The organism is Verruconatronum alginivorum (assembly GCF_056590205.1).
Genome location: NZ_JBWPVQ010000001.1, coordinates 2,479,740 through 2,941,112 on the forward strand (window position 1 = coordinate 2,479,740; position 461,373 = coordinate 2,941,112).

Annotated in this window: 339 protein-coding genes, 7 tRNA genes, 2 other RNA genes and 4 pseudogenes (2 of these 352 running past the window's edge); 174 read left to right on the forward strand and 178 right to left on the reverse strand. The window is 59.6% G+C overall.

What is annotated here, in order from left to right; translation table 11 throughout:
- From ACWUI2_RS08760 to ACWUI2_RS08770, 3 genes and pseudogenes are all read right to left on the reverse strand, one after another.
- Positions 1–275: the start of an RNA-directed DNA polymerase gene (locus ACWUI2_RS08760; protein WP_486982477.1), read on the reverse strand. It extends 2,737 nt beyond the left edge of the window; only the first 275 of its 3,012 coding nucleotides appear in the window; its start codon is at positions 273–275; the stop codon falls past the left edge of the window.
- 57 nt (positions 276–332) lie between these two features.
- Positions 333–2,339 (reverse strand): hypothetical protein, encoded by a 2,007-nt coding sequence (locus ACWUI2_RS08765; protein ID WP_486982478.1) that lies wholly within the window; start codon positions 2,337–2,339, stop codon positions 333–335.
- Positions 2,340–2,343: 4 nt separating this feature from the next.
- Positions 2,344–3,426 (reverse strand): annotated as a pseudogene (locus ACWUI2_RS08770) (SAM-dependent DNA methyltransferase); the annotation flags it as partial.
- Positions 3,427–3,805: 379 nt separating this feature from the next.
- On the opposite strand from ACWUI2_RS08770, the gene ACWUI2_RS08775 reads away from it, so the two are divergent.
- Positions 3,806–4,935 (forward strand): IS630 family transposase gene (locus ACWUI2_RS08775; protein ID WP_486982479.1). Its coding sequence is split into 2 segments (ribosomal slippage): positions 3,806–4,232 and positions 4,232–4,935, totalling 1,131 coding nucleotides; the frame shifts between segments, so codons are not numbered across the junction.
- Positions 4,936–4,938: 3 nt separating this feature from the next.
- On the opposite strand, the gene ACWUI2_RS08780 is transcribed toward ACWUI2_RS08775, so the two are convergent.
- On the reverse strand, positions 4,939–7,353 hold the full coding sequence (locus ACWUI2_RS08780) for an Eco57I restriction-modification methylase domain-containing protein (protein ID WP_486982480.1): 2,415 nt from the start codon (positions 7,351–7,353) through the stop codon (positions 4,939–4,941).
- Here ACWUI2_RS08780 and ACWUI2_RS08785 point away from each other — a divergent pair.
- Positions 7,330–8,289 (forward strand): hypothetical protein, encoded by a 960-nt coding sequence (locus ACWUI2_RS08785; protein ID WP_486982481.1) that lies wholly within the window; start codon positions 7,330–7,332, stop codon positions 8,287–8,289. The two genes, ACWUI2_RS08780 and ACWUI2_RS08785, sit on opposite strands and share 24 nt — an antisense overlap.
- 15 nt (positions 8,290–8,304) lie before the next feature.
- Here the strand turns inward: ACWUI2_RS08785 and ACWUI2_RS08790 are convergent, their stop codons facing one another.
- The 9 genes and pseudogenes from ACWUI2_RS08790 to ACWUI2_RS08830 form a co-directional block, all read right to left on the reverse strand.
- Positions 8,305–8,757 carry a hypothetical protein gene (locus tag ACWUI2_RS08790; RefSeq protein ID WP_486982482.1) on the reverse strand — a complete coding sequence of 151 codons (453 nt, stop codon included), beginning with the start codon at positions 8,755–8,757 and terminating at the stop codon, positions 8,305–8,307.
- Complete coding sequence (locus tag ACWUI2_RS08795) at positions 8,732–9,319, reverse strand: nucleotidyltransferase domain-containing protein (protein ID WP_486982483.1); 588 nt, start codon at positions 9,317–9,319, stop codon at positions 8,732–8,734. Before ACWUI2_RS08795 ends, ACWUI2_RS08790 begins: the two co-directional genes overlap by 26 nt.
- Positions 9,320–9,362: 43 nt before the next feature.
- Entirely contained in the window at positions 9,363–12,164 is a 2,802-nt protein-coding gene (locus ACWUI2_RS08800; RefSeq protein WP_486982484.1) for a helicase-related protein, read from the reverse strand.
- Positions 12,161–17,450, reverse strand: a pseudogene (locus ACWUI2_RS08805) (DEAD/DEAH box helicase). The gene ACWUI2_RS08800 and the pseudogene ACWUI2_RS08805 overlap by 4 nt, the downstream one beginning before the upstream one ends.
- 420 nt (positions 17,451–17,870) lie before the next feature.
- The gene (locus ACWUI2_RS08810; protein WP_486982485.1) at positions 17,871–18,407 is read right to left on the reverse strand and encodes a type 1 glutamine amidotransferase domain-containing protein; all 537 of its coding nucleotides are present in this window, start codon (positions 18,405–18,407) and stop codon (positions 17,871–17,873) included.
- 129 nt (positions 18,408–18,536) lie between these two features.
- On the reverse strand, positions 18,537–19,286 hold the full coding sequence (locus ACWUI2_RS08815; RefSeq protein WP_486982486.1) for a nucleotide excision repair endonuclease: 750 nt from the start codon (positions 19,284–19,286) through the stop codon (positions 18,537–18,539).
- Between the two features lie 74 nt (positions 19,287–19,360).
- A complete protein-coding gene (locus tag ACWUI2_RS08820) occupies positions 19,361–20,110 on the reverse strand; it encodes a hypothetical protein (protein WP_486982487.1) in 750 nt (249 codons plus the stop codon).
- Positions 20,110–20,316 (reverse strand): hypothetical protein, encoded by a 207-nt coding sequence (locus tag ACWUI2_RS08825; RefSeq protein WP_486982488.1) that lies wholly within the window; start codon positions 20,314–20,316, stop codon positions 20,110–20,112. The genes ACWUI2_RS08820 and ACWUI2_RS08825 overlap by 1 nt, the downstream gene beginning before the upstream one ends.
- A 200-nt stretch (positions 20,317–20,516) precedes the next feature.
- Positions 20,517–21,335 carry a hypothetical protein gene (locus tag ACWUI2_RS08830; protein WP_486982489.1) on the reverse strand — a complete coding sequence of 273 codons (819 nt, stop codon included), beginning with the start codon at positions 21,333–21,335 and terminating at the stop codon, positions 20,517–20,519.
- Between the two features lie 297 nt (positions 21,336–21,632).
- Between ACWUI2_RS08830 and ACWUI2_RS08835 the strand changes: the two genes are divergently transcribed.
- Entirely contained in the window at positions 21,633–22,100 is a 468-nt protein-coding gene (locus ACWUI2_RS08835; protein WP_486982490.1) for a hypothetical protein, read from the forward strand.
- A gap of 1,529 nt (positions 22,101–23,629) precedes the next feature.
- Here ACWUI2_RS08835 and ACWUI2_RS08840 read toward each other — a convergent pair.
- Positions 23,630–23,704, reverse strand: a tRNA-Asn gene (locus ACWUI2_RS08840).
- Here ACWUI2_RS08840 and ACWUI2_RS08845 point away from each other — a divergent pair.
- The 4 genes from ACWUI2_RS08845 to ACWUI2_RS08860 all read left to right on the forward strand — a co-directional run bounded on the left by ACWUI2_RS08845 (position 23,705) and on the right by ACWUI2_RS08860 (position 27,804).
- Positions 23,705–23,875, forward strand: coding sequence for a hypothetical protein (locus ACWUI2_RS08845; RefSeq protein ID WP_486982491.1), 171 nt, complete (start codon positions 23,705–23,707; stop codon positions 23,873–23,875). It abuts the tRNA gene before it with no gap.
- A 1,024-nt stretch (positions 23,876–24,899) separates the two neighbouring features.
- Complete coding sequence (locus ACWUI2_RS08850; protein ID WP_486985056.1) at positions 24,900–25,247, forward strand: four-helix bundle copper-binding protein; 348 nt, start codon at positions 24,900–24,902, stop codon at positions 25,245–25,247.
- Between the two features lie 446 nt (positions 25,248–25,693).
- The gene (locus ACWUI2_RS08855) at positions 25,694–27,142 is read left to right on the forward strand and encodes a DUF3375 domain-containing protein (protein ID WP_486982492.1); all 1,449 of its coding nucleotides are present in this window, start codon (positions 25,694–25,696) and stop codon (positions 27,140–27,142) included.
- Positions 27,143–27,147: 5 nt separating this feature from the next.
- Positions 27,148–27,804, forward strand: a complete 657-nt coding sequence (locus ACWUI2_RS08860; protein WP_486982493.1) for a DUF4194 domain-containing protein — start codon at positions 27,148–27,150, stop codon at positions 27,802–27,804.
- A 7-nt stretch (positions 27,805–27,811) separates the two neighbouring features.
- Here ACWUI2_RS08860 and ACWUI2_RS08865 read toward each other — a convergent pair whose 3' ends face one another.
- Positions 27,812–28,135 carry a type II toxin-antitoxin system PemK/MazF family toxin gene (locus ACWUI2_RS08865; RefSeq protein ID WP_486982494.1) on the reverse strand — a complete coding sequence of 108 codons (324 nt, stop codon included), beginning with the start codon at positions 28,133–28,135 and terminating at the stop codon, positions 27,812–27,814.
- Complete coding sequence (locus ACWUI2_RS08870) at positions 28,125–28,373, reverse strand: AbrB/MazE/SpoVT family DNA-binding domain-containing protein (protein WP_486982495.1); 249 nt, start codon at positions 28,371–28,373, stop codon at positions 28,125–28,127. Before ACWUI2_RS08870 ends, ACWUI2_RS08865 begins: the two co-directional genes overlap by 11 nt.
- A 96-nt stretch (positions 28,374–28,469) precedes the next feature.
- On the opposite strand from ACWUI2_RS08870, the gene ACWUI2_RS08875 reads away from it, so the two are divergent.
- Positions 28,470–31,862, forward strand: coding sequence for an ATP-binding protein (locus ACWUI2_RS08875; RefSeq protein ID WP_486982496.1), 3,393 nt, complete (start codon positions 28,470–28,472; stop codon positions 31,860–31,862).
- A 154-nt stretch (positions 31,863–32,016) separates the two neighbouring features.
- On the forward strand, positions 32,017–33,216 hold the full coding sequence (locus ACWUI2_RS08880) for a DUF3322 domain-containing protein (RefSeq protein ID WP_486982497.1): 1,200 nt from the start codon (positions 32,017–32,019) through the stop codon (positions 33,214–33,216).
- 192 nt (positions 33,217–33,408) lie between these two features.
- Here ACWUI2_RS08880 and ACWUI2_RS08885 read toward each other — a convergent pair whose 3' ends face one another.
- Positions 33,409–34,137, reverse strand: coding sequence for a hypothetical protein (locus ACWUI2_RS08885; RefSeq protein ID WP_486982498.1), 729 nt, complete (start codon positions 34,135–34,137; stop codon positions 33,409–33,411).
- A 160-nt stretch (positions 34,138–34,297) separates the two neighbouring features.
- Here ACWUI2_RS08885 and ACWUI2_RS08890 point away from each other — a divergent pair, with 160 nt between their 5' ends.
- The 23 genes from ACWUI2_RS08890 (at position 34,298) to ACWUI2_RS09000 (ending at position 64,869) form a co-directional block, all read left to right on the forward strand.
- Complete coding sequence (locus tag ACWUI2_RS08890; RefSeq protein WP_486982499.1) at positions 34,298–34,507, forward strand: dodecin; 210 nt, start codon at positions 34,298–34,300, stop codon at positions 34,505–34,507.
- 493 nt (positions 34,508–35,000) lie between these two features.
- Positions 35,001–36,188 carry an ADP-forming succinate--CoA ligase subunit beta gene (gene sucC, locus ACWUI2_RS08895; RefSeq protein WP_486982500.1) on the forward strand — a complete coding sequence of 396 codons (1,188 nt, stop codon included), beginning with the start codon at positions 35,001–35,003 and terminating at the stop codon, positions 36,186–36,188.
- 55 nt (positions 36,189–36,243) lie between these two features.
- Positions 36,244–37,119, forward strand: a complete 876-nt coding sequence (gene sucD, locus ACWUI2_RS08900) for a succinate--CoA ligase subunit alpha (protein ID WP_486982501.1) — start codon at positions 36,244–36,246, stop codon at positions 37,117–37,119.
- Positions 37,120–37,774: 655 nt separating this feature from the next.
- Positions 37,775–38,221, forward strand: coding sequence for a Fe-S cluster assembly sulfur transfer protein SufU (sufU, locus tag ACWUI2_RS08905; RefSeq protein ID WP_486982502.1), 447 nt, complete (start codon positions 37,775–37,777; stop codon positions 38,219–38,221).
- Positions 38,218–39,456, forward strand: coding sequence for a cysteine desulfurase (locus ACWUI2_RS08910; RefSeq protein WP_486982503.1), 1,239 nt, complete (start codon positions 38,218–38,220; stop codon positions 39,454–39,456). The genes sufU and ACWUI2_RS08910 overlap by 4 nt, the downstream gene beginning before the upstream one ends.
- Positions 39,457–39,737: 281 nt before the next feature.
- Entirely contained in the window at positions 39,738–41,039 is a 1,302-nt protein-coding gene (locus ACWUI2_RS08915) for an amidohydrolase family protein (protein ID WP_486982504.1), read from the forward strand.
- A gap of 178 nt (positions 41,040–41,217) precedes the next feature.
- Positions 41,218–42,381, forward strand: coding sequence for a galactokinase (gene galK / locus ACWUI2_RS08920; protein WP_486982505.1), 1,164 nt, complete (start codon positions 41,218–41,220; stop codon positions 42,379–42,381).
- Positions 42,378–42,824 (forward strand): DoxX family protein, encoded by a 447-nt coding sequence (locus tag ACWUI2_RS08925; RefSeq protein WP_486982506.1) that lies wholly within the window; start codon positions 42,378–42,380, stop codon positions 42,822–42,824. The genes galK and ACWUI2_RS08925 overlap by 4 nt, the downstream gene beginning before the upstream one ends.
- A 421-nt stretch (positions 42,825–43,245) precedes the next feature.
- A complete protein-coding gene (locus tag ACWUI2_RS08930; RefSeq protein WP_486982507.1) occupies positions 43,246–44,349 on the forward strand; it encodes a M20/M25/M40 family metallo-hydrolase in 1,104 nt (367 codons plus the stop codon).
- Positions 44,350–44,366: 17 nt separating this feature from the next.
- Positions 44,367–45,677 (forward strand): CapA family protein, encoded by a 1,311-nt coding sequence (locus ACWUI2_RS08935; RefSeq protein WP_486982508.1) that lies wholly within the window; start codon positions 44,367–44,369, stop codon positions 45,675–45,677.
- Between the two features lie 206 nt (positions 45,678–45,883).
- Positions 45,884–46,651, forward strand: coding sequence for a GntR family transcriptional regulator (locus ACWUI2_RS08940; protein WP_486982509.1), 768 nt, complete (start codon positions 45,884–45,886; stop codon positions 46,649–46,651).
- A gap of 15 nt (positions 46,652–46,666) precedes the next feature.
- The gene (locus ACWUI2_RS08945) at positions 46,667–47,752 is read left to right on the forward strand and encodes a Gfo/Idh/MocA family protein (RefSeq protein WP_486982510.1); all 1,086 of its coding nucleotides are present in this window, start codon (positions 46,667–46,669) and stop codon (positions 47,750–47,752) included.
- A 164-nt stretch (positions 47,753–47,916) separates the two neighbouring features.
- A complete protein-coding gene (locus tag ACWUI2_RS08950; protein ID WP_486982511.1) occupies positions 47,917–48,861 on the forward strand; it encodes a Tat pathway signal protein in 945 nt (314 codons plus the stop codon).
- 149 nt (positions 48,862–49,010) lie between these two features.
- Positions 49,011–51,467, forward strand: a complete 2,457-nt coding sequence (locus ACWUI2_RS08955; protein WP_486982512.1) for a DEAD/DEAH box helicase — start codon at positions 49,011–49,013, stop codon at positions 51,465–51,467.
- 347 nt (positions 51,468–51,814) lie between these two features.
- Positions 51,815–53,317: a pyridoxal-phosphate dependent enzyme gene (locus tag ACWUI2_RS08960; RefSeq protein WP_486982513.1), complete on the forward strand. Its 1,503-nt coding sequence runs from the start codon at positions 51,815–51,817 to the stop codon at positions 53,315–53,317.
- Between the two features lie 581 nt (positions 53,318–53,898).
- Entirely contained in the window at positions 53,899–55,224 is a 1,326-nt protein-coding gene (gene ltrA, locus ACWUI2_RS08965; protein ID WP_486981817.1) for a group II intron reverse transcriptase/maturase, read from the forward strand.
- Between the two features lie 178 nt (positions 55,225–55,402).
- The gene (locus ACWUI2_RS08970; protein ID WP_486982514.1) at positions 55,403–55,954 is read left to right on the forward strand and encodes a PH domain-containing protein; all 552 of its coding nucleotides are present in this window, start codon (positions 55,403–55,405) and stop codon (positions 55,952–55,954) included.
- Complete coding sequence (locus tag ACWUI2_RS08975) at positions 55,938–57,533, forward strand: PH domain-containing protein (protein WP_486982515.1); 1,596 nt, start codon at positions 55,938–55,940, stop codon at positions 57,531–57,533. The genes ACWUI2_RS08970 and ACWUI2_RS08975 overlap by 17 nt, the downstream gene beginning before the upstream one ends.
- 124 nt (positions 57,534–57,657) lie before the next feature.
- Positions 57,658–60,234: a circularly permuted type 2 ATP-grasp protein gene (locus ACWUI2_RS08980; protein ID WP_486982516.1), complete on the forward strand. Its 2,577-nt coding sequence runs from the start codon at positions 57,658–57,660 to the stop codon at positions 60,232–60,234.
- A 26-nt stretch (positions 60,235–60,260) separates the two neighbouring features.
- Complete coding sequence (locus tag ACWUI2_RS08985) at positions 60,261–61,175, forward strand: transglutaminase family protein (protein ID WP_486982517.1); 915 nt, start codon at positions 60,261–60,263, stop codon at positions 61,173–61,175.
- Positions 61,172–62,056 (forward strand): transglutaminase family protein, encoded by an 885-nt coding sequence (locus ACWUI2_RS08990; RefSeq protein ID WP_486982518.1) that lies wholly within the window; start codon positions 61,172–61,174, stop codon positions 62,054–62,056. The genes ACWUI2_RS08985 and ACWUI2_RS08990 overlap by 4 nt, the downstream gene beginning before the upstream one ends.
- A gap of 268 nt (positions 62,057–62,324) precedes the next feature.
- The gene (locus ACWUI2_RS08995; RefSeq protein WP_486982519.1) at positions 62,325–63,821 is read left to right on the forward strand and encodes a circularly permuted type 2 ATP-grasp protein; all 1,497 of its coding nucleotides are present in this window, start codon (positions 62,325–62,327) and stop codon (positions 63,819–63,821) included.
- Positions 63,822–63,888: 67 nt separating this feature from the next.
- A complete protein-coding gene (locus tag ACWUI2_RS09000; RefSeq protein ID WP_486982520.1) occupies positions 63,889–64,869 on the forward strand; it encodes an alpha-E domain-containing protein in 981 nt (326 codons plus the stop codon).
- Between the two features lie 79 nt (positions 64,870–64,948).
- Here ACWUI2_RS09000 and ACWUI2_RS09005 read toward each other — a convergent pair whose 3' ends face one another.
- The 3 genes from ACWUI2_RS09005 to ACWUI2_RS09015 all read right to left on the reverse strand — a co-directional run bounded on the left by ACWUI2_RS09005 (position 64,949) and on the right by ACWUI2_RS09015 (position 66,273).
- A complete protein-coding gene (locus ACWUI2_RS09005) occupies positions 64,949–65,395 on the reverse strand; it encodes a tetratricopeptide repeat protein (RefSeq protein ID WP_486982521.1) in 447 nt (148 codons plus the stop codon).
- A 541-nt stretch (positions 65,396–65,936) separates the two neighbouring features.
- Complete coding sequence (locus ACWUI2_RS09010) at positions 65,937–66,092, reverse strand: hypothetical protein (protein WP_486982522.1); 156 nt, start codon at positions 66,090–66,092, stop codon at positions 65,937–65,939.
- A complete protein-coding gene (locus ACWUI2_RS09015) occupies positions 66,067–66,273 on the reverse strand; it encodes a hypothetical protein (RefSeq protein ID WP_486982523.1) in 207 nt (68 codons plus the stop codon). Before ACWUI2_RS09015 ends, ACWUI2_RS09010 begins: the two co-directional genes overlap by 26 nt.
- A gap of 75 nt (positions 66,274–66,348) precedes the next feature.
- On the opposite strand from ACWUI2_RS09015, the gene ACWUI2_RS09020 reads away from it, so the two are divergent.
- From ACWUI2_RS09020 to ACWUI2_RS09045, 6 genes are all read left to right on the forward strand, one after another.
- Positions 66,349–66,858: a hypothetical protein gene (locus tag ACWUI2_RS09020; protein ID WP_486982524.1), complete on the forward strand. Its 510-nt coding sequence runs from the start codon at positions 66,349–66,351 to the stop codon at positions 66,856–66,858.
- Positions 66,839–67,687 carry a type II TA system antitoxin MqsA family protein gene (locus ACWUI2_RS09025; RefSeq protein WP_486982525.1) on the forward strand — a complete coding sequence of 283 codons (849 nt, stop codon included), beginning with the start codon at positions 66,839–66,841 and terminating at the stop codon, positions 67,685–67,687. Before ACWUI2_RS09020 ends, ACWUI2_RS09025 begins: the two co-directional genes overlap by 20 nt.
- Complete coding sequence (locus tag ACWUI2_RS09030) at positions 67,665–68,078, forward strand: hypothetical protein (protein ID WP_486982526.1); 414 nt, start codon at positions 67,665–67,667, stop codon at positions 68,076–68,078. The genes ACWUI2_RS09025 and ACWUI2_RS09030 overlap by 23 nt, the downstream gene beginning before the upstream one ends.
- Before the next feature lie 576 nt (positions 68,079–68,654).
- Positions 68,655–69,770 carry a hypothetical protein gene (locus ACWUI2_RS09035; protein ID WP_486982527.1) on the forward strand — a complete coding sequence of 372 codons (1,116 nt, stop codon included), beginning with the start codon at positions 68,655–68,657 and terminating at the stop codon, positions 69,768–69,770.
- Complete coding sequence (locus ACWUI2_RS09040; RefSeq protein ID WP_486982528.1) at positions 69,754–70,269, forward strand: McrC family protein; 516 nt, start codon at positions 69,754–69,756, stop codon at positions 70,267–70,269. Before ACWUI2_RS09035 ends, ACWUI2_RS09040 begins: the two co-directional genes overlap by 17 nt.
- A complete protein-coding gene (locus ACWUI2_RS09045) occupies positions 70,256–70,846 on the forward strand; it encodes a hypothetical protein (RefSeq protein WP_486982529.1) in 591 nt (196 codons plus the stop codon). Before ACWUI2_RS09040 ends, ACWUI2_RS09045 begins: the two co-directional genes overlap by 14 nt.
- A gap of 643 nt (positions 70,847–71,489) precedes the next feature.
- Here ACWUI2_RS09045 and ACWUI2_RS09050 read toward each other — a convergent pair.
- Positions 71,490–72,707, reverse strand: coding sequence for a tetratricopeptide repeat protein (locus ACWUI2_RS09050; RefSeq protein WP_486982530.1), 1,218 nt, complete (start codon positions 72,705–72,707; stop codon positions 71,490–71,492).
- A gap of 266 nt (positions 72,708–72,973) precedes the next feature.
- Here ACWUI2_RS09050 and ACWUI2_RS09055 point away from each other — a divergent pair, with 266 nt between their 5' ends.
- Positions 72,974–73,165: an addiction module protein gene (locus ACWUI2_RS09055; RefSeq protein WP_486982531.1), complete on the forward strand. Its 192-nt coding sequence runs from the start codon at positions 72,974–72,976 to the stop codon at positions 73,163–73,165.
- Between the two features lie 208 nt (positions 73,166–73,373).
- On the forward strand, positions 73,374–73,550 hold the full coding sequence (locus ACWUI2_RS09060; RefSeq protein WP_486982532.1) for a hypothetical protein: 177 nt from the start codon (positions 73,374–73,376) through the stop codon (positions 73,548–73,550).
- 10 nt (positions 73,551–73,560) lie between these two features.
- Here the strand turns inward: ACWUI2_RS09060 and ACWUI2_RS09065 are convergent, their stop codons facing one another.
- The 6 genes from ACWUI2_RS09065 to rpoN form a co-directional block, all read right to left on the reverse strand.
- Positions 73,561–74,043, reverse strand: a complete 483-nt coding sequence (locus ACWUI2_RS09065) for a cupin domain-containing protein (RefSeq protein WP_486982533.1) — start codon at positions 74,041–74,043, stop codon at positions 73,561–73,563.
- Between the two features lie 76 nt (positions 74,044–74,119).
- Positions 74,120–75,901 carry an SBBP repeat-containing protein gene (locus ACWUI2_RS09070; protein WP_486982534.1) on the reverse strand — a complete coding sequence of 594 codons (1,782 nt, stop codon included), beginning with the start codon at positions 75,899–75,901 and terminating at the stop codon, positions 74,120–74,122.
- Positions 75,902–76,421: 520 nt separating this feature from the next.
- Positions 76,422–77,486, reverse strand: coding sequence for a 2-oxoacid:ferredoxin oxidoreductase subunit beta (locus ACWUI2_RS09075; RefSeq protein WP_486982535.1), 1,065 nt, complete (start codon positions 77,484–77,486; stop codon positions 76,422–76,424).
- A gap of 8 nt (positions 77,487–77,494) precedes the next feature.
- A complete protein-coding gene (locus ACWUI2_RS09080) occupies positions 77,495–79,372 on the reverse strand; it encodes a 2-oxoacid:acceptor oxidoreductase subunit alpha (protein ID WP_486982536.1) in 1,878 nt (625 codons plus the stop codon).
- Between the two features lie 943 nt (positions 79,373–80,315).
- The gene (locus tag ACWUI2_RS09085; RefSeq protein ID WP_486982537.1) at positions 80,316–80,990 is read right to left on the reverse strand and encodes a metalloprotease; all 675 of its coding nucleotides are present in this window, start codon (positions 80,988–80,990) and stop codon (positions 80,316–80,318) included.
- Positions 80,991–81,099: 109 nt separating this feature from the next.
- Positions 81,100–82,554: an RNA polymerase factor sigma-54 gene (gene rpoN, locus ACWUI2_RS09090; RefSeq protein WP_486982538.1), complete on the reverse strand. Its 1,455-nt coding sequence runs from the start codon at positions 82,552–82,554 to the stop codon at positions 81,100–81,102.
- A gap of 351 nt (positions 82,555–82,905) precedes the next feature.
- Between rpoN and ACWUI2_RS09095 the strand changes: the two genes are divergently transcribed.
- The gene (locus ACWUI2_RS09095) at positions 82,906–83,223 is read left to right on the forward strand and encodes a HesB/IscA family protein (RefSeq protein ID WP_486982539.1); all 318 of its coding nucleotides are present in this window, start codon (positions 82,906–82,908) and stop codon (positions 83,221–83,223) included.
- Between the two features lie 73 nt (positions 83,224–83,296).
- Here the strand turns inward: ACWUI2_RS09095 and ubiE are convergent, their stop codons facing one another.
- Entirely contained in the window at positions 83,297–84,019 is a 723-nt protein-coding gene (gene ubiE, locus ACWUI2_RS09100; protein WP_486982540.1) for a bifunctional demethylmenaquinone methyltransferase/2-methoxy-6-polyprenyl-1,4-benzoquinol methylase UbiE, read from the reverse strand.
- Positions 84,020–84,223: 204 nt separating this feature from the next.
- Positions 84,224–85,837, reverse strand: a complete 1,614-nt coding sequence (locus tag ACWUI2_RS09105) for an AAA family ATPase (RefSeq protein WP_486982541.1) — start codon at positions 85,835–85,837, stop codon at positions 84,224–84,226.
- A 109-nt stretch (positions 85,838–85,946) separates the two neighbouring features.
- Here ACWUI2_RS09105 and ACWUI2_RS09110 point away from each other — a divergent pair, with 109 nt between their 5' ends.
- The 12 genes from ACWUI2_RS09110 (at position 85,947) to ACWUI2_RS09165 (ending at position 103,915) form a co-directional block, all read left to right on the forward strand.
- On the forward strand, positions 85,947–86,258 hold the full coding sequence (locus ACWUI2_RS09110; protein WP_486982542.1) for an HU family DNA-binding protein: 312 nt from the start codon (positions 85,947–85,949) through the stop codon (positions 86,256–86,258).
- A 54-nt stretch (positions 86,259–86,312) separates the two neighbouring features.
- Positions 86,313–87,641, forward strand: a complete 1,329-nt coding sequence (hisS, locus tag ACWUI2_RS09115) for a histidine--tRNA ligase (RefSeq protein ID WP_486982543.1) — start codon at positions 86,313–86,315, stop codon at positions 87,639–87,641.
- Between the two features lie 190 nt (positions 87,642–87,831).
- On the forward strand, positions 87,832–89,421 hold the full coding sequence (gene serA, locus ACWUI2_RS09120; RefSeq protein WP_486982544.1) for a phosphoglycerate dehydrogenase: 1,590 nt from the start codon (positions 87,832–87,834) through the stop codon (positions 89,419–89,421).
- A 71-nt stretch (positions 89,422–89,492) separates the two neighbouring features.
- Positions 89,493–90,131 (forward strand): glycerol-3-phosphate 1-O-acyltransferase PlsY, encoded by a 639-nt coding sequence (gene plsY, locus ACWUI2_RS09125; protein ID WP_486982545.1) that lies wholly within the window; start codon positions 89,493–89,495, stop codon positions 90,129–90,131.
- 10 nt (positions 90,132–90,141) lie between these two features.
- Complete coding sequence (locus ACWUI2_RS09130; RefSeq protein WP_486982546.1) at positions 90,142–91,467, forward strand: homoserine dehydrogenase; 1,326 nt, start codon at positions 90,142–90,144, stop codon at positions 91,465–91,467.
- An 8-nt stretch (positions 91,468–91,475) separates the two neighbouring features.
- Positions 91,476–92,684: an aspartate kinase gene (locus tag ACWUI2_RS09135; protein ID WP_486982547.1), complete on the forward strand. Its 1,209-nt coding sequence runs from the start codon at positions 91,476–91,478 to the stop codon at positions 92,682–92,684.
- 10 nt (positions 92,685–92,694) lie between these two features.
- Positions 92,695–94,056 (forward strand): threonine synthase, encoded by a 1,362-nt coding sequence (gene thrC, locus ACWUI2_RS09140; protein ID WP_486982548.1) that lies wholly within the window; start codon positions 92,695–92,697, stop codon positions 94,054–94,056.
- 891 nt (positions 94,057–94,947) lie between these two features.
- Positions 94,948–96,021 carry an NAD-dependent epimerase/dehydratase family protein gene (locus ACWUI2_RS09145; protein ID WP_486982549.1) on the forward strand — a complete coding sequence of 358 codons (1,074 nt, stop codon included), beginning with the start codon at positions 94,948–94,950 and terminating at the stop codon, positions 96,019–96,021.
- Between the two features lie 33 nt (positions 96,022–96,054).
- Positions 96,055–97,389 carry a vitamin K epoxide reductase family protein gene (locus ACWUI2_RS09150; protein ID WP_486982550.1) on the forward strand — a complete coding sequence of 445 codons (1,335 nt, stop codon included), beginning with the start codon at positions 96,055–96,057 and terminating at the stop codon, positions 97,387–97,389.
- A 182-nt stretch (positions 97,390–97,571) separates the two neighbouring features.
- The gene (gene cimA, locus ACWUI2_RS09155) at positions 97,572–99,200 is read left to right on the forward strand and encodes a citramalate synthase (protein ID WP_486982551.1); all 1,629 of its coding nucleotides are present in this window, start codon (positions 97,572–97,574) and stop codon (positions 99,198–99,200) included.
- A gap of 30 nt (positions 99,201–99,230) precedes the next feature.
- Positions 99,231–102,047, forward strand: a complete 2,817-nt coding sequence (locus ACWUI2_RS09160; protein WP_486982552.1) for a DEAD/DEAH box helicase — start codon at positions 99,231–99,233, stop codon at positions 102,045–102,047.
- A gap of 32 nt (positions 102,048–102,079) precedes the next feature.
- Positions 102,080–103,915: a hypothetical protein gene (locus tag ACWUI2_RS09165; protein ID WP_486982553.1), complete on the forward strand. Its 1,836-nt coding sequence runs from the start codon at positions 102,080–102,082 to the stop codon at positions 103,913–103,915.
- A 444-nt stretch (positions 103,916–104,359) separates the two neighbouring features.
- On the opposite strand, the gene ACWUI2_RS09170 is transcribed toward ACWUI2_RS09165, so the two are convergent.
- A complete protein-coding gene (locus ACWUI2_RS09170) occupies positions 104,360–109,654 on the reverse strand; it encodes a S8 family serine peptidase (RefSeq protein WP_486982554.1) in 5,295 nt (1,764 codons plus the stop codon).
- 380 nt (positions 109,655–110,034) lie between these two features.
- Between ACWUI2_RS09170 and ACWUI2_RS09175 the strand changes: the two genes are divergently transcribed.
- Positions 110,035–111,438, forward strand: a complete 1,404-nt coding sequence (locus tag ACWUI2_RS09175) for an alkaline phosphatase (protein WP_486982555.1) — start codon at positions 110,035–110,037, stop codon at positions 111,436–111,438.
- Between the two features lie 155 nt (positions 111,439–111,593).
- Here the strand turns inward: ACWUI2_RS09175 and ACWUI2_RS09180 are convergent, their stop codons facing one another.
- The 4 genes from ACWUI2_RS09180 to hemN are packed head-to-tail and all read right to left on the reverse strand — an operon-like array spanning position 111,594 to position 115,459.
- Positions 111,594–112,049, reverse strand: a complete 456-nt coding sequence (locus tag ACWUI2_RS09180; protein WP_486982556.1) for a 6-pyruvoyl trahydropterin synthase family protein — start codon at positions 112,047–112,049, stop codon at positions 111,594–111,596.
- A gap of 24 nt (positions 112,050–112,073) precedes the next feature.
- Positions 112,074–112,661: a pyridoxamine 5'-phosphate oxidase gene (gene pdxH, locus ACWUI2_RS09185; protein WP_486982557.1), complete on the reverse strand. Its 588-nt coding sequence runs from the start codon at positions 112,659–112,661 to the stop codon at positions 112,074–112,076.
- Positions 112,662–112,681: 20 nt separating this feature from the next.
- Entirely contained in the window at positions 112,682–114,034 is a 1,353-nt protein-coding gene (hemG, locus tag ACWUI2_RS09190) for a protoporphyrinogen oxidase (RefSeq protein WP_486982558.1), read from the reverse strand.
- Positions 114,035–114,037: 3 nt separating this feature from the next.
- Positions 114,038–115,459, reverse strand: coding sequence for an oxygen-independent coproporphyrinogen III oxidase (gene hemN / locus ACWUI2_RS09195; RefSeq protein ID WP_486982559.1), 1,422 nt, complete (start codon positions 115,457–115,459; stop codon positions 114,038–114,040).
- A gap of 122 nt (positions 115,460–115,581) precedes the next feature.
- Here hemN and ACWUI2_RS09200 point away from each other — a divergent pair, with 122 nt between their 5' ends.
- The 6 genes from ACWUI2_RS09200 to ACWUI2_RS09225 all read left to right on the forward strand — a co-directional run bounded on the left by ACWUI2_RS09200 (position 115,582) and on the right by ACWUI2_RS09225 (position 123,220).
- Positions 115,582–115,713, forward strand: coding sequence for a hypothetical protein (locus tag ACWUI2_RS09200; protein ID WP_486982560.1), 132 nt, complete (start codon positions 115,582–115,584; stop codon positions 115,711–115,713).
- 100 nt (positions 115,714–115,813) lie between these two features.
- Complete coding sequence (locus ACWUI2_RS09205; RefSeq protein ID WP_486982561.1) at positions 115,814–118,309, forward strand: ATP cone domain-containing protein; 2,496 nt, start codon at positions 115,814–115,816, stop codon at positions 118,307–118,309.
- A gap of 406 nt (positions 118,310–118,715) precedes the next feature.
- Positions 118,716–119,321 (forward strand): DUF2249 domain-containing protein, encoded by a 606-nt coding sequence (locus tag ACWUI2_RS09210; RefSeq protein ID WP_486982562.1) that lies wholly within the window; start codon positions 118,716–118,718, stop codon positions 119,319–119,321.
- 25 nt (positions 119,322–119,346) lie between these two features.
- A complete protein-coding gene (locus ACWUI2_RS09215; RefSeq protein WP_486982563.1) occupies positions 119,347–120,687 on the forward strand; it encodes a hypothetical protein in 1,341 nt (446 codons plus the stop codon).
- Positions 120,688–120,814: 127 nt separating this feature from the next.
- A complete protein-coding gene (locus tag ACWUI2_RS09220; protein ID WP_486982564.1) occupies positions 120,815–121,525 on the forward strand; it encodes a Crp/Fnr family transcriptional regulator in 711 nt (236 codons plus the stop codon).
- Positions 121,526–121,783: 258 nt separating this feature from the next.
- The gene (locus ACWUI2_RS09225) at positions 121,784–123,220 is read left to right on the forward strand and encodes a trypsin-like peptidase domain-containing protein (protein ID WP_486982565.1); all 1,437 of its coding nucleotides are present in this window, start codon (positions 121,784–121,786) and stop codon (positions 123,218–123,220) included.
- Between the two features lie 18 nt (positions 123,221–123,238).
- Here the strand turns inward: ACWUI2_RS09225 and mtaB are convergent, their stop codons facing one another.
- From mtaB to ACWUI2_RS09245, 4 genes are all read right to left on the reverse strand, one after another.
- On the reverse strand, positions 123,239–124,621 hold the full coding sequence (gene mtaB / locus ACWUI2_RS09230) for a tRNA (N(6)-L-threonylcarbamoyladenosine(37)-C(2))-methylthiotransferase MtaB (protein ID WP_486982566.1): 1,383 nt from the start codon (positions 124,619–124,621) through the stop codon (positions 123,239–123,241).
- 246 nt (positions 124,622–124,867) lie between these two features.
- On the reverse strand, positions 124,868–125,716 hold the full coding sequence (locus ACWUI2_RS09235; protein ID WP_486982567.1) for a universal stress protein: 849 nt from the start codon (positions 125,714–125,716) through the stop codon (positions 124,868–124,870).
- Positions 125,717–125,726: 10 nt separating this feature from the next.
- Positions 125,727–127,010, reverse strand: a complete 1,284-nt coding sequence (locus ACWUI2_RS09240) for a glucose-1-phosphate adenylyltransferase (protein WP_486982568.1) — start codon at positions 127,008–127,010, stop codon at positions 125,727–125,729.
- Positions 127,011–127,180: 170 nt separating this feature from the next.
- The gene (locus tag ACWUI2_RS09245; protein ID WP_486982569.1) at positions 127,181–129,436 is read right to left on the reverse strand and encodes a ribonuclease R family protein; all 2,256 of its coding nucleotides are present in this window, start codon (positions 129,434–129,436) and stop codon (positions 127,181–127,183) included.
- A gap of 54 nt (positions 129,437–129,490) precedes the next feature.
- On the opposite strand from ACWUI2_RS09245, the gene glgA reads away from it, so the two are divergent.
- Complete coding sequence (gene glgA / locus ACWUI2_RS09250; protein WP_486982570.1) at positions 129,491–130,933, forward strand: glycogen synthase GlgA; 1,443 nt, start codon at positions 129,491–129,493, stop codon at positions 130,931–130,933.
- Between the two features lie 1,074 nt (positions 130,934–132,007).
- Here glgA and ACWUI2_RS09255 read toward each other — a convergent pair.
- The 7 genes from ACWUI2_RS09255 to ACWUI2_RS09285 all read right to left on the reverse strand — a co-directional run bounded on the left by ACWUI2_RS09255 (position 132,008) and on the right by ACWUI2_RS09285 (position 139,187).
- Entirely contained in the window at positions 132,008–133,456 is a 1,449-nt protein-coding gene (locus tag ACWUI2_RS09255; protein ID WP_486982571.1) for a sensor histidine kinase, read from the reverse strand.
- Positions 133,457–133,480: 24 nt separating this feature from the next.
- Positions 133,481–133,972, reverse strand: a complete 492-nt coding sequence (locus ACWUI2_RS09260; protein ID WP_486982572.1) for a response regulator — start codon at positions 133,970–133,972, stop codon at positions 133,481–133,483.
- Between the two features lie 30 nt (positions 133,973–134,002).
- Positions 134,003–135,610, reverse strand: a complete 1,608-nt coding sequence (locus ACWUI2_RS09265) for an SLC13 family permease (protein ID WP_486982573.1) — start codon at positions 135,608–135,610, stop codon at positions 134,003–134,005.
- Positions 135,607–135,783 (reverse strand): hypothetical protein, encoded by a 177-nt coding sequence (locus ACWUI2_RS09270; protein ID WP_486982574.1) that lies wholly within the window; start codon positions 135,781–135,783, stop codon positions 135,607–135,609. Before ACWUI2_RS09270 ends, ACWUI2_RS09265 begins: the two co-directional genes overlap by 4 nt.
- A gap of 77 nt (positions 135,784–135,860) precedes the next feature.
- The gene (locus ACWUI2_RS09275) at positions 135,861–136,868 is read right to left on the reverse strand and encodes a 2-hydroxyacid dehydrogenase (protein WP_486982575.1); all 1,008 of its coding nucleotides are present in this window, start codon (positions 136,866–136,868) and stop codon (positions 135,861–135,863) included.
- Positions 136,869–137,035: 167 nt separating this feature from the next.
- Positions 137,036–138,082: a glutamyl-tRNA reductase gene (gene hemA / locus ACWUI2_RS09280; protein WP_486982576.1), complete on the reverse strand. Its 1,047-nt coding sequence runs from the start codon at positions 138,080–138,082 to the stop codon at positions 137,036–137,038.
- A gap of 1 nt (position 138,083) precedes the next feature.
- Positions 138,084–139,187, reverse strand: a complete 1,104-nt coding sequence (locus ACWUI2_RS09285) for a cytochrome C assembly family protein (RefSeq protein ID WP_486982577.1) — start codon at positions 139,185–139,187, stop codon at positions 138,084–138,086.
- Between the two features lie 204 nt (positions 139,188–139,391).
- Here ACWUI2_RS09285 and ACWUI2_RS09290 point away from each other — a divergent pair, with 204 nt between their 5' ends.
- The 3 genes from ACWUI2_RS09290 (at position 139,392) to ACWUI2_RS09300 (ending at position 144,225) form a co-directional block, all read left to right on the forward strand.
- Positions 139,392–141,893, forward strand: a complete 2,502-nt coding sequence (locus ACWUI2_RS09290) for a DEAD/DEAH box helicase (RefSeq protein WP_486982578.1) — start codon at positions 139,392–139,394, stop codon at positions 141,891–141,893.
- Positions 141,894–141,917: 24 nt separating this feature from the next.
- Positions 141,918–142,124: a hypothetical protein gene (locus ACWUI2_RS09295; protein ID WP_486982579.1), complete on the forward strand. Its 207-nt coding sequence runs from the start codon at positions 141,918–141,920 to the stop codon at positions 142,122–142,124.
- Positions 142,125–142,533: 409 nt separating this feature from the next.
- A complete protein-coding gene (locus ACWUI2_RS09300) occupies positions 142,534–144,225 on the forward strand; it encodes a DEAD/DEAH box helicase (RefSeq protein WP_486982580.1) in 1,692 nt (563 codons plus the stop codon).
- A gap of 204 nt (positions 144,226–144,429) precedes the next feature.
- Here ACWUI2_RS09300 and ACWUI2_RS09305 read toward each other — a convergent pair whose 3' ends face one another.
- The gene (locus ACWUI2_RS09305) at positions 144,430–145,059 is read right to left on the reverse strand and encodes a response regulator (RefSeq protein ID WP_486982581.1); all 630 of its coding nucleotides are present in this window, start codon (positions 145,057–145,059) and stop codon (positions 144,430–144,432) included.
- The gene (locus tag ACWUI2_RS09310) at positions 145,056–147,179 is read right to left on the reverse strand and encodes a sensor histidine kinase (RefSeq protein WP_486982582.1); all 2,124 of its coding nucleotides are present in this window, start codon (positions 147,177–147,179) and stop codon (positions 145,056–145,058) included. Before ACWUI2_RS09310 ends, ACWUI2_RS09305 begins: the two co-directional genes overlap by 4 nt.
- A gap of 279 nt (positions 147,180–147,458) precedes the next feature.
- Between ACWUI2_RS09310 and ACWUI2_RS09315 the strand changes: the two genes are divergently transcribed.
- Together ACWUI2_RS09315 and ACWUI2_RS09320 are read left to right on the forward strand one after the other, a co-directional pair.
- The gene (locus ACWUI2_RS09315) at positions 147,459–153,686 is read left to right on the forward strand and encodes a hypothetical protein (protein WP_486982583.1); all 6,228 of its coding nucleotides are present in this window, start codon (positions 147,459–147,461) and stop codon (positions 153,684–153,686) included.
- Positions 153,687–153,953: 267 nt separating this feature from the next.
- Positions 153,954–156,935: a hypothetical protein gene (locus ACWUI2_RS09320; protein WP_486982584.1), complete on the forward strand. Its 2,982-nt coding sequence runs from the start codon at positions 153,954–153,956 to the stop codon at positions 156,933–156,935.
- 261 nt (positions 156,936–157,196) lie between these two features.
- Here ACWUI2_RS09320 and ACWUI2_RS09325 read toward each other — a convergent pair whose 3' ends face one another.
- From ACWUI2_RS09325 to ACWUI2_RS09335, 3 genes are all read right to left on the reverse strand, one after another.
- Entirely contained in the window at positions 157,197–157,583 is a 387-nt protein-coding gene (locus tag ACWUI2_RS09325; RefSeq protein WP_486982585.1) for a type II toxin-antitoxin system VapC family toxin, read from the reverse strand.
- The gene (locus ACWUI2_RS09330) at positions 157,571–157,792 is read right to left on the reverse strand and encodes a type II toxin-antitoxin system Phd/YefM family antitoxin (RefSeq protein ID WP_486982586.1); all 222 of its coding nucleotides are present in this window, start codon (positions 157,790–157,792) and stop codon (positions 157,571–157,573) included. Before ACWUI2_RS09330 ends, ACWUI2_RS09325 begins: the two co-directional genes overlap by 13 nt.
- 155 nt (positions 157,793–157,947) lie before the next feature.
- Complete coding sequence (locus tag ACWUI2_RS09335; RefSeq protein ID WP_486982587.1) at positions 157,948–158,697, reverse strand: hypothetical protein; 750 nt, start codon at positions 158,695–158,697, stop codon at positions 157,948–157,950.
- A gap of 135 nt (positions 158,698–158,832) precedes the next feature.
- Between ACWUI2_RS09335 and ACWUI2_RS09340 the strand changes: the two genes are divergently transcribed.
- Positions 158,833–159,324 carry a VanZ family protein gene (locus ACWUI2_RS09340; protein WP_486982588.1) on the forward strand — a complete coding sequence of 164 codons (492 nt, stop codon included), beginning with the start codon at positions 158,833–158,835 and terminating at the stop codon, positions 159,322–159,324.
- The gene (gene ligA, locus ACWUI2_RS09345; protein ID WP_486982589.1) at positions 159,260–161,281 is read left to right on the forward strand and encodes an NAD-dependent DNA ligase LigA; all 2,022 of its coding nucleotides are present in this window, start codon (positions 159,260–159,262) and stop codon (positions 161,279–161,281) included. Before ACWUI2_RS09340 ends, ligA begins: the two co-directional genes overlap by 65 nt.
- Before the next feature lie 227 nt (positions 161,282–161,508).
- Here ligA and rny read toward each other — a convergent pair whose 3' ends face one another.
- The 9 genes from rny to ACWUI2_RS09390 form a co-directional block, all read right to left on the reverse strand.
- Positions 161,509–163,071 (reverse strand): ribonuclease Y, encoded by a 1,563-nt coding sequence (gene rny / locus ACWUI2_RS09350; protein ID WP_486982590.1) that lies wholly within the window; start codon positions 163,069–163,071, stop codon positions 161,509–161,511.
- Between the two features lie 214 nt (positions 163,072–163,285).
- Positions 163,286–165,145 (reverse strand): hypothetical protein, encoded by a 1,860-nt coding sequence (locus ACWUI2_RS09355; RefSeq protein WP_486982591.1) that lies wholly within the window; start codon positions 165,143–165,145, stop codon positions 163,286–163,288.
- A 247-nt stretch (positions 165,146–165,392) separates the two neighbouring features.
- Positions 165,393–166,865, reverse strand: a complete 1,473-nt coding sequence (locus ACWUI2_RS09360) for a hypothetical protein (RefSeq protein ID WP_486982592.1) — start codon at positions 166,863–166,865, stop codon at positions 165,393–165,395.
- A gap of 146 nt (positions 166,866–167,011) precedes the next feature.
- Positions 167,012–168,706 carry a hypothetical protein gene (locus ACWUI2_RS09365; RefSeq protein WP_486982593.1) on the reverse strand — a complete coding sequence of 565 codons (1,695 nt, stop codon included), beginning with the start codon at positions 168,704–168,706 and terminating at the stop codon, positions 167,012–167,014.
- 221 nt (positions 168,707–168,927) lie between these two features.
- Positions 168,928–170,508, reverse strand: a complete 1,581-nt coding sequence (locus ACWUI2_RS09370) for a hypothetical protein (RefSeq protein WP_486982594.1) — start codon at positions 170,506–170,508, stop codon at positions 168,928–168,930.
- A gap of 116 nt (positions 170,509–170,624) precedes the next feature.
- Positions 170,625–171,320, reverse strand: coding sequence for a type II secretion system protein (locus ACWUI2_RS09375; RefSeq protein WP_486982595.1), 696 nt, complete (start codon positions 171,318–171,320; stop codon positions 170,625–170,627).
- Between the two features lie 43 nt (positions 171,321–171,363).
- The gene (locus tag ACWUI2_RS09380) at positions 171,364–172,053 is read right to left on the reverse strand and encodes a PEP-CTERM sorting domain-containing protein (RefSeq protein WP_486982596.1); all 690 of its coding nucleotides are present in this window, start codon (positions 172,051–172,053) and stop codon (positions 171,364–171,366) included.
- A 53-nt stretch (positions 172,054–172,106) separates the two neighbouring features.
- A complete protein-coding gene (locus ACWUI2_RS09385) occupies positions 172,107–172,871 on the reverse strand; it encodes a hypothetical protein (RefSeq protein ID WP_486982597.1) in 765 nt (254 codons plus the stop codon).
- Positions 172,872–172,920: 49 nt separating this feature from the next.
- Entirely contained in the window at positions 172,921–173,685 is a 765-nt protein-coding gene (locus ACWUI2_RS09390) for a hypothetical protein (protein WP_486982598.1), read from the reverse strand.
- A gap of 197 nt (positions 173,686–173,882) precedes the next feature.
- Between ACWUI2_RS09390 and ACWUI2_RS09395 the strand changes: the two genes are divergently transcribed.
- The 4 genes from ACWUI2_RS09395 (at position 173,883) to ACWUI2_RS09410 (ending at position 179,418) form a co-directional block, all read left to right on the forward strand.
- Complete coding sequence (locus tag ACWUI2_RS09395; protein ID WP_486982599.1) at positions 173,883–175,697, forward strand: DUF4838 domain-containing protein; 1,815 nt, start codon at positions 173,883–173,885, stop codon at positions 175,695–175,697.
- 336 nt (positions 175,698–176,033) lie between these two features.
- On the forward strand, positions 176,034–177,149 hold the full coding sequence (locus ACWUI2_RS09400; protein WP_486982600.1) for a LacI family DNA-binding transcriptional regulator: 1,116 nt from the start codon (positions 176,034–176,036) through the stop codon (positions 177,147–177,149).
- 312 nt (positions 177,150–177,461) lie between these two features.
- Positions 177,462–178,334, forward strand: coding sequence for a hypothetical protein (locus tag ACWUI2_RS09405; protein ID WP_486982601.1), 873 nt, complete (start codon positions 177,462–177,464; stop codon positions 178,332–178,334).
- A 106-nt stretch (positions 178,335–178,440) separates the two neighbouring features.
- A complete protein-coding gene (locus tag ACWUI2_RS09410) occupies positions 178,441–179,418 on the forward strand; it encodes a deoxyhypusine synthase family protein (protein WP_486982602.1) in 978 nt (325 codons plus the stop codon).
- On the opposite strand, the gene ACWUI2_RS09415 is transcribed toward ACWUI2_RS09410, so the two are convergent.
- Positions 179,357–179,857, reverse strand: a complete 501-nt coding sequence (locus ACWUI2_RS09415; protein ID WP_486982603.1) for a response regulator — start codon at positions 179,855–179,857, stop codon at positions 179,357–179,359. The genes ACWUI2_RS09410 and ACWUI2_RS09415 overlap by 62 nt on opposite strands.
- Before the next feature lie 160 nt (positions 179,858–180,017).
- Here ACWUI2_RS09415 and ACWUI2_RS09420 point away from each other — a divergent pair, with 160 nt between their 5' ends.
- Positions 180,018–180,392: an SPW repeat protein gene (locus tag ACWUI2_RS09420; RefSeq protein WP_486982604.1), complete on the forward strand. Its 375-nt coding sequence runs from the start codon at positions 180,018–180,020 to the stop codon at positions 180,390–180,392.
- Positions 180,393–180,459: 67 nt separating this feature from the next.
- Here ACWUI2_RS09420 and gyrA read toward each other — a convergent pair whose 3' ends face one another.
- From gyrA to gyrB, 3 genes are read right to left on the reverse strand one after another with little or no spacing between them, the layout of a single operon-like run.
- Positions 180,460–182,883 carry a DNA gyrase subunit A gene (gene gyrA / locus ACWUI2_RS09425; RefSeq protein WP_486982605.1) on the reverse strand — a complete coding sequence of 808 codons (2,424 nt, stop codon included), beginning with the start codon at positions 182,881–182,883 and terminating at the stop codon, positions 180,460–180,462.
- Positions 182,884–182,937: 54 nt separating this feature from the next.
- On the reverse strand, positions 182,938–183,414 hold the full coding sequence (locus tag ACWUI2_RS09430) for a four helix bundle protein (RefSeq protein WP_486982606.1): 477 nt from the start codon (positions 183,412–183,414) through the stop codon (positions 182,938–182,940).
- Positions 183,415–183,454: 40 nt separating this feature from the next.
- Positions 183,455–185,986: a DNA topoisomerase (ATP-hydrolyzing) subunit B gene (gene gyrB, locus ACWUI2_RS09435; RefSeq protein WP_486982607.1), complete on the reverse strand. Its 2,532-nt coding sequence runs from the start codon at positions 185,984–185,986 to the stop codon at positions 183,455–183,457.
- A gap of 96 nt (positions 185,987–186,082) precedes the next feature.
- Between gyrB and ACWUI2_RS09440 the strand changes: the two genes are divergently transcribed.
- The 12 genes from ACWUI2_RS09440 to ACWUI2_RS09495 all read left to right on the forward strand — a co-directional run bounded on the left by ACWUI2_RS09440 (position 186,083) and on the right by ACWUI2_RS09495 (position 195,528).
- Positions 186,083–186,529: an RrF2 family transcriptional regulator gene (locus tag ACWUI2_RS09440; protein ID WP_486982608.1), complete on the forward strand. Its 447-nt coding sequence runs from the start codon at positions 186,083–186,085 to the stop codon at positions 186,527–186,529.
- A 110-nt stretch (positions 186,530–186,639) separates the two neighbouring features.
- Entirely contained in the window at positions 186,640–186,870 is a 231-nt protein-coding gene (locus tag ACWUI2_RS09445; protein WP_486982609.1) for an antitoxin VapB family protein, read from the forward strand.
- Positions 186,861–187,265 carry a type II toxin-antitoxin system VapC family toxin gene (locus ACWUI2_RS09450; protein WP_486982610.1) on the forward strand — a complete coding sequence of 135 codons (405 nt, stop codon included), beginning with the start codon at positions 186,861–186,863 and terminating at the stop codon, positions 187,263–187,265. The genes ACWUI2_RS09445 and ACWUI2_RS09450 overlap by 10 nt, the downstream gene beginning before the upstream one ends.
- A 128-nt stretch (positions 187,266–187,393) precedes the next feature.
- Entirely contained in the window at positions 187,394–188,104 is a 711-nt protein-coding gene (locus ACWUI2_RS09455; RefSeq protein WP_486982611.1) for a zinc ribbon domain-containing protein, read from the forward strand.
- Positions 188,105–188,520, forward strand: an RNA gene (rnpB, locus tag ACWUI2_RS09460) — RNase P RNA component class A.
- Positions 188,521–188,585: 65 nt separating this feature from the next.
- Positions 188,586–188,840, forward strand: coding sequence for a 30S ribosomal protein S20 (gene rpsT, locus ACWUI2_RS09465; protein ID WP_486982612.1), 255 nt, complete (start codon positions 188,586–188,588; stop codon positions 188,838–188,840).
- Positions 188,841–188,939: 99 nt separating this feature from the next.
- Positions 188,940–189,719, forward strand: a complete 780-nt coding sequence (locus tag ACWUI2_RS09470) for a pseudouridine synthase (RefSeq protein WP_486982613.1) — start codon at positions 188,940–188,942, stop codon at positions 189,717–189,719.
- Positions 189,720–189,781: 62 nt separating this feature from the next.
- Complete coding sequence (locus ACWUI2_RS09475) at positions 189,782–190,306, forward strand: thioredoxin family protein (RefSeq protein ID WP_486982614.1); 525 nt, start codon at positions 189,782–189,784, stop codon at positions 190,304–190,306.
- 184 nt (positions 190,307–190,490) lie between these two features.
- Complete coding sequence (locus ACWUI2_RS09480; protein ID WP_486982615.1) at positions 190,491–192,302, forward strand: DUF2062 domain-containing protein; 1,812 nt, start codon at positions 190,491–190,493, stop codon at positions 192,300–192,302.
- A 52-nt stretch (positions 192,303–192,354) separates the two neighbouring features.
- Complete coding sequence (locus ACWUI2_RS09485; protein WP_486982616.1) at positions 192,355–192,651, forward strand: DUF6922 domain-containing protein; 297 nt, start codon at positions 192,355–192,357, stop codon at positions 192,649–192,651.
- Positions 192,652–192,653: 2 nt separating this feature from the next.
- A complete protein-coding gene (locus tag ACWUI2_RS09490) occupies positions 192,654–193,259 on the forward strand; it encodes a nucleotidyl transferase AbiEii/AbiGii toxin family protein (protein ID WP_486982617.1) in 606 nt (201 codons plus the stop codon).
- Positions 193,260–193,371: 112 nt separating this feature from the next.
- The gene (locus tag ACWUI2_RS09495) at positions 193,372–195,528 is read left to right on the forward strand and encodes a RecQ family ATP-dependent DNA helicase (RefSeq protein ID WP_486982618.1); all 2,157 of its coding nucleotides are present in this window, start codon (positions 193,372–193,374) and stop codon (positions 195,526–195,528) included.
- Positions 195,529–195,763: 235 nt separating this feature from the next.
- Here ACWUI2_RS09495 and ACWUI2_RS09500 read toward each other — a convergent pair whose 3' ends face one another.
- A complete protein-coding gene (locus tag ACWUI2_RS09500) occupies positions 195,764–197,581 on the reverse strand; it encodes an ATP-binding cassette domain-containing protein (RefSeq protein ID WP_486982619.1) in 1,818 nt (605 codons plus the stop codon).
- A 243-nt stretch (positions 197,582–197,824) separates the two neighbouring features.
- Here ACWUI2_RS09500 and dprA point away from each other — a divergent pair, with 243 nt between their 5' ends.
- Positions 197,825–198,949 carry a DNA-processing protein DprA gene (gene dprA / locus ACWUI2_RS09505; protein WP_486982620.1) on the forward strand — a complete coding sequence of 375 codons (1,125 nt, stop codon included), beginning with the start codon at positions 197,825–197,827 and terminating at the stop codon, positions 198,947–198,949.
- Positions 198,950–198,983: 34 nt separating this feature from the next.
- Here the strand turns inward: dprA and ACWUI2_RS09510 are convergent, their stop codons facing one another.
- From ACWUI2_RS09510 to ACWUI2_RS09535, 6 genes are all read right to left on the reverse strand, one after another.
- Positions 198,984–200,153, reverse strand: a complete 1,170-nt coding sequence (locus ACWUI2_RS09510; protein WP_486982621.1) for an ATP-binding protein — start codon at positions 200,151–200,153, stop codon at positions 198,984–198,986.
- Positions 200,107–200,451, reverse strand: a complete 345-nt coding sequence (locus ACWUI2_RS09515; RefSeq protein WP_486982622.1) for a histidine triad nucleotide-binding protein — start codon at positions 200,449–200,451, stop codon at positions 200,107–200,109. Before ACWUI2_RS09515 ends, ACWUI2_RS09510 begins: the two co-directional genes overlap by 47 nt.
- 386 nt (positions 200,452–200,837) lie before the next feature.
- Entirely contained in the window at positions 200,838–201,719 is an 882-nt protein-coding gene (locus tag ACWUI2_RS09520) for a hypothetical protein (protein WP_486982623.1), read from the reverse strand.
- 172 nt (positions 201,720–201,891) lie between these two features.
- On the reverse strand, positions 201,892–203,625 hold the full coding sequence (rpoD, locus tag ACWUI2_RS09525) for an RNA polymerase sigma factor RpoD (RefSeq protein ID WP_486982624.1): 1,734 nt from the start codon (positions 203,623–203,625) through the stop codon (positions 201,892–201,894).
- Between the two features lie 37 nt (positions 203,626–203,662).
- Positions 203,663–205,504: a DNA primase gene (gene dnaG / locus ACWUI2_RS09530; protein ID WP_486982625.1), complete on the reverse strand. Its 1,842-nt coding sequence runs from the start codon at positions 205,502–205,504 to the stop codon at positions 203,663–203,665.
- Between the two features lie 139 nt (positions 205,505–205,643).
- The gene (locus tag ACWUI2_RS09535; RefSeq protein ID WP_486982626.1) at positions 205,644–207,119 is read right to left on the reverse strand and encodes a tetratricopeptide repeat protein; all 1,476 of its coding nucleotides are present in this window, start codon (positions 207,117–207,119) and stop codon (positions 205,644–205,646) included.
- Between ACWUI2_RS09535 and ACWUI2_RS09540 the strand changes: the two genes are divergently transcribed.
- The 3 genes from ACWUI2_RS09540 to ACWUI2_RS09550 all read left to right on the forward strand — a co-directional run bounded on the left by ACWUI2_RS09540 (position 207,099) and on the right by ACWUI2_RS09550 (position 210,071).
- Positions 207,099–208,163, forward strand: a complete 1,065-nt coding sequence (locus ACWUI2_RS09540) for an HAD family hydrolase (RefSeq protein WP_486982627.1) — start codon at positions 207,099–207,101, stop codon at positions 208,161–208,163. The genes ACWUI2_RS09535 and ACWUI2_RS09540 overlap by 21 nt on opposite strands.
- A 104-nt stretch (positions 208,164–208,267) precedes the next feature.
- Positions 208,268–208,645 (forward strand): NADH-quinone oxidoreductase subunit A, encoded by a 378-nt coding sequence (locus ACWUI2_RS09545; RefSeq protein WP_486982628.1) that lies wholly within the window; start codon positions 208,268–208,270, stop codon positions 208,643–208,645.
- Positions 208,646–208,712: 67 nt separating this feature from the next.
- Positions 208,713–210,071: a diadenylate cyclase gene (locus tag ACWUI2_RS09550; RefSeq protein ID WP_486982629.1), complete on the forward strand. Its 1,359-nt coding sequence runs from the start codon at positions 208,713–208,715 to the stop codon at positions 210,069–210,071.
- A 42-nt stretch (positions 210,072–210,113) separates the two neighbouring features.
- Here the strand turns inward: ACWUI2_RS09550 and ACWUI2_RS09555 are convergent, their stop codons facing one another.
- From ACWUI2_RS09555 to ACWUI2_RS09615, 13 genes are all read right to left on the reverse strand, one after another.
- On the reverse strand, positions 210,114–210,455 hold the full coding sequence (locus tag ACWUI2_RS09555) for a YciI family protein (RefSeq protein ID WP_486982630.1): 342 nt from the start codon (positions 210,453–210,455) through the stop codon (positions 210,114–210,116).
- Between the two features lie 89 nt (positions 210,456–210,544).
- The gene (locus ACWUI2_RS09560; protein ID WP_486982631.1) at positions 210,545–211,009 is read right to left on the reverse strand and encodes a hypothetical protein; all 465 of its coding nucleotides are present in this window, start codon (positions 211,007–211,009) and stop codon (positions 210,545–210,547) included.
- A 256-nt stretch (positions 211,010–211,265) separates the two neighbouring features.
- A complete protein-coding gene (locus tag ACWUI2_RS09565; protein WP_486982632.1) occupies positions 211,266–211,562 on the reverse strand; it encodes a hypothetical protein in 297 nt (98 codons plus the stop codon).
- A 221-nt stretch (positions 211,563–211,783) separates the two neighbouring features.
- On the reverse strand, positions 211,784–212,104 hold the full coding sequence (locus ACWUI2_RS09570) for a hypothetical protein (protein ID WP_486982633.1): 321 nt from the start codon (positions 212,102–212,104) through the stop codon (positions 211,784–211,786).
- A 25-nt stretch (positions 212,105–212,129) separates the two neighbouring features.
- Positions 212,130–212,318, reverse strand: coding sequence for a hypothetical protein (locus ACWUI2_RS09575; RefSeq protein ID WP_486982634.1), 189 nt, complete (start codon positions 212,316–212,318; stop codon positions 212,130–212,132).
- A gap of 860 nt (positions 212,319–213,178) precedes the next feature.
- Positions 213,179–213,496: a type II toxin-antitoxin system RelE/ParE family toxin gene (locus tag ACWUI2_RS09580; protein ID WP_486982635.1), complete on the reverse strand. Its 318-nt coding sequence runs from the start codon at positions 213,494–213,496 to the stop codon at positions 213,179–213,181.
- Positions 213,493–213,708: an addiction module protein gene (locus ACWUI2_RS09585; protein ID WP_486982636.1), complete on the reverse strand. Its 216-nt coding sequence runs from the start codon at positions 213,706–213,708 to the stop codon at positions 213,493–213,495. The genes ACWUI2_RS09580 and ACWUI2_RS09585 overlap by 4 nt, the downstream gene beginning before the upstream one ends.
- 122 nt (positions 213,709–213,830) lie before the next feature.
- Positions 213,831–214,370 carry a hypothetical protein gene (locus ACWUI2_RS09590; RefSeq protein ID WP_486982637.1) on the reverse strand — a complete coding sequence of 180 codons (540 nt, stop codon included), beginning with the start codon at positions 214,368–214,370 and terminating at the stop codon, positions 213,831–213,833.
- 35 nt (positions 214,371–214,405) lie between these two features.
- Positions 214,406–214,804: a hypothetical protein gene (locus ACWUI2_RS09595; protein ID WP_486982638.1), complete on the reverse strand. Its 399-nt coding sequence runs from the start codon at positions 214,802–214,804 to the stop codon at positions 214,406–214,408.
- 71 nt (positions 214,805–214,875) lie between these two features.
- The gene (locus ACWUI2_RS09600; protein WP_486982639.1) at positions 214,876–215,142 is read right to left on the reverse strand and encodes a hypothetical protein; all 267 of its coding nucleotides are present in this window, start codon (positions 215,140–215,142) and stop codon (positions 214,876–214,878) included.
- Positions 215,143–216,305: 1,163 nt separating this feature from the next.
- Complete coding sequence (locus ACWUI2_RS09605) at positions 216,306–216,944, reverse strand: hypothetical protein (protein WP_486982640.1); 639 nt, start codon at positions 216,942–216,944, stop codon at positions 216,306–216,308.
- 196 nt (positions 216,945–217,140) lie between these two features.
- Positions 217,141–217,602, reverse strand: coding sequence for a hypothetical protein (locus ACWUI2_RS09610; RefSeq protein WP_486982641.1), 462 nt, complete (start codon positions 217,600–217,602; stop codon positions 217,141–217,143).
- 156 nt (positions 217,603–217,758) lie between these two features.
- Positions 217,759–218,274: a hypothetical protein gene (locus tag ACWUI2_RS09615; RefSeq protein ID WP_486982642.1), complete on the reverse strand. Its 516-nt coding sequence runs from the start codon at positions 218,272–218,274 to the stop codon at positions 217,759–217,761.
- 719 nt (positions 218,275–218,993) lie between these two features.
- Here ACWUI2_RS09615 and ltrA (ACWUI2_RS09620) point away from each other — a divergent pair.
- Positions 218,994–220,226 carry a group II intron reverse transcriptase/maturase gene (gene ltrA / locus ACWUI2_RS09620; RefSeq protein ID WP_486982643.1) on the forward strand — a complete coding sequence of 411 codons (1,233 nt, stop codon included), beginning with the start codon at positions 218,994–218,996 and terminating at the stop codon, positions 220,224–220,226.
- Positions 220,227–220,342: 116 nt separating this feature from the next.
- Here ltrA (ACWUI2_RS09620) and ACWUI2_RS09625 read toward each other — a convergent pair whose 3' ends face one another.
- The 4 genes from ACWUI2_RS09625 to ACWUI2_RS09640 all read right to left on the reverse strand — a co-directional run bounded on the left by ACWUI2_RS09625 (position 220,343) and on the right by ACWUI2_RS09640 (position 221,899).
- Complete coding sequence (locus ACWUI2_RS09625; RefSeq protein ID WP_486982644.1) at positions 220,343–220,594, reverse strand: hypothetical protein; 252 nt, start codon at positions 220,592–220,594, stop codon at positions 220,343–220,345.
- Positions 220,595–220,682: 88 nt separating this feature from the next.
- A complete protein-coding gene (locus ACWUI2_RS09630; protein WP_486982645.1) occupies positions 220,683–221,141 on the reverse strand; it encodes a hypothetical protein in 459 nt (152 codons plus the stop codon).
- Between the two features lie 41 nt (positions 221,142–221,182).
- A complete protein-coding gene (locus ACWUI2_RS09635; protein ID WP_486982646.1) occupies positions 221,183–221,539 on the reverse strand; it encodes a hypothetical protein in 357 nt (118 codons plus the stop codon).
- A 78-nt stretch (positions 221,540–221,617) separates the two neighbouring features.
- Entirely contained in the window at positions 221,618–221,899 is a 282-nt protein-coding gene (locus ACWUI2_RS09640) for a hypothetical protein (protein ID WP_486982647.1), read from the reverse strand.
- 898 nt (positions 221,900–222,797) lie between these two features.
- Here ACWUI2_RS09640 and ltrA (ACWUI2_RS09645) point away from each other — a divergent pair.
- Positions 222,798–224,114 (forward strand): group II intron reverse transcriptase/maturase, encoded by a 1,317-nt coding sequence (ltrA, locus tag ACWUI2_RS09645; protein WP_486982648.1) that lies wholly within the window; start codon positions 222,798–222,800, stop codon positions 224,112–224,114.
- 120 nt (positions 224,115–224,234) lie between these two features.
- Here the strand turns inward: ltrA (ACWUI2_RS09645) and ACWUI2_RS09650 are convergent, their stop codons facing one another.
- Positions 224,235–224,516 carry a hypothetical protein gene (locus ACWUI2_RS09650; RefSeq protein WP_486982649.1) on the reverse strand — a complete coding sequence of 94 codons (282 nt, stop codon included), beginning with the start codon at positions 224,514–224,516 and terminating at the stop codon, positions 224,235–224,237.
- Positions 224,517–224,617: 101 nt separating this feature from the next.
- A complete protein-coding gene (locus ACWUI2_RS09655; protein WP_486982650.1) occupies positions 224,618–224,995 on the reverse strand; it encodes an SEL1-like repeat protein in 378 nt (125 codons plus the stop codon).
- A 1,102-nt stretch (positions 224,996–226,097) separates the two neighbouring features.
- On the opposite strand from ACWUI2_RS09655, the gene rpmG reads away from it, so the two are divergent.
- Positions 226,098–226,265: a 50S ribosomal protein L33 gene (gene rpmG, locus ACWUI2_RS09660; RefSeq protein ID WP_486982651.1), complete on the forward strand. Its 168-nt coding sequence runs from the start codon at positions 226,098–226,100 to the stop codon at positions 226,263–226,265.
- Between the two features lie 90 nt (positions 226,266–226,355).
- Here the strand turns inward: rpmG and ACWUI2_RS09665 are convergent, their stop codons facing one another.
- Positions 226,356–226,604 carry a hypothetical protein gene (locus tag ACWUI2_RS09665; protein ID WP_486982652.1) on the reverse strand — a complete coding sequence of 83 codons (249 nt, stop codon included), beginning with the start codon at positions 226,602–226,604 and terminating at the stop codon, positions 226,356–226,358.
- A 190-nt stretch (positions 226,605–226,794) separates the two neighbouring features.
- Positions 226,795–227,859, reverse strand: coding sequence for an Mrp/NBP35 family ATP-binding protein (locus tag ACWUI2_RS09670; protein WP_486982653.1), 1,065 nt, complete (start codon positions 227,857–227,859; stop codon positions 226,795–226,797).
- Between the two features lie 189 nt (positions 227,860–228,048).
- On the opposite strand from ACWUI2_RS09670, the gene ACWUI2_RS09675 reads away from it, so the two are divergent.
- On the forward strand, positions 228,049–229,269 hold the full coding sequence (locus ACWUI2_RS09675; RefSeq protein WP_486982654.1) for a biopolymer transporter Tol: 1,221 nt from the start codon (positions 228,049–228,051) through the stop codon (positions 229,267–229,269).
- A 122-nt stretch (positions 229,270–229,391) separates the two neighbouring features.
- A non-coding RNA gene (gene ssrS / locus ACWUI2_RS09680) (6S RNA) lies at positions 229,392–229,571 on the forward strand.
- A gap of 440 nt (positions 229,572–230,011) precedes the next feature.
- Here ssrS and ACWUI2_RS09685 read toward each other — a convergent pair.
- Together ACWUI2_RS09685 and ACWUI2_RS09690 are read right to left on the reverse strand one after the other, a co-directional pair.
- Positions 230,012–230,887, reverse strand: coding sequence for an LpxI family protein (locus ACWUI2_RS09685; protein WP_486982655.1), 876 nt, complete (start codon positions 230,885–230,887; stop codon positions 230,012–230,014).
- Between the two features lie 174 nt (positions 230,888–231,061).
- Positions 231,062–232,351: an O-acetylhomoserine aminocarboxypropyltransferase/cysteine synthase family protein gene (locus ACWUI2_RS09690; protein WP_486982656.1), complete on the reverse strand. Its 1,290-nt coding sequence runs from the start codon at positions 232,349–232,351 to the stop codon at positions 231,062–231,064.
- Between the two features lie 244 nt (positions 232,352–232,595).
- Here ACWUI2_RS09690 and ACWUI2_RS09695 point away from each other — a divergent pair, with 244 nt between their 5' ends.
- Positions 232,596–234,074, forward strand: coding sequence for an excinuclease ABC subunit UvrC (locus ACWUI2_RS09695; RefSeq protein ID WP_486982657.1), 1,479 nt, complete (start codon positions 232,596–232,598; stop codon positions 234,072–234,074).
- Between the two features lie 98 nt (positions 234,075–234,172).
- On the opposite strand, the gene ACWUI2_RS09700 is transcribed toward ACWUI2_RS09695, so the two are convergent.
- The 3 genes from ACWUI2_RS09700 to ACWUI2_RS09710 form a co-directional block, all read right to left on the reverse strand.
- Positions 234,173–234,622 carry a GxxExxY protein gene (locus tag ACWUI2_RS09700; RefSeq protein ID WP_486982658.1) on the reverse strand — a complete coding sequence of 150 codons (450 nt, stop codon included), beginning with the start codon at positions 234,620–234,622 and terminating at the stop codon, positions 234,173–234,175.
- A complete protein-coding gene (locus tag ACWUI2_RS09705; protein ID WP_486982659.1) occupies positions 234,609–236,918 on the reverse strand; it encodes an efflux RND transporter permease subunit in 2,310 nt (769 codons plus the stop codon). The genes ACWUI2_RS09700 and ACWUI2_RS09705 overlap by 14 nt, the downstream gene beginning before the upstream one ends.
- Before the next feature lie 64 nt (positions 236,919–236,982).
- Entirely contained in the window at positions 236,983–237,192 is a 210-nt protein-coding gene (locus ACWUI2_RS09710) for a hypothetical protein (RefSeq protein WP_486982660.1), read from the reverse strand.
- Between the two features lie 400 nt (positions 237,193–237,592).
- Here ACWUI2_RS09710 and ACWUI2_RS09715 point away from each other — a divergent pair, with 400 nt between their 5' ends.
- From ACWUI2_RS09715 to ACWUI2_RS09730, 4 genes are all read left to right on the forward strand, one after another.
- Positions 237,593–238,111: a peroxiredoxin gene (locus tag ACWUI2_RS09715; protein ID WP_486982661.1), complete on the forward strand. Its 519-nt coding sequence runs from the start codon at positions 237,593–237,595 to the stop codon at positions 238,109–238,111.
- A 76-nt stretch (positions 238,112–238,187) separates the two neighbouring features.
- Positions 238,188–239,264, forward strand: coding sequence for an efflux RND transporter periplasmic adaptor subunit (locus ACWUI2_RS09720; RefSeq protein ID WP_486982662.1), 1,077 nt, complete (start codon positions 238,188–238,190; stop codon positions 239,262–239,264).
- A 34-nt stretch (positions 239,265–239,298) separates the two neighbouring features.
- Positions 239,299–242,520, forward strand: a complete 3,222-nt coding sequence (locus ACWUI2_RS09725; RefSeq protein ID WP_486982663.1) for an efflux RND transporter permease subunit — start codon at positions 239,299–239,301, stop codon at positions 242,518–242,520.
- Between the two features lie 188 nt (positions 242,521–242,708).
- Positions 242,709–242,785: transfer RNA gene (locus ACWUI2_RS09730), tRNA-Arg, on the forward strand.
- A gap of 29 nt (positions 242,786–242,814) precedes the next feature.
- Here the strand turns inward: ACWUI2_RS09730 and ACWUI2_RS09735 are convergent.
- Positions 242,815–244,170 (reverse strand): Fic family protein, encoded by a 1,356-nt coding sequence (locus ACWUI2_RS09735; RefSeq protein ID WP_486982664.1) that lies wholly within the window; start codon positions 244,168–244,170, stop codon positions 242,815–242,817.
- A 215-nt stretch (positions 244,171–244,385) separates the two neighbouring features.
- On the opposite strand from ACWUI2_RS09735, the gene ACWUI2_RS09740 reads away from it, so the two are divergent.
- From ACWUI2_RS09740 to ACWUI2_RS09750, 3 genes are read left to right on the forward strand one after another with little or no spacing between them, the layout of a single operon-like run.
- Positions 244,386–244,712: a nucleotidyltransferase domain-containing protein gene (locus ACWUI2_RS09740; protein ID WP_486982665.1), complete on the forward strand. Its 327-nt coding sequence runs from the start codon at positions 244,386–244,388 to the stop codon at positions 244,710–244,712.
- 37 nt (positions 244,713–244,749) lie between these two features.
- Entirely contained in the window at positions 244,750–244,920 is a 171-nt protein-coding gene (locus tag ACWUI2_RS09745; RefSeq protein ID WP_486985057.1) for a HEPN domain-containing protein, read from the forward strand.
- Positions 244,889–245,080 carry a HEPN domain-containing protein gene (locus ACWUI2_RS09750; protein WP_486982666.1) on the forward strand — a complete coding sequence of 64 codons (192 nt, stop codon included), beginning with the start codon at positions 244,889–244,891 and terminating at the stop codon, positions 245,078–245,080. Before ACWUI2_RS09745 ends, ACWUI2_RS09750 begins: the two co-directional genes overlap by 32 nt.
- Here ACWUI2_RS09750 and ACWUI2_RS09755 read toward each other — a convergent pair.
- Positions 245,041–245,409, reverse strand: coding sequence for a DUF3375 family protein (locus tag ACWUI2_RS09755; protein WP_486982667.1), 369 nt, complete (start codon positions 245,407–245,409; stop codon positions 245,041–245,043). The genes ACWUI2_RS09750 and ACWUI2_RS09755 overlap by 40 nt on opposite strands.
- A 105-nt stretch (positions 245,410–245,514) precedes the next feature.
- On the opposite strand from ACWUI2_RS09755, the gene ACWUI2_RS09760 reads away from it, so the two are divergent.
- A complete protein-coding gene (locus tag ACWUI2_RS09760) occupies positions 245,515–245,769 on the forward strand; it encodes a YkgJ family cysteine cluster protein (RefSeq protein ID WP_486982668.1) in 255 nt (84 codons plus the stop codon).
- A gap of 89 nt (positions 245,770–245,858) precedes the next feature.
- Here the strand turns inward: ACWUI2_RS09760 and ACWUI2_RS09765 are convergent, their stop codons facing one another.
- From ACWUI2_RS09765 to ACWUI2_RS09775, 3 genes are all read right to left on the reverse strand, one after another.
- Positions 245,859–246,980: a 3-deoxy-7-phosphoheptulonate synthase gene (locus tag ACWUI2_RS09765; RefSeq protein WP_486982669.1), complete on the reverse strand. Its 1,122-nt coding sequence runs from the start codon at positions 246,978–246,980 to the stop codon at positions 245,859–245,861.
- 91 nt (positions 246,981–247,071) lie between these two features.
- A complete protein-coding gene (locus ACWUI2_RS09770) occupies positions 247,072–247,515 on the reverse strand; it encodes a hypothetical protein (protein WP_486982670.1) in 444 nt (147 codons plus the stop codon).
- A 127-nt stretch (positions 247,516–247,642) separates the two neighbouring features.
- Positions 247,643–248,455 (reverse strand): helix-turn-helix transcriptional regulator, encoded by an 813-nt coding sequence (locus tag ACWUI2_RS09775; RefSeq protein WP_486982671.1) that lies wholly within the window; start codon positions 248,453–248,455, stop codon positions 247,643–247,645.
- A 65-nt stretch (positions 248,456–248,520) separates the two neighbouring features.
- On the opposite strand from ACWUI2_RS09775, the gene ACWUI2_RS09780 reads away from it, so the two are divergent.
- Positions 248,521–249,951, forward strand: a complete 1,431-nt coding sequence (locus tag ACWUI2_RS09780; RefSeq protein ID WP_486982672.1) for a family 4 glycosyl hydrolase — start codon at positions 248,521–248,523, stop codon at positions 249,949–249,951.
- A 181-nt stretch (positions 249,952–250,132) separates the two neighbouring features.
- Here ACWUI2_RS09780 and ACWUI2_RS09785 read toward each other — a convergent pair whose 3' ends face one another.
- The gene (locus ACWUI2_RS09785; RefSeq protein WP_486982673.1) at positions 250,133–251,464 is read right to left on the reverse strand and encodes an FAD-dependent oxidoreductase; all 1,332 of its coding nucleotides are present in this window, start codon (positions 251,462–251,464) and stop codon (positions 250,133–250,135) included.
- Between the two features lie 238 nt (positions 251,465–251,702).
- Between ACWUI2_RS09785 and ACWUI2_RS09790 the strand changes: the two genes are divergently transcribed.
- The 5 genes from ACWUI2_RS09790 to ACWUI2_RS09810 all read left to right on the forward strand — a co-directional run bounded on the left by ACWUI2_RS09790 (position 251,703) and on the right by ACWUI2_RS09810 (position 264,301).
- Complete coding sequence (locus tag ACWUI2_RS09790) at positions 251,703–255,869, forward strand: DUF4838 domain-containing protein (protein WP_486982674.1); 4,167 nt, start codon at positions 251,703–251,705, stop codon at positions 255,867–255,869.
- Between the two features lie 172 nt (positions 255,870–256,041).
- Positions 256,042–258,801, forward strand: a complete 2,760-nt coding sequence (locus ACWUI2_RS09795) for a hypothetical protein (RefSeq protein ID WP_486982675.1) — start codon at positions 256,042–256,044, stop codon at positions 258,799–258,801.
- 262 nt (positions 258,802–259,063) lie between these two features.
- Positions 259,064–259,789, forward strand: a complete 726-nt coding sequence (locus tag ACWUI2_RS09800) for a prepilin-type N-terminal cleavage/methylation domain-containing protein (RefSeq protein ID WP_486982676.1) — start codon at positions 259,064–259,066, stop codon at positions 259,787–259,789.
- Between the two features lie 457 nt (positions 259,790–260,246).
- The gene (locus ACWUI2_RS09805; protein WP_486982677.1) at positions 260,247–261,281 is read left to right on the forward strand and encodes a LacI family DNA-binding transcriptional regulator; all 1,035 of its coding nucleotides are present in this window, start codon (positions 260,247–260,249) and stop codon (positions 261,279–261,281) included.
- A gap of 425 nt (positions 261,282–261,706) precedes the next feature.
- Positions 261,707–264,301 (forward strand): DUF4838 domain-containing protein, encoded by a 2,595-nt coding sequence (locus ACWUI2_RS09810; RefSeq protein ID WP_486982678.1) that lies wholly within the window; start codon positions 261,707–261,709, stop codon positions 264,299–264,301.
- 555 nt (positions 264,302–264,856) lie between these two features.
- On the opposite strand, the gene ACWUI2_RS09815 is transcribed toward ACWUI2_RS09810, so the two are convergent.
- A complete protein-coding gene (locus ACWUI2_RS09815) occupies positions 264,857–265,993 on the reverse strand; it encodes an IS110 family RNA-guided transposase (RefSeq protein ID WP_486981276.1) in 1,137 nt (378 codons plus the stop codon).
- Between the two features lie 156 nt (positions 265,994–266,149).
- Here ACWUI2_RS09815 and ACWUI2_RS09820 point away from each other — a divergent pair, with 156 nt between their 5' ends.
- Positions 266,150–267,391 (forward strand): hypothetical protein, encoded by a 1,242-nt coding sequence (locus ACWUI2_RS09820; RefSeq protein WP_486982679.1) that lies wholly within the window; start codon positions 266,150–266,152, stop codon positions 267,389–267,391.
- A 7-nt stretch (positions 267,392–267,398) separates the two neighbouring features.
- Here the strand turns inward: ACWUI2_RS09820 and ACWUI2_RS09825 are convergent, their stop codons facing one another.
- The gene (locus ACWUI2_RS09825; protein ID WP_486982680.1) at positions 267,399–268,184 is read right to left on the reverse strand and encodes a helix-turn-helix domain-containing protein; all 786 of its coding nucleotides are present in this window, start codon (positions 268,182–268,184) and stop codon (positions 267,399–267,401) included.
- 61 nt (positions 268,185–268,245) lie between these two features.
- Here ACWUI2_RS09825 and ACWUI2_RS09830 point away from each other — a divergent pair, with 61 nt between their 5' ends.
- Positions 268,246–270,297 carry an alpha-amylase family protein gene (locus ACWUI2_RS09830; protein WP_486982681.1) on the forward strand — a complete coding sequence of 684 codons (2,052 nt, stop codon included), beginning with the start codon at positions 268,246–268,248 and terminating at the stop codon, positions 270,295–270,297.
- A gap of 34 nt (positions 270,298–270,331) precedes the next feature.
- On the opposite strand, the gene ACWUI2_RS09835 is transcribed toward ACWUI2_RS09830, so the two are convergent.
- The 5 genes from ACWUI2_RS09835 to ACWUI2_RS09855 form a co-directional block, all read right to left on the reverse strand.
- Complete coding sequence (locus tag ACWUI2_RS09835) at positions 270,332–271,609, reverse strand: PhoPQ-activated pathogenicity-related family protein (RefSeq protein WP_486982682.1); 1,278 nt, start codon at positions 271,607–271,609, stop codon at positions 270,332–270,334.
- Between the two features lie 97 nt (positions 271,610–271,706).
- Entirely contained in the window at positions 271,707–272,516 is an 810-nt protein-coding gene (locus tag ACWUI2_RS09840) for a GxxExxY protein (protein ID WP_486982683.1), read from the reverse strand.
- Positions 272,517–272,765: 249 nt separating this feature from the next.
- Positions 272,766–273,023 carry a hypothetical protein gene (locus tag ACWUI2_RS09845; protein WP_486982684.1) on the reverse strand — a complete coding sequence of 86 codons (258 nt, stop codon included), beginning with the start codon at positions 273,021–273,023 and terminating at the stop codon, positions 272,766–272,768.
- Positions 273,010–274,737 carry an alpha/beta hydrolase family protein gene (locus ACWUI2_RS09850; protein WP_486982685.1) on the reverse strand — a complete coding sequence of 576 codons (1,728 nt, stop codon included), beginning with the start codon at positions 274,735–274,737 and terminating at the stop codon, positions 273,010–273,012. Before ACWUI2_RS09850 ends, ACWUI2_RS09845 begins: the two co-directional genes overlap by 14 nt.
- A 2-nt stretch (positions 274,738–274,739) precedes the next feature.
- On the reverse strand, positions 274,740–276,581 hold the full coding sequence (locus ACWUI2_RS09855; protein WP_486982686.1) for a C45 family autoproteolytic acyltransferase/hydrolase: 1,842 nt from the start codon (positions 276,579–276,581) through the stop codon (positions 274,740–274,742).
- 270 nt (positions 276,582–276,851) lie between these two features.
- On the opposite strand from ACWUI2_RS09855, the gene ACWUI2_RS09860 reads away from it, so the two are divergent.
- Complete coding sequence (locus ACWUI2_RS09860; protein WP_486982687.1) at positions 276,852–279,158, forward strand: sodium:solute symporter family protein; 2,307 nt, start codon at positions 276,852–276,854, stop codon at positions 279,156–279,158.
- Positions 279,159–279,206: 48 nt separating this feature from the next.
- On the opposite strand, the gene ACWUI2_RS09865 is transcribed toward ACWUI2_RS09860, so the two are convergent.
- On the reverse strand, positions 279,207–287,810 hold the full coding sequence (locus ACWUI2_RS09865) for a choice-of-anchor D domain-containing protein (protein WP_486982688.1): 8,604 nt from the start codon (positions 287,808–287,810) through the stop codon (positions 279,207–279,209).
- A 109-nt stretch (positions 287,811–287,919) separates the two neighbouring features.
- On the opposite strand from ACWUI2_RS09865, the gene ACWUI2_RS09870 reads away from it, so the two are divergent.
- Complete coding sequence (locus ACWUI2_RS09870; RefSeq protein WP_486982689.1) at positions 287,920–288,258, forward strand: PEP-CTERM sorting domain-containing protein; 339 nt, start codon at positions 287,920–287,922, stop codon at positions 288,256–288,258.
- 114 nt (positions 288,259–288,372) lie between these two features.
- On the opposite strand, the gene arsJ is transcribed toward ACWUI2_RS09870, so the two are convergent.
- The 6 genes from arsJ to ACWUI2_RS09900 form a co-directional block, all read right to left on the reverse strand.
- Positions 288,373–289,629, reverse strand: coding sequence for an organoarsenical effux MFS transporter ArsJ (arsJ, locus tag ACWUI2_RS09875; protein ID WP_486982690.1), 1,257 nt, complete (start codon positions 289,627–289,629; stop codon positions 288,373–288,375).
- A 9-nt stretch (positions 289,630–289,638) separates the two neighbouring features.
- The gene (locus ACWUI2_RS09880) at positions 289,639–290,643 is read right to left on the reverse strand and encodes an ArsJ-associated glyceraldehyde-3-phosphate dehydrogenase (protein WP_486982691.1); all 1,005 of its coding nucleotides are present in this window, start codon (positions 290,641–290,643) and stop codon (positions 289,639–289,641) included.
- Between the two features lie 76 nt (positions 290,644–290,719).
- On the reverse strand, positions 290,720–291,100 hold the full coding sequence (locus ACWUI2_RS09885) for an ArsR/SmtB family transcription factor (protein ID WP_486982692.1): 381 nt from the start codon (positions 291,098–291,100) through the stop codon (positions 290,720–290,722).
- 290 nt (positions 291,101–291,390) lie between these two features.
- Positions 291,391–291,478, reverse strand: a tRNA-Ser gene (locus tag ACWUI2_RS09890).
- Between the two features lie 109 nt (positions 291,479–291,587).
- A complete protein-coding gene (locus tag ACWUI2_RS09895; RefSeq protein WP_486982693.1) occupies positions 291,588–292,151 on the reverse strand; it encodes a hypothetical protein in 564 nt (187 codons plus the stop codon).
- 40 nt (positions 292,152–292,191) lie between these two features.
- Positions 292,192–292,689, reverse strand: coding sequence for a hypothetical protein (locus ACWUI2_RS09900; RefSeq protein WP_486982694.1), 498 nt, complete (start codon positions 292,687–292,689; stop codon positions 292,192–292,194).
- Between the two features lie 306 nt (positions 292,690–292,995).
- Here ACWUI2_RS09900 and ACWUI2_RS09905 point away from each other — a divergent pair, with 306 nt between their 5' ends.
- Together ACWUI2_RS09905 and ACWUI2_RS09910 are read left to right on the forward strand one after the other, a co-directional pair.
- Complete coding sequence (locus ACWUI2_RS09905; RefSeq protein WP_486982695.1) at positions 292,996–295,287, forward strand: PAS domain-containing sensor histidine kinase; 2,292 nt, start codon at positions 292,996–292,998, stop codon at positions 295,285–295,287.
- Complete coding sequence (locus ACWUI2_RS09910; protein ID WP_486982696.1) at positions 295,284–295,784, forward strand: response regulator; 501 nt, start codon at positions 295,284–295,286, stop codon at positions 295,782–295,784. Before ACWUI2_RS09905 ends, ACWUI2_RS09910 begins: the two co-directional genes overlap by 4 nt.
- A gap of 67 nt (positions 295,785–295,851) precedes the next feature.
- On the opposite strand, the gene ACWUI2_RS09915 is transcribed toward ACWUI2_RS09910, so the two are convergent.
- Positions 295,852–297,771, reverse strand: coding sequence for a DUF4914 family protein (locus tag ACWUI2_RS09915; RefSeq protein WP_486982697.1), 1,920 nt, complete (start codon positions 297,769–297,771; stop codon positions 295,852–295,854).
- A 131-nt stretch (positions 297,772–297,902) separates the two neighbouring features.
- Between ACWUI2_RS09915 and ACWUI2_RS09920 the strand changes: the two genes are divergently transcribed.
- Positions 297,903–298,805, forward strand: a complete 903-nt coding sequence (locus ACWUI2_RS09920; protein ID WP_486982698.1) for a helix-turn-helix domain-containing protein — start codon at positions 297,903–297,905, stop codon at positions 298,803–298,805.
- Between the two features lie 61 nt (positions 298,806–298,866).
- Here the strand turns inward: ACWUI2_RS09920 and ACWUI2_RS09925 are convergent, their stop codons facing one another.
- From ACWUI2_RS09925 to ACWUI2_RS09960, 8 genes are all read right to left on the reverse strand, one after another.
- Positions 298,867–300,765: a HAMP domain-containing sensor histidine kinase gene (locus ACWUI2_RS09925; RefSeq protein ID WP_486982699.1), complete on the reverse strand. Its 1,899-nt coding sequence runs from the start codon at positions 300,763–300,765 to the stop codon at positions 298,867–298,869.
- A 25-nt stretch (positions 300,766–300,790) separates the two neighbouring features.
- Positions 300,791–302,131 carry a sigma-54-dependent transcriptional regulator gene (locus tag ACWUI2_RS09930; RefSeq protein WP_486982700.1) on the reverse strand — a complete coding sequence of 447 codons (1,341 nt, stop codon included), beginning with the start codon at positions 302,129–302,131 and terminating at the stop codon, positions 300,791–300,793.
- Between the two features lie 282 nt (positions 302,132–302,413).
- Positions 302,414–302,638, reverse strand: a complete 225-nt coding sequence (locus ACWUI2_RS09935; RefSeq protein ID WP_486982701.1) for a hypothetical protein — start codon at positions 302,636–302,638, stop codon at positions 302,414–302,416.
- A 44-nt stretch (positions 302,639–302,682) separates the two neighbouring features.
- Complete coding sequence (locus ACWUI2_RS09940) at positions 302,683–304,077, reverse strand: PRC-barrel domain-containing protein (RefSeq protein WP_486982702.1); 1,395 nt, start codon at positions 304,075–304,077, stop codon at positions 302,683–302,685.
- A gap of 223 nt (positions 304,078–304,300) precedes the next feature.
- Positions 304,301–304,954 (reverse strand): response regulator, encoded by a 654-nt coding sequence (locus ACWUI2_RS09945; RefSeq protein WP_486982703.1) that lies wholly within the window; start codon positions 304,952–304,954, stop codon positions 304,301–304,303.
- Positions 304,955–305,090: 136 nt separating this feature from the next.
- On the reverse strand, positions 305,091–305,477 hold the full coding sequence (locus ACWUI2_RS09950) for an ElaB/YgaM/YqjD family protein (RefSeq protein ID WP_486982704.1): 387 nt from the start codon (positions 305,475–305,477) through the stop codon (positions 305,091–305,093).
- Positions 305,478–305,578: 101 nt separating this feature from the next.
- Positions 305,579–305,746 carry a DUF1328 domain-containing protein gene (locus ACWUI2_RS09955; RefSeq protein WP_486982705.1) on the reverse strand — a complete coding sequence of 56 codons (168 nt, stop codon included), beginning with the start codon at positions 305,744–305,746 and terminating at the stop codon, positions 305,579–305,581.
- Positions 305,747–306,180: 434 nt separating this feature from the next.
- Positions 306,181–307,635, reverse strand: a complete 1,455-nt coding sequence (locus ACWUI2_RS09960) for a PRC-barrel domain-containing protein (protein WP_486982706.1) — start codon at positions 307,633–307,635, stop codon at positions 306,181–306,183.
- Between the two features lie 317 nt (positions 307,636–307,952).
- On the opposite strand from ACWUI2_RS09960, the gene ligD reads away from it, so the two are divergent.
- The 4 genes from ligD to ACWUI2_RS09980 all read left to right on the forward strand — a co-directional run bounded on the left by ligD (position 307,953) and on the right by ACWUI2_RS09980 (position 312,760).
- Positions 307,953–308,864: a non-homologous end-joining DNA ligase gene (ligD, locus tag ACWUI2_RS09965; RefSeq protein WP_486982707.1), complete on the forward strand. Its 912-nt coding sequence runs from the start codon at positions 307,953–307,955 to the stop codon at positions 308,862–308,864.
- Positions 308,865–308,912: 48 nt separating this feature from the next.
- Entirely contained in the window at positions 308,913–310,373 is a 1,461-nt protein-coding gene (locus tag ACWUI2_RS09970) for a sensor histidine kinase (protein WP_486982708.1), read from the forward strand.
- Entirely contained in the window at positions 310,370–311,749 is a 1,380-nt protein-coding gene (locus ACWUI2_RS09975) for a sigma-54-dependent transcriptional regulator (protein WP_486982709.1), read from the forward strand. The genes ACWUI2_RS09970 and ACWUI2_RS09975 overlap by 4 nt, the downstream gene beginning before the upstream one ends.
- Positions 311,750–312,031: 282 nt before the next feature.
- Positions 312,032–312,760 (forward strand): hypothetical protein, encoded by a 729-nt coding sequence (locus ACWUI2_RS09980; RefSeq protein WP_486982710.1) that lies wholly within the window; start codon positions 312,032–312,034, stop codon positions 312,758–312,760.
- A 125-nt stretch (positions 312,761–312,885) separates the two neighbouring features.
- Here the strand turns inward: ACWUI2_RS09980 and ACWUI2_RS09985 are convergent, their stop codons facing one another.
- The gene (locus tag ACWUI2_RS09985; RefSeq protein WP_486982711.1) at positions 312,886–314,085 is read right to left on the reverse strand and encodes a hypothetical protein; all 1,200 of its coding nucleotides are present in this window, start codon (positions 314,083–314,085) and stop codon (positions 312,886–312,888) included.
- Between the two features lie 180 nt (positions 314,086–314,265).
- Here ACWUI2_RS09985 and ACWUI2_RS09990 point away from each other — a divergent pair.
- The 7 genes from ACWUI2_RS09990 to ACWUI2_RS10020 all read left to right on the forward strand — a co-directional run bounded on the left by ACWUI2_RS09990 (position 314,266) and on the right by ACWUI2_RS10020 (position 324,399).
- Positions 314,266–314,339: transfer RNA gene (locus tag ACWUI2_RS09990), tRNA-Gln, on the forward strand.
- 919 nt (positions 314,340–315,258) lie between these two features.
- On the forward strand, positions 315,259–315,462 hold the full coding sequence (locus tag ACWUI2_RS09995) for a hypothetical protein (protein WP_486982712.1): 204 nt from the start codon (positions 315,259–315,261) through the stop codon (positions 315,460–315,462).
- A gap of 552 nt (positions 315,463–316,014) precedes the next feature.
- Complete coding sequence (locus tag ACWUI2_RS10000) at positions 316,015–319,872, forward strand: CotH kinase family protein (protein ID WP_486982713.1); 3,858 nt, start codon at positions 316,015–316,017, stop codon at positions 319,870–319,872.
- A gap of 734 nt (positions 319,873–320,606) precedes the next feature.
- Positions 320,607–322,349 carry an alpha/beta hydrolase-fold protein gene (locus ACWUI2_RS10005; RefSeq protein ID WP_486982714.1) on the forward strand — a complete coding sequence of 581 codons (1,743 nt, stop codon included), beginning with the start codon at positions 320,607–320,609 and terminating at the stop codon, positions 322,347–322,349.
- Between the two features lie 131 nt (positions 322,350–322,480).
- Positions 322,481–322,684, forward strand: coding sequence for a CsbD family protein (locus ACWUI2_RS10010; protein WP_486982715.1), 204 nt, complete (start codon positions 322,481–322,483; stop codon positions 322,682–322,684).
- A 595-nt stretch (positions 322,685–323,279) separates the two neighbouring features.
- Complete coding sequence (locus ACWUI2_RS10015) at positions 323,280–323,846, forward strand: hypothetical protein (protein ID WP_486982716.1); 567 nt, start codon at positions 323,280–323,282, stop codon at positions 323,844–323,846.
- Between the two features lie 190 nt (positions 323,847–324,036).
- Complete coding sequence (locus ACWUI2_RS10020) at positions 324,037–324,399, forward strand: helix-turn-helix domain-containing protein (RefSeq protein ID WP_486982717.1); 363 nt, start codon at positions 324,037–324,039, stop codon at positions 324,397–324,399.
- Positions 324,400–324,508: 109 nt separating this feature from the next.
- Here ACWUI2_RS10020 and ACWUI2_RS10025 read toward each other — a convergent pair whose 3' ends face one another.
- The 7 genes from ACWUI2_RS10025 to ACWUI2_RS10055 form a co-directional block, all read right to left on the reverse strand.
- Positions 324,509–326,266: a sulfite reductase subunit alpha gene (locus ACWUI2_RS10025; RefSeq protein ID WP_486982718.1), complete on the reverse strand. Its 1,758-nt coding sequence runs from the start codon at positions 326,264–326,266 to the stop codon at positions 324,509–324,511.
- A complete protein-coding gene (locus ACWUI2_RS10030; RefSeq protein ID WP_486982719.1) occupies positions 326,263–328,491 on the reverse strand; it encodes a molybdopterin oxidoreductase family protein in 2,229 nt (742 codons plus the stop codon). The genes ACWUI2_RS10025 and ACWUI2_RS10030 overlap by 4 nt, the downstream gene beginning before the upstream one ends.
- A 16-nt stretch (positions 328,492–328,507) precedes the next feature.
- A complete protein-coding gene (locus tag ACWUI2_RS10035) occupies positions 328,508–330,091 on the reverse strand; it encodes a DmsC/YnfH family molybdoenzyme membrane anchor subunit (RefSeq protein ID WP_486982720.1) in 1,584 nt (527 codons plus the stop codon).
- A 10-nt stretch (positions 330,092–330,101) separates the two neighbouring features.
- The gene (locus ACWUI2_RS10040; RefSeq protein WP_486982721.1) at positions 330,102–331,859 is read right to left on the reverse strand and encodes a NirA family protein; all 1,758 of its coding nucleotides are present in this window, start codon (positions 331,857–331,859) and stop codon (positions 330,102–330,104) included.
- A 647-nt stretch (positions 331,860–332,506) separates the two neighbouring features.
- On the reverse strand, positions 332,507–334,255 hold the full coding sequence (locus ACWUI2_RS10045) for a bifunctional protein-serine/threonine kinase/phosphatase (RefSeq protein ID WP_486982722.1): 1,749 nt from the start codon (positions 334,253–334,255) through the stop codon (positions 332,507–332,509).
- A gap of 8 nt (positions 334,256–334,263) precedes the next feature.
- Complete coding sequence (locus ACWUI2_RS10050) at positions 334,264–335,739, reverse strand: NarK family nitrate/nitrite MFS transporter (protein ID WP_486982723.1); 1,476 nt, start codon at positions 335,737–335,739, stop codon at positions 334,264–334,266.
- Between the two features lie 11 nt (positions 335,740–335,750).
- Positions 335,751–336,827: a CmpA/NrtA family ABC transporter substrate-binding protein gene (locus ACWUI2_RS10055; protein WP_486982724.1), complete on the reverse strand. Its 1,077-nt coding sequence runs from the start codon at positions 336,825–336,827 to the stop codon at positions 335,751–335,753.
- 81 nt (positions 336,828–336,908) lie between these two features.
- Here ACWUI2_RS10055 and ACWUI2_RS10060 point away from each other — a divergent pair, with 81 nt between their 5' ends.
- The gene (locus ACWUI2_RS10060) at positions 336,909–337,811 is read left to right on the forward strand and encodes a LysR family transcriptional regulator (RefSeq protein ID WP_486982725.1); all 903 of its coding nucleotides are present in this window, start codon (positions 336,909–336,911) and stop codon (positions 337,809–337,811) included.
- A gap of 4 nt (positions 337,812–337,815) precedes the next feature.
- Here the strand turns inward: ACWUI2_RS10060 and moaA are convergent, their stop codons facing one another.
- Positions 337,816–338,832 carry a GTP 3',8-cyclase MoaA gene (moaA, locus tag ACWUI2_RS10065; RefSeq protein ID WP_486982726.1) on the reverse strand — a complete coding sequence of 339 codons (1,017 nt, stop codon included), beginning with the start codon at positions 338,830–338,832 and terminating at the stop codon, positions 337,816–337,818.
- Positions 338,833–338,945: 113 nt separating this feature from the next.
- Between moaA and ACWUI2_RS10070 the strand changes: the two genes are divergently transcribed.
- The 6 genes from ACWUI2_RS10070 to ACWUI2_RS10095 are packed head-to-tail and all read left to right on the forward strand — an operon-like array spanning position 338,946 to position 342,478.
- Positions 338,946–340,148 carry a molybdopterin molybdotransferase MoeA gene (locus tag ACWUI2_RS10070; protein ID WP_486982727.1) on the forward strand — a complete coding sequence of 401 codons (1,203 nt, stop codon included), beginning with the start codon at positions 338,946–338,948 and terminating at the stop codon, positions 340,146–340,148.
- Positions 340,149–340,205: 57 nt separating this feature from the next.
- On the forward strand, positions 340,206–340,691 hold the full coding sequence (gene moaC / locus ACWUI2_RS10075; RefSeq protein WP_486982728.1) for a cyclic pyranopterin monophosphate synthase MoaC: 486 nt from the start codon (positions 340,206–340,208) through the stop codon (positions 340,689–340,691).
- Positions 340,688–341,275 (forward strand): NTP transferase domain-containing protein, encoded by a 588-nt coding sequence (locus ACWUI2_RS10080; protein ID WP_486982729.1) that lies wholly within the window; start codon positions 340,688–340,690, stop codon positions 341,273–341,275. The genes moaC and ACWUI2_RS10080 overlap by 4 nt, the downstream gene beginning before the upstream one ends.
- 15 nt (positions 341,276–341,290) lie before the next feature.
- Positions 341,291–341,536, forward strand: coding sequence for a MoaD/ThiS family protein (locus tag ACWUI2_RS10085; RefSeq protein ID WP_486982730.1), 246 nt, complete (start codon positions 341,291–341,293; stop codon positions 341,534–341,536).
- A 7-nt stretch (positions 341,537–341,543) separates the two neighbouring features.
- Positions 341,544–341,993 (forward strand): molybdenum cofactor biosynthesis protein MoaE, encoded by a 450-nt coding sequence (locus ACWUI2_RS10090; protein WP_486982731.1) that lies wholly within the window; start codon positions 341,544–341,546, stop codon positions 341,991–341,993.
- Positions 341,990–342,478 carry an MOSC domain-containing protein gene (locus ACWUI2_RS10095; RefSeq protein WP_486982732.1) on the forward strand — a complete coding sequence of 163 codons (489 nt, stop codon included), beginning with the start codon at positions 341,990–341,992 and terminating at the stop codon, positions 342,476–342,478. The genes ACWUI2_RS10090 and ACWUI2_RS10095 overlap by 4 nt, the downstream gene beginning before the upstream one ends.
- Here the strand turns inward: ACWUI2_RS10095 and ACWUI2_RS10100 are convergent.
- The gene (locus tag ACWUI2_RS10100) at positions 342,465–343,853 is read right to left on the reverse strand and encodes a lysophospholipid acyltransferase family protein (RefSeq protein ID WP_486982733.1); all 1,389 of its coding nucleotides are present in this window, start codon (positions 343,851–343,853) and stop codon (positions 342,465–342,467) included. The genes ACWUI2_RS10095 and ACWUI2_RS10100 overlap by 14 nt on opposite strands.
- Before the next feature lie 383 nt (positions 343,854–344,236).
- Between ACWUI2_RS10100 and ACWUI2_RS10105 the strand changes: the two genes are divergently transcribed.
- From ACWUI2_RS10105 to ACWUI2_RS10120, 4 genes are all read left to right on the forward strand, one after another.
- A complete protein-coding gene (locus tag ACWUI2_RS10105) occupies positions 344,237–344,929 on the forward strand; it encodes a PEP-CTERM sorting domain-containing protein (RefSeq protein ID WP_486982734.1) in 693 nt (230 codons plus the stop codon).
- A 633-nt stretch (positions 344,930–345,562) separates the two neighbouring features.
- Positions 345,563–346,432, forward strand: coding sequence for a methylated-DNA--[protein]-cysteine S-methyltransferase (locus tag ACWUI2_RS10110; RefSeq protein WP_486982735.1), 870 nt, complete (start codon positions 345,563–345,565; stop codon positions 346,430–346,432).
- A 617-nt stretch (positions 346,433–347,049) separates the two neighbouring features.
- A complete protein-coding gene (gene rnhC, locus ACWUI2_RS10115) occupies positions 347,050–348,051 on the forward strand; it encodes a ribonuclease HIII (RefSeq protein WP_486982736.1) in 1,002 nt (333 codons plus the stop codon).
- 11 nt (positions 348,052–348,062) lie between these two features.
- Entirely contained in the window at positions 348,063–348,848 is a 786-nt protein-coding gene (locus ACWUI2_RS10120) for a ribonuclease HII (RefSeq protein WP_486982737.1), read from the forward strand.
- Positions 348,849–348,894: 46 nt separating this feature from the next.
- Here ACWUI2_RS10120 and ACWUI2_RS10125 read toward each other — a convergent pair whose 3' ends face one another.
- From ACWUI2_RS10125 to ACWUI2_RS10140, 4 genes are read right to left on the reverse strand one after another with little or no spacing between them, the layout of a single operon-like run.
- Positions 348,895–349,353, reverse strand: coding sequence for a response regulator (locus ACWUI2_RS10125; RefSeq protein WP_486982738.1), 459 nt, complete (start codon positions 349,351–349,353; stop codon positions 348,895–348,897).
- 15 nt (positions 349,354–349,368) lie between these two features.
- Positions 349,369–351,189 (reverse strand): ATP-binding protein, encoded by a 1,821-nt coding sequence (locus ACWUI2_RS10130; protein WP_486982739.1) that lies wholly within the window; start codon positions 351,187–351,189, stop codon positions 349,369–349,371.
- Positions 351,186–351,785, reverse strand: a complete 600-nt coding sequence (locus tag ACWUI2_RS10135; protein ID WP_486982740.1) for a TOL_0243 family YfiR-like periplasmic protein — start codon at positions 351,783–351,785, stop codon at positions 351,186–351,188. Before ACWUI2_RS10135 ends, ACWUI2_RS10130 begins: the two co-directional genes overlap by 4 nt.
- A complete protein-coding gene (locus ACWUI2_RS10140; RefSeq protein WP_486982741.1) occupies positions 351,773–353,785 on the reverse strand; it encodes a TOL_0244 family TonB-dependent receptor in 2,013 nt (670 codons plus the stop codon). The genes ACWUI2_RS10135 and ACWUI2_RS10140 overlap by 13 nt, the downstream gene beginning before the upstream one ends.
- 442 nt (positions 353,786–354,227) lie before the next feature.
- Here ACWUI2_RS10140 and ACWUI2_RS10145 point away from each other — a divergent pair.
- The 11 genes from ACWUI2_RS10145 to rpoC all read left to right on the forward strand — a co-directional run bounded on the left by ACWUI2_RS10145 (position 354,228) and on the right by rpoC (position 367,144).
- Positions 354,228–354,303: transfer RNA gene (locus ACWUI2_RS10145), tRNA-Thr, on the forward strand.
- Between the two features lie 66 nt (positions 354,304–354,369).
- Positions 354,370–355,560 carry an elongation factor Tu gene (gene tuf, locus ACWUI2_RS10150; RefSeq protein WP_486982742.1) on the forward strand — a complete coding sequence of 397 codons (1,191 nt, stop codon included), beginning with the start codon at positions 354,370–354,372 and terminating at the stop codon, positions 355,558–355,560.
- 80 nt (positions 355,561–355,640) lie between these two features.
- Positions 355,641–355,716 (forward strand) — tRNA-Trp (locus ACWUI2_RS10155).
- Between the two features lie 7 nt (positions 355,717–355,723).
- On the forward strand, positions 355,724–355,936 hold the full coding sequence (gene secE / locus ACWUI2_RS10160) for a preprotein translocase subunit SecE (protein ID WP_486982743.1): 213 nt from the start codon (positions 355,724–355,726) through the stop codon (positions 355,934–355,936).
- Entirely contained in the window at positions 355,933–356,520 is a 588-nt protein-coding gene (nusG, locus tag ACWUI2_RS10165; protein ID WP_486982744.1) for a transcription termination/antitermination protein NusG, read from the forward strand. The genes secE and nusG overlap by 4 nt, the downstream gene beginning before the upstream one ends.
- Before the next feature lie 6 nt (positions 356,521–356,526).
- Positions 356,527–356,952 (forward strand): 50S ribosomal protein L11, encoded by a 426-nt coding sequence (gene rplK, locus ACWUI2_RS10170; protein ID WP_486982745.1) that lies wholly within the window; start codon positions 356,527–356,529, stop codon positions 356,950–356,952.
- A 91-nt stretch (positions 356,953–357,043) separates the two neighbouring features.
- Positions 357,044–357,736 (forward strand): 50S ribosomal protein L1, encoded by a 693-nt coding sequence (gene rplA / locus ACWUI2_RS10175; protein ID WP_486982746.1) that lies wholly within the window; start codon positions 357,044–357,046, stop codon positions 357,734–357,736.
- Positions 357,737–357,748: 12 nt separating this feature from the next.
- Positions 357,749–358,264: a 50S ribosomal protein L10 gene (gene rplJ, locus ACWUI2_RS10180; protein WP_486982747.1), complete on the forward strand. Its 516-nt coding sequence runs from the start codon at positions 357,749–357,751 to the stop codon at positions 358,262–358,264.
- Between the two features lie 130 nt (positions 358,265–358,394).
- Positions 358,395–358,781 carry a 50S ribosomal protein L7/L12 gene (gene rplL, locus ACWUI2_RS10185; protein WP_486982748.1) on the forward strand — a complete coding sequence of 129 codons (387 nt, stop codon included), beginning with the start codon at positions 358,395–358,397 and terminating at the stop codon, positions 358,779–358,781.
- A gap of 441 nt (positions 358,782–359,222) precedes the next feature.
- A complete protein-coding gene (gene rpoB / locus ACWUI2_RS10190; RefSeq protein ID WP_486982749.1) occupies positions 359,223–363,002 on the forward strand; it encodes a DNA-directed RNA polymerase subunit beta in 3,780 nt (1,259 codons plus the stop codon).
- Between the two features lie 20 nt (positions 363,003–363,022).
- Positions 363,023–367,144 carry a DNA-directed RNA polymerase subunit beta' gene (rpoC, locus tag ACWUI2_RS10195; RefSeq protein WP_486982750.1) on the forward strand — a complete coding sequence of 1,374 codons (4,122 nt, stop codon included), beginning with the start codon at positions 363,023–363,025 and terminating at the stop codon, positions 367,142–367,144.
- A 131-nt stretch (positions 367,145–367,275) separates the two neighbouring features.
- On the opposite strand, the gene ACWUI2_RS10200 is transcribed toward rpoC, so the two are convergent.
- On the reverse strand, positions 367,276–368,292 hold the full coding sequence (locus ACWUI2_RS10200; protein WP_486982751.1) for a sigma-70 family RNA polymerase sigma factor: 1,017 nt from the start codon (positions 368,290–368,292) through the stop codon (positions 367,276–367,278).
- Between the two features lie 301 nt (positions 368,293–368,593).
- Between ACWUI2_RS10200 and ACWUI2_RS10205 the strand changes: the two genes are divergently transcribed.
- Together ACWUI2_RS10205 and ACWUI2_RS10210 are read left to right on the forward strand one after the other, a co-directional pair.
- Positions 368,594–370,264: a Na/Pi cotransporter family protein gene (locus tag ACWUI2_RS10205; RefSeq protein WP_486982752.1), complete on the forward strand. Its 1,671-nt coding sequence runs from the start codon at positions 368,594–368,596 to the stop codon at positions 370,262–370,264.
- A gap of 16 nt (positions 370,265–370,280) precedes the next feature.
- Positions 370,281–371,846 (forward strand): glycerol-3-phosphate dehydrogenase/oxidase, encoded by a 1,566-nt coding sequence (locus ACWUI2_RS10210; RefSeq protein WP_486982753.1) that lies wholly within the window; start codon positions 370,281–370,283, stop codon positions 371,844–371,846.
- 15 nt (positions 371,847–371,861) lie between these two features.
- On the opposite strand, the gene ACWUI2_RS10215 is transcribed toward ACWUI2_RS10210, so the two are convergent.
- The gene (locus ACWUI2_RS10215) at positions 371,862–372,677 is read right to left on the reverse strand and encodes an HAD-IIA family hydrolase (RefSeq protein ID WP_486982754.1); all 816 of its coding nucleotides are present in this window, start codon (positions 372,675–372,677) and stop codon (positions 371,862–371,864) included.
- A gap of 79 nt (positions 372,678–372,756) precedes the next feature.
- Positions 372,757–373,194 carry a DNA-directed RNA polymerase subunit alpha C-terminal domain-containing protein gene (locus ACWUI2_RS10220; protein ID WP_486982755.1) on the reverse strand — a complete coding sequence of 146 codons (438 nt, stop codon included), beginning with the start codon at positions 373,192–373,194 and terminating at the stop codon, positions 372,757–372,759.
- A 332-nt stretch (positions 373,195–373,526) separates the two neighbouring features.
- On the opposite strand from ACWUI2_RS10220, the gene ACWUI2_RS10225 reads away from it, so the two are divergent.
- Positions 373,527–374,024 carry a ferritin-like domain-containing protein gene (locus ACWUI2_RS10225; protein WP_486982756.1) on the forward strand — a complete coding sequence of 166 codons (498 nt, stop codon included), beginning with the start codon at positions 373,527–373,529 and terminating at the stop codon, positions 374,022–374,024.
- 59 nt (positions 374,025–374,083) lie between these two features.
- Here the strand turns inward: ACWUI2_RS10225 and ACWUI2_RS10230 are convergent, their stop codons facing one another.
- Positions 374,084–375,142, reverse strand: coding sequence for an alpha/beta hydrolase (locus tag ACWUI2_RS10230; protein WP_486982757.1), 1,059 nt, complete (start codon positions 375,140–375,142; stop codon positions 374,084–374,086).
- A gap of 203 nt (positions 375,143–375,345) precedes the next feature.
- Positions 375,346–376,283 (reverse strand): annotated as a pseudogene (locus ACWUI2_RS10235) (ASKHA domain-containing protein).
- A gap of 39 nt (positions 376,284–376,322) precedes the next feature.
- On the opposite strand from ACWUI2_RS10235, the gene ACWUI2_RS10240 reads away from it, so the two are divergent.
- Positions 376,323–377,393, forward strand: coding sequence for an IS630 family transposase (locus ACWUI2_RS10240; protein WP_486981567.1), 1,071 nt, complete (start codon positions 376,323–376,325; stop codon positions 377,391–377,393).
- Here ACWUI2_RS10240 and ACWUI2_RS10245 read toward each other — a convergent pair.
- The 4 genes and pseudogenes from ACWUI2_RS10245 to ACWUI2_RS10260 all read right to left on the reverse strand — a co-directional run bounded on the left by ACWUI2_RS10245 (position 377,353) and on the right by ACWUI2_RS10260 (position 379,568).
- The gene (locus tag ACWUI2_RS10245; protein ID WP_486982758.1) at positions 377,353–377,502 is read right to left on the reverse strand and encodes a hypothetical protein; all 150 of its coding nucleotides are present in this window, start codon (positions 377,500–377,502) and stop codon (positions 377,353–377,355) included. The genes ACWUI2_RS10240 and ACWUI2_RS10245 overlap by 41 nt on opposite strands.
- A 91-nt stretch (positions 377,503–377,593) precedes the next feature.
- A pseudogene (locus ACWUI2_RS10250) lies at positions 377,594–378,019 on the reverse strand (methyltransferase MtaB domain-containing protein); the annotation flags it as partial.
- Complete coding sequence (locus ACWUI2_RS10255; protein ID WP_486982759.1) at positions 378,016–378,531, reverse strand: cobalamin B12-binding domain-containing protein; 516 nt, start codon at positions 378,529–378,531, stop codon at positions 378,016–378,018. The gene ACWUI2_RS10255 and the pseudogene ACWUI2_RS10250, both read right to left, overlap by 4 nt.
- A gap of 125 nt (positions 378,532–378,656) precedes the next feature.
- Entirely contained in the window at positions 378,657–379,568 is a 912-nt protein-coding gene (locus tag ACWUI2_RS10260; protein WP_486982760.1) for a PEP-CTERM sorting domain-containing protein, read from the reverse strand.
- A gap of 105 nt (positions 379,569–379,673) precedes the next feature.
- Between ACWUI2_RS10260 and ACWUI2_RS10265 the strand changes: the two genes are divergently transcribed.
- Both ACWUI2_RS10265 and ACWUI2_RS10270 read left to right on the forward strand, forming a co-directional pair.
- The gene (locus tag ACWUI2_RS10265) at positions 379,674–382,955 is read left to right on the forward strand and encodes a glycosyl hydrolase family 2 protein (protein WP_486982761.1); all 3,282 of its coding nucleotides are present in this window, start codon (positions 379,674–379,676) and stop codon (positions 382,953–382,955) included.
- A 13-nt stretch (positions 382,956–382,968) separates the two neighbouring features.
- Positions 382,969–384,393 (forward strand): MFS transporter, encoded by a 1,425-nt coding sequence (locus ACWUI2_RS10270; protein WP_486982762.1) that lies wholly within the window; start codon positions 382,969–382,971, stop codon positions 384,391–384,393.
- A 156-nt stretch (positions 384,394–384,549) separates the two neighbouring features.
- On the opposite strand, the gene ACWUI2_RS10275 is transcribed toward ACWUI2_RS10270, so the two are convergent.
- From ACWUI2_RS10275 to ACWUI2_RS10295, 5 genes are all read right to left on the reverse strand, one after another.
- A complete protein-coding gene (locus tag ACWUI2_RS10275; protein WP_486982763.1) occupies positions 384,550–385,092 on the reverse strand; it encodes a transposase in 543 nt (180 codons plus the stop codon).
- 687 nt (positions 385,093–385,779) lie between these two features.
- Positions 385,780–387,192 (reverse strand): DUF455 family protein, encoded by a 1,413-nt coding sequence (locus tag ACWUI2_RS10280; RefSeq protein WP_486982764.1) that lies wholly within the window; start codon positions 387,190–387,192, stop codon positions 385,780–385,782.
- A 21-nt stretch (positions 387,193–387,213) separates the two neighbouring features.
- Positions 387,214–388,122 (reverse strand): carbon-nitrogen hydrolase family protein, encoded by a 909-nt coding sequence (locus tag ACWUI2_RS10285; protein ID WP_486982765.1) that lies wholly within the window; start codon positions 388,120–388,122, stop codon positions 387,214–387,216.
- Between the two features lie 30 nt (positions 388,123–388,152).
- Positions 388,153–388,833 carry a type II secretion system protein gene (locus ACWUI2_RS10290; protein WP_486982766.1) on the reverse strand — a complete coding sequence of 227 codons (681 nt, stop codon included), beginning with the start codon at positions 388,831–388,833 and terminating at the stop codon, positions 388,153–388,155.
- 107 nt (positions 388,834–388,940) lie between these two features.
- Positions 388,941–389,990, reverse strand: a complete 1,050-nt coding sequence (locus ACWUI2_RS10295) for a LacI family DNA-binding transcriptional regulator (protein ID WP_486982767.1) — start codon at positions 389,988–389,990, stop codon at positions 388,941–388,943.
- Between the two features lie 220 nt (positions 389,991–390,210).
- On the opposite strand from ACWUI2_RS10295, the gene ACWUI2_RS10300 reads away from it, so the two are divergent.
- Positions 390,211–392,382, forward strand: a complete 2,172-nt coding sequence (locus ACWUI2_RS10300; protein ID WP_486982768.1) for a glycosyl hydrolase family 65 domain-containing protein — start codon at positions 390,211–390,213, stop codon at positions 392,380–392,382.
- Positions 392,383–392,478: 96 nt separating this feature from the next.
- Entirely contained in the window at positions 392,479–393,630 is a 1,152-nt protein-coding gene (locus ACWUI2_RS10305) for an ATP-binding protein (RefSeq protein WP_486982769.1), read from the forward strand.
- A gap of 72 nt (positions 393,631–393,702) precedes the next feature.
- On the opposite strand, the gene ACWUI2_RS10310 is transcribed toward ACWUI2_RS10305, so the two are convergent.
- From ACWUI2_RS10310 to ACWUI2_RS10360, 11 genes are all read right to left on the reverse strand, one after another.
- Positions 393,703–394,881, reverse strand: coding sequence for an enolase C-terminal domain-like protein (locus tag ACWUI2_RS10310; protein ID WP_486982770.1), 1,179 nt, complete (start codon positions 394,879–394,881; stop codon positions 393,703–393,705).
- Positions 394,882–394,908: 27 nt separating this feature from the next.
- Complete coding sequence (locus ACWUI2_RS10315; RefSeq protein WP_486982771.1) at positions 394,909–395,733, reverse strand: MBL fold metallo-hydrolase; 825 nt, start codon at positions 395,731–395,733, stop codon at positions 394,909–394,911.
- Between the two features lie 5 nt (positions 395,734–395,738).
- Complete coding sequence (locus ACWUI2_RS10320) at positions 395,739–396,515, reverse strand: SDR family NAD(P)-dependent oxidoreductase (RefSeq protein ID WP_486982772.1); 777 nt, start codon at positions 396,513–396,515, stop codon at positions 395,739–395,741.
- 12 nt (positions 396,516–396,527) lie between these two features.
- Entirely contained in the window at positions 396,528–397,484 is a 957-nt protein-coding gene (locus tag ACWUI2_RS10325; RefSeq protein WP_486982773.1) for a dihydrodipicolinate synthase family protein, read from the reverse strand.
- Entirely contained in the window at positions 397,481–398,242 is a 762-nt protein-coding gene (locus ACWUI2_RS10330) for a creatininase family protein (RefSeq protein WP_486982774.1), read from the reverse strand. The genes ACWUI2_RS10325 and ACWUI2_RS10330 overlap by 4 nt, the downstream gene beginning before the upstream one ends.
- A gap of 31 nt (positions 398,243–398,273) precedes the next feature.
- On the reverse strand, positions 398,274–399,539 hold the full coding sequence (locus ACWUI2_RS10335) for a hypothetical protein (protein WP_486982775.1): 1,266 nt from the start codon (positions 399,537–399,539) through the stop codon (positions 398,274–398,276).
- Between the two features lie 129 nt (positions 399,540–399,668).
- Complete coding sequence (locus ACWUI2_RS10340) at positions 399,669–403,730, reverse strand: glycosyl hydrolase family 65 domain-containing protein (RefSeq protein WP_486982776.1); 4,062 nt, start codon at positions 403,728–403,730, stop codon at positions 399,669–399,671.
- Between the two features lie 606 nt (positions 403,731–404,336).
- Entirely contained in the window at positions 404,337–406,766 is a 2,430-nt protein-coding gene (locus ACWUI2_RS10345) for a hypothetical protein (protein ID WP_486982777.1), read from the reverse strand.
- 717 nt (positions 406,767–407,483) lie between these two features.
- On the reverse strand, positions 407,484–408,215 hold the full coding sequence (locus tag ACWUI2_RS10350) for a YceI family protein (RefSeq protein ID WP_486982778.1): 732 nt from the start codon (positions 408,213–408,215) through the stop codon (positions 407,484–407,486).
- A 227-nt stretch (positions 408,216–408,442) separates the two neighbouring features.
- Positions 408,443–409,696 carry a hypothetical protein gene (locus ACWUI2_RS10355; protein ID WP_486982779.1) on the reverse strand — a complete coding sequence of 418 codons (1,254 nt, stop codon included), beginning with the start codon at positions 409,694–409,696 and terminating at the stop codon, positions 408,443–408,445.
- 562 nt (positions 409,697–410,258) lie between these two features.
- Positions 410,259–410,345 (reverse strand) — tRNA-Leu (locus tag ACWUI2_RS10360).
- Between the two features lie 184 nt (positions 410,346–410,529).
- On the opposite strand from ACWUI2_RS10360, the gene hisH reads away from it, so the two are divergent.
- From hisH to ACWUI2_RS10385, 5 genes are all read left to right on the forward strand, one after another.
- The gene (gene hisH / locus ACWUI2_RS10365; RefSeq protein ID WP_486982780.1) at positions 410,530–411,168 is read left to right on the forward strand and encodes an imidazole glycerol phosphate synthase subunit HisH; all 639 of its coding nucleotides are present in this window, start codon (positions 410,530–410,532) and stop codon (positions 411,166–411,168) included.
- 52 nt (positions 411,169–411,220) lie between these two features.
- Positions 411,221–412,516 (forward strand): citrate synthase, encoded by a 1,296-nt coding sequence (locus ACWUI2_RS10370; protein ID WP_486982781.1) that lies wholly within the window; start codon positions 411,221–411,223, stop codon positions 412,514–412,516.
- Positions 412,517–413,302: 786 nt separating this feature from the next.
- On the forward strand, positions 413,303–415,759 hold the full coding sequence (locus ACWUI2_RS10375) for a PKD domain-containing protein (RefSeq protein WP_486982782.1): 2,457 nt from the start codon (positions 413,303–413,305) through the stop codon (positions 415,757–415,759).
- A gap of 11 nt (positions 415,760–415,770) precedes the next feature.
- The gene (locus ACWUI2_RS10380; RefSeq protein WP_486982783.1) at positions 415,771–418,671 is read left to right on the forward strand and encodes a tubulin-like doman-containing protein; all 2,901 of its coding nucleotides are present in this window, start codon (positions 415,771–415,773) and stop codon (positions 418,669–418,671) included.
- 6 nt (positions 418,672–418,677) lie between these two features.
- Complete coding sequence (locus ACWUI2_RS10385) at positions 418,678–420,852, forward strand: hypothetical protein (RefSeq protein ID WP_486982784.1); 2,175 nt, start codon at positions 418,678–418,680, stop codon at positions 420,850–420,852.
- A 442-nt stretch (positions 420,853–421,294) separates the two neighbouring features.
- Here the strand turns inward: ACWUI2_RS10385 and ACWUI2_RS10390 are convergent, their stop codons facing one another.
- Positions 421,295–422,854 (reverse strand): adenylosuccinate synthetase, encoded by a 1,560-nt coding sequence (locus ACWUI2_RS10390; protein WP_486982785.1) that lies wholly within the window; start codon positions 422,852–422,854, stop codon positions 421,295–421,297.
- A gap of 187 nt (positions 422,855–423,041) precedes the next feature.
- Between ACWUI2_RS10390 and ACWUI2_RS10395 the strand changes: the two genes are divergently transcribed.
- Positions 423,042–423,569 carry a hypothetical protein gene (locus ACWUI2_RS10395; RefSeq protein ID WP_486982786.1) on the forward strand — a complete coding sequence of 176 codons (528 nt, stop codon included), beginning with the start codon at positions 423,042–423,044 and terminating at the stop codon, positions 423,567–423,569.
- 135 nt (positions 423,570–423,704) lie between these two features.
- On the opposite strand, the gene ACWUI2_RS10400 is transcribed toward ACWUI2_RS10395, so the two are convergent.
- On the reverse strand, positions 423,705–424,010 hold the full coding sequence (locus ACWUI2_RS10400) for a helix-turn-helix domain-containing protein (protein ID WP_486982787.1): 306 nt from the start codon (positions 424,008–424,010) through the stop codon (positions 423,705–423,707).
- A 149-nt stretch (positions 424,011–424,159) separates the two neighbouring features.
- On the opposite strand from ACWUI2_RS10400, the gene ACWUI2_RS10405 reads away from it, so the two are divergent.
- From ACWUI2_RS10405 to ACWUI2_RS10420, 4 genes are read left to right on the forward strand one after another with little or no spacing between them, the layout of a single operon-like run.
- Positions 424,160–424,414, forward strand: coding sequence for a hypothetical protein (locus ACWUI2_RS10405; protein WP_486982788.1), 255 nt, complete (start codon positions 424,160–424,162; stop codon positions 424,412–424,414).
- A 43-nt stretch (positions 424,415–424,457) separates the two neighbouring features.
- Positions 424,458–424,628 (forward strand): hypothetical protein, encoded by a 171-nt coding sequence (locus tag ACWUI2_RS10410; protein ID WP_486982789.1) that lies wholly within the window; start codon positions 424,458–424,460, stop codon positions 424,626–424,628.
- 45 nt (positions 424,629–424,673) lie between these two features.
- Positions 424,674–431,000, forward strand: coding sequence for an RHS repeat domain-containing protein (locus ACWUI2_RS10415; protein ID WP_486982790.1), 6,327 nt, complete (start codon positions 424,674–424,676; stop codon positions 430,998–431,000).
- Complete coding sequence (locus ACWUI2_RS10420; RefSeq protein ID WP_486982791.1) at positions 430,987–431,457, forward strand: hypothetical protein; 471 nt, start codon at positions 430,987–430,989, stop codon at positions 431,455–431,457. The genes ACWUI2_RS10415 and ACWUI2_RS10420 overlap by 14 nt, the downstream gene beginning before the upstream one ends.
- Positions 431,458–432,102: 645 nt before the next feature.
- On the opposite strand, the gene ACWUI2_RS10425 is transcribed toward ACWUI2_RS10420, so the two are convergent.
- From ACWUI2_RS10425 to ACWUI2_RS10450, 6 genes are all read right to left on the reverse strand, one after another.
- Positions 432,103–433,506 carry a hypothetical protein gene (locus tag ACWUI2_RS10425; RefSeq protein ID WP_486982792.1) on the reverse strand — a complete coding sequence of 468 codons (1,404 nt, stop codon included), beginning with the start codon at positions 433,504–433,506 and terminating at the stop codon, positions 432,103–432,105.
- On the reverse strand, positions 433,503–435,257 hold the full coding sequence (locus tag ACWUI2_RS10430; RefSeq protein WP_486982793.1) for a glycoside hydrolase family 3 protein: 1,755 nt from the start codon (positions 435,255–435,257) through the stop codon (positions 433,503–433,505). The genes ACWUI2_RS10425 and ACWUI2_RS10430 overlap by 4 nt, the downstream gene beginning before the upstream one ends.
- Positions 435,254–436,138: an HAD family hydrolase gene (locus ACWUI2_RS10435; protein ID WP_486982794.1), complete on the reverse strand. Its 885-nt coding sequence runs from the start codon at positions 436,136–436,138 to the stop codon at positions 435,254–435,256. Before ACWUI2_RS10435 ends, ACWUI2_RS10430 begins: the two co-directional genes overlap by 4 nt.
- A gap of 74 nt (positions 436,139–436,212) precedes the next feature.
- Complete coding sequence (locus ACWUI2_RS10440; RefSeq protein WP_486982795.1) at positions 436,213–437,247, reverse strand: LacI family DNA-binding transcriptional regulator; 1,035 nt, start codon at positions 437,245–437,247, stop codon at positions 436,213–436,215.
- Between the two features lie 8 nt (positions 437,248–437,255).
- On the reverse strand, positions 437,256–438,317 hold the full coding sequence (locus ACWUI2_RS10445; RefSeq protein ID WP_486982796.1) for a LacI family DNA-binding transcriptional regulator: 1,062 nt from the start codon (positions 438,315–438,317) through the stop codon (positions 437,256–437,258).
- A gap of 101 nt (positions 438,318–438,418) precedes the next feature.
- Positions 438,419–441,763, reverse strand: a complete 3,345-nt coding sequence (locus ACWUI2_RS10450) for a CBM96 family carbohydrate-binding protein (RefSeq protein WP_486982797.1) — start codon at positions 441,761–441,763, stop codon at positions 438,419–438,421.
- A gap of 246 nt (positions 441,764–442,009) precedes the next feature.
- Here ACWUI2_RS10450 and ACWUI2_RS10455 point away from each other — a divergent pair, with 246 nt between their 5' ends.
- Positions 442,010–442,792, forward strand: coding sequence for a prepilin-type N-terminal cleavage/methylation domain-containing protein (locus tag ACWUI2_RS10455; protein WP_486982798.1), 783 nt, complete (start codon positions 442,010–442,012; stop codon positions 442,790–442,792).
- 1,195 nt (positions 442,793–443,987) lie between these two features.
- Here ACWUI2_RS10455 and ACWUI2_RS10460 read toward each other — a convergent pair.
- Positions 443,988–449,834, reverse strand: a complete 5,847-nt coding sequence (locus tag ACWUI2_RS10460; RefSeq protein ID WP_486982799.1) for a hypothetical protein — start codon at positions 449,832–449,834, stop codon at positions 443,988–443,990.
- 456 nt (positions 449,835–450,290) lie between these two features.
- Here ACWUI2_RS10460 and ACWUI2_RS10465 point away from each other — a divergent pair, with 456 nt between their 5' ends.
- Positions 450,291–450,917 carry a PEP-CTERM sorting domain-containing protein gene (locus ACWUI2_RS10465; RefSeq protein ID WP_486982800.1) on the forward strand — a complete coding sequence of 209 codons (627 nt, stop codon included), beginning with the start codon at positions 450,291–450,293 and terminating at the stop codon, positions 450,915–450,917.
- A 12-nt stretch (positions 450,918–450,929) separates the two neighbouring features.
- Here the strand turns inward: ACWUI2_RS10465 and ACWUI2_RS10470 are convergent, their stop codons facing one another.
- The gene (locus ACWUI2_RS10470; RefSeq protein WP_486982801.1) at positions 450,930–451,913 is read right to left on the reverse strand and encodes a potassium channel beta subunit family protein; all 984 of its coding nucleotides are present in this window, start codon (positions 451,911–451,913) and stop codon (positions 450,930–450,932) included.
- A gap of 104 nt (positions 451,914–452,017) precedes the next feature.
- Here ACWUI2_RS10470 and ACWUI2_RS10475 point away from each other — a divergent pair, with 104 nt between their 5' ends.
- Together ACWUI2_RS10475 and ACWUI2_RS10480 are read left to right on the forward strand one after the other, a co-directional pair.
- Positions 452,018–452,359 carry an iron-sulfur cluster assembly protein gene (locus tag ACWUI2_RS10475; RefSeq protein WP_486982802.1) on the forward strand — a complete coding sequence of 114 codons (342 nt, stop codon included), beginning with the start codon at positions 452,018–452,020 and terminating at the stop codon, positions 452,357–452,359.
- A gap of 43 nt (positions 452,360–452,402) precedes the next feature.
- The gene (locus ACWUI2_RS10480) at positions 452,403–453,551 is read left to right on the forward strand and encodes a hypothetical protein (protein WP_486982803.1); all 1,149 of its coding nucleotides are present in this window, start codon (positions 452,403–452,405) and stop codon (positions 453,549–453,551) included.
- 50 nt (positions 453,552–453,601) lie between these two features.
- On the opposite strand, the gene gdhA is transcribed toward ACWUI2_RS10480, so the two are convergent.
- The 3 genes from gdhA to ACWUI2_RS10495 form a co-directional block, all read right to left on the reverse strand.
- A complete protein-coding gene (gdhA, locus tag ACWUI2_RS10485; protein ID WP_486982804.1) occupies positions 453,602–454,954 on the reverse strand; it encodes an NADP-specific glutamate dehydrogenase in 1,353 nt (450 codons plus the stop codon).
- A gap of 101 nt (positions 454,955–455,055) precedes the next feature.
- Positions 455,056–456,783, reverse strand: coding sequence for an NADPH-dependent assimilatory sulfite reductase hemoprotein subunit (locus ACWUI2_RS10490; protein ID WP_486982805.1), 1,728 nt, complete (start codon positions 456,781–456,783; stop codon positions 455,056–455,058).
- Between the two features lie 26 nt (positions 456,784–456,809).
- Positions 456,810–458,642 (reverse strand): assimilatory sulfite reductase (NADPH) flavoprotein subunit, encoded by a 1,833-nt coding sequence (locus ACWUI2_RS10495; RefSeq protein ID WP_486982806.1) that lies wholly within the window; start codon positions 458,640–458,642, stop codon positions 456,810–456,812.
- 332 nt (positions 458,643–458,974) lie between these two features.
- Here ACWUI2_RS10495 and ACWUI2_RS10500 point away from each other — a divergent pair, with 332 nt between their 5' ends.
- The 3 genes from ACWUI2_RS10500 (at position 458,975) to ACWUI2_RS10510 (ending at position 461,152) form a co-directional block, all read left to right on the forward strand.
- Entirely contained in the window at positions 458,975–459,385 is a 411-nt protein-coding gene (locus tag ACWUI2_RS10500) for a CrcB family protein (RefSeq protein ID WP_486982807.1), read from the forward strand.
- An 8-nt stretch (positions 459,386–459,393) separates the two neighbouring features.
- Positions 459,394–459,783, forward strand: coding sequence for a fluoride efflux transporter FluC (locus tag ACWUI2_RS10505; protein WP_486982808.1), 390 nt, complete (start codon positions 459,394–459,396; stop codon positions 459,781–459,783).
- 64 nt (positions 459,784–459,847) lie between these two features.
- Positions 459,848–461,152 carry a hypothetical protein gene (locus ACWUI2_RS10510; protein WP_486982809.1) on the forward strand — a complete coding sequence of 435 codons (1,305 nt, stop codon included), beginning with the start codon at positions 459,848–459,850 and terminating at the stop codon, positions 461,150–461,152.
- A gap of 57 nt (positions 461,153–461,209) precedes the next feature.
- Here the strand turns inward: ACWUI2_RS10510 and ACWUI2_RS10515 are convergent, their stop codons facing one another.
- Positions 461,210–461,373, reverse strand: the 3' portion of a protein-coding gene (locus ACWUI2_RS10515) for an HU family DNA-binding protein (RefSeq protein WP_486982810.1). The gene runs 112 nt beyond the window's last position; only the last 164 of its 276 coding nucleotides appear in the window; its start codon lies beyond the right edge, outside the window — the gene reads right to left on this strand; it ends in the stop codon at positions 461,210–461,212.

Genomic DNA, 461,373 nt, shown 5'->3' on the forward strand with positions numbered 1-461,373 from the left:
GGATCGATCGATTGACAATGGATGGTCGGCCCCTTGCCGGTTGGTTTTGGCATCGTCACCGATTTGGGAATACACGTGGCACTTCCCAGGAAATTGCTGTCGACCTGCCATTTGGGCTTCGTCTGATTGAGAATTCGGCGGAGTCGGGAGAGATTGGCCCCGAGCTTCTCCTCATATGCCGCAAACTTCAGCCCATGGGCGCAATTCGTGTCGCTGAATGCTTCCTTCTTGGCCTTTCGGTAGGCGGTATAGAGGTCGGCGAGCGAGATATCCATGAGAGGCGGTTATCGGGTGTGTTCGAAATCCATTTCCCCATCGACATTGAGGAGAAACTACAAATCCACCCCCAGAAACCGCTCCGAGGCTTCCGTCGTGCGGAGGACCGGGTGGAGCAGCCAAGGGGCTTTGCGGATGTTCTCCGGTGGCGGCTCGGTTGTGGTAATTATGTATTGGAAAGGTGGAGTTTTTCCGGCCTCGTGCTCCAACCTCGCCATGAGCCAGAATAGGCTGTGGTAGATGTCGACGGAGAGGTCCGCTTCGCGGGGGCTGTCGTGGAGGAGAAAACGAGGGAGGTAGGCCGCGTCTCGAATATAGGAGTCGATCAGTGCGGTGACGTCGAAGGCGAGAAGTCGGACCGTTTCCAGGGCGGCACTGTCCAATCTGCCATGATAGTTCACGTAAGGAGCGATCGATTTGCCTGACCAATCGACGCCCGCGTCGACTTCGTCGCCCAAGAGTTCCTTCACCACGAAACGATAAAGCTCCGAAAAATCGGCCATTCTTCCCCGATGTTGGACCTTTTCGGTTTCCAATTTCTTGTCGAGATCTTCTTTAAGGGAAGCTAGGCGAGAGATACGGTCTTCATTTTGTTCCCGGTTACCTTGTGCTTGGAGCAGGTTATCTTTCAGAACTTTCGCTCGCGTCCCCCGGTCATCGAGAGTTGAAGCACGCTGCAGATCCGGCAAGTATCGCTTCTCGGCGATCTCCATTTTAGCTCGCAGGGTGGCTTCCGCTGTTTGCCGTGCCTGCAACTCTTGAAAGAACCGCATCACATCACGGTCAAGAATAGCCTTCTGGTATTTTAACGGATTCGCTTCCGCCCGCACCTTCTCCAGTTCAGCGTCAAGAGCTTCATCAGAGCGGGTACGCGCGTACCGGCACTCTTGTCGAACCTCCTCGGTCAGGAATTGGGAGCAAAACCCCCGAAAGGGCTTCCAACCCCTCGCCTTGTGCGTTCGCTCCTCATCCTTGATCTGACCTTCCTTGAATCGAATCTCTTCTTCGATCGCGGCCGCGGATTCCTTTGCATCGGTCCAACGAACATTGGCCGTTTTCGTCGCCTCTTCCGCTTCGCGCAGTTGCCGGCGCAGCTTTTGCAGTTCCGCGTCATCCTCCGGCTTGCGTTTGAGAGTGGCCGATTCGTTTTCCAGATTTAAGAGACGCTGGGTCACCAGTTCCTCGGGCAGAGGCGATTCCAACGATATTTCAATCCCCAGAAGATCGGCCAACCGCTCGATGTCGGTACGGAGTTGGTAGTCGAGCGCCCCGCGCCGTCCTACCGCAGTTTTGTGGTCGCGGGAGGCATTGGCGAACTGACGCATCATCCTTTGCTCTTCCTCCGACGCGAGTCCCAGGGAGAACCTTACGACGTTTTCTTTCTCCGACTCCTGAAGCTCAACGCTCGTGGATTGGCTTGCCGGACTGCGCCAGGCAAGGAGCCCCGAGTATCGGCTTTCCTGGTCGCGGGTGAGCCACTGAAGCAGCATAGGCCACCCGATCTGCTCGCCTGATGATGGCAGTTCGCGACCCTTCATTCCCGCGAACACGATATGATCGATGGCTCCCAGGTAATCGTGCCAACCGCCCTGCGGTGCGGTTGGTTTGTCGCTCAATTGCGAGATGCTCCCGTCCGGAATGGCAAATGATTGTGGGCCGACGCCGAGCGGTCTCCCAACCAACCAGCGGGATTCTCCCGCCCACACCTCAGCCAAAGCCCACCCTTGGGTAAACTTGGTGCGGAAGGCGTTCCTGAAAGGGTCGTTCCCGAAATTCCCATCGCCGAGAACGTAGCGGAGAAGTCGCGAAAACGTCGTCTTGCCTGTGGCGTGACCGGAGACTTTGGAGCGAGGTTTTTCCTTTCCACGTTGGGCGCCCGGTTCCGCCCAAAGGATGTTGATACCCCGGCGCAAACGCATCGTGCGCAATTCGTTCGTTGGATTAGCTGGCAGTGCTTTGTAGATCGCCAGCGTCTCGACCCAGATGGCAGGGTCCGATCGAGAGGGGGTCGGGTTCAACGAAACGGGTGCCTGGACAAACGGGAACTCACTTTGAATATCCATAATCTCAAGCAAGTGCCTCCTCAAGCGCATCGAAGCTTTCACTTAGTTTATCGCTGTCGGGTTCGAAGGGCAGAATCACGGACGAAGTCCTGATAATGCGCATTACCATCTGAGCATCCTTCTCGACCGCTGGTTCCGATATAGGCGCGTTCGAATGTGCTAACTTGAGAAAACGTTGAGCTCCAGCTTGTTCAAGACGAAGGTTTTCTGCTCCGAGGACGCGGATAGTCGGCAGAACCGCCCCGACATTGAAGCCCGGTGGATTCGATTTCAGCCACTCGTCAGCCAGCGACAGATCATCCCCGTCACAATTTTGCCGGAGCTTCATTGGATCGGCGAGGAGACTCACGGCCTGAACGAACGTTTCCCATTCCAGTCGGTCGTCTTCTCCCTCCCGAAGTAGCGCCGGAATCAGCTCAATGAGATGATCCTGTTCTGACATCTCCGGGCGACGGGTTTGTGCGGGAACGGGAACGTCGACTATTGAAACCTCCTCAAGCGTATCCCAGGCCTCAAGGACGAGTCGTTGGGTGCGGTAGTGTCCGTAGTTTTTGATGTCGTTGTTTTTGAGGCCGCGGAAGGTTTCGGTGGGGTAATCGGCACCGTGAGTATCGGAGGGGTCAAGAATGTAGCGGAGTTCGTCGCGAGTGAGGCCGTAGAGGCGGGCGTAATAGGCATCCAGTTCGGCGCGGAGGATGGCGCGGCGGTCGGGGTCGAAGATAAAGGGATCTCCATGGTATCCGAGATCCTCCGCCCACTGAGCGAGGTCATGCGAGGTGTAGGTCAACTCCAGCACCCGGGGGACGATGTAGGCGAGATCGGCTTCGCTGTAGGCGGTAGGAGGGAGAATCGGAAATTGTTTAAAATAGTGATAGGTAAGGGACGTCCCGCCAATCTTCTGACGAGCGACAAAATCCAAACACAGTGCATCGAGATTTCCTAAAAATGTAGCAGCCAGTCGCCCAGATGTTTGGGATTCAAAGCGAATAAGGGGCATCTTGTGGTTAACGCCCACCCTCGGCAAGACGCTGGCGATAACCGTTCGTTCATTGGTTGCGTTGGTGATGTCGCGCCAGCCCATCAACCAGCGGGGACTGCGTTGGTCGAGAATGTTGCGGACAACGGTCTCCAGGACGTCATCAGAGTGAAGGTGTCTGAGATCGTCCTCGGTGAGGGCTGGCCAAGCCCTAGCCTCATTGACTGTTTTCTTGCTCCTCCAGTCGGTTTCCTTCGACGGGAGGGCTTCGAAACGCTGTCCTCCGGCGGCGATCACCCGTTGGCGGGCGCTTGTAAGGAAAAATCCGGCAAGATCATCTTCTTCGTGGGAAGCATCGAGCCAGATGGCGCATGCGGCGAGAAGGGCAGCTTCGTCTTTGGCCAACCAGGCTTTGATGATTGCCCTAGTATCTTGTAACACAAACAATTTCGCAAATTGACATTTCTCCTCGGTCATTGATCTTGGGTGAATGGCCAAAAGATACCGAGTGACTCTTACTGGCGAAGAACGCCAACACCTGGAGACTCTGACCAGAAAAGGCAAGGGAACGGCCCGCAAGTTCATTCATGCGCGTGCCCTGCTTCTGTGCGATTACGCATCGAAGGAAAAACCGTGGACGGTCGTGGAGGTTGCCAAGGCGCTGGGTGTGACTTCGCGCACCATCGAACATGTAAAACAGCGCTTTGTTGAGGAGGGCATCGAGGCCGCGCTTGAGCCGCGGCCGCGATGCACGCCACGAGAAGTCACTTTCGATGGCGCCTTTGAAGCACGCCTGACGGCGCTGGCCTGTTCGGCTGCGCCGGATGGTCGCAAGCGCTGGACAATGCGCCTGTTGGCCGAGAAGGTAGTCGAACTTGAGATCGCTCCAGAAGTTTCCGTGATGACAATTCAACGGACACTAAAAAAAACGAACTTAAGCCTCACCTGAGCAAATACTGGAAGATTCCGCCGGATCGAAATCCGGAATTTGTAGCTTGCATGGAGGATGTCCTCGATCTGTATCACCGGCCGTACGATCCGCTTTATCCTGTGGTCTGCATGGATGAATCCTCACAACAGTTGATCGGAGAAGTGGCCGCGCCCATTCCTATGGCGCCGGGACACCCACAATTGATCGACCATGAGTACGTGCGAAACGGTGTTGCCCAGATTTTCATAGCGGTGGAGCCGCTGCGGGGACGTCGCTACGTTACGATCACAGAACGCCGGACCGCTAAGGACTGGGCCGCCTTCATTGAATTCTTGCTGGTCGAAAAATATCCAAACGCCGAAAAGGTTCGCTTGGTAATGGACAACCTCAACACCCACACGCTTGCCTCCTTCTATGTCGCATTTGAACCCCAGAGGGCTCGGGCACTTGCTCGTCGTCTGGAACTCCATTTCACCCCAAAACATGGGAGTTGGCTGAACATCGCGGAGATCGAGTTTAGCGTTCTCAAGTCCCAGTGTCTAAATCGACGAATATCTGAAATCGATGAGATGAGAACCCAAGCAGCGGCTTGGGAACGCGAACGTAACAACCGCGACACCTTGGTCAATTGGCAATTTAGCACTGAGAAAGCCCGAACGAAACTCTGCCGACTATATCCGAAGTTTTAAATGTTACAGGATACTAGGAGCACGGGCGATACGCCCCAGAACATCGCGTTCACGCACCCAATAGCGGGGCCGAACGGCATAGTCAGGCTCGGCCTTTCGTTCCGCTGGGACATCAATATTGTCGATTTGTCCGCTCTCATCCGTCCAATAGGTCGCCCAGCGGTGATCAAATTGGTGCATCAGTTTCGCTTCGTAGAGCGGCAAAGCATCCGCTATTGGATCGTCGAGGAAGAGCTGACTGTCGTTCGACATGTGAAGCATTGACGAAAATGAGATGCCCCATGGATTGACTTCCGGTTCACCCTCACGGCTGTCCTCAATGAGAACAGGAACACGTCGGTAGATCTTCTTGGTCAGTTCGGCATCAGCCTGAGAGCGAAAGACCGGGCATGTACGCGTATTGGGATTGATGAGACGGAAATCGGCTGCGGTGAGGGTGAAGCGACGTTCCGGGTTTTCGAGCTGCTCGATATACCGGATAAAGAAGATGAACTCGGAGCTTTGCACAGCGCCAACTCCTCCAAACACCAGCAGGCAAAATTTAAATGCATGATGAACGGCGGGAAAGATGAAAGCCTCGTTTTCAAAGGATAGCAGACACACTAACCGGGCGCTTTCGGCCAGATAGGCGAAAAAGGCTTTAGTCGTGTCATCTGTAGCGATACCCGTGGGAACAATAAACCCAGCGCGGCCACTATCGCGGGTGAGTTGACTGATCGTTTCGGCGAAAAGTGCATAGGTATTAACGTCACCCACTCCTGTAAGTGGAAAGCGGCCGCCATCCTTTCCGGAAACATGCGCAAAGACGCTGGCGGCCTCGGTCAGGCGCCGGGCGGAGATGAAATTCTGGTGAAGGCGTCGTTCCGCTTCATTGCCCTTACGCAGGCCCGTGATGAGTCGGTCGCGGGCGGCCTTGTTTTGGGCGGTGGCGATTCCGGCATGACGAGAGGCGAAATATTCTTTTTCTTGGAGCTTGATCCTCTCCCACGGGGGGTTACCCAGCACACAGTCGAAACCTCCGCGTCCGAAGATATGGGCGAAGGCCAGTGGCCAATGCAACACACGTGCCTCGCGGCAGAGAGCCTGGGCATGGGCGAGTTTCGCAGCCGGGCGCGTTGTGTCATTTTCCGGAAAGAGGACTTCGAGAAGGGTTCGAGTAGTGGGGCAAGCAGCGCTGTTTTCAGTCGAGTCTTTCGGCGTGAGGTAGGCGGCGATCGCAAGATCTGCCGCATGTGCGAGGGGACTGTCGGCGGCCCGAGCGAGAAATGCGGTGTGGGCGGCTTCCTTGGCCGCGACTTCGCTCGTCGTCTCGTCGGGCATCTCCTCCAGTTTCTGGAGGGCGGCAAAGACATCTTCAAAATCCTTGTCGTTGAACAGCCGAACGTTTTTATCCTTGAGTCGTTTTTCGAGCTCCTTGAGAGCGAAGCGGTTTTCGGCGGCCAGATTTTTGCAAATCTTTTTATCGTCGCCGGAGAGTGCTTTGAAAGCTTCGCCTGAAATGCCCGCTTCGAGCTGTTTGAAGTCGGTAAAGCCGAGGAGTGCGTCTCCGCAGACGAGGTGGTGATCGAGAAAGGACAGCGGCTGTCCCGGCTCATACCCTTCCAGCCAAAGGGTGGTGCGGGCAAGTTCAAGGGCCATCGGGTTGCGGTCCACTCCGTAAATACAGTGGGCGATAACCTCGCGCAGGGCATGGCGGTAATCGGTCGGTTGGACGGCTCCTTCGATGGCTCGCAGTTCGGCCAATTTCTCCGCCAGGCGACGGGCCGCTCCGAGAAGGAAATGGCCGGATCCGCAAGCTGGATCGATGACAGCGATATCCAGCACGGCGCGAGTGGGATCGTCGGAGCGAGCCGCGATTCGTTCCGCGATGACCGGATCGAGGGCGCTGTCGAGAAGCTCTTCCACAAGGGAATCGGGGGTGTAGTAGCTGCCCGACATTTTGCGGGCGTTGCCGTCGCTGCTCCCTTCATCGGTCAGGCCGACAAAGCCGAAGCGCCGGGTAGGAATATCAACGGTGGGGACAAGTTCGAGGAGGCTTTCGTAAACGGAACCGAATTCCTCAGGCCCCCTGTTCCGGTAGTCGACCGCCGTTAGCATGCCGGTGCCGGACGACCAGCGGAGGTGGCGCATGACGGTGAGGAGTGCTCGGTTGTCCAGATTGGCCGCGTCGAGATCGGGGCATTGAGTGGGTGCGAAGAGGCCTCCGAGAGCCGGTAAGGCCAAGCGCGGTTCGCCGGTCGCGAGGCCACGAAAGGTGATGCGAACAGCTGCCCAACGGTCGGCGAAGCGGTCGAAGCCGGCGCGGCGAAGCGCCCGGTTGCGCAGGCGGCGCATGGCATAGCCTTGGGCGTAGAGATCGCGGGCCTGACGGGCCTCAGTTGAATCGTCGGGCGCGTGGAGCAGACCTCGTTCTTCCACGGTGAAGAGGAAGAGGAAGCGGTAAACGAGGCGAAGGAGTTGCTGGAAATAGCCATCCACGCTGAGCTCGCCCGATTCCAAGCGGCGGCGGAGGGCGTCGTTGTCCCGGTGTTGCAGGAACCCGTCTCCGAGCGCCAGCAGCGCGTGGGTAACGCCCACCCGAAGACCTGCCCGCACCCGTTCGCCCTGGGCCTCCCCTTCCTGTTTCCATCGTTCCCAGGCGCAGTCGCTGCCAGCCGTGGAGGGCTCACCGGCCCTGCTGGCGTGGAGCAGACGCCAGAAAGCGGCGAAATCGGCGTAGCGCCCGCCGTCGCGGAGAATGGTTTCAAGATCAAACTCCAGGTAGGCCGGTCGCGTCAGAGTGTCGGCATCGCGGAGGAGGCGCAGTTGGAGTCCGTTGGTGACGAGCGCCCAGGTGCAATCCGCGTTGGCGTTGAGAAACTGCTGGGCGAGCTGGTAGGCGGATTTGCGGCGACTGCCGGAGCCGATAACGGCGAACCTTTCGTCGGGCGTATCCAACTCGAGATCGTGGGGAGCGACCACCACCGGCACCCGCCCGCGAACCAGGGCGTGAATCGGATAAAGGCGACCGCTCAGATCGACGGGCTCGGCGACACCGGAAAAGTCTGCATAGCCGAGGGCGTCGCGCAGGAGTTCAGAGGCAAAGCCGAGCGTGGCGCGGTGAGTATCGACATCCGTTCGCTCGCGCACGGGTTGGAAGGCCTTCCAAAGGGCGCCGGCAATCCGGAAGGCGCGTCCCTGTTCGTCTGCAAGGCTGAGGCCTTTGGGAAGTCGGTAGTCGGCCGACTTTTGCTCGGTGTGTTCGCCCCGCGCCGCCTTTTCGAGCAAGGCGGGGACGAAAAGTCCGCCCTCCAGTCGGAGGGTGTCGAAGATGAGAGAATCTGTGGAACGGCGGGACACGGAAGAGAAGGATGAAGGATGAGGGATGAATTATGAGGAGGGCGGGAGCAGATGCGGGTGCTTTTGGCGGAGCCACTGGAGGACATCATCGCGGAGTTCCGCGGCAAATTCGATCAGTTCACGGGCTTCTTCGGCGCTGGTTTGGCCGACCATGTCATACTCGACAGTGTTTCGCTTGCTCCGGCAGGCGTCGAGATAGTCGGCGTCGTTGCGACGTTCGGGGCCAAGGATCAGGGGAAGGGCCTGCAAGGTCCGGTAATGAGCGAGGGCACGTTCCGGGCGGTAACCTTCCGCGTAGACGAGAATTGTGCAAAGCTTGAGCGCCGCGTTGTAGGCGATACCGAATTGCCAGTCGGTGCTGAGACGGGCCGTGCGGGCATCCTCCAGGTCGCGATCCGCGATCGCGAAGAGGTCCGTCACCTGGGAGCGGGTGGTCTTGTGCGGACGAAGCCAGCCGTTATTTTGCCAGTTCTTCAAGCTCATGTTCGTGCCCGATAATCCAGAGTTTCGGGGATTGGAGGACGTTCAGCGCGAACGCATCTTGGGCGCGAATCTTCTCCGCAAACGAGGCTTTTGCGATGACGTAGGGATTGATTTCCCGGCCGATCGCCTCGGTCACCGGACGGAGCCGAGGAGCAACTTTTCGCAGACCGACTGAACCGATAAGAAAAAGATCGATGTCGCTCTGGGCATCGGCCTCGCCTGAGGCGAAGGAACCGAAAACAAAGGCCAGTTCGATTCCCGGAAGGTCGGCCAGCGCCTCCGCCAGTTGCTCGCGCAGCCCGGTTGTCTTGATGGAGATTCCTCGAAGTTCCGGATAGAGCGGATGATCGCGGTTGGCCCGAAAGTAGAGCCGGTTCCCATCGCGGTGCTCGAGGAGTAACGCGGCGTCGCTCAATTTGCTCACTTCCCCCTGGAGACTGCCGATGGACAATCCGCTCAGGCGAGCCAACTCCCGCAGGTGCAGGGAGCGCTCCGGATCGGCAAAGAGAAGCCGAATCACTTCGGCTCGGGTCTTCGGAAACAAAACGTTCAGCGGGTTCATTGTATGGTTCTACCATGCAGTCGTATGTTTTTTCCATACAAATTTACAGCTGATCTGGAAGAAGCACGTAAACGCCGATGACATCCACAGGAAGGCATGGGCTGACTTCGTAGCTGCCGACATCGCGGGCGGCCTGACGGACGCGGCGATGATCCTGAAGGAGAGCTTCGGCCCGCTGGCGGGCGAGAGCTTCCAGACGCGGAGTGTTGTCCCGGAAAAAGGCGAGAGCCGTTTCGATTTCGCGAGTGGCGGCGGCATCGCTCAAATTGCCGCTCGGTTTGACCTCAAGAAGGCGAATGACGTCATCGTCCTCCAGCCAGCGCGGCTCCTGTCGCCCCTCCAGCGCGATCGCGACCGTTTCTTCCGCCATGAGGCTGCGGGAGTCGGACCGCTTCCTGTAGGTGAGTTGGTGGCGAAGTCGTAATAGAAAAAGAGTCGTGACCACCTGAACATCGCCGCAGACGGTGGCGGCGCAGCGGGCGGCGAGCGGCGAGGCGTCCTGAAGGGCGCCTTCCAGGAGGGTGTCGGCCAGGATCGAGACAAGCGGATGGGTACGATGGATGAATTGAGCCTGGGATTTGGGCGGATAACGGAAGTCAATGGCAAGCTCCCGATCCAGCTTTTCCTCGGCCAGACGTTCGCGCAAGGAGACGGGAAAGTGTCGGGGCAAAAAGCGCCATGCCTGACGGGCAGGCTCCAACGGGGCGCCAAGGCGGGCGCAGGCGTTGCTCACGAAGCGCTCGATCGAGGTTTCGTCGCCAATCAGCTGGAGTTGCTTCTGCCATTCCGGAAGCACCTCCTCGGGGCGAAGGCGGCGCTGGGCGAAAACGGTCCGGTTTGCCCGGGCTTTTTCAAGTGCATCCTCCCATGCGGTGACGAGCGGTTCGAGGTCGGCGGCGATACTTTCGTCGAGGGTAAACTCCAGTTGCTTGCGATCACGGGTACGGTTGCGCTTGAGCAAAGCGGCCTTGATCATCGCCTGGTTGATCCGCCGTTCATCCTGAGGCAGGGGCACGAGAACCCCGAGTTCGCGGCGGATGGACTCCGCCTTGCGCAGGATGACATTGAAGATGAAACCATCGACGGGGTTATCCTGGCCGTAGAGCATGGTGCATCGAACTTCTTTTGCTCGTTGGCCGAATCGGTCCACCCGGCCCTCGCGCTGTTCGTGCCGGGTGGGATTCCAAGCCAGGTCGTAATGAATGACGGCGGTGAAGCCGTGTTGGAGATTGATCCCTTCGGAAAGGCAGTCAGAGGCGACCAGGATCGGTTGGTCGGCCTCGGCGAGTTCCTGCACGCGAACCTCGCGTTCCTCCGGCGTGTATTCTCCGGTGACGGCATCGACTGAAGCTTTTTTGAAATGAGCCTTCAGTTCGGCGGCCACGTATTTGGCGGTTGCGATATAGCGGCAGAAGACGACGGGGCGAATGCCCTCCTTGAGAAGTTCCCGCAAATGGGCGACCAACGCCTTGAGTTTCGGGTCCCCCTTCTGGCCGCTGAGATTTTGGGCCTGGGCGATCAGGGAATGGAGGGAGTCGGTGTCGTCGAGCGCGCCGGCCGGTTCGAGATCGTTCGAGGTCAGGTCGGCGCCATCGCCATCATTAAGCCGCTCTTCATCGGCCAGGGCCTGCATCTCCTCCAAGGTGCCCGTGAGGCGGGTATTTAGAGCACGCTCGGCGGCGGCGGGTGAGGAGGCCACGCAACGCAGGAGGGCGAGGGTCGCGTACCAGATCATGTGACGGGCGGTGCCATCACTGGATTCGGCCCGCTCGGCAAGATGAACGCAATAGTCTTGCACGGCATCGAAGAAATCTCCCCATTCGCCGGTCAGGTTGTAAGTAACTTCGGTGGTCAGCCGTCGCGGAAAGACGCTGACATCCTGCCACTCTTCGATGTCTTTGCGGCGGCGTTGAACAAAGTGGCGGGCGAGATCTTCGCGCAGGCGACGACGGTTCGCCTCATTACCATCAGCCAGCCCGGCGAAATCTTTGCGAAGGAGAGAAAGCAGGTTGTGGAAAGCGCTATCGTCGCCTGAGTGCGGTGTGGCCGTGAGGAGGATGAGGTGGCGCTCCTCGTCCTCAGCCAGCTGTTGCAGCAATTCGTAACGGAGTTGCTTTCCCTTCCCTCCCGTTGAGCAGGTGTGCGCCTCGTCCACCACAATGCACTCCGGGGCGATGGACAGGAAGTGGGCGCGGTGACGGTCGCTCTTGATGTAGTCGAGACTGACGACGACAACCGGGTAGTGTTCGAAGAGGGAAACGCCGCGGGGGAGATTTTTTCTCAACCGAGTCACGTTGGCGGAGGTAAGTGCGGCCGCATGGAAGTGAAAGTGACGCTCCAGTTCGGACTGCCATTGCTCCACCAGGTGAGGCGGACATAGAACGGCAAAGCGGCTGATCTCGCCGCGGTCGTAGAGTTCCCGAACGATGAGTCCGGCTTCGATGGTTTTGCCGATGCCAACGTCATCGGCAACGAGGAGCCGCACCGTCGGTAGGCGCAAGGCCATCAGCAGAGGGACCAGCTGGTAGGCGCGGGGTTCGACGGCGATATTGCCAAAGGAGCGGAAAGGGCCGGCCCCGGTTCGAAGTTTGAGCTGGAGGGCGTCGCGCAGGAGCAGGGCGGCGGTGTGGTTGCCGCGCAGAGTCGGATCGGGTTCCGGAAAACTGGCCGTGGTCGGCGCTTCCCATTCCAGCTCAGGCAGGAGCGTGGTGATGTCCTCGTCGGAGCCACCGAGGGGGCGCAGGTGAAGGGCGGAGGCGGAAGAACCAGGTTGAACCACCCATTCGCGACCGCGGGCACGGATAAGAGAACCAGGCGTGAAGGCGGCTATTGAAGCGGAAGTCATGGAGCGTTGCCGTTGAGGGGACCAAAAACGGTTGGGTGGGCCGCGAACGTGGCGGGCCATTCCCCGTTATCAGCAGGAAAAACGATCGAGGTGAATCCGCGTTCGCCAGCGTAAGCCGACAATTCGGGATCCGGCGGAGATAGGAACACGAGAGCGCGGGCGGATTTATAAAGAGCGTCGGCCGTCCACCGGCCATCCCGAAGGGATACGCTGGTGTCGTCGGGCGTGCGTAAGTTGAGACTGTTGAGAGCCGCCAGCCACGGAGCAAGACCGTCGCCGTCGGAGCCGGACCGCGTCCCTGATCTGGCCCTGGAGACCGAGCCGTTGGCCAGCTGGGTGAGCAGAGCCTGGGCGCTCGAATCGCGGCGATTGATCAAGTCGTGGTCGGGCTGGTTGTAGTAAGACAACAGGCATTGATAACAGCCGGCCTCGCAGATGCGGTCACCCGCCGGGGTGTGTTGTTCGTGGGAGGTGAGGTTTTCTGCCGTGAAGGACGCATCGGGCAAATTGAAATGCATGATTTCCAGCGCGGCGCGGGCCACAATACTGAGTTGGGCGGAATCCTGGGCGATTCGGCTAAGGACCCCGGCGCCACCTTCGGCGGCCTCGTAGAAGAGAAGAGCCTTACGGTTGTTACGGTCAGGAAGAGCTTCGACGACAAGCTCGGATTCTTCGATCTGGAAGGTCTGGGTGATCCCGCGTTTCAGGGCCGATTGGAGGGTGGCCATGGCCTTCTCCGACAACGAGGTTCGCGGAGTTAGGATCAGTATGTTTCGATGATCCTCAACGAATGGGACGATGAGTTGAGTCGGTTCTTTCTGGTCTATTTTCTCTGGTGGATCCTGGGGGTCATGTGCATCGTCAGGGCTGTCTTTTTTGCTCCACTTGCCGGTGATCGGATTGATCACAAACCCGAGCTGTTTCTTATCTTTGCGGCGACGCCAGCCTTTGTTGATCCGCCAGATGCGTGCGGCCGGTGAATACGTCAACCTGGCGACAGGATTGGCGGCGTGGATGGCTTCGGAATGAAAGACCTCGGTCAAACCACCCGGACCGGGCATGAAGCGGTAAGTGGTCTGAAGTTCGAAGCCTTGGCGCTGGCGTTCCTCTTCATTAACGGAGATGCGTTCCTGCATTCGCGTCTCGACGGTTTCGATACGGTAAAGGCTGTTGATGCGGCCCTCGTCGCCGAGGAGTTGGTTGCAATGTTCGCAGACATCAGACAGTGGCTCGGGGTTGGCATCGTCCCCTAGGTGACCATATCCGCAATCGGCACACACACGGGCGCTGATGGTGGTTAAATTGGAATCGGAAGAAATGGAGTCGGAGCTGTGTATATTGAGTTTGGCCCGTTCGACCCGGAACATGCGGCCCTCGTGGTAAATGAGACTCAGCGGTCCGAATTCGGATAGCGCGAGGAAACGGGGCCGGCTGACCATACTACCCCGGTCGTCTTTGCCGTTGCGCTTGCGACCCTGAGAGGGAATCCATGCCATCAGGGGCAACCGGGGAAAATTGTAACCGGGAAGGAAGCCTTGGCTGGCAAGATAGCGGAAGGTGTAAAAGTCGTTGTTCTGGCTGCCCGATCGGAGCAGGAGTGAAAACTGGTTTTTGGCATCCTGATAGCGACGGTTGGCGTTCTCCCGATCTTTCTGACTGGTGGCGGGACTTTGGATGATTTTGGCGGCGGCCTTCATCTGGAATTGCACCCCATCGTAAAGGGCGCGCCAACGTTCGAAGGCGGCTTCGAAGGCTTCCGGACTTTTTCGGATCACCTGGTCCGCAAAATCGGGGCCGAACCAGGGAGCGTTCTCAGGGGTGAGTTCACCGGCGATCTGGCCGAGGACGCGCTGGACCTGTTCACGCGCCCGCTGCTGCACCATCGGATCCTGGAAGCGTTCCCGCAGGGCGGTGATGATCGGTTTTTTCGGATCTTCTAGATCCAGGAGAGGCGCGATGCTGGTATCCAGCTCGTATTCCACATTGGCCAGCCAAACAAACGGCGTGCAGATGACTTTCGACGAGGTCGCGGTTGGAGAGTTCCAGTGTCGGGGCTTTGACGATACCGTGGACCATGTCGCTGGCGTGATGAAAAAACCACTGGTCATGGGGACTCATTGCGGCGCAATATGTCACCACGAGTGCGGCTTGGCCGGAACGACCGGCGCGCCCGCTTCTTTGGGCATAGTTTGCCGGCGTGGGGGGCATGTTTCGCAGGTAAACGGTGTTGAGGGAGGAGATATCCACTCCTAACTCCATCGTCGGAGAACAGTAAAGGACGGGCAACGCCGGCAGCGGCCCCTTGTTCTCCGGTTCGTTGCCCCATTCCGCGATGTCCCGTTCGTTGCGTCGGAAACGCTGTTCGAGAACCTTACGTTTATCGGGTTCCACCTGCGCGGTATGCTCATGAGCCTCGAAATCGAAGAGCGGATGTGCCGGCGATGCGAGCACCTCGGAGATGGCAAGGTAGAGCTGGCGGAAAAATACGTTTCGGGTGATTTCTTCCCCGTCGGACTGGTCGAGCGTCAGCACCCATTGGAGTGCGGAGGATTTCAGGGTCCAACCGGTCAGCTTGTTGTTGTCGAGGCCCTGCCTCTGAACGTATCCATAGGCTTCGGCCGCCTTGAGGAACGAGCGGATTAGCGTGACCAACTCCGGGCGGGAAAGGTGATCGACCTCCTCGGCCAGTGCGGACTCTTTCCAGAAGCCGGCATATTTCAGCAGGCGAACCAGACGGGAACCGGGACCACCCCCGACCAGCTCATGACGTTGGCGCCCCTTGCTGTCTGGGCGCTTATCGAGAATCAGATACTTGGTGGTCGCCAGGACTTCGTCGTTCCCGAAAGACCAGCGTTCGGTCAGAAAATTGTAGATGGCGCTCCGAATGCGCTCGTGCTCCATCCCATCAAGGAAGCGGGACTCGACGCAAAGATTTCGGACCAGTTCATCGAACACGAGGCGAGCGAAGGCGGAACGTTCAGCGGGGGTGAGGCGGGCCAGGATTTTGTCGCCTTTGAACAAGTCCTCATGATTGGAAAACTCGTCCAGACTGTCGTAACTGATTTTAAGCAGCTTCAGTTGATCGAGATTGGGGTTGTTGTAGCGCCACCCCTTTCTCAGGTCACGGATGAGCCGGTAACCGATCACAAAACGAAGGGCCTGCTGGGCCTGCTTCAAACCGAGGCCGACCAAAGTTGGATCGCGAAGATATTCACTCAGCACGCCCGGATCGGCCTGACCGAATCCGAGGGCGTCGAACACGGCCTCGCTTAGCCTCTCCTCGGTCAGGACGCCTTGGTGCCGCTTCAGCCCGCCGATAAGGCCGGCCCGCAAGATCAGGAGGAAAATGAAGTCGTTGAAGTGACCCGCCTGGAGCGCGGCATCCTGTCGATTGTCCGTAAACCCCAACAACTTTCGCGAGTCGTCTGTCTCCGAAACACCGTCTTGCTCCGCGAAGAGCTGACGAAGGGTGGACAGTGTAAGAATTGTGGTGGCGGATGACCGACCTTCGCCGGACAGTCCCGAGAGACGATTGATGTCGCGTCCATAAGCCTCGTGGAGCTGACCGCAGTTTAGGCAAAAGCGGAATTTGCCTGGGATGAACCAGTATTGACGGCCGTCGCCTTTACTTCCCGTTGAATTCACTCGGACTCCAACCGGGCGGGCTGCGCGGTAGCTGGATTTGATTTTTGGCTCGTCCTTCGAGTTGTCTATCCACGTATCCGGATAGTCGGTGATCTTGCCCTGAAACTCCTGGCCGGTACGGATAGGAGCGAGAAATCCGGAACGCTCATCACGATCCTCGGTGCCGACATCGTCGATTTCGCGGGGAGTGAAGCTGGGCTGATTTTCCGAGTCTTCCCAAACCGGATGATACTCCTGACCACACTCACGACAAAAGTGTGTGCTGAAGAGGAAGATTTTCTCCTCCTGCTTGTTCGGCGCAAAGCGCTGGGTATCCAGCGTCACCAAACGCTGACCGTCGGGCTCCAGCGTGCAGTGAACCTTGCCTGGGCCGCTGATGAACTGATGGAGTTTAAACGCGAAAGGAGCCCGACCCTCGCCAGTTTGCAGTCCCTGGGCAGCGATAAGAAACTTCTGCAGAGCTTTCCTGGCATCGGCCACCTCAACGCCTGCATCCCTGGCGAGGCGAGCGGCGGCGTCGGTTACGGAGATTGGTTGGGCGCGCTGGGGTCCGGTATGGTCGGACAAGGAAAGGCCGAGATTGAGTTCGACCCAGATCGCAAGGGGGTCGTTGGAAAATGCATCGGCGCTGGTCCAGGAGAAGTCGGGTGAATTTAAACGGTCGTGCAACCGGGGTCGGATCGACTTCAGGCTCTCGTGCTTGTTAGTCGTCCGTTCAAGAGTTTCTCCGATGACATTGGAGGCGGGAATCTCCTGGCCGAACAGTTTCGAGGCCACGGTGGCGACCGTCTTCTTACGGTCCTCCTGGGAACCGGTGCTGGACATAGTCGCCGAGGTTCCGATGCAGATGAGGTTCGTGGCGTCGAAGCGCTCGCGCAGCCGACGAACCAACAAGGCGACATCGGCCCCTTGGCGGCCCCGGTAGGTATGCAATTCGTCTAGCACCAGGAACTCCAGCCCGCGACAATGCTCCACCACCTGCCGGTCGATAGGCTCATAGCGAGTGAGGATCAACTCCAGCATCATGAAGTTGGTCAGCAGGATGTCGGGAGGATTTTGTGCGATGCGATTCCGGATGCTCGCGTCCTCCTGACCGGTGTAACGTTCCACCGTCAGTGGCTGTTGGCCCTCCCCGAGGTTTGACAGGAACTTGTGCACTTCCTCCAGTTGGCTGTTGGCCAGTGCATTCATAGGATAGATGACGATCGCACGGGTCCGCTTCTCTGGATCGGACGACTTGTTTCTCAGAATGCGATCTATAATCGGAACAAAAAAAGCGAGCGATTTACCGGATCCTGTCCCGGTCGTAACCACATAGCTTTCGCCGTTCGCCGCCTTTGACAAGGCTTCCTGCTGGTGTTGGAAGAGGCGCAGGGGATGAGAGGCACCGTTGGCATTTTTCAGGCGAAAGAGATCCGCACAAGCCGGGTGAAGGCTACCATCGGCCACGAGCTCCTCGACATCCTGCGCCCGCAGATAGTTCGGATTAATCTGGATAAGCGGCTCGGGCCAATAGCGACCTTTGGCATATTCCGCTTCCACGTAATCCGCGATGTCAGTGGCAGCAATCTTCGTGAAGCTGCGCGAAAAGCTCGAATATTCTTCGATGAGCTTCTCTCTAAAATGGAATACGTCTTGCATCGGCCGGGTTCAGCGGACGGTTAAAGTGGAGTTAAGAGTTGAAGATCAGCAATATGAACGGCTTGAACCACCATCGTTGACACATCCGGGAAACTGACAGATAAACGCATTTAGGAGCAAGCAAAAGGGATTACCTTTTGACTGCCCGCCTCCATGAAGTCCATATTCTGCAGGAGCCGGTCATTCACCCGGATCCTCCCGCCAGGCGGACCAATCCGTAATTCTCAGCTTCTCGGCGAAGGCATCCACAATTTGCCACTCGTCCCCCTCCGACAGCTCTCGGTCCATCCTCTGCCAGAGAGATCGAAAAGTTGCTCGCACGTTGCCGGCAGTATGCAGGGTCTGAACCAGCTCCTCCGGCAGACGATCGGGGATTCTGCAAACAGGTTGGATGGCGGGATCATGCCCCCAAGGCTGCCCTCACGCCGAAACTTCCGCCAGACAGGCGACCAGTGCCTCTCCGAAGGCCGGAAGATCGGGCGGGCGCCGGGCCGATACGAGGTTTCCATCCCGCACCACCGGTTCATCGACCCACTTGGCTCCGGCATTGATGATGTCATCTTTGATCCCCGGCGTACTGGTGACGGTACGGCCCTTGAGGATTCCCGCCGAGATCGGAATCCAGCCGGCATGGCAGATCATTCCGATCAATTTGCCCGCCGCATCGAACTCGCGGGTGAGTTCAAGAACCTTGGGGTTGCGCCGAAGTTTGTCGGGCATGAAACCGCCAGGTATCAGCAGTGCGGTGAAATCCGCCTCCCGCATGTCATCGATCAGGACTTCGGCCCGGCAGGGATAACCGTTTTTGCCGGAAAAGGTGTCGAGGGACTCTCCGGCGATGACGGTCTTGGCTCCGGCCTCCTGGAAGCGGTAGAGCGGATACCACAGCTCAATGTCTTCGTACAGGTCTCCAACGAAAAACAGGACGCGGTGCGCGGAAAGTTTGGCTTCGGACATGGGAGCATGGTAACAACCAAAACCGAACGGGAGCAAGACGATCCACGCGGTGAATCTTCCACGGGAGCAAATTCGAATCCGGCCAATCTCGAATAAGTAATGGGACACCGCTTTCGGGCGCCGCCCTCCCTACGGGTCGCCTGCAAATCGACCGAGTCGCTTCAGATCCTCATCAACGAGTTCGACAACGAAACTCCGGCGCTCTCCTTCGATCATCGACCTCACCGCAATAGACAGGGCTTCAGTTGAACTATCGGCCAGCGCTTGAATGATGGCGAGGATTCGTTCCCGCTCGCCGCCCACATCCACTTGCGCGTTTTCACCAAGCCGCCCGTAAATCCAACCGAAGGGCATTTTCTCCACGGAATCGCCGGGATGCGCCAGAAACCAGATCAGCCGAACCGAGGCTGCCCGATACCTTCGGGCACCGCCACTCCCAAACGGGCCAGCGCCCATCCAGCCCTCTTCAAGCTGTTCGGTCACGATGAGTTCGACGGACGATTCGATCATCCGCCAACCGACGTAACGGGGAGAAACCGGCCACGTCCCCGCCCGGTTGAAGCGGGGTCGGTGCAACAAGATCAGTTCCGCCTCCCGAGCCAATGCCGCATCTTCGTCGTTGCACAACTCGACGTCTATGGCTACCGCCGCTCCCAGCAACCGGAGATGACGACGCTTCATTCGCCCCGGATTCGCCACCCGGTAGGCCCTGAGACGTTGGCGGAGGTTTTTTGCTTTGCCGATGTAAATGGGGGCCTCGTGTGCATCACGTATCACATAGACGCCCGGACTCGCTGGGAGCGACAGGAAGAAGTCACGACCGAGGCGATCGACCAACGGCCTTGGATCAGGAAACAGGAGCTGCTGGACCGCTGGCATTGTTCGACTTCACACCGAAATCGGTTCGCGGGCGAGGCAAGATTCGCTACCGAGCGGTTGGGGGCTCCGCCATGTCACTCGCGTGGTGCAACCCCGGGCATTCCATCAAGCCTACCTGTCGCGGTGGCTGGATCGCTGAAGATCTGGGCGCGGGCGTCGATGGTTTCCAGGATGTTGGTTGTGGAACTGCCAACGGGAGTTTTCAAGTTTCGGTCCGGGTGCCGCAGGTCTTCATAAAAGCCCATGTTTCCGCCCAGGAAGACGATGTGGCCGCCGTCCCCGCCGTAGACGCCGACGTGGCGGTCGCGGTCCCACCTTCCGTCGGGCCGGAGTCCCCGGGTGAAGACGATCGGGGTGGACGAATGCATGCCAATCTTGAGCCCGGCGACGAATTGGAAGCTCAGGGGGGATGCGGCGAATTCCGGCGACAGGATCCGGGGATCCTCGTGCGACAGCACGAAGTCGAGGTCGTCCCGCCTGATCTCCGGATGACGGTCGTAAGTGGAGATCCAGGCATGGGCGTCGTTCAGATATCCGTGACGGGCCAGCGCGGCGGCGATCGCATGAAGATTCGGCGTGGTGGACCCTTCGGCGATTTCGCCTACCTGGTTCAGACCCAGCCCCGGCAGCTTTCCGCCGTGGTCTTCCGCGTAGATCAGGGAGCTAATGGCAATGCTGCGGATGTTGGAGGCGTCGACCGACCGCATTCCCGGGCTCCTGACCCGTCCGTGATGGGTCGAGAAGATGGCGGCCGCGACGGCGAGGACGCCGAGGAGGACGAAGAGTTCGATCCACGAGAAACGTCGCTTGGCGCGGGGTTCCATCAGGTCGGAGATTGGATGATCGAAGAAGGAATGTCGAGGAAAGCCGCAATTGTGGGATAGGCGCTAAAACCCATGAAAGAAGAAAAACAAAAAACGAGGGCGAGATCGTCCGGCTTGTCGCCGGCGACCTGGTGGCTGATTCCCGGGATCTTGCCCGGGTGATGGAGGTCGAACATAAAAATGTATTGGCCTTGATTCGGCTCCATTCGGCTTCATTTCAGGAATTCGGAACGGTCGCGTTTGAAACGCTACCGTCGAAAGCAAAGGGTGGCGGGGGCGATAGGGGACTTTCCTGGAACGCCGTTTCCCCGGGGATCCCGATCTACTCCCGGCCTTTCAGCCGTCGCGGGCGGCGCTCGATTGCCTCCAGCCGCTCCGCATACCTGAGGTTCACCGCAGGCGAAGGTCACCGGCGATCCCGCTCGTAATCGTCCAAGATCCTTTCGATAAGGGACTCTTCCGACTCATCGGGAAACCTACTTCTGTAGAATCGCAGGTGGCGCTCCCTCACCCTTTGATCTGGGATTCGGTTCCGGAATTCGAGTTCGGCTAGATCCGGCGAAGACTTGAGGGGAAGTTTCAGGGAAAGGCCTGGAAGGGGATTGGTCGGGGCGTCGACTCCGCCGAGGTTGTTGTTCAGACGGGCCGAGAGAACCCAATCGTGGGCGAATTCCCGCTCGTCCGGGTCGAGGTATCCGACCCTCTCGGAAGAGAGCTGGGAGACCGCCCATCCATTCATGGCGATTTGGCCGAAGCCGCATACGAACATCGCCAGGTCGGTCATACGTTCGTTCAGGGCCGTGTTGTTTCGATCCGCCAGTCCGGCGTGCTCCAACAGGTGGTGACAGATCTCGTGGGCGAGCACCAGGTGCCGAAGCTTGGTTTCCCTCAGCAGATGGGGAGCGATCTTCACGGTGACGAAACCAGAGGAATCGACCTCGAACGCTCCCGCCGCCTGGACGTGATCCTCGACGACCACCCGGGGCCGGAGAAACGGCACGTCAAACCCCGGAGCCCAGGCGCGGGCGTGCGAGTAGAAGACTTCGGCTTCCCCTTCGAGATCGCTCCGCGCAAACAACGTCTGAGGCCCAAGGAGAAAGGAGGCGTCGTCCGGGAGACGGTGGGGTCGCCAGGCGTGGGTCGCGAGCCGGGCGAGGATTTGTTCGATTTCGGTGAAAGACGGGGCGGCGGGGCGGGAACGGAGTCGAAAGGTAAACCAAGACATGAGGAGGCGGCGGATGCGACCCCACGGCGGATCGATTGGCTTTCGGCATGTCGGACAGACCGGTCCGCGTCGAAACTGGTTGAGGCGGACCCGGACGCGTTGGCCGCACTGATGTCGGACAATCATATTTGCCGGTTATACCGGCCAACAAAAATGAACGAAACAAAAAAATGGATCGCTTTGAAGCACGCGTCCCGGAGGTTGGGCGAAGAGGTGAGGATTTAGCCGATACCTTTCTTACCTGCCTCCTATTCCGGCTCTTTGACTCGAAAACGCCTTCCTTCGTCCGCTTTCCTTATGGCCCCCTCTTTATTGCCCGGTGTCCTCGCCATCCACTTATCGCTTCCCGGGACCAAGGTGGGCGCCATGATCGAATCGGCCCGGCTCGCGGATCTTCCGGCTGCCCGGTCGCGACAGACGTGCGCCACGAGGGGTTGGTCGGGAGCCGAGGATGTGGTGATTCAGGTCGCCGAGCTGGAGGAGGAGATCTACCAGGCGAAGATCGAGGAGCTGAGGAGGCTCCCGGAGAAGTTCGGGTATTCCTCGATGGAGGACCTGATCGTGGATCTGCGGGCGGTCTCCGGGGCGAGGCGTTCCCGCACCGACGTGACCCCGGAGCTGGAGTCTCGGGTGGTGGCGGCGTTGCAGTCCGGTTCGACCGGGCCGGAGGTGGTCCGGGAGTTCGGAATCTCCACCACCACGGTGCAGAATATCCGGGAAAAGCACGGACTGATCGGCCGAAAAAAGAGGGCTGCCGGGGCGTGAACCTTGCGTGAACCTGATGTGAGGTTCACAAAAAAGGGCCCGAAAATGGGGTTTTTGGGGGATTCCCTTAACCCCCGAAATGCACGGACGCCGCGGAAATGTCACCCTGTTTTTCCGTTGGAACCCTGAAAACCCGGTTTTGGCGGCCCGCCAGCCCGCTAAAAGGACAAAAAGTAGGACATTTTTTCCGGTTTTTGAGGGTGTTTTCCGGGAGGGTTTTGCCCGGTCCGAGAATTGGGCTCGACTGGGAAGGATCGTGCGCAAATGGAGTCCACGGGCCAGCGGATTCACGGGATCGGTCACTCTCATCGGCGTAGTGATTCAGAGGGGGGCCTGAGACCGTCTCCAAAATCAGGGTAGAGAGGGAGAACGCGATGGTCTCAACGCAAAACTCGGGCAGGGTTGATTGGAGGGGAGCAGTTGGCGATGAGGGCGGCGATCCTCACTTCTCCGGCCCTGGCCCTCGAACTGCGCCTTTCGGCCCTGGCCCTGGCCCTCGAACTTGTGCTGTCCGGCCCCGGCCTCCACTCTCGTTCGCCCTCCGCCCCTATCCGGTTCTTCGTCCTATCCGATCCGCTCTCGTGTTTGATTCGCCCGTCACGCCGGAAACCTTTGCTATCGGACCATCCAATCGATCGCAAGACATGGCACATTCGAGGACAACGGCTCGTCCGAGCACACCGCCCCCTACCCCGGAGGGTAGGGGGTCGGTGATCGCGAGACATGGCTCAAACTGAGGAATCCGTGTCGCCCTTCGCTGTTCGTATCCGGTCGGCTTGTCGCCATCCCCGCGGTACAGCCCCACACTTGAGGGAATACCGGATACGCACCGGAGCCCACCTCCGTGGCAGGCACGGCATGGGCTCGCTATTTGCCCGCAGGCGCCGGAGTTGCACCGGCCGATCTGACGTCGCCTGCGGACCGCTCACCCTCCTTTGCCATCCCACTGTCCGGGTCCGCCCGTTTCATTCGACGGTGCGGCGGGGTCCGACCGGTAGTTATCAGCGGTTGCCGTTCCGCATGGGGTAAAAAAAAGCCCCCTCCCGGGACCATCGGGAGAGGGCGGACAACCATTCGGTCGCCGAAACTCTGATATCTCTGATGGTCCCAGGATTGACTGAACAATGGGCGATTCCCTCTAAAAGTAAATCGTAAAATATTGATTATTAATAATTAATGATGTCCCCTTGTCTTCCGAAATGGGACAATAAATCCCCTTAAGTTCCCGTAGGTCTGCCGGTGGAATGCCCAATCTCCAATCTACCATCTGGCAGCTGGGTCGGATGAAGGTGACTCAGGGTCTTTCCGCGACTTTTCGATGAAGGGGTTCCCATGGGGCGGGTCATCTCGCCGGTCGCGCCTCAATCGTCGATCAGATGTCCATCGTCGGCCCCACGCAATACATGGAGTGGTTGGGTAAGGCGCCGGACGCACGAGGAGGCGGCGACGACCGTCAGGACCGGACATTTCCCGGACACTCCAAAAAAAACGACCTACGGCCGAAAATCCGTAAGTCGTTTGATTGAAAATGGCTGCCCGGGTAGGATTCGAACCTACGACCAAGTGATTAACAGTCACCTGCTCTACCACTGAGCTACCGGGCAATGAAAGGGTTCAAAAGAGCGATTTTTGGAGCGGTTGTCAATGGCCTGATGGGATTTTTCTTAAAAAATCCGATTCGCACGGGACTCACCGCGAGCATCATTTGCCGGAAGGACAGCCGCGAACAACGTTTGGATTGTGAAATGAAGTTTTTTCCTGACCGCAGGATCTGACTATGGCTGAACCTCGATCAATCCGGGTAGTCGCTTTGAAAACGCTTTATTTACGGCAGGTGTGATTGCCCAAGGCCACAAAAAAGTTCCTGCGGCGGAAGCTGAAGCCGGGAAAAGACGTTCTTCTCACGATGCCGATTTCATTTCAAGGGACGCCTGGTTCAATACGCAGGTTTTCTCTACCGGGCTTTCCCCGGGAAAGACAACGTCCTGATTTATGACTATCTGGATGAACGGCTCCCTCTCATGGCCAGCATGTATCGCAACAGCTCCCCGCGTATCGAAGCATGGGTTACGTGATTGCAAAAGATGAAGCTGCGAGGCCGAATCTTTGAGGGGTGATCGAAGAGATCGAAATGGGGCAAGCGATTGGACGGGGCGTCATTTGGTCAGGGCGGAGTGAAGGACAGCTGACTCTAGCGGTCATCCGGCGAAAGCCGGGATGCTACGGGTAGCGTCGAGCTTTCGCTTGATGATTGGGCGTTGTTTGGTCAGGGCGGCGTGAAGGACGGCTGACTCCGGCGGTCATCCGGCGAAAGCCGGGATGCTACGGGTAGCGTCGAGCTTTCGCTCGATGATTGAGCGTCGTTTGGGCAGGGCGGCGTGAAGGACGGCTGACTCCGGCGGTCATCCGGCGAAAGCCGGGATGCTACGGGAGCGTCGAGCTTTCGCTCGATGATTGGGCGTCGTTTGGTCAGGGTGGCGTGAAGGACAGCTGACTCCGGCGGTCATCCGGCGAAAGCCGGGATGCTACGGGTAGCGTCGAGCTTTCGCTCGATGATTGGGCGTCGTTTGGTCAGGGCGGCGGGGTGAAGGACGGCTGACTCTGGCGGTCATCCGGCGAAAGCCGGGATGCTACGGGTAGCGTCGAGCTTTCGCTCGATATTGAGCGTCGTTTGGAGATCGTGGAATCCATGAGGGGGGAATGGGCGGTTGGTCCCATTGCGAACGGAGCGTCTTTGGGCGAGGCTGGGGTTTTCGAATCTCCAAAGAAAACAAACGGAAGGGGGGCCATATGCATCATTTGAAACATTTGAGCGAGGAACTGAAACATTGCGTCGAGGCATGCGGCAATTGCCGGGATGTCTGTCTGAGCATGGCTTCGACGCATTGTTTGGAGGAGGGAGGCGAGCATGTCGCGCCGGAGCATTTTCGGTTGATGCTCGATTGCGCGGAAATTTGCGCGACGTCGGCGAACTTCATGCTGCGGAACTCCCCCCGCCATGAATTGACGTGCGGAGTGTGCGCCGAAATCTGCGAGCGGTGCGCGGATGACTGCGAGCGGGTCGGCGACATGGACGAATGCGTCGAAGCCTGCCGCCGTTGCGCGGAGTCATGCCGACGGATGTCGGGGAAGAGAAAGGCAGCGTGACCGCGGCCTAACGGCGGTCTGGACGAAGACCGCGGGATCGAGGGTCTTTAAGGAAGTGGCGGGGCCGTCCCGGCTCCGTGCGGAGCACCAAGTTTCCCGGGGACCAGACGGAGCTGGTCTCTCCCTGTACCGGACGGAGACCGCATAAATGCGGGACTCCAACGCTGCTACAAATCGGGCGGGTGAAACAGCCCTTGGAGTGAGGGCGTGAATCGCATTTGAGCATTGAGTCCGGCTTTGGTTTCCCGTCGGATGTTCCTTCATATGGAACTTCATTGTTTATGGCGGTTGCATGGTGGCCAAGTCGGAGGGGTGGCTTCCGGCCGACCTTTTTCCGAGGTCGAGGCCGACAGCGGACGGCAGGATGCCATCCCTCCCAGGGATGCGGTAGTTTCATTTTACGTTGTTCCCGAGGCCCAGCCTGGATCTTGGCTGTTATGAGGGAAATGACTTTCGAGAGCCTCGACTTCCTCCGGCGGACTCATCCGGCGTGGCGGTTGTTGCGTTCGGATCATGCGCCGTTGATCATTTCCTTTTTCAACAAGGTGTTTGTCGCGCCCAATGTGCGGATCATCGCGGAGGCGGACTTGCGGGAGGTTTTGGAGGATGAGCTCTACGCATTGCGCGAACGGCTCGGGGAATCGGCGTTTCCCAAAGCGGCCCGGGAATACCTTAACGATTGGGCGGCTCCCGAAAAGGGATGGTTGCGGAAATATTACCGTCACGATTCGGACGAGCCGTTTTTCGATCTCGCCCCGGCCACCGAGCGGGCGATCGCCTGGCTGGCATCGTTGGAGGCGCGGTCGTTCGTCGGGACGGAATCGCGGCTCCTCACGTTGTTCGAATTGCTCCGCCAGATGGCCGAGGGAACCGAGACCGATCCGCAGGTTCGCGTCGCCGAATTGCAAAAGCGCCGCGACGCGATCGACGCCGAGATCGCCCAGGTGCTGGAAGGGGAGGCGCCGCTCCTCGACGACACCGCCTTGCGCGACCGGTTTCAGCAATTCACCCAGATGGCGCGCGAACTTCTGACCGATTTCCGCGAGGTGGAGCAAAACTTCCGCCAACTCGACCGGCGGGTTCGGGAGCGAATCGCCCTCTGGGAGGGGGGAAAGGCGGCGTTGCTCGAAGAGATCATGGGCGAACGGGACGCGATCGCCGATTCCGACCAGGGAAAGAGTTTTCACGCGTTCTGGGATTTCCTGATGTCGAGCCGGCGGCAGGAGGAATTGACCGGGCTCCTTGAAAGGATTTTGGAACATCCGGCGATCGGGGCGACGGAACCGGATCCGCGTTTGCGCCGGGTTCACTACGATTGGTTGGAGGCCGGCGAACACACCCAACGAACCGTGGCCGAGTTGTCGCGGCAACTCCGCCGTTTTCTCGACGACCAGGCCTGGCTCGAAAACCGCCGGATCATGGATCTGTTGCACGGCATCGAGGCGAAGTCGCTGGCGGTGCGCGAGAACGCTCCCGCCGGTACGTTTATGGAAATCGCCGAAACCGGCGCCTCGATCGAATTGCCCTTCGAGCGACCTCTTTATAAACCAGCCTTCAAGCCGGACCTGGCCGACACCGTTCTCGCCGCGACCGGGGAGGATGTCGACGCCGCCGCGCTCTTTTCCCAAGAGGTGGTCGACAAAGCCGCCTTGTCGCGCCACATCCGTCAACTTCTCCAGGAAAGCTCCCAGATCACCCTCGGCGAACTCGTGGAGAAACGTCCCCTGGAGCACGGATTGGCCGAGTTGGTCACCTATCTCGACCTCGGATCCGGCAGTTTTCGGGCAACCATCGATGAGTCCGCCGAAGAATGCCTCTCCTGGGAAACCACGGCCAACGACGGACGGACCGTCCGGAAGACCGCTCGACTTCCGCGGGTCATTTTTGTCCGATGAATCTCATGACGAATCCGTTCCAGTCTCCGGAAGACTCGGCCCAGACCGAAGCCGAATTGTCCGCCGTGGTGATTCCGCTCTTGAAGGGCGTGGTTTACCAGGAAAACGATCCGACCGTCTGGGGTCAGTTGCTTCAATTGCAGCCGCAGGTCCGCGACTACGTTCGGGTGCTCGATCTCGAGCTCATCTTGGACGAGGCCGAAGGTTACGCCTTCCTCCGCTCCCGCGAACCGGCCGACGAGGAAGAACCGGCCACCACGGCGAAGCGTCCCCGCCTGGTGGCCCGGCGGCAACTCACGTTTCCCGTCAGTCTGCTCCTCGCGCTGCTCCGGAAGAAGTTGGCGGAGTCCGACGCCGGCGGCGGCGAGACCCGCCTGGTTCTCACCCGCGAGGAGATCGCGGAAACCTTGCGTCTTTTTCTGCCGGAGAACAGCAACGAAGCCCGGCTCGTGGACCAGGTCGAAACCCATTTGAACAAGATCGTCGACCTCGGGTTTCTCCGGAAAATGAAGGTCACCCCCGGCTCCTCCCAACCGCCTTCCTACGAGGTCAGGCGAATCATCAAGGCCTTTGTCGACGCCCAGTGGCTTTCCGAACTCGACTCCCGGTTGGAGGAATACCGCCGGCAATGCGCGGATTCGTCGGAGAGCGCCGAATCATAGAGCTCGTTCAGCCATACATTTCGCGGATCTTCCCGCGCAATTCGTCGGCTTTCTCCGGGGAGAGTTGATCGATTCGGGACAAGATCCGGCGTTTGCTGAGGGGGCGGATTTGATCGACCGCGATCTCGGCGGGACGTCCGTCGCACTGGACTTGAATCCGGGTCCGCCACTGGGGATGGAGCCGGGAGGTGAGTGGACAACCGACGACCGTTTCCAGGTGCGTGTTCATGAGGTTGTCGCTCACGATCACGACCGGACGGGTCTTGTTGATTTCCGATTCGATCACCGGATCGAGGTTGACCCAGTGGATCGCAAACCGCTCAATCTTCATCCGCGACCCCTTCGTCGGCCAGGGCCTCCCAATCGCTCCAATCCTCCGCCTCTTTGGCCATGGATTTGTAGGTCTCCTCCCAAGTCGACTGTTTGCTTCGCGCCGGCTTGAGAACGATGGCGTCCTCCGTCTCCTCCAGGATCAAGCTTTCCTCGATGCCGTATCGCTGTAAAAGCCTCTTGCTCAGTCGGATTCCGCGGGAGTTTCCGATGCGCGTCACCTTGACCGTGGTTTTCATATGTAATTACGGTTATTACGTCGTGGCCGGACGTCAAGCGCCATCATTTGATGGTTGAAACCCGACCGCCTTTCGCGTGCGATTGTCCCCCGCAACATGGAACGTAGCCTCAACCAGATCGACGCCGACCCGCTTTCCCTGGATTTCGCCACGGACGACACCTTGACCGGGTTTCGCCTGAAGCGCCTCGAATTGTTCAACTGGGGGACCTTCGACGGCCGGGTTTGGAGTCTCACCCCGGAGGGCCGAAACGCGCTGGTCACCGGCGAGATCGGATCGGGCAAATCGACTTTGGTCGACGCCGTCACCACGTTGCTCGTTCCGGCGCACCGGGTCGCCTACAACAAGGCCGCTGGGGCCGATTTCAAGGAGCGCTCGCTCCGTTCGTATGTCCTCGGCTACTACCGTTCGGAACGAAATGAGACCACCGGAGTCGCCCGTCCAGTCGGTTTGCGGGACCATAACACCTACTCGGTGATCCTCGCGGTGTTCGAGAATCCTGGATACGCCCAGACGGTGACTCTCGCCTGCGTCTTTTGGCTCAAGGATCCGCAGGGGCAACCGGCGCGCTTTTACGTCACCGCCGAAAGTCAGTTGGGCATCGCCGCCGACTTCTCCAAATTCGGTTCCGACATCAACCAATTGCGTAAGAAACTTCGCTCGGGCGGGGCCGAGGTCTTCGACAGCTTTCCGCCCTACGGCGCGTGGTTCCGGCGGCGGTTTGGCATCGAAAACGAACAGGCGCTCGACCTCTTCCACCAAACGGTTTCAATGAAATCCGTCGGCAACCTGACCGATTTCGTCCGCGGCCACATGCTCGAACCGTTCGAGGTCGAACCCCGAATCGCCGCGCTCATCGGTCACTTTGACGATCTCGACCGGGCTCACGAAGCGGTGCTGAAGGCGAAGCGGCAAGTCGGTTTTCTCACGCCGTTGGTTGCCGATTGCGACCGTCACACCGAGTTGAGCGCCGAAGTGGTCGCGTTGCGCGAAGCCCGCGATTGGCTTCGCCCGTATTTCGCCACACTGAAGATCGACCTTTTGGCCAGGCGCATCGGCAATCTGGCCGAGGAGGAGGAAAAACAGGAGCGCCGGGTGGCGGCCATCGACGAGGAGATCTCGATCGGCCGCAACGCCGAGTCCGAACTGCGCCAACAGATTTCCGACAACGGCGGCGACCGCCTGGAGCGTCTCGCCATCGAGATCAAACAGCTCGAGCAGGAGCGGGACCGCCGCCGCGACAAAGCGAAACGTTACGCCGATCTCGTCCAGACGCTGGACGAACCGGAGGCGCGCGACGAGAACGCCTTCATTGCCCAACACCGCCGGATCGAATCGCACAAGCAGGAGGCATCCCACCGCGAAACCGATCTCCAAAATCGGATCACCGAGGACAGCGTCACCCTCAAGCAAGGCCGCGACGAGAACGGGAAACTTTCCTCCGAGATCGCCAGCTTGAAGGCCCGTCAAAGCAACATTCCGTCCGGGCAGATCCGGATCCGCGAAACCCTCTGCCAGGAACTCGGCCTGGCCCCCGGCGACATGCCGTTCGCGGGCGAACTTCTGCAAGTGCGCGACGACGAAAAGGACTGGGAAGGCGCGGCCGAACGGCTGTTGCACAACTTCGGCCTCTCGCTCCTCGTGCCGGAAAGGCACTACCCCCGGGTGGTCGAATGGGTCGATCGGACCCACCTGCGCGGACGTCTCGTCTATTTCCGGATTCGGGAACCGCGGCGCGGCGAAACCTACGAGCTGCACCCGGATTCCCTCGTCCGCAAGGTCGGAATCAAACCCGACTCTCCCTACTACGATTGGTTGGAGCGCGAGTTGTCCCAACGCTTCGACATCGCCTGTTGCGCCACCCAGGAACAATTTCGCCGCGAAACCCGGGCCATTACCCGTTCCGGCCAGGTGAAGATGCCGGGCGAACGCCACGAAAAGGACGACCGCCACCGTCTCGAGGACCGCAGCCGCTACGTGCTCGGCTGGAGCAACGCCGCCAAGATCGCCGCCCTCGAATCGCAACAGGAACGCCTCGAAGCGGAACTCGCCCAGGTCGCCGCGCGTATCGGGAAAACCCAGACGGAACAAAAACAACTCCAGCAACGGCTTCTCACCCTCACTCGTTTGGAAGAATACCGCGATTTCCGGGAAATCGATTGGGAAACCCCGGCAAAGGAAATCCAGGACCTGGCCGACGAGCGACGGCGGCTGGAAGGGGCTTCCGACATCCTGCGCGAACTCAACGTCCGATTAACGGAGATCCGCCGCGGGATCGCGGAATCCGAGAAGAAACTTTCGGAAACGCGTATCCAGCTCGGCGTGACACAGGAGAAGAAGCGAAGCGCCGAAGCTTTGCGGCAGGAAACATCGGGGCTCCTTCAACAGACCGATCCCGCCGAATTGACCGCCCGTTCCGACTCCCTCGCGAAGATGTGCGCCGAGGCGCTCGGCGAACATCTTCTCACCGTCGAATCGTGCGACAACCGCGAGCGCGACGTTCGTGAATGGCTGCAAGGCCGGATCGACGACAAAGACAAAGCGGTCGGCCGGGTCCGCGACAAGGTGCTGGTCGCGATGAAAGGTTACTGCGAGGCCTATCCGGTGGAAACCCAGGAGATCGATCCCGCGATGGAGTCGGCCGGGGAATTTCGCGAAATGCTGGACCGGCTCCAGGCCGACGATCTCCCCCGTTTCGAGGCCCGGTTCAAGGAGTTGCTCAACCAGAATACCATCCGGGAAATCGCCAACTTCCACGCCCATCTGAGCCGGGTCCGCGAATCGATCAAGGAACGGGTCGGCCGGATCAACCAATCCCTCGCCGAGATCGATTACAGTCCGGCTCGTTACATCGTCCTGGAGGCGCAACCCGCGCCCGACGCCGACATCCGCGATTTCCAATCGGAGTTGCGCGCCTGCACCGAGGGCGCCCTGACCGGTTCCGAAGACGCCCAGTATTCCGAGGCCAAGTTTCTCCAGGTGAAACGGATCATCGAGCGATTCCGCGGACGCGAAGGCCAGACCGAGCTCGACCGCCGATGGACCCGAAAAGTGACCGATGTCCGCAACTGGTTCACCTTCGCCGCCAGCGAACGATGGCGCGAGGACGACAAGGAATACGAACATTACTCCGATTCCGGGGGCAAGTCGGGCGGTCAAAAGGAAAAACTCGCCTACACCATTCTCGCCGCCAGCCTCGCCTACCAGTTCGGCCTGGAGTGGGGGAGGGTCCGTTCCCGGTCGTTCCGTTTTGTCGTCATCGACGAAGCCTTCGGCCGCGGTTCCGACGAGTCCGCCCAATACGGCTTGCGCCTTTTCCAGCAACTCAACCTCCAGTTGCTCATCGTCACCCCGTTGCAGAAGATCCACATCATCGAGCCCTACGTCGCCTCGGTCGGCTTCGTCCACAATGAAGACAGTGGTTCCTCCCGTTTGCGCAATTTATCGATCGAAGCGTACCGGGAGGAAAAGGCCAAAGCTCTCTCGTGATGATCGTCCGGAATGAAAGGCATGAGGCGGTTGATGCGGCACCGGGGTTCTTGCCGGTGGACAGACAGGAATGTCTGTCTCACGTGACACCGGCATTCCTGCCGGTGCGGTATTTAGGGACAGACAGGAATGTCCGTCCTCCGTTGGGGCGAAGATGAAGGATTCGGTTGGGCAGACATGGACGACGCTTTCAAGCCTTCGCGCCCGCCTGCGGAAGCGCTGGGATCGGGGCGACATTCTGGCCGCTGAGGTCGAGCCTCCGGAGGAGCCGGTCTTCCCGCTGCAGATCCCCCTGAAAGGGCCGACATCCCGCGAGTTCGCCGCCGATTTTTCCAGCGTCCATATGTGGATCGTCGAATGGGAGAAGCAGGAGGAGGTATCCATAGATTGGCGACAATCCACCCATCGCCTTTTCGGGAGAAATCTGGTTCCCGCCGCGGCGGTTTTCCGCAGCCTGGAGGAACTGGTCCGATTCCTCGGCGTTCGCCGGGAATGGACGCGATTCCAGTTTCTGCTGGAAGCGACCCGGTCCCGTCTCCCCGTTCTACTTCCCTGGTTGGCCCGTCGCCCGATGGGAGCGCTCGAGTTGCACGCCGATTGGGAACGGTTGCTCGACATCGTCGAGTGGGTGCGGGCGAATCCGCGGCCCGGCATCTATCTTCGGCAACTGCCGGTCTCCGGCGTCCACACCAAGTTTGTGGAAGCGCGCCGTAAAGTGTTGACCGAGTGGCTCGACCTCGCGCTGCCGGCGGAGGCCATCGATCCCTCGGCCGTGGGCGCTGCCGGTTTTAACCGACGCTACGGATTCCGCGGCCGGCCGGAACGGATCAGGTTCCGGACTTTGGATACAGGAAGCAGCGTTCTTCCCGGCCGCGTCGGCCGGGATCTCACCCTGGACGCCGAGTCCTTCGCCCTCTTGGAACCGGAGGTGGGCCGGGTCTTTATTACCGAAAACGAAATCAACTTCCTCGCTTTCCCCGATCTCCCCGACAGCCTCGTGGTTTTCGGCTCCGGATACGGCTGGGCGACGCTCGCGGAGGCGGCCTGGCTCGCGCGGTGCCGTGTCCTTTACTGGGGGGACATCGACACCCACGGTTTCGCGATTCTCGACCAACTCCGTATCCACCTTCCCCATGCCGAATCTCTTCTCATGGATCGAAGGACCTTTGAAACCTTTCGCGATCTTTGGGGAGATGAACCCCAACCGATCCGTCGCGATCTTTCTCGGCTGACCCCGGAGGAGAACGCTCTTTACAACGACCTTCGGGACAACCGCCTCGCCCCGAATCTTCGGCTCGAACAGGAGCGCATCGCCTATCCTTGGCTGGTAAAGGCCTTGGCTGCCTGCCGGTAGTCGGACGCCATTCTGGGGCTCGGCGGACTCTCACGACACACCCCACCGCTCTGGCGAGCGGTCCCCCCCTCTCAAGAGGGGAACTTTTTCACGCCGATCCCCTCTTGAGAGGGGGGGACCATGCGCAAGCATGGTGGGGTGTGTCGGCTCCTCCGGTCGGCTCCAGCCGTTCCCATCCTTCTCGCATGCCATTCAGTCAACATTCTCCTCCAAGGTCGCGGAAAAGGCGTCGTTCAATGCATTCAGGTATTCGGTTGCGCGGGCGAGTTCTTCCGGGCTGGGAGTATGGGGAAGGCGGTGGACTCGATCCAGGTCGAGGCCCATCATTTCGCGGAGGTGGGCGGTATCGTCGAGGGAACGATCAAGGAGGGCTTCCAGTTCCCAATCGCGGTCGGCCAGGAATTCCCCCGCGATGATCTCGATGAGATCTCTCCAGCTGTTGGAGTCGAGGGCCGGAGAAAGGAAGGGAGTGGGGGCGTCCGGGGCAACTCCATGGGATTCGAGCCAGGCTTCCTGAAAAGGCCTGCCTTCGTCGTCGCACTCGGGGATGTGTTTGAGAAATGTTTCCCAGGCGATGCGTCGGCTTTCGTCGCTTTCGTCGACCGAACCGGCCACTTCGAGTTCCAATTCGATGCAGGCGTGCATGTGGGAAAGGATCTCATCGACCAAGGCCTCTTGATATCCGGGATGGCCCTCTTCGGGAATGGGGGTGTCCTCAAGGAGAGCATGGAACAATTGGTAAATCGCGAAAATCGCCTCCGTCGTCTCCATCCGGCGGAGGATCGGTTGCTCGAAGGCGCCGGCGGGCGTCAGACTTCGGACCATATCGATCAATGTATCGAGCGGGTAAATGAGGGCGCCGAGCTCTTGGATGGAGTAACGCCGTCCGTCTTCGTAATAGTCAGAGGTAGATAACCACATGGCGCGAATATTCGGTCACATGACGTCGTAAGGCAATCCCTATGCGCGTCGAGGCAGGAAATCGTCGGGAGGGATATCTCCCTTGCCATGCAAGAGGGGGAGGAGTAGGGTAAGTCCATACGGGTGAACCTGAACCAACTACACCCTGGAGGATTCAATTATGAGCGATCACATCTATAAAATCATTACCTTGGTCGGCTCCTCGCCGCAAGGCACCGACGAAGCGGTCAAAAACGCGATCGCCCGGGCCTCGAAAACCGTGCGCAACATGCGTTGGTTCCGAGTCGTCGAAACCCGCGGTCATCTCGAAGAGGGCAAAGTCGCGCATTGGCAGGTGACGGTCGAGGTGGGATTCACGTTGGACGAATAATCGTAGCATCCCGGCCTTCGCCGGATGAGTGTCGTGGGAGGTGGGGAATCATCGAGTGAAAAGTCGATGCTACGCCGGTGTTCGTAGCATCCCGGCTTTCGCCGGATGAGGCGTTGTGAAAGGGGGAATCATCGAGTGAAAAACTCGATGCTACGCCGGCATTCGTAGCATCCCGGCTTTCGCCGGATGAACGCCGTGGCAGGGGGAATAATTGAGTGAAAAGTCGTGCTACGGCGGCATTCGTAGCATCCCGGCCTTCGCCGGATGAGCGCCGTGGAAGGGGGGATCATCGAGTGAAAACTCGATGCTACGCCGACATTCGTAGCATCCCGGCTTTCGCCGGATGAATGTCGTGAAAGGGGGAATCATCGAGTGAAAACTCGATGCTACGGCGGGGGCTTTGGCATCCTTTTCCGGGATTGCGGTTTTTCGTTGCGTATGGGGACAGGGTGTTTTTAAGTGTCGGGCTCCTATTGTCTGACATCACGTCTCCATGAATATACACGAGTATCAAGCCAAAGAACTTTTTGCACAATACGGGATTCCGGTCCCCGAAGGTTATGTCGGGAAAAGCCTGGAGGAATTTCCGGTGGCCCTCGAGAAATTGCCCCAGGGAACGACGGTGGTGAAAGCCCAGATCCACGCCGGCGGGCGCGGGAAGGGGACTTTTGTCGATGGCTTGAAGGGGGGCGTCAAATTGGTGAAATCCCGCGAGGAGGCCCAGGAACTCGCCCGCAAGATGCTCGGTAACACCTTGGTCACCCATCAGACCGGTCCCGACGGGCGGATGGTGCAGACTGTTTACTTCACCGAAGCCTCCGATATCGCCAAGGAATATTACTTGGCGATCGTGATGGACCGGGCGACTTCCTGCCCCGTGGTGATCGCTTCCACCGAAGGGGGCGTCGACATCGAAACCGTCGCCGCCGAGACGCCGGAGAAAATTGTCAAGGTGGTCGTGGATCCGACCCTCGGTTTGAAACCGTATCAGGCCCGGCAGGTTGCTTACGAACTCGGTTTCGCCGACGATCAAGTGAAGCAATGCGTCAAACTTTTGGCGAATCTGTATCGGCTCTTTTGGGAAAAGGACGCCTCCTTGATCGAAATCAATCCGTTGGTCACCACTCCCGACGGTCGGCTTCTCGCCCTCGATGGGAAGGCGAATTTCGATGACAACGCCTTGTTCCGCCGTCCGGACATCGTCGCCTACCGCGATTTGAACGAGGAGGATTCGAAGGAGATCGAGGCTTCGAAGTACAATCTCAATTACATCGCTCTCGATGGAAACATCGCCTGCATGGTCAACGGCGCCGGTCTCGCCATGGCGACGATGGACATCATCAAGCACTTCGGCGGAGCTCCGGCGAACTTCCTCGATGTCGGCGGGGGAGCCACCGCCGAGCAGGTGACTCAAGCTTTCAAGATCATCCTGAGCGACGCCAACGTGAAGGGGATTTTGGTCAACATCTTCGGCGGCATCATGAAGTGCGACGTGATCGCGACCGGGATCATCGAGGCGGCCAAGGCGGTGGAGCTCGACCGTCCGTTGGTGGTCCGTCTGGAAGGCACCAATGTTGACGCCGGCAAAAAATTGCTCGCCGAGAGCGGTCTGGCGATCGTGCCGGCGGACAGCCTCAGCGACGCCGCCCGGCAAATCGTGGAATTGGTCGCCAAAGGCTGATCGGGTTCCGGGTCTTCCCTTGTAATTACTTCTTCACTACGAAAAATTTCAGCTCATGAGCGTCCTGGTTAACAAAAATTCGCGCATCCTCGTTCAGGGGATCACCGGTAAAGCCGGCTCTTTCCACGCCAAGCAATGTCTCGACTACGGCACCAATCTGGTCGCCGGCGTTACTCCGGGCCGGGGCGGCAGCCGGTTCGAAGATAAGGTCCCGGTGTTCGACACCGTGCAACAGGCCGTCCGGGAAACCGGCGCCGATGTTTCGGTCATTTTCGTCCCCCCTCCGTTCGCCGCCGATTCCATCCTCGAAGCGATCGACGCCGGGATCGGACTGGTGGTCTGCATCACCGAAGGGATCCCGGTCCGCGATATGACCGAGGTGAAAGCCAAGCTCAAGACGACCAAGACCCGTTTGATCGGACCCAACTGTCCGGGTATTATCACTCCCGGCGAGTGCAAGATCGGCATCATGCCGGGCTACATCCACAAGCCGGGTAAAGTGGGCGTGGTTTCCCGTTCCGGGACCCTTACCTACGAGGCGGTCTGGCAATTGACCACCCGCGGACACGGTCAATCGACCTGCATCGGCATCGGGGGCGACCCGGTCAACGGCACCAGCCACACCGACTGCATCAAGCTCTTCAACGAAGACCCCGACACCGACGCGATCATTATGATCGGCGAGATCGGCGGCAGCGCGGAAGAAGAGGCGGCCGCTTACATCAAGCAGCACGTCAAGAAACCGGTCGCGGCATTCATCGCGGGGACCACCGCTCCTCCGGGCCGCCGGATGGGTCACGCGGGAGCGATCGTTTCCGGTGGAGAAGGGACCGCCGAAGCGAAGATCGCTGCCCTCCGCGACGCCAACGTCGAAATTGCCGCCACCCCGTCCGACATGGCCGACGCCTTGTTGCGGATTTACAAGGGTTAAGAGCGACAAAGTGGGGGAGCCGGCACGCGTCCGCCACCTTTGCGGATTGCTGAAGTAGTGGGGTTGGCTTTGCCGCCCCATTCTCCGAAGCGTTCGAAACGCTTGGAATCATCGACTCGCCCTTGACGCGGGAGATCGAGGGATTTCGGTCGTCTCCGGCCGCTGCGGCCGGGCGGTGAAGCCAACCCGACTACGAGGGGGAAAAGCCGAATTCATGCGGCGTTCACAGGTTTTCTGATGTCTCCCAAGTAGTGGGGTTGGCTTTGCCGCCCCATTCTCCGAAGCGTTCGAAACACCCGTGGATCATCGACCCGCCCTCGACGCGGGAGGTCGAGGAATTTCGGTCGGTCTCCGGCCGCTGCGGCCGGGCGGCGAAGCCAATCCGCCTACGAGGGGGAAAAGCCGAATGCATGCGGCGTTCACAGGTTTTCTGATGTATTCCAAGTAGTGGGGTTGGCTTTGCCGCCCCATTCTCCGAAGTCTTCGAAACGCCTGGAATCATCGATCCGCCCTCGACGCGGAGATCGAGGGATTTCGGTCGTCTCCGGCCGGCTGCGGTCGGGCGGCGAAGCCAACCCGACTACGCCCCTTAAGAAATCGCGTCACGCATCGATCTGGCATTGCAAAGCGACAGTGACCGTCTATCTTGTTGAGAATGGATCTCACTGAGCTCTACCAGACAGTCATTCTCGATCACAACCGGCGACCGCGGAATTTTCGGCGGTTGGAGGATCCGGACCGTACCGCCGCCGGGGACAATCCGGTGTGCGGCGACCAGTTCACCGTCTTCCTTAAATTGAAGGGGGATCAGATCGAGGATATTGCCTTCCAAGGGCAGGGGTGCGCGATCTCCAAGGCGTCCGGTTCGGTGATGACCTCGATGATGAAGGGGAAGAGCGCCGAGGAGGCGAAGAAACTCTTTGCGGAGTTCCATCACTTGCTGACGACCGGCGAGGCGGATCCGGCCGAGTTGACCGATATGTCGGCGTTCGCCGGGGTCCACCAGTTTCCCGCCCGGATCAAATGCGCCACTCTCGCCTGGCACGCCGCGTTGGCGGCGTTGGAGGGCGACGAGGCCAAAGTCCGGACCGAAGAGGAATGAGCGTGCGTCCATCATCCGCCATCGCGGCTTTCCGGGAAGATTTTCCGATTTTGGGCCAACAGGTCCACGGACATCCGCTGATCTATCTCGACAACGCCGCGACCACCCAGAAGCCCCGTCAGGTCTTGGCGGCTTTGTCGGATTATTACCAGAACGACAACGCCAACGTCCACCGCGGGATCCACGCCTTGAGTCATCGGGCCACCGTCGCCTTCGAAGAGGCGCGGGAACGGGCGGCCCAGTTCATTGGCGCGGGCGACGCGCACGAAATCGTCTTCACCCGGGGCACGACCGAGGCGATCAACCTGTTGGCTCACAGTTGGGGGGAGGCGTTTTTGCGGGAAGGGGATACGATTCTCCTGACCGAATTGGAGCACCACAGCAACTTGGTGCCGTGGCAATTGTTGGCCCAGCGGAAGAAGGCGAAGCTGGAGTTTTGGCCGATCACGGGCGACGACGGCCGGCTCGATCTCGCCCAAGCTGACCGGTTGCTGCATTCCGGGGTGAAGATGTTCGCCTTCACCCACATCTCGAATTCGCTCGGAGTGATCAATCCGGTGGCCGAGCTCTCCGCGTTGGCCCGGGCGAAAGGGATCACCACCTTCGTCGACGCCGCCCAAAGCGCCGGACACGGTCCGCTGGACGTCGGCTCGATCGGGTGCGATTTCCTCGCCTTTTCGGGACATAAAATGTGTGGTCCGACCGGCATCGGAGTTCTCTGGGGACGTCGGGAATTGCTCGACGCGATGCCGCCGTACCATGGCGGCGGAGAAATGATTTCATCGGTCGAGTATCAGAAAAGCAGTTACAAGAACGCGCCGCACCGGTTCGAGGCGGGGACTCCGCCGATCGCCGAAGTGATCGGGTTGGCGGCGGCGATGAATTATTTGGAATCGGTCGGTCGGGCGAACATCTTGGAGCATGGTCACGCCTTGGCCGATTACGCTGCCCGGGAGTTGGCGAGGTTGCCGGGAATCCGATTGTTCGGTCCGACCGACGAGCGGGCGGGAATCGTCAGCTTCCATTTCGACGACGTTCATGCCCATGACATCGTCACCTTCGCCGACCAGAAAGGTATCGCCTTGCGAGGCGGCAATCATTGCACCCAACCGCTGATGAAAAAGCTGGGAGTGCCATCGACGGCCCGGGCCAGTTTTTATCTTTATAATACACTGGAAGAGGCCGAACGGTTCGTGGAAGTGGTGCGGGAGTTGCACGAGTTCTTTTCCGGGTAAGGGGGACAAAGTGGCGGAGGCGTCCCCGCCTCCGTGTGGTTCGGGAGTGTGGCTTCTGCTCGGTGCTGAGGCGGGACGCCCCGAGCCACTTTGGTTTGGGGGCGGTGGTTGATGATACAAGACCCGCGTTCCCTTGGGCAATCGATGCGGAGGCGGGCGGGGGATTTGGGCCTACACTGGTGGCCTGATGAACCACTTGTTTCCGCAGTGGAGGTTGCCTCAGGTTCGCTCGAAGCGAAGGACGACCGGCCCGGCGGGGACTTCACCACCTTGACCTGCCAATGAACGCTCCCGTCAATTCGCACTATTATGTTATCTGCGGCCGGGTATTCGATCCGGAGAAACGAAATTTCTCGGCGCGCATCCTTGAAGTGAAACAAGGGAAATTCGTGTCGGTGACGCCGTTGGTCGAATTTCCGAAACGCGAAATCGGCGTCGAGGTGTTCGATTTGCTGCACTATTCGTTACTCCCTTTGATGGTTGATGCCCGGGTCCATCTTTCCTTGGAGCCGTGGCCTCTCGATCCGGGCGCGCGAATCCGCTCCCTGGATCAGCCGTCGGCGGTCGAACAGGAGGCGGCGTTCCGGCGGTTGAAGACCGCGTTTTTGTCCGGAGTCGGATTGGTGCGGGACATGGGCGATCCGTTTGGAGTCGGGATTGCCATGGAGAAGGCCTCAACCGGGCGGGAAGGTTACCCGATGGTTTTGACCGCCGGTCGCGGGGTGAGCTTGGGCAGCGAATGCCGATGCCTCGGCGGGGTGGTGGAAGGAGACCGCGAAGGAGTGGCCCGGGCGGTCCGCCGTCTGGTGGACGACCCGCGGATTCAGTTTATTCGGTTGGTTTTATCGAGTGTGATCGATTGCGAGACGGTGGAAGTTCCGCCGGGTTGCCGATTTGGGTGGACGGAATTGCGTCTGGCGGTGCAGATAGCCCATGAGCACGGCAAAGTGGTCATCGCCGAGTGTAGGGGAGATGAAGGGACGCGCGCGGCGGTGGAGGCCGGGGCCGATTTCATCGAACACGGTTATTGCATGTCGGAGAAGACCATGGATTTGCTGGGGGAGAAGCGACTGGTTTGGACCCCGGTTTTCGCACCGCTCCGGGCGAAGCTGGACCATGCCGCCTGCTGCGGGCTGAGTGATGGCGTCCGGGAGCATCTCGGACACGTGTTGGAGCAGCATGCGAAACTGTTGCGTTACGCGTATGGGAATGGCGTCCGGATTTTGGCGGGGTCCGACGCGGGAAGGCCGGGAGTTCCCTTTGGAGGCGGGTTGATCCGGGAGTTGGAGATCATGCAGGAAGCGGGGTTGCCAGCCGATGAGCTCCTGGCGATGGCGACGAGTCGCTCGGCGGTTTGGATCGCCGATGAAACCCCGATCGCCCCCGGGATGCCCGCTAACTTCCTGGCGGTCCGCGGTTCGGTCCGGCGGAAGGTCGGGGATCTTACCCGGATCGAGTGGGTGGCCAGGGACGGGAAAGTCACGCCGGCGGTTCGTCCGAAAATGGAATCGGACTCCGAGGCGGAGACCTATGGTGTGAAAGCGGCTGCCCATGCGGGAAAGGTCGCTAAAGTCGTTGGTTGAGCGGGACTGCTCAGTTTGGCGACGTGTCGTCGGACGAAAGCAGGGATCTATGGGAAAGGAGCACGGACATGTTTGTCCGTGAACAACAGGCAGGGGTGCCTGGTCCACGTGAAGACGGGGCCTTTCCGGGCAAATTTTATTCTTCCAATGCGGCTCCGTTTCCCGATGATTTCGGGGCATGAGAGAAAACGTTATCCAGGCCTTCAGGAAGCAATTTGGTACCGACCCGGAGTTTCTGGTCCGCGCGCCGGGGCGGGTGAATCTCATCGGCGAGCATACCGATTACAATGATGGGTTTGTGATGCCGTTGGCCATTGAGCGGGCCACCTGGCTGGCGGTGCGGCGGCGCAACGACAGCCGGATCATTCTTCGCTCCGGTGACTTCGGCGATTCCGACGAGTTTGTCCTGGCTTCGATCGAAAAGGCCGGGGAAGGTTCCGCCCCATGGGCGGACTATCTCCGGGGTGTCGCGTGGTCGATGAGCCAACGTTTTCCCCAATTGGACGGGTGGGAAGGGATCTCGCTTTCCGATATTCCCATTGGAGCGGGGCTTTCGTCGTCGGCCTCCTTCGAACTGGCGACTGCCGGGGCTTTCGCCGCCGTCGGCGAACTTGAATGGGAGGCCAAGCGAATGGCGGTGATTTGTCACAAAGCCGAGGTGGAGTGGGTTGGGGTGAAGTGCGGGATGATGGATCATCTGGCTTCGGCCGAAGGGAAGGCCGGTCACGCCCTGTTGATTGATTGCCGCTCGTTGGAAAGTGAAGCGATTCCGTTGCCGGCGGGCGCCTTGGTGGTGGTTCTCGATACCGGCAAGGCCCGGACCTTGGCCGGATCGGCCTACAACGAGCGCCGGGCGCAGTGCGAAGCCGCGTCAGAGGTGCTCTCGGTGAACAGCCTTCGCGACGCCTCGCTGGAAATGTTGGAAGCGGCGAAAGACGAGGTCGGGCCGGTGAATTATCGGCGGGCGCGCCATGTGATTTCGGAGAACGAGCGGACTGTTCAGGCGGCGGCCGCCATGAAAGCGGGCGATCCCGCTCTCCTTGGGAAACTGATGGTGAGCAGTCACGAAAGTCTCCGCGATGATTACGAAGTCTCCTGCCGCGAGCTCGACGCGATGGTCGAAGCCGCCCTGGCCGCCCCTGGATGTATCGGCGCCCGTATGACGGGAGCCGGTTTCGGAGGTTGCGCCGTCGCGTTGGTAGAGGCGGATGAGTTGGACAAATTCCTGGTGGAAGTTGCCCGAAGTTATCGGGCAGCCACCGGGATCGAGCCGAAACTGTATGCCAGCGCGGCAACCGATGGGGTGGAAACCTACGGGGTGACGGCTGGAGCTGCCGGATGAAGACGGATTCGGAGAGGACAGCGGCGCTACCCAGGCTCTTGTTTTTCAACCGTCTGACGATCGGTTGGTTCATGGCCGTGGCCGGTTTTGATAAAGTGAGCGGGGAAGTGAGGAACGGACTTGGCAGTTTTTACCGGGGAGACGCGTTTCAAGGACGCAACCCGGCTTGGTTGCCGGATTTCGTGATGGTTCCTTACGGTTATGCGTTGCCCTGGGTGGAGTTGGTTTTCGGTGCGTTGCTGGTGCTCGGCTTGTTTAGCCGGGTTGCCGCCGGCGTATTGACGGTGCTGGTATTTACCATCGGGATCGCCCTCCTCGGGGCGGGCGAATTGTTCCCGCGGCATCACGTGATGTATTTCTTTTCGATTTCGCTGACCCTTTGGGTGCTCGGATCCGGATGTTGGAGCCTGGATCGCGTAATCGCGCGCCGGAAGAAAGCGTGAGGGTGGAATCATCGAGTGAAAACTCGATGCTACGCCGGTTCGTAGCATCCGGCTTTCGCCGGATGAGCGGCGGGGAAGGGTGGATCATCGATTGAAAACTCGATGCTACGCCGTATTCGTAGCATCCCGGCTTTCGCTGGATGAACGTTGTGGAAGGGGGAATCATCGAGTGAAAACTCGATGCTACGCCGGTTCGTAGCATCCCGGCTTTCGCCGGATGAACCTCATGAAAGGGGGGAGTCATCGAGTGAAAACTCGATGCTACGCCGGTTCGTAGCATCCCGGCTTTCGCCGGATGAGCGTCGTGAAAGGGGGGGAACCATCGAGTGAAAACTCGATGTTACGGGGAACTCCGTTTGGTTCGGGTCGGGGGCTTCTTTGTTTTGACATCTCCCTTGAGAATTGTAGTAACAACTTCCTCATGGATGCGAATGCGTTGGCGGAGGATGTGGCGTTGGTGAAAACGACCTTAAGGGAGTTGGTCCAGATCGGGGCGCCGACCGGACGGGAGGAGAAACGGGTCGATTTCATCGAAAAGTGGTTGGCCGAACATGGGGTGAGCCATGTGCGAAGGGACGAAATCCATAATCTTTGGGTCGACCTGGATCCCGGTTGCGATCGGATGACTTTGATCGACGCCCATACCGACACCGTTTTTTCCGACGAACGTTTGACGGTGCGGGAGGAGGGGGAACGGTGGTATTGTCCGGGAATTAAGGACAACACCGCGGCGTGCGCCATGTTGATGGTATTGGCCAAACGGCTTGTCGCTTTGGGGAAACCGCTGCCGTTGATTCTGTCGTTCACCGTGGGCGAAGAGGGGCAGGGGGATCTGCGCGGCATCAAGGAGGTGACTCGGCAATTGAAGGGAAGGTTGCGCCAAGGTCTCATCCTCGATTTGTCGATGGTCCATATGACCCGGCAGGCGGTCGGAAGCGTACGGTTTCGGGTGAGGTTCAAAGTGCCTGGCGGTCACAGTTGGGGGAAATTCGGAGAGCCGAGCGCCCTCCATGTGGCATGCGAATGGATCGCGCGGCTGAAGGATTTCGCGCCCTGGAAGCGGGAGGAACTCAGTTACAACGTCGGACGTTTGGAAGGGGGAACCACCGTGAATGCGATCGCCGAAGAGGCGGTTTTCCTTCTTGATTTGCGATCGGTCGATCCGGAGCGACTGAACTGGCTCTGTGCGGCGGCGCCGGAATCGCTGGAGAAGTTCGCGGCGGCGATCCCCGATGTCTCGGTCGAAATCGAACGAATCGGATGGCGGCCAGCCGGACATATCGACGCTTCCCATCCGCTCGCCCAATGCGTGCGGGAAGTCCATGCGGAGCTTAACCTGCCGTTGTCGGAAACGATCAGCGGCACCAACGCGAATTGGTTGTTGCATGAAGGAATACCCGCGCTTTGCACGGGCTTCGTGATTGGGGAGAACATCCATACCCGCGACGAGTATCTGGAGCCTTCGAGTCTGGAGCAGGGTTGGGCGAAACTCTGGAAGCTCACGCAGGCCGCAGCGCTCTTGTAATTACCTGTTGAATACGAATGAATCCGGGCGAATTCAAACTGACGGCGACGGGCGACTCTTTCATTACGCGCCGTTTGTCGCCCGGTGACACCGATGCGGCGGCATTGGCGGAGCTGATGGGGGAGGCGGACGTCCGCTTTACGAACCTGGAGGTGGTGGTGCGGCGGACCGAAGGTTTTCCTTCGGCCCAGAGCGGCGGAACGTGGGCGACCACCGGGCCGGAATCGCTCGACGATCTGCGGAGGTATGGGTTTAACCTCCTGACCTGGGCCAACAACCACACGCTCGACTACTCGCATGGAGGATTGCTCGCGACTCGGGATAATCTGGAGCGAAAGGGGTGGGCCCACGCCGGTGCGGGACGCGATCTGCCGGAAGCCGCCTCGCCCGCATTTCTCGATTGCGCGGGAGGACGGGTGGCGTGTCTGGCGGCGGCCTCCTCGTTTCACGAATCGTGGATCGCGGGGAATCCACGGCCCGACGTGTCAGGTCGTCCGGGAGTGAACCCGCTCAGGTTCGCCGAGGGTTTCCGTGTATCCAGAAAACGGATCAAAGAAATCCAGGTCTTGGCGGAGGCCTGCGGAATCAACGAGCGGCGGAACCTGCGGGTGAAGGAAGGCTTTGATCTCCCCGATCCCTCCGGGACCGTCCGGTTCGGTTCGCACTTGTTCGAGGAGGTGGGCGAGGGTGGAGAGGAAGGGATGTTCACGCGGGCGCATGCCGGAGATCTGGAACGGTTGCACCAGGGGGTCGCGGCGGCGCGGCGGACGGCGGGGTTGGTATTGGTGAGCCTCCATTCCCATGAAATGCGGGGAAACCGAAAGGATCACCCGGCCGATTTTCTCATCGAGGCGGCCCGGTCTTGTATTGATGCCGGAGCCGACGCGGTGATCGGTCACGGGCCGCATATTTTGCGGGGTGTCGAAGTATACCGGGGACGCCCGATCTTTTACAGTTTGGGTAATTTCATTTTTCAGAACGAATCGGTTCCGTATCAGCCGGCTGATTTTTACGAACAGTATCGTATCGATTCTTCGGCGACAGGTTCCGAGGCGATGCGAGTGCGGAGTCAGAGCGGACGCGTGGGATTGGGGATGAACCCAAAGGTGTGGCATTCGGTGGTTGCCCGATGGACGATGCGGAAGGGGGTGCTGGCGGCATTAGAGTTTTACCCGATTTCGCTCGGTTTCGGCAAGCCTCCGGAAGAGCGCGGTTGGCCGAAGTTGACGGATGTTGTCGAACCGTTGGTGGAATTGAAGCGGCTGAGCGAAGAGTTCGGAACGCAGCTGGAAATCGATGGCGGCGTCGCGCGGTGGAGTGGTCGATGAGGGGGCACCGCGATTTCATCCGCCTGTTGGAGTACCCGCATTCATGCGGTTATTGTCCGGTCTCGGGGAGGGTCAGCTCCGTCTGGTCCGCGGCTTCAAACGGGCTGGAAAGCCCGTTCTCCTGTGTTGGAGAGCCGCGTTCATTGCGGGCCCTACCCGGTCTCGCTTGACATCATGTCGTGAAATTGTAGTAACAACTTATCGATATGGGGGGAACCAAGACGAAAGACCGAGCCGGTGTCGCTTACCGCCAGTTGGCGGCGGAGTTCGAGGAGGCGATTCGGTCGGGGGAATTGAAGGCCGGGGAACGTTTACCTCCGGAGCTTTCGATCGTGGAGACCAAGAAGTTGTCCCGGACCACGGTTCGGTTGGCCATCAAGGAGCTGGAGAAGAATTCGCTGGTGCGTCGGCGTCGGGGGTCGGGCACCTACGTGAGCCCGAATCCGGGCCGGGCTTGGCCGACGCGCGCCTCGTTTACGGAGTTTGTGAAGTTGAAGGCGGAACGGATGCATCGGGAGGTGTTGGAGTGCCGGTGGGAGACGGCGTCCGATGGATTGGCGGTGGATTTGGAAATTGAACGGTCAACCGAGGTTCTGCGATTTCGGCGGGTGGACCGATTGGACGGGGTGCCGATCGCGGTCGACGAGGGTTGGGTGGCGACTCCTTATGCCCAACGTTTCGACCGGGAGGATTTGGCTGAATTCGATTTCCAAGCGGTCTGGGGCCGGAAGCAGCCGGAACCGATTCAGCGAACCGCTTTCGAACTTCGAGCCGACGCGGTGGGGAAGGAGTTGGCGAAGCTCCTGGAAATCCGTCCCGGCGCTCCAGTCCTGGTTGAACGCGCCGATTTCTTCACTCGGGCCGGGGGCGCATGTAAAATTCTTACCTGGTATCGACACGATCAATACAGCTTTCGGCGGGTATTTCTGCATGACGAAACCGTTGACGCGGCGCGGGGGGAAGCGTCCGGGTAGTTTGATTTCACACATATGAACACCAATCCAATTAAAGTCGGTATCCTCGGTTTCGGCCGGAGCGGATACGGCATCCATGCCAAGGCGATTCGCGGAATGCGTGATCGTTTCACGGTGGCGGCGGTCTACGATCCGTTGCCCGAGCGCCGGAAACACGATGATTTTCCGGAGGCGAAAGCTTGCGATAAACCGGAGGAGGTCTGGTCGGATCCGGACGTTGATCTGGTGATCGTGGCTTCCCCCAACAAGTTTCACGCCCGCCAGGCGATCGCCGCCTTGGAGGCCGGGAAACACGTTTTGTGCGAAAAACCGTTCGGTTTCACCACGGCCGATGTCGACGCGATGATCGCGGCCTCGAAGCGGTCGGGCAAAGTGTTGCAGGCCTTCCAACAACGCCGGCTCGAACCGGATTTCCAGAAGGTGTTGGAAGTGTGCCGGAGTGGACGGCTTGGGCGGATCACTTTCATTCGGTCCGCTTGGCACGGCTTCAGCCGCCGTTGGGATTGGCAGACTTCTCGTCATTGGGGTGGCGGGCAGCTCTATAATAACGCCCCGCACCCGCTCGACCACGCATTGGAATTGTTTGGTCCGGGCGAACCTGAAGTCTCCTGCGAATTACGTCGTTCGATGGCGCTCGGGGAAGCTGAAGACGAGGTGAAAATCATTCTTCGCGGAAAAGACGCGCCGACGATTGAGATCGAGCTGTTTTGCACCGCGGCGTATCCGCAGGACCGCTGGTTCGTTTGCGGCACCTCGGGCGGATTGCGTGGAACCGCCTCGGAATTGGAGTGGAAGTGGGTCGATTGGTCGTCGATGCCGGAGCGCAAGCTCGATTTGAACCCGACTCCCGATCGGAGCTACAACAGCGAAGAAAAGCAGTGGGAAACCGGTGCGTGGAAATCGGTCGACGGAGCCGACTCCGGCGCGGGCGGGACCCCCGCCAACCAACCGACCCTCGACCTTTACGACAAGCTTTATGGAATCCTCCGGGAGGGAAAAGCGCAGGAAATCACCCCGGAAGCGATCCGGCGGCGGGTGGCGGTGATGGAGAAGTGTTACAAGCTTTCTGGCATTCCGTTCCCCGAGGGAACCCTTACCTGAGGAGCGACCGTCAGGCAAGGGGCCGGAGATGCGGACGTGCAACGACGGCGGCTGAAGCGCGCCGCTCCTTTGCGGAGGAGCGGGAGCGCATTGTTGTTTTATGGTCTAAGGCGTTTGATGAATAGAGGCTCGCCGGGTCGGTGGAGGTAAATCATTGTTGGATTATGGCGCGAGGGAATTTGAAGGAACCGCTCATTTGGGGCAACTTGCTGCATTTGAGTTACAACATGTGGGAGGACCGGATTGCTCCGGAGAGGGAGGTGCGGGGGTATCGTCCCTATCTTCGGTGCGAAGACGTCCTTTGGCGGGAGTTGACCGAGGCGATGGCCGCGGCCGGGATGAACATGGTGGTGATCGACGTCGGCGACGGTATCGAGTTTCCGTCGCAACCCGATATCGCCGTCAAGGGCGCTTGGCCGGTCGCCAAATTACAAGAGGAACTGGCGCGCCTGCGCGGGATCGGACTCGAACCGATTCCGAAACTGAACTTCTCCGCCACCCATGACACCTGGCTCGGAGAATACCATCGGCGCGTATCCACCAAAGAATACTACCAGGTTTGCGAGAACGTGATCGCGGATGTGATCGAGCTTTTCGACCGGCCCCGTTTCGTTCATATCGGGATGGACGAGGAAACGGCCGAGCATCAGCGGTTCAACGACTACGCGGTCATCCGTCAGTTCGATCTCTGGTGGCACGATTTGCTGTTTCTGGTCGATCAGGTGGAGAAACGACAGGCGCGGGCGTGGGTTTGGTCGGATTATTATTGGAACCACCCGGAGGCCTTTTTGGAGAAAATGCCCCGTTCGGTCTTGCAGAGCAATTGGTATTACGGGGAGAAGTTCGACCAAAGCCTTCCGCGGGTCGCGCCATACCTGGATTTCGACGCCCATGGATTCGATCAAGTGCCGACCGGGAGCAATTTTTCGTATTCCGATAATTTCCCCAAGATGGTGGAGTATTGTCTTTCCCGCTTGGCGCCCGAGCGCTTGAAAGGTTTCTTGCAGACCCCTTGGAAGCCGACCATTCCGGAGTTTCGGAACCATCACCTGGAAGCGATCGAAGCGGTGCGAAACGGAATTCAAGCGGCCGCGACGTTTCGCGTTTGAAGCGGATCGGCGAGGCCATATTGCGTTAGGCGCCTGTCTCGATCCGCTCGACGGAATAGGAGGGAGTTTCTCGGCGGGTGGGGAAAGTGAGTTCCGGTCTTGCTCTCGGGGTGGTTTGGGGGAGATTAGACCGGGCAAGGATCATCCCGGTGAATACTCTCGAAATCAGTCTCCAGGTGCCGGATCTCTGGCAGCAGGACGCTTTGCGCGCGTTGCGGCGAGGGGATGACGTGGTGGTGCATGCTCCGACCGGCGCCGGAAAGACCTACATCTTTGAATTGTTGGTGGAGGGCGGTTTCGATCGTCAGGCGGTCTTCACCGTGCCGACCCGGGCTCTCGCCAACGACAAACTCCATGAATGGCGGGCGCGGGGGTGGGATGTCGGCATTTCCACCGGGGATGTCGCCGAGAACCTCGACGCGAAGGTGGTCGTCGCCACCCTCGAGACCCAGAAATCGAAATTTTTGAAACGGAAAGGGCCGGGATTGTTCGTCGTCGACGAATACCAGATGCTCGGCGACAAATCGCGGGGGACGAGCTACGAACTGGCGCTGGCGCTCCTCCCTCCCGGTACCCAGTTGTTGCTGTTGAGCGGCAGCGTGGGGAATCCCGAGCACGTGGTCGAATGGCTCCGCCGGATCGGACGAACGGCGGTGCTGGTCTCGCATGAGGAACGCCCGGTGCCGCAGGAGGAGGTTTTTCTCGAAAGCATCCATGAAAAGGTGTCGAACAAGATCACCGGATTCTGGCCCCGCATGGTGGCGCGGGCCTTGAAGGCCGACCTCGGTCCGATCCTGATTTTCGCGCCGCAACGCAAGGGAGCCGAACAGCTGGCCCGGATGTTTGCCGCCGCTTATCCGATCGAGGACCCGCTGGTGTTGACGCCGGAGCAGCGGCATCTGGCTGGGGATCGGTTGGGCAAGATGTTGAGCCGCCGCATCGCGTATCACCACAGTGGATTGAGTTACCGCCAGCGCGCCGGATTGATCGAACCTTTGGCCAAGGCCGGGCAACTCCGGATCGTGGTGGCGACGACCGGTCTCGCCGCCGGGATCAATTTTTCGATGCGGTCGGTGCTGGTGAGCGACCGCGAATACCGGGTCCATCATTTTCACGAAGAGATCCGACCGGATGAGTTGCTGCAAATGTTCGGACGGGCGGGGCGCCGGGGACTCGATGAAGTTGGATACGTTTTGGTCGCCCCCGGCCGTCCCCGCTTGAGCGACGCCCGTCCGCTCTATTTGCAACGGTCGCGCCGGGTCGATTGGCCGAGTCTGGTCGGAGTCATGCAAGGGGCGGCGGAGCAAGGGCGGAAGCCCTTCGCCGAGGCGGTCAACGCCTGCGAGCGCCTCTTCAGCGTGGAGCCGGTCACGCTCGGGGTGGAGCACAGTCTCCGGACCGGGACGCGGCCCTGTGGATTGTGGGTCGACGCCGAGCGGGCGCGGTTCGCGCAGACGGCGGTGTTGGAAATGCAAAATTCCCGCGGGCGGTGGGAGCCGAAACCGGCGGCACCGACGGCGGGAACCTTGGGAGAGGCGAAGGTTTTTCGAAACGGACGATGGCGTCCGGCGTTGGAAGTGGCGGCGACCCTCGACGGAGTCGGCGAAGGCAATCTCTGTCGTTTGACCGGACCGGAAGGAGAGCGGGGTCGGCGTTACGGACGGGAAATACCAGTGGCGACGCGGGATCCGGAGGATACCGGCCGGGTGCAAGTGGCGAAAGGATTGCGGCGCAAACTCCGGGAACGGAAAATCGACGTCGCCCGGTTCATGCCGGAAGCCGAGTTCCGGGAGCGGGTGGTGCCGTTGGTCCCGTCGGTGAGCGGCGGCGGAGATGTTCGCGAGATAGTGGAGAGGAAGAACACCCTGAGCGTTCGCCTCGATTTTTCGGAGCGACCCGTGGAAGGGTGGCGGGATTCGGAAGAGGCGTTGCTCTTGTCGCCTCCCGAGCGCCGGGAGTATCCGGAAGCGTGCCGGAGTTGCGATCAGTTGGAGATTTGTTCGGGCGGCGAGATGCGGCGGCGTTCGCCCGCGCTGGCTTGGCGGCAATTGAAGTTGGTCGACCGGGAAGGGGCGCCGACCCGGCGGGGGATTGTATTCAGTTTCTTTTACGAAGGGGACGGGCTGGCGATCGCGGCGGCCTTGGAGGACGAGACATATCCGATCGACGAATTGGTTTACGACATCGCCAACCTCCGGGCCGGTTTCCGGTTTTCGGAGGAAGAAGTGGCGCGTGGGTCGCGGTTGGGCAGCGTCTCCCGGGAGACGTATCCGAGAGGAGAATACGCCGGGTATTTGGAGGAAGGGGTGCCGCCCGATTATGGGGACGGGGCGGCGGAAGTGTTGCGGGAGTTGGATTTCAATCCGGCGGGGAAACGGTTGAAGTCGGGGGAGTTGTTGCGACCCGGCGATGTCGAGCGGGCCTATCTGGAATGGCGGAGTTTGCTGCGGCAGATCGCGTTCGCTCCCGATTACGATTGGGACCGGTGGCGTGCATTGCAAGGGGAAGCCCGGGGGATCCTGGAACGGACCGGAACGGTGGCATTGCACGCGGACTTTCCGCCGTTGACTGTGGCGCAGAGCGCGCGGGGCGCGCATAGACGATAGCTGATAGACGATAGACGATGGGTGATGTGTTGGCGTTTGTTGGAGTTCCGGCTTTAGCCGGTCTCAGCAGAGGGACCGCATGAATGCGGGGCTCCGACGGATCGGCTATGACCGTGGATTGACGGTGTTTGCGTTGGAGTTCCGGCTTTAGCCGGCCTTTGCAGGGGAGACCGCATGAATGCGGGACTCCAACGAATCGGATATAACCGTGGATTGACGATGTGTTTGTTGGAGTTCCGGCTTCAGCCGGTCTTTGCAGGAGGGACCGCATGAATGCGGGACTCCAACGGATCGGATATAACCGTGGATTGACGTGGGGGAGGATCGGGCCTAGCGAATAGGCAGGCATGAGAGAGCGATTGGTTCAGGAAATATTGATGGCGCGGCAGCGGGTGTATGCGGTGGGGGCTTCGACGCCGTTGGAGAGGATCGAGGTGCCTTCGTCGGGAGCGGAGGTGTTTCTGAAACGGGAGGATTTGTCACCGATCCATTCCTACAAATGGCGGGGCGCCTACAACCGGATGGCCTTGCTTACCGCGGAGGAACGCTCGCGGGGGGTGATCGCCGCCTCCGCGGGGAACCATGCCCAAGGCGTGGCGATGGCCGCCCGGAGGTTGCAAACGCGGGCCGCGATTTATATGCCGGTTTCGACTCCGAAGATGAAGCAGACGGCGGTGCGGCTGCACGGAGGGGAGGCGGTGGAGGTGATTCTCACCGGCGACACTTACGATGCCGCTTCGAAAGCGGCGCATGAGGCGGCGGCGCTCGGCGACCGGGTGTTCGTCCACCCTTACGATCATATCGCGACCATGGGGGGACAAGGGACGCTGGCTGACGAAATCGTGATGTCGGGGGAAGGCCCGTTCGACGTGGTTTACTTGCAGATCGGGGGAGGGGGCATGGCGGCGGCGGTGGCGTGTTGGTTGCGGACCTATTGGCCCGGGATGCGGATCGTCGGGGTCGAGGGGCGCGACCAAGCCTCGATGGCGGCGGCGTTTGCAGCGGGGGCGCCGGTGACGCTCGACTATGTCGACGTTTTTTGCGACGGCACGGCGGTGAAGCGGGCGGGGGATCTGACGTATCCCCTTTGCCGGGAGTTGCTCGACGAGTTGATCACGGTCAGCAACGACGAAGTGAGCGCGGCGATTCAGGTCTTGTGGGAGACGCGCCGGTGCGTGCCGGAACCGTCGGGGGCGATGGGTTTGGCCGGGTTGTTGCAGCAGCGGGACCAGTTGGAAGGGAAACGGGCGCTCGCGGTCGTCTGCGGGGCGAACGTCGATTTCGCCCAACTCGGCGTGATCGCCCGGCATGCTGGAATCGGGGGCGCCCGGCGGCGGTATCTCCGGTTCGAGATTTCCGAGGAATCCGGTTCGATGCTGCGGCTTTTGGAGGAGTATCTGGACGGGCTCAACATCGTGGAGTTCCAATACGGCAAGGTCGATCCGGAACGCGGATGGCCGGTGATCGGCTTCGACGCGGCGGGACCGGTGCATGCGGCGATGGAGCGGAAACTGCAGGAAGGCGGCATCCGGTATGAAGACGTCACCGGCCAGGAAGACGTGGAGTTCCGGATCATCCATTACCGGGCCCGGATGATGCGGCTGCCGTTTTTCATCAAATTGGAGTTCCCCGAACGGCCCGGCGCCCTGCACGACTTTTTGGCCGGGGTCGCCGATATGACCAATGTCTGTTATTTTAACTACAGTTACAGCGGCGAACGAGTCGGGCGGGCATTGATGGGATTCGAATTCGCCGACGAGGAAAGGCGGTCGCGGTTTCAGAAGAAATTGCGGGAAATGAACTGCACTTTTCGCGAAATTCAACGGGAAGCGTTGGGGCGTATTCTGTGAAGTGGCGGGGCCGGCCCTGTTGGAGTCCCGGCTTTAGCCGGTCTTTGAGTCGGGAGGGGGGGACCGCCTGAAGGCGGGACTCGTGCGTCATCAAGTCGCAAACGTCTGACAGGTGCGAGACCTGTTCCGGGCAAACCGTGCGCTGCCCGCGAATCGAACCGAAACTGCGTCGCCGCGAGGCGGGGTGGAGAGCAACGGAAAGAGAGAATGCAGACCATAACGAAAGTGAACCTGATACGGCCGTCATGCGGGCCGAGCCTGCGGGTTGTTGAGCGAAGGCACGCGCGACGAATGAGTCGCGACTCATGGAGGGCGGATCCCACGGCAAAGCCCTGCCATGGCTGCATGGAGGTGGTTGGGGATAGTATGCATTCAAGGACGTCTGCGATGAAGATGAGAGATCTGATGGGAAAGGCCGACCTGTGTCCGACACCGTCCCGGAACGAGCGCGACCGGGTTACCAACGCTCAGCCAAATCGGACGTCCCGTCGCCCATCAGAAGTCAGAGTCCTCGTAGGAGCGATGAATCCGGGTAACTCCGGAGGAGCAAAGGAGGGCAGGAAGATGAAAGGAAGTCGCTCATGACCGAAGGACCAACCCCGTCGCAAGTGCCGGAAACGGCTATCCAGGACGGACAGGCCCGCGAGTTGCGCAAACGACTCGGAGCCGACCCTTTGGTCTGGACCGATCCCATGCTGGCAGCCCTCAAATCGGGGGTGAAGGGAGGCAAGTGGTTCAGCCTCAAAGACAAACTCTACAGCCGTCGCACGCTGCAACATGCCTGGCATATTGTGGCAAGCCGCAAGGGCGGTGGAGGAGTCGACAAGATCAGCCTGCATCAGTATGGCGAGCAACTCGACCTTCGGTTGGGCAAGCTGGAAGCCAAACTCAGAAGCGGGCGATATGAACCGAACCCGGTGAAACGAGTGTATATCTCGAAACCGGGAAGCAAAGAGAAACGCCCCTTGGGCATCCCGACCGTGGAAGACCGCATCGTCCAAACGGCGATGCTGCTGGTGATCGGACCGATCTTCGAGATCGGGTTCTCGACCCACAGTTACGGTTTCCGTCCCGGACGCGGCTGCAAAGACGCGCTTCGGGAAGTGGACGGTCTGCTCAAGGAAGGATACGAATGGATAGTCGACGCCGACCTCAAAAGCTACTTCGACACGATCGACCATGACATGCTCATGGCGCTCGTGCGCGAAAAGGTGGCCGACGGGATGGTGCTCGACTTGCTGGAATCCTACCTGAAACAAGGAGTGGTCAACGAACTCAAGGACTGGGAACCGACGGAGAAAGGCACGCCCCAGGGAGCGGTGATCTCACCGCTGCTGGCGAACCTGTATCTGAACGGACTCGACCACCTGCTCGCTGCCCGGGGCCACAAGATGATCCGCTACGCGGACGACTTCGTGGTTCTCGCGCGAAGCAGGGAGGAAGCCGAAATGGCCCTCGCCGCGACCTCGGAATGGACTCGCGGGCGCAAGCTTACGTTGCATCCCGAAAAGACGCGGTTGGTGACCCATCGGGAAGGCTTTGAGTTCCTCGGTTACCGTTTTGAAAACGGAAACCGCTATGTCCGGCAGAAAAGCCTGACGAAGTTGCGCGCAACCCTGCGACCGAAAACCAAACGAACCAATGGCGTTTCGCTGAAGGCGATCATCAAGGAGATAAATCCGGTGCTGGTCGGGTGGTTCGGGTACTTCAAAGACGCCCACAAGAACACCTTCGTCTGGATGGACGGTTGGGTGCGGATGCGTTTGCGCAGCATCCTGCGCAAGCGTGCCGGGCGCAAAGGCCGCGGCCGCGGACTCGACCACCAGCGCTATCCGAACAAGTACTTCGCCGAGATGGGATTGTTCAGCCTTGAACGGGCCCATCGGGAAGCGTGCCAGTCTCGATAAAGAGCAATCATCAACCGGAGAGCCGGATGCGGGAGATCTGCACGTCCGGTTCGGAGGGAGGGGCGGGGCCTCGGCCCCGTTCCTACCCCTATCAACGAATGCCCGGCAACGATTTTCTCATGGCCTTCTCCCGCGTTGCATTCCGGGGATCGGGGCGTCATGATGGTCTCTCTGTCTCATGGAAGATAACTTATCGCAATCGCCACCCCCCATACCGGTTTCCGTCGAATCCGTGGCGGACGGGGAATTTCATCATGTCGACCCGAACTCGATTCCGCTCGGGCGGATCAATATGGCGATCGGGTCGGCGGTGATGATTGTCATCGCCTTTTTCGCGTTGATGTTTTTCCAGTTCGGGGCGGACGTCGGGCGGACTCCGCGACTGGTGGCGTTCGGGTTGTGGTTGGGTTTGTTTCCGGTGTTGGGTATCTATTCATGGGTTTGGCCGAAGGTAAGTTACCGGCGGATTTTTTATTGTTTGAAGGAAGATTGCCTGATCATTCGGGGCGGGGTGTTTTGGAAAATGGAGACGATCGTGCCGAAGACGCGGATTCAGCACACCGACATTTCGCAAGGACCGTTGCAACGCGGTTACGGGGTGTCGGATCTGGTCGTGCATACGGCGGGGACTCGTTTTGCGCTGGTCACCTTGAACGGACTTTCCCAGGAACTCGCGCCCAAGTTGCGGGATCATTTGCTCGACCGGAAGACCGATGATCGAGTCGCCTGAATCCAACCCGATTCCGGCGGTTCCGGAGGAGGCGCCATGGCGGCGGCAACATCCGGTCGCCTGTCTGTTCCATATCGCCGGAGCGGTCCGCAGGCTGTTGTTTCCGATCATCGCCGGGGCGATCGCGGCGCGGGGTCCTTTTCTGTATTTTTTCCTCGGGACGATGCTCTCGGTATCGATCGGGTTGGCCCTGATCCGCTACTTCCGATATCGCTATCGGTTTACCGCCGAAGAGTTGGTGGTCGAGCAAGGCTGGTTGTATCGAAACGTTCGGCACATCGCGTATGAGAAGGTGCAGAACATCAACATTCTGAGGAATCCGGCCCACCGGCTTTTCGGCGTGAGCGGCATGCAGTTGGAGTCGGCGAGTGGAAGCGAGGCGGAGGCGGTGATGGAGGCGCTGGCGCAGCGCGAAATCGATGAATTGCACGATCGGGTGGAGCGGGCCAAGGGCGAGACGGCGATTGTCGAAAGTCGTGTCGAAAGCATTGGGAGCGACGGAGAAAGCGAGGAGGGGGCGGAGGACGCGGAGAAGGCGGTGGAGAAACCGGTTCGGGAAGAGCGGCGACGGATTCTGCGTCTTGGTCTGGGGGAATTGATCCGGCACGGGCTCGTCTCGAATCGAGGGATGGTCCTGGTGGCGGCCTTGCTCGGATTCTTCTTTCAAGGACGGATCGCGGAGCAAATGTTGCCGGTATTGCTCGGGTGGATCGACCGGTTCACCCGCCGGGCTCCGACCGAGATCATCGAAGGGCTGGGCCCGTTCGGGTGGTTCGGGATCGGGGTGGGGATCTTTTTGGTCATTCTCTCGGTCCTGGCGCTGTTGTCGGTGGTGTATTCAATTATTCGTTACTATGGTTACACGTTGAGCGTCGACTCAAAGCAGGTGCGGGCGGAGTATGGATTGTTCACCCGGGTGGCGATCACCATTCCGAAACACCGGATTCAATTGATCGGATTCCGGGCGAATCCGCTCCATCGGTTGTGTCGCCGGGTTTCGCTGAAAGTGGAGACGGCTGGTTTGTCCGGGACCGAGGAGAACCCCGCGAGTTTGCGCTGGCTGGCCCCGATCCTGCCGGAACGGGAAGCGGCCCGGGTGTTGCGCGAAGTGCAACCGGAAGTCGAGTGGGAGGAACTCGAGTGGCGTTCGCTCCATCCGAGGACCTGGAAGCGGATGTTCCGGGTGCGGCTGATCGCGCTCGCTTTGGCTGGACTCTTTTTAACGTGGACCGGCGGCACGTTGGCGTTGGCGGTATTGGTTTTCGTGCCGGTGGCGTTCGGGTATGCCCGTGGGTATTTCCGGTATGCCGGATGGGCGGTCACTCCGACGGCGGTCGCCTTTCGCAGCGGTTGGTTGGTGAAGCGGCAGAGCGTGGTCCGCCATTCGCGGATTCAAGTCGTTTCGATGACTCGGAATCCGTTCGACCGCCGCTGGGGAATGGCGGCGGTGACCGCCGACACCGCCGGTTCGGACCCCGCCGGTCACTCGATCCGGATCCGCTTCATGGAAGAAACCGCCGCCCGCGAATTGACCGATCTGCTGGAAGAAAAGACCCGGACGACGAAGTTCGTCTGGTAGGGAGATTAAGACCCGTTGACCATGATAAAGGCTAGATGAGGGGGCGTTTGGTTGGCGCTTCCCGGGCAATGTCGCGGAAAATTAACCTCGAAGCGTTGCCGGGAGATCCCTACCGTATGGAGGCTTGGAAGCGAAGGATGGTAATATTTCCAGGCAAACGGGACGCGAGCCGGCGAAACGCCCGGGCGTCGGGGCGACTTTTGCGCCGTTTCGCACCTACCCGCGAAGCCGATCTGATGAAGCGATTGCTGAAGGCGGCGCGACTTTGCCGGACTACGACCCGGTCGTCGAGGCCCTGAAAAAATCCCCGCCCTCGGAGTTGCGCCGAAAACAGGCGCGCCTCGATCGAGCCGCCTCCGAGATGGGACTGGATCCCACCGTATCGTCCGAAAAGCGACGCGAATCCCCCTGGCGGCTCGACCTCTTTCCACGCCTGTTTTCCAGCGGGGAATGGGAAATCCTGGCGCAGGGGATACTGCAGCGTGCCCAGGCGCTCAATCATTACGTGGCCGACGTTCACGGAGAGCAACGGATTCTCCGGGAACGAATGATCCCATGCGACGTGGTCCTGCGGGATCCGCAGTTCCACCGCCAGTTTAGCGGGATCCCGCCGACCGCGAGCGGTCCCTGTGTCTTTGGCGCTTTCGACCTCGTGCGCACGGCCGACGGAGAATGGCTGGTCACCGACCATCATCTCGGGACCACCTACGGTGTCTCCTACGTGCTGCAGAACCGGAGAATGCTCGCGCAGTTTTTCCCCGAATTGTTTGAAACCATGCCGGTGGCGCCGGTCGCCTCTTTCAGCACCCTTCTCCTGGAAGCGCTGCGCGGCCAGTCGAACAAGCCGAACCCGCATGTCCTTCTCCTGACGCGGGGCGACACCGGGCCAATCGCGTTCGAGGACGGTTTTCTGGCGCGGCACATGGGGATCTCGATGGCGCACCCGGGCGATCTGCTGGTGCGGGACCGGGCTGTCTTTCTCAAAACGATTCATGGTCTGGAAAGGGTCGACACGATCTTTCGGCGAATCGATTCCTCGACAGTCGACCCTGTCTCGGTGCCACACCCCGCCTTTTCCGGCGTGCCCGGTCTCGTCAACGTGGTGCGCGACGGCAATGTGGCCATGGCCAACGGGCTCGGCGCGAGCGTGGCCGACAACCGGGCCATCCTGCGCTACATGGATCGGATTATCGGGTTTTACCTCGGCGAAAGATCCATCCTGAAAACAGTGAAGACCTATGACCTCGCCGACCGCAACCAGCGCGATTTCGCTATCGCCTCCCTCGATCGGATGCGATTGCTTCCCCTGCACGGTCCCCCCGCCGGAGATCCGGGCCGTCGCAGGCGTCAGGTCGAACAGGAAGCACGCCGTCATCCGGAACGGTTTGTTGCGCAGGACACAGGCCCTCTTTCGACTCTTCCGGCCTGGAAAACCAAGGGGGGATTTGCCCCGGTCGAGACATCTCTGCGGGTTTTCTTCATCCTGGGCAGCCAGCCGGCGGTAATGCCTGGCGGTCTCACCCGCATCATCCGCGCAGAGGAGGGGAGGGAGGGATACGGACTCCTGGCCCGCGGGTTGAAGGATACCTGGATCCCTGTCACCGCCGCGACGCCGCGCGCCACTCGCCCGTCGGGCGGATCGGCGGAACGGTTCTCTCTCGGCAGCCGAATGGCCGAGGCATTGTATTGGTCCGGTCGATACCTGGAACGGGCGGAGAGCACAGCCCGCCATCTTCACATCCTGGAAAACCTGCGCTGGGATCAACTCGGACGGGCGGAACAACGCAGCTATTGGCCACTCCTTCAGGCGATCGCGACCGCCACCGGTCAAACCAGCCTCGCCGACCGGCGGCAACCTCCCGGCGAAACCCTGACCATTTCATCCGGCCTGCTCCTCGATGCTGAAGAGCCAGCCTCAGTCCATGCCTGCCTCCTGGCCGCGCGACGAAATCTGGAGAGCGTTCGCGACACCGTCAGCCCGGAATGCTGGCAGGCGCTCGAAGAAATGACCACCCGCCTTCGTCACGCAGCCCGCCGCCCAAAGGACCGAATCCTCGTGCGCGATGCGAGCTTCGCCGCTGTCAATGATATCGCCCGCTTCAATGGTCTGTTGCACCGCACGATGAGTCATGACGACGGCTGGCATTTCTATCAGGCCGGTCTCGCGCTGGAACGGGCAGAGGGCGGTCTTGCCCTCCTTTCCTTCGCGCTTCCGCGAGTCGTCGAAACCTTTCGCTCCGCCGGACAGGAAAGCGCCGACCTGACCGCCCTGCTACGCATTTTCGCCTCCCTCGATGCCTACCGCCGTCAATATCGCTCCCGCGCTTACCTCGACCGCGTCGCGGCGTTGTTGCTGGTCAACCCAACCAATCCCGGCTCCCTTCATTTTTCCCTTACCTCCCTTCATACCGCTCTGGCCCGGGTCACTCGCCCCGCTTCTCCCGGGGAACAGGTGCTGCGCGACCTGACCGGATTGATCGCGGAAGTGGAAACCCTTCCTCTGGGAGAACTACTCCCGCCTACCGTCCCGGGCCTCGATGCGGGTGAGGGCGAAATCGGACCTGAGCTCTCTCCGGATCGGTTGGGCGAAGTGACCGGCGTTCTGACAAAGCAAATCCAGTTGTTGCACGAACAGATCGAGGACATTTTTTTCAGTCACCAACACATGTTTGCCAGGGAGGCCACTTTGTTCGATCTTTGAAATTCCTCCTTCGCTCCCGAACACCCATGCGTTTCCGGATCTCTCATACAACCCGTTACGAATACTCTTCTCCGGCCTCGGAATCATTCGCCGAGCTGCGTATTTGGCCGCGCAATACCCACACCCAGCGCGTGCTCCATCGGGAATTGCGTATCAACCCGGCAACCCGGGTTGACCATTACGTCGATTACTTCGGCAATTTCGTGGAATATTTCTCGATCCCTTTTCGACACCATGCGGTCGACGTGACCGCGATCGCCGAGGTGGAAACAACCGCGTTCGCGATCCCGGAACCTGTGCTCAGCCTCACTTTTGCCGAGGCTCGTCAGCTCTACCGGGAAGACATGAACCGGCTCTTCGATTTCCTCCAGCCCTCCGCGCTGACCCCGTTGGACGAAGTCGCCCGCTTGCGATGCAGCTTTTTCCGGGAGGCCGACCCCGTGGGAAAATCACTTCTGGAATTAAACCGGTGGATCTACGATACGTTCGATTACGTCCCGGGGGTAACCGAGATCACCACTCCGCTGCGGGACGTCCTCCGAAAGAAACGAGGCGTTTGCCAGGACTTTGCCCACCTCATGCTGGCCATTCTGAGACGGGCCGGTCTTCCCGCCCGTTATGTCAGCGGATACATCGAGCCGTTCGATCCTGCCGGCCAAACTCCTGGTCTCGTGGGCGCCGCCGCCAGCCACGCCTGGGTTGAGGTGTATCTCCCCGTCGGATACTGGTGGGGCCTCGATCCGACAAACAACCAGGCCGCGGGGGAACGTCATGTGGTCGTGGCGACCGGGCGCGACTACACCGATGTGGCGCCGATGCGGGGAACCTACAAGGGCGCCCTCGACCAACGCCTCCAGGTCATGGTTTCGGTCGAACGGGGCGCGGGCGACGCGGCGGCTTGCCTCCCGTCGCCAGGGACGTTATCCGATAACAAACGATGAAACTTTTTATTCGGCACCGAACCCGCTACCGCTACGACCAGATCGTTCGTTTCAGCGATCATCTTCTCTTCCTTCGCCCCCTGGAAACAGCTCTGCTCACCGTGGAATCGATGACTGTGGAGACAATCCCCGCTTCCGCGTCCCGCCGATGGGTCAGAGATGTTTTCAACAACGTCGTCCTCGCGATCGATTTCGGCGCCCAGGAAAGCGACCTCCTCGAGTTCGACTGCCGGATCCGCCTCGCCAGTCATGAGGGGAATCCTTTCGACTTCCTTCTCGCCGAGCACGCCACCTCCTTTCCCTTCCATTACCAGCCCGGCGACCGCATCGTTCTGGCGCCCTATATCGATACTCCCGTCCCCGGCTCGACCGGGGTCGCGGAATGGATCCGGCAGTTGACGCCGGAGCTGGAGGGAGGAGGTGAAACCGTCGGCCTCCTCTGGGCGATCAATCACCGGATCGGCCAGACCATCGCCTACCAGCGCCGTGACGAGGAGGGGGTGCAAACACCGGAAGAGACGATTCGCCTCGCCCGTGGCTCTTGCCGCGATATGGCCCTGCTCTTCATCGCAATCTGCCGCACCCTCGGTCTGGCGGCTCGTTTCGTCAGCGGTTATCACTACGATCCGCCCGCGGCCCCCGGCGAAATCAGGATCAACCGCGCCCAAGGCTCCATGCATGCCTGGGCGGAGGTTTATCTTCCCGGAGCCGGATGGAAAGGATTCGACCCGACCAATGGCATCCTCGCCGATCGCCATTTCATCCCCACCGCGGTCGGCCTCGACCCGGCCGCCGTTGCTCCCTTGCAAGGTGACTTCATCGGTCCCGCCTCCACGTCGTCCCGGCTCGAGGTCCGCCTCGAAATCAGCGAGATCCCCTGAGCAGGATGGAAACATCCGGCGTCGCCGTTCCCGTAGCGAATCTCCCCCGGAGATTCGACCGTAGCGGATCTTCCCCGAAGATTCGATCCACACCGAGGACAACATCGCTGCATTCCGCTCCGCCAAAGGAGACGTAAGAAGGAATCAGCACCTGGCTCAAATGTGCCCACGTTTGTCCAGCCGGGAATTGAGTTTTGACTATTTCTGCACTTCTCAGGCATAATAGCTTCGTTCGGCACCAAACCTGCTGAATCCTTTCTTCGTGGCCATGTCGACATCTTCGCCCAATCTCTTCGAAAACTATGGAATCGATGGATTCTTCGACGAAATGTTTGCGACGGACGGATCGGTCCGACCCCATTACCGGAAACTCCACCAGCGTCTGCTCGAACTGACTCCCGACGAGCTGATGGGCAAATGCGAAGTGGCGGCGCAATCCTTTCTCCGCCGCGGCGTCACCTTCACCGTCTACAACAACAACGAAGGAACCGAACGGATTTTCCCCTTCGACTGCCTGCCCCGGATCATCCCCGCCGAGGAATGGAGACGCCTGGAGGAAGGGCTGGCCCAACGGATAGTCGCGCTGAACCATTTCCTCGCGGATATCTACGGTCCACAAAAGATCCTTAAGGAAAAGATCATTCCGCGGGAGATGGTCGAATCCTGCAAATTCTTCCGCCGGGAGCTCGTCGGGTGCCCTATGCCGCGCAACCTTTATGTCCACTTGAACGGGTGCGATCTCATCCGCTCCCCGGATGGCGCCTACCAGGTTCTGGAAGATAACCTACGCTCCCCTTCCGGGGTCTCTTATGTGCTGGAGAACCGGCAGACGATGAAACGGGTTTTCCCCAACCTCATCCGCCATTACTCCGTCAGTCCAGTAGAACAATACTGCCAGCATCTGCTCGAGATGCTCACGCACCTCTCACCGCGCCAGGTCGAGGAACCGACGGTCGTCCTGCTCACGCCGGGCTCGTTTAATTCCGCCTACTTCGAGCATGCCTTTCTCGCCCGCCAGATGGGGATCCAAATCGTCCAGGGATCCGACCTGATCGTCATGAATGAAAAGGTCTACATCAAAACGGTGCGAGGCCTCGCCCAGGTCGATGTCATCTATCGCCGCATCGATGACGACTTTCTCGATCCCCTCGTCTTTCGTTCCGATTCCATGCTGGGAGTTCCCGGCCTTTTCGAAGCATTCAGCAAGGGCAATGTCGCCCTCTCCAATCCGATCGGAACAGGGGTCGCCGACGACAAAGCCGTCTATGCCTACGTCCCGGAGATGATACGTTTTTATCTTCAGGAGGATCCCAAACTCGCCAACATCGAAACCTATCAGGCCATCAATCCGGAAGAACGCTCCCACATTCTCGCCAACCTCGACAAGCTGGTGGTGAAAAGCGTCAACGAGGCCGGCGGCTACGGCATGCTGATCGGGCCGCATGCGAGCCAGGAGGAAATCGAGAGCTTCCGAAACATGATTCAGAAAAACCCGCGCAACTTCATCGCGCAACCCACCATCTCCCTTTCCCGCAGCCCCACCGTCTGCGACAACCGTATCGAAGGCCGCCACGTCGATCTGCGTCCCTACGTCATCAACGGCGACCGTGTCCGGATCGTCCCCGGCGGCCTGACCCGCGTCGCGCTGCGCAAAGGATCGCTGGTCGTGAACTCGAGCCAGGGCGGAGGAAGCAAAGACACGTGGGTTCTGACCGATCGGCAGCGCCCCGCCCAGGAAGAACAACCGGAAACCATTATCGTATGAATACGGATTTCGCCCAGTTCCAGTCCCGGCGCTCCGAACCTTTTCCCAACGGAGGGAGGGAGTAACCATGCTCTGCCGAGTCGCCGATCACCTCTTTTGGCTTTCCCGCTACGCCGAACGGGCCGAATGCACCGCCCGCCTGCTCGACGTCAACAGCAGCCTCATGCTCGATATCGCGGGTGTCGTCGAAATGGAACCGCCCGACGCATGGCTTCCGATCGTTCGCGTGTTCGGAGGCGAAGACCTCTTCCGGTCCCGCTACCCCCAGGCCGATGAGCCAAATGTGATCGAGTTCATGATCTTCGACCGGATCAATCCGAGCTCCATCGTCTCCTCGATCTCCCACGCGAGGGAAAACGCCCGCTCCGGACGCGAGCAAATCTCCTCCGAGATGTGGGAACAGATCAACCGCACCTACCTCCGCATCCACCGCGCCTCCTACGAAGACTACCAGCGAATCGGCGGAAACGAATACCTGAACCGGCTCAAAGCCTCCATCCACCTCTTCTTCGGCGCCACCGAATCCGCCATGCCCCGTTCGACCGGCTGGAACTTCTTTCGCCTCGGACAATACCTCGAACGGGCCGACAACATGGCCCGCCTCATCGAAGCCAAAAGCGTCACCCTTCTCCACGAGGACAGACGCGTCACCCCCGTGACCGACCTCGTGCAATGGATCGCCGTTCTCCGTTCCTCCTCCGCCTTTGAAGCCTTCCGGCGCAGCAAACGAGGACAGATCACCGGCCAACGCGTCCTCGAATACCTTCTGCTCGACCTTGAATTCCCCAAAAGTATCCACTTTTGCATTATTCAGGCCGAACTGGCCCTGCGCGAGATCTGCGCCGGCCAGGACACGACCTCCGGCAACTCAGTCATCCGGGCGCTCGGCAAACTCCGCGCCGAACTCGACTACACGATCATCGACGAAATCCTCGAACGAAACCTCCGCGACTACGCCGTCGGCCTCCAGGACTCAATCGCCCGCATCGGAACCCTCATCGAAGAAACCTTCATCTCCTACCCCATAGAACGCGCCCGCCTCCTTTAAGACCGCCCTGGAGTGCGGCAATCATTGTCTTTCCTTTGTCTTTTTGCTGGCTCCGGCGTCTGGAGATCTCCGCGGCGCGTCAATCGAACCGCCCGTCGTTGACGATCTTAATCAGTCCGCTCGGTTTCCCGGGGTTGTTTTCATCCACGCCTTCAAGAAGTCTTAAGTTGTGCTGCGCCGGTTGATACATAGGGTCCAGCTTCAGGGCTTTCTCGAGCGATTCGCGCGCTTCTCTGATGCGGTCCAATTGGATGAGGCAGGTTCCCATGTTGCCATAGGCTTGGTGGCTGCGGGGATTGATCCGCGCCGATTCCCGCAGGTCGGTCAGCGCTTCCTCCCACTTCCCTTCCTTCATTTTGGCGAACGCCCGATCAAAAAGAGCTCCTCCGGCGAGATAGGTCTCCAGATCTATGTCGAAGTCATCTCGCGCCATTTTCGTAACAATGCCGATCAGATTCCGCGCTGAGTCGATGAATTCATCGTCCGGATCGGCTAGTTCCAAAGCCTTTTGGAGAGCGCGAGTCATGGGGACGAACTGGATGAGCTTTTGATGGCAGATTCCTTTGTTGTACCAAGCTTCAGCCATGTCCGGACTCAGCCGGACCGCATTGTTGAAAAAGAGAGGGCGGCCCGATGATCGTCGCGCAAAGCGGCAATCGCGGCGTTTTTCTCTGCGACGGCGTAGGCCTCGGGAAGACTTTCCGTCGGACCGGAGTCCGCATTCACAAAGCCACCACCTCGATCATCAACGGTCTCTTGAGGCAGGGCACCCTTGAGAAGGCGCGAGGGACCTGGATCCGGAACCCCCCGGCCTCTCCCCGTCCAACCCCGGAGCGTCCAGCCAGCAGCGAGGAGATCCCTGTTGAAGCCTTGCTCGCATGCGTTCGTGATGTATTCGCGGATGGGGAACCGCGCGACCGGGCCGATGCCATCGCAGCCTTGGCCAGAGCCCTTCAGGTAGGCAGAAGCCACGCCACCGAAATCCGTTTGGATGGCCCTGAGGACGGCGGTCCGGCGTGGCGTCCTGGACAACTGGGGAGGGCGCCTGTGCCTGCTCACGAGAAACATCAATGATCACCGAGCCAACCTTTTTGCAAAAGCAATTCCTCGCCGCCATCGGACGCGGTCCAACCAATCGGGCCGAAGCGATCCAAAGATTCGCCCGCCACCTTGGCTTTCAGCGCACGGGCCGCCAGATCAAAACAAGTTGGCAACACCGTCATCCGGATCTTGATAAGCCACAAAAGGCTTCTTTCCCACGGAGATGCTCTCCGCCGCCGTCAATTTGGCTTGAGTGGTTGCAGGCAAGCGACCAAGAATATGCAGCTTGCCCGATGGCGCTGGCCAAACGCCCCAGTGATAACCCGGATGAAGCGCCACACCTTGCTTGAGTGTGCTGTTCATGGCGGTGGAAACCAAGTTGACACTTTTTTTAAAAGTTTCGTAAGTTTTTTGTAATGAATAAGAAGAGAATCATTTATGCTCATTGCTTGGTCTTTCTTGGCAAAATTCCCCTTGCCGAGCTTTCTTCCTTCGTATCATATGATACCTTATGGACGTGATGAGATGGCGACACACCAAGAACGACCTGGCTCCCGTGAACTTTGGAACAAGCCCCGAGACGCTTTGCAAGGGCTCCGCGCCGGTAACCGCTGGCCGATTCGCAAGCACCTGACACAAGCCTTCGAGTTTTTGGACATTGCCACAGAGAGGGAACTCTGGGAGGCGGTGGAAAAGCTACTGGAAGAACTTATCGAGAAAGACCCGGTCCAGCACTACGCCGGAAGCCGACCTCCCCAACTCAGCTATGAACCGGAGATTAAGAACTGTGAACTGTGGGCATACGCCTGGGATAGCGACCTTCTCGGCACAAAAGTCTATCTGAAGTTTGCGGTTAAGAAAAAAACGCACAAGAATCCGACCGATTTGAAGATGGAAGAAACGATTTCCTTCTTTTTCGTGGACTGCCATGAAGACCAACCAGAATAGCAACAATCTGCCACCCTCCTGTCCTTCGTGCGATGCCGAAGGAGATATTTGGCAGAAAGCCAAAATGAATGTTACTGAGGAGCTTCGAGGCGAAAAATTCGAAGTCGAGGCCATCCTGACCAGATGCAAGAAATGTAGCTTTGAAATAATGGCGGAAGGTGATGCTGAAGGTTTAGTGAGAGCCGTTCGCGTCGCCTACCAACGCAAGCATAATCTACTTACTGCTGATGAAATCATAGAGCGCCGCAAGGCACTTAAGATGACCCAAGAGGCATTCGCCAAACACATAGGCGTTGGTGTGGCGAGCGTGAAACGCTGGGAGCAAGGACTGATCCAGGACAGAAGCAGCGACGAATTGATTCGGAAAAAGACAGACGATCCTGCATTTTCAGCCGAAGCCGTGGCGCTTCTTGAGAAGATGCTATTTAGCACAATGACTGCTGAAACTCGCCAGGAGCTTCATGAAATTGTAGTGCACCTGGTGAAGAGCCACGGTAAGATTCCGATGACCGAATGGTGGGGCGGCGCATTGGCATGGCCGTCGCCGGTAAGAAGCAGAATTTTAAGCGTAGCGCTGTTGAACGAAAGTTTTTCAGATGACGTGTGCCGATCCCCTGAGGTGGTTATGCACGACACGAATGTTTGGATGGCGGAAATTCCCTCCGCAAGCTGGCATATGGAGCCGCACTTCGTGGACGACCCGTTAGGAGTGCCATTCAGTGGGCCGCCGCAAAGGCAACAAGGCCGAACCCGTCTTGCCGGTGGAGGCCGTCTTACAACGTGTCAAATCAATATAGAGGAAGAGGATGCACTCGCCGCTACAGCTTAGACGATCATTTTTTCGCGAAGTAACCATTACCGTTCGCGATCAGGGAACATTCGAAGCCGAAGCCGAGTTTACTCCAAGAGTAGTATGCGGCGTCGACAAAGATAACCAGCGGTTCTGGAGGATTGAGATGTGGCTGACAATCGATTCGTCGGACCAGAAACCATTCGCCTATGCGGGCCGGGTCTGTGCAGTAGGGTTTTTTGAAGTACACCCGGAGTATCCCGAGGAACAGATTGCGAGGATGGTCCACGTAAACGGAACATCCATGCTCTATGGGAGTATTCGAGAGATGATTCTGATGGTGACAGCGCGATCCGAGAAAGGGGAGCTGATGCTTCCTGCTGCGGACTTTCGCGGTTTCGGTAAGAATATCGAGTCAGCGAGGAGCTGAATCGCGCTCCTGCGGCCTCAAGCTGGCGCTGTGCGCGCCGACGACTGGATGTAGTGAAGCAGGAGGGAGAGAGGAGGCGGGTGATATTGGTGTCACCGGTCATTGTGCCTGCCAGTCAGCTGTTTCCAAAGCTCCATGACGGTGGTCCCCTCGGCGTTTGCCCAATGAGTCGGGCCACGAACGGAAATTGCTTTCATATCGGCTGCCTGCTTTAGCAGATTGCTCGCCAGAGCACTCATTGAATAAAAGCGGCCATTGAACTTAAGCTCTCCGCTGGGAACCGTGGCCTTGAACTCTCGAAGTGCTCTTCCACTATAATCCACTAAAGTAAGTTCTTCCCCCTCGCGGAGTAACCCTGTTGAAACGAGGCTCCTCAGGTCTGCTCTCGGAGCCTTGCGACGACGCCGAGAGCGGATCAGGGGTCGAAACTCGTCTCACACACTAAGCTCGTCATCATCTCGGGCTTGCCAAAAACCAGGCGCGCTATTGCTATAGAGATCCCATTGGTTCATCGGCGGCTGCTGGCCAGTTTGCCGAATTGTAAGACTGAATTCGCTCCCCACTTGGAAAGAAGCCATGTTCACTTGGATCCCAATTTACGAGGAAGCCGCAAAACGGCTAGTTGCATACGAAGACCGCAACCGGGAGCTGGTCGATTTGATCGCCCAGATGAAGGCCCGGGGTCTGAAGACCACTAAGATCGCCGACCAAGGGCCGGACGATTCCACTTTTGATCTCAAGGAGATCGATCCGTTCACCTTTCTCGCCAACTTCAACCGTGGGACGACGGTGGCGAATCGGCGGGAGTTGTGGGCGGTGCTCAAGGAGGAGTGGAAATTGGCCTCCGGTCTTCCGGACGACTTTCACGGAATACCGAACGCAAATGCCCAGAACTCCTGGTTCATGCCGTATGCGAAGCTCCGGTCTCCCGAGCACGTCCCGCTGCTCTGGAAGTTTTTTCGCCACATTATGGCGGCTGAGCCGACCGACCTCGACACGAACCTGATGAACCAGTGCCTGCGTCTGCCTAACGTCGGAATGGCGATGCTCACGATGGGGATGTTCTGGGCCTGTCCACGTAGGTGGATTGCCACAGATGGGAAAAACCTCGCGTTTGCGGAAAATAAAGGCCTCTCGGCCAAAGTCAAAAATGCCCGCGACTATGTGGAATGGCTCCCGAAGATTCGTGCTGCCATCGATGGCGATGCTATCGAATTTTCCCACCAGGCGCATCTTTGGGCCACGCATCCAACAGGTGGCTACGGATCTCCGTTTGACAAGCTCTTCCCGGATCGCCAGCCGGATCCGGTGCTGGATTATTTTGCAAGGGTTATAGGGGTGCTGCGTGAGGAGGCAGAGAATCCTCACGAGCTCCTTGCGATCAGCCTCCGGAAACGCTCCGGCCGAATGTTACAGATCAGGCTCAACATCTGGATGTGGCCTGCTGCCGCAATCATGGCAAAGCCGTCCCAGCGCTTAATCGAATTTCTCCTTCCTTCCGATCATCCGGAAACGGTTCGCTACAGAGAGCAGGCGCGAGGGGAGGGGCAGGAGGTGCCCGAAGGTTTTGCGGAGCTGGTAGAGGGGGTGCGATACTCCCTGTGTTATTTGGAGGAGGCTGAGTTCTTTGATCGCCTCGACGAACTGTGGCCGGCAATGGAGAAGGCTTTGAGGCATGGCCAAGGTCTTTGAAGACTTTGTGCGAAACTTTGCGGGTCGCCGGCTTTCAGGCGCCGCTGTCTCTGCAATGCACATCGACTGGAGCGCGGCCGATGATGGAGGCGGAGCTGCCCTGCTGCTTCCGAGAATGATCACCGATGTGACAATCGTCTGGCTCGACCGAAAGCTAATCCTCGATTGTAAATACTACCAGGAGGCGCTCGTTTCTCGCTACGACGCCCTCCGATTCCGGTCTGGCCACCTTTACCAACTCCACGCCTACCTCACGAACAAAGCCGTCGAGGCCGGCTGGGAACACGTGGAAGGGATGCTGCTCTACCCAACAAATGGTTACCAGTTCGATCACTCTTTCACCCTCCACAATCGGCACAGTATTCGCATTGCGACCATCGATCTTCAGCAGCCTTGGCGGCAGATCGAAGAAAGCCTAATCGGCTTATTTGCCTCAGGTGTGCAGGAAGGGAAAGCCATTGCCTCGACTCCGGAATCCCCATCCCATGTTCCAGCCTGAAGTGAAACTTGAGTTCATTCGCCGGTATTGCTCACCAGCCGCCGGCTGGGTCGTGATGATGGACATTGACCCGTCTGAGGAAGGTCGGACCGGTGGCGCGCGCCGCTCTGAGGAGGCAAAGCAGCGGCAAAAGGAGATGGTCCTCAGCGCACAGCGAGTGCGAGAGACAGCGGCCGAACTGGGTGTCGAGATCGTTGGCAATCGGGCTCAATGGTTTGCCGACAACGGTTTTCCCAGCGTTCTCGGTGATCGCGACATTGTCGCGTTTCATCCAGAGAAAAGGACTCTCTTGATCGTGGAGGTGGAAGGCGCCTCCTCAGGCCAACCCGAGCAGAAACTCTATAAGGCGATTGGGCAAATCGTCCTCGCACTGGGAAAGCCCATTCCCAACGGATGGACCAGATACTTTGTCCTGGCGGTTCACGGTGACGCAATCGCTCGTCATTTGAAAGACGCACACGCCTTGGCGCAGTTTGGTGTTTCGGGAATCTCGCTGGCAGAAGAGCGGGAGCACGATGTTTGGGCGTTTGGCGGGAATCCACAATTTATACAATCCTCACATGCGCGGTCGAAATAACAGGAGCCGACGGGGGGGCTATGAGTTGCCTTTGGGACTTCGACTGCTCTTCGCCGGGATCACTATGATGGTGGTGCCCTCGGCATTTGAAGGGCTGGGGTCACCGGCACCGTCAACACCCGCTCCCGCTTCTCAAGGTGGTTGGTTTTGAATCGTTCCTTAGTGGTGGGGTTTAACCGACCGCTGACAGGCTTAACGTCGTTCTGCTCGATCATGGAGTCGTTACTGGAAAGTGGATTCGATGCCCGGAAAAGTCGCTTGCGGAGGTCGAAGAGTCGCTTGTTTGAGGAAGAAAGTGGCTGTTGCCCCGCGAAAAGCCGGCGCTTTCCCGAGAAACCTCACTGCTTCGCTCCAGAAAGTCCGTCCGCCGACGGAAAACGCGGGTGTTTCAGGGACAAAAACGGGTGAGATGGGCTGAAATGTGGCTTGCGTGGGTGCAAAAGCGGATGTTTGCCACGAACAAGCGGATGCTTCGATGGAAAAGGTCGATGTCGCGGGAGAAGAAGCTTCAGGCGGGCTGCGGCCGAAGGCAGTTCGCGGAAAAATTTTTTGGTCGTCGTAACCGATGGTTAATGGACTCGAACCGGCATTGACCGAGGTGGTCGCATCGCCGGCTCCGGCGTCTGGAGATCTTCGCGGCGCGTCAATCGAACCGCCCGTCGTTGACGATCTTAATCAGTCCGCTCGGTTTCCCGGGGTTGTTTTCATCCACGCCTTCAAGAAGTCTTAAGTTGTGCTGCGCCGGTTGATACGTAGGGTCCAGCTTCAGGGCTTTCTCGAGCGATTCGCGCGCTTCTCTGATGCGGTCCAATTGGATGAGGCAGGTTCCCATGTTGCCAAAGGCTTGGTGGCTGCGGGGATTGATCCGCGCCGATTCCCGCAGATCGGTCAGCGCTTCCTCCCACTTCCCTTCCTTCATTTTGGCGAACGCCCGATCAAAAAAAGCTCCTCCGGCGAGATAGGTCTCCAGATCTATGTCGAAGTCATCTCGCGCCATTTTCGTAACAATGCCGATCAGATTCCGCGCTGAGTCGATGAATTCATCGTCCGGATCGGCTAGTTCCAAAGCCTTTTGGAGAGCGCGAGTCATGGGGACGAACTGGATGAGCTTTTGATGGCAGATTCCTTTGTTGTACCAAGCTTCAGCCATGTCCGGACTCAGCCGGACCGCTTCGTTGAAATAAGGCAGGGCGGCTCTGTGGTCGTCGCGCAACGCCGCAATCGCGCCCAGGGCGAAATGAACGACGCCGGAGTCAGGGTGTTTTTCGAGCAAATCTTTTAGACTGGTTTCGGCCGTATCGAGGCGACCCTCTTGGGCCTCCTGCAAGAGGTCATTTACGCGCTCGGTTAGGGTATCTTCTTCAAGGAGCGGCACCAGGCAGTTGAAGTGCTCTTCGCCGCATCGAGCCGTCAGATGACGAATGATCCGCTTTGTCGTTTCCGGTGATTCCTCGTTTGACGCGATGTAGAACGGCTTGCCGTCATGGCCGAAAACGAAGGTTTCGTCGCAGTCCGCCCCCGAGACTCCATCGAAAACGCGCGCCGCTTTTTTGAAATCGCGGTGGGGCTTGAATCCCAATTGGCGGGCATAATCGACCGCCCCTTCCACGAATTTGCGCCCCCAGGCACCGTCCTTTTCCACCAAGTTCTCTCCGAAGAGGCGTTTTTTCATTTTCGGAAGTTCGGCCTCGTCGATTACCTCGTGCCACGCATCCGTCACGCCCAGGCAGAAGCGGTCCACGAGAAAGCATCCTACTTCGAGCTGGGCCGATCCACGACGGCGGAAGACGGCGACGACCCCGGTGCCGGAGGAGGCGCAGGCGAGCGACGAATGGGCGAGGGTGAAATGCTTCGGCTTCATCGGGGAATTCAGATCCGTTTAGTTCACCGGATCAAGAAGATCCTTGGTGAAATTCTCAACTCATCCGGGGGAAAACCATGACAGCATTCGGGAGATCGCGGGATCGAATGGGCTAAAATCCGCGAACGTCTGATCTCCGAGGACCGGGATGCCCGAGGACCGGCCATCCGTCGACGCCAGGAGGACAAAGGAGGCATCTGCCGAGATAAATTGAAACCCGCCCAGACCCGCCCTACCGTTTCCTGTTATGAGCATCGCTGAGCTAAATGAAACTTCCGCTGAACGAGAAACTTCAGATCATCGAAGTTCTTTGGGAAGATCTGCGCAACCAGGAGGAAGCCGTCCCGGTGCCCGAGTGGCACAGAAAGCTTCTGGACGAACGGCTCAAGGCCGTCGAGGAAGGGCGCGAGGAAATCCTCGAGTGGGATGACATCAAGCACGATCTTCGCGCCCGTTGACCATGCGAATACGGCTTCTCGCATCGGCTCGCCAGGATCTTGAGGAGGGAATTGATTTTTACGAACGCCAGCAAGCCGGATTGGGCGACTATTTCATCAAAGGGGACCGGCGTGGTTCGCGTTGCCACCAAAGACGATCTCATTTGGCTGAAGAATCAACGAGGCTCAACTATCGATCAGGCCGACATCGAAGCACTGAAGAGAACAGATGAAGAATAGATCGATCGACAAAGTCCTCCGCGAGCTCGGCGAACTTTACGAGTTCCAAAAGGAGATCGCGCGGTTTCAGTTGCGCAAACCGAACCGCCCGAATCATTCTGCCGGGAACCAGCCGCGAAAAAGGGTCACCGCCCGGAAGAGTGCCTCCAGGCATTCGAATCCATAAACGTGGTGGGTCATAACTTCGGGAAGGTCAGGCCGAAGCGTTGGCAGAGGGTGGGGATGCTGGGGAAGTCCATGTCGAGGTGGTATTTTTGGCTAATGCGGGCGAAGGCCGCCGTGTCGCCCCAGGCGGCGGAGACTTCGCGGAAGAAGTCTTCGAAGCCGGCGGGTGAGATGATTTCGATGATTTCGCACGGTTCGTCGCCGGCGTTCCAGAAGGTGTGCCATTGGTGGCGGGGCTTGTAGACCCACGTTCCCGGTCCGGCGGTGACCACTTCCTCGCCGAGTAAGGCACCGAGCCGGCCTTTGAGGACAAAGGAATATTCATCCTCGTTGTGGTGATAGTGCAGGGGAGCGGCGAGGGCGCGGGGGGCGATCGGGTGGTGGACGACGGAAAAGCGGTCGCCGGTCTCGGGGCCGTCGATTTTCCATTGGACGGCAAGGCCGCCGAAGTCGAAGAATTCTTTTTGGTTGGGGGCGATGATCGTCGGTTTCATGAATGGTTTGATTTTGAGGGTGGCAAAAAAAAGCGGAGCCGGGAAGGCTCCGCCGTCTTCGGACGCTTCGGCTGGATTACTGCCGAATCGTGATCGTGTCGCTGCCTTCGAAGGCCGTTCCGTCGAGAAGGGCTCCGCTGACCACTATCTCCACGATGGCGTTGCGGGTCAAACCGTCGAGTTCGAGAGTGTCGACCAAGGCGCTGATATTGAAGCGCATCAGGAGGTTATCCTGTTCATAAGAATGGGCGGCGGGGGGAAGGATGCCGCCAATGCCGTCCGCCCGCCAAATCGAAACCGTGGAGAGATCGATCGATGAAACGTCGAGATCGGCGGAACCGAGAATGGCGGTCGGCAGGACGCCATTGGCTCGGCGGGAGATCGGGTTGACATCCGAACCGGGGCGAATCACGAAATCGATGATCAGGTCGTCGTCGGTCGGGATCGGGTCGGGGGCGAGTTGGAGTTTGGCGAGGAAACTGTCGGATCCGCCGGAGTGGACGAGCGCCAGGTCGTCGAAGGCGATGGCTCCCTGGAACCATCCACCGGCGTAGAGGTTGCCGACCGCATCGGTGCCGAGTCCGCCGACGATCATGTAGCTGGTGCCGGGGACATGGATGGCCCAGTCGGGGGTGCCGTCGAGGTCGAAGCGGGCGACGTAGAAGTCTTCGAAGCCGGTGCTGGAGAGGATGTCTTCACCGATGGTGACGGTTCCCGCGAACGAGCCGGCTACGTAGATGTTGCCCTCGGGGTCGACGCTCAAACCATCGCCGCGGAAGTATCCGGTTCCCGGGTTTTTCCGGGCCCAGTCGAGTTGGCCATCGGTTGTGTAACGGGCGAGAAAGAAATCTTCGTTGAACGAGCCACCTGCCCAGTCGCTGGTCAGGGTGGTTCCCTGGAAGTTGGCGGTGCCGGTGAAGACGCCGGAAACGACCGGATTGCCGGCGGGATCGAGGGCGAGACGGGTGATCAGGTCATTGCCGGAGCCACCGCCGCGGACGGCCCAGTTCCAAGTGTGGGTGGCGGGATCGAAGCTGGCGACGAAGGCGTCCTGTCCTCCGGCCGAGGAGAGAAGGTGGCTGCCGAAGGAGGCGTTGCCGTTGAAATGTCCGGCGACGAAGATCTGTCCGTCAGCATTGACCGCGATGGCCCGTCCGGCCTCGGCTTCGGCCCCGAATGAACTGGAGCCGGCGCGGGCGGCCCATTGGATCGAGCCGGACGGGTCGTAGGCGGCCACGAAAATGTCGGATCCGCCCGGGCTGCTTAAGGAGATTCCTCCGAAATTGGCCGTGCTGGAAAACATCCCGGTGATGTGTGGATTGCCGGCGGAGTCGACGGCGACGCCGTAGCCGCGGTCGAGGCCATTGCCTCCGGCGGATCGAACCCAGAGGAGTTGTCCGGCGGAGCTGTATTTGGCCAGGAAAAGATTGTCGTTTCCGCTGCCGTTCACGGAGTCAGTGGATCCGAAGTTGGCACTTCCCTGGAATACGCCGGTGACGTAGACGTTGCCGTCGGCATCGGTGGCAATTCCGTGGCCGGCGTCGGCGCCCCAGCCTCCGGCCTGGTTGGCCCAAAGAACATTTCCTTGGGGATCGACCTTCGCGATGAAGATGTCGGTGGGGCCGATGGATCCGAGGGTGATTGCGCCGAGGTCGACCGAACCGGCGAACAGGCCGGTTACATAGGAGTTTCCCGCGGGGTCGACGTGAACGTCGTGGGTGAGAAGGCCGCCGAAGGATCCACCGAAGTGGTTCGCCCAACTCCACTCCGCGGCATGGATCGGGGCGGGGGAAGAAGCGAGGGAGGCAAGGGTGAGGAGGCCGGTGGCCAGGGAGAGGATTCTCGTTCGAGTTATCATTGTTCGTTTGGATCTTGGTTTTGGACTGATTGGGAAATCCGTAGGGGCAGCGCGGATAAACCGGTGGTTTGTCGCGTCCATCCTTTGCGGGAGTGGGATAAAGGTGACACGTAAGATAGTGTAATTCAAGTGATTACGATCGCGGAAGGGTAAAACAAACGTAAAAATGGGCGGGGTCGGGAGGGGGGACGATGGTCATCCGGCGAAGGGAAGGGCGGAACCGCGTTGCGGTTCGTGATTTTCGCGGGCCGAACCCAGGGTAGGCCTCATTGCATTCGGCTCAACCCTGGGCTGAAGGGCGAAAGCCCGTCGGGCTAAAAGCCGGCTCCGAAGAGTGTTCGTGATCGAACCTCCAACGGAGAGGCCCGTAGCATCGGCTTTTCAGCCGATGAAAAGACGGACAGGACGGAGCGAAGCGGAGATGGCGTAGCAATGTCCGTCCTCCTTTGGGCGGAAGGGTAGCATCGGCTTTTCAGCCGATGAAAGACGGACAAGAAGGTCCGTCCTCTTGGGGATTCCTTTAACGGATCTCCCAGGTGGCGTCGCCTTGGAGGAGTTTGTCGAGGTCGCCGGGGCCGGAGCGTTCGGTGGCGCGGGCGAGTTGGTCGTGGACCATCACTTCCAGGCAAGTGCGCTCGATGGCGTAGAGGACGCCGAAGGGACGGGGGAGGCCGTCCTCCGCGTTGGGATCGCCGAAGAAGCGGGCGAGTAGGCTCGCTTTGAAGAGATCCTTTTCGTCGTGTATCCAGAGATCGGATTCGGAGAGTCCTTCGGTGTCGAGATCGACTACCCGGGGGCGGCCGCAACCATCGATGCGGATGCCTTTGCGGCGGCTTTCACCGAAGAGGAGCGGTTGGCCGTGTTCCACCATGATGGCGCTGTCGCTTTTGGTGGCGCGGTCGGTGAAGGTAAGGAAGGCGCCGTCGTTGAAGACATTGCAATTCTGATACACCTCGAGGAGTGAAGTTCCCTTGTGGGCGTGAGCCCGGCGGATCATCTCTTGTTGGTGGACGGGGTCGCGGTCGAGGGAGCGGGCGACGAAGGTGGCGTCGGCCCCGAGGGCGAGGGCGGCCGGGTTGAACGGGTGTTCGACCGACCCCATCGGACTCGATTTGGTCACTTTGCCGAGGGGGGAGGTGGGGGAGAATTGTCCCTTGGTCAACCCGTAGATCTGGTTGTTGAACAGGATCAGGTTGATGTCAGGGTTCTTCCGAAGGGTGTGGATGAAGTGGTTCCCCCCGATGGAGAGGGAGTCGCCGTCGCCGCTGATCACCCAGACGCTGAGCTCCGGGCGGGTGATCTTCAATCCGGTGGCGACCGCGGTGGCCCGGCCGTGGATGGAATGCATCCCGTAGGTCGCCATGTAGTAGGGGAAGCGGGAGGAGCAGCCGATGCCGGAGACGAAGACGATGTTTTCCTTCTGGAGGCCGAACTCGGGCAGGACTTTTTGGACCTGTTTGAGGATCGAGTAGTCGCCGCAACCGGGACACCAACGGATGTCCTGGTCGGAGACGAGGTCCTGGCTGGTGAAGGAGCCGGGAGCGGGCGTGGCGTCTTTTTTGGTCAGAGTGTCGCTTTGTGACATGGCGCGGATTATTTGGATTCCCCCCGGAGGATTTCCCAGATGCGGTTTTTCATTTCGCCGACCGTGAACGGTTGGCCCTTGATTTTGTTAAACGGAATGGCCGGGACGAGGAACTTGTCGCGGACGATGCGGACCAGTTGTCCGTTGTTGTGTTCGGGAACAAGGATGTGTTTGTAATTGCGGAGCAGTTCGCCGAGGTTGCGCGGGAATGGATTGAGATGGCGGAGATGGACGTGGGCGACGTCGACCCCTTCTTCCCGCAGTTGGATGAGGGCCGTCTTAATGGTGCCGTAGGTGGAGCCCCAGCCGAGGACGAGGAGATCGCCGGTGGCTGGACCGGAGTCGAGTTCCTGTTCCGGGATGGAAAGGGCGATGTTGTCGATCTTCTGTTGGCGGAGTTTGACCATTTTCTCGTGGTTGTCCGGATCGGCCGAAATGGCGCCGGTGCGGTCCTCCTTTTCGAGACCGCCGATGCGGTGTTCGAGTTTGGGAGTGCCGGGGATGGCCCATTTGCGGACAAGGCGTTCGTCGCGGTCGTAGGGGAAGAAAACGCCATCCTTGGCATCCTCCGGGACGGCGAACTTCGGATGGATCTCCGGGAGGTCGGCGGCTTTCGGGTAGCGCCACGGTTCGGCGCCGTTGGCGAGGTAGCCGTCGCTGAGAAGGAAAACCGGGGTCATGTGTTCGACCGCAATCCGGCAGGCCTCGAAGGCGGCTTCGAAGCAATCGGACGGAGTGGAGGAGGCGACGACGGCGAGGGGGGCTTCCCCGGCGCGGCCGTAGATTGCCTGCATGAGGTCGGCCTGTTCCATCTTGGTCGGAAGACCGGTGGAAGGACCGCCGCGCTGGACGTTGCAGATGACCAGCGGGATCTCGTACATGATGGCGAGGGCGATCGCTTCGGTCTTGAGGGCGATGCCGGGACCGGCCGAAGCGGTGACGGCGAGGCTTCCGCCGAAAGCGGCTCCGATGGCGGAGGCGACGGCGGCGATTTCGTCCTCGGCCTGGGAGGTGATCACGCCGAAATTCTTGTGACGGGCCAATTCGTGGAGGATGTCGGTGGCCGGGGTGATCGGGTAAGTGGCGTAGAAGAGCCGGAGTTTGGCCTGGAGGGCGGCGGCGACGAGCCCGTAGGCGGTGGCTTGGTTCCCCATGATGCTCCGGTATTTGCCGGCCGGGAGCGGAGCGGCTTTGATTTCGAACCGGCCGTGTTGGATTTCGATGGTGTCGCCGAAACTGTAACCGGCTTTGAGCACCTCGGCGTTGGCCTCGGCCACTTCCGGTTTCTTGGCGAACTTCTTCTGGAGTTGGTTGATGGTGAAGTCGAGGGGCCGGTTGTACATGTAGAACAACAGGCCGAGGACGAACATGTTTTTGCAGCGGTCCATCTCCTTGAGACTGAGCCCGGCGCCCGATTTGGAGTCTTTGAGGCAGGTGCGGGTCAGTTTGGTGACGGGGACCCGGTAGAGGAGGTAGTCCTCGAGACGTTTGTCGTTGAGGGGGTTCTCATCCTCGTTGTATTTGGCGAGGCGGAGGTTCTTGGCGTCGAAGCCATCCTCGTTGGCGATGATGATGCCCCCCTTTTTGAGCATGTTGAGATTCCCCTTCAGGGCGGCGGCGTTCATGACCACCAGCACGTCGGCGAGGTCGCCGGAGGTGAAGATCTCCTGGCTGCCGAAGTGGAGTTGGAATCCGGAGACGCCAGCGAGGGTTCCGGCCGGAGCGCGGATTTCGGCGGGGAAGTCGGGGAACGTCGCGAGGTCGTTGCCCGCGATGGCCGCGGCGGTGGTGAATTGGGTGCCGGTCAGCTGGATGCCGTCGCCGGAATCGCCGGCGAAGCGGATCACCACGTTGGATTTAGTCTGCGTCTGGGTCTCGTTGGACATGCTTATACAAGGAAGCTGAGTGAAAACGACGGGAAAAACGGCTCACGGCGATGGCAAGAAATGCGAAGGAAATGGACCTAGTCTTTCCGGGTGAGACGGGGGGTCGACCGGGAAATGTTCCGGGTCGAGCGAAAAAACAACATTTGCGAAGGCAAATTCAAGATGAGGATTCTTTCTGGCCGATTCCGGCGTGGAGTCAAGATCGCTCGATTGTCGAGACGGAAATATTTCGTCGGGCCGATTTGGCCGGAGTGTTGGAGTTCCGCATTGATGCGGTCTGCGCTATGCCAACGTGTTTCGGCGGAACCGCGTTGCGGTTCATGGAATGGGGACCGCGAACCTAGGGTAGGCCTCATTTCATTCGGCCAACCCTGGGCTGGAGGGCGAAAGCCCGTTGGGCTAGGCTGAGAGCAGGTTTTGGACGAGGAATCGGCGAATCCAGGGTAGGCCTCATTTCATTCGGCCAACCCTGGGCTGGAGGGCGAAAGCCCGTTGGGCTAGGCTGAGATCAGGTTATGGACGAGGGATCGGCGAATCCAGGGTAGGCCTCATTTCATTCGGCCAACCCTGGGCTGGAGGGCGAAAGCCCGTTGGGCTAGGCTGAGAGCAGGTTTTGGACGAGGGATCGGCGAATCCAGGGTAGGCCTCATTTCATTCGGCCAACCCTGGGCTGGAGGGCGAAAGCCCGTTGGGCCAGGCAGAGGCACTGGTTTGGACGAGGGATCGGCGAAACCCAGGGTATGCTTCATTTCATTCGGCTAACCCTGGGCTGGAGGGCGAAAGCCCGTTGGGCCAGGCAGAGGCACTGGTTTGGACGAGGGATCGGCGAACCGATGGTAGGCCTCATTTCATTCGGCTAACCCTGGGCTGGAGGGCGAAAGCCCGTTGGGCTGGGGAGAGGCACTGCTCTTGGCCGAGGAATCGGCGGTCTGAAGCCGGGAGTCTAGCGGTGGCGGTGAGTGTCGGCGGGTGGGGCTTCCCGGATGACGCCGCCTTCGACGGGGGCGTTGCCCTTGAAATTGAGGAAGGCGAGGATGGCGGCGATGATCGCGGCGATGAAGAAGCCGAAATAAAGGGCGACGAGGCAGAGGAGGGCGGCGGCGACGAATCCGATCGAGCGGGTCAGTTGGAGCTTGGAGGGGCCGAGGAGGTCGCGGAGGACCTGGCCGCCGTCGAGCGGGAGGATCGGCATCAAATTGAGGATCGTCCAGATGATGTTGATGAAAAGGCTGTAGCTGAAGGCGAGGACCACCAGGGGATGTTGCGGCGTGGTCGCTTGGAACACCACCCAAGTGAGGACGGCGAGGGCGAACCCGGCCGCCGGTCCGGCGAGGCTGACGAGGATGCTTTGGCCACGGCTGAACCGTCCGCCGGGGAGGTAGCAGAGGCCGCCCATGGAGTGCAGCAGGATGTGGGGGCGGGCGCCGAACTTCCGTCCGGCGAGGGCGTGTCCGAGTTCGTGGACTAGGATCGAGACGAAGATCACCGCCACGGCAATCAGGACGGGGGTCCAATCCTCGGGGTTGCGGACGCGGAGAGCGCCTCCGATAAAGAGGGCCATGACGCCGAAGGTCCAATGGATGCGGACGGGAAACGAGAGGAGGGAAAATTGGATCATCGGCGGAAAGGAGAAGGCCGTGGGATTTTCAACCACGAATGAACACGAATAGACACGAATCAGGACGAGACGCTAACGGGAACGCGTGAAGAACGGAGAAAAGGATGGCTCACCGGTAATGGCGGCGGAGGCTGGTGGCGAGGATGCCCATGGACTCGCGGTATTTGGCGACGGTGCGGCGGGCGATTTTGATGTCTTTCTCCGCCAGGATGTTCATGATTTTTTCGTCGCTGAGCGGTTTGGTAGGCGGTTCGGTTTCGATCAGGTGGGCGATCATTTCCTTGATGGTTTTGTTGGAAACCGCTTCGCCGTTGCCGGCCTGGTAGCCGGGAGTGAAGAAGAATTTGAATTCGAAAACGCCGTGGGGGGTTTGGATGTATTTGTTGGCGATGGCCCGGCTGACGGTGGTTTCGTGGACGCCGACCTCTTCGGCGACCTGGGTCATGGTGAGGGGGCGGAGTTTGGCGACACCCTCTTCGAAGAAATCGCGTTGGACCCGGAGGATTTCGCGGGTGATTTTTTCGATGGTTTGTTGGCGTTGTTCGATCGAACTGATGAGGAATTTGCCGGAACGCATCTTTTCGTGGATGTATTCCTTCTCTTTGCGGGAGAGGCGGCCGGCGGCGATCATTTCCTTGTAGGTGTTGCTGATGCGGAGCTTGGGAATGTAGTCGTTGTTGAGGATGATGGTCCATTCGTCGCCGATTTTTTCGACGGTGACGTCGGGGACGATGACCCGGTTGTTGTCCTCGCCGAAGCGGCGGCCGGGGGCGGGGTCGAGGGCGGCGATCTCTTCGACGGCGCTTTCGACCTCGGAAACGTCGATCCCGAGTTTGCGGGCGATCTCGGGGATGCGGCGGCGGAGAAGGGCGTCGAAATGGTCCTGGATGATCCGGGCGGCGATGGAGTTTTCCTTGCCGTTTTGTTTGAGCTGGATGATGAGGCAGTCCTTCAGGTCGGCGGCGCCGATGCCGGGCGGGTCGAACGTTTTGAGGATGTTCCAGCCGGTTTCGAGATCGTCGGGGGAAAGTCCGGAAAAGAGGGCGATCTCGGACAAAGGGGCGGCGAGGAAGCCGCGGTTGTCGAGGTTTCCGATCAGGTATTCGATCGCCTGGCGTTGGGCGGCGGTGCAATCGGAGAGGTCGGCCTGTCCCATCAGGTGTTCCTGGAGGGACGTCTCGCTGACGAGGGAGTCGAAGAAGTGTTGCCGTTTTTTGAGGGCGTCCTGGGAGAGTTCGTTGTTGCGTCCGTTTTGGGAATAGAAGTCGCGCCAGTCGTCGTCGAGTTGGTTGAGGATTTCGACATCGCGTTCCACCTGGTCCTTGCCGTCTCCGTCGCCGTTGGAGGAAGCCTGGGCGTCGGGGGCGGTGTCGGCCTCGAGGCTCGGGGTGTTCATCGGAAGTTCTTCGAGGAGGGGATTGCTTTGCAGTTCTTCCTGGATGGCGGCGCGGAGGTCGAGGGATTGGACTTGGAGGATCTTCAGGGATTGGCGCAGTTGCGGGGCCAGCACCAATTGCTGGGTCTGCTTCTGGACTTGCTGAAGGCTGTTGCTCGGAAAAGGCATAGAGAATGCTGCGAAAAATTTGTCGGAAGTTTAGCGGGGGCGGGAAAGGGTGAAAAGGATATTCAGGAACGTCGCCTCGAATCTTTCGGATGGACCTGCGGGAGGCGTTGGCCATCAGAGAGTAAGGGAAGGAGAGATGTAATTGCGGGAAGGTTCCTGTTCATCGTGGTTCAGAGTGACTATATTCGAAACGCCCCGGCCGTGCGACCCGGGAGTCGAAGAAATGGCCCGATTCTTGCGGGGGGAGAACCCGGAGGGGGGGCCGGGGGGAGGAATTTTGGATTGGGGGATTGGGGATTGGGGAGTGGGCGTCGGTTGACAGAATCGGGGCGTTCATTCTAAGTTACCGGGATGATTACGTTGACTGAGACGGCTGCGGCCCAAGTGAAGGCCATGCGGGAGAAGCTGGGGGATGATTCCCGGTTCTTGCGGGTGTTTGTGGAGAGCGGCGGTTGTTCGGGGTTCGAATACGGAATGTCCTTTGACGAGCCGAAACCGGACGACGAAGTCGTGGAAAGCGGCGGGGTGAGGATCCTGATCGATCCGGCCAGCGCGGTTTACCTGAACGGCTGCTCGGTGAAATTCGACGACGGATTGCACGGGAAGGGATTCGAGATCATCAATCCGAACGCCAGCAATACCTGCGGATGCGGGAAGTCGTTCAGCTGAGCGCGCGGGCACGCTTCGCGTGCATAGACGATAGCTGATAGACGATGGACGATGGATGGACCCCCGGCGAGTTTCAGGGCGAGGGGACCGTTCCTTGGTGGATGGCGACGATGGAGCCGGTGAGGCCGGTGGCGGTGACGTCGGTGAGGCCGGCGGCGGCGATTTCTTTGCGGAGGGCGGCTTTGTCGGGGAAGGCCTCAATGGAGTTGTTCAGGTAGTCGTAGGCGGCGCGGTCGCCGGAGATCCAGCCGGCGAAGGGAGGGAGGATCCGGTTGAGGTAGAAGTAATAAAACGGCCGGAGCGGCCGGACCGGTTGGGTGAATTCGAGGATCAGTAGAGTGCCTCCGGGTCGGAGGATTCGTTTCATTTCGAGGAGGCCCCGGTGGCGGTCGGCCAGGTTGCGGAAACCGAAGGCGATGGTGACGACATCGGCGGATGCGTCGGGGAGCGGGAGGTCGAGGATGTCGCCCTGGCGGAACTCCAGGTCGTGGAAACGGGGATCGCTCGCTTTTTTCTTTTCCGCTTCGGCCAGCATCGGCTCGCAGAAGTCGAGGCCGGTGATTCTGGTCTCCGCCGGGAGCGCCTTTTTCAACGCGAAAACGACGTCGCCGCTGCCGGTGGCGAGGTCGACCACGACGCCGGGCCGACGCCGGACGACCTCCCGGATGAGGCGTCGCCGCCACCAATGATCGACGCCCCCGCTGAGCAGATGATTGGCGGCGTCGTAGCGACGGGCGATGCGGCCGAACATCGAGTTGACGGCGACGGGATCGGGCGAAGTTTGTGGAGGTTTCATTCTGGGAGGTGGGATTTTAACCAGTAAGGAAACTCGAAGGAACTGGGGACACACCCCACCGCTCTCGCGAGCGGTCCCCCCCTCTCAAGAGGGGAACTGTGTGAAAATGATCCCCTCTGGAGAGGGGGGGACCATGCGCGAGCATGGTGGGGTGTGTTGGCTCCTCCAACGGGCTCGGGCCAAGGTTCTGGTTGATCCAACGCTTCATTTTTCGGTCGGGCGGTAGGTTTCGAGGACCCAGCGGGAGAGTTCCTGGTCGGGTGCTTCGACGACGGCGGGGTCGATGATGAATTCGGTCCGGCCGGTGTTGCGGGAGATCAGTTTCAGACCGTGGTGGAAATCGTGGAATCGGGCTTCGCAAAGGGCGCGGATCGTTTTTTCCTCGGCGAGACTGATGTCGACCAGTTTGTCGGTCGCTTCGGCGGTGAATTGGATGGTGATCCCATGTTCGGCTTTGAAACGGTCCGCGAACTTCTCGACCTCGCGGGCGAGGACCGCGCGCTGTTCGGATTGACTCTCGCGAAGGATTTTCTTGAGGGCGTTTTCCGGCTCGAGCACGGCGTCGCGGTCGATGGTGACCTGTCGGATGGAAGTGGAAGGCAGCTCGAATTTGAAACCGCGGAAGGTTCGTTCGAGGACAGTCATCAAGGCCCGGGCGCCGGTCTTTTCGGTTTCCGCCTGGGCGGCGATTTCGCGGACGGCCCCGGCGTCGATGTTGAGGTCGATTTCGTAGCCTTTGAAGTCGGAGCGGTATTGGCTGAGGATGCTCCCTTCCGATTGGACGAGAATTTTTTCGAGATCGCTTCGGTTGAGCGGTTCGCAACTGACCCGGACCGGGAGGCGGCCGATGAATTCGGGTTCGAAACCGTATTTGATGAAGTCGGGGGTCTGGACCAGTTTCAGGAAGTCGGTGTCGTCCCGGCCGTCGCCGACCGCTTTGGCGAACCCGATCTGGGAGCTTTCGACCCGGCGTTTGATCTGTTCGGCCAAGGTGTCGAAGGCCCCGCTGACGATGAAGAGGATGTGGCGGGTGTTGATGGTTTTCTTGCCCGTCTTGCCGCCCCGCTGCATGCTCATCATTGCCTGCATCTGGCCCATGATGTCGGTTTGGCTGAAGAGATTGACGTCGGTTTCCTCCATCAGTTTGAGGAGGTTGATCTGGACGCCGCGGCCGGAGACGTCGCGGTGGCCGCCGCCGGAGGCCGACGGGGCGCTGGCGATCTTGTCGATTTCGTCGACGTAGATGATCCCGTATTGGGCGAGTTCGACATCGCCGTTGGCCGCTTTGACGAGGTCGCGGACGAGATCCTCGGCGTCATGGCCGACGTAGCCGGTTTCGGAGAACTTGGTGGCGTCGGCTTTGACGAACGGCACGCCGATGAGGCGGGAGATGCAGCGCATCAAGTAGGTTTTGCCGACGCCGGTCGGTCCTAGCAGGACGATGTTCTGTTTCGCGTAATCCTTCTCGGCCAGATCGGGATTCTGGATGCAGCGGCGGACGTGGTTGTAGTGGTCGCAGATGGCGACGGAGAGGACCTTTTTCGCCTCGTTCTGGCGGATGACGAAGCGGTCGAGGAAATCGCGGATCTCGCGGGGTTTGAGGTTGAACTCGCGGATGCGGCGCAACGTTTCCCGGCGGGCCTCGTCATCCTCCGGATCGCCCGAGCCGGAACCGCCGGAGCCGCCCGGGTCCGGGCGTCCGGCTCCCGACATGGCGCCCATCTGGCTGAAAATGGAGGAGATGTCGGTGTTTTTGAACATCTCCTGCATCTGTTTTTGGATCTCTTCGAGCGGATTTTGGTCGTCTTTTTGGCTCATTCAGTGCGCGTGCTAACTTTTATTGGTTTCCGATTGACGCAATCGGTGGATTATGAGTAACTTATAGTGGTCTGCGAAACAATTGTAACACATCAACGAAACCCGACATATGGCTGAGAATCTAACGAAACGCGACATCGTCCTGCAAATCTATCAGAAGACCGGGATTCCGCAGAAGGATATTCGTGACGCGGTCCAGTTGACATTGGACACCATTGCGGACGCTTTGGCGAGCGGCCACAATGTCGAATTGAGAAACTTCGGTGTTTTCGAAGTTCAAGTGCGCAAGTCCCGCATCGGGCGCAACCCCAACAAGCCGGAAACCGATGTGTTGATTCCGACCCGTGCGGTGGTGAAGTTCAAGGCGGGCAAAGTGCTCAAGGCGCGCATGAAGAATCTCGATCCGGACAACGTCAAATAAGATAGGGGAGTTTTTTTCCTTCCCTCTTGGGGGTGGAAGGCTTTCTCTGTCCGCATGTTTGAGACTTTACCGGGGTTCCGCGAATTCTATCCGGAGCAGTGCGCTCTCCGTAACCATTTTTTCCGCTCGTGGCGGATGACGGCGAACCGTTTCGGGTTCGCCGAATACGACGCGCCGGTGTTGGAACCGCTGGACTTGTTCCGGGTGAAATCGGGCGACGAAATCGTCAGCCAGCTTTTTTCCTTTGCCGACCGCGGCGGCCGGGAAGTCGCCCTCCGCCCGGAGATGACCCCGAGCCTGGCTCGTTTGGTCGGTGCCCGGGCCAACAGCCTGAAACGCCCGGTGAAGTGGTTTTCCATCGGGGAGCAATACCGTTACGAACGCCAGCAACGGGGCCGTTTGCGGGCGTTTTACCAATTCAACGCCGACATCGTCGGGGAGGCCGGACCGGAGGCGGAGATCGAGTTGATCGCGCTGCTGGTCCAATCGCTCACCGCCTTCGGCTTGGGGTCGGATGATTTTTACGTCCGGCTGAGCGACCGCGACCTCTGGTTTTATTATTTGCGCGGATGGGGACTCGACGAAGCGGCGGTGGCCGGGGTTCTCACGGTGGTCGACAAAGTCGGGCGGGAGCCGGAGGAAGTGGCGCTGGAGAAGCTCCGTCCCTTTTTCGGCGACCGGGTCGGAGAATTCTGGGGCAAGATCGGGGAGTTGCGGCAAATCCGCACCCTGGAGGAAATGGAACGTTTCCTCGGCGAAGTCGCCGGCGAAGGGGAGATTCGCGAAGGATTGAACGGCCGTTTGGCCGATTGGCGGACCTTGTTGGCCGGGTTGGAGGCGATGGGATTGAAGAAATTCGTCGAAATCGACCTCGGGGTGGTTCGGGGGTTGGCCTATTACACCGGCTTCGTCTTCGAGGCATTCGACCGGAAGGGGGAGTTGCGGGCCTTGGCCGGAGGCGGACGTTACGACCACCTGCTGGGGAAGGTCAGCCGGGCGGACCTGCCGGCGGTCGGGTTTGCGATCGGTGACGTCGTGTTGGCGGAGTTGCTCGCCGAGCGGGGGCTTTCGCCGAAGTATGTGACCGCTCCGGACATTTATCTGGTGATCGGCGGAGCGGAGGAGCGGAAGGTGGCTTTGGGCGACCTGTATTTGTTGCGCGAAGCCGGTTACCGGGTGGAATACGCCCTGAAGCAGACCGGATTCGGCAAACAATTCAAGCAAGCCGATCAGTCCGGTGCCCGAATCGCCCTGATCTACGGCGAAGAGGAAATCGCTCAACGCTCGGTGAAAGTCCGCGACTTAGGAAAAGGAGAGGAAGAAATGGTCCCCCGTGCGGGGCTGTTGACGAGGTTGGTCGAGAAGTTCGGTTTTAACCACTAATAAACACTAATGAACACTAATGGGGAATAAGAGTTGATGCTCCGGGCAGGATGGGGAAGGAGTCGGATTGGCTCTTTTCATTCGTGTTCATTCGTGTCCATTCGTGGTTGAAGTTTTTGGGGTTCGCCGACGTTCCCGGATTCCCCGCTTGCGTTTCATGGGGGAGGGGTTTTTAAATCAACCCTTTACCATGAAAGTACTAGTAGCAGACCAGATCTCCCCGAAGGGTGTCGAATTTCTCCGGAATCAGGAGGGGTTCGAGGTGATCGAAGCCTATGGCTCCTCGCCGGAGCAAGTCCTGGAACTCGTCAAGGATGTCCATGCCATCGCGGTGCGGAGTGAGACCAGGATCACCGCCGAAGTGATCGCGGCGGCACCGTTGTTGAAAGCGGTCGGACGGGCGGGGGTCGGGGTCGATAATATCGACGTCGAGGCGGCCACCAATCGCGGGATCGTCGTGCTGAACACCCCGAGCGGCAACACCGTCGCTACGGCGGAGTTGACCTTCACCCACCTGCTTTGCGGAGCCCGGCCGGTCCCTCAGGCGGCGGCCTCGATGCGCGACGGAAAATGGGCCCGGAAGAAATTCCCCGGAAGCGAGTTGCGGGAAAAAACGCTCGGAGTGATCGGTCTCGGACGCATCGGGGCGGAGGTCGCCAAACGGGCGAAGGCGTTCCGGATGCGGGTGATCGCTTTCGATCCGTATCTGACCGCGAATCGGGCCAAGGCGCTCGAAGTGGAGGCGGTTAGCCTCGACAATTTGTTGAAGGCGGCGGACTACATCACGGTTCACATGCCGTTGACCGATTCCACCCGCTATATGCTCGACGAAGCAGCTTTCGAGAAAATGAAAGACGGAGTCCGGGTGTTCAATTGCGCCCGCGGCGGGATCATTAAGGAGAGTGCGTTGATCCAGGCGCTCGAATCGGGCAAAGTCGCCGCCGCCGGACTCGACGTTTTCGAAGAGGAGCCCCTGGCGGAGGATAGTCCGTTGCGAAAGATGGAAAACGTCGTCCTCACTCCGCATCTCGGTGCCTCCACCAAGGAAGCCCAGGAAAGCGTCGGCGTCGAAGTGGCCGAAGCCCTCGCCGAAGCGTTGGCCGGCGGCGTGATCCGCAACGCGGTCAACATGCCTTCGATCGACGCGGCCACCTTGAAGGCTCTCGGGCCTTATCTGGAGCTCGGCGCCCGCCTCGGCACTCTGGTCCAGCAGATTTCCCCGGACGCCGTCGAGCGCCTGAAGTTCACTTATTGGGGCAAGGTGGTTGAACTCGACGCCAATTCGCTCACCCGTAGCACCGTCAAAGGATATTTGGCCGAGATCAGCGGGGACGAGGTCAATTTCGTCAACGCTCCGGTCTTGCTCGACCGTCTCGGGATTCAACTCGAGGTGGTGAAGTCGACCCAGGAAAGCGACTACACCGAACTCGTCCAAGTCGAGGCGATCGCGGCCGACGGCAATACCTATTCCGCCGCCGGGACCTTGATCGGCACCGCCAACCTTGCCCGTTTGGTCACCATCAACGGGCGGGAAGTGGAGGCCAATCCGGTCGGTTTCCTGTTGGTCCTCGAGAACCGGGACGAACCCGGCATCGTCGGGGTGATCGGAAATTTGCTCGGCAAGGACAAGGTCAACATCGCCGGGATGTCGCTCAGTCGGACCGAACAGGGCGGCACCGCGATGACTGTGATCAATCTCGACAGCGCGCCCAGTCCGGAGGCGATGGCCGAAATCAACGGACACGAGGCGATCCGGAACGCCCGCCTGGTCCGGTTCTAAACATCCCTTGACCGGCGGGACCGGCTGGCGCTTTCGCGTCCGGTCCGGGTTCCGCCGAACTCTCCCAACCGATGACTCTCACCGTGGCGATCGTTCTGGCTGCCGTGGCCGGCTATCTGCTCGGGGCGATCCCGTTCGGCTACCTGGTCGCCCGGGCCCACGGGGTGAACATCCTGAAGGAAGGAAGCGGCAATCCCGGGGCGACCAACGTCGGTCGGGTGGTCGGCAAGAAGGCGGGCCGCCTGGTGTTTTTCCTCGATTTCTTAAAAGGGGCGGTCGCCGCCGGATGGGCCCGCTTTCTGCCATGGGAGGATCTCAACGCGGTCTTCGCCGTGGCCCTGACCGGTCTCGCCGCGGCGATCGTCGGCCACAGTTTCTCGGTGTTTCTCCGGGGCAAAGGAGGCAAAGGGGTGGCGACCGCAATGGGCGGGCTGATCGTGATCATGCCGTGGGTGGTGTTGATCGGGCTGTTGGTTTGGTTAGCCACCTTTTCGGCCGCCCGGTATGTGTCGCTCGCGTCGATCCTCTTCGCGGTCAGCCTGCCGGTATCGAACCTGGTCCTCGGCAATCCCCCGCTGTTGGTTTACGCCAGCCTCCTGCTGGCGGTCTTCATCATCGTGCGGCACCGGTCCAACATTCAAAGGTTGCTAAACGGCACCGAAAATCGTTTCGTGCGAAAAAAAGGCGGTGTGCCGCCGAAAGCAGAGTGAGGTAGTTGAAATGGAAAGCAAAGCCATCAGAATCGGGTTTATCGGCCTGGGAACCGTCGGACAAGGGGTGTGGAAACACATCGAAGGAAACCGCCGCCGGCTGGAATCGCGCCTGGGCGCCAGCCTGGAATTGGCCAAGGCGGCGGTCCGGGACTTAAACAAGGAGCGCCCGGTGGCGATCCCTTCGGAGAAGTTGACCCTCGACTCGATGAGCGTGGCGACCGATCCGTCGATCGACATCGTGTGCGAGCTGATGGGCGGCACCGGATTCGCGCGGGAGGTGACTTTGGCCGCGCTGGAGCGGGGCAAAATCGTCGTCTCCGCCAACAAGGCGCTCCTCTGCGAACACGGCGAAGAGATTTTCGCCACCGCCCGCAAGGGGGGCGGCCATTTCTTCTTCGAAGCGAGCGTCGCCGGCGGTATTCCAATCATCAAGGCGTTGCGCGAGGGATTGGTGGCCAACGGCTTCAAGCTGATCTACGGCATCCTCAACGGCACCTGCAACTACATCCTGACCCGGATGGAGCGGGAGGGAGCCTCTTTCGAAGCCATTCTCGGCGAGGCCCGCAAGCTCGGCTACGTGGAGGCCGACGAATCGCTCGACCTCGACGGCTGGGACACCGCCCACAAGGCGGTCATTCTCGCCTTCCTCGCCCATGGCAAATGGGTCAAATACGACGAGATGCTGGTCGAGGGAATCCGTCAGATCACCCAGGAGGACATCCGCCAGACCGGCGCGCTCGGCTACAGTATCAAGCTGCTGGCCGCCATTGAACGCGACTTCGAAACCAACAAACTCTTCATCAGCGTCCGCCCGTCGCTGGTCTCCCGCCAAAACGTCCTCGCCAATCTCGGAGGTCCCTTCAACGGCGTTTCCGTGACCGGCGACGTGGTTGGCACCACACTCTATGTCGGGCGCGGGGCGGGGCAGGACGCCACCGCCAGTTCGGTGATCAGCGACATTGCCGACGCGGTTCTTTTGCTTCGCGGCGACCGGGTGCCGCTTCCGGCCGAGGAGGAGGATGATATCCGCGTGGCGGATACGCCGTGCGGCATCCTGCCCCTGGAGAATCTCCGCGGCGAATATTATCTGCGGTTGACGGTCAAGGACGCCCCCGGGGTGTTGGCCCAGGTCGCGGCGGTGATGGCGGAGCGAAGCGTCAGCATCGCCACCGTCCTGCAGAAGGACCGGGCCGACGACAAATCGGCCTCGTTGATCCTCACCACCCATCAGACCAACGAGCGGGACATCCAGGAAACCGTGAAAAAGCTGGGCGAATTGTCCAGTGTATTGGAAAAACCACTCTTTTTGCGCATCGCCAATTACAGCGAATAATCAACGATATGGCACGGATAGTCCAAAAATACGGCGGCAGTTCGGTGGGTGATCTCGACCGGATCCGCAATGTCGCGGCGCGCGTCAAGAAGGTGGTCGACGAAGGGCACGAAGTGATTGTGGTCGTTTCCGCCCGGTCGGGCGTCACCAACGAATTGGTCGAGCGGGCCCTCTCGCTCAACCCGGTTCCCAATGATCGCGAGATGGACATGCTCCTGGCGGTCGGGGAACAGGAGACGATCGCCCTGACCGCAATGGCCCTGCACGCGATCGGAGTTCCGGCGGTTTCCCGTACCGGAGCCCAGGCCGGCATCACCACCGATCTCGCCCACACCCGGGCGCGGATCATGAGCATCGCCAGCGGCAGCATCGAAGACCCTCTCAAACGGGGCGAAGTGGTGATCGTCGCCGGGTTCCAGGGGATCTCCGCCGAAGGCCAGATCACCACCCTCGGGCGGGGCGGCTCCGACCTCAGCGCCATCGCCTTGGCGAGTTCGCTCAACGCCGATCTTTGCCAGATCTTCACCGACGTCGACGGCGTTTACACGGCGGATCCCCGGATCGTGCCGGACGCCCGGAAACTGGAAGAAATCAGTTACGACGAAATGTTGGAATTGGCCAGCCTCGGATCGAAAGTGATGCAAGCCCGTTCGGTGGAATTCGCCAAAAAATACGGCGTGCTGTTTGAAGTCAGATCGAGTTTTAACGACAATCCAGGAACTATCGTGAAAGAAGAAGTCGCATCAATGGAAGACGTCGTCGTGCGTGGCGTCGCGGTTGACAAGAACCAGAAAAAAGTGACGGTGAGCAATCTCCCCGACAAGCCGGGGACGGCCGCCGACATCTTCCAGGCCCTTTCGGACGCCGGAGTGGTGGTCGACATGATCGTGCAAAACGTCGGCCGCGGCGGGGTGGCGAACCTCACCTTCACCGTTCCCCGCGACGACGGCGAACGGGCCAAGGCCGCCGTCTCGGCCGTGTTCGAACGAATCGGCGGCGGGAAGGTGGAAGTCGCCGACGAGATCGCCAAACTCTCGGTGGTCGGCGTCGGCATGCGGACACATTCCGGGGTGGCGACCACGCTCTTCAAGACCCTCGCCAGTCGCGGGATCAACATTCAGATGATCAGCACCTCCGAGATCAAAATCTCCGTTGTCCTCGACCTCGACCGCGCCGACGAAGCCGCCCAGATCGTCCACTCGGCGTTTAAATTGTAGTTTCTTTCCCATGTATATCAGCACCCGGGGGCAAACCCGTCCGCATACGTTCACTGAAGCCGTCTCCGTCGGTCTGGCGCCGGACGGAGGATTGTTTTTGCCGGAACGGTTGCCGGATGTGTCCGGGGAGCTGCAGGAGTGGGAGAATTTGCCGTATCCGGAACTCTGTTACAGGTTTTTCCGGCATTTCGCGGACGATATCCCGGAGGCCGACTTACGGGCGGTGGTCGAGCGCTCCTACTCGAAATTCGACCATCCCGAGGTCGCTCCGCTGGTCCGGCTGGACGAAGGGCTCTTCGTGTTGGAGCTGTTCCACGGTCCGACGCTCGCCTTCAAGGACTTCGCCCTGCAACTGCTCGGCAATCTTTACGAAGAGCAGATCCGCCGGACCGGCAAGCCGATCAACGTCCTTGGGGCGACTTCGGGCGACACCGGGGCCGCCGCGATCCACGGCTTGTTGGGGAAAGAGGGAGTCAATATTTTCATCCTCTATCCCAACGGGCGGGTCTCGCCGTTGCAGGAGCGCCAGATGACCTGCACCGGGGCGGACAACGTTTTCCCGCTGGCGATCGAGGGAAGTTTCGATGAAGCCCAGGCGGCGTTGAAGGAGACCTTCGGCGACGCCGAGTTCGGCCGGAAATACGGGTTGTCGGCGATCAACTCGATCAACCTCGCCCGGATCCTCGCCCAATGCGTGTATTACATTTACGCATACTTCCGGTTGCCGGAGGAGAAGCGGGAAAACGTCGAGTTCGTGGTGCCGACCGGCAACTTCGGCAACATCTTCGCCGGATGGTTGGCGCAGAAAATGGGATTGCCGGTCCGCGGATTCAAAATTGCGACCAACCAAAACGACATTCTTTACCGGTTGTTCACCACCGGCACCTACAAGACCGGGGATGTCCAACCGAGTCTGGCCCCGTCGATGGACATCCAAGTGGCCTCCAATTTCGAGCGGTTTCTGTATTATGCCGTGGATTGCGACCCGGTCCGGGTGCGGGAGATCATGGCGACCTTGAAGGCCGGCGGTGAATTCGTCTTCGCGGATTTCCGCGCCGATATCTTTCGCGCGACCCGGATGACCGACGAGGAAATCCCGGGAGTGATCTCGGATCTGTATCGAAAATACGGGTACGTGGCGGACCCCCACACCGCCTGCGGGTTCAAGGAAATCGATCCGGAAAGAACGACCGTGGTATTATCGACGGCCCACCCGGCGAAATTTCCGGAGACCTTGAAAGAGGCGATCAACCTGGAGCCGACCCACCCGTCGCTGGAGGAGTTGCGTAGCCGCGAGATCCGCAAACACCCCATCGCCGCCGACACCGCCGCGATCCAGGAGTTCATTGCGGCTCACGCCAAGAGTGGCTGAGGCGTAAGGCGCGGACGCGGGCGGCGGACGGCAGGATGCCATCCCTCCCAGTGGCGGGGAAGAATGTCGCCGTAGTCGGGTTGGCTTTGCCGCCCGACAGCAGCGGCCGAAGACGATTGGCCGAAAGTTCAATGTCACACGTCGCCGATGGGATCGATTGGCTCCCGCGTTTCGGACACCAAACAGTGGGGCGGCAAAGCCAACCCCACTACCTTAAACGGCTTTCTGTGCGGCGAAATCGGAGGGTTGGCTGCCAGCCGACCTTCTTCTGGCGCGGACGCGGGCGGCGGACGGCAGGATGCCATCCCTCCCAGTGGCGGGGAAGAATGTCGCCGTAGTCGGGTTGGCTTTGCCGCCCGACAGCAGCGGCCGAAGACGATTGGCCGAAAGTTCAATGTCGCGCGTCGTCGATAGGATCGATTGGCTCCCGCGTTTCGGACGCCAAACGGTGGGGCGGCAAAGCCAACCCCACTACCTTAAACGGCTTTCTGTGCGGCGAAATCGGAGGGTTGGCTGCCAGCCGACCATCTGCTGAGACGCGTTGCCGACGGCGGACGGCAGGATGCCATCCCTCCCAGTGGCGGGGAAGAATGTCGCCGTAGTCGGGTTGGCTTTGCCGCCCGACAGCAGCGGCCGAAGACGATTGGCCGAAAGTTCAATGTCACACGTCGCCGATGGGATCGATTGGCTCCCGCGTTTCGGACGCCAAACGGTGGGACGGCGGAGCCAACCCCATTACGTTAAACGGCTGCTGTGCTCTTCCAGCACACGTTAGGCGGGACGCCTCGCCACTTTGGAATTCGTGGTTTTCCCGAGGAGGTGTTCAGGGGCGGTTTCATTGCGGGGAGGTTTTTGGCAGGTACGTTTTAAGCAAACGGGGGGAAGAGGAATATGCTGAAAGCCAAGGAAGTCGTTTTGATCACGGGAGCCGGGGGATTGTTGGGGACCGCCATCGCCCGGAAATTGGCCGACCGTTACCAGGTGGTCGGTTTCGATATCGTCGGGGCACCGTCCGAGTCGCCGTATTCCGGCTACTTCAAGGTCGACTTGACTTCGGACGATAGCGTCCGGGGCGGACTGAAGGAAGTCCGGGCCAAGTGCGGGTCGCGGATCGCGTCGGTGATTCATTTGGCCGCCTACTACAGCTTCTCCGAGCGATCGAGTCCGCTTTACGACAAAGTCACGGTGCGGGGGACTGAGCGATTGTTGAGGCAATTGCAGGAGCTCGATGTGGAACAGTTTTTCTTTTCCAGCACTATGCTGGTTCACGCGCCGACCGAACCGGGAAAACCGATCAACGAAAGCTCGCCGGTGAAGTCGAAATGGGATTACCCGCAATCGAAGGAAGAGACCGAGGCGGTGATTCAACGGGAGCGGGGGTCGATGCGGACGGTTATCGCCCGGATCGCCGGCGTCTATGACGACGGTTGCCATTCCATTCCGATCGCGCACCAGATCCAGCGGATCTACGAGCGCCAGATGACTTCGAAGTTCTACCCGGGCGACCTGGAGAAGGGGCAGGCGTTTGTGCATCTGGAGGACGTGGTCGAGGCGGTGGAACGGATCGTCGACCGTCGGGCGGCCTTGCCGGACGAGGAGGTCTTCTTGATCGGCGAAGACCGGACGCTCAGTTACCGGGAGTTGCAGAACCGCTTCGGGGAACTGCTCCATGGCAAGGCGTGGAACACCAACCACATTCCGAAACCGCTGGCGAAAACGGGGGCCTGGTTGCAGGACAAAACCCACACCGGCGATCCGTTTATCAAACCGTGGATGATCGACTTGGCCGATGACCACTACGAACTCGATATCTCGCGGGCGCGGAGTCTTCTCGGCTGGGAGCCGAAACATTCCCTGGAGGAAACGCTTCCGCGCATGGTGGAAGGATTGAAGCGGGATCCGATCGGTTGGTACGAAGCCAACAAGCTCGACGTGCCGTCGCATCTGCGGAAGAAAGCCGGTTGACCGGCGACTCCGGCGAGAAGGGGGGGCGGACGAGTGGAAGGGGGTAAATTCCAGCAGCACGAGCAGCACTTCCAGCGGTTCCTCTGGGTGCATTATACGGTGATGCTGCTCGGATTCTGGCTGCTGGTCAGTCCGTTCAGTTTCGGTTACCAAAGCCAGGGGATTTTTGTAGTCAGCGACTTTTTGAGCGGCCTTCTGTTGATTCTGTTCGGCTGGTTGTCGTTGTCGCCCCGCCGGTTGTGGGCTCCCTGGGCGGCGTTTGCGGTCGGAGCCTGGCTGAACCTCGCCCCGCTCATTTTCGAGGCCCCGGAGGCGGTCATTTATCTGAACAACACGATCGTCGGCGTCCTGGTGATCGCGTTGACCATCTTGATCCCCGACGTGCCGGGGTCGGTGTTGTTCCGGAAGCCGGGACCCGAGATGCCGCCCGGGTGGAGCTACAATCCGTCGGCGTGGGTCCAGCGGATGCCGATGGTGGTGCTGGCCGTCGGCGGATGGTTCATTTCGCGGTATTTGGCGGCTTATCAACTCGGTTACATCGACTGGGCCTGGGACCCGGTCTTCGGTGACGGGACGGTCGAAGTCTTGACCTCGGACGTTTCGGAAGCCTTTCCGGTATCGGACGCCGGTCTGGGGGCCTACGCCTACACGTTCGAGATGTTATTGGCCTTTATGGGATTGAAAGACCGGTGGCGGACCAATCCGTCGACGGTGTTGGTGTTCGGGCTGCTGGTGATCCCGTTGGGAGTTACCCATTTGGTGCTCGTCACGATGATGCCGGTGTTGGTCGGATACTGGTGCATGTTTTGCCTGCTGACGGCGTTCCTGATGTTGGCGATGGTGCCGTTGGCGCTCGGGGAGGTCGTGGCGACCCTGCAATTCATTCAAACCAAACGGGGTGAAGGACATGGATTCTGGAAACTGATCGTGCAAGGGGAAGGTCTTCCCGGCGACGTCCGCGATACCCGGACGCCGCCGCCCAACGCTCCGTTGACGCAGATTATCCCGGCGATGTTGTGGGGAGTGACCTTCCCGTGGACCCTGCTGGCGTCGTTCGCGCTCGGGGTTTGGCTGATGGTCTCGCCGGCGGTGTTCGGGACGGGCGAAGCGGCCGCCAACAGCCACTTTTTGACCGGTGCCCTCGTGATCACGGTCGCGGTGGTCGCCTTCGGCGAAGTCGCCCGCGCCGCCCGCTTCGCGAACATCCCCCTCGGGGTCTGGACGGTCGTGGCCCCCTGGCTTTTGTCCGGCGCAGGGACCGCCGAAATCGCCAGCGCGGCCGTCGCCGGAATCGCCCTGATCCTGCTAAGCCTCCCGAAAGGTCCGATCAAAGAACGCTGCGGCAGTTGGGAGCGGTTTATTTTCTGAGGCGGAGTGGGAGGGAGCTTAGTGGAGGAGCTTCGTGCTTTAGCCGAAGATTGTCGGCATGTGAACACTTCTGAACTCCGGACGTTTCGCGACAGCGGCTGAAGCACGCTGCTCCTTTTTCCTCCTGTTGTTTTTTTTTGTCTTTTCCGATTCTTTCCTATTGGGTGCTCCTTTTTAAGCCGATGAACAAAGAAGCCGTCATTATCTACGACACCACGTTGCGCGATGGAACGCAGGGAGAGGGGATCTCCTTTTCGGTCACGGATAAGATTCGAATTACCGAAAAACTCGATCAATTCGGCGTCGATTACATCGAAGGCGGTTGGCCGGGGTCGAATCCGCGGGATATGGCTTTTTTCGAGGCGGCCAAGAAATTGAAGCTCAAGCACGCCAAGGTGGCGGCGTTCGGGTCGACCCGTCGGGCGAAGGTCCGAGTGGAGGATGATCCGCAACTGAAATTGCTCCTCGAAGCCGAGACCCCGGTGGTGACGATTTTCGGCAAGAGTTGGCTTCTCCATGTCACCGAGGTTCTGCGGACCACCCCGGAGGAGAACTTGAACATGATCGGGGAGTCGGTCCGGTTTCTGGTCGATCATGGTCGCGAGGTGGTCTATGACGCCGAGCACTTTTTCGATGGTTACGTCGACGATCCGGAATATGCCCTCGCCACCCTTGCCCGGGCGCTGGAGGGCGGGGCGAGTTATGTCGCCCTTTGTGACACCAATGGCGGGAAATTGGTCCGGGAGGTCGCCGAAATCACCGGGGCGGTGAAAAAACGTTTCCCGGGGGCCTCGGTCGGGATGCATTGTCACGACGACTCCGGTCTCGGCGTCGCCGTTTCGCTGGCTGGGGTGGAAGCGGGCGCGGTGATGGTCCAAGGGACGATGAACGGATTCGGCGAACGGACCGGCAACGCGAATCTCACCTCGATCATCCCGAATTTGGCCCTGAAGATGGGGCATCCGGTCCACTGCGGCCGCAATCTGAGCAAACTCCGGGAACTTTCCCTATTCGTCGACGATCTGGCCAACAAACGATCCGACACCACCGCGCCGTTCGTCGGGGCCTCGGCCTTCGCCCACAAGGGCGGGGTGCATGCCAACGCGGCCCAGAAGGTCGCCCGGAGTTACGAGCACATCGATCCGGCGTTGGTCGGCAACCGGCAGCGGGTTTTGATCTCCGACATGTCTGGACGTAGCAGCGTCATGATGAAGGCGAAGGAATTCGGGCTGCACCTCGACGAAAAGAGTCCGGCGATGAAGGAGATGCTGGAGGAACTCAAGGCCCTGGAGTATCGAGGATACGAATACGAGGCGGCCGACGCTTCTTTCAAGCTGTTGTTGGCGAAATGGCTGAAGCAGCAGCGCGACTTTTTCGAATTGGAAAGCTACCGGGTGATCGTCGAGATGCGAAACGGCGAAGAAAGCCTCATTTCCGAGGCGACGGTCAAGATCCGGGTCAATGGCGAAACCATCCATACCGTGGCCGAAGGGAAGGGGCCGGTCGGGGCGATGGACAAGGCTTTGCGGCTGGCGTTGGAAAGCGCGTATCCGCAGATCAAGGACGTCCAGTTGCGCGATTTCAAGGTGAGGATCCTCGACAGCAAGGAAGGGGCCGGCGCCCGGACCCGGGTGTTGATCGAGTCGAGCGACGGCCAGGAAATCTGGGGAACCGTCGGGGTGAGCGACAACATCATCGAAGCCAGTTGGGAAGCGTTGCGCGATTCCGTGGAATACAAGCTCCTCCAGGAGTCCGGCAACGGCAACGGCGGAGAAGAGAAACCGCGGGAAGAAACGGTCGCGCAATCTTGATTACCGGTTGCCGAGGGAAAGACCTGACCGATGGAGGCCCGGATTTTCGAGTTGTTGAAGCGACCGCGCCGGGATTTCTCCAGTCAGACCCGGGCGGCGGCCGAAGTCGTTCCCCAATTGGTGGTCGAGCCCCCTTCGCGGGTTCTGCTTCGGTTGGTTGATTCCGCCGGGAAAGCGGTTTTTCCGGATCACTTGCCCTATTCGGGCACGGTGCGGTCGTTGATCAAAGCCTGGAATCAAGCCCGGGAGTTTGGGGAAGAGGCTTTCGCTTGGGGAGATGACGGGGAGATTGAAGAAGGAGTCGACTTGGCCGCCCATCCGGGGTTGATCCCCTTTCTCTGGCGATCGTCCGGCTTGGTCGACGGGGAGATGCGGCCGATCGAGCGTATTCCGGGGGTGATGCGGGCCGGACTCCGGGCGACGCCGGAGGAAGAGGAGAAGGTTTTTCGGACGAGACTGACGCTGCATGCTCCCGACGGCGACCGAATCGAACTCGACGCGCCAACGCCGGTTTCGGGGGAGGCCTTGCTCGATGGCGGACGGCTTTACCGGATCGAGCCGATCGGTCCGGCTTACGCGGCGGCCGGACTTTTCAATGACCGGGTCCCGCTGTCGCAGTTGGCGTTGTTCCTGACCCTGTTCGCCTCCAATTTCCCGTTGGCCTCGGTCGAGATCGAAGGATTCGCGGCGGACGAGGGGGAGGCGGAGGAGGCGAAGCCGGCCTTGATTTTCCGTGAAGTCGACCGGGACGACAACCTGTTGTTGGAAGCGACTTACACCGTGCCCGGCCTTCCCGCCGGATTTCTGCGCGATTATGATATCTCCCGGATGGTGAAGATCGATCCTTCGGGCCGGGCGTTTCAAATCGGCGACGTCGAATACGCCGGAGCCCATGCGGCGCGGGAGGAACTGTTGAAGGAGATCCGTCGGTTGAATCGAAAGGTGAAGACCGACCGGGGTTTTTTCGACATCGACGAAGAGACTGAGACGATCACGCTAGGGGCGGATTTAGCCCGCGAATTTCTCGGCAGCGTGTTGGCGAATTACGCTGCTCGTTTCGCGATTTTCGGGGCGGAGAAGCTGCGCCGCTACAAGATCGTCCATGCCAAACCGAAGTTGCATCTCAACCTGAGCAGCGGGATCGATTTCCTCGAAGGCGACGCTACGCTGGAGATCGAAGGCGAGCGGATTTCGCTTCTCGACGCGATCGCCCAATTCAAGAAAAACGCCTACATTCAGCTGTCCGACGGAAACCAGGCGGTGGTCGACGGCAACTACATGGCGCGGTTGAACCGTCTCTTCAAAAAGAAGAAACAAGGGGTGGTCCGGGCTTCGTTTTTCGACCTCCCGATGATCGACGATTTGATCGACGACGCGGCCGTCTCCGCGCCGTTGGTGAAGTCGCGCGATGTCTTCCGGGGAATCAACACCTTGGACGAACGGAAGGTGCCGACGCCGCGGTTCAAAGGCGACCTCCGGCCGTATCAAACCTACGGTTTGCGCTGGCTCGATTATCTCCACGCCCACCGCCTCGGAGGTTGCCTGGCCGACGACATGGGTTTGGGGAAGACGGTGCAGGCGATCGCTCTCTTCAGTCGGATCTATCCGAAGGTGAAAAAGCCGAGCCTCTTCGTGATGCCCCGGAGTTTGCTTTTCAACTGGACCGCCGAACTGGAAAAATTCGCCCCCGATTTAGTGTTTTGCCAGCATTACGGTCCGGAGCGGGATTGGGCCAAGGCGCGGGAGCATTCGGTCATTTTAACCACCTACGGCACCCTCCGGTCGGACGTGGAGGCGATCTCCGCCGAGGAGTTTCATGCGGTGGTTCTCGATGAGTCCCAGAACATCAAGAACAGGCAGACCCAGACGACCCAGGCGGTTTACACCTTGAAGGCGGAGTTTCGTTTGGCGCTTTCGGGAACGCCGATCGAGAACAACCTCGGCGAATTGTATTCACTTTTTCGATTCTTGAACCCAGCGATGTTCGCTTCGCGGGCGGAGTTCGACCGCGACTACGGTCAGCCGATCCAGAAGCAGCGTGACCCGGAGGCGGCGGAGGAATTGAGGCGGAAGATCTATCCGTTCATCCTGCGGCGGTTGAAATCGGAGGTGTTGAAGGAATTGCCGCCGAAGGTGGAACAGGTGCTTTACGTCGACATGAACGACGAGCAGAAAGCCCATTACGAAACGCGGCGCCGGTTTTACCAGGAAGTGATTCGCGGGGAGATCGACCGGCACGGGTTGGCCAAGAGCCAATTCGCGATTTTGGAAGCGCTGCTGGAGTTGCGTCAGATCGCGACCATCCCCGAAGCGAAGACCGACGGACGGATCGCCTCGGCGAAAACGGAACGTTTATTGGAAGCGGTCGACGAGGCGATCGCCAATGGGCACAAGTGTTTGGTCTTCACTAACTTTTTGGCCGGGGTCGAGCAAGTGAGCGAAGCGCTGGGCGAGCGGGGGATCGGTCACCTCACCATGACCGGAGCGACCCACGATCGTCAGAGTCTGGTGGAGCGGTTTCAAAAGGATCCGCGGATTCTGGTTTTCGTGATGACCCTGAAGACGGGCGGGGTCGGGTTGAATCTGACCGCCGCCGATTCCGTTTTCATTCTCGATCCGTGGTGGAACACCTCGGCCGAATCGCAGGCGGTCGACCGGGCCCATCGTATCGGCCAACAGAATACGGTTTTCACCTACCGGCTGATTACCCGGGGGACGATTGAGGAGAAGATTCAGAAGTTGCAATCGCAAAAGAAGGAGTTGGTCGACCAGATCGTCACCACCGACAGTTCCGCGCTGAAACAATTGACCGAGTCGGACATCGACTCGTTGTTCAACACAGCGTGAGGAAGCGAAACGAAAGGAGTTGGAGGTAACCGATGGAATTTTCAAGAGAGCTTCCGAAGAACGTCAATGATCCGTTGCGGGAGTTGTTCGTGAGCTTTTACCATAAGTCCGCTCTCGCATCCGTCTATCCGGCGGCCGCCACCGCGCTCGGCATCGACCCGGGTGGCCGGATCCCGGCGAAGGGGGTTCTCGTGCAAACGCTTATTGAATTGGTGGATTCTCCGGATCGGATGTCGCTCTTCATCGAGCGTTTGCCGACTCTGTTGAGGCAGGTGTTGGAAGTCCTTATTTGGGAGGACAAGATTTCTCTCACGCAGCTTGAAGATCGGGTGGACTGGGGAATCGCGTACTCCAATCCGAAATGGGAGAAATCCAGAAGCTACAGCTATGAGCCGCCGTTTCTTCTGCAGAAAGGCCTTGAACTGCTGGTTCTTTGGCCCGCGGGATACCAATACTACTCGCGGGAGGTTGATCGGTCGGAATTTTGGGTCGCGGTGCCGCCGGCGGTGCGGGCTTGGCTCGGGGCTTATTTTCCCAAGCCGGAAGGTTACTATCTGGTTGGTCGGGGATTCCCGCCGGAGGCGCAGAAGGAGAAATGGCGAGTCTTCGATTGCTCGGCCCATGCCCTGCAGGATTGCGTGATCGTGGCCGAGATGCTGCGGCGGGGAGCGTTGACCCGGAATACGAATGGAGCGGTCGCCCGGGCGGTCTTGAAGAAGCTCGCCGGGCTGACCGGGGGCGGGGAACTGTATCCGGACGTCACCTACTCGCCGAAATTCCCGTTTTTCCGTCATCAGTTTTTGGTCGATTTCATCGATGAAGTTTTGCCGGACTCGAGCAAGGAACTGCTGGCGGACGCCAAAATCGATCCGGGGACCTTTCTGCGGGGGATCGTCGAGGCGTTGGGCGGGGCTCCCGCGTGGGTGCTGCAAAAACTGCTGCCCCATCTTCGCCCCGAGCACGCCTACGCGGAGCCCGAGTGCAGCGAGGAGGTGTTGGACGGGTTTCTCGCGATCTTCGGGGAGGTGCCAAAGGATCAATGGGTGACGAAGCGGCAGGTGGTGGTCTATTGCCGATATCGGGAGCAGACCGGCTGTTTTTTCAATTACTATTCGTTCCAGTTTCAGGCCGAGGATCATCAGAGGAACAATTTTTACTACAAAAAACGGCTCTATATTGACCGGGATAACATGGCCGAGGCCGTGACGTGGCCGCTCTTCAGCGGTTTGGCGCTCGGTCTCGCCGCGTTGGGGTTGGTGGAGGTCGCCTATACCGAGCCGAGAAACGAGCGTTTCCACGCGGGGAACAACTTGTATCTATCGCCGTTCGAGGGAGTGAAGGCATTGCGTCTGACGGCCCTCGGTGCGTATGCGTTCGGACAGACCGAGCAACTCGATCTTCCCGAGTTGGAGACGAGCGGGACCAAACTCGAATTCGCCCCGGACCGGTTGCATGTGTATGGGGAGCGGATCGATCCGGTGACGGATGGGATCTTGCGGGAATATATGGTGCCGGTGGGGCCGGGTTTGTATAAGATGACCCGGACGAGTTTTTTGAAAGGATGTGCCACGACGAAGGAAGTGGCGCAGCACGTCCGGCAGTTCCGTCAGCGGTTGCCGGAAGAGTTTCCGCCGACGTGGGAAAATTTTCTCCAGGATTTGGAGAAGGAAGAGCCGGCCTTGGCCCAAGAAACCGGCTGGGTGGTTTTCCGGGTGCCGGAAAATGTGGAAGTGCGGAACGCATTTGCCCGCGATCCGGTATTGCGGAAATTGGCGTTGAAGGTTGAAGGCTGGCGGATTGCGGTCAACCGGAGCGATGTTCCGGTGTTGGAGGAGCAATTGCGAACGCTCGGATTTTTTCCGAGGTAAAGGAGATCGTGAGAAGCCGTTCAACGGAGTGGGGTTGGCTTTGCCGCCCACCGTTCGGTGCACGAAACGGGAAAAGGCGACCGTTCTCGTCGGCGACCGCGTGACATCGAACTGTCGTCGGGCGGCGGAGCCAACCCGATTACGGCAATGAAGTTGATTAGAACAGCCCAAGGGGTTCTCCGCCACTGGGAGGAATGGCATCCTGCCGTCCGCCGTCGGCGTCGGTCTCAGGAGAAGGTCGGCTGGAAGCCAACCCTCCGATTTGGCACCGCAAACCGCATAGTCTAATCACAGAAGCCCGTAGTGGGGTTGGTTTTGCTGCCCGAGAAGCGATCCGATCTCGTCGGCGACGCGTGACATCGCACTTTTGGTCACCGTCTTCGGCCGCTGCTGTCGGGCGGCGGAGCCAACCCGACTACGGCGGGGATCGGTCCTTCCGTTGTTTTATTCAGTTGTCGTTTCGTAGTGGATACGAGCGCGGAGGAAGAGGGAGGTGTTATGTGCGGCGTCGAAAATGGCTTCGCGGGTTTCCACGCCGCGATTGTCGTCGAGGACATTGGTTTCAACCGGGGTGGCGAGGGTCCAGGTTTCGAGGTCGGCGGTGGATTCGAGCGTCACCGATATTTCGGGTGCGGCGGTTTGAAGTCGGTAGACCAGGCGCACTCGGTCGCTCATGCCTTCCGTTGTTTCAATGCGGGGAAGATCGGCGGCGGTCAACTGGCGGGGGTCGCGTCCAAAGGCGTAGCCATGGAGAGTGGTAAGATTGAGCGGACCATGGCGGTCGAGGAGTCCTTGCTGATTTTGGGGGAGCCCGATCCAGTCGGCCCAGCCGGAAAGGTGGAGGGTCGGATAACGGGCGGTGATCGAGAGATTGGAGAAATCGGCGAAGGCATGCACCAGGAAATGCCACGGGCCTTCAGCTGGATTGTCGATCCGGACGGTTTCCTTATTGCCGACCAGCAGGGGGGCGTAGTCCCAGAGGGTGAGGGAAGGGGGGGAGGCGTGCCGGACGTAGAGGTCGGCGTCGCCGGCACCGCCGAAGATCCGGACTTCGAGAAATTCGCGGCCAGGTGGAACGTCGATGAGGAAGCGGATCTTTTCTCCGGCGGAAGCGGCGAGGCCGGGGAGGATTTGTTCGTTGGCCAGTTCGAACGGTTGGCCGACGGGCATGGCGGTGCCGGTGATCGCCACTTCATTAGGACCGTGGGTGGCATCGGTGGTAAAGGTGAGGGTGCCGGGATATTCTCCGGGTGTTGCTGGAGCGAAGGTGATTTCCAGATCGCGGTAGGAGCCTGGGGCGATGGTGTGTTGGGTCCAGTTGGCGGCGTAGCCGTCCGGCAGGGAGATCCCTTGAATGGTCAGGGTTGAATTTCCCGGGTTGTTGATGCGGAGAGAGCGGAGGGCGGTTTCCCCCACATTGACGACGCCGAAACCGACGGTTTCCGCGGCCAGGGCGATTTCCCGACGGGAAGGAATTGGCGTCCAAGTGACTTCGTCGAGCCATCCGGCGTCGGCGCCGGCGGCGATGGTGACGTCCTTTTCGAACTCCCAGCGGAACGCATGCGTTCCCTCCGGCACCTCGGCTACAATCTTGTGCCAATCGACTTCACCGGAGATTTCGGAGTGGGTGGCGCCGTTGATCTGGAAGGTGAGGAAATCGTAGTGCAACTCCGAGGACACTTTCCACCAGAATTCGATTCGGCCGGGGCCTTGGACGGAAGTCGCGATCCAACTCGATTGGTTGTTGCCGATCAATCCGCTTTGGGCGGCGGAGGAACTTCGGAAGGTGGTTTTGTATTGTCCGAACCACGGCTGGCTGCCGCCCGTGGTCCAGGTGAGACCGCAAGCCTTTACGGCTTGGCAAAGGGTGGGGCGGACTTCAAGGGTGATGGGGATGTTTCGGGCGAAGCCGGTGTTGGTATTCACGACTTGGATCACGTCGGAGTGGTTTCCTTGGGGGAGGAGGTCGGCGGCGGAGTTGATGGTCAACTCGATCGCGGCGTAGGCGCCCGGAAGCAAGGTGCCGGAAGGGGGGGTCACGGTGATCCACGCCGGAAGGGTTCCTATTGTCCAAGAGAGGGAGGTAGTTCCCGTGTTGTGAAGGAGCGGTGGCGCGCTAACCGGAGGGAAGGGGCCGCCGATCGGTCCGGCGGCTGAAACCGTTCCCAGGGGTGAAACGATCAAATCATCCAGGAGCGAAGATCCGGAGAGCTGGAGATCGGTCACCGGTTGAGTGGGATCGTTGCTGTTGATTCGCAGAATCCGGGAGGCAGCTGTTTCTCCGTCGGGATTGAATCGGATGGGCAGGATGTGTTCGCCGCCTGCGGGGATCGTGAACGGAAGGGAGAGCGAGCTCGGGAGGCGGAACGTTTCCTGTCTGTCGCGAATGTCCGAATACGTGATGACAGGGTCGTCTGATACCGGTTTTTCGGCGGGTGGCTTCTCGCTTTTGGAGGAGGATCGGTCCGGGCTGAGAATCTCGGTCGAAACCGGATGGGCGTTGTGCCAGCTTTGGCAGGGGTCGACTGCGAGAAGGCCGGTCGCGATCGGTTCGCGGATGTCGATGTAGTCGAAAAAGTGAGTGGTCGGGTAGGCCGGGGTGGTGTGGCCGGCCAGGCCGACACGGCCGGCGCGGAAGGGGCCGGGGATGACCCCGGACCAGATCAATTGGTCGTTGGTGAAGAGGTGGAGGTGGTCGTGGTTGAGATTGACCGTCACGATGTTGTTCGCGTTGCTCCCGGTGAGAAGGGCGTTTGCTTCGGTCCAAGGTTGGATCCAGCTGAAAAGTCCGTCGAAGTAACGGGCGACAAAATAATACCCGTCCCCCGCGACACCGAGGAGGATCGCGCTTCCTTCCTCCCGGTTGAGATCGAAGTCGGGGGAGGCGCGAAGAAGAAGGATGGCGGACGGGAAACTCGAACCTTGGCGTCCGACTCTGGTTTCGAAGACTCCGTTGGCCCAGACTTCTCCGGTGTAGGTGGCTTGCAGGAAGCCGGAAAATCCGGGTTTCGTGGCCCGGTAGCGATTGTTGGCGATACTCCAGCCGTCGAGCGGGAGTTCGTGCCAGTGGAGCGGGGCCGCGGCGGTGAAGTCTTCCCGATACGTGCCGAGGAGGGTGACGTCTGTTATTCGGATCGCGTTCGACGCATCGATGTTGTGAAGAGTGACATATTCTTCGAGGCCCTCTCCCGGGGTGGTCTGGGGGAAGGGGAGCCACCCGTCGTCGGAGGGCGAGATGGAGTCGGTGATGACCAGTTGTCCCGGGACCGGCAGCACTTGCAACGAGGCGCGACGCTCCGCGGAGAAGCCGGTGGTCGGGTTGGCGAAGACGACGGCTTTCTCGTGCAAGCCCTCGGAGAGGGTGTCGGCGGCGGAGTTGACGGCTATCGAGACGGCGGTTTCCGCTCCGGGGGACAAAGAGCCGGAAGGCGGGGAAACGGAGAGCCATGCGGCGGTGGTTGACGCGGCCCACGAGATTGTTTGGGCTCCGTTGTTTCGCAACGTGTAGGTGATCGACGCGGGAAGGAAAGGTCCGCCCGTGAGTCCTTCAAAACTCATTCCGGCTTCCTCCACCACCTCCAGGTCGTCGGCCACGGCGGTGCCGGTCAAATGGACGAAGGTTTCCGCCTGGTTCGGGTCAAGGCTTTCGATGGCGACGATTGCTTCGTGGAAGGCGGCGGTGATCGGTTGGTAGGCGACCTCGATGAGGAGGGAACGGCCGGCCGGAAGGGTGAAAGGAAAGGCCGGCAATCCGGTCAGGCGGAAATCGGCGAAAGTGTGGCGCAAGGCTTCGGCGGCGTTGAGCCGGCCGCCGCTGATGACCTGTGACGTCCAGTGCGGGAGTGGGGTGACGCTCCCGAGGATGGTCTCCTTGACCTCGGCGAAACCGGCGTCCGGGGTGAGCGACAAAATGAGGGCGGCGACTCCCGCGACATGGGGGGCGGCCATCGACGTGCCGGACATGGTTCCGTAGCCGCCGCCCCGGAGGGTGCTGAGGATGGCGGTTCCGGGGGCGGCCAGGTGGACGGTGGAGGCTCCGTAGTTGCTGAGGGATGAGCGGGCGTCGGTGCGGGTGCTGTTGGCGACCGAGATGACGTTGGGAAGGTTGTAGGAGGCGGGATAGGAGGGAGTGGTGTCGTTATTGGTGCCGTCGTTGCCGGCGGCGGCGATGAACAGTTGGTTGGCGTCGGCGGCGGCCGCGATCATGTCGCGCAGGGCGTTGGAGTGACTGCCGCCTCCCCAGGAGTTGTTGGTGATATGGGCACCTTGATCGATCGCGTATTCGAGGGCGGCGATGGCGTCGGAGGTGTAGCCCTCGCCGTTGGAGGCGAGAAACTTAAGGGCCATGAGTCTGACGTTTGGAGCGACTCCGGCGATGCCGATGCCGTTGTTGGCGACGGCTCCAACGATGCCGGCGACATGGGTGCCGTGCCCATGGTCGTCCATTGGATCTCCACTGGTGACGTTTCCGTTGCCGGAGGTCCATCGGGCTCCGTGGATATCGTTGAACGTTGGATTGGGATTGACCCACATGTTGGCGGCGAGGTCGGGGTGGTTGTAATCGACGCCGCTGTCGATGATCGCCACGACGATTTCGGGGCTACCAGTCGTGTATTGCCATGCTTGCAGCGCGGAAATGTCCGCCCCCGGGAGTCCGCCCGATTGCCCGGTGTTGCGGAGGCTCCATTGGGAAGGAAAGGAAGGATCGTTAGGGATCTGGTTCAAGCGGATCCGGTAATTTGGTTCGGCGTAGGCGACTGCCGGGTTCCTCGCATAGGCGGCGGCCATGGCGCGGGGATCGGCTTGGGGAGGGAGTTCGACGACCTCGAGGGGAAGGCGTTGCATCCGTCGGGCGACCGACCCGCCGAGCGCCTGATGAAGAGAGGCGCGGGCTTGGATGGCGGTTCCCTCTTTGTAGCGGACGATGATGCTGGACGGCTGGTGGGGGCGGGACCAGTCCGGGCCCGGGTCGCGGCGGCCGGGGCGGTCGGGAGGTGGAGGGGCGCTCGAGGCGGCGACGGGTTCGTCGTCGGCGTGGGTCGCGGTGGACTTGGTCTCCTGCGACGCCGTTGCGAAGGAGGAGGTGCCGTTTTCGGTGGGACGGAGTTGGATTCGGGTGATGACCAACGGGTGGTCGGGGTCGGTATTCCGGATCCGGATGGTCTCGGTGCGGGTGACGCCGAGACTGGTTTGCCCGAAGGGAACGAGGAGATCGTCGCCCGGGGCGATCGAATCGGTGACCTCGATTTTGCCGGGGCCGGCGAATTGGGTGTAGGTCACGTCGTCGACGAATCCGGCGTCCATCCCTTGGGAAACGCTTGGATCTTTGAAATAGCGCCAGCGGACGACGTTTTGGCTGTTGGGCAGCAAGTAAGTCTGTTGGGTCCAATTTACTTCGCCTCCGATTTGATCCTGTAAGGTTCCATCGAGGTAAAACCCGAGGAAGTCGAAACCGGGTTCGGATGAAACCTTCCACCAAAAGCGCAAAAGGCCGGGTCCGGGGAGGGTGGTTTCCATCCAGCTCTCCTGATTATGACCGATTTGACCACTGCGGGCGGCTTGTCCGCCGGACAAAGCGACGGAGGATTGGGCGGTCCAGTTGGCGTTTCCGCCGGTGGAGAGAGTCCAGCCGGGTTGTCCGATGGCACTGGCCAGGGGGGAGGCGACGATGGGGAGGGCATGACCTAGAAGAAGGGTCAGGCAGACGCAGAGGACTTGAGGCAGCGAGGTTGATTTCATAATAAGAGTCGATGCCGGGCTCCTGGGGCGGGAGTTTGGCACATCGAGCAAGGCTCGCAACGAACCGAAACCGGGTCAAGACCGGGATTGGTGTGAGGTGCCCGTCGCAGGGCGATTCATCTGGTTGATTTGTTGGAGTCCCGCCTTCAGGCGGTCCCCACCTCGATCTAGAAACCGGCTTTAGGCGGAACTCCAACAGGGCAGACGCTCCACCGCCGGAAGTTCATCGGCCAGATGAAATAGCCCTGCTCCGTCGTTTTTTACGTTTTTTTTAGTTCGCGTGAACTTATTATACCGGTTGTTGGCGCCCTCTGAGGGGCGCGGATCACCCGGGGGGTGGAAACCCTTGACCCTCATAAATGCGCCGCTAGCCTTCCGGCATGAATCGCAGAAAGTTCCTCCAAGCCGGAGTCGTTTCTTCGTTTTTCATTGGAGGGGCCAGTCTCCTCCGCGGCACTCCGTCCGCCGTCGCGACTTCCGGCAAAGCCCGTAACGTTATTTTCCTGGTCAGCGATGGGATGAGTAGTGGCACGCTCAGTTTCGTTGACCAATTCATCCGGTGGCGGGACGGACGGCCTTCCCATTGGATCCGTTTGTATGAAGAGGAAAAGGTCAAACGGGCTTTGATGGAGACCGCCTCGGCCAACTCGATCGTGACTGATTCCGCCGCGGCCGCGGCGGCATGGGGCGGAGGGCACCGGGTGAACAACGGTTCGCTCAATATTGCTCCCGACGGCACCCACCATCGGACGATCCTGGAGGTGGCGAGGGATGCGGGGAAGGCGACCGGTTTGATCACCACCACGCCGGTCACGCATGCGACCCCGGCCGGATTCGCGGCAAATGTCAATTCCCGCGGGGAGCAGCCGTTGATCGCCGAACAATATTTTGACCGCCGGATCGACCTGATGCTCGGGGGCGGGCGCCACTTTTTCCAAAGCGATCGGCGGGAAGATGGCCGGGACCTCGTCGGCGAGTTCAAGGAGATCGGCTACGATTATGTCGAGAACCGGAAGGAACTGGAGGCGACCCGCGGAACCGACGACCCGGTGCTCGGCCTTTTCACTGCCCAGTCGATGCCGTTTGAATTGGATCGGCTCAACGACGAGAGTGCCAGGGAGAACGTGCCGAGTCTGGCCGAGATGACTCGGGTCGGATTGGAAAAGTTGAACCGGCGGCCCGAAGGTTTCGTCGTGCAGATCGAAGGCGCCCGGATCGACCATGGCGCGCACTCCAACGACATCGGGGCGTTGCTCTACGATCAGATCGCCTTTGATGATGCGGTCGCGGTGGCGGTCGAGTTCGCGGAGACGCATGGCGACACGTTGGTGATTATCACCACCGACCATGGGAACGCCAATCCGGGTTTGAGTTCCGGATCGCAGGGCGGCGAGCGTAACTTCGGTGTTTTGGCCGATTTTCGGGCGAGCCAGTGGGCGATGCTGTCACAACTCGACGCCGAGAGCTCGGTGGAGGCGATCGTCGAAGCGGCCCATGAAGCCACCCGGTTGGAAATCCCGGCGGAGGATGCCGAATTATTGAAAAAGTTTTACCGCGAGGAATACCGGGTACCCTACAGCCGGATGAATCGTGCGTCGGCGATCATGGGGCAAATTCTAGCGAACCACACCGATATCGGTTGGGTCGGAAACGGCCACACCTCGGATCACGTCGAATTGGCGGCGCTCGGTCCGGGTAGCGAGAAGCTCAAGGCGTTTCACAAGAACACCGACATGTTCACCCTGATGGTCGAAACCCTCGGCATCGAGGCGGCCGTCGGATGAGGCGACCGTGGCGGTTTGTCTATTCGAAAGCCTGACAAGCCGCGGCGACTTCCGGGACGAATTGGGCGACCAGGAGGGCGAGGGCGATGATGGCGAAGGGGAGGAGGGGCCAAAGGTTGATACGTTTCAGTTTCATTGCTGTATTCTTTTGGTGGTTATGCGTAGTATTCGGCCCAGCTTGATTTGGTTTCGCTGAGGCGGACCTTGACGATGCGGATGCGGTCCGAGAACGGATAACGTTTCTCGGGGGTCGCGGCGTAGGTCTTGAGGGTTCGTTTCAGGTGTTCGTAAAAGATTTTGACCATCACTTCGCTGGTCGGATCGGTCTGTTGAAATTCGATGACCCGGTTTCCGTAGGTTCTCTTGAGGACGGGGAAGTTTGGGTCGGCGGTGTTGACGCAGAGGGCGTGGTCGAACCGGTCGAGCACCGTGGCGAGGGTTTCCTTGACCAGTTTCAAGTCGCAGACCATGTCGTTTTCGTCGAGTTCGTCGGCTTCCAACACGACTTCCACCGTACGCGAGTGGCCGTGCGGAAAGCGGCAATTGTCGCGGTTCTTCGACAGGAGGTGTCCGCTTTCGATGGTGAAGGTTTTGCAAATACGGTATGGCATGGCGGCGGGAGAGAGGTTCGGTTCTCAGGGGAAGAGACGGGTGGAGGCCCATGCGTCTCCGTTTTTTGAATACACGGTGCGGTCGTGGCGGCGGAACGGTTTCTCGCGCCAGAATTCGATCGACTCGGGGAGAAGCCGGAAGCCGGACCAGAACGGAGGGCGGGGGATTTTCGCGAAACCGAACCGGGCGGCGACTTTGGCGACCTCTTGTTCGAGCTCGAGAGCGCCGGTCTGGGGAGAGGATTGGCGGGAGGCCCAGGCGCCGAGTTGGCTGAGGCGGGGGCGGGTCGCGAAGTAGGCGTCGGCCTCGCGGTCGGTCACCGGTTCCACTCGGCCTTCGATCCGGACCTGGCGGCCGAGGGGCATCCAGTAAAAACAGAGGGAGGCGACCGGGTTGGCGATGAGGTCGGCCGCTTTCGGACTGTTGAGGTTGGTATAGAAAACGAACCCGCGCGAATCGACCCCTTTCAGGAGAAGCATGCGGACGGAAGGTTTGCCGCCCGGGGAGCAGGTCGCGAGGGCCATCGCTCCCGGTTCGCGCAGGCCGCATTCGCCCGCGTCGCGGAGCCAACTCTGGAAGAGATTGATCGGATCTGAGATATCTTCGTCCATGGAATTGTCGCGGGCGGGATTCAGGCGTGGATTTGTCCGATCCGGGTGGCGGCTTCGATGCCGGAGGAGATGCACTCTCCAACGGAGATACCGTTTCTGTAGTTGCCGGCAAAATACAAGCCGGGGTTCGTTTCTTCAGTCGTCTTGAGAAAGGCGAGAAAGCGGTCGTGTCCGAGGTTGTATTGCGGGATTCCCTTTTCCAGGTAGGTGTGGCGGGTGAAAACGGGACGTCCGATGATGCCGAGGAGCGATTCGAGATGAGGCGCGACCGAGCGGAGGATTTCGGCGGTCGGTTTGGCGGCCAAGGCGGGTTGGCGGGCGCCGCCGACATAGACGTAAAGGAGCGCGTGATCCTTCGGAGCCCGGTCGGAAAATAAGGAGGAGGCGAAACCGATGCCGAGCATTGGGAGTTTTTCGTGACTCGGGACGAGCGCGCCGAAACCGTCGAGTGGATGGAGGACGTGCGAACGGCGGAAGCCGAGGGCGAGTACCGAGACCGGGGTGTAAGGGAGTTCGCCGAGCGGCCGGGCGTCGATGTCGGATCCCGTGGCGCCGCTGATTGCCGGAAGGCTGTGGGCGGGGGTGCAGACCAGAATTTGGTCGAAGGTTTCGATGATCCGGTCGCCTTCGTTCTCCCAGGCGACCTGCCAGCGTTTGCCAAAGGAGACCTGGGCGACCCGGGCGTTGAGGGAGAGTTCGTCGCGGAGGGCGGCAGCGAGGGCGGCGGGGATCTCGCCGACCCCGTCGCTTAAGGAGAAAAGGCGAGGCTTGGCGGCGGCTTCTTTTTTCCGTTGGATTCGGCCTTTAAACAAGGAACCGTATTCGCGTTCCATGTTGACCAGTCCGGGAAAGGAATGGCGGGCGGAGAGGTACTCGGCGTCGCCCGCGAAGATGCCGGAGACGAACGGATCGACGGCGTAATTCAGCACCTCCCGGCCGAGGCGGCGTTCGACGAATTCGGCGAGCGATTCCTCGATCTCGTCGTCTTGTTGCGACGGAATCAACGGCTCCATGAGCAACCGGAGTTTGCCGCGGACCGAGAAAAGGTTGTTGGTGAGAAACGTCCTCGGCGAGGTGGGCAGCGGTTTCAGTTCGCCACCCTTGACGATGTAGCGGTTGGCGGCTGCGGGGTTTGGTTCGATCCGTTTGCGGGCGAGGCCGAGGTCTTTCAGGAAAGTTTGGAGGGCCGGCCCTTTGTCGAGGAGGGACTGCGGACCCTGTTCGACGAGGAAACCGTCGGTGCGTTCGGATCGGATCATTCCGCCAGCCCGCCCCTGGCGTTCGAAGACGCGGACCCGGTGTCCCTTTTGTTTCAGCATAAAGGCGGCGGTGAGGCCGGTGACTCCTGCTCCAATAACGGCGATCGATTGCATCGGTTAAACGGTTTTGGAAAAACGACTCTCCTTTTGCTGGAGGTAGGCGTCGAAGCACATCGCGATGTTGCGGATAAAGAAGCGTCCGGTCGGGGTAGTGTAGATGCCGTCGGGAGTCCGTTCGAGGAGGCCGTCGGCTTCGAATGGTTCGAGGGCGGCGATCTCGGAGGCGAAATAGCTGGTGAAATCGAGCCCGAGACGACGGGACATCGGGGCGTATTCGAGGCGCAGATCGCACATCAACCGCATAATGGTTTCCCGCCGGATCTGGTCGTCGGGAGTGAGAACGTAGCCCTTGGAGACCGGGAGGCGGCCGGCGTCGAGGGCGGCGAAGTAGGCGGGCAGGTCCTTCTCGTTTTGCCGATAGACGTTTTGAGTCTGGGAGATCGCCGACATGCCGAAGCTGTAGATGTCGGCTCCCGACATGGTGCTGTAACCTTGGAAATTGCGATGCAAGGTCCCTTCGCGTTGGGCGACCGACAGCGGGTCCTCCTCAAGGGCGAAGTGGTCCATGCCGATGTAGCGGTAGCCGGCGCCGGTCAGACGTTCGGTGACCTGGTTGAATATTGCCAGCTTCGTTTCGGAATCGGGAAGGTTGTTCCGTTTGTCGAAAATTTTCTGGGCCGGTTTGATCCAGGGAACGTGGGCGTAGCTGAAGATGGCGAACCGGTCGGGGGCATAGCCGAGGACATCGTCGAGGGTCCGGGCGAACGACTCGGGAGTCTGGTGGGGGAGGCCGTAGATCAGGTCGATGTTGATCGAGGTGAAACCCTCGGCGCGCAACCAGTCGATGGTCTCCTCGGTTTGTTCCGGCGGCTGGATCCGGTTGATCGCCTTTTGCACCACCGGGTCGTTGTCCTGGACCCCGAGGGAGGCACGGTTGAAACCGATTTCGCGGAGGGCGGCGATGTGGTCGCGGCTGAGGCGCCGGGGATCGATCTCGACCCCGCACTCGGCGTCGGGGGCGAAACGGAAGGCGCCATGGATCATCGCGCCGAGGCGGCGGAGTTGGGCGGGAGTGAGAAAGGTCGGGGTGCCGCCGCCGAAATGGAGTTGGACCACCTCGCGGGCGGGGTTGAGCAAATCGCGGGTGAGGGCGATCTCCTTTTCCAGATAGTCGAGGTAGCGGTCGGCGGCGGAGCGGTCGCGGGTGATCACTTTGGTGCAACCGCAGAACCAACAACTGGTTTCGCAAAAGGGGAGGTGGAAGTAAATGGAGAGCGGAGCCGAGGAATCGCGGGCGGAACGGATGTCTTCGATCAGGAGTCCGGTGTCGCAATCGTCGCTGAACTGGAGCGCGGTCGGGTAGGAGGTGTAGCGGGGGCCCGGCTTGCTGTATTTGCGGGCCAACGCGAGATCGAACCCGGCGTTGGCGGGGCCTGCGGACGTTGCGGCGGAAGGCGATGGATGGCAGATCGGTGTCATGTTAAATTCCAGTGGCCGGCCGTTCTCGACCGGGAGTGAAGTTTCGCACAGGCGGGTGAGGAGATCTCAGCAGCATTTGCCCTCTTCTGTGCAAATTCCGCACAAGAGGAGCGAACCAAGGGATGGTTGAAGAATCCGGTTTCACCGGTGAAGTCTGTCACGGAGCGGAACATTTGGCTTTGATGCAGCTCAAGAACCGATGCGATCCGCCGCCCTTCCGTGAAACTTCGCCGACCCTCGAAAACTTGATCTAGATCAAGGTTTCGGGGTTTTTCCGGGGGTATTCTCGTTGTTTCCGCTCAGCCCGAGATCTTCGGCTGGAGACCCTTTTAACCGACCAGGATTCATTATTTCATGGAGAACGAGACTCTCACCATCAAGCTGCCCGGAAAAAGATACCGGGCGATTTCCTTCGACCAGCGCGCGGTCATTAAACGCGACGGAAACAGCGTTCCGTGGGACGCCTCAAAAATCAGCCGGGCGATCGCCCTCGCCTTTTACGACGTGCGGCACAATGGCGCGCCCAATCCCCACCGCAGCGACGCGTCGAAGTGTTACGGGTTGGAGGCGGAGGATTTTTTGAAAGTGATGACGATCACCCAGCGGACCAGTCAGATGCTGGAACTGGTTTACCTCAGCGGCCGGAATCCGGCGATCGAGGAGATCCAGGATACGGTGGAAAAGGCGATCGCGGCGGAAGGGGAGTGGGAAGTCGCCCGCTCCTACATTCTCTACCGCGAGAAAAAAGCGGAGTTGCGGATCAACCGCTACAAGGAAAACGGGTTGAGCGACTATATCGCGGTCTCGAAATACGCCCGTTACCGCGCCGACCTCGGCCGCCGGGAAACCTTCGGCGAAGCGGTGGATCGGGTGGCGACGATGCACGCGACCAAGATCGGACGGCAGAAAAGCCGCCGGAGTCTTGGTCGGGTGATGGCGCGTCTGGCGAAGGAAGATCCGATCTTCGGTCCGGTCGACGAGGATTTGTTCGAGTTGTTCGGGAAAAAGACACTCGGTGATGTCCTGGACGAAGCCTTCGGCGGAGTGAAGGAGAAGCGGGTGTTGCCCTCGATGCGGTCGTTGCAGTTCGGTGGCGAAGCCGTTTTGGCGGCGCACGCCCGGATGTTCAACTGTTGTTTCAGCGCGACCGACCGGATCGAATTCTTCCGGGAATATTTTTATCTGTTGTTGGCCGGCTGCGGTTGCGGTTTTTCCGTGCAAAAACACCATGTCGCCCGGTTGCCGGTATTTCCGAAACGTATTCAGGACATGGATCTCCCGGTCTGGCATTTTACCGTTGAAGACACCATCGAAGGATGGGCCGACGCCTTGGACGCGTTGTTCCGGTCGTTCCTGAACGGACAGAAAATCGAATACAACTTCACCAAGATCCGTCCCCGAGGCGCGCCTCTGCGCACCTCTGGAGGAAAGGCCCCTGGGCATCTGCCGTTGAAGCGGGCCTTGGCTGCGGTGGAGAAGATCCTGCAAAAAGCATCCGGCCGACGATTGAAGTCGATTGAAGCCTACGACATTTGCATGCATGTCGCCCGGGCGGTGTTGTCGGGCGGCGTCCGCCGGTCGGCGACGATCTGTCTCTTTTCCGCGGACGACACCGACATGATGGGAGCGAAAACCGGCGATTGGTTCGAAACCAATCCGCAACGGTCCGCCTCCAACAACTCGGCGGTGATCGAGCGGAAGGCCGGGAGCAAGGAGGATTTCCTGCGCCTGTTCGAGAGTCAAAAGGAGTTCGGGGAGCCCGGGTTTTATTTCACCAACGACCTCGATTACGGCTGCAACCCGTGTTGTGAAATCGGTTTGAATCCGATCTTGCGCGGCGCCTTGGAGGAGACGGAGAAGGAGCGTTTGCGGGCGCTCGGATATCTTGGTGACCTCGACGGCGACGTGTTTTTGTCAGGATGGCAGATGTGCAATCTGACCACCATCAACGCGGCGAAGGCGGAGGAGGAAATGGACTTCTACCGCGCTTGTTTCTGGGCGGCGGTGATCGGAACGGTCCAGGCCTCCTACACGGAGATCCCGTATCTCGGGGCGGTCAGCCGTTACCTCAACGAGCGGGAGGCGTTGCTTGGCGTATCCATTTGTGGAATACTCGATAACCCCGCGATGTTTTTGAACGCCCGTATCCTGGAGAAGGGGGCGCGGATCTGCAAGCAAGCCAACGCCGTGGTGGCGGAGGCGCTCGGGATCCGGCGGGCGGCGCGGGTGACCTGCGTGAAGCCGGAAGGAACGGCGTCGTTGTTGCTGGAGACCGGATCGGGGATTCATCCGCATCATGCCAAGCGGTATTTCCGCCGGGTGCAGTGCAATCGGAAGGACCCGGTGTTCCAGCATATGCGGCGGGCGAATCCGCACATGGCGGAGCCGTCGGTGTATCAACCCGACACCGACGACGTGTTGACCTTTCCGGTGGAAGCGCCGGAAGGGGCGATCTTCCGCGACGACGTCGGGGCGGTGGAGTTTTTGGGCTACGTCAAATTCGTCCAGAAGCATTGGGTACAGGCGGGGCGGGCGCACGAAGCCTTCGCGCCGGGGTTGGACCACAACGTTTCGAACACCTGCACGGTGAAGCCGGAGGAGTGGGATGCGGTGGCGGAATTCATTTGGGAGAACCGCGAGTATTTCACCGGAGTGGCGTTGTTGCCCTACAGCGGGGACAAGACGTATGTGCAAGCCCCCCGGGAGGAAGTGGCGACGGAAGACGACATCGCGAAATGGAACCGGTTGAAATACGTTCCCGTCGATTACACTCAATTGCAGGAGAAGAGCGACGAAACCGCGTTGAAAGACGTCGTCGCCTGCGCCGGCGGCGCCTGTGAACTGGTGTGAGTCAGGTGGGGCGGCCTGTGTGAGGTTGCTCCCCGTTGGAGTTTGGGCTTAAGCGCGAAGCGCTCCGGCTTAGGCTCTGTCTCATCGAGTGAAAACTCGATGCTACGGGGTGGCATCCGGTTTTCGCCGGATGGAGGAGCGGCGCGCTTCAGCCGCCGTTGTTTGACTGGTGGGGGTGGGGGACGTTCCCGTGGGCGACGGTCTTCGGCTCAAGCGCGAAGTTCCGGCGTATGCTCTGTCTCATCGAGTGAAAACTCGATGCTACGGGTAGCATCCGGCTTTCGCCGGATGACTGGAGCGGCGCGCTTCAGCCGCCGTCAGTGCCGTGGTCGACGGTGTTTGCGAAGGCATAACGGATTTGACCTGGATCAAAGACTGGCGGAGGCTGATCCTTTAAAGTGTGCGGATGAAATTTGAATCCCAAAGGAGCCCGGATCGAACAGTGAGTGGAGCAATGGAGGAGGACGAGGATGTTCCCGATCTTTTAAAGAAGGTCGGGGAGGACCGGATTCACGAACTCGACGTGCGGGGAATCCTCGCGACGGGTGAGGATCCGTTTACCAAGATCATGGGGACTGTCGCGGGACTGGGCGCCGGGGATGTTTTGAAATTGATCGCGCCGTTCGAGCCGTTGCCTTTGTTCGGAGTGATGGCCCGCAAGGGATATCAGCATTGGGGCCGGCAGGTGGCGTCGGGGCCGGAGACGCTCTGGGAGATTTTCTTTTTTCAAGAGGAGTTCGACGAAGAGGACGAGGCTGTGGAGGACGACGAGGAAACGACAGTCGGCGGGGGAGGGATCCGCGAGCTCGATGTGCGCGGATTGGAACCGCCGGAACCGATGGAGGAGGTCTTGGCGGCGTTGGAGTCGGTGGTGTATGGGGAAGTTTTGTTGGTGCATCACCACCGGAATCCGGTGATGCTTTTCGACGTATTGGTTGAGCGAGGCTACGCTTACCGGACTGCCCAGATCGAAGAGGATTATTGGCAGGTCCGAATCTGGCGCCGTTCGTGAGGAAGTCGCGGTCGTTTCCTCCTCGATGATGTCCGCACCGGTAGCCTTGCGTCCGAAGAACGCGCCCTCCCGAACGTTGGTTTACACCTATTTGGCGGGAGGGTTGCTTTCCTTTCTATTTCTCGCCGGATGGAGTGTTTGGCATTATGGCGAATGGACCGGATTTTTCGCCAACACCCGATTTCTGGCGTGGGTGCATTTGGCGATCCTGGGTTGGGTTAATCTGACGATTTTCGGGGTGCTGTTTCAATTTATCCCGGTGGTGTTGGATGTTCGGATTGGGAGCGAGAGGTTGGCGTGGTGGCAACTTGGATTTTACGTGCCCGGGGCGATCGGAATGATCGCCTGTTTTTGGTGGGGGCGGCTCGATTGGCCGTTGCATAGTTTCGCCTCGGTGTTGTGGCTCGGTTTCGCGTTGTTCGTGTGGAACATGTTGGTGACTTACCGGCAGGTGAAGACTTGGACATGGACGGCACGGTATTTGTATGCGGCGGTGATTTATCTGTTGGTGACGGTGATGCTCGGGTTGTTTTTGAGCATCCATCTGGTTTATCCGATGATCGATGTGTCGCACCTGACCTTTTTGAAGTTGCATGCGCAGGCGGGATTCGTCGGGTGGATTTTCTGCGTGATCGTCGGGGTCGGATTGAAGTTGCTGCCGATGTTTCTGTTGTCGCACGGTTATTCGCTGAAGCCGGTGGCGTGGGGGTTTTGGATGATCCATGTCGGCTTGATCGGCTGGGGAGTGACGACCGCATTCGAAGCTTTGCCAAGGGTGGGGCAGGCGGCGTTATTGGTGTTGGTCGGTGGCATCGGGGCTTGTCTGTGGCAAGTGGCGGTGATCTATCAGAAGCGCAATCGGGTGCGTTCGACGCCGTCGCGGCAGTTGGAGGTTCGGAAAATCGAATTCCCGATGCGGTTTGCGGCGGTTGGCTTCGCGGCCCTGGGGGCGACGGTGATCCTCGGGTTGGTGGTCGGCTTCGGCAACGGGATTCTCGATCCGTTGACCCATAACCGTCTGGTGATTGTCTATGGGGCGGTTTTTATACTCGGTTGTCTGGGGCTGCTGATCCAAGCCTTTCTTTACAAGATCGTTCCGTTCATGATCTGGTTGCAGAAATTCAGTGAAGTGGCGGGGCGGGTTCGGGTGCCGAACGTCCGGGACCTGGTGCCGACGGTCTCGGCGGTCCTCCAGTTGGGAGTCTATGTCGCCGGGACGGTCGGGGTGATCGTGGCGACGGGGTTCGATCATCGGGGGCTGATGGCGGGGGCGACCGCGTTGGTCGCGGTCAGTTCGGTTTGGCTGGCGGTCAACCTCTGGGTTGTCTGGAAGCGGGCGGTGTCGCGACCGTCGGAGGCGGGTTGACGAAGGAGCGTCCCGGGCAAGGGATGCGGAGTCATGGGCAATGGACGCGTGGCCGTGTGCCCCGATTTTAGGTAAAATGGCTGGCATTCCTGGACGCGAGGTGTCTTCGCGCCGGAACGTTATGACCATGACCATCAAGACCCGCAGTTCGAAACATCGGCAAATCGAAGTGGCCCTCCAGATGTCGGTGATCTTCGCCGGGCTTCCCCAGGAAGACTTGGAGCCGATCGCCGACCTCTGTCAACTCCGGCAGCTCTCCAAAGGCGAAATGTTGTTTCGGGAAGGGGAGACCTACCGCGGGTTTTACATTGTTCGGAACGGGGTGTTGAAGATTTTCCGCTCGAATGTGTCCGGCAAGGAGCAGGTATTGCGGATGGTTGGGCCTGGCGAATCGTTCGGGGAAGCGGCGATGGGGGACGGTCGGGCGTTTCCGGCATCGGTCCAGGCGGAGCGGCCGAGCGAGGTGGTGTTGGTGCCGTTCAAGGATTTCGGCGAACAGATGATGCGGAATCCCCGTCTCGGGATGCGATTGCTGGCGTCGACCGGAACCCAGTTGCGGCATCTGGTGACATTGGTCGACGATCTGACCTTGAAGAACGTCGAGGCCCGGTTCTCCCTTTATTTGCTCCGGCTCAGTGGCAAGATGCCGCCGGACCGGGGGCAGGAAGTGCAGATTCCGGTGACATGGCAGGTGTTGGCGAGTCATCTCGGGTGCACCAGTGAATCGCTTTCGCGGTTGTTGAAATTCCTCAAGAATCGCGGCACGATCGAAGTGCAAGGTCACCGGGTGACGATCGCCGAACCGGACGATCTGTTGTCGCTCGGGCAGGTGATGTAGGGGGCGACGGTGAAACAGGCATGGTTGCCTGTTTTTTCACGGACGGGAATGTCTGTTCCAGGGAAAGGGCGGGAATGCCCCGAGGGATTTCCCTTGGCAATGCTGGCGGGGTGTAATGCTTTTCACCAAGCGGCGATCCACCCGTGGCCCGATGGGCGGAGGGCGCGAAAAGGAGTATAGTCTTTGGGAATGAGCCGGGCGCTCTCTATGGCCCATCCGCCCGGCTGACTGGCCGACCAACGACTGACCAAGGAGACGATGAGAATATCAATACCGTTTTTGCTCTGTAGCGCCGTTCTGTTCCCGCTCGGATGCACGGGATCGAACGAAGAGATCGAACTGAGTTTAAGAATCGACGACACACCGATCGACCGCGAGGAGACAGCCGTCGTCAACAGCTATTCCGGGATGCTGAAAGGGGTACTGCCCGCCGTAGTCAGTGTTTATTCGCAACGGACCGTGGAAGAGGATGCTTTGGGCGATCTCCGCCGCTTTTTCGCCGGGGAGGAGGAACGGATGCAACGTGGCGTTGGCTCGGGGGTAGTGGTCTCCCCGGAAGGATTCGTGTTGACCAACAACCATGTGGTCGAAGGGGCCGACGAAATCATCGTTCAATTCGCCAATTACGGGCAGTTGGAGGCGGAGATCGTTGGGCGGGACGCCGCCACCGATATCGCGGTCTTGCGTTTGAACGGGGAAGCCGGACGGGAATACGTGGCGGCGGTGTTGGCGGACAGTGACCAGATCGAGGTCGGGGATGTCGTCTTCGCCCTCGGCAACGCGTTGGGGATCGGGCATGCGGTCACGTCCGGGATCATTTCCGCCCGGGGCCGGACTGGAATCGGAATTTTGGGCGAGGAAGGATACGAAGACTTTTTGCAGACCGATGCGTCAATGAACATCGGCAACTCCGGTGGACCATTGGTCGATTCCTGGGGGCGGGTGGTCGGTATCAACACTGCGATCGCCTCGCCCGGGGGCGGAAACGTCGGGATCGGATTCGCCATTCCAATCAACATGGCGCGGGATGTGATGCGTGATCTGATCGAATTCGGCGAGGTGCAACGAGGTTATCTTGGGGTGTCGCTCCGGGATACCCACCCGGGGATGCCGGTCGAATTCGGGGCTCCTCCCCGCAACGGCGGGGAAGATTTGGATGGGGCGCGGGTAATTGACGTGATTGACGGCAGCCCGGCGAGCCTGGCCGGGATTCGCGACGGTGATTTGGTGGTGCAGGTGAACGGGAAAAGGGTCCGGACGGCGGGCGAGCTCCGGCTGGAGGTCGGCCAGCGGCGGCCGGGAACGACAGTGGAGCTGGGGGTGCTGCGGGACGGCGAACGGGTGAGTCTGGAGGCGACGTTGGGCAACCTGGAGGATTCCCCGGACCGGCGTTCGCGGGAGGAGCCTCGCATCGAAGGGAATGAATTGTTGCCCGGAGTGATGGTGGCGCCGCTATCGCCGGAAATGCGGGAGCAGTTAGGCCTTCCCGCTGAGATCAGCGGCCTCGTCGTCACGGAAGTGGCGGAGGGAACGCCGCACGCCCAGGTATTTCCGCCGGGAGCGGTGATCATCCAGATCAACGGTCAACCGGCGGGCGACGTGGAGAACGCCCGCGATTTGGTCCAGGATGGTCGGAATCTGGTGGTTCTCTATCATCAAGGCAGCGTGCACCACGTGGTAGTCGAATTGCAGTAAGGTGTCAGGTGTCAGGTTTCAGGCTTCCGGTGGGAGGTTTTCTGAATTCCTGATCCCTGAACATTCCTGAAATCCGGGTTGGTCGAAGAGTTCGACCAGCGAGCCTTCGACGAAGTCGGCGCTGATCCGTTCCAGCCGCACTGAAGCGGTGCGGTTGGTCAGGTCGAGTGTGGGATCGGGGAGAGTGCTCGTTTCGAGAACCACCCGGATGTAGTTGTCGGTGTAGCCCGGCCAGAGTCCTGGTTTCGGATCTTCGAACAGGACTCGCATGGTTCGCCCGAGGTGGCGGGCGTAGAAGTCGTGACGGCGGTTGGCGCTGAGGCGGCGGAGGTGGGCGCTGCGGCGGGCCCGCTCGGGAATCGGAACTTGATCGGTCGAGCGGGCGGCGGGGGTGCCGTCGCGTTCGGAGTAGGAGAAGACGTGGCAGAAGGCGAACGGGTTTTCGGTGAACACACGGCAGGTCTCCTCGAACTCCTCTTCGGTTTCACCCGGGAAGCCGACCATAATGTCGGTGCCGAGATAGAGATCGGTGACGTTTTCGACGGCGTGGTGAATGAACTCCAGGTATTCGGAAATAGAATACTTGCGGCGCATTTCCCGGAGGATGCGGTCGCAGCCGGATTGCAGGGGAATGTGAAGGAACGGCAGGAGGGCATGGGCGGGATCGTTCATCCGGTCGAACAGTTCGACCGGGATGGTGGTCGGTTCGATGCTGCTGATCCGGATTCGATCGAGGCCGGGGATGCGGTCGAGCCGGTCGACCACGGCGAGGATGTCGTGGCCGTCGAAATCGTAGGTGCCGATGTTGACGCCGGTGAGAACCAGTTCGCGGACGCCGCGGGCGACCAGGTTGCGGGCTTCGTCGAGGAGGTTGTCGAGTTCCCGGCTGCGGCCGCGGCCGCGCGCGAATGGGATGATGCAGAACGAGCACATGAAGTCGCAGCCATCCTGCACCTTCAGGTTGGCGCGTTTCGGAAACGGGGTGTCGCCCGCGAAGGCGATGGTGAAGTCGGTTTTGTCGATCCGGTCGCGAACGATCAGTGGACGATCGTTTTTGCCGAGGTCGACGTAGTCGAGGAGGCTCAGTTTATCCTGATTGCCGAGGATGAGGTCGACTCCGGGGATTTCCGCGACGGCCTTGTAACCCATCTGGGAGTAGCAACCGACGACCGCGACGAAGGCGTCGGGGTTTTTCCGGGTGAACGACCGGATGGCGTTGCGGCATTTGGCGTCGGCGAGATTGGTGACGGTGCAGGTGTTGATCACCGCGAGGTCGGCGGAGTCGCCGAACGGAACGACGCGGTAGCCTCGTTCCTCCAGTTGTTCGCGGATCAAATTGCTCTCCGACTGGTTTAGTCGGCAACCGAGCGTATGGACGGATGCTGTTGGCGCGGAGCACATAGACGAGGCGCTACGCGCATAGACAATAGCCGATAGCCAATAGACGATGGAGAATTCTGCGCATGATGTTAAACGATAGAATAGATGATAGGGGATAAATCAAGCGCGGGCGGGCGCTGGGCGGAGCGCTGCGCGCATAGACGATAGCCAATAGACGATAGACGATTGCTCGCCAGAGGGTGCCGATTTCTCGCAATCGTCTATCGTCTATCGTCATGCTCTTCCGCTGAAGAGGCGCCCCGCGCCTCAGCGGAAGAGCATGACCGGCACGAGGCAGCGGCGGATCATCTCGGTGGTGGTGCTGCCGATGAAGAGATGACGGATGCGGCCGCGGCCGTAGGCGCCCATGATCAGGAGATTGATGTTGCGGGCGGCGATATACTCGGCGATCGCTTCTTCGGGGACTCCGTGGAGCATGTGGCAGGCGGTGTTGTAGCCGGCGGTTTTCAGCCGGTCTTCGGCGCGGCGGAGATGGGCGAGGGCGCTTTCCTCTTTGCCGGAGTCCTCGGCGACGATCACGATGTGAAGTTCGATGTCTTTGAAGGCCGGGGAGTTCGCCAGATACTCGGCGGCTTTTTCGCAGCTTTTCCCGCCGTCGTAGGCCAAAAGCATCTTCTTGATCGGACGGAAACTGCGGGAAGTGACGAGGCACGGTTTCTTGCTCGCCCGGACGACCCGTTCCACGGTGGAGCCGAGGTGTTCGGTGGCGAAACCGGAGCGTTCACCCCGTTTGCCGAGAAGGACGAACTCGGCTTCCTTCTCGAACTCCCCGAGCGAGTCGACCAGGAGGCCGGTCTTGTGGGTGGCGTGCATCGTCGCTCCGGGGAACTGGGCTTTGACGCTTTCTTTGGCTCCGGCGAGAATCACCTCCGCCTTTTTCCCTTCGAGCTCCTGGAGTTGGCCGAGGATCGCCTGGTAGGGCTGGATGCCGAGGCTGCCGCTCAAGTCGGCGATCAGCGGAACTTCGAATTGGCGGAGGTCGGTGACGTAGAGCAGCTCGACCGGAAGCTTGAGCCGTTCGGCGAGCCATCCGCCGTATTCACAACAGATGTTGCCGTAGTGGGAACCGTCGGTGCAGATGAGGATTTTATTCATACGGGAGCGGTTACACGGTGGTGTTGTTGGGAATGATCGCGTTCTTGAGCACCGTGAGGACTCCATCGCGGACCACGATGCCGTCCGTCTCGAAGAGGTCGGGTTTCCCGGCCGGGCTCAAGGTGACATTGTCGCCGATCCGGGCGTTTTTGTCGATGATCGAGTTCTCGATCCGGCAATTCTTGCCGATCCCGACCGGGGGAAGACCGTTGCGGCGGTTGTCGGCGATCTCCTCGAGGGTTTCGAAGTAATCGGCGCCCATCATGACGACGTTTTTCAGCACGGTGCCGGCGTCGACTTTGGAGCGGTGTCCGATTACGCAACGGGTGAGTTTGGCGTCGTTGATGATGCAGCCGTCGCACATGACGACCCGTTCGCATTCGCACCGGTTGACCTTGGAGCCCGGGAGATAGCGGGCGTGGGTGTAGATCGGTTGGCCGGGGAGGAAGAAGTTAAACGGCGGGATTGGGTCGGTGAGCTGGAGATTGGCTTCGAAGAAGGAGTGGACCGTGCCGATGTCTTCCCAGTAATCGTCGAAAACGTAGGCCTTCAACTTGGTCTTTCCGAGGAGGGAGGGGATGACCTCCTTGCCGAAATCCTTCATCTCGTTGTCGAGCGAATCGATCAGGGTTTGTTTGTCGAACACGTAGATCCCCATGGAGGCGAGGCAATGTTTCTGGTTGCCCGGATCTTTCAGCTGTTTCTGCAGCTCGTCGCTCATCGCGAGGCTATTGATGATTTTGGGGTCGGTCGGTTTTTCGACGAATTCCAGGACATCGAGGTTGTCGGCGACGCGCATCAGGCCGAGGCCCTTGACCTTGGCGGCCGGGAAGGCTTTGGCGGCGAGGGTGATTTCGGCTTCCGATTCGATGTGTTGGCGGACGATGTCGCCGACGTCGAGGCGGTAGAGTTGGTCGCCGGAAAGGATGACCACGTAATCGTAGCCATGGTCGTCGAAGTGGAGGAGGTTTTGCCGGACGGCGTCGGCGGTGCCTTGGTACCACGACTCCTTCAACTCGGTTTGTTCGGCCGAAAGGATGTCGACAAAACCGCCGCCGAACGGGTCGAACTTGTAGGTGTTTTGAATGTGCCGGTGGAGGGAGGCGGTGTGGAACTGGGTGAGGACGAAGATCCGGTTGATGCCGGAGTTGAGGCAGTTGCTGATGGGGATGTCGACCAGACGGTACTTGCCGGCGAGGGGGACGGCGGGTTTGGCGCGCTGTTTGGTGAGAGGACTGAGGCGGGTGCCGCGTCCGCCTCCCATGATGATCGCAAGTACGTTTGAATGTGTCATATTTATGGTTGTTTGGAGCCGTCCGGCCGTGCCGATGAAATAGGATCGGACGTGCCGTTGTTCGCACCCTGTTAATGAATAATTCAACTTGCGAATCCGGCAACCAAAAAGGGGACGGATTCACCCAACTTTGGGCGGGATTCCTCCGTCCCCCGGGCTGGTGGTGTGGCTCAGGCCAGGCGAAAATCGATTTGGCGTTTGAACCGGTCGACTCGTTCCGTCACCACTTGGATCTTTTGGCCGATTTCGTATTTCTTTTTTCGGCGGCGTCCTTTCAACGCGGTGCCGTCGGGAGTGATCGAATAGAGGTCGTCGCGCAGGGTCGAGATGTGGATCAGGCCGTAGGCTTGGGATCCCATCAGTTCGACGAACATGCCGTGGTTGCGGACGTCGGCGATGATCGCGTCGAATTTCTGGCGCTCCTTTTTCCCGAGTTCCCGTTCGAAGAACTCGAGCAACTTCAGTTTCACATGGTCGCGCTCCGCTTCGGTGCTGTTTTGCTCCGTGATGGTGAGATGATCGCCCATCCGGTCGAGTTCGGCCTGGGTGTAGTGCCGCAGTTTAGGCCCGAGACCGCCTTCGCCGAGATGTTTTTCCAGATACGATTCGAAAATCCGGTGGACCACCAAGTCGGAATACCGGCGGATCGGGGAGGTGAAGTGGGTGTAGTTTTTCTTGTTCAACCCATAGTGTCCGAGCGGCTTCGCCATGTAGCGGGCGCGTTGGAGACTGCGGAGAAACTGCACCCGTAAGGTGTGGCTCTGGGGGTGGGCTTTGACCATCTGCAACGCCTTGCGGATCTCGCCCCGTTTCGAGAGGTCGCCGACTTTGATGCCGAAGGTGCCGAGCAATTCGCGGTAGTCGTTGAGCTTGTCCTCCAGCGGTTTTTCGTGGACCCGGTAAAGCGACGGGATCCGGGCGCGGGTCAGGACCGTGGCGACCGCCTCGTTGGCGAGGAGCATGAATTCCTCGATCAATTGGTGGGTTTCGTCGTATTCGATCGTTTCGATCCGGTCGGCGTAACCGTCGGGGTCGACGAAGATCTTCACCTCGGGGACGTCGAGGTCGAGGCTTCCGGTGGCCATGCGGGATTTGCGGACGACGGAGGCGATTTTCCAGAGTTGACGGACTCCTTGTTGCAGGGCGGACAACTCGTCGTCCGTGAGATCGGTCAACGCCCGGCCGGTCGAACCGGTTTGGTGGGCCGGGGGAAGGGGGACGGCGCGGATTTTCTTCAGGTTGTCCTCTTTCAGGAAGGCGTAGGCCTGGCGGTAGGTGAGACGCTTGTTGCTGCGGATCACGCTGTTGGCGAAGGCGCTGTCCTTGATCTTCCCGTTCTTGGTGAAAGTCAAAAAGGTGCTCTTGGTCAGGCGGTCCTCGTCCTCCTTCAGGCTGCAGAGGCCATTGGACAGCTTGTGTGGAAGCATCGGGATGACGGTCCCGACCAAATAGGTGGAGTTGCCCCGCCGTTTGGCCTCTTTGTCGAGGGCGGATTCCGGTTTGACGTAGGCGCCGACGTCGGCGATGTGGATGCCGATCCGCATGTCGCCGTTCGGGAGTTCCTCGATCGACAAGGCGTCGTCGAAATCCTTGGCGTCGTCGGGGTCGATGGTGAAGGTGAAAACGTCCCGCATGTCGTAGCGGCCCTTCAGGTCACGCTTGCGGACGACGTCGGGCAGTTTGGCGACCTCCTTTTCGACCGCTTCGGGGAAGGTCAGGTCGAGATCGTATTTGCGGAAAACCGCTTTGAGCTCGGCTCTCGGTTCCTGGTTTTTGCCGAGGACCTCGATGATCTCGCCCTCGGGATTGACGTGGCGCTGTTTCCATTCCTGGAGGCGGACGACGACCTTGTCGCCGACCTCCGGCCGGGGTTTGACGTCGAGGTTGGCCGGAGCGGGGACGTAGATGTCCTGGATAATCCGGGGGTCGTCGGGGATGACGAAGTAGAAGAACTTGGTTTTTTGGAGACAACCGGTGACGGTGGTGCGGGCCCGTTCGAGGATGCGGATGACCCGCCCGTAGCGCTCGTTTCCGTCGGGACGCTCGTAACGCGGCCGACGGTTGCGCGGGGGATCTTCGAGGCGGACGAGAACCCGGTCGTTGTGCATGGCGACCCAAGTGTCCTCGCCCCGGATGTTGATCGGCGGGACCGGTTTCTTCCCTTCCTGGGCTTCGGCGATCAGCAGGGCGGAGCCGCTCTGGCGGAAGACGATGCGACCACTGACCAGGTTGGCGTCGTCGGGGAGGACCAGGCAGTTCTTTTTGATGCGGACGATTTCGCCCTGGAGAAGCAATTCGTCGAGGATTCGTTCGACCTCCGCCTTCTCCTTCTTCTTGCCGGCGAGGCGGGAGACGATCTCGGATTTCTGGAGGGGCAGGTAATCTTTGCGGCGGAGCAACTGGAGGATTCGATTACGAGCGGTCATGCGGCATTCTTTTGGTTTGATATAGAAGGTGTTCTGTCTTCATCATTAGTGTTCATGAAGATCGTCCATGCCGCAAGCGAGTTGTTTCCATTCGTAAAGACCGGGGGGCTGGCCGACGCGGTCGGGGCCTTGACTGAAGCGCTCGCTCAGCGCGGGCATGAAGTGGCGGTCTTCTTGCCGGGTTACCGGGCGGTTCTGGAGCGGCCCGAGCTGGCCGACGCCACCCGGATTCATTCGCTCGGGATCGAGATGGGCGACCAGGTTTTCCGGGGAGAGGTGTTGGCGAAGAAGCTCGGCAAGAACCGGACGTTGTACCTGATTTGTCGCGACGAATGGTTCGACCGGCGGTTTCCCTACGGCACTCCGGCCCGCGATTACGAAGACAACGCGGAACGGTTCATCTTTTTTGCCAAGGCGATCGTCGAGGTGTTGAGCCACCTCCGGTTCAAGGCCGACATCGTGCATTGCCACGATTGGCAGACCGCCCTGACCCCGTTGCTGCTCCGGATCGAAGAACGGCGGCGCGGGGCGTTTCTGGCGGGCAAGACCATTTTCACGATTCATAACCTTGCTTTCCAGGGGATCTATCCGATGCGGGTGTTTCCATTGACCGGGTTTCCTGACGAATTGCGCGGCGTCGACGGGCTCGAGTATTACGGGCAGGTCAACTTCCTGAAAGCGGGCATCCTCTTCTCCGACTGGATCACGACGGTCAGTCCGACCTATTGCCGGGAGATCCTGACTCCGGAGTTCGGTTGCGGACTCGAAGGGGTGTTGGCGACCAGAAAAGACGATCTGTTCTGTCAGTTGAACGGCATCGATTACGACATCTGGAATCCGGAAAAAGACAAGTTTTTGCCCGCGAAATACTCCGCCAAGGACCTGTCGGGCAAGGCGGACTGTCAGAAGCGGTTGTTGAAGGAGTTGAAACTGAAGCCGAAAGGGAAAGGTCCGGTATTCGGAATGATCTGCCGGTTCGCCGAGCAAAAAGGGACGGAGTTGCTGCGGGCCTGTATCGATTTTTTCCTGACGACGGACAGCCGTTTGATTCTTCTCGGGAGTGGGAATCCGGATTACGAACGTTGGTTGGCGGAGTTGGCCCAGGCTCATCCGGAGGTGGTCAGCGTCAACACCGGGATGAACGAGAAATTGAGTCATTGGATCGAAGCCGGATCCGATTTCTTTCTGATGCCGTCGATCTTCGAGCCGTGCGGGTTGAATCAAATGTACAGCATGCGTTACGGAACCCTGCCGTTGGCCAGCCGGGTGGGAGGATTGGCGGACACCGTGATCGACGTCGACGCCCATCCGAAAGAAGGAACGGGTATTTCGTTCCCGCCGACCCGGACCGGATTCGCCGACGGATTGGAGCGGGCGAAGGCATTGCACGAAGACAAGAAGCGGATGGATCAGACGATCCAGCGGGCGATGGCCAAAGATTTTTCCTGGGAAAAGGCCGCCGCCGGTTACGAGAAACTTTACGACAGTTCGTTGTGAACGGCGGAGGCTGCCCGGAAATGCGGTGCTCAGGGGTTCGGCAATGAGGTAACATCCCGGCTTTCGCCGGATGTTCGCTGTAGTCGGATTGGCTTCGCCGCCCGACAGCTGCGGTTGGGACGATGGGTGGAGGTTTGATGTCGGGCGTCGCGGGTTGGTCGCGTGGGTTGTCGGAGTATCGGACGCCACGGGGTGGGGCGGCGGAGCCAACCCCACTACGGGGGGAGACGGCGAGGGACCATCGAGTGAAAACTCGATGTTACGGGGAAGTCTGCGCTGAATCCCGGCTTTCGCCGGATGTTCGCCGTAGTCGGGTTGGCTTCGCCGCCCGACAGCTGCGGCTTGAACGATGGGTGGAGGCTTGATGTCGGGCGTCGCGGGCGGTTCCGTGGGTTGCCGGAGTATCGGACGCCACAAGGTGGGGCGGCGGAGCCAACCCCACTACGGGGGGAAACGACGGGGCCATCGAGTGAAAACTCGATGTTACGGGGAAGTCCGCGCTGAATCCCGGCTTTCGCCGGATGTTTGCCGTAGTCGGGTTGGCTCTGCCGCCCGACAGCTGCGGTTGGGACGATGGGTGGAGGTTTGATGTCGGGCGTCGCGGGCGGTTCCGTGGGTTGCCGGAGTATCGGACGCCACAAGGTGGGGCGGCGGAGCCAACCCCACTACGGGGGGAAACGACGGGGCCATCGAGTGAAAACTCGATGTTACGGGGAAGTCCGCGCTGAATCCCGGCTTCGCCGGATGTTCGCCGTAGTCGGGTTGGCTCTGCCGCCCGACAGCTGCGGCTTGGACGATGGGTGGAGGTTGGATGTCGGGCGTCGCGGGCGGTTCCGTGGGTTGCCGGAGTATCGGACGCCACAAGGTGGGGCGGCGGAGCCAACCCCACTACGGGGGGAGACGACGGGGCCATCGAGTGAAAACTCGATGTTACGGGGAAGTCTGCGCTGAATCCCGGCTTTCGCCGGATGTTTGCCGTAGTCGGGTTGGCTCTGCCGCCCGACAGCTGCGGTTGGGACGATGGGTGGAGGTTTGATGTCGGGCGTCGCGGGCGGTTCCGTGGGTTGTCGGACATCACGGGGCGGGCGGGAGAGTAGCCTTGAAAACGGCGCCCCCTTCGGGGGCGTTGTGGGCGGTGAGTTCGCCGCCGTGTTTCTGGATGATTTCTCGGGAAATCGCGAGGCCGAGGCCCAGGCCGAAATGGGTGGCGTTGGTCTTGGTGGTGAAGTTCGGTTCGAAGATTTTTTCAACAAACCCGGGAGGGAGGCCGGGGCCGCTGTCGGTGATGCTGACGTATGCCCAGCCGTTTTCCTCGGTGCCGCAGGCGATCACCAGTTTTCCTTGATCGTTCATCGCGTCACAGGCGTTGACGATCAGATTGGTCCAGACTTGGTTGAGCTCTCCGGAATTCCCGGAAACCGGAGGGGTCTCCGCCAGTCGAAGGTCCGTATCGACGTCTTTGAGACGGTTTCCGACGATGACCAGGGTGTCCTGGATCCCGGCGCGGATGTCGACGGGCTCGGTCGCGTCGGTTCTGCCCCGGTTGTAGTTGCGGAGGCTGACCACCAGGCGACTGATCCGGTCGGCTCCGAGTCCGATGGAGCGCAGGTAGTAGCCCGTTTCGAAATGGAGGAGCGCCTGCAGGGCGGTTTCTTCGGTTATTTGGGGCTTTTTCCATCCGCTTCCGTTGAAAGCGAGCTGCAGGAGATCGTCCGGCACGATCGCGAGCCGACGGAGCAGGGGGCGGGGGAAATCGGGAAAGCGGTTTTCGAGGGATTCCATCCGGGTCCGGCGTTGCATGCTGTCGGGCACCGCGCTGCTCAAGCCAGCTTCCCAGAGCCGAATCGCGAGGTCGGCATCGCGGGCCGGATGGGCGATGGCTTGGCGGATGCTTTCCCGCAGATACTCGACAGAACGGCTCAATGCGCCGATCGGGTTGTTCAATTCGTGGGCGAGGCCGGCGGTGAGTTGGCCCAAGGTCGCCAGTTTTTCCTGGTGGACCAAGCGATTGCGGGTCTGGCGGAGTTCCGCCAGCGCCGCCTTCAGGTCCGCCCGCTCCTGCTCGAGTTCGCGGTTGATCGTGGCGATTTTGAGATGGAGTTGGACGACGCCGCGATAGCGGAAGGCGAGGTTGCGTTCCGTGACGTGGTAAAGATGGTGGTAAAGATCCGGATACGTTTCGCGAAGCTTCTCGAATTGGTCCCAGGTGAAGATGATGGCGCGGACCGACGTGGCGGCCACCGCCGTGACATAGACCGGTTGTCGCGAGATGTAGGATACGATCCCGAGCAACTGCCCTTCGAGGTGGTCGACTTCGATGTTTTCCCCCGCGTCGTTTCGTTTGCGGAGGGCGACGCTTCCTTCGATGATCAGGAGGAGCTTTCGGGGGTTGTCCCCTTCCTTGAAGAGGGTGGTTCCCTTTTCGAAGCTGACGACGGAGCCTGCCAGCGTCGGATCGGCGGCGATCACTTCCTGGATCGCCGCCAACGTTCCCCGGCGGTTGGAGTTGTCGGATTCGGCCACTGAATCAATCCAATGGATACGGTCTCACCAACGGTCGCGCTTGTGGAGGTGTTCCGACAGGCGGACCGCATCCAGGCATTTCATGAACGGGAGCGGATCGATGTTTTTCTCGATCACGTAATCGGTCAGCAACTCCCTCGCGACTTCCAGCAACCGCTCCTGGGTCCATGGTTTGTCGAGGTAATACCGGATGCCGGCTTTGTTGATCGCGGTGACGGTATCTTCGAGTCCGGCCTGTCCGGTGAAGAGGACCTTTTTGGTGTCGGCGGTTTCGGGCCGCCGGCTCAGCTCCACCAGGAGGTCGACGCCCCGTTCGCCGGGCATGATGTGGTCGCAGAAGATCAGGCCGACTTCGTTTCCTTTGGCGGCTTTGATCCGGTCGATTGTTTCCCGCGCTTCCTTGGCGGAGGCAACGGTTTCGACATGGAAGCATTCTTCGATCGGGGCTAGGTCGCGGGCGACCGCTTCAAGGACGTCGATTTCGTCGTCGACGCATAAGATGTGGATCTTGCTCATACTCGTTTCGGTTGAGGTTTTTCGACCGGATCACAACACATGCGGCCAGTAGATGCGGGAAAGGATAATGGCAAAAATCACGCCGACAATCCCGATTATCACGCCGGCTTTCGCCATGTCGGCGGTCCGGACCAAGCCGGTGCTCATGGCGATCGCGTTCGGAGGAGTCGAGATCGGAAGGGCCATCCCGTGGCTGCAGGCCACGGCGATCACCACCGCGATCACCAGCAGGGCGAGGTTGTCGCCCAGAACGCCGGTGGCGGCCAAGCTGATCGCCAACGGGATCAACAAGGTCGCGGCGACGGTGTTCGAAATGAAGTTCGAAAGACCGAGGGCGACCAAGCCGAAGACCGTCAGCACGCCGAGCGCGCCGAGGGCGTCCCACCCGATTTGCGAAATGAACCACTCGGCGAGGCCGGTGTCTTTCATCGAAATGCCGAGCGAAATGCCCCCGGCCATCAGCCAGAGAACTTCCCAGGAAAGTCCGCGGATGTCGTCCTTCTCCAAGACCCGGCAAGCGGGGAGGACGGCGATCGGGAGGAAGGCGACCACGTTGCTGGAGATCCCGTGGACCGCTTCGGTCATCCAGAGAATCACCGTGGTGGCGAAGACGATGTAAAGGACGAATGCCTTCGGCGACCGGTTGAATTTTCCGGAAAGGTCGACATGGACCTCCCTTTGCATCGGCGGATAAAGCTTCATCAGAAGCCACCAGGTGAAGAGGAGCATCAGGAGGACCAGCGGCACCGCCATCTGCATCCAGTCGGTAAAGGGAATGTTGATACCGCGCGACTGGAGGGCGCCGATGACCACCGCGTTCGGCGGGGTGCCGATCGGGGTGGCGATCCCCCCGATGTTGGCGGCGAACGGAACGGCGAGCGCGATTCCGATGCGGAAGCGGTCTTCCGGTTTGAGTTGGGCGACGATCGGAATCACCACGGTCATCATCATGGCGGTGGTGGCGGTGTTGCTCATGAAGGCCGACAACATCGCCGTGACCAGCATCAACCCCATCGCGATGAAGATCGGCCGGCGGCCGAACGGGCGGAGAATGATCCGGGTGATGTTGCGGTCGAGCTCGTATTTCACCGCCGCGGCGGCCAGGACGAATCCCCCGAGGAAGAGGATGATGATCGGATTGGCCAGCGTATTCAGAAAAGTAGTATAACTCGGAGGACGGAAACCGGTGATCCAGTGGGTCGCGTCGGTGACGACGGAAACCTCGGCGTTAAGTTCGGCGGCGCTCACCTGGACCCGGCCGTTGAGTTCCTCCCGGATCTGCACCCGGGCGGGTCGGACCTGGTTGTCCGGTTGCAGGAGAAAGATCCGGTTGTCGGCGTCGAGGGCGGCGGCCGGGATCTCCCAGACCTGTTCCGCCACCGGTTCCGGATGCACCGCCGGGACGTCCGCCAACTGGACAATCGGTCCCTGCACGCTCAGGAGCAGGATCTGGAGGAAAATCACCAGCATCGAGGTGGCGTAAATCGGAATCGGCTCCAGGATCCAGAAGATGGCCGCCATCAAAAAGATGCCGAGGGTGATGTTCGCCGCCAGCGGCAACCCCGGGACACCGATGAGAATGGGCGTGACTAGGCCGATGAGGCCGAGCGTCAAGGCAACAAGGGTGAGTTTCTTCATGTATCGATGCTGATCGCAGCCGAAAACCGGTCGCCTCCGGCCGCTCGTTTCGAAGCCGCTCCGGCCTTGCGCCGGACGCGAACTCCGAAAAGTTTTCGGTCTGTGACCGCAATCGGAGGCGACGGCATTTGCCGCTTTTCGTGCCCGTCCCGATTGCCAACCACCAGATTCATCGGGACCAAGTTAACAGGTTGGGGTTCGGATATCTATCCGTTTTTTGCGGTTCCTTCTCCATCGATTGCATCCGGCTCTATCGGGCGATCATCCGTTCCGGATGGACGGCGTTTTCCACGCGGCCGATTTCAAAGGCGGTGATGTTGTCGATGGTGGTGGCGGCGATGTTTTGCACTGCCTCGCGGGTGAAGAAAGCCTGGTGGCCGGTGATCAGGACATTCGGGAAGGTCAGGAGCCGCATGAAGATGTCGTCCTGGATCACTTTTTCCGACAAGTCCTCGAAGAAAAGGTCGCCTTCCTCTTCGTAAACGTCGAGACCGAGGTATCCGATTTTTCGCGACTTCAACCCCTCAATGACCGCGCAGGTGTCGACGAGTCCGCCCCGGCTGGTGTTGATCAACATGACGCCCGGCTTCATTTGATCGAGTGCTTTTCCGTCGATCAGGTGGTGGGTGTCGGGGGTGAGCGGACAATGCAGGGTCACGAGGTCGGATTCGCGCAGGAGGGGATCCAACTCGACGTTTTGCACGCCGAGTCGTTCCAGGTCCGGGTCAGGATTCGGGTCGTGGGCGAGGACGCGGCAGCCGAGGGCGTGCAAGGAACGGGCGACGAGAGCGCCGATCTTTCCGGTGCCGACCACTCCGGCGGTTTTCCCGTGGAGGTCGAAACCAAGGAGGCCGTCCAAGGCGAAATTCCCCTCGCGCACCCGATTGAAGGCGCGGTGGGTTTTCCGGTTCAAGGTCAGGATGAGGGCGAGGGTGTGTTCGGCGACGGCGTGCGGGGAGTAGGCGGGCACCCGGACAACGGCGAGGCCGAGTTTCTCGGCGGCGTTGAGGTCGACATGGTTGAAGCCGGCCGACCGGAGGGCGATCAAGCGGGTGCCTCCCTGGGCGAGGATCTCGAGCACTTCGGCGTCGAGGACGTCGTTGACGAAGGCGGCGACGGCTGGAAATCCGTCGGCGAGCGACGCGGTTTTGGCGGTGAGTTTCACCTCCAGATAAGTGAGGGCGTGGCCGGCCTCCCGGTTGGCTTGGTCGAGAAATTCCCGGTCGTAAACCTTGGTGCTGAATACCGCGACTTTCATAGCGTACGACTACACCCGGAGCCGGAGACAGGCAAGAGGGAAAGGGGGGAACTTGAATCCGGTTCGGGGAGTTTTTTAACCACTAATAAACACTAATGAACACTAATTTATCCTGAAAGCGGAGTGATGAATCCCGTGAGTGAGGTTTTTCCCTTTTGTATTCTTTGCTACCTTCTGTGGGAATCCTGTGGGGCGACGCTTTTCCAGAAGTGTTCGGCGCGGCGGGCGAGGATTTCCTGGCAGCGGGCGAGTTCGGCGCGGCGAGCGGCGAGGTTTTCCTCGGCGATTTGGGAGAGGTCGTCGATGTTGTAGAGAAAGACGTTTTCTAAATCCGACGCGGCTCCCTCGACGTCGCGGGGGAGGGCGAGGTCGATCAGGAAAAGCGGTTCGTAACTCCGGCTCCGCATTGCCGGACGGAGGAGGTCGCGGGTGATGATCGGATCGGGCGACGAAGTGGAGCAGATCACGATGTCGAACTGGCCGAGGGCGCCGCGGAACTGTTCGTAGGGAAGGGCGTTGCCCCCGTATTGGTTGGCCAGATCCATCGCCTTGTGATCGGTGCGGTTGCAGACGGTTAACTTCGTGGCGCCCCGGCTTTTCAGGGCGGTGATGGTCCGTTCGCTGATCTCACCGGCGCCGACGACGAGGATCTTGCAGGTGGCGAGATCGCCGAAAATCTTGAGCGCCAAGTCGACCGCGACGGTCCCGACGCTGACCTGGCCTTTCCCGATCGAGGTGTGGGTGCGGACCCATTTGGCCGATTGAAAACTTTTCTGGAACAATCGATTTAGCAACGGCCCCAAGGCGTTCTCCTCGGTGGCGGTCGAATAGGCGGCTTTCACCTGGCCGAGGATCTCGGTCTCGCCGATCACCAGCGAATCGAGTCCGGAGGCGACGTCGAACAGGTGGCGGACCGCGTCGCCGTCGCGCCGCTCGAAGCCGTAGCGGTCGAGCGCTTCCGGGGCGAGTTGCTGGGCGTGGCAAAACGTCTCCCGCAAGGCCGCCGCCCCTTGGCCGTCGTGGGTGACGGCGTAGAGCTCGGTCCGGTTGCAGGTGTTGAGCAAAGCGACTTCGCCGACGCCGGGAAGCGCTTTCAACTTGCGGTAAAGCTCGCTGATCCGGTCCGCCGGGATGGCGAATTTTTCGCGGATTTCGATCGGAGCGGTCTGGTGGCTGGCCCCGAGGTTGATGATGGATCCTGTCGCTCGCTGCATGTCAGGCTAGAGAGTCGGCATTTGAGTATTTCCCCTTCGGCACGGGAAGGAAGGAAGACCACTTACGTGTCATCGTCCCTCGTAGTGGGGTTGGCTCCGCCGCCCCACCTTCCGAAAGGGTCCGAGCGTCGGGAAACCTGCCCATTCGATCATCGACGTGCGGCACCATCTTCGGCCGGTCGCTCACGCCGCTGTTGTCGGGCGGCGGAGCCAACCCGACCACGGCGATGAAGTTCCGGGTATTGAAAAAAGTTCCCGGATGGCTCACTTCTTCCGGGGCCTCGGTGGTGAAATGGCTGGCGGTGACCGGCCAGATTGAAGCGAGGGCGACTACGAAAAGGAGGATGCAGGTCCAAGCTAGCGTGTGGGCGACGACCCGGCGGCGCCAACGGAGCCAAGCCAGGACCAGGTAGGCAACCCAAATTCCGATGGTGACGGTCATCTTCGGCCAATCGACCGTGCCGATATCGCGCGCCCAGTAGATCGAGCCGAGGACGAGCGACGCGGTCAGGATCGCCACGCCGGTCAGGAGGAGCCGCAGGATCATTTGGTCGAGTTGGATCAACGACGGGAGGAACGGGGACATCCCTTTCAGTTTCTTCCGTTTCAAACTGTAATTCTGCACCAAATACATCGCGGCGGTCAGGGAGAGGAGGGCGAAGACCCCGTAGCTGAAAATCGCCAGCGCGGCATGGAGTTCGATCCAGACGTTGGGACCGAGGACATGTTCCCGGCGGCCGATGTCCCAATCCGGGATCGATAGCGAAAGCACTCCGAGGGCGGCGGCGAGGCCGGAGGTGAAGAAGCCGAGCAGGCTCATCCGGAAGACCGGTCCGACCGCCATGTAAAGGAGGACCAGCGACCAGACGACGAATTGGATGATCTCGAAGGTGTTTCCGAGCGGGCAACTGCCGATCTCGAGGCCGCGCAGGTAAAGTCCGATGGTTTGGGCGGTGAACCCGGCCAGGACGATCGCGAAAAGCGCCGGACGCGAATGGGTCCGGGCGCGCACCAGGAACGACAGGGCGAAGACGAACCCGATGGTGTAAAGCGCCGTGCCGGCCCAGAGCCAGGAGCGGTCGCCCAGTGAGAGAAAATCGAACATTTGCCGGTTGAATATGGGAATCGAAGGAAATCTGTCAAAACCCCGCCGGTTTAGAAACGAAAGGAATCGTCCGCGCCGCCCGGGGGAAGCGGAAAACAGAACGCAACAAACCGTTGATGTCCAGTCTCCGGCGGGGAAATTCGCCTCCTTTCGGAAAAAATAATTTGAACCAACCCTCCGATTTTGGAGACTATGAAGGCTTCCATGCAGACACACGGCCCCAAGAGAGTTTACAACCTGAACGCCCTGGAGTTCTGGTTCAACAAGCTGACCCGGAGTTGGGAACCGTTCTTCCCGGGGCGGAGCCTCGAGATGGGCCGGCGGCTTTACCGCGAGGGGATGGTGCGCGAGATCGAACTCGGCGAGAACGACGCCATCATCCACTCCAAACTCGACGGCAAGGAGTGTTACGCCGTCATCGATTGGAGCAACCAACGCCCCTCGACCCGGGCGTCCGTCGAGGAAAACACCCTCGGCCAGGCTCTCGCCATCGCCGGTCTCTACGAGATCGAAGAGATGGTGATTGATGAAATTTCCCCGCTGCCGGCCGACGCCGAGGAACCGCCCGAAGGGGTCCGGCGGTTGGAGGAACGCCTCGCCGAGGTGAAAAAGGAGGAGGCCCCGGGCCGGGAGTTGCACCTGAAATTCAGCGTCGAACCGGCCGGACTCGTTTTCGAAGGGCATTGGGTCGGGGAGGACGGCGTCCGCATCCCGGCGCTCGGCCATGGGAGCAACGGCCACCTGGTCGCCTCCGAACGGGAAGCGGTGATCCGCCTCGCCTCGTTGTCGCGCAAAGCTCATTTTCGTTTTTGCAACGACTCCCAACGCTATGTCTTGGAGGAAGTTCCAAACATCCAAGGGTTCTTGAAGCAGGATGTCAAAACCTGGCAGAAATTCTTCCGGATCGAAATGGATCCGTCGGTGACCAAGCTCCAGGAGCGGGTGAAACCGGTCGAAGTGGAGGCCCGGGCCCAGGTCCGCCGGGGCGATTCGAGCGGGGTGCTCACTTTGGAGTGGATCTTCCGGGCCGGCGAGAAAATGCTCTCCAGGAAGGACGCCGAAGCCTTGTTGAAGGGGAACGGCGAGACGGTCCTTTTGCCCGAAATGGGTTTCGTTCAACTCAGCCGGGAAAAGTCGGAGGCGGTCCGCGATTGGAAGGGAAAAACCACCTCGAAAAAAGAGCAGACGATCCCGAAATACCTCTTGATGTCGCTCTTCGCCGAAAACCGGATCGACATCCAGGCCGATCCGGAGGTCGAGGCATGGCGCAAACAACTCCTTTCGACTCCGCGCAAACTTTCCAATCTCCCGGACCATCTCCGCAATTACCAACGCCAAGGGGTGCAATGGATGGCCCACCTGTGCGACTGCGATTGCCATCCGTTGCTGGCCGACGAAATGGGATTGGGGAAAACGGTCCAGGTGATCGCCCTGATCGGCTCCCGTCCGGTCGAGCCGGTCCGGCATCTGGTGGTCGCCCCGGCGAGCGTGATCCCGGTTTGGCAAGGCGAGTTCGCCCGTTTCCTGCCGGACATGCCGGTCCATGTGTTGAAAAGCGGTTGCACCTTCGCCGACGACGACGCCGCGCCGGGGATCTGGCTCGCCAGCTACACCCAGTTGCGCCGTCACTCCGACCTGTTGAAGAAGGTCGAATTTGGCTACGCTGTTTTGGACGAGGGACAATTGATCAAGAATCCCGAAGCCAAAATCGCCCGATGCTGCTCCTCGATCCAGGCGAAACACCGCCTGGCTCTGACCGGCACGCCGCTGGAGAACCGGCAACTCGACCTCTGGTCGCTCTTCCATTTCCTGATGCCCGATCTTCTCGGGTCGCGGGCCGGTTTCGAAGCCGCGCTCGCCGCCGATCCCGAGAATTTCCTCCGCCGCCTCCGGGCGCAGGTCGCTCCCTTCGTCCTGCGGCGGACCAAACAAAAAGTGGCCGCCGAGTTGCCGCCGAAGATTGAGAGCACCCTGACCGCCCCGCTCACCGACCGCCAGCGCAACGAATACGGCCGCATCTGCCGCGAAGGGCTCAACCGGTTGGGAGACGACCTGTCCGACACCATGCGGGAACGTTCCTTCGGACTCTTCTCGCTGTTGACCCGCCTGCGCCAAGTCTGTTGCGACCCCGGCCTACTCCCGTGGTCGAACGATCCGTGGGAGGAAAGCGGCAAGATCCAGCTCCTGTTGGAAAACCTCTCGGCGGTGGTCGATGGCGGCCACAAGGTGGTGATTTTCAGTCAGTTCGTCGCGCTGCTGAACCGGGTCAGCCAGGCCCTGGATCTGGCCCATCCCCAAATCAAACGCTTCACCCTGACCGGTGCCACGACCGACCGCCAGGCGCCCGTCGAGGAGTTCCAATCCTACGACGGCCCGGCGATCATGTTGATCAGTCTCCGCGCCGGCGGCACCGGGATCACGCTCCACGCCGCCGACTATGTTTTCCTTCTCGACCCCTGGTGGAACCCGGCGGTGGAAGCCCAGGCGATCGACCGGGTCCACCGTATTGGTCAAACCAATACGGTCTTCGTTTACCGCATCGTCACCGGGGGCACGGTTGAAGAGCGGATCCAGGGATTGAAGGAAAAGAAACGCGATCTCTTCGAGTCGGTCATCGGCGGCATGGGCGGCGTTTCCGATTTAAAAGACACCTTCGCCTCCCTCCGCACCCTGATCGAACTCGGCGGCGAAGGCGGCGAGCCTTAAGAAAACCCGTAGCTCATCCCAGTCATGCCGTTGCACGAAGAACACGACGACGAAGAAGACGATTTCGAGTGGAAGGAGGAGGACGAGGATGAAGTCCCCGAAGGAAAAGGGGAGGACCTCTCCCGCATCAACCGGATCGCCCCCTGGGTTTTCCTCGGCCTGATGACCGTTGGGGTCATTTATTTCCTGATACGATTCTTCGGCGCCCTGCGCGAATACTTCGGCGGGTAAAGAAAGCAGAATTTCCCTCAATCCACTGCTGTTTCCACAGAAGCCAACATTCGGGCTGCGGGGAACAACATCGAGTGAAACTTGGCTTTCGAGGCGGAGCCTCTTTGGAGTGCTCCGCGTCCCCGCGGAGCTTTCGTGCGCGCGGAATAGCTCCGGCCGTCGGATGACTGTCGAGCGCGCGGCTACCTCCGACCATTCCGAAAGCGGTGCGGGGACGCACCGCACTCCAAAGCGCTCCGCGCGAAAAGAGGAAGCAAAGGAAGACAGCTCTAGTTCTTCTTCCCCCTTCGCTCCCTTCTGTTAAAAAATCCGGTTCCTGAGCCTCTTCTTATCTGCGGCTATCTGCGCCCATCTGCGGTTCCACTCTTGACTCTCGCGTGGTCGGTGCAAACGTCTGGACAAGAATCCAATGGAAAAGAAACCGTTTACCGAACTGGGGCTATCTCCCTCAATCTTGCAGGCAGTGGCCAAAATGGGCTTCGAAGAAGCCTCGCCGATCCAATCGGCGGCGATTCCCCCGCTGATGCGGGGAGTCGACCTGGTGGGACAATCCCACACCGGCTCCGGCAAGACCGCGGCCTTCGGCATACCGGCGATCGAGCGGATCGACTTCAAGTCGAACGACCTGCAAGTCCTGGTCCTCTGCCCGACCCGCGAACTGGCGGTGCAGGTGGCCGAGGAGGTCAACCGGCTCGCCGCGTTTTCCCGCGGTTTCCACTCTATTCCGATTTACGGCGGCACCGCCTACGACCGCCAACTGCGCGCCTTGCGGAGCGGGGTGCAGATGGTCATCGGCACCCCCGGCCGGGTGATGGACCACATCGAGAAGGGGACCATGAAGCTCGACAAGCTGAAGATGGTGATCCTCGACGAAGCCGACCGGATGCTCGACATGGGCTTCCGCGACGATATCGCTTTCATCCTCGAACGGGCTCCCGAGCAGAGGCAGACCGTCTTCTTCTCGGCGACGCTCCCGAAGGCGATCCGGGATCTGATCAAAACCCACACTGATTCGCCGGAAACGATCAAGATCGAGGACAAACCGCTCTCGGTTCCGGCCATCGAGCAGATCTATTATGAAGTCGCCCGCCGGTCGAAAGTCGAAGTTCTGACCCGCTTGATCGACCTCAACGACATCAAACTCGGGATCATTTTTTGCAGCACCAAGGTGATGGTCGATCAATTGACCGAACACCTGCTGGCCCGCGGTTACTCCGCCGACCGTTTGCACGGGGACATCAACCAGACCGGGCGCGAACGGGTGATGAACCGGTTCCGCCAGGGGAAACTGGAGTTCCTGATCGCCACCGACGTGGCGGCCCGCGGCATCGACGTGGAGAACGTGGAGGTGGTGTTCAACTACGACCTCCCGAACGACGGCGAAGATTACGTCCACCGGATCGGCCGGACCGGACGGGCGGGCAAATCGGGCCGCGCGATCACTTTCGTCGAAGGACGCGAAATCTACCGTCTGCAAAACATCATGCGCTCGACGAAGATGAAAATCCGTCGCGAGCGGGTTCCCTCCCTCGACGAAGTCGAGGAGAAGCGGACCAACCAGTTTTTCGACCGTTTGCGCGGGTTGCTCGTCTCCGGCAGTTACCGCAAATACGACGGCCTGATCGACCGGCTCCTCGATCAAGGCTTCGCTCCGACCGATATTTCATCGGCCCTGATTCACCAGATGATCGGCGCTGAGTCGGCTCCCGGGGAGGAAATCGTCGAAGACGCCCCGCCGAAAGCCGGTCGGGAGAAAGGGAAGTCGGCCAAGGAAAAAGGGAAAAAAGGAAAAGCGAAAGGCGCGGACGAATCGGATCGGTTCGAACGCCCGGAACGCCCCGCGCGCCGCGGCCGGGCCGAGGAAGGCTGGCGCCGCCTCTTCATCAACGCCGGACGCCGGATGAAGATCGGACCGGGCGAAATCGTCGGCGCCATCACCGGCATGACCGGATTGAAAGGCGACATCATCGGAGCGATCGCGGTCTTCGACAAACATCTCTTCGTGAACATCTCCGAAGAGCATGTTTATACCGTCATGGAAAAGCTCGACGGCATCCGGATCAAAGGCCGCCGGATCAACGTCGAACTCGCCGACGAGTAGAATACGAACCGCGGATACTCAGGAACTGCAGATAATTAACCGCAGATTTCGCAGATATACGCAGATAGCTGAGGAGCGGCGTGATTTATCCGCCGTCACAGTGCATCCGGTCTTTTTATCTGCGAAAATCTGCGCCCATCTGCGGTTCGCTGTTTGTCGTGGTGATGCTACCTGTTCCGCAAAATTCCAACCGTGCATTCGTGACTACAAACCAAGCCGGGTGGCATGCCAGGAGGCTTCGGCCCGGCTCGAGATACCGAGCTTTCGATAGATCGCTTTGACGTGACTGGCGACCGTGCAGTCAGCGATCCCCAAATGCTGCGCCACGTCGCGGTTGCGCAGTCCCCGCGAAATCAGGCTCAGTACTTCTTTTTCGCGCAGACTTAGTGCGCTGTCACAGTTCGTCGCGGGCCCGGTCAACCGAAAGTGGTCCATGATTCGGCGTGCGATCGCAGGAGACAATACCGGCTCGCCGTCCGCGAGTTGCAACAACTGCCGTTTCAAGATTTCCGGCGCATTTTCTTTTAGCAGGTAACCCCCGGCACCAGCGGACAAGGCGGCCACGATATTCGCATCGTCCCCCAGCACCGTAACGATGACACACGCCGTGCCCGGGCTTTGCGCTCGCAAATGACGAAGCACGTCGAATCCGGACCCATCAGGCAAGCCGAGATCAATCAGGGCCAAATCGAAAACGGACGTTTTCGCCAACCGCAACCCCTCCCTCTGATCCGGCGCCTCGGTCATAAAACATCCCGGGAACGCTTCGCTAACGATCGCCGCCAGCCACTTCCGCGTTTCTCTGACATCTTCGACAATGAGCACGTGTTTCATATCGTCCGCTCCAAAATCTCATGACATGGCAGTTCTGCAATCAAACCGAACGCCCCGTCGCGACTCTCAATCCGCAACTTCCCGCCTAAATCCGCTACACGCGTGCGCATGTTGGTAAGACCATTGCCTGTCCTCTGCGTCGTCGGGTCAAAGCCGGTCCCATTGTCTACGATCTCCAGACAAAGGGTTTCGCGGCGCCGGCTGAGATTGATTCCGGCGGAGGAGGCTCCGGAATGTTTGATGATGTTGCTCACCGCCTCTCTCACGATGGAGCGCAAGGCATGACGCTTTCTTGGGTTCAGCGGAAGCGATTCCCTCACAGAACTCGTCCAGGAAAGAGAGATTCCGGCGCCAGCCAATCGCTCGCCGGTTTCATAGCGGATCTCAGCGAACGTTTCCTCGAAGGTGCTCCCGGACCCTGACGCATCGTTAATAATGTCGCGAAACTCCGTCAGCGTCTCCCGGATCGTGGCGTCTTTTCCGTCCGTGTCGCGCCGATGAAGGGCGGCCATTAATTGAGCACCGATGTTGTCATGCATATCGCGGGCGATCCGCTGCCGTTCCGCCGCGACTCCTTTCTCATAGGCGGCACGGCTTTCGGTGGCATGCCTCAACATCGTGGTCAGCTCTTGGGCCAAAGCGACATCCCGGGGCGAAAACAGTCGGCGGCCACCCCCGGCAAATTCCATCCGCAGCGGCGGGATTGGGGGGATCCCCGGCACTTTCATGACCATGCCGTCTCCCATGGCCAGGACTTTGTCAATGCGTTCGTCGCCCGGTTCGATTTTCAACGGATTAAAAACTTCCCGCAACAAGCGCTCCCATCGCTCCGGCTGATCCGCATCGCCGGGAGGAGCGAGAGCCACGTTCATCACTTGTCCAAAGAGATCCTCCGGCCGAATGCGGCGCCGTTCAACCAGACGCCGCCATACGAACGCGCGCGCGGGAAGCCAGAAAAGCCCACAGACCAACAGGGCCAAACTGAGCGACAACTCGGAGGAAAGATGCAGCCGCATGACAAAAACGAGGTCCAATACGATCAACAGTAGCACCGTCGCCGTCCAGACCACGATTCGCCTCCACCAATCGCCCAACTCGAAAAGCCGGAAACGTAAGATCCCGAACGCCAATCCGCCATACACCAGCAAGAACAGCAAAAAGGCGTATCCTTGAAGTGGAGACGTATCGACTCCGAATAGCTGGGGGAGGAGAATGAAAAGTGCAAAAAGCAGCGTGCCCGCCATCCACGAAATCAAAAACCATTGCAGCACCGCCCGGCTGACTGGATCTTTTCCGGTCCGAGCCCAATGGACCGCGGCGAGCGCGAAGGTCGAGATGACCCCAACCATCACCAGAAAGCGCCGGGCAAATGTCATCGACTCAAACACCTCCGCTTGTTGAGCCAAAAACCAGCCGATATACAACAACACGATTCCCGCCCCGATCCAGGCCGGAGCAATACGTCTCGGATAATGCAGCAGAAGGGCGACAAAACTCCCCGCAAACAAGCTGCCTCCCAAAAAGTTCAGATCGTTCAACCACTGGAACAACATCCCCGGCAGCGCCATTTCCCGCGTACTATAAACCGCGGCCAATGGCGCGAAGGTGAGGGTAGCTGCGCCGCTCAGCAATAAGTAACGCGCGCTCATGTCCCGCGATCGAAACGCAAAAACACTCGCCGCCACCAACCATCCCGCGCAGCCCACAAAAACCTGCACCCAAAACTCGACCGGCAAAGAACCTATCGGGCGGCCTTCCCGCACCGGATGTACGATATGCCGGACTCCATCGCTTCCAGTAAAAACAATCTCCGCCGACTCTTGTATCCGCGAAAGGCGCTCCTGGCGCTCCAAAAAGCGGCGATAAATCGCATACGTTCCCATCGCGCCATCAGGCTCTGCGACCAGATCCAACGGCTCCAACACCATGGAATCCCTCGCTCCCGCGACCTCTGAAATCACGGTGCCAACCGGTATGGCCGCGCCCGGGCCCTCCGCGCGTCGGACCACCACACCTCCCGAAGGGTCTCCCGACAGCTGCAATCCCACCCACGGCCGGTCCAGGGCCAGAAACGTGACGCCGGCCGTCACCGTCAAACCAATCAGTAAGGCGGCTGCCATAATCGTCAGGGGTGGCAGCCTCGGCAGGCGAACGTGAATCCTCGTCGTTTTCATGATCCGGGCAATGGTTTTGACGCAGTCAAATCCTTTTTGAGCAATTCCAACCAAGCGTCCAACCAAAATTAGCCACGCCCCGAACAAAATATAAGGAGATTCCCCTATTCAGGGGATACCCTGCCTCCGCATTTTTCGTAAGATCCTCCCCTTCACGATCATCTTAGAGGCAACGATCCATCGTTCTCTGGATGCCAAGCCACAAATTTCATGCTCTGTCTCAGAATGACGATATCCGCTCGTATCCTCCTTTCTTCCCTCCTTATCCTTTGCGCAAACAGCCACGCCCAAACATGGGAGGACATCACCGACAACGTTGATGCCACGCTCGTCTCCTCCCGCGACGGCATTATTAGCGACGGAACCCGCCTCTATGCCCTGGCCGGGCCGGACGGTTCCGGCGTGGTAGTGAGTGAGGATGGGGGAACGACCTTCACACCGATCAACACGGTGGCGGGAGCCGGCTACTCTTTAACGGATGCAAACGGGCTCAACGCCCTGCGCTTCGCCAATGGCGAGGTCTGGGTTTCAGGATCGAGCGGCGACGCGGCGTTCAATTACCTTCACCGTCTCACTCCCGGGACCACCGCCTGGCAACAGGGGTCGACCAGCGGTTTTCCGCCTCCGGCGCAGCTCGGCAGCTTTGGCGCGATCGACGACGTGGTTTTCGATCCCGTCAGTTCGCTTTACTACAGCATCGCCCAGCTTGGCGGCGTGTGGGTGTCGGCGGATGGCCAGTCCTGGACGCAGCGTACGACGGGTTTTGGCGGTTTGGGTGCCCCTGCCTCGCTCGCCGTGGTGGACGGCAAGGTCTTCGCCATGCGCCCGTTGAGCGGCGGTCCGCACGTGACGACCGACGGCGGCCTAACCTGGACGCCGACTTCGCCCTTTTCCGGCTCCGATGGCGGGCGTCTCACCCGCACGGGCGACTCATTGACCTTCATCGTCCCCGGCGTCTCCTCCAGCTCGGTTGTCCACACCACCTCCGACGCGGGCGCGACCTGGCGGACGGGCGCCGGGCAGCCCCCGGGCATGAGCGGCAATCTCAGCGGCGACGGTCAACTGCTCTTCACCCGCACCCAAACTTCTCGTCTGTTGTTTTCAGCCACGGGCGGCCTTTCCTGGCAGGACCTGCCGACCGACGGTCTCCAGCTCACCTTCCCCGTCTGGCCGGACACGAACGTTATCGGCGTCCAGATTCCGGAGCGCATCGAGCGCCATGGGGACACGCTTTTTATCCTTTTGAGCGAGATTGTGAGCGCGTCCTACAGCACCGTCACCAAACTCTACCGCCTCGACCTCACCGGCTTCGATTGGAGACCGGAAACCGTTATCGTGGATCAACCAGTCGGCCGGGGTAACTTCGTCGGCGGGAGCGTCACGCTCGAAGTCTTTGCCGTGGGGGATAATTTGACCTACCAGTGGTTTCACGGGGAAACGTTACTCCCCGGCGCGACCAGTCCGACTCTCGTGCTTTCCGATCTCACCGTGGACGACGCGGGTGCTTACCATGTGGTGGTCACCGGGGATCGCGGCGTCGCCACGAGTCAAACCGCAAACGTAGAAGTGCGGACCGAGCGCATCGATGGCGAGTTCGACCTCACCTACGAGCCGGAAGTCACCGACGGCGGACACATGCACTTGCTCGCGGATGGAACCATCCTGCGCGTACGCACCTCGGCACCTTCGTGGATCGCCCGCATGGATGTCGATGGCAATCCTCTCGGCATGCGCGGCCTCAGTGCCGGCCTGCCCACCCAACAACAGTTCTCCCCGCGATTTCACCTCATCGACGAGGAGGGCCGCCTGATCGTGGCCGGCAACGTTGCCGGGAGCAACACCGCCGCCAACCAGCGGCTGCGCCGCTTTGATCCGATCACGCTTGAGGACGATCCGACTTTCCCTCTCTTCGGCGGCTTCGATTCCACCATCAACGGACTCGCCGAACTCCCCGGCCGCGGCTACCTCGTCAGCGGACAGTTCAACAACATCGGCGGAGTCCCCGTCAGCCGCGTCGCTCTGATTCGCTACGACGGCACCCTGGACCCCGACTACGCGACCGGCATGACTCTCACTCCGCAGGGCCTGATCGGCGGGGTGGAGGGCACCGCCTACATTCGCGGTGACTTTGGCGGCACGCCCTACTTGCGTCTTGTCCGGCTCGACCGGCGCGGTCAGATCATGGCGGACTTCCCAGCTTTTACCGATAGTGTTGAATTCATGGACCGCCTGTCGGACGGGCGAATCGTGGTGGTGACGAGCTGGAATAGCAACCGGACGCTCCGGATCCTCCTTCCCGACGGCACGCCAGACCCGGTTTACACCTCGGCTGGGACTTTCAATGACCGGATCTTCGCTGTCGCCCTGCAGCCGGACGGCAAACTTATCGCGACCGGCCAGTTCACCCAGTTCGCGGGCCAGTCGGCCCGCGGGCACATCCGCCTCCTCCCGACCGGCGCGCGCGATCTGGATTATCACGCTACAACCAGTTTCACCGGCAGCATCGTTTTCTCCCTCAACATCAATTCCGCCCTTTACCTTCCGGGCTACGTTTTCCTCGTCAATTCCGGTGACGCCACCGCCTTCCAGGGTTACACCGGCCTGGGTTCCGGTCCGGTTCGCGTTTTCGCGCAGGAACCCGATCTGGCCATCCTGCGCCAGAGTCTTTCGCGTCAGGAATCTCCCGGCGGTGATATTACCCTGAGCGTTCACGCCCACGGCAGCACAGCTGTCAGTTATCAATGGTTTCTCGACGGGGATGAGATTCCCGGCGCGACCGGCGCCACACTTTCCCTTGCCGACCTCGATGCAACCATGACCGGCGTTTATACCGTGCGCCTGGTCAACGACTCCGGCACGATCTTCAGCCAACCGATTCATGTTTCCCTTTTCGGCGCGCCCGAACTGCTTGTGGCGCCCGTCGCGGCAGATCTTCTCACGGGTGAAAATCACACCCTTACTGTGGAGGTCGATGGGGCCACCCCGATCGCTTACCAGTGGCGGCTTAACGGAGTGGACATCCCGGGGGCGGACGGTTCTTCGCTCGCCTTGACCAACGTCCAGCCGGGCGAAGCCGGCTTCTACTCGGTTTTTGTGAGCAACGCCTTCGGCCACTTCAGCACCGACCCCGTGGAAATCACGGTCAACACCATCACCGGCGCCCGCATCACGACCTTCCAGGCCAACGCCACCAGCGGCCAGGTAAACCATGTCTTGCGCCGTCCTGATGGCGTGCTCGTCGTCGGAGGCACCTTCACGACCATCGGCGGGGCCTCCGCCAACCGTTTCGCTTTCCTCGATCCCGAAACAGGAACCCAGGTCCCCGGTCTCAACCACGGCGGCTTCAACAGCAACGTCAACGGTATCGCCGTGCAGCCCGACGGTAAGGTGATCGTCGGCGGTCAGTTCACCAATGCCTTCAATTCCGGTCGCAACCGCCTGGTCCGTTTGAAACTCGACGGCAGCGTGGATACCTCGTTCAACGACGGCGGCGTCGGACCGAGCGCGACGGTCACTGCGCTGTGGACGCTCGGCGATGGCCGGATCATCGTCAATGTCGGTTCCGGCACCTACAACGGAGTTAATCTCGGCACCCTGTTCCGCCTCCTGCCCGATGGCACGCCTGACCCTACCTGGGTTGGCGGCAGCGGACCCAATAGCGCCGTTTACACTCTCCTCGAAGGCCCGGGCGATGTCCTCTACGTCGGCGGAGCCTTCGGCGCCGTCCATGGAGTCAACAACACGTCCTACTTCGTCCGTATCCTGCCCGACGGCACCCTCGACGCCGCTTACAACGCCACCCGCGCGACGTTCGACTACTTTGTGCGCGCCGTCGCCCTCCAGCCCAACGGCAAGCTCCTCGTCGGGGGCGATTTCAATAATGCTGGGGGCTCGAATCCCGCGTACCGGAAGATCGCGCGTCTCCATCCGGATGGAACCGTTGACACGTCGTTCACCGCCCACTCATCCGTTAACACCAGTCACAACGTTTTTGCCCTGCAACTCCTTCCCGGGGGCAAGATTCTCCTCGGAGGCACCTTCCAGTCCTGGCCGGGCATCGGTTCCAACATCGCCGGTCAGCGCCTCGTGATGCTCCGGCCTGACGGCTCCGTCGATCCGTTCTTCCGACCGGGCAACACCAATAGCAATGTCCACACCCTGCTCGCGATGCCGGATGGCCGCGCCTATGTCGGGGGCGCGTTCACCACGCTTGCCGGCGGCAGCGGCCCCAGCGCCAACCGCCTCGGCATCCTCACCATCGACGCGACCGACCTCGCCATCCTGCGTCAGCCCGCCCCGGTGGTGGCCGATCTCGACGGAACCGCTGAGTTCTCCGTAGATGTCTACGCGGACGGCGCGGTGACGTATCAATGGTTCCACGACGGCGTGGTTCTCCCCGGCGCCACGAGCGACACCCTTACACTAACCGGACTCACCCGTGACGATGATGGTTTCTACACCGTTCTCGTAACCAACACCGACACCGGTTCGGAGGAAATGAGTTTGTCCGCTCGTCTCATCGTGCTCGCCGAACCAGTCATCCTGACCCCGCCCGCCGCCGTCACCGCCGCGCCCGGCGGCAGTGCCGCCTTTGTCGTCGAAGCCATCGGCGCGGGAGAGCTGAGCTATCAGTGGTTCCACGACGACGAAATCGTCCCCGGTGCCAACGCCGCCACGCTCGTCATCACCGGAACCTCCGCAACGGACGTTGGCTTTTACCATGTCGTGGTGACCAACTCTCTTGGCTCGGCCACCAGCCAATCGGTCGCTCTTTCCGTCTCAGCCATCATCGGCGACCTCGATCCCACATTGGACATCGGTCAGGCACCCAATGGAGATATCACCGTCATCACCCCCCTCTCTTCCGGCCGCATCGCTGTGGGAGGCGGCTTTACCAGCTTCGGCGGGCAACCCCGCAGTCGCTTCGCAATCATCGAAGCCGATGGCACGCTGGTTGACCTGGAAACAAACCCGACCTTTCCCTCGCAGGTCAATACCATCGTCGAACAGCCCGACGGCAAACTTCTCGTCGGCTGGGGTACCGGCACCACCGGCGGTTACCGGCGGCTCCATCCCGACGGCGTCACCGATGGCACGTTCACCGCCGGCACGATGCTCACCAACTGGATCGAGATCAACGACACCGATGCCTACATTGCCGGATTTGTCGCCTTCGGGCAGCCGTCGATCCGCCGTGTTTCGCTTGCGGATGGCGCCATCGACACCACCTACGCGGCAAACGCCGGTGCCGCCGGTTTCAACGGACGCCAGTCCCATGGCCTTCATCTCCAAGCTGACGGCAAGCTGATTGGTCTCCATAACCTTGGCGGAGTCATCCGCCTCATGCCCGCCGGCACCGCGGATCCCTCCTTCTCCGCTCCTTCGTTGAGTGCCATCCCGCGCAGCGTCCAGCGTGCCTCTGACGGAAAATATTGGATCGCCGGAGATTTCACTTCGGTCGACAATGTCTCTAATCGCCGGTTTGTCACGCGCCTCAACTCCGACGGATCCCTCGACAACAGCTATGTTCATGAACTAGCAAGCTGGGGTCCGGCCTATGGGGTCGTCGTGATTGGTGCCGAAGCTTATGCGACGGGCGATTTTACCTTCACGGCGGGCAGCGAAACCTGGCGCGCGTTTGTCCGGTTGTCCGCCGCCGATGGAAAGGTGGACCAAACATTCGGCCCCTTTGTCACCACCGGCTCCGGTCGGTCCATCGCCCGCGATGCACAGGAAAACATCCTCGTTGGGCTAAACTCCCCCCGCCGTCTTATTCGCGTGACCACCCGCTACGATGGCGAGTTTGCCATTGTTGGCCAGCCTCGCTCTCTCACGGTGGCGCCCGGCGAACGCGCCGCCTTCTCCGTTGCCTGGGTCGGCGGCGGCACGCCCGCCTACCAGTGGTTCCACAACGACGACCCGATCCCCGGAGCCACCGCCCAGGAACTCGTCATCCCCGCCACCGCGGAATCCGATGTCGGCAGCTATCACGTCATCGTGACCATCGGCGGGGAGATCTTGACCAGCACCGCTGCCACGCTAACCGTGGGCGAAGGTAGCGGCAGTCTGGATCCGTTCGCGGATTGGATCGCCGGATTTGATCTGCCGGCGGACGCACGCGGTCCGTTTGACGACGCGTCGAGAAACGGACGCCCGAACATTCTCCAGTATCTGCTCGGCAACGATCCCTCCTCCAATGCAGTCCCCCCCATTTTCACCATGGAGGTCGAAGAAGAAGGAGCGGTGACCTTTTCATTCCGAACGGCAAAAGAGGCATCCTGGGTTCCGTTCACCCTCCAGGCCACGCAGGATCTCTCCAATTTCAACGTCGGCCTGCCCGCCAATATTCACAGCGAAGGAGAGGATGAGGCCTATCATTACTGGTCATCAACAATCGCTCCCTCCGATCCGGCCAAAGGCGTTTTTGTCCGTCTCCTCATCACCCTTCCATAAAGCGCCCACCGCGAAAAACGGAGCCGGAGCAGCCTCACTACTTTGGCTCCGCAGCGAGTTAACCGCAGATTTCGCGGATATACGCAGATAAGGAGCGGCGCGATTCATCCACCGTCACAGGGCATCCGGTCTTTTATCTGCGGTTATCTGCGCCCATCTGCGGTTGATTAACTGCGGTTCGTCTCTGCGATTTTTCGGTGGTGGGGGTATATTGGGGGCAGAGAGGGAATCTTGCTTCCGGGTGAATGTTTGGTTTAAGGGTTTATTGTGAAAGCGCTTAAGATTGGTGGGGTTGTGTTGTTGGCGGTGGCGGTTTTGCTGGTCGCGGCCGTGGGCGTTCTGATGTTGCCGGGAGTGCAGCGGGGGATCGCGACGCGGGTGGTGGCGACCGGTCCGGGGGAGTCGTTGGAGTTGGATTATCTACGGGTCGGGTGGAACCGGACCGAGGCGCGCGGGGTGGTTTTTCAACAGCCCGACGCTTCCTACCGGGTCGGGGGGCTGGAGGCGGAGTTGTCGCTGTCGGATTTGATTTTCCGGCGGGAACTTCGGTTGGGGGATGTTTTGATGACCGGGGTGGCCCTCGACCTTTCGCGGATGGAACCGACGGAGGATCCGGAGCCGTTCGAAGGGATTTTGCGTCAGATGGAGCTTCCGATGCCGTTGTATCTCGACAACCTTCGGGTGGAGGGAGAACTGCTCCTGCCCGGGACCGGGGCGGAGCCGATGCGGAGCGATTTCGTGCTGACCGGTGGCGGCTTCGCGCCGGGACGGGAAGGAGAATTGCACTTGGCGGGCGATTTGCGGGCGCCCGGGGCGTTGCCGCTTTTCGCCGGGTTGGAGCTCGACGGAACGTTGACGGTGTTTCAAGCGGACCGGGGGCGGATCGAGCGGGCCCGTTTGCTCGGTCAGGTGTCGGTGCGGGGAGCGCAGGCGGCACCGGGGGAAGGCATCCGGGCGGAGGTTCTGCTGTTGGCCACCGATGAAGGGGAGGAATACCAGGCCCATTTCGGGCGGTTATTGGTGAACCAGGAGGCCGGGGACCGGCCGGATCTGTCGACGTTGGTTTCGGTCGACGCGACCTATCTGCACCGGGAAGGGGTTTTGGAAGGAAGCTGGGAAATCGAGGTCGACCGGGAGCAATTGGCGGTCTTTTTCGAAGGGGTGGAACTGCCGGCGTTCGCGGCGCGCGGCGGGGGGAGTTTTACCTATGGAATCGCCGGAGAGATTCTCGATTTAAAAGGGGAACTCGGAGTGACGGTGGACGACCTCGGTCTGGTGGCGGAGGAGTTGCGCGAACTCGGTGGGTTCGCGTTGAACTCGCGGTTCGATTTGCGGATGGACGAGCAAAGCTTCCGGCTCGGCGAGCTGCTGGTGCGGCTCCGGGACGGGGAAGGCAACGATCTGCTCGAAGCGCGGAATTTCCAGGAGGTCCGTTACAACCGGCTGACCGAGCAACTGGAGGGTGCCGATGAACGCATGGACCTGGCGGAAGTGACGATCCGCGGACTACCGGTGGAATGGGCGAATCTTTTTCTCCAGGCCGGGGCGCCGGAAATGGCGGTGCGGGGAGGGAACGCCACCGGGCGGTTGCTGGTCAGCGCCGAAGGGGGAGGGATTTTCTTTCAATTGACCGAACCGCTCCGCGTGCCGGAGTTCGGGGTTTTGTCGGAGGGCGACCCGATGTTGGTCGGGCTCTCGGTGGAAATCGAAGGAGGCGGATCGTTCCAGGACGGCGAGGCGCGGGCGACATTGGCGCCGTGGCGGATCCTGCAAAACGGGCAAACGGTCGCCTCCGGGGAGGCCGCTTTCGACGGGCCGGCGGGATCGGCCCGGGCGGAGTTGCAGGCGGATCTGGCCCGGTTGCTCGGTCAGCCGGCGCTGCAGGGGATGAACAACCTGTCGGCGGGCGTCCTGGCGGTTGAAGCGGAAGCGGCACTCGGCGAGCGAATGGCGGTGCAATTGAACGGTACTTTGCGCGATCTGGTCAGCCGGGACGAAGGGGTGCGGTTGCCGCGGGTGGTTTTCGGCGGGAGCGCCCGGGAAGTCGAGACGGATGTGTGGGAACTGGATTTGCCGGTGCGGATCGAAGGGACGGCTCCGTCGGACGTGCGGGTGGCGGGGCGGTTGAGTTTGGGGGAAGAATTGAGCCGGTTCGCGCTGATGGTTTCCGGAGACCGTTTGGCGGTGAACGACGCGTTGGCGGTCGCCTCCGGTTTTTCGGCGCCGGTCGAGGAGGCCGGTCCGGGGCAACCACCGGTGCCGGTCGAAGGGCGGGACGACGTGCCGGTGTGGGCGGGGTTCGAAGGTCGGATCGAGTTGGAGATCGCCGATGTCCGTTTGCAGGAGGAATACGGGATGGAGAACCTGCGCGGGGAATTGCAGGTCGACGCGGGCGCGGTGGTGAGCGCGTTGCGGGCGGTGTTTTTGGACAGTCCGGTGCGGGTCGACGCGCGGGTCCGTTTCCTGGCGGAGGAGGAGCGGCCGTATGTGTTGGAAGGAACGATGGAGGCGCCGGAGTTGGCGGCGGGCGATTTGTTCCGTCAGTTGCAACCCGGGCGTCCGCCGACCTTGGAAGGGTTGTTCGGCGTCGCGGCGGAGATATCCGGGGAAGGGATCAACCTGCTCGATTTGATCGATCGGATCCGGTTCCAATTGCGCTTGCAGAGCGGCGGCGGGATTATCCGGTTGTTGTATTCGGAGAATCCGTTGGCGGAAGTCGGGATGGCGGCGTCGGTCCTGTTCGGGGCGTTGGGCCGGGATGCGGCGGCAGTGTCGGACATCGCCCGGCGGCTTTCGAACATGCCGTATGAGGAGCTGACGTTATCGGCGGAGCGGGGTGAGGACCTGAACATCGTGGTGCGCAACCTGCGGGTGTTGTCGCCGGAAATTCATTTGCGGGGGGCGGGCCGGATCGATCATCGGGAGAACGTCGGGTTCTTGCGTCAGCCGATGACGATCGAACTGCAACTCGGGGCGCGGGGACCGTTGGAGCGTTTGTTGGAAAGCGCCCGGATGCTCGGTCAGGAGCAGGACGACCTCGGCTACCGGAAGATGCGTCGCGATTTCGCGATCCGGGGAACCCCCGCCAATCCGGACGCTTCGTTCTTCTATCGTATGGTGATCGACACCGTTCTCCGTTTCGTCGCACCCGGCGGGCGGGCGGAAGAGCCCGAGAATGGCGAACCGCAACCCGAACGCGAACGGCCGCGGATCCCGATCCCGGATATCTTCGACCGGATCTTGCGGTAAAGAAGAGGCACTGGAAGGGGAGAGGGGAACCGCAGATGGGCACAGATGGGCGCGGATGAAGGCTGGAGATTTAACCGCAAGGGGCGCGAAGATCGTGAAGGATGATTGCCGTAGTCGGGTTGGCTTTGCCGCCCGACAGCCTTGGCTGGGGATGATCGGACCATTTTGATGTCGCGCTTCGAAGGGGGGCGATAGGCTCTTGGCGTTTCGGCCGCCACACGGCGGAGCCAACCCCACTACGGTGGGGAAGCGCGGTAATCTTCAGTCCCAGATGGCGGTTGGGCAGTGGGCGTGGATCGTTTCGTCTTTGGTGACGAGCTGGGTGCCGGTGGCGAGGGAGTGGGCGACGATGATGCGGTCGAACGGGTCGCGGGTCCAGGTTTGGGCGAGGGCGGTGCGGATGATCGCGGGGAACGGGTGGTCGCAGACCCGGAGAGCCAGTTCGGCGGTCAAATCGGTCAGGATTTGATCTGCGGAGACGGTCAACCGGTTGATTTCCCGCAGATATTCGAGCTCGAGAATGACCATCGGGCAGACGATCAAGGGACTGGCGTCGAGCAGGCTCTGGAGTGGGGGCGGGAAGAGTCGGATCTCCCCGGCGTGCAGCCAAACCACCGCATGGGTGTCGAGGGCGATCACGGTTTCCATTCGTTCGACCAATCCAAGTGGATCAGGCTTTCCGGATCGCCTTGAATCGTCGGACGCTGCGGCAACCGGGCCAGCTTCGACGACGGAGGCTCGGGCACGATGAGGAGTTTGCGGCCTTTCCGGGTAACCTCTAACGGCTTGCCCGTTTCCAAGACTTCGTCCAACAAGACGTAGATGTTCTCCCGCAGTTTGGTGCTCGAAACCGGCATAATTGAAATCTCTTGAGAAGACGTACGTTTGTCAAGGATGATGCGTACGGATTTTGAACCGCAGATGGGCGCAGATGGGCGCGGATAGAGACGAAGATTTAACCGCCAAGGGCGCAAAGATCGCGAAGGGGAGTGCTGGGTGACGCCAGCGGATTTCATTCATCTGCGGTTATCTGCGAAATCTGCGGTTCTATTGTCTGCGGGGTGCTTTCGGCGATGATGGCTTCTTGGCGGTAGAGGTCGCGGTTGCTGGCTTGGAACTCGGCTTTGAGGCGGACGCGGAAGTCGTGGAGGTCGATCAGGTTCCAGCGGAGGAAGATCCAGTTGCCAGCGGAGTCGCGGCCGCCGTGGGCGATGCCGGTGATCAGGTGGGTGGCGTCGTCGGTGATCTTGTTGGTCGCGACTTTCGGCTCGTAGTAAAAGGTGCGGAAGGTGCTCCGCTCGCTGCCGTCGGCGTAGAGCTTGGGGTCGAGGTAGAAGATCCGTCCGGTCGGTTCGTCCAGGAGACGTAGGTCGGGGTAGCCGGAGCGTTGGGTGCGTCCAGTGACGGTCGGGGCGTAGGTGGCGGCGAAACCAGAGCGGGCGTTCAGCTTCTCCAATAAAATGTCTTCCAGGTGGCCGCTCACTTCGTTGATTCGTCCGACTTGATGGATCGGATGGTCGGGGCGATTGATTTCCAGCAGGAGGGCGTCGAGGGCGGCGGCGATCTCTCCGGCCACCCGTTGGTCGCCGGGATCTTCGGGGTCGAACGGCATCACTTGCTTTCCGGTGGCGGCCTGGACCACTTCGGAAAAGGGAATCGAGTCGAGGTTGCGGCCGTCGGCCAGAAGCCAAGCGACGAGTTGATCGGCATCGCGTTCGGCGGCCGGGGCTAGGGCTAGGGTGAAGAAAAGCAGGAAAAACACGAAGTGGATTATGAGGGTGGAATTATGGATGATGAAAGCACATTTACATTTTTTTTGTTGTCTATCGTCGCATCAGTTGTCAGCCCCATTTCCTACCACCTCATCATTTCTAATTCATCATTCATATTCTTTTCCATGGATAGACCGAGGCAAATGGGCGGGGACGTGATCCTTTACCGGGCGTTCTGGCCGTTGGCGGTGATGGCAACCATCATTTGGAGCTCCGGCACCCAGGGGCCGTCGGTGCCCGGCGGTTTGAGCTTTTCCCATGTCGACAAGGTGGGGCATTTCTTTGTGTTCGGATTGATCGCGACTTTGGTTTACCGGAGCTTGCCGCATTGGATGAACCGGCGGCGGGCGGCGTTGTTGGCGATCGTCATCACCTCGGCTTTCGGGTTCGCGGACGAGTTTCGGCAGAGTTTCAATCCGGCCCGCTACACCGCGTTTTACGATTGGGTGGCCGATACCCTTGGGGCGATCGTGGCGGTGACGGCTTACCGGTTTTGGCCGTTTTACCGGAACCTGCTGGAATTTTCTTTGAATCCATTTAAGAAAGACCGTCATGGAGTCCGAGTCAGCCGTCACACGTATTCAGGAGTTGCGCCGGAGCATCGCCCGGCACGATGAACTTTACTACCGCCGGGCCGAGCCCGAGATCAGCGATTTCGAGTATGACCGGCTGAAGCGGGAGTTGCTCGACCTGGAGGCGAAGCACCCGGAGTTGGCGGCCCCCGATTCACCCGGGGTGCAGGTGGGGGACGACCGGCTGGAGGAGTTCGCCTCTTATCGTCACCGGCAGCCGATGCGGAGTCTCGACAACACCTACAGCCAGGAGGAGCTGCGCGCGTTTCACAACCGGCTGGTCCGGCTCTTTTCGGTCGAGGATCTGGAGTATGTGATCGAGCCAAAGATCGATGGGGTTGCGGTCAGTTTGACCTATGAACGGGGCCATTTCGTCCGGGCGGTGACCCGGGGCAATGGGGTCGAAGGAGACGACATCACGCAAAACGTGGCGACGATCCGGACGTTGCCGCGGAGGTTGGAAGGGGAAAACCTGCCGGAGGTGATCGAGATCCGGGGCGAGGTTTTCATGGAGACGGAGGAGTTCCGGCGGATCAACCGGGGCCGGGAGGAGGCGGGTTTGCCGTTGTATGCCAATCCGCGGAACCTGACCGCCGGCACGGTCAAGTTGCTCGATCCGAAGGAAGTGGCGCAACGGCGGCTCGAGATCGTGCTGTACGGGTGCGGGTATTGCGAACCGGAGATCTTCGAGCATCAGCACGACATTCATGAGTCAATCCGCCGGTGGAAATTGCCGAGCGTGGAACGGTATTGGCGGGTCCGCGAATTCGAAGCAATTTGGCAGGCGGTGGAGGAGCTCGACCGTTTGCGCGAAGCATTCGCCTATCCGACCGACGGGGCGGTGATCAAGCTCGACTCGATCGCCCGGCAGGAGGAGGCCGGGGTGACGTCGAAGGCGCCGCGTTGGGCGATCTCGTATAAATTCGCCCCCGACCGGGCCGAAACCCGGGTGGCCAACATCAGTATCAACGTCGGTCGCACCGGGGCGCTGACTCCGGTGGCGGAGTTGGAACCGGTCTTGCTGGCCGGGACGACGGTTTCCCGGGCGACGCTGCACAACGCCGATGAAATCGCCCGGAAGGATGTCCGGATTGGGGATTACGTGCTGGTGGAAAAAGCCGGGGAGATCATCCCGGCGGTGGTCGAAGTGGTGACGGCGAAGCGGGCTCCCGGTGTGGAGCCGTTCCGTTTTCCGAGCCGTTGTCCGGTTTGCGACACTGAAGCGATCCGGTTGCCGGGGGAAGTGGCGACGCGTTGTCCGAATTTGAGTTGTCCTTCCCAGGTGCGGCGGCGGTTGCAGCATTTCGCCTCCCGCCAATGCATGGACATCGAAGGCCTTGGCGAGGCGGTGGTCGACCAGTTGGTCGGTCGCGAGTTGGTGCGGGACATCCCGGACCTTTATGCTCTTCGGGTCGAGGATCTGCTGACGTTGGAAAAGTTCGCCCAGCGGTCGTCGGAAAAACTGGTCGGGGCGATCGCGGCGAGCAAGGAACGGGAACTCTGGCGGGTGTTGCACGGACTCGGGATCCAATACGTCGGGGCGACGGTTTCAAAGGATTTGGCCCATGCGCTCGGCGATTTGGAGAAGTTGGCCGACGCGAAGGAGGAGGAGTTGGTGGCGATCAGTGGTATTGGTGAGACGGTCGCCCGGAGCATCGTCGCCTATTTCGCCGAACCGCGCAACCGCGACGTGGTGTTCCGGTTGAAGGAGGCCGGGGTGCGGATGCAGGAAGAGCGGGGGACGGTGGAGGGCGGTTCGGCCGTTTTCGCTGGGAAAACCTTTGTATTGACCGGCAAACTACCGACGCTGACCCGCGACCAAGCCGCCGGGAAGGTCGAGGCCGCCGGGGGACGGGTTAGCGGTAGTGTCAGTAAAAAGACCGATTTCGTCCTGGCTGGGGAGGATGCCGGGTCGAAATTGGAAAAAGCGACCAAGCTCGGCGTGGCCGTGATCGGCGAAGAGGAGTTCCTGCGGATGCTGGAGGAGCCGGAGGAAGGCTGAGGGCGAGAGGGTGGCACAGACATTCCTGTCTGTGGAGGGTTTTCCATGTAGTGGTGTTGGCTTTGCCGCCCCATTTCCGAGACGCCGGATGCGCGCCAAGATCATCGACTCCGCCCGCGACGCGTGACATCCCCTTCAATACGACAGTCCCCGGCCGCTGCTGTCGGGCGGCAGAGCCAACCCGACTACGAAATGTTACAAGGCGAGACGCCTCACCCACTTTGAGGTCACTTGGCGGTTTCGCTGTAGCGTTGTTCGCGGATGACGGTGACTTTGATTACGCTGGGGTATTGGAGCTCTTCTTCGATCCGGGTGCGGATGGTTCGGGCCATTTTGCGGGCTTCCTCGTCGTCGACTTCGGTTGGGGAGACGATGACGCGGATTTCGCGGCCGGCTTGGATGGCGTAGGCTTCGAGGACGCCGGGGAGATTGCAGGCGAGTTGTTCCAGGCGTTCGAGGCGGAGAAGGTAATTGCCCTGGGCTTCGGCGCGGGCGCCGGGTCGAACCGCTGAAAGGGTGTCGGCGACGATGAGGAGGCCGGCGTAGGGAGTTTCGGGGGGAACCTCCTCATGGTGGGCGGCGACGGCATTCACCACGGCGGCCGGTTCCCCATGGCGCCGGAGAAGGTCGGCGCCGACCGTGGCATGGCTTCCTTCGTATTCCTGGTCGACCGCTTTGCCGATGTCGTGGAAAAGACCGGCCCGCTTTGCGATCACCGGGTCGAGACCCATTTCGGAGGCGATCATCGAGCTGAGGAAGGCCACTTCGACGGAGTGGTCGAGGACGTTCTGGTTGAGGGAATAACGGTATTTGAGGCGACCTAATTGGGTGAGGACGGCGTGGTGGACGCCGGTCAATTTCAGTTTGTCGACGGCTTCTTCCCCGTAGCGGATCACCTCTTGGTCGACCTTTTCCTGGGCTTGGGCGATCGCCTCTTCAATGCTGGCCGGGTGGATGCGTCCATCGGCGATGAGGGCTTCGAGGGCGATTTTGGCGACCTCCCGGCGGACCGGATCGAAACAGGAAATCAGCAGGGTGTCGGGGGTCTCGTCGATCAACAAGGTAGTGCCGGTGGCGGCCTCGAAACATTTGATGTTGCGGCCCTCGCGGCCGATGATGCGGCCCTTCATTTCCTCGTGGGGGAGGGCGACGACGGCGGCCAGGGCGTCGTTGTTGGGGCGGGCGGCGATCCGTTGCATCACGGTGATCAACGTCTTGGCGGCTTCGGTTTCGAGATCCTTTTGGGATTTTTCCAGGAGCTCCTTCCGGTAGTGGCGGATTTCGTCCTGGCACTCTTGTTCGACCTCGTCGAGGAGTTGTTTGCGGGCTTCTTCGACGGTGAGTTTCGCGACCTCCTCCAATTGGCGGCGGTAGGTGCGGATCATTCTGCCGAGTCGTTGGCGACCCTCTTTAAGGGAAGCCGTTTCCCGTTCGAAACGCTCCCGGTTGGTTTCAAATTGGGTGTATTGGGCGTTGAAGTTCTGTTCGCGGCCCGCGAGGTCGGATTGGCGGCGGTCGATGTCCAGCCGGGCGCGGTCTTCCTCGCGGCGGAGTTCGGTCCATTTTTTTTCGATCTCGATCTCGGCTTTGTTTTTAATTTCGCGGGCCGCCAGTTCGGCTTCTTTGCTCGCGTAGAAGAGGGTGGCTTTGGAGCGCTCCTGTTCCAGCTTGCGATTGCGGACGGTCAGGACCCAGACGAGGATGGCGGTGAAAATCGCGCCCAGCAGCGCGGAAAAGAAGATGGCCCAGACGGCGTTCATGCCATCCGTTCCGCCGCCTTGTAATAACATGAGGAACATACCGGTTCGCTGGATCAATCAAATCGATTCCCCGGCGCCGCCGGACGCTTTAAGAATGCGGTTTCGGCGGCGGGGGCGCTTGCGTTTTAATTTAGATACTTGATTGACGGCAGTATTCACCGGCCGGGGTAAAAATTCAACCTTGCATTTCGAGGGCCTTTGAGATTGCGCGGCGGCGGAGAGGGAAGGGGGCGGACGGTTGCCTTCAATCGGCTCCGGTCTCAATCCGGAGGCGGAAACCGTGGTCGAGAATCATCGGAGGAGTCAGGATGGATCCTCCGGGCTGGACCATCTCGGGCGTGAGATGGTCCGGGTGCCAACCGCCCGCACCGGATGGACGGTCGAGGAAAAGTTCGAACGCGGCGTCTAGCTCCGGGGTCCATTCGACGACTCCATAGGTGATGTTGGAGAGTGTGACGGCGGTGGAGGCGTTGGGACTGGGTGGGGAGCTCCGCAGGAAGAGATTGTTTGGGCCGGTCCAGGAAATGTCGGCGGTCGATTGGCGGGCGTTGACGGTGAACCGGAGTTGGTTGAAACGGGCTTCGCCTTCCATTGGAATGAATCCGGTATCCCAGCGGGGTTGGTCGGTATTCGGTTCATAGAGGCCGACGCGGAAGTATTCCGACGGACGATAAAAGAGGCGGAGTTCCACCGAGTCGTGGTTGCGACCGAGTTCGCCCAAACCTTCGGTGAAAGGGAGTGCTTCGGTGTTGGTCGCCCGGAATTCCCAATAACCGTTGGTTTCGCCGTCGCTACGGGTGAAACGCAGCGAGGCGGAGGAGTCGCCGGTGGAGTCTTCCAGGGTGATTTCGATCGGGCCGTAGCGGGAGACCTGACCGGTTTGGAAGGTGGCGCGAAACTCGATGCCGCGGCCCTCCGAGGGATCGATCGCCATGGTGGCCGATTCGATGTTGCCGAGGTCGTTGGTGTGGACCGTCCAGTCGGCGGGCTGCTGATTGATCTGTTGGAACGAGTGGAAGACCGAAGCGGGCCAGGGCGTTTCCGTTCCCGCCCGCAAGTAAGGCGGTTCGCTGCCCCAGAGGAGGGGCGGTCCGATCACGGAAAGGGATGCGCCGAAATGCGGGAGCGCCCAGGCGAAGCCGTTTGGGGCGGCGGTCTCGTGGGTTTGGTTGAAGGCCAGCGCCGGGACCGACAAGGTGCGGGTGTCGTCGAGGTTTTGCGGGCCGGCCGCCAGTTTGATTTGGGTGGCGGGGGAGTTGGTGAGGCCGATGTTGGTGATCAGGAGGCCGCCGTTGCCGGTCGGAGCGACGTGGAGGACCGGAGCGGTGTAAAAGCGATGCAACTCCCCTTCGAGCCAAAGGGCCATCGGGTCGGTCAGGTCGCCGAAGAAGCCGACCCCTTTCATGGTCGGGTATTCGTAGCGGAGGAAATGGAGCTGCCGTCGGAGCTCGTTCGGGGTGGTGATCCAGTCGCGGCCGAGGCCGAGGATGATGATCGATTTGTCCATCAGGTCGTGCTGGACGATGGAGTCGGCCCGGGTTCGGATCATCGAGTAGGCGCGCCGGGCGCTGTTCAGGTAAGCCTCCACCAGCACGCTGTCGGCTGCTTGTTGGAGACCATGGATCAGGCTGGCATTGTAGATTTCCGGCACCACGTAGACGGCGATGTAAAGATCGGGGGCGAGCTCCCGGGTCTTGATCAAGGCTTCGCCCGCGACTTCGCGAAAGGCGTTGTCGGCGGTGATTTCGTCGATGACAATGCCGGGCCAGCCAGCGGCGAACGGTTCGGCCCAATGGGCCGCGAGGGATTCGGCGGTATTGTAGCCATTGTCGAACGCCCATTTGCCGCCGCGCCACCGTTGCGGCATCACCCCGCGGGAGAGCCATTCCTGGATTTCGGCAGCCAAGGGGGTGGAGGGGGAGCGGGCGGTGAGCCAGAGACCTTCGGTGACATGTTCCACCGGACCGTCGAGGCGCATGTCCCAATGATGGAACATGAAAGGGGATTGGGACGTGCCGGAAGCGGCGGACGGCAGGAAAAGCGCGCCGAGGAGGGCTGCGGTGCCGAGGAAGGAAAGGCCAAGACGGGTGGTGGAATTGGTCATGAATTTTGAACCTAGAAAGGTCAGTTGATAGCCGCGACGTAGCGTAAGCGAAGATGGCGAAGCAAAAGGCGCAAGATACGCAAAAGAAGAGGCTTATATTGGATATGAAAGTCGCCGGAACGGCGAACCATCCCTACGATAACATCTTATCATTTCTCTTTATTTTTGTGTCTTTTGTGCGTTTTCGTGGCTGCTCTAAGTGCTGGATTTAGGTTGAAAGACGGAGTTAAAAGGACCGAGGGGCGGGTCAGGTTGTTCCGACCACGACCTGGCGTTCGCGGACGCCGTCGAGCATGGTGACGCCTGGTTTCGGGCGGAGAACGGCTTGTAAGGTGTGGGCGCCCGCGGCGCGGGGCGTCCAGTCGAAGGAGGCGAGGACCCGGTCGCGGAAGACGACGCCTTTGTAGCTGAAAACCGGCACGTCGAGCCCGTCGATTTTCTCTGAACGGTAAGCGGTTCTTTCGAGCGACGGATCGATCAACTCGTCGTGGCCGGTGCCGATCGTCGCGAGGGAGACGGTGCCGACCTGTTCCCGTTCGCCGGTCGCCGCGCAAGTGGCGAAGAGATCGATCTCGACCTCCCGCGCCCGCATGCCGCCGAGGTTGTGGACCCGGAGATGGACCTTGTTCGGTTCGCCGGTCCGGGGGGCGGTTTGTTCCAGCCAGAGGTCGCCGAGGTCGATGACCGGGCGGACGTAGTAGCGTTCGCAAAGTTCCTCGCCGAATGCCCGCATGCCGGTGTCGGCGAGCCATTGTTCGGTGCGGGAGGAGGCGTAAAACGCGATGCCGGGCATCTCGGGGGCCTGTTTTTTGATGTAGCGGACCGAATCCTCCAGCTCGCCTTTGGTGATCGCACCGTGGAGGCCGTCCATCCCGATGTAGATCAACGCCCCGTGGCGTTTGCCGGGCTCGTGGAGCAAGTCAGTGTGGCGGGCGACCTGGATGCGTTGGTCGATGTAATCGTAGAACCGGTGGGCGCCGAAGGCCGAGACGATCCATTGCTGGTAAACTTCGAGGATTCCGATGCCGCCCGCGATCCGGATGCCGCAGGCGAGTTCTGGTAACGGAGCTCCGGCGACCGCGACGTAGAGGAGGGCTTGGGGATATTTGTCGCGGAAGCGTTTCAGCGCTTCGCTCATGATCCGGGCCTTCCGGTGGCCGGCCTCGTTCGGGAATCCGCTCAATTCGTCGATGTAGATTCCGTCGGCTCCCTCGGCCGCCGCGCACCAACCGTCGAGCAACATCCGGACATTTTGCTCGCCGCTGTGGGCGAGGTCGATGCGCCGGACTTTGGTGTGGGCCTCGCCGAGAACCTTGGCTCCCCGGCGTCGCCAATGCCGCACCAGATCGGGATTCCGCGCGGCCTCTTTGACCACGACCACGGTGCCGAACAGACGAAGGCCGGTTTCCTCCGGATTGACCGGAGGCCAGAGGAGGAAATGGAGGTCGCGATGGACGACGGGAAACCGTTTCGGTTCGCCGGCGGCGGTGCCGTCTGGACCGGTCGCCCGGACCGTGTAATAGCCGGTGTCGGGCGGGGTGAAACGAACGCCCGGGCCTTCGTCGGTGGTGATCGCGGAGACGTCGGCGGCGATAGCATCGCCGGTTTCGGTTTCGATCGTGAAGGTGATCTCGGCGGAATCGTCGCCGTTCGCCAGAACGATATCGACCGGTTGCCCCGCGACCGGGAGCGGCTTTGAGAGGATGATCTCGGTGGTCATCGAGGGAATGAATACAGGTTAACCACTAATAAACACTAATGGACACTAATGAAGAAAACATCTGAAGGCTTGCAACTGGATGCTATTCGGGAATGCGGCTCCCTGTTAGGATTTCTTTATTCGTGTCCATTCGTGGTTGAATCTTCTTACTCGGATTTTAGGCGGATGTCGGTGAGGGTTAGTTCGGTCGGGGCATTGGGGGCCCGGGGCGAACTGCGCATCAGGAGACTGCCGTCTGGTTGCCAGGCGATCTCGGAGGTTTCGGCGTTGCCGCTCACGGTCAAGCGGAGTTGGTCGAAACGGAGGGTGCCGGCGAAGGGGAGGGTGCCGCTGTCCCAGAGAGTCGTGTTGTTCTCTGGATCGAAGAGGGCGACGCGGAGGTGGTCGCCGGCCGAATGGAAGACCCGGATTTTGTGACGCATGTGGCTGGCTATTTCATAAGCGATCCCTTCGGTCACCGTGACCGATTCGTCGCCGGTGGTTTCGAAATGCCAATACGCGTTGCGCTCGTTCTCGTTGCGGCGGAGGCCGAGCGAAAACTTCGACTTGCCGTCGGAATCTTCGAGGCGGATTTCGAATGGACCGTAAAGGGAGATCCGATCGGGGTGGATTGTCGCGGAAAAATCGATACTTCCGCCTTCCGCCAAGTCGAGCGGGAGGGTGGCGGATTCGATGTGGCCATCGTCGTTGCGGTGGAGTTCCCATCCCTCGGCCGGTTCGGTGATCTCGCGGACCGATCCGAAGTCGGCGGTTGGCCATGGGGCGTTGGCACCTTCACGGAGATAGGCCGGTTCCTCGCCCCATGTCGGGACGGGGCCGAGGACGGAATAGTTTTCGTGGAACACGGTGAGTGGATGGGGGAAGCCGCGGGGCGAACGGATCTCGGTGGATTGTCCCGGTTGTAGTGCCCGGACGGTGACGGCGGAGGTTCGGGAAGTGTCGCCCGGTTTCGCCGCGAAATGCATTTGGATCTCCGGGGAAGGGGAGCGGCTGATGTTTTGGACCTGGGCGCGGCCCTCGCCGATGTCGGCCACATGCAGGACCGGGGCGGTGTAGAAACGGTGCAATTCGGGTTCGAACCAGTCGGTGTTGAAGTCGTTCAAGTGTCCATAGACGGCGACGCCCCGCATGTCGGGGTAGGTGTGGCGGAGGAAGTGCAACTGACGGCGGAGTTCCCGTTGGGTGGTGATCCATTCCGGACCGAAGCCGAGGACGATGACCGATTTCGGCATCAAGTCGTTTTCGACGATCGAGTCGGCCCGGCGTCGGATCATCCCGTAGGCGTTTCTGGCGTTGGGGAGGTAGGCTTCGACGAGGACGCTGTCGGCCGCCTCCTGCAAACCGCGAATGAAGTGCTCGTTGGTGATTCCCGGCACGATGTAAACGGCGATGTGGAGATCGGGCTGGAGTTCCCGCAAGCGGATCAAGGCCGGACCGGCGACGGTGCGGACGTCTTCGTTTACGGTGATTTCGTCGATCACGATGCCGGGCCAACCGTCGGCGGCCGGTTCGGCCCAATGCTGCGCGAGTGTTTCGGGGGTATTGAAACCTTGTTCATAGGACCAGGTGCCGCCGCGCCAGCGTTGCGGGATCACTCCGCGGTCGAGCCAGGTTTGGATCTCCTCCTGGAGTTCGGTCGAGGGCGACCGGTTGGACAGCCACAACCCCTCGGTGACGTGGGTGATCGGGCCATCCAGTCGCATATCCCAGTGGTGAAAGATGTAAGGCTCCGGTTCCGCGGCGGGTGGCGTTTCGGCGTGAGAGGAACAGGCGGTTAAAGATAATCCGAGGAGGGCGGCGGTGGCTAATGCGCGGGTTGGTTTATGGATTGAGTGTGACATCGGGTTTTGGATTCTGGATTCTGGATTCTGGGTTTTGGATTTTGGACTGCGGATTGTGGATCTCTCAAGGGATAGACGATTGCTTTCAAGAGGGGAACTGGGGACACACCCCACCGCTCTGGCGAGCGGTCCCCCCCTCTCTAGAGGGGAACTTCGTGTAGGCTGATCCCCTCTTGAGAGGGGGGGACCATGCGCGAGCATGGTGGGGTGTGTCGGAGCCATCATTGCCGGACGGTGACGCGGCGTTCGCTGATTCCGTCGAGAATGGTGACGCCATCCTGTGCTTTGAGGGTGACGTAAAGGATGTAGGCGCCCGGGGCCTCCGGGGTCCAGGGAATGTCGGCGATGACGCGGTCGCGGAAGACGATGCCGTCGAAGTTGAAAACCGGAACGCCCCGCCCGTCGATGTCGACGTAGCGGAATTCCGTTCCCTGGAGGGATTCGTCGCGCAGGCGCGTGAAACCGGTGCCGATGGTGTCGATGGTGGTCGCGCCGGCCTTTTGGCGTTCGCCGGTGGCGACCGATTCGACGTGGAGTTCGAGTTCGACGTGGTCGGCCCGCATACCGCCGATGTTGTGGACCCGGACCTGGACGGTGTTCTCCTCGCCCGCTTGGGGGGAGGTCTCCTTGAGCCAGACGGCCCCGAGATCGAGGACCGGCTGGACGAAGTAGCGTTCGACCAAATCGTTGGCGAAGGCGCGCATCCCTTGATCGGCCAGCCAGGCGTTGGCTTGGCGGGAGGAGTAGAACGCGATGCCCGGCATCTCGGGGGCCTGTTTGCGGATATGGCGGATCGAGTCTTCCAATTCCGGTTTGGTGATGGCGCCGTGGACCCCGTCGATCCCGATGAAGATCACCGCGGCGTGGTCATGGTCGACCTCGCCGATCAAATCGGTGTGCCGGGCGACGTGGATTCGTTGGTCGATGTAATCGTAAAACCGGTGGGTGCCGAAGGCGGCGGTGATCCATGGTTGATAGACCTCCAATTGGGCGATCACTCCGGCGGAGCGCATTCCGGCGGCCAGTTCCGGCAGAAGGGCGCCGGCGACCGCGAGATAGATTTTCGCGTCCGGGTGTTTCTCGCGGAATTGGCGGAGGGCCTCGTTCATGACGGCGGTTTTGCGGAAACCGGTCTCGTTCGGGTAGCCCCCGAATTCGTCGATCCAGATGCCGTCAGTGTCGCCGATCCGGGCCGACCAAGTGTCGACCAGCATCCGGATGTTCTCTTCGTCGCTCTTGGTGGTGTCGATTTGCCGGGCTCCGACAAAGGCGGCGCCGAGCACGTTCGAACCCCGTTGGCGCCAGGCTTCGACGGCTTGGGTTTCGCGTTGGGCCTGGACGACCATGACGCTGGTGGCGAGATTGCGCAGTTCCGTTTCGTCGGGGCGCAGCGGCGGCCAGATCATGAAGTGGAAATCCCGATACACCACAGGAAAGCGGTGGGTCCATTCGGAGGATTCATCGCCGGACCTTTCGGCGCGGACCAGGTAGTAACCGGTTTCGTCGGGAGTGAACTCGATGCCGATGCCGCCGTCCATTTCGACGCCGGTGTTCGTGAAGATCGGCTCGTCCGATCCCTCTCGGGTGACGGTGAAGTGGAGATCGGCCGGGCCGGATTGATTCTTCAAGACGATGTTGATGGGGAGGTCGACCATCGGCAGCGGCTTGGAGACGATAAATTGGGAGCCGCTTGAACTCGGTGATGGTGCGGCTTGGCTTACGGCGGAGAGGGGCGCCAGGGCGCAGGCTGCCGAGAGGCAGGCGAGCCGAAGGAGGCGGATGGCAGTGGGAGCGTTTATCATTGGAGGAAGGTTATTGTGGAAATCCATAAACGATTCAAGCGCCCGCCAGCTGAGCCGCGGGCGCTTGAGTATTCAGAAAAACGGGACGGGGCATCGCAAGATGCGTCGTCCAAGGATCAGTCGATGATCGACCAGTATTCTTCGTGATTGCCGAGAACGTTCTGGTTGAACCGTTCGGCGCGGCCGCTGAAGAAGACGGCATTGGCGGAACCGTTGTGACGGTAGGAGACGGAGTTGGGCGGCGAGCCGGCGTCGGAACCGGTCCAGGCATTCGATCCGGCGCGTTGCATGTGCCAACTATTGGCGTCGACGAACATCACGCTCTGGTTGGGCTCGACCACTCGGGCTCGGGAGAAGAATCGGATATTGGAGGACCGGACGCCCTCGGAGTTGTAGGCATACATGCGGGCGATCGACGTTCCGGGGGTTCCCGGGCGGAGTGCCTCGGCTCGTTCTTTCGCCCAAGAGGCGCTGGGGCAGGCCATGTCCAGCGGCCAATCCCGGTATCCGTCGACCTCCCGGTCCTGGAAAAGGATCGATTGATACGCGGCGTTCGCGAACCATTCGGCCCCCGAACTCGGATCCGACCAGGGAAGATAGCGGTCATTGCCGTAATCGTCGGCCCAGACCTCGTTGGCCAGCCAGAACTGGCGCAACGTGGACAAGCAAGTCGTGGCGCGGGCGCTTTCGCGCACGGTGCCGACGACCGGAATGAGGATCGCCGCCAAAATGCCGATGATGGCGATGACGGTGAGGAGTTCGATCAAGGTGAAGGCCCGGCGGGCGGTAGGGCGAGTGGGTTTCGCGGTCATAGGTTTTCCTTGGTTAAGTTGGTGGATGGTGGTGGTTGGTTAATCAAATACGCTGGACGAACCGGCGGCGGACGAGAACCACCATCAGCCCGGCTCCCCCCAGGATCGCCGCCAAAGTGCTTGGCTCGGGAATGGCGACCAGGTTGTCGATGTAGGCGATTTGATGGCCGCTTCCGCTCGCGTTGGTGAAACGGAATTGAAAGTTCGTGACGTCCGCCAAGGTTCCGGCAAGCGTGCCCGTCCCGCCGATCCGTTCCATGTCGCTCTCGTTAAGAGCGAAGACGAAGGAATCCCAACTGGTGGTCGCGAGGGTAGAAGACGCGGAGGCCGTGGTCTGCCATGCTGCTCCGTTCGCACCGGTGAGGATAATGCCGAATTGAGCAGGCAATGTAGGCGCGTCGTGATCTGGGCGGGGAATGATGTAGGACATCACCGAGATGGCGGTGAAGCCGGTGAGATCGAGCTGTCCGGAAGTGAAGCTGCGTTGGACGAGCGCGGTTGACCCAGACCCCCAATTGACGAAATGACGCATAGCGTGTGATCCATCCGGCCCGCCGCTTCCGACCCAGAACGGATGACCGGATGTCGATGCGCCAAATGGCGAGGCGCGGGTCCAAACAGCGTTGAGTTGGGTGCTGTTTCCATACGAGTTGAAGTCATCGATGACCAACGGCGAGGCGGCCAGCGAGCAGGGGAGAAGGAGAAGAGCGAGAAGTTTCAAGCTGTGTTTCATTGGATTTTTCCAGAGAGTTGAGTTGATTCGAAGAGGTTAGTCGATTGGTGGAATCATTCTTCCGAAAGGATCCGCATCCGGTAGAAACCGCGGTCTCCGCCGTCCGGGCGACGGATGGCGCCGGTGTTGCTGATCATCTCCGGGGTGAGTTCGATGGTGTCCCAGTTTGCCAGATCGGTGGAGAACTCGAGGACCCATTCGGCCGGTTCGGGGACGCGGGCGAGAGCGATGAGGTCGTCGATGTAGACGATCTCGTGGCCACTGGTGCTCTCGTTGGTGAAACGGAGTTGGATGTTGGTGACGTTCACGAGAGCTTCGACCAATGATCCCTGACCGCTCACTCGTTCCATTACCTCTTCGTTCAAAGGAAACACGAAGCTGTCCCATGCGGAGATGTCGATGGTATGGGCCGCATCGATCTTGGTCTGCCACTCCGCTCCGTTGGCACCGGTGATCCGGACGCGGAATTGCGGATCGAATTCCGTTTGAGTGAAGGTGGGGCGGGGAATGACGTAGGACATCACTGAAATCGCGGTGAACTCGCTGAGGTCCAGGGTGCCGCTGGGGAAGCTTCGGTGTAGCCAGGCGGCCGCGGCATTGTTGGCCCAATTCATGAAGTGGCGCATGGCGTTTGTTCCGTCCACGCCGCCGCCTTCCACAAAGAACGGCGCTCCGGAAGTCGAGGCGGCGCCGCCGTGGATCCAATTGGCCCGGAGCTCGGTCACGTTGTTGTAATTGAAATCGTCGATGACCAATGGGGCGGCCATCAGCGAGGTGGAAGAAGCGAGGAGGGCGGTGGAGAAAAATAAGGATTTCATGATCGTTTTCGTTACGAAGTTGTGGCTGGAGTCCTGATTGATCGTCGGTTCATTTGACCGGCGCGATCCGGAGACGGTAATGGGCGTTGCGGGGAGAATCGGCCTGAAGGAGCGTCCCTTCGGTGGTCAATTGCTGGGGGGTGATTTCGAGCCGGGTCCAGTCGGCTCCTTCGTCGGATTGCTCCGGCACCAATTCGAAGGCGACATCAGGGAACGCCTCGCCCAGGACGGAGAGGCGGTCGACATAGACGTCTTGCTCGCCGCTTCCGCTGGAATTCGTGAACCGGAGGCGGAAGGCCCGTACTTCGAACAACGCGTCTTGCAGGGTGCCCCCGCCGGCGACCCGTTCGAGATCGGTGGAGTTGATTTGGAAATCAAAAGTGGCCCACGATTCGTTGTCGATGGTGATTGCGGCGGTGTTCCGGGTTTGCCACTCCCCGCCGTTGGTCCCTTCGATCCGGACGGTCATCTGGGTGGCGGCGGCCAATGGGGCGGCGCTGGCGACCCGGGCGCGGACCGAAACGGTGTCGGCCCAACGGAGATCGAGATAGGGGCTCGACATCAAACGCCGGACCTGGGCGGCGGCTCCCGCGTTCCAATTGATGGCGTGGCGCATGGCGTGGGAGCCGTCGACGCCGGCTCCGGTCGCGAGGAAAGGTCCGTCGGCATTGGAAGCGGCGAGAATCGGGATCCAAACCGTCTTCAAATCGGCGGTGTCGGCGTAATGATTGAAATCGTCGACGACGATGGTCGCGGCCGTCAGGCACACGGGCAGGGCCAGAAGCCCGAGGAGGGAGAGTTTCAGTGCTTTCATGGGAGACTGTTCGGGTTGGTTTTTCAGGTGGTTATGCTTGTCAATTCAAGGAAATTGCGGTTTTATGATCTCCAGCTTGGACAAGCGCTTGACCTAGAAGAAAGACTAGGTTCTTTTGAGAGTCAAAAAGATTTTCCGGATTTCGTGTTTTTTTGTTTTTCGCGAAGAGCCGGAACATCGTCACCCGGCTTTGTTTTATGATTTTATCCAAGGACACCACGGTCCATTTGCAGTTCCCGCAGCAGGAAACTCTGGCGTTGGCCAGGGATGAGTTATTCTCGTTTCTCGAGCGGAGCCTCGGGATCCGGTCCGCTTCGGAGGGGACGGTCCAGATCGAATTTTCGATGATTCCGGACGCCGGATATTCCGTGCGGGTCGAGGGGAACCGGCTGGTGTTCGCCGGCGCGACTCCGGTGGAGATTCTTTATTCGGTGTATACGTTCGCCGAGGAACGCCTTGGATTTTGTTTCTTTGAGCCGGGGCGGGACCGGGTCGTTCCGGTTGGCCGGTTGGTTTTGGAGGAGGGGACGGTCGTCGGGGAGCGGACGCCCTTTTTAAAGAAGCGGGGGTTGATCCAGGAGTTTCCGCCCGACTGGAATAACTTCCGTCTCGCCGATTGGATGGCCCGCAATCGGCTCAATCTGTTGCTTACCTGGATGAAGTTTTACGATCTCTTCAGTCCGGAAATGAAGGCGTATTACCGGGCCCGCGGGATCACCATTCAGAGTGGGCACCATAACTTCGATTACTTCGTTCCCCTCAAGGAATACGGCCAGGAGCGCCCGGAATATTTCGCGGTTATCGACGGAAAACGGATCGCGGCCGAGGCGGGGGACACCGATTTGTTTCTCAGCAAACAACTGTGCGTCACCCAACCGGATCTCCGGGCGGAACTCTCCCGACGAATGTTGGATTACGCCGGAGCCCATCCGGAGCTGAATTCGATCAGTCTGATTCCCAACGACGGCTTCGGTTGGTGCGAGTGCGAATCGTGCGCGGAGTTTTACGACAAGGAACGGAAGGGGGAGCTGTTTTGCGTTTCCGAACATGTCTACCAGGCCCAGGATCTTTATCAGGACCTGGTCGGGGACGTCGCCGGACGGATCCACCGGGAGCGGCCCGATTTGGAGGTGAGTTTCGTCGCGTATGTGAACTACCTCAACCCGGCCCGCGGATTCCGGCTCCGGGAAAACATGGAGGTGCAGGTGGCTCTCTACTGGCGTTGCATCAATCACGCCATCGACGACCCTTCGTGTCCGGTCAACCGCCGCTATCTTGAAGCCCTCCGTCGCTGGGACGCCGCGAAGGAAGGAGGTTTGGTGATCATTTACGAGTATTACATGGGGGTGAACTTTTACCTCTCGTTGCCGATGATTCATCACCGGACGGTCTTTGGCGAGATGCGCGCCTTGGCGGAGAACGGGGCCGACGGGATCATGACCCAATTTCATCTGACGAATTGGACCGCTTACGGTTTGAATTACTGGATGATGGCGAAGGCGGCCTATGGAGAGGACGAATCGGCGGCCGAGACGGCCTTCGCCCGTTTGTTCGACGGGGCGGTGCCGGAGGCAGAGGCGTTGTATGCTCGGCTCCGCGAACTTCAGTTAAGCTCGGGACCGTGTTTGGTCCCGGTCCCGCGTTCCCTGCTGTTGCGCACGGGGATGGAACCGTACCGGGAAGTCGTCGAGGCGGCCCGTCGACTGCGGGAAGCGTTGCCCGGCGAGTCGTTGGTCCGCGATTTGGAGATCTGGGCGGAATATCTGCTGCGCTGGAAGACCGTGTTCGACCGATATCAGCGGGGGGAGGCGGTCCGGGGGGAATTGGACGGATTTATCGCCTGGGCGGAGGGGATTGGCAAAAACAACGTGGTGAACGTGGCCCGTTTCAAACGGTATCTGACCGCCTGGCTCGCCCGGCTGGAAACGGGCGAACCATGGGTGCATTTCAACATCGATTGGGAAGACAAATACGTCCTGCGCTATGACGACCTGTTGAATCGGGATTGGTAGAGAAGGGAATGAGGGAAGAGGGAAACCGCAGATGGGCGCAGATGGACGCAGATGAGGGAAGCACTTTGGGGGCATTGCCGTAGTCGGGTTGGCTCCGCTACATCTGAAGTCGGCGCGGGAACTGAGGAATCGCTTTTCTCTGAATCTTCACTGTTCATACAGGTTGAAGGGCAACCAAATCGGAGGGTTGGCTTCCAGCCGACCTTCTTCTGAGCCCGACGCCGACGGCGGACGGCAGGATGCCATCCCTCCCAGTGGCGAGGGAGTTTCATTCCCATGTTTGTTCCCCGCGCGCAGCCTGGGAGTAGATTCTCCTCGATCGAGATTCGGGTGCTTGTGGGCTGGACATCAGGGGTGATGGAGGCGACGATGGAAGGAACGATGGATTCGACCGGAAAAGTTACCTTGGAAGATATCGCGCGGGCGGTCGGTGTCGACAAATCGACGGTCAGCGCCACCTTGCGCGACATTCCGCGGGCAGCCCGCTTTCGGCCGGAAATCCGGGCGCGTATCCTGGAAGCGGCCGAACGGTTGAATTACCGGCCGAACTTTTTCGCCTCCCAATTGGCGAGCCCTCGGCGGAAACTGATTTTGCTTTGTCTCGGTTATCTGCACGACACCCTGAGCGCGACGCTCGCTGAGAGTTTTGAAAGCCAGGCGGAAGAACGAGGATACCGGATTTTGATTTCGGTGTTTCAAAACAAGAGCGCGCCACTGTCATTCATCAAGCAGGCGGTCGGAGGACAGGGGATCGACGCGATGGTGGTGATCGGGAGCACCCGCCGGAAGCTGAGTGACGAAATGATCCGGTCTTTGGCCGACGATGGCACGAAAATCGTCCTGGTCGGACGCGAAATCGATCACCCGGCCATCGGCTGCGTGACTGGGGACAATTACCAGGGCGGATGGCTCGCCGCGGACCATGTTTGTCGCCGGGGGGCGACCCGGGTCTGGATCGTGGTCGGTCCCCAGGGGTTGCCGATTATGGAGCAACGGGTGGCGGGAATGACCGGCCGTCTGTTGGAAGCCGGTGTGCCCGATCCGTTGTTGCTGCCGATCGTCGCCGCCCAGGAGGGACCTCTTGGATTCGTGGAGACGGCGTCCCAGTTGGTTCGTGAGCAGTTGCAAAAAGGCGGAGCTCCCGAAGCGATCCTGACGACTGGGGATTCCATCGCGATCGGGGTGATGCGGGCACTGTTGGAGCAGGACCTGAAGCCAGGGCGGGATCTGACGCTGGTCGGTTACGACGACGTCTGGCCCGCGGAGGCTCTGACTCCCAGTTTGACCTCCGTCCGGCAACCGCAACGCCGCATGGGCCGCGCGGCCGCCGATCTTTTGATCGACACGTTGGAAGGCGTGCCGCGGGAGGAGAACCGTTTGGTGTTCTACCCGGAACTGGTCGTTCGAGGATCCAGTTTGCCGGATCCGGCCCATCCCTCGCGGAAGTCTTGACCGGGGACCTGTCGGGAGGAACGGGTGTAATCAGAAGTGGTGGGATCACCGTCGTGTCATTGCGAGGAGGCTCCGCCGACGAAGCAATCCACGAAACAGCGACCCGCGCGCGCTTTCCCGGAAGGTGGATTGCCGCGTCAGTCGTTCCTCCTTCCTCGCAATGACAGACGGTTGTCTGTTTTTTCCACCACTTTCAAGCGAGCCCGAAAGGAACCGTTAGCCCCGCTTCCGGGTTGCAAAATCGGGAAATTGGTGATGCGTTTGAAAGGCGATCGAAAACACCGGAAGGTGATTCCTCGATCTTTTTCAGCTATGAGCAAAATTCTATCCGTTTTGGCGACCCTTTCGATCTCGGCGTGGCTTTTTGGCGCGCCGGCCCTGTTCGGGGAGAGTGGCTCTCCGTCCGGCGACGGGGACCGGGAATTACGGCTGACTCCGGAGGAACGGCGGGAGAGATGGCAGCAATTGCGGGCCGGGTCGGAAGCCGAGCGCCGGGAGCGTTTGCAGGACATGGGCCGGGGATTGGAGGTGCGGCAACCGAACGGACCGCGTCCGAACGACTATTTGGAGCAGTTGCAATTCCGGTCGATCCTGACGGTTGGCGGCGTCACCCAGTTCAGTCTGCGGAACGAATTCGAGAACCGGAGTTTTATAGTTTCGGAAGAGGAGGGCCGTTACGGGATCGAAGTGGTTCGCTTTGACCGGAAGACCGAGGAATTGACCTTGCGGCATGAGACGGGTCAGGAGAGAACGCTTCGATTGGAGCCCGCCCGGGTGATCGCGGACGACGAGTTCGAGGAAGACTGGAGTTGGGAGCGCCGTCGGATCGTTTGGCAGGAGCGGCGGGAGCAATACGACCAGTTCCGGGTTATCTGGGAAGAGGCAGCGGAAGGATCGCCGGAATTGCGGGAAATTCAGCGGCAGTTCGAGGAGTTGGGGGTCGCTTTCCGCGACAGTTTCCGCGCCCTGAGGGAAACGGATCCCAACACGGACGATCACCGTCTTTTGCGGGAAGCCCACCAGGCACTCCGCGATGAATTCGCGCTCGTGATGGAGTACGCCCTGATGGAGGCCCGGAAACATCCGTCATTCGAGGAGGAGGATCCGGAGTTTTTGGAACGGATGTTACGCGGATTGTCCCGGGTGGAGGGTAGTCGCGGTTGGGGACGCCGGGAACGATGGTAGGCGAGGCGGGCGAAGACGCATAGACGATGGACGGCCTGAGACCGTGCGTGGGTAAAATCATGAAAATGAATTGCTCCGGACGGTTTTTCTTCCAAGGTATCCCGGTATGTCCGACGGATCTATTTCCAAGTTTATCAAACATCATTTCCGGCACTTCAATGCCGCTGCTTTGGTCGATGCGGCCGAAGGGTATAAGCGGCATCTCGACGGAGGCGGTTCAATGCTGGTCACGTTGGCCGGTGCGATGAGCACGGCTGAGCTCGGACTCTCCCTCGCGGAGATGATTCGCCAAGGGAAGGTCCAGGCTATCAGCTGCACCGGGGCCAATCTGGAGGAGGATGTTTTTAATCTTGTCGCCCACGATTTCTACGAGCGGGTCCCGAATTACCGGGATCTTACTCCGGCGGACGAGGAGGCCCTGCTGGAGCGGCACATGAACCGGGTGACCGACACCTGCATTCCGGAAATGGAAGCGATGCGCCGGATTGAGACGGCGGTGCTGGAAGAGTGGGAGAAGGCCGATCGGGCCGGGGAACGCTATTTCCCGCACGAGTTCATGTTCAAGGTCCTGCGAAACGAGGAGTTGCAGAAGTCGTTTCAGATCGACCGGAAGGACAGTTGGCTTTGGGCGGCGATGGAGAAGAATTTGCCGATGTTCGTGCCGGGTTGGGAGGATTCGACGCTCGGCAATATGTACACCGGCCATTGTATTTCGGGGGATGTGAAAAACGTCCACACCGTGAAGACCGGGATCGAATACATGCGGTCGTTGGCCGACTGGTACATGGAAACCTCGCCGAAGTCATCGATCGGGTTTTTCCAAATCGGCGGAGGGATCGCGGGCGATTTTCCGATCTGCGTGGTGCCGATGCTCCACCAGGATTTGCGGCGGACGGATGTGCCGTTGTGGGGGTATTTTTGTCAGATCAGCGATTCGACTACCAGCTATGGCTCCTACTCGGGGGCGGTGCCGAACGAAAAGATCACTTGGGGCAAACTCGGCAGAGATACCCCCAAACATATCATCGAGTCGGACGCCTCGATTGTGGCGCCTCTGCTTTTTGCGAGCGTGCTCGGTTGGTGATCGAAGGGGAGGGGAATTTTGACCCGAGCGGAGGCGGCGAAGCTCGCCGTGTGTCGGCGAGCAGGCTTTCGACCGACTGTCCCAGCGATTTCAAGTCGAACGGCTTGGGGAGAAATCGCGTGCGCCGGTTGAGCACTTGGCCCAGCGTCACTTCGTCTTTGTAGAAACCTGAAATCACCAGGGCGGGAAGGTCGGGGAGTTTTCGGCGCAGTTCGCTGAGCAGTTGCAGGCCATCGACGCGGGGCATCATCAAGTCGGTAATGACGCAATCGGGACGGAGCCGTTTCTCGTCGACCAAATTGAGTGCGTCCCTGCCGTCGGCGGCTTCGAAAACCCGCATTCCTTTCGAGCGGAAAAAGCAACCGATCAAGGTCCGGATCGGAGGTTCGTCGTCGACGACCAAAAGGGAGAGGGAGGATGAGGAGAACGGATTTGTCATGCTGGGTGATTTTACACCCAACGGCGTCTCCTTTCCATAGGGGGCAGGGAGTGGTTGGGGGCAAAAAGATGTAAAAAAGGGTGGGGCGGGCGGTTGTCGGGATCCCTTCTCCGGGCTAGGTTGAAGGGATCGTTGGTATGAATTCAAGCGGGAGGATGAAATGGGACAAACGAATCTACAGCAGCTGCGAACGGCCAACGGATTGGAGATCATCGTCGGGTTGTGGTTGATCATCTCTCCGTTCGGACTCGGTGTGTCATTGTTGAACCAGCCCCTCTGGAATAGCGTCGCGGTGGGGGGCTTGGTCGTGTTGTTCGCGACGCTCCGAATGGTGATGCCGCCCCGTTACGGCGGGTTAAGCTGGGTCAACTTTGTGTTGGGCCTCTGGTTGGTGGTGAGTCCGTTTTTGTTTGGATTCGCCGGGATCGCGGCGGCGCTTTGGAATCATGTAATCGTAGGCGTGGCGGTCATGGTCCTCGCCCTCTGGAGCCATTGGGTCGTCCGCCGCACCGAAGGCGGCGGCGTCACAATGTAGCGGAATGCAAAGGAGAACGGGCTTTCCAGCCCGTTTTGGGACGGACAGGAATGTCCGTCCTCCTTTATCAGGCTTCCTCTTCCGAGACCTCGATGATGCGGGCGATGCCGATGAGGCGTTCCTTGCCGTCGAGGTCGACCAGTTTCACTCCGCGGGTGGTTCGGCCGATCACTCGGATGTCCTTGACCGGGCACCGGATGGTTTGACCGGTCGAAGTCAGGCAGACCACTTCGTCTTCCTCCATCACCGCGAGCGCCCCGGCGACGTTGGCGGAACGGATGGCGATGATGCCGCTGCCGCCGCGGGATTGAAGGCGGTACTCGTCGAATGGAGTCCGCTTGGCCAAGCCGTTTTCCCCGGCGATGAGGAGAGTCGCTTCCTGGGAAACCACTTCGAAGGTTTCGACGAAATCTCCCTTTTTCAACCGGATCCCCCGGACCCCGCGGGTGGCGCGGCCCTGGTCGCGCAGATCGTTTTCGTGGAAACGGATCGACATCCCGTTGTGGGTGATGATGACGATCTCGTCGTTGCCGCTTGTCAGGCGGACGTTCACCAGTCGGTCGCCTTCGTCGATGTTGATGCCGATCAGGCCGCCTTTGCGGTAGTTGACGTAGGCGTTGAGGTTGGTCTTCTTGGCGACGCCGTTGCGGGTGACCATGACCAGGTGGTGGTCGGCGGAAAATTCCTTGATGGTGAGCATCGCGGCGATCTTTTCGTCCTTTTGCAACGAAAGGACATTGGCCAGCGAGCGACCCTTGGAGGTGCGGGACCCTTCCGGGATGTCGTAAACCTTCTCCACGTAGAGGCGCCCGTTGGTCATGAAGAACATGATCGTGTCGTGGGTGCTCGCGGTGAAAAGGTGCTCGATGAAGTCGGACTCGTAGGAGCCGGAGCCGATGATGCCCTTGCCGCCCCGTTTCTGGGAGCGGTAGGCGGTGATCTCGGTCCGTTTGATGAAGCCTTCGTGGGAGACGGTGATGATGCAACCCTCGTTCGGAATGACATCCTCCATCCGGAACTGCCCTTCGTCGTCGAGGAGTTCGGTCCGGCGGGGGCTGCTGTATTTTTCCTTGAGGGCGAGCAATTCGTCCTTGATCACCTGAAGGAGCTTCGCCTCGTTTTCGAGGATCGAGCGGAGTTCCGCGATCAGGGCCATCAATTCGGCGTATTCGGCTTCGATCTTCTCGCGCTCGAGACCGGTGAGCTGGTAGAGGCGGAGGTCGAGGATGGCGTTGGCCTGGCGCTCGGACAACGGGTATTTGGCGCGCAAGGCGTCGCGGGCCTCATCGCGGTTGGCGGAGGCGCGGATGATCCGGACGAAATCGTCGAGGTTGTCGAGGGCGATCTTGTAGCCCTCGAGGATGTGGGCCCGGTCCTCGGCCTTGCGAAGCTGGAACTTGGTCCGGCGGAAAACGACATCGCGGCGGTGCTCGACGTAGCATTCGAGCATTTCCTTGATGTTCATCTGCTTCGGGCGCCGCTGGTCGAGGGCGAGCAGGATGACGCCGAAGGAGTTTTCGAGCTGGGTGTGCTTGTAAAGTTTGTTGATGGTGACGCGGGCCACTTCGCCCCGTTTGAGCTCGATCACCACCCGGGTGTTTTCGTCGGATTCGTCACGCAGGTCGCTGACCCCGTCGAGGACCTTTTCGCGGACGAGCTCGGCGATCTTGGTGACGAGGGTGGCGCGGTTGACGTTGTAGGGGAGCTCGGTGATGATGATCATCTCCCGGTCGTTGTCCATCGGCTCGACGGTGGCGCGGCCGCGGACGCGGACGATGCCGCGGCCGGTCTTCATGTAGGACTCGATGCCGGCGCGGCCGTAGGCGCTGCCTCCGGTCGGGAAGTCGGGTCCGGGCATGATCCCCATGATCTCGTCGATGGTGATCGCCGGGTTGTCGATCATCGCGCAGATCACTTCGATCAGTTCGTCGAGATTGTGCGGGGGAATGTTGGTGGTCATCCCGACCGCGATCCCGGTGGAACCGTTCATCAGCAGGTTCGGCAGGGCGGCGGGGAGGACGGACGGCTCGGTGGTCGATTCCTTGTAGTTGGGGACGAAGTCGACGGTGTCTTCGTCGATGTTGCGCAGGAGTTCTTCGGCGATCGGCTGGAGACGGCACTCGGTGTAGCGGTAGGCGGCGGGAGGATCGCCGTCGACGGAACCGAAGTTCCCCTGCGGCTCGATCAACGGGTAGCGCATCACCCAGCTCTGGGCCATCCGGACGAGGGTGTCGTAAACGGAACTGTCGCCGTGGGGGTGGTAGTTTTTCAACACTTCCCCGACCACCCCTGCGCACTTGTCGAACGGCCGGTTGTGCAGCAGACCCTCGCGGAACATCGCGTAAAGGACCCGGCGGTGGACCGGTTTGAAACCGTCGCGGACGTCCGGAAGAGCCCGACTGATGATGACCGACATCGAATAATCGATGTAGGCCGTCTGCATGATGTCGGTGATGTTGGTATTGGTCTGGCGGTCGCTTGGCGTGTCCATGGCAAAAAGGTGTCAGGTGTCAGGTGTCAGGTGTCGGGTGTCGGGTGTCGGGTGTCAGGGGGTGGAGTTTGAGGGGGTGCCGGAAGTGGACCAGCGGCGGTCGGAGGCGGGAAGTTTCTGTTCCAGCTTACGCTCCAAGCCGTTCAACATGCGGATGCACTCCCGGTATTGGTCGCGAAATCCGTTGTAGGTTTCCTCGTCGATGTAGTTTTTGCGTAAGGCAATATAAAGATGGTGGATGGTTTCGGCGGTCTCGCCGCGGGCGCGGTTTACTCCTTCGACCTTGTTCCGGATATGCCGGTCGTCGTTTTTTTCGGCCAGTTGGGAGGGGGCGCTGTTCGACGAACGTCGGATTTGAGCGCCCAGTTCGAATTTTTCGGATGGCGGCCAGCGGTGGCTCAAGGCGCAGATTTCCAAATGGAGGTCGCAGAGTCGTCGATACACAAGCAGATCCTCGACCCGATGGAAGGATCGCTCCTCCATTGGTTTGGTCATTTTCGTGACCGGAATCTCCTGGTTAGATACATTCATTCAACTACTGAATTCTGAAACCCGACACCCGAACCCGGGCTTACACGTCCAGGTAGGAAACGTTGAGGGCGTTGTCTTCGATGAAGGTGCGGCGAGGGGCCACTTCTTCGCCCATCAGGATGGTGAACAATTCGTCGGCGCGGGCGGCGTCGGTGATGTCGACCTTGAGCAGGCGCCGCTTTTCCGGGTCCATCGTGGTCTCGTAGAGTTGTTTCGGGTTCATTTCCCCCAGACCCTTGTAGCGCTGGATGCTGAGTCCCTTGCGGCCGGATTGGCGGATCTGGTTGATAATTTCCATGATCGAGCTGATCGGAATCACGCTTTCGCTTTTTTGTCCGGCGTTTTCGGTGAGGGTGTAACGCGGTTCCTCGGATTCGGCGAAACCTTCGACATCGAGTCCGGCCGAGGCGAGTTCCTTCATGACCTTGGTCATTTGACTCGATTCGAAAATCTCGTGGATGCTGATCCGCTGGTTGACCTTGATTCCCTCCTCGTTTTCGAAGACCTGCTGTTCCGGGAGGTCGAAAACGTCGCCCTGGAGCTGGAACTCGGTGTTGAAGGCCGAGAGGTCCTCGTCGGTGTGCATGAAGCGGAATTCCTCGCGGTTGCCGACCCGGATCCGGGCGAGGTACTTCGGCAGTTGAAGAGTGTCCGGCTTGTGGTTGGAAAGATACTCGGAGAGGCTGGCCCCGTAGCGTTGGATGCCGACCCCGAGCCGTTCGAGCTGCTGGAGACAATCGACGATCTTTTCGACCTGTTCCGGAGTGAAACGGTGGCCGTCGGCGAGGCGGGTCAACTGGGCCTCTTCGCTGCCGAGTTCGAGAAGGATCTTGTTGAGCTGCTCGTCGTTGTCGACGTATTGCTCGCGGCGGCGGCGCTTGATTTTGTAAAGGGGAGGCTGGGCGATGTAAACGTAGCCGTTTTCGATCAGGCCGCGCATTTGCCGGAAGATGAACGTCAGCAATAAAGTGCGGATGTGGGAGCCGTCGACGTCGGCGTCCGTCATGATGATGATCTTGTGGTAACGCGCCTTGCTGACGTCGAACGAGCCTTCGCCTTCATGGTCGCCGATCCCGGTGCCGGAGGCGGTGATGATGGTCCGGATCTCCTCGTTGGAGAGGACCTTGTCGAGCCGGGCCTTTTCGACGTTGATCAGTTTTCCGCGAATCGGGAGGATCGCCTGGGTGCGGCGGTCGCGGCCCTGTTTGGCGGAACCGCCGGCGGAATCGCCCTCCACGATGTAAAGCTCGGTCTGGGCCGGATCGCGGGAGGAGCAATCGGCCAGTTTGCCCGGGAGTCCGCCGCCGCTCATGGCGCTCTTGCGGACGGTTTCGCGGGCTTTGCGGGCGGCCTCGCGGGCGCGGGCGGCGTTGAGGCTCTTGTCGATGACCCGCTTGGCGATTTGCGGGTTGGTTTCGAAGTAATATTTCAGTTCCTCGCCGACAATCTTCTGGACGATGCCGTCGACCTCGCCGTTGGAGAGTTTGGTCTTGGTCTGGCCCTCGAAGCGCGGCTCGGGGATTTTGACCGAAATGACGGCGGTGAGACCTTCGCGGGCGTCTTCGCCGGAGATGCTCGGATCCTTGTCCTTGAGAAGTCCGTTGCTTTTGGCGTAGGTGTTGATCACCCGGGTGAGGGCGGTGCGGAAGCCGGAGAGGTGGGTGCCACCTTCGATGTTGAAGATGGAGTTGGCGTAGGCGTAGATCTGCTCGTTGTAGGTGCCGTTATACTGCATCGAGACGTCGACCACCGTGGCGAGTTCGGGATGTTCCGGATCGGGAACGTGTTTGCCGTTGAAGGTGATCGGATCGGGGTGCTGGATGTCCTTGTTGCGGTTGAGGTAGCGGACGAACTCGGAGATGCCCTCGTTGAAGTTGAACGTCTCCTCTTTTTCAGAGCGTTCGTCCTTGAGAAGAATGACGATGCCGGCGTTGAGGAAGGCGAGTTCCCGGAGGCGTTTGGCGAGGACGTCGTAATTGAAATCGAGGGTCGAGAAGATCTCGGCGTCCGGCTTGAACGTGATCTGGGTGCCGGTCTTCTTGGTCTCGCCAATTATGGCCAGTTTGGAGACGGTTTTTCCTTGTTCGAACCGCATGTGGTGGATCTTCCCCTCGCGGCGGACCTCCGCTTCGAACCATTCGGAGACGGCGTTGACGCACTTGGCTCCGACCCCGTGGAGACCGCCGGAGACGACGTAGGCCCCCTTGCCGAATTTCCCGCCGGCGTGGAGGTTGGTCAACACGAGTTCGAGCGCCGGGATCTGGTATTTCGGGTGGATGTCGACCGGAATGCCGCGGCCATCGTCCTCGATCGAGCAGGAACCGTCGAGGTGGATCGTCACCGTGATCCGGCTGCAATGTCCCGCGAGAGCCTCGTCGATGGAGTTGTCGACCACCTCGTAAACGCAATGGTGGAGGCCGCGCTCGCCGGTGTCGCCGATATACATGTCGGGACGTTTGCGGACGCCCTCGAGTCCCTCCAGCTTCTGGATATTGGCGGCGCTGTAATCGGAATTGGTCGGTTCCGGCGTCGATTCGGCCGGGTTTGCGGGATTGATCTCGTTTTCGTCCATAGCCAAGGCTTTTTTCTAATCCTAAAGACTGTCGTTGAAATGGGGGATTTCACAACTTTTTTTTCAGGGGGAATCCGATTATTAAGCATTTTTAGTTTGAAACTAAAGATAAACCGCCAAGGTTCTGAAAACGTGAAGCTTTCGGTTAAAGTCGAATACGCCTGCCGGGTGCTGGTGCAACTCGCCAAAGTCTGGGGGAGTCAGGAACTTTCCCACATCGAGACCCTGGCCAACCGGGAAAAAATCCCGGCCAATTACCTGGCGCAGATTCTCGCGGAGCTCCGCAACGGCGGATTGATCACCAGTCGGCGCGGCAAACTCGGCGGATATGCTCTGGCCCATTCGCCCGAGGAAGTGACCTTATATAGTATCGCGAAAGTGATCGACGGGGAACTATTGGAAATGAACCTGGACGAAGCCGGCGACTCCGGTCGCGCCGTCGCCCGTGCCTGGCGCGACGCGCAGGAAGCGCTGACCAAACGCCTGCAAAGCATCACCCTCCAAAGCCTGACCGCCGGCGAGGAGGAGATGTATTACATCTGATCGACCTCGGTCTCTCCAGCAAATCGGCTAGGATGAAATAGTCCTGAGATCTGCCGTCGGTCCGCGGTAAGCCGTTTGACATTCGGATTCGTGTATGCATGAATGATAACATGAAGACCATCACGCTGGATGATGAAGCTTATCGGAGGCTGAAATCCTGGAAACGGTCGCCGAGCGATTCGTTTTCGAAAGTGGTGAAGCGTGTCGTCCCGGAAGCCGGCACTCTGGGGGCTATGGTTCGGTTTGTGGAGAAGCGGGCTCCCGACGATCCGGTTCGTGATTCTATTCTCGAGGAATCCATTGAAACCCGGTCGAGTGAAAAATCGGATCCATGGATTTGATCGCCGATACGACGTTCCTGGTCGGTTTGTGGCGACGGCAGCCGTGGGCGCTGGACCTCGCGCGGAAAAATGAATCAAAAGTTTTCGGGATACCATGGATCGTGCTCGGGGAGTTTTGGCATGGAGCCGTCCGTGCCGGGCATGACTTGCGAACCGTGGAAGATTTTTTGCAAATCGGCATTCCGTTACTAGACCCGGCTCCCGTTTTGATGAGTTATGCCCGGCTCTGCACGGAGCTTCAGGAGGGAAAGGGGGCCGTGTATCGCGGAGTCGGCCAAAATGATTTGTGGATCGCCGCCGTTGCCTTGGCGTTCGATCGTCCTTTGATCACCAGGAACCGGCGGCACTTCGATTCGATCAAGAAAATGGCGCTGATCGTCCCGGCTGGGGAATGAACTCCAACCATCTCCATCTTTATCTGCGGAAATCCGCGTGATCTGCGGTCCTGAATCTTTTTGAAATCTTCCGCGGTCCGGAGATTTGCGTTGAAGGCGGGGTCCGGCGGCCCTACAAATCCCGCAGCATGGTCGACCCGAATATCGAGAAACTTCTCATCCTGCAGGACCGCGACGCCCGGCGGTTGGAGATCGAACAACAACTCGCCGCCATTCCCGGAGAAATCCGGGCGGTGGAAAAGAAAATCGAGGCGGAGAAGGAGAAGCTCGACGGGACCAAAGCCAAGGTCCGCCAACTCGAGGTGAGCCGCAAAGACCTCGATTCCCAAATGGCCGCCGCCGAGGAGCAGGTGACCCGTTACCGGAACCAGCAACTCCAGGTGAAAAAGAACGAGGAATACCAAGCCCTCACCCACGAGATCGAAACCACCAAGACCAAAATCGGCGCCCTCGAAGAGCAGGGGATCGGGGTGTTGCTCGAATTGGACGAGGAAAAAGCCAAAGTGGCGGAGATCGAAAAGGATTTCGCGGCGGTGATTGGGCAATTGGAGGAGAAGATCGCCAAGCACAAAGCCCGCGAAGAGAACTGCCGCAAGGAGTTGGAAGCGCAGCGGGCGTCGGTCGAAGAAGCCCGGGGCCAAGTGGAGAACCCTTCCTTTCTCGCCGCCTATGACCGGACGGCCCGCATGGTGAAGTTTCCGGTGGTGGTCCCGGTGAACGACCGGACCTGCCAAGGGTGCCATCTCCGGGTCTCGGGGGAAGTCGATGCCCAAGTCCGCGAACGGGGTAAAATTACGACTTGCGACAGCTGCGGGCGGATCGTATATTCGCCCCGTTAGTCTGAAAGCCGTGGCGTTCGCTGCCTTTCCTCGTGGAAGGTAGAGGAAAGTCCGGACACCGCAGGGCAGGACTCCTTGTGAAAACGAGGGCGTCTCGCGTCAAGGCGAGGCGACGGCCAGTGCCACAGAGAAAATACCGCCTGTGACAAATTCGAATTTCAAACTTCGAGCTTTGAAACGGGTAAGGGTGAAAAGGTGGGGTAAGAGCCCACCGCCCCGAGGGTGACCGAGGGGGCAGGGTAAACCCAGTCTGGTGCAAGACCAAATAGGGAACGCGGACGGCCCGTCCATCGACGTTCCGGGTGAGTTGCACCCCGCTTCGGCGGGGAGCGCCGCGCGAGCGGCCTAGAGAAATGGATGCCGCCTTCTCCGAGAGGGGAGGGAGACAGAATCCGGCTTATGAGCTTTTGGACTAACAATTTTTCGGAAAAACCCTCTTGACTCGGGAGGGGATTGAAGCATTTTTCATTATCTTTCGATTATGGCCAATACCAAGACAGCGATTAAGAACATGCGCAAGACGGAGCGCCGCACGCAAGAAAACCGTGCGATCAAAAGCCGTCTCAGGACTCTCCGCCGGACCGTGGATTCCGCCGAAGGTGCTGAAGAAAAGAAAGCGGCGGCTGTCCGTTACGTTTCGGCCCTCGACAAGGCGGCCAAGACCAAGGTGATTCACGCCAACGTGGCCCACCGCCAGAAGGCGAAGTTCGCGAAATCCATTTTCGCTTCCGCCTAAACCAATTTCCTCCTCCCATCCCGACAGCCCCCGTGCCGCACCTAGTGCCGCGGGGGTTGTCTATTTTCCGAAAACGCCTTTCCCGGAGCCGAAGGATTGATGAGCACGGATCATGATTACATCAGTTTTCCGCCCGGCACTCTCGCGGAAACCCCGCTGAGGATTCCGCTGCTCCGGGATTCGGCGAACGCCATCGCGTTGGCCAAACCGGCCGGACTGCCCGCCTTTCAGGATACCCGCCTCGGGGGAGGTCCGAAGTCGATCCTGACCGTCATCAACCAGCGGATCGGGGAGGGGGTGGCCCAGTTCGAACGACTCGGGCTCGAGGCCTGCGCTTCGCTCAACCTGCTCGACCGCGACGCCTCGGGCGTGCTGCTTCTGGCCAAAAATTCCGCCGGACGCGCGGAATTGAAGAACGCGATGGGGTCGTCGCAATTCCTCTTCCGCTACCGGTTTTTCACCGCGGCGAAACCGGAGGCGGCGGAACTCGCCTGCGAGTTGCCGTTGGCGATCCACCGGGAGAAACCGCTCGCGCTCGTCTCCCATTCGACCGGGAAAAAGACCGCCACCAAGTTCCGCCGGGTGGAAACGTTCGGCCATTGCGAGTTGTGGGAATCGGAATCGGAATACGACCGATTCCACCAAGTCCGCTTGCACGCCTCCGAGGCCGGAATCCCTCTGCTCGGCGATCCTCTATACGGCAACGCCCGGGGGCGGACGGCGACGCCGGTTCCCCCGAAACTGGTTCCGTTGTTGCCGGCGACCGGCGTTTTCCTGCATCTCCACGCACTGCGGTTTCCCGACGGTGAGTCAGCGGTGGAGGTCGAGGCCCCATACTCCCGGGAGTGGCGGATGTTTCAAAAAAAGTTGGCCCGATAAATGCGGGATAAGCCGGGAACGGGCTTGCGAGCCCGCGGAACTTTTCTACATTATCTGTTATCATGGTTTTCTCAAAACGACTGGTCATTCTTTCCTCAGCTGCGGCGATTCTCTTTTGGGTCGGTTGCGAGCGGCCTCCCGAAGCCGGCACCTCGGCATCCTCCCAAGCAGCGGTAAATGGCGCCGGAGTTGAGAACGGATTTTCCGGCGAGGTTCAAGCAGTCGAATGGCTGACCGATTACCGGAAGGCCATGGAACTCGCGGCGGAGCGGGATCAACCGGTGTTGGTCAACTTTACGGGATCCGATTGGTGCCCTCCCTGCATGCGGATGAAGTCGGAAGTTTTCGATGACGCCGTGTTCAAGCGTTACGCCAACGAGAACCTCGTATTGCTGGAGTTGGATTTTCCGCGGGGTATCGAACAACCCCGGGAAATCGTCGAGCAGAACCGCCGGCTCCAGCAGGAATACGACATCCGCGGTTTTCCGACCATCGTTTTGATCGGACCGGAAGGGGACGAGAAACGACGGACCGTCGGATTCATGCCCGGCGGATTGCGCGCCTTCTTGAACTGGGTGGAAGGGTAAGACCCCGGAGCCCTGGTGATCGGGGCGGCTCGCCGCCCGAACGCAGCGGCCGGGCGGTGACCAGGCGATTTCGTTCTTCGGGCTCGCCTTTCGGTGGAAAACTTCTTTGCGTGGGGGGAACTTCCGACGGGTTCGGCCGTCGGAGAAGTTCGGCAAACGTTGAAAACCGGTTTTCCCTCTCGTCATGATTCCCACACGTAAACTCGGCAAAATTTTCCGGGGCACCGCCACCCCGGCCCAACTGATGACCGCCGCCGTGATCGGCGCGTTGCTCGGCTTCATGCCGGGATTCTTTCAGGCCCCCGGAATGTTGGCCTTTTTGTTCGTCGCGGCGATTCTCCTCAACGCCAACCTGGCGTTGATCGGGGTGACCGCCCTGATCGCCGGACTGCTTTCGATCCCCTTGTTGCCGGTGACCTTCGGGATCGGCCGGATTCTGTTGGAGGGTCCGACCGAAGGGCTGTTCGCGGCAATGGTCAATGCCCCCGTTTTGGCCCTCTTCGGTTTCGAGTATTACGTCACCACCGGCGGCTTGGTCGTCGGGGTGATCTTCGGGATCGGTTTCGGCTTCGCGACGATCCGGGCGGTGCGGGCTTTCCGCCGGAAAATGGCTTCGCTCGACGAATCTTCCGAGTCGTGGAAACGGTTCAATCAGAAATGGTGGGTGAAAACGTTCGTTTTCATTTTCATCGGTGGCGGACACGGGAAAAAGACCTACCAGGAAATTCTGGCGGAGCGGAAGGTCGGGTTGATTCGACCGCTCGGGGTAGTTTGCGCCGGGCTGGCGGTTGCGCTCGCAGTGACGGCCGCCCTTTTCACCAGCGACCAGATCGTCGGTTACGTGGTGCAAAGTAATTTGGAACGGGCCAACGGGGCGACCGTTGATCTCGAACGGGCTGAACTCCGGTTGCGGGAAGGGCGGATGACCCTCACGGGGTTGGCGGTCAGCGATCCGAAGAACCTCCGGACTGATCTTTTCCGGGCCGAATTGCTGGAAGCCGACATCAGCCATGCCGACCTGTTGCGTAAACGGATGCACATTGAGCGCCTCCGCGTGGTGGACGCCTCCACCGGCGAGGACCGGCGGCTGCCGGGGCGGTTGACGCGGCCGTTGCCGAAGGAAAGGCCGTCGAAGGAGAAACCGTCGGCGGACGATGCAAAGACCTTGGAGGATTATTTGCAGGAAGCGCAGAAGTGGCGGGAACGTCTCGCCCAAGTGGCGGAGTGGCTGGAACGGGTTTCCGGTCCGGAAGTCGCCGAGGGAGATGATCCGGCGGCGGTCGAAGACGAAGCCGCCCGATTGCGGCGTTTGCGGGAGGAAGGCTACCGGAACGCGGTCGCCTCCCATCTGCTGAAAGGGGCGCCGACCTTGTTGATCTCCCAGGCGACGGCGGAACGGATGCGGGTCAAGGGGATGCCGGACGAGACCCTCGACGTGGTCGCCGAGCACCTTTCGACCCATCCCTCGCTCGTCGACGAAGCCCCGCGGGTGGCGGTCCGTTCGAGCGAAGAGCGCATGATCTTCGACGCCCGGTTCGCGTCGCTGATGGACCGGGAGCAACCGAACACCTTGGAAATGGTATACCGCGGCCTGGCGGTCGATTCGGTGGCCGGCGGACTGAAGTTTTCCGGCAAGTCGCCGATGCAAGGGGGAACCCTCGACCTTCAATCGAAAGGAAGCTGGAGCCTCGCCTCGCTCGATCTTCCCGTCGACGTGACCATCCGGAACACTCGGCTCAGCGTGGCCCAGGCGGGCGAGACCTCGATCGAGGAGTTGATGGTGCCGCTCGCCCTCAGCGGGTCGTTGAGAAATCCCCGGGTCCATTTCAGCGACCAGGATTTCGCCGACGCCCTGATGGCGGCCGGCAAAGCGGAACTCGCCAACCGGGTCCGCGGCGAAGCCGACAAACTCCGCGAACAAGCCGAAGAACGGGTCGGCGACCAGATCCGCGACCGCACCCGCGGCCTCCTCGACGGCCGAATCCCCGGCCGGTGAGAGCGGAATCTCTCCCCTTGTCAAAGACGGCAAAAGTCCCAATGTGGGAAGTATGACGGATTCGCTTTTTTTGGAACGGCTTTCCGATCATCTTTTTTGGGATGTGGACCGGAGTTCCGTGGATCTGGACAAACACTCCCGGTTCCTGATCGGCCGTATCATGGACCGCGGGACCCGGGAGGATGTGCGCGCGGCGTGGGGCCATTACGGACCGGAGAGGGTCAAGACGGCGTTGCTGGAGGCTCCGGCGCTCGACCGCAAAACGGTCGCGTTTTTCGCCGGCCAATTCGATCTTCCGCGAGAAGCGTTCCGGGCCTGGCGTCGGGACGGCGCGACTTGGGATCAGTGAGCATGCTCCACCTCGAAACGGTTTCGGCATCGATGTTGGATCTTCTCCGGCGCCTGATGGAGGATGGAGCCCTTCGATCCTTTGCCTTGGTCGGCGGGACGGCTTTGGCTCTCAGGTTCGGCCATCGGGAATCGGTGGACTTGGATTTGTTCACGGAGCGTCCGTTCGAGTCGTCGGAGTTGGGGGAACATTTGAGGAAGACCTATGATCTCCGGGAAGCGGACGTGAGCCGAAATACGGTCCGGGGAGTAATCGCGGGCGTCAAAACGGATTTCATCGCCCATTGTTATCCGCGCTTGGGTGAGCTTGATAATTTCGAAGGCGTCCGAATGTTTGCGCTGGAGGATTTGGCGGCGATGAAATTGAACGCGATCGCGAATCGTGGGAGCAAGAAGGATTTTTGGGATTATGCCGAGTTGCTCGATCGCTTTTCTCGCGACGAAATGTTTTCGTTCTGGCAGCGGAAGTATCCGAACGGAAGCCTTTGGGCCTTGCAGAAATCGATCTCCTTTTTCGATGACGCCGAGCTGGAGCCCGATCCCCGCGGTCTGCGCGGGGAATCCTGGGAAACGGTCAAGCGCAAGATCATCGAGAGCAATCGTCTGTAAATTTCATCTGCGGATATCCGCGCCCATCTGCGGTTCTCTTTCTCAGAGCCATCTGCGGTTCGCGTGATTATTTTCTGGCGAATCGGGTCGGGGGTGAGGTATACATAATTTCATGTCTGTGGCAACCTCCCCCGATCTTGGACCTGAGAAGGCTTTGGAACACTATTTCGGTTTTCCGGAGTTTCGTCATGCGCAGAAGGACGTCGTCCAAGCGTTGATCGATGGCCGGGACGCGTTGGTGGTGATGCCCACCGGCGGCGGTAAATCGCTTTGTTACCAACTACCGGCGCTGGTGCGGGAAGGGGTGGCACTGGTGGTGTCGCCGTTGATCGCCTTAATGAAAGACCAGGTCGACGCCCTCGTGCAACGGGGGATCGCCGCCACCATGATCAACAGCACCGTCGGCTACGCCGAACAGCGGGAACGGATTCAGGGAATGGTCCGGGGCGATTACAAACTGGTTTACATCGCCCCGGAGCGGTTTCGCAGCGAGTCGTTCACCCGGGCGGTGGCGGAGGCGAAAATCTCTTTCGTGGCCGTCGACGAAGCCCACTGTTTGTCGCAATGGGGCCACGATTTCCGGCCGGATTACCTGCGGGTCGGGCAATCGCTCGGCAAATTGGGGCGTCCGCAAGTGGCGGCCTTCACCGCGACCGCGACCCCGGAGGTGCGGTCGGACATCCTGACCCATCTCCAGTTGCGCGAACCGGCCCAGTTCGTCACCGGTTTTTCGCGGCCGAATCTCTTCCTCGGCGTCCGCCATGTCGGGGGCGAGAGCGAAAAATACGAGCGGTTGAAGGATCTGATCCGGCAGCACGGGACCGGCATCGTCTATTGCGCGAGCCGGAAACGGGTCGACGAAGTCAGCGAGGCGCTCGGGGCGGAAGGGGTGTCCGTGATCGCCTATCACGGCGGGATGGACGACGAGACCCGGGAGCGTGCTCAGAACGAATTCCTCAGCCGCCGGAAAAATGTGGCGGTCGCGACCAACGCCTTCGGGATGGGGATAGACCGGGCCGATATCCGGTTCGTCGTCCATTTCGAGGTGCCCGGGAGCGTCGAGGCGTATTACCAGGAAGCGGGGCGGGCGGGCCGCGACGGCGGTCCGGCGGTTTGCGAGCTGTTGTTTAATTTTGCCGACACCCGGATCCAGGAGTTTTTCATCGACGGCAACAACCCGGGCCGCGAGTTGATCGAGGAAACCTACGAAACGCTCCGCCGTCAGGCCGATGCGAAAGGAGAGGTGGCGATTTCGGTCAACGACTTGGCCGAGGAGATGGGGGAATCGAATTCGATGGCGGTTTCGACCTGTCTCTCGATCCTCGCCCGCCAAGGGTTCGTGGAGCGTTTCGACATCCCCGGGAAGCGAGTCCGCGGCACCCGGTTGGTTAATCCGAAGACCAGTTCCGCGAACCTGAAACTCGACACCGCCGCCCTGGAGGAAAAGGAGCGGCGTGATCGGGCCAAGTTGAAGGCGATGATCGACCTCGCCTATTCCCGGACCTGCCGTCAGGAGTGGGTGCTCCAATATTTCGGAGAGACCGAGAGCGAGTCGTGTGGGCATTGCGACAGCTGCTCCACCCGGGAGGGAGTCCGTAAGCGCGAAGCCACTCCCGAGGAGGCGGTGATCGTCAAAAAGGCACTGAGCGGGATCGCCCGGATGTCGTGGAAGCGCGACGGGGAATGGGCCGGACGGTTCGGCCGGAGCAAGATCATCCAGATGTTGCTCGGTAGCCGGGCCAAGGAAATTTTAGAGGCGAATCTCGACCAGCTCTCGACTTACGGGTTATTGAAAGAGGAAGGAAGCGCCTATTTGAACGACCTTTTCCGGGAAATGGAAAACGAAGGCTGGATCCAGGTCGAGGTCGGGGATTATCCGTTGCTGACTCTCACGGAAAAAGGGGATGCGGTGATGCGCGGGTTGCGGCCGTGCCGGATGGTTTGGCCGAAACGGCGGGCAGGAGGCGATTCGAAGAAAAGCGGCGGCGGTCGGTCGGCGGCGGATGGCCCGGTGGCGTGGCCGTTGAAACGGGAGGACGAACCCTTGTTTGAGGCGTTGAAGGAAAAACGTCAGGAAATGGCGACGGCGGCCGGGGTTCCGGCCTACACGATTTTTCCAAATCTCACCCTGCGGGCGTTGGCCACCGCGAAACCGGAAAACGCCGAAACGGCGACGGAATTGCCCGGGATCGGTCCGTACAAGGCTCGCCGGTATCTAGCGCCGTTTTTGGCGGTGATCCGGGGGAGCACGGCGAACAACATGGAGTGAAACTTGGCTTTTGAGGCGGAGCCTCTTTGGAGTGCTCCGCGTCCCCGCGGAGCTTTCATGCGCGCGGAAGAGCCCCGACCGTCGGATGACTGTCGAGCGCGCGGTCATCGCCGGCCATTCGAAAGCGGTGCGGGGACGCACCGCACTCCAAAGCGCTTCGCGCAAAAACTGGTCGGGGAAACGCACACTACCGAGCGTGGCGACCCATCTTCGGAGCGAAGCGGAGAATAACCCGTCAAGCGCCTTCGAGTTCGGCGCAGAGGGTTTCGAGTTCTTCCCAGCGGGCAATCGCTTCTTCGAGTTGTTTCTCGACCGCGTCGAGTTCGGTTTGTTGTTCGATCACCGCGTCGCCGCCGGCCTGGTAAAGGGCGGGGTCGGCGAGGGCTTCGCTCAGTTCTTTCTGCCGTTTCTCCAATTCTTCGATGCGGGCGGGGAGTTCCTCCAGCTCCCGGCGTTCGCGGTTGGAAAACCGGCGGGGGCGTCCGGGGCGGGCGCCTTTGGCGGTCTTCGAATCTTCCTTGGCGGCGGTCGCGTCGGTGGGCGGCGGACTTTGCCGGGCGGCCGCCTGCCGTTCCTTTTGGCGGAGGTAATCGTCGTAGCCGCCGATCGATTCGGTGATCACGCCGTTCCCTTCGAGGACCAGTAGGCTGGTGGCGACGTTGTTCAAAAACGCGCGGTCGTGGCTGACCAGAAGCAGGGTGCCGGAGTAGTCGACCAGGAGTTCTTCGAGGAGCTCAAGGGTTTCGGCGTCGAGGTCGTTGGTCGGTTCGTCGAGGACCAGGAGGTTGGCGGGCCGAGTGAAGAGACGGGCGAGGAGGAGACGGTTGCGTTCGCCGCCGGAAAGGGTTTTCACCGGACTGCGGGCGCGGTCGGGGAGAAAGAGGAAGTCTTGGAGGTAGCTGATGACGTGACGGCTTTTGCCGTTGATCGTGACGGTCTCGTTGCCGTCGGCGACGTTGTCTTGCACCGTCTTTTCTTCGTCGAGTTGTTCGCGCAACTGATCGAAGTAGGCGACTTGGAGATTGGTACCGAGGATGACGCTCCCTTGCTGCGGGAGACGTTTCCCGAGGAGGAGTTGCAACAAGGTGGTTTTGCCGACGCCGTTCGGACCGACGATCCCGATCTTGTCGCCCCGGGTGATGACGGTGGAGAAATCGTCGACGATGGTTTGATCGCCGAAGCGGAAGGAGACGTTTTCCACCGTGACCACTTTTTGGCCGGAAACCGCGACCGCCTGGGTCTGGGCTTCGACCTTGCCGACGACTTCCCGTCGGGCGCGCCGCTCTTCGCGCATCGCTTTCAACGCCCGGACCCGGCCCTCGTTGCGGGTGCGGCGGGCTTTGATTCCTTGCCGCAGCCACGCCTCCTCTTGGGCGAGTTTTTTGTCGAAGACCGCCTGTTGTTTGGCTTCGGCTTCGAGGAGAGCCTCCTTTCGTTCGAGGAAGGTGTCGTAGTCGCATGACCAATCGGTGATCCGTCCCCGGTCGAGTTCGAGGATGCGGGTGGCGAGTCGGCGCAGGAACATCCGGTCGTGGGTGACGAACAAGAGGGCGCCGTCGAATCCGACCAAAAATTTTTCCAGCCAGGCGATCGAGTCGATGTCGAGGTGGTTGGTCGGTTCGTCGAGCAGGAGCAAAGCCGGGTCGTCGACCAATCCCTGGACCAGCGTCACCCGGCGTTTCAGTCCGGCGGAAAGGGTGTTGAACTCGGCGGCGGGGTCGAGCTCGGCCTGTTCGATCAAGGAATCGATCCGCAACTCGCGCTCCCAGTCGTGGGGGTCTCCCCCGGCGTCGACCACTTCGCGGACGGTCCCGGCGAGTTGGTCGGGCACTTCCTGTTGGAGGCGGGCGATCCGTTCGCCGCTTTGGAGGAAGCATTGCCCGGTGTCCGGCTTCAGATCGCCGGCGATCACTTTCATAAGGGTCGACTTGCCGGCTCCGTTACGCCCGACCAGACAGACCCGCTCGCCGCGTTCGATCTGCAGGTTCACGCCGTCCAACAGCTGGGGACCGCCGAAACCGATACTCACATCCAGGAGACTCAACAATGCCATCGCCCTACATTGAAAGATCGAAAGCGAATTGCGAATGAGGAAATGAAAATTTAACGGCGGCTGTTGCACCGGGCGCAGACCGCATGAATGCGGGACTCCAACCAAGGCGATTCATCAGTGGATGTTGGAGTTCCGGCTTCAGCCGGTTTTTCACCGTGCAGAAGACCGTCTGGATGCGGGACTCCAACGTTCGGCGTGAGGAAAGCATTGCTTTCCGAGGGGAGTTTTTCAACAGTGAGGGATATGGTTACAGATCTTACCCCACGGCAGGCGTTTATGGTGTTGAACGGGTTGCCCCACATCGGTCCGGTTACGTTGAACCGGTTGCTCGAGACGTTCGGGAATGATCCGGTGGCGGTTTTGGGCGCTCCGGCGGCGAGTTTGGAGAAGGTGAAAGGGGTGGGACGGGTGATCGTCGCCACCTTGCAGGAATGGCCCCGGCATTGGAATCTGGAGAAGGAGGAGGGGCTCTTGGCCAAGGCGGGGGTGACGTTCGTCACTTGTCACGATCCGGATTATCCGGCGTTGTTGAGGGAAATTCATGATCCGCCGATCGGTTTGTATCGAAAAGGGGACTACGATGCCGTGCCGCCGGCGGTGGCGATCGTCGGGAGCCGTCGGACCACGTTGTATGGTCAGGCGGTGGCGAAAAAGTTGGCTTCGGAGTTGGCCCGGGCCGGATTTTGCATCGTCAGCGGTCTGGCGCGGGGGATCGACACCTTCGCCCACCAGGGGGCGTTGGAGGCGGGCGGACGGACGGTCGCGGTGCTCGGGTGCGGGCTCGATATCATTTACCCCCCGGAGAACCTCGATCTTTACCGGCGGGTGGCGGCGGAGGGGGCGATTTATTCGGAGTTCCCGTTCGGTCGCCGAGCCGATCGGCAGAGTTTCCCGATGCGCAACCGGGTGGTCTCCGGACTTTCCGACGCTGTGATCGTAGTGGAGTCGGACGCCAGTGGCGGGAGCATGATCACCGCCCGTTTCGCCGGGGAGCAGGGTCGGCTGTTGTTCGCGGTTCCGGGCCGGATCGATCAGAGCACCAGTGCCGGGTGCCACCAGCTGTTGCGCGACGGTGCCATCCTGTGCCGCGGCGTCGACGATATTTTGGAGGAGTTGAACTACCTGCAGGGGATGCGGCCGATGGCGGTTCCTGTCGCCGACGGGGAGCAGACATCGAGGATGGCGGAGTTGCCGGAGGAAGAGGCGGGGATCCTCCGTTGGCTGCAAAACGGGGAAGCGATGAGTCTTGATCAGTTGGCGGCGAAGACGGAACGCCCTTCCCATGAACTTTCGGCTCTGTTGATGATGATGGAGCTGAAGCGGTTGGTGGTGAAGAAGGTCGATGGCCGGTTCGAGGGGATGATCTGATCCGCGCTCATCCGCGCCAAACCGAGGGTCCCTGTCAGCCGTCGGAGTAGGCTGGAAGGCGGATCCAAAAAGTGGTTCCCCGGCCGTCGGCGGTTTCGAAGGTGATTTCGCCGTCGTGGGCTTCGATAACGGAGCGGACGATGGCCAGGCCGAGACCGGTGCCGTTCGCTTTGTTCCGGGTGACGAATGGTTCGAACAACGTCGCTCGGATCGGTTCGGGGATGCCGGGACCGGTGTCGGCCAGGGAGATCACCGTGGCTTTGTCGTCGCTGGAGACGGAGAGAGTGATTTGGCCAGGGGAATTCCCGAGGGCGTCGGCGGCGTTGTTAAAAAGGTTTTGCAGGACGCGCAGGAGTTTTCCGGCGTCGCATTGGATGATCGTCTCGGCCCCGGGGGGCTTTACCACGAAATCGATCGGTTTGTCGCCGAGCGCGAGGCGGTTTTGGGCTTCGAATTGAGTAAACAGATCGGCGAGTCGGACCGGTTTTCGTTCGATTTGGGCCGGACCGCGGGCGAATTCGAGGAGTTCGTTCATCATGGCGGTCATCTGATCGATTTGTTGGTCGATCATTTTGCAATAGCGGCCGGTCTCCGGGTCGTCGTGCCGGCGTTCGATCATCTCCCGGGCGAGGGCGATGACGGTGAACGGGGTGCGGAAGTCGTGAATGATGCCGCTGGCCATTTCCCCGACGAGCGCCATCTTCTCCTGGCGGATTGTGGCGGCGAGCAGGAGGTCGTTGGTGGCCCGGAGGTTTTGGCTGATCCGGGCAAAAATCGTTCGGAACGTTTCGGGAGGAGCGCCGGCGAGGGCCTCGTTCAAGACGGTTCCGCGGATGCGGGCGAGGGTGGTTGGGGGTGTGACTTGGGCCCCGGTGCTGCGGGGACTCCCATCGAGGACTCCGAGTTCGCCGAAATACTCTCCGACGCCAAGGGTGGCGACCGCGACAGGCCGGTTGCCCGTATCCGCTTTCAGTAGAGTGATCTCGCCCTCGAGGATCAGGAAAAGGGAGTCGGAGGGATCGTCTTCGTGGAACAAGTATGCCGGTTCCGAATACGGGTCGACCGTGGCGGCCGCGATGAGGGTTCGGCGGATTTCCGGGGGGAAAGACTGGAAGAAAGGGTGCTCGGTGAGCTCCATGACCGGGAGGGGCGATGTCTCAACCTGGAGGCCAGCGAAGGTCGCGGCCACCCAGCACGTGAACATGGAGATGGGGAACGGTTTCACCGGCCCGTTTCCCGCTGTTGATCGCGACCCGGAATCCATCGCCGATGCCGGTTTTGCGGGCGGCTTCGGCGGCGATTAGAAGGAGGTGTCCGAGCAAAGCTTCGTCCTGGGCCTCCGCCGCCGCGACGCGGGGAACCGGTTTTTTCGGAATGACCAGAAGGTGGACCGGAGCCTGCGGCTCGATGTCACGGATAACGATGCACCGATCGTCTTCGAGGACGATGTCGGCGGGGATCTCACGGTCGATGATCTTGGTGAAAATAGTCTTCTCGCTCACAAGTCCGGGATCATAGCGGAAGACCGGAAGAAATTAAATCACTAATCTTCGCAGGTTTCAGGGGTGGGCGCGATTGGGAAAAACAGACAACCGTCTGTCATTGCGAGGAAGGAGGAACGACTGCCCCGGCAATCCACCTTCCGGGAAAGGGGGCGCGGGTCGCTGTTTCGTGGATTGCTTTGTCGCAGAGCCTCCTCGCAATGACACGACGGTGATTCCACCACTTCTGATTACATGGCGCCAGCCAAAGCCCGGATGTCAGGTGTCGGGTGTCGGTGTTGGGGAGAAGTATTCGTTTGCCCTGAAACCCGAACCTCTGACACCTGACACCTCTTCCGGATTCGTCCGCGATTTCCGCGGTCGCACCCATTTTCAAATTCTGCCGATTACCGGCCGGGGCCGCGGCGGCCTTCGCCTCCAGCTCCAGCTCCACCGCCTCCGCGTTGGCGCTGGGCCATGCCGCGCATCATCATTCCCTGCATTTGTTCGAGCATTTGGGCGTCGTCCTCGCTGAAAGCCGGGTTTTGTTTGACGTGGAGGAGCGAGTATTCGCCGAGAAGACGGAATTCCTCGCGCAATTCGCGGCCGCGTTCCACCAAGGCCTGATGTTCGGGGGTGCCCGGTTCGGCTTCGCGGAGTGCGCCGAACGTTTCACGGAATTCGCCGGCGAGTTCGCGCATCTGGCCTTCGATTTCCCGCAACTCGGGGGAGTGCTCGGCGGCGGCTTCCCAAGTGGCGCGGAACTCCTGGAAGCGTTCGCGGCGGGCTTCCCAGAGCTCGCGGCGGCGTTCCCGTTCCTCTTCGGCCGGATCGCGGGTCATCTCGGCGACCCGGGAGGATTGCAGATAAAGGGTGCGGGTTTCGTCTTCGTGACGGAGGGTCAGGGCGCTGTTGGCGGCGTCGAACTCGACCACTTCGATCCCGTTGCGGCCTTCTTCTTCGGTCAGGACGAGGGTCCGGTTGTTTTCGAAGGGGTTGCGCAAGGTGAATTGGGTGACGCCGTCCATCGAAAGAATCGAGCGGAACTCAAGTTGGTCGAGGTAGCGTTCAGGAACTTCACGTTCCTGTGGGGAGCGGGCTTCTTCGCCGCCGCGTCGATCTTCGGCGAACCGGCCGCGCATCTGTTCCCAGCGTTCGCGGCGTTCTTCGGGCGACATCCGGGGGCCGTCGTCGCCGCGATCGCGGACGGGGCGTTCCTGAGCGTTGAGTGACAACGTGGCGCCGCCGGTCAGAAGGGCGGCGGCGATGAGTGCGAAAAGGACTTTCATGGGATGTTCACTGCGGATTGATGGATGCCGTGCGCCACCGTGGCGCCGGACGTTACTTCCGAGTAAAACACCGTCGCGGGTGGCGAGTTTCGAAAACGAAAAAACCGGCGGAAGGGTTCTTCCGCCGGTTTTCCGGAAAACAAACAAAATTCCGCCGCTTGAGCGGATGCGATCAGTTCTTCAACGCCTTCTTGAGGGCGACCAGGGAACTCTCCATCTGGTCGGCGTCGAAGAAGCCGTGGAGTTGGCGGATCCGGGTCGGGTGGCGCATCTTGCGCAACGCCTTGGCCTCGATCTGGCGAATCCGTTCGCGGGTGACCTTGAACTGCTTGCCGACCTCTTCGAGGGTGCGGCTGTAGCCGTCGACCAAGCCGAAGCGGAGGGAAAGGACCCGGCGTTCGCGTTCGGTGAGGCTGTCGAGGACGTCCATGATCTTCTCGCGCAGGAGGCTGAAGGCGGTCATGTCGTAGGGGTTCTCGGCCCCTTTGTCCTCGATGAAATCGCCGAAATTGGTGTCGTCACCGTCGCCGACCGGGCTTTGCAGGCTGATCGGCTGCTGGGCCATTTTCATGATCGATTGGACGCGTTCGACCGGGAGTTGCATCTCCTCGGCCACCTCTTCCGGGGTCGGTTCGTGGCCGAGTTCCTGGAGAAGTTGTTTTTGCACCTGCATCACCTTATTGAGGGTTTCGATCATGTGGACCGGGATGCGGATGGTCCGGGCCTGGTCGGCGATCGAGCGGGTGATGGCCTGGCGGATCCACCAGGTGGCGTAGGTGGAGAACTTGTAGCCGCGGCGATATTCGAACTTTTCGACCGCTTTCATCAGGCCCATGTTGCCTTCCTGGATCAAATCGAGGAAGGAAAGGCCGCGGTTGGTGTATTTCTTGGCGATGCTGATGACGAGGCGGAGGTTGGCTTCGACCATCTCCGTCTTCGCCTTGTGGGCTTCGCGCATGCTGCGGCGGACGTCGCGCAGGGAAGCGACCATTGCCTCGGGGGCGACCCGGAATTCGGCCTCGATTTCGATGAGCCGGGCCTTGAGCGGGACGACGTCGATCAGGCTGTCCCGTTTGGTCCGGGGATTTTTGGCCGCTTCGAGATTGTCGGTGATCCGGGCGATCTCGTGGGTGACCGGCGAAAGCTCCTGGAGGAAATCCTCGAAAACCTTCAATTTGAAGCAGAACTTGCGGAAGTAGCCCTTCAGGATGGTCTCGTGGCGGCGAAAGCGGGTGAGAGCCTTCTTCTTTTCGGACGGATCGGTGGCGGCGAGTTGGTCTTCCCAAGCTTTCTGGGCGTTGGCTTCGGCCTTCTGGGTGTCTTCCAGCAGTTTGGGGAGGACGCGGAAGTAGGCTTCGCGGCTCTCGATCCGTTTGTCGAAGACCACCCGGTCGAAACGTTCTTCGCGTTTGAGCAGCTTTTCCGCGAGGTCGCAGTGGAAGCGTCCGCTGATGCCGCTGGCGAAGAGGGCGTCCTGAGCGTCGGACTCGGCCTGTTCGATCCGTTTGGAGATTTCGACCTCCTGTTCGCGGGTCAGGAGGGGGACCTGGCCCATCTGCTTGAGATACATCCGGACGGGATCGTCGAGGATGTCGTATTGGGAGGACTTGACCTCCTCCTCCTCGGTTTCGTCCTGGCGGGCCTTGTAGTTGTCGACTTCGTCCGGATCGAGAATTTCGATCTCGAGGTTCTCGAGGATGGCGATGACGTTTTCGATCTCCTCAGGGGAATCAACGTTATCCGGAAGCGCGTTGTTGATATCGCTGAAGGTGAGGTAGCCTTGCTCCTTCGAGAGACGGATCAGAAGTCTGATCTTCTCATTGATAGCAACCTGTGCGGGTTCGCTGGCGTTTTCGACGTCAGGCGCGTTGCTTTCCGTTTCGTTTTTCGTGTTCTTCCGAGCCATAAAATTTGAAATAGGGGATCCGCGGGCGATCCTGTTCCTATAGCCGCGGCGGCTGCAGGAGCTTCCGGTGATACTCGTTCCTTTTGCGCTGCAGCAGAATTACGGCAGCGTCCAATGTCGCCGATTTGTTCGCAATTTCAAGTTCAATTTCACGTATTTTGCGGGTCAGCGCATTTCGATAGAGCCGTTGAACGGCTTCATTCGCGATGGTGACAGGATTTTCAAAATCAGGTTTGTTGAATGTTAACGAGTAGATGAAGCTTCGTTCGTCCTGTGTCTCGGCCAATTGTTCCAGACTTTCGGGGCCTTGCCACATATCGTGTTCGAACTCGGCGAGGGCGCGGTTGAGGAGGCGGCCCGCCATGGTGTCGGCGGAAATCCAGTCGGGTTCGATCATATTGGCCAACGGCTGGCCCAATTCCTCGTGGTGGAGGCAAAGGAGGAGGAGGCTTTCCTCGACGCTGGTCAGTTTTTTGGCCGGTTCGGGGTCGGCGGGCTCGGGTTCGGCCGTCCGGGGGGCGGCGGGGCGGCGCTGGAGTTGTTTGGCCGCGAGGTGCCGGGTGAAATCATGAAGGAGGCTGTCGTGGTCGAGTTTGAGAAGGGCGGCGACTTCGCGGAGGTATTCCGAGCGGGCGATTTCGGATTCCGAGGAGGCGATCACTTCGAAAAACCGGTTGGCGGCGCCGGCCTTCTGCTGGGGCGAGGCCTCGCGGGGGTTGGGGAGGATCGCCGAGGCGGCGAACCCCATCGCCGAGACCGGTGAGGCCGATAGTTCCTCCCAGGCTTTGAGGCCCCCTTCCTGAAGGAGGGTGTCCGGATCGAGCCCGGCGGGAAGAACGAAGAAGCGGGCTTCTAGGCCGAGTTTAAGCGCCAGCGGCAGGAGCCGGAGGGCGGCTTTCTGTCCGGCGGAATCGCCGTCGAGCAGGCAATCGATCCGGGAAGAATAGCGCCGCAGGAGGAGGAGCTGGTGTTCGGTGATGGCGGTTCCCTGGGGGGCGACCGCCGTCGGGAGGCCGCTGTGCCAGCAGCGGAGGGCGTCGAGCTGGCCTTCCACCAGGAGGAACGGTTTCTCCTCGTCGGCGGCCATCCGGGCGCGGTCGAGTCCGAACAGAACGTGGGATTTGTTAAAGAGCGGGGTTTCGGGGGAGTTGATGTATTTCGCGTCGTGGGAGGGGTCGTCTTGGGGAGTGATGTCGAGTTGGCGGGCGGTGAAGGCGATGACGCGGCCCTGGTGGTCGCGGATCGGGATCATCAGTCGGCCGCGGAAGCGGGGCATCAGGGACGAGGCGGCCAGGCGGCTGCCGCGTTGATAAAAAAGGCCGGAATCTTTGAGCGCTTCGAGGGAGATCCCTTTCTTGAGGCATCGGTCGACCAGGTTGCGTCCGTCGAGCGGGGCGAGGCCGATTTTGAACTCCTCGGCGAGGGAAAGGGGGAACGCCCGTTTTTCCTCCCAGTAGCGCCGGGTTTGTTCGGCCGCGCCGTTGGTGTCGAGGAGCGCCTGGTGAAAGTAATCGGTGGCGATTTCGTGGGTGGCGAACAGTTCCTGGCGGAGGGAGCGGGACTCGGCCGGGGCGCCTCCTTCCTCGTATTCGAGCTCGATCCCGAACCGTCCGGCGATGGTTTCGGCGGCTTCGTAGAAGGTGAGCCGCTCGGTCTCCATGACAAAGGTGAAAATGTCACCCGCCTTCCCGCTGCTGAAGCATTTGTAGATCCCTCGGTCGGGGGAGACGAAAAACGACGGGGTTTTCTCCTGGGTGAACGGGCTGAGCCCCTTCCAGGAGGAGCCGGCCTTGCGCAAGGCAACCGTCGAGGAAACCACGTCGTATAGGCTTACCCTCGCTTTGATGTCCTCGATGCAAGTTTTCTTGATGATCGGCATGCGTGATCGGCGAACAAGGAAGAGAAGAGATTTCGGGGCACGGGGAAAGAGAAAAGTTGGGTGAGGCGTCCCGCCTCAGTGCGTCGGTTTAGCTTGCGGAGCCCGGGGAACTGCCCGGAGCCGGGACGGCCCCGCCACTTTAGGGATTCAGGCGGTGGATCGATTGTTCCACTTGTTCGCGGCGGGGATCGGTGGGGGCGAGGCGGAGGAAGAGGTGGTAGTACCGGATCGCCTCCTGATGGGAGTGTTGGCTGCGGGCGTAGGTGTTGGCGAGGGCGAGGACCACTTCGGGATTGCGGGGGAAGAGTTGGTGGACTCGTTCGAGTTCGCGGAGATAGACCCGGACCGGTTGGGTTTCCCGGATTACATTCAGATAATGCAAGTGGAAGACCTGGCGCTCGGGGTCGCGGCGGATGGCTTCGAGGGCAGTGAGTTCGGCGTCGTTCCAAGCTTCGGCGGCCAACAGGGCGCGGGAAAGGTCGAACCAGGTCTGGGCGGCGGAATCGTCGTCGCTGAGCGCCCGCCAATAGGTGCGGGCGGCGGCGTTGTGGCGACCCTCTTCGAAGAGCCGGGACGCTTCCGCGACCAATGCGTCGTGGCCGGGTTGGGCGGGAGCCAGGGGCTCGGGATCGGCTTCAGGTTCCGGATCGGGATCTGTTTCTTCGTCTTCGACGGTCTCGCGTTCGGCCTCGCGCCGGGCTTGGCGTTGGCGTTCGGCCTCGGCCTCGGCCTCCGCTTCGGCTTGCTCGCGGGCGAGACGTTCCTCCTCTTCGCGTTGTTCCTCTTCGGCCTGGCGGCGGGCGGCTCGTTCCGCCTGCTCTACCCGGAGGCGTTCCATTTCCTCGATCGATTCGCGCCAGCGGCGGAGTTCATCGCGGGTTTGAGCGAATTCGGTGGCGTCGAGACGGCCGGGATGATGGCGGTCGAGCTCTTGGACGAGTTCTTGAGCCCGGTCCCAGTTTTCCTCCTCCATGCTGACCCGGAGAAGCCCGAGCAACGCCTTGGCGGGGGGGATTTCTCCGTGTTCGAAGGAGGCACGGAACCATTGGTGGGCCTGGGCCAGGTTGCGGAGCCGAAGGAACAGGTCGCCGATTTCGGCGGCGGTCCCGGCGGAAGGCCGGAGGTTGTAGGCGCGGCGGTAGGCGTCGATCGCGTCGGGGAGACGGCCGCGGCGTTCCTCCAGGCGACCGAGTTCCTGCCAGGCGGCGGAATCATCGAGATGATCGGTCAGATACACCCGGTAATGGGCGCCGGCTTGCTGGAAATCGCCGTCTTCTTCGCGGGCCTGGGCGGCGTAAAGGAGAAATTCGGAGCGGGCCGGGGCAAGTTCGAAAGCTTTGATGAAGGCGTCCGCGGCGCCGCCCGGGTCATTGTCGTCGAGGCGGACGAAGGCGAGGAATTCGACGACGTCGAGTCGCTCGGGGAACTGCTGGTGGAGTTCTTCGAGGATTTGGACGGCTTCGCCGGTTTCTCCCGCGTCGAGTTTTTGCTGGGCTTCGCCAAACTTTTGTTCGACTCTGGTGTCTGGGTTGGTGCATCCGACGGCAACGAACAGGAGAATGGCCAGGAGCGGAAGCCAACCAACCGATTGCAAATGAACTTTACCAGCGGACATCGAAAGAGACTTTTCCGGGCGGTGGGTCGTGTCAAGCGTCCAGCGTTGATCGCCGCCGTCGTGTTGTGCGGCGCTACCCGGTTGGATACGGTCGCGGAGGCGGGGGTGACGCCGGGAGCGCCGATTTTGGAGAACCGGTTGGAGGATTTTTCACCGGATAGTTACCGGGCGACGGTCGAGGATTTGTTCGCCGCCTTCGAGGAGCAGCGGGAAGAACCGGTTCGTCCGGGCCGAAAAGGCCGGGTCGGATTGAAGGTTTACACCAACTCCGGTCCGGGCCTCGCGACGCCGGTTCCGTTGGTGCGCGGGGTGATTGAGGCATTGGTGGCCCGGGGATTCGAGCGGGAGAATATCTTTCTGGTGGATAAGAGCCTCCACCGGATGCGGCAAAGTGGATTGTTGACCGAACTCGGGGAGGGGAAGCCGAGGTTCGACGAGCATCCGGTCTATATCCTCGAAGGAGGCGGGTATTTCGACGAGGAGTGGTTCTACGACAGTCCGCTCCCGCCCCGCCGGGAGGCCGGCGCCGGGGTGCGGCGCCAGCATTCCTTTGAGCAGGATGTGATGGATCGCCATAGTTATCTGGCCGCGATGTTGTGGCTGGAGGCCGATTTTTGGATCAACCTGCCGGTCTACTCCGACCATCCGGTCTTGGGGGTCAATGGCGCCTTGGTGAACGCCACCCTCTGGAACGCGAGCAACACCTCCCGGTTTTTTCAGAGTCAGGCGAGCGGCGCGGCGGCGGTGGCGGAGATGGCGGCGATCCCGGAGTTGGCCGAAAGTTGGCTCTTCACCATAACGAGTCTCGAACGGTATCAATTCGTCGGAGGACCGACCTTCCGTTCGCTCTACGCCGCTTCGGATCCGATCGTTTTATTGGGCGCGGATCCGGTGGCGCTCGATTCGAGGATGTACCGGAAAATCAACGACCGGAGGAGCGAACGCCGGTTCGAAGAGTTGGACGAAGGGATCTCGCTGGTGGAATACGCGGCGCAACTCAATCTGGGCCGTCCGGACCGGGATTGGCGGCGGTGGCGGGAGTGATCTCGGAGAAACGGCGGTTTTCAGGAGTTTTTTAACGGAAATTGCCCCGGGAGGCGGGAAAACAACTTGAAATCAGCGCTCCGGGCGGTTTCCCTAGTGGACAGATGTTACTTGGCGATTTTTTTCCGATCCTGGTCCAGATCCTGTTCGCGGCGACGCTCGCCGTGATCATCCTCGGCGCAAGCACCCTCTTCGGGCAGCGGGCCGCGAAAAATAGGATCAAGGATACCGCCTACGAATGCGGGATCGCCACCCCGAGCGAAAAAACATCGGTCCGTTTCTCGGTGAAGTTTTACGTGACAGCGATGCTGTTCATTCTTTTCGATGTGGAAATTGTTTTCCTGATTCCATGGGTTTTGGTTTTCCGCGACTTCCTGGCGGCGTCGATTCCGATTTTACTTCCGGTCCTATTCTTCATTTTCCTCCTCGTTCTCGGCCTCTTGTATGAAATCAAGAAGGGCGCGCTGGAGTGGGAGCGTTAGTTTGGGTTTAGGTCACCGGTAGTTTCCGTCCCGTTCCCCGGTCCGTCGCGCGACCGAACAAGAGCGAATGCGCCTCGATAAATTCATCACCCGCGGTCGAATCATCGACCTCAAGAGCCACGATCTCAAAGGGGCTCTTGAGGAGCTTTTGAGCGTCTCCGTCACCCGTTTCAAGGACCTCGACAAAGACGATCTGTTGAGCGCCCTGATGAAACGGGAGAACACCATGACCACCTACCTCGGTAATGGGGTGGCCCTGCCCCATATTCGAATCAAAATGCCGCGGCGTTATGTGTTCGCGGTCGGCCGGAGCGAAACCGGAATCCACTACGACGGCTTCAAGGAGCATGAGAAAGTGCGCCTCGTCTTTCTGTTGATCGCCGGAGAAGGGGAGCGGGATTACCTGCAAATGCTCGCTTCGATCGCCCGGTTGGTCAAAGAAAAGGACGTTGTCGACGAACTGGTCGACGCCCCGGATCTGGACGGACTTTACGATCGGATGATGGTGGCGGTCGGTGGGGTGGTGGCGAAACCGGTGCAGGCGGAGAAGAGCCGGATGAACCGGTTGATTTTCCGGCAGGCGGAGAAGATCGCCAAAGGGAGCCGCTGCTCGGCGATGATCATTTTCGGTGACACCCTGACCACCGGCATGGAGGCGTCGCAATGGTTTCCCGAACACCGGACCATTCTCGTGACCCGTACCGCGTCGGAGCTGGTGCTCAATCAGAAACAGGTGGCGGCGACCATCCAGGTCCGGTCGTTTTCCCGGCAACGGCTGTCCCAATTGCGTAGTTCGGTGCTGGTCGGACTGACCCGCGGGTTGATCCGGTTCACCGACCGGCTTTGCTGCGTGGGTGGGATCCCCGGTAGCAACCAATTCGATACGATCGTGGTGCTCGACGTCGAGAAGGAGTTTCAGGTCCTGTTCCACGAACAAGCCGACATTCTCCCGAACGACGTGAAGCCGGAAGTGCTGGAGCGTGTCCTGGCGATCGCCACCGAACTGGCGGTGGAAGGCCGGGAGGGCCGTCCGGTCGGATCGCTGTTTGTCCTGGGAGACAGCGAGCGGGTGGCCGAAATGACCAAGCCGCTGGTTTTAAATCCGTTTTTCGGATACAAGGAGGAGGATAGGAACGTCACCAATCCGTTCATGGACGAGACGTTGAAAGAGTTCTCCTGCATGGACGGTGCCTTCGTGATCCGTGGAGACGGTGTGGTGTTGTCGGCGGGGAGTTTGATTCACGCCCCCGATTATTACCATTCGCTGCCGAGTGGGCTGGGAGCCCGCCACGCCGCCGCCGCCTCGATCTCCTTGGCGACCGATTGTATCTCGATTGTGATTTCGTCCAGCACCGGCCAAGTGACCCTCTTCCGCCGCGGCGTCCGTCTTCCCTTGATCGAAAAGCCGAGCAGCGGAGGCTATTGAGGCTCAAGTCATCTCCCGCGCATCCACGCGGCGTCCTCCATTTCAATAAAACGGACGAATCTCGGTGGCACCCCGGCACGCGACTGCGGCTTTGCGCGCCCATTCCAACGCGTCATCGATATGGTCGCATTCGAGAATCCAAAAACCATCCAGGTATTCGGAGGCTGCCACGCACGCCCCTTCGCTCAAAAGAACATCGCCATTCGCTTGCGGGCGGAAACATCGTGCTTGGTTTGGCGGACGGAGCCCGCCCACGAAGACCCGGACTCCGGCATCTTTGATTTCCTCGTTGAGCGCATCGATATCGCGCCGAGCGATCTCATCCAACGACGAGGAATGATCGTAATCATTGGGACGGTGCACTGAAATCAAATATCGTGGCATAGCAATGGTTGGTTGTGGCTAGTAGCCCCCGGCTTGCGCCGAAGCGACGTCCGCTTCAAGTTACCGTCAACGAGTCACGTCGTTGACGACTATCGAAATTCGCCGGGTGACTTCTCGGCGCCGGCATTTCCCGTTTGTTGTTTGGCGGAGGTGCGGGCGGTTGAGACGAAGCTCGATAGGACCTCCCAGGGACCACCTTCGTTCGTCCGATATCGACCGGATGCGAATTTGTAGGAGCCGTCGTCCCCGGAAAATTCAATCATGTAGAAATCACCTCCATCAGTAATCGCACGGATGTCTTCTGGTATCCTCCATCTTTTTTTCGAAAAAGGAGTGGTAATTACCAATGCCGTTTCGAAAAGCTCGACTTTTGTCAGAAGAAATGTCCAGACGAAGACGAGTCCAAGGACCAGGAATACGATCAAGCCGACGCCCAACATCAATAACCGAGCAGCTCCGTCAGACTGTAACGCATCCGCGATAGCAATACCAGGCAGCGAAAGTACAACCAGCATGGTGTAAACAATAACACTGGATTTATGACGTAATCTCATTCTTCCGATCGTCAGTCAGTCGCACGGACCCTAGTTTGACCCCGTCCGAAAAGGGTTGGCGTTCGCCGGATCGTCTCCGCTACACACCCCACCGCTCTTGCGAGCGGTCCCCCGGCGCGAGGGGGGAACTCTTTCACGCCGATCCCCTCTTGAGAGGGGGGGACCATGCGCGAGCATGGTGGGGTGTGTTGTCTTCCCCGCTGTTACAGCCAGGGAACGACGGAAAACCTTTTCGGACAACCTCAAGTTTAGGTTTTCATCCCAAGCCCGAGAAGATAGACCCAATTCCTTCGAGGATCGTCACCGCTCCTTCGGCAAGCAGTTCGAAAAGGCCGACGACGAATTCCAAAAATCCACCGGTGCTTTCCGCCGCGGTGGGGCCTAAAATCCCGATGAATGCTGCCAAGAAAATCATTCCAATGATCCAGTTAAATCCGAGGATCAGTCCGGCGATTCCGGCGGTCAAAAAGAGGCAACACGCCAAAGCAGCAACTAACCTCTGAAGAAGAGAATACTTTTTTCTTTCTTTTTGCTTCCATAAAAATAATTCCAAGAATCGCGAGCTCACTCGCAGAATGAGCGGCACTCATTTTGTTGAGAGAGGCGTATTGTTCGTGGTCCTACGCCGGCCAATTTTCCGCTACTCCTCTGACTTGCTTCGATCCGCAAATTGCTTCTCAAAATGGACCTCAACGAGTTCTTGGTTCCGGTGATAGAAATTATGGTCATTATGAGTCCCAACCAACGCCCAAATTATGCCTTCCGGTGGAGAAATCAAAAAGTCAAAACCGCCCTCCAGACGTTGAGCAGCAAATCCTGGAGGGCGGGCACTCTCAATCCAGCGCGGATTCCCCGATCGAACTGTCGAATTGACGGAATCTCGACGAGGCCCGGATATGGTACATGAATGACATATTTTCCATCAATCTTATCTAACGGCGGCGCATCCTCAGTCTCTACGATCTTGATTAGCCCTGTGAAGCCAGATTCAAACTCGAAACGAACAATACTCTGGAAAGGTCTGCCACATCCGGCGATCAAGATTAGGACGAGTGCACCGATCAGCGAAAAAAGCACGAATGATTTCGTTATCATTTCATCGCGAACGCCCCGCCTGATTTTAGGTGATCCATTTCTCGACCGCCAGACCGAGGGCATAGACCCCCACTACAAACGCATTCATAATCAAATAACGAATCGGCATCCAAATCCGCCCTACGCTTCGCCAAATGCCAAAGGAGGATTCGTTTCCAGTCTTCGGCAGGAATATCAGGAACGCAATCACTCCAATCAGGAGGGGAGAAATCATATAAAATCCTTCCAGGGCAGAATGTCCACCTTCTTTCAATCTCTGGGTTCGCGGTATGAAGAGCGTCGCGGTCATCTGGATGGAGTAAAAAACGAAGACAAATACAAGCACTCTGTGCCAGAACGGAGTGAGCTGATGGCGCCATAGTCGCTTTATCATTTCATCGAATCTTTCCACCTAACGTCGAGGCCAGGCATCCTAAGAGGCGCCAGCCTCTCGGGATTGCTTACGCCGATTTGTGTGTGCTCGGCATGGGCACGTTGTGATGGGGTTAAAGTCCCCTGTTGCTTCGCCATCTCCGCTTCACGGCGTCATGAACTCAACTCAACAACTGAAACTAGATTATGGCAACTGCGGAGTTGTGAGGCTCCGTGGGAAGGAAGCCTATGTCAAAGATGTGAGCCCACGGACAGTTCCGAGGCCGAAGGCCGACAAGACCGGGCGCGAAGCGAGCCGGAACAACGCGGTATAAGGCCGACGGCACGGATGAGCTGGCACAACACAGCGTACCGAGCGAAGCGACATGACCACAAGAGCCGAGTCCCGAGTTCACTGCTGTAGGTAAACCGCGGGGTTGTGCATCGGAACAACGTGCTCTTACCCGGGGAGACCTCGTCTTTGCCGCGCCGGTTTCAATCTACCGTCAAGGCGTGGCGGCGCGTCCAGCAATGGTCGCGTTGGAAGGCGAGGAGTCAGCCGAGGTCGTAGTAGCCGCATCGAACGAGCCGGGAGTAACTGCCGACTGGAGCCCCGTCCAGTGTTCCGAGATCGACAACGCCAAGGTCTAGTCTCTGGTCCCTGATTCTTCGGAACCGCCGTGATACGGACCCGTATGTCCGGTGGTGTGGGGGCCGGGAGAGTTAATGCTCCCGGCTACCCGATTCGCGGATCGGTAACGCACGCGTGGTTTTCAAGGGATCCTGTCGGCAGTCTAAGACCCTGAAAACACGAATTTCCTCAGCTTCGATACGATAGTAGACCGCATACGGGAACCGCTTCGCGAGAAGACAAAAATACCCTCGAAGTTTTCGATGGATTCCGGCGTAAACGATCAGCGAATCAATATCGGAGAAAAGAGAGTCCAGAAAATAGTCACCGAGTCCATCGGCTTGCTTTTCATAAAAGCGCTTCCCTCGGAGAAGGTCACGTGATGCTGCCGAGAGAATCCGAAGCCTCATGACTCACGCAGTCTTCGCTTGGCTTCGCTCCAGTCTTCAAAATGTTCTTTCCCTTCCTCAACCCGGCGCTCGGTATCCTCCAACTCCCGGGCATGCCAAGAAGGGATTTCAAACTGATCATCCTCTTGGGACAAATCGGTCCAGATCTTCTCCATGATTCTGATTTTCTCTAACTTGGGCAGCTTCAGTATTTCTTCTTCGAGTGTCGCCATAATTCCTAAGATGTTCGGGACTAGGATATTTTCAATTCATTTTCCACGAACGTGGAGGCTATGCGCCGTGAGAGGCGGCAGCCTCTCGCGGTTGCATGAGCCGATTGGTTGGGCCCGATTTTCTAAAAGGGTACGTCGGTGCCTGCATCGGGCATTAAGAGAGCGATATTACAGAACTCCGGGATCCAAAGTGAAGCGGTCCATTCCCTCTTGCCCTTCATGCCACCGACAATAATATTTCCCTTCAAATAAGCCAATCTCGCCCCGCGAATATCCTTCATCTCGAACGCAAACTCGTCGGCATGAATGATCTTATTGCACGCTTCGTGCATCGTCAGGCTGACACCATCCGAATCCTCGCCCTCAAATAGCATTCCAACATAGGCGGCAGCATTCTTCTTTTCCTTATTCGACCGTAGGCGCCAACTCGTCACCCGAAAGGCAGTAGCAATTTCAATTAATAGTTTAATAATGCGCCCATCACGATACTCGCTATAATTCATGAGAATGCCTTCGAAATTGTGCTTCGCGACCAGTTGATGGACGGGCTTGTCGGCAAAAAAGAGCGCGATTAATTCGCACGCAGTCTCACGAACACCAAGATCGAAAGTCTCGGGCCGATGAAGATCATAAGTCTCGTCGCCTTGGGTCTGCTTATTCATTTTCTTCTGCCCAACGTCGAAACATGGCACGCCGCCTATGACTCACGCTCAACACGGCGCGGCTTCTCGGCGTTGCCATCGCTGGCTTGTTGGGCTTCCGGTTGTTCCGGGAAGTCTTGAATCGGGGGTAGACGGAATCTCCGTCGTGCCAAGTTAAATGACCCCGAAGTTAGCTGGGCGAAAATTGAGTCCGTCATCTTTTTAAACATCTGCACGTCCTTATCCACTTCAATAAGAAGGATAGTTGTCGCTCCCAGATATGAAACGTATTCTACTTCTATCTTGAACTTAAAGAATTCAACCTCGGGCTTGGGGGTGATTTCCGGTGAGAGCACCCAGCGACCGGAGGTAAACGAACGAATTTGGACAAAACCGCTTGGATGTCTTTCGGTCTGCCAGGCATTTCCAAAAGAAATTGTTGAAGAAACGAGCACTTCTTCGCCCTTCTGAATCCTCTTCTGCTGCTCCTTTGTTAATTTTTCTTTCTTCCGTGGGGCGGCGGGGACTATTTCGTTCGTGGGGCTAAAACGATATCGTGCGAGTCGGTAACCAAATCAACCCCTCTCACAGTCAAAGGAATTCCAACATAATTTGAAATTTCAAGATGTACTCCAATAAAACCGCTACCAAAAGAAAGCTTTTGAAGGGTCCGTCTTATGCGAAGCCTTAAAAGCCAATCGCGAATAAAATCACGAGAAAGGATCGAAACGGCGATTACAATGGATGCCGCGACGCCCGTAATAATCCCTTCGTTTATTGCCTGCCAGTTCATTTTATTCTGCCCAACGTCGAGGTGACTCGCGAGATGGGCGCCAGCCCATCTCGTTGAGTCTACCGATTTGTGTGTGCTCGGCATGGGCACGTTGTGATGGGGTTAAAGTCCCCATAAAACTAGATTATGGCAACTGCGGAGTCGCGAGGCTCCGTGGGGAGGAAGCCTATGTCAAAGATGTGAGCCCACGGACAGTTCCGAGGCCGAAGGCCGACAAGACCGGGCGCGAAGCGAGCCGGAACAACGCGGTACAAGGCCGACGGGACGGGTAAGCTGGCTAAAACAGCGAAGCCCTGAGTTCATTGCCGGAGGTAAACCGCGGGGTTGTGCATCGGAACAACGTGCTCTTACCCGGGGAGGCCTCGATGGGGCGCAATGCCGGTTTCAATCTACCGTCAAGGCATTGCCGCCGGTCCAGCAATGGGCCGGTTGTCCGTCGAGGAGTCAGCCGAGGTCGTAGTAGCCGCATCGAACGAGCCGGGAGTAGCTGCCGACGGGTAACCCGTCCAGTGTTCCGAGGCCGAAGGTCGACAAGACCGGGCGCGAAGCGAGCCGGACCAATGGACCGGAGGCCTCAGGAGTGGTGAAGGACCGAACTTAACGTGCGGGACCAACCGTGAGAGTCTGCGAGTCATCGTGCGACTTCTTGCGAGGAGAACCGTGTTCCGTGGGACGATTCGCTTCGGCGGATCGTCTGGTTAGGAACCGCCGTGATACGGACCCGTATGTCCGGTGGTGTGGGGGCCGGGAGAGTTAATGCTTCCGGCTACCCGATTCGGTCATTTGTAATACTATAAGTCGTCCGTCTCCGAGTGAGGCCCCGATTTCCTCCCGGTTATGTCAGAGACAACAAGTGCTTGCGAAATTACCAAAGATATAAGCAATCCGTATTTAATAAAATCAATATTTTGTTCGGCGTATCGATCCAATTGAGCATGATAGACTGTGCCCCCCTTAATCTTATAAAGAAAAGCGTCCTTGTTCAAAAACGCCGCAAAGATGAGCGACAATACGACAGTGGGAATGGCAACCCAGAACCACGTTACAAAAATCGAGAATAGAATATTTCTTTTATTTTCCATTTTTCTTTCACCGAACGTCGAGGACACTCGCAGAATAGGCGCCAGCCTATTCTGTTGAGTGCTCCGATTGGTTCTGCTTACTTATCGGATTTCTTGCGACTCCTTCCGAATTCGTTCGATTTCGTCTCGCTCAAAGTTCTCGATCTTCAAGCGCATAAATCCTTCTGGGTTCTTCTTGCAGTGATAATGATGGTGCCGCATATCGGTTTCTTCACGCTCCTTCTCCTCCATTCGCCTTGACCGTTTCTTGAGTCCGGTCATCTCGAGCGTCTTTCTCACGGCCCTATAGAGGCTGTAGGCTAATGCGATAGCTCCCACATAGAAAAGATTAAAGAATCCGAGTATCGCCAGCATAGATGGTATCACCACAGCCCAAATAAAGACCATCCACCAGCCGACTCTAACCATTCTTCGGTGAGCATCTGCTTTCTCTTGAATCTCTGCTGCCGTAATAGCTTCAAGTTCCGAGTAGGCTGATAGCCTGTGCTCAATGGATTTCGTTTCTTCCGGGAAGTCGGAATCTTTAAAAGTTCCCCAAGTGCGGACGACTGATCCGGCCAAATCTGAATAACCGCTGAGAAATCGCTCAGTGTGAATGTCCGGAAATTCTATCCCGTCCCCTTTGAAGTCCCACGCGCTGACCATGAGGGGCACGGGGAATCGCTCTAACCAATGATCGAATTCCTTTTCAATGTTGTCGACCACCGTCTGCTTTTCCATAACAGGTTGGATATAGACGAGACTCAAGGAAGCGAGAAACATGGAATCGCACGCCGGTACGTATTCTACAAAGTATCGGTCTCGATGTTCCTTAATGGTTTTCCACCGAATAATCATTTTTTGCAGAACGTGAAGGACACTCGCAGAATAGGCGCCAGTCCATTCTGTTGAGTGCTCCGCCTGGTTGGGCCTACCTTTAGTCGAGCCCATGGCTGTTCATTCGCTCTTGAATCTTCTCCCGTCTCTCAATGACTTCTGATTCGCGGTACATTCGGAGCTTTCGTTTCCAGCGGAGTTCTTTCCCGCCAATCTCTAGGTTTAAGTGGTGTCCGATGGTTGTCCCTTTCATCCAAATCGGCTCAGCTCTCGGATCCACTGGAATCAAATCTATTTCAATCGAATACCCGGACAGACTCCATCCATCAACGCGATATAATCCGGCAGGCTCGCGAACAAAGGTGTATCCACAAAGCCCGCTTCCGTCAGCTTCAAGAGTAAGTCGAAAGAGGTATAAATTATCGTCGGCAAAACCAATCCAAGTGTCCGAAACCTGCTCCCTTGTTGGGTGCGGTGCCATAGATCTTGCGTAGGCTACAAGGGCAATCACAGCTGCGATTCCGAATGCAGATAGGAGGAGGATTGCAGGTCTTCTTTTCATTTCATCTGCCCAACGTCGAAGTGACTCAACGAGATGGGCGCTAGCCCATCTCGTTGAGTCCACTGACTGGTTGGGCTCCTTCTTTCCGGAGTGATTACGAATCTGGATTAGCACGTGATTGGCCATCCCGCAACTGGTGTGATCACGGGCTGAAATTTATGGTAAATCGAACGTCCATCCGAGGTCACTCGTTTTTTCAAGGACGTCTTTGTGTATCAATTTGCGCTCGCCTTCTTGCCTCTTCCCTAGCACGAGCACGATCAAATCTACGTTTAAAGTTCCTTTCATCTCAAACCTGGAAGCATTTGTTGGAAATATCCATCCTCCTTTCGAGAATTTCCTTCCGGGCTCACCATCGAAATAGGCATCAAGCACACCGAACTCTTGCTCGCCCAAAGGACCTAGCCCGAACACACCTAGATCTTTGTTAATGCCAAATCTTTGCCCAATTGAAAGATCCGAATATGGCGGATCGCTTCGAACGCCAATCATTATGATGTAATCACGATCATAAAATTCAACAGACTCATCTTCTTTTATCGCACTGCATGAGGTGAGGATTAGCACCATGCATACCAGAAACGCACCTGGGATCGCCAACTGAGACAACTCTACAAAGCTGCTGAAGTATCTCATGATGAAGAATTTCACACCAGATTCAAGCGGCAACATAATTCAGGTATAGATCTTCTGCCCAACGTGAAGCCTAGGCGTGGGTGTGGAGCGGAGCGGAACACCCATTGCCTACGGCGCCTGGTTGTGTGCCGGGCACGGCCCGTGATCTCAAGAGTGAGAAAATGATAGTGCAGACACAGTTATCAAGTTCAAGTCTCAACCCCAGCCTGACAGAGGCGAAGGGGATAGCGAACGGCAAGGTGCGTCCGGCAACGGACGTATTGAAGGAGGCCGCACGCAAAGCGCGTGTATCGCAAACGCATGGGGTAACGAAAAGAAACCGGTTTAGGCGGTCCGACGCCGGGACGAGTCCGCAACGCAGGATGAAGTCCTCTATCTGTCGAATGGCTAGGAACGTAGAGCCGGTGCTCGTGTGCGAACAGATCATGGGTTCACCCCGGGAGATCCCCTCCACCGTCCCCGCCCTCTGGGGGGACTGGGCCGAGCGCGAGCGAGGTCGACATGGCGGGGAAGTCAGCAGAGGGCATAGTAAGCGGTGGAAACGAGCCGGGAGTAGTCGCCGACGGGTTACCCGTCCGACGAAGAACCAACCGGAGGTCTCACCCCGACGAAGGCCCGAACGGTGCCCGTACCGAACGGTCCGGGTAAATGAAAGCGGCAAGTAGCCGGAGCGTCTTATGGAAGAAGAGCAACTGTCAGTTGAAGCTTTCATAGCGTCGCGCCTGAGCGAAAGCCCGACAGGTCAAGTCCGACTGATGGAATCGATCCTCGAACGGACCAACATGCAGAACGCGCTCCAGCGCGTGAAACGAAACAAGGGAGCCCCCGGGGTGGACGGCATGACTGTCGGCCAACTCAAGGGCTACACCAAACGCCACTGGGACGAGATCAGAGAGAGCCTGCTTAACGGAACCTACCAGCCCTTGCCGGTCCGCCGAAAGGAGATCGACAAGCCGGATGGAGGGGTCCGCCTGCTGGGCATCCCGACCGCTCTCGACCGGATGGTGCAACAAGCGGTCGCCCAAGTGCTCAACCACATCTGGGACCACACGTTTTCCGAAAACAGTTTCGGATTTCGTCCCGGACGCGGCCAACGCCAGGCGATCCGGCGCTGTCAGGAGTATCTGGCAGCTGGATACCGCTACGTCGTGGACATCGATCTCTCGAAGTTCTTCGATCGCGTAAACCACGACCGGCTTATGAGCCGGTTGGCCACCAAAATCAAAGACAAGCGGGTGCTTAAACTCATCCGCGCCTTCCTCACCTCGGGAACGATGGTGGGAGGGCTGGTCGAACCGGGAGACGAGGGGACGCCGCAGGGCGGACCTTTGTCCCCGTTGCTCAGCAACATTGTCCTGGACGAACTGGACAAAGAGCTGGAGAAGCGCGGGCTGAAGTTCGTGCGTTACGCGGACGATTGTGTCATCTACGTTCGCAGCGCCGAAGCGGCCCAGCGAGTCAAGCGCAGCATCACCACCTTCATCACCCGGCGACTCCGTCTGGTGGTTAATGAAGAGAAAAGCGCCATCGCACGACCGTGGCAAAGCAAGTATCTCGGCTTCAGCCTGACAAACTCTCGTCAGAAGCCGCTGATTAGCATCCACTGGAAATCGATCAAGCGCTTCAAGGAGCGGGTAAAGGAGATTACCTCCCGAACCCGCGGCCGTTCCCTGAGACAAGTCATCGACGAACTGGTCACCTACCTGAAAGGCTGGTGGGGCTACTACGGCATCGCCGAGTCGCGCTCCCGCCTGACGGGATTGGCAAACTGGATACGACGACGACTGCGGAGCTTGCAATGGAAGCATTGGAAGAATCCTCGAACTCGGGTCAGGCATCTGCTCGGACTGGGAATATCCCGCGACTATGCCGTCAAAACTGGCAGCGCCAGCAAAGGCTGCTGGCGGATGAGCCAGGTGAAATGGGTGATGATTGCGATGCCCAATCGCTACTTCGAAAAGCTCGGTCTGGTTATTCCTTGGGATTGACCTGCCTCGAATCAGCCGAACCGCCACTTACGGACCCGTATGAGTGGTGGTGTGGGGGGGCCGGCCCGCGAGGGCCGGTTCTATCCCGATCGGTCCGGTTTGCTCGGTCTCCATAATTATCGAGGGGAAAGCATATATCCATAATAAACCGAAAGAATCAGTAGCGAGGCTACGACAGCCACCAACAAAAGTATCGCCTGAGACTTTCTTTCAAAAGAGGTCTTGGCCAGAATTCGAAATCGGGGAATATTGCCATCTTCCTCAAGCTCCCTCAGCGCATCCGTTTTGCCTCTGAATTTCAGATACCGCCGGATCATCCAGTCGATCAGCGCAATCCCGGGTGCGCTAGAAACCAACAGCGTGATCACGATTCCTATTCCTATGACTGCCCAAACGATCTCCATCTAATTTTTTGACCGAACGTAAAGAGGAGACATGGAGAGTAGCGCGGCAGCGCTACTCGGAATTGTCTCCCTCGCCTGGTTCTGCTCTTGATTTCCATGGCGATCCATAGAGGAGAATTATCCCAAGCATGAGAAGGCTTCCGGATAAATGAATTCCGTACAGTTTGATCACTTTATTGCTGTAGGGTAAATCAATGGCCGAACTCACTGTAGCTAATTCACCAAATGAATCGGTCGCTTGCGCGGATAACATTCGAATATCGGAAACCACGATATCGTAGTGTGTATATGCAGCGTTAAGCGCGGAAAAACTCATAAAAAGAAACATTCCATACCCAAAGAAACCGATGATTCGTGCCTTCCATCCTATCAGCTTACCTTTTGTGACCATCCATCCGATTATGGCTATATTTGCTCCAACATAAAAATACCAGTAAAAGTCAGTCTTGTCATCAATCTTGAAGGCGAGATCAATTAGCCGCCAATAGATATCAGAGATATCAGTATCCATATATTATCATCTTTCGCAGAACGTCGAGGAATGGCACAGCGCTAATGGCGTTCGCTCTGGCGGCGCGGCTTCACGCTGTTGGCATCTCCGCCTTGTTCGAATCGGTCTTTCACGAGGGCAAACCCCCGTTCAGTCGCGATCACGTCCCACCAGGGACCATCCGTGACATCCTCTTCCTGCCAGAATTCATTTCTTCGCGCTTCCTCCAGTAATCCGCCCTCACTTGGAGAAGGCGACTGAAGGAATCTCAAATATCCTTCTTCTTCCAGTTTCTTGATTCTGTGGACAAATGCTTCTGGTGATGGATATCTGTAATAGAAAACCGGGCACAGGATATGCCACGGCTCATCGTTCGCGATGAATTCCAGCAGATCCAAATCAATGTCTTCCGGTTTCATTTGTATTTCGAACGTCAAACGGAGGTATGCGACTTGTGACTCTCGAAGATCCGGAACCTAATGCGAATTGCGACGCGGCTAAATCGCATTACCTCCCGTGCCTTGTTCTGGTCGGTCTTTTATTGAGGCGAGGCAAAGCGACAGGAAGAAGACTACTGTCAAATCTATAAGACGCCAGTGCTGATTCATTTCTATCTCACTGGCAATAACCTCAAGCTGTCGCTCAATCCTCTTTGTTTCATCTTCAAAATCTGATGTTTCTTGGATTTGTTGAAGCGCCTCAGAACTGATGCGGGTCGCAACAATACCACGCGTAGGAGTAAGAAAAATGGTAAACCCTACGTAGATAATACCGATCATTCCTAGGAGTCTTCTTAGATTGAGTATCATATGTCCAGAACGACTAGGAATGGCACCGGACTTGTGGCGTTTGGAGTCCTGGACTTTAACGAATTGCGGAGCGCGATAATCCGGTTGCCATCTCCGACTGGTTCTCCAATCGCTCTCCGAATATCCGTGAAATCCCGATTCGCCAAGGGGCCAATCTGTTCGGTATCCATTCTGTAAGGTTATTTTTTCTTGGTTCATCCCGGATTCTCCGAGTGCTCAGGGTTCCGGAATCAAATTTTCTTTCTTCCTCAATCGAGGGCGATCGCTTCCTCTGTTGGGCGTCCGAATCTCCGGGGAAATTCATCTTTATCTTCCGGGGAGAACGTCGAGGAGACTCGCGAGAGGGGCGTCAGCCCCTCTCGTTGAGTCCTCCGACTTGTGTGTGCCCGGCATGGGCACGTTGTGATGGGGTTAAAGTCCCCTGTTTCATGAACTCAACTCAACAAATGAAACTAGATTATGGCAACTGCGGAGTCGCGAGGCTCCGTGGGGAGGAAGCCTATGTCAAAGATGTGAGCCCACGTACAGAAACGCGGTACAAGGCCGACGGCACGGGTAAGCTGGCACAACACAGCGAAGCCCTGAGTTCACTGCCGGAGGTAAACCGCGGGGTTGTGCATCGGAACAACGTGCTCTTACCCGGGGAGGCCTCGTCTTCATGCCGCGCCGGTTTCAATCTACCGTCAAGGCGTGGCGGCGCGGCCAGCAATGGTCGCGTTGGAAGGCGAGGAGTCAGCCGAGGTCGTAGTAGCCGCATCGAACGAGCCGGGAGTAGCTGCCGACGGGTGACCCGTCCAGTGAAATGGACCGGAGGCCTCAGGTGTGGTGAAGGACCGAACCGAAGAAGTGGAAACAACCGGAGGTGCCTGTGAGTGATCATGCGGCATCTTCCGTGGAGAACCAAGTTCCACAGGAAAACCTGCTGGAGCGGATTCTGGATCAATCCAATGTTGAAACGGCGTGGAAACGCGTTCGCTCGAACAAAGGGGCGCCGGGGATCGACAACATGTCGGTCGCCGAGTTCCCGGCGTTTGCGCGGGCTCACCTGCCGAGGATACTGGAGCAGATCCGGGAAGGGCGGTATGCCCCCGCTGCGGTAAAACGAGTCTGGATTCCCAAACCGGACGGAAGCGAACGCCCTCTGGGCATACCGACCGTTCTGGACCGGGTGATCCAGCAAGCCATAGCCCAAATCCTCAATCCCATCTTTGATGTGGAATTCAGCGAAGGCAGTTATGGCTTCAGATACGGGCGTCAGGCTCACGCCGCCGTCGAGCGGCTGAGCCAGGCGAGTCAAGATGGATACCGTTGGGGAGTGGACTGCGATTTGAAGTCTTACTTCGACATGGTAAACCACGACCTGTTGATGCACCAGTTGGGCAGACGAATTCGGGACAAGCGCGTCCTCGCCCTGATCGGCAAATACCTGCGTGCAGGTATCCGGCACGACGACGGCAGCACGGAGAAAACACTTAAAGGCGTCCCGCAAGGCGGCCCGCTTTCTCCTTTGCTCGCCAACGTTATGCTCGACCCGCTCGATCGGGAAATCGAGGCGATGCACCTGCCGTTTGCCCGCTACGCGGATGACTTCCTTATCCTCGCCCGCACCCAGACCGAGGCGCTTAGCGTCATGAGCGAAGTTCGGGAATATGTGGAAGGGAAACTGAAGCTGCTGGTGAACAACGACAAGAGCCGGGTCGCTCCTTTGAAGGAGTGCGCCTTCCTGGGGTTCAGTATCCACGGGAAGAAAATCCAGCGGACCGATAAGGCCGCCCGGAGATTCAAACTTCGGATACAGGAGATCACCGCCCGCAGTCGAGGTATCTCGATGAGGCAGCGCCTCCTTGAGCTTCGGCGCTACTGCGTGGGTTGGTTTCATTACTTCAAGCTAGGCCTCTCATACAAGGAGGTCTTGCAGTGGGACCAGTGGATCCGCAGGCGAGTGCGTCTGTGCTACTGGAAAGACTGGAAGCGGCCGCGCACGCGGCGGAGAATGCTCATTAGACTCGGTGTACCCAAAGACCGGGTAAAGCTCGCCTCGCGCTCCCGCAAGGGCTATTGGCGAATGTCGCGCAACAGTCTGGTGAACCTGGCACTCAACGACCGCTATCTGGAAAAGCAAGGGGTTCAATCCCTGAGCAAATTATGGGTGACCTTCAAATATGGAGACAAGGCCAAGGTCTAGTATCTGGTCCCTGATTCTTCGGAACCGCCGTGATACGGACCCGTATGTCCGGTGGTGTGGGGGCCGGGAGAGTTAATGCTCCCGGCTACCCGATTCGAATTCTAGGTTCGTCGAAATAGCCTACATTAGTCCAGAAACCTTTCCATTGCGGGTTACCTCAATATAGATCGGCCAATTTATTGTATTCTGGATATCACTGTCGCTTACAGGCCGGACTGTGCCCTGCCACGCTCCATCTTTCCATATCATTCTTATCTCTAAAGTCTCCCGAGGCGAATAGCCATTCTCCTCCAAAAACGATCCCGCAATCTGGATCGCTTCTGCTTCAGAAATCTTCCCGGAACATCCTTGAAGAAGAAACACTCCGAATGCGGCAATCAACGCCGAAACTTTACTTTTCATATTCTCGAACGTCGAGGAATGGCACCGGACTTGTGGCGTTTGGAGTCCTGGCGCTTTTGCGAATTGCGGAGCGCGACAATCCGGTTGCCATCTCCGACTTGTTAGCCGTTTAGTATTCGCTCCCAACGCCTGTAAAAGTCGTCGTCCGCAATCGCGGCACCCAGCTCTTTCGCCTTCAGGTAATAAAAGGCAGCCATTTTCATGTCGTGGCCGATTGCTGGTTTTCCGCCGAGCCAGAGCGTTCCCAGATTGTGGCAGGATGAAGGCTCGCCTGACTCACATGCCTCCATTAACATTTTCGATCCAATCTCTAATTTAGGGAAGTGTCCGCCCTCAAAATGGTGGCATAAAATCAGGCCGAGACTTGCCTTCGCCCGAAGATTTCCGCCTTCATTCAAGGGCGTAAGAAGATCAATTGCTTCTGCAGATTTACCTGCATTCCAAAGGTTATTAGCTTCTTCAATAATTTGATCCATCATCTTCTGGCTAACAGTATAGACTGCGAAACTCAGTTTCGCTTTTTGTGAAGATGTTTTTTGAGGAGATCTGGTTTCATCGAGATCGGGTGGAAAGGGGGACGAATTGAGTTTTTCCTTTTTAAGTATCTGATTTAGCGACTGATATGGGAATCGTCAATGCTTGTTCATGAGAAGGGGAGTTTCGCATTCTGCGGTAAAAAGCGAAACTCACGTGTTCGAGGAAAAGCGAAACTCGCGGTAGGGAAATGAAATGGAGTGGAGCAATGGTTGGCGGCGGTCCTATCGGATGGCGCTCGGATCGGGACGACGCTTGAAGTCCTGCCGTGGCGAGAAAGTTTCGGTTGTCGGGTTGGTTTCGCCCGCCTAAGCCGTCCGAAGATTGGGATGGAAAGGGATCGCTTCGGCGGTGGTGTCGGGGGTTGGTGGCGGAGGAACTCGCGTCGGCGTTTCGGGCGTGGCGGGAGACGGGGCGGCGGAGCCAACCCCGCTACTTGGGGAAACGGCGGCTGTGTTCGGCGTCGAGTGAGTTATCGGGGCGTTCCGTCCGTCAGGGAAGATTTCTGTGGTCGGGTTAAACTTGGCCAGGCTTGGCCGCCCGAGGATTGGGATGGGAAGGGGGCGGGTCAGGCGGTGGTGTCTCGGGTTAGTGGCGGAGGAATCGCGTCGAGCGTTTCGGGCGTGGCGGGAGACGGGGCGGCGGAGCTAACCCCGCTACGTGGGGAAATGGCGGCAGCTGTCCGGATTGGGCGATCGAATCGGGAAGGCTTCGCCCCGTCACTTCCCCGGGGAGGAGAATTATGAAGGATGAATGATGAGGGCGATTCCCGGGTTTCCGGCGAGGAAAGCGGGGGAGTCGTGGATCCGGAAGGGATCTTGTTTTTACTGACTTTATTTATCCCACGGGTCGGGGGTGGAGGAAAGGCGAAAGTTTACCTTTTTGTAGTTGTGGATTTGGGGCGGCAGGGGGAGAAGGTGGCGGCAGGGGGGGATCGATGAAGGCGGGGCTTCATCGCTACGGGGAGAAGAGAGGGAATCTTTTTTCCGATTATGGTTGCAAGGGGCGGGGGAACTGTTTCTGTTTTCCCTTTTAACTTTTTAAGCCATGCCAAGAGATATTGTTACACTGGAATGCACCGAGGCCCGCAAGGAGGGCAAACCTGTTTCGCGTTACATGACCACGCGCAACAAGAAGCTCCAGCCGGAGCGGGTGGAAAAAAAGAAGTTCAATCCGCATCTGCGGCGGCACACCGTCCACCGCGAGATCAAGTAATCCAGCCAGTTTTCATCGTGTGTTAATAAAAGGCCGCGGGAGACCGCGGCCTTTTTCGTGCACAGGCTGGAGGCGTCGCTTGAAGCGCCTTTACTCCCGGGAAGGATGTTCGCGACCCGGCTTGCGGGTGGCGGCCCGGCGGCTTTCCCGCCAGTTGTCGCGGTATTTGCGGATCCAATCAAGCAGGGCGCGCTCGAATCCAATGTCGTAGCCGACCTTCTCCGATTCCAACCATTTGTACTTTAAGATCTCCTCGCGCTCCGCCAGGAACTCCTGGTAAAGGCTGGATTGCTTGATGAAGTCTTCTTCAGGCCGGTCCTTTTTCGTCTTATTCGTCATAAGGGCGGCTACAAATGCGCATGAAAGGAGCTCCCGTCCCCATGTAGGAAATCATGCGATTGATTCCAACGCTGTTCGCTTTCATTGTCAAGAGAGAGGAGGCTCGTAGAATGGAAGATCGGGGGTGGATGGGTTTCCCGGAGGAGGAAGCCGCCTGTGCCCTTCAATATGCCGAACAAGTCTCCTTCTGTCAATTCGTTCGGGTTTCCAGTTTTTGAAGGATCGACTCCGCCATTTGGAAAAAAGCTTTGGCCGCCGGACTGTCCGGGGCGCCGACCACCACCGGGACGCCGGCGTCGCCGCCTTCGCGGATTCCGGGGTGGAGGGGAAGTTCGCCGAGGAAGGCGGTTCCGAGCGCCTCGGCGGTTCGGGCACCGCCCCCTTCGCCGAAGACGCGGGTTTTTTCGCCGGTGGCCGGGTGTTCCAGGTAACTCATGTTTTCGGCGACGCCGATCAGCGGGACGTTGACCTTTTCGAACATCAGGGCTCCCCGGCGGGCCACGTTATAGGCGGCGGCCTGCGGAGTCGTGACGATGACCGCTCCATCCAGCGGAATGGTCTGGACCAGCGAGAGTTGGGCGTCGCCGGTGCCGGGAGGGAGGTCGATCACGAGGACTTCGAGTTCGCCCCAGCGGACATTTTGGGCGAATTGCTGGATCGTTTTCATGATCATCGGTCCCCGCCAGACGACCGGGGAGTCTTCGTCGACGAGGAAACCCATCGACATCACCTTCACCCCGAAGTTTTCCAACGGCAGGATGGTGTTTTCGTCGATCTCGGGCCGGCCGCGGATGCCGATCATCAGGGGGACCGATGGCCCGTAGATGTCGCAGTCCATCAAGCCGACCCGGCCGGTGCCGCGGAGGAGCGATTCCATGGCGCAGGCGATGTTGACGGCGAAGGTCGATTTGCCGACTCCACCTTTGCCGCTGGCGATGGCGACGGCGAAGCGGACGCCGGGCATTTTGTTGACGATCCCCTGGGCGCCGGAGGCGGCCGGGGGCGGGGTTTTTGGCGCGGTGACCGCCAGTTCGACGGTGACGTTGCGGACCCCGTCCAGGTTGCCGACGACCGTTTCGACATCGCGTTTGATTTGGGTCGGCACCTTCGGGTCGGAGGTGGTGACCGAGAGGCGGACCGTCGCGTTGCCGTCGGTGAAGTCGACGGCTTGGACCAAGCCGAAGGAAAGGATGTCGCGGCTGAAACCGGGATATTTCACCTGCTTCAACGAGCTTTTGATGTCTTCTGCTGTCATTCTGGTAAAATTTACGGAATATCCGGGCCGACCGCGAAATTGAATTGTCGCGGCGGGACCGAACCCTAAAGATGCGGCCCTGTCTGTGGAACAGGCAGGTGCTAAATTTCATGGAATCGTCTTCCTTGTAAAGCGAGGAAGCGCTCCAAGTCTCAGAAAACCGTTTCTATCACTTCCAACATCCGTCTCATGAAACCATTTTCGTTAAAATCCCTCTTTTTTGTCCTCGCTCTCGCCTCCGTCGGCTTCTTCGCGACCCCGGTCGGCGCCCAGGAAATCGACATCGGCCGGATCGATGTCCAAGGTGGCGCCCGCGGGGTGATCCCGGTGTTGATTTCGTCCGACGACCAAACGCTCCGCCAAGCCGCCGAACGGGCTTTCGGGGTGCACGGGGGTTACCGGGTGGTCCGGGAGCGTTCCGGCGCGAGCTTCGTTTTCACCTTCCGGAGCGCCGGAGGCAACCGGGTCAGCCTCGATATTTCGTCGGGCAATCCGTTGCAGTCACAATTCCAGGAAACCGTTACCGGTACCAGCCAACTCAACGCCCTTTACCGCGCCGCCGACCGGGCGGTGGCGAAGACTTCGGGCCAACCCGGTTTCTTCGCCGGGCAACTCGCCTTCGTCGGGGAACGGACCGGCTCCAAGGAGGTGTATCTCTCCGATCTGTTTCTGACCGAAGTGCGCCAGATGACCCGCGACGGGTCGGATTCGGTCGGTCCGCGCTGGTCGCCGGATGGGCAGCGGATTCTTTACACCTCCTATTTCCGGTCCGGATTCCCGGATATCTTCGCGATCGACGTCGCCAACCGGACCCGGGTGCCCTTCGTTTCGATCCGCGGGACCAACACCGGTGCCAGGTTCAGTCCGGACGGACGCCGCGTCGCAATGATTTTGTCCGGCGAAGGCCATCCCGAACTTTATGTGAGCAACCGCGAAGGGAAGCAGATCCGCCGGCTCACCCGCAGCAACGCCGTCGCCTCCTCCCCATCGTGGTCGCCCGACGGATCCCGGATCGTCTTCGCTTCCGACCGCGACGGCCGTCCCCAGCTCTTCACCATTCCGGCGTCCGGAGGCAACATGACCCGGATCCCGACCAACATCAGCGGTTATTGCGCGGAGCCGGACTGGAATCCCCGGGATCCGAACCTGATCGCCTTCACGGCCGCGGTCAGCGGGCGTTTCGCGGTCGCGGTCTATGATTCGTCGCGCCGCGAAAGCCGTTTCATGACGCAGGGCCCGGGCGACGCCGTCGAGCCGGTCTGGACCAACGACGGTCGTCATCTCATTTACACCGCGCGGACTTCGAACAGCAGCACGTTGATGGTCCTCGACGTCCAGACCGGGAAGAACAGTCCGCTCAGCTCGCGCAGTTGGGGCAAGGCGGCGCAAGCCGATTTCTGGATTCCTTGACGAAATCGGGACGAAACAAGCCGGGCTACGAATGGTTATCGTCCCGGCTTATTTCGGGAAAATCGGCGGGAAATCGGCAAATGCCGGTTGACCCTGCGAGCTTACCTACTAGGATCATCATCGTCACCCTGTGGTGTTCGTGGAGTTGTTGATCCGCTCTCAACCGTATTGATAATTATGGGAGCTTGCCTCCAGACTTGGATCGCCAGGCCGTAAATCGGACGGCGGGAAAAGTCGGAAGAGCACCCACCTGAACATACTAGGGCAAGAGCCCGGCAACTTACGGCACAAACGGGGTGACATATTTTTTCCCCGCCCCCCGGTTTTCCACAGGGACTAGGACCTGCGCTGGCTACTGGGATGGATGGTATCCTGTCGTCTGGCGTCGGCGCCGGCCTCAGGACAAGGTCGGCTGGGAAGCCAACCCTCCGATTTGACCCTGTAATTTGGATAAACCCAGATATCGCGTAGTGGGGTTGGCTTTGCCGCCCCATTTCCGATGTGGTCGAAATGCCCGGGACTTTTGGAGTCTGATTTTGACGCTCGACGTCAAATGGACTTCGGACGGTTTTGGCCGTTGCGGTCGGGCGGCGGAGCCAACCCGACTACGGCGACTGGCGACGTGCTCCCCACCACTGGGAGGGATGGCATCCTGCCGTCCACCAGCCTCAGAAGAAGGTCGGCTGGGCCAACCCTCCGATTTTCCGTAGGAGATTCGACGGTGCCGATCGTCCCGCCGTTATTACTCCGCTTCGTAGCCGAAAATCCGGATGCCGTGTTTGTTGGCTTTTTCGAGAACCTCCGGCTTGTCGAGCATCACCGTTTTCTCCGCTTCCAGGGCGACGGAGCGGATGTCGGCTTCGAGCAACACATCGAGTGTATGCAAACCGAACACCGGGACGTCGAAACGGTAGTCCTGTTGCGGTTTCACCGTTTTGACGAAGATTTTCTCGTCGGTTTTGAAACTGCCGGCCCGCCGGAGCATGGCGTCGGTGCCGTCGAAACCTTCGACCACCAGCACCGTTCCCTTGCAAACGACCACTCCCTGGCCGATGTCGAGGCGGGCGACTTCCTTGGCGATTCGGATGCCGTGTTCCAGGTGGCCCGGGTCGATCGCCTTTCGGTTGCGGGTCATCATCCCGGCGGTCGCCAAATGATCGTCGAGAAAAGAGCGGGCGTCGAGGAGCGGAACGCCGATGCCTTCCATCTCCCGGGCGATCGCCCCGAAGATCGTTTCCGCGTTCCGTTCCTTCAATGTCGCCAAAATGGTGAGGGCACGGAGGTCCGGATGGAGTCCGTTGAACAAACGGCGCGGGGTGATCTGGCCGGCCATGATCGCCTGGGTCGCCCCGAGTTGGGCGAGCGATTTCAACATTTTACCGAGCTGGCCGACTTTCACCATCCGGCGTTCGTCGGATGGAAAGGAGTCGATCAGATGCCCTTGGGTTTCGTCTTCGAAGCCGACCAGGCAGAACGGCATCTGGAGGCGCCGGATGGCGGCCGCGACCAAATCCGGATAACGGCCCTTGCCGGCGAGGAGGGCGATCTTCCCCTCTGGATTGAAGTCGGGCGGCAGAAAACGGCTGGTCATGGCTTGGGAAGCGATGGCGGAGATCATGTCGCGGACGTTGGCGGAGTTTTCGGTGCGGATCGATGTGGGCGCGATTCTTGCATCCCGGTTTTATAGGCGGGCGCGCCGGAGCGAGTCAAGCCGGTCACGGCCTGGAAACCTGCGCCGGATAAAAACGGAGGGAAGAACGCGACTCCCCTCCGTCGACCCGCGAACTCGGCCTTACTTGGTAAGCGCCTGCGCGATATCGGCTTCGATATCCTCGTAATCTTCGATCCCGATCGAGAGCCGCACGTAATCTTCGGAGACCCCCGAGCTCACCTGTTCTTCCGCGGTCAATTGCGAATGGGTGGTGCTGGCCGGGTGGATGGCGAGCGATTTGGCGTCGCCGATGTTGGCCAAGTGACTGAATAGCTTCAACTTCTCGATGAACTTGCGTCCGGCTTCCATTCCCCCCTTGATGCCGAACCCGATGAGGGCGCCGAATTGGCCGGAAAGATATTTTTTCGCCTGGTCGTGGTAGGGGCTCGATTTGAGTCCCGGATAATTGACCCAGCTGACCTCGTCGTGGCTTTCGAGATATTGGGCGACCTTCAACGCGTTTTCGCAATGACGGGCCATCCGGAGGTGGAGGGTTTCCAATCCCTGCAGCATCAGGAAGGAGTTGAAGGGGGAAATGCATCCTCCCGTGTCGCGGAGGAACTGGAGGCGCATTTTCAGGATGTAGGCGACATTGGCGCCTCCGGCCGGCGGGAACTCCTTGAAGGCGTCCCAATGGACGAGACCGTGGTAACTCTGGTCGGGCTCGGTGAAGCCGGGGAAGTTGCCGTTGCCCCAGTTGAAATTGCCGCCGTCGACCACGATGCCGCCGATCGAGGTGCCGTGGCCACCGATGTATTTGGTCGCGCTATGGACCACCACATGGGCGCCCCAGTCGAACGGCCGGTGCAGGATCGGGGTGAGGACGGTATTGTCGAGGATCAACGGAACTCCGGCCTCGTTGGCGATTTTGGCCACTTCCTCGACCGGGAAGACGTTCAGGCGGGGATTGCCGAGGGTCTCGCCGAAAATCAGCTTGGTGTTTGGTTTGATCGCCTTGCGGAAGGCGTCCGGGTCGTCGGCGTCGACGAAGGAGACCTCGATCCCCATTTTTGGCAAGGTGTAGTGGAACAGGTTGTAGGTGCCGCCGTAGAGCTGGGAAACCGAGACCATGTGGTCGCCGTGGCCGCAGATGTTGAGGACGGCGTTGGTGATGGCCGCCTGGCCGCTGGCGTGGGCGAGGGAAGCGACGCCCCCTTCAAGGGCGGCGACCCGTTGCTCGAAGACATCGGTGGTCGGATTCATGATCCGGGTGTAGATGTTGCCGAGCTCCTTCAAGCCGAAAAGGTTCGCCGCGTGCTCCGTGTCGCGGAAGACGTAACTGGTCGTCTGATAGATCGGGACCGCGCGGGAAGCGGTGGTTGGATCGGCCGATTGCCCGGCGTGAACAGCTTTGGTTCCAAGTCCTTTCATAGACGGAAAACTATGGCCCAAGAAGGCCGGTAAATGAAGCACAAACCGGGGGAGATTCATGAAAAGATCTCATCTCTTTTGTAGCGATGAAGCCGCGCCTTCATCGACTTTCGCCCGGGGTCGTCGAATCTTCGCGGAAGATCCGCTACGAATAAGCCCGCCCAATCAAACCGCCGACGGGAAAACCGGCCGAAGGAGTTGCCGGGAGGAGGGAAAAGGATACAACCTTACTGTTTTCACCTAGATGTCAGCCGGGGACTCCAGTCGGATTAAAGAGAAAGTGAGGCGCCTGCCCGACGGTCCCGGCGTGTACCTGATGAAGGATCGGTTGGGACGGATCATCTACGTCGGCAAGGCGAAGTCGTTGAAAAAACGGGTTTCGACTTACTTCCAGGCCTCCCGACGTTTCACCCTGCAACCGAAGATTCGGGCGTTGGTCGACGTGATCAGCGATTTCGAAATTCTGGAAGTGAAGAGCGAAACCGAGGCGCTCCTCCTCGAGGGAAAGTTGATCAAGGAATGGAAGCCGCGTTACAACACCGAGTTCACCGACGACAAACGTTTCCTCATGGTCCGGGTCGACCTCAACGCCGACATCCCCCGATTCCGGCTGACCCGTTTCCGGAAGGAAGACGGATCGCGCTACTTCGGGCCGTTCGCCCATTCCGGACCTCTGCGGCGGACGCTGTCCGAACTCCGCAAGAAGTTCGGGGTATTGCTCGCCGACGTCATTCCGCAGAAGCAGCCCGATGGTCGGTATCAGCTTTATGGTGACGTTCGGTCCGAGTTGTTCGGGTTTCCCAACCTGGTGACCCCGGCCGAATACCGCGAGCGAATCGAGGCCGCCTGCGAATTTCTCGAAGGGAAAAGCCGGGAGTGGTTGGAAAGCCTGCGGGAAGAAATGACCTCTGCCGCCGAGCGCCAGGAATTCGAAAAGGCGGCGCAATTGCGGGACATCGTTTTCTCGCTTGAGAAGACGTTGGAAAAGTCCCGGAAATTCGCCCGCGATCCGCTGGTGCTCGACTCCCGGAACGCGGCGATGGAGCGCTTGCAGGAGGCACTCGCGTTGCCCGGCCTGCCGACGCGGATCGAATGTTTCGACATCTCTCACATCTCGGGCACGTTCGTCGTCGCCTCAATGGTCAGCTTCGCCGACGGGCGACCCGACAAAAACAATTACCGGCGCTACAAGATCAAGAGCTTCATCGGCAACGACGATTTCCGGGCGATGGAGGAAGTCGTCGGCCGCCGCTACCGACGGCTCGCCGAAGAGGGACGTCCCTTTCCCGACTTGGTGGTGATCGACGGAGGGAAGGGCCAGGTCGGCGCGGCCAACAAGGCTTTTTTCATTCTCGGACTCCAACCCCCGCCGCTGATCGGATTGGCCAAGAAGGAGGAGACCATCATCTTTTCCGACGAACGGGAACCGTTGAACCTCCCGGAACGCGACCCCGGCCTCCGCCTGTTGCAACGGGTCCGCGACGAAGCCCACCGCTTCGCCAACACCTTCAACGCCGACCTCCGCAGCCGTCTCCTCCGGGAATCGGTCCTCGACGATTTCCCCGGCCTCGGCAAAGTCCGCCGCGCCGCTCTTCTCGAACACTTCCGCTCCATCGACCGCCTCCGCAAAGCCACCCCCGAAGAGATCGCCGCCGTCCCCGGCATCGGCCCCAATATGGCCAAAAACCTCCACGCCTTCCTGAAAGAAATAAACCGCGGATAAAGGAAAACCCACCGCGGATGGCTCGGGAAAGGGAACTGCGGATACACTGGAAAGTTAACCGCAGATGGGCGCAGATAAGCGCAGATATTTTCTTTTGCTCAGCTCCGCACCACGCGTTTCCATTGGAGTTGGGCTTCTTTAAAGTTGAGGAGCAAGGCGAGAGACAAGTTGGTTGTGGCGAGATAGCCGATCATTTGAGCCATATGGGTTTCGTTGAACGCGGTGACGACCTTGGTGTCCACGATGACGGCATGATCGACGATTAGATCAGGGATCAATTTTCCGATTTCCTCTCCTTCGTAGAAAACAGGATAGGGGGTTTGCTGATCCACATGATGGCCTCGGTTACGCAATTCGATAATCAAAGCCCGTTCGTAGAGTCGTTCGTCCAAACCTGGCTTCAAGGTATTCAACACCTTCATCGCCGAGCCAATGATCTCAAACGTAAGCTTCGCAAGGGGGTATTTCTCCATCTTGCCATGATTTAATCTTGTTCCAAAAGTTAAAGCAAAAATAACTGCTGTGCATCTGCGCCTATCTGCGCCCATCTGCGGTTAAAAACAATCTGCGGTTCAGTAGGATTGGCAGGAGGATCAGGATTGCCGGCAGGGTCAGGACCAGTGCGGAGGCGGTCATCAGGCCGAGGTGGGCCACCGGTTGAAACGCCGAAAGACCAAGCAGCAGAAATACCCCGATCAGGATCAGACTGGTGAAGAAAATCGGCGGTCCTTTCGTGAAAATCGCTTCAGCGACCGCCGCCCGCGAATCGCCGGACCGCCCCCGGACATCCCGCCAACAGGTGATGAAATGGACCGCGTCGTCCACCGCGATCCCGGCGGCGATCGCCCCGGCCATCACCGTGATCGCGTTGAGCGGAATCCCGAAGTAACCGGCAAAGCCGAGCATCGTGCCGACCGGCAGCAGAGTGACCGCCAGCCCTTTCGCCATCAAGACCGGGTTCCGCCACAACACCAGCAACAACACCGCCACCGCGGCGATCACCGTCAAACTGCTGAGCAATTGAGCCCTCACCACCGCCTGGTCGGAGGCGAGAAACTCATGGACGATCCCGCCCGCCTCGATGGTCGTCCCGGTCGGAGCCGAACCTCTGGCCGCCGCCAGAATCTGCTCCACGATCTCCAGATAACGGGCGGACGAAAGGGAAGGCATCCGCAAGATCATGAAGGCGGTCCGCCGTTCCTCATCGGCCACCGCCCCCAAAAACGGCAGGTCGAACGCCTCCAATCCCCCCGTGAACATCCCCAGCAACCACGGCTCGTCCGGCAACCGGAGCGCCTCCGGGTCGCCGCCACGCCAGACTTGATTGAGGACTGTCAGAACTTGTGGATACGAATAAACCGCCGTCACTTCCGGGATCGACTCCGCCCGCCGGTGGATTTCCCAGACGAACTCCAGGAAATCCCGCTCGGTGATTCCCCCCGCGCGGCCGGAGTCGAAATCGATCTGGGCGACATGCAGTCCGCCGTATTCGGCATCGGCGATCCGAACCGCTTCTTCGATTTGACTACCCCGCGGAAGAAAACTCTCCAGCCGTACATCCGGTTGAAGCAGCAACAGCCCCGGCCCCGCGATGGTCGCGAGCAGAAGCGCCCCCGCGACCGGGGCCGACCGATGGCCTTCGATCCATTGAGCCAGGTTCTCCGCGACGTTCCGCCACCGCGCTTCGGTTGAGCGCAATCGCCGGTCGGCCGCCGACGGTTCCAGACCGCGTCGCCGACCTCCGGTCACGGCCAGCACCGCGACCCCCGGTCCGAAGGTGAAAAGGAAACCGGTCCCGACCCCGGCGGCTCCCCAGAAGCCGAGTTCCCGGACTGATTCCGTCGGTGAAACCGTGAGCGCGAGAAACCCGGCCATCGTGGTCAGGGTAGCGAACAAACAGGCCTTTCCAGTCTCGGCGATCGCCCGTTCCAAGGCGGTTCTCCGGCTTCCTTCCCACACTGAATTCCGGAGGAGGGCGGTGCCCAGGTGGGCCAGCAAGGTCAATTGGATCGCCCCCAGCAACGGAAAAAGGGCGAGCGCGAACGGCTCCGGTTGATAACCGGCCACGCGGCTGAGTCCCGGCAGGATCGAGAGATAAATCAAGTGAATCAACAGGAGCGAGCCCGCCATTCCCCAGCCGAGGAAGGCGACCCGAAGGATGACGGCGGCCAGCAGCAACGCCCCGCCGAAAAGAAGGAACGAGTCGACCTTCACCGCCTCCCGCATTTCGAGTTCCGCGAACGGAAGTCCGATCATTCGCAGCCGCGTTTCGCCTTGTTCGAATGTATCCAGGATCTCTTGCGCTCGATCCCGCAACTCCGCCGGGGTCGACCGCTCGAAGGCGGAGGCGTGGTATTCCACCGCGACCAACGCCCGGTTTCCGTCGGCGGAGACCATGACATTGCGGATCAACGGATGTTGGAGGCAGAGTTCTTCGAGCGCGGCCAGTTGGAAGTCGTCCCACGGCGGGGGAGGGATCAGCGCTTCGAAAGAAAAGGAAAAACCGCGCCGGACCGGCATCACCGAGTGGGTCAAGCTCTTCACCGCCCGGATGTCGCCGGAGGCGATGAAGGCGTCGGTCAAATCCCGCACCAGCGACAACCCTTCGGTGGAAAAAATCGGCCGATGTTCGACGTCGATGAAGAGGGTTCGTTCGATCTCCCCGATCTCGCGGGCCCGCTCGAACGCCTCTCGTTGCCCGCCCCGGGCGTCGAGCACAGAATCGATGCCGCTCCGGGTCTGCAACTGCGTCCCGGCCACCCAGAGCAGCAGGCAAACCCCGGTCGTCAAGGAAAGCGCCCACCATGGACGCCGGGTGAAAAAAGTGAGGATGAATGTCAGCAAAACCGTGAACTTCGCGATTCTGCTGTCTGCCAGAAATCCGGATCAGGTCAAACGCATTACGAACTCACACCGCGGTTTCGCGCCGGTAAAGGGCGGCGTCGATGATCGACCAGATGTGGATGATCCAGCCGAGGAAGATCACCCAAAGGACGGCGGCCAAAAGAAATTGGGCCAAGGCGAGGATGACCCGTCCCTGCAGTAGTTGGCCCAAGCCGGGGATGAAGAAACTGGCGAGGGCGGCGATGACGTTTCCGGTGGAACCTTGTCCGTTCATATTTTTACCAGTCGCCCGATTCGACTGATTTCGCAACCGCCCCAGCCTAGGGAAAACCCGGAATGTCGAGGTGGGACTGGCTTCGTCGCCCCAGCGCAGCGGCGAAAACCATCAAGATCAGGCTCCAATGTCGCCATATGCAATATTTGTGTTTATGCGGATCGCTGGGCCAAATCGGAGGGTTGGCTTCCAGCCGACCTTCTTCTGAGCCCGACGCCGACGGCGGACGGCAGGATGCCATCCCTCCCAGTGACGAGGATCTTTCGTGGTTTTCATCGGAGGGGGCGCTTGGCCCGGTTGCTGACTCCGACGGTCTTCGGCTAAAGCACGAAGCTCCCGCAATTTTACCGCATGAAAAGGATTTGCGATGTGCCCGGGGTTGATCTAGTTAGGGAGAATTATGAAGAAGCTTCTTCTGTTTTTGGCCTCCTTCGTGCCGTTCGTGGGCGTTCATGGCGCTCCGCTGGAATTAGGGGCTCCGGCGCCGCAGGTGGAGGCGGTCGACCAGGACGGTCAAACCGTGGCGCTTGGCGATCTTTACCGCGAGGGCTTTGTGCTGGTTTTCTTTTATCCGAGAGCCAACACCCCCGGATGCACCGCCCAGGCGTGCAGTCTGCGGGACGAGTTCGCGGTTCTCCAGGAGAAGGGGGTGCAGGTTGTCGGGGTCAGCATGGATTCGGTTGCGGCTCAGAAGAGGTTCCAGACGGCGCATAACCTGCCGTTTCCGCTGCTGGCCGACGAAGATGGAAAAGTCGTCGACGCGTTCGGGGTGCCGAAACGGGGGGCGTTCGCCAGCCGACAGGCGTTTCTGATCCGCGACGGCCAGGTGGTCTGGAGAGATCTGCGGGCTTCGACGGCGAAACAGGCGGAGGATGTCCTCGCCGCGCTCGATCAATTGAAGAACGGACGGCGGAACTGAGGGTTGGCTTCGACCTCCCAGGTCATCCGACCCGTCGTTTTCAGCCTCCTCGTTTCTCCGTCAATCTCCTTCAGCCATGCTCTCTCGGCACACCAAACGGGCGCTTCTCGGTTTCACCTTCGCGGCAATCATCCTGGTAGTGACCGGCGCCGCCATCCGGCATTATTTCGCGGCACGGGCCCTGGAAATCCGACTGGAACAGGAGCGGGCGGAGTTGGTGCCGCCGGAGCCGATGTTGGCCAACGTCGAGCGAATGGATCGTTTCCGGGAGCGTTCGTTCGCGGTGCGGTTGCAACCGGACCGGCGGGCCTCAGTGGCGGCCGAGGTTTCGGGACGGGTGGTGGAAATAGCGGTCGATGTCGGCGACGTGGTGGAAGAGGGGGAGGTCTTGCTGCGGCTCGATCCGACGCTCGCCCGCTTGGGCTTGGAATCGGCCCGGGCGGCGGTGGACGCCGGGGAGGCGCAATTGCGCGAGTTCCAACGACGGGCGCGGGAGGCGGATCGCCTCCGGGAAACCGCCGCCATCCCCGAGACCCAGGCGGAAGAGGCCCGGGCACAGGCGGAGGTCCAGGAACGGGAATTGGACCGCTTGCGTTCCGAGTTGCGGCGCCAGGAGGAATTGCTCGCCCGGCACGAGATCCGGGCGCCGTTCGCCGGCCACGTGAACCAGCGGTTGGTGGAGACGGGGGATTCGGTGAACGTCAACCAAGGGCTCTTTAGTTTGGTCACCCTCGATCCGTTGCGTATTCGTTTTTATGTGAGCGATCTCGAACTCGGTTCGTTCCGGTCGGGGGAGGAACTCCGGCTGACGTTGACCGCCTTCCCCGGCGAGACGTTCCAGGCGGCGGTCGCCTCGGTCGGACGGGCGGCGGATCCGAGCAACGGCTTGTTTTTGATCGAAGCGAAGGCGCCGAACGCCGACGGTCGGCTTCCGGCGGGAGCCCAAGGGCGTATTCGGACGGTCATTACGAGGTACGCCGACGCCTTATTCGTCCCGGCCTCGGCCGTCCGTTTCGAAGGACGCCGGGCGTTGGTCGAGATTTGGGCGGATGGCGAGGGTGTGTTGAGGGAACTCGAACTCGGGCGCGAAGTCGACGGGTTTTATCCGGTGCTTTCCGGGATAAGCGAGGGAGAAACCTTGATTGTCCGGTGAGAACCCGCGGCCGGTCAACGAGGGGATCGTTTAGATGAATATCGCGCGTTGGAGTGTCGAAAACCGGGTGGCGGTGAACATCATCGTCGTCGCGTTGCTGGTCGGCGGGATCTTCGCCGCCGCGACCCGGATCCCGCGTGACATTTTCCCGGACGTATCGACGAACTACATACGGATTTTTACCGTCGACGCCACCACCAGTCTGCCGGAGGACATGGAGCAGCTGGTGACGATTCCGATCGAGGAACGGGTCGCCGGGGTGAGCGGCCTGCTCAACGTGATGTCGTCTTCCCAGAATAATTTCTCGACGATTTTCCTCGAAATCGATCCCTCGATCAACGACCTCGAACCGATTCTCAACGAGGTCCGTCAGGAGGTCTCGATGGCCCGCCCGGAACTGCCGCCAACCGCCGAGGAACCATTGGCGGAAATCTTCGATATTCCGTTGCCGCTCCTCACCTTCGGGATCACTTTCCCCCCGGGTTTCGACCTGACGGCGGAGCGGGCGGTCTTCGACCGGTTGGAGCGGGAACTGAAAGTGGTGCGGGGCGTTTCGGAGGTTTTGGTGGCCGGGCTCGGCCCTCGGGAGCTTTGGATCGAAGTCGATCCGTTTCGGGCGGAGTTGGCGGCGCTCGGGTTCAACCAGGTCGCCCAAGTTGTCGGGGACCAGAGCCGGAACTGGACTGGCGGTCGCTTGCGCAGCGCGGCCGGGGAACGGATCGTTCGGCTCGACGGGGAGATTCGATCGCCGGAGGATCTCGATGAATTGATGGTCGCGTCGACCGGAGGGCTGGTGCGGTTGCGCGATATCGCCACCTTCAAGGAATCGCCGGAACGGGAGACCTGGCGGGGACGGGTCAACTTGGAACCGGGCCTCACCTTCACGGTGATCAAGCGGCGCGGGGCGGACGCGTTGCAGACGGCGGCGGCGGTCACCGCCGTTTTCGACCGGGTGATGCAACAGGCTCCGGAGGGAGTGGAGGGACGGATCGTCACCGACACCACGAAATACATCGACGTCCGGATTCAAACCGTCCTGGAGAGCGGTATCCAAGCTTTGGTGATCGTGACCGTCCTGTTGGTGATGTTGTTGAACTGGCGGGTGGCGGTGCTGATCGCGATCGGATTGCCGATCTCGTTCGCGGGAACCTTTCTGGTTTTGTATTGGCGGGGGGAGTCGATCAATCTTCTGTCACTCTTCGCGATGATCATGGCGATCGGGATGATCGTCGACGACGCGTTGGTGATCGCGGAAAACATTTACCGGTATTACGAGGCGGGTCTGTCGCGGGTGGAAGCGGCGGTGCGGGGAACGCAGGAGGTGATCTGGCCGGTGGTCGGAAGTGTGTCGACGACGGTGGCGGCGTTTCTGCCGTTGATCCTCGGGGAAGGAATCATCGGCAAGTTCCTGGCGGTCGTGCCGGTGGTGGTGATCGCTGGACTGGTCTTTTCCTTGGTGCAAGCCTTTGTGGTCCTGCCGAGCCATATGTCGGACTTCGTGCGTCACCCGGCGACCGTCAAGGAGTTGGAAGCGAAGTTGCGGGAGCGCCCGCCTTTGATGCGGCGCCTTTATCTGCATATCAGTTTGACCTACGCCGAACTGCGGGTGGCGGTCGACCGGATCATGGGAGGAGTGATCGAGACCTACACTCATTTGCTGGTCCTTTGTTTGCGGCGGCGGTATTGGGTGTCGCTGGGCTTCGTGGCCCTGCTGGCCGCCGGCGGCGTGGTGATTTGGGCGGGGGTATTGCGATTCCAGTTGTTTGAATCGGATTACGCCGACCGGATATTCGTAAAAGTCGATTTGCCCTCGAACTATTCGCTCGACCAGACCGAGGAGGTGGTGATCCGGCTGGAGCAGGCGATCGCGGCGGAGTTGCCCGAAAACGACCTGGCGGGGTTGGTCACGCAGATCGGAGCCCGGCTGGAGCAGACGAATCAATTTCTTCAATACGGCGCCAACCTGGCGATGGTCACCGTCGACGTCGACGAGCAGAATCCGGCGGCACGTCGTCCCTCCGAAATCGAACGCCACCTGCAGCGGATCGTGAATCGATTTCCGGAATTCGTCACCGCGACGGCCGCCTCGGAAGGGGGCGGGCCGCCGGTCGGTTTGCCGGTGAACGTCGAGATCCTCGGCGAGTCGTTTGAGGTGTTGCGCGAAATCGCGGCCGAACTCGAACTGCGGTTGGCCCAAGTCGACGGGGTGACCAACATCGCCAATAATTACACAGCCGGGCAGCCGGAATTCGTTTACCGGTTGGACGAGGAGAGGGCGGCCGAGGAAGGGCTCTCGGCCCGGGATGTCGGAATGTATTTGCAAGGCGCATACAGAGGAATCGAAGCCGCCCGGGTCCGCTGGGGGAACGACGAAGTCCGTTTGCGGGTGATGATGGACGAACGTTTTCAAAACGATCCCGAGATCCTGGCTGGTCTGCGGATTCCGACTCCCGACGGACGGTTGATCCCGTTGCATTCGGTGACTGAGGTGACCAAAACCAGTGGGATCGCCCGGATCAATCGAAGGAACCAGCAACGGATGGTCCGGGTGACCGCCGACCTCGATACTCGGGCGATCACCGCGCGCGAGGTGGAGCGGGAAATGATGCCGTGGCTGGCGGAGTTCGAGGAACGTTATCCCGGCTACCGGTTGCGGGTGGCGGGGGAGAGCGAGGACACCGAACGGAGCATCGAGGCGATGCAATTCGCGGCGCTCCTGGCCATGATGTTGATCTACGTGATCCTGGCGGTGATCTTCAATTCGTTTTTGCAACCGCTGATGGTGATGGCGGTTATCCCATTCGGGGTGATCGGGGTGATTGGTGGCCTGTTGTTGATGGGGCAACCGCTCGGTCTGATGGCGATCATGGGGACGATCGCCCTCGCCGGGATCGTGGTCAACAACTCGGTGGTCTTCGTCGATTTCATCAATCGGTTTCGCCGGGAGCATCCCTCGGCCAACGGACGACGCCACGGCAGCACCGGCCGGGCCCGTTGGCATTCGATCATCGTGAGCGGCCGGATCCGCTTTCGTCCGATCTTCCTGACCACCGCCACCACCATCGGCGGCCTGGCGACCCTCGCTTTCGCGACCCGGGGCCAGGAAGAGTTTCTGGCCCCGATGGCCCAATCGATCATCTTCGGCCTGATGTTCGCCTCGTTGATCACGATGATCCTGATTCCCTGCTTATACTCGATCATCGACGACCTGATTTTAATGAAAGACCGCCTCCTCCGCCGCGACCAGTCTGAGTGACTGAGCAACCGGAATGAGAGATTCAACCGCAGATGACGCGGGTGATCGCAGATAAAGCCGGATCCCGCTGGAAACGACAGCTTGACCTTTTTTCCCCGCTGGATTTTCTTGCTCCTTCCGGGTGCCTAAAATGCCTAGAAACACCTCGCAGGGGTCTGGTCAAAGAAGCGCTTGGTTGATAAAGAGATGCGGCAGTAGCTCAGTCGGATAGAGCAGCGGATTTCTAATCCGCGGGTCGGGGGTTCGAATCCCTCCTGCCGTGCCATCGCAACTGCGGGGACCATGTCCAGGGTCTTACGTCCGTCCGGCGGCTTCTTTTTCGAGTTTCAGGAGGCGGTCGGATAAATCGGGGGGAGAGATGAAGAGGGTTCGATTCCCTTTTTTCCGCTGTTCCAGTAGCGCGGCTTGGCCGAGATCCAGCAGGTCGGTGCGTGCAGTTTGATACGCCACGTTGTGGCTTTTCTGGTGGCTGCGGAACGTGTAGCGTTGTCCCGGATGATTGAGGGCGTGGCGAATCAGGGCCACTTGACGGTGGTTGAAAAGATCAAGCGCCCGCATATGGGTCTCGACCTCCCGGATCTCTGATGTCTTCCGCTCAATGTAGGCGTCCAATTCGCCGACCGCTCGCCGGATCACTTCAGTTTGGGAAAGGAGGAAATACGTCAGGTCGTTGTTGTCCGTTTCCGTATAAAGAAAGGAGCGGACGTATTGCATCGGCGCTTTTCGCAGAATTTTGGAGATCGAAATGAACTCGAACAGCCAGTAACCCCGGTGGAGCATCGCCCAATAGAAGAGCGCTCTCGCCGTGCGCCCGTTGCCGTCCACGAAGGGATGATCGTAAGCCAGCCAGAAGTGCAAGATGATCGCTCTGACCGCAGGGTGGACAAAACGGTCGGGCGTTTCTGCGTTGGCAAAGGCGCACATGGCCTCCATCCGCGCGGGCAACTCGTCGGCTGGCGGCGGGTCGTGGTAAACATTGCCTTCGTCGTCGGCCACGACGCATTTCTCATCCGGTCGGCGAAAGCGTCCTGCGGCGGTCGGATTGTCCAACGTCTGGTCTGTCACCATCCGGTGGATTTCAAAGACGAGGTCCGGCGAAAGCCGGGAATTCTTCAGTTCCCGGATTTTCCCCATAGTGCTGTAGTTGTTCAGGATCATCCGCTCGCTCGTATCGCGCGGCTTACGACCGGTGCGGATCATCTCCTTCGCCACCTCGCGCGTGGTTGCGGCGCCCTCGAGTTGGCTGGAGGCGATGGCCTCTTCCATGAGAGAACTCACCACATAACGGTCGCGGGTGTGCGGGTTGGTAATCGGTTCGGGAAGACTAATGGTGCAACCGGCTCCAAGATCGATCTCATGCAGCGCCTCCATGACCGACTCCGGCACGGCAAATTGAAATGGTTGTCCCACCTGGTCCATCAATGGAATCGATTTGAGTGCTTCCAGTCGGGACATTTTCAACAGCATCCACCATTCCCGATGACTCATTCCGGCGGGCGGCGGGCACCGCCGAAGCTTGTCCCAGTGAAGATAGTCCTTCCGGGGCGGAGTCTTCTGCATCAGCGACAAAACGTCCTTGAGCCGCTCTGGTCGTCTCCCGAATTCAGCCAGCAGTTCGGTCAGCCTCGGTGGTGTTTCAGGAATGCGCATTGTCGAGTGCTAGTTTTCTGCTAAATTAGTGAAAATTAGTAGATCCAAGGGGGGGTGGCAAGAAATTACTAAAATATACTAAATTAGTAGCCTTGTCGGAGGGATGGGATCAGGTTGCTGTCGGCTTCCTGCTCTTTTGAAACGAATCGCTAATGGCAAATAGGGATTTAAAGTTGAGATCATGCCGTGAACCGGTTTGAATCTTGGGCTTGGGTATGGACCGGCAGCAGGAGATCAAAAACGAACTGGAGCGGATGGTGCGGCTTATTTCTGAGGAGCCCTCGGTTCGCCGGGTGATCTTGTTCGGGTCCGCCGCGTCGGACGAGACGGTTGGAGAATGGTCTGACATCGACCTATGTATTGTCCAGGAGAGCGAACTGCGTTTCTATGACCGGTTGGCATGGTGGATTCGGAAGCTCCGTCCGGGGGTCGGGGTCGATCTGGTGGTCTATACTCCCATAGAGATCGATCAGCTTAGAGCGCAGGGCGGATTTTATACCGACGAGATCGAAGCCAAAGGGAAGGATCTATATGCCGCTTGAGCCGCGCTGGCTGCATTTTTCCGAAGAAGATATGGCGATGGCGCGGTTGGCAATCGAAGCCGGGATTTGGAATCAGGGGTGCTTCCACGCCCAACAGGCAGCTGAGAAACTTTTGAAGGCAACATTTCTCGCGGGTCATTTGCCGCGAACTCACAAGCTGACCGATCTGGTTCGAAGTGCGCCGCGAACCGCTCCCTGGCGAACTTGAGGAGGCTCTGGTTTTGTTGGACCGATTCTACATTCCGACCCGATACCCCGATGCGCTTCCTGGATCTTTGGAATCCGGGTTGCCAAATGAGGCCGACGCGCGAGGGGCCTTGGAGACTGTTCAGAAGCTGTGCGATTTCCTTCTGGCGGAGGGGGAGTGAGCGGCGTTGCCCTGAGACTGGCTCAGGGCTGCTTGCGGGCTGCCTCCGCGTTCGACGAGCAGTCCGCGGCGGATCCATTCGCGTAATTCCCGCCGGGCGAGGACGCGGACGTCGTCGGTGGCAATCTCGAATTCCGGGCTGTTGGCGTGCTCGGCGAGTAGCTGGCCCAACTGCTCCCGGGCGTCCGCCAGCGGGATCTCATGGATCCCATTCTTGAAAAGAGGCTTCAAGCAGCCGATGGTTAACGGTCCCCGGGGCGAGACGAGCAAACGCGACGCCGGGTTTTCTTGGCATTCGAGAATGAGGAGTTTGGCGAATATGCTCTCCATTGGACCCAGGAAATTGCGCGAGCAACCCGGGCGAGGACGAGGGAAAAACACGGGTGAGGGGGATCGGTCTTGCGGGGACGGGGACGTGGGGTGCATGTTCGGGGGATGGAATGTCGGGTCGGATGTGGGGCGTGTTGTATTGCGCCGTCGATCAGTTCGCCGATCCCGGGGATGCCGGGAGGGAAGCCGGCGGGGGTTCGGTGTGTGCAACTGACGCCGGACAACCGGTGCGCGCTGTTCGGCAAGCCTGAGCGTCCGGCCGTCTGCGTCGGGTTGAGGCCCTCCGCGGACATGTGCGGTCTTTCCGCTTCGGCGGCCATGGAATTTCTGGCGCGGCTCGAGGCGAGCACTGCGCCATAGGAGTCGCCGCAGGGGGGCGCGCGCAAGGGGGGGCGGAAGAAGGGGGCTGACTCGGATGTGCTGAGGCGGGACGCTTTCCCCACTTTCTTTTATTGGGGAAGTTGTTTTCGGCGGCGGGTGATGGCTTGGGCGAGAGTGGCGAGGACTTCTTCGGTGGTTTCGAGGGAGATGCAGGCGTCGGTGATGCTTTGGCCGAAGGTGAGGTTTTGTTTGTCTGCGGTGAGGTCCTGGCGGCCTTCGACGAGGAAGCTTTCCAGCATGACGCCGCAGAGGTGGCGGTTGCCTTCGGCGATTTGGCGGGCGATTTCGGCGGCGACGACCGGCTGGCGGCGATAGTCTTTGTTGCTGTTGCCATGGCTGCAGTCGACCATCAGGTAAGGGGGGAGGCCGGAGGCTTCGAGCGCGGCGACCGCTTCGGCGATTTGGGGGGCTTCGTAGTTGGTGCCGGTGCGGGCGCCGCCGCGGAGGATGAGGTGGCCGGTTTCGTTTCCGGTGGTCGAGAAAATGGCGGCCACCCCTTGTTTGGTCACCGAGGGAAACCAGTGGGGATTGCGGGCGGAGCGGATGGCGTCGATGGCGATCTGGACGTTGCCCCCGGTGCCGTTCTTGAATCCGACCGGCATGGAAAGCCCCGAAGAAAGTTCGCGGTGGACCTGGCTTTCGGTGGTGCGTGCTCCGATCGCCGCCCAGGAGACCACGTCGGCAATGAATTGGGGGATGAGCGTATCCAGAAATTCAGTCGCGGTGGGAAGGCCGAGGTCGATGATGTCGAGGAGAAGTTGGCGGGCGAGGCGGAGCCCTTTGTTGATTTGGAAGCTGTCGTCGAGAAACGGGTCGTTGATCAAGCCCTTCCATCCGACCACGGTTCGGGGTTTTTCGAAATAGACCCGCATGATGATCAGGAGTTCTTTTTCGTGACGGTCGGAAAGAGTTTTGAGTCGGCGGGCGTATTGGAGGGCGGCTTCGGTGTCGTGGATCGAGCAGGGGCCGACAATGACGAGGAGGCGGTCGTCGCGGCCGAGGAGGACTTCGGCGATCGCCTGGCGTTGGCCGCGGATCCGGGTCGCTTCCTGTTCGTTCAGCGGATGTTCTTCGATCAGGATCGCCGGAGGGATCAGCGGGCGGAGCGCTTGGATGCGGACGTTGTCGATATGGTGAAACGACTCCCAATCGGGGGTGTTCACGCGTTCCGTGATGTCATCGGTGGCCATGGATTGAATGGATCAAAGATGACGAGAAACGGCGCGGGGTAAAGGCGCGATTTTTTGACCGGACAGTCCGCAGGCGAAATGGCTGGGACGGTCACCGGTCCCGGCGGCGGAATTCGAAACTGGGCGGCAGTTCCGGTTCTTCCATCGATGTGACTTCGGTGAAGGTCCGGACCTGGCTCCAGGGGAGAATGTTGCCCGCGCGTTCCATATTGAAGACGCTCTCGGAAACGAGGAAAATTCGTTCGGCGCTGCTCCCGACCTCGGTGCAGACGAAATAGAAATTCGACGATTGGCGGGTTTGGACGGGGCTGCCGGTCAAATTGTTGCGTTCGGTCTGGTGCCAACCGATGTAGCCGCCCGGTTTCACTTTGTGTCGGATGATGAAATAGGCCTCTCCGGATGGAGTGGGCGGTCTGGGCTCGGACCTGAAAGACGTCGATCCCTCGGTCTGGGTGAGCCCGAGTTCCTCTCTCTGGAACCAGAGAAAGATTCCAAGGCCGATGAGGATATAGATGAAAACAGCCAATCGATTCATGAGGATGAGAAAATGATGGGAAACGGAGGCGAAGCTGTAAATCCGATAATGATCCGCACGGTCGAAGCCACGCCTTCATCGATTGGTTCATCGGTCGAATCTTCGAGAAAGATTCGCTACGGGTCAGTTAGCTTTCGCGAAACTCCCTTGGACTGAGGGAGGTGGCTTCGCGGATCGCGCGGGAGAAATAATTCGGGTCGGCGAAACCGGCGGCGCGGGCGATTTCGTGGATCGGAGCCGCGCTTTCGCGGAGAAGGGCGAGGCCGCGCTGGACCCGGAGGTTGTGCAGGTAGGCGGATGGTTTCAGTTCGTGACTGGCGGTGAATTGGCGGAATAGGGTGGTGCGATGGACCTGGAGGCGGTCGGCGATCTCGTTGATCCCGATGGCGGGGTCGCAGAAGAGCCGGTCCATCAACGTCTTGGCCCGGGCGGGAAGGGTGCCGGGCGAGGCCGGCGGAGGATTTGCCGAAGCCTTCATAAGGAGAGAATGAGCCAGGTGGGCGGCAGTCCGTTCTCCTTCCGCCGTGCAGGCGCGGAGCGCGGACGCGATCTCGACAAAAACCGTTTGCGGACATTCCCCTGCCGAATGGATCCGTCCGTTTAAACCGAATCCTTCGATCCAGCGGAGACAGTCGGGATGGTCGAAGGTGATCCAGCAGAACCGCCATCGTTCGGAAACCGCGCGCAGGTGATGGATTTCCCCGGGGCGGTAGATGAAGATCGTCTCCCGTTCCAAACGCATCCAGCGATCTTCCACTCGGAACTCACCGACTCCCTCAATCCCCCAGTAGAGTTCGGCGAACCACTTCGCGCGGCGCGGAGGCTCCACCCAGCCGGCGGCAACTCCGCTACGCCCGACCGAACGGACCCGCAACGGCAGGTTTGGCGCGGCGGGGTTGGTCGGGCGAAAGACGATCAAGCGTGGATCGATGTGCAACATCAGTGCTAATCAAACCACAATTATCCTATCGGTAAAGATGAAATGGCTAGTCTAGTGTTCCATGTATGAGCAACACAAAGCCTAAAATCGTTATCGTGGGAGCGGGTAGTTTGTTTTTCGGTCGTCAGGCTATTTGGTCGATGAACCATCTTTCCGGATTGAAGGGAGGCGAGTTGGCGTTGGTCGACACCGATCCGGCCAATCTTGACCGGATGGTGCGATTGGCCAGATTGGCGGCGGAAAGCAGCGGGTCGGGGACGGCGGTCGAAGGGTATCCGGATTTTCGTGACGCTTTGCCCGGGGCCGATTTCGTGGTGCTCAGTTTTGCGATTCGCAACGCGCATTACCGCCGGATCGACTGCCGGATTTCGGCCAAGTATGGGATCCGGATGTGTTCGGGCGATACGATCGGGCCGGGTGGAGTGTTTCGGGCGATGCGGGAGTTTCCCGAAATCCTGAGAATCGCGGAGGCGGTTGAGGAGATTTGCCCTGAGGCGTGGTTGATTAATTACATCAATCCGTCGGCGATCATGGGAATCGGATTGATGCGGCATACCCGGACCAAATCGTTCGCGTTGTGCGACTCGCATCATCTGCCGCACAAGAAGCTGAGTTATTTGAAATTGATTGGCCGGGACGAGACGGCGATGGATCGTTTCGATATGCGGATCGCCGGGGTCAATCACTTCACCTGGATGTTGCGGGCCGAACTCGACGGGCGGGATGTTCTCCCGGAAATTCATGAAGCGTTTCGGCGGATGGCTGAGACGGAGAAGGACCAAGGGTATGCGAAGGCCCGTTTCAACAATTTCATTACGGCCCAATTGGCCGACGTGTTTGGGGCGGTCCCGACCTGCACCGGGCACACCAAAGAGTATGTGCCGTTTTACCAGGGGCGGGCGGCCATTCAGGAGCCGATCCCGCCACTATCGATTTTCGATTGTGACGAGCGGGAGGAAAGAACGGCGGCGATGTGGAATGAAATCGACGATTACCTATCGGGGGCGAAGACGATGGAGTCGTTTCATTCTCAATACAAACCGGATCATGCGACCGACATCATGAACACCATGATTACCGGAGATGGTCGAACCTATTTCATCAATCGGTCCAATCACGACTGCGTCGACGGGGGCGGACGGGCGGTCGGCAATCTTTCGCCGGACGCTTTTCTGGAGATGGAGTGCCGGCTTGATGGAAGCGGTCCGCGTCCGTTGCCGGTGGGGGATTTTCCGTATGGGCTGCGGGCGCTGCAAATGCAGATCCTCGACGTCCATGAATTGACGGTGGAGGCCATCGTGAAGAGAGACCGCGGGTTGTTGGTGCGGGCCTTGGCGATGGATCCCCTGGTGAATTCGATCGCCACCGCCCGGGCGGTGATCGACGAATTGTTCGAGGCCGAGGAGGAGGTTCTGCCCGGATGGTCAAAGAAGAAGAAAGGGGAGCGTGGAGGCGCGGCTGTCCTGTCGGTCGGTGAGGCGCCGCAGCTTTATTGAGCGGATTTGTTTAAAGTAGTGGGGTTGGCTTTGCCGCCCCATTTTTTGGCGTCTTCGAAAGTCGTGGGGATCAACATCCTCCCCGCGAGTCGGGCGGCGGAGCCAACCCGACCACGGGAGGAATCTCTGTTGGTGGAGCACAGACAGGAATGTCTGTGTCACGGGGGGGCGGGGAGGATTTTTATCCAGTGGTGGCGGCGACGTCCGCCCAGCGGAGGGCGTGGGTCGAAATGTTTTTGCGGGCGGCGTGGGCGGCGGCCTTTCCGGCGGCTTCGCCCATCGCTACGGCATTGCCGGTTACCCGGTAGCTGGCGTGGGCGAAGAAGTCGCCGCTGATGCAGCGGCCGGCCATCAAGAGCCCTTCGATGTCTTTTGCGACCAACGAGCGGAAGGGGATTTGGTAGGGTTGGGCCTTCAATCCCTGGTTCGAATAACCACCGCCGTCTGATTTCTTGGTGGCGTGGATGTCGACGCCGAAAGCCGATTCGCAGACCGCGTCCTCGAAGCGGGCGCCGGAAGTGACGTCGTCTTTGCTTAACTGATACAAGCCGTGAATTCGTTTGCCCTCGCGGATGCCGATTTGTTCGGCGGTTTGGGCGAGGCGGACGTTGGCCCAGCAACCGCCGAGGGAGCGGAGGGAGTCGACGATGCGGTTGACCTCGGCGCGCGCGCGGATGGTGGCCGCGGTGATCCCTCTGGCGTCGTCGCTTTGGATGCCGTATTCGTGATTGGCCATCATGGCGACGAGGTCGTCGCGGATCGGGAAGAGCGAGGGACGGGAATAGCTCGATTCGATGCCGGCTTCTTTGAGGGCCGCGGCAAATTTCCCCTTGTGGTCGATCACCGGCGCGTTGGGTTCGGGGCGGGGGTTGCGGACGAAGCCGTGTCGTTGCAGTTCTTTGCCGTCGATGCCGGTGATGAGGGCCATCAAACTCATCGGTTGGATTTCCCCGGTCTCGGGATGGCCGAGATCGTAGCTGCAACCGGCTCTTTCGGCGAGGATGCCGTCGCCGGTGGCGTCGATGAAAACTTTGCCGGTCCAGGCTTGGCGACCGGACCGGTTTTCGGTAATCACGGCGGAAAGGCGGTTTCCCTGGACGAAGGCTTCGACCAGTTGGGTGTGAAGGAGAATGTCGACGCCGGCAGCCGTGCATTCCTCTTCGAGAAGCAGTTTCAGCGCCTCGACGTCGTAATATCGGGGAGCGAGTTGGGCGCCGCGTGCGTCGAGTTTTTGGAGAATCTCCTGGATGATGCCGGTCTTGTTGTTGGTGTCGATGATGTTGCAGAGCATGCCGGAAGTCCAGACCCCGCCGAGGCAACCGTGGAATTCGATCAACGCGGTCGAAGCGCCGGCGCGGGCGGCGGCCAGGGCGGCTCCGATACCGGCCGGGCCACCACCGCAGACGATCACGTCGTAGCGTCCGGAAACAGGCAATTGCCGGGCCGCTTCCGCGATTTGTTCGGCGGAGTGCGTTGCGTTCGGTTTCGTTTGGTCGTGGGCAGGTGAGTGCATTTCTCTGACATTAGTGAAGGAAGGGGGATTGAAAACTCCGGAATTGGAGATTTTTCCCCTGAACTCCGAGCCAGGGAGGCGGGGAATCGGAATCGGTCGTTCAACGTTTGAAGGGGGAAGGTTTTACAGGGCTGGCAGGATCGGTTGGATTGGAGGCTCGAACGGTCGAATGATGACCGGGGTGTCAACGAATCCCCGAAACAAACCCTGGTTCATGAAGCCGTCGAGCCGTTGTTTTATGAGTTTCTCCTCACTTTTCAAGGTATCGGGTTTGGCCGCCGGCCTTTTCGTTTTTTGCGTCGCTGGTCTTGCCGCGGCCGCCGACACCACTTGGACCGGGGCGGTCAATTCGGTCTGGGACGGGACCACCGTCGGCAATTGGTCCGATGGTGTGCCGACCGCCGAGAGAGGGGCGGTTTTCCCCGCCGAAGGGGTAGCGAACGGCGACATTGCGGTTTCTTCGTCGCGGTCGGCTCGCTTTCTTTCGTTTCCGGGGCCGGGAATAGGCGGGGGGCCGCCGGTTGATTATACGATTTCCCTCGGAGGTATTTTCCAACTCCGGGATTTGACCGGCATCTATGTCGGGGAGGGCTCCGGGGCGCACATCATTGATGTCGGGAGTTTCTTTCGCTTCGTCGGGGATGACGCCACCGCTTATGTGGTCAACGACTCGGCGAATCCGTTGACGCTCGACGGGCGGCTGCACCGGACGGGCGGGAGCAACCTCACCATCGAGTTCGATGGCGCGGGGACCGTGTTGTTGACCGGCGGTTATCTGGGCGTGGTCGTCGATCCGGAGGTCAACCGGATTCGGCTCGCCCCGACGATGACGGGAATGGTGGTCGTAGCCGAAGGTTTGGCGATGAACCGGGGGCAATGGACTGAAGTGTTCGGTGGAACGCTGGTGTTGGATGGCACGCATCCCGGGGGCAATTACCGTCTTTGGGTGGGCGGGGAAGGTTCCCCGGCGATGTTGACTGGCCGGGGGAGAATCGGAATGGGAGCGAGCATGACGTTTCAAATCCGGGATCAAGGGGTCGTTGCCCCGGGGCGGCCGGGCGAGACCGGAACATTGACGGTCGTCGACCAGACGTTGCAGTTTCTTTCCGGATCGAAACTTCGGATGGACCTGGCCCACCCGGGAAGACACGACCGGCTGGAGTTTGAGGAGGTCAACGCGCCGCCGTCGCTTTCTCTCTCGACGGACGGCGCGGGAGTCGGACTGGAGATCGGTTTTACCGGAGGGAAGGCGATCCCCGGGGAATACCTCCTCCTGGCCGGATATCAGAACCTGATGGGTGAGTTTGCGGGATGGGAGAATGGAGTCGGACGGTCGGTCGGCGGGTATGAAGGATTTACCTTTTGGGTCGATTACGGCCCCGGGGCGACGGTCTTGACGGTGACGTCGGATTTCGAACCGGAAATTTATTTCGTGGAGAACGGTGTGGCCCGGGCGGTGGTGGTGACCGCTGATTCGCCGACGCCGGTGGCGGCGTATGCCGCGGAGGAATTGGTGGGGCACATCGCCCGGGCGACCGGGGTCACCCTCGACATTGTGGCGGAGTCGACCGCCGGCGCTCTTGATCCGGAGTTGAGCCGGATCTTTCTGGGGGAAACGGTGGCTGCGGCGGACGCCGGGATCGACGTCGCTGTGTTGCCGGACGACGCCTTCGCCTTGCGCTCCGTCGGGCGCGATTTGTATGTCGCGGGCCGGGATGAAGCGGACGGCAGGTTGTTCGACACCTCCTCGCTCAACAAAGCGGCCCCGTTGCATCGGCCGACTCTGTATGGTGTTTACGAACTACTCGAACGTTACGCGGGGGTTCTCTGGCTTTGGCCGGGAGAGCTCGGGACGGTGGTCCCGGAAGCGGCGACGCTGGCGGTGACGGAGGAGTTAAATGAAGTGGTCGAACCGGCGATCGCGTTTCGGCGGTTTCGGACCTGGCATATCGACGATCTGGTGGAAGGCCGGGAAACGGCCCATCCGTTGCGGGCGGCTTTGTCGTATTCAAAAAACGGATTGTCGGCCTACTCCGAAGCGATGCACGCCTATCTCGGAAGGCACCGGGTCGCCTTCACGAAAAGAAAGCCGCTGGTCGGGCATTTTTTCACCGGATGGTGGAACCAGTATGGCGCGCAACACCCGGAGTGGTTCATGCTTCGGGAGGATGGCCAACGCGGACCGGCGGTGCCTGGCGGCGAGGCGGCGATGTGCGTTTCGAATCCCGACCTGCATCAGTTCATCGTGGAGGAAGTCTGGGACGGAGGGGACATCCTGCGGCTGGGGGAAGTCGACGAGGCGGTCTTTTGCCACTGCAGCGTCTGTCTCTCTTGGGACGTGGCGGCCGATCAACCGGGATTCGCGCAGTTCGATCCCTTGGTGTCGGACCGTTACGCCCGTTTTTGGAAAACGGTGCGCGATCTCGCGGTTCAGGTGAATCCGAACGTTACGGTGACCAGCCACCTCTATTGGAATCACCTGCCGGCTCCGGTGACCGACTTCGATCTGACCGGCATTTACAGCGACTACGTGCCATGGGGGAACCGTGCGATCACCTATTATCCGATGAGCGAAGCGGCCCACCAGTGGAACCAGCAGCAATGGCTGGGATGGGTCGGGCGTGGGGCGACGGTCGGGTATCGGCCGAATTACTTGCTCGGCGGTTATGTGATGCCGCATCTCAGCACCTGGCAGGCGGGGGAGATGTTCAAGTTCGTCGCGGCGAACGGACTCGCCGGCTACGACATGAGCAGCCTCTGGGGCGATTGGGCGGTGAGGGGACCGATGCTCTACATCCACATGCGCCTCTCGGTCGATCCGACCCGTGAAATCGTCGACCTTCGGTCGGAGTTCTTCTCGGCCTTCGGTCCGGCGGCGGGTTTGGTGGAAGAGTATTTCGATTATTGGGAGGATTACTCCCGGGACGAGGCGCCGCTTGGCGGAGTCGGTTGGAACAATCCGACCACGGCCAACTCGCTTTATCCGCCCGCATCGTTTCTTCCGGCGGTCGATTTGCTGGAGCAGGCGGAGACCTTGGCCGCGGCGGATGGTCGGCCCGAGTACCTGCAACGGGTCCGTTTCCTGCAAGCCGGGCTTGAACACGCTCGGCTTTCGGTCGGATTTATCGGAACCCTTGGGTCGCAGGGGGCGGTGCCGGAAGATCCGGAGGCGCTTCAGACCGCCCGCGAGGCATTGGGAGAGTTGATCCGGTTTCGTCGCAAGCACGAACACCTGTTCATCGCCGATTTGGTGGCGGCTTCCCGGGTGGAACATCGCCGGATCAACTTGGAGGAACTGTTTGTTTACGTCCTGGGCGAGGAGCCGTTGGGAGAGTGGCATTTCGAGGAGCCGCTCGGGACCCCCCTTCACCAAACTTTGAATACGGGAACTTTGGAAGGGACCTGGGGGGTGGAAATCCATTCGCCGCATGCCTCCCGAACCACCGGGGACGGAGCGTATCGGATTCAAGGCTCGGGAGGAGGGAAGAAAAGCACCTTCGAAATCGGCGAGCGACAAGGACCGGTCCGGGCGGAGATGAAGATCAGGGGGTTCCGGTTTTCCGGATCGACCACCAACGAGTGGGTGCGCCTCGGATTCGATACGATCACCGATGGTAACGTCGTCGAAGTGCGGCTCTCGCGGAACGGCAGCGCCGCATCGCCGTTGATTCAAATCGAGGGCTTGAGCTTCGGCTCCGGAACCTCGGTCGCGCCGGTGACGTTGTTCACCAGTAACACTCATACCGAAAGCTTCTGGCTGGCGATCGAATTCGATCCGTCGGACCATACCTACGAGATTTTCTATAAGACGGAAGTCGGAGGCGCTTGGATCTCGACCGGGACCGGCGCCACCCAGGAAGGGCGGATCGCGGCAAAAGCGGGAATTGGGCATGGAGGGGATTTCACCGGGCAGACTGGAAACGAATACGTTGATGTCGACCTCGTCCGGATTTTCCCCAGCGTTCCGCAGTTGCCCGGCGTGCCGGACGATCCCGGCGAAGTCGACGGTTACGCCGGATGGGCGTGGAGGTGGTTCGGCGACGCTATTCATGACCCGGCGATCTCCGGTCCGATGGCCGATCCCGACGGCGACGGGATCGTCAATTTACTGGAATACGCCCTTGGGTTGAATCCCTTGGTCCCGGGAGTGGCCGATGTCTTTGAATCGGTGGAGCGGGTCGACGGCGAGGATTTTTTGACGCTGACTTACCGGCGACCGGTTGGCATCGAAGACATCTGCTACGAGGTGGAGGTATCGAACGATCTTTCCGTCTGGACGGCGGGCCAAGGCGAATATCTATCCAGCGTCGACGAGGAAGTGGAAACCGTGACCTACCGCGATGACCAAGCGGTCTCGGGGACCGGGCGCCGGTTTCTCCGGCTGAAGGTGGAGAAATTGCCATGAGGGCGGTGGGACCCTGTCCGCCCGGTTATGCGCTTTCAACGTTTTAATATGCGGCAGTCGTGAATTGCTCCGTTGCAGTCTAGGGTCGGCCCTCGAATTTAGGATATACGATTTGTATCGGCCTTACCCAATCAAACACAACCTGCGAGAGAACCGCCAAACTATGAAGATAATGAAGTTATTCAACCTATTGCCCCGCTTGTCGGTCGCGGCGGCGGCTTTTACCTGTACCCTCTCCGTCTCGGTGGCGGGACCGCTCGGCGAGTGGCATTTCGACGAGCCCCAAGGAACCGGCATCGAAGAGACCATCAATTCCGGAAGTTGGAATCCGGAAGAAACGTGGGTTTACCGGCCCGGGGTGTCGTCTTCGAGCGGCAACTTCAATGCCGCCACCACCGGAACCGGCGTTCTCCGGATCGAGGACACCCAGGAAACGCAGCGAAGCACCTTTGTCACTGGTCAACATCAGACTCCGATGCGAATGGAGGTGGAAATCCCAGCCTTTTCGTTTTCCGGAGGCACGGTTGGCGAAGGGGCCGATTTTGGTTTTTACACCTCCACCCACAATAATGTCGTGAACATGACCCTCCGACGGGACGCCAGCAACGAAGTCTCGATTTCCGGGGGAGCATTTTCCGGGACGGACATTCCAAGGGAGATTTTGTTCACCAGCAACAGTTACAACGGATCCAACGGGTCGTTGTGGATGGCGTTGGACTTCGATGAGGTCAATGAGGAATACGAAGTCTTTTATCGTTTTGGAACCGAAGATCCCTGGACATCGATCGGGGTGGGGACCAGCGACTTCAATGTCGCTCGGCGGGCCGAAACGGTCGCGATCAGCACCCGGGGGCATCTGACCGGATCCGAATTCCTGGAAATCGGATACATCGTGGTCGATCAAGTCGTGGAGGAGGTGCCTCCGACGCCAAATGCGCTTTATGAGTGGCGATTCAGCGAGGTCGCCGACACGTCGGTGTATGATACGGTGAACATCGGAAGTGAAGCGCCGGATACCTGGGCCGAGTCGGCTGGCTTCAACGCGTTCATCAGCTCGTTCACTACCGGCGACGGGGCATTTCGGGTTCGGGAAACGCACGCCGCTCAGGCCAGCGTTTTCACCGGGGCGATCGTCGATCCGCTTCGTTACGAAGTAGAGATCAGAAGTTTTGCATTTGGTGGAGGAACCGCGACCGAATCGTTACGCTTCCGGTTTGTCACCGACACGGAAGGCCAGGTTGCGGAAATGCGGTTTGGCCGTACCGCAGCGAATGTTGTGCGACTCTGGGGCTTGGCCTTTGGCACCCATTCGGAGAGTATTCCAGCCTACACTCTCTTCGAGGAGCAGTCCCGGGATGAGCCGCTTTGGTTGGCCTTGGATTTCGATCCGATCGCTTTGCAATACGAGATTTTTTACCGGCTGGATCCGGAGGATGAGTGGACGTCGATCGGTGTCGGTGCACTGGATGCGAGCCGGACCGGGGAAACCCGGCGTATTGCTCTGGGGAATACGGGTCATTGGGGAGCCACAGGCGAACACGCCGACATCTCCAGTATCACGATCCTCACCAACATCGCGCCGGCAGATCCCCTTCCCTACCCTGTGCTCTATTGGGGAAGCACCGAATCCGGAGGCGATGCGCGGATCATGGGCTCGGATCAGAACGGGGAGAATATCCGGGTCGTTTTTGACGGCACCGGCGAAGGGGGGACCACGATGAACGGTAAGCCCCTTGGGTTGACCATGACCGAAGATTACATCTACTGGGCCGATCTCGGTGGAGGCCAGGCCCACCAGGCGGGAGGTGTCTGGCGCGCCGCCCGCAACGGCGACGGCGCCCAACTTTTCGTCGAGCGTCCCTCGGAGTTCGTCAACGATGCCTTCCGCGTCCAGTTCGTCGAAGTCGATGAAGCGAACGGGCGACTTTTCTTCTCGGAGTGGCATTCGGGTCTCTTCGTTGCCGATCTTGAGACTGGCGGAGATGTCGTTTACCTCGGTCAACCGAATCCAAGCATGGGCGAACCGAACCCGGCGCCTCGGACGATCGGCATCGCCGTTCTCGACGAAGACCATGTCTTGACGGTCAATGCCAACGACTCCTGGCTTTACATGACCAATGTCGTCACCCAAACCCATCAACCGGTGGCGGATCTCTTTGTTCCAGCGGAAAACTTCGAGGATGTGGACCATTACGGGATCGCGCTCGATCTGGAGAATAAGATTCTCTATTTCACCGGATATGCCGCTCACCAACTCGGGTCGTTGGACTTCACCTTTGATGGCGAGACCTTCACGCCGGGGACGCTGACCGTTTTGGTGGAGGCCGAAGGCACCACTGTTTCGCAACGGCGGACCTATGGGATCTCCCGGACGGCTTCAGGCAAGATCTTCTACGTCCATGATAGTTCCGGCACGATCTATCAGTATGATCCGGCGGCTCCCGGGAATGCGGTCGCCGTCGTGGTGCACACCGTCTCCGGGCAACGTCCCCACGTCGGGGTGGCCGCATGGGATCCGGTGGCGCCGATTTCCGGTTACGCCCAATGGGCGCAAGACGTGTTCGGAGAGGATTACGGAGACGAAAGCATCAGTGGCCCGATGGCTGATCCGGATGGCGATGGCATCGTCAATCTGCTGGAGTATGCCTTGGGCCTCGATCCGTTGGCACCCGGGGTGATTCATCTTCTGGAAGGGTTGCTCGAGGTGGAGGGGGAGGAATACCTCACGCTGTCGTTCGATCGGCCGTCCGGCATCGTCGGGGTTGATTATTGGGTCGAAGTTTCGACCGATTTGATTGAGTGGGTGCCGGGAACCGGGGATATGCTCACGACCAGTGAGGAAGGCGTGGATACCGTCACTTATGTCGATGATGTCGCCGTCTCCGGAACGGATCGTCGGTTTCTTCGGCTGGGGGTGAGCGAGAGCGATTGATCCCGACGGGGAAACGATCGACCACGCTCCTGATCAAGGAGGGCGGGCCTGCAGGCCCGTCCTCCTTTTGTTTTGGGAACACCCCACCATTGCACCGGCGAGCAGGGTGGGGTGGGTCTCATTTGTTCAACGATTGAAATCGGTGAAATTGACCGCACCCCCGGATGTGAGTTGGATGGTGCGTAGAAACTTCTCCTCAACTTTTCGCTTGGCGGGCCGATCAATTGGCCGTTGCAAAGGCATCTCAAAAAAGAAAGTCATTATGAACTACAGATCCCAAACCAATCCCAAAACAGCCGCTTTCACCCTGATCGAGCTTCTGACGGTGATCGCTATTATCGGTATTCTGGCGGCCATCCTGATTCCCGTGGTGGGCCGGGTCCGCGACAGCGCGAGGACGGCCCAGTGCGTGTCGAACTTGCGCCAGCTATCCACCGGGTATCATCTCTATGCGAACGACAACGGCGGGCGCCCCATTGACACGACTCTTTGGACCGAGAGCCGGACCGATGGAATGTGGCCTTACTTTGATTTGACCTGGCTTGAGAATCAGGAAGGGTTGCCGGCACCGACCGTGTTCACTTGTCCCGGGTCGAATATGACGAACCCGAGCACCAATCGCTGGGCGGCGAACTACTCGGTGAATCGAAACACCACGCGTGCCAACGATGGTATCGATAATAACCCTTTTAATGGTAGGTATTTTTTGAAAAATGTGGAAATGGCCCATACCCCGAGTCAATTGGTCAAGTTCGCCGATGGAATCGTTTCAACGGCCCGCAAGTCGAGCGGGGGTCCGACGGGTTATCTTCGGCCGCTCACCACCGACACCCCATTGAACAGTGCCTCATGGCATTTCCTTTGGCCTCACGGCGAACGGGTGAACATCGTTTTTCTCGATGGTCACGTGGAGCGTTTTGCCGAGGAGGATTTTGAGCCGTACAACGATATCAACTCGTCGTTCTGGCAGCAGACTTACATCCCGTAAGGGGAGAGGAAGTTCAGATCAAGGTAGGTGGGACCTTCGCGAACGCGTGTCCCCCGGATTGCCGCGGTGCGTTGGAGTTCCGCATTTATGCGGTCCCGGCGAAAGGGCCAAAGGCCGACACTGAAGGAGAGCGGAATTTTCCTTTTCACAAGCCGACATCCGGGCTGCGCCGAGGAAGGACCTGGAACGAAACTTCCCCACCACTGGGAGGGATGGCATCCTGCCGTCCGCCGTCGGTTTCAGAAGAAGGTCGGCTGGAAGCCAACCCTCCGATTTCTTCGCTCCGCAACCCGCATGAACAGTGCGTTCATAATTGGGCCGCATGAAACCGGAACTCAAACCCGTAACCGAAAATCGCAAAACCTGTGGGATGAACCGCCTCCCGACCGGGATGGTGCGGATGGCGTTGACGTCGAGACCGTCCGTCCCAAAGCTTCCATTCAATTGTTGAATTTCCATGGGATACAAGACGATTGATCGTGTGGTCCTTAAGGACGTTGCCACGGCGGCCGGGGTTTCGGTTTCGACCGCCTCCTTGGCGTTGCGGAACGATCCTCGTCTGGCCGACTCAACGCGGGAAAAGGTCCATCGGGCGGCGCAGAATCTGGGTTACCGGCCGAATCCCAAGTTGGCTCAACTGATGACCACGGTCCGGGGGAGTCAGAATCTGCCGTTGGTCAGTATCGGTTTGGTGACCCCGAAGGTCGATCCGCGTCGGCGGGAAGTTTCGCCGATTCTGCACGGGGCCAAAGAACGGGCCGCCCAACTCGGATATACTTTCGAGGAGTTTCCCTTGGTCGGGGGGATCGGTAGCGAGGCTCGGTTGAATGAAATCCTGCGGGCAAGAAACGTCGACGGGGTGATCGTTTATTCGTTTCACGATTCCGGCGCCACGCTCAATCTCGATTGGAATTCACTGTCGGCGGTGGCGATGGGTTACACCTTGGCCAAGCCCTGTCTTCATCGGATCGCGTTCGATCACTTCAGCGGGATCGCCCTGGCCTTCGAACAACTCCGGAAGCGAGGTTACCATCGGATCGCCACGTGCCTCTCGACCCGGGCGAACGATTCGGTGCGGCGCGCCTGGGAACTCGGGCATGTGTTGCAAACCACTGGGCGGAACAAAGGCGGGAGCTTCGCACCATTGGTCTCGGCTCAATTGGAGTTTCCCACCTTCGAGAAATGGTTCATGCGGAGGCGGCCCGATGCGATCGTGGCCGACGGCTACCACCTCCAGATCCTGGAATGGTTGGACAAAATGGGAGTCAGCGTGCCGGACGAGGTTGGTTACATCGACTTGCACCACAAGGCCCACCGTCCGGGGATCAGCGGGATCGATCAAAACGAATACGTGATGGGCTCGACCGCCGTCGACATGTTGGCGAACGAAATCTACCTCAACATGAGGGGGATTCCGAAATGGCCCCGCACGATCACCATCCAGGGCCGTTGGGTGCAGGCCGGAACGACCCGCGACATCGTGGCGGGATAAGCCGTTTTTCTTACAGAAGGTAGGGAAGGAAGCGAAGAAGGGACGGATTTACATGGAATGAATTTTCCCGCCACTGGGAGGGATGGCATCCTGCCGTCCGCCGTCGCCGTCGTTTCAGGGTAAGGTCGGCTGGAAGCCAACCCTCCGATCTTTGCTCTACAACCCGCATAAACACAGAGGGTTTACAGAAGGTAGGGAAGGAAGCGGAGAAGCCGGATTTTCAGTGGATAAAAACGTATTTCCCTATACTGAGCTCCTGTTTCGCTTCTCCTTCGTTCTTCTTTGCTTCCTTCTGTTCAAAATTGCGGGTGGCCAAGATTCTGTTTCAACGGTTGAATGTAAACCCCTTGTTTCGCGGGTGGAGTCGGGCACTCTTTTTTTAGCAAAAAACTGATCCGAGAAATCCCGTCACGTAAAACCCGCTTATGTCTCCGATATCTTATTTGTTCAAAGAACCGACCCGCATCGCCACCTTTGCCATCTTATTGCTCGGCCTCCTTTCCGGCTGTGCCGAAAGTCCGGCGGAAAACCGGTTTCGCCCGGTGGAAGGGGATGTTGAGTTCGTCCGCGACGGCGAGGCCCGGGCGGTGGTGGTGATTCCCGACGACTCGTATTCAATTCTTGATTACGCGGCCGAGGAGTTGGTCGCGCACATCGCGAAGGCGACCGGGGTCACCCTCAATGTGGTGAAGGAATCCGACTTGCCGAGCGGATTTGATCTAGGTCGGATCTTCATCGGCGGCACCCGGGCCGCGGCGAAAGTCGGAATCGACCCGAACGAATTGAATCCCGACGCCTTTCGGTTGCTCGCCGACGGCCGGGACTTCTTTATCGTCGGACGCGATACCCGGGTCGGTCCTGTCTTCAACCGAACCACCCGCAACAACGCCGATCCTTTTCTTCGGGGAACCTTGTATGGCGTTTACGAAGTGTTGGAACGGGCGACCGGTGTTCTCTGGCTTTGGCCCGGCGATCTCGGCGTGTTCGTGCCGTCGGCCGACACCGTGGGGATCCAAGGCGGACTGGACGAAACCATCGAGCCGACCTTCGCCTTCCGCCGTTTTCGCACTTGGTATGTCGACGAGGTTGTCAACGGTACCGTGGTTCTCGATGCGGACCGGGCGCGCCTCTCGTTTACCCCGAAAGGGGCGGAAACTTATTCCACCGCCACCCATGCGCATCTGGCGAGGCACCGAGTCGGGTTTTCCGAACGCAAGCCGCACGTCGGGCATTCCTTCACCGGATTGTGGAACCGGTATGGCGACCGTCACCCGGAATTTTTTATGATGCGCGAGGACGGGGAGCGGGGACCGGCCCCCGGCGCGACGGAACGCCAACGGCGGGAGGTTTCCCTCTGCGTTTCGAACCCGGACGTGCATCGCTTCCTTGTGGAAGAGATCTGGGACGGCGGTGATATTTTGCGGCTCTCCGACGTCGACGACCGGGTTTTCTGCCAATGTCCGGATTGCAAGGCCTGGGACCGGCCGGTCGACCAACCCGATTTCGCCCGCTACGAACCGCTGGTGTCCGACCGCTACGCCCGCTTCTGGAAAAAGGTCCACGATCTGGCGGTGCAGCGTAATCCGGACGTCATCGTGACCACCCACCTTTATTGGAATTACCTGCCGGCTCCGGTTTCGGACGATCTCCGACTCGAAGGGGTGTATGGCGATTATGTGCCGTGGGGCAATCGCGACATCACTTTTTATCCGATGACGGACGAGGCGCATGCCTGGAACAAGGAACAATGGCGCGGATGGAACGACCGCGGTCTGACTCTCGGTTACCGGCCGAACTTTATGCTGGGCGGATACATCATGCCCCACCTCAGCACCTGGCAGGCCGGGGATATGTTCCAATTCGCCGCCCGCAACGGCATGGTCGGATTCGACGTCAGTTGGCTGGCCCATTGGGGGGCCTCCGCGCCGATGTATTACGTGCACATGCGTTTGGCGGTCGATCCCGAGCGGGAACTCGCCGATTTGCGGAAAGAGTTTTTCTCCGGTTTCGGACCTGCGGCCGGCGCGGTGGAGAAGTATTTCGATTTTTGGGAGGAGTATTCGCGGACCGACGCTCCTTTCGGTGGACTCGGATGGAACAATCCGACCGCCGCGAACCGGATGTATCCGCCATCGGTCTTCGTGCGCGCGAGGGCGTTGTTGGACGAAGCCGAGAAGGCGGCCTCGCGGGATTCCCGGTCCGAATTCGTCGAGCGGGTGCGATTCCTGAAGGCTGGTCTGGAGCACGCCCGCCTGGCCGCCCGTTTCTTCGGAAAACTTGGCCGCAACGGGGAAGTGCCGACCGACGACCGGGAACAATTCGAAGCGGCCCGGGCCGATCTGAAGGAATTGATCGAATTCCGGCGCGCCCATGAAGGGATGTTCATTTCTGATCTGGTGGCAGCCTCGATGGTGGAGACCCGACGGGTCGATTTCAACAAGCTGTTCGAAGGGGATTTCGATGAAATCGCGGCGGTGGCTTCCAATGGAAGCTCCTCCGGGCTCCAGCCATGGGAGACGTGGTATTTCCGGAAGGACGCGGAGGACGTCGGACTTGCGGAAGGGTGGTATTCGCCCGATACCGAGGCGACGACGAAAGGGTTGCGAGTCCGGGTGGGGTGGGAACCGGAACTTCGGATTGACGAATCGATTTGGACCGAAGTCCAAGTCCCCGCGCATTTGGACGCTACCGGAATCGGCGATTTTCTCGGGTATGGCTGGTACGCCACCGTCTTCGAGGTTCCGGAAAACTGGCGAGGTCAAACCGTGGATATCCAGTTTGACGGGGTCGATGAGCAAGCGTGGGTTTTCTTTAACGGCACCCAAGTCGGGGAGCATTCGGTAGAGTCGGAAGGCCGTCCGGTGAGCCAGCTGTGGGATGCGCCGTTCTCCGTGGAGGTTCCGCCTCATTTGGTCCGCGCCGGACGCGAAAACCTTCTTGTGGTGCGCGTCCATGCGTCCCGCGGATCCTTCGGGATCTGGAGACCGGTCTCGTTGCGACCAGCGGACGATCTCTATTAGGGTTTCGCGAGGGAGCGGCGCGCTTCAGCCGCCGTCGTTGGGCGGGCGAAGTTTATGGACGATCCCCGTGCCCGACGTTCTTCGGCTAAAGCACGAAGCTCCTGCGTGTGCGCTGGAATAAATCCCATCGAGTGAAAACTCGATGCTGCTATGAGGGTTTCGTGACAAGCGGAAAATGAAACCGTTGTTTGATTTATTTTTCTTAGGACATTCTTAAGATCTGCTTTCTTACCTTAGTTCCCCTAGCGGGGGTTTGGGGGCGGCAATGAGCCCCAATCTTTTGGCCTTTGGAGTTGCCCCCGGAAAGGAATGTCTCTCGTCCCCGGTCCCCTCGAACTGGCCGGGGGGACAAACTGCTATCCGCGCGTGCCTTAGAGGCAGCGCATTATAATTTATGCGACCCCCGGCGAGGCCGGAGGAAAAGAGGGACGGAGCAAGCGGCACAATCTACAGGAACGGATGAAAGTCCAAGCATCGAAACGTGCGCGCTCCACTCCGAAATCGGGTTCGCTTCAGGCAAAAAGATCAAAGAACAAAAAGGGAAGTTGGTTGCCCTCAGCCGACTGCAACCTCGGGCATCCTCAGGCCGAGCTTCTCAGGCGTGGTTTGACCGGTGGCCAACCGCCACAGATCGATGGCGAGCTTGCGGGCGGCCGCGACCGCGATCTTGCGCCGAGACCGGCCGCTGACAAGCTTCTCGACCAACTCGCGCACGGGCGGGTAATCGGGTTGCCATCGCACCATGCGCCAGACCGCTTCGATTAACAGGGCGCGTATTCGCGGATTGCCGTGCTTGTTTATACTCAGATCCCGGGAGGATCCTCCGCTTTGGTGAACCCCGGCACATAATCCGACGAAGCCGGCCACTTGACGCCGGTTCTTAAACCGTCCCCAGTCGCAGATCTCCCGCAGGAGCATCACCCAGGTCAGGGCTCCGATTCCGACCGGCAGAGGCTGTTTAACCTCCTCGACCAGTTCCTTTTTGATGGCCCTTTCCTTCTCGTCGAGCTTCAGCAGAATCTCACGCATTACCTCAAGTTGCTGGACCAGATACTCGGGTAATTCGAGACAGAGATCCTTCCATTTGCGCGGCCCCCACCAACGGCCTTTCACGTGGAATCCCTGCGCCAGCAACGCGCTTCGACCACGTGCCTCCCATCCACTCCGGCTCTTCTTGATCTGATCGCGCAGACGTGATCTCGCCCGCGCCTGTTCTTCCTCCTGGCTTGGCACACGAATGACCGTGAAGGCCTTCTTGTTGCCTCGCAAATAGCGGTCGAGTTGGTCGACCAGCCCCCGCGCATCAAGGTTATCCGTCTTTTGGTTGCGTCCGCCCGCCAGGCTCACCGGGGCAACCACGAAAACGGTGGCTCCCAATTCGGTGAGCTGGCGGTATAATCCATAGCCGCAAGGACCAGCCTCATAACAGGCATAAACCTTCAGGTCGGCGGCCACTAACTTGCCAACGAGGCGAACCAGTTCCTCGTGCTTCAAGCGCAACGGGCGTTGCGGCAAGCTGCCGTCCACCTGTAGGCAAGCCACGCCATCGCGGGCATGAAGATCGATCCCGAGCTTGACCTCCTGCCCATTGGACGAGACGATTCCGTTAATCAATTTGGAGAAGTTATTTTTCGATTGGTTATTCATATCGGGCGACATGTTGGAGAATTCTTTCCCACTTGTCGCCCTCATGTTATCTACGCTTCGCTTCCGAATTCAACGTTTGAAGCCAGAAGCTTTGTCGGGGGAATTCAAACATATCACTCTGTCTTCCGGATTCTCGAAATCAACCAACGATCCCAAACATTGAAACCCAAGGATGATATGAAGACCCTACAAAAAACGATAATGCTCCGCTTCGCAATGGGCCTCACCCTGCTCAACGGATTCGCGCTGTCGGCGATGGCCCAGACGCAGACGAGTTGGACCGGTGCCGAAAGCGGTAACTGGCACGTTGCTGAAAACTGGACGAATGGTGTGCCGAGTGCCTCTCTTGGGGCCAGCTTCGACGCGACCGGAACCGCAAATCAAAACATCAGCATCAACCCGAGCACATCCGCACATTCGTTGACGTTCCGAGGGTTGTCTGGTTCTGGGACTCCGCATAATTATACGCTTTCGACGGGAGGAATTAGGAATATCGCACACTTGACGGGCATTTATGTGGAGGAGGGGGCTGGCGCTGTTACCATCAATCCCGGGAGCTTTCTTCATTTTGTGGGGGACGGAGCGACCGGGGACATCGTCAACAACTCGGCGAATCCACTGATTTTGAATGCCCAATTGCATCGAACCGGCGGCTCAAGCCTCACCGTTCAGTTTGGGGGATCAGGTGACACCATCCTGACCGGTGGATACCAAGGCACTGTGGTGAGAGGAGAGGTCAATGACCTGAGAATGTCTTCGGACATGACTGGCAGCCTCACGGTTGATGCGGGGCTGTTAGTGGATCGAGGCAGTCGAACCGAAATTTATGGCGGTACGCTGATCATGGATGGAAACCATGCGGGCAGAGGGTTTTACCTTTGGGTTGGGGGTGAAGGCTCCACGGCTACCTTGACCGGGAATGGAACGATCGGAAATGTTTCGATTGCCGGCGGCTCGCCTGACGCTTTCGGTATGCCCATCCGGATGCTGGAGAACGCCGTGGTCAATCCGGGACGGGTCGGCGAGACGGGAGCCCTCACGTTCTTCGATCAGCTTGTCGATTTTCAAGCGGATTCCACGCTCCGTTTGGATTTGCTCAATCCGGGAGATCACGATCGTTTGTATTTCGCGGCCAGCGGTGCCGGTGCCGCGGCCACTCTCGCGCTTCAATCGGGCACCGCCTTGGATTTGAACTTCCTCGATGGGCCGGTCGCGGGGGAGTATGTGATCCTCTCTGGATATAGTTCCCGGACCGGGACGTTCGACGGATGGAACGACGGTCAGGTCCGGACGATCGAAGGGTATGACGGTTGGACCTTTTCGTTAACTTATGCGCCGGACGAAATCATTCTCACCGCGATTCCGGAACCTCGCATGTTCGGTCTGGCCGCGGGGGTTTTTCTTGCAGTGATCCTCCTCCGTCGCCGACGTGTGACCGAATGAGGCGGAGTCAAGTCCAACGGGCTTGGCGTCGGAAGGCTGCGGGGGAGCAGCGGCGGGCGGTAGTGAAGGCCCGGGTGAAGTGATAGCGGTCGCAGAAACCGCAGGTGACGGCGATTTCGTCGATGGTGCGGGAACTGTGGTGAAGCAACAGGCAAGCGAGGTCGAGCCGGCGTTCGCGGGCGAACCGCGCGGGGGTCGTCCCGGTTTGCTCCCGGAAGAGGCGGACGAAGGAGTTCGCGGTCATCCCGGCGGTTCGGGCCAGACGGGTGACCGGGACAATGGCCGGGCTGTGTTCTTCGATGATCCGAATCGCTCGCGAAACGCGTTCCTCGGGATCGATGGTCGTCATCCATCCGGCCGGGGGGAGGCGTCCGAGGATTTCGGCCGTGAACGCGATCGTTTTCCAATCGGCGGTCGAATTCGATGGTTCCTGGAATAGGGCCAGAAAGGCCTTCCGGTCGGTACTGGTCGCGGAGAATAAAACGGGGGCGGCGGCGTTCCATCGCTGGGCAGTGAGAAAATGCACATAATTGTGCGTGACCGGTGCGCGGTTGGAACTGGCGAATGAGGTTTCCGGGGGGATGAGGATGATCCGGTCGGGGAGAAGGGGAATCTCGACTCCGGAGTGGAAGATTGAGGCCCCCGGATATTCATTCCAGTAGATTCGCCAGTAGGGAGCTCGCAGGTCGGGGTGGGCCCAGGAATCGAGGCGAGTCCGGTGGCGGATCAGGATGAGGAGGTTCTGGCGGACCGGACCGACGGTGGTTTGAGGAAGGCGACTGGAATAAAACATGCACAAACAATTAAGCATTCGTCCATTGTCGGGCAAGCTCGACTCTGGCAGGATTTCGGGTATGTCAAAGTTCCCGCACTCCCTTCGGTTTCGCCAGGTCCATCTGGATTTCCATACTTCGCCGCACGTTCCCGGGATCGGGAGCGCCTTCGACAAGAAGGCCTGGCAGGAGACGTTGCGGGAGGCGGCGGTCGATTCGATCACTTTGTTCGCCAAGTGCCATCATGGGTGGAGTTATCATCCGACCGAGGTCGGCCAGCGGCATCCGAATCTTGAATACGACTTGTTGCGGGCGCAATACGAGGCGACCAAAGAGGCCGGGATCAATGCGCCGATTTATCTCTCCGCCGGGGTCGACAATCTGGCGTCGCACGATCATCCGGAATGGAGGGAGGTCGACAAGGATGGGCGTTACACCGGCTGGGCACGGGGGACGTTGGACGCCGGTTTTCATATGATGGATTTCCATAGTCCGTATCTCGATTATCTGGTGGAGCAGATCCGCGAAGTGGTCGGGATGTTTCCGGATTGCGACGGCATTTTTCTCGATATCATTTCCCAGCGTCAGTCGTGCGGTCGCTGGAGTTTGGAATTCATGCGGGAAAACGGTCTCGATCCGGAAAAGGAGGAGGACCGGATCGAGTCGTCGCGCCGGGCATTGGAAAAGTATTACCGGGCGACCACGGAGGCAGCACGGGTCGGGCGGGACGACATGCCGGTTTTTCATAACGCCGGGCACATTCCGCGCGGGCAGCGGGGGATTCTGCCGTATTTCAGTCACTTGGAACTGGAGTCGTTGCCGACGGGCGGATGGGGGTACGATCACTTTCCGACATCGGCCAAATACACCTGCAATCTGCCGTTCGATTTTCTGGGAATGACCGGGAAGTTTCACACCACCTGGGGGGAGTTCGGCGGTTACAAACATCCAAACGCGTTGCGTTATGAGTGCGCGGCGATGTTGGCGTTTGGAGCCAAATGCAGTGTCGGCGACCAGTTGCATCCGGCGGGCGAACTCGACCGGTCGACCTATGCGATCATCGGCGAGGCTTTCCGGGAAGTGCGGGCGAAGGAGCCATGGTGTGGGGGGGCACGGCAGGTTTTCGATTTGGCGGTTTTGTCGAGCGAGGCGGAGAACGGCACTTTCCGCGAAAATGCGCCGGACGACGGGGCGGGGCGGGTCTTGTTGGAGAGCCACTTTTTGTTCGGGTTGATCGACCGGGAGATGGAATTTTCCGGATACAAGGCGATCCTGTTGCCGGACGACATTCGGATCGATCGTTCCTTGAAGGAAAAGCTTGATGCGTATTTGGCCGGAGGAGGGAAACTGGTGTTATCCGGGGAAAGCGGATTGTGGCGGGACCGGGACGAATTCGCGTTCGATTTGGGAGCGGAATACAGTGGATTGAGTCCGTGGCACCCTTCGGAGAAGGAACCGAATCGGGGGCACGATTATATTCTGCCGAAGGCGGAGCTTCGTCCCCATTTTGTGGATATGCCGCAGATCATGTATGAGCGGTCGCACCGGATTCGGGTGACCGATGGCGTGTCGTTGGGCGAGATTTTCGATCCGTATTTTAACCGGACCTGGGAGCATTTCTGCAGTCATCAACATACGCCAAATCGGTTGGAGCCGTCCGGGTTCGATTGCGGAGTGAGGCATGGCAACATCCTTTATTTCTCCCATCCGGTTTTCCGGCATTATCGGGCGTATGGGGCGGTGGCGTATCGAGAATTTATCGTGAAAGCGTTGCGGAGTTTCCTGGCGGATGAGTTGACGTTGGAGACCGATTTGCCCTCGACCGCCCGGGTTACGCTGACGAAGCAGGACGAGGAAGACCGTTATGTGTTGCACTTGTTGTATGCGCCGACAGTAAGCCGGGGTGGAGTGATGCAGTTGTCGGGGGGCAATGCCGCGGGTGGGCGCAGCGTGGAGGTGATTGAGGATCTGCCGCCGTTGCATGAGGTGGCGGTGACGTTGCGTCTCCCGGCCGGGGTGACGGAGGCGAAGATGGTTCCGGGGGGGCAGGAGCTTCCGGTAAGGAGGGAGGGGGAGCGTTTGACGATCGAGGTCCCGCGGTTCGCCTGTCACCAGATGGTGGAGTTGCGGTAGGCGCGGGGCCGTCCTCCTTTGTAGGACGGTCTGTTTACTCCGCTTGGAGGAGGGTGATTTGGGTGGTCAGGTGGTAAGGGGCGGTGGTGCCGCGGGCGGGGAAATTGGCTTGGACGTAGTAGGCGAGGTAACCTTCGACGGGGCGGTCGGGTTGAACGGTGAGCTCGCTGTTCCCGGTGAGTGGGGTGGAGGTCCATTCGGCCTTTCGGAAGTCGAGGTTGGGGCTGGTTGCCTGCCAGAGGAGGAGCTCGGCGTTTTCATCGGACCAACGGACGGTGGTGGATCCGTCATCGGCCAGGGTCCATTCGAAGTCGGCGAGGGAACCGCCGCGGAGGACGGCGTCGAAGAAGGCGATCAAGGTGGGATAAATAGAAAGATTCAAGCCGTGGCCGGCGTTGGCGGCGTAGGCGAGATAGGTGACGCCGGGGAGTTTGTCGTAATATAGGTTGGCGGCGTCGAGCGTCCAAAACGGGTCGTTGGTGCCGAGGAGGAGGAGTTTCGGAACGGTCAAGCGGTCGCGGTAGGCGAATGGATCGACGACTTCAAGGAGGCGGCGTCCGGCCGGAGTGTCGAGTTGATCGATCAGGCCGCGTTCGGTGTAGGGGCTGATTTGAGGGCTGAGGCTTTGGCCGTAGGCGAGCTCCTGTTTTCTCATTTGGGCGGGGATGTCGAGCATGTCGATCACCAAGGGGGCGGCGCCGATGACTCGATCGTCGACGGCGGCGGCGAGGTAGGTGGTCCAGCCCCGTTTCGAGGCGCCGCCGAGGATAAATTGGTCGACGGGGGTGTCCGCCTTATCGAGGAGATCGGAGACCATATCCATCGCCCGGACGGCGGATCTGACCATCGGCAGAAGGAGGACTCGCTCGATGTCGCCGGTTTCGAGGTATTGGATCATGGTGTGGGCGATCGCGTGATCTTCGGTCAAACCGCCGAAGAGGGGTTGGTTGGGGATTTGATTGACGATGGCGACGGGGACGCCGAGTTGTTGGGAGGCGTTGGCAATGAGGCGGAGTTCGGGGGAAAGCTTTGGCGGTTCGGCCCGGTTGGAACCGCCGGCGATCATGAGAACCGCTTTGCCGGGGTGTTTGATTTCGGCGGGTCTCATGACGTGGACCCAATGCTTCCAAGGTTCGCCGTCCCATGTTTGGCTGGTTAGTTGCAACGTATAGGCGGTGGCTCCGCCGATACGGGTTTCATGGACGATTTCATAGCGGAAACTGTCGTCCGTCTTTGCGACGAAGCGCTTCAGGTCGGCCCAGGCGGTGATGGTGGTGAGCAAAAGAGTGAAAACGGCCAATGAAATTTTCATGATGTCGGACGAACTGGTCGGATCAAATGAATGGACAGCCATGGTTTTCCCGGCTGATCGTTTTGTCAATTTGAACTCTTCGGTGGAACCCCGCCGATCAGTGGAGGTTTTGTCTTTCGATTGTTTCGAAGGCGACGATGTTCGATTGGATGTTGACCCAATGGACCCTTCTGAGCCCGGTGTGGGTCAGGAGGCGACGAAAATGCCTTTGGTGACTCGTCGGTCGCTGGAAGGAGGTTATGCGCCAAGTGGTTTCATCGTCAAGCAGGGGCATTTCCTGGGTTCCGAGGCGGGTGCCTTCAAACTCGATCTCAACTGGGGCGATTCGTGTTCCTTGCGGGGATAGGAAGTGGAAGGCCGCTTCCATGTACAAACTAATGTCGAGGAACGTCCCCCAGTGACGGATGATGTAGGACACGACATCGAGAAATGCCTGGCTGGGACGATCGAATCCGTTCCAATTATCAAGATTGAGCTGAAGCGGGGCTCGGTTGGAGAGATCGACTTGGGTTGAGACGAATCGGTATTCGACGGATTCCGGATGAAAGTTGATGAGCTTGCCGTGATGGAGGCCGGCGAGAATCAAGTAATGGATTGCTTGTTTCTGATGGTTTGGCGAAAACCTGTGACAGGCCTTGAGCTCATAGAGAGCTCCGGATTCGATGAGAAGGTCGATGTAATAAGATTTCGTGAAATCGCGGAATGTGGCAAGGAGCGGAACTTCCCGTTGAACCTCCAGACCACTTTTTTCACATCGGTCGCTCATGGCATTGCGATAGATCAATTCGTCGCAAAACCGGCCGAGTTTATTGTGGATGTCGAACGCGTGCCGCATGACTTCGCGGTCGATCTGATGAAAAGTATCTTGCTGAATGCGACGGATCGCAGGGGTAGATTTAAGGGGCATTTTTCGAGGGTCGGGGTTAGTAATAGAATGTTTTGTTGGAAAAATTATTCGCCCTTAGCCTGATCAGCAATGATTTTGTCGGGGCAAATTTGTCGGAGCGGGGAGTAGGCTGAGGGCGGGTGTTTTCGGACAGAATCATGGGTGGCAGAATCATTTTTTAAACGGTCTGGACGTGGCAATGATTTTGTCCCGAGAGGGGAAGGGGGTGGAGGGTGTTCTTGGACAGAATTATGGTTGGCAGAATCATTTTTACGCGGCAAGGATTTTGCCGGGAATGATTTGTCCTGAGCGTGGGAAGGCGGTGGAGGGCTGTTTCTGGACAGAATCATGGTTGGCAGAATCATTTTCAAACAGGTCTGGACGCGGCAATGATTTTGCCACCCATGATTTTGTCCTGTGGGAGTGTTTCAGGATAGAATCATTGGTGGCGATTTTGCGGAGAATGATTTTGTTCGAGTTATTGCGGTCGCGCTTCGGCGGGAAGTGGTGTGTATCACATTCTTCCAAAGGTGATTTTGTCGTCCGCGATTTGGAGGAGGAGGGCGAGGGTGTGGCGGAGGTAAAGGGAGGTGACGGGGAGGGTTTCGCGGGCAGGGGGTGGCGCGAAATGAGAGGGACGGGCGGCGGTCTCGGTTTTCATGGTAGCGATGTCGATGGTGAGGATGTCGTTGTCGATCTTGATCACGCAGCCGGTGTATCGTTGGGTCGCAGGCTCGTAATCGAGGGTGATTTGGATCGGGCGGCGTTTTAGATTGTAGGTGATCCGGGTTTGGTCGGCGGTGCGGTCGCTTTCAAGGGAGCCGAATTCTTCGAGGAGGCCGGGCACGCGGAGGCCGTATTGGAGGAGGTTGGAAAATAATTGCAGTTTGAGTCGGAGGCTGTTTCCCGCGTCGCCGATAAGGGGGGAGCCATCGACGGCTTCTTCTCCGAGAAGGAGGGTATTGAGGGGTTCGAGGAACACCCATGGTTGTTCCGATTGTCCAAAGGCGAAGCTGCCCCATTCCGGCGAGCGAAAGTGGAGGGCATGGCGGGCGTCGCCGGCGCGTTTCCATTGAAGGGAACCGGATCGGGCGGCGCCGTTTTCCGGCTGCCAGCTGAATTTCAGGTCGAGGACCTGGGCCTCCCGGATCGCGGCGGAAGGGCTGATCAGTTGGCCGGCGTGGACGAGGAAGCGCGTGAGGATCACTGAATCGGGTTCGTCGGCGGCGGGTGTCGCGGTCGGGGCGGGCGAAACCGGATCAGCCGATGGGTGGGTGAGAAACTCGGCGAGAAGGTCGATGATCTCCCCGAGGCGGGCCGCCATGGAGTAATGGCCGACCCCTTCCATCCAGACAATTTCTTCACGGATGCCGAGGGCGTCGCCTAATTGTTCGGCGTGTATCCGTGGGATCACTTCGTCTTCGGCGGCGTTGATCATCAGGATCTTTCCGGCTTCGGCTTTGGGGCGGAGTCGGGGGGCCACTTCGAGTGGATCGCGGCGGCTCAATTCCTGGCGGACCAATCGCTGGGTATCGGCGTCGAGGGTGGTGAAGGTGTCGCGGAGTTGCCGGGTTTCGTTGGCGGTTTGGATGATTCCCCAGAGGTCGCCGCCGGCCATGATCGAGCTGATTTTTCCGATCCGGGGTTCGATCGATGCGAAATAAAAGGAGAGGATTCCCCCCATGCTGATGCCGGCGACATTGACGGTGCCGGAGGGATCCGTTTGCCAAAGGGCCATGAAGTCACAGGCCCGCCGAAAATCGACGCTGCCCTGATCGATGAGTTGCATCAATTGGACCGGGTCGATCGGTCGGGAAGAGGAGAAACTTTGCGGTCGGCGATCGCCGTAGAAGGGAAGTTTGAACCAAAACGACGGGACGCCGGCCTGGGCCATTTCGAGGGCGACGAGTCGTTCCAAGGTGAAGTTGCCGTTGAGGATATGGAGGAGGACGAGAGGGGCGCCGCGTTGCGCTCCGGCGGCCGGAAGGAAAACTTCGCCGATGACGCGGTTGTTTTCGGGGTAATCCGAAACCACGGGGGAGGGGAACTCGACGGCGAAGCGAGAGATCCCGTCGACGTCGGGCATCCGGGTCATCATGGCGATGAAGTCGCCGGTTGCGCCGGAAATGTCGTGGTGGATTTGATCGTGGTCAGCGGCGGGTAATTCGGGCGCGCCGAAAAGGCGAGCGGACACGGTGGCGAGGAGGAGGAGGACGAGGAGGTTGCGGGTTCGGCGGAGCATGATCAGTTTTTCTCGGTTTGGAATTCGGCCAGCAAACCACGGAGGTTGAATCGGGCCGGTTCGCGGGCGGAGGCGACGTTTCGGTGGTCGGCGTTGGCAATCCAGAGATCGAGGGTCTCCGGGCGGAAAAGTGCGGTTTGGATGTTGCTGTTCATCGCGACCGGGCGGGCCATCAGCTCCCATGCCTCGCTGGGGCCGATCCGGCCAAATCCGCTTTCGACCCGGTCGACGAGATTGGTGTACCGGTTTCCGGATGACAACATCACGGTGGACGGGAGTGGGCGGGGGAGGAGGGGATGCGCTTCGCCCGGAAGGACCAATTCGAGCTTTTCCGGGGTGGCATAGATACCGACGGCGTGGTTTGGGTTGGCCTGGGACAAGACGTAGTAGTATTCGCAGGTGCGGGGATTGTTCGCGAAGATGGCGATACCCTCCTCGACGGTCGCGGCCCGCTCCATCACCTCGCGCATTAACTGGGCCATCGGTTTTCCGTCCCAATCGCCCCAGCCGGCGCCGCCCATCTCTCCGATGGCGACTCCCTTTTCGTTCATGGCGGTGACGGTCCCGGTGAAACCGGCGTAGCCGACGTTGAGCCAGCTGTATCCATCATCTGGATTAACCACCATCAGAACCGCCTGTTCCTCCAGTCCGAGTCCGGAAATGTAGTCTAGGATGCGGCCGTGGTAAAGCATGCCGTCGGCGGTAGCTTCGTCGAACATGGCGAACCCGCTGCAATGGAAGAGTTCGGGGAAGAAATTGGCCAACCGGACCTCTTCGCGGTGGAAACCGCCGGCGGCGGCCAACGCATCCATTTCCCGTAAGTAGGCGGGATTCATGTGGGGGAGCAGGCGGGCCTGGGCTTCCTCGATGTCGCCGAAGAACCAACTGCCGCGGATGAAGCTGCTGCCGACGCCGACTCCATAGAGGACGGTGTCCATGACGTGGCGGACCTGTTCGCGGAGGAGGACCCCATGTTGCTCGCCCATTTCTTCGGGGGAGCCTTCGAGATAGAGGACCAGCACGCCGTCGCGTTTCGATAATCGCCCTTTGCCGTGGGTGGCCAGCACTATTTCGCGACGGACGAATTCCCGGCCGCGGTTGCGCAGGCGGTCGGACGCGACGCGGATGAAATCAACGAGATGGCTCAACGCGACATCGGTGACGTGCGCTTCGCGTTCCGGGCCGAGGTCGAAAGGAGCGGATTCCGGCTCGGGGGGACGTGCGTCCAGCGCGAGGCGGAGCTCGACGCCGCCGTAGCTCAGGGACGTCTCCAGAGGGAAGGTTCCCGATGCGGGGAACGACCAGCGGGTGTTCACTCCGGTGATCCCGAGGAGAGAGCGGGTGAACTCGGTGGAGGAAACGGCAAAAGCCTCGCCCCCGTCTTCACCGCCGGAGGAGGAAACATTGAAAAGAAGCGGCAGCAGTTGGATTTGGGCGGGGGTGGCTGGCAGGCGGAGCAGGGAGTCGAGACGGATCTGGCGAAGGTAATCGGGGTCGGCCGCGAACGGTGGGACGGAGTTTTTGCCCCGCACGCCGAATTCCTTTTCCGGGAGGTAGATCCAAAGTTCGTCTCCTTGCCGGGCGAGTTCGAACCGGTTTTCGCGCCACGTTCCTTTCAGGCGGAGGGACCCATGGTCGCCGAGAAGCAGATTGATCTCGAGGCCGAGGAGCTCGTCGGGCAGTCCCTTCGCCTCGAGCAACCGGACGGTGACCTCCTCGGATTGGACCGATTGGATGATCCGGTTCCAATGGCTGGAGAAGCGCTCCATATCATTGGCGGGCTGGGCGGAAAGGAAGAAAGGGGACAGCAGGACGAGACCGAGAAAGGAAGCGAAGAGTTTCATGGGCGTTTGCTTTAGGGACGATGTGGGGGGAAAGCGAACTCAAAAGATAGAAGGGAAACTTACGGAGTGATGCAGTTGGGATGGGATGCCACTCGGGGAGCCGAATGAAGAGGCGAAGGGGCGGGCTCGGACGGGGAGGGAGGTCGGGAGGGGAAATTTGTTCCTACAAATTTTTGGTGGCGTGGTCGGCGGTTTTCTGTTGGCATCCGCTCCAATCCCGTCGGCGCGATTGGAATCGGGCGGTGGGAGGTGAAACAGAATCCACTGATAATGCATACGATCGACTGGTTAATAGTTTGCGTGCCGATGCTGATGGTCGCCGCAATTTCGATGTATACCCGGCGTTATGTCACCGGGGTCGCGGATTTTCTCGCCGCGAGGCGGGTGGCCGGCCGATATGTGGTCGCCGTTTCGTCGGGGGAGGCGGCGATGGGGTTGATCTCGGTGGTCGCGATTTTCGAGCGGTATTACGCCTCCGGGTTCGCGATCGGATTCTGGACCACCTTGGTGACGCCGATCGCGTTGGTCTTCACCCTCACCGGATTTCTGACCTATCGCTACCGCGAAACGCGCGCGATGACGATGGGACAGTTTTATGAGATTCGTTACAGCAAGCGGTTCCGGATTTTCGCCGGTTCGCTTCAGTCGCTTTCCGGAATCATCAACTACGGCCTATTTCCTGCGGTCGGCGCCCGGTTTTTGGTCTATTTCCTCGATTTGCCCCTCCACATCTCCGTCTTCGGTTTCGAGTGGCCGACCTTCGCGGTGCTGATGGTGGTGTTTTTGACCATTGCGGTCGTCATCACCACCCTCGGCGGCCAGCTGACCATCATGACATCCGACTGCATCATGGGGATCCTGAGCTATCCGATGTATCTGGCGGTGGTGATTGCGATCTTTTTCGGATTCTCGTGGTGGTATGAAATGACTCCGGCGCTCCTCGACCGCGAGCCGGGTTACTCGATGCTCAATCCGTTCGATACCTACAACCTGCGGGACTTCAACCTCTTCTTCGTTTTCGTCGGCATCTTTTCCTCGATCTACGGGACGATGTCTTGGTCGGGGACGCAGGGATACAATGCGGCGGCCAAGAGCGCCCACGAACAGAAGATGGGGCGGATCCTCGGGACCTGGCGGGCGGGATTCTCCGGGCTGATGGTGATCATCCTCGCGGTGGCGGCCTACACCTATTTCAATCACGCTAATTTCGCCGACCGGGCGGCCGTGACCCACGAACAGCTCTCCTGGATGGCCTTGGAAGACACGGCCCGGTCCTATGCTCCGGAGGGGGCGGCCGAGAACCGTTTCGATTCCGAGATCCTTGCCCTCTGGCAGGCCCGGGTGGCCGAGGAGGATCCGGCGGCCAACCAAGTTTACAACACCATTTACAAGCAGATGCGGGTGCCGATGGCGCTGCGGGAAATCCTGCCGATCGGGGTGCTCGGGGCCTTTTGCGCCGTGATGATCTTTCTGATGATCAGCACCGACTCGACCTATCTTCACTCCTGGGGGTCGATCGTGGTGCAAGATATCGTCCTGCCATGTCGGAAGAAATCATTCTCTCCCCGGCAGCATTTATGGCTTTTGCGACTAATCATAACATTAGTGGCGGTTTATGCCTTTTTCTTCAGTTTGTATTTCGGACAAGTCACTTACATTCTCATGTTTTTTGCGCTCACCGGGAGTATTTATCTCGGCGGGGCCGGTTCCTGTATCATCGGAGGTTTGTATTGGAAAAAGGGAACCGCAGCCGGTGCTTGGGGGGCGATGATCACCGGTTCGAGCTTGGCGCTGATCGGTTTCGTCATGATGAATTATTGGGCCGGCAAGATTTACCCGGCCTTGGAAAAACATCCGGATTTGCTCGTCTTCATCAGCAATACGGTGGAGATGATTTCGCGACCGATGGAGCCGATCATCCTGTGGCGGGTCACGGGGGACCGGTTCTTCATGAACGGACAGGAAATTTACTTCCTGACGATGATCACCGCCATTTTGGCCTACGTCGGCCTGTCGTTGCTGACTTGTAAGGAGGATTTCAATATGGATCGGATGTTGCACCGCGGCGAATACGCGGTCAACGACGAGCAAAAGGAAAAACGTCCGATCTCGCCTCCCGGTTTCCGCAGTCCGAAAGCGATCTTCAAGACTCTCTCGGGAATCGACCAGCAATTCACCCGGGGCGACCGGATCCTCTCGATATCGGTGTTGATTTACACGCTCGGTTGGGCGTTCGGATCGTGGCTGGTAATCGTGTTGTGGAATATGATCAGCCCGTGGCCGGACAACTATTGGGTGAACTGGTTCTTCATCTCCAACATCGTGGTGACCGCCATCATCGGTCTCGTATCCACGGTCTGGTTCAGCATCGGGGGAACAATCGATCTCTACCGGATGTTCAAGCGCCTTCAAACCAAGGAAACCAACATTCTCGACGACGGCCGGGTGATCGGTCACATGAACGCCGACGATTTGGTCGTCTTCGAGGAAAAAGGTCTGGTGGACGGGAAGAAGAAGCGCCCCGGTGAAGATGGTGACGAACTAAGCGTGGCGGGCAAAAAGCCGCGGGGCGAGTGAGGTCGCCGCGGCATCGAAATCCGGTGGATTGAACGGCTGTCCGGTGGATCAGGGGACCGTGACGACCACCCGTCCGAATCTGGCGCTGGTCGCACCCTCGGAAGGGTCGTCGGCGTAGCAAAGCTCGTAGTCTCCAGCCGCGTCGAGGACCACGACCGATTGCGGCGGAGTCCATTGGTGCGTGGGAACGGCGAGGGTGCCGGTGAACAACGGCGCGACCGTCACTCCGTTTCCTCCTATCGGACGTATGAAGTAGATGCGAAGTCGATCACCGACGAGCTCGACGCGGGGAGCGCCGAAGAGCTTCGGGTGGGGTCCTTCGAGCAAATGCGGGTGGATGGGAGCCGCATCGGATTTCTTCGGGTCGAGATTGAAGGCGAATTTGAGAAGATTCGCCAAACCATCACGAGCCGGGTTGGCCAAGGGCGCTGCGTCTTCGCCGGTGAGACCGTGAAAGCCGGCCCAGGTTTGATAGGGCGATTGGTTGCCGGAATCGACGGGTGGGATGAGGGCGATGTTGACCGAGTCTTTACTGGATAATGCAATAACATCACGCAACTCCGCCGGGAGGAACATTCGTGGATCGATCGAGGACCCCCAGCCGATGACGGAGCCGTCGCTCTTTCTTCCGAAGCTGTAACCATTTCCGAGGGCGATTTCGACGAAATCGTGATTCAAGTGTGGGGCGGGCCCGTGGGATGGAGGCCAGACGGTCACGGTTCCATTGGCGCGCAAGGCGGCGGTGTGGGTGGATCCTGTGGCAATCTGAATGATGGACGGCGTGGAGCCTTGTGGAAGGTAGGGGATTTGGCCGTTGGAATTGTCGCCCCAGCCAAAAAACGAGTCGGTATCAAAACGAGCGACGGAATGGTATGCGGCGGCGGCGACGGCGGTGGCCGAAAGCGGATGCTGAGGGACTTGGCTTTGGCCGTGGCTGTTCGATCCCCATGCGATGATCTCACCGCTGTTTTTCAGTGCCAGGGTGTGATGGGCGCCGCTGCTGAGTGCGGTGACGCCCCGGAGATCGAACGGAGGCTGGACTTGACCAAGAAAGCCATAGCCCCACGCGGTGACGGTTCCGTCTTTCCGCAAGACCACCCCATGTGTATGACCCGAAGCGGCGCCGACGACATCGTTGAGGTCGGGAGGAGTGAAATCGCTGACGGGTCCCCAGCTCAAGACGGTGCCGTCGGACCGGACCAGGACGTGTTGGTGCGTTCCGGCTGAGATCAGGGCCACATCGTGCAATTGATCGGGGGTCAATGTCTCACCGGTTTCATTCGCCCCCCAAGTCACCACGGCACCGTCGCTTTTGATCGCCACGCTATGCCGTTTTCCCGCGGCGATGGCGATGACATCGGCCAGATCGGCGGGGACATTGCATTGGCCGTGCGAATTATCCCCCCAGGCCACCACTGTGCCATCGGCCTTGAGAGCGAGGCAGTGGTTGGCCCCGGCGGCAATGGCACTGACGCCGGTGCCCACGTCCACAGGTGTTATCATTGGATTTCCATCGTAGACGATGGTAAAGACTCCCCCGGTGGGAGTTAGAAGCAAATAAAATTGATCTCCCGCATCGATGGCGGAGATCAATCCCGGTTCAGTCCAACCCCAACTGGAAGAGGTGGGCGGTAGCGAATTCGTCCCGAATGAGCCGTCCTGGCGCAACACCGCGATACGGTGTTGGGTGAGAGCCACCGCATGCGCTCCCGTGACTCCTTCGGCTTCAATTATGGAGCCAAAGGTGCCCCAGAGTGCTATCGTGCCATTCGTTCTGACAACCGCGGAGGACGCGGGACCGGCCGCGACGGCCTTGATGTTAGAAAGAGTCGCGGCAAGATCGGGCCTGGCGGCTGAGAATTGTCCTATGGTCACCACCGATCCATCCGACCGAAGCAGGATCGAGTGTTCCTCCCCGCCGGCCGCGGCAATGATGGTTCCCAGATTTTGAGGTGGCTGGATTTGACTGTGACTATTGTTGCCCCAGGCGACGAGCGTTCCGTCGGTGTTGATTCCGAGGTTATGTCGAGCGCCGGCGGTGACCGAAACCAGCGGCTTCTGAAAGTCGCGGGAATCGAATCGGGTTGTCCCCCAGATCACCGGTTGTCCGGATGACAGCACCCGTGCGCGCATCACCACTTGCACCATTGGGAGCGGGGCGGCGACCGGCAGACCCATGGGCGACTGCTCGAGGGAGAAGGCGGAGATCTGGAGCGTCTCTTCAATCAACCCGGCGTCGGAGGTCGTCGGCAGGCTCACTACGAATTCCACCGCCTCCCCGGCCGTTAGTCCGTCTTCCGGCGACGTGGATGGTCCGTCGAAGACGAAACGCGAGAGTCCGGAGCTGTCGATCAAAGCCAGCAGGTGCTCCTGGGCGGGCGCGGGGGAGGGTAGGTTCGTCAGCCAAAGAGTCGCAGCCCGCGAATCGTCGCCGACCGGCACGATTCCAAAATCCAGCACCCATTTGCCGAAGTCGCGGTCGAAATAGAGCGCGCCGTCTGTTTGGGTGGCCGTGATCATGGGGGCTGCCGGTGCGGGTTTGGCTTCGACTAATGTGGCGGCAAAGTCGTATCCGACGGTGGTTCCAAAGCTTTCTTGGAGATTGTCCGGCAGGAAGGCGGGCGGTCCAAAGCCCCAGACCTGATAGGAGCCATCCGCTTTTCTCAGAAGGCTGAATGTTCCCCCGGCTTGGACATCGACTAGATTTCCATTGCCGGGGCCATTGGTCTTGGCATTGCTGGGATCGCCCCAGGCCCAGGCCGTGCCGGACGATTGCAGGACGACCGAATGATTAATTCCGGCCGATACCTTGGTGACTCCATGCCCAACCGGGCCTCCCGACTCTTGCTCCCAACCCCAGCTGAAAATCGTCCCGTCGGATCTGAGGACCACATTGTGGAAGGCACCGGCGGAAATCGCTATTATACCGCTGGCGGCTTCAGGCGGCACCGTGGCCTGGCCATCGTTGTCGAGCCCCCACGCGATCACGGTGCCGTCATTCTTCAAGGCAAGATTATGCACATAGCCCGCGGAAACCGCCGCGACATCCCGAAGCCCTAAAGGGACCTGCAGATATGGTTTTTGGTTCGGCAGGAAGGGGGCGTCAAAATCCTGCCACACGACGACCGTACCATCTCTTCGGAGTCCAATGGTGTGATGGGAGCCGGAAGAGATTTGAACGAGGTCATCGGGGAGCGGCGGCGGTTCCACCGCCGTACCTCCTTCGGGACAACCGAAAGTCGCGTGGCTGCCTCCTTGTCCGAGGAAGGTGGTGTACGCGAAACCCGCTTCGATTTGCATCAGCCCGGTCATCTGGTGGGGCATAAGCGACTGCCCCCACTGATTGTCTCCCCAAGCGATCAGCTGCCCCGTCGCGGTTAAAGCCAAACTATGATGTCGGCCGGCGGCAATGGCGATCACTTCCCCCAGGTCCTCGGGAACGGATGCCTGTCCGGCATCGTTCATTCCCCATCCGACCACGGTGCCATCTGCGGTGAGGGCAAGCGTGTGGTGCGCGCCGGCCGCGATCTGGATTACGTCGTTGAGGCCAACCGGTACCAGGAATTGGCCATAGTCTTCCTCGATCGGCGCATCGCCCACCGTCACCACCGTCCCGTCCTGTTTGAGAATCACATAATGATGATCACCCGCCGCGATCGACACCGCCTCCGTGGCGACATGGTCAAATGGATGATGCCCGATCCATCGGAATGCCACTCCATTTCGATCAAGGCCGAAGAAGAAGTCTTTGCCGACCGCCACGGCGGTCACATCAGAGATTCCAAAGGATTCGCCGAAAGCTCCTCCTGTCTCGGCAATGGTAACACGTCCGTTATCCCGCAATGCGACAATTCCTCGCGAACCCGCCGCGACCGCCGTGACGCGGGTCAGATTTTGCAGGGCCGAATGCGCGGCATGCGGATGGCCCCAGGAAAGCAAGGTCCCGTCTGTTCGGAGCGCGATCGTGTGCAGATCGTTGGCGGCGACGGCTCGGACTTCACCGAGAGTTGGAGGCACTCGGCTTTGGCCGTGGTTGTTTCGACCCCAGGCGACCAGCTTCCCGTCCACGGTCCGCGCGAGATTGTGGTGACCCCCCGCGACGATCTCCGTGATCGGTCGGCGAAACGCCCTTGCGTCAAACCACTTGCTGCCCCAAACTACCGGTTCGCCCACCTTGACCACGCGAGCGCGCATGCCGATGTGAAGTGGAGACATCTCCGTCGATCCCGCCTCGTTGACTGAAGCAAGATTGATTGTGAAGGTCTGGAAAAACGTGCCGGTCTCGCTCGTTTGAAGGCCGCCGATGAAACCGGTGTGGCCCCCTGGCGCGATTCCTTCGATGGGAAGCGCTTGAATCGGATCGAGTCCGAACTTACCGGATACCGTCCCTACGAATTCCACCCGCAAGCGATCCTGGTAGTCCGGATCTTTCATCTCGTTGCCGAGTTCGAGAAAGATCCATTGGGGAGGTGCCTGGTGGGGAACGATGCCAAAATCGATGATCCACATTTCCAAAGATTCATCGTGATAAAACCCGACATCGCCTTGCTCGAGTGATAACTGCGGAGCCGCCCAGTGATGGACGGTTGCCGTCAGACTCACTTCGGCGGTGACGTCCAGCGAGGCCGGTTCGAGGCCGCTGGTAGGCGGCAACAATCCCTCCGGATTTCCCCGCCCGTCGGTCTGGAAGGCCAGCAGGATCGACCCGGTTCTGGGTCCCGGTTCGGAAATATCGAGGGCGGCCTGAAGATCCAGTGAACTCGTCTGATCCGGTCCGAGCAAAGAAATCGACCCGGTGAGCGAGACATCGCCCGTGGTATCTGGCAATACCGTGAGTCGCTCGGAGAAACCGTCGGCGGGAGCGGAATTGTGAATCGAAAGAGGGGCCACGGGTATTGCGTCTCCCAATCGGACGATTCCGAAGTCCACCACCGATGGCGTCAGTATTTCCGGCTGGGCCGGCCGGAAAATCCGCGCCGTCAGCGACAAGGTCTGATCGGCGACATTGTCGAAATTGTTGATGATCGAGATGGATTGTCCCTGCAATTCGCCTACGGTTTGGCTTTCGAAGCTCACTGTAACCGGTTCCGATTCTCCTCCCGGATGTGCTACCCAATCCACCGCATGAACCGAGATCGAAGAGTTGTTGACGCCGGTGGTTTTCACTGCGCCTCGCAGAACCGTTGTCCCTGGACCATCGTGGGAGATCGTGAAGGTTGTCTGGCTTTCTCCGCCGGTGCGGAAGGCTCCAAAATCGAGGATCGGCGTGGCCGTATCCCCGTTCGAAATTCCCGCGCCCTGGAGGATTTGGGTTATGCCGGCGGGAGCCAGGATTTCCCCGCTGCCGGTGACGCCGGCGCGGGGGTTGAAGTCGTTGCCGCTGCCGAACGCGGTGTTTGTGTAATCGGTGTGGACCGTGATCGCGTGGCTGCCGAGAGTGAGCTCGCCGCCCGCGAGGTGCAAGCCACCCGTCGAAGATGTGGCTCCGACGGCGGCGTTCGAGTCGTCGGAAATGAGGAGTTCGCCGGACGCGCCGTTGAGCCCGCCCTCAAGAGTCAGGCCGGCGGGTCCGTCCGCGGTGATTGTGCCGGAGTTGCTGATCGCATGAGGGAAGGATCCGAAACCCGAGATCGTGCCACTATTGATAAAGTTTTCCGAATGAAAGATTCCGCCTTCGACGCGAAGCTGCCCGACGTTCGTGAAGGTGTTTCGGGTGAAGTTGCTGCCAGCCAGCAGCCGGAGATCGCCATTGTTCAGGGTGAGACCGTTGGCCGCGGAAAAACCGGCGTTCACTCCAGCCAAGGTGATTTCTCCTCCAGAGGCGATGGAGGTGATATTGGAGCCGGAGGGGAGATTGAGGATCGCTGCCACGGTCGGATGCTCCGGATCGCCCACCATCCATTTGCTTGATAACTCGCCTTCGATTTTGGATCCGGCGTTGGCCAGGGTCAGGGTGCCCGATTTCACCTGCACGGTGCCTTCATTGGTAAACAGCCCATTGAAAACGGAAGAACCCGTGCCGGAGCGAACGAACGTCCCGGCGTTGGTGAAATTGGGTGAGAACGTATTTGCCGCCAGTGCCTCGAAGACCCCGCCGGCTTGATTTATAAAATGGCCCGCTCCGTTGATGTTGCGGGCGAAATCAAAGCCTCCGGTGGGGACCCAAATCACCCTGCCATGATTCGTCAGGGTGCCCGCGAGTGATTTTGCGTTGTTGCTGGTGACGAGGGTGAGGATGGCGCCCTCGTCGACGACCACTCGCGCGGCGGCGCTGATGTGGGTCTCATGCCAATCGGCTGCTTCGGTCAGCTTCAGGGTGCCGGGACCTTGGAGGGTCTGGGAGCGGAGGCCGATTCTCGGGAGGCTGATTTCGTCTCCCACTTCGGTCCCCACATACAAGGTGGCCGCGTCCTGACCAATCACTGGAGCCAGCAGGATGCTTCCTGCCGGGCCATCGTTGATTCCGGTAACCTCCAGATCGGCCCCGAGTCGGTAGATGCCCGGGAAATGCCCGGAACCCTTCAGGTGAATTTCGCTCCCGGTCGCCAGATGCAAACGCCCGCCGAACGTTGACTCCGCTCCGTTGATTGCAATCTCGGGATTGAAGGCGAGGATGCCTTGATCGACTTGAATGGATCCGGTGCTGGCGAATTGCGGATGGCGAAAGGTCGTCGTCCCCGCGCTGACTTTCACGATCGATCCGTGGTTGGTGAAACGAGGCGCGAACGTCGTTGCCGTTTGAATACTAAAACTCCCGTCCGTCTCGTTGGTGACATGACCTGTTCCGACAACGTTCGCGGCCGCTCCGGTTCCTCCGATTGTCGTCCACGTTACTTCACCCTGGTTGGTCAGGTCTCCCGTGAGACGTTTGGCGTTGTTGCTGGTGAGAAGATCGAGCGAGGCCTCCTTGGCCACCAGCAGTCGAGCGCCCGCGTCGACCAACGTCTCATTCCACGTGGCTTGGTTTGAAATCTGAAGGGTGCCGGGGCCTTTGATCGTGCCCGCGCGCAGCCGTATTTGCGGAACGGTTACAGTTTGTTCTGCGTCGGACCCGATCACGAGTGTCGCATGATTCACTCCGATCGTGGGCGCGAGGACCAGCCAGCCGGAGTCATTCGCCCCTGCGGTGATGAGCAAGTCATCCTGGGCTGTGTAGATTCCTGAGCGTAGTTCGAAATCCGGGGCTTCGATCGAAATCGTTCCTCCGAGAGCACCGCCGCCTGATAAGGCCAGCGTCCCCTGGTTGTGATGGATGGTGCCGTGATTGTTGAACTCACCGGAGAACAGGGCGACTCCGCTCTCGGTCTTCGAGAAGAAACCATGGTTGGTGAAACGAGGCGCGAAAGAAATCGGACCCGTCGGCAGATTGAGAACCTGTGCTTCAAACGCTCCCGTTTCCTCATTGATGAAATGTCCGTTGCCGGAGATGCCGTTCGAGAGATTTTGGGCGGTGGACCAGGTGGTGGAGCCGCCGCTTCGCACCGTTCCGCTCAGAGTCTTGGGATTGCTTGCGGGACTGATCGTGGCAACGCCTTCCGCGGGAATGACGATTTCGCCCGCGCCCGCCAATGTGCCGACCGACCAGGTGAGGCCGCCCACCTGCAACTGGGAATTCACTGTGACGGTTCCCCCGCTCATGGTGAAGTTGTCCGCTTTCATTTGACGCGGAGCCTCCGGCGCGGGGTTGTTCAACGTTACGTTGCTCGCCTGGACCTGAAGGTGGCCGATTTCGAGCGGGCCGGAGGTCGTGATTTGCGTGCCGTTGTCGCTCTCGATCTTGCCCGCACCGATCAGGCTCGAATCGCCGAGCGGGTGGATGCCGCCATTGAACCGGAGGGTCGCGCCTGGCGCCACGTTCCATGAGCCGTCGGGGGTGCCTTGAGGGCCGGCGCTTACTCGCAACGTCCCTTCATAGATGTTTACCACCCCTCTATTGGTAAAAGAACCTTGGCCTAAAATATTCAAGTGCGTCTCCGCCGCGCCGAGTTTGTCCAATGTTCCCTCGTTCAGGATGCTGTGCCATGAGCCGGCCCAGTCATGGGAGGTGAAGGTCGCTCCCGCGGCATTGGTCAAAAGCCCCGCGCCCATGGTGACCCTTCCTCCCGCGTGAATCGTGCCATGGTTGATCATCGGGCGGTTCAACGAGCGATTTCCGCTGAACCAATCCTGGATGCCGAAGGTGGCTCCCTCGGATATGACGAAGGCACCCGCGCCACTGAATTCACCCCACTCCCAGATGGACTCCCCCTGCTCCAACGTCAGGGAGCCGGGACCGGTGAGATTGGCTCCGAAGCGGAAGGAACCTCCGTCAGTCAAAGTGAGATCATGGTCGAGTCGTAAAAGGCCCCCCTCGTGGATCAGGCGTCGAATCGTCACGCCCTGACCGGAATCTCCAGGCACGTTCTGGGTGCCGCTATTGGATATGGTAACGTTGAACAGGCCGCCGGCGTCGTTATTGGGGTAGTCGTAACCGCCCGGGAGACCGCTCCAGCGAAGCGGATTGCCCCAGTTGTGGTCGATGCTGCTGCCGCTCCATGTGACGTTGTGGTGAGGGGGCTCGTTCGCTTCGATGGACGAGCTGCCTGCGGGAGCGAGGAAGAGAAAGGACAACAGGGGAAACAAGCGAGGAAGGAGAGGGAGAGATGTTTTCATGGGATTTCCTCCCATTACAGCAGAAGCGACGACGGCCTGTCTATTCCCCGAAAGTTGTAAAAATAGCTTTAATTTATTTTTGGCGGAGGGCAACCAGGTCAACGAACCGATGATACTCGCGCCAGGATCCGTCAGGTTGGTATTCACCAACCTGTTTTCTCAACACACTCCGCTGAATGGGCTGAGCTTGGTCAACGGATTCATCGGGAATCCGGAAGGAATGAGTGGAGATCCGCTTTATTTGAATTACTTCGGTATCCATTTCGATTCCCTCGCGGGAATCCTCACGGTGGAAATCCTTGAGGAGCTTGTTTTGCCCGTTGAGGCGATGTATGGCGTGGAAGCGAATTTCACCGCGATCCCGGAACCGTCCGCGTTCGCTTTGATCGCGGCGGTTTGCACTTTTGGTTTGGGCCTTCTCCGCCGTCGGCGTCATTTTCAGCGTTAGGGCGGCTGGACCAATGCGTCGCTTTGTAACCGGCATGAACGGCGAGGATTTTGGCCGACTTGACCCGATGCGAAGGCCGCTGATTCGCGGGCGCCTCGTCCGCCAAAGAGGACTTTAGCCTTCGGCCAGATTTTGAGCCTCTTCTGTCGCGCGGGACTCGCGGGCGGGCGGTGTTTTCGGCAGGAGCGACGCGAGGAGGCTGGAGGCAAAAATGAGGATGGTCGCGACCCAAAGGCACCCGATCAGGCCGTACCATTGGAAAACAAGCCCGGATAGTACGGTGCCCGCCAGTCGCCCGCCCGCATTGGCCATGTAGTAGAAGCCGACATTCATCGCCACCCGGTCGCCTTCCGCATAGGAGACGATCAGGTAGGAGTGCAGCGACGAGTTGACGGCAAAGACGATACCAAAGAGCACCAACCCGCCCAGGACCGCCGGAGCTGGGAAAAATCCGGCGGCCAACGCGATGGCGATGACCGCCGGAATCGGTAGGAGAAACAACGCCCATTGCATCGCCTGGTTGCCGAAGCCGGGGTGCCCAGCCAACTCCCGGCCCACGATGCGCGGCGCGAACGACTGCACGATCCCGTAACCGATCACCCATAAAGCCATGTAGCCGCCCGTCTGGGCGAATCCCCAGCCGAGGGTGGTGGTCAGGAAGATCGGAAGCCCGACCACAAACCAGGCGTCCCGGGACGAGAAAAGAAAAAATCGCGCCGCGGAGAGGATATTGATCTCCCGCGAGTGGGAAAAAACGGAGGCGAATTTGTGCTTAGTTTTCGCTCTGCCGATCTCCCGCGGCAAGGAGAGCACCGCGAGCAGTAACACCAGCAGCAAACCCCCGGCCATTATCCAAAGCGCTCCGGCGAATCCGACCGTGGTCAGCAGGAGACCACCGAGAAAAAAACCGATTCCCTTGAGCGCGTTTTTTGATCCCGTCAGGAGCGCCACCCATTTGAACAACGTCCCCTGCGCTTCCTCCGGCACCACCGTTTTGATGGCGCTCTTGGAGCTCATTTTCGTCAGGTCTTTGGCGATGCCGGAGAGCGACTGAGCCGCCATGACGTAGGCGACCGAAACCGCCATCGTCCAGCCCGGATCGAGCATCGCCAGCATTCCGAGAGCGAAAATCTGCAGCGCCAGTCCGGCGAACAGCGTGACCTTCAGTCCGAGCCTCGCACCGACCCATCCCCCGAAAAGATTGGTGACGATCCCGAAAAATTCGTAAAGCAAGAACAGAAAAGCCAGCTGCAGGGGAGTGTATCCCAACTGGTGAAAGTGCAGGAGCACCAGCATGCGCAAGGCCCCGTCGGTGAGGGTAAACCCCCAATAAGCGGCGGTGACGAGGGCGTAGTTTCGAATTGCGGACATGCGCCTGAATTAAGGCTCCAGTTTTGCGACCTTCGCAGCCAGCTCCACCATCCGGTTCACATACCCCCATTCGTTGTCGTACCAGGCGAGGATTTTTACCTGGGTGCCGTCGATGACCATGGTGGAGAGGGTGTCGATGATCGCCGAGCGAGGGTCGCCCTTGAAATCGACCGACACCAGCGGGCGCTCCTCGTATCCAAGAATTCCTTGCAGTTCTCCTTCCGCCGCTTGTTTCAGCAGCCCGTTCACCTCCTCGATGGTGGTCGGTCGCTCCACCTCGAACACACAATCGGTCAGGGAGGCGTTCAGCAACGGAACCCTCACCGCCAGGCCATTGAGTTTTCCCTTCAGTTCCGGGTAGATCATCGTGATGGCCGTCGCGGACCCGGTGGTGGTCGGGATGAGGGAAAGACTCGCCGCCCGCGCCCGCCTAAGGTCCTTGTGGGGGGCGTCGATAATCGTCTGGGTGTTCGTCATGTCGTGGATTGTCGTGATCACGCCGTGTCGGATCCCGAGGCCGTCGCGGATGACCTTCACGACCGGGGCGAGGCAATTCGTGGTGCAGGAGGCCGCGGTCAACAGGTCGTGCCGGGCCGGATCATAATCATGATCATTGATGCCGAAGACGATGTTCAGTGCGCCTTCTTTGACCGGCGCGGCGACGATGACTTTCTTCACACCGGCCCCGAAATACGGATCGAGTGTTTCGCGCGTGCGGAATTTCCCGGAGCACTCCAGGACGAGATCGACTCCCGCCTCCTTCCAGGGGACGTCGCCCGGAATCTTGGAACGGGAAACGCCGACCGCCTTTTCGGCGATCTCCAGGCTCTCGTTCCGGGTTTTCACCGGCACGTCCCAACGCCCGTGAACCGAGTCGAACTCAAGCAAGTGGGCCATTCCAACAACGTCCGTATTCGGTTCATTGATATGGACAAACTCGATATCCGGCCGCTTCCACCCGGCTCGTAAGGCCAAACGACCCATTCTCCCAAAACCATTGATTCCGATTTTCATCACCTAAATTTTTCGCCTTCTTCCGCACATCTCAGAATCGTGCATTTTCAGAGCTCCCATCATTGAATCGGTCGGGTTAACAGCCTTCGATCAGACAGCGCATCGCCTTCGGCATTTCATCGGCTTTCGCCGTCAACCGCTTCATCAGGGCCTCGCGTTTTTTCAAATCTTTCCCAAAAACCGGATCTTCGGTGCGTAAATCCTGGAGGCATTTCAAATTGGTTTCCAGCAAGGTCCCCGGCGTCTCCGGCAGGCGGCAGATCGTCCAGTTGTAGCAGCGCTCGGTTTCCAGCGCCCCGGCTTCCCGCAGGGCCTTCAAATGTCGCGAAACCTTAGGCTGCGGAACATCCAGCACTTCGCTGAAATGACAGACACACATCGGCCCGGCCAGGAGTAGATTCAAGATCCGCAATCGCGTCTCATCGCATAAGCACTGGTAGACCTTAACGAATTTCATGCCGCGAAAATTCGATGAATCAAATATTCTGTCAATTGCATATTTGATGTTGGTCGAAATCCTGGGTCGGAACATCGCCATTGAAGCAGCTTGGTTACGGAAAATGGCCCACGTTTGGCCGTATAACGAAAGTTCGTGTTTCGAGCCGAATGGCGGAAGGGGAGGGATTGGGTTCGCTCCGCGAAGTCCTGCGGACCGACCTGCGGCCGCCCCATCTGCGCTGCGCTCCGTCGAACCGAGGTTCTCATCTCCTCCCTCTTCCCGCATTTTTCGCGGCAGAGCCTTGAAACTGGCGGAAGGGGAGGGATTCGAACCCCCGGAACCTTGCGGCTCAGCGGTTTTCAAGACCGCCGCAATCGACCACTCTGCCACCCTTCCACGACGGCGAAGGCCATGCGTCTGGCTGGCCCCCATTCAATCGATGGACGTAAAGAAACGGACCGCAACCGAAAGGTCAAGTTCGGCGTTTGGACCTTGCGGGGCCGATTTACGTGAGCGAAACGTAGTTTGTCCGTCTACGTCTGAGCAGCATCGCCGTGGCCAGTGCGAGTAATCCGGCGCCGAAGGCGAAGCTGGTCGGTTCGGGGACGGTCGGCGACGGGGTGGCGTGGCCAGAGGCCAATTCGAAACCGGATCCTTCCAGCCATATCAAAAGAGCGAGAGTGAAAAGGAGCAAATTCTCGTCCTCCCATAACGCGTTCCAAGCCGCCGGTTCGTCCAGAGTCCAGAAGTCGAAGGCGGGGAGAGCGGAAAATTCCCACTCGGGAGCCGTTTCGATCTTTTGCATGGTCACTGTCATCGAACCGGATGCGCTCGCCGGGCTTTCGACGTAAAACCAATCTTCGTCCTCCCAGTTCCAAACGAGGTTGAAGATGATTTCCTCGCCGGGCGGCCAAGGTTGGTTTCCCGGATCAGTCCAAATGAATTGACTGAACGCGGCGGGGAGTGCCACCAGCCACGCACCGATGACGGCGATTTTAAGCAAATCGTTAGCCCGGCTCGGCCGGCGCGGTCGGTCGGTGGTCGAAGCGGTGGAGGTCGAGCGGTGCATTCACCGGTGGTTGTCCGCCAACCGCCGGCCGGGCGCAAGCTCAATCCGGTGATTGCCGTCGGTCTTCCCGCTCGTTTCCTTCCCGGGACGCGGGCGGTTCGAGGAATTTCCGTTCGAGTTCCGGGTTCAGCAAATACGTGAACCGTTCGGCGAGTTTTTCGGAATCTTCCCGGGCCTTTTCAGCATCGATTCCGGCTTCGGTCAGGATTTCCTCAATCCTGGATTGGAGTTCTTCCGGATCCTGGTTGGGGCGGGCAAGGTCCGGGGTTGCCTTTTCCGCGATTTCACGGGCCTGGTCGCCGGAGATCCCGGCGTTGATCATCGCTTGTTCGAGTTGGAGCTGGATTTGATCGGGGGCCTGAACGAGACCCATCTGTTGTTGGTAATGCCGCTGAGGCACCGGCGGATTCGCTTCACGCTCCGATGAAGGCTGGGATCGACGCTCGGATTCGGGTTGCCCGAGAAGGGTGGGGGCTGGGAAGATCCATCCGGCCGCGGCGACGGTGAGGATGGCTGTTAATTTTCCAATGGTTTTCATATTGGAGGTCGAGCAGGAGTTATACCAAAGGAATCAGGGGGGCCGCCGCGCCGCCTTTACCCAAAGGGGTGGGGTGCCGGGGTTGCGATCTGCATGGTGGGGAGGGAGGGGTCTCGCAAAATGCCAAAGGCCGGGAATGGAAAGGCCATCATCCTCGCTGCGGGGGCGCTCAGACTCCGGCAAAAACCGTAAGCGGGCATCCGGGACTTCCTGAGACAAGGGGTTGCGTTTCGCCTAAATATCGTTAGAGATTTTCGATGGCGTCAGTTGAGGGCGTCGAGGAATTAGGGTGTTTTTCTTTTGATCATGGGGGTAGAAACGCAATCAACTGGCCGCGACGCCGCGGCGTTCTCGCCGGGCGCGCCGTCGAGCGCGGATTTATTGGCGGCGATTGTCGATTCGTCGAACGATGCGATCATCAGCAAAGACCTGAGGGGGGGCGTTACCAGTTGGAACCGGGCGGCGGAGCGGATTTTCGGCTATGCCGCCGAGGAGATGATCGGGCGATCGATCACCGTCATCATTCCGGAGGAACGTCTGGGCGAGGAAGACCGGATTTTGACCAAGGTGCGGGCCGGCGAGCGGGTTGAACCGTTCGAGACGGTCCGGGTCCGCAAAGATGGATCGACGGTGGAGGTCTCGTTGACCATTTCGCCGGTGAAAGATGCCGGTGGACAGGTCGTGGGGGCTTCGAAGATCGCGCGGGACATCACCGGGCGGAAGAGAGTGGAACGGGAGCTGCGGCGGAGAGAGGAGTTGTTGGCCGACTTTTTTGAGAACGGCGGGGTAGGATTGCATTGGGTTGGCGGCGACGGACGGATTTTAAAGGCGAACCGGGCGGAGTTGGAAATGCTTGGGTATTCGTCGGACGAATACATCGGGCGGTCGATCGCCGATTTCCATGTCGATGCTCCGGTGATTTCCGACATCCTGGCGCGCTTGAAGCGCGGGGAACCGGTCGACGGTCAAGAGGCGCGACTGCGGTGCAAGGACGGGTCGATCAAACATGTGTTGATCACCTCGAATACGTTGTATGAGAACGGCAAGTTCGTCCATACCCGCTGTTTCACCCGAGACATCACCTGGCGGAAGCGGGCGGAAGAGGAGGCGAGGCGGACGATCCGCGAGCTCGACGATTTGCGGACGGCGCTCGACGAGCATGCCATTGTGGCGGTGACGGATCCGCAGGGGAAGATCACATACGTCAACGACAAGTTCTGCGCCATTTCGAAATATTCACGGGAGGAGTTGATTGGCAAGGACCACCGGATCATCAATTCCGGGCATCATTCGAAGGAATTCATCCGGGAGTTGTGGCGGACGATCCGCGCCGGCAACGTTTGGAAGGGGGAATTGAAGAACCGGGCCAAAGACGGGACGTTTTATTGGGTCGACACCACAATCGTTCCTTACCTCGATGATCGGGGGCGCCCGACGCAATTTGTCGCGATCCGGGCCGACATCAGCGACCGGAAGGCGGCTGAAGAAAAGTTACGGGAGAGCGAGGAGCGATTCCGCACCATGGCCGATGCGTCGCCGGTGTTGATCTGGGTGGCCGGACCGGACGGGATGTGCAACTATTTTAATAAAGGCTGGCTCGATTTCGTGGGACGTCCGATGGTGAAGGAGCTGGGGGCGGGTTGGATGGAAAACCTGCATCCCGACGATTACGAGCGTTGTGCGAAGGTGCTCGCTTCGGCTTTTGAAGCGCGGCGACCGTTTGAAATGGAATATCGGATGCGGCATCATACCGGCGAATATCGATGGGTGCTCGATCGAGGGGTGCCGCGGTTCGGACCGGACGAGACTTTTCAGGGATTCATCGGCGGTTGTTTCGATATCGAGACGCAAAAGCGGGCGGAGGAAAAACTCGAACAGTTGGTGGCGAAACGGACCCTGCATTTGAAGGAAAGCGTGGAATCCCTCGAGGGCGTTTGTTATACGATCGCCCATGATCTGCGTGCGCCGTTGCGGGCCATTTATGGATACACCCGGGTTCTCACCGAAGATTACGGCCATTGTTTCGATGAAGAAGGGCAAATGGTGTCGCGCCGGGTCCTCCAGGCGACCTCGCGGATGGACGATTTGATCAACGATCTGCTCGAATACGCGAAGTTGAGCCATCTGGAACTTGAATGGGAGCCGGTGGATTTGAACGATCTCGTGGGCGATGTCCGGAGTGACCTGGCGCCGGAAATCGAAAGCAAGGGGGCTCGGATCGAAGTCGCTCCGCTACCGACGGTGAGGGGGCATCGGACGTTACTGGAGCAAGTTTTTACGAATTTGCTGGGGAATGCGTTGAAGTTCGTCGCTCCCGGGGTGGCGCCTCGGATCGAGATCGCGGCCGAGCGGTCCGCCGGACGGATTCGGATTGCCATCCAGGACAACGGGATTGGAATCAGCTCCGATCACCGGGATGCGGTCTTTAACGTTTTTCAGCGGTTGCACCGCGACGAACTGACTTATCCCGGAACGGGTGTCGGTTTGGCCATTGTGAAAAAATCGATGGAGCGAATGGGGGGTGGCGTGGAGATCGATCCGAAGGTGATGCACGGCACCCGGTTCGTGGTGGAGTTTCCCGTGAATGAGAAATTATGAGCAAGCCTTTGATTCTGAGTGTGGATGATAACGAAGACGATCAGTTCCTGCTGCGGCGGGCCTTTTCGTCCACGTGTGCCGATCGGGTCGACCTGATCATTTTGAACGACGGCGAGGAGGCGATCGGCTTTTTGGCCGATCTGGAGCTCGAGGGGGAAGTCTCTCCCCACCTGTTGCTCCTAGACTTGAAGATGCCTCGGAAAGACGGTTTCGCGGTGCTCGACTGGGTGGGGCGGCAACCCTTTTTGCATGACTTGCGGGTGGCGGTATTTACTTCCTCGCAGAGTTCCGGGGATATCGCGCGCACCTATCAACAGGGGGCGGATTGGTATTTGGTGAAACCGGTGGCCCTGGAGGATTTGTGCGAGTTGGCGGATGTGGTGGCCAAGTGGGCGGAAACTTCGGATCCGGGAGTGTTCGCGGAATCCCGCTTTTTCCGGCCCTCACCTGTCGAGAGCGCTTCCGCGGCTGCGCTCGACGAACGAGTCTCGGAATAACAAAAAAGAGCCGCACCTTTTGTGGATGCGGCTCTTGCTGGTTTGATTCTCTACCGGTATCGGAAGATCAATCCTCCGAGAGGGTATCTCCTTCGATGAGGGCCTCGTAGTCGGAGAGGGTCGCGCCGTTCAGGCAGGCCTCGATGATCTTCTTTCCGAGCGGATGGAGATCGTCATCGAGGAACTGGCGGAGTTCCTGGTGGAAGAAGTCGTTCAGGATTTCCGCGCCGGCGTCGTAGGCGGCTTCGCCGACCTCCGGCTGTTTGTCGACTTCGAGGAACCACGGGCCGATGACCCGTCCTTCGATCGTGATCGGCTTCAAGGCGTAGCCGAGTAGCGGACAACGGGCGGGAGTGGTCTGGCTTCTGTTGAACCGGGCGCTGCCGCGGCGGGCGATGAATTCGCGGGCGATCCATTGCGGCATAAAGCTCACGGCCCAGGCTCCGATGTGTTGATTCGGAGTGAGGATGTATTTCACCTCGGGTGTATCCAGAATCTGGGTGAGCAAAAGGTTGGCCTGGTCGACCCGGCGGCCGGTGGCGAACGGCCAGTAGGAGCCGACCCCTTCGGACGACATTCCCTCGGTCTGGACGATGCTCGGATTGGCATGGCCGCGGGGAGCGGTCAAGCGCCAGAGCCAGGCCAAGGCCGGCGGGAGCACGTGGAGAAGTCCGATGATCCCGTAGGTCGGATTTTCCCGGGTGCAGGGCGGAGTCCGCACGCCGAAGCTCCGCACATCGACGTCGACCGGGCCATTGACGATGCCGGGGACGATGGAGCGTGGCACAACCACCCGGGGATTCGGGCAACGTTGCCCGGGAGCGTCTTCGATGTGTTCCCAGATCAAGGCGGTGCTGTCGGGTTTGGCCTGGATGCTGAGGAAAAGGAGCGGCTTTTTCGGATGGATGGTCATCTCCTCCAGGGCCGGATCGATTCCATAATGGGTGATGTGGTTCACCCGGACGAACCAGGCGTTTTCAGCGTCCATCAGGGAGAGTTTGCCGCGGCCCTTGTTGAGGGAAGGATGGCAAAGGGCCATGTCATCCGTCACCGGGCGGAGTTCGCAACTCCGTGGCAAGGTGGCGTAGCGGGCTTCCCCGGTGATAATGTTCTTCCCGAGAAGGAGACGGGCGTCGCGTTCGCGGTGGGCCTGTTCGAGCATCTCGCTCTTGCCCCCGCCGCTGGCACCTTCGTGGGAGATGACCACTTTGTTGTCGTAGGGGGTCACCACTTGCACGGTGGAGCAGTGCATGGTGAGCCAATTTTCGCTTTCACCCAGATTCAGCAGCACCCCGTAAATCCCTTTCTTGGCGCTCGGTCCGGGATAGAGGTTGTAGCTGAAAAGTTCGTGCAATTGGCTCCGGCGGTTGTGGACGACGACCTGTTTGCCCTTGAAGTGGGTGTGGCGGAACGGCGGCGCGACATAGATGACCGCTTTCGGGGAGAATCCTTCCGGGACTTCGTCCTGGGCGAGGATTCCTTGCAGCATCGCGAGACCGAGGGCGAAGAATCCGGCGTTGGAGGGAGCGACCACGATGGCGTCCATCCCTTTGCCCGGCATGCCGGCGATGAACGGGAAAACCGCCAGTTCCTGGGTTTTCAGCCAATCGAAAGTCGCTTGACGGACCTCGTCGAAATCGGCGTTGAAGGTCTTTTGGTAGGTCGGTTTATTGGTCGGCTGATCGTCTCCGATGAACATGCAGTCCGGATCGCGCCGCCGCATATACGGCTCGAGGTAGTTGGCGGCGATCCCGTTGCTGACCCGGCACACGGTGGCCTCCACGACCCGGCCTTTGCCGGGGACATCGTAGGCGACTTCGTGGAAGCCGAGTTCGTTGGCGTCCCGTACCGCGAGTTCGATCAGGTCGTCCTTGCTGTTGGCCGTGAGAAAATTCGGGCAAGCGGCGAGGACTTCGGCCACTTCGGCCGGCACCTTGTAAGGAAGCTTCTTCGCGACGGATTCGTTCTTGAGTTCGGAATTATTCATAACGGCGAAAATCTAACAGATCCGACGAAGGGATGCTGCGCCGATTTTGAGAAAACCATGCGGAAATTGATCTTAAAAAAAGGCAAGTAGCGTTTGACGCTGCGTTTGCCCGGGGATTAGCTCTGAAAACCATGCCTAGAATCATCCGGCAAGCCTTGGCCGAGCGGTTGTTGAAGACCTCCAAAGTGGAGGCTTACCTGCGTGACTTTTCGATGGCCACGGGGGTGCCGGTCCGCTTCGCGACGCCGCTCGGGGTCGAAGTGGCGATCGAAGGATCTGCCCCGGCGCCGGCGGTTTGTGTCTGGATGCGCGAGGACCGGGACCGGGGGCGTTTGTGTGGGCAAACGATTCAGGAGGGAGTTTTGTTGCCGGGAGAGAAAAAGATGCCCGGGCGCTCGTGCGGGGCGGTCTGTGTCGCGGGACTGCGGGAAGTCTCGATTCCGTTGCGCATTGGCGGTGAGATTTTCGGTTATTTGTTGATCGGCCAGGTGGCGACGCAGGGCTGGGACCAACGGAGCCTCAACCGGTGGCGGCATGCCTTGGAGAGAGTGGGGCAGAAAGTGGTGGCGGCGGACCTGGAGGCATTGGTGGGCTCGGCGACGATATTGACGGAAGAGGATTTCGCCTCGGCGATCCGGGTGTTGGAATGGTCTGTATCCGGTTTGGCGGGACAATTGGAAGAACATTTGCTTCCCCCGGTAGATCAATTGGCGCCTCCGGTCCGCAAGGCCTGCAACTACATCCGCAACCATTATCCGGAGCCGATTTCACTGACTCTTTTGGCGGAGCAGGCGGGGATGAGCCGGGAGCATTTTTGCACGTTGTTTCATAAAAACACCGGGGTGCGCTTCGTCGATTATCTGACGCGGATCCGCGTGGAACGGGCGGGCGAGTTGCTGCGAACCACCCGCCAACCGGTCACTGAAATTGCCTTGGCCTGCGGGTTTCAAAGCATCTCCCATTTTAATCGCCGGTTTGTGGCGATTACCGGAGAGACGCCGTCGAGTTTCCGGCGAGGAAAGCGGGACGGCTGAGGATGATTCGACACCAAGTTTCAGAGACAGACAGGAATGTCTGTGTCACGGGAAGCTTGCCTTACAAAACGCTTTCTTGCGGGAGGGCGGGAAGGTCGAGGAAGAACTCGGCGCCTTTGCCGGGTTCGGAAATGACGCCGATGCTGCCGCGGTGAAGAAGGGCGAGTTCCCGGGCGATCGAGAGGCCTAGGCCGGCTCCGGTGCGGGATTGACCCGGGACCCGGTAGAATTTTTCGAAAATCCGTTCCTGGTGTTCCTTCGGAATGCCGGGGCCTTCGTCAATGACGCTGAATCGTATTTGGTCGTCCACTACATGACGGACCCGGATGGTCACTTTGCCGCCGGGTGGCGAGTGTTTGAGGGCGTTGGTGACGAAATTGGAGAAGATGTGTTTGAGTTTCTCCATGTCGACTTCGAGCGAGGGGAGATCGTCGTCGGCTTCGATGACCAGGTGCAATCCTTGGTTTTCGAGGCCTTCCTGAACCATCGCGGCCACCGCGCGGATGATTTCGTCGGCGGATCGTTTACCCAGTTCGAGTTGGGGTTCCGCTTCTTCGAGGCGGGTGAGGTCGAGGAGATTGTTCAAGGTCCGCAGGAGCCGCTCGGAATCTTCTTTGGCGGTGGAGAGAAGTTCAAGTTGGGGCGGGTTCAGCGGGCCGACCGATTCGTCGACGAGGAGATGGAGCGCCATCCGCACGCTGGTCAGAGGCGTTTTCAGTTCGTGGCTGACGGTGGAAAGAAGATTGGTTTTGACGTCGTCGAGGAGACGTTGGTGGGTGACGTCTTCAAGGACCACGGCGACGCCGAACGTGTCACCCCGTTCGTCGAGAAGGAGGAGGACGCGGGGCAGGAAAAATTTGTCTTCGTTGTCGATGCGGAGGTTGAGGGCGTCTTTCAGGTTGCCGGGGAGGTAGTTTTGACGGGTTTCCAGGACGCGGTCGATGTGTTCGTAGATCACCGGCGGGAGTTTGGCCTGTCCTTCTAGAAAGAGTTGGACGGCGAGTTTGTCGGCGGCGGGATTACGCAGTTCGATATTGCGGTCTTTGCCGAGGACGAAGAAGGCGTTGGGGAAGGAGGCGAGGGTGGTTTCCATCGTCCGGTGAAGGCGCATCATCTGTTCGGTGGTCCCTTTTCGGGTCGCGCGAAGCTGGTTGGTCATCTGATTGAAGGCCAGGGAGAGACGACCCATTTCGTCGGCCGAAGTCACCGGGACCATTTGATCGAGTTCGCCGTCGCCAACCATGTGAATGGCCCGGGTGAGGGCATCGGCGGGCAGGAAGATCCGTTGGCGGAGGTAGAAGTAGCCTAGCACGCATGCGCCGCCTCCGAGGGCCATTCCGAGCCACCAAAGCATGGTGGCGCGGTGCCCCTGTTGCCGGAGGGAGAGAAGGGTGTTGGACATCGCGAACCGTTGGGCGGTGATGATTCGGTCGGTGGTTTCGCCGATCTCCATCACGCGGGACGTGAGTAATTGGGAGTAGCCCGCGGCGGCGGACGTGCGTGGATCTCCCTGGCCGATGAGCCGTTCGCTTTCGGAGAGAAGGACGTTGACCTGCTCCCGGAGGCGGGCGAGGTAGGGGTCGCGTTGCGGAGATGGGGGGAGGTTGGCGAGGAGGTTCAGGTTCTCGGTGAGGATCTCGGCGTTTTGGTGGAAGATGGCATAACCTTCGGCTTCGCGACCGGCCAGTTGCATGACGACCGCTCCGGTGAGGCGGCCCGCCGCTTGTTTGATTTTCTCGAGTGCGACGACGGTGGGGTAATGCTCCTCGTGTTGAGTGGCGACAGCTTGTTCGGCGTGGTTGGTGAGCCGGAGGGAGGCTAATCCGGCGATGAGGAAAAGGAAGGCAAGGAAGCAGAGTGCCGCGAGGACTCGGGGGCGGATGAGTTGGCTGGAGTCGGCGAACGGAATTCTTTGCCAAGCGCGCCGGAGCAGGTGGACTGGGTGGGGGGAAATAGGCATCTCCGGAGGCGGGTGGGGGCCCCGGTTATGAAGTCATTAATTTCAACTTCTTGCGTTTGCGGTAGAGGGTGGCCGGATCAATCCCGAGGACGTGGGCCGCCTGTTCGAGACTGGTGGTTTTGTCGAGGATCCGTTTGATGTGTTCCTTTTCCAATTCATCGAGCGAGACCAAGGCGCCGAGGTCGACGCTGGAGGCCTCTTTGCCGCGCATGTGATCGGGCAAGTCGTCGATTTCGATCAACGGGCCGTTGGAAAGGATGACCGCCCGTTCGATCGCGTTCGCTAGTTCGCGGAGGTTTCCGGGAAACGAATATCCGCGCAAGGCCGCGGCGGCATCGTCGCTGAAGCCGACGATTTTTTTGCCGAGTTGGGCCGAGAAGAAACGAAGCTGGTTTTCGGCGATGTGGGGGAGATCGCCCATCCGTTGGCGCAAGGGAGGGATTTCGAGGGTGATGACGTTGAGCCGATAATAGAGATCCTCGCGGAAGACGCCGTCTTTGATCGCCTGTTCGAGTTTGCGGTTGGTGGCGGCGATGACCCGGACATTGGCCCGCCGCGGTTTCGGATCGCCGACCCGTTCGTATTCTTTCTCCTGGAGAAGGCGGAGGAGTTTCGGTTGGATCTCGATCGGCATTTCTCCGATTTCGTCGAGAAACAACGTGCCGCCGTCGGCCACGGCGACCTTTCCCCAAGTGTCTCCCACCGCGCCGGTGTAGGCTCCTTTGACGTGGCCGAACATTTCACTTTCGAGCAACTCCCGGGAAAGGCTGGGGCAATTGACGGTGACAAAGGCGTTCTCCCTGCGGGGGCTGTTTTGGTGGATGGCGCGGGCGAGGATACTTTTTCCGGTGCCGCTTTCGCCAAGGATGAGGATGGTGGCCGGAGTTTCGGCGGCCTTCAAGGCGAGGTTTTGCAGCCGTTTCATCGCCGGTTCGGTGGTTTGGAAATCGACGGCCGGGGAAGAATCGGAGATGCGGGCTTCGAGTTCGGCCACCCGGGTTTCGAGGCGACGGGTGTTTTCGATTTTGCGGAAGACCTGGCGGATCTGCTCGGGGGTGAACGGTTTGGCGATGTAGTCATAAGCCCCGTTTTTGATCGCTTGAATGGCGGTTTCCAGGGAGGCGTAGGCGGTGAAAACAACGACTAGCAGGCGGGGTTCGATTTTCAGGAGTTCGGGGAGTAAATCGAGTCCGTTTTCGGCGCCGAGTTTCAGGTCGAGAAACGCCACGTCGAAATTATGTTTTTCCACCATGCGGCGGGCGCGGGTGGAGTCAGGAGCCTCAATCACTTCGTGCCCCTGTGTTTCGAGAACCATCGCGGTGGTGCGGCGGATGTTGGCTTCGTCGTCTATGATGAGAATTCGCATGGCGTTTTTCAGCGCGGTCGGAAAGTTTTCGCCGTCGAAGGTGGACGCCTTCGAATGGCGACCTTCCATTCGGCTTTGGAGGGAAATGTTATCCCAAATCCCGATACGGGAAAAGGCGGTTCTGATGAACCGCCTTTGAATGGTGCGAATCCCGATGCGCCGTTTCAGGAATTGCCCGGGCCCGAACTCCGGGTTGTTCGGTGGGGCATTCCGTACGGCGGAACGCGCCGCCCCCTCTGGTCGGGAATGGCGGCGCGCCCAGGTGATTGCCGGGTTACGGCGTTACCATTGATCCTGTTCCTGACCTTGATCCTGGCCTGCGCCGGTCTCGGTGTCGGCCGGAGCGGTGGTGTCGCGGTCGGGGGCGCCGTAGGTCGGTGTTTCCTCGGCCGGACCTTCCACTTGTTGATCGTCCCGCGGTTCGCAGGCGGCGAAGAGGAAGATTGAGCTGGATACAGCCGCAGCGGTGGCCAGCCACCGTTTGTTCTTCGATCGATTGATGTTCATCGTTTTTTTCGTTGGTTGATAATCGTTTCGATTCGGACCTGCGGTTACCGGTTTTCGAACTGGCGTCCGGTCATGCCGGGTTGGCCGGGTTCATGCGGTTGCCCCATCCGGCGGTAATCGTCGTCCCGCAGATCAGGTTCCAGCGCGGGCTCCTGGGTTTGCGCGGCGGGTTGCTCCTCCTGGTCGACCTCTTGCTGATCCTGTTGCTCAGTTTGATCGTCGTCGCGGTCGCGGCCCGGGGCACCGAACACTCCGGGGCTGGTGTCGCGATCGCTGTAACGGAAGAGTTGTGGAGACTGCCGGGCGTCATCGGCTCCGGTTTGTCCTTGCTCGTCGATCTGGGCTTGCATCCGGTCGCGCGAGAGTGGTTCCGCTTCGCGGAAGTCGTCTTGCGAGACATTCAGGACCAGACGGTTGTCGCGGATCTCGAACGCCTTCGGCGAGATCGCATATTCCTGGTCGTCGCGGGCGAGCACGCCTCCTTCTTCGGCGGTGACGATCGCGAAGGCGATCGTTCCGTCTTCGAGGTCGATGATGAAGTCGGTGAGTTCCCCGATTCTTTCACCTTGCTCGTTCTCGATCCGCGCGTTCAGCAAGTCGCTCGAGAGGTTGATTTGGTCGGCCGGTTTCAGGTCGTCCGATCCAAAGAGGCGGCCGCCGCGATCCTGTTCACGATCACGGGTCAATTCGGCGCGGTCTCCTTCCCGGTCCCGGTCGGTCGCTTCGCCCCGTTGCATGCCGGGCTGTTGTTGTTGTTCGTGCAATTCGCGGTCGCGGCGAGGCGCGCCGTAGTCGGTCTGGTCGTCGTCGATTTCCGTATCCAGATCTTCATCACGGCGGACTTGCTCGTCGGCTTCGTCGGCCTGCTCCTGGCGGTCGCGGTCGGCACCGGCGAATTCGCGGCGATCCTGTTGGCGGCCTTCCCAGTCCTGGCCGTAGAACTCGTAGATCTCCCGTCCGGCGTTTTCATCGGTCAGCTCGTGGAGCCGGTCGCGGTCGATGCGCGGAGCTTGGTCCCACTCGTCGCGGCTCATGTCGAGAACGACTTCGTGTCCGAGAGTGATGTCCCGGACTTGGAAGGCGCCGGGAGGAACGGGACGCAAGTCGCCTCCGATTCCGAGGAATCCTCCGGCCGCGACGATCGCGTAGGAGAAGCTGCCATCTTCGAGTTGGACGGTGAGATCCTGCACGGTGCCGAGCCGGTCGCCGTCGGCGTTCACCACGCGGCTCCCCTGAATTTCGCTGGCGCGGACGCCTTCGAACTCGCGTTCGCCTGCTTGGGCACGTTGGTCGTCGCGGTGGTCCGCGGCGCCGTATTCTTCCTGCTGCTGGTTTTCCTGGAGGTCGACGCGGTCCTGGTCCACCGTTTCGGCGGTCAACAGGCTAAAGCTGAAGACGCTCAAGGCCCCTGCTGTGATCATTAACTTTGGTGTTTTCATACTTGATGCTTTCGTTTGAATCATTGGGTTGATCCAGGCCTGAATTCGCATCCGGCCGGGAGATTACTGTTTCGGATTGGTTTAAAGCATTGCGCGTGCCAATCAGGTTTAATTACATTAACTTGCTGTATTTCAGTGCTTTAAGTTTTTCGTGTTTGCGTGGTCTGGCGTGCAGGTTGCAAACTGTTGGAGGAGGGCGGATGCAATATGCATTCGGGGGAGGTCAGGAGAAACCGCCTTCATGATGGACCCAATGGAAAGCGAACTGGAGGAGTTCCACGGGGTTGGAGAGGCCGAGTTTATCTTGAATGGTCTCGGTCCTCCTTTCGATATCCTTCGCCGGGGAGTCGAGTTCTTCGGCGATCTGGCGATTGGTGCGGCCTTTGCCGACCAGTTGGAGGATCCGGAATTCTTCCTCCGAAAGTAGATTGATGGGCGAATCGCTGGGGGGACGGACCGCCTGGCCGGGCCGCCGAACTTTCGGGCTGATGTATTTTTCGCCGTTGGCGGCGGCTCGAACCGCTTGAAGAACATGCTCCGGTTCTTCCGATTTCAGGACGTATCCATCGGCCCCTGCGTCCTGGGCCTTAGTGGCATAATCGGCTTCGGCGTGCACTGACAGGACTACGAGGGCGATGTCGGGAAGGGCCCGTCGAACCTTGCGGATGAAATCCAGGTTGTTCGGAGCGTAGAGGGGGAGGTCGAGAATGACTACGTCGGCGGCGGCCGAGCCGGCGTCATCAATCAGCGTTTCGTGTTTGTTGGTATGGCCGCAGAGCTCGAGGTTTTCGTCCTTTTCGATCAATGCCTTTACGCCCAGGATCATGAGCGGATGGACCTCGAAGAAAAAGATCTTGATCTTGCCGTGGTTGTTCATGTGTGCGATTGGGATCGGACGAATCCGTGGAAGTGATCCGCCGCGGGTCGCGGCCGGACGTGAAATCGCCATCGGCGGGGGGAGTGCCGCGGGCGGCTTGCTCCCCTCCGGATCGATGGCGAACGCGGGTGTGGGCTTAGTCCGAGCGTCCCATGCGCAACAGGGCACCGACGACGATGCCTAACCCAAATGTGATCGTGGCCATTTGGTAGGGATGGGCTCGCAAGGTCTCGTCGGTCGTCTCGGCCCCGTGGCGAATGCGGTCCTCGACTTCGTCGTAATACCCCCGGAGACGGTTTTCGGCTTCGGAATAGTAGTCGCTTACCCGTCCTCCGAGTTGGCTGTAATGTTCGCGAAGGCGATTGAGCCCGCCCTGGATTTTGTCCTTCAATTCGGAGATCTGCTGCGTATCCAGTGCGTCATCACCCCGTTTCGAATAAGCCTCCTCGACTTCCTCGATCATCTGGCGGATCGCCTTCAGAACTTTTTCCGGATCGGTCTTTCGTTTGGTCGGTATCTTCATGAGTTATCGTCTGATGGATTTGGTTAAGAGTTCAGTAGTAGTTCGGTTCGTATCCGGAGTTCCCTGCCAGGGAACTCCTGGCGCTTTTCCGGGGACGCTCGTCAACCGATTGGAGGTTTGCGTCCGAAAACCAACGATACGACGAAGAGGACGAGGAAGATGAAAAACAAAACCCGGGCGATGGTGGCGGCAGTCCCGGCGACACCGCCGAAACCGAGAATGGCCGCGATGATGGCGATGATGAGAAAAGTAATGGCATAACCTAACATAATGACTCCTTTCGCGTGTGAAGAAGGACCGGAGACCGGCCCGGAAGAACTGCGTGTTGATTGAACCGCGTTATCTCCTTGTCCCATAGCATGCTTCGTGCCAGTAGGCCTGGGCGGGTGTTTATGCGGGCTTGGGCGGACTCGGTGGGTCGGAGACGGTGCAAAAAGCGGGGGGAGGACATGCAATTTGCCAGCTGGAGCGCCGAGCGGGGTCGCGGGGAAAAGAGGAGGCGCCCCCCTTGCGGGAGGCGCCCCTTTCGGAAGGCGGGCTCTCTCCTTCCACGCCTTCTTTTGTCTCATGACCGGCTCTTTACCGGGTCGGGTCCTCCATGTAATCCGACCCGCGAGCCAGTCGTCTCTCCCTGGCCTCTCTCCTGACCTCGGAGGTCGTATCGACCTCCAAATTGTTTGTCTTCTCCGTCATACTTCGTTCGTCAAGGGCGGCTGGGTTGATAGCGCCTCGGTTCGGGAGCGCCGTATTCGGAGGTTGTCGCCGGATCGTAGCGGAAAGTCTGGTGGGGTCGCATCCGGGCCTGCCGTTGCTCATAGGGGGGCGAGCGCTGGAGGTCTTCGAGGGATGTCCGGATGAACACCCGATCTTGATCGTCGACGCGAAACGACCCCTGGGGGATGGCGTATTGCTGTTGGTCGTACGAAAGAATCGCGTGGTGCACCTGGGCCGTCCGGAGGTCGAGGATGAAATCGGAGATCTGGCCGACTGGTTGGTTGTCTTGGTCGCTGACGGACTGGCCGATCAGGTCGCCGATCCACCGAAGCCGGTTTTCCTGCCCGAGGCGTTGGGCTTGCCACTCGCGCCCGCGGTCGCGGGGGGCGCCGAATTCCCCGGAGTCGTTCTCCCGCGGAGTCAAGGTCTCGGCGTGACGCGTGTCACGCTCGCCTCCTCTTTGGCTGTGGTGGAAGCGGGGATTGCGCAAAGCCGGTCTCCTGGGGGCTTCGGTCCGTTCCGGGCGCGCTCCAAATTCACGGGTTTCCTGCCAATCCTGCTCGTGGGCCATTTCGTCTTCGTGGTGTTCGGCTCTCGCACCCCGGGCTCCGAATTCACGGCCTTCGGCGACGTCGGGATGGACTTCAGCGCGGTCCGAGGGGAGCGGGCTTGGTTCGGCGCGGGATTCTGCCGGTTGGCCGGGGATGCGCCCGGTGGTGGCCGGTTGTTGTGAGCGAGGTCCGGCCGCGGCCCGTGCTCCGGTCCGGTCGGCGGGTCCGCCTTCGGTTCCGTAAAACTCGTGAATCGGGCGAGCGCTTTCGTCCTGGGCGAGGTTCGCCAGATCATCGCGACGGATCGTCGGGGCTTGTTCCCATTGGTCTCCCGTGATGTTCAGAGTCAATCGATCTTCCGCCGCGTCGGAGCGGAAGGCCTGGGGCGGGACAATACGAGTGGGTTCGCCGGGGCCGACGGCGAGGAATTCAATTCGCCCGGTGTTGGCGTCGATGACGATATCGTCGATCTGTCCCAGTTCCTCGCCCAAGTGGTTCTCCACCGTCCGATTCATCACATCGGTGGCCGGGCGATGGGCGAGGCCATCCTGTTCGGCCTGGTCTTGTCCTGGCCGTCCGTAGGCGGCGGGTTGCCGGGGGGCCGCGCCCGGATCGATCGGACGGGTGGCCGGGGGCGTAGGCCGGGCGACGCCACGCTCTTGGCGGGCATCCCACTCCGGCCCTTCCCGCCGAGGCGGAGTTCCGAATTCATCGGCTTGGGGTCGGGATGGTTCGGTCTCGGAAAAATCCTCTCCCCAAGGGCGGGTTTCGGTTTGGTCGCCGCGGTCCTGGACCTCGGCCCCTCCGGTCACGCTCGCGGGTAGGGCGACGGCGAACCCCAGGCTGAGGGCGGCGGTCGCTCCAGAAATTAAAAATGTTTCGCGTTTGATCATATCGATGTTTTTTCCCGGTTGTTGCTCTTCTCATAGGAGCGACGGGTGGGAGAGGATTTTGAGTATGCTGTGGTCAGCCGGGACGGGTTTTAGCTTATCGTATGCCAATCCGTTCGAAAAGTGAGTTGATCGCGCCCGATTCCGCTTGGGAATGCGGAATGCGTTTTGATTGGTCTGGTGGTTTTGAGCGGAAGGGCGATCTTTCGCGGGGGTGCAAAATGCACGCGCGGAAGGGGGAGGCGTTTGCATTTTGCCATCGACCGGTCGTCGTGGGCGACCGCGTTTGACAAGAAGGCGATCGGGAGGGAATTTTTGGGATGGCTGTCCGGGAACGGGTGAAAATCGGGAGACGCACGTTGGAAGTCTCCAACCTTGATAAAGTTCTGTATCCGCAGGTTGGATTCACCAAGGCGGACGTCATTGATTATTACCGGCGGATCGCTCCGGTCGTGTTGCCGCATCTGAAGGACCGGCCTTTGACCTTGAAACGGTATCCCAACGGGGTCACCGGCGGTTTTTTTTATGAAAAGCAATGCCCGTCCCATCGGCCCGGGTGGGTGGAGACCGCCTCGATCGCGGGGCGAAGCGCCAGGAAAAAGATCGACTATTGTTTGGCGAACGGTATCGAGACTTTGATCTGGGCGGCGAACCTGGCGGACCTCGAATTGCACCCCTCTCTTTCGAAAGCGAGTGACATCGACCGGCCGACCACGTTGGCCTTCGATTTGGATCCCGGGGAGGGAACCGGGGTTTTGGAGTGCGGTCAGGTCGCCCTTTGGCTGCGCGAGGCCCTGACGCATCTCGGGCTGGAAGGTTTTGTGAAAACGTCGGGATCGAAGGGGTTGCAGGTTTACGTGCCGTTGAACACCCGCACGACTTATGATGAGACGAAACCGTTTGCCCATTCGATCGCGCGGACCTTGGAGAAGGTGCATCCGAAACAAGTGGTTTCGAAGATGGCGAAAAATTTGCGGCGGGGCAAGGTGTTGATCGATTGGAGTCAGAACGACCGGCACAAGACGACGGTCGGAGTCTATTCGTTGCGGGCGAAGGATCGGCCGACCGTCTCGACTCCGATCCGCTGGGATGAGCTCGAGGAAGCGGTGCGGTCGGGGCACGCGGATGCCTTGGTGTTTGAAGCGGAGGAGGTCATCGAACGAGTCGAGCGATACGGTGATTTGTTCGAGCCGGTTTTGCGCTTGAAACAAACGTTGCCGGCGCTGGCGTAGGGGAAGGTTTGTTTGACGCGACTGGAGGGAGCTCGGTAGGGTGGCGGCGTGGAGTTTTGGATCGGTTTTTTTCGACGGTGCAGCCTCCCGGTCCGTCTGATCCTGTTCGTGTTCGTGCCGATGTTGCTCTTCGCGGTCGGATTCGGGCTGGTGGTTTTCGGTCGGCTGGAAGAGTGGGGGCGGCAGCGGATGCAGGAAGACGTCGAGTTGATCGCCCGAAGTCTGGAGGCTCCCGTGGCCCGGGCGTTGGAGCGGCGGCGGCAGGGAACGTTGGAGCATTCGCTCGACGCGGTCCTTAAGATCGGGCGGGTATACGGTGCGTTTCTGTATGACGACGAGGGAGTGATGGTGGCAACCAGCAGTCCCGGGGCGGCCCCGGCGATGATCGAGGCCGACCTGTTTGAACTGGTGGCGCGCGAGGATCATGGCGGCGAGTATGGGGAAATGGCGGGCGAACCGGTTTACTCTTATTTCGTGCCATTGGCAGGTTCGGAAGGCGAGTTTCTGGGATTGCTGCAGATCTCTCGTCTCCATCGGGAAATGCTCGATCAAGTCGGTCGGATGCGGGAAGCGGCGGCGCTGTTTTTGGTTTTGGGGGCGGGGGGAATGCTCGGGATTATTTTCATTGGTTACCAAGGCGCGATCGGGCGGAGTCTGGTCGATCTCCGGGATGCGATGGGGAAAGTGAAAACGGGGGATCGTCGGCATCGCGCCCGCTGCCGGGGGCCTTCGGAGATCGCCGCGCTCGCCGCTTCATTCAACCGGATGCTTGATTCGATCGAGGAGGCGGAGGTCGAGATTCGGCGCCGCCGGGCTTCGGAGGCGGAGTTGGAAAGGCGGTTGCAAAAGACAGAGAATCTGGCGGCGATCGGGCAGGTCTCCGCCGGGGTGGCCCATGAATTGGGGACGCCGTTGAGCGTGGTCGATGGGAAGGCCCAAAGGGCGTTGCGGGCGAAAGATCTGCCCGACCATTGCCGGACGACTTTGGAGGCGATCCGCGGGGAAGTTCGACGGATGGAGCAGATCGTGCGGCAGCTCCTGGAATTCGGTCGGTCGCACGATAGTCAAACCCGGGTGGTTAAGGTGAACCAATTGTTGCGCCAGGCCGCGGCGGTGGTCGGAGCCGAGCCCGGTCCGTCGATCGAATGCGAAGGGTGCGAGCCGTCGCCCTCCATCCGGGTGAATCCGGTGCGGATGAAACTGGCGATCATCAATCTGCTGAGGAACGCGCGGCAGGCCGTCGGCGTTCAACGCGTGGTGGCGAGTTGGCGGGAGCGCGCCGGGTGGGCGGAGATCGTGGTCGAAGACGATGGGCGAGGCGTCCCGGAGGAGTTGCGCGCTCGAATCTTTGAGCCGTTTTTCACCACCCGTGCCTCGCAGCACGGGAGCGGCCTCGGTCTGGCCATCGTGCAACAGGTTGTCGACGAAAACGAAGGAACCGTGGTCGTGGATGAATCGAAACTCGGCGGCGCCGCTTTCCGGTTGCGGCTGCCCCTTTTGGAAGGATGACGGAGAAAGTGACGAAAAAACGGGAGCGGATCCTGGTGGTCGAGGACGACCCGAACCTCCGGGAAATGTTGGTCGATGAGATCTCGGACGCCGGATACGAAGTCCAAGCCGTCGGCAGCGCCGAGGAAGCGTTGGAGACTTGGGCGAAGTGCCGGCCGGACCTGATTGTCACCGATCTGCGTCTGCCGGGCGCGGACGGTATCACCCTGCTGCGGGACATCCGGCGAATGCCGGAATCGCCGGCCATTTTGATCGTGACCGCGTTCGGCACGATTCCCCAGGCGGTGGAGGCGTTGAAGGCAGGCGCGGACAATTTCCTGACCAAGCCTCTCGACCTCGATCATTTGATGATCGCCGTGGAACGGGCTTTGGAGCTGCGCCGGTTGAAGCAAACTGTCCGCCGATTCGAAGCATGGACCACCGGGGATGCCTTTCATGGTTTGATCGGGGACTCTCCTCCGATGCGTAGACTGTATCGGCAAATCCAGCAAATCGGCCGGGCGGAGGGACCGGTGGTGATCCTGGGCGAAAGTGGAGTGGGCAAGGAACTGGTGGCGCAGGCGTTGCACGCGGAAAGCGATCGCCGGTCCGGACCGTTTGTCCCGGTCAACTGCGCCAGTATTCCGGAAAACCTTCTGGAAAGCGAATTGTTCGGGCACCTGCCCGGGGCGTTCACCGGCGCCGCGCGGGCGCGGAAAGGATTGTTTGCCGAAGCGGATGGTGGAATTCTCTTTTTGGACGAAGTCACGGAATTGCCGATGTCGATGCAGGCGAAGCTACTCCGGGTGTTGCAGGAAGGGAGAATTCGGCCGGTTGGCGCGGATCGGGAAACGGAGGTGGATGTCCGGGTGGTGGTCGCCACCAACACCGATTTGGAGGAGGAGGTGGCGGCCGGTGGATTCCGCCAGGATCTTTATTACCGGTTGGAAGCCTTCCAGATCGAAGTGCCTCCGTTGCGTCGTCGCGGCGAGGATATCGAGCAACTTGCCGCGAGGTTTTTTGGTTTGTATTCGAAAGTCGATGACAGTGGTGGGATCGGGTTCTCCGCACCGGCGATCGATCTGCTGCGACGGTATCCATTTCCGGGAAATGTCCGGGAGCTGCAAAACATCGTGAAACGGGCGGTGGCATTCGGCGGGAGCGGTCCGATCGAACCGGAGGATCTCCCTGAAAGGGTGAGGCGCAATGCCGAGATCGGGACGACCGGCGCACTGGACGAATCCCCCTCGTTTTTCGAAGGGGGTGAAATCCCGACGTTGGAGGAGATGAAGAAACGCTACATCCGGTCGGTGTTGCGACGGCTCGACGGCAACAAACGGCGAACGGCGGAAGTCCTCGGCATGGGCAGAAGGACGCTCTACCGTTACCTCGAGTGAGGCGGCGGGATAGCGGTCGCGGGAATGTGACCGGACGACTCATGTGCGGATTTGACACATGGGCGACGAGTAGCCGAGGCGTTTCGGTGCATAGGAAACGCACGGTTTCAGGTCTGATGGGAGGCGGCTTCGGGCCCGATTTCGAACGTTTGCCTTCGACTTGGCATGCGACTTGCGAAAAGCCAATTCGTCCGCTCCTGACGAAGGAACCACGACAGGGTCTCTCCCTTCGTAAGTGTGCGGAGAAAACGAATACGAACTGAAACAAAAGTTAAAACAACTATGAAGAGAACGAAACTCACTCTCCTCCTGGCCGGTGGTGTCATGACCATGGGGCTGACCGCCTCCGCTCAACCTGCTCAACCGAGCTTGCAACCAGCCCAGCCGCCTCAACAGGAGCAAAACCAGGTCTCGGAAACCGAATTGGCCGAAATGCAAAGCCAGTTGGAAGAATTGCATGGCGAACTGGAGACAATTTCCGTCCGATTGAACGACATTCATCAGGAGGCTCTTTTGTCGGAAGACGTCCGCCAACTCTTGATCGATTACGAAACCGCTTTTAACGATAAAGCGAAAGAACGGGCCCCCGGGCTCGAAGAGCAGGTTGAAAAGCACGCGCAGCTCCTGGGGAAGATCGAAGATATCAATGGGAATGCGGACGAGTTGGACACCGCGAAAAAGGCGGAATTGGATCAACTCCTCGAACGCCATGCTCTGGTAAAGCGGCAACTCGCTCCAATCGAAGGTCAGCTCATGAGCGATCCGGAGATGCAGGAAGCCCGCGGACGCTATCAACACGAATTGATCGCCGCCATGGCGGAGGTCGAGCCCGAGGTGAATGACATCATTGATGAACGGATGGAGCTCGCCCAGAATTTCATGGCCCTTCAACAGGAGTTCATCCAACTCCAGCAGCAACGCCAAACTCCACCCCAGGCGCAACCGGGGCATCAGCCCGGTCAGGGGCAGGGGCATCCGCAAGGGGGTCAGGCGCCGGCGGCTAACCGCTGATTCTGCCAGACTTCAATCGAGGGGGCCGGTCCGGAAAGGGCCGGCCCTTTTTCGATCCGAACCGTCGGCCTCCTCGGTGGGAAGAACGTCATGCCGCCCGCCGCCGGCGTCACTTTGCCGGAGGCTCACTCGGGGAGGGGCGGGCTTCCCATCGCCGCAAGGTTTTGTTCGATCCGGTGGATCCAGCGGCCGCCCCCGGCGAAATAGATATCGGAGGCGGTCGATCCGAGTGACTCGCGGACGAGGCGGCGGGCTTCGCTTGCCAAGAGCTGCAGAGATTCCCGCCGCTCCTCCCACGTGAGCTCGTCGTCGTCCTGGATCGCGACTTGCTGCTGCTCAACAAATTCCCGGAGGGCGAAGACCTCGTTGACCCGGGAGCGGGAAATGTCGAGCCGCACCGCGAGTTCGGCCAGTTGTTGATAATCGGGATCCGTGGTTCGTTGGAAATCGGCGAACCGATCTTCGCCAAGAATATCACGCAGACGACTTTCGTCTCCCTCCAAAGCTTCCCAGAAATCGGCGGGCAACGTCTCCTCGGAATCCCGCCAAAACCGGAATATGGAGCGGAATTCCTCTTCGGTCGGATTGAAAAAGGTCAATTCGCGGCGCAGCATTCCGGCGGTTTGCGAGTTCCTCAATTCGTATTCCTCCAGTTCTTCCTCGGACAAGTACGCCCGGAGGTCCTCTCGTCGTTCCTCCTGCAACAAGCGGAGAGCTTCGCGGTCCTCGGGTAATTGTCCCCCAAACCGGGAACGGTTTTCGATCTCCAAACGTAAGAGCCGGTAATCTTCTTCGAGCATCGTGACGATCCGCCGTTGTTCGGCGGAAAGATCCGGGAAATTGGGTTCGAGGATCTGGGTCCAGGGATCGATCCATTGGAAAGCACCGGTCAGGTCGGTCACGACTGTTTCCCATTCGCGGCGAAGCTCGACCGCTTGGCGTTTGAACTCCACCGGCACCTCGCCATCCTGGAAGGCCGATCCGGCCGGGGTCCAAAAGGAATCGTCTCCATGCAGTTCCTCGCGCAAGCGGCGGGCGCCATCCCGCCAATCGCTGGTGGCGACCCCGCGAAGAATCCGGCGGATTTCGTTTTCCGGCAAACCGGCGGTTCGCAAGGTTTGCAGCAACCGGCGGTATTCGGCGGCGGCGGCCGACATTTCAGCACCCTCCGGACGCGTGGCTTCTTCCGGAGAGGCGACTTCGCCGGTCGTCCGCTCGGCCGCCGCGCGGTCCGTTGGGGAACTGGCCGCATAGAGGAGAAGAAGGGTGATGAATCCGACGTTGAGCGCGATGGAAAGCGTTAGCAGCAGCTTGAGCGGGTGCATATCGGATTTTGAGTGAAACCGCACTCGGGTATTTGGCAACGTGAATCGACCCGGGGAAGGAGGATCTTTTTGGGTGGAGGCAGGGACGTTTTGCCCGCCCGGAATTCCCCGATAGAGAAGGAAAAATTAAAAAAGGACTTCCATTTCCGGGTGAAATCGGCTTGTTTGAAGGACCTCTCTTGCCTGGTGGTGTAATGGTAGCACGACAGACTCTGACTCTGTTTGTCATGGTTCGAATCCATGCCGGGCAGCCATTTTGCGGAGCAAAAGCAGCGGGCTGGCTTGGATGAGAACCTTGGTTCGACGGAGCGAGCCCGCGAGCGGAGATGGGCAACCCGAAGGGTTGGGGCGAAGCCCCGAGCGCCAGCGAGTCAATCCATGCCGGGCAGTCATTTAGTAGCGATGAAGCCACGCCTTCATCGACTCCCTGTGCAGGGTCAGCGGTCACTTTTGTAGCGATGAAGCCACGCATTCATCGACTCCCCACGCCAGCGATTCCCCCCACGCCTTTATCGCCCCATTCAACCCACTCCGCCTCAAAAATTACGCTTTCGTCTTCCACCAGCCCCGGTCCGTGGGCTAAGTATCCCCCACGAGAAAAGTTCCAACCCGGATCAGCCGACTCCCTGCTTTTCCCCGGAAAACCGGGGATCGCGTGACCATTTATAACTCATGATTTATATTGATAGTTCACTTTTCCGGGAAAAATTGAGCGAAGCTTTCTCCTCCCGTCCAAGCTTTGAAATTGTCTTTTCGGGAAAAAAGGCAATCTTTGGGCGCTAAGAACGACTGTCAGTCGAGAGTAGAGTGGATTTATGAACCAGCGTGACCTCATGCGGAAACTAATGCGTGTGCATTCGGGAGAGCGAAATGCGATTGTCAGGTCCTACGCGGAGGCTGAGCGTGCGGGCGACGTCGAACGAAAGAGTAACTTTCGGAGGCTAACGGCGGAGGATTACGCATCGAGGCTCTTCTCCGACGGGCTCAGGAAGGGATGGGTTTATGACTCGTAGTCCCCAGCATCCAATGCGCAAAGGTGCGCTCGTAAGCTTGATCGCCTGCCTCCTGATTCTTGTAGCGTGTCAATCGTCGGTTGAAGATCCGATAGTTGGACGATGGCTCCCTGTCGGGAGTAAGTATCCTGTGGAGTTCCTCTCCAATCAAAACTTTATCATGACTTATCGGGGACTGGAGCGTGATGAAGTTGCGATTGGTAAGTGGTTTCGCATTGACCAAGACTCTATAAGAAAGGGAGTGGAGCTATTTGGAACCCCGGTGACAGTCGTTTGGACCGATGTACTGATTGCAGGCGATGATTTAGTTGTCACGTCAAATAAAAAGATGTGGCGATTCAAGCGCGTTGGCAGCCGAAGATAACCGGGCTAACAAATCGGCACACGGCCTCGACGTGGGGCGAAAAAGTATAGGATGAAGAACGAGAGGGGACGACCTTCGCCTTTTTCATTCCTTCAGTCGGGGTCAACTGACCCCGCCGCTCCACCCCCCCATCACCAAATCACCGGTTTCCGCCAGCGGATATTCCTGCTTGGCCCAGTGCGATTGCGTCCGCATTTGACGCCATTCACCAGCCACAATGCCTTCACCCGGATCTCAATTAACATAGGCATCGCGATCGGTGCCCATGAGACAGGAGGTGCTCACCAATAGCGACCAGTTCGTCTTGAAGGAAGAGGCCGATGGGGAAACTTTCTGAAGTGTCTTTTGACCGAGCTGCGGAGTCGGACAGACGCTGTGTCGGCATCTTCCTCCAGGGAGAAATACGCTCCGAGGCGCGGTGACGCAGCGAGACGAAAAATCGGGGATTCTTCCATTTTGTTGCCTGAGTGTCCGTTTCCCATTGCTGCTACGGGCCGGCGTTGGTATTCTGTTCTTTCCCGGCATCGGTCTCTCCGGTGACTCCCAAGTTTTATGAACAACGTCGTCCTTTCCCTGTGGTTGGCGCTGCCTTTCAGGCTTCTCCTGTCGCTTTGCCTGCTTTTCTCGTTCCACGTGGTGGCACTCAAAGGCGATGTCTCCATCAATGAGGTGATGGCTTCGAACAGCTCCACGATTGCCGACGAAGACGGTGATTTTGAGGACTGGATCGAACTCTACAATGCGGGCAGCCAGCCAGTGGACCTGGCGGGTTGGGCGTTGTCGGACAGCTATGGAAATCCCTGGAAATGGCGATTTCCAGAGGTCACCGTCGGGTCAGGCGCCTATCTGCTAATTTGGGCGTCGGGAAAGGACCGACTGCAGGAGATTCTGGAGACTCCTTTACCGGGCATTAATTGTGATTTCGAAGAGGATAAAGATGGAGCGTCGCCACCCAGTGGATGGAACGCTTCGGGAAATCATCAAGCAATTGTCCGGAACATTCCAAGCGCTCCCAGCGGAAGCTACGTGGTGGAGGTTGTGGCGACAGATCCAGACTTGCCGGAATCGGGAGAGGGTAGCCTGCAGCGGGAAAAGCCGGATCATGTGGTGGGAGAGCGTTATCGGCTGAGCTTTTGGGTTCGATCTATAGCGGGTGTCTCTCTCCTGCGATTTTCCGCGGGCGGTGATGATGGGGAATGGGAGGTGGAGATCTCTCCGGAATGGGAGAAGGTCGAGGTTGAATATGAGTCCCACAGTACGGCGGGAACATCTCGTTGGGCTCTCGCCGGAGCAGGGACATTCCAAATGGATAAGGTTCGTTTTCAGCGCATCGGCCTCTCGCTGCACACGAACTTCAGTATCAAGGCAGGGGGTGAGGAATTGACCTTGTATGATGCTCAGGGGGTCAAGCGAGATGAGATGGCGCCACGCGAGATCCCCACAGATATCTCTGTCGGTCGAAAGGCCGGCTTTGACCGCCAATGGTTTTTCTTCGCAGAGCCGACGCCAGGAGCAGCAAATCTTTCTGAAGCCTACCTCGGCGTCACGCCCCCACCACGATTTTCTCATGCGGCGGGGTTTTATGCGGATTCGTTTGAGCTGACATTTGTCCCGGATGAAGGTCACGACCTCGTTTACGCCAGAACAGACGGCGCGCCGCCATGGATCAGTTCCGATCAGCGGGTGGATGGGCCGATTCTCGTTCGATCGCGCGAGGGAGAGCCGAATCTCATCGCAAACATACCGACCACTCTTCCGGAGCACGGTTGGCAGGAGCCGCTGGATGCTGACGTTCCCAAAGCATCGGTCATACGGGCTATGGCTGTCATGCCCGGCTACATTCCAAGCGAAGTCGTTTCCCGAACATTCTTTGTCGGGCTGAACCTTACAGGTTCATTGCCCGTTTTCTCGCTGGTCACGGATGCGGCCAATTTCTTCGATCCCGATATCGGCATCTATGTGCCAGGAAGCCTTTATGATGGCGTTCACTGGTCGAGCTCCAATTATGCGCAAAGCGGCCGCGAGTGGGAGAGGCCCGTGCATATCGAGTTTTTTGAGGACGATGGCCGGCTTCTGATCTCGCAGGATGCAGGGGTGCGAGTCCAAGGCAATGCCACTCGCTATCGTCCGGCAAAGTCTCTCCGATTGTATGCAAGAAATAGCTACGGTACCTCCTCCTTCGAATATCCATTCTTTGGCGACTCAGGTCCTGCGAGCTTTCAGCGGTTTCTGCTGCGCCCCAGTGGCCAGGATGATCACCTCTCCATGTTACGCGACGGCTTCATGACCGGCCTTGGCGGCAAGATGGGGCTCGACGTGCGGGCCTACCGCCCCGCAGTTCTTTTTCTCAATGGAGAGTATTGGGGGATCCATAATATCCGCGAGAACCTGGATGATACTTTTTTTTACGTGCACCACGGAGTGCCCGAGGAAGCGCTCGATCGGGTCACCATGATTTCAGACAATCTGGTCGTTCAGTCGGGGAGCATGGACCACTACCTCGGGCTGCTTGAATTCGTCGCACAAAACGACCTGAACGAAGGCGAAACTTTTGCTCAGGTGGAAGCGCTTATGGATGTCGATAATTACATCGACTACTACTGCGCGCAAATCTTCTTCGACAACAGGGACTGGCCCCGAAACAACATCGCTCAGTGGAGGGTAAGCCGCCCCTCCTTCGAACCCGGCGCGGGCAGACATGACGGGCGCTGGCGCTGGATTCTCTGGGACACGGACAGAGGGTGGGGGATCCGTTCGAGGAACGACCGGAATGGTCTGACTTGGGCGACTGAGGGTGAAGGCTGGGACCCGGGGGTAACCTTTCTGTTCGAATCGCTTTTGGGAAGTCGGGAGTTTGGGGAGCGTTTCGTTCTTCGCTTCGCCGACCATCTCAATACTACCCTGCACCCTCGTAACACGCTGCCCATGCTGGAGATTTACCAGGATCGGATTGCCAGCGAAATGCCCAGCCATATTCCACGGTGGAAGAGGATCGAGTCCGTTGAGCAGTGGGAAGCGAACATTGAACGGATGCGAAACTTTGGCCGGTATCGTCCTGATTTTCAACGCCAGCATATCGTCGAGTTCTTCTCCCTGAGCGGAATAAGCGAAGTGAGGCTGGATGTTAGTGATGCGCGTTCCGGTTTGATTCGGATCAACACCCTCATCGTCGATGAAAAAATCGCGGCCTTGGAAGATCCTTCACAACCATACCCTTGGACCGGTATTTACTTTCACGACATTCCGGTCGAGGTCGAAGCCCTCCCGAAACCCGGCTTTCGCTTCGCGGGTTGGCAGGGGCGTCCAGAAATGGAGCCTCTGTTGCGGCTGACCTTGCATGAGGATGTCGCCCTCACCGCCATCTTTGAACCGGACCAGGAGGAACCGGGGGATTGGATTCCCACGCCCCATTATCTTTCTGCCGGACCGTTCCGCTTTAGCTATTGGAGTTCCCAAGCGGCGGCCGGCACCTATCCGGCTCATATGATCTTGGAGCAGACTCAGCAGAAGGATCCAGGGCTAAACGTCCCAATGGATTCGCACTGGGGACTTCCTTACAACCTCGCCAGCCGCAGTCGAATCAACGGGTTGGGCGAGGCAGGTATAGCATTCATAAATACATCCAATGCTCAAGAGCATCCCGACGCCGGCTTCGTAGGATCGGCTATCCTCGCACTGAACACGCTGGATCAGGAGAACATCCAGGTGGTGTGGACCGGTGGCACCGTCGCTCCCAATAGCCGCCCTTACGCCATTCGGCTGCAATATCGCTTGGGAGAGGAGGCAGCCTTTATCGACCTGTTGGACGACGCAGGTCAGCCGGTGGAATATGTCCGCCATCCGGAGGCCGGGCACTCGCAGGTGATTGGCCCGATAAGCCTGCCGCTTGAAATTGAAAACCAAGATTATGTTCAATTGCGTTGGAAATACTATTCGCTCGGTGGCGGGAGCGGTCCGCGAGCTCAGTTGCGCCTGGGTGAGATCCTGGTGACATCCGGAGTTGAGAGCTTCGATAGTTATGGCGCGTGGGTACAGCGCTTTTTCTCGAATCCGGCCGATGCTGACCTCTCGGCCCCAGGAACCGATCCTTATGGCGAAGGAATTCCGAACTTGCTGCGTTACGCCCTGGAGATTTCCGCGGGCGAATTGAGCCGCAAAGCACTTCCTCAGGTGCAACTGACCGGCGAGAGGCTGGCCTTATCCTTCCGCCGCGATGCCTTGAAAACCGACTTGGTTTATCTGGTGCAAGCCTCCCGGGACCTCATCGACTGGAGTGAGATCCTCTATGACTCACGCGTCCACCTGCATGAAAACAACGACGGGCAGAGAATGCGAGTCGTGGATTCAACTGATGTGACAGGGGCCGACGGAAGGAGGTTTCTCCGACTGGTGGTGATTCTGAACGAGTGAGGAAATCGCGTCAGCCAATGCTTCTTTATTTTGCGCCGTAGTTACGTTTACTTTGTCGTTCGTCCGCCGCCATCTGGACAAAGTCTTTTTGTATGACCGCCTGGAGTTCCGTGGACATGAGTATGGCGGAACCAATGACCACAAGGCATCGCCGGCTCTACTTAGCTCGTAAATTAGGTTGGTGATGACGGGAGCCATGATGCGGCGATGGGATTGCATCACGAGTTTGAAGAAGATGCACCAAGATGGATTTCCTGAGCGTCGCTGGCGGGCTGAAACCCCAAACTCATTTCGTTATGCTTTTCAGGAAACGCTGGAGACCAACCTGCAAACGGGACAGACTGATCTGATCGGTAATGTCGATCCGAAACAAGGCGAACCTTCTTCAGGATTTTTAGCGCGAGATCGGTTATCGTCCACCACGTTAAGGGATAAGAGGAATTGTGCTATCGTTTGTGACTCAGACCTCCCTTTCACAATTACCGTCTCACCCGGTTCCGGTAAGTCAAGTATTCCTTTCGGAAAATCACCGAAAGCGCGCGTTCCTCGGGTTCGATCTGAAATCGGTTCATCTACAGCAGGTGTGGCGCGAACGCCAGCAGGTCCCCCCAAGACAAAAGCCCAGGCAACTAATCCGAAAAGGAGCCCCAGATACATGGGGTTGCGGGCGCTCCACCCCCCATCACCGTCCAATAATCTTGGCAAAGCGCTCCGGGCATCTACGCTCGCGGAGAATGCTTCTCCATCCAAACGCTCCAGTTCCCCACGATCTTCGCCGCCGCAAAGGGTTCTCCTGCCGCTTCGCCGTTTTCGCCTTCCTCCTCGCCGTCATCCTTTCCGCCGAAGCGGCAAGTCCGCTCCGGGTGCCGATGGCATTCTCTCATACCGAGTCCGTCAGTCCCGGCGTGAGCCTCTTCGTCCTCGGCGATCACCCGGACCTGGGGGCATGGGATGTCACCCGGGCGGTGAAGCTCCGCTGGACCCCCGGCGACATCTGGGTCGCCGATATTGCGGTTCAGGCAGGCACTGAGCTCCAGTACAAACTCATCTCCCGCAATACCGCGAGCACCGCCTACTGCATCGCCTCCAACAGCGTTGATCTTACCCCAGTGCAGACGCGTCAGGTGCCGGCGCAACCGGATGCGCCTTACCAGGGCAAAACTATCTTTTACCACTCCACCTGGACGCAGGCCTTCCTCCACTACCGTCGCGGAACGGATTGGGTCACTCTTCCCATGGATCGTGTCGGGCCCGGGCGCACCGAAGGCGAACACCGTTACAAACTTTCCGGCATCGGCGAGGCGGGCGAAGGCATCGAGTTTGTGCTCCACAATGGCGCCGGCCTCTGGGACAATAGCACCAATCCGGGCTACGGTTTAAATAATTACTACACGACTCTCGACGTGTTGTGGCTGCAGGATAAACAGGTCTTCAACTACCCGCCACCTCCAACCGTCAGCCCGCCGCGGATTGTCACCCGCATCGTCGATTCCAGCTATTCCGAAATTCCGTCGCGGACTGTCCGGATTTATCTTCCCCGCGGCTACACCGAAAACACCACGCGCCGATATCCGGTGATCTACTTGCACGATGGCCAAAATGTCTTCGATCCCGGCGGTCCGTTCGGCTCCTGGTCGGCCGATGCGACGGCGACCCGCGAAATCCGTGAGGGCCGGATGCGCGAAACCATCATCGTCGGCATCGACAACAGCCCCAACCGCGTCCGCGAATACCTCCCGCCGGTCGACAGCTACCAGGGCTCCGCCGGGGTGGGGGACAAATACGCGGCTTACCTCATCCACGACGTGCTCCCGGCGACCGACGCGGATTACCGGACGCTCACCGGTCCCGCGAACACCTTTACCGCCGGCTCCTCGATGGGCGGCGTTATCTCCACTTACCTGGGCCGTGATTTCGATGCGTTCGGCAAGGTCGGGATTCTTTCACCCGCCTATTGGACCTCCCCGAATTACATGGCGCAGCTCGCTTCCCGTGAAAAAAAGAAGATCGTAAAATACCTCGACTGGGGCACCACCGAGGGCGCCAGCATGTGGGATCCGGGCTGGAACGCCTACGACATGTATCTGAAGCAAGGATACGCTCCCAACGCCGACCTGTTGCACGTCATCGGCTGCGGTCACGGCCATAACGAGGCGGCATGGCGGGCACGGCTGCCGGCGGCTTTCCGTTACCTCCTCAACATCTGGGAGGAGCCGAATTTGCTCGCGCAGAAAGAGCACCCACCGCGGGTCTCGTTGGAAGCTCTGGCAAACGCCCGGAGTTCGGCCGATATCGGCTTCAGCAGCCTTTTCGGCTTTCCGTCCACGATTCAACGGTCCACCGATCTCGCCACTTGGGAGACGGTCTTCGAGACCGGTCGCGAACCGCTCCCGTGGGCGCGGCACACCTTCCGCGACGAACAGCTCCCGGCAGGATCTTTGGCATTCTGGCGGATCCAGGTCGACCTCCAGCCGTAGCCGCCGACGGGCGAACATCGCTCGGGCAGGGCGCGTCCCTTGTCAAAACGCCCGACTGGCCGGAGAGTAAAAGCAAGCGGGGGCATGGTCCCCAGGAGTTAAGAAGAACATCAAAAGAGGAGGAAACCGTAATGAACGAAGATCGGATGAAGGGAAACTGGAAGCAGCTCAAAGGGAAAATGAAAACCCGCTGGGGCAAGCTGACCGATGATGACCTCGACGTTGTCGAAGGACGCAAGGATGAGATCATCGGCAAGCTCCAGGAGAAATACGGCCTTTCCAAGGAAGAGGCCAAACGCCAGTACGACGAATTCACCAAGGACCAGGCGGCATAATCCCGCCCGCCTTTCCGTCCGCCCAGCCCCGGGCGGGCGGACCTGTTGATGCGAGCGGTTCGTGCGTGGCATCGGGCCTCGCCCGACGACAACACAGCTGAGTTAGCGCCGTCGGCGAAGCGTCATCCGCTTCGTCTTTTTTTCGTGGCGGCGCACGTCGGTCCGACAAATCGTGACCGTCGAAACCTATAGATAACGCGCTCGAAAGCTCCGCGGGGACGCGGAGAACTCCAAGAGGCTCCGCCTTGAATCCGGGCGCAGCCCGGATGTTGGCTTCTATGGCACAGCCATGGACCCGGGCGTCAAGGTGCTCCCGAATCTGAAACTGGTCTTTTTTCTTACCAATCCGTGCCATCGTAGGAAAGATCGGAGTTTCGTTAATGTTCGCCATTTATAGTAAATGAAGTCATCGTGTCGGCTTATGGACTCCCGGAATCAACCTCATTCTCAACGGCTTCCGCCAGAGCCATCCCATTCGATAGGGCAAGGAAGGGCTGGAGAAGAGTGGCCGGGCCTGCCGATCGGGCTTGGTTTCGCCTTTTCCCCGGACGGCGGTGCGAAGGGCGCCCATTACAACCAGGGATAAAAGCATCGGATGAGAGAAAAACACCTTTTTATGTTGGCGGGTTGTCTGTTCTTATTTGTGGCGTGCGATATGGGCATACCTATGACTGTGCAGGGACGCTACGATGCTGCCGTCAAGGAACTCGCTGCCGCGACGACGGAACGTGAAGAATTTTACGCATTGAACGCTGTCGCCAAAGAGGGATTCAATATCGGCAAATTTGAGGAGGCTCGACGCCATGCGTTGAGGCTGGAAGAGTTGTCGGCGAAATTCACGAGAGATTGGAATTACGGAAATGCGGTGCAGGATTCCCATGTAGTCCTCGGCCGTCTCGCCATTCGAGATGGCGACATCGAAACAGCGAAGACTCATTTGTTGGCAGCGGGACGGAGCCCGGGGTCGCCGCAGATGAATACGTTTGGGCCTAACATGAGCCTGGCAAGGGATCTCCTGGTGGCGGGCGAACGGGAAACCGTTTTGGAATATTTTCGGCTTTGCCGCTCATTTTGGTCGATGGATCGCGGCCGGTTGGATCAGTGGGCAAAAGATGTCGAGGCGGGTAGAATTCCCGATTTTGGTGCTAATTTGGTCTATTGAATCAAGAAGCGTAATAGGCCGAAACATCGCGGAAATCGGAAGCTTCCGCGCGGAAATATAACGATACCGATATCGATTTTAAGCGATCAAATACTGCCGGAAGATTCTTTTTGCCGAGGGTCGACGGATTTATCTTTGCCATTAATTTATGTTTGACGAATGCATGTCGAGTGCGTATCAGTGATTGCTTATGAATTATTCTGAAGCTAAGAAGGTCTTGGAACAACAGGAGAAAGCGAAAGCGATCCTCGAAGATTATAAGAAGGTCGCCACCGCCCATGAACAGTTCGGGTTCAAGAGCCGCCGGGAGTTTATCAAGGCGTTGCAAGAGATCGATCAAGGTGAACGCAGCAAGGGGAAGAGCTCCCGCGGGCGGGGTCTTACTCCGGAAACTATCGATCAGATCCGCCAATTGAAAGCCGCTGGCAAGACCAATGCGGCGATCGCCCGGACCATTGGTGTCAGCCCGTTGACCGTCGCCAAATACGTGAAAGCCGAAGGTGATACCAAGGCGGCGCCGACCAAACGTCGGGGCAAGGCGAAGAAGAAATAATTCGCGTCGTTTTCATTCGATTTAGATAAGAAGGCCGTCCTGATTGGACGGCCTTCTTTATTGTACAAATCCGGGTTCGATTCGGCTATTGAAGAACGGATCCGTGGTTTCAATAGGCGTCCCGCTGATACCGCTTTTCCTTCTTGAGTGTTTCGATGAACGCCGCCGCCTGTTCGGGAGTTCGTCCGGCAAATTCGCAAACTTTGTGCAAGGCGGCGTCGACGTCGCGGGCCATGCGCCGGGCGTCGCCGCAGACATAAATGCAGGCCCCGTTTTCGATCCATTTGGCTAATTCGTCCCGGGCCTCAAGGATACGATCCTGCACATAGACTTTCTCCTTCTGATCGCGGGAAAAAGCGGTGTCGAATCGGGTTAATAATCCCGATTTCAACCAGGCGTCGATCTGGTCTTCGTAAAGGAAATCGGTCGCCATATGTTGATCGCCGAAGAAGAGCCAGTTCGGGCCTTTCGCTTTCCGGGCTTCGCGTTCCTCCAGGAATGCCCGAAATGGGGCGATTCCGGTGCCGGGACCGATCATCACCACCGGAACGGAGTCATCCTCCGGCAGACGGAAATTGTGGTTGGTGTGGCGATAGACCCGAATGGTTTCGCCGACCGGCACCCGCTCGGCCAGATAGGTCGAGCAGACGCCTTTCCGCTCCCGACCGTGGGTTTCGTAATGGACTCTTCCCACCGTCAGATGAACTTCTCCCGGATGGGCCTTCGGACTCGATGAAATTGAATAAAGCCGCGGTTGCAGTATCCGGAGAAATCCGGTGAGGGCTTCGGGGGAGGCGAAGGCTTGGGGACGGCGGGCGATCAAATCATAGACTTCGCGTCCCCACAGGTAGTCGGTCAATTGGGTTTTATCCGCGGCGATCTCGGCCAGTTCGGGATCCTCCACCAGTTTCAAATAGGCTTGGATCAAGGGGAGATTCAAGGAGCGGAGGTCGAAGTGGTTCTGGAGCGCCTCCCGCAACGGAATTGGCTTTTCCTCCGTCCTTGGCGAAACCGGTTCGTCCCCGGTCAGCGCGGTGAGTTCGAGAATAGACTCCACCAACTCCGGGCAATTTACCGGAACGACTCCGAGCGCGTCGCCGACTTCGTAATCGAGACCGGAACCGGCGAGGGAGATTTCAACGTGATAGGTTTCTTTGGCCGACCCCGGTTTATTCAGGTTCACACTCTTCAACAGAGTGGCGGGAAACGGATTCTTCTTCGACCATTCCGTTTCCTTGGTCGGCGTATCCTCTTGGGCCGGTCCGGGGCCGAGCGTGCCTTCTTCGCCGAGCGGAGCCTCCAGGGAACGTATCCATTGTTCGAATGGCTCGTCGGTGTCGACATCGCACTCGATGGTGGGAACGATCCGTTTGGCTCCGAGTTCCTCCAACCGCCGATCGAAGTCGCGGCTGCATTGGCAGAAATCGGGGTAGGACGAATCGCCCAGGCCGAGCACGGCGTATTCAAGGTGCTCCAAACGCGGGACCTCTTCCGCCATCAGGGCGGCGTGGAGGTTCCGGGCGTTGTCGGGCGGCTCACCGTCGCCGTAGGTGCTGGTGATCAACAGGAGCGTCGCCGTCTCCTTGAGGGCCTCGACCGAGCTGTCGGTCATGACGACGACTTTCGGGTCGCATCCCAGCGACTTCAGGCGTTTGGCCGCCTGCTTCCCGACGGCCTCGGCGGTGCCGGTTTGGGAGCCGACGAGGATGGTCACCGGCCGGACGGCGGCCACTGGTCCATCGGTCGTCGCGGTGGCGGGACTTTCTGAATACATTCCGGCGAGAAAGCCGTTGAGCCAGGCCCGTTGTTCGATGGAGAACGGGGCATTGTCGGGAATGTAAGGAACGTTGGAAGTTGGTGCGTTCATGATTTTAAAGTTCGTTTATAAGGGACTGCGTCGACTTGGACGGCGCAGGCCTTGTAGGAGGGTTGGCGGGAATACGGATCGAAAGAATCCAAGGTGAGTTCGTTGGTTTCGACGTAATGCATCGGGATAAAAACCTGGCCGGGTTGGACGGTTTCGCGGAGAACGGCCCGCGCTTCGATGCGGCCGCGCCGGGAACTCACCGCGACGGTGTCATTGTCGGCGATCCCTCTGGCGCGGGCGTCGGCGGGATTGATTTCCACGTAAATACTTTCCGGATACAACTTGCGCAGGACATCCGATTTCGCGGTGCGGGTCTGGGTGTGCCATTGGGAGGAGGTTCCCCGGCCGGTCAGGAGGAGCAGGGGGAATCTTCGGTCGGGAGCTTCCGGCATCTTCCGGGGGGCTTCGAAATGAAAACGAGCCCGGCGGTCGGGAAAGTAAAAGTTTCCATCCTCGAACAACCGCCGATGCTTGGCGGGTGCTGGGGACCCATCGGGGTAGGGCCATTGGATGCCCCCCTCGGCGTCGAGGTGGTCATAGTCGCGGATGCCGGTGATGTCGCAAGGTTGACCTCGGCTCAAGCGTTTCAGGATCTGGAAAACCGCTTCGGGCGATTTCCATTCCTCGAACGGTTCGGCGCATCCCCATTTGTGGGCGATCAATTGGAAAATCCGGAAGTCCGACAACGCTTGTCCGGGTGCCTTCCTGACCCGGCGGGTCCGGCCGATGCGGCGTTCCGAGTTGATGAAGGTTCCGTCCTTCTCTCCCCATCCGGCGGCGGGCAGAACGAGATCGGCCAGGAGGGCGGAGTCGGTGCTGTAATACATGTCCTGGACCACCAGGAAATCGAGCTTCTCCCGGAGGCGGCGGAAGCGCGTCTGGTTGATCCAGGAGTGGGCGGTGTTGGTCGCGATGATCCACAATCCCTTGATCGCGCCGCTCTCGATGCCGTCGATGATCTGGTCGTAAGCCAAGCTTGGCTGGTCGGGAATGGAGCCGACCGCGATGCTGAGTCGCCGGGCGACGGTCTCGCGGTGGAGGGGATCGGTGAAGTTGCGTCCGCCGAGCAAATTGGTGGTGTTGCTGAAAAGCCGGGAGCCCATCGCATTGCACTGGCCGGTGATCGAATTGGCGCCGGTTCCGGGACGCCCGATGTTGCCGGTCATCAAAGCGAGATTGATGATCGCCTGGGCGACGCGGACCCCTTCGTAGCTTTGGTTGACCCCCATCGTCCACCAGAAGGAGACTCGTCGGCCGTCGCCGATCATGTGGGCCAACGAATGAATCTGTTCTGTGGATACGCCGGTTTGCCGGGAGACCGTTTCGAGATCGTAGTCTTGGAGGAATTCGGCGAACGCCTCGAAGTCAGCGGTGTGATCCCGGATGTAAGCCCGGTCGATCAAACCGAGGTCGACGATGCATTTGGCGAGTCCGTAGAAGAGAATCAGGTCGGATTTGGGACGGAGCGGAAGGTGCCGGGTGGCGGCCATCGCCGTTTCGGTTCTACGCGGATCGATCACGACGATCTCCGGATTGTTGGGATTCCGCATGACCCGTTGCCACATGATCGGGTGGGCGATGCAAGGATTGGCCCCGACGAAGACGAGCAGATCCGATTCTTCGAAGTCCTGGTAGGTGTAGGGCGGGGCGTCGAACCCGAACGATTGTTTGTAGGCGGCGACGGCAGTTGCCATGCATTGGCGGGTATTGCCGTCGCCATGGAGGATACCCATGCCGAATTTCGCCAAGGCGCCGAGAAAGGCCATCTCTTCCGTGACGATTTGACCGGTGCTGAGATAGGCGACGGACCCGTTGCCGTGTTGGGATTGGATCGATTTAAACCGGGTCGTGAACGCCTCCAGCGCGGTGGACCATGGAACCTCCGCGAGACGGCCTTGGTTGTCTTTGAGCAGAGGCATGGTCAGCCGATCGCCGGCCGACAACGGAGCCAGCGCTTCCCATCCCTTCGGACAGGCCATGCCGAGGTTCACCGGGTATTCGGAATTTGGACTCAAGTTGACCGCTTCTCCGTTTTGTAAATGGATCTTCAACGAACACCCGGTCGAGCAAAACCCGCAAACGCTCGGGACGGTGGCGTCCGGCTTGGCGGCGCGCGGGACTCTGCCGAGACCGAACGCTCCGGGATCCTGCACGAGACGGTCGGTCAACACCCCCTCGCGGCGGCGGAGTTGCAAGTGATCTTTGAGGGTCTGGACGAGATCCATGTCGATTTTTCGAGTGTTAGAAACTTCCAGGCATCTTCGGCGCGACCACCGCTTTGAAGTAAAGAGTTCGTTCGAGTAGTTCGCCGACGGTTACGAGGAGAAAGCCGACGCCCGCGACCATCGGAATTAGCGGGGAACCGGGCAGGAAGGCGGCGACTAAGAGGAAGAAAATTCCCGCGACACCGGCCGAGAACCGGGCCGTGGTCAGGTGGCGGAGAGGCTTCAGCATCAACTGCGCGGATTTCCGGCGGGAATCGAAAGGGAGCCCGAAGGCGAAACGGAGGCGGCCTGCTTCGAAGGCGAGTTTGGCGGAAAGGAGAGCGACTGCGGCAACGGTCAGGACGCCTTGGTCGGTAGCCTCGCCGATGACGGCTGAGATGGCGAGGAAGCTCGTTAAGCCCAGTCCGGCGGTTGTTCCGAAGAATTTAGCCGCGCTGACCGGGAAACGCCATGCCTCCCGGCGGGTGTCGTGGTAGATCATGATCGAGCAGAACACTCCCAGCCAACCGGTGGCGACGGTGCCGAGACCGAGGAGTTGAATTTGCGAGTCGGAAAGAAGACCGATCCACGGGGCGATCGTGTAGGCCGCGGCGACGCCGGCCAGAAGACCGAACCCGACGATCTCTCGGCTCAGCCACGAACGCCGGAGGTTGAGGAAAGCGCGCCAGGCGCCGAGCGGTTGACCGAGGTGGGCGGTGGAGGCGGCGAGGCCGAGGAGGAGAACGAGGAAGGCGGATCCATTCGCGACCGTTCCGACCGGGCCGGAGCCCGTGCCGAGGGAAACGGTGAAGAGTCCGACGGACAGCTGAGTCAAGGTAAGCATGAACACCAACGGGAAGTGGGCATGCTCCGGTCGAAGAGCGGTGTTATCGCCTCCCCGGACATTTTCGGGAATCGTCCGTTTCGTGACGTAGCGGGTGGTCGGAACGGTGTAGTCGGGAGACGGCGCGCCGGGAAGGAAACGACGGTCGCGGCGGGCGTCGCGGGTCAGTTCCTCTGTATTGACAATGTTGATGCGGATCGCCTCGGTCGGACAAGCTTGCACGCAGGCCGGGGCTTCGCCGTCGGCGAGGCGGCCGTGACACATGTCGCATTTGCGGACGATGCCGAGCGCCTTGGAATACTTCGGCACGTCGTAGGGGCATTTCAGGACGCAATACTGGCAGCCGATGCATTGATCGTCGAGGTGCCGGACGATGCCGGTGATCGGATCTTTCTCATAGGCCAGGACCGGACAACCGTTCAGACAAGCGGGGTCGGCGCAATGGTGGCAGGCGGTGGTGACGGTTTGCTGATACGGTTCGGCCGGAGTTCCTCCGTGCAGGATACCGACATCGCGCCAGGTTTCCTCGTCGTCCAATCCGTTCAGACTGTGGCAGGCCGAAACGCAAGCCTTGCAACCGGTGCATTTGTCGAGGTCGACTTGAAAACCATACTGTTCGCCCGATCCGGGACGGGAGAGTGGGATCAACTGTTTGTAGTAACGGGCGAGCGACGGTTCCGCGCCATCGTGACGCTCGGAGAAGAGGCCGACCGGTGTTTCCAGTTTGGCCTGCTCGGTCAGGAGACGGTCGATCAAAGACTCTTCGGTGACGGGCATCGTGGTTGAATCAGTTGGATGGATACGGAGCCGGGCTGAACAGGCGTTTCAATTCCTCGGCCGAGTGGCGACGGTTGAACTGCCAGAATGTTTCCTGTTCCTTCCGATGGGCCAGATACGTTTTGAGAATGTGGAAAATCAGTTCCTTCAAGTCGGCGAACGAAATCGATTGGAATACCTCATGGGCGATCGCCTGGCGTTCGTCGACTCCGCCGCCGAGGACGACGTGGTAACCCTCGACGGAGGTTTCTCCGGATTTGACCTTGGTCGCGATCAAACCGATGTCGCCGACGTAGTGTTGGGCGCAGGAGTGGGGGCAGCCGGTCAGGTGGATGTTGATCGGTTGGTCGAGGTCGATTCGATCTTCGAGGAAACGGGCGAGTTCGACCGCCTGGCCCTTGGTGTTGGAGGAGGCGAATTTGCAGCCGGTGTTGCCGGTGCAGGCGACTAGTCCGCCGGAAACCGCCGTGGTTGAATAATGGAATCCGGCTTCGAGGATCGCCTCTTTCACTTGGGGCAAGTCGGCGTCGGCGATGCCGGGAATGATCAGGTTTTGCCAGACCGTGAGGCGAACCTCGCCGGAGCCGAATCGGTCGGCGATGGATGCGATCGCCTTCATTTGTCCCGGGAGCATCCGACCGACGGGAATGACGATTCCGATGTAGTTCAGGTTGTCCCCTTTTTGATCGTAGATCCCGACATGTCCGTGGGGGAAAGTGGGACCGCGCGGTTCGCATTGGTCGAGGGGAAACCGGGTGAGTTCGAACGGAAGTTTTCGCGCGGTCTCTTCGAGGAATTTGTCGGTTCCCCAACGGTCGACCAAATATTTCAGGCGGGCCTTTTTTCGATTGGTGCGGTCGCCATGTTCGATGAAGACGCGAATCATGGCGGCGGCCAGCGGGACCGCCTGGGAGGGGTCGATAAGCAGCCCGCAGTCGCTGGCGAATTGCTTGTGGCCGGTGATACCGCAAAGTTGGACCCGGAAGTAAACGCCCGGAGGAACGCTCCGGTTTTCGCCAACTCTGACCGCGTAGAATGCGATGTCGTTGGTATCGGCGCAGGCGGAAACGCGACCGCCGTTGTCGAACGCGATGTTGAATTTGCGGGGGAGGCCGTAGAGCTCGCGATGGTTGAGGATGTAATGGTGCATCGCCTTGGCGAAGGGCATGACATCGATGATTTCATCCGGATCGAATCCGGTGGTCGGACTCGCGGTGATGTTGCGCACATTGTCGGCCCCGGAACCTTTGGAAGTGAGACCGAGTTCGTCGAGTTTAATCAACGTCGACACGGTGTTTTTCGGCATGATTTCGCGGATCTGGAAATTCCCGCGGGTGGTGATGTCGGCGTAACCTCCGCCCCAATCCTCCGCGATCTCCGCGAGTCCGGTCAATTGATGAGACTTGAGCACGCATCCCGGAATCCGGCAGCGGAGCATGAACGAATCCTGCGCAGGTGTGACGTGAAACAATCCATGGAACTTGTAGCGAAAAAGATCGTCGCCCGTCGGGAAGCGGTCTGCTTCCGAATCGGTTACGATGGTTTCCCAGATATCGAGACCGTTTCGCTCCAGTTTGATCCGTTCCTCTTTCACGAGATCGTCCACCGGCGTGCCGTAGACGGTCTCCTCGGTATCGGCGGAGGTGTTTGGCGCCGCAGGTGAGGCGGGATGGGGGCGTCTTTCCGAGGTGCGGCCCCCCCTTTGGTTCAATCCGGTGAAGAATCCATCGAGGTATTGTTTCTGTTCGGAAGTGAATGACCCGTTCATGATACCAGGTCATAGCCGGATGCGTGCCAAGGAGCGGAAATGGTTAAATTAGCTCAACTCGTGATATTCATTCGGGTTATGAATGGAATTCATGAATGGGGAAAGAAACACACCCCACCATGCTGGCGCATGGGGGGACCGCTCGCCAGAGCGGTGAGGTGTGTCGTTGAGCCGATTCGTCGAGTCTACCCGTAGTCGGGTTGGCTCCGCCGCCCGGCCGCGGCGGCTAAGGAAGGCCAAACGACGACGGCCTCCCGCGTCGAGAGCGAAGTCGAGGATTGCGGATTATCGGAGCACCACGGAAATGGGGCGGCAGAGCCAACCCCACTACTTTGTTGGAGGCACCGACACACCCCACCATGCTTGCGAATGGTCCCCCCCTCAAGAGGGGATCGGCGTATAAGGAGTTCCCCTCTTGAGAGCGGTGGGGTGTGTCGTTGAGCCGATTCGGCGAGTATCCCCGTGGTCGGGTTGGCTCCGCCGCCCGACCGCGGCGGCTAAGGACGGTCCAAACGACGACGGCCACCCGCGTCGAGAGCGAAGTCGATGATTTTGGATTATCGAGCACCAGGGAAATGGGGCGGCAGAGCCAACCCCACTACTTTGTGGGTTTGTGGTCGTGGGAATTCGGCGAGATCGAAGGAAGCTTATTGGTTCGCCAAGAGGATCAGGAGGATGACGACGAGGGTGGTCAATAGGGTGGAGAGGGTCTTCCAAAACAGAAGGGGGCGGCGTTCGATGAGGGGGAGGTCGGCTTCCTTCAAGAGCGTGGGGTTCGGATGGCTGATGTCGGCGAGGAATTCGGAGAGGGCTTCGTGACGGCGTTCCGGATTGATGGCGAGCGCTTTTTCCAGGGCCGCGTCGAGCCAGGGTGGAACCATCGGGTTCAGGCGGGAGGCCGGTTGATATTGCAGGGCGGCGAACTCCCGGAGGCCTTGGGCCTTTTCGAACTTCGAGCCCAGAGGGTGGGCCTCGCCGCCGGTGAGGAGTTCGTAGGTGACGATGCCGAGGGAAAAGAGATCGGACCGGGGGGAGGGTCGGCGGCCGAGGGCGTATTCAGGGGCGGAATAACGACGGGTGCCGAGTTCGGTTCTTCGCTCGAAGGGCACATTGGTTTCATGGACGCCGGCCACATGGGCGGATCCGAAGTCGATGATCTTTACGGTTCCGTCGGAGCTGACGATGATGTTGTCCGGCTTGAGGTCCTGGTGGAGGGTTTCCCGGCGGTGCAGGGCTCTGAGGCCGTCGATGATCTGACCGACGATCTCGATCACCGAGCCGATTTCGGGACGCGGGTGTGACCGGATCCATTCGGTCAGCGTCCGGCCTTCGAGCGGCTCCATCAGGTAAAAGAGAAACTGCGGACTTCTTCGTTTGGGAACGACCTTCACCAACTTGGGACTGGCGATCCGGGAGCCGATCCATTCCTCCAGGATGAACCGTTCGATGTAGGCGGCGTCGTCATTGAAACGGGCGGAAGGAGTCTTCATCACGGCCCGCTCGTTGGTCTCGGTGTCGCGGACCAGATAGAGTTGGCTGCGGGGGCTCTCGTCGAGGATCTGTTCGACAAGATAGCCGTCCAGTTTCATGCCGGGCTCCAGGGGAGGCGGGAACGGGAGTTTCCCCAGTTCGGCGTAAACATCCGCGGCGTCGGGGCCCGGGAGCCGGTCGAGGCGGACGATCTGGCAACTAATGTTGTCGGGACTCCCTTTCTCCAGCGCTCGGGTCGCGATTCGGGCGCAGACTCCGTCGAGATCGTCGTCGTCGGCTTTGAGGAATTGCAACAATTCGTCGCCGTCGATGACGTCATGGACACCGTCGGTGCAAAGGAAGAGGGCGTCGCCCGGTTGCAGAGATACCCGGCGGTAGTCGATGTTCAGATCCAACGACCGTCCCATCGCCCGGGCGAGATACCGGGTGTTCGCGGAAACCCAAGTGTGGTGATCCTCGGTCAGGAGCTCCAGAGAACCGTCGAACAACCGGTAAACGCGGGTGTCCCCGACGTGGAACAGATGGGCGGAACGGGATTTGACGACGACCGCGCTCATGGCGCAGACGTATCCTTTATGCTCTTCGGCGAAGACCTGCCCCTTCCCAAAGAGCCAGCGGTTCAAGGAAGAAAGAACTCGATGTCCGGCGGTCTTGACCTGCCAGGTGTCGGGGGTGCTGAAGTAATCGCTCAGAAACCCTTGCACGCAGATCTCGCCCGCCTCCCGTCCGGCCTCGGCGGCGGAGACGCCGTCGGCGATGATCACGGCGAATCCTTTGGCTTTCAAGGCGTCGTCGTCGGGTATCCGGATTCCCAGGCAATCTTCGTTGACCTCCTTCCGCCCGGCCAAGCTGGCTTGGCCGTAGCGGATGGCAAGGTCGTCGTGTTGATGCCGGGTTGTATCCATGATGTTGATCAACTTACCTCGATCAGCTGGACGGTGCCGTCCGGCATGACCTCCGCCACGTGGCCGGAAGGTTCCTTCAAAACCAAGGAAGCGAGAAAAGCTATCACGGAAGATCCGGCGATGACCATGAAGAATGTGGAGGCGTCGACGAACGAGTAAACGGTGAGGAAGCAGACCGCGCCGACGTTGCCGTAGGCGCCTGCCATCCCGGCGATTTGTCCGGTCATGCGGCGCTGGATCAACGGGACCATGGCGAAGACGGCGCCTTCCCCGGCCTGGACGAAGAACGAGCACATCATGGTGATGGCGATCGCCGCCGGCAGAGCCCAGTTGCTGTTGATCTGGCTCATCGTCAGGTAACCGACGGCCAGTCCCAAAATCAGGATCAGCATCGTCCCGCGACGGCCGAATCGATCACTCAGAATACCTCCGCTCGGCCGGGCGACCAGGTTCATGAACGCGAAACTCCCGGCCAGCAGTCCGGCGTGCACCGGATCGAGACCGAAGGTGCTGATGAAGAAGAACGGCAGCATCGAGACGACGGCCAATTCGGAACCGAAGGTGACGAAGTAGTTGACGTTGAGGGCGGCCACCTGGCTGAAACGGTAGCGGTGCATCTCCGGGATCGAATCCGGATTCTTCAGCATCTCGCGGTTGACCCGGTAGATCTGGCTGGTCTGGAAGAAAAATAGTCCGGCGAGGATGAGGTACATCGCGTTCGTCGCGACCGCTCCCAGCAATCCGACGCCGGTCGGGGAAAGACGCCAGGTCAGGACGCCGAGGGCGAGGAACATCGGGATGTTCATCGCGATCAGGAGGTAGAAATCGCGGGGCGACGTGACCTCAAGCCCGCCGGTCTTTTTTGGTTTGAAATAGGTCGAACCTTTCGGGGTGTTGCGGACGGATCGATAGTAGATGAAACCGTAGGCGAAGACGATCGCCGCGGTGATCAGGAGAGAGTAACGCCAGCCGTTCTCCCCGCCGAACAGGAGGGCGAGGGTGGGCAGGACCATGGCGGCGGCGGCGGAACCGAAGTTGCCCCATCCGCCGTAAATCCCTTCGGCCAGACCGACCTGACGGGCGGGAAACCATTCCCCCACCATGCGGATTCCGATGACGAAGCCCGCTCCGACGAATCCCATGAGAAAACGGGCGAGGGCGAGTTGTTCGAAAGATTGGGCCAAGGCGAAGAAACAACAGAGTCCGCCCGAAATCATGAGCAATCCGCTGAACGTCGCCCGCGGACCGAAGCGGTCGACCAGCATGCCGATGACGATGCGGGCCGGAATCGTGAGCGCCACGTTGAGAATCAGGATCGCCCGCCATTGGGCGTCGTTGAGGTCGAGCGACTCGGTGATCGCCACCACCAGCGGGGCGTGGTTGAACCAGACGACGAACGTCAGGAAGAAGGCGAACCAGGTGAAATGGAGCGTCCGGATGCGCGGATTGTTGAGGTCGAGGATTCTGAATTTCGTGTCTTTCATAGTGGAAGTGGTTAACGCGGACGGGCGGTGGCCGGGGCGCTTTCGGCGGTGATGACCTGATCGTAAAGGTCCTCCCGGTAAGTGCGGCGGATCAGATCGGCGCCGGAAGTCTGAAGCTTTTCGTCGGCGACGTGACGGCGGAGATCGTCGAAGACGAGTTGGCCCCGGTCCCGGCCGGGCCGGTTCATGCCGTCCCCATGGAAGCGGATGAACGGGGCGGATCCGCTTGGGAGAAAACCCTCGCCCCAACCGCGGGCGAGGATCGACTCCGGGCAGTCGAGCGCATCCTTTCTGGCAAGGACGCGGAGGATCTCGCTCCGGTTATCCGCGACTTCGCAAAAGGCGCAGGCCGTTTCCAAAGCGCGGATCAGACGGGCGTATTCGTCGGGGGAATACGCGCAGAATCGTGCGGAAGTCGTGAGCACTTTTTCGGGATAACCGGGGGCGAGTTCTGCCCCGGTGGCGGCGGCCCAGCCATGGCCTTCGGCGATGGCGACCGAATTCCATGGCTCGCCCGCGCTGAACCCGTCTATGTTGTCCGCGGCGAGAATGCCCGGCATCTGGCCCGGAGGAAGGACGGCGATGATCACATCCGTTCGAACATCGATTCCGTGCTGCTCCAGCCAGCGGCACAAGATGAAGTGGTGGGACGACTGGAGCGAGACCACTCCGAAAACCGGTTTCCGGGGAGCATGGCCCCGCCGGAGGTAGCGCTTCAAAGAAGCTCCGTCATAGACTCCCTCGAGCTTCAGGCGGGAGGAAAGAGTGATGGCGTTGCCGTTGCTGTTCAGGATCATTCCGGCGATCGCGTCGGTCGGGATCACTCCAATCCCGAGACGCATCACGAACGGCATCGGGCTCAATGTTTGCGCGACGTCCAGACTGCCGAACGTCAGTTTGTCCCGGATCGTCGCCCAACCGGCCTCCCGGTGGAGTTGGACTTTCAGTCCGGCCTCCCGGAACATGCCAAGGGCTTCGGCGACGAGGATCGGCGCGGCATCGAGCAGGCGCACGTAGCCGAAGTGGATCGTGTCGCTCCGACGTTTGGGACGTTCGCCCGGTCTGACCTTGGCAGCTGTTTCCGTCATCGCCGCCGGAAATAGCATTGACCATACCGAATTTGAAAATAAACAGAATGAATCCTTTCATGCCGATAATGAATTCGATTCATGTTTCGAACGATCGACAGTCGCCAGCTCCTCGCCTTCTGCACGTTGGTGCAAACGGAAAGCTTCACTGAGACCGCCCGCGAGTTGAGTCTCACCCAGTCGGCGATCAGCCATTCGGTGAAGAACCTGGAGGAGGACCTCGGTTGTCAGTTGGTCGACCGGATCGGTCGGAAGATTCACATCACCCGGGAGGGCGAAGAGTTTTACCGTCAGGCGCAAGCCATTCTCCATCAGATGGAAAGCGCACGGTCACGTATCCGGGAACGGGACGGATGGGGGCGGGGCCGGCTCCGCATCGGGGCGAGCACGACGGCCTGCCAATACATCCTCCCGCAAGTATTGCGGGAGTTCAACGAAAGTTTTCCCGACTGCGTCCTCAGTATTGTTCCAGCGGATACACCTAAGCTGGTCGAACATGTGCGGAGGCGGGAGGTCGATCTCGCGATCATCATCGATCCCGGCAAGATGAACGACGTTTCGATGGTTCCGCTCTTCGCCGACGAATTGGTGATGGTCGCCTCGCCGATTCATCCGTTTGTACAGAAAAGTTCGGTTCGGATGGATCAAATTGCCCAGCAACGTCTGGTTTTGTACAATCAAGGAAGTTTGACCTTTGAGTTGATCGAACGGTTTTTCCGTCAGAACCGGGTCGCGTTGAGGAACTACATCGAGCTCGGCAGCATGGAGGCGATCAAGGAGTTGGTGAAGGTCAATTACGGGATCAGTTTCCTCGCGGGATGGATCGTGGAAAACGAGATCAACCAACGAAGCCTCGTTCGGATCGGTTTGGGGCGGCGGAAATTGAAGCGGCAGTGGGGGATTTGTCACGCCAGCGACCGGAAGCTCTCCATCATGGAAGAGACCTTTCTCGGACTGAGCGAGGCGGTCGCGGGAAATTTTTAAGGAATCATCCGCCGATGTAGGACATCTCCACTTTCCGGGCGACGGGAGGCGCGGAGTTGCGCAACTCGGAGTAGCGGTCGTCGCGGCGGCCCCAGTGGCGGGCCAGCAGGCGGTGGAGCGAACCGTGGGTGTAGCCGGGAGCCCGCATGAAATGTTTCAAGTCGAGTCCGGTGTTGGCGAAGAGGCAGGTGTAGAGTTTGCCGTCGGCGGAAATCCGGGCGCGGGTGCAGCCGCCGCAGAAAGGTTGGGTGACGGAAGTGATCAGGCCGAACTCTCCGGAACCATCGGCGTAGCGGTAACGTTTGGCCACCTCCCGCCGCGAAGTGAGATCGACCGGTTCGAACTCGAATTCGCGGGCGAGACGGGCGACGATTTCCTTTCCGCTGACGACCCGGTCGAGGTTCCATCCGGTGTGGTTGCCCGTATCCATAAACTCGATGAAACGCAGGGGGACGCCGATCGATTTGAAGTAGCGGGCCATCGGGAGGATCTCGCCGTCGTTTACTCCGCGCTCCACCACCATGTTGACTTTGACCGGAAGGCCAGCCGAACGGGCGGCCTCGATCCCGGCGAGGACCGGCTCCGGGGAATGGCCGACGCCATTCATCTTCCCGGAAATCTCCGGGCCTATGGCGTCGAGGCTGACGGTGACGCGGTGGAGTCCGGCGCCCCGGAGCGCGGGGGCCAGCTTGGCGAGGCGGAAGCCGTTGGTGGTGAGGGCGAGATCTTCGATCTCGGGAAAGCGGCGCAGGCCGTGGATCAAATTGATCAGTCCGGGGCGCAGTAGTGGCTCGCCTCCGGTCAATCTCACCTTCCTGACTCCAAGACGCGTGAAGGCTCCGACGAGATCGTTTAGCTCGGTCTCCGTCAGCCACTCCTCCTGTCGCAGAAACGGGTAATCGGCCCCGAAAATCTCCCGTGGCATGCAATAGGTGCAACGCAGATTGCAGCGATCCGTCAAGGAGATCCGCAGGTCGCGCAGCGGGCGATTCCGGGAGTCGGTTGCTGAAGGAAAAGGCATAAATTTTGCGACGTCGTTGAGAAGAGAGCCTGTTGAAGTTGAGTGGGCGTTTCGCGGTTCGGTGGAAACTGCCGGTTTGTCTTTTAGCCGGATTCGTGCCAGTTACTCCGGCCATGATCACGCCGCACGCCGCCGACCTCGTCATGAAAGAGCACCTCGCCGCACTGCCGCCGGTGCGTTTGCCGTTGGAGGAAACGGTCGGACGGGTGTTGCGGGAAGTGGTTTCGCTTCCCCGGGACGCGCCGCCGTTTGACCGCGTGACGATGGATGGTTACGCGATCGTTTCGCGGGATTGGCGTGAAGGGATCCGCCGCTTTCGGGTGGCCCGGCGACAGGCGGCGGGGGAACGCGCGGGAGACGCGGTCGGGCGCGGGGAGTGCGTGGAAGTGATGACCGGCGCCGCGATGCCGTCCGGCGTCGACTGCGTGATCCCTTATGAAGAAACGCGCGGCGAAGGAAACGAAGTCGTTTTCCTATTGGAGGAGGAGTCGGTTGCCGGGGATTGCGTGCATCTCCGGGGGGCGGATGGCAGGGCGGGCGCGGCGGTGCTGCGGCCCGGACGGCGGATCGGATCGCGGGAGTTGGGCGCGGCGGCCTCCTGTGGAAAAGCTTTTCTGGAAGTTTCGCCGCGGGTGAAAGTGACGGTCGCGGCCACCGGCGACGAACTCGTCCTCCCCGGGGAACCGATCGAAGACCATCAAATTTTCGCGTCGAATGGATACGCCTTGGAAGCCGTTTTGAAACGATGGGGCGGGGTGGAAGTCGAGCGATGTCTGTTCCCGGATGACCCGGAGGCGATGCGCGAGGCGATGCGAAAGCCGTTGGCCGAATCGGATCTCTTCGTGTTGAGCGGCGGCGTTTCCAAGGGACGACGGGACCATGTCGCGCGGGAACTGGTCGCGCTCGGGGTGCGCGAACTTTTTCACCGCGTCGCGCAGAAACCCGGGAAGCCGCTCTGGTTTGGAGTCACTTCGAACGGCAAGCCGGTCTTCGGTTTGCCCGGGAATCCGCTCTCGACACTGGTGTGCGCCCACCGCTATTTGATTCCGGCGTTGGAGATTTTGAGCGGCGGAGAACGAAGCCGGCCGGAAACGATCTCCCTTGCGAAGGAGGTGCGTTTTCCCAATCCGTTGGTTTGGTATTTGGCGGTCAAAAAAGAAATCGGAAAGGAGGGGCGGGTTGTGGGAATTCCCCGACCGCCGGTGAATTCCGGGGATTATCTATCGGTGCTCGATTCGGATGGCTTCGTGGAACTCGCGGCGGAGGCCGATCTATTTGCGCCCGGCACGAACGTCCCGTTTTGGAACTGGCTGTAGTTCGGAGGTTGGCACGGCGTCTGCTAGAGTCCGGGGGACTTCAATCTACGGACGACCATGTCTACTTTTACTCATATCGATGAAAATCTCCGGGCCACGATGGTCGACATCGGAGAAAAAACGATCACCCGGCGGATGGCGCGGGCGCGGGCCGAGCTGGTCTTGCCCGGGCCGGTGGCCGCCGCCTTTGCCGGGGACGAGATCCAAGGTCCGAAAGGACCGGTCTTGCAGACGGCGTTTTTGGCCGGAGTCCTGGCGGCCAAGAAAACGCCGGATCTGATTCCGCTTTGCCACGGTCTCGCCTTGGAAGATTGCCGGTTCACCTCGGGCCGGGAGGGAAGCGATATTCTTTGGTTGGAAGCGGAAGCGAAGACCTCCGGGAAGACCGGGGTGGAGATGGAGGCGTTGACGGCGGTCTCCGTCGCCGCGCTGACGGTGATCGACATGTGCAAGGCGCTGTCGCCCGAGATCATGGTCCGCAATATCCGGATCATCGAGAAACGCGGGGGACGGAGCGGAGATTATCAGGCGCCCCGGTTATGAAGGCACCATTATATGGATTGGTCCTCGGGGGAGGGCGGAGTCGGCGAATGGGGTGCGACAAGGGGGGGCTGGATTACCACGGGTCGAGTCAGCTGGCTTGGACCGGAACGGTGTTGCGGGAGTTTTGCGACGAAGTGATGGTATCCGTGCGACCCGGACAGGCGTTGCCGCCGGATGTCGACGCGCGTCCGCTTTATGACCGGTATGGCAGTGTCGGACCGTTGGATGGAATTGTTTCGGCCATGGCCGAGCATCCCGGAGCGGCGTGGTTGGTCGTCGCCTGCGATCTCCCCTATCTCACCCGGGAAGCGCTTCGGGCTCTCGTTTCCGCGCGCGATCCCGGCGGGTTGGTCACGGCGTTCCGCAGTTCCGGGGACGGGTTGCCGGAGCCGTTGTGCGCCATTTACGAACCGAAGGCCGCCATGCTTTTGGTGGATTGCCTCGCCCGCGACATACGCTGTCCCCGCAAGATTTTGATTCAACTCGATCTCCCTCTCCTCGACCTTCCCGATCCGCGGGCGCTCCAGAACGTCAATACGCCGGAGGAACGTGATCAAGTGCGGGGAGATTGCGTCCTTTCATAAGAACCGATTGATCCAATGATACGAATTTACATCCTCTATTTTGCCGGACTTCGCGACCAACGCGGGTGCGACGGCGAGACCTTGGACGTCGAAACCGGTGCGACCCCGGAGTCGGTTTATCGGCGCTTGCAGAAAGCGTATGGCTTTCGCTGGTCGAGCGATTCGCTCCAAGTGGCGGTGAACCAGGAGTTCGCGGGTTGGGACGCCCGCTTGCGCCCCGGGGACGAATTGGTCTTTCTTCCGCCGATGGCGGGAGGGTAAACGGACGATGGATACGCGATTTCACCTCGCCAGCGAACCGATCGATCCGGTTGTGGCCCGGAAGCAGGTTCTCCATCCCTCCGCGGGTGCGCTCGCGGTATTTGAGGGATGGGTACGGGACCACCATCGCGGCGCTTCGGTCGAAGCGTTGACCTATCAGGCGTTCGGTCCATTGGCGGAGGCCGAGGGGGAGCGCATTTTGGAAGAAGCGACCGCGAAGTTTGGTTTGCGCGCGGCCCATTGCATCCATCGGGTCGGTGATTTGGCCATCGGCGATACGGCGGTTTGGATCGGAGTGGCCTCCGATCATCGCGACTCCGCCTTCGCCGCTTGCCGTTACATCATCGACGAAATCAAAGCGCGGGTGCCGATCTGGAAAAAGGAGTTTTATCCCGAAAAACCGCCGGTCTGGGTCGATCCGCGGGCGGAACATTCGGTTGCGGAGTCGGCCGGGTGAACGCGCGCATTCGCCACCTCTATCTGTCGCCCGGGCACAATTACTTCGGGCATCACGGCAAACCGGCCGGAACGCACCCCGTGGTGGAGGCGGACCGCATCGTTTGCCGGGCGGGGCGGGGGATCGAAGGCGATCGCTTTTTTGAATTCAAGGATAATTATAAGGGACAAATCACCTTCTTCGCTTGGGAAGTCTTCGTGGCATTGCGCAAGGCGTTGGAATTCGGGCGTGACAAGACTTCGGCTGACACCCGACGCAATGTGATCACGGAAGGGATCGACCTCAACCTATGGATCGGCCGTCGGTTCGAGTTGCAAGGCATCCTGTTCGAAGGGGTGGAGGAGTGTCGTCCCTGTTATTGGATGGACTCCGCCTTTCGTCCGGGAACGGAAGAGCGGCTGAAAGGGAGTGGAGGATTGCGGGCGAGGATTCTGTGCGACGGCGAGTTGGTGACAGGGCCGGCTCGGCTGATTATTCCGCCTTGATTGAAGACGAAGCGCTCATCGTTTCGAAAATCGATTGCCATGCGCTCGAATCGTGGGGGTTGGGAGGGAAGAGAAAACTGGCGTGGACTCCCCGGGGGAGCGGGTGGTCGCCGCAGGCGAAAACTCGGTCGATGCCGGCTTGGTCGATGCCCCGGCACCAGGACGAAAGATGGGCGGTCGTCAGGAGGAGGGCGCCGTCGATCCCCACCGGTCCGCTACGATCCATTTCTTCAACACGTTGGGAAAGATCGGGCGAAGGCATCGATTCGACCAAAAGGGTCTCATGGACGGTTCCGGCGGGGAGCTGTTTTCCGGCAAGGATCAACGCCAATCCCGGACGAGACTCGGCATGGCGGTCGAGGGCCTCGCAGACGGCTCGGGCGGCCTCGGGATCGTCCGGAAGAACGACCAATACCCGGCGGACGGGCGTTGGGGACGCGGTCGCACCCGGCGGCGGGAAAAAGCGGTTGGCTTCGGGGCGGAAGCGGCGGTGAAACCAGAAGACATCCTCAATGCTGTCGCGGAGCGCGGTCTCCAATGCGTGGTTGCAGTGGCGGGTGAAGACGTCGCGGTTGTCCATGCCTTCGCGGCCGGGAAAGATCGGAGCGTGGGCTTCGATGATCCATTTTCCCGGGGCGACCGTGCGGGCGGAGACCGGTACCAAGGGAGCGCCGGTTTTTTTATGGAGAATGAACGGAAGTCGGGTGGTGAGGACCTCGCGGCCGAAGAACGGGGCGGGAACCCCGGCGCCGCCCGCCCGCTGGTCGGCCAGGACCGCCAAGGCTCCGCCCTCCCGCAAAAGTCCGATCGGTCCGGCCCAGCCATCTTTGCGGGAAAAAAGCTGCGCGCCACGTTTCGCCCGCTCCGCCCGGACCAAGGCGTCGACCGAGGCGTTGTCGATCGGCCGGTAGAGTGTTCCGAAAGGAGCGCGGTCGAAAAGTAAGTCACCGACTTGAGCGAGAATTTCCCACGGACCCATGTGCCCGAGAAGAACGATCACCCCGCGCCCTTCCGCCAACGCGGCGCGGGCGTGCTGCTGGCCCCGCATCTCGACCACCTCGGCGCGGCGTTCCGAGGGGAGAAATCCCCCGCGAAGTCCGCCGATGATATTGGCCCCTGTTCGGCGGAAAACCTCCCGCGCGATCTCTTCGCATTCATCCCAGTCCTTTTGGCCGCCGAACACGATCCGGAGATTGTGGATCACCGTGCGGCGACGCTTTTTCATGAAGCGGAACGCCGCCGAGCCGAGTCCGGAACCGATCCTGACGCATTGCCGGACGCTCAACGCCCGGAGGGCGAACAACACTCCGCGCAACGCGTGATAGCCGGCCCGCTGCCGGAAGTTTAATTCTGCTGTCGCGGCGGAAGTGGACATTTTCGAATTGGACGGGACATTGATGAAACCGGGGATTGAACGCGTAGGCTCGGCCAGGGGCAAGCCCATCCGCGAGCATTGCCATCGGCGTCGCGAGGCTGGGTAAAATAATCGTTGACACAAGGGGTGCCCGCTATACCGTTATAGCATTTAGTGCTATAAGGTTTTACTTATTTTCTCCAAACAACAAATCCACAATACTCATTATGACCAAATTCAATCTGACCCCTCGTCCTTTTCACGGCTTCGCGATTGCCTCCTTTGCCGTCGCGGGATTTTTCTTAGCGCCTCCCGCCGATGCCCAGAACGAACAGGGAGCAATCCTTTATTCGACTGATTTCACGGGAGGGACCGGGGGGCAACCGGTTCCGGGTTGGACGCTGGTGAGCAACAATCCTCAAGCCGATGCGGCCTACGGTAGTGATGACACCTACCGCCTTGGACGGACGGCACATAACTGGAGTACGACCGCTCTCTTTACCAACAATGAAACTCCATTGTGGAATGGCGAGGGGACTCTCGACAACGCTACGAGCCTTTGGACAGATTACCAGATTTCAGCAACGTTTCAGAGTGCGAACGTCACCGCGGCCGGGACTCAGATTGGTTTAATCGCTCGCTGGGATGGAACCAATCCGGGTGGGACTGCTCAAGCAGCCGGTTACTTTGCCTTCATCCGCCCCGACCAAGGGCAGCTCCAAATGTACATTCGGCGGAACTTCTCGCGCGGGCCGGAAAACGCCAATTTCCTGGCCGTGCAAACAATTCCCGAGTTTCTCCTGACCAACAACTCAACTTATACCATCACTTTTTCGGTCGTCGGCGCTGCGTTGGAGTTCACCTTTATCAGTGACGACTTCAGTCACACGATTTCGGTAATTGACGAAGACCCCCATCTGGTCGGCTCACCCGGCTTAAGGACGCATTTTGCCGCGAATGACAGGTTTGCACACTTCGATGAATACTCTGTCACCGTCATCCCAGAGCCTTCCACGGTCGCCGGGATCGCGGGCCTCTTCGCCTTGGGCGGGGCGTTTGTTCTCCGGCGGCGCCGTTTAGCCGGGCGGAAGAGTTGAGATTTGTGATCGCCTTTCTCACCAGTCCTTCTTCGTGAAAGAATGCAGGGTGCCCGCCCCTGGCGCGCTCAATTTTTGAGTATTTCGCGCCTATTCGGTTGAATTTCAAAGTAAAGGATGATGTTTGCATTCATGGGGTTCGGTTGACGTCGCGGAGCGGTTGGGCGAATCATTTCTCAAGTGCTTTTAGGAGCACCGTCTTGTCATTTGGCTGAGGGCCGAATCAGCTATCGGCGTTGGGCGGGCGTCAGGACCTGGCCGTAACGCTGCATCTCGGCGAGGTTCTTGCGTCCGGCCAACAAGGCCAAGGCGATAAAGTGTCATTCTGCGGGCAAAATGCACCAGTGATTTGTGGATGAAGTGCACCATTGGCGAATGCGAACATCGCCTCGGAGGACACAATGCTCTTGTATCCTCGTCACTCTGCAACAAGTCGCCATCCCCCTCGCGGCGCTGCATAAAAAAAGCCTCGCTGACTTTTGCGAACGGTGCCGCAGTTGCAATCTCACCCATCTCGATCGTCAGGACCCAACCACCGAGAACATAAAAGCCCTGCCGGTTAGATCTTCTCGCAAGAAACGGATATTGCCGCGAATGGTTTTATGGCATAGTCGAGGGGCAAACGATGAAGAGATGAAGAGTCGAGGTAAAAGCTGGGATGGAACTCTGATGCGGGACTTGGCGCGTTACATCGAGGAACGGTGCGAAGAGTCGCTGACTTTGGAGACGCTGGCGGTGCAGGCCGGGATGAGTCCGGCGCATTTCCAGCGGTCGTTCAAGGAAGTGGTCGGGGTGAGTCCGCGGGAGTTTCAGGAGTCGTGCCGGTTGCGGAAATTGAAGGGGGGACTGCGGATGGGGGAATCGGTCACGCAAGCGGTCTACGAAGCCGGATTCGGATCGGCGAGCCGGGTTTACGAGAAGGTGAATTCGCATCTTGGAATGACGCCTGGCGAATACCGGAAGCGGGGTCGGGGGTTGGAGATCTCGTTCGCTTCGGGAGAAACTGCGTTGGGGGAAGTGATGATCGGGGCGACCGATCGGGGAATCTGTTTTTTGCAGATCGGGGACGACCGGGCGGAGATGTTGGATACTTTGGTGGCGGAGTTTCCCGAAGCGAAGCTGACCGAGATGCCGGAGGAAGAGCAGGGCGAGTTTCACCGGTGGATGGAGGCGTTGTCGGCGTTTTTGGGGCAGTCAGGTGGAGTGCCGGATCTTCCTCTCGATGTGTGGGGAACGGCTCTTCAGATAAAAGTCTGGAAATACCTTCAAACCATTCCGGCGGGGACGACCCGTTCCTATTCGGAGGTGGCGGCGGCGGTTGGACATCCAGGGGCGAACCGGGCGGTCGCGAGCGCTTGCGCCCGGAACCGGGTGGCAATCGTGATTCCGTGTCACCGGGTAATCCGGGGGAACGGCGATTTGGCCGGTTACCGCTGGGGGATCGAGCGGAAGCGGCGCTTGCTGGAGTTGGAGCGAGGCGCGGAGGGGGATTGGGTCGAGTGATATTGAAGGGGGACGCTGGGAGGGATACGGCACGCATGTAGGTGAACTCCTATCGAGCCAACATCCGGGCTCTGTCTGGGGATCTCCTTCGCGGGGGGCGTGGGAGAGCCTTGGCTGTCGAATGACTGTCGAATGCGCGGCCATCGCCGACCAGTCGGAAAGCGGTGCGGGGACGCACCAGCACTCCATAGCGCTTCGCGCGAAAATCGGATCGCTCTGTTATAGAAGGTCGGGGAAACCAACCCTCCGATTTCGTCGCATCCCAACGCCCATGGAGAGTGAAATTCATGAAGCCGAGGATGAAAAGAGCCCAACGTGGGTGGGGGCGCTTGGATTTCCTCCCGCGACAATCCTTGATCCGATCGGGTCAGGGATTGTCGCGGGAGGGAGGAGCGGGAGGCGCGGGGTTTTGGTGAGGTTTTGGTGGGGGTTTGGTGAGGTTTTGGTGGGGGTGCGAGTTCGGGAGGCGGGGTGGTTTTGGGAAGGGGGTGCCGGGCGGGTGGGGGACGGTATCTGATCCCGGGCGGATGTTGAGCGGGCAAGGAAAGGCGGCAGGGGGGTGGATCCGGCTTGCGCTATTGACTTCGGGGGCAATGATCGCTCCCTGAGGTTTGCGAATGAAGAAACGAAAGCCGAGCGCGCCGGAGGTTGATGCTCCGAAAAAAATCACCATTTACACCGAAAAGCTGAATCCGGAGCAGATGGAGCGGTTACGAATCGTCTGCGAGCGCAAGTCGTGGGAACCGTACGAGGTCGCTTACGCCCGGTTCGCGTATAAGGGGCCGAAAGTCAATTTGGTCGCTTACGAGAGCGGCAAGATCGTGATCCAGGGAAAAGAGACCGAGGCGTTTGTGGTCGACGTGCTGGAGCCGGAAGTGACCGGATCGGTGAAGTTCGGATACGACGAGGTGTTGCGCCCGGAGTGGTTCGAACCGCATGCCGGGTTGGATGAAAGCGGGAAAGGGGATTTCTTTGGTCCGGTGGTTTCCGCCTGCGTGATCGCGGACAAACCGGCGATCGACGCCTGGCGGTCGGCGGGCATTCGGGACAGCAAAAAGATCGGGGATGCCCAGATCGTGCGGTTTGCCAAGATGATCACTGAGACTCGCGGGGTCGTGGCGAAGGTGATGTTCTGCGGGATGCCGAAATACAATGAGTTGATGGGCAAGCCGCGGGCCAATTTGAACCTGTTGTTGGCGTGGCAGCACTCGAAGGCGTTGGAACAGGCGTTGGCGGAGAAGTGGGTGCCGTGGGGAATGCTCGACCAGTTCAGCAAACAACCGTTGGTGCAGCGGTATTTCAAGCGAAGCGATTTCGATTTGCGGATGGAGACCAAGGCGGAATCGGATCCGGTGGTGGCCGCCGCCTCGATCGTGGCCCGGGCGGAGTATTTGCGCCAGATGGAGAAACTCTCCGACCGGTTTGGAGAGAAGTTATTTAAGGGGGCGAGTGCCCAGGTGCGAGCCCAGGGAGTGAAGATTGTGGAAAAATTCGGGGCCCAGGCGTTGCGCGATTTCGCGAAGCTTCATTTCCGCACCGCCCATGAAGTGGTGGCGGCGGCCGGGAAAACCGGGGAGATCGAGTTGCCGCCGTTGAAACCGGCTTACGAACGGAAATAGGGAGTGGTTCGATGAAACGTCCGCAACTCATCGCCTTTGACCGGAAGTGTCTCGGAAACGAAACGACGGCGTTGATCGGGGTGGACGAAGCCGGTCGGGGAGCCCTGGCCGGGCCGGTGGTGGCGGCGGCCTGCCTGGTGACTCGCGAATTTTATGAAAGCGCCGCCTGCCGGTCGGTGCGCCGGTTCGTGCGGGATTCGAAGGAACTGACCCCGGAAAAGCGGGAGGATGCTTTGTTGCGCCTGGAGCGTTGTCGCGAGGCGGGGGGAGTGGTTTTCGCGCCGGGGGTGGCGAGTGTGGAGGAGATCGCGGATGAAAATATCCTCGGAGCGACCCGTCTGGCGATGCGGCGGGCGCTCGATTTGGTATTGGCCGAGGTCGGATGTTCGCCGGGAGCCTGGCAGGAGGTGGAGCCGGGGGATTTGTTTTATTGTGAACAGCAGTACCGTGAAGTGCGCAGTCGTCCGATGATCCTGGTCGATGGGCGGCCGCTGAAGCCGTTTTTTTATCCGCACACGGCGGTGGTGAAAGGGGATGGGCGGTCGTTCGCGATCGCGGCGTCGTCGATCGTGGCCAAGGTGACCCGGGACCGTTTGATGATGCGCCACCATGAACAGTATCCGGACTATGGATTCGATTCGAACAAAGGGTATGGAACGCCTCAGCATTTGGAGGGAATCGAACGAAGTGGGATTTGCCCGTTGCACCGCGAAAAGTTCCTGCGGAACCTCATCGCGGCCGGACCGGCCGGGGGCGAGGAGTTGTTCGAGCTCGCGGAGCTCGCTTCGCGCGCATAGGCGATGGACGATAGACGGCGGGGCCGGAGGGGAGAGGCGGCTGGTGTCAACGAGGCCGCGGGAAGTGTGGAGGGGGTTGGTTGAGGAGCAGCCAATACGCCCCCAGTTTGCGGACCGCTTCCATGAATTCGGTGAAGTCGACCGGTTTGCGGACGTAGCTGTTGCTGCCGAGGCGATAGCTTTCGACGACGTCCCGTTCTTCCGAGGAGGTGGTCAAGACGACGACCGGAAGCATAGAAGTGGAGGCATTGGCGCGGATCCGTCGCAAAACCTCCAGCCCGTCGATTTTAGGCAATTTCAAGTCGAGGAGAATGACGGTCGGGGAAATTGTTCCGACCGAAGAGGTATCGGCTGGATCATGGGTGCCGTGCAGCATGTCGAGAGCTTCGACCCCGTCGCGGGCGACCAATACTTCGTTGACGATGTTGTTTTTGCGAAAGGCCCGCAGAGCAAGCGCTTCGTCGTCGGGATTATCTTCGACTAAAAGAATGGTATTGCGATTCATGGTGCTCTGCCGATGTTAACCCACAGTGAAGTGAAAAGTTGCACCTTGGTCAAGTTTTCCGGTCGCCCAAATCTCGCCGCCGTGGCGTTCGAGGATGCGATGGACGGTGGCGAGGCCGATGCCGGTCCCTTCAAATTCGCTGCTCTTGTGGAGGCGATGGAAGACGCCGAATAGTTGGTCGGAGAATTGCATGTCGAAACCGGCGCCGTTGTCGCGGACGAAGAATACGGTGCGTCCATTGGTCTCGGTTTTTCCGACTTCGATTCGGGCGGCCGGTTTGCGGGAGGTGAATTTCCAGGCGTTTTGCAAAAGGTTTTCGAGAACGATCGGCAGGAGACCGGGATCGCCGTTCGCGTGGAGGTCGGGTTCGATGACGACTTCGACGTCGCGCGCCGGATCGCCCGCGCGGAGCGACCGGATGGTCTCGGCGGCGACTTGGGAGAGATCGACCTGTTCCCGGCGCATTTCCTGGCGGGTGACCCTGGATAGTTCGAGGAGGTCGTCGATCAATTGGCTCATGCGCTTGCAGGAGGCGACGATTCGCCGGAGGAAATCTCTGCCGGTGTCGTCGAGGCGGTCGTAGTAATCTTCGAGCAGCGCCACGCTGAAGCCGTTGATGCCGCGCAATGGAGCGCGGAGGTCGTGGGAAACGGAGTAGTTAAAGGACTCGATCTCGTTGAGGGCGCGGCGGAGTTCGGCGGTTCGTTCGATGACCCGTTCCTCGAGTGTCCGATTGAGTTCGCGGATCTCGGCTTCGGCGGCGCGGAGGTCGGTGACGTCGATCAGGACGCCGACCATGCGGGCGGGGGTTCCGTCCGGATCGGTGAAGGTGCGTCCCAACGATCGCATGTGGCGGATTTCGCCGCTGCCGGGAATGCGCAACCGGAAATCGGATTCGTAAATTCCGCCTTGGCGGGCGGCCCGGGCGGCTTCCTCGACCCGGGCCCGGTCGTCGGGATGGATGGCGTCGTAGAAAGGGGTGGGGGATTGGCGGGGGACTTTTTGGGGGAAACCGACTTCCTCGTAGATGGGGCCCAGCCAGTTGGCCTGGCTGGTCGCAAGGTCCCAGTCCCAGACGCCGAGCCGGGAAGCTTCCACCGCGATGCGGAGGCGTTCCTCGCTGATTCGAAGGGCGTTTTCTTTGGCGGCGATTTGCTCGAGCATTTCGTTGAAGGCGTCGGTCAACGAACCGATTTCGTCGTCGCTGGTCTTCGGGGCCCGGAGATTGTAGTCGTGGCGGTCGGAGACGGCGCGGGCGGCGTTTTCCAGGGTGAGGATCGGACGGGAGATTCGCTCTTGGAAAACGGTGGATAGGAGGTAGGCGGCGAAGAGGGCGATGGTGGCCAGGGAGGCGCTGATCATCAGGTAGACCGCGAGGCGGCCCCGCAGGGCACCCAAATCGTAGTGAATCAGGAGCCAACCCAGGTCGGTGCCCCCTTCGGAGACCCGGATGTGATAAACCAGCATTCGTTGGGTGAAATCGGGTCCTTCGTAGGGGTCTGAGGGAAGCGGTTCGACCAGATCGAGATGAAGTGGGTAGGTGGCGAAGACGAGACCTTGGGTGTCGTAGAGGATGGATTTTCGGATGTTCGGTTCGGCCTGGAGGGACTGGAGGATCCGGGAGGCGTCGTCCGGATCGTCGAAGGCGAGGGCGGCGGTGCTGCTGTAGGCGACGGTTTCCGCGAGGATTCCAAGGTTCCGGGTGGTGACCTGGCGCAGGAGGAAGTAGTCGATGAGCACGGTCAGTCCCGCCGAAGGAAGAAGGACGGCCGCCGTGGTCGTCACGATGATGCGGATCAGCTTCGCCCGGATGGAAAGTTCGCTAAATCGCTTCATGAATCCGAACGGTCCTCCACGATCCTCGCCAGACGGAGGAGGCGCGAACTGGCGTTCAGGTTGCTTTCCCGCAGGGTGTCCCGATTGATTAGAATCCCAATCCGGCTCCCCTCCCGGACCAGGGCGATCATTCCCCCGTGGAAAACGAACTCGGATTCTTCCCCGATCAGGAGGATCGGTGATCCGGAGAGTTCGGCGACCAGCCGTCGTCCGGCGGCTCCGGAAGCTTGGGGAATGAAGAGAATCTGGCAGCCTTCGGCGTCCCCGGGAGTCCGGACGTCGACGACTTCGATCGGGCGGTCGTGGACCTTTTGGTCCCGGAGTATTTCTTCGAGAAGCCCGCCAAACGGATTCGGGCGGACGACACCGACCCGAATCGGTTCGGCGGCATTCGGGAGGGCTTCGGGCGGCCATTCGATGAATTGGGTGAAGTGGAAGATGTAGGCTGCTTTGATGGCGTATTCCCGTTGGTCGGTCTGAGCCCGCCCTGTGGAAATCAGCAGCAGAAAGAGGGTCGTCGCGCCGAGGATTCGAAACAGACGGAGCCGATCCGCGTTGGGCGGACGGAGTTGCGTTCGTTTGATTAAAGGTCCCATTTGGCCCGAACGAAAAAGCTTCTTGGCACGGCGCGCTCGACGCCGAACTCACGTTGATAGGATTGGAGGAGGTTTCGTCCGGTGAGAGAGAGTTCGAGGGAGTCGTAGGGCCGGTAGCCGAGCCGGAGGTCGAGTTCGGTGTAGGAGGGGACCGGGGGATTTGGCAGGGTGCCGACATGGCGGACCACCGCATCGAAAAGCCAATGATCTCCGGCATCGAGGGCGGAGTGGATGAAAAGGATATGCCGGGGGTCGTTGCCTTCGGCTCCGCGGGCGGCGGGATCGTCGGTGCTGCCCGCCTCGGCCCGCACCCGCCGGTGGAGGCGGCTGTAGCCGCTGGTGACCCGCCACCATTCGGAGAGTTGGTAGTTGGCGGAGACTTCGAAGCCATGGGAACGTCCGCGCAATTCGTTGCCGAGGATGATCGGATCCTGGCCCTCGAAGCTCCGGAGGTTTTCGTATTCGTGGTGAAACAGGGCCAGATCGATGGTGACGGGGGTGGGCGTCGCCGGCCGCACCCGGTAGCCGAGTTCGGTGGCGACGAGGCGCTCGGACTCGAAATCGGGGTTTCCGCGGAGGATCAGATCGCCGGTCAGCGGATTGAAGGTGTGGATGTCGGAATCGATCCGGGAAGGGGTGCGGACGGCGCGGGAGAGCGCGGCCCAAACCATGTGACGGTCGTGGGGCATCCAGGCGAGGCGGCTGCTCGGTTGGAATTCGAAGCCGGTGAAAGAATTGTGTTCCAGCTTGGTGCCAATGGTCAGGTCGAGCCGGTCCGGGATGATGGAAATCCGGTCCTGGATGAAGGCGTCGAAGACGCGAACCGTTCGGCTTTCCGGAAGGAAAGCGAGGGAGGGACTATTTTCGACGTCGTCGCCGGAAATCCGGATTCCGCCCCCCCAAGTCAGATCGTTCCGTTCGCCGAGGGGGAAGCGATGTTGAAATTCGACGTCGAACGTATCCCTTTCCTCCCCGCCCGTGCCAGGGATGAACCGTTCGACCCGGTCGTAATAGGCTTGGATGGAGAGGCTGCGGTCGTCCTCGTTGGAGTAGGTCCATCGGGCGAGGATGTTGGCGCCGCTCACCTCGATCGGGTCGAGGCCGGTCCGGTCGAACCGGCCGTCGTAAATGTCGCCTTGGAAGGTCCAAAGTGTTTCGGGGGCGGGTCGGGAGTCGATGCGGAAGCCCCCTTGCCCGAGGCGGCGCCGGTCATCCACGGAGGAACCGTCGATGGCGACGATGTCGTCCCGTTCCCATCCGGTGCCGTAAACCCGGTACCACGTGTTTTCGTTGATTTGCCCTCCGTAGCGGGCGGCGCCGTAGCCGCGTTCGACGCTGCCGGCTCCTCCTGATACGAGGAGGCCCTGGGTTTCTTCGGAACTGCGGGTGATGATGTTAATGATGCCGTTGACGGCGTTGGCTCCCCAGAGGGTGGCGCCGGGGCCGCGGACCACCTCGATCCGGTCGATGTCTTCGATCATCGGATTCTGGACGTCCCAGAAGACTCCGGAAAAAAGCGGGGAGTAAAGGCTGCGGCCGTCCTGGACCACCAGAAGCTTGTTGGTGGTGGTGAGATTGAAGCCCCGGATGCCGACCGCCCAATTATTGTTACTGGCCCGGGCTACGTGGACGCCGGTGGCGAGGCGGAGGCTGTCGGGCAGATTCATCGCTCCGCCCCGGTTGATGTCTTCGGCGGTGACGACGGAGACGGCGGAAGGGGTGGTGCGGATCGGTTCGGGGCGTCGTGCGGGGGTGGTGATCGTCAAATCGGCCAATTCCTCGATGGTGAGCATCCGGAGCTGTTCGGGGCGTGGAAAGGCGTCGGGGCGGCGGGGTTCCTCGACGGTGACCTGACCGAATGCCACGGCTGGAAGCAGGGAGACCGTAAGAAAAACGAGCGCGAACGCCCGGGGTGAAAACCATGGTTTCTCGGAGGAGATAGAAAAAGGATCGGCTGTATCCATGAAATGTTGGCGTCCCGAATGGAAAAGGTTTTCCATCAAAACGAAGAATTGCGACAACGGCAATCTTTTCTTGGGGAGTTTGAAGACGAAAACGGGGAATATTTCAACTGGCTGGTAGCTCTCCCTGCCGTGGGGCGTCTGCCCCTGTCGGAGTCCCGGCTTTAGCCGGTTTTCGAGTCGAGGTGGGAACTGCCTGAGGGCGGGACTCCAACGAGTCAGCCAGATGAAATAGCCCTGAGACGAAAACGGTGCCGGGGTTTGACGAAATTTCTCAGGCGGGTCGAATTCGAGGCTTGCTATCTTGCGGAGGAATCGGAGTCTCGCCCCGGACACGATGGGCAGGGGGGTGATTTCGGTGGGGTGGAACAAAACCGAGAGTTTCCGCGAAAAACTTTCAGTTCGCTATTGACGGATTTCTCTCCGTTCGCAAATGTTCACTCTTTATATCCAATTTTCCAGCTCGCCTTGGAAGGTTGTCGCCCTCGTAGCTCAGCTGGCAGAGCACGTCCTTGGTAAGGACGAGGTCACCGGTTCAAGTCCGGTCGAGGGCTCCATCTTCGAAGGATCCGGGCGTCCGCAGTTCTTCTCTACAAGCACATAACCAACATCAATAAACGCAAATGGCTAAAGGAACATTCGAAAGAACGAAGCCGCACGTTAACGTCGGGACCATCGGTCACGTTGACCATGGCAAAACTACGCTGACCGCGTCCATTCTGGCGGTGCAGGCCGGCAAGGGTCTGGCTGAGGTCAAGTCCTACACCGATATCGCAAAGGGCGGCACCGTGCGCGACGCTTCGAAGATCGTCACCATTGCGGTTTCGCACGTAGAATACGAGTCGGACAACCGTCACTACGCGCACGTCGACTGCCCGGGTCACGCCGACTTCGTGAAGAACATGATCACCGGCGCCGCCCAGATGGATGGCGCGATCCTCGTCGTGAGCGCCTCCGACGGACCGATGCCGCAGACCCGCGAGCACATCCTGTTGGCCCGCCAGGTCGGTGTGCCGAACATCGTGGTGTTCTTGAACAAGGTCGACCTCATCGACGACCCCGAGCTTTTGGAACTCGTCGAGATGGAAATCCGCGAGCTCCTCTCGAAGTATGAATTCCCGGGAGACGACATCACCATCGTCCGCGGATCCGCCACCGCCGCCCTCGAAGGCAAGGACGAAGGCAAGGCCGCGATCCAGGCGTTGATGGACGCGATCGACAAGGACATTCCGGAGCCGGAGCGTGAAATCGACAAGCCGTTCCTGATGTCGGTCGAAGACGTGTTCTCGATCACCGGTCGTGGCACAGTGGCCACCGGCCGTATCGAGCGTGGCGTAGTCAAGGTTGGCGATACCATCGAGATCGTTGGCATCACCGACACCAAGACCACCGTCGTCACCGGTGTGGAAATGTTCCGCAAGATGCTCGACCGGGGTCAAGCCGGCGACAACGTGGGGGTTCTTCTCCGCGGGGTTGAAAAGGACGCCATCGAGCGCGGCCAGGTTCTCGCCGCTCCGAAGTCGATCAATCCGCACACCCAGGCCCGCGCCGAGATTTACGTCTTGTCGAAGGAAGAAGGCGGCCGCCACACTCCGTTCTTCAACGGATACCGCCCGCAGTTCTACTTCCGGACCACCGACGTGACCGGGACAATCGACTTGCCGGAAGGCGTCGAGATGGTGATGCCGGGTGACAACACCAACCTGCAGATCAACCTCATCGTTCCGATCGCGATGGAAAAGGGCCAGCGCTTCGCCATCCGCGAAGGTGGTCGCACCATCGGGGCCGGTCGGGTGACCGAGATTCTCAAGTAAGCGAATCGCTTTTTAAGACAAAAGTGCCGAAGCTCCTCCCGGGGAGCTTCGGCCCTGTCGTTGCCGGAACAGATACAAATAGGACAGTAGCTCAATTGGTAGAGTAGCGGTCTCCAAAACCGTCGGTTGGGGGTTCGAGTCCCTCCTGTCCTGCCATTTTTTTATGAAAAACCCATTCCGCAGCACCCGGATCTTTGCGGGGGAGACCATTAACGAACTGAAGAAGGCCACATGGCCGACCCGGACGGAGTTGAAGGACTCGACCATCGTGGTGATCGTCGCGGTCATCATCCTGGGTATCTTTATCAGTATCGCCGATTTCTCCCTGTTTCAGGTGGTGTATCTCTTCACCGAATTGGTGACCGGCCGAGTATGAGCGATTCCTCAGACAGCAAGACCGGCGGCAACGGAATGAAGTGGTACGTCGTTCAGACGCTTTCCGGCAAGGAAGGCCAGGTTAAGCAGTACCTCGACAAGTTCAAGAAGATCGAGGACCTCGAAGAATTTGTCGGCGAGGTGCTGGTTCCGACCGAAGTGGTCACCGAGGTGAAGCAAGGCAAGAAAAGCCAGCGGACCCGGAAGTTTTATCCGTGTTACGTCTTCGTGGAGGCCCGTCTCTACGACGAAGGCGGAAAGCTCCTGAATAAACCGTGGTATTTCATCCGGGAGACCAACGGTGTGATCGGGATGGTCGGCGGCGACCGGCCGACACCATTGCGCCAGGCCGAGATCGAGCATATCCGCGGGCAGATGGAGCAGGCGCTCGGCAAGGAAGTGCCAAAGGTGCAATACGAGATCGGCGAGGAGGTCAAAATCACGGACGGCCCGTTCCTCAATCTCACCGGCCGGATCGACGAAATCGATCCGGAGCGGGGCAAACTCAAGGTATCCGTGTCTATTTTTGGCCGATTCACTCCCGTCGAGCTGGAGTATTGGCAAGTCGAAAGAATTACGAGTTAACACGTCATGGCAAAGAAAATCAAAGGTTACATTCGCCTCCAACTCCCGGCTGGAGCAGCCAATCCGGCTCCCCCGGTGGGTCCCGCGCTCGGTGCGCAAGGGGTGAACATCATGGGCTTCTGTAAGGAGTTCAACGCTCGCACCAAGGACCAGGCCGGGACCATCTTCCCGGTGGTCATCACGGTTTACGCTGACAAGTCCTTCTCCTTCATCCTCAAGTCGCCTCCCGCCGCCGCTCTTTTGAAGAAGGCCGCCGGGATCGCCAAGGGTTCGGCCGTCCCCAACCGGGACAAGGTCGGCAAGGTGACCCGCGCCCAGCTGAAGGAGATCGTCAAGACCAAGAAGAAGGATCTGAACGCCGCCGACGAGGAACAGGCGGTCAAGATCATCGCCGGCACCGCCCGCAGCATGGGCTTGGAGGTCATCGACTAATTTGGTTCAATCACGGTTCGCTGGCGGAATTTCCGTTCGCGAACGACTCACCCGCAGGAGCCCTAACCCGGCGTTCGCACTGCAATTCAACATGAAGAAAACTAGCAAACGTTATAGAAACGCTCTGAAGGCGGCCGAGTTGACCAAGCCGTACCCGCTCAAAGATGCCCTTGAAGTTCTTTCCAAGCTTCCTCCCGCCAAGTTCGACGAAACGGTGGAGCTTTCCTTCCATCTCGGAGTCGATCCCCGGCAGAGCGACCAGATGGTCCGCGGCACCGTTGGTCTTCCGCACGGAAGCGGAAAGTCGGTCCGTGTCCTGGTCTTCACCGAAAATCCGGAAGCCGCTCTTGAAGCTGGCGCCGATTACGCCGGGTTGAAGGAATACATGGATAAGATCAGCGAAGGGTGGATGGACTTCGACGTCGCCGTCGCGACTCCTGACGCCATGCGGGAAATTCGGACCTTGGCCCGGATCCTCGGTCCTCGCGGTTTGATGCCGAACCCGAAGGCCGGCACCGTCACCGACAACGTCGTCCAGGCTCTCAAGGAAGTGAAGGCCGGACGGGTCGAGTTCAAACTCGACAAGACCGCCAATATCGGCGTCGCCGTCGGCAAACGCTCGTTCGCGCCGGAGAAACTTTTGGAAAACGCCAACTCGGTGTTGAACGCCGTCGGCAAAGCCCGTCCGTCGGGAGTGAAAGGCCGTTACATTCTGAGCATGACGGTTTCTTCCACGATGAGCCCGGGCGTCCGGGTCGATAATTCCGAATTCAACCAGTTTTAATCAGGACCATCCATGAGACCCGAAAAGAAGTATCTCGTCGAAGAGGTGTCGAGTCACCTCGACAAATCCGACTTTGTTTTCCTCGCCGATTTCACCACCGTCAATGTGTCGGAAATCGCGGAACTGCGCGGGGAACTGCGGCAGGAGGAAGCGGAGTTCCATGTGGTCAAGAACCGCATCTTCAATGTGGTGGCGAAGTCCCGCAACATGCCCGACCTGGAAGAGTGGCTGGCTGGCCCGACCGCGATGGTCCTGGGCGGCAAGAACCCGTCCGGCGTGGCCAAAATCCTGAAGCGGTTCACCGACGACAAGAAGAAGCTGGCCGTCAAGGTCGGCGTCCTGGGCGACCGCACCCTCAGCGAGCAGGATGTGAAGGACCTGGCGGAGCTTCCGAGCCTGGAGGTCTTGAAGGCCCAGTTGCTCGGTCTCTTCAACCAGCCGGCGCAGCGGACGGTCACCGTCCTGGCTGCCGGACCGGTCTCCCTGTTGAACGTCCTGAAAGCGAAGTCCGAGAAGGGCGACGCGTAATTGTAACCAATTTTTGGGCGGCGTCCGAGTGGCGTCGCTCGAAACTCAACCATCCAAAGAATCCGGTTAGGGGCTTCGGTCCTTAAACGTTCCCATTCCGGGACACTAGCCGTTCACGGAGAAAAAGAACATGCCTGAAATCACCAAAGAACAAGTCATCGACTGGCTCAGCGCTCAGTCCGTGTTGGAAATCGCCGGTCTCGTGAAGGACCTCGAAGAAAAGTGGGGCGTCAGCGCCGCCGCTCCCGCTGCCGTGGCCGCAGCTCCCGCCGCTGGCGGTGGTGCCGCTGCTCCGGCTGAGGAAAAGACCGAATTCGACGTCATCCTCGTCGCCGCCGGTACCAACAAGATCGCCGCCATTAAGGAAGTCCGCGCCGCCACCGGTTTGGGCCTCAAGGAAGCGAAGGACCTCGTCGAAGGTGCGCCGAAACCTGTCAAGGAAGGCACCACCAAGGAAGAGGCCGAAGCTCTCAAGACCAAGCTGGAAGCAGCCGGGGCCAAGGTCGAAATTAAGTAAGACCGTCCGCGAGTTTCCTATCTGAGACACGTCACACGAAAAATCACGCGAGCATCTACTGGGTAAGAAAATCGAATTTTGAAGTCAGCCGGCAAGAGAATGGGCAGTGGAAAGCATTTTCCTGGTCTTCGGAACAGGGGTGATTTCCTGCTTGCTCTTTCGGGTTTCTTCACTAAGGGTACTTGGTTCCGCTTGTGGAAATTCTTTCGCGAGGGGGCTCCCCGATTTCAAATTTTCTGTCAGCGGATGCTTCGTGTTTTTTCGTCATGTGCCGTGTCTTCGAAGTCGCTTCCGGCCCGCGTGGCCGCGGGGGCGTTTTCGAAGACGCGGCATTTTTTGCCCGCGTCTCCATCCAGTTCCGTTTATTTCTGCGGCACCTGCCCGAGCGCGGGCGGGCCGCTTTTTGCATTTCCATTCCAAACTCAGTCGTAAAGGGTTCGTATGTCCAACCGCATTAATTTTGGTAAACTGAAGGAGGTCATTGCTCCACCTAATCTGATTCAAAATCAGTTGGATTCCTATCGGGAATTCCTGCAGATGGAAGTGCCGGCGACCCAGCGCCAGGTCGCGGGGCTGGAAGCGGTTTTTCGCGAAGTGTTCCCGATCGAGAGTTATGACGGGCGCTGCGTCCTGGAGTATCTCTCCTACAACATCGTCGGACCGAAGAGCTCCGAGATCGAGTGCATTCGCGAAGGGTTGACCTATTCAGTCTCCCTTTACGTCAAGCTCCGCCTGCGCGAGGAGGATTTCATCAAGGACGAGGAGATCTACATGGGAGAGCTCCCGGTGATTTCCGGACGCGGGTCGTTCATCATCAACGGCGCCGAGCGCGTGGTGGTCAGCCAGTTGCACCGGTCGCCCGGCATCGCCTTCGAAATGGCGCCGCACACCACCGGGAAGATGCTTTTCTCCTACCGGATCATTCCGGACCGCGGGACCTGGCTCGAAGTGCAGTTTGACAACAACGATCTGCTTTACGTCTATCTCGATCGCCGCCGCCGTCGTCGGAAGTTCCTGATCACCACGTTGCTGCGGGCGATCGGCTACAGCTCCGACATCGACATCCTGAATTTGTTTTACGAGGTCCGCGAGTTGAGCACCTCGGAAGCACTCGGCTTCGACAACGTCAGCTCTTTCGTGTTGATCGAAGACGCGATTGACGCCCAGAAGGGCGTGGTGATCGCGCGGGCCTTCGAGCCGTTGACCAAGGCGATCGTCCGCCAGTTCGAAAAGAGCGGCATTCCGACCCTCCGGGTGATTGATACCACCGTTGACGAAGGGGCGATTGTCCGGGCGCTGAAAAAGGATCCAACCCGTAACGAGGAGGAAGCCCTCAAGGAAATTTACAAGCGGCTCCGTCCGGGTGAGCCGCCGACCACCACCAATGCCAAGGCGTTGTTGAAGCGGTTGTTCTTCGATCCGAAGCGTTACGATCTCGGCCGGGTGGGGCGTTACAAGATCAACCAGAAGCTCAATCTGAAGACTGATCTCGACGAGCGCACCATCGGCGCCGGCGACGTGGTTGAGGCGACCAAGTATCTGATCCGCCTGAAGAAGGGCGAAGGTTTCGTGGACGACATCGACCATCTCGGCAGCCGCCGTGTCCGCACCGTCGGCGAGTTGCTCGCCAACCAATGCCGGATCGGCTTGGCCCGCACCGAGCGTTTGGTCCGCGAGCGGATGACCCTTTACGATCAAAGCGCGGATTCGATCACGCCGCAGAAGTTGATCAACCCGAAAGCGTTGAGCACGGTGGTGCGCGATTTCTTCGCCCGCAGCCAGCTGTCGCAGTTCATGGACCAGATCAACCCGCTGGCGGAAATCACCCACAAGCGCCGTTTGAGCGCCTTGGGACCGGGTGGCTTGAACCGGGAACGGGCCGGTTTCGAGGTCCGCGACGTCCATCCGTCGCACTACGGCCGGATTTGTCCGATCGAAACGCCGGAAGGTCCGAACATCGGTTTGATCAACTCGCTGAGCATTTACTCGCGGATCAACGAATTCGGATTCATCGAGACTCCGTATCGCCGCTGCAAAAACGGCCGGGTCACCGACGAGGTCGAGTATCTCAACGCCGACCAGGAAGAGCCGATGGTGATCGCCCAGGCCAATTCCGAAGTGGCGGAAGACGGCAAGTTTATCGGCAAGGTGACCGTCCGTTGCCGCGGGGACTTCCTTGAAGTTGAGCCCTCCGAGGTCGACTACATGGACGTGTCGCCGAAGCAATTGGTCTCGATCGCGGCCGGATTGATTCCGTTCCTCGAGCACGACGACGCCAACCGTGCGTTGATGGGTTCGAACATGCAACGCCAAGGGGTGCCGCTGTTGAAGGCCGAATCCCCGCTGGTCGGCACCGGGATCGAAGAGCGGGTCGCCCGCGACTCGAAGACGGTGGTAATTGCGACCGAAGACGGCATCGTCGCGTCGGTCGACTCCCGCCGGATCGTGGTCAGCCGCGATGGCACTTTGCCCGCCCGTTTCGAGCGGAACCCGAAGAGCGACCCGAAGGTAGGCATCACGGTTTATGAACTGCGGAAGTTCATGCGGTCCAACGCGGGCACCTGCTTCAGCCAAAAGCCGATCATCAAGAAGGGCGACAAGGTCAAGGAAGGCGACATCATCGCCGACGGCGCTTGCACCGAAGCGGGGGAACTCGCCCTCGGACGCAACGTCCTGGTCGGGTTCATGCCGTGGAACGGTTACAATTTCGAGGACGCGATCCTGATCAGCGAGAAGGTCCAAAAGGAGGACATCTTCACCTCGATCCACGTCGAGGAGTTCGAAGTGACCGCCCGTGACACCAAGCTCGGACCGGAAGAAATTACCCGTGACATCCCGAACGTCGGGGAGGAAGCGTTGAAGAACCTCAACCACGATGGGGTGATCCGCGTCGGGGCCGAGGTGAAGCCGGGCGACATCCTGGTCGGGAAAATCACGCCGAAGAGCGAAACCGAACTGGCGCCGGAAGAAAAACTCCTCCGTGCAATCTTCGGGGAAAAGGCCGCCGACGTGAAGGACACCTCCCTGGTGGTTCCCTCCGGCGTGACCGGCATCGTGATGGACGTGAAGGTTTCGAGCCGTCTCGATTCCGAGAAGGAGAAGCTCAGTCCCTCCGACCGCCGTCGTCAGATCAAGCAGATCAACGAGGAATACCGGACCCAGATGGACAAGCTCCGCGAGGGGCTGACCGAGTCGTTGTCCAACATTCTTCTCGGGGAAAAGATCCCGCTCGACGTGGTCAATTCCGACACCGGCGAGGTGATCATCCCCGCCAACCGGAAAATCACCAAGACCTTGCTGCGTAAACTCGCGGCGGTGGCGAAGCACATCGAAATCGATCCTTCGCCGGTCCGGATCAAGATCATGGAGATCATCAGTTCCTTCCAAAGCAAGTTCGACGAACTGGAAGCGGACAAGGAGCGGAAGGTCACCAGCATCGAGTCCGGCGACGACATCGAACAAGGTGTCATCAAGCAGGTGAAGATCCACATCGCCAAGAAGAGCAAGCTCCAGGTCGGCGACAAGATGGCCGGACGCCACGGGAACAAGGGCGTCGTGGCCCGGATCGTGGCCGAGGAAGACATGCCGTACCTGCCGGACGGCACTCCGCTGGAAATCTGTCTCAATCCGCTAGGGGTGCCTTCCCGGATGAACGTCGGACAGGTGCTCGAGACCCACATGGGGTGGGCCTGTAAGAAGCTCGGCGTGAAGGTGGCGACTCCGGTGTTCGACGGGGCGCCGGAAACGGCGGTCCGGGATTATCTCCGGAAGGCGGAGCTTCCCGATTCCGGGAAGAGCGTCCTTTACGACGGCCGCACCGGACGGAAGCTCGACCAGGAAGTGGTCGTCGGCTACATCTACATGATGAAGCTCAACCACTTGGTTTCGAGCAAGATCCACGCTCGCGCGGTCGGTCCTTACTCGCTCATCACCCAGCAGCCGTTGGGCGGAAAGGCGCAGTATGGCGGCCAACGTTTCGGGGAAATGGAGGTTTGGGCGCTCGAAGCTTATGGAGCCGCCTACACCCTGCAGGAACTCCTCACGGTGAAGTCGGACGACGTCCAGGGGCGCACCAAGATCTACGAGGCGCTCGTCAAGGGGGACAATTCCCTCCACGCCGGCACGCCGCAATCGTTTAACGTTTTGATGAAGGAAATGCAAAGTCTGGGGCTCGACATTCGGATGAGCCGTCAGGACGCGCTTTCGCAGCAGGGACTGTAAGGGAGACAGGAGACACAAGAATGAGCACTGAAGAAGCAAGACAGGTTCTCGGATTCGACCGTGATGAGGCGGCTTTCGACTGCGTCACCATCGCGGTGGCTTCGCCGGATACGATCCGCTCCTGGTCAAAAGGGGAAGTAAAGAACCCGGAGACCATCAACTACCGGACCTTCAAGCCGGAGCCGGGCGGTCTATTCTGCCAACGGATCTTCGGTCCGGTCCGCGACTACGAATGCGCCTGCGGAAAGTATAAGCGGATTAAATACAAGGACGTCATCTGCGACCGTTGCGGCGTGGAAGTGACCGTTTCCCGCGTCCGCCGCGAGCGGATGGGGCACATCGAGTTGGCGGTGCCGGTCACCCACATCTGGTTTCTGAAGAGCATGCCGAGCCGCATCGGTTTGATGCTCGACATGACCGCCCGCAACCTCGAACGGGTCATTTACTACGAGAACTACATGGTGGTCGACCCGGGCCGCACTCCGTTGGAAGAAAAGCAGTTGCTGACGGAGACCGAATATTCTCAGGCCCTCGACGAATACGGCGACGACGCGTTTGTCGCCAAGATGGGCGCCGAGGCGATCCGCGACGTGTTGGCGAAGATGGAACTCGAACCGCTGGTGATCGAGTTGCAGGACGCTTTGCGCAACACCCGTTCGAAGCAGATCAAGAAGAAGGTTTCGAAGCGGTTGAAGGTGATCCAGGGCTTCATCAAGTCCCAGAGCTCGCCCGACTGGATGGTCCTCGAAGTGCTGCCGGTCATCCCGCCGGACCTGCGTCCGCTGGTTCCGTTGGAAGGCGGCCGTTTCGCCACTTCCGATTTGAACGACCTTTACCGTCGCGTCATTAACCGGAACAACCGGTTGAAGAACCTCCTCCAACTCAAGACTCCGGACGTCATCATCCACAATGAAAAGCGGATGTTGCAGGAGGCGGTCGACGCGCTCTTCGACAACGGCCGTCATGGCCGGGCGGTGACCGGAGCCGGCAACCGTCCGTTGAAGTCCCTGAGCGACATGCTCAAGGGGAAACAAGGCCGTTTCCGTCAAAATCTCCTCGGAAAGCGGGTCGACTATTCCGGCCGTTCGGTGATCGTCATCGGACCGGAGTTGAAACTCCACCAGTGCGGTCTTCCGAAGAAGATGGCGTTGGTTTTGTTCGAACCGTTCATCATCCGCCGTTTGAAGGAGCTCGGGTTCGTCCACACCGTCCGCGGCGCCCGCAAGATGATCGAGAAGCAGTCGCCGGAGGTCTGGGACATCCTCGAAGAGGTGACCAAGGGGCATCCGGTGTTGCTGAACCGCGCGCCGACCCTCCACCGTCTGTCGATCCAGGCGTTCGAGCCGGTGTTGATCGAAGGGGAGGCCATCCGGGTTCACCCGCTGGTTTGTACCGCTTACAACGCCGACTTCGACGGGGACCAAATGGCGGTCCACGTGCCGCTCTCCCTGGAAGCGATCATGGAGTGCAAGCTCCTGATGATGTCGACCCACAACATCTTCTCGCCGTCGAGCGGAAATCCGATCCTCACGCCGTCGCAGGACATCGTTCTCGGGTCGTATTACCTGACCCTGGAGCCGCGGAAGAAGATCGAGAAAGGCGAGCGCGTGCCGTTCGCCGCGGATGTGAAGGAAGTTCTCCTCGCCGAGATCGACGGCGTTCTCACCAAGCACGACTGGATCGATTTCCCGAATCCCGACTACGGCATCGAGACCGTGTTCGGCAACAAGGACAAGAAGGTCATTCGCACCACCGTCGGCCGGGTCATTTTCAACCAGATCTGGCCCCGCGAGCTCGGTTTCATCAACTTCCCGGTGCCGAAGGGGAAACTGGGGGACGTCATTCTCCAGACCACCCGCAACGCCACTCCGGAAAAGACCGTCGAAACGCTCGACGCCTTGAAGGAACTCGGCTTCGCCATCGCCACCCAGGCCGGTATCTCGATCGGGATCGACGACATGATCATTCCGGAAAACAAACCGGAAATCACCGCTTCCGCCCGCAAGAAGATCGAGGAAGTCGAAGGTCAATATCGCCGGGGGATCATTACTCCGGGCGAGCGTTACAACAAGATCATCGACATCTGGACCGGTGCCACCGACGAAATCGCCAAGGCGGTGTTCGAGCGGCTCGAGTCCAACCGCGGACGGCCCGAGATCAACCCGGTCTTCCTCATGATGGATTCCGGAGCCCGGGGTAACCGCCAGCAGGTGCGTCAGCTCTGCGGAACTCGCGGATTGATGGCCAAGCCGTCCGGCGAAATCATCGAACGTCCGATTCTTTCCTCGTTCCGCGAAGGTCTGACCGTGTTGGAATACTTCATCTCGACCCACGGCGCCCGGAAGGGGCTGGCCGACACCGCGCTCAAGACCGCGGATGCCGGTTACCTGACCCGTAAGCTTTGCGACGTGGCGATGGACGTGATCATCACCCAGGAAGACGACGGTTCGCGCGACGGTATCTGGAAAAAGGCGATCTACGAAGGCGACGAGGAAATCGTCAGCCTCCGTGAACGGATCATCGGCCGTTGCTCCTGTGACGACATCAACAACCCGCTCAATCCGTCGGAACTGCTGGTCAAGAGCGGCGAGCTCATCACCGAAGAAACCGCTTTGAAGCTGGAAGATGCCGGCGTCGAGCGGGTCAAGGTAATGTCTCCGTTGACCGACCGCAGCAAGCACGGCGTTTGCGCGAAATCTTACGGGATCAACCCGGCGACCAACAAGATGGTCGAGGCCGGAACCTCCGTCGGGATCATCGCCGCCCAGTCGATCGGTGAGCCGGGAACCCAGCTGACCATGCGGACCTTCCACGTCGGGGGGATCGCCAGCCAGGTGTTCAAGACGCCGGAAATCCGCGTCCGCAACACCGGCACCGTCCGCTACAAGGGGCTCCGTCTCGTGTCGACCGCTGAAGGATCGAGCATCGTTCTCAATAAGACCGGTGTCATCCAGATCCTCGACGAGAACGACCGCGAACTCGAAATCTACAACATCGTCGTCGGTTCGGTTTTGACCGTCGCCGATGGCGGGACCATCGAGAAGGGCCAGGTTTTGGCGATGTGGGATCCGTATAACATCCCGGTTCTCTCCGAAAAACCGGGTAAGATCGGCTTCAAGGACATGATCCCGGGCGTGACGATCAAGCGGGAACTCGACGAGAGCACCGGCCGAATCGCCACCGTGATCACCGAACACCGCGAAGACCTCAACCCGCAGGTCGAAATCCGCAGCGATCGGGACGAAGTGCTCGCCACTTACTCGATTCCGACCGGGGCGCAGGTGGTCGTGGCCGAAGGGGACATCATTTCTCCGGGCGCCTTGCTCGCCAAGACGCCGCGTCAGGCCTCCAAGACCAAAGACATCACCGGGGGTCTCCCGCGGGTCGCCGAGCTCTTCGAAGCCCGCCGTCCGAAGGAAGCGACCGAGATGGCGAAGATCGACGGCGTTGTTTCCATGGGAACAACGGTCCGCGGCAAAAAGCGGCTGATCGTGACCAACCAGGAGACCGGCCAGGAAGAGGAGCACCTCATTCCGCACGGCAAGCAGATCATCGTCCAGCTGGGGGACATCGTCCACAAGGGGCAGCATCTCACCGACGGATCGGCCGATCCGCATGAGATCCTGGAGGTCCTCGGGCCGAACGCCTTGCACGAATACCTGATCTCCGAGGTGCAGGAAGTCTATCGTCTCCAAGGGGTGACGATCAACGACAAGCACATTGAGTTGATCATCCGGCAGATGCTCCGGAAGGTCCGGGTGACCGATCCGGGCGACTCCGAGTGGTTCTGGGGCGAGCAGATTGACCGCGGCATCTTCATGGAAGAGAACCAGCGGATCGTCGAAGCCGGGGGTAAACCGGCCGAAGGCGAGCCGATCCTGCTCGGTATCACCAAGGCTTCGATCGAAACCGAAAGCTTCATTTCGGCCGCTTCCTTCCAGGAGACGACCCGCGTCCTCACCGACGCCTCGACTCTCGGCAAGGCGGACGAACTGAAGGGCTTCAAGGAAAACGTGATTATGGGTAACCTGATTCCTGCCGGAACCGGGCTGCCGAAGATTCGCAATCTGCGAATCAAGTTCCCGTTTGGCGCCGAGGAAGTCCCGGCGGAAGCCGCCCAGGCCGGCGGCGAGGCCGGTTGATCGGTTCCACAGAGAAACATTCATTATTCCAACCAGAAAAGGCCCTTCTTCGGAGGGGCCTTTTTGGCGATATCACGATATCGCCGATGACCTTGGAAGAGCGGTTGATCTGAGAAACCGGCTCAGTCAGTTCAGGGGGTTCCGTTCGATCCTTTGACGTTTCGTTCGAAAAATTCCTGAAGGATTTCCATTTTCCGGCGGATCTTCCGTTCTTCTTCGATTTCGTCGGTGGTCGATTGGCGTTCCAGCTCGGCGAGGCGGCGACGCATCTGCGACAAAGCGATGTTTTGGAGTTGGCGGATGCGTTCCCGGGTGATGCCAAAGGTTTTGCCGATTTCTTCCAAGGTTCGGGGAGGACTTCCGTCGAGTCCGAAGCGGAGCCGGATCACCCGGGCCTCCCGTTCGGTCAATTGGCTGAGGATTTCGTTCACGTCGTCCTGGAGGTTTTTGTCGACCAGAGCCTCAGCGGGAGTCGGGGCGTTTTCATCGCCGACCAAGTCGCCGAGTTTGGTGTTCTCCTCTTCCCCGACGGGAGCGTCCAGGGAGGTTGGCCGGGTGCTGACCGATTTGAGGTGGGCCACCTTGTGCACCGGCAGGTCGACTTCGGCCGCGATCTCTTCGTCGGTCGGTTGGCGGCCGAGTTCCTCGAACAGTTTGGCGGAGGCTTTCCGCATCTTGGCGATCCGCTCCGACAAATGTACCGGCAGCCGAATCGTTTTGCTCTGGTTGGCGAGGGCCCGTTTGATCCGTTGTTTGATCCACCAGGAGGCGTATGTACTCAATTTTCCGCCCTTTTGCGGATCGAACCGTTCCACCGCCTTGATGAGGCCGAGGTTCCCTTCGCTGATCAGGTCGGCCAGCGGGAGGCCGCAGTTGGTGTAATCATGGGCGATCTTGACGACCAATCGGAGATTCGACCGGATCATCAGGTCCCGGGCGTCGTTATCTCCTTGTTTGATCTTCGCCGCCAACTCCACTTCCTGCTGAGGAGTGATCAACGGAATCTTGCCGATATCTCCCAGATATAGGGCGACCACGCTCCGATCATCGGTCCGGTCGTAGGTTTGCGTTTTCGGCGACGCCTCCAATGGCTCCGCGATTTCGTCCGGGTGAAATGGATCGGTCGGTTCCGTTTGTGTTCCTCGCATCACAGTGTTTTTCCCTTTTGCTCTCGTCGTCTGACGGCTGCACCGGTCGCAGTGTAGCCAATTCGAAAAAATGTAACACAAAGGTAAAAGAGTGAATACGGGTGTGAGCCTGATCCCCACCTAGGGGAACGAATACGGGAGGGCAGGGGAAAGGGAGCATCGCCGCGGGTCGATTCGGACTTCCAATTATGTCCAAGTTTCGCAAAGGAATATTTGCGGTCGGCCGCCGGTTTTTGTTTTCTATATCTCAGAGATGGTGACCGGTGTTCAGATGGCGGGGCTATTCACAGGAGGCCGGGTTATGGGCGTCGCGGCTCTTCCAGGCGGTGAATTCGGCTTTTTCAACATTCTGGCGGGTGTCGCGCTGATCCTTTTCGGAGCTCGTTTTTTGCGGAAAGGATTCGACCGGTTGTTTGGCCAAAATCTGGTGGCCTGGCTGCATCGGATGACGGCCCGAAGGTTGCGGGCCTTCGCGGCGGGGATCTGTGTCGCGACAGTGGCGCCTTCGTCGACCACCCTGGCGCTGGTGGCGGTGCGGATGTTGCGCAGCGGTGACTTGACCGCAGACCGGATGTTGGCGGTATTTCTGGGGGCGAATATTGGAATGACCGTGATGGTGCAAATGCTCGCGTTCAGAGTGGCGGACGCGTTCGCGATCTTCCTGGTCGCCGGGCTGGTCGCCTTTCAGTTTATGAAGAGCGAGTTGATTCGAGGCATCGGCCAATGTCTCCTGGCGCTCGGATTCATTTTCATGGGGATTTTTTTAATCTCCTCGACCGCGGCGGCCATTCCCCCGGATGGTGCCTTTGGACAAATCCTTTCCATCTTGCGGGATTATCCGTTGGCCCTCTTGTTGATCGCCGCGCTGATGGCGTTCCTGTTGCAAAGTTCCACGGCGGCGATCGGGTTGGCGATCGCCTTGGTCCAGGGAGGGCTTGGGGGACTCGACTTTCTGCTCACCATCGTTCTCGGAGCGAACCTCGGGGTGGCCGGCACCGCTTTGCTCGCCGGTTGGCCGACTTTGGAGGGGCGACGCCTCGGCGCGGCGAATTTCCTTCTGAAGGCGGCGATGGCTGGAATTCTTTTCGTGTTTTTTGCTCAAGTGGCCCCGCTGTGGGCGGAGACTCCGGGCCATGCTCCGCGGCAAGCGGCCAATTTTCATACCGCGTTTAATGTCCTGGTGGCCTTGCTCGGTTTGCCGATCGTCCACGGAGTTTATCGATTGGTGACGCGGATGATTCCGGAGCCGGATGATGGAGTCCGGCTGTTGCGGCGGCGGGAGAATTACCTCGATCCGGCGGCGTTGGAGAGTCCCTCGATGGCGCTCGCCAACGCCACGCGGCAGACTCTGTTGATGGCATCGGAGGTCAAGACGCTGTTGGAGAACTTCCTTCTCTGCTTTTCAACCCGTAATGCCGCGATGGCCCGGCAAATCCAGCAGGGAGACAATCAAATCGATGACATGAACAACGAGATCAAGGCCTATTTGGTCCGTCTCAGCGAGGAATCGATGGGGGCCCGGGATGGCAGATTGCAGATGGCATTGCTCAGTTTCACCAGCGAACTCGAGTCGATCGGCGATATCGTCGACCGGAACCTTTGTCATCAGGTGATCAAGCGGGAGGGACAGTCGGTTTACGTCTCTCCGGAAGACGAAAAGCGTCTCTGCCGCTTCGCCGACCATGTTCTCCATCGTTTCGAAATGGCGATCAACTTGCTCGCCACGCGCAACGGAGCCCTGGCCCGCCGGATACTAGCGGAGAAGGATGTCGCCAAAGAAATGTACCTTTGTTTCCAGCAGGAACATTATGCGGCGTTGCAACATCGCCACCCCGAGAATCTGGATGGCAGTTCCTTCTTCATCGACCTCCTGAACGCCTATCGCCGGATCGGGGGGCATCTCATTTCGATCGGTTATAATTTCGTGGCAGAGTCCGAGGGTTCGGACGACGATGTAAAACCGGAGAAATAGACCTAACAACGGCATCATGCGACGGGAAGAAAACTTGGAGCGATTGGGGCAGGAGTCGGAACCGTGGGACTTCGTGGTCATCGGAGGAGGGGCGACCGGATTAGGGGTTGCTGTCGATGCGGCGTCGCGCGGCTACCGGGTGGTGTTGGTCGAACAGTCCGATTTCGCTAAAGGAACCTCCAGTCGCAGCACCAAACTACTCCATGGCGGGGTGCGTTATTTGAGGCAGGGAAACATCGGGTTGGTGGTCGACGCGTTGCGCGAGCGGAGTCTCGTTTGTCGCAACGCGCCCCACGTCGCCCGGTCCCTCGGTTTCGTGATTCCCGCCTATCATTGGCACGAGAAGGGCTTCTATGGAGTCGGCTTGACCGTCTACGATCGTTTGGCCGGGAAACTCGGGTTCGGCCGATCGCGGGTGCTTTCCCGCGAGGAAACTCTTCGGCGATTGCCGACGGTCAATCCCAAAGGGCTCCGCGGCGGGATCCTTTATTTTGACGGGCAGTTCGACGACGGTCGGCTCGCCGTCAATCTGGCCCAAACGGCGACCGAATTGGGAGGGGTGTTGGTGAATTACGCCAAGGTCGTCGGGTTTCTCCGGGAAGGGGAGCGGATTGTCGGAGTCGAGGTGCGCGACGAGGAGGGTGGCCGGGAGTTTGCGGTGCGCGCTCGTTGCGTCATCAATGCCACCGGAGTTTACTGCGATGGGGTCCGGCGGATGGAGGATGAAGCGGTCAAGCCGATGCTGGTGGCGAGTCAAGGGAGTCATCTGGTTCTGCCCCGGGAGTTTCAACCGGGGGACGACGCTTTAATGGTTCCGAAGACGGACGATGGCCGGGTTTTGTTCGCGCTTCCGTGGCACGATCGGTTGATCGTGGGAACGACGGATGTCCCGGTAGACGATATTCCGATCGAGCCGCGTTCGACCAAAGAGGAGGTCGGATTTCTCCTGGAACATGCGGCGAAATACCTTCGGAAGGCTCCGGCGCGCGACGACGTCCTCTCCCTGTTCTCCGGACTTCGTCCTTTGGTGTCGGCTCCGGTGAGAGGACGGCGGTCGACTTCCCGGCTTTCGCGGGATCACACTGTTGTCGTTTCCCCGGGAGGGGTGGTCTCGGTCACCGGTGGAAAATGGACGACGTATCGGAAAATGGCCGACGACGTCCTCAGCCGGGCGCAACAAGTGGCCGGAATGGAAAGCCGCCCGTGTCGCACGGTCGACCTTCGTATCCATGGCTGGACTACGCAAGTCTCGGGGCAGGAGCCGTGGGCGGTTTACGGCAGTGACGCGGAGCAAGTGAGGAGTCTGGTCGCCGGGAGTTCAGACTTGAGCCAATCCCTTCATGAGCGTCTCCCTTATGTGAAGGCGCAAGTAGTCTGGGCGGCCCGCCATGAGATGGCGAGGACGGTCGAAGACGTCCTCGCCCGCCGCACCCGGGCGCTCTTTCTCGACGCCCGGGCGAGCGCGGAGGCCGCGGCGGAAACAGCTCGGCTCCTCGCCGCCGAACTCGGGCGTGACCGAACCTGGGAAGATCGCCAGACGGCCGAATACCGGCGGCTGGCGAAAAACTATTGGCTCGACTGACTCCTGCGGGTGGTTTTAGACCGCAAGCATTGTCGGCGGGGGAGAGGCGAGCCCGTCTGCCGCGAAAAACTCCTCGGCGCAGAGCGAAGCGATGGACGGGACGACGATGTCCGGTCGGTAGGCGAAACGGGAGAGGTCCTCCCGTTTCGTGCCGCCGCTCAGGACGAGGATCGTCCGATACCCCATCTGGACCCCGCCGAGGATGTCGGTTTCCATGGTGTCGCCAATGATGGTGACTTCGCCGGTGCGGAGTTTCAACTCCTTGCGGGCCTCCCGCAGGATCACCGGACTCGGTTTGCCCACACTGAATGCCTTGGCGCCGGTGGCGGCTTCGAGCATGGAAACCATCGCACCGCACCCCGGGCGACTGCCGTCGGCCGTCGGACAATTGGGATCGAGGTTGGTGGCGATTAGTTTGGCCCCGGCGTTGATCATATTCACCGCCGCCTCGATGTTTTCCATGTTATAGGTTCGACCCTCGCCGACCACCACATAGTCGGGGTGGTGGTCGACGATGGCGAAGCCGTTGCGGTGCATGGCCTGGAGCAGACCGCCCTCGCCAATGACGTAAGCGGTGCCGGACGGATTTTGGGCCGCGAGGAAACGGGCCGTGGCCATGGCGCAGGTGAAAACGTCGTTTTCGGTTACTTTGAAACCCATTCGAACGAGTTTCGTCGCGATGTCCCGTCGGGTTCTTTGGCTGTTGTTGGTGACGAAGAGGAAGGGGATTTTCCGCGTTTGTATTTGATGGATGAATTCAATGGCCCCGGGAATTTGTGTCGAGCCTTTGTAGATAACACCATCCATGTCGATGAGAAAACCATGTTTCATATAGGAAGAAGTAAAGATAACGGATTCGGCGACAGGGACCGCCAGGGTCGTTTTGTCATGATTCTATAAATACGAAACCTCACCCGGCCTTTGCCGTCTGATGGGTGGGCCGCGGTTCGAACCAATCGGGGCGAGCTTCGATAAGTTCGAATTCGACCGGCCCTGGGATATCCAGGAGGTCGACGGTCATTCGGAGCGTTTCGATTTCGGTATGCATGCCCAAGGTGAGTCCGATGGAGTGTATCCGGTTTTCAATTTCACGAATCCGCGCTTGGCCCAGGCCGCGCCACCGGCGCAAGGTTTGGCTGGTCTGTAGCACGAGATCTTCGACGGTGAAAACGGCGGCCTCCTCCATGACTTTGTTAACGCCGGGGGAGAACCCGATTTGATCGATCGTCATTGCCAGCCGTTCCCGGAGTTCGGCGCGGGAAAACCGCATCGTGGGAGTGCAGTTGTCTTTGGGACCCGTGTGGGCCGGTTTGGCGTGTTGTTGTTTCTTCGTGGATTTGGAAATCATTGCAGGACCGATTCAAGCATCGGCTGTACCATGTTTTCCCGGATGAGGGGGCTACGGGGGGTGGCGCGAAGGTATTGTGAGTGTGTATCTAGTTGGTGGAGAGCGATAAGTGCAGTTGATCCGGAAGGGTTGTTTTTTGTTTTGGATGACCAGCGGGCTGCTGAACTTTGGACAATCGGGTGATCAAAAAAGAACTTTGGGGGAGGCCGCGCGAACGGATTTCATCGGAAACCCGATAAGAGAATCGTGGAGTCTCCCGATGGGGGAAAGGCGTTTCGTGGTTAGCTTATCGAACGAATCGAACAGGAACGAACCAAACCAAAGGAAAGACAATGAGCGATAGAGATGATGTGATCACGTGGCTGCAGGATGCGTATGCGATGGAAACGGCCATCGAGGAGATTCTCGCCAAGCATGCGAAGGATGCGGAGGAGGTTCCGTGGATGCATGAGCGCTTGCAGGAGCACTTGGAGGAGACTCGTTCACAGGCCGAGCGGCTGAAGGGATGCCTGGAATCATTGGACGCCAGTCCGGCCAAGGGGAAATCGGCGATGGGGACGGTAATGGGGAAAATGAACGGAGCGATGACGGGGATGTATCGGGACGAACTGGTCAAAAATACTCTGGCGGAATATGCAACCGAACACTTCGAGATCGCGTGTTACAAGTCGCTGATCTCGGCCGCCGAGCGAGCCGGACTTCCTGATATCGCCCGGATTTGCGAGGATATCCTGGACGAGGAGGAACGGATGGCTGAATGGCTCGCGAGCCAGGTGGATCCGGTGACCCATCATTATCTCGACTCCAGGCGATCCGAAGAGGCTGCTTGAGGGGGCGGGGCCGCTCCCCTGTGTTTGCGCGGGGGAGCGGTTTGGACTCCGCGATTAAATCACGCGGTGGCGTGCAGTTCGATGGCGTCGCGGTTGCCGGCGAGGACATGGCGATCGACTCCTCGCAGGAGTTCCCGCATCAACTGGATCACTTCGGGGGACTCGAAGTAGGCCGAGTGGATGTTTCTCGCGCCGGCGGGAATGAGTGAGCTGCAATCGATATCACAGACGTTGTCGGGGATCGGGAACCGACGGTCGATCCCGCTGCGGCCCAAGCGACGCTTCCCAAAGTGTTTCATGCCGGCTGAAAGTCCTAAAACCGGATCGCGTCCGGTGAAAAGGGAAGTGATCCGGTAGGAGAGTTGGGCCATCGGATCGCCGTCGCTGGCCCCATGGAGCTCGCCGCTTTTGAAGATGTCATTGTCGACGTCGGCCGCCACCATGATCAGTTGATTGATCAGGGAGACCGAGAGTGGCCGGTTGTTGTGAACCCAGCAGTGGCTCATGGCGTGCTGGAGAACGAAGTTCCCCATGCTGTGGGCGATCACTGAGGTCTTGGCCCGGCAGCGCTTGTCGGGATCGATGATTTCCTGCTGGGCCGCGAGGTAATCGTAGAGGTTGTTCAAAACCTCGGCGAGGTGGTCCGCCGAGCGACGGGCGTCGCGCCGGTCGGAGTAATAATTCGTCACCATTCCATCCGAGGGCCAGGTAAAGAAGATGCTGAGCCCGAGACCGGCGTCGCCGCTGAACAGATCGCGGCAGAGCTGGGCGTAGCGGCGGGCAGCGTCCTCCCAGGAAACGTTGTATCCATGAATGAACAGATTCACGTGTTTCTCTTTTTCGTGCTCGGCCGGGTCGACGATTTTGGGAAATTGTTTGGCTTCTTCGATCAGGCTGGCTTTGAAGGTGGCTTCATTGACCTTTTCCCATGAAGCCATTTGGTCGAGTTTCCCGGCCGACGAAGCTTCGGCGATCCAGTAAGTCAATTCGTCGGAAAGGCGCATGCCGAGGGTTCCTTCGCCCCGTTGGCGGAGGCGGACGGGACCGAGGCGTCGTCCGCTCCGGGGGCGCGGCCGTTCTTCGGCCCGGTTTGAAATCATCCAGAATCGAGGTTCCATATGTGTATTCGGTTTTTGGTTATTGTCGTGTTTTTGGGCGACCGATCAGGAAGCCGAAAAAGGGGTTGGAGCCAAGGGGCCGGGGGGGAACGAGATAGTTGGAGTTGATTGGACCGATTCAGGCGAAACCAGTAGGGTCGTCAATCTTTTTTTTGCAACGGTTGACTAGGAGTCAACAAGGCGAAGCGGGGATCTGGCTACCGCTATTTGGGGTCCCGCATGCAGTCGATGAAGTGGTCGTCGAAGGATTCGATTTGGTTGAGCTCGATCACTTGGGCGGTGGACTGAAGCGATTCGATGGCGTGTTGGCGGTCGAGGTGGTAACCGAATCCGCCGGCGTTGAAGAACCTCTCTAAGTCGGCAGGCCGGAGATCGGCCACCTCCAGGAGCGTCATCACGCCGGCCGCGATGGCGGCTTTGGCCTGGATCAGTTCGGCGACGTCGGTTTCGGAGACGAAGAGTTTTCGGTGGATCGTCACCAGGCGCTGGAGGCCGTCGGGGCCATCTCGCTCCTCGACTTCGGGATGGTTCGCTTCGAAACGTCCCATCGGCCCCAGCAATCCGTCCGCCCGGGCGAGCGCGAGGAAGTCGACATAGGCGGCTCCCGAAATCGCCGAGGGGCGGGCTCGCTTGTCGTCGCCGGATAATAGGAAGGACCAGCGGCCCGCTTCGCGGGTGAGAGATGAGATCACGTTTTTCGCCGCAGGCGCGCCGCAGTTAGGCGTCCTCCTTCGAAGGCGGGGCCGGCGGCGGTGAAGGTGGCGAGAAAACCGTTGCGGGTTTTTAGTAAAATCTCCCCGTTGGTGCCGAAATCGATCAGCAGGGCGGGGCGGTCGAGTTCGAGGATGCCGGAGGCGAGGGCGCCCGCGGTGATATCGGCTCCGACAAATGGGCCGAGGTTGTCGGCCAGTTTCAGGGAGAATTCGGTGGAAAACCCGAGGCTCGCGGATGAGACGGTCTTGGCTTCGAGGAACTCCGGTTTGAACGGATAGGAGGCGAAGCCGCTCAGGCGGTTGCCGGTGAGGCTGTGCAACATAACGGTGTTGCCGGCCGCGATTCCTTCGGTGATTCCGCTCGGGTCGATCCCGGCCTGGCGGCACAGCCGTTCGATCAACGGTTCGAGCGCGTTTTTGACTAGTATTTACTTGAAAAAGTCAGCGAATTAACTACCAATTGCGCCATGGCAAGACCATCGGCGAAAATTACCTTATCGGATTCCGAGCGCAAGGAGCTGGAATCACTGGTGAGTGGCCCCCGTGTCCAGCGTAGATATGCGGATCGCGCTCGAATCGTGTTGAAGGCCAGTGCCGGGAAGAGCAACCTGCAAATCGCTTCGGAGCTGGAGATTCGGCCGGCCACGGTGAGCAAATGGCGAGTCCGTTTCGAGAGCGAAGGCATGGAGGGGCTGCATGATGACTTCAGGCCGGGTCGGCCGCCTGGACCACATAGGCGCGAAGAAATACGGACGAAGATTCTCGCCAAGCTGGATGAAGACCCTCCGTCGGGTTATGCCCGTTGGAACGGGCGGTTGCTGGGAGAGTCGCTGGGAATAAGGCCGGATGCGGTGTGGAAAGAACTGCGTGCGCTTGGAATCAACCTGCAGCGCCGCCGCTCTTGGTGCGTTTCGACCGATCCGGAATTTGCCGCGAAGAGCGCCGATATCATTGGTCTTTACCTCGGCCCTCCAGTCAATGCGGTCGTCTTGTCAATCGACGAAAAGCCGTGCATTCAGGCGCTTGAAAGACAGCAGGGCTGGCTGAAAATGCCCGACGGCCGTTCCCTCACGGGATTTGCCCACGAATACAAGCGGCACGGGACCACAAACTTGTTCGCCGCCCTGGACGTCGCCACGGGCCAAGTCTTGGGCAAATGCTTTCCGAAGAAAAGAAGGGACGAGTTCCTGCACTTTCTCGACATGGCCGTGGCGCAGTATCCGGGAAAGGAGATCCATCTGGTTCTCGACAACCTCAGCGTCCACAAGCTCAAAGAGGATCATCCTTGGCGTCAGAAACACCCCCATGTCCATTTTCACTTCACTCCGACCCATGCCTCTTGGATCAATCAGATTGAAGCTTGGTTCAGTATTTTGAGCCGAGGCGCCTTGAGGGGAGCCAGTTTCCGGAACGTCCGCAGCCTCAGCGAAGCAATTGAGCGATTTATCGCTGCTTACAATCAGGACGCAATGCCTTTCGTTTGGACAAAGGTCCGCGTCAGCCAGAAAACCCCAGAGAGTAAATACGTGAACTTATAATTTTAAATACTAGGGCCGATTGCATTTTGGGGCAAGCGCCTCTCTGGGTAGTGGCGTGGTCGATACGGGAAAGGACGTTGTCGCCGTAGCGCCGTTGTTCGTTGGCCACGGAGCCGTTGGCGAGTCATCTGCCGGAGGCGCGCGGTATTGCCGAAGCCGCAGGCGGTGTCGCCGGCGGCGTGGATTCCATGCTTGTTGGCGATGGCGACGATGTGATGCCAGAGGAATTTCATGTCGTGTGTTCCGAGGACGAATAAGGCGAAGATCACCGCGCGAAGGTCGCCGTTGACCAAGGCGTCGTCGTGCACCTCTTTACCCCCGACGCTCTCGATACTGAGGAATTCGGTGCCGGCCGCGGCGGACCGGTCGAAAAGCTCGAGCATGGCGTCGAGATAGCGGCCGCTACGCATGACCGGGGGCCGGACAAATTCGCGGTTGTCGTTCGGGGTGCAACGCGACGCCCCCTTTAATCCGTATTTGTCGTGGGCGTGTTCGATTCCCTGGAGGAGGATTTCGACCACCTCCATCCCGAGGTCGGGAAACTCGGTCATTGGCGGAAGCGTTTCAAATTCGAGCACCACGCCGGGGATCTCGAGTTCCGCGGCCCGTTCGAGGGCATCGGTCACGATCTGTTCGTAGTGCCGGCGACGGCGGGCATCGATTCCTTGCGGATATCGATATCGGGAAGTGTGAAGTTGAGTTCCGGATACACCGTTCCTCCGCCGATCACCATTCCGTGGCGGGTGGTGATCGGATGAGGCGCGTTCCCGTAAATCAGGTCGACGGGATTGGCGAGTTTGGTGAATTTCATTGGGAGCGGGTGCTTGGGATTTTGATTATACGGCCAATGCTTCGCGGGCGGCATCGACGGCGCTGGCGGCGTCGCGCGAGTAGCCGTCGGCTCCGATTTCGGCGGCGTAGGAATCGTGATCGGGGTTCCGCCGACGAGGATCTTCAGTTGGGTGTGGCCGGCCTTGCGGATGGCGGCGACAGTTTCCTTCATCGCGGGCATGGGGGTGGTGAGCAGGGCGGAGAGGCCCAGGAGGTGGGGTTTGTGTTCGTCGATGGCGGCGAGGATTAGGTGCGGGGTCAAATCCGGCCCCGGTTTCTGATCCCCCGGATAACAAGCTGACATCATTCGAAGGGGAATTTGGTGGAAAAACTCGGACCGGTCTTCGCGCCATTTCTCCGAGACAATGCGGCGAAAAAAGAAACCCCCGGTCGAGGGTGGTTCGACCGGGGGTTGGGTGATCTAGAGAAGGCTTACGAGCGGCGGCGGCGCCTGCGCCAGAGACCGGCGGCGCCGAGAGCCAGCAACCCTCCGATCATCGCGTAAGTGGAAGGTTCCGGAATAGTTGAGACGGCGAAGTTGTCGAAGCGGACCTGCGTCGACGAGAAGACGTCGGGATCAGTGCCGGCCAAAGCGACGAGCGAGACTACTGACGGCGTGATATTGGAGAAGTCGAGGCCGGAAGCCAGCGAGGAGCCGTTGACGAAGAGCTCTCCGACATTATTCAGCACGCGCAAGTCAAGATCGAAGGCCCCGTTTTGCGGGGGCGTGACCGATCCGCCGCCGATGGCGACGCCGTCAGCGAAAACCGTGACCGCTCCGTGCGGGGTAATTGTCACCCCTCCATTGCCGACAAAAGCCGGGAAACGCACCTCGGGCTGCACGCCGAAAACAATTCCGGCCCACCGGTCGTTGATTCCGGTTGGATCAAGGTGAGCGTGAACGAGTTGCACCTGAATGCGGTAGCTGTTGTCCTGGAAGTAAGTGCCGAATCCGATCTGCGGAGAGATCGAGGACCATTGGCCAGCCTCGTTATCCCGGAACCGCAGGGTGTATTGGTCGACGGGATTGGTTGAATTGGGCCAGTTCTCCTGGGATCGGAGATCCCATCCATTACCGTTGGTGAAGGTGGTCTTGCCAAAGACATCGTAGCCGAAGCCGTTCGAATTAACATCAGTCACCAGCCACCCTCCTTGTCGGCCACCGGTGGCGCCGATATTGGTGTTGAGGTTGGTGGTGTCGCCCGGTGCGGCGATGCCGGTGTAGAAGTTATCCGAGAAAAGCAGTGTCGGGAAGACCTGCGCGTGTCCTGAGGCGAGGAAGAGGCCGGAAAGAACGGCGACAACGCCGCCCAGGCGAATCGATTTTTTTTGTGTTGTTTTCATGTTGGGAAGAAAGGATAGGAAGCGATTTTTCTCGATATAAAACGATTTATGTGGACAAGTCAATCGGCATTTTTCATCATTCTTTTCCGTGTTATGATTTCCGAAATGCGAGCTGTCCCATTTTCCGAAAACGTTTTTTCGCTGCGCGCTTCCGGGCCCGCTTTCGACCTCGAACGATTTCGCTCTCCCCATGCGCTGGACCGTCCGGTTCCGTTTTACAGTTGGAATGAATGGATGGAGCCGGACGAGATTTGCCGTCAGATCGACGAGATGGTCGCCGCCGGGTGGGGCGGGGTGTTCGTCCACAGCCGGATCGGACTGACGACTCCGTATCTCGGGGAGGAATGGTTCGCCGCGGTCGACGCGACGATCGAGCACGCCAAGAAGCGTGGTATCAAGGTTTGGCTTTACGACGAAGACAAATGGCCCAGCGGTTACAGCGGGGGCACGGTTCCACTGGCGAATCCGGATTTCCGGATGAAGGTGTTGATCGCCCGTCCGTCCGCTGACCCGGTGCCGGAGCATAGCGAGCCATTGGGGGAGCCTCGGGACGGTTTGCAGATCTACGTATGGACGGCTCCGCTCGGCCATGATTGGTTCAACGGCACCTGTTACGCCGGTCTGATGCATCGCGGGGCGATGGCGAAGTTTTTGGAAGACGCCTACGAGCCGTACCACCAGCGTTATGGCGAGGATTTTGGCGGAACGATTGCCGGGGCTTTCACGGACGAGCCGAACGCGGTCTTCCGAATGCGGATCCCGGAGGGGGCTCTGCCGTTCACGCCGCAACTTCCGGCTGCCTTCCGGCAGCGTTTCGGATACGACCCGTTGCCGAAGCTTCATCTTCTTTACCGGGACGGCCCCGGCGCGACCGAATTCCGGCTGCATTATTATCGGACGGCGAACCGGTTGTTCGAAGAGAACTTCACCGCCCAGCTCGGCGACTGGTGTGATCAACGGGGGATTCCGTTGACCGGTCATTTTATCCTGGAGGACACCCTTTACGGGCAACAGACCTGGGGGGTGATGATCATGCCGAATTACCGGCACATGGAAATCCCCGGGGTGGATCATCTGGGAAGGCACGCCGAGCATGCCGTCACCTTCAAGCAATGCCAGAGCGTGGTGAACCAGTTTGGCAAGCCCCGGATGTTGAGCGAACTATACGGATGCACGGGAGGATCGCTTTCTTTCCTGGATCGGTATTGGATCGCCACCGCCCAATTGGCGCTCGGGGTGAATCTGTTGAATCCCCATTTGTCGCTTTATACGATGAGCGGATGCCGGAAACGGGATTATCCGCAGAACATTTTCTACCAGCAGCCATGGTGGCCGTTGAACCGGGAGGTGGACGAACCGTTGAGCCGTCTTTGCGCCGCTTTGCAGCAAGGGAAGTTTCAGGCGGACACGCTCCTGCTGCACCCGGGAGAGTCGGTGTTCGCCGCCTGGGAATCGGCGCTCAAGCCGGAGAACTTCGAACGCCTCCTCGATTGGAATCTGGATCCGGCGACGCCGGAGTCGAGTCGACGCATCGAGAAGCTCGACAAGGATTTCAACGAGACGATCGCCGCGCTGTTGGCGGCGCAACGCGGCTTCGACCTTGGAGATGAAACGATCCTGGCCGAGGATGCCCGGGTCGAGGAAGGCGAACCGGTGCTGTGGGTCGGGCAGATGGCTTACCGGACGATTGTTCTCCCCTCGATGCTGACATTGGCGGAGAAAACTTTGGAGTTGTTGGAAACGTACGAGCGGCAAGGGGGCAAGATTTGGACGGTCGGTGATCGTCCGGCATTGCTCGAGGGTCGACCCTCCGACCGGTTGCGCGATTTCCTGGACCGGGTGCCGGCAGTCAATCCAACGGAGCTGGGCGATTGTCTCGAGCGCGAGCGTCCCGCTCCGGTCGATCTCCCCGGTCTGTCGCGGGAAAACCGCCGGCGCCTTTACGCGCACGTCCGGGATCTGGACGACGGGGACCGCCTGGTTTATCTGGTCAACACCAGTCGATTGACCGCGGAATTCGCTGCGGCGGTGGAGTTGCGCGGTGTTTGGGGTGGAGTGGAGCGGCTGGATCCGGTTTCCGGGGAAAGCGCCTGTTTAAAAACCCTTCCTTCGGCGGATGGGACCGGCCTTCGGGTCGATCTGCCGTTTGCGCCGGCCGAAGGGCATCTCCTTTGGCTGCGGCAAGCCCCGGCCGACCGTTCGCGACGACCCGTGAAGGTAACCCGGAGCGTCCCGGTGGAGCGGAAGGTCTTGGCCCCCGAAGTGTGGAAGGTCGAGCGAATGGATGAAAACGCGTGGACCCTCGACTTCGCTCTCTTCAAGAAAGGCGACGATTCATGGAGCGACTCCGAGGTTCCGGTGATTGGACTGCAGGAATATCTTAACTCGACGGCTTACGACGGTCCGCTGGCCCTGCGATACCGTTTCCAGGCGGCCCCCTCGGTGATCGGGCGCGAAGTCAGGCTGGTAGTCGAGTATCCGGATCGGGCGACGATCCGGGTGAACGGTCAGGTGGTCCGGCCCGATTCGACCCGGTTTTGGCGGGACTTCCGTTGGCATCCGGTGGAGATCACCGGGCTGTTAAAGTCGGGACAAAACGAAATCGAAGTGACGTATCCGGATTTCCAGCACGGCGATCTGACCCGCGTGGAAGATCCGTTTGCCCGTTATGGGACGGAGATCGAGTCTGTTTACTTGATCGGCGATTTCTCCGTGACCGGACGGATGTTGAACGGGGAGCCGCAATCCAGTGGCAACGGAGAGGCGAATATCCCTCATCTGTCCCGACGTTTCAACGGCGACGAAGGTTTGTCGTCACTTTGGGCGCAGTTCGGGCTGCCGCCGATCCAGACCCATCGCTTGGCGGGCGACGATTTGGAATTATGCGAACCGGGTGCTCTCCGGGCGGGAGATACCCTTTCCCAGGGCCTGCCGTTTTATGCCGGGCGGCTGCGGTGGAGTTGTCAACTACCGGAGATGGGGGCCGGGGATTGGTATCTGCGATTGGAGAACCTCGATTGTCCGGTGGCGGAAGTCCGGGTAGGCGGAAACAAGATCGGTTCTTTGTCGGTTGAGCCGTACGAGGTGCGGTTGCCTCTGGACGGCCGTCGGGAGGCGGGAGCCGTGTTGGAGATTGTTTTTTATGGAACACTACGCAATCTCCTTGGCCCGCATCATCATCCCGATGGCGAGCTTTGCCAAGTTGGGCCCTTGGAGTTTTCCGCGACCGTCCAGGAGGGGCGCCCGGGGAAGGCGAACGACTGGATCTTTCGTCGGGCTCGTGGTGAAGCCGTTCCAGGTTGGGTTGACCGTTATTCGCTCGTTTCATTCGGACACACGGGCAAGATTGAGTTGATTCGCCGGGCTATGGATGGAGGCGAAGCCTAAGGAATCTCGAACCGTGGAAACCAACGACGAATCTCCGCCGGTGACCGTTCCGCTCCGGACCCGGATTTTCTGGGGTTTCGGCGGGTTGGCGGATAATTTCATGTTCAACACGCTGGTGGCGTTGGGCATGATTATTTACGTCGATTTCTTCGGTTTGTCCGCTTGGTTGGCGGGGATCGCCCTCTTTCTTCCCCGGTTCGTCGACGCCATCACCGATCCGTGGATTGGCAATTTGTCCGACAATGCGAAGACCCGCTGGGGGCGCCGCCGACCGTTCATGTTTTTCGGAGTCATCGGGTCGGCTCTGATGTTGCCGTTCCTTTGGACGCCGCCTGGATTGGAGACGATCGGTGCGGAGTGGTATCTCAACATGCCGTTCCTTTATCTGGCGTTTACCGGGAGTCTTCTGGCGGTGACCTATACCTTCTTTGTGGTGCCGTATACGGCGCTTGGATACGAATTGACGCCCCATTACGATGAGCGGACCCGGGTGATCGCCTGGCGGATGTATATCGGTTTGATCGGGTCGATGGCGGGCGGGTGGCTCTACCGGTTGACCAATCTCGAAGTTTTTCCGAACGAAGCGGTCGGGGCGTTCGCGATCAGCGGAGGATTGGCGGTGCTGGTGATCGCGGCCGGATTGATGCCGGTCTTTGGGTGCCGGGAGAATTTGGCGGTCGTCGCGCAACCCGCGATCCGGTTGATTCCGGCGATTTGTTATACCTTCACCAACCGGGCCTTCCTGATCGTCTTCGTGGCCTATACTGTCGTCATCCTGGCCTTGTTCTCGGCCAACGGGATTTTCCCGTTCTTGTTGATTTATTACGTCTTCGACGGCGACCGGGTGGCGTTTGGCAATTTTCAGGGGTGGTTGATCACGCTCGGGGTGACGGTCTCGTATTTGAGTATTTTTTTGATCGCCTGGGTCTCGCGACGGACCAGCAAGCGGCGGGCGATGATGTTCGGGTTGTTGTTGGCATTGGGTGGTTCGGTTTTCAATTGGTTCGCTATCGATCCGCGTTGGCCGTGGATGATGTTTGCGGCGGCGATCGTCGGTTTCCTTGGATTCCAAGGATGCTGGTTGATGGTTGACTCGATGGTGGCCGACGTGTGCGACGACGATGACTTGCGGTCGGGGCGGCGGCGCGAAGGGATGTTCAGCGCGGTCAAGGGATTCGCGCTGAAGCTGGCGCAGGCGTTGACCGCCGTTATAGGAGGCGCCTTGCTCACGTTATCCGGATTCGACGCCGGGACGGCGCGCGCCGAGGGGCTTTCGCCGGACGTAGCCTTGACGATGAAGAACCTGATGATCGGAGTCCAGGTTCTCGGCCTGGCCGGGGCGATCGGACTGATGTGGTTCTATCCGATTTCCCGTGAACGGGCGGAGGAAAACCGTCGTCAATTGGAGGCGCGCGGCCCGGTGGCGGTGGCCGATTAAGGGGCGGTTTTTTTCCTTTTTCGCGCGAAGCGCTTTGGAGTGCGTGTGCGTCCTCGCACCGCTTTGGTCATCCACGATTTCACCCCCGCGACACCTCTCCAACCATCCGCATCCGCCCATCCACGCACGAATAATCCGTTTTATAGATCGTGCGATTTAAAAGTCATCTGGAACATTCACCTGATCGATCTTGAACGAATAAACCGTCTTCACAAATGCCGGGCTCGCATTTGTCTCAAACCACGCGGCGGAGCACCAGGGATAATCCCGGGCGACCCGCACCAAGCCGTGTCGCACCGGATTGAAGTGAACATAGTGCAATCGTGCCAGCCACGATCTTTCAAAGGTGAGAGCCGTATCCCGGTATTGATACATTACTTGTCGTGCGGGCGTTCGGTCCACCTTGTTGAGGCGAAGCCCCAGTTCCCGGTGTAAATGTCTCAAGAAAACCGCGAAGTCAAAACCGGCAACGCAACATGCTGTACTCGCAATTATATGATAATGATTGGCGAGAAAACTCCAGGCTTGCAGGGAAAGAGTATAGTTGGACGCAAATTCGAAGGTCGTATCGCGGAGTAGATTCAGCTTTTCCGGCGTATTAAAAAACCGCTGTTTATGAAGCGTGCCGGCGGTGACGATATAGGTGCTTCCCTTCTCAAAGCAATGGGGCGGGGCATGGGGCCAAGGGGCGGTGGTCATGGAGGGCATTGTTTGGTGTATGTTCAATGTTTGCAAGGAAATGTTGCGCTTTGTTGCAGCACCAAGTGCTTCGACCGCCTACGATTTCCCCTCCAGCCATTCGCTACCCTTTCCATTCGCCTGCGGGGACGCGGAGCACTCCAAAGAGGCTGCGCCTCGGAAAAGTGGAGGTCCGTTATCGTTTTGCGCGAAGCGCTTTGGAGTGCTGGTGCGTCCTCGCACCGCTTTGGCGGGGGGCGTTGGTTTTGTCAGGCGCGAATTTGTTTATCGAGGGGGTGACCTTCGCCGCTTCCGGAAAGCTCCGCGCGGACGCGGAGCACTCCAAAGAGGCTGCGCCTCGGAAAAGTGGAGGTCCGTTATCGTTTTGCGCGAAGCGCTTTGGAGTGCTGGTGCGTCCTCGCACCGCTTTGGCGGGGGGCGTTGGTTTTGTCAGGCGCGAATTTGTTTTTCGAGGGGGTGACCTTCGCCGCTTCCGGAAAGCTCCGCGCGGACGCGGAGCACCAAAGAGGCTGCGCCTCGGAAAAGTGGAGGTCCGTCATCGTTTTGCGCGAAGCGCTTTGGAGTGCTGGTGCGTCCCCGCACCGCTTTGGCGGGCGTTCGTTTCGTCCGGCGCGAATTTGTTTATCGAGGGGGTCTACCTCCTCCGCTCCCGAAAGCTCCGCGGGAAGACGCGGGGCGCCACTGCGATCAGCGGATCGTGAGATCGAGTTTGAACTCAATCGCGCCGCAGAACCCGGAAAAGGAATTTACCAGGTCGTTGCGGGATTCTTCGTCGAGGCTCATCAGATATTCTTTGGCCGCGCCGTGGTCGTTCGGGTTGTCGAGGACTCCTTGCAGAATTTTGGCCCGAGCGTCGCGCGCCATTTCGTCTTTGGGCGCGACATGGCCGTAGGCGGTTTCGAAGATCCTGGCGGCCCACTTATGGCCGAAGCTGACATGCAGTTGCTCGTCCACACAGTCCACTTCGGGAAGCATGGCGCTCCGGGTATCGCCGTTTTTCAGGAAGAATGGAATGCTGCCTTTTTTCCGGGTGAAACTACAGGCTTCGCCGACCAGGGTGAGTCCGAGGAAATATTCAGCCAGGGATGCCGAACGTTCGCTTCCGGCGCACCATTCAAAATCGCGGAAAGGGTCGAAACCGAGTTCCACCAGACGGCGCAGGCCCATCCGGGAATGGCGGCATTCGTCCCAGATGTGACGGGAGAAATCGACGAAGAAGTCGAAGGGCATGTCGGGCATCCCGTGGAAGATTTCGCACATCGGATCGATGACCTGCCATTCGGTGGCGTCGTGGTAGACGATTTCGCGCAAGGTGCCGTGGACCGGATTTCCCTGGAGTTCGTTCGGAATGGTGGGCCGCAGCTTCAGGCGCGGATCGTTGCTTCGAGTTTTCGGGAAAGGGCCGGCCGGGTCGGTGACCGGCGAGACGGGCAGATCGTCGGCGCGGGTGAATCCGTCCGGAGTCAACGCCCCGAGGCGAGTGAGACATGCCTGCACGTGTTCGAGATAAGGACGCGATTGGTCGGGATTCCATCCGGCCATCGGTTGACTGCTGAAAAAGGGCCGGGCCCAGTCGAGTTGGTCCCGTTTCTCGGCGAGGATGCCGCGGAGAATGTAAAGCGTCGGGGCGTCGAAGACTGCGTCACAACGTTCCTGATACGTCCGGTAGGCGCGGTCGAGGGCCGGGAGGATCTGGTGGAACAAGGCATGGACGAAGGCGGCCCCGTGGTCGGCCGGTCCGATGCTATCGAGGAATCGGGCGATGCTCGGGTGGGAATCGACCCGGCCGACACCGCCGGGGAGCTCTTCCATCCGTTCCCGCAGGCGGCGGGCGTGTTGCATGTTTTCGAAGAGGAAGCGGGGGAGCTCGATCTTCCAGTCGAGGTTCCCGCAAGCGGGGATCCAGCCGGCGAGCATCCGGGAAAGACCGAATTCCAAGGTGATGAAATGGGACAACCAACGGACATGGTCGCGGGGGCGGAGCCATCCGCCGCCGTCGCCCCAGAGGGCGTTTTCCTCTTCGGCGTTGACGCCATGAGGCAGGCCGTTGATGCGGGAGTCTTTGCGGGGAAGGGCCGAACGGGTGGATGATGGATTCATAGCGTGAAAGAAATCGGTTGATTAACGGGCGGTGGAGATCGTGGAGGCGTCTTTCCAAGGACGATGGCCTTCGGTGAGGGGCGTGTAGATCTCGGGTCGGCGCTGGTGGAAGACGCGGCTGTTCCGGCGGAAAAGCCGCAGGTGGTCGAGATCGACGTCGGCGATTATGTAGTCGTCTTCCGGAGTCGGGGCGTGGGCGAGGATGGTCGCCGGAAACGTGGCGATGGTGGTTCCGTAGCCGTGCGAGGTGTTGGTCGCGACGAGTGCGGTATACGTTTGGTAGGTTATAGTCCGCACCATGAAATCCTCGATTGAACCGGCCCGGCCGTTGATCCAGACGAGGATTTCCGCCCCCTGAAGGGAAAGGATGTTTGGGACTTCCGGGAAGTAACCGTCGTAGCACGTAAAGATCCCGACGGTTCCGAAGTCGGTATGAAAGACCGGAAAGGAATTTCCCGGTGTCATTCTCGATTCCAGTTCGTTGCCGGTGGCGGGCCAGAAGAACGGCGGTTCGCCGACCGCGGCATGGGTCTTGTCGTAGCGTCCGGCGATTTTTCCGGAACGGTCGAACAAAAGGGCGGTGTTGTGGAAAGCACCGTTCGGGTCTTCCCCATCGAGTGCGCCGATGATCACATAGACACCGGCCTCGGCGGTGGCCCGGGAGACGATATCGGTCGCGGGTCCCGGGATGGTGGTGAAGCCGAGATGGTATTCCGGAAATACGACCAGATCGGCGCCGTCCTCGGCCGCTCTCCGGATGTAAGCGGCGGCGTCTTCCGCCGGAGAATGACCCTCCCTGGGTTTGATTTGTAGCGCGGCGATCCGGACGGTGGCGGGCGACGAAGCGACCTCTTCACCTCGGACCTCACCGGCGGAGATTGTGGGGAAGACGAAAATCAGTGGAAGGAAGAACAGCAAAGATTGTCGCATGGGTGAAAGCGGGGGGATGGATCCGAGGAATCATTGGCCGTAGACCATCACACCCCAGTAGTCGCTATTGTCTCCGTCTCTCAGCAGATCGTCGATCTTGAGGCGTTCCACGTGTCCGTCGACGAAGCCGACGTTGAGATCCTGTTCGTTGCCGGGACTCTGGCCGCGCCAGGCCTGGAAACGGTAGGCGGTCGGCTCGGCGTCGAAAAACCCGCCAGCCACCCACAAGGATTCCATCACCATGGTCTTGCGGCTGGCGTTGGGGACGGTATCGGGGCTGACCCGGGCGCGAGCCCCGGAGCCGGCCGCCCGGTAAAGCCAGGCGTTCATACCGTAGCTGGTGAGATTCGGATTGGAAACCTGCGAATGGCGGGTCAGCAGATTCGGAGCGAACCAGATGGAATTCCCATTGCTTTCCCCGAATGATTCCACCGGCTCCACGTAACTCTGCATGTCGTGTCCCCAGAAATGGTTGTTGGCGTCGCCATTCGGGTTGGTGCCCGGGAAGAAACCGTAGTCGTTGGCGTAAAGCTGGGCGGCGAGGTTCAACTGACGGATGTTGGAGACTGATTGCGAAGCCCGGGCCGATTCGCGGACTTTACCGACGGTTGGTATCAGAATTGCCGCGAGAATGCCGATGATCGCGATGACGGTAAGGAGTTCGATCAAGGTGAAAGCGGAGGATGAGGAAGAGGGTCGGGAAGTTTTCATGGGTCTTGCGTGGGATCAAAGGTTAACGTCAGTCTGCATATAAAACGATACATATAGGATCGTGTCAAGCCTTGGCGGGAACATTTTTTGGGCTGGCGGACGGCGAATCAGCCAGTCGGTGGTCGAGGTGCGGGACCAGTGGAATCCCGGGCGATGAATTTGGTTGGGAAAGTGACTTTGGAGGGGGGCAACGGCTCGCTGGCGTCGATCCGGGCGATCATCAATTCGACCGCCCGGTCCATGACCTCTTCGAGGGAGTGGGAAATAGTCGACAAAGGGGTAGGGAGGTAGCGGGCGAGTTCGATGTCGTCCATTCCGACGATCGAAAGGTTCTCCGGGACGCGGAGACCGTGCCGCTGGGCGGCCCCTTCGATCGCCAGGGCGACGAGGTCGTTTAAGGCGAGGATCGCGGTGGGCCAAGCCGACTTCGGGGTGTCTTTCAGGAATCGGTCGAAAACGTCGAAGGCGTTGGAGAGGGTGACGTCGGAATTCAATTGCAGGCGCGGGTCGAGGGTGAGTCCGTGCTCGGTGAAAACCTTTTCAATGATCCGCAGGCGGACGCTGTCGACGGTGACGCCCCCGATCCGTCCGCCGAAGAAGGCGATGCGGGTGTGCCCGTGGGCGACCAGATGTTGGACCGCTTCCGACAGTCCCGGGGCGTAATCCGACTCGACCAGATCGAGGTTCATCTTCGGGGGCACCGGGCCGCCGATTACCACGGTTGGTTTCGGGAGGGGTTTGCGGGGTCCCATTTTCTTCAAGAATGCCATTGGATCGATGACGGTGAGGAAGACCCCGTCGACCTGGCGTTCGAGGATGCGCTCGTAGGACCGCCGTTCGTGTTCCAGGCTGGCCATATTGTCCTCGATCACGAGGGAATAGCCGATCCGGTTCAGACGTTCGGTGGTGACCCGGGCGAGCATCGCGTTGAACGGGTTGGTGAGATCGGGGAGGATCAACCCGACCGTCATGAATTTGCTGGTCCGCAGGCCTCGCGCCGCCCGGTTCGGGACGTAGCCGAGTTCGCGGACGCTGCGCATCACCCGTTCGGCGGTTTTTTCGGAAGCCCAGCAATAGCTCCGGCGGTTCAACACGCCGGAAACTGTCGCCGGGGAAACTTTCGCGTGGGCGGCTACGTCTTTCAGTGAAACGGGCATGGGTCCAGTAAAAATCGACAATTGATTTGAAACGGAGAAAACGGGAACGTTCCCTCGCGGATTGACGTCTGTTATTTAGCAACGGCGTTGACAATCGTAGCAAGCCTTGCTTTCGTATGTAACGTTTTATATGAAGCCGACCCGTTTATCCTCCGCCTGCGTCGTCGCTGCCGCGGTTTTCGTCGCCGGTCCGGTCGCCTGCGAACCCGCTCCGAAAACCATGTCCGAGACTGACGATCATACGTTCCCACGTTTTTCCGCCGCCGATGATCCGGCGACGGCGGACGCCCTCAATCGCTTCCTTCATTATCACTTCGTGAACCGTCTTCACAACGACTGGGTGGTGTTCAACAAGGAGTATTTGATGAAGGCCGATCTCTGGCTCGATTCCGCTCTGGACGGACGCCGGGGGAAGTCGATCCAGGAAGTCCATCGCAACGATCTGCTGGCGATCCAGGTCCATCCCGAGGGTTACGTGCACACCCATCAGCATTTTTCTCACACCCATGACCACGGCTGGCCGTTTCCGTATTGGATCCAGATTCCGGCGACCGACGAAGCGACCGGCGGGGTGGTGGGGCGCTTCCAGGATTTGACCGCCGGGTGGCATTTCCAGCACGAGCGACCGGAGTGGGACCTCTTGGGGATGTTGATGAGGCATACGCCCGGGGCTGAGAAACACATCGGAGACCGGGCGCTGGAGGGCTGGGAATTGACGGGTCTTGAATCGGGCGGAATCGTCGACGGCGCCTGGGAATTGCGGACGACGGAACGTTCGCCGACGTTGGCGACCCCGGCGGATGTCACCATCCGCGCAGATCAGTCTCCATTTCTCCAAATCCGTTGGACGCGCGACGGCGAAGCGCCGCATGGACGCCTTCCCTACGTTGAATGGATGCGGGAGGGGGATGACGGTTTTTCGCCTCGGCGGCGGGTCTACATTCCAAGGTGGCAGACGGAAGATCATGAAAATCTTTCGAGCGCGCGTCACGATTTGATGACGATGTACACCCACCCGGAGTGGGAGGGCGAGATCGTCCGACTCCGGTTTAACCTGAGTCCCGGGGAGAGCGGGGTGCGTTTTAGGATCGATTCGATCTTCACGGCTTACGACACCCGCAAGCAGCACAACAACCCGATTTACATCCTGGCGAGCGGCCATTATTTCCGTTGGACCGGCGACCTCGACTTTCTTCAGCGGCAGATGCCGAAGCTGCGGCTCGCCCTGCGTTACCTGGACACGGTGATGGGTGGCCGGGAGTTCGGTCACATCCGCAATCCGTGGCCTGGCAATGATGGATTGCCTTCCTTCGTCCCGGACGAGGCGGGCAACAAGGTCTTTTCCCCCGGGCGCGGAATCGGCAACAATTATTTCGATCTCCTGCCGTTCGGCTGGGACGACGCCTACGCCACGGCGCAATACCACGCGAGTCTCCTGGCGATGGCCGACCTGGAGGAAGCCGTGGCGAACAATCCGGGCTGGCAGATTCCGGGAGGCGCCGATCGCCTCGACCCGGAAGACCTGCGCGCGCAGGCGGCACGGGTCAAGGAGAGATACAACGAATTGTTCTGGGACGCGGAAAACGAGCGGTATTTCGGGGTGATTGACCGGGACGGAAACAAGCACGATTACGGCTTCGTTTTCCTCAATCTCGACGCGATCTGGTATGGGGTGGCGACCCCGGAGCGGGCGCGCTCGATCATGGATTGGATCGACGGCCGCCGTATCATCGAAGGGGATACATCGACCGGCGAGGACATTTACTTCTGGGAGTTCGCTCCCCGCTCCACCACCAAACGGAACGTCTGGTGGTATGGTCAGGCTTGGAACATGCCGGAACGAATTCCGTTCGGCGGTCAGGTGCAGGACGGCGGGGCGGTCCTCGGATTTTCCTTTTACGACATCTGGGCCCGGCTGAAAGTTTACGGTCCCGACGACGCCTGGAAGCGTTTGCAAGCTATCATGGTGTGGGACAGCCGGGTTCACGAAGCCGGTGGCTACCGGGCATTTTACAGCGAAGGCGGTCCGGGTGGTCCGGTGCTGCAAGGGGCCAACGTCGCCGGGGGGATCGGAATCGACGCCGAATTTTTTGAAACCAGCCTCTTGCCCGCGATCGTGGTCCTCGGGTTCCTCGGCATCGAGCCGATGCCGGAGGCGTTGCGGATCGATCCGCGACTTCCCTCCGAGGTTCCCTCGCTGACGCTCCACGGCATGCGTTACCGGGGGGAGCGAATGGATATCACCGCCGAAGCGGACCGGATCATTCTCCGGTTGCCCTCCGATCCGGTCGAAGCATTGCCGATCCGTCTTCCCACCGGATGGCAGTTGCAGTCCGCCCCCGAAGGGGCCCGGATCTTCGACCGGGCGGGGGAATACGTGTTTGAAAGGTAGAACGGTTTTTAATCCGGGCGATGGCTTCACGCAAAATTTAAAGTGCCGGGGGGAAGGATTTTTCAGTGTATCGCAATCAAATTTCATGTAAATTGATTGCATGAACACCGAAATTCACCGATTGCGTTTCCGGAAGAGACTTTTTTTCTATGGGGCCCCCGTCAGACCGGGAAGACGACTCTACTGAAGAAGCGGTTTTCGGACGGCTATTGTATCGATTTGCTGCAAACGGATGTCCGGATGAAGTTCGAGCGGGAGCCGGCCCGGCTTCGTCAGGAGTTGAGAGCCTTGGCGGAGGGCACGGTGGTGATTATTGACGAGATCCAGAAAGTGCCCGCGCTCCTGGACGAGGTGCACTTTCTGTTGCAGGAAGCCGACTCACGGCGTTTTGTTCTGTGCGGGTCCAGTGCCCGAAAGGTGAGGCGCGGTCATGCCAATCTGCTGGGGGGGCGGGCATTGAGGCGTGAGTTACTCGGGCTTTCCGCACGGGAAATCGGTGGTGATTTTTCGCTGGCGCGGATGCTCAATCACGGCCCGCTACCGCCGCACTATCTTGTCGATTCGGCGGAGGAGCGAATCTCGGCCTATGTTGATGTCTATCTGAAGGAGGAAATTCTGGACGAAGGAGTGACCCGGAATCTACCCGTATTTTCCGACTTTTTGAGAGTGGCGGCCATTGGCGATACCGAGGTGACGAATTTCAGCAACGTGGCTCGCGAATGCGCGGTCGCGGCTTCGACCGTACGGGGGTATTATGAGATTTTGGAAGATACGCTTCTCGGGGCGTTTGTTCCTGCCTTTACCCGTCGGGCGAAAAGGCGGGTTCAGCATGCTCCCAAGTTTTACTTTCGTGACGTTGGAGTCGTGAATCATTTGGCTAGACGGGGTAGAATCTCAGAGGGGGGCGAGGTCTTCGGCAAGGCATTTGAGAATTGGATATTTCATGAACTTTCCGTTTACCAGCGGTGCGTGGCGCGTGATTTGGACATTGCCTATTGGCGGCTTTCGAGTGGCATCGAAGTGGATTTCGTTCTCGGCGACGCGGCAGTGGCGATCGAAGTAAAAGGCAAGTCCCGCCTGCAGAGTCGGGATCTTCGTCATCTGTTGGAATTCAAGAAGGAGTACCCGGAGGTGCGGGAATTGATCGTCGTTTGCTTGGAAGAGCGGCCGCGCGTCACGGACGAAGGTATCCGGATCTTGCCCTACGAGGAGTTTCTGAATCTCATATGGCAAGGTGGGGTTTTGTAGTCGCACGGTGCCAAGAGATCGGGCAGGCACGCCCTCATGGGGTGCCCAAGCCGTGTGCCAAACCGATGGTATTCAGGACGTGGAGTCGATGCGGTATTCGGCGACCGCTTCGGGGTTGATTTCGATTCCGAGGCCGGAGCGGTCGTTGGGACGAAGGTGACCGTCTTCCGCCCGAGGTTCGCCGGTGAAGATTTTCCAGAAAAGTTCGTTTCCGGTATCGGGTTCGACGTCAGGGAAATATTCGACCAGCGGGCAATTGTTTTGGGAAACAATGACGTGGAAATTGTGGGCTTCGTTGGAGTGCGGGAAGATCGGCAGTCCGGCGGCCTCGGCCAGGGCGCAGATCTTTTTCATCGCGGTGATCCCTCCGACCCGGTTGGCGTCGGGCTGGAGGATGTCGGCGGTGCCGAGATCGATGAGTTGCTTGAAGCCGTAAATCGTCGCCTCGTGTTCGCCATGGCTGATCCGGGTTTCCGCTTTGCGGCGGAGTTCGACGTAGTGGCCGAGTTCGTCGGGAGGAAACGGTTCTTCGATCCAGGAGAGGCCGTAGGGCCGCAGACGACGTTCCATTTCGACCGCGTAGGGGAGGTCCCAACCCATGTAGGCGTCGGCGGCGAGTTCGATGTCGTCGCCGACCGCTTCGCGGACGGTGCGGATCAACTCGACGTTGCGGCGCATCCCCTCCGGACCGTCGGCCGGGCCGAATCCGAAACGCTGTTTGAGGGCGGTGAAACCCTCGGCCACGTAGCCGCGGGCCTCCTCCGCGAGAAGGTCGAGATCCTCCAGCGCGTAGAGGCGGCTGGCATAGGCGCGGACTCGTTCCTTGGTGGCGCCGCCGAGCAACCGGTAAACCGGTTGTTTCAGGAATTTGCCGATCAGGTCCCAGCAGGCGATGTCGATCGCGCTGATCGCCGCGACCACCACGCCTTTGCGGCCGAAGCGGATGGTGGCCCGGTACATCTTGTCTTGCAGCATCTCGACGTCGAACGGCGATTCACCGATCGCCAGCGGGGCGAGATAGGTCTCGACGATGTCGCGGCCCGCGCTGGTGAATCCGCCGATCGTTCCGTGGCCGGTCAATCCGTTGTCGGTCTCGACTTCGACCAGCGCCAAGGCGCATGGACCGAACCATTTGCGCCCGGCATCCCGTTCGCCGCGGAATTTCGAGGTCGGCGTGCAAAGGTTCTTTTTCAGCGTGTCGGGGGTGCGGGAGAACCGCAGGTTGGTGACGCGGATGCGGGTGATTTTCATGAGGGATCGTGGGAGCGGATGGCGGGATCAGGCGACGACGCCCTCCGGGAAACGTTCGGCGTTGAGCGGATCGTAGAGTGGAACGAAGATGTCGGCGGTCCGGCGGAAGTGAGCATAGGCGTGATGGGCCTCGATGATGCTCTCCGCGATGCCGATGGGAATGTCCTTTTCGAGGTTCTCCAAATGAAAGGCGGCGTCGGAGAGGATCACCGTTCCCTTGGCGGTGTCCACTTCGACCGCGAAGGAGGAGCGGTGGTGGGCTCCGACCCATTTGCAGCGCAGGCCGGGTAGGAGTTCGAGTTCATCGGCGAGCAGCATGAGCCGGTCGTGGGCGGGGCCGAGGAGCCAGAAAAAATCGTCGTCGGAGATGCAGCCCTGGCGGGGCACGTGGTGACGGTATTCGTGGGCGATCAAATCTTCAATCCAGCCCCGTTTTGAGAAACAGAACTGCGCGTTGGAGAAGAGGCGGAGGTTGCCGGTGGCGTAGAGTTGTATCGGCGAAACGAGGACAAAGTCGACACTCGCCGGATCGATCCCGGCGGCCGGGAGGGCGACGGCGGGCCGCCATTCGTCGGGGCGTTCCAGCTGGGCGCGGGGTCCGAGAAAATCGCTCCAGGCCTGGGCGAGGGGAGCGATGTTCTCCGGGAAGCCGGTGTTGAGGACGATCGTTTTGCCGCCCCCTTGGATCACCGCCATGATGAAGCGAAGGGAGGTCCAGTCGGCGAAACGTTCCATCCAGAAAACTTCCGGAGCGGGAACGTCGATGGTGGCGGTCGGGAAGAGTCGGACGGTGTAGTGGGTGGTGGTCATGATCGGGAGTGGGTTTATGACAGACAGGAATGTCTGTCTCACGTTGTTTACAGGTGGTGAATCATTTCGCCGCCGTCGACCAGGATTGCGGCGCCGGTGATGTAGCGGGCTTCGGGCCGGGCGAGAAACGCGACCACGCCCGCGACGTCGTCGGGCATGCCGATGTAGCCGACGCAGGTTTGTTTTTCAAGGTTTTGACGGTTGGCGGGAACCGCGAGGTATTCGGCGTTGATCGGAGTTTCGATGGTTCCCGGAAGGACGGAGTTGCAGGTGATGCCGTGGGAGCCGAGGCAGACAGCGAAGGCGTTCATCATGGAAATTTGTCCCCCTTTGGTCGGGCAGTAGTGGGATTGGATGGTCCCGCCTTTGAGGGCGGAGATGGAACTGATGGCGATGATGCGTCCGCGGGTTTTCCGTTCGACCATCAGGCGGGCCGCTTCCTGGGTGCAGAAGAACCCGCTCCGGAGATTGGTGTGGTGGGTGAGGTCCCAGTCCTCTTCGGTTATCTCGTGCCATTCGCGGAACGGGCAAATACCGGCGTTGTTGACCAGCACGTCGATCCGGCCGAATTCCTCGCGAATGCGGGTGAACATCGTGCGGATGGCGTTGACGTCGGACAGATCGGCGATGGCCAATGAGGCTGAGCCGCCGTTTCCGCGGATGGAATCGAGGACGGCGTGCGCGGTTTTGCTTTCGGTGCGTCCATTGATCAGGGTGTGATACCCTTCCGCGGCGAGGCGGCGGGCGATGGCGGCGCCGATGCCGCTGGAGGAACCGGTGACGAGGGCGACGGGGGAATCGGAGGGCGAATCGTTGGTGGGCATGGATGGAATTTGTTAGCTGGAGGTGGAGCGAAGCGGTTGTCGTGAAAAGCCTTCCTCGGTCAGTGCGTCCAGGAGGCGATCGATCAAACGAGCCAAATAGGACCGTTCCGGAGCGGCGAGGGAGATCGTCGGCGAGCGGACATGACCGTTGGGGAGGAGTCCCCGTTGTTTGGCCAGGGCCTTTTCGCAATGGTGGAACCATTCGAGATTCCGGAGGCTGAACTGGATGTAAGGGAGCAACAGGGCATGGAGACGGTAGACCCGCGCGGCGTCCCCTTTCAGATGGGCTCGCCAGATGGCTTGAAAGACATCCAGTAGGGGAAGTCCGGGCATCACCCCGGCGATCCCGGCGTCCAGTTGTTCTTGAAGATAGAGCCCACCCCAGCCCGAGAGGACCCGCACGCGGTTTTTTGTCAGGGTCCGGATGGCGGCGCATTTGTCGGCGATTGCCGGTTCCTCCAGTTTCAAGAAGGCAAGGTTGGAACAAGTTTCGGCGACGCGAGCGACATCTTTGGCGGAAATGGAAGCGCCCGCGGGGTTCCAATCCTGGAGGATGACCGGGAGCGAGGTGGCTTGAGCCACGGTTTCCGCATGGGAGCGCAGGGCGTCGTCGGAAGCGGGCAGATTGCGGGGGAGGGCGGTGGCGATCATCGAAGCGCCGAGTTCTTCGGCTTGTTTGGCGAGATTCGCCGCCCAGGGGCTGTAAACATGGTTGCATTGCACGACGACCCCGATCCGGCCGTTTGCTCCGTCGATCGCCGCCCGGATCAGGCGCTCCCGTTCGTTGTCGGCGAGTTTGTAGAATTCACTCCCGAAGGCGGGAAGGCAAACCAGGCGAATGCCACACTGGATCGCGAACTCGAGTTGGGGGCCGAGGGCCTCCAACAAAATCTTGCCGGAAGAATCGAAGACGGTTGGCAGGACGGGCAGGGGACCTGGAGCGGAAGAGTGGGTGGCGTCGGCGGTCATGAGGACGGAAGGTTTGTCATGTGAGACTGAATACGTTCGGCGATCGAGTCATAGAATCGGTCCAGCAATTTCCGGCCGGTCGCGGCGTCGGCGGTAGCGCGGGGATCTTCGCCGTATTGGGCGAAGAGAGGATGCCGGGGGTCGATCATCGAATCGGGCCAGGTCGCCGGATCCGGCATTTGGCGGTCCTTGCTCCAAACCGGTTCGGTATGGGAGACCAATGCCTCCATTCGCACGTGCTCGGGCAGGAGTGCGAGGCCGTAGGTGGTCTCCCAACGGGCGGCGTGGTCGCCTTCCATCCGGACTCCGACAGTTTCCCCGAGGCTTACTTCGGATCCGTAAAGGAAAAGGGTTTCCGGATACGCTCGCCTGATTGGGGGCATCACGTCATTGAGGATTTCCTGCCAGGGATAATGTCCGGCAAGGAGAACCACCGCGCGAAATCCCAATGCGGGGAGTTTGGCGCAGGTATCCTTGAGGATGCGGGCGGTTGCCGTCGGCTCCTGGTAAAAGGTCCAGGGGAATGCGTCGTGGCCGCCGAGGGCGCCCCACCACATGATCGGCAAAATCACTCCGCCCGTGCGTTCGGCGAGTCGACAACAAATTCGGTCGGCCTTGAGTCCATCGAATCCCACAGGCAGGTGCCAGCCATGGTGTTCGATAACTCCAAGCGGCCAGTAGGCCACTGGAGTTTGATTTACGATATCGCGCAATTCATCCGGACGTGAGGTTTCAAACCGCTGATAAGGGTGAGCCATTTGAATCTCCCGGAATAGGCCAAGCCGGAAATCACGGTTCAATCTCTTCCACCCACAGCCGGTAGAATCTTCGTCCGATGGTGGCGGCTTCGTCTCGATCGGTGGCGATGATCTCTTCCCAGATGCCGTCGGGATCCACAGCGCCTTCCGCCAAGTCGAAATGAGTGTCAACCTCCGCGGCGGTCGCCGGCACCCAGGTGATCAAATCGGAGGACTTTTGCGGGAAGACCGCGGCGTCCTCCATATCGGCGCGTTGGCGGTAGGTGATGGCGAACCCTCCGCCGGCTTCGGATGGAGTCGAGACGTCGACCAGATCCGTGCGGTCCGGGGAGAGAGGGTCGCGGGCCAAGGCGTATTCGAGGAAATTGACCAGCCCGTCGCCGTCCGGGTCATCCCAGCGCCCCGTGATCCCTTCCGAGGGTTCCTCCCAAATGCCGGCCGCCCAGGTGTCGTAATTGATGGTGTCAGGGCCGAGCGTGGAGATGATGAAGTTGTCGAAGCGGAATTGCGCGGAGGCGAAGACCAAGACGTTGTTTTCTGAGAAGCCGGTCAGGCCGATCCAGGCGGGAGTGACTTCGGTGAGGTCTAACGATTCGGCCAGCAACTCGCCGTTGACCCGGAGAGTTCCGATCCCTTCAGTTACTTTGAGGTCGAGGTGATAGGCTCCGTTGGGTGTTACGGTGGCGGTCCCTCCGCCAGCGGCTCCGCCGTTGGCAAACACTTGGAAGTCGCCGGAAGGATAGATGATCACGCCGCCGTTCGCCGCGAAAGCCGGGAATCGGACATCCGGTTGTTGGCCGAAGCTGAGGCCGGCCCAGCGGTCGTTCAACCGGTCGGGATCGGGATGGGCGTGTGTCACCTGAACCTGGATACGGTAATTCAGGTTTTCAATTTGGAACGGGGTGCCGTTATTCACGAAACCAAGGTTGGGGCTGACCGTCGACCAATTCACCATATCGTTGCGGAAGCGCAGAGTGTGGGTGTCGATCGGCTCGGCGGCAGGCCAGTTTTCCTGGGCGCGGAGGTCCCAACCGTTGCCCGTGGTAAAATTGGTTTGCCCGTAAACCGAGTAGGTGAAACCAGCCGGGTTGATTTGAGTGACAATACCCCCGCCTTGTCGCCCCCCCTCGGAACCGATATTGGTGGCGAGGTTGGTCGTCTCTCCCGGAGGGGTGATCGCCGTGAGGAAGTTATCCGTGAAAATATCGGTCGAGAACGACTGGGCTCCGGCTGGGATGGAGAGGCCGAATACCGCGAGCGACACGGCTCCGGTGCGAAGGATGGTAGGGATGCGCATGGTGTTTCGATGGTTTGAAGTGAAAGCCTGACGGAATATATGAAACGTTTTATGTCGGTTTCGTCAAGGGGAAAGGATTTTTAGGAATCGGTTTATGAAGGGTTGGGGAAAGGGCGGGAATCGCGAGGTTCAGGGGGTGGCGGGTTCCACTTGCAGGCGGTAGAACCGGCGCTGGGAGTGGTCGATCGGTTCGCGGTCGGTCGCGATGATTTCCTCCCAGACCCCCTCGGGATCGGTTGCTCCCGTGGCGAAGTCGAAATGGAGAGTGGCGTCCACCGCGTTCGCCGGGACCCATTCCAGGAGGTCGGGAGAGAACTGCGGAAATACCGTGACGTCTTCCGCGTCGAGGCGACGCCGGTAGGTGAGAACGAAATGGTCGCCGTCCGGGAGCGATTGGATCGTGGTCTCGAGCGGATTGACGGCGTCCGGGGTGAGGGGATCCCGGGCCAAGGCGTATTCGACGAGATTGACCAGGCCGTCGCCGTCCGGATCGTCGTAAGGCCCGGTGATGCCCGGAATCGGTTCGCCCCATTGGTCGACCACCCATTGGTCGTATCCCGTCGATTCTTCCGGATCGCCGAGGGTGGAGATGGTGAAATCGTCGAACCGGAATTGGGCTGAACCGAATATCGACGGATTGTTTTCCGAAAATCCGCTCAGGCCGATCCACGCCGGGGTGATGCCCGCCAGATCGATCGCGTCCGCGGCGAGCGTGCCATTCACATGGAGGGTGCCCATCCCTTCCAATATTCTGAGATCGATCCGATAGGCTCCATTTGAAGCGAGGGGAACGGAACCGGCGGCAGCCACCCCGCCATTGGCGAAAACCTGGAAATCGCCGGACGGGTAAACGATCACCCCGCCGTTCGCGGCGAAGGCCGGGAAGCGGACATCCGGCTGTTGGCCGAAGCTCACTCCGGCCCAACGGTCATTCACGTGATTGGGATCGGCGTGGGCATGTGTCACCTGAATCTGGATACGGTAGTCGAGGTTTTCAATTTGGTACGGAGTGCCGTTGTTGATGAATCCAAGGTTCGGGGTGACGGTCGACCACGCTCCGGCGGCATCGTTACGGTACCGCAGGGTGTAAGTGTCGATGGGTCCCGTGGCGGGCCAATTGTCCTGGGCGCGGAGATCCCAGCCGTTTCCTGGGGAGAACGTTGTTTGGCCGTAGACGGTATAGCCGAAACCGGCGGGGTTTATTTCGGTGACGAGACCGCCGCCCTGGCGTCCACCTTCGGCGCCGATGTTGGCGGCGAGGTTGTCGGTATCTCCGGGAGGGGAAATCGTGGTGAGGAAATTGTCGGAAAACAGGATCCGGGTCCACGCGGGAGGCGGCGGCGGCGGTGGCTCGGGCGCGTCGGCCGGTTGGATGACAACGGTTTCGCCCTGGAGAAAGGTTAACGCGATTTCCGCTTCCCCGATTTCATTGGTGGTGAAGGTGGTGGACGACCCGATACGGAAAGAGGTGTCGGGGGGCAGGTTGGCCAAGAGCAGCTGGAGGTCGCCGTCGCCGGGGGAGGCGCGGGTGATCTCGATCCGCGGTCCGGTGCGATCGACCTCGATGTGCCAGAGGTCTCCGCGGTAGTGAAGGTTGTCGATTCCGGCCCATTCCAGCGAGGAGGGGAGCCGGGGAGCGATCGTCAGTTTGCCGGGCCCCGCGTCGATTCCGAGGATGCCGTAGAGGAAGGTCGTCGGCACCATCGTCGACTCGACAAATTCCAAATGAAGGCCGAGTCCTCCCTCGCCCTGACCGTTTTCGATGTCCCCTTGGACGGTCCCGGGACGGGTCTGGTAATAGGCGAGGTATCCCCCTTCGGTTTCGACCTCCTCGAACCAGGCCGCGATGTCCGCCAACCGTGCGTAAGCGTCGTCCGGCCCGCGGATTTCGAGGCGGTTCATGATGTCGAAATAGGAAAGGTAAAGGGCGGTCCCGCCGTCCTGGACTTGGTCGCCGAACGGGCGGGTTCGGTTGGAAGTCGGCCAGATCCAGTTGTAGTAGGTGTTGTTCTTGAGAGTGCTGGCGCGGGGGGCGAATCGCCAGGAATAGATGTCGCTCCCCTGGCTGGTGTCGCCGCTGACGGTGCGGATGCCGTCGAGCCAGTCGTAGACCTGCTCCCGTTGGGAGGGAGTTCCGAAACCGTAATAGAGCCCTTCGAGATTGACCAAGGTGAAACCGTAGTCGTGGGGGGTGTCGGTGGTGTCGACGGTCCCGACGAACCGTCCGGCCGACGCGTTCCAAAAGTAGGCGTTGACGGCGTCGCGGATGCCGGCGGCGAGGCCGGTCAGGGCGGAGGCGGATTTCGCGGGCGGAGGGAGGCCGAGGCCGCCCCGGTTTTCGACGTAGGCCTCGATTTCCGCCATGGCGTCGACGGCGCCCAGGTAGTAGGCGGTGCTGTAGGCGTCGCGGTGGCCGAAAGGAAGGAGGTCGTAATAATTCGAGCCGATCCCACGTCCGAAATCCTGGCGGAATTCCCCGGGACGTCCGTCGTGGCCGACGTAGTTTACCTCCAGCAAACCGAGCGAAGCTCCCTTTAATCCGGTGTGTAGATGATCCATGGCGGCGCGCATCCGTTCGAGGTTGGCGACCAGGAAGTCCTCGTCTCCCGTCCAGTTGTAGTAGCGGGCCGATCCGAGGACGAAATGGGAATTGTTGGTGGCGTGGCGGGTGTCGTAATGGGATTGCAGGCGGCGGAGGGTGACGTCGACCGGACCTCCTCCCACGCGACTGATGACCATGCGCAACTGAATGACGTTGCGGTTGGTTTCGGAGGGACCGTACCACTGAGGGTGACGATACATCGGAATGTAGCGGTTGGTCGTGCCGGACTGGGCGGGCGGGGGCGAGACGACTTGGTTTTCGGACGGCCAACCGGATTGCCCCTGGAGCCGCCATTGGACCGTCACCTCGTATTCCGCCGGAACGCCGAGCAGGGCCAGGTAGGGGGAATGGAACGTTTCGATGGGACGATAGGGATTCCAGGGGCTGAGAAACGTTCCGCTGCCGCTAATTGCCGGGGAGGAAACGGTGACTGGTCCACTGCCTTGGATCCGCCAGCCCGGGGAGTTCGGCGTCGAGGCGGAATGGCCCGAAATGGTCCATCCGACCGTGTTGTCCCGTTGATCCCATAGGTAGGCTTTGCCCCGCCGCCCGAGTTCGACGTTCGATTCGGTGCCGGAATTGGCGTAGGTGGGAAACGGCCACCCGATGGTTGGGAAGAAAAAGCCGGCGGGGGAGGCGGGATCATAAGTGAAGACATAACCCTCGTCGTCGAGCGGGATATTGAGCAGATTGTGGCGGAGCTCCGCGTTGATGTCGTGGGGACCCGAAGGATGCGCGGCGGTGTCGAGCCACAGGGTGGAGATGGTGTTCCACCCGCGCCAGTTGCTTTGTTGGACGCCGCGTATCGGCCCGGGATTGAGGACATAGCCGTAGTGGTAACGAAAAAAGCGGTTGAGACGGTCGGCGGTGGCGGTGTCGGATGACCGAAAGGTCGGGAACGAGGGGCCGAAGGAACGGAGGTTTTCGATCTCGAGGTTGTCGACGGTGCGGCGAAACTGCCCATTGCCATCCTCGGCGTCGGTATGGAGGCTCACCAAGGAAACCCGGGCGTAGGCGCTTCCGGCGTGTTGAACCTGCGCGACTTGGGATCCGTCGAAGCGGACCCGGTGGATGGAACCGACGCTTTCGACTTCGACGCGCATCGCACCCTGGCCGATCCGGTTGCCGACGGTTCCTTGGGCTAGGACCGGAGTGAGACTGGGGCCAAACAATGTCCATTGGCCGGAAGGAAAAATGATCAGAGAGTAGCCGCTCAGGTCGAATCCCTTCCCGATTTGGCGCCAGGTGATTCCGAACCATGCGTTTGCGGGGGCGGTTTCGATGTCGAGGTCAAAGGCGATTCGCACATCCTCGACTTTGATCCGGTCGACGGTCGCCGCCATTCCTCCCAGCCCGGACGAGGAAGCGCCGCGGTTGCTGACGAAGGTCAGGCGGCCGTTCTCGAGCATGGGCGCCGTCCCGTCGGGGGTCGGTGTCGCCCGCCAAGGGTATGCCCCGCCTGAAGTGAAGCCGAGATTGGTGCCGTTGGCCCGATTGAAGTTGTCGGAGGCGTCGTCGGTCGCGGCCGATGAGAAAGTGATGAAAAAGGAACCGAGACCGAGGAAAAAAAAGACGAGAAAGGATCTCATAGAGGTGCTTGGTTGATAACTCGATTTGTCCGGGAAATCACCGGAGACGTTCCGGCGAAAAGGTGATTTTTTTATATAAAACGATTTATGTCGGGGGTAGTCAATTATTTTCCCAGTTTTCGGATCGGCTCGCGGGAAGTGGCGAGGGTTTGGAGTCGATGAATCAAAGGGCTGAAAGGCGTTCAGGTTTTCGCGCGAAGCGCTTTGGAGTGCTGGTGCGTCCCCGCACCGCTTTTCGGAATGGCCGACGATGGCCGTGCGCTCGGAAGCCATCCGGCGGTCGGACCTCTTCCGCCCGCACTAAAGCTCCGCGAGGACGCGGAGCACCAAAGAGGCTCCGCCTCGAAACCGAAGTTTCATTCTATGGCATTCCCTGGGCGTAGTCCGGATTTTTGCTTGGATGAAAAATGAAATGGGTTGGCGGGCGATCAGGTTTTCGCGCGAAGCGCTTTGGAGTAGCTGGTGCGTCCCCGCTACCGCTTTCGAATTGCCGACGATGGCCTTGCGCTCGACAGCCATCGACGGTCGGACCTCTTCCGCCCGCACCAAAGCTCCCCGGGGACGCGGAGCACTTCCTCCAAAGAGGCTCCGCCTCGAAAGCCAGTTTCATCCCATGATATTCACCGGGCCTGATGTTGCGTTTCGGTGAAACGCGATTCCGCTCAGGCTCGCATCCGGCCGATCGATGCGATTGGAGATTCGCAGGAGGAAGTCCCCCTGCGGACGGAACCGAAGCACCTGGCCTGTCGGGTGACCCTCGACCTTTCGCACGGGGAGCACGAGGCGTCGCTCGGGGTCGGTGAGGACTTCGACGGAAACGATCACTCCTTCATTGCGCGGGTCGGCGAAGTAGAGCGCGACTTCCTCGATGGCGGAAAGATTTCCGGCGACGCGGACTCGCACTGTTTGCTGGCAGGGGGTGGGGTTTCGTCCGCGCAGCGCGCCGCGCAGGAGAAGGGATGCTTCCGTTTGTTCTGGCCAGGGCTCCCGGCGGGCCAGGGAACTGCGCGAGAAAATACCACCCGGGAGCGTCACGTTTTCGCGGGGAATGTCCTCGGCTAAGTCCGCTACGACCTTGATTCCGAATTCCTGCAGGCGTTCGCTGAGGTCCTCGCCGTTCGGTCCGGCGGCGAAGGCGATCCATGCCCATTCGTCGTCCAATTCAGAATACGGTTCGCTGTCGGTCAGCCATTCCCAGTCATGCCGCCATTCGAAACCGGAAAGAAAAAACGAACGCGGGCGGCCGGGTTCCTTGAGCCGGTTCTCCCCCGAAGTCAGTTCTTCTCCTCCGGGGCCCCTTCCTCGGATGCCTTCGGGAAGGAATATGTGGATATTTCCATCGGCTCGGTGAATCCGGATTTCGCCGTGGGGCGTGGGGAGGCATCCCGTAACCTCTGAGGCGAGGCCGTTGGAAGGGGAAACCCGGACCAAGGAAAACCCCGGGGCCGTCGGGGTGACGCCGAGCAGGTGGTCGGTCAACCATCGGGTCGGCCCGGCGCTCCACGGATGGCAAAGGCTGGTGTAGCCGTGCGTCCCGCAGAAAACAGGGTCGTTGGGGTTCATGCAATCGAGCCACTCCGGGCGGAAGCTCTCCCAGAAGGTGGTCGCTCCGAGGCGCAGCATTCCACCCCAGCAACGGTCGAGCAAGGCTCCGGCGGCTTCCCACCGTTCGGCCATGGCCATAGCTTGAAGCACGAAATAGTTATTGAACGGAGAGTAGGAGACCGCGTGGATCGGATTGCCGTAAAGACGTTTTGCGAGACGGAGGCGCGCCCGGGGATCCGCGACAACCCCGGCGAGCAGAGCTTCGGTGCCGTCGTGGAGACCGGGCTCGTCGATATCGGCCGCATTGAGATGATCCACGGTAGCGATGAGGGCCTCCGCCGTCCGGCGGACGTCGTTCCCCGATTCGTTTGGGGGGAAAGCTTCGAGGAGCGCGATGACTTCGGTGGCCGACCGCCGGGCCAGATAGCGATAAAGGCGGAGGTTGCCCGGAGGGGTCTCTTCGGCGAAGGCCCCCAATCGGTCGTCGTGTCCGCAAAAGGCCCGATAACCATGGAAACCAACCCCCGCCGCAACTCCCGCCGCGTGGGCGAGTTTAGCGGCCACCCGTGTCATTTGGCTCTCCCAAAAGGGGCGATCTCCGGACCAGCGGATGTAGTCGGCCAGCAGTTGTATCCAGTAAAGGGCGTAGGTTTCGATGCCGTTGTCGTCGTCGCGCATCCTTTCGGTATTCATGCGGACAGTGGAGAAATTGCCGAAGGCGGCGAGGGAAGCGGCTTGGGCGACGTAGGCGTCGCCTGTCCAGGAATGACGATCGCCACGCTCGGCCAGGATCGAGCCGAGGTGATCCACTTGCAGGTTTAGCTTCACGGAGTAGGCCCCGGTCTCCCAGATTCGATCGAGCACCGGTTGGTTGCTTTGGAAAGATCCTTGATAATTGACCGGTTTGATTTGGCAGACGGCTCGGAAGTTACGCAGTTTCCACGGCCGGGGGCAGGAGTTGACGTGAACCCAGCCAAACCGGACGCCTTCGTAAAGAAAATCGTTCAACCGAAGCCGCCAGGTGTTGCCGACCCGTTCGGGGGTTGCCGTTTTGCGGGGACTTTGGGCGCCCGCGTTGACGACGCCCGGACGATTGTATTCGCTGACCGAGAGTTGGATGTCACCGTTTAGGTTGTCACTTTCGAATTCGAGCCAGGCGGCGACTTCGACGCCGAAATCGAGGCGCAGGGAGACGGGTCCGTTGACGGTCAAAACCGATCCCGGTCGCCCCAAGCTATCCAGTCCGTCGACCATCCCAGACTCGAGGGTGGCCGCAACGGGCAAAACCGCATAGCATTGCAGCGGTTCCAATGGATCCTTCAAGGAGTTCGAGTCCCAGCAATAACCCCGCAGCGGATCCGGCGACTGGCGAAAGTCGCTATCGATCCACTGTCCGCCGTTCAGATAGGGATAAAGTGGAGGAACAGCTTCGGCTGGCCATTCCGGCAGGACGACCGGATGGTGAAAGGAGGGGATGAAGGAACGGTTCATGGATTGACGTCACCGCGAGGAAACGGTTTCCAGTGACCCGGGCAAGCCGAAAAGAAGCGAGAATTTCTTCCGCCCGGCTCGGGGGCGATTTTCGATTGGGCAGGTCCGGTTACCGACGCGATTGATGGAACGCAATTGGAAGGCGATTACGTTCGCTACTGCCAAATCATGTTACAACGACGCGGGTGATCCGCGGTCAAACACGCCTTGGTCCTCCCCTGAAGATTCGACGATTAACCTACATTCTTCAATTGAGCTAGCCGCGAGAAAGCACAAAGGCTCAAGAATAAGAAACACAGAGACGATTCCAGAGCAAGAGGTTGGAGCCCGCATTTCATTTGGTCCGGTTAACGCCGTGTAAAGATTGTGAGGTTGCGTCTCACCATGATGTCGTCGGGGATTTTCTCGACGACGTAGGGTAACTCGGCCCCCGCGGTGTTCTCGCAGGCGGGTTGGCTTTGCCCGGCTTTGCCGCACGACCGCAACGGGCGGGGACGGTTTGAACGTGGTGTGATGTCGCGCGGTCCGGAAACGTGAATCCCGTTTCAACTCGGCTTCCTGGAGTGCTCGGACATGGCTGAACTTGCCATCCAGGCGACATGTCGACGCTCACCCGACCTTCCCCCGCCTGGCAGACGTCTTTCCCCTGGCCCCCTGTCTTACCGAGACAATTTCCGCCCAGGCGACAGGGCTGATCCTAACGGATTCCGCCTTTGACTATAGAGAGGTCTCTTCCTGCTTGGGCAATGCCTCCACAGTCTTCAAATGAAACTCCCCAGCAAACTCCAGGCGCACCTCATCGGCCACGTTGGCGATAAAAGGGAGGTTCGGCACGATCAGCCCGTAATCGCGACGGCTCACCTTCGTCTTCGCTTCTCCTGTGAGGAGGTCCGGCGAGCTCACGGTCAAAACAATTTCGAAAGCTGCCGGTCGAACGACGTCCCGGATGGTGAGATCGCCATGGGCAATAAACGAAACCGTCTCGGCCACGCTGACGGAGCCGGGCAGCCCCTCCAGTTTGGATGGCGTGAACGTGATGAACTCATGATCGTCCGTATTCAGGATACGGTTACGAGTGGCGCGATCGCGCCGTTCCTCGTCGCTCACGAAGGTCCGCGCGTTGACTCGGATCGTGCCGAGTTGCGCGGTGGAGAGATTGTTCAGGTCGACGAGAAACTGCCCCGCCACCTCGCTGGTGCTGCCAACGACGTCAACCGGTTGCCCCCGCAGCTCCTCAAATATGATGTAACGGGCCACCGAACCTGCCTGCACAATTTCAAATACCTGGCGGACTTCCCCCAAGGACGACGGTTCCGTCGCCGCGATAGGAACGGCGGTGGCGGGTCCGCTCGCCTCTTGGGTTTCACCCAAAATCCAGTTGTAGAGGAGGGCTCCACCCGCGGCGGCCAGAAGAAGAAACGTGCAGACGATTAAAAGTGGTTTTTTCATAAAATCAGGATTGAATGACACCTGCCTAGAACCATTCGAAAGTTGAAGGAAAACATGTGGACGGATGGAAAAAAGTGTTAAAGGTAGATAAATCTGGTGGCGGGTTTCGTCCGCACGGTTTCTCTAACTCGGTGAAGAGAAGCAGCGAAGGGTTCACGCTCCATGGTAAAGCGGTCACCTACTTACTGAGGCCTGACCCTGTTTGCTTTCCTCCGCACACCGTCAGCTCATTCGATCCGCATGCGGAAGAAACCGGTTGTGCCGGTTACGGCATGATCGACCGCGCCTTCCTCGGTCAACATCTCCGGCGTGATCTCGACCGGCGTCCAAACTTTCAGGTCTGTCGAATGTTCCAGCGTCAGGCGGAAAGGCGTCGGTCGTGGAGACTCGAAAGTCAGGGTCCATCCTGCCAACGAGCCCGTGTTACCGGCCTCAAAACTTTCAATGATAAGAGTCCAGGTGCCGCTGGCGCTCATACCGTTGAATGTCTCTGCGAAAGAAGTGGGGGTATACATATACGGTGTGGCCGGGGCGCTGCCGGGCGTATTCGGATTTGACGAGGGCAGATACGTGCCGGAGGGAATAATGGGGGGCGGGGCCATATTGAACAGCGGCGTTCCACTGTCGGAAAAGGTGTAACGGTTGACAGCCGCGAAGGCCGAATCATAGCCGAGACTGTTGCCGGTCCCCCATCCCGGACGTTGGAAAAGGTCAATACTTGTGACGCCATTCGGATGCACCAGACGCGCCGCAAGCGCTCCCGCAAAATTGTGATCCAGCCCATCGAGGTGAAGCCACACATTGGAGATTTGTCCGTCGAACGATTCAGGTATGTAAACCGTGGATACAAACGGAATGCCCCGGGAATTGCTGCCGGCGCCTTGGGGAATGGTCCCGCCATTACCACTACCGAAGAAGAAATAGGGAGAGACGCTGTCCCCGTTCTCCGAGAGTCGATCTCCGTTCTCGGTCGCAATGTATGAGTCGTAAAACCCATCCGGCGGAGCCGCGGCTGCAAACGGCCCGTAGGTTGTAATGGTACCGCTGAATAAAGTGATGACGTCGCCCGGCCACAGTTGAACCATGTTAGGCCCCGCCCCAACCAGGTCTTCTTCGGTAAAGTCGATGCGGTCCAACCCTGACGCATATTGATTGACCGTCTCTCTAGGCCCATCGTTGATTGAGTATTCCAACCCGCTGCTGATAAGACCGCTTGGGAGGATGTTCCCCACCCGCTCAAAAACGAAATAAGGGCCAAGATCGGGATCGGTCCACGGAAAAGGGCTGACCGTGTAGGTGATGGGAGCCGTGAGGGTGATACTAAGCGGTTCGCCGCTCCCGCCGCTGAAGGTGAGGTGTGCCTGGGCACTTGCCGAAACTGCGAAGCAGGCGGCCAGTCCGGAGCCGAGGAAACATTTAATGATGGATTTCATGTGTGAGTTGATTTGGCTTATAAGGGGCCCGCTAAAGACCGGAACCATTATCGGTGTTTGGGGGGCACTGTCAATCCCGCGTGCCCCCAAGGTGTATCCGTAGTCGGGTTGGCTTTGCCGGGCTTTGCCGCCCGACCGCAACGCACGGGATGGTTGAACGTGGTGTGATGCCGCGCGGCTCCGGAAACTGCTCATATTGCCGCTACCCCGCCGCCGGCGACAACGACATACCCGAACAGCAAAACAACATTCCTCAAGGACAGAACGGCCTGCCTCAGCCATTGAACGACATGCCTTAATGATAAGACGACATATCTCAGCGGCTAAACGACATGGCACTGCGATCGAACAACTTGTTTTAGCGATCGAATGACTTGCCTCAGCGAACGAATGACGTGCCTCAGTGATCGAACGACATGTCTCAGCCCCCAATCCTGCAGGCTCTCCGGGTCGCTCAGGAAACGTCACGTTCTGAACTCTGACCAATTTACTGGTTGTTTGGGTGGGGGATCATTCGATGAAAGCGTGGCTTCGTCGCTACAGAGAGGCTGTTTTTCGGGTTGGCGGGCGAAAGCAAGTTGCGGGTTTCCAGGCAACTGATCTTCCAAACTGGTGCCGAGGAGGGGACTTGAACCCCTACGCCCGTGAAGGCACTAGAACCTGAATCTAGCGCGTCTGCCAATTCCGCCACCTCGGCAATGAGTTTTGCTCGGAATAAAGGAAAACAACTAGAGCAGAGTCCGGGAGCGCCGCAACCCAAATTTCGCCTTTTTTTCCGGGGGACTTTCGAGCGCACGCCCCTCCGGTCAGTTTTGCCCTCAAAAGTCTTGCGAAGCGGTTTGGCCGGTCGGTAAGCTGGGCGGTTTCGGGAAGATACCAACATGAAACAACCGGACATAGCTGTCGTCGATTATGGAATGGGGAACCTCCGGAGCGTTTGCAAGGCGCTGGAGTTCGTCGGGTCGACGCCGCGTATCGTGTCCGAGGCCGACGAGTTGGCCGGGGCTGATGGGATCGTCTTTCCGGGGCAGGGCGCTTTGGGAGATTGCGTGAAGGCGTTGCGCCGGGTCGGTTTGGAGGGAGCGCTGAAGGAGTGGATCGCGGGAGATCGGCCATACTTGGGGATTTGCCTCGGGTTGCAGGCGCTTTTCGAATATTCGGAGGAGGCGGAAGATCCGGGATTGGGGATATTTCCGGGAAAGGTGTTGCGCTTTAATTTGCCGCGGCAGTTCAAGATTCCGCACATGGGCTGGAACGAGGCGCGATTCGTCCGGGACGATTCGCCTTTGCGGGCGGGGCTTCGGAGCGAGGGGGAGCAATTTTATTTCGTGCACAGTTATTATGTGGCGCCGGACGACCGGAGCATCACGTTGTGCACCACCGATTACGGTGGGGAATTCGTCAGTGGAATTCAAAAGGGAAGGTGTTTCGCCACCCAGTTCCATCCTGAGAAAAGCCAGGCGAACGGGTTGGCCATCTACCGGAATTTTGTTGAAGCCGTGATGGGGAACCCCCATTAATGCATCTTTGCCCGAGAGCCAGCCAATCGATTAATCACTCTGAATGAAGAACATGTCAAAAACAGCTCGCATTAACATCGACGGAACGGAGGTCGAATACCCGATTATCATTGGCACCGAAGGCGAACGCGCCATCGATTGCCGGACGCTTCGCGCCGACACTGGATACATCACTTACGACGAGGGATACGGGAACACCGGCTCGTGTCAGAGCGAAATCACCTTCATCGATGGTGAGCACGGAGTTCTGCGCTATCGCGGTTACCCGATCGAGGAATTGGCGCAGAATTCCAATTTCGGAGAGACCGCTTATCTGATCCTCTATGGCGAGTTGCCGAACCCGGTGGAGCGCCAGCGTTTCTCGGAGTTGTTAAGCGAACATGCCCCGGTGCCGGTGGCGATGCAGCACCACTTCGAAGGTTTTCCGAATGACGGCGCCCCGATGGCGATTCTGAGTGCGATGCTTAGTTCGCTCGCGTGTTATTACCCGGATTTGGCGACCAATGACCGGGCCCAGGATCTGGAGAACTTCGACCGGGCCGCCACGGTGGCTCTTTCCAAGGTGCGCACGATCGCCGCGATGACCTACCGGATGAGGGAAAATCTCCCGTTCATTTATCCCCGTCCGGACCTCGGCTACGCCCAGAACTTCCTGCACATGATGTTCTCCAAGCCGTATGCGGAATACACTCCGAGCCAGGAGGTGACCGACGCCCTGAATCTCCTCCTGCTGTTGCATGCCGACCATGAGCAAAACTGCAGCACGTCCACGGTGAGAATGGTGGCCTCCAGCGGCGCGAATCTGTTTGCCTCGGTCGCGGCCGGGATCTCCGCTCTCTGGGGCCCGCTGCACGGAGGAGCCAATGTCGCGGTCCTCCAGATGCTCCAGGAGATTCATGCCGACGGTGACGATGGGTCCCGTTTCATCGAGGACGCCAAGAGTGGAGTCAGTGGCAAGCGTCTGATGGGCTTCGGGCATCGGGTTTACAAAAACTATGACCCACGGGCCAAGATCATCGGTGCGATGTGCGAGCGGGTGTTGAATTCGCTCGGTTTGGAGGATCCGTTATTGGATATCGCCCGGAATTTGGAGAAGGCGGCGTTGAATGACAGTTATTTCCTCGAACGGAAGCTCTATCCGAACGTTGATTTTTACAGTGGAATCATCATGCGCGCCGTCGGGATTCCGCTGGAGATGTTCACCGTCATGTTCGCGATGGGCCGGATGCCGGGGTGGATCGCGAATTGGAAGGAAGTCGCGTCCAATCCGAAAGGCCGGATCAATCGTCCGCGGCAAATCTACCAAGGCCCGACAAGCCGCGCCTACGTCCCGATGGATCAACGCTGACCCTTCGGTTGCTCTCTTAAAACCAAACCGGTGCATTTCGTCTGTTTCCGCGGACGGGTGCCCGGTTTTTTTCTGCCCGGTTTCCTGCCCCGGAGGTCTGGTCTGCTCCTCCTTGAACTAACAGGCTGCATCCCGGAGAGCCGCGAAGACCGAGATGACGATGCCCGCTTGCGGGGAATTCTGTATGGAGCTTACAAACAGCAGTATATAGCCGTGAGAAGGCACAAAAGGCACAAATCGGAAACCTAATCGGAAGGGTCGTTTCACCCAACGGGTGACTGGTGATGATCGGCCTCTTATGAACGATCCCATCCTTTTTGCGTATTTTGCGCTTTTTCCGGCTATTCAAATTGCGGAAGTCGAGGAATGAAGCGAGGTTAAAGTGTGGTTTGTGTTTGTTCTGTGGATACAATTGGCGGGATTGTCGGTGGACGTTTCGGGGGGCGGGGAGTCCCCGGATTTTAAGCGGACGGATCGTAAGGCTGATTGATCATGGGCAAGTCATCTAGTGGACCCCCCGGGGAATACCGTAGGGTCCAGCTCGGTAGAAGCATTGTTGGTGACCCATGAAAGGCCTCAGTGGCGGGAAATATTTGGAGCATGAATTCATTTTTTGAATACATAAAATATTTCGTAAGTGGTTTTGTTTGTTTGGTTTGGTTGGGTAGTCTTTTTTGACCGATGAAGCGTGATTGATTGATTTCGAAGGGTTCCGTCTGGAGGTGTCAAGTCGGGGAGGGCGGGAAGCCCCTTGCCGGAGGGAAACCGGAATCTATAATCAATGGCATGTTTCGTCAAAAGTCTCCACGGAGGTTCGCCCTCTCATTGTTGGGCGTATGGTTGTTCCTGGTGAACGGGCTCTCAGTCTTGGGAGCCGAGTCCAACCAGGATCGAGGTTTGTTTTATTATGTGGTCGATCGTTCGGGGTCGATCATTTCTTACGGGCTGACGGAGCCGATTCGGCGAGCGATCACCGAGCATGCGGCTCAGTTGCCCGAAGACACGGAGGTCCGGCTGGTCTTCTTCTCGCGCACCGCGAGTGAACCGGCGCGGTGGGAAACGATGACTCCGCAGGCGAAGACGCATTTCGCCGATTTCTTCAAAAGGAACTTCGTGCCGGAAGGTCCGACGCGGCTTTATGATACCGTCGCCGAGGCGATGGAAGAGGTCCGGGCCTCCGACGAAAATTACCGCTTCGTCAGCATCCTGGTCTTTTCCGATGGCGAGAACAATTGGTCACGCCAGTATCGCAGCTGGCAGGAACTCCAGCCGGTTTACGAAGGGCTGGTGAGCCGGCATGAACAAAGTTACGTTTATTGGATCACCCTGGAATTCGATCCGGCGGAGCAGCCGCCTTCCTGGGTCATTCACGAGCCGCAACCTCCCGGGACGACCGACATCCCGGTGCCGGAACCTCCTCCGGCCGCCGATTTCGTCGCCCATCCGCGTCAGTTGAAGGTCGGCGAAACGATCCAGTTCGAATTTACCGGCAGAGGTGGCCGGGTGACGGAGTATCTTTGGGACTTTGGGGATGGAACCACTGCGACGGGAGCGAATCCGGAGCATCAATATCGGGAAGACGGAGTTTACGAGGTCACGTTGGTGGCGGTTGGTCCCGGTGGCGAGGCCCGTGAGACCAAGACAGATTTCGTCGAGGTGGCGCCGGACATTCCATTGACGGCGGATTTCCGCTGGAGTCCGGAACGTCTCCGGATCGGCGACACTATTCGTCTGGAGGATTTGTCGGGGGGGAATCCCGAAACCTGGGAATGGACCATTAATGGGGAGGTGGTCTCCGATCAACGGTCGCCCTCCATCTCCGCTGAAGGAGCCGGTGATTTGTCTATCGCTTTGACGGTCGGACGCGGGGAAGAGCGGGAAACGGTGGAGCGAACGGTCAATATTCTGCCGTTGCCTCCGGTCGCGGATTTCTCGATCGAACCGGCGGAAGTAACCTTCGGCGAACCGGTGGTGTTCGCGGCGGATGAAACCGATTCGGATTGGAATCACCGCTGGGTGATTAATGGCGAGACTACCCTGGAAGGCCACCGGGTGGAATGGGTTTCGGAGCGGCACGGCTTGCTTCAGATCGTCCACACCGTGGAAGGCCCTGGTGGGTTCGCGCGGCAATCCGACCGCGTCTTCATTCACCCGCCGGTGGAAGTGGTGCCGGATACCGGCTTCGCGATCCGCTCCAGGGTATTCACGGAGGGTGATGCTGTCACCTTCACGGCGAATGAGACGGAAGATGGGTGGAGGCACGAGTGGATTGTCGAGGGAGAGTCGATCGGGGAAGGATCCGAATGGGAATGGGAATCCGACCGGTCCGGCCATGTGGTCGTGACCCATCGCATCCATGTTCCTGATACGGAGGCATATTTCGAGGAATCCGACGAGATCCTGGGGCAAAAACCGGAATTGATCCGGGTGGCCTTTGCGAGTTCGGCTACCTCCGGCACGTTTCCGTTGACGGTCCGCTTTACCGACAATTCGGATGGCGACGGCGTCAGCTACCATTGGGACTTTGGTGATGGCAATACTTCGACCGAGCGGAACCCGACCCATACCTATGAGGAAGCGGGACAATACGCGGTGGTCTTGTCGGTCACCAACCGGCAGGGAAATGTGACTTCAAACGTTGATCCGGTGGTTTTGTCGGTGGTTCCTCCGATGCCGATGTGGCAGAAGGCGGCGATCGCGGTGGCCGCCGGGATTCTTATCTGGGTGTTGATTGTGGTGCCCTTTATCCTGCGGCCGATGCTGGCGCCTCAGAAAGGGCCGAAGTTGGTTGGGATGCGGACGTATCCCTTGCACATGTCGACTCATCAGAATTGGACGCGGTATTTCTGGCCGAAGCGATCGGTGACGATCGGGTCGGCGATGGATTCCGATATCCGCCTGCCGAAGGCGGATGGGACGAGAGGACACATCGCTCTGATTGAGCGTGCGCCGGCGGCGGCCAGTTACTGCATCCGACCGTTGGCGGGCAATGAAATATTCAAAATCGAAAAACAGACCAGCCTCACCAACCCAGGCAGCGAAGAGCGGGCCAAGGTGGGACGGGGACGGATTTTGCGGGATGGCGACACTTATGAGATTGCCGGTGAGCGCTTAAAGTGGTGCCAACCGCGGAAACGACAAGTCAAACCCTCCTCGACGAAGCAGCGCGCGAAATTAACCAACGGCAAGGCAACAACATTTGCGAACAGGAAGAAGCAAACTCTCGCTAAAGTAAGAACTTAATCAGGAAAACTATGATTCACAACGGAAACGGCAACGGAAACGGGAACGGCAACGGCCATGGATATGGCGGTTACGGAAACGGAAATGGTAATGGAAACGGCAATGGCAACGGCAATGGTCATGGCCGCCGCAACGGCAATGGTAATGGCAATGGAAACGGCAATGGCCACGGAGTAGGTCTGGCCGATTTCACCGATACGATCCGCCCGACGATCTTCATCGGGCTCGGGTCGACGGGGGCCAAGATTGTCTCGCGGTTGAAGGCGCTGATCCATGGCGATGGCAACAAGAACCTGGCGAACGACTTCTTGAGTTACTTCATCATCACTTCGGAAGTGACGCCAGAGACCGGGGTCGACCGCAACATCGGTTCCTATGTCTATAGCACGCAGGGACTGACCGGGCGGGCCGCGGTCGAGACCTTCACCAAGCACCGCGGGGCGAATAAAGAGATCGTCCGGGAAAACTTCAAAAAGTGGTGGTCGTTTGATCAAGACGACGAACCCTGGATCCCGCCGGTGAATGACGCCGGAGTCGGGGCCGGGGGGATTCGCGCGCTCGGGCGGTTGCTGTTGCACATGCGCTGCATGGACATCCGACTCGACGAGCGGTTGAAGCAGGAAGTCGAGGCGCTACGTAAGAAGAAGGAAGCGCTCGATCCGCACCTGCGCCACTTGGTCGACGAGAAGAGCGTCTCGGTGTATGTCTTCGGGCTTCTGGCCGGCGGAACGTGCAGTGGCAGTGTCGCTGACATCGCGTTGTTGATCCGGACCGCCCTCCCGAAGGCGATGATCCACGGGGTGTTCATGCTCGGAGACGTCTGCTACACCGGCCAGGATGCGAACGAGCTCGATCCGCGGAAGGTGAGCGCGCAAAAGCGGAACACCGAACACGCCTTGGCCGAATTGACGCTTCTGCAAACCGAGCACGGGCGGCAAGTCGCCTTGCGCAACTGGGTCCGCTGGGTGGGGCGGTGTCGGATATCGGAAGACGCCTTCGACTCGAAACCGTTCTTCAAGATCGCACTCGTCGGAGCGTCCAATGATAATGGATACAAACTCCAGCACTTCAACGAATACATCGAATTCGTTGCCCGGTTCCACGCGTTGATCTATACGACCGGCGCCTACCAGGAGCAGATCGGACGCGCGGTGGACGAGCAGTCTCAGAACGTCACATCCTGGGACAGTGATTTCCCGGGGCGGCCGAACAATTTCTGCCGATTGGGGTTGATGAATATCGAGATTCCGAAGGATCGGGTGTTGTCGTTGATTCGTCACCAGGTCGCGGACAAGCTGGCGTCGGAGAGCTTCAAGCACATCGATCCGGAACGCTGCGAAGCGAGCCGAAGCCGGTTCTTCAACGAGATCCAATGGTCGCGCCTCGATTCGCATTTCCTGCCGGAAGCGCGGTCGTTCCTTCCGGAGACCGACAAGCGTCCAGGAGAAAAGGACGAGTTCGTCGAGATATGGGAAGCGTCGAAGGCGGACGCCGACCGGTATCTGGAAAGCTGGTATCAGCCCGATTCCGAAAAGGCCCAGGAGCGGATCAACTCCTTCCTTGAGCGCCTTGATGGAGCTTTGGAAAATATCGTGGAGGATTTCCTCGGTCAGGCGGAAGACCGGCCGGTTTCCTTCGGCAGTTTCCAGCATTTGCTGGCGCAATTGGTCGACGCGGTGAACGCCCAGATCGCGACCAACGCCGAGCAACGGGAAGAACTCGAAGAGGCTCTCTTCGCGTCGGGCGGCTTGAGTCGTCAATTCGAAGCGTTGTTGGCCACCCATCAGGAAAACTATCCGTCGAAGGTGCGCCGTTGGTTGATGACCCGTTATGCCGGGAACGACGAGCTTTCCGATTTGCTCGAAGAGTATCAGAACAAGGGCCGGGCCTACTGCGGATACATCATGCTCGACCAGGCGCTGGCGCTCTTCCGGAGCCGCTTGCTCGCCTTGACGGTCGCGCGGAAGCTGATCACCGGTGACGAGTGTGCTCGGCGCTTCTTTAATATCGTGCAGCACGAACGCAACGAAGCGTTCCGCGGGGACGGGATTCAACTCGGGATGCGCCAGGGGGTTCTCGAACGGATGGCCGACATCGAAAAGGTCTTCGTCGAACCGCTGTTGTCGAGCCGGGTCGGACCGGACACGGAAATGATGCGGCGGGAAGCGGCCCAGAGTTACGTCCTGCAGAATTGGAAGGGGCACGGCAACAGCTCGCTTTCCGAGTCGTTCAAGACGTTGGTCGCCCAACTTTGCCCGGACCGGACCAGCACGCGGACGTTGACCTTCGACCAAGCGGTGACCGATGGCTCTGTCATGGACCACTTGGAAGATCTGATGCTCGGGTTGCGCTCCTCGTTCGAGGCGGCGGAGTCGCGTATCTTCCGTCCGGCGATCGAGTCGACCTCGGTGTGGGAGGGGATCCGGCGTTATCTGCGGATGCAGAAGGGTGACGCGGACGCGACCTTGAAGAGCCTCTTCTCGGGTTACGCGGATCGGGCGGCCTTCTTCCCGGTGTTGTCGGGCAAGGCCCGCGCGGACAGCTTCGAGCCGGCCCGCTACAATTATTGCATCTGCCGGATGGACGATGCGGAGGTGGCATTCGAGCGGCTGAATCTGCCGAATCCGAAGACCTATCTCAATTCGCTCTTCACCCATGCGTTTGGATACGCCCCACGGGCGATTCCGAACATGAACAGCAGCAGCTTCTCGCTCTCGATTCTGCGAATGATCGAAGGGGAGTTGCCGACCAATTACGAAGGGTATGAAAACCTTTCGAATATCCTCGATTTGGATACCGAGGAAAAGGTCGAGGAGTCGAAGAGGAAGAAGGCATGGTCCGACTGGCGATTCCCGGAATGGATTCAGGAATGGCACAAGCGCGGTGGGGCTGAGTTTCTTCTGCAGGAGTAATGAACCATGCTGTTTTTATTATCCAAAGAGCTGTGGCGGAAAGTCCGCCACTGTGCTCGCAAGCAGACGGCTGCTCAGCCGGAGCTCTGGCATTGGACGGCATGTGATTTCGGAGGCGATGTCCGGTTGCGGTCGATCGAAGAGGATAGGACTCTGTCCTCCCTCATCGACGAGGCCGCCCGGGCCCGGCGCGGGCCGGTCTCGATCGTAGCGGCCAGTCCGACGCTGTCGCGGGGGTTCTCGAATGTGATCAGTTTTCTGTTACGACATTCGGACGACCTTCGTATCTCCCTCATGTTGACTTCTCCAATGAAGGCGGCGGAGGTGGAGCGTTGCCGGAGTTTTCTGGATGAGCATCCTGACTTGCGCAGCCGGGTGTCGACCTTCTTCGTGGCGGTCGAAAAAGACACCGATTTCGCGGAACTCGAAAGTGCCGAGGTCTCGCGCCAATACGCCGCTTTTCTCCGCCTGTTGATTCAGGGCGGAGAGTCGTTGGCCGATTCCCTGGGAATCTTCCGGGAGACGCCGAAGGATGATCTTCCCAACGGGGATAGCGATGATCTCGACGAGTTTCCGATCGACCGGTTCTCCGCGCCCCTTTCGCAGGGGGTGTTGGCGGCGCTGGGAGTGCGCACGTGGATTCCTCAGCGGGAGCGAATCATCAGCCTGACAGAATCGCTGATGACCAAGCTTGTCGCCGAAGAGGAGAAGCGGGCCGCGATCGGCGCCCGGGTCCGGAGCGCGGAACCGGCGATGGTGGTCGGTCAGGCGCTTTACCTGGGCGGATCGGACGAGCCGTTGGGGCCGCAGGATTTCGCGGAGCAGATTCCCGAGCCGCCGCCCTCTCCGTTGGAGAGCTGGAAGGTGCCGGTTTCGCGGGGACGTGCCCGAAAGGAGCGGCGTCACCTGCAGCGGACGGTTCAAAAGGATTTCGCGGATTACACCGAGGCGCTGAAAATGTCGCTCGACCAAATCACCGAGATCATTTGCTACCGGAGCCAGGAGTCGTTCTCCCAGGCGGTTGATATCTATCGCAACCAGTTGTTGGAGGAGATCGATATGGGCAGCCTGTCGATCCTGGCGAGAAAGTATTATCCGGCCTTCCAGGTGGCGCCGGACGAAACGTTGGCCGGGCCGCCGGAGCCGTCGAAAGGATGGCTGCCGCACGAATCGCTCGACTGTTTCTGTCAGGTTTACGACGCGCTGGAGGAAGGTTTGGAAAAACTTCCCACGGCGAAGACCTGGGCGGCGATGGGATTCGGCGGGCTGTTGTTCCTGGGCGGGGCGATGATGTTGCTCGGCGCGGGGACCGCGCTTTCCGCCGGGTTGGCGATAGCCGGATTGTTGACCCCCGGAGCGCTGTGGGTTTACCGGACGATTTATCTCAACCGTTTGCGCAAGCGATTGGTGGAGACCTCGAACCGGACCTTCCATAGTCTGCGGGTCGCTTTCGAAGAGGAAGTCCAGTGGGTGGTCCATCAGACGCAGGTGCAATTGGAGCGCGACCTGCGGAAGGACGCCGGGATGTTTTGCGCCCGGTTGCAGGAAGAGTTCGATTCGATGCCGTGGTTGAAAGCGGCGGCGGACGTCGACCCGGACGGAATCCAGGAGGACATCCGGCAATTGCGGGCGGCGCTGTTGGCGACCGGGGTGGACGAAAACCGTCTCGACAAGCTGATAGGACGTTTGCCGGAATTGGCCCGGAATATCATCGAAAGCGCCCGGCGCGAGCGGCTACCCGAGGAGGAGGAAACGACTCCCGAATTGCGGCCGCACGAGTTGGTGGAAGAGTGGTTCGACGAGTTGGTCGGCACGGCGGTCTTGCCTTTGGAGAAGGTGAAATCGCTCAAGGACGACATTCTCGAAACCGCCGGGGCGTGGAGGACGCCGGCGTTGATGGCGCCGTTGACCGACGCGGAGTTGCACCGGGGATTCAAGAAATTGGTCGTTTTGCCCGACACCGACATCGTTTACCAGCAGTTGAAGGAAGATCTCCCGCAACTTTCCGGAAACGCGGTCGTGAAGCTCGACGTCTGGACCGGCGAGGTGCCCGGCATCGCGATTTGTTCGGTGATGTCCGGCTTATCGGAATCGATTCTGGGGCCTCCGGTGAAAATCAGGGGCAACGGCACCCGTCATGAAGAGATGAAAACCGGCAACGGAAGTTCAGGAAGATCTTGACCTTCGTCCGGTTTGGAGAGACGAATCAGCTCTTTATGGGCAAACAATATAATAAAGAAATCAAGAAACGTCGTCGCCAAGCTTACGTGAAGCGGAAGAAAACCGCCCAAACGAAGAAGTAGGGCGCCGCCGAAAAGTTCAACAAACGAAAAGTCCCGGATGGGACGGTCAAGCGGGGAAATCCTGAAGGCCGTTCAGTCCGGGACTTTTTTTTATGAACTTATTCTCCGCAGTGGGTATAGCCGCGAAAAAGCGCAAAATACGCGAAAAGCATGAGATAGATTATGAGAAGTCGATTATTACCAGTCACCCGTTGGGTGAATCGGCCCCTTCCGTTTAAGTTCCTATCTTGCGTCTTTTGTGCCTTCTCGCGGCTGAATACTGCCTGCATTAAGGATGAAACGAAATTCACCGGCAGGAATGCCCGTGTCACAAGGTGGGCTCAGTCGCTTGGACCGAACTCGGTGAGGAGATCCTGGGGAGCGGGGACGTCCTTGATGATTTGCGACGGATTCGGCCCGACCCCGATGTAGCGGAGGTTGGGTAATTCCCGGGGCCATTTGCCGCCATCGAACGCGGTTTCCAAGGTATGGCGGAACATGCCCGCGACATAGCGTTTGGCGTTCGGCGGGAGTTGCTCGAAGCTGCGGACGTGGGAAATGTCTTCGTTCCAACCGGCGTAGCGGGTGTAGACCGGTTGAAGGGTCTGGTGCAACGAATTTCGGCGGGGAACGTGCCTGAGGAGGTTTCCGTCGGAATCGCGGTAGGCCGTGCAGACAAGCAAGTCGTCGCGCCAATCGCCTTGATGGGTGAGCGCGTCGAGCTTATTGATCGCCATGCACTGGAATCCGGCGTAGCGAAGGGCGTCTCCCTTCTCGATCGCGTCGAACCATCCGACCATTCGCTGGCGGCCGGTCGAGGTCCCGTATTCGAGCTTCTTCAGGATGACGCTGAGGGGGTGGGCGTCGTCCATCCGGGTGATGAAGGTGTGGGTGCCGACCTTCGTGTCGTAGGCCTTGGCGGCGCCGATGGTGTGGATCGGTTGGATCGGGATGCCACCGGAGAGGAAAAATTCCGGGGTGAAGGTGTGGGAGGCGGTGACGTTCGGGGAAAAACCGTGGCGTTTATCGAGCCAGTAGGATTGGCCGAATTCGCCCAGAACATAGCGGTCGTCGCGGATGGCTTGGAGGATCAGTTCCCGGACGTCGCGGACCTGTTCGCGGAGGCCGAAACCGGCCGACCAGTAGGTCTCGACCAGCTCGCGGTTGTCGAGGGTGAATGGATCCTTCCCCATGAAACGACGGAAGTCGAATTCGTCGGCGGGAAACGACCCGCGTTCGATGCTCTCGGCGTTGGCCCGGGTTTCCGCCTGGGTGAGAATATCAAAGAAGCCATCCCAAGCCTCGGCGTCGACCTGGCAAACATGGCGGATGCAGGCGAGGGCACGGTCCATCCGTTGGATCAATCGCTTTTCGAACACCTCGCGGGGACCGCGGAAATCGGCGAAGTAAATTTGCCATTGCCCGGTTTCGTCGCGGTAGGAAGGGGAGATTCCTCGTCCGGTGGAACCTCTTGGTTCTTCCTTCAGGACATGGACCCGGTAATGCTCCCAGGCCAGGTCGAGCAGGCGGTGGGAGAGGTCGGAGACCATGGTGCGCTCGTCGATCGCGAGGCGGGAGAGGACGTCGAACCCCCGTTCCTCGAGCGGGCGGGCTTCCCACCAGATTTTGCGCGGGTCGGCTACGACGCCGCTGCCGAGGGCGAGATAGGGGACCTGTTTTTCGACCACCCCGGCCGGGAGGAGGTTGAGTTTCAGGCCGGCGGCGGTGTGGCCGGAGTTGGCGCCGCCGTTCACCTTGAGGACCATCGCTACGCAGTCCGCGCGGCGGGTCGATTGCCGAAGCTCCTCGGCGATTTCGGAGATCAGGCGCCCCTTGCCCTCATCGCCCATGCTGATGCCGACGTCGGCGATGAGATTGCTGGTGAACGGATTCAAGGCCATAAAAGAAGATTCATCCCAAAAATCGGCCGTGAAGACACGCAAAAAATGAAGGATTTTGGTCGGACCCGGCCGGGAGGCTTCCTCCGGCATCCTCGGGATGAAACCACGGGTTCCCCTTCGGTGTTGAATGAGGTGGGTCCGAGAGGTTTCGGATCATTGAAAAAACAATCAGCAGGAATTATTTCTTATGAAAAAAACGTTCGTGGCGGTTTTGGTTCTCGGGTGTGCGGTTTTCGCTTCGCAGATGCACGCGCAGGGAGCGCCCGGTGAGCGGGGGCAGCGCGGTGGCGGGGACCGTGGAGACATGGCCGAGCAGCGGGTCGAGCAGAGACTCGAACAAATGGACCGGGTCCTCGGTTTGTCGGACGAGCAAAAGGAAGCGTTGGAGAACATCTTCCGGCGGCAGGCGGAGCACCTGCGCAACCTATCCGGCGAGGAACGCCGGGAAGCGGCCCAGCGGGTTCGTCCTCGGGTGGAACGCGCGGTGAACGAGGTTCTGAGCGAGGAGCAACGGGAAACGTGGGAGAAGCATTTGGAGGAACGGCGCGGGGAGATGCGTCGTCAAGGAGGGGAGCGGCGCGGAGAGCTCGCCGAGGAACGTGGCGAACGTCCGGCGGAGCGAGGTCAACGTCCCGCCGAACGGGGGCAGCGCCCAGCGGGCCCCGGTGACCGGGAAGAGCAGCGCCCGCGCGGCGAAGGCCGTCGCGGCAATTGATTGGTTTGGGTGATTGGCAATAAGACGAAAGCAGGCCCCCGGAAGGAGGCCTGCTTTTTCGTTTTTTTGGGGGGGTGTGAAATCCAATTGAGTTCGAAGAAGGAAAGAACACCCACTTGAAGGTTGTCGCCCCCCCTATCGATCGAGCAAATGTTGGATTGGTACCTTTAGAGCTTTGGCGATTTCAAGTAATTCATAATCCATCAAATAACGATCTTGGTTCTCGATCCGGGAAATCGCACTTTGATTGAGGTTGATGCCGCGGATCATCAATCGCGCTGACAGATCGCCCTGAGACACCGACGGATTCATCCGCATTCGGATTTCACGTATCTTCGGACCCAGCACATTTTTTCCCAGGCTAGTTGACGTCTTTTTCATGCGCATGTGAACTTCACATGCTTGACATTGCCAGAATTGGTCGCCTTGATTATGCTTCATGAGCATAGGCCTTGTGGTGGGTCTACTTTTTTGACGGCCCCATTAGGAACTGATTGCCTCTTGTTAAGCATTAATCGTTTGTTCTTTTCTCCATGTTTCAGGATTGCGCTTTCTGTGAATCTCCACCTACTCCGTCCATTTGACCCATCATGAAGCAGTTCGCCTTAGTTCTTCTATTAGTCTTTCCGTTAACCAGCTCTCTGCTCGGCGGAGCAGTTGAATCATATTGGACAGAACTCGACTTCCAGGTTTTGGAGACCCGGGAGGTCGAGGTCGACGGAGGTGTTCGGAAGGTGGTTTTCAAGCGGGTGGCGCCGCCCGATTTGCCAGAGCGTCCGCCTGAAACGGAGTCGGCGGTGACGCGGGAATGCGGATCGCCTGTTCGCCCGGCTGCGCTTCAATGATTCCGAGGACACCGACGGCGACGGCCTCCCCGATTGGTGGGAGATGAATTGGTTCGGAGACCTGACTTCCTACGCCGGTTCCGACGACTCCCCGGGCGATCCGAATGTCTCCGTTCTTCAAGCCTATCTCGAAGGCCGCAATCCGCATGGAATCACCGTGACAGGAGCTGGTGCCGATGAAGCGGTGGAGATGGTGGTGTTTCTGCCGTTTTGATTCCGAAGATTGATTGCCCGCGAAAATTCAAACGCCGATTTTTCCATGAGAATCTCCCCTCTTTTCCCCAAATTCGCCGAATTGAAGTCGCGAATTGGCCTTGTTTGTCTGTTGTGCGTCGCCTTCATGGCCCTGGGTTCAAGTAAGAGCTCTGCGGATACGTCCGATTTTCCGATCGCCAAGGCGATGCGGGATTACCAGGCGAGGTGGCAGTATTTGGCGGAACGGGATTCGAGTATGGCGAATTCCATTTCGTGGCCGGCCTGCTTGAGCGGAGCGTTGCCGCCGAGTTATCCGAACGACCGGTTTTACGCGGAAGACGCCAAGTTTCGGGAACGACGGGTTGAGTTGGTTAAGGCGCTTCGCGACGTGTTTTGGGGACAAATTACGGGCATTTTCTCTGAATTTCTAAAAGAAGAAATCAACGAGACTTCATTTTTTGATGAATTAACATCCTTGGATTTTCCGAAAATCATGGATACAGCAATCCAAGCTGATCCCGAAGGATCTTTGGAGACGATTCAACAATACATTGATAGTATGAAGGTTCTATCGCCACCGATCGCTATTTTTCAGGTTGATGAGCAGATGCGGTTCGGTGGGGCCGACTCTTTAACTTGTGAAGGCGCAAAAGGATTGGCTTATGCCTGGTGGGACTACAACGGCTGGGTTCCTCCGCTCGGATTCCCATGGGAGGTTCTTGTTGAAAGTTACGAAGCTGAGGGTCGGCATTACGCCTACGTGTATGTCGCTCGCTTTAAGATTTCAGCTGATTTGAGTTCCTATCAGGGAAGAGCACACGTGCTTTTGAAAGTCGATCCGTTGGGAAGCGGCCCGGGAGATAACGCACCGCCCGTCACCGCCGACGGCCGATACCGGGTTTGGAAAACAATTTCGGCCGGGAGTCATTGGCTTTCCCCATTCACTTATCCGGAAGACGAGATGCCTCCAGCTTTTCCGCCCTGCGTGAATCCGGAGGGTTGGCAATTTGGCTGGAGATTGTTAGGTCACCGCATCGTGATCGAACCGGATTTCACTCCTCCCGAGGACGAGGGGGAATGTTGTGGCTCGGGCTGCGGTGGCGGGAGTTGCACCTTCGGAAGCGCGAGCGGCGGGACGGGGAGTATGTGGTTCCGTTGGGAACTGGGGGCGGGAACGGAAAAGCCGGATGCGGGGCATATCGGGCTGCGCGCTTCCGTTCCCCGGGAGAATCTTTCGACTCCGGCGGCGCTGAATTGGAATGTGTCGAACGATGTCCAAGTCGTCGACCAAACCGGTTGGGGAGGTGGGCTTTCGTTCACCGCTCCCGACGGGGAGGTGGTGATCGAGCGGGACTCGGTCGAACCGGACCGGCGTTACACCGTCCGTTTCCATCATCCGAACCATTCGGGCCATTTTCGGGAATATGTGGTCGAGAAAGTCTCTCCCGGCGCCGGTCTGGATGATTACGTCCTGCGGGTGACCGAGAAGGACGGCGACGGCGTGGAAACGCGGGTGTGGCAATTCGAATACGAAAAATCCGGCAGCGAAGGCGGTTGGAAGATGGCGAACGGCTTTTCCGGGGGAACCGCCTTGTCCTGGAGTTCGAAAACGGAGCGGTGGAACGCCTTGCGGACCCGCCGGACGGAGACGCAGGTGATCTCGGAAGATGACGGGACCGTGCGCTACCATGAGGAAACGGTGTTCGACCGTTTCGACTGGGGGATGGGCAAGACCAAGCGAACCGTGGCCCCCGAGGGGACTGACGCGGGGCCGGAACTCGTCACCAAATGGACTTACCACGACGATGGCCGCGTGAAATCCCGCCGCGAGACCGGGGGATCGTGGGAGATTTACGGATACGACGGAGCGGGACGCCTGACGGAACGGAAGTCGGTCTTCAAGGATTCGCATTTGGACGAGAACGATGAACCGGTCGGTCCCTACCGGTTGTGGGAGCGTTTCCATGACACCGCTGATTTGAACGGCGACAACTATGCTGACTCCCTGGTTCGAACGGTCGAGTCCGTGGTGGACGACGGATCGACGATTGAAATTTCCCGGAGGTATCGAATCGAATGGGGAAAACCGGAAATCATCGGAAGCGAGACCTTCATTCGGATCTCGGAAATTCGGGTCGCCGCTTCCGGCGGAATGTGGGACGCGACCGGGAACCTGGAGACGGTTCATTACTACCATGGCATGGGCGGCAATCACGCCGGGAGGCTGTACCAAACGGATCATCCGGACGGCACCATCATCCTTCACCAACATACCTCCGCGAACGGGCTCCATACGGATGTTGTCCGTTCGGGCGTCCCGAACGCGGCCCGCACCGACATCGTGCGGGGGACGAGGAGCGAGCGCCTCGCCAGCTCCGCCGGTCACCTGCGTTGGCGGAGAACCTTCCATGTCGCGCCCGGGCAGCCGGACGTGCTGGTCCTTGACGAGGAAGCGACTGTTTGGGATGACTTCGGCCGTCCGACCGAGATTCTCCATCTCGATGGTGCGATCGAGGAAAGGGAGTTCACCTGTTGCGGTCACCTGCGTTGGCACAAAGGACGCGACGGAGTTGTCACGGAAAACGGATACGATCTCATCGGAAGGCTCAACTGGACCCAACGCGCGGGCGTGACTCTCAACTACGAACTCGATGCGGCCGGGCGGAGGATCGGGACGATCCGTCAGAAAGGGACGCCGGAGGCGATTGAAATCGAGCGACGCCATTACGACCGGGCCGGGCGCCTGGTCTGGTCAGAGAATGCGCTCGGATTACCTTCGCGAATCGTCTATTCCGAAGCATTGGATCAGGAGACGGAAGGATGGGTCCGGACCACGGCCTTTCCGGACGGCGGCGAGTTGATTCAAGTGAGTTTCCGTGACGGACGTTCCAAGGAAATTATGGGGACGGCGGCGCCCCGCTGGGTGGAAAACGATTATGGAGTCGCCGCCGGCAACGAAACCTGGAGTAGGGAAATCCGGCATGTCCTTGGCGGAAGCGGGGAAGAGTGGGTTGCGACTTACCGCAACATGCTCGGCCAGCAAGTTCGAACCGAACACCCCGACGGAGCCATCGAGTCCCGGACCTTCAACGCCAAAGGACAGTTGGTCCGCGTTTACCGCGGACCTTCTCCCGAAACCACCGGCCCGGAGGTCGAAATTACGCTGTTCGCCTACAACGAACTCGGCGAACAGGAATACACTGTGGTCGACATCGCCCAAACCATCGATCCCGCTAACTGGGACGTGGAGAGCGAAAAGGGCGGGGTCGCCCGCATCACCCGAACCACCAATGAAGTGGTCGCCAGTCTCGGTCGCCACCGCTCCACCACGACCGTCTGGACGAAGGACGGCACCGTTAACGCCACCGAAACCGTCCGTGTTTCCGAACGCGCCGTCTCCGGCTTGGAGTCATGGCAGACCGACTTCGGCGTGACCACTCACACCGAAATCACTCTCGACGGGCAGGGAGGGCGGACGGTCCGGACCAACCGGGCCGACGACAGTTACCGGCTCGAAATTTTCCAGGACGACCGGCTGCAATCCGTCGTGGAATACGACGCCAACGACCAGCAACTGGAGGAAACCACCTTCCAATACGACCCTCACGGACGCCTCTGGCGGACCATCGACGCCCGCAACGGCTCCACCGAATACACCTATTTAAACGATGACCAAGTCAAGACCGTCGCCACGCCCGATCCTGATCCCTCCCGCTCGGAAGTCGGCTGGGTCCCACAGGTCACCGAATTCGAATATGACGAACGCGGCCGCCGGAACAAAACGATTCATCCGGACAACACCGAGACATTGACCACCTACTGGCCGACCGGCCAGGTCAGGCGGGTCTCCGGCAGCCGCACGTTTCCGGTGGAGTACACCTATGACGCCCAAGGCCGGATGCGCACCATGAAAACCTGGCGGGATTACGACGTTCCCGGCGATCAGGAAGGAACGATCGAGGCGAACACCACATGGGTTTATGATGCCGAACGAGAATGGCTCACCGAGAAGATCGGCCACGATAACATGAAAACGGTTTACACCTACGATGCGCTGGGCCGCTTGAAGACACGTAGCTGGAATCGCGGCGCGATTACTACCTACGGTTATACCACGGCTGGAGAACTCCGGTCGATCACTTACGACGACCAGACCATCGATCCGGAACTCCGCGCCGCCGACGTCGAAATCGAATATGACCGCCGGGGTCTCCGGGAATCGGTCACCGAAACCCGAGACAATACGTTGGTCTCGGCTCGGACCTTCACCTACGCGGGCCATTGGCAATTGGAGGAGGAAGAATGGACCGACGGCATCCTGGCCGGGTTCACCCTGCGCCGGGACTATTCGGACAGTCTTAACCGATTGACCAGCATTTCCCTCAAAGAAGGTTCGACAATCATCGTCGCCCAGGAGATTGACTACGCGACCGGGCGGCCTCATATTGCCTCCGTATCGGATTTGACCGTTCCGGCCCTTCCGGTCCGGGCGGATTTCACCAGCGAGCCGAATTCGCGGATGATCGCCAACACCAAGTTCTATCATGACCAGACCTTGCGGCATGAGGTGACCCGCCAGCGCGACGCCATTAATCGCCTCGTTTCGATCGGCTCATCGGCCGCCTCCTTCGTTTACGATTACAACGCGGCCAACCAGCGCCAGCAGGTCACGACTGAGGACGATAATTATTGGCGTTGGAAATACGACCCCCTCGGACAGCTCGAATCGGCCAGGCGCCATCGTCCGAACGGCCAAAAGCTTCTCGGCCACGACTTCGCTTTCACCCACGACACTATTGGGAACCGGACGTTGGCGGTCCGCAACGTAACCCCATCTGCCTACACACCGAACCTATTGAACCAATACGAGAAGCGCGACGTCCCGGGAATCATCCATATCCTCGGCACGGCCGATCCCGACGCCACTGTGACGGTCGATCAACGACCGACTCTTCGGCAGGACGCTCTCTTTTACGCCGAATATCCGGTCAATAACGGTCCTGGCCCGGTTCACGAAACCATCCAAATTCGAGGCGTGAAAATCGAAGATGGAGTCGAACCGAAGAACCACGTTTCCGACGCCGAACGAAAAGTCTTCGTAGTCGAAACCCCGGAGTCGTTCGATTACGACACCGACGGCAACCTGGTCCAGGACGGCCGCTGGAATTACATTTGGAACGCCGAAAACCGATTGGTTCGGATGGAAACCCGCCCCGGCCTCCCGCCGTCGCTGGTGCGCCAACGCCTCGACTTCTCTTACGATTCCGACGGACGGCGCATTCGCAAATCGGTCTCGCAGTGGGACGACGTCACCAACGATTTCGTGCCGGTGTCGGCTATCCGTTACCTTTACAACGGCTGGAACCTCCTGGCCGAGATCGACGAAGCGGACAGCCTAATCCGCAGCTACCTCTGGGGACCCTCCGAACACGGCGATTATAAACTGACCGCCACCCCCGGCGCCCTCCTCGGCCTGCGCGACCACACCAATAACGACGCCTTCTACTTCGCCCAATCCGATGGCAACGGCAACGTTGCGATCCTGATCTCCGCCCTCGACGGCACTGAAGCCGCCCGCTACGAATACGGCCCCTTCGGTGAAGCCCTCCGCGCCACCGGCCCGATGGCCCAGGCGAACCCGTTGCGTTTCAGCTCCAAATTCGTCGACGTGGAGACCGGCCTGTATTATTACGGCTTCAGATACTACAGCCCCAGTATTGGGCGATTTTTGAATCGGGATCCGATTGAGGAAGAGGGTGGATTAAATGTGTATGCATTTGTCGGTAATGATCCGGTGAATCGGTGGGATTTTCTAGGGTTACATTCCCCGCCGCCGCCAGCTCGTGTAGAACGATTTGATGTAACCGGACTTATGCCCTTAATAGGGAAGGAGGGACAGATGCATTTTTTCCGGTATGAGGTCCGTTTTGATTTGGAACTGGAGCGCTGTTATAAACCTGAAGACGTTACAATATCTCAACAGGCACGGGTAATCCGCTATGTAGGTGGACAGCTAGGCCCACCAGCTGAATTTGAACCTGACCCAGTTGGAACTGGGGGCGTCTGGTGGGATAGTCAAAACTGGACCGGGCTAGGGGGGTATATGACAAATCCTCGTGATTGGAATAAACAGATAGATCCTGAATGGACAGAACAAAGGGTAAGAGGGGGGCATTCGATCTGGTCAGCAAAGTTCGGTGATGCTCCTGGGTTTATTTTGCACCAAGGCGGTCTCCAGCAAGCATTTCCACGTCATTATATTCAACAATCGATCACCCAAGTCAAAGACAGCAGGACTGGTGAAGTGGTTGCAGAGGTGAGATGGCGTGTCGCTCATCAATATCAGACAGCAACGGATGGTGCTAGCACATTTTTTCGTGAAAGTTACTAAAATTACGGTGGGGGCTATTATAGTCACGCTTTGTGTGATTGGGTTGTCTATTTGGGCGAATGAAAAGGTGAGTGAGGACAGTTCTTCATTTGCGCAGGAGTTTGCCGAAATAGTTGAGATCTTTCCAGAGGCAAGGGACGTTAGTTTGGTTTTTATAGGTGAAATAGCCAATGACGAGGGCGTTTGGGTTACGGTTGAGCTAAAAAAGATTTTTAAGGAACCAAAGAAAGAAAGTATTGAAGGAACATCCATAAGACTGTCGATTTATGGCTATCGAAAATGGTATCACGAGCGTGATAGATTAAGGGTTAGTGAAGGAAATCACTACCTCTTCTTCGTTTCGAAGAGTCTACCGGGAAGCCCACATTCCGGATGGGAGATTTTTAGAGTTATTTCAATGGATGATGATAGACTTCCAGTAAGCGTTAGGAAATCCGGCAGGAAGGAGTTACGCTAGGGCCAGCTGTTGCCACTCAAGGAGATCCGCAAGGGGTCAGGCCTAGTATGCGCTGGCAGGGCGAAAAGGATCAAAGGAGCCTGGAAGACGTCAGGTCTTGACGGTTGACGACTCCATGTTACGGCCCAAATTAAGACGGACCATTTTTGCGAAATTGGCGCCATATGATTTTCGGGAGCCCGGAAGGCGTCGGAGCCCGGAAGACGTCAGGAGCCCGGAAGACGTCAGGTCTTGACTCTTGACAAAACGACGCTTGCAACGGGAGCCCGGGAGACGTCAGGTCTTGACTCTTGACAAAACGAACCTTGCAACGGGGAATCCTCTCCCGTGCCCTTGAATTAACATACGACCCCTTCGGTCAGCTCGAATCGGCCACGCGCTATCGTCCGACCGGCCAAAAGGTTCTCGGCCACGAGTTCGCCTTCGTCCACGATACCATCGGCAACCGACCTTGGCGGTCGGCAATGAAATCCCCGGCTTCTTACGCCGAATCTGTTAAATCAATGCGAGGAGCGCGAAAGGCCGCAAAGGGGTCAAGGCCGCAAAGGGGTCAGCTTTCTACTTTTCGTTTTAAACCCTTCGGTGTGGACTGTCAGGAAGATGGGACGACCGTCGTTACCCGGAGGACTGACTACAGATCTCAACTTATTTCCGGTCGAAGTAGTCCACCAGATCGTAGGCGTTGCGATGGATTGGTGCCATCGCTTCGGTGAGGCCGGTGTGCCGTTCATAGCGAGGATCGAGGATTCCTTTGTTGCTGTCGTCCGCCTCGTCGGCGTATTTGAAGTATTGCCAGCCGACGATGTTGGGGGCTTCCAGGGCGGCGAGGGTGAAGTTTTGATACCATCGGCCCCGGTCTTCCTGGGTTTTGACGATCCATCCGGCGCCGAGTTCGTTCTTTAGGCCGAACTCTTCCGCGGCGTCGACGCCTTTAATGTAAAATTCAGTGATCAGAACCGGAGCCTCGGCGTTTTCCCGCCAGCGGGTGATATGCGGGGCGGCCGGTGCCCAAACATTGTAATAATTGATGGAAATGATGTCGAGGTGACGTCCGGCCGCGGCCACGACCTGGTCGATATGGGGGCCGGCCCCGTGGAGGCGTGAACCGAGGTTCATGTGGTTGGGCGCGTATTTCCGGAGGGCCGCGGTGGTGATGGCGTAATAGCGGTCCATGACGACGCCGAGCCAGTCGAGGTTGTCCTCGTCGGTGACGGCGTCGATTCCGGCATCCTCGCCGCGCCGTTCCCGGAACCATTTCCAGGCCTGCCGGATGGTGGCGCCCAGGGCCTCGTCTTCCGGGTCGGCTTTCAGGGTGTTGGTCAACAGGTTGCGCGGGACCGGGAGCTCGTTGTCGGTGAAATGGCCGACCAGCCACGGGTCTTCCTTCATTTCGGCGGTCTGTTCGCGGGCGTATTCGAAGGCGAAAGCTTCGAACTCCGGATGGAACACCGGAATGATGCCGGAAGGATAGAGCAAGTGACCGTAACTCGGGCGGGTGATCTCCAGTTTTCGTCCGAAATCGCCCATGAAGGTGAGCGAGGTGGTGTAGGGGAGGCGGTTTTCGACCGCGTTTAAAAGTTCAATGCGCGACCAGCGTCCGATTTCGTTGAAACCGAGGTCCCGCATCAGGTTGATTGTCTGCTCCGCCCATCGTTCATTCGACCCGAAGTTTTGTTCGAAATACGGTCGCGACATCTGGTGACGGGTGGGCCTGATCGACGTGAGGCCGATATGGATGTATGGATACCCGTCCGGATCGATCGTCCACCAACGTCCGTCGATTTTTGCGGTTCGGAAGAATCCGGTGGCGTCGTGGCGCTGACCGTTTGTATTTCCCCCGAAACGGGAGAGGCGCGGCGAAGTGTCGCGCGCTTCGAAGCGCTGGAGATCTTCGAGCGTCCGCACGGGGGAACTGCTCCAAGGCTGATCCGGCTTGCGAGTCCATTCGATTTCGTTGGAACTTTGCGCCCGCAATGAAGGGAGTGTGAGGCAGGCAAGCGTTGCCATTCCGAGAATCGGGTGGGTGAGTCGGCGGAAAAAGTGAGTCATACAGGAGAGTGGATCTGGGATGTGGCCTGGTGTTTCCCGAAGAGGACTTCGGCCGCGACCTGGATGTTTTCCCGTCCGGACGGGCAGTAACAAACCACCACGGTGGGAAATTCCTCCGGCGCGCCAAAGTGGGAATAAGGCGTATTGGTGAGGATGACGACCGGTTTGCCGGTTGCCCTCAATTCATCGAGGAGCGGGAGCATCACGGCGCCGGTGCGATAGTTGTAATAGGAAGTCGCGACGATAATATCCGGCCAGTCGAGCCGCCTCCGGACCGCTTCCCGGTCGAGGTCGGTGACTCCTTCTTCCACGAGGACCACGGAAACATTGTCGGAATGCCGGCGCATTTCCTGCCAGAACATGCCGGGATGACTGTAGGAATTGTTGATGAAGCGGTGAAAGTGGTGCGCTTGTTCGACCAGCAGAATCTTTTGACCCGGATTGAGCGGGAGCAATCGATCGCGGTCCCGCTGAAGAAGGATCGATTGGCGCGCCGCGTCAATCGCGGTTTGTTTGACCTCCGGAAAGTCGAACGGGGCGGCGGCTGCCTCGGGGTCTACTTTGCCGCCGTCCGCTGCCAGGCCCATATCCCATCGCATGCGCAAAATGCGTCGAACCGACAGGTCGAGGTCGTTTTCAGCATGTAGCCCCTCGCGAACGGCGTGGATGATCGTCTTTAAAATGTGAATACGAACGGGGGTATAAGCGCGGCAGAGGACAAGGTCGCATCCGGCTTGCAGGCATCGCAGGACGGCTTCGCCGATCTCGAATTTTTCCAGCAGACCGCCCATCTCGATATTGTCCGTGGTGATCACTCCTTCGAACCCAAGTTCTTCCCGGAGTAGTTCCCGGATGATAGCCTTGGAAGTGGCTCCGGGGGTGTCGTCGGCACCGAGGCCGGGGTAGGCGGTAAAGGCGGCCATGACGGCCGGCAGACCCTCCCGGATCAGGACGCGGTAGGGTTCAATGTGTATCCGGCGCATGGATTCGCCGTCGAGGTCGATGACCGGGAGGCCGAAGTGGGCGTCGGTGTCGGAGGCGCCGCGGCCGGGAAAGTGTTTGGCGGTGGCGATGATTCCCGTTTCGCGGAATCCCCGCAATGTTTCCCTCGCGTAGCGGATTACCTCCTCGGGATCATCGCTGTAGGCGCGTGGACCGATCTCCGGATTCCTCTTGTTTGTGTTCACATCGAGAACCGGGGAGTGGATCATATTGGCTCCGAGGGCGCGGCTTTGCAGTCCGATCGCCCGGGCCACGCGGTAGGCGAGCGACGGATCGCCGGAATTGCGCAGACCCATGGGAAAAGGAAAGAGCCGTTGGGCGAACAGGAAATCGGCTCCTTCGCCTTCCTGGTCGAACGTGGTGTGGATCGGGATGGCGGCGTCCCGCTCCATGGCGATATCCCGCAACTCATTCAAGGCGGAGGCGTATTCCTTCGGAGTGCAGGAGATTCGTTCGAGGCCGGCGGGCCGGTCGTAAGTCACCGGGCTGGGGCCATGGCTGGAACGTTTCAGAAACTCTTTTTGTTTTTTGTTTGTTCGGCCTTCGGCGGATCCCGGGTGGAATTTCTGACAGATGCGCAAACCTCCGGCGTGGTGATTTTTGATGAGGTCGACCACATCGGGCGTGATGACATGGCTGTAGAACGGAAAGACCATCAATTGTCCTACCTTTTGTTCCAACGAGAGACGCCCCATTGCCTGGTCGACCCAGGTTTCCTTTTCCGCGGATTGTATCGTGGATGAACTCATGAAGTTTTGTTTAATGCTGTTGTTGCGGCCAGGGAGATCTCGGTGATTCCCATGGAGTTTTGCCAATCCCTCACGTGCGCATGCAAAGCACGAATTATGGTTTGTTGCCGGACGAATTGGGGAAGGATTTCTTGTTTCAGAAACCGCCAGTCGTCGTTTTCCTTGCCTGGTCGTATTGGGAAAAACAGGACGCCGGCATCGGTGGCCGCCTGTTGGTCCGCGGGAGCGTCTCCTACCATCAGAACTCGTTCGCCGCGGAATCTGGCGGCGGCCTTCCGGAGAACCTCCACCTTTCGGCCCTCTTCCTGTCCATTGAGGGAATGGACCAATCCGATGAGGCCCGCCTCACTCCACTCTCGGGAGAGGGCTTCGTGGTTGGCGGAGGAGACCACATGGATCCAGCAGGATTCGCGGGCCTCCCGGAGCGCCGTTTCTGCTTGGGGAAATGCGGTGACTGGAGGAAGCATTGCCACCGCCGAATTCACGGCGACGGACCAATGCAGGGCGTCACGGAGAATCGGGGCATCCTCTTGGGCGATCGCGGCGGAGAGGGAGTTGGCCGAGAGATCGGTCGCGGAGTTTATCCATTTGCGGAGGGGAGTGAGATCGATTGCCGTCAGCGGGGAGCCCTGAAGGGAAGGATCGTCGCGAAGGTTCTCAAACAGGATCAGCAACGCGGCAAAACGGTTTTCGCCCCGATGCCTGGAATAGAGATTCAGATGGAGCGCCTCACGGGTAATCAGGGTGGCGTAATCCTGTAAGCCCCATGTTTCAATCAAGCGGGGGATGAAACACGATTCCTGTTTGATCCGCATGCTGTCGAATACGCACCCGTCCGAGTCAACAGCCAGGCAGCACGCGAGTGGACTGGTCTCTGGCATCGTCATTCAATCCGAGAAAAGGATGTCCTTCTCCAGGTCGCAAACGAGGCGGTTCTCACATCGTTGAAACGCACTCAATCGACTCGTCGGAGAGTCGTGCCGGGATTCCAGGTATTGTCGACGATGGAGATGACGGGAGAATCCTGAAGCCCGAATTCGTTGTCGGTCAATAAGTCGATCAAAACCATCGTTCCGGACTCTCCCTGGAGTTCCCAGTTTTCGTAGATGCCGGAGAGTTTGCTGCGCAGCGAGGGGATGCTGAGTTTGACGAACCCGATATCTTCGGGGATGGAATAACCCGCTGACCGCAACCATCGGAGCGGCTCCGTGCTGCGGCAGGAAATGATCACGTCCGGACGTTCGCCGCGGACCCATTGGAGGAACGATTCTTTCGTCCAGTCGTCTGTGCAAAACGGCCGGGGGCGGTCATCCAGGTTGAGTCCGGTTTGATTCACGAGGTAGGAAGCCAGCCAGCGGTAATCCATCCGGCGGTTGACCTCTTCGGGCAACGCGAGACCGGGCCTGCGGTAACCGAGGCGGTGGCATTCGCTCATCGCCAGGTGCAGGGAGCCGAAATGATTGCCGCGGACCCGGTGGAGGCGTGGTTCTCGCAGGCTGGAGCCGATTGCGACGGTCGCGAAACGGTCCCATGGCCAATCCAAGGTGGCGATCTGGGTCGGAAGAGGGGCGAGCAGGGCTCCGGAGATGTTCCGCGACTGGAGGGCGTCGGTTACTTTCTCCGCGGAGATTTCACTCAAGGGAAGCCAGACTTCCTCCAATTGAAATCCGCGCGCGTGCGCTTTTCGGCGGGCGCCATCCATGGCCTGCCGGAGCGCGGGAAGCCGTTTTTTCCAACCGTCTTTAGTTGGATGGAAAGTGACGAAGCCGAGGGTTGGCGATGCGACATCGTCGTTCTTCAATCGTCGGCTCCGCATCAGCGCGCTCAAATGGGGGTGAGGGCGATAACCGAGTTCCCGGGCGATATTTAGGACGTGGTTTTTGGTTTTCTCCGCGACGAGACTGCTGTTGTTCAAGCAAAGCGAGACGGTCGAGGGGTGAACGCCGGCTTTTTTGGATACGTCTTTGAGTGTGATGTGCTTTGATTTCACGGTCGGACCTAGGTTTTGAGCCGGTCCATGGCGGTCGGCGGGTGGTCGGCGGGAGGGCAGCACTGGAGCACGGTTTTTCCGGGATTCCATAGACTGCTGACCAGCAGGAGGGTCGGATGATCGTTCAATCCGTGGGAGTTGTCTTCCATTAGACTGAGGAGCAACGAAGTGGCCCGTCTTCCCTGGGTGGGCCAGTCCTGATAAATGCCGGTTTGGGGGCCGCCATTCGGAACGCTGAGACTGATCAGGCCGACATCCTGCGGAACCCGGTAGCCGCCGGCGGACAACCATGCCATGGTCTGGGTTGTGTTGATCACGATGATCGCATCGGGCTGATTCGCTTTGAGCCAAGTCAGCAGGGTATCCCGGTTCCAGGCGGTGGCCAGGAGCGGTTCCGGGGGACGTTCGACCTTTTGGAGGAGTTGTTGGATCAAGTAGGGTCCGAGCCAGCGTTGACCGAGCTTACGGTTCGTCTCCTCCTTCAAGGCGAGACCGACTCGTTTGTAACCGAGATGCCGGGCCTGTTCCATCGCGGTGAACATGGCTTGGAAGTGATGGTGGCGAACGCGATGGACGCGAGGTTCCTGCAGGCTTGGCCCCAGGGCGACCACGGAGAAGCGGTCCCACTGCCAGTCGAGGGTCTTCCTGGGGCGTTGCAGTGGAGCCAGGATCACACCTTGGATTCCGCGGGCGTAGAGGATGTCTCCCATTCGTTTAGGAGAGGTCTTATCGAGGGAAAACTCGAATTCCTCGAGCCTGTATCCGCGCGATTGGGCCTGTTGCCGGGCCTGGTCGATACAGGAGGTGAGTTCGGGCATCCAGATCCTGCCGTCGCCTCCCTCTTCGTCGGACGAAAGGGTAACAAAGGCGATGACCTCCGAGGCATTGCCGACCTTTCCCCGGCGCCGGGTTTGCATCAGGGTGCTGAGGTATGGATGCGGCCGATAGCCAAGTTGGCGCACCGCTGCCGCGACCCGTTTCTTCGTTGCCTCCGAGATCTGGGGGCTGTTCTTCAGGCAGAGAGAAACGGTCGAGTGGTGAACCCCCGCTTTCTCAGCCACGTCCTTCATCGTCACCTGTGAAGCCACGAAGAGAGGCTAGGTGGGAGGGTGCGGGGAGCAAGTTGTTTTCAACAATTCGAGTGATAAGACGAAAGGGGAAAAACTCCTTCTCACGACTCCGGTCCGTTCTGTTCGACGCGGAGGCGAATGAAGGTGCGGGTTGCGCCGTCCCGGGGGACCGCCCGAAATGTGAGAATTTCATGATCGGCGGTCTCTTCCCGGGGCAACTCTTCGACATGAGTCATTCCGCTGGACCATTGGGCGAGATCCTCCGAGACCTCCACGATGTACTCGAGGCCGACGAGTCCCTTGGGACGTTGGAACGTGAGTCGCAGTTCGTCGCCGTGGAGCGCGGGTTGGGGCAGGTCTCTGCCGGCGGCCATCGTTTTTGCCGGCAGGCCGAGCGCGAACTTGAGGAGGTTTTCGACTCCGTCGCCGGCCGGGGTGGCGGTCGGTCCGCTGATCGCCGGGTCGTCGCGTTCTGGCTGGGTGAAGTTGTCTCGTTGCCAGGCGGCGAAGGTGTTTTCGAGGATTTCGTCTTCCACGATATAAAGGGTCAGTATCGGGTCGTTTTCGTTCTCGCCGGCCGCCGGTGGGGCAAAGACGAATCGCTGGATGTTGCCGGTGTTTGGATTCTGGTCAATGTCGTAGGAGAGGCGGATGACGGCGAAATCTCCGCCCTGCGCTCCCGCCGCATAGAGGCTGCGGACGAACGCGGTCAGTTGCTGGTTGGCTTCGTCGCTGGTCGGGATCCGGCCCGTGGTGGTCTGGTCTCCCGAGAGGAGAAAGTTGTTCTGGATTTTCACTACCGACGGCACGCCCCAGCCGGCGCTTTCGTCTTCTGCCCCGGCAAACCAATGGTCGCTGAAGATGGTCGAGGCGGAGGCGAAGCCGAGTCCGTAAATGTCGACGTTGCCAGGGCCGGTCTGTCTCCCTTCGTCGATTCGAACGGCGGAGAATGTCGCGTGGTCAATGGCTTCCGGCGAGGAGACCGCGGGTAATTCAAAAAACAGAACCGTGGACACCATGCGCGCGTGGGGGATGTCCCCGGTTTTTCCGACGAAAGCGGTTGTGGGATAGGTGAATTCACTCTGGGCGCTGGAATGGCCGTCGTGGCGAGGAAGTCCGGTCTCCGGATCGACGACGTTGCGCCTTCCGACGGAGTTGGCAGTGCCGGAGCCGTCGGGGGTGGAGCCGGGGTTGGCGTGGATCGGGCGGGGAGTCCCGATGATCTCCTGCGTGGGGAGGGAGCGGATCAGGAGGAGACTGGCGCCCCCTCCATCCGCCTCTTTCGTGCGGATGCGCATGCCGTCGGGCTGGTCATCTCCCTGGACGAGGTCATCCCACCTTTCCGGGATTTCGTCGACATGGATGTCCACATTCCACCGCGGGTCCTGGGTGATCATGAAACTGGCCTTTCCGTTCTCCTGCCGTATCAGGTAATCGGTGACATCGACCAATCGGGTGGTGTAACCGCCGCTGGCGGTGAGCTGGCCGAGGATGTGGGCGCTCTCTCCGGCGCCGGTGACGACACCGTGACGTATCCGGTTTCCGATCAGGTGGTTGTTGCGCAAGTTTGCCGCGGTATTCCAGGTCAGGTTTGATTCGGTCCAGTCATGATGGTCTATTCCGTAGAGATGAGCATGGATGGAGTCGCTGCCTCCGTCGATGGGGGCAACGCTCAGTTCGATAATGGCCAACTGGAGGTCGTTCGGATTCCAGTCATGGGGAAGGTCGAACTGGAAAAACGCGGCGCTCCGTTCGCTGGCGTCGGTGGCGTGGTTGCGCGCCCAGGCGGCCGGTTCGCCCCCCAGGGTCGAAGAGTCGGCGTGGCTGCCGTCCCGGACCGTGGTGTCGTGGCTGACCGGAATACGGAGGATATTGGAATGATCCGATCCCGTTCGTTGCGGGAGGGTGGGGATGGTGATCAGCCAGACGGTCCTTCCGGGTTGATTGCCGGGGGAGAGGCTGCCGTTTTCAACCCGCTCCAGCGATCGGATCGTGCCGCGGCGCCATTGGCTGACGTCTTCGATGATGACCTCGTTCCCCTCGGGGATTCCCAAGGCGGAGACATCCAGGTCGAACGGGATTCCGCTGGTGCCTTCGTTGATGGAAAAGACGTAGTAAAAGCCGGTCTCCGGGTCGTGGCTGGCCTGGACGTCCAGGCTAGCGGAGCCGGTTCCGGAAACGTTGACGACGAGCCGATGGCGTCCGGGGGCGAATGCTTTGTTGAAGAGGCGGTAGACTTCGGCGCCCTGGGTCATGGTTCCGTAGTTGTGGGGTGCGTGGTCATTGTCGAGGTAGAGCATGCCGTTCTTCTGCACCGGGAAATTTCGGGAAGAGGGGTAGGCGGTCATACCGAACTTGAAAGCGTAGAACTCATCGAGGCCGTGGCGCATCAATTGGCTGGTGACGCTGGCGAACTGGATCGCCTTGATGAGCGTGTCCGGCGTGTCTGTCCGGGAGTCGTAATTGGCACCGGTATGGACGTTATATTCCGTTAGAGTGAACCGTAACGGATCGGACGTTGCCGGGAGGTCGGCGGCCACGTTATTGCGAACCGTATTGAGGGCGGAGACGAAGCTGGAGGCAGCCGTCGCGTATTGCTGGTAAGCGAACAGATCGAATAGCCGGTAGGAGGAATCAACCTGGTCGAGGAAATTGGTGTGTTGGCTTTGGACCGCTGGGCTGCCATAGTTGGTGTAGGCGGAGCCGGTGCCGTTGGCGGTGACGGGAGCCACGAATCGGGCTGTGAGGGTCGTCCCATAGATGCGATTGACATCCTCGATCGCGCTCTGGGTGGCGTCTGAAGCGAGTCGGACGCGGGACATCCAGGGGCCAGTCTCGATGAAGGTCCCGGGATGGTTCGGTTCATTGAATGCGGTGAAGCGCTCCGCGCCGAACTCGCGCGCCATGTGGAAGACGATCGAGTAATAGGTCCGCCAGGCGATCCATTTATCCTTCCAATCATCGTCGCTTGAATACCAACTGGTGCCCAAGGTCACTTGTCCCATCGGGGTGCCACCATGTCGTTGAATCGCTTCGAAGGCGTATTGTGGAAGAATGGTGTTGTTTCCGCTCAAAGCGGTACCGAACCGGTTTTGGACCTCGCTCCAGTTGATGAACTCGAGGTTTAGCGGGTCGTCGCGCAGCGCGTTCCTGCGGTTGACGAAAGAATCCTGGTCGACGACCTGGTGGTCGCCGAAGCGCCCCGAGGCGGGGGTGTTGAAATGGGAAGGTGAGAGAAACATCCGCGCACCGGATGCGCGGGAGTAGCGCCACCAGTCGGCGGTGTTGCTCCCGGGCATGAAGCTGCCGAGGTTGTAGCCAAGAACTTCGGGAGTGGGACCTGCCACGTCGTCACGGACTTCGATCACAGCGGCTGAAAGCTGCCCGGTTGCGGCAAGAAGGGCTGAAAGCAGGAGGGCGCCCGAAAGAAATGGATTTATGCTCATGAAAAACCTGTTTGCGTCAGGACAAAGAAGAAGAGGAGGATGTTTCAAGAAAAGATCAAAGAGGGTGGGAGCCTCTATGCTAAGACTGGTGGGGCTCGAATCGTTGAATCGCGAGGATTTTCTTTCTACCTCGGTCGGCTGGGGGGTGCGGATTCAACGATTCGAGCAACCGGGCGATTGAGAAGCCGGGTGGGGGCGAGTGTAGTGTGACTAGTTTTTCAATTCCCCTTGTTCCAAAATACGGTTATGAAAAGAAAAGAGTTTCAGAGAGCGGCTGTCGGAGGATTCACCTTGATTGAGCTTTTGACGGTGATTGCGATCATCGGAATTCTCGCCTCGATTTTGATTCCGGTTGTCGGCCGTGTCCGCGAAAGCGCGCGGGCGGCCGTCTGCTCGTCCAATATTCGACAATGCGGGATGGGGCTTTTGATTTTGGCGGAGAGTGATGGCGGTGAGATCCGTGCGCGAAGCGGAGGGGGAGGTGCTCCCGGGAGTCTCTGGCCGGAGCGACTGGAGGAGGCCGGGTTGATTTCGGACCGGGAAGTCATTTTCTGTCCTGTTGGCAAGCATGGCTTGAACGATATCTACAATCCGACCGCGGGGGGCAGTCCGCCGGGCGGTGGCGACGATGCCTGGGCGTTTCGTGCCGGATACGGGATATTCATGATTTCCAATCCTCTGATCTTTCGGCCGCCCGGATCGGAGCGGACTGTGCAAGGCGGTTTCGGCCAGCCGACCATCCAGTTGTGGGTTCTGAACACCGAGCACGTGGGCGAGCCGTCCCGGTATCCACTGATGGCCGATTCCCTGGAAAGTTCCACGGGCAATACCCGGATGCGGATTAGTTCGATTACGGCCAGCGGCGATGCAATCAGTTTGCGGCACAACCGCCGCGCCAATGTCTTTTTCCTGGACGGCCATGTAGAAATGGCTGATGTCAACCGGATGGGTCAGATGGGCTTTCAGAGCGGATATGGTGAGACCCGAAGCGAAGTGATCACCTTCAATACGAGTCTGTTCAATCCTTGATTGGCCATCGGCGCAGTGAAGTTCAAAGGCGCCAAGGTCCGGGCCGCGCCAAGTGAACCACATGGAATGAAACCTGCCCGCCACTGGGAGGGGATGGCATCCTGCCGTCCGCCGTCGCCGTCGGCTCTAGGAGAAGGTCGGCTGGAAGCCAACCCTCCGATTTTGTCATCCTGCAACCCGCATGAACAGTTAGGTTTTTAAGAAGCCAACATCCGGGCAGCGCCAGGGGAAACAACCTGAAATGAAACGCTCCCCGCACTGGGAGGGATGGCATCCTGCCGTCCGCCGTCGGCGTCGGCTTCAGGAGAAGGTCGGCTGGAAGCCAACCCTCCGATTTCGTCGCTCTGAAACACGCATGAACAGTTAGGTTTTTAAGAAGCCAACATCCGGGCCGCGCCAGGGGAAACAACCTGAAATGAAACGCTCCCCGCCACTGGGAGGGATGGCATCCTGCCGTCCGCCGTCGGCGTCGGCTTCAGGAGAAGGTCGGCTGGAAGCCAACCCTCCGATTTCGTCGCTCTGAAACACGCATGAACAGTTAGGTTTTTAAGAAGCCAACATCCGGGCCGCGCCAGGGGAAACAACCTGAAATGAAACACTCCCCGCCACTGGGAGGGATGGCATCCTGCCGTCCGCCATCGGCGTCGGCTTCAGGAGAAGGTCGGCTGGAAGCCAACCCTCCGATTTCGTCGCTCTGAAACACGCATGAACAGTTAGGTTTTTTAGAAGCCAACATCCGGGCCGCGCCAAGTGAACCACATGAAATGAAAGACTCCCCGCCACTGGGAGGGGATGGCATCCTGCCGTCCGCCATCGGCGTCGGCTTCAGGAGAAGGTCGGCTGGAAGCCAACCCTCCGATTTCGCCCTCCCAGCCGGCGTGGACAGTGAAGTTTCATCAGGGCGAAACCGCGTTTCCGAGGCGGAGCCTCTTTGAGTGCTTCGCGTCCTCGCGGAGCTTTCGAGCGTGCGGCCATCGTCGACCATTTCGAAAGCGGTGCGGGGACGCACCGCACTCCCAAGCGCTTCGCGCGAAAGCCGGATCATCCTGAACCCGGGTGAACAGTGAAGTTTTGTAGAAGCCAACATCCCGCGCTACGCCCGGGGAGCACAACATGGATGTGGGGGGCGTTTTTCCTGGGTAGGCCTCGTTTCACTCGGCTCAACCCAGGGCTGGCGGACGAAAGACCGTTGGGCCTATTTCATCTGAATCTTCAACTGCATGAAGCCCCGGGATGCGCCTGGAGGAAGCACGGCTTCCACCGTAACGTCGGCGAGGTTTTCGCCAACGCTCAGCCGGTTGACTTCGATGACGTGGTTTTCCCCGCTGTTCCAGGAGAGCAAATCGGACGACACTTCTACAATGTATTCAATATCCTGGACATCGGTTCGCTCGATGTAGGTCATCTGCAATTGGCCGTCGACGATTTCAGTTGAAAAAAGGTCGCTACTGGCCACGGGGGCTTTCGGATCGAGGCCCATCGCGTATTTGACGAGGTTGGCTACGCTGTCTCCAGCCGGGGAGGCGGCCGGGCCGCTGATGGAGTCGTCCATCTCGCCCGGGCCGGTGAACCAAAAGGCCCGCCACCCTTCATACGTGGAATCTCCTGGGATTTCCGGGGCTTCTCCCACATTCATGGAGAAGGTGTGATAGTTGAACCGGGGATTTTCGTTGGCCCTCGTCCGGTTCACCAAACCGAAAACGTTTCCGGTGATGGGATCAGCGATGGTGGTGGAAACAGAGTAGGGCACTCCGTCGTGGATCACGGTAAACGTCAGTTCCAAGTCTCCGTTCGTGAGATAAACGCCCTCCGCGGTCAAGGTGTAGCGGTCGCCCGGCACCACTGGAACCGCGAGGTTTTCGCGCTGAATTTCCGTTCCGCTCATGCCTCGATTGATCCGCAGGGAACCGGAGGGCAGCCATGATAGGGCGTAGTAGGCATCGTCTTCTCCCTTGAAAGGCTGGTCGTAGACGTGGTGGGGCCTCCCCAATACCGCGAATCCGATCCGATGGAACATCGCTGAATTGAGCTGTTCGAGCGTGAACTCCGTCTGGAGGTTGAAATCCTGCCCGGCTACGTAGTGGGAAACGGAGGCCACCGCGGAAGTCGAGACGTAGGTGTTGAGCGAGTCCGTGTGCTCGAAGCGGAGGTCGTTTTCTCGAAGAATCCAGTCTTGCGGGCGATCAAGCAGGAGTTCCGAGCCGCTGGATTTTCCCGGAGCCGAACCGAATTCGTATTCGAAGGGGGCGGTCAGGCTTTCATATTGGAATTGCCACCCCGGGATCATGGTCAGGTCATGGAAATCCCAAATCGGGTTTTGGTTGGCGCTATGGCGGGCACCGAAACCGAAGCGGGTCCGGTTGGCCAATGCGGCCCCAGCAATGGAGCCGTTCACCTCGGCCCTTCCTCCGTTGGCATCGGTGAATATGCCAAGGAAGTTCAGGTCGCCGGACGAATTGTAACTGGCGCGGAAATCCAATGTGTAGGTCATTCCAACGTTCGTTACCGGAGCGCCGGTTAAACCCGATAAGCTCGTCTGGCTGATGATCGGCCCGTCCATCCCCTGGCGGACTGCGATGCTTGCGCCTGCCGCGGAGTTCGGGATCCATTGGAACGTGTAGTAGGAGAATTCGTCTGCGGCATCGAATTGATTTTGGTTTTCGCGGCCAAACAGAACCAGTCCCACCCGGTTGTCGCTGGCGCCGCTTCCCAGGCTGGTCAGAGTGACCCGGCTTCGGATGCCGAAATCGATGCCCGGCTCGACTCCGGCGACCCGGGTTGTGTTCAGGGAGCTGTGGATGCTGGCGTCGGCGGCGCTCAATCGCAGCGAAGTCGTTGACAGTTCCCAATCGCTTGGAAGATTCCGGGTGAAGTCGACCACGCCATCGCGTCCTTCCGACGCGCCGAAAGCGTAGTGTATCGGGAATATGGTGACGGGATCCGGCTCTGCGGGCGGGAAGATCGTGTAGGTCAACCGCGGCGAGTCGGGTTGGTTTTTGGCCTGCTGGACGTCGGTCCGACTCAGGTTGTTCAGGGCAATCGTCACCCCCGGGCTCAACCGGAAGTAGACCTTCTCCTGGATTGGCCCGTTTTCGTCATAGAGCGAGAGAATGAAGTCCGTGACGTCCTGCGTGAAACTCGCCCCGGCGGCCGATCCCTGCGGAATGAGCGTTTGCCAGGAAGCGCCGATCAATCCCGAACGATCATCGAGGGCCGGGCCTTCCCACCAGACATCGACGCCGTCGTTGGCGGGGGTGATCGAGCCGTCGGAGTAGGTCGCCGGATTCGCCGGAAGGAGGCCGTAGAGGTCGACCGGGACGGCGTTCTGGGTGCCGATGCGGGTGAGGGTGATATCAAACCGGACGAGTCTTTCTTTTTCCACATCGGGCAACGCGAATCCGACGATGGCGTTCTCATGGCGGCGATTGTTCGAGGGGCCGACGCTTCCGACCCGGTTTTCTCCTCCTTCGACGTAGTAGCTCCGGAACGTTCCGGTATCGTGGGCTTTGCCTATGACACGGTCGTTGTTGGTATAGGTGGCGATGGCTCCGAGTTCGGGGGAGTCCATGGCGAATGCCTCGAAATCCCAGACCGCGTTCTCCGTGGTCCGGTGCCAGGCCCCGAATCCGAACCGGTTGCCTTGCAGCGGATCCTCGATCTCGGCCACCACCCGGGCCGTCCGGCCGACGGCGTCGGTGAGGGCCGCGTAAAGCAGGAGATTGCCGTTTGCACGATACAATGCATTGACCTCAAGATCATAGCTCATGCCGATCACCGCGGCGGGCGGGTCGGTCAATCCGGAGAGGTCGACGTGGGCAAGGACGGGTCCGTTCATGCCTTGGCGGAGGGAGAGACTTCCGCCAGAAGTCGGGTGGGGGTTCCATTGGAACGTATAATAAGCGCTGCCTGTTCCATCCTCGCCCTCCAGAACCTGTCGGTCCGGATCCCCGAAGAGCACCAGGGCGACGCGGTTGTCGCCGGAGGTGGAAAAATCGGCCAGCGTAGCGCGCAAGGTGAGGCCGAACGGATCGTTGGGCTCGTAGTTGTGAACCCATGACGTGGCGAATGAGTTGCGAAAGTCGCCGCCGAGGGGAGTCAGGCGAAGGGCTTCGGTTTGAAGCGACCATTCGTCCGGGATCGTTTTGGCGAAAACATGACCGGGATCCCGTTCGCTGCCGCTGCCGAAAGCGAAGTTGAACGGCCATTCGATGACGTCGAACGCATCGGGTTCCGCCGGTGGGAAGACGGTGTAGGTGAGCCGGGGGGAATCCGCCTGTCCTACCCGTTGCTGGATCTCCGTGCGCAAACGGTTCCCCGAGGAGATGGTTACTCCGGGGCTCAAGCGGAAATAGACCTTTTCCTGGATCGGGCCGTTTGCGTCATAGAGCGAGAGGATAAAGCCGGTGACGTCCTGCGTGTAACTGGCGCCTTCGGGGGCGTCTTGCGGCACGACGTTGGCCCAGGCACCGCCGATCAGGCCGGGCCGGGAGTCGAGCTCGGAACCGTCCCACCAGACATCGACTCCATCATTGGCGGCCGTGATGGAACCGTCGCCATAGAGAGCGGGGTTGTCGGGGAGCAGGCCGTAAAGATGAACGGGAACTCCGTTGCGACTGCCGATGCGGGTGAGGGTCAGGTCAAAGCGAACCAATTTGTCCTTCGGCACGTTTGGCAGAGTGAAACTCATTACGGCGTTTTCATGACGGATGCTCCCGTCGTCGCCGAGGCTGCCGACCCGATTCCCGGCGACGTTCGTGAAGTAGCCGTAGTCGACTGCGCCTTGTTGCGCCTTGCCGATCACCACGTCGCTGCCGGAATGCGGGGCCTCCTCAATGAGGTCTGGATTGGGGGTGCCCATCTCGAACGTGTGAATATCCCAGGCCGCGTTGTCCGGCGCCCGGTGCGAAGCGCCGAAACCGAAACGGCTGCCGGAGGGCGGTTGTTCCAGCTCGCTGACCAATTGGGCGGTTCGGCCGGCCGGGTCTTTGAGGCGGGCCACCAACAGGAGATTGCCGTTTTGCCGGTAGAACGCGTTCGCTTCGATCCGGTAGGTTGATCCGACCTCAAAGCGTGGAGGAGCATTCAGGTCGGCCAGATCGAGACTGGCCAGGACGGTTCCTGTCATTCCTTCGCGAAAGGCGAGCACCCCACCGGAGAGGGCATCGGGATTCCATTGGACCGTGTAGTAAGTGCTGTCATCGGTGGCATCGAAGACTTCGCGATCGGTGGCTCCGAAAAGCACCAGCCCGAGTTTGTTGTCGGCCGTCTGGGTCAGGCTTTGTAAGGTCGCGGACATGCTCAGACCGAAATTTTCGCCCGCCTCATGATTGAACACCCATCCGGCCGCGAGGGAGGACTGGTAGGATCCGTTTTGGGCGGTCAGGCGAAGGGCGTCCTCTTGCAAGGACCATTCGCCGGGGAGATTTTTGGGCAATTGCTCGCCGGAGTCGCGCCCATCGGCGGAACCGAAGGCAAAGCTGAATGGGCGGTGCAAAGCCGGATCGGTGATCGGAGCCGGATCATCACCGAGAGTCAGTTTCAGATCGTGATAATCGACGACAATGTTGGCAGAACCGGAGAGCCGACCGCCGACCCCGAAGAGATTTCCTTCCCTCGGGTTCAGGGTGGAGTAGGTGATGGTTTGACTGGTTCCGTTGGCGTCGGTCAAGGTGAAGGAGAGGGTAAGGATGCCGCTCGCGTCATAATTCCCCTCCGCCAGGAGGGTATAGCGGGTGCCGATCCCCCGGTTCGTATTGGGACCGTGAGGATGCAGACCCTGCCATGTCGCCTCGGCCAGAATATCGCCATCGAAGCCAAGTCTGATCTGAAGGAGGGACTCCTCGATAGTGTGTGCCGGCATCCAGACGAGGCCGTAAAAATCATCGTCCTGCGTCGGCAGGAACGGTTCGTCTATCGGAGTGTGAGGCCGACCGAGCACCGCTAGTCCGACCCGCTCCGGTCCGATGTTGGCCAATTGTGCCAAGGTCATTTCAGCCTGAAGGGAAAAGTCCTGCCGGTTCTGGTAGTTATCGACGGAGGCAACGGCTGTATTCGAGAGGAAACCGGGAGTCGTGAATTGATAGCGCAAGGCGTCAGGTTGCAGAGGGAAGCTCGCGGCATCGTAACGCAGCAGATCGGCGTCGCTGACCCGTCCCATATCGCTTCCGAGGAGCAGGTGGAAATTTCCCTGCAGGGGAGCATAGGCGAATTGCCAGGCGTCCAGATGTTGTCCTTTGAACTCGAAGTTGGGGCCAGTGGGATCGATCCAGATATTGTCGAGGTGCATCTCGCGGTTGCCGGTGCCGTGGCCATAGGCGGTGAAACTGTCGAGCACATCGGTGCTTTCCCCGTCGTCGCGGAAGGCGAAACGGGAGATGCTCGTGCCGTTGTGATCGAAACTGAGCAAATCCCCGGCGGAGGCGTTTGCGGTGCCGGTATTGAGGTAGATTCGAAACGAATCGCCGTCGGTCCGGTCGATTTCGAGCCAGATGTTGTACCAGGAGTTGCGCGCGATGGTGGTCAAATTACGCCATTCCGAGCCGTCGCGGGCGTCGAGATAATGCTCGATGGGACTCGGCCCGGGACGCATCCGCATTTCGACTCGGAAGTCAGTCGCGGGAGCATGGGAATTGACATCGACGTCCGTAGTCAGACCGAAATGGGCCGTCTCCTGTGAACCCGGGGTGAATTCTCCCGCCCGGATTTGTAGAAACACGGTTCCTTCGCTTCCAGGGTGGATTCGCAGGCTTTGCGGCAGCATGCGGGAACCGGCCCGGAAGCCAGCGTCCCAACCGTAGCCGAGGAACCTGTTGCCGCGTTCTTCGAGGATGGTGAAGAGTCCGGTTCCCTGGTGGGCGGTCCACGGCGGACTGGCCCGGACCGTGACGTCGCCGGCGTTGTAGCTTTGGAAATCATCCAGCAGCGCGAAGTCCGCATGGGCTGGTTGGAGGAACAGCAATCCCGCGAGGAGGGCTCCTAAGGCTGGGACGACAGTTTTTGGCAGAGGCGACGAATCCATTTTTTTGGAGGATTGAATATTCATGGTCAGGTCTGAAAGGATTTTGGAGTATCGACGGGTGGCGATCCCCGTTGGAATGAGAACCTCTCCGTGGCGCAAAACCGAGACGTCCCGCACTCGAATCGTTGAAAAACGCAAGGCCGTGGACCGGGATTTCGTCCGATCCCGAGTCCGAGTCCTGGAAGATTGCTTTCAACGATTTGAGTGCCGGGTTCGTTGTGCCGGTCGGTCCGGGAAGATTGAATTCGGGCCATTCCACACGGACCCGCAGCAAACATCTAACCAGCGTTGACCATGAACCATATGAAAAAAGTTTCACTCGCAATTGCATCCTGTGCTTTTCTTTTTGTTACCTCCCTCGCAAGCGGAAAGGTTCTTATTTACGATGTTTTCAGCTATGACCCCGGGCCATTGGCCGGGCAGGGCTCATGGGGCCGCGGACCGAATTCGCCAACGAGTGATGACCCATCCGATCACATCGTGGTCGCGAATAATGCCGCCTACTTCGATTGGACCACTACCACCCGGATCAATAACGTCGTGCGGAGTATTTGGGGTTCGGCGGATGCCGTGACCACAGGCATGATCTATGGTATTTTCGATTTTACGGTTTTCCAGGCGCCGCTAACCGCGGCGGATGTCCGTCCCGGTTTTTTCTCGTTTGCCAGCGGAGATGGGAGCCACCATCGGGGATTCGTCGGCATCCAAGCGGGGTCGGCTGCGAACACCTTCCAGCTCGGGGTTTCTCCTTCTTCGCAGCTCGGAGGGGGGTTCACCTTCCATAACCAGGATTTGGTTCTGAATACCACGTATCGGGTGATGGTCGGTTTTGACGCGGGCACCCAGGCCACTTCCCTCTGGCTTGATACCACCAATCCCCTTTCCGAACCGGTCGTGAGTGTCGCCGGCACAGGTAGCAACAGTGGCATTCGCCGGGTCAATCTGCGTATGTTCAATTCGGATGGGAGTAGCGGCACTACGAATCTCGGGCGTTTCGAGATGGACAACCTGCTTGTCACCACGATTCCCGAGCCCGGAACTTATGCGGCGATCATCGGGGTTTTGGCCCTCGGCATTGTCATCCGCCGCCGTATGCGGCGGTCTTGACGATCCGCCGTCTCATGACCCGGCGCCAGGCTGGTTTTGCGTCACCGCCTCGATCCGCTGCATCACCTCGGGGGTGAGTTTGTCGATCAGATCGACGGCCTGCATGTTGTCGGCGACCTGTTCGGGCTTGGAGGCGCCGGTGATGACGGTGCTCACGTGGGGGTTCTTCAAACACCAGGCGAGGGCGAGGCGGGGCAGATTCGTGTCGAGCTCGGCGGCGATTTTACCGAGTTCTTTCACCTTGGCGATTTTGGATTTGGCTTGTTCGTCGGTGAAGCGTTCGCGAAGCCATTCGTAGCCTTTGAGCGAAATCCGGGTGCCGTCGGGAAGTTGGTCGTTGTATTTGCCGGTGAGGAGGCCCGAGGCGAGGGGGGACCAGACGGTGGAGCCGATTCCGAATTGTTCGAAGACCGGCTTCAGGTTCTTTTCGACGTTGGTCCGGTAAAGAAGATTGTATTGCGGTTGCTCCATGGTCGGGGGGACCAGGTTGTATTGGCGGGCGATTCCCCAGGCCTCGGTGATTTCGCGGGCTCCCCATTCGGAGGTGCCCCAGTAGAGGATTTTTCCTTGGGTGACCAGGTCGGACATCGCGCGGACCGTTTCCTCGATCGGGGTTTCGGGGTCGGGCCGGTGGCAAAAATACAGGTCGAGGTGATCGGTCTGGAAGCGGCGGAGGGCGGCGTGACAGGCCTCGACGACATGTTTGCGGGAAAGTCCGTTTTGGGTGGGACGGTCGCCTCCCCAAAAGACTTTGCTGGAGATAATGTAACTGTCGCGGCGCCAACCGGTCTTGCGGAGGATGCGGCCCATCATCTCTTCGGCTTTGCCGTCGGCGTAAACCTCGGCGTTGTCGAAAAAGTTGACTCCGGCGTCGTAGGCGGTGGTCATGCATTGTTCGGCGACGCCGTCGTCGATCTGTTGGGCGAAAGTCACCCAGGCTCCGTAGGAGAGCGCGCTGATTTGCAGTCCGGATTTGCCGAGTCGACGGTAGATCATGGGGAGACGATACCGGCCACCGGAGGCGGAGGCAAGCGGAGGAAAGTTCCCGGTCTTGATTTGCCTCAATGACGGCGGGGGAGGGACCATGGGAAAGTGGGAGCATGGAAAATCGTTCGTTATCCTCTCGGGCGCCCGACGCCGAAATGGTGTGGGCGCATTTGAAGACCGTTTATGATCCGGAAATTCCGATCAACATCGTCGATCTCGGTTTGATCTATTCGTGCGACGTGGTCGAGATCGAGGGACGGAAATGGCGGGCGGAAATCGTGATGACTTTGACGACGCCGGCCTGCGGGATGGGACCGGTGATCCAGGCGGAGGTGCGGGAAAAGGCGGAGTCGGTCGCCGGGGTGGCGGAAGCGTGCGTTGCGTTGGTGTGGGAGCCGCCTTGGAGTCAGGAGATGATCAGTGAGGAAGGACGGATGCAGCTCGGGTTGGTTTGACTCGACTTCCGGCGGGACTCGGTGCAGGTTTCGGAGACCCGCTATGAGAAACGACCCGAAGCTGAATGTGTTGCATGAATTGTGCGGAATCCCCACCGCCTCCGGCCGGGAAGACCGCGTGGTGGCCTGGGTGGTGAAATGGGTGGCGCGCCGTAAGAAGCTCCGTTTGACCCGGGACGAACACGGGAACTTGCTCATTACCCAGACGGAAGTGAAGTCGGGCAAGGCCGCCGGAAGGGCTCCGGTCTTCGTGACCGCCCACCTCGATCATCCGGCATTTGTGATCCGGGAAATCCTCGACGACGGCCGGCTGCTTCTGGAATTTCGCGGTGGGGTTAAGAACGAATGTTTCATGGGGAAGGAAGTGGAGTTGTTCGACGGAGAAGATCGGGTGCATTACGGACGGATCGTCGAGTTTGCTCCGACGAATCCGTTTCGGACGGTTATAGTGGAATTGACCCGAAAGAAATCGACCCTTCGGATCGGGGACATCGGTCGGTGGCGGTTGCGGGGACGGGGCGGGAGACCGGTCGTCGCGAAAGGGATTTTCTATGCTCCGGCCTGCGACGATTTGGCCGGGGCGGCGGCGGCATTGTCGGTGTTGGATGTCATGCGGCGGAGGAAAGGCTTCTCCCATGTCGGGGTGTTGCTGACTTTGGCGGAAGAGTGCGGCTTTCTAGGGGCGATCGGGGCGGCGAAGAGCGGGACCGTTCCGGCGGACGCGCGGTTGATCTGTTTGGAAAACTCGCGGAGTTTTCCGGAATCTCCGATCGGGGGCGGTCCGATCTTGCGGGTGGGCGATCGGGCCAGCGTGTTCAGTCCGGACCTGACCAATCGGTTGAGCCGGATCCTGCGGGAATACGAGCGCGACCACCCCGATTTTCGCTGGCAATGCAAACTGATGCCTGGGGGGACGTGCGAGGCCACGGCGTTTTCGGCGTTCGGTTATCAAGCTACTTGCGCCTGCCTTCCATTGGGAAATTACCACAACCAGACCGACGCTTCGTTGCCTGAAGGCGTCCCGCCGACGGCCGGAATCGGACCGGAGTATATTTCAGTCCAGGATTACCTCGGGTTGATATCGATGCTGCGGATTTGTATTGAAAAGTTGGATGAGCCGCAGCAACCGATGGTCGAGGTCCTCGAAAAACGCTTCGCGGACCTCCGTCATGTTCTGCCCGGAGGGACCTGATTGGTGGCCCGGACGAGATTGTCCGGGCTCTTTCGGGAGCGCGCGGTGGTTCAGCCGACGCCTTGGGCGATCATGGCGTCGGCGACGCGGCGGAAACCGGCGATGTTGGCACCGAGGATCAGGTTGTGCGGCTCCCCGAACTCTTCGGCGGTTTGGCTGGCCCGGCGGTGGATGCCGGTCATGATTTCGCGGAGACGGGCGTCGACGTTTTGAAAAGACCATTGGGTGAAGCCGGCGTTTTGCTGCATCTCCATTTGGCTGGTGGCGACGCCGCCGGCGTTGGCGGCCTTGCCGGGACCGAAGGCGATCCTGGCTTCGAGGAATTTGTCGATCGCTTCCGGGGTGGTCGGCATATTGGCTCCTTCGGCCACGCAGATCACGCCGTTGTTCAACATCGCCTCGGCGTCGGCTCCGGTCACTTCATTTTGGGTGGCGCTCGGGAAGGCGGCCGATCCCTCGTAACGCCAGACGGCGTGGCCGTCGTCGGGATACTCGTCGATCGGGGTGAATTCCGCGTCGGGATGGCGGTCGCGGTATTCCGTGAGGGAACCTCGCCGGGCTTCTTTTAATTCCTTCAGCCAGGCGAGATCGATTCCCGATGGGTGAAAGATGGTTCCGGTGGAGTCGGAGCAGGTCACCGGAATGGCTCCGAGCTGGTAGAGTTTTTCGATGGTGTAGATCGCCACGTTGCCGGCTCCGGAGACCAGGCAACGCATGCCTTTGAGGGTCTTGTCGCGGGAGCGCAACATATCTTCGGCGAAGTAGATGCAACCGTAGCCGGTTGCTTCTTTGCGGCCGATCGATCCCCCCCATTCAAGACCTTTTCCGGAGATCGTTCCGTCGAACCGCCGGGTCAATCGCCGGTAGGTGCCGAACAAATAGCCAATCTCTTTGGCGCCGACCCCGATATCGCCGGCGGGAACATCGATGACCGGTCCGATGTGGTGGTGCAGCTCGGTCATGAATGACTGGCAGAACCGCATGATTTCGGCGTCGGATTTTCCTTTCGGGTCGAAATCGGCACCCCCCTTCGCCCCGCCGAGGGGAAGTCCGGTGAGGGCGTTCTTGAAGATCTGTTCGAAGCCGAGAAACTTGATCACCCCGGCGGTGACGTTCTTGTGGAAACGAAGCCCGCCTTTGAAGGGACCGAGGGCGGAGCTGAATTGGACTCGGTAGCCTTTGTTGACCTGGATCTTCCCTTGGTCATTGGTCCAAGTGACCCGGAACATGATTTGACGCTCCGGTTCGACGAGGCGTTCGATGATGCCGTGTTCGGCGTATCGTCGGTCGGCCTCCAGAATCAACTTGAGGGAATCCAGCACCTCTTCGGCAGCTTGGTAGAATTCGCTTTGGCCGGGACTGCTTCGTTTCAGACCCTCGATCGTTTCGTGTATGTATCCCATGTGTTTGTCCTTGTGCGGTGGGTGAATGGGTCGGGGGCCGGCTGCGACGTCCGGTTTGGCACCGGAGCCATCGAGCACGGGGAGTGAGGTGGTGGCCGGCCTCATTGGATTTCCTTGTGGAAATCCTTACCCTCGCGGGTCGCTTTGACATAGCCGCGGCGGATGGTGAAATCGCCGAACCGTTCCCCTTCCTCCCGATTCCTGGCGTAATCCTCGAGGATCGGGCGGAGAATGCCGGGCAGTTCGTGATCTTTGACGTCGGCGCGGTAGAGTTTGTTCAGCCGTTCGCCGGTGAAGGAAGCGCCGAGGTAAAGGTTGTAGGTCCGGGGATTCTTGCCGACCAAGCCGATCTCCGCCAGATACGGACGGGCGCAACCGTTGGGACAACCGGTCATCCGGATGACGATCTCGTCGTCGCGCAGACCACAGGAGTCGAGGACCTCCTCGAGTTCAGTGACCAAATCGGGCAGGTAGCGTTCGCTCTCGGCGAGGGCGAGGCCGCAAGTCGGCAAGGCGACGCAGGCGACCGAATTGAGCCGCATCGCGGACAGGGTGGCGGTATCGCCGATGTTGTGCTCCCGGAGGAGCTTCTCGATTGCCTTTTTCTTTGCCGGGGCGACTCCGCCGATGATCAGGTTTTGGTTGGCGGTCAGCCGAAAGTCTCCTTGGTGGACCTTGGCGATCTCGCGCAGACCGGTTTTCAACCGGCAATCGGCGGTATCCTTCACCCGGCCGTTTTGGATGAACAACGTCAGATGTTCCTTGCCGTCGGTGCCGGTGATCCAGCCATAGCGGTCGCCGCGGCTGGTGAATTGGAACGGGCGCGGTTCTTCGAGTTTGTAGCCGAGATGCTTCTCGACCTCGTTGCGGAACCAATCGATGCCATGATCGTCGATGGTGTATTTGAGGCGGGCGTGAGCCCGGTCGGTGCGGTCGCCGTGATCGCGCTGGGCAATGACCACTTTTTCGGCGACCTCAACCACTTGATCGGGACGGCAGAAACCCATGACGTCGGCGGTCCGTGGATACGTTTCCTCCTTGCCGTGGGTCATGCCGAGACCGCCGCCGACGGTGATGTTGTAACCGACGATTTTGCCCTCTTCGATGATCGCGATGTAGCCGAGGTCGTGGGCGAAGATGTCGACGTCGTTGCTCGGGGGAACGGCGACGACGATCTTGAATTTCCGGGGCAGGTAGGTCTTGCCGTAAACCGGTTCGTGTTCCTCGGCCCCGTTGCCGCCGAGACCTTCGACGCGTTCGCCGTCGAGCCAGATCTCGTGGTAGGCGCGGGTTTTCGGGAGCAAGTGTTCGCTGATCGCGCGCGAAACCTCGAGAACCTCGGCATGGTGTTCCGATTGGAACGGATTCGGGTTGCACATCACGTTGCGGTTGACGTCGCCGCAGGCCGCGATGGTGTCGAGCAAGGCGTCGTTGATCGCCCGGATAGCGGGCTTGAGGTTGCTCTTGATGATGCCGTGAAATTGGAAGGCCTGGCGGGTGGTGATCCGCAAGGTGCCGTTGGCGCGCTCGTCTGCGATGCGGTCGAGCTGAAGCCATTGTTCCGGAGTGCAGACGCCGCCCGGGACGCGGACGCGGGCCATGAAGGAATAAGCCGGCTCCAACTTCTTTTTGCGGCGCTCGGCCCGGATGTCACGGTCGTCCTGTTGGTAGATTCCGTGGAATTTGGTCAACTGGGTCGTGTCGGCGGAGACGGCTCCGGTGACCGAGTCGGCCAACTCGGCGGCGAGATTGCCGCGAAGAAAGCGGCTCTCGTGCTTGATCGTCTCGTTCTTGTGCAGTTTGGAAAGGTCAGTGGCGATGTCGTTCATCGTTTGAAATGGATTGGAGCGCGGACTCAGTAGACGTCGCGCTGGTAGCGTTTTTCCTTGGTGAGCCGGGTCAGGTATTCGCCGGCTTCGGCCGTATTCATTTTTCCGTGTTCGGCCACGATTTCCTGGAGCGCGTCATGCACGTCCTTGGCCATCCGCAGGGCGTCGCCGCAGACGTAGAAGTGGGCTCCCTCTTCCAGCCATTGGAAGATGTCGCGGCCATGTTCGCGCATCCGGTGTTGGACGTAGACCTTCTCCGGAGCGTCGCGGGAGAAGGCGACATCCATCCGGGTCAGGACCCCCTCCTTGAGGTAATCCTGCCACTCCAGCTGGTAGAGGAAATCGTAGGTGAAATGTTGGTCGCCGAAGAAGAGCCAGTTTTTGCCCGGGGCGTTGGTCGCGGCCCGCTCCTCGACGAAAGCGCGGAACGGGGCGATGCCGGTGCCGGGGCCGACCATGATGATCGGCCGGGACGGATCTTCCGGCAGGCGGAATCGGTTGTTGGCATGGACGTAGACCGGGACGGTTTCGCCGATCTTGACGCGGTCGGCGAGGTAGGTGGAGGCGACCCCTTTGCGGTCGCGTCCGAACGTCTGGTAGCGGACCGCGCCGACGGTGAGGTGGACCTCTTCGGGGTGGGCCCGTTGGCTGGAGGCGATCGAATACAGGCGCGGCGGCAGCAGCCGGAGAATGTTGGCCAACTGCTGGGGGGCGAGGGCGGGAGCCGGATGGTCGGCGAACAGATCGACGATCTGGCGGCCGTCGCAATATTCGCGCAACAACTTGGCATCCTCGGCGATCTTTTGGACGCTCTCGACGCCGGTCAGTTTGGCGTATTCCTGCACCACTTTCCGGCTGAGGGTGGTGCTGTCGAGTTCCTCGATCAGGACTTGGCGGAGCGGACCGGCGCTGCCGTCGGCCCGGTTGATCTCCTCGTCTCCGGCGAAGTGGGTGGCCTCGATCAATTGGTCGATCACGTCGGGGCAGTTGCGAGGTTTCACGCAAAGGGAATCGCCCGGCAGGTAGGTGATTCCGGAACCTTCGAGGGAAAATTCGAGGTGGCACGTTTCCTTGGCGGAGCCGGTGCCGTTGAGATTGATTCGCTCCAGTAATTCCGAGTGGAACGGGTTGGCCTTGCTCCATGGCGCCGCGGCGGCTGGAGCGCCGGGCGCGGCGATGGACGGCGGGGCGGCGGCCGGAGCGGGGGCGGCGGATTCGGTGGCGTCGCCGAGGGCGTCGAGCACGGCGTCGAACCATTTCCGGAACGGCGGTTCGTAATCGACGTCGCAATCGGCGCGATCGACGAGGCGGGTCGCGCCCAACGCTTCGAGGCGGGCGTCGAAATCTTTCCCCATCTTGCAGAACTCGTTGTAGCTGGTGTCGCCGAGACCGCAGACCGAGAAACGGGTCTTCTTCAGGTCGATGGCGTCGCCTTTCATGAACTTGGTGTGGAATTCCACGGCCCGTTCCGGAGGATCCCCTTCGCCCCACGTGCTGACGATGACCAAAAGGTTTTTGGTGCCGGCGAGATCGGCGGGGTCGGTGTCGCCCATGTCCTTGAGCGCGACCTTGAAGCCCCGTTTCGCCAGTTCCTTCCGGGCTTGATCGGCCAACGCCTCCGAATTGCCGGACTCGGTGCCGAAAAGGACGGTGACCGGGACTTTGCCGCCCGCGCCCGCGATCGCGGCGGTGGCGCCGGGGGCCGTTGCGCCGGGAAGACCGCCGGTGAGGGAATATTGGTATCCGGCGAAGAAACCGCAGAGCCACTGCCGTTGGTCGGCGGTGGTGGAAGGCAGGAACTGGTTCAGCCACGTGCGTTGCTCGGGCGTGAACGGGGCGTTGTCAGGTATAGGAATCATTCGATCGCGTCAAAATTCTTGGTGAAAACCGACGGCCGGACGACGCCGGGTCGGCGGGCAGGAACAGTCGGAACACACGTGGCCGCAGGGGTGGTGGAGGGCGGCGTCAGTGTGATGTGTGGAACCTGCATTTATCTCGTGGTAAGATAGCGAATCTTTGAAATCAAGTCCTGTTTGGCGGGTGGGAGCAAGTGGTTTTTGGGATTTGGGGGAAATGCGGATGATGCCCGGACCGCCTAAATGCCGGCTCCAACAAGGGAGCCTTCCAGGGTTGGATGGCGGGCCGATTTTGCGTTCTTGAATCTTCGGTGGGGGCGGGTCAAGGTTTCCGGGTGATCGGAATCTCATTTGTCGCCGTGGGATTGGTTTTCGTCGGAAGCGCCGTGGGGGGCTTGGGGCGTCATTGGCTGACTTTGCAAGTGGCTCGCCGGGCCGGAGAAGGATTTCCGTGGGGCACCTTGGTGGTCAACGTCACCGGCGCATGGGCGATCGGCGTGGCGGCGACGGTTCGGTGGCCGGGGGGCTTCGGATTGACCGGAGAGGAAATCGGTTTGTTATTGGCGTTGGGGGTGCTCGGCGGCTATACGACCGTGTCATCTTACGCGTTAAACACGTGGGCGTTTCTGGAAAAGGAGGATTGGGGACGGGCGGCCGGCAATTGGCTGGGAACGGCGGTTCTCTGTCTGGCGGCGGTTTGGGCCGGGATTTGGGTGGGGGAGGCGATCAACGCCTGGATAAAATGAATCCCGGGATGAGAACGGCGGGGTGGGTCGCCTTGGGGTCCGGTATCGGAGGAGCGGCGCGGTTGATCGTGGCGTCGGCGGTGGCGGGCTTGGCCGGAGAGGGCTTTCCGTTCGGGATCCTGGCGGTCAATGTCCTCGGCTCCTTCGCCATCGGGTGGATTGCCGCGGTGACGGGGCCCGGCGGGCGATTTCCCGCGTCCCCGGAGATGCGGCAATTTTGGATGACCGGGGTCTGCGGAGGTTTTACCACGTATTCGCTGTTCAGTTTGGCGACTGCCGTTTATTTCCGGGATGGAGAGCCGGGGCGGGCGGTGTTGTATCTCGGGGCGACCTTGGTGCTTTGTCTGGTGGCGGTGGCGGTCGGATACCGGATGGGGTTGCGGGGCGGGCGATCTTAAAAAACGCCGAGGGGCGGGCAATGGATGCGGAGCGGGCCGGACGGGGTGACCGTATGGTGTTCGCGTGTCGGAAAGCGCGTCAATTTCATGGGAGCAAAGTGTGGCGACGGTCGGGAAGCAGGTTGTTTCGCCGACGGTGGTCGCTTGGCGGATGTTTTTGATTTCCTGGGCGTTTTTTGCGATTGCCGCCCTGCTCGGGCTGCTGCTGCGGATGCAATTGGTCTGGCCGATCGCCGGATTCAACTACGGGAATTTCCTTCACGCCCATTCCCACATTGCGTTTCTAGGTTGGATCTACAATGCGTTCTTCGCTCTCGCGGTGCGGTTCTTCATTCCGGTCGATAAGGTGGCCGGGTATTGGCGCCTGTTTCTCCTGACGCAAGTCGCTGTCGTCGGGATCTTGGTGAGTTTTCCCATCCAAGGTTACGGATGGGTCAGCATCTTTTTCTCCACGATGCACATGTTTTGCGCGGCGGCATTTCTGTTTAAAATGTTGCGGGACCATCGGTCGGGGCCCTTGGCCCGGCCTTATTTGGTGACGGCTTGCTGGTTCATGCTCGGCTCTGGTTTGGGACCGTTGGCTTTGGGCCCGATCATGGCGACCGAACTGGCGAACACTCCCTGGCACGGGCTGGCGGTCGGATATTACCTGCATTTCCAGTACAATGGCTGGTTCTTGTTCTTCCTCTTGGCGGTCCTGCTGGCTGGCATGGAAGAACGGGGACGGGTGGAGGGAGCCACGCGATTTCGCCGGGCGTTCGGGTGGCTTCTGGGCGGTTGCCTGCTGACGTTCTCCCTCTCGGTGTATCCGGTTTTCGCTCCCGGATGGATTTTCCCGGTGGCCTCCGCCGGGGGAATTGCCCAATTGATCGGCGGTTTTCTTTTGGCCGATGGGTTGCGCCGAACTCAAAATTGGAGCGGTTTGTCGGGAACGGCCCACGGTTTGGCGGTGTTGGCGGTCGGGTTCTGGTTCATGAAAATGGGCCTCCAGGCGTTGGCGGCGTGGCCGGGATTGTTCGATCTGGCGACGAACCGCTTCATGATCGTCGCATTCATGCACCTGGTCTTCCTTGGGATCGTGACACCGTTGCTGATCGCTTGGGCGGCGGGGCTAGGTTGGATCCGGCTGGCGGGCCTTTCGCACGGCGGCCTGGCCGCGTTCGCGCTGGGAGCCCTGGTGAGTCAAGGGGCTTTGGTTTACGTGCCGCTGGCGGCCTCGATGGGCTGGCCGTCCTTGGCGGGATTCGGGGAAATCCAGTTGGTCGGGGCGGCCTTGATGGCCGGAGGGGTGACGATGGTCGCGATGGACCAGCGGGCGAAGATCGCGACGTGTTTCGCCTCCGTGGCCGGAGAGGTGCGGGGAGGGTAAACAAAAAACCCGCAGGCGGTTGCCGGCGGGTTCTTTGTTTGGAAAGTCGAAATCCGATCAGACGGCGGCCTTCAGGCCGGCACCCGGCTTGAACTTCACGGTCTTGGAAGCCTTGATCTTGATCTTTTCCTTGGTCCGGGGATTGACCCCTTCGCGAGCGGCGCGCTTGGCGACGCTGAACGTGCCGAAGCCGATCAGCTGGACGTTCTTGTCTTTCTTCA

Excerpts from the sequence above, each read along its gene's own strand:
- ACWUI2_RS09905 (WP_486982695.1), top strand. The coding sequence starts at position 292,996 with ATGGGGGTAGAAACGCAATCAACTGGCCGCGACGCCGCGGCGTTCTCG.
- ACWUI2_RS08865 (WP_486982494.1), bottom strand. The coding sequence starts at position 28,135 with ATGAAGATTGAGCGGTTTGCGATCCACTGGGTCAACCTCGATCCGGTG.
- ACWUI2_RS10265 (WP_486982761.1), top strand. The coding sequence starts at position 379,674 with ATGCGAGCTGTCCCATTTTCCGAAAACGTTTTTTCGCTGCGCGCTTCC.
- ACWUI2_RS09205 (WP_486982561.1), top strand. The coding sequence starts at position 115,814 with ATGGAGAACGAGACTCTCACCATCAAGCTGCCCGGAAAAAGATACCGG.
- ACWUI2_RS10045 (WP_486982722.1), bottom strand. The coding sequence starts at position 334,255 with ATGGATACAACCCGGCATCAACACGACGACCTTGCCATCCGCTACGGC.
- ACWUI2_RS09820 (WP_486982679.1), top strand. The coding sequence starts at position 266,150 with ATGCTCCGCTTCGCAATGGGCCTCACCCTGCTCAACGGATTCGCGCTG.
- ACWUI2_RS09300 (WP_486982580.1), top strand. The coding sequence starts at position 142,534 with ATGGAAAAGAAACCGTTTACCGAACTGGGGCTATCTCCCTCAATCTTG.
- ACWUI2_RS10430 (WP_486982793.1), bottom strand. The coding sequence starts at position 435,257 with ATGAGTTCATCCACGATACAATCCGCGGAAAAGGAAACCTGGGTCGAC.
- ACWUI2_RS10055 (WP_486982724.1), bottom strand. The coding sequence starts at position 336,827 with ATGACGGAAACAGCTGCCAAGGTCAGACCGGGCGAACGTCCCAAACGT.
- ACWUI2_RS10240 (WP_486981567.1), top strand. The coding sequence starts at position 376,323 with ATGGCAAGACCATCGGCGAAAATTACCTTATCGGATTCCGAGCGCAAG.
- ACWUI2_RS08860 (WP_486982493.1), top strand. The coding sequence starts at position 27,148 with ATGACGAATCCGTTCCAGTCTCCGGAAGACTCGGCCCAGACCGAAGCC.
- sufU (WP_486982502.1), top strand. The coding sequence starts at position 37,775 with ATGGATCTCACTGAGCTCTACCAGACAGTCATTCTCGATCACAACCGG.
- ACWUI2_RS09080 (WP_486982536.1), bottom strand. The coding sequence starts at position 79,372 with ATGTCCAACGAGACCCAGACGCAGACTAAATCCAACGTGGTGATCCGC.
- ACWUI2_RS09160 (WP_486982552.1), top strand. The coding sequence starts at position 99,231 with ATGGAGGCCCGGATTTTCGAGTTGTTGAAGCGACCGCGCCGGGATTTC.
- ACWUI2_RS09410 (WP_486982602.1), top strand. The coding sequence starts at position 178,441 with ATGTCCGACGGATCTATTTCCAAGTTTATCAAACATCATTTCCGGCAC.
- ACWUI2_RS09330 (WP_486982586.1), bottom strand. The coding sequence starts at position 157,792 with ATGCCGGTTTCGAGCACCAAACTGCGGGAGAACATCTACGTCTTGTTG.
- ACWUI2_RS09745 (WP_486985057.1), top strand. The coding sequence starts at position 244,750 with ATGGCGCGGTTGGCAATCGAAGCCGGGATTTGGAATCAGGGGTGCTTC.
- ACWUI2_RS10070 (WP_486982727.1), top strand. The coding sequence starts at position 338,946 with ATGATCACGCCGCACGCCGCCGACCTCGTCATGAAAGAGCACCTCGCC.
- ACWUI2_RS10200 (WP_486982751.1), bottom strand. The coding sequence starts at position 368,292 with ATGCGAGGAACACAAACGGAACCGACCGATCCATTTCACCCGGACGAA.
- ACWUI2_RS08940 (WP_486982509.1), top strand. The coding sequence starts at position 45,884 with ATGGGGGGAACCAAGACGAAAGACCGAGCCGGTGTCGCTTACCGCCAG.
- ACWUI2_RS09375 (WP_486982595.1), bottom strand. The coding sequence starts at position 171,320 with ATGACCGCGAAACCCACTCGCCCTACCGCCCGCCGGGCCTTCACCTTG.
- rpsT (WP_486982612.1), top strand. The coding sequence starts at position 188,586 with ATGGCCAATACCAAGACAGCGATTAAGAACATGCGCAAGACGGAGCGC.
- ACWUI2_RS09315 (WP_486982583.1), top strand. The coding sequence starts at position 147,459 with ATGACGATATCCGCTCGTATCCTCCTTTCTTCCCTCCTTATCCTTTGC.
- ACWUI2_RS09170 (WP_486982554.1), bottom strand. The coding sequence starts at position 109,654 with ATGAAATCAACCTCGCTGCCTCAAGTCCTCTGCGTCTGCCTGACCCTT.
- ACWUI2_RS08885 (WP_486982498.1), bottom strand. The coding sequence starts at position 34,137 with ATGTGGTTATCTACCTCTGACTATTACGAAGACGGACGGCGTTACTCC.
- thrC (WP_486982548.1), top strand. The coding sequence starts at position 92,695 with ATGTATATCAGCACCCGGGGGCAAACCCGTCCGCATACGTTCACTGAA.
- ACWUI2_RS09710 (WP_486982660.1), bottom strand. The coding sequence starts at position 237,192 with ATGAACGGACAAGGTTCCACCGGAAACGTCATCGCCGCCCTCGCCAGT.
- ACWUI2_RS09405 (WP_486982601.1), top strand. The coding sequence starts at position 177,462 with ATGAGCAAAATTCTATCCGTTTTGGCGACCCTTTCGATCTCGGCGTGG.
- ACWUI2_RS09940 (WP_486982702.1), bottom strand. The coding sequence starts at position 304,077 with ATGAAAACACCAAAGTTAATGATCACAGCAGGGGCCTTGAGCGTCTTC.
- ACWUI2_RS09510 (WP_486982621.1), bottom strand. The coding sequence starts at position 200,153 with ATGTTCACGTGCTGGGTGGCCGCGACCTTCGCTGGCCTCCAGGTTGAG.
- ACWUI2_RS09055 (WP_486982531.1), top strand. The coding sequence starts at position 72,974 with ATGAAACTTCCGCTGAACGAGAAACTTCAGATCATCGAAGTTCTTTGG.
- rpoB (WP_486982749.1), top strand. The coding sequence starts at position 359,223 with ATGTCCAACCGCATTAATTTTGGTAAACTGAAGGAGGTCATTGCTCCA.
- ACWUI2_RS09520 (WP_486982623.1), bottom strand. The coding sequence starts at position 201,719 with ATGAAAGTCCTTTTCGCACTCATCGCCGCCGCCCTTCTGACCGGCGGC.
- ACWUI2_RS08825 (WP_486982488.1), bottom strand. The coding sequence starts at position 20,316 with ATGGAGCCGAATCAAGGCCAATACATTTTTATGTTCGACCTCCATCAC.
- ACWUI2_RS09885 (WP_486982692.1), bottom strand. The coding sequence starts at position 291,100 with ATGAAATTCGTTAAGGTCTACCAGTGCTTATGCGATGAGACGCGATTG.
- ACWUI2_RS10470 (WP_486982801.1), bottom strand. The coding sequence starts at position 451,913 with ATGATCTACCGTCGACTCGGCAAATCCGGACTGCAAATCAGCGCGCTC.
- ACWUI2_RS10040 (WP_486982721.1), bottom strand. The coding sequence starts at position 331,859 with ATGAACGGGTCATTCACTTCCGAACAGAAACAATACCTCGATGGATTC.
- ACWUI2_RS10260 (WP_486982760.1), bottom strand. The coding sequence starts at position 379,568 with ATGAAAACAACACAAAAAAAATCGATTCGCCTGGGCGGCGTTGTCGCC.
- ACWUI2_RS09775 (WP_486982671.1), bottom strand. The coding sequence starts at position 248,455 with ATGTTGCACATCGATCCACGCTTGATCGTCTTTCGCCCGACCAACCCC.
- ACWUI2_RS09355 (WP_486982591.1), bottom strand. The coding sequence starts at position 165,145 with ATGACCAATTCCACCACCCGTCTTGGCCTTTCCTTCCTCGGCACCGCA.
- ACWUI2_RS09955 (WP_486982705.1), bottom strand. The coding sequence starts at position 305,746 with ATGTTAGGTTATGCCATTACTTTTCTCATCATCGCCATCATCGCGGCC.
- ACWUI2_RS09575 (WP_486982634.1), bottom strand. The coding sequence starts at position 212,318 with ATGATTTCTCCCCTCCTGATTGGAGTGATTGCGTTCCTGATATTCCTG.
- ACWUI2_RS09895 (WP_486982693.1), bottom strand. The coding sequence starts at position 292,151 with ATGCACCGCTCGACCTCCACCGCTTCGACCACCGACCGACCGCGCCGG.
- ACWUI2_RS09690 (WP_486982656.1), bottom strand. The coding sequence starts at position 232,351 with ATGAAAGGACTTGGAACCAAAGCTGTTCACGCCGGGCAATCGGCCGAT.
- ACWUI2_RS10410 (WP_486982789.1), top strand. The coding sequence starts at position 424,458 with ATGAATTGGTTCGGAGACCTGACTTCCTACGCCGGTTCCGACGACTCC.
- arsJ (WP_486982690.1), bottom strand. The coding sequence starts at position 289,629 with ATGTCCGCAATTCGAAACTACGCCCTCGTCACCGCCGCTTATTGGGGG.
- moaC (WP_486982728.1), top strand. The coding sequence starts at position 340,206 with ATGTCTACTTTTACTCATATCGATGAAAATCTCCGGGCCACGATGGTC.
- ACWUI2_RS08950 (WP_486982511.1), top strand. The coding sequence starts at position 47,917 with ATGGCGCGAGGGAATTTGAAGGAACCGCTCATTTGGGGCAACTTGCTG.
- gyrA (WP_486982605.1), bottom strand. The coding sequence starts at position 182,883 with ATGGACACGCCAAGCGACCGCCAGACCAATACCAACATCACCGACATC.
- ACWUI2_RS09920 (WP_486982698.1), top strand. The coding sequence starts at position 297,903 with ATGCCTAGAATCATCCGGCAAGCCTTGGCCGAGCGGTTGTTGAAGACC.
- tuf (WP_486982742.1), top strand. The coding sequence starts at position 354,370 with ATGGCTAAAGGAACATTCGAAAGAACGAAGCCGCACGTTAACGTCGGG.
- hisS (WP_486982543.1), top strand. The coding sequence starts at position 86,313 with ATGTTTGAGACTTTACCGGGGTTCCGCGAATTCTATCCGGAGCAGTGC.
- pdxH (WP_486982557.1), bottom strand. The coding sequence starts at position 112,661 with ATGGACGAAGATATCTCAGATCCGATCAATCTCTTCCAGAGTTGGCTC.
- ACWUI2_RS09610 (WP_486982641.1), bottom strand. The coding sequence starts at position 217,602 with ATGAAAAGAAGACCTGCAATCCTCCTCCTATCTGCATTCGGAATCGCA.
- ACWUI2_RS10290 (WP_486982766.1), bottom strand. The coding sequence starts at position 388,833 with ATGAAAACTTCCCGACCCTCTTCCTCATCCTCCGCTTTCACCTTGATC.
- ACWUI2_RS09050 (WP_486982530.1), bottom strand. The coding sequence starts at position 72,707 with ATGAAGCCGAAGCATTTCACCCTCGCCCATTCGTCGCTCGCCTGCGCC.
- ubiE (WP_486982540.1), bottom strand. The coding sequence starts at position 84,019 with ATGAAACCTCCACAAACTTCGCCCGATCCCGTCGCCGTCAACTCGATG.
- ACWUI2_RS09310 (WP_486982582.1), bottom strand. The coding sequence starts at position 147,179 with ATGGCAGCCGCCTTACTGATTGGTTTGACGGTGACGGCCGGCGTCACG.
- ACWUI2_RS09420 (WP_486982604.1), top strand. The coding sequence starts at position 180,018 with ATGGGACAAACGAATCTACAGCAGCTGCGAACGGCCAACGGATTGGAG.
- ACWUI2_RS09485 (WP_486982616.1), top strand. The coding sequence starts at position 192,355 with ATGACGGATTCGCTTTTTTTGGAACGGCTTTCCGATCATCTTTTTTGG.
- ACWUI2_RS09045 (WP_486982529.1), top strand. The coding sequence starts at position 70,256 with ATGTTCCAGCCTGAAGTGAAACTTGAGTTCATTCGCCGGTATTGCTCA.
- ACWUI2_RS09585 (WP_486982636.1), bottom strand. The coding sequence starts at position 213,708 with ATGGCGACACTCGAAGAAGAAATACTGAAGCTGCCCAAGTTAGAGAAA.
- ACWUI2_RS09225 (WP_486982565.1), top strand. The coding sequence starts at position 121,784 with ATGAGAATATCAATACCGTTTTTGCTCTGTAGCGCCGTTCTGTTCCCG.
- ACWUI2_RS10090 (WP_486982731.1), top strand. The coding sequence starts at position 341,544 with ATGGATACGCGATTTCACCTCGCCAGCGAACCGATCGATCCGGTTGTG.
- ACWUI2_RS10340 (WP_486982776.1), bottom strand. The coding sequence starts at position 403,730 with ATGAGATCCTTTCTCGTCTTTTTTTTCCTCGGTCTCGGTTCCTTTTTC.
- ltrA (WP_486981817.1), top strand. The coding sequence starts at position 53,899 with ATGACCGAAGGACCAACCCCGTCGCAAGTGCCGGAAACGGCTATCCAG.
- plsY (WP_486982545.1), top strand. The coding sequence starts at position 89,493 with ATGACTCTCACCGTGGCGATCGTTCTGGCTGCCGTGGCCGGCTATCTG.
- ACWUI2_RS10380 (WP_486982783.1), top strand. The coding sequence starts at position 415,771 with ATGATTCACAACGGAAACGGCAACGGAAACGGGAACGGCAACGGCCAT.
- ACWUI2_RS09130 (WP_486982546.1), top strand. The coding sequence starts at position 90,142 with ATGGAAAGCAAAGCCATCAGAATCGGGTTTATCGGCCTGGGAACCGTC.
- ACWUI2_RS10020 (WP_486982717.1), top strand. The coding sequence starts at position 324,037 with ATGAATTATTCTGAAGCTAAGAAGGTCTTGGAACAACAGGAGAAAGCG.
- ACWUI2_RS09065 (WP_486982533.1), bottom strand. The coding sequence starts at position 74,043 with ATGAAACCGACGATCATCGCCCCCAACCAAAAAGAATTCTTCGACTTC.
- ACWUI2_RS10110 (WP_486982735.1), top strand. The coding sequence starts at position 345,563 with ATGAAGAGTCGAGGTAAAAGCTGGGATGGAACTCTGATGCGGGACTTG.
- ACWUI2_RS09325 (WP_486982585.1), bottom strand. The coding sequence starts at position 157,583 with ATGGAAACCGTGATCGCCCTCGACACCCATGCGGTGGTTTGGCTGCAC.
- ACWUI2_RS09545 (WP_486982628.1), top strand. The coding sequence starts at position 208,268 with ATGTTACTTGGCGATTTTTTTCCGATCCTGGTCCAGATCCTGTTCGCG.
- ACWUI2_RS10295 (WP_486982767.1), bottom strand. The coding sequence starts at position 389,990 with ATGCCCGTTTCACTGAAAGACGTAGCCGCCCACGCGAAAGTTTCCCCG.
- ACWUI2_RS08810 (WP_486982485.1), bottom strand. The coding sequence starts at position 18,407 with ATGTCCGAAGCCAAACTTTCCGCGCACCGCGTCCTGTTTTTCGTTGGA.
- ACWUI2_RS09605 (WP_486982640.1), bottom strand. The coding sequence starts at position 216,944 with ATGGAAAAGCAGACGGTGGTCGACAACATTGAAAAGGAATTCGATCAT.
- ACWUI2_RS10080 (WP_486982729.1), top strand. The coding sequence starts at position 340,688 with ATGAAGGCACCATTATATGGATTGGTCCTCGGGGGAGGGCGGAGTCGG.
- ACWUI2_RS09030 (WP_486982526.1), top strand. The coding sequence starts at position 67,665 with ATGCACTCGCCGCTACAGCTTAGACGATCATTTTTTCGCGAAGTAACC.
- ACWUI2_RS09695 (WP_486982657.1), top strand. The coding sequence starts at position 232,596 with ATGTCAGCCGGGGACTCCAGTCGGATTAAAGAGAAAGTGAGGCGCCTG.
- ACWUI2_RS08990 (WP_486982518.1), top strand. The coding sequence starts at position 61,172 with ATGAAACTTTTTATTCGGCACCGAACCCGCTACCGCTACGACCAGATC.
- ACWUI2_RS09275 (WP_486982575.1), bottom strand. The coding sequence starts at position 136,868 with ATGAAAGTCGCGGTATTCAGCACCAAGGTTTACGACCGGGAATTTCTC.
- ACWUI2_RS09855 (WP_486982686.1), bottom strand. The coding sequence starts at position 276,581 with ATGAAACTCTTCGCTTCCTTTCTCGGTCTCGTCCTGCTGTCCCCTTTC.
- ACWUI2_RS08855 (WP_486982492.1), top strand. The coding sequence starts at position 25,694 with ATGACTTTCGAGAGCCTCGACTTCCTCCGGCGGACTCATCCGGCGTGG.
- ACWUI2_RS10085 (WP_486982730.1), top strand. The coding sequence starts at position 341,291 with ATGATACGAATTTACATCCTCTATTTTGCCGGACTTCGCGACCAACGC.
- ACWUI2_RS09360 (WP_486982592.1), bottom strand. The coding sequence starts at position 166,865 with ATGACCACCGAGATCATCCTCTCAAAGCCGCTCCCGGTCGCGGGGCAA.
- ACWUI2_RS10215 (WP_486982754.1), bottom strand. The coding sequence starts at position 372,677 with ATGAAACATGGTTTTCTCATCGACATGGATGGTGTTATCTACAAAGGC.
- ACWUI2_RS08815 (WP_486982486.1), bottom strand. The coding sequence starts at position 19,286 with ATGCCAGCGGTCCAGCAGCTCCTGTTTCCTGATCCAAGGCCGTTGGTC.
- ACWUI2_RS08835 (WP_486982490.1), top strand. The coding sequence starts at position 21,633 with ATGGCCCCCTCTTTATTGCCCGGTGTCCTCGCCATCCACTTATCGCTT.
- ACWUI2_RS10300 (WP_486982768.1), top strand. The coding sequence starts at position 390,211 with ATGTCCGAGACTGACGATCATACGTTCCCACGTTTTTCCGCCGCCGAT.
- ACWUI2_RS10030 (WP_486982719.1), bottom strand. The coding sequence starts at position 328,491 with ATGGATCTCGTCCAGACCCTCAAAGATCACTTGCAACTCCGCCGCCGC.
- ACWUI2_RS09290 (WP_486982578.1), top strand. The coding sequence starts at position 139,392 with ATGCAGACACACGGCCCCAAGAGAGTTTACAACCTGAACGCCCTGGAG.
- ACWUI2_RS08890 (WP_486982499.1), top strand. The coding sequence starts at position 34,298 with ATGAGCGATCACATCTATAAAATCATTACCTTGGTCGGCTCCTCGCCG.
- ACWUI2_RS09480 (WP_486982615.1), top strand. The coding sequence starts at position 190,491 with ATGATTCCCACACGTAAACTCGGCAAAATTTTCCGGGGCACCGCCACC.
- ACWUI2_RS09305 (WP_486982581.1), bottom strand. The coding sequence starts at position 145,059 with ATGAAACACGTGCTCATTGTCGAAGATGTCAGAGAAACGCGGAAGTGG.
- ACWUI2_RS08800 (WP_486982484.1), bottom strand. The coding sequence starts at position 12,164 with ATGACTTCCGCTTCAATAGCCGCCTTCACGCCTGGTTCTCTTATCCGT.
- ACWUI2_RS10120 (WP_486982737.1), top strand. The coding sequence starts at position 348,063 with ATGAAACGTCCGCAACTCATCGCCTTTGACCGGAAGTGTCTCGGAAAC.
- ACWUI2_RS10355 (WP_486982779.1), bottom strand. The coding sequence starts at position 409,696 with ATGGTTCCGGTCTTTAGCGGGCCCCTTATAAGCCAAATCAACTCACAC.
- ACWUI2_RS09850 (WP_486982685.1), bottom strand. The coding sequence starts at position 274,737 with ATGCTCCGCCGAACCCGCAACCTCCTCGTCCTCCTCCTCCTCGCCACC.
- ACWUI2_RS09840 (WP_486982683.1), bottom strand. The coding sequence starts at position 272,516 with ATGCCCCTTAAATCTACCCCTGCGATCCGTCGCATTCAGCAAGATACT.
- ACWUI2_RS09825 (WP_486982680.1), bottom strand. The coding sequence starts at position 268,184 with ATGTTTTATTCCAGTCGCCTTCCTCAAACCACCGTCGGTCCGGTCCGC.
- ACWUI2_RS09470 (WP_486982613.1), top strand. The coding sequence starts at position 188,940 with ATGAGCACGGATCATGATTACATCAGTTTTCCGCCCGGCACTCTCGCG.
- ACWUI2_RS10425 (WP_486982792.1), bottom strand. The coding sequence starts at position 433,506 with ATGACTCACTTTTTCCGCCGACTCACCCACCCGATTCTCGGAATGGCA.
- ACWUI2_RS09450 (WP_486982610.1), top strand. The coding sequence starts at position 186,861 with ATGGATTTGATCGCCGATACGACGTTCCTGGTCGGTTTGTGGCGACGG.
- ACWUI2_RS09765 (WP_486982669.1), bottom strand. The coding sequence starts at position 246,980 with ATGGCCACCGATGACATCACGGAACGCGTGAACACCCCCGATTGGGAG.
- ACWUI2_RS09815 (WP_486981276.1), bottom strand. The coding sequence starts at position 265,993 with ATGAGGGCGACAAGTGGGAAAGAATTCTCCAACATGTCGCCCGATATG.
- ACWUI2_RS10480 (WP_486982803.1), top strand. The coding sequence starts at position 452,403 with ATGAGAAACGACCCGAAGCTGAATGTGTTGCATGAATTGTGCGGAATC.
- ltrA (WP_486982643.1), top strand. The coding sequence starts at position 218,994 with ATGGAATCGATCCTCGAACGGACCAACATGCAGAACGCGCTCCAGCGC.
- ACWUI2_RS09245 (WP_486982569.1), bottom strand. The coding sequence starts at position 129,436 with ATGACCGCTCGTAATCGAATCCTCCAGTTGCTCCGCCGCAAAGATTAC.
- ACWUI2_RS09040 (WP_486982528.1), top strand. The coding sequence starts at position 69,754 with ATGGCCAAGGTCTTTGAAGACTTTGTGCGAAACTTTGCGGGTCGCCGG.
- ACWUI2_RS09755 (WP_486982667.1), bottom strand. The coding sequence starts at position 245,409 with ATGGAGAGCATATTCGCCAAACTCCTCATTCTCGAATGCCAAGAAAAC.
- ACWUI2_RS09580 (WP_486982635.1), bottom strand. The coding sequence starts at position 213,496 with ATGAGGCTTCGGATTCTCTCGGCAGCATCACGTGACCTTCTCCGAGGG.
- ACWUI2_RS09370 (WP_486982594.1), bottom strand. The coding sequence starts at position 170,508 with ATGATAAACGCTCCCACTGCCATCCGCCTCCTTCGGCTCGCCTGCCTC.
- ACWUI2_RS10405 (WP_486982788.1), top strand. The coding sequence starts at position 424,160 with ATGAAGCAGTTCGCCTTAGTTCTTCTATTAGTCTTTCCGTTAACCAGC.
- ACWUI2_RS08790 (WP_486982482.1), bottom strand. The coding sequence starts at position 8,757 with ATGAGCTTGAAGAACTGGCAAAATAACGGCTGGCTTCGTCCGCACAAG.
- ACWUI2_RS09390 (WP_486982598.1), bottom strand. The coding sequence starts at position 173,685 with ATGAAAGCACTGAAACTCTCCCTCCTCGGGCTTCTGGCCCTGCCCGTG.
- rpoC (WP_486982750.1), top strand. The coding sequence starts at position 363,023 with ATGAGCACTGAAGAAGCAAGACAGGTTCTCGGATTCGACCGTGATGAG.
- ACWUI2_RS10415 (WP_486982790.1), top strand. The coding sequence starts at position 424,674 with ATGAGAATCTCCCCTCTTTTCCCCAAATTCGCCGAATTGAAGTCGCGA.
- ACWUI2_RS09870 (WP_486982689.1), top strand. The coding sequence starts at position 287,920 with ATGATACTCGCGCCAGGATCCGTCAGGTTGGTATTCACCAACCTGTTT.
- ACWUI2_RS10000 (WP_486982713.1), top strand. The coding sequence starts at position 316,015 with ATGAACAACGTCGTCCTTTCCCTGTGGTTGGCGCTGCCTTTCAGGCTT.
- rplK (WP_486982745.1), top strand. The coding sequence starts at position 356,527 with ATGGCAAAGAAAATCAAAGGTTACATTCGCCTCCAACTCCCGGCTGGA.
- ACWUI2_RS09110 (WP_486982542.1), top strand. The coding sequence starts at position 85,947 with ATGGCTGAGAATCTAACGAAACGCGACATCGTCCTGCAAATCTATCAG.
- ACWUI2_RS10475 (WP_486982802.1), top strand. The coding sequence starts at position 452,018 with ATGGAAAATCGTTCGTTATCCTCTCGGGCGCCCGACGCCGAAATGGTG.
- ACWUI2_RS09285 (WP_486982577.1), bottom strand. The coding sequence starts at position 139,187 with ATGTTCGATTTTCTCTCACTGGGCGACCGCTCCTGGCTCTGGGCCGGC.
- gdhA (WP_486982804.1), bottom strand. The coding sequence starts at position 454,954 with ATGGGATACATACACGAAACGATCGAGGGTCTGAAACGAAGCAGTCCC.
- ACWUI2_RS09790 (WP_486982674.1), top strand. The coding sequence starts at position 251,703 with ATGAGTTTCTCCTCACTTTTCAAGGTATCGGGTTTGGCCGCCGGCCTT.
- ACWUI2_RS10460 (WP_486982799.1), bottom strand. The coding sequence starts at position 449,834 with ATGAATATTCAATCCTCCAAAAAAATGGATTCGTCGCCTCTGCCAAAA.
- glgA (WP_486982570.1), top strand. The coding sequence starts at position 129,491 with ATGAAGATCGTCCATGCCGCAAGCGAGTTGTTTCCATTCGTAAAGACC.
- ACWUI2_RS09665 (WP_486982652.1), bottom strand. The coding sequence starts at position 226,604 with ATGACGAATAAGACGAAAAAGGACCGGCCTGAAGAAGACTTCATCAAG.
- ACWUI2_RS09590 (WP_486982637.1), bottom strand. The coding sequence starts at position 214,370 with ATGAATAAGCAGACCCAAGGCGACGAGACTTATGATCTTCATCGGCCC.
- cimA (WP_486982551.1), top strand. The coding sequence starts at position 97,572 with ATGAACAAAGAAGCCGTCATTATCTACGACACCACGTTGCGCGATGGA.
- ACWUI2_RS09365 (WP_486982593.1), bottom strand. The coding sequence starts at position 168,706 with ATGTCACACTCAATCCATAAACCAACCCGCGCATTAGCCACCGCCGCC.
- ACWUI2_RS09780 (WP_486982672.1), top strand. The coding sequence starts at position 248,521 with ATGAGCAACACAAAGCCTAAAATCGTTATCGTGGGAGCGGGTAGTTTG.
- ACWUI2_RS09980 (WP_486982710.1), top strand. The coding sequence starts at position 312,032 with ATGAAGAGAACGAAACTCACTCTCCTCCTGGCCGGTGGTGTCATGACC.
- ACWUI2_RS09095 (WP_486982539.1), top strand. The coding sequence starts at position 82,906 with ATGATTACGTTGACTGAGACGGCTGCGGCCCAAGTGAAGGCCATGCGG.
- ACWUI2_RS10255 (WP_486982759.1), bottom strand. The coding sequence starts at position 378,531 with ATGATGTCAGCTTGTTATCCGGGGGATCAGAAACCGGGGCCGGATTTG.
- hisH (WP_486982780.1), top strand. The coding sequence starts at position 410,530 with ATGAAACAACCGGACATAGCTGTCGTCGATTATGGAATGGGGAACCTC.
- ACWUI2_RS08985 (WP_486982517.1), top strand. The coding sequence starts at position 60,261 with ATGCGTTTCCGGATCTCTCATACAACCCGTTACGAATACTCTTCTCCG.
- sucC (WP_486982500.1), top strand. The coding sequence starts at position 35,001 with ATGAATATACACGAGTATCAAGCCAAAGAACTTTTTGCACAATACGGG.
- ACWUI2_RS10210 (WP_486982753.1), top strand. The coding sequence starts at position 370,281 with ATGCGACGGGAAGAAAACTTGGAGCGATTGGGGCAGGAGTCGGAACCG.
- ACWUI2_RS09475 (WP_486982614.1), top strand. The coding sequence starts at position 189,782 with ATGGTTTTCTCAAAACGACTGGTCATTCTTTCCTCAGCTGCGGCGATT.
- ACWUI2_RS09035 (WP_486982527.1), top strand. The coding sequence starts at position 68,655 with ATGTTCACTTGGATCCCAATTTACGAGGAAGCCGCAAAACGGCTAGTT.
- ACWUI2_RS10140 (WP_486982741.1), bottom strand. The coding sequence starts at position 353,785 with ATGGAAAACCTTTTCCATTCGGGACGCCAACATTTCATGGATACAGCC.
- ACWUI2_RS09180 (WP_486982556.1), bottom strand. The coding sequence starts at position 112,049 with ATGCCATACCGTATTTGCAAAACCTTCACCATCGAAAGCGGACACCTC.
- ACWUI2_RS10275 (WP_486982763.1), bottom strand. The coding sequence starts at position 385,092 with ATGACCACCGCCCCTTGGCCCCATGCCCCGCCCCATTGCTTTGAGAAG.
- ACWUI2_RS09650 (WP_486982649.1), bottom strand. The coding sequence starts at position 224,516 with ATGAAAAGTAAAGTTTCGGCGTTGATTGCCGCATTCGGAGTGTTTCTT.
- ACWUI2_RS09455 (WP_486982611.1), top strand. The coding sequence starts at position 187,394 with ATGGTCGACCCGAATATCGAGAAACTTCTCATCCTGCAGGACCGCGAC.
- moaA (WP_486982726.1), bottom strand. The coding sequence starts at position 338,832 with ATGCCTTTTCCTTCAGCAACCGACTCCCGGAATCGCCCGCTGCGCGAC.
- ACWUI2_RS10285 (WP_486982765.1), bottom strand. The coding sequence starts at position 388,122 with ATGCGACAATCTTTGCTGTTCTTCCTTCCACTGATTTTCGTCTTCCCC.
- ACWUI2_RS09210 (WP_486982562.1), top strand. The coding sequence starts at position 118,716 with ATGAAATTTGAATCCCAAAGGAGCCCGGATCGAACAGTGAGTGGAGCA.
- ACWUI2_RS09760 (WP_486982668.1), top strand. The coding sequence starts at position 245,515 with ATGGAATGTCGGGTCGGATGTGGGGCGTGTTGTATTGCGCCGTCGATC.
- ACWUI2_RS09795 (WP_486982675.1), top strand. The coding sequence starts at position 256,042 with ATGAAGTTATTCAACCTATTGCCCCGCTTGTCGGTCGCGGCGGCGGCT.
- ACWUI2_RS09725 (WP_486982663.1), top strand. The coding sequence starts at position 239,299 with ATGAATATCGCGCGTTGGAGTGTCGAAAACCGGGTGGCGGTGAACATC.
- ACWUI2_RS09260 (WP_486982572.1), bottom strand. The coding sequence starts at position 133,972 with ATGAGCAAGATCCACATCTTATGCGTCGACGACGAAATCGACGTCCTT.
- ACWUI2_RS09135 (WP_486982547.1), top strand. The coding sequence starts at position 91,476 with ATGGCACGGATAGTCCAAAAATACGGCGGCAGTTCGGTGGGTGATCTC.
- ACWUI2_RS09560 (WP_486982631.1), bottom strand. The coding sequence starts at position 211,009 with ATGAGATTACGTCATAAATCCAGTGTTATTGTTTACACCATGCTGGTT.
- ACWUI2_RS10025 (WP_486982718.1), bottom strand. The coding sequence starts at position 326,266 with ATGAACGCACCAACTTCCAACGTTCCTTACATTCCCGACAATGCCCCG.
- ACWUI2_RS09270 (WP_486982574.1), bottom strand. The coding sequence starts at position 135,783 with ATGAATCTGGTGGTTGGCAATCGGGACGGGCACGAAAAGCGGCAAATG.
- ACWUI2_RS10135 (WP_486982740.1), bottom strand. The coding sequence starts at position 351,785 with ATGGGACCTTTAATCAAACGAACGCAACTCCGTCCGCCCAACGCGGAT.
- ACWUI2_RS10035 (WP_486982720.1), bottom strand. The coding sequence starts at position 330,091 with ATGCCCGTCACCGAAGAGTCTTTGATCGACCGTCTCCTGACCGAGCAG.
- rpoN (WP_486982538.1), bottom strand. The coding sequence starts at position 82,554 with ATGCCTTTTCCGAGCAACAGCCTTCAGCAAGTCCAGAAGCAGACCCAG.
- ACWUI2_RS09945 (WP_486982703.1), bottom strand. The coding sequence starts at position 304,954 with ATGAACAACCACGGCAAGATCAAGATCTTTTTCTTCGAGGTCCATCCG.
- ACWUI2_RS10435 (WP_486982794.1), bottom strand. The coding sequence starts at position 436,138 with ATGCCAGAGACCAGTCCACTCGCGTGCTGCCTGGCTGTTGACTCGGAC.
- ACWUI2_RS10450 (WP_486982797.1), bottom strand. The coding sequence starts at position 441,763 with ATGAGCATAAATCCATTTCTTTCGGGCGCCCTCCTGCTTTCAGCCCTT.
- dprA (WP_486982620.1), top strand. The coding sequence starts at position 197,825 with ATGGTTACAGATCTTACCCCACGGCAGGCGTTTATGGTGTTGAACGGG.
- ACWUI2_RS10395 (WP_486982786.1), top strand. The coding sequence starts at position 423,042 with ATGAAAAAAACGTTCGTGGCGGTTTTGGTTCTCGGGTGTGCGGTTTTC.
- ACWUI2_RS10335 (WP_486982775.1), bottom strand. The coding sequence starts at position 399,539 with ATGCGCATCCCTACCATCCTTCGCACCGGAGCCGTGTCGCTCGCGGTA.
- gyrB (WP_486982607.1), bottom strand. The coding sequence starts at position 185,986 with ATGGACGAAAACGAGATCAATCCCGCAAACCCGGCCGAATCGACGCCG.
- ACWUI2_RS10005 (WP_486982714.1), top strand. The coding sequence starts at position 320,607 with ATGCTTCTCCATCCAAACGCTCCAGTTCCCCACGATCTTCGCCGCCGC.
- ACWUI2_RS09835 (WP_486982682.1), bottom strand. The coding sequence starts at position 271,609 with ATGAAAATTTCATTGGCCGTTTTCACTCTTTTGCTCACCACCATCACC.
- ACWUI2_RS10490 (WP_486982805.1), bottom strand. The coding sequence starts at position 456,783 with ATGAACGACATCGCCACTGACCTTTCCAAACTGCACAAGAACGAGACG.
- ACWUI2_RS09295 (WP_486982579.1), top strand. The coding sequence starts at position 141,918 with ATGCCGTTGCACGAAGAACACGACGACGAAGAAGACGATTTCGAGTGG.
- ACWUI2_RS09570 (WP_486982633.1), bottom strand. The coding sequence starts at position 212,104 with ATGATAACGAAATCATTCGTGCTTTTTTCGCTGATCGGTGCACTCGTC.
- ACWUI2_RS10345 (WP_486982777.1), bottom strand. The coding sequence starts at position 406,766 with ATGAACCGTTCCTTCATCCCCTCCTTTCACCATCCGGTCGTCCTGCCG.
- ACWUI2_RS08880 (WP_486982497.1), top strand. The coding sequence starts at position 32,017 with ATGAAGGATTCGGTTGGGCAGACATGGACGACGCTTTCAAGCCTTCGC.
- ACWUI2_RS09925 (WP_486982699.1), bottom strand. The coding sequence starts at position 300,765 with ATGCCTATTTCCCCCCACCCAGTCCACCTGCTCCGGCGCGCTTGGCAA.
- ACWUI2_RS09215 (WP_486982563.1), top strand. The coding sequence starts at position 119,347 with ATGATGTCCGCACCGGTAGCCTTGCGTCCGAAGAACGCGCCCTCCCGA.
- ACWUI2_RS10385 (WP_486982784.1), top strand. The coding sequence starts at position 418,678 with ATGCTGTTTTTATTATCCAAAGAGCTGTGGCGGAAAGTCCGCCACTGT.
- ACWUI2_RS10050 (WP_486982723.1), bottom strand. The coding sequence starts at position 335,739 with ATGAAAGACACGAAATTCAGAATCCTCGACCTCAACAATCCGCGCATC.
- ACWUI2_RS08820 (WP_486982487.1), bottom strand. The coding sequence starts at position 20,110 with ATGGAACCCCGCGCCAAGCGACGTTTCTCGTGGATCGAACTCTTCGTC.
- rpmG (WP_486982651.1), top strand. The coding sequence starts at position 226,098 with ATGCCAAGAGATATTGTTACACTGGAATGCACCGAGGCCCGCAAGGAG.
- ACWUI2_RS09415 (WP_486982603.1), bottom strand. The coding sequence starts at position 179,857 with ATGACAAATCCGTTCTCCTCATCCTCCCTCTCCCTTTTGGTCGTCGAC.
- ACWUI2_RS09630 (WP_486982645.1), bottom strand. The coding sequence starts at position 221,141 with ATGGATACTGATATCTCTGATATCTATTGGCGGCTAATTGATCTCGCC.
- ACWUI2_RS10100 (WP_486982733.1), bottom strand. The coding sequence starts at position 343,853 with ATGTCCACTTCCGCCGCGACAGCAGAATTAAACTTCCGGCAGCGGGCC.
- mtaB (WP_486982566.1), bottom strand. The coding sequence starts at position 124,621 with ATGTGCTCCGCGCCAACAGCATCCGTCCATACGCTCGGTTGCCGACTA.
- ACWUI2_RS08765 (WP_486982478.1), bottom strand. The coding sequence starts at position 2,339 with ATGGATATTCAAAGTGAGTTCCCGTTTGTCCAGGCACCCGTTTCGTTG.
- hemN (WP_486982559.1), bottom strand. The coding sequence starts at position 115,459 with ATGACACCGATCTGCCATCCATCGCCTTCCGCCGCAACGTCCGCAGGC.
- ACWUI2_RS09075 (WP_486982535.1), bottom strand. The coding sequence starts at position 77,486 with ATGTCACAAAGCGACACTCTGACCAAAAAAGACGCCACGCCCGCTCCC.
- ACWUI2_RS09640 (WP_486982647.1), bottom strand. The coding sequence starts at position 221,899 with ATGATCGGTATTATCTACGTAGGGTTTACCATTTTTCTTACTCCTACG.
- ligD (WP_486982707.1), top strand. The coding sequence starts at position 307,953 with ATGGCTGTCCGGGAACGGGTGAAAATCGGGAGACGCACGTTGGAAGTC.
- ACWUI2_RS09430 (WP_486982606.1), bottom strand. The coding sequence starts at position 183,414 with ATGAATGTATCTAACCAGGAGATTCCGGTCACGAAAATGACCAAACCA.
- ACWUI2_RS08870 (WP_486982495.1), bottom strand. The coding sequence starts at position 28,373 with ATGAAAACCACGGTCAAGGTGACGCGCATCGGAAACTCCCGCGGAATC.
- ACWUI2_RS10225 (WP_486982756.1), top strand. The coding sequence starts at position 373,527 with ATGAGCGATAGAGATGATGTGATCACGTGGCTGCAGGATGCGTATGCG.
- ACWUI2_RS09025 (WP_486982525.1), top strand. The coding sequence starts at position 66,839 with ATGAAGACCAACCAGAATAGCAACAATCTGCCACCCTCCTGTCCTTCG.
- ACWUI2_RS08795 (WP_486982483.1), bottom strand. The coding sequence starts at position 9,319 with ATGAACCCGCTGAACGTTTTGTTTCCGAAGACCCGAGCCGAAGTGATT.
- ACWUI2_RS09910 (WP_486982696.1), top strand. The coding sequence starts at position 295,284 with ATGAGCAAGCCTTTGATTCTGAGTGTGGATGATAACGAAGACGATCAG.
- ACWUI2_RS09165 (WP_486982553.1), top strand. The coding sequence starts at position 102,080 with ATGGAATTTTCAAGAGAGCTTCCGAAGAACGTCAATGATCCGTTGCGG.
- ACWUI2_RS09805 (WP_486982677.1), top strand. The coding sequence starts at position 260,247 with ATGGGATACAAGACGATTGATCGTGTGGTCCTTAAGGACGTTGCCACG.
- ACWUI2_RS08970 (WP_486982514.1), top strand. The coding sequence starts at position 55,403 with ATGGAAGATAACTTATCGCAATCGCCACCCCCCATACCGGTTTCCGTC.
- ACWUI2_RS09265 (WP_486982573.1), bottom strand. The coding sequence starts at position 135,610 with ATGAAGAAACTCACCCTTGTTGCCTTGACGCTCGGCCTCATCGGCCTA.
- ACWUI2_RS09105 (WP_486982541.1), bottom strand. The coding sequence starts at position 85,837 with ATGAGCCAAAAAGACGACCAAAATCCGCTCGAAGAGATCCAAAAACAG.
- ACWUI2_RS10325 (WP_486982773.1), bottom strand. The coding sequence starts at position 397,484 with ATGACCGCCGACGCCACCCACTCTTCCGCTCCAGGTCCCCTGCCCGTC.
- ACWUI2_RS09655 (WP_486982650.1), bottom strand. The coding sequence starts at position 224,995 with ATGATGGATCAAATTATTGAAGAAGCTAATAACCTTTGGAATGCAGGT.
- ACWUI2_RS09935 (WP_486982701.1), bottom strand. The coding sequence starts at position 302,638 with ATGAACATCAATCGATCGAAGAACAAACGGTGGCTGGCCACCGCTGCG.
- ACWUI2_RS09915 (WP_486982697.1), bottom strand. The coding sequence starts at position 297,771 with ATGAATAATTCCGAACTCAAGAACGAATCCGTCGCGAAGAAGCTTCCT.
- ACWUI2_RS09615 (WP_486982642.1), bottom strand. The coding sequence starts at position 218,274 with ATGTTGCCGCTTGAATCTGGTGTGAAATTCTTCATCATGAGATACTTC.
- ACWUI2_RS09635 (WP_486982646.1), bottom strand. The coding sequence starts at position 221,539 with ATGAAACCGGAAGACATTGATTTGGATCTGCTGGAATTCATCGCGAAC.
- ACWUI2_RS10455 (WP_486982798.1), top strand. The coding sequence starts at position 442,010 with ATGAAAAGAAAAGAGTTTCAGAGAGCGGCTGTCGGAGGATTCACCTTG.
- ACWUI2_RS10205 (WP_486982752.1), top strand. The coding sequence starts at position 368,594 with ATGGGCGTCGCGGCTCTTCCAGGCGGTGAATTCGGCTTTTTCAACATT.
- ACWUI2_RS10125 (WP_486982738.1), bottom strand. The coding sequence starts at position 349,353 with ATGAATCGCAATACCATTCTTTTAGTCGAAGATAATCCCGACGACGAA.
- ACWUI2_RS09675 (WP_486982654.1), top strand. The coding sequence starts at position 228,049 with ATGAAACCATTTTCGTTAAAATCCCTCTTTTTTGTCCTCGCTCTCGCC.
- ACWUI2_RS09340 (WP_486982588.1), top strand. The coding sequence starts at position 158,833 with ATGGATAGACCGAGGCAAATGGGCGGGGACGTGATCCTTTACCGGGCG.
- ACWUI2_RS09085 (WP_486982537.1), bottom strand. The coding sequence starts at position 80,990 with ATGATCCAATTTTCCCTCCTCTCGTTTCCCGTCCGCATCCATTGGACC.
- ACWUI2_RS09550 (WP_486982629.1), top strand. The coding sequence starts at position 208,713 with ATGCGCCTCGATAAATTCATCACCCGCGGTCGAATCATCGACCTCAAG.
- ACWUI2_RS08830 (WP_486982489.1), bottom strand. The coding sequence starts at position 21,335 with ATGTCTTGGTTTACCTTTCGACTCCGTTCCCGCCCCGCCGCCCCGTCT.
- ACWUI2_RS09490 (WP_486982617.1), top strand. The coding sequence starts at position 192,654 with ATGCTCCACCTCGAAACGGTTTCGGCATCGATGTTGGATCTTCTCCGG.
- ACWUI2_RS10400 (WP_486982787.1), bottom strand. The coding sequence starts at position 424,010 with ATGAAGCATAATCAAGGCGACCAATTCTGGCAATGTCAAGCATGTGAA.
- ACWUI2_RS09380 (WP_486982596.1), bottom strand. The coding sequence starts at position 172,053 with ATGAAACACAGCTTGAAACTTCTCGCTCTTCTCCTTCTCCCCTGCTCG.
- ACWUI2_RS09600 (WP_486982639.1), bottom strand. The coding sequence starts at position 215,142 with ATGAACTGGCAGGCAATAAACGAAGGGATTATTACGGGCGTCGCGGCA.
- ACWUI2_RS10230 (WP_486982757.1), bottom strand. The coding sequence starts at position 375,142 with ATGGAACCTCGATTCTGGATGATTTCAAACCGGGCCGAAGAACGGCCG.
- hemA (WP_486982576.1), bottom strand. The coding sequence starts at position 138,082 with ATGCAGCGAGCGACAGGATCCATCATCAACCTCGGGGCCAGCCACCAG.
- ACWUI2_RS09830 (WP_486982681.1), top strand. The coding sequence starts at position 268,246 with ATGTCAAAGTTCCCGCACTCCCTTCGGTTTCGCCAGGTCCATCTGGAT.
- ACWUI2_RS09235 (WP_486982567.1), bottom strand. The coding sequence starts at position 125,716 with ATGAATAAAATCCTCATCTGCACCGACGGTTCCCACTACGGCAACATC.
- ACWUI2_RS09880 (WP_486982691.1), bottom strand. The coding sequence starts at position 290,643 with ATGAAAATCGGAATCAATGGTTTTGGGAGAATGGGTCGTTTGGCCTTA.
- galK (WP_486982505.1), top strand. The coding sequence starts at position 41,218 with ATGAGAGAAAACGTTATCCAGGCCTTCAGGAAGCAATTTGGTACCGAC.
- ACWUI2_RS09540 (WP_486982627.1), top strand. The coding sequence starts at position 207,099 with ATGAACTTTACCAGCGGACATCGAAAGAGACTTTTCCGGGCGGTGGGT.
- ACWUI2_RS08910 (WP_486982503.1), top strand. The coding sequence starts at position 38,218 with ATGAGCGTGCGTCCATCATCCGCCATCGCGGCTTTCCGGGAAGATTTT.
- rplJ (WP_486982747.1), top strand. The coding sequence starts at position 357,749 with ATGAGACCCGAAAAGAAGTATCTCGTCGAAGAGGTGTCGAGTCACCTC.
- hemG (WP_486982558.1), bottom strand. The coding sequence starts at position 114,034 with ATGCAATCGATCGCCGTTATTGGAGCAGGAGTCACCGGCCTCACCGCC.
- ACWUI2_RS10320 (WP_486982772.1), bottom strand. The coding sequence starts at position 396,515 with ATGCCCACCAACGATTCGCCCTCCGATTCCCCCGTCGCCCTCGTCACC.
- ACWUI2_RS08995 (WP_486982519.1), top strand. The coding sequence starts at position 62,325 with ATGTCGACATCTTCGCCCAATCTCTTCGAAAACTATGGAATCGATGGA.
- ACWUI2_RS08845 (WP_486982491.1), top strand. The coding sequence starts at position 23,705 with ATGAAAGGGTTCAAAAGAGCGATTTTTGGAGCGGTTGTCAATGGCCTG.
- ACWUI2_RS08935 (WP_486982508.1), top strand. The coding sequence starts at position 44,367 with ATGAATCCGGGCGAATTCAAACTGACGGCGACGGGCGACTCTTTCATT.
- ACWUI2_RS09495 (WP_486982618.1), top strand. The coding sequence starts at position 193,372 with ATGTCTGTGGCAACCTCCCCCGATCTTGGACCTGAGAAGGCTTTGGAA.
- ACWUI2_RS10370 (WP_486982781.1), top strand. The coding sequence starts at position 411,221 with ATGTCAAAAACAGCTCGCATTAACATCGACGGAACGGAGGTCGAATAC.
- serA (WP_486982544.1), top strand. The coding sequence starts at position 87,832 with ATGAAAGTACTAGTAGCAGACCAGATCTCCCCGAAGGGTGTCGAATTT.
- ACWUI2_RS09860 (WP_486982687.1), top strand. The coding sequence starts at position 276,852 with ATGCATACGATCGACTGGTTAATAGTTTGCGTGCCGATGCTGATGGTC.
- sucD (WP_486982501.1), top strand. The coding sequence starts at position 36,244 with ATGAGCGTCCTGGTTAACAAAAATTCGCGCATCCTCGTTCAGGGGATC.
- ACWUI2_RS09685 (WP_486982655.1), bottom strand. The coding sequence starts at position 230,887 with ATGATCTCCGCCATCGCTTCCCAAGCCATGACCAGCCGTTTTCTGCCG.
- ACWUI2_RS10495 (WP_486982806.1), bottom strand. The coding sequence starts at position 458,642 with ATGATTCCTATACCTGACAACGCCCCGTTCACGCCCGAGCAACGCACG.
- ACWUI2_RS08945 (WP_486982510.1), top strand. The coding sequence starts at position 46,667 with ATGAACACCAATCCAATTAAAGTCGGTATCCTCGGTTTCGGCCGGAGC.
- rnhC (WP_486982736.1), top strand. The coding sequence starts at position 347,050 with ATGAAGAAACGAAAGCCGAGCGCGCCGGAGGTTGATGCTCCGAAAAAA.
- ACWUI2_RS09770 (WP_486982670.1), bottom strand. The coding sequence starts at position 247,515 with ATGAATCGATTGGCTGTTTTCATCTATATCCTCATCGGCCTTGGAATC.
- ACWUI2_RS09145 (WP_486982549.1), top strand. The coding sequence starts at position 94,948 with ATGCTGAAAGCCAAGGAAGTCGTTTTGATCACGGGAGCCGGGGGATTG.
- ACWUI2_RS10280 (WP_486982764.1), bottom strand. The coding sequence starts at position 387,192 with ATGAATCCATCATCCACCCGTTCGGCCCTTCCCCGCAAAGACTCCCGC.
- ACWUI2_RS10060 (WP_486982725.1), top strand. The coding sequence starts at position 336,909 with ATGTTTCGAACGATCGACAGTCGCCAGCTCCTCGCCTTCTGCACGTTG.
- ACWUI2_RS09015 (WP_486982523.1), bottom strand. The coding sequence starts at position 66,273 with ATGAACAGCACACTCAAGCAAGGTGTGGCGCTTCATCCGGGTTATCAC.
- rny (WP_486982590.1), bottom strand. The coding sequence starts at position 163,071 with ATGTTATTACAAGGCGGCGGAACGGATGGCATGAACGCCGTCTGGGCC.
- ACWUI2_RS09445 (WP_486982609.1), top strand. The coding sequence starts at position 186,640 with ATGAAGACCATCACGCTGGATGATGAAGCTTATCGGAGGCTGAAATCC.
- ACWUI2_RS08975 (WP_486982515.1), top strand. The coding sequence starts at position 55,938 with ATGATCGAGTCGCCTGAATCCAACCCGATTCCGGCGGTTCCGGAGGAG.
- ACWUI2_RS09060 (WP_486982532.1), top strand. The coding sequence starts at position 73,374 with ATGAAGAATAGATCGATCGACAAAGTCCTCCGCGAGCTCGGCGAACTT.
- rplL (WP_486982748.1), top strand. The coding sequence starts at position 358,395 with ATGCCTGAAATCACCAAAGAACAAGTCATCGACTGGCTCAGCGCTCAG.
- ACWUI2_RS09800 (WP_486982676.1), top strand. The coding sequence starts at position 259,064 with ATGAACTACAGATCCCAAACCAATCCCAAAACAGCCGCTTTCACCCTG.
- ACWUI2_RS10445 (WP_486982796.1), bottom strand. The coding sequence starts at position 438,317 with ATGAAGGACGTGGCTGAGAAAGCGGGGGTTCACCACTCGACCGTTTCT.
- ACWUI2_RS09985 (WP_486982711.1), bottom strand. The coding sequence starts at position 314,085 with ATGCACCCGCTCAAGCTGCTGCTAACGCTTTCCATCGCGCTCAACGTC.
- ligA (WP_486982589.1), top strand. The coding sequence starts at position 159,260 with ATGGAGTCCGAGTCAGCCGTCACACGTATTCAGGAGTTGCGCCGGAGC.
- ACWUI2_RS10375 (WP_486982782.1), top strand. The coding sequence starts at position 413,303 with ATGTTTCGTCAAAAGTCTCCACGGAGGTTCGCCCTCTCATTGTTGGGC.
- ACWUI2_RS09960 (WP_486982706.1), bottom strand. The coding sequence starts at position 307,635 with ATGATCAAACGCGAAACATTTTTAATTTCTGGAGCGACCGCCGCCCTC.
- ACWUI2_RS09220 (WP_486982564.1), top strand. The coding sequence starts at position 120,815 with ATGACCATCAAGACCCGCAGTTCGAAACATCGGCAAATCGAAGTGGCC.
- dnaG (WP_486982625.1), bottom strand. The coding sequence starts at position 205,504 with ATGCCGATCATCAAGAAAACTTGCATCGAGGACATCAAAGCGAGGGTA.
- rplA (WP_486982746.1), top strand. The coding sequence starts at position 357,044 with ATGAAGAAAACTAGCAAACGTTATAGAAACGCTCTGAAGGCGGCCGAG.
- ACWUI2_RS09740 (WP_486982665.1), top strand. The coding sequence starts at position 244,386 with ATGGACCGGCAGCAGGAGATCAAAAACGAACTGGAGCGGATGGTGCGG.
- ACWUI2_RS09000 (WP_486982520.1), top strand. The coding sequence starts at position 63,889 with ATGCTCTGCCGAGTCGCCGATCACCTCTTTTGGCTTTCCCGCTACGCC.
- ACWUI2_RS09240 (WP_486982568.1), bottom strand. The coding sequence starts at position 127,010 with ATGACACATTCAAACGTACTTGCGATCATCATGGGAGGCGGACGCGGC.
- ACWUI2_RS10130 (WP_486982739.1), bottom strand. The coding sequence starts at position 351,189 with ATGAAGCGATTTAGCGAACTTTCCATCCGGGCGAAGCTGATCCGCATC.
- ACWUI2_RS09200 (WP_486982560.1), top strand. The coding sequence starts at position 115,582 with ATGGTTGAAGAATCCGGTTTCACCGGTGAAGTCTGTCACGGAGCGGAA.
- nusG (WP_486982744.1), top strand. The coding sequence starts at position 355,933 with ATGAGCGATTCCTCAGACAGCAAGACCGGCGGCAACGGAATGAAGTGG.
- ACWUI2_RS09500 (WP_486982619.1), bottom strand. The coding sequence starts at position 197,581 with ATGGCATTGTTGAGTCTCCTGGATGTGAGTATCGGTTTCGGCGGTCCC.
- ACWUI2_RS09900 (WP_486982694.1), bottom strand. The coding sequence starts at position 292,689 with ATGAAAACCATTGGAAAATTAACAGCCATCCTCACCGTCGCCGCGGCC.
- ACWUI2_RS09715 (WP_486982661.1), top strand. The coding sequence starts at position 237,593 with ATGAAGAAGCTTCTTCTGTTTTTGGCCTCCTTCGTGCCGTTCGTGGGC.
- ACWUI2_RS10330 (WP_486982774.1), bottom strand. The coding sequence starts at position 398,242 with ATGGCTCACCCTTATCAGCGGTTTGAAACCTCACGTCCGGATGAATTG.
- ACWUI2_RS08875 (WP_486982496.1), top strand. The coding sequence starts at position 28,470 with ATGGAACGTAGCCTCAACCAGATCGACGCCGACCCGCTTTCCCTGGAT.
- ACWUI2_RS09555 (WP_486982630.1), bottom strand. The coding sequence starts at position 210,455 with ATGCCACGATATTTGATTTCAGTGCACCGTCCCAATGATTACGATCAT.
- ACWUI2_RS09385 (WP_486982597.1), bottom strand. The coding sequence starts at position 172,871 with ATGAAATCCTTATTTTTCTCCACCGCCCTCCTCGCTTCTTCCACCTCG.
- ACWUI2_RS09785 (WP_486982673.1), bottom strand. The coding sequence starts at position 251,464 with ATGCACTCACCTGCCCACGACCAAACGAAACCGAACGCAACGCACTCC.
- ACWUI2_RS09070 (WP_486982534.1), bottom strand. The coding sequence starts at position 75,901 with ATGATAACTCGAACGAGAATCCTCTCCCTGGCCACCGGCCTCCTCACC.
- ACWUI2_RS09535 (WP_486982626.1), bottom strand. The coding sequence starts at position 207,119 with ATGTCCGCTGGTAAAGTTCATTTGCAATCGGTTGGTTGGCTTCCGCTC.
- ACWUI2_RS10220 (WP_486982755.1), bottom strand. The coding sequence starts at position 373,194 with ATGATTTCCAAATCCACGAAGAAACAACAACACGCCAAACCGGCCCAC.
- ACWUI2_RS10505 (WP_486982808.1), top strand. The coding sequence starts at position 459,394 with ATGAGAACGGCGGGGTGGGTCGCCTTGGGGTCCGGTATCGGAGGAGCG.
- ACWUI2_RS09720 (WP_486982662.1), top strand. The coding sequence starts at position 238,188 with ATGCTCTCTCGGCACACCAAACGGGCGCTTCTCGGTTTCACCTTCGCG.
- ACWUI2_RS09020 (WP_486982524.1), top strand. The coding sequence starts at position 66,349 with ATGCTCATTGCTTGGTCTTTCTTGGCAAAATTCCCCTTGCCGAGCTTT.
- ACWUI2_RS10010 (WP_486982715.1), top strand. The coding sequence starts at position 322,481 with ATGAACGAAGATCGGATGAAGGGAAACTGGAAGCAGCTCAAAGGGAAA.
- ACWUI2_RS09010 (WP_486982522.1), bottom strand. The coding sequence starts at position 66,092 with ATGACGGTGTTGCCAACTTGTTTTGATCTGGCGGCCCGTGCGCTGAAA.
- ACWUI2_RS10350 (WP_486982778.1), bottom strand. The coding sequence starts at position 408,215 with ATGAAAAAACCACTTTTAATCGTCTGCACGTTTCTTCTTCTGGCCGCC.
- ACWUI2_RS08930 (WP_486982507.1), top strand. The coding sequence starts at position 43,246 with ATGGATGCGAATGCGTTGGCGGAGGATGTGGCGTTGGTGAAAACGACC.
- ACWUI2_RS09670 (WP_486982653.1), bottom strand. The coding sequence starts at position 227,859 with ATGACAGCAGAAGACATCAAAAGCTCGTTGAAGCAGGTGAAATATCCC.
- ACWUI2_RS09995 (WP_486982712.1), top strand. The coding sequence starts at position 315,259 with ATGACTTATCGGGGACTGGAGCGTGATGAAGTTGCGATTGGTAAGTGG.
- ACWUI2_RS10310 (WP_486982770.1), bottom strand. The coding sequence starts at position 394,881 with ATGAAAATCACCCGCATCCGCGTCACCAACCTGCGGTTCTCCCGCACC.
- ACWUI2_RS09930 (WP_486982700.1), bottom strand. The coding sequence starts at position 302,131 with ATGCGAATTCTCATCATAGACGACGAAGCCAACATCCGCCGCACCACC.
- ACWUI2_RS10015 (WP_486982716.1), top strand. The coding sequence starts at position 323,280 with ATGAGAGAAAAACACCTTTTTATGTTGGCGGGTTGTCTGTTCTTATTT.
- ACWUI2_RS09950 (WP_486982704.1), bottom strand. The coding sequence starts at position 305,477 with ATGAAGATACCGACCAAACGAAAGACCGATCCGGAAAAAGTTCTGAAG.
- ACWUI2_RS09175 (WP_486982555.1), top strand. The coding sequence starts at position 110,035 with ATGAATCGCAGAAAGTTCCTCCAAGCCGGAGTCGTTTCTTCGTTTTTC.
- rpoD (WP_486982624.1), bottom strand. The coding sequence starts at position 203,625 with ATGGCTCGGAAGAACACGAAAAACGAAACGGAAAGCAACGCGCCTGAC.
- ACWUI2_RS09700 (WP_486982658.1), bottom strand. The coding sequence starts at position 234,622 with ATGGGCGCAGATAGGCGCAGATGCACAGCAGTTATTTTTGCTTTAACT.
- ACWUI2_RS10390 (WP_486982785.1), bottom strand. The coding sequence starts at position 422,854 with ATGGCCTTGAATCCGTTCACCAGCAATCTCATCGCCGACGTCGGCATC.
- ACWUI2_RS08925 (WP_486982506.1), top strand. The coding sequence starts at position 42,378 with ATGAAGACGGATTCGGAGAGGACAGCGGCGCTACCCAGGCTCTTGTTT.
- secE (WP_486982743.1), top strand. The coding sequence starts at position 355,724 with ATGAAAAACCCATTCCGCAGCACCCGGATCTTTGCGGGGGAGACCATT.
- ACWUI2_RS09395 (WP_486982599.1), top strand. The coding sequence starts at position 173,883 with ATGATTTTATCCAAGGACACCACGGTCCATTTGCAGTTCCCGCAGCAG.
- ACWUI2_RS09735 (WP_486982664.1), bottom strand. The coding sequence starts at position 244,170 with ATGCGCATTCCTGAAACACCACCGAGGCTGACCGAACTGCTGGCTGAA.
- ACWUI2_RS09975 (WP_486982709.1), top strand. The coding sequence starts at position 310,370 with ATGACGGAGAAAGTGACGAAAAAACGGGAGCGGATCCTGGTGGTCGAG.
- ACWUI2_RS09005 (WP_486982521.1), bottom strand. The coding sequence starts at position 65,395 with ATGACTCGCGCTCTCCAAAAGGCTTTGGAACTAGCCGATCCGGACGAT.
- ACWUI2_RS09810 (WP_486982678.1), top strand. The coding sequence starts at position 261,707 with ATGTCTCCGATATCTTATTTGTTCAAAGAACCGACCCGCATCGCCACC.
- ACWUI2_RS08915 (WP_486982504.1), top strand. The coding sequence starts at position 39,738 with ATGAACGCTCCCGTCAATTCGCACTATTATGTTATCTGCGGCCGGGTA.
- ACWUI2_RS08960 (WP_486982513.1), top strand. The coding sequence starts at position 51,815 with ATGAGAGAGCGATTGGTTCAGGAAATATTGATGGCGCGGCAGCGGGTG.
- ACWUI2_RS09865 (WP_486982688.1), bottom strand. The coding sequence starts at position 287,810 with ATGAAAACATCTCTCCCTCTCCTTCCTCGCTTGTTTCCCCTGTTGTCC.